This is a genomic window from Psychromonas sp. KJ10-2, from assembly GCF_047323255.1.
Classification (GTDB): domain Bacteria; phylum Pseudomonadota; class Gammaproteobacteria; order Enterobacterales; family Psychromonadaceae; genus Psychromonas.
Genome location: NZ_CP178827.1, coordinates 2,941,241 through 3,402,613, shown reverse-complemented (window position 1 = coordinate 3,402,613; position 461,373 = coordinate 2,941,241). Strand labels below are relative to the sequence as shown.

Sequence of the window (461,373 nt, the reverse complement as noted above, 5' to 3'; positions counted from 1 at the left end):
TATATCAAATCAAAAAGCTTACTGCAGTTAGTTCAAATTTAAATAAAAAAGAAAACAAAGTTTGCAAAAAGCGTTCACATTTTAAATTGTGATTAATTAATTTTTCGTTCAGAGCGTCTCTTGTTGATATTTCTTGCTTATACCAATCACATTGGTATTACTTTCCACCGCCTAAACATTTTGCTGATTCAGGTGATAACTGATTTTTTTCAGCCCATTGAGTAGGTGTGTAAGTATGTAAAGCTAAAGCATGGACAGGGCCAGCAATTTCTTCAGCAAGCAATTCATTAATTAAACGATGTCGCATAATTAAACGCAGTCCCTCAAATTCGTCACAAACAATAGTGACTTTGAAATGAGTCTCAGAATTTGGTGGAACAGAATGATTATGACTTTCATTTATAACTTGCAGGTAGTCCGTTTGGAAACGTGCTACCAACTTATCTTGGATAGTTTTTTGAACGATCATATTACCTCTATTGACGGTGTACATTAGCTTAGGGAGAACTAAATTCGTACAACTTAATTAGACGGGACGCATATGGTACCGTATTTCTCAGCTTTTTTTCCACAAATTTAACATTTAATTTACTTTTTAAAATTCACTCAATAATTTGCATTGTTTTATCAGCTAATATCATCAAAATATAATCCATACTCAGCAATTCAGAAGAGATAAGCCAACACATCGATAGACAAGTAAGGTGAATATTATTACCCTGAACTGTCATTGGCCTTAATGTTTGTTTATGTGCCCTTATTTTTAACTAACGTTATCAATTATAAAGGTAATTTGTGTCCCAAACTTCAGAACTAAAAGTAGGCCTGACCGCTACTTTTCCATGTTCCTACTTAGCGGAGAAGGAAGAACAGTTAATTATGTTGCTGGATCCTGAAGATAACGCTAAACAACATTATTCTGCTTTGATGGCGATAGGTTTTCGACGCAGTGGTGAACAAGTGTATCGTCCACACTGCCCTGCCTGTAACCAATGCGAATCATTACGTATTGCTAGCCAAGAGTTTAAATTATCCAAGAGTCAAAAACGTTTATTGAATAAAAACAAACATTTCACTACACGTATAGCAAGGACTATTAGCGTAGACTATTACCCTTTATACGAACGCTATATTAATCAAGTTCACCGTGACGGTGTAATGTACCCGGCTACAAAAACACAGTTCGACTCTTTTGTAGCCTGTACTTGGGGAGAGATTCTGTTTGTTGAAGTGTATGATCAAGATAAATTAATTTCTGTTGGTGTTACGGATGCCCTGAACTATGGAGCAACTAGTGCATGGAGCGCTTTTTATTGTTTTTATGATCCTGATTATGCGCATACTTCTTTAGGTAAATATACGGTTCTGCAACAATTAGCACTCACTAAACAGCATAGTATTGATTTTTTGTATTTAGGGTATTACATTCAAAATTGTCAAAAAATGAATTATAAAAATCAATTTAATCCTCACCAACGTTTCATAAACCAGCAGTGGAAGGACTTTGATTAGCTTTTTAGTGTGAATTATGAACAACAATCCTTTACCACTCTCAATTATTCTGGCATTATGCGCCGATTGAAATTAGCACTACTTACCTATTACAAAGGATCCATCGCCAATGGCAAAAGAAGACAGTATTGAAATGCAAGGCACTATCTTAGATACGCTGCCTAATACAATGTTCCGTGTGGAATTAGAAAACGGTCACGTTGTTACTGCACATATCTCAGGAAAAATGCGTAAAAACTACATCCGTATTCTAACTGGCGATAAAGTGACAGTTCAGCTTACACCTTACGATTTATCAAAAGGTCGTATTGTTTTCCGTGCTCGTTAATACAAGCCGGTAACAAAATTAGGCTTTTATTAGCCATAAAAAAACCAGCTAAACGCTGGTTTTTTTATACTTGAAACAAAATAATTAAATAATTAGTTACTCATCTCTAGTTTTTTCTCGTAATTAAACTCAATACCATCGCCGTCGCCATTTAATATTACACGAACACTACCACCGTCCTGTAAGCTACCAAATAAGATCTCATTAGCTAATGGTTTCTTCAATTGCTCTTGAATCAAACGCCCCATTGGTCGAGCGCCCATCGCTTTATCATAACCATGTTCAGCTAACCAATTGCGAGCCTCACTGCCCACTTCAAGGGACACTTGTTTTTTATCCAATTGTACTTGAAGTTGCACGATGAACTTATCAACAACCTGACTAATCACATCAAGGTCTAAATGATTAAACCAGATAATGTTGTCTAAGCGGTTTCTAAATTCAGGAGAGAATACTTTATTGATCTCATCCATCGCTTTAGCGCCCTCTTTTTGTTCTTTAAAACCAATACTTTGTTTCACGGTTTCTTGGACACCGGCATTAGTTGTCATTACCAAAATAACATTTCTAAAGTCGACTTTGCGACCGTTGCTATCGGTTAACGTCCCGTGATCCATTACTTGTAATAGGATGTTATAAACATCACTATGAGCTTTTTCTATCTCATCCAATAACACCACTGAGTAGGGGTGTTTTACCACAGCATCGGTCAATAGACCTGCTTGCTCGTAACCTACATAGCCAGGAGGAGCACCAATGAGGCGTGAAACCGTATGTTTTTCCATGTACTCAGACATATCAAAACGTAATAACTCAATACCTAGTGCTTTCGCTAGCTGTTGTGTTACCTCAGTTTTACCCACCCCTGTAGGGCCAGCAAATAGGAATGAACCAATGGGTTTTAGCTCGTCAGATAAACCAGAACGATTTAAATGAATCGCATCGGTTAATGCATCAATGGCACTGTCTTGACCAAAAACCGTCATTTTTAGACGTTGGTGTAATTTAGCTAATGCATCTTTGTCTGAGCTAGAAACTGATTTTTGTGGAATACGCGCAATTTTAGCAATGATGTTTTCAATCTCAGTGACACCAATGGTTTTTTTTCGTTTACTCACTGGTAATAAACGCATTTGCGAACCAGCTTCATCAATCACATCGATCGCTTTATCCGGTAAATGACGGTCATTGATATACTTAGCGCTTAGTTCAGCGGCAGCAATCAATGCTTTGTTGGTATAACGAATATTATGATGTTCTTCATAACGTGTGCGTAACCCTAATAGGATTTGTCCGGTTTCTTTAATTGAAGGCTCAAGTACATCGATTTTTTGGAAACGACGCGCTAAGGCATGTTCTTTCTCGAAGATCTGTCCAAACTCTTTATAAGTCGTTGAGCCAATACAACGCAGTTTGCCACTACTTAATAAAGGTTTTAATAGGTTAGCTGCATCAAGTTGCCCACCGGTCGCTGCACCTGCACCGATAATAGTGTGAATTTCATCGATAAATAAGATCGCATTATCTTGAGACTGCAGTTTCTTTAACACATCTTTAAAGCGTTGCTCAAATTCGCCACGGTATTTTGTTCCGGCAAGCAAAGCCCCCATATCTAATGAATAGATAATATGGTCTTCGATAACATCTGGCACATTGTTATGTACAATTTGATACGCTAACCCTTCTGCAATAGCGGTTTTACCAACTCCTGATTCACCCACTAACAACGGATTGTTTTTACGGCGACGACATAGAATTTGCACACAACGCTCTACCTCTTTCTCTCGGCCAATTAACGGGTCGATAGTTCCAGCAACCACTTGCTCGTTAAGGTTAACGGTGAAAGGCAACTCATGACTCTCTTCTTCAACAGGTTCGGCCTGTTCAGGTTCATGGAAGGTAATACTGTCAGGGTGTTTTTCAGTGCCATGTGATAGGTAATTCACAACATCTAATCGAGAAAGGTTAGATTTTTTAAGTAGATAAGTAGCCTGAGACTCTTGTTCACTAAAGATAGCCACCAGCACGTTAGAAGCGCTAACTTCTGATTTGCCAGAAGACTGAACATGAAAAATAGCGCGCTGTAGGACACGTTCAAAAGCGATAGTTGGCTGTACTTCTAGCTTTTCACTTTTAACATCAGACAGGCTTGGATTGGTTTCTAAGAAATTCGTTAATTCAATATGTAAAGAAACAATATCTACAGAACACGCTTGTAGGATCTTCTTTACTTCTTCATTTTCTAATAAGGCTAATAACAAATGCTCTAATGTCATGAATTCATGATATTTTTCATAAGCGATTCGGAAAGCTAAATCAAGACTATGTTCTAAAGGTTTATCTAGCATGGAGTCTCCTTATGAGAGTGTAAGTAAATAATATCGTAAAACTGTTAACTCTCTTTTTCCATTGTACATTTCAATGGGTGTTGATTATCTTTTGCATACTGAACGACTTGCATTACTTTGGTTTCGGCAATTTCAGCAGTAAAGGTGCCACAAATACCAACCCCTTTATAGTGAACGTTCAACATAACTTCTGTTGCTGTTTCATGATCTAATCGAAAAAAACGTTGTAATACATCAATAACGAAGTCCATCGGCGAATAATCATCATTATGTAATAACACGTTATACATAGATGGCGGCACTAACTTTGTTTGTTGCGACTCAATTGTTGCCGATTCGTTACCCGTTTTTGGAGAATTTTTATCACTCATGGTTTAGTCTAGTCTTCATTATTAAGGTTGTTGAAATAATTAGTCTTTCTATTCAATTAACGTTATGAGCTTCTCAATATTAATCATATAGGAAGGCATAAAGCTAGTCATTTATATGTCACACTAATCAGATTAAATAGATGCAATTCGCTTTGTATTTGAAAAAAGGTAACTTTTAACAAAAAAACCAAGGCTTTGATTGCGAGTACAATGTCACTCCTTATCACTTTGTACAATATTAGAGTAAAGCTTAATCCTATATTGTGCAAACACTAGGTGCATTGCTTTTTTATCTCAGTTTATTGGTCAAGCTTCGCTTTCAAACAAGTCTGAACCACTTCCACTAAGCGATCCGGCTGAAATTTAGAAAGAAACTCATTACAGCCTACTTTTTCCACCATGGCTTTATTAAAATCACCGCTTAATGAGGTATTCAAAACCACAAACAGATCCGACATACGCGGATCATTTCTAATCTCTGAGGTTAACTTATAACCGTCCATGATCGGCATTTCCGCGTCGGTGATCACCATCAAGATTTGATCTTTAATATTTTTACCTTGCTCTAACCAACTTTTTAATAGCTGTAATGCTTCCTGACCATTTTTAGCAGGAATCACTTCAACACCAAGTTGCTCTAGAGTATTAGCAACTTGTCTACGCGCTGTGTAAGAGTCATCCACGTGTAAAACTCGTTGGCCTGCAAATTCCGACAAAATATTAGGGTCAACAACGCCTTCAGATATATCTACTTTATAATCTAGAATCTCTGCTAGTACTTTTTCAACGTCAATAATTTCAATTAACCCAGTTAACTCACCTCTTGTCTCTTCTCTGAGCTTAGTGATCGCTGTTAAATAATGGTAACGGCCCACAGTTGAAGGAGGCTCCATGATCTCACTCCAAGTCATATTCACAATATGCTCTACTTTTCCGACTAAGAATCCCTGCACAGTACGGTTATATTCAGTGATAATAAGGTTTGATTCACTATCAGGCACTAAGGGTTGTAGACCAATGGCAGCTTTGAGATTAATCACTGGAATCGATTCACCACGAATTGCCACCACCCCATCAATATGTGGGTGAGAGTTAGGTAGTTTGTTGAAGTGAGGTAATTTCACCACCTCTTTTACCTTAAACACATTTAATGCAAAAAGTTGGCGGCCAGAAAGGTGAAACAACAATAATTCTAAACGATTCTCCCCTACCAGGTTGGTTCGTTTATCAATATTGTCCAATAAGTTAGTCATATTTATATCCCTATAAAACATTAATCATTATCAAGTTTAATATAATCATTAAAATACTGAGATAATAAATGGTTTACGTTGTAAGAAAGCAGTTTGACGTGCAACAGTTAATAATGAGGACTCTATCACGTCAACGCCACTATTTATATTTCCCTTGTAAGAGCTGGCTTAATAGCCTGGCTAATCGCTGTATTTTTATATTCGATAGCTGGCGATAATCAAAATAGGGACAAACAATAATGTGTTGTTCAAAGTTAATGGCAAACTCTTCATCTAACCACAACAGCTCAGTATTTAACTGCTCACTATTTAATAATTGCTTTGCATAAGTCCTACCGCAGATAATATGCACAGTGCGCTTGCTTTTATCTGCTTCAGCTTCAACAAGGTTCAAAGCGGGAGCACTAAACAATAACGCCGTAGCGCTATTTTCTTGCAATAAATACTGGTCACGGTAAGCCTGCCAAGTTGCCGCTAATTGTGAAAACTGAAAATCATTGTTGTCCAAAGCATAAAGTACCTTGGCGTATACATTAAACACCTTTCGCCAGCCGTTACCACAAGCTCTACCTATCGCCTCGATATCAGTTTCTTGTAAAGGAACAACAGTTGTTACCCCCAGCCATTGTTCCATATTAGGTTGATTTTGAATATACACAGCAAAAGTGAAGTTAATATCTCCTAAACCAATACACGCCTGTCTTTTCTCTCGCACTTAGTTAACACCTTTATTAAAACAAAAAAATAACACAATAAACACCTCATTAGGGATAGAAATTCAGTTTGTAACAATGTTACTATCCCGCGCAATCAGCATCTATCAATTATAGATAACCAGTCGCATTAATCACACTGACATTAATGCCTATTTAGCCAACCAATTAAGAGTTACCAACATGTATCTTAACTTCAAAGGGCGCATTGTTTCCGCAGCAATCGTTATGTTAACCGTTGCCACTGCAACGCTTTCCTTTATCTCCTACAGCCAGCAATCTAACATTACCATAGATAACGTTGACCGATACTCGATGCTAAACCTATCTAGCAACGGAGACAAAATTCAGCAATTCGTTGCCAGCATTGATAGAAGCATAGGCTCAACTGCGTCACTTTTTACCACAAGAAGCGACCAACAAAACATCATTACTAACCTCAAGTTATTACAACAATCAACACAAGCTTCAGCGATTGTTGTTGGTTATGCTGATGGGGTTGCCTTTAATAGTAATAAAGGCAAATATACATCCAGCTATGATCCACGCACACGCGGTTGGTATCAACAAGCAAAACGCCAAGGTAGTACTATTATTACCGACATCTACACAGGAAGTAGCACTGGCCGCCTGATGATCAGTATTGCTGCTCCTTTTTATACAAACAATGTTATCCAAGGCGTGCTACTTGCTGACCTTGAGTTAAGCGGCTTACAAAGCATGGTTGATAACACGGTGTTTTCAGGCGCAACAGCCACACTATACACAGGTTCAGGTTTAGTATTGGCCTCCTCAGATCGCACCTTAATCGCAGGAAAAAGCCATATATCAGATAGCCCGGCATTAGCACCTTTTAAAGATCAACTATTAAACCAACAACGAGGCTCTTTTTCATACCACTCAAATGGAGAAGATAAGGTTAACTATTTCCAAACGATCAAGCTCAATGATACAAACCAATGGCACCTGTTAATTACCTTAGATGAAGCGGTTGTGTATCAGGTTGTTGATCAATCTTTGCAGACTAGCCTGATTAGCACACTTATCTTAATTAGTATTGGTTCATTAGTTATCTATCTACTACTTAGCTACACATATCGACCGATCATAGCCCTCAAACAAACAGTGCAAGCACTATCTAGTGGTCATGGTGATTTAACCACACGATTACCTGTCACTAGCGAAGACGACCTAGGGCAAATATCAGCGAACATTAATATCTTCATTGCTAACCTGCAGCATATGATGTTGGATATTGCTAAAGCATCATCGCGTATCGACGCTAGTATTGATGGTTTACAGACTTTAACTGAACAGAATAAACAGACCTTTAATCAACATAAAATTGAAACAGAGCAAGCAGTTACAGCGCTAGAAGAGATGAGTGCAACTTCTCAGGATGTAGCTCAAAATACCTCTGGCGCCGTAGAGTTTACTAGTAAGACCAATACTCAAGCAGAACAGTCAAAAGTAGTCGTGCGTAATGCGACACAAACTGTGACTGAGTTAGTAGAAAGTGTGGATGATGTTTCTAAAAATATTAGCGAAATGGGTCTACAGATATCAGAAATAGCCAAAGTACTTGGCATCATTGGTGAAATTGCAGATCAAACGAACCTACTCGCATTAAACGCAGCCATTGAAGCTGCGCGAGCAGGTGAACATGGTCGAGGTTTTGCAGTAGTTGCCGATGAAGTACGTGCGCTAGCGTTAAGAACGCAACAAAGTACCACTGAGATTCAACAAACGATTAATCGACTCACCACCAGTGGTCATACGGTAACGCAGACCATGAAAGCGACTCGCACTAGTTGTGAAGAAACCTCTTTACAGATCAACTTAGTGGTGACGGATCTAGATGATATTAGTTTATCTGTTGAAGAGTTAAATGCCATTAATGTACAAATCGCGACAGCCGCTGAAGAACAAAGTGCCGTATCCCATGAGATAAATAAAAATATGGTAAAAATAAGCGAAATGGTGGAACGTATTGCCACAAGTGGTGACGATGTAAATCACGAAGCCATTAATTTAGCAGATGCAAATTTACACCTCACTGATATTGTTAAAAAATTCAAACTGCAGTAATTAACCACAAGATTCATTAAATCAAACAAAAGAAGAGCTCACTGAGCTCTTCTTTTTCTACTGCTGTTCAAGGTTACTACTTAGATCAAGTTATCCATTACCTATAAGTAATGGATAACTTGATTGGAACTACCACGCCAACTCAAGGATAAATCTGCTTTATCTTGCTCATACTTACCATCAATCAACACATCAATCCAAGGTAATATCAAACGCTGCTCAGCAGTTAATTCATCTAATACATAACCCGTCCATACCCAGATCGTTTTTCCATGGCACGATTGCTTAACGCGTTTCACTAACTTCAATACTGTTTCAAGATTTGCCGGATGTAATGGATCTCCGCCGGATAAAGTCAGCCCTTGTTTGACAATTCGCTGGTCATTGAGATCATCAATAATCTGCTGTTCAAGCTGCTCGGTAAATAACTGCCCTGCCGTTAAAGACCAAGTTGATTGGTTATAACATCCCCTACATTGATGTACACAACCAGATACAAATAACGTACAACGTGTACCTTCACCATTAACCACATCAACAGGGAAATATTTAGAATAATGCATCAACTAACACCTCTATAAATGCTTTACTCTTCGCTTAACTTCCTCTTGCTTACCTTCGTTAAAAGGCCGCGCATCTGGGCTACCTAAATAACCACAAACACGTCGTGTTACTGCTACTTTTTCCGGATCTGAGTTACCACAGTTTGGACATACAAAGCCTTTACTGGTGCATTCAAACTCACCAGTAAAGTCACATTCGTAACATTCATCAATGGGTGTATTTGTCCCGTAGTAAGGCACTCGGCTGTAACTATAATCCCAAACATTTTCTAAGGCTTTTAAGTTATGTTGCATATTCGGGTATTCGCCATAACAGATAAAACCACCATTGCTGATTGCAGGGTAAACCATTTCAAAATCTATTTTATCGTAAGGGTTGACCGATTTTTCCACATCTAAGTGGAATGAGTTTGTATAATAACCTTTATCCGTTACACCATTCACAATACCAAACTCTTTGGCATCTAAACGACAAAAACGGTCACATAAATTTTCCGAAGGAGTGGAATATAAACTAAAGGCATAACCCGATTCTGCAGACCAATCTTGAACAGCTTGTTTCAATACGCTGAGTATTTGTTGAGACTTTTGTTGCTTAACTCCATTATCAAAAATATGCTGATCATGACCAAATAAAGCATTTACCGTTTCATGCAAGCCAATATAGCCCAGAGAGATTGAAGCACGGCCATGCTTAAATACATCAGCCACGCAATCATCAGCTTTTAATCGAACCCCACAAGCACCTTCCATATATAAAATAGGTGCAACGCTTGCTTTAACATCACTAAGTCGACTAATACGAGTATCTAACGCTTGCTTTGCGAGTTTTAATCGTTCATTTAACATCTGATCAAAGAGTTTTACATCTCCCTTTGCTTGCAGCGCAATACGAGGTAAGTTAATACTTACCACCCCGAGGTTCCCCCTGCCATCGTGAATCAATTCAGAGTCTATTTCACCTGCTTCTGTCAGAGAGGTTTGTTGGTAGCGGTCGAGGAAGCTTCGGCATCCCATTGGTGTTTTAAAGGAACCAGTCACCTCAACGACTTTGTCATAATTTAAAATATCAGGGTACATTCGCTGCGAGGCACAACGTAACGCCAATTGCTTGATATCGTAGTTTTGGTCATCCTCTTTGAGATTGATGCCGTTTTTAATAGCAAACACTAACTTCGGAAAAATAGCGGTTTTTCTGTTCTTGCCTAATCCAGCAATACGATTTTTTAAAATGGCACTTTGAATTAAACGCGACTGCCAATCGACTCCTAATCCAAAACCAAAAGTAACAAAAGGAGTCTGTCCGTTAGCTGTGTGCAGAGTATTCACTTCATACTCTAATGATTGAAACGCGTTATAACATTCAATTTCCGTTTGTTGTGTTGCAAAGGCATGAGCATCTTCAATTGACCACTGTTTAGCGGTAAGCAGATGCTTTTCAAAGCTTTTTGTCACGTAAGGTGCAAGTATTGTATCAATGCCATTAATGGTTGTTCCGCCATAAATATGGCTGGCAACCTGGGCAATTATCTGCGCTGTCACTGCTGTTGCCGTTGAAATTGACTTGGGCTCTTCAATCTCCGCATTACCCATTTTAAAACCTTGAGTAAACATCCCTTTAATATCAATCAACATGCAATTAAACATCGGAAAAAATGGTGCGTAATCTAGATCATGATAATGAATTTCACCGCGATCATGCGCTTGCACTACATCTCGTGGCAACATATAAGATTTAGCATAATGCTTAGCAATAATGCCGGCTAATAAATCACGTTGAGTGGGAATGACTTTGCCGTCCTTATTAGCATTTTCATTCAACAAAGAGGCATTACTTTGTGCTATCAAACCATCTATTTCATAGTTTAATTTACTTTTCCGTTCGCGTGCAATATCGCGATCATGTCGATACTCAATATAAACTCGCGCTAACTCAAGGTGGCCATTTTTCATCAGGCAGGCTTCAACGGCATCTTGAATATCGTGTATATCGACACTTTGTTGTTGAAGTAATGAGTTACTTACTTCATGTGCAATTAACTCCGGTTGTACTTTATTATCATTAATCGCCTTTGCAGCCTTACTAATTGCTACTTTAATTCGCTCTCCATCAAAGAGAACTTGGCTACCATCTCGCTTAATCACAACGGGTTTCATCAAACACTCCAAAACACAATATATAGTGACAAAGAACTATACGTAACACTAAATATAGATTATTGATGTGAATCAAGTTTATAAAAGGCGTATCCTTAATAGTAAATAAGTGCAGGATTTATCAACAAAATTCAGTCTTGATTTTTTTAATCACAGAAGAAATCAGGCTATCACCAAAATTGACTGCATTTTGACACTGAAATGGGTAGATTTTGTTGTTACAATAGCCCTCTTTTTTATGCATAAAATAACCTACAGTCAGTAGTGGAATTATTATTTATGAGCGATTACTTTTTACTCTTTTTTGGCACAGTGTTAGTGAACAACTTTGTGCTAGTAAAGTTTTTAGGCCTATGCCCATTTTTAGGGGTGTCTAATAAGATTGAAACAGCCGTAGGTATGTCTTTAGCGACCACCTTTGTTTTAACCTTAACGGCGGCGCTTTCCTATATTGTAAATACTTACTTACTTGAGCCACTAGGTTTACATTATTTGCAAACATTGAGCTTTATCTTAGTGATCGCCGTAGTAGTACAATTTACAGAGATGGTCATGAATAAAACCAGCCCTACGCTATATCGTTTGCTGGGCATATTCTTACCGCTAATCACCACTAACTGTGCGATTTTAGGCTTAGCCTTATTAAACTTAACTGAGCAACATAACTTCGCGCAGTCTGTTATCTATGGTTTAGGTGCAGGCGTAGGTTTCTCTTTAGTGCTTATTTTATTTTCTTCTATTCGTGAGCGCCTCAGCGCAGCGGATATTCCGTTACCTTTTAAAGGAGCATCTATCGCTATGATCACAGCAGGTTTAATGTCATTAGCATTCATGGGCTTTACTGGGTTAATTAAATGATCATCAGTATTGTAATTGCCATTGTCACCTTAGGTGTTTTAGGGCTGATTTTTGGTTCCCTATTAGGCTACTCATCAATTCGTTTTAAAGTAAAAGAAGATCCAATCGTAGAAGAGTTGGATGCGATGCTGCCACAAACACAATGTGGGCAATGTGGTTACCCAGGTTGTAAACCGTACGCAAAAGCCATTGCAGAAGGTGATGATATTAATAAATGCCCCCTGGCGGTGAAGCGGTAATGCAACAATTAGCAGACCGTATGGGCATTGAACCTAAGCAATTAGAAGGTGAAGAAAAACCTAAAATGATTGCCTTAATACGAGAAGATGAATGTATCGGCTGTACTAAATGTATTCAGGCGTGTCCCGTAGACGCTATTTTAGGTGCCACTCGACAAATGCACACAGTGATCACAGACGAATGTACTGGCTGTGAACTATGTGTAGCACCATGTCCAACAGATTGTATTGATATGTTACCGATTCAAATTACCACACAAAACTGGCAATGGAATTTACAGACTATCCCAACAAAAACGATTACAACCGACAGCAGTAACGAGCCGTAACATGACACAAAAAAGCAATTTATTAAGTGATAAAAAATTAGAGCAGATTGCGGCTGGTAAAATGTGGGATTTTCACGGTGGTGTGCACCCTGAACAAAATAAACTGCAAAGTAACCAAAGTCCTATTACCGATGCGGGTATTCCAGAAGAATTGATCATTGCCGTTGAGCAAAAAGGTCATATTCCGCAATTACTGGTAGCAGTAGGCGATACCGTATTAAAAGGCCAACCTTTAACCAAAGTGTATGGTGCCTTAGTTGTACAACATGCAAGTAGTTCGGGTGTGGTCAAAGCCATTGAGCCAAGAACTGACTGCCACCCTTCGGGCCTTCCAGTGTTATCGATAGTGATTGAGACCGATGGTTTAGATAGACCTTTCCCTTCTCAAGGTTTTAGCGATTATCGTCAAGAGATGCCAGCCACCTTAATCGAAGCGACTCAACAAGCAGGTATTGTGGGTTTAGGCGGCGCAGGTTTTGCTACGCATTTAAAATTAGCACACAGTGAAAACCGCTTATTAATCATCAATGCCATTGAATGTGAACCTTACATCACAGCTGATGACCGTTTAATTCAAGAGCATGCCGATGAGATAATCGAAGGCATTAATATACTGCAACACATTTTACAGCCTAAATTAACCATATTTGCTGTTGAAGATAACAAACCGGAAGCCATTGAAGCATTCACTAAATCATTACAAAGCATTCCCGGTGCTGCGGACAACATCTTATTACGTGTTATTCCAACTCGTTACCCTTCAGGAAGTGCGAAACAACTGATTGAAGTGTTAACTGGTGAGCAAACACCAATCAACAAACACTCTTCAGAATTAGGCATCTCTATGTTTAACGTCGGGACAGCCTTTGCCGTTAAAGAAGCCATCATCAACGGTAAACCACTGGTTTCACGTATCGTCACTATTACTGGTGACGCCTTTGCCCGTAAAGGTAATGCCAGCGTGCGTATCGGTACACCGATTCAACACTTATTAGATACTTATTGGTTAAATGCTTTACATCACCAACAATTGATTATTGGCGGCCCAATGATGGGTTTCACCGTTAGCGACCCAAGTATGCCGGTATCAAAAACCTGTAACTGTATTCTTGCGCCAACGGAAAAGGAGTTACCGCAACCAGAGCCTGAGATGAACTGTATCCGTTGCAGTGAATGTGCAGAGGCCTGTCCAGTAGAGCTATTACCGCAGCAGTTACTTTGGTACTCACAAAGTGAAGACCATAAAAAACTAGAGGAATACGACCTATCTGCCTGTATCGAATGTGGCGCTTGTGCTTTTGTGTGTCCGAGTCATATTCCTTTAGTTGAATATTACCGTGTTTCTAAATCACAAATTAAAGCTGCTAAGTTTGAAGCTGAAAAAGCTGCTATTGCTCGTAAACGCCATGAAGATAGAGAGCGACGTTTAGAAACAGAGAAACAGCAACGTCAATTAAAACACAAGTTAGCCGCTGAAAAACGCAAAGAACAAATGCAAGATAAGAATGGTGGTGAAGACTTAGTTGCAGCGGCCTTAGCCCGAGCTAAAGCCAAAAAACAAGCCAATAGCGAAGCACCAGCAGAAGCTGGCAATAAACCAACGGCAGCAAATAGCCAAGTTGCAGCAGCCATTGCCCGTGCAAAAGCCAAGAAACAAGCAGCAGATAGCGGGACTCAATCAGAAAATAATGTAGATGCAGATCCGAAAAAAGCCACTGTCGCTGCTGCTATCGCACGAGCTAAAGCGAAAAAACAAGCAGCAGCAGAGGCTAAAGCGCAATCAGATTCATCTGAAAATAATATTGAAACTGATCCAAAGAAAGCAGCGGTAGCAGCTGCCATTGCTCGCGCTAAAGCGAAAAAACAAGCAGCAGCAGAGGCTAAAGCGCAATCAGATTCATCTGAAAATAATATTGAAACTGATCCAAAGAAAGCAGCGGTAGCAGCTGCCATTGCTCGCGCTAAAGCGAAGAAAAAAGCAGCCGCAGAAGCTAAAGATCAGCCAACAACATCAGACGCTTCAGAAGATAACGTTGAAGCTGAAGTTGATCCTAAAAAAGCGGCAATCGCTGCAGCTGTTGCTCGCGCTAAAGCGAAGAAACAAGCAGCCGTAGAAGCTAAAGATCAGCCTACAACATCAGACGCTTCAGAAGATAACGTTGAAACTGAAGTTGATCCTAAAAAAGCGGCAATCGCTGCAGCTGTTGCTCGCGCTAAAGCGAAGAAAAAGCAGCCGCAGAAGCTAAAGATCAGCCTACAACATCAGACGCTTCAGAAGATAACGTTGAAACTGAAGTTGATCCTAAAAAAGCGGCAATCGCTGCAGCTGTTGCTCGCGCTAAAGCGAAGAAAAAAGCAGCCGCAGAAGCTAAAGATCAGCCTACAACATCAGATACTTCAGAAGGTAATGTTGAAACTGAAGTTGATCTTAAAAAAGCAGCCATCGCTGCAGCCGTTGCTCGCGCTAAAGCGAAGAAACAAGCAGCTACAGAAGCTAAAGAGCAAGCTTCAAGATCAGATTCAACAGACAATGACCTAGAAAATGGCGTTGAAGATAAAGCAGAAGTTGATCCTAAAAAAGCAGCCATCGCTGCAGCCGTTGCTCGCGCTAAAGCTAAGAAAAAAATGGCTGAAGAAGCTAAGGCACAACCTGCACAATCACAAGCTGGCTCGGTATCAGAAGAACCAGTAGAAGAAAATCCTGTGGATGACAAAAAAGCAAGAATAGCGGCAGCCATTGCCAAAGCAAAAGCCAAAAAACAGGCAGAGAAGGATTAATAAGTTATGGCATTTTTCAGTTCGACCTCACCGCACCAACGTATAAGACGCCGTACGCCTGACATCATGAAAATGGTTGTATTAGCTTTAATACCTGGTGTGCTTGTACATAGCTACCTGTTCGGTCTAGGCATCTATGTACAAATCGCACTAGCGATAGCAACAGCTGTTGCATCGGAAGCTATTTTTCTTACGTTACGCAAGCGCCCTTTTATCAATAGCATTAAAGATTATACGGCAATTGTCACTGCGGTATTATTAGCTATCTCTATCCCCTCGCTTGCACCATGGTGGGTGATTGTGATTGGTACCGCCTTTTCTATTGTTGTAGTAAAACAACTCTACGGTGGGCTTGGACAAAACATTTTCAATCCAGCTATGGCCGGATATGTGTTGTTATTAATCTCATTCCCAGTGCAAATGACCGCTTGGTTGCCTATTGAGTCAATGCAGGCCTTTCCAGTGACAATCAATGATACATTGAGCTTAATCTTCACAGGTTACAGTATCGACGGTTATAGCGTAACTCAAATTAAGACATCAATTGATGGCTTTACCTTAGCGACACCATTAGAAACCATTCGTAATGCGCTACACGTAGGAGACACTATTTCTGACACACTGAAAACCACCTTATTCAGTCCAGACTCACAGCAAGGTAGCCAATGGGTTAATTTAGCCTTCTTAGCAGGCGGCCTTTACTTACTCAAAAAACAGATAATTTTGTGGTACATCCCAGCGAGTTTCTTAGTAGGTATGATTGTTTACTCTTTCATCCCTTTTGCAACAGATCCTGAGTTGTTCCCTTCACCGCTTTATCATTTATTCTCAGGCGCAACTATGCTTGGTGCTTTCTTCATCTTAACCGACCCTGTTACCGCCAGTACTACAGTAAAAGGACGTATCGCCTACGGGTTACTATGTGCATTATTAGTGGTGATTATTCGTGATTTTGGTGGTTACCCTGACGCAGTGGCTTTTGCAGTGTTACTAGCAAACATATGTGTGCCATTAATTGATTACTACACCAAACCTAAAGTTTATGGGAGAAGACGCTCATGATGATGCCAGCAATCAGCCGTAATGCGCTATTACTTGGTATATTTGCAGTACTTTGTACAGGTGCAATCGCCTTGGTAAATGTATTAACGCAACCTGTCATTCAACAACAGGAACAAATTGCCTTACAAAACAATATTAATGAGTTAATCAAACCAGATCGTTATGATAACAACATCATTGAAAGCTGCTTTACCGTAGTTGATAGCGAATTATTAGGTGATTCAACCCCTAAACAAGTGTTTATCGCTACCCAATATAATCAACCTGTGGCCGCTTTAATTCAGAGCAGTACCTTCAAAGGTTACTCAGGTGAGATTAAATTGTTAGTAGGTATTTATGCCGATGGCACAGTGGCAGGCGTGCGTATCAATAGCCATACTGAAACACCAGGGTTAGGCGATAAAATACAAACCAATAAATCAGATTGGATCTATTCATTCGATGGTACTGACTATCAAGCTGATCAAGATGATAAATGGGAAGTGAAAAAGAATGGTGGTAGTTTTGATGCCTTCACTGGCGCAACTATCACACCACGTGCAGTAGTTTTTGCCGTTAAAAATGCACTGATGTATTTTAACCAGCATAAATCAACCCTATTCAATACAGCAGCAACTTGTGGAGAGCTATAATGACACAAGAAAACAAAGCGAATGCCACTATCGCGAATGATATGACGGAAGAGATAGATGCAGAAGAAGTAGCACCTCAAGCCGACGATACGGCTATTTATAAAGACTTAAGCCAGCAAGGTTTATGGAAAAATAACCCGGTATAGTGCAGTTACTAGGCTTATGTCCCCTACTAGCCGTGACCAATACACTAACCAATGCACTGGGTTTAGGCTTAGCCACATTGTTTGTGGTAATTGCCTCTAACGTGTTAATTTCATTAATTAGACACTATGTGCCTAAAGCAATCCGTATCCCAGTGTTTGTATTGATCATCGCCTCTTTAGTAAGCTGTATTCAATTATTAATGAATGCTTATACTTACCAACTATATTTATCGCTAGGTATTTTCATTCCATTAATTGTAACCAACTGTATGATCATTGGCCGTGCTGAAGCATTTGCCTCAAAAAATAACGTTAAACACTCTGCCTTTGATGGCTTGATGATGGGCTTAGGTTTCACTGCCGTATTAATCGTGTTAGGCGCTGCACGTGAAGTACTGGCACAAGGTACACTATTTGATGGTATCGAAACCTTATTAGGTGACTGGGCAAGCTTTATGACCGTTAGCCTTTACAATACAGACACTAGCTTTTTAATTGCGGCTTTACCACCAGGTGCCTTTATCCTGATGGGTTTAATCATCGCCTTTAAAAACAGCATTGATAACATATTGAAAAAATAATGAATACTATAAAACGTAAACAGATCTTAACTCGCTTAAGAGACAATAACCCTCACCCAGAGACAGAGTTAAACTTCAGCTCTCCCTTTGAGTTATTAGTTGCAGTGACTTTATCGGCACAAGCTACCGATGTTAGTGTTAATAAAGCCACTGACAAACTGTTCCCTGTGGCGAATACACCAGAAGCGATTTACGCATTAGGTGTTGATGGGTTAAAAAACTATATAAGAACCATTGGCTTATATAACAGTAAAGCTGAAAATGTCATTAAAGCCTGTAAGATGTTAATCGAACTTCATAACAGTGAAGTCCCGCAAGACAGAGACGCACTGGTTGCTCTACCAGGTGTGGGTAGAAAAACCGCTAACGTTGTATTAAACACTGCTTTTGGATGGCCAACCATCGCCGTTGATACGCATATTTTCCGTGTTTCTAACCGCACTAAGTTAGCCATGGGTAAGAATGTCGATGATGTAGAGAAGAAGCTATTAAAGGTCGTTCCAGCGGAATTCAAAGTAGATGTACATCACTGGTTAATATTACACGGTCGTTATACCTGTATTGCTAGAAAACCGCGCTGTGGCTCATGCTTAATAGAAGACCTGTGTGAGTTTAAAGAAAAACCAGCTATTAAACATTATCGCAATCCATCAGTCATAGATTGCGATGCTTAACTTTCACCGTCTAATCAAAAGGCATTGAATCCGCTTTTACCACCTTATTTTCAATAACAGAGACACCCGCCCACTTTCGTACCAACTCAAGATAAACGCCAAATGGACGACTGATCACCAACATGATTAAAGATGAGGATGCGATTAAGCTCATAATCTCTTTACTATCGGCACCTGCAATAACCAGTGTTAACACATAAATAGGCACCTGAAAGATCATAAAAGCCAAACTATCAACAAGCGTATTACCCCACCCAGTTGTTGGCTTTGCTGCTTTGAACAAAAAGTCTCGCCAAATCCCATAAGGCCGAGCAGTAACCACCATCATAGGGATCATGATCAAGCGCGTCACTAATACTTCATAAGGATCCATTCCTGCAATAAACAGCTCCGTAGAAGCTGCAAGCAATGTAAAGAACACAACCGTCGCAACTGTATCAATAATAAAACAACGCATACCCTCTCCCTTTAACGACTTTCAATAACCCTAACGATGCAATCGTCACTATTTACTTAACAAACTATGCGAATCAAGCTAACAATGTAATGCACCTGAATGGCAGTGACTCTCTTTCATGAACAAATACCTGACTCAATTCAAGCAACACTAACTTGCCTTTATTGAGCAGAAAGATATTCTGTATTATTCATATTAAATAAAATTATAAAAGTTGAAGTTTATGCCCTTTCGTTACCTAAGACACACATTATTTATTCTACTCGGTTCAGCGACCTTTGGACTTTCCGCAGCAAGTATTGGCACAGTAACGTTAGATAACGGCGCCACAGTTCAATTAAACGATGACCACACGTGGGAATATATCGCGGTTAACGCTGAGATAACTACAAAAGCTGAGAATACAATTGCACCAGCCGTCATCGCCCCGACTACAGTAATACCTGCTAGCACAGAAAAAACAGCAAAAGATAAATCATCACTAGTGCGTTCAGGATTGTTAAATACGGCCGTAAAAAGTGATGTCAAAGTGACCTTTACTGAAGCCACTTGGCGAGAGCAATCCCTTGGTTTGAAGTTTGCCTTATCCAGTAATAACTCAGAGGGTGTGGTAATAGTAAAAGTCGCAGTCACTTTTTATGATGATGAAGCTAAACAAATTTCCGAACAAACCTTCAACGTATGGCAAGCCAGCTACAGATTACCAAATACTTATCTTCGCCAAGGTGAAACAAGAAACAGCCGAGTCATTTGGGTTGATGGTATCGACAAAGCTAACTGGACAGATAAGTTACTCAGTCTGAAAATCGTTGAAATAGAAACTCGTTAGTTTTTTATGTTTAAGAGTAATGAATTGTTCAATGGGAGGGTTGTACTCGTATAGTGAGTTCCCCTTTTGGAGAAACTCAACAAGCTCACGGCGCATAATAAGAAATTTATAGTTAGCTAAACACTGAATGTAGTGAAGACAGCTAACTGTAAATTTTACTGCAGTAATGACTTGTTAACTGTACTTGCTACGAAGGCTGCTTATCGAAAGTTTTAACGCCCTCAGGAACCTGATACCAATCTTGCTTTTCACTAAGCCACACATGCACAGTTGGCTTTATTATACGAGTGTCTGATAAGTTGCTTGGTTTTAGTTTTAGCTTATCAGGTTCATTAGGGTCGAAATGATAAAGCCTATTGCCGCATGACGGGCAAAATTTAGCGCCATTAATATTCCCACTATCCGAGGGACGACTCCATTCTTTCATTACCCCACTAAATTTAACATTTTTAGTTGCCACGACCGCTGTGATACTAAATGCACTAGTAGATAACTTTTGACACTCTTTACAATGACAAGCGACGACCATTAAAGGTGGTTCAAGAAGCTCATAAGTTACTTCGCCACATTGACAAGCACCTTTAATAGGGTATTTAACGCTTTCCATGATCGACTCCAATGTTTAGGTACAGCTAATGCCACATTAAGTAGACAAAATTGATTTGTTGTAATGTATAGCGAAGCGGAACGTAATCCGCTGTTTTAGTTACGTTTAAACGCTTTATTATATAAATTTACTTCGAAAGAACATCTTCAGTTAGATATTTAGTTTGTGCAATAATTATAAGCGTTTTTCCTAGTATGCCTTTGAAGTCAAAATATGATAATTCTTTAGAAATTGTACTCTTAGTCCAAGCTATAAATTTCTCACGATGTTCAATGTTATTTGTATGCGCAAGGTCACCATAAAGAGAACCTTGGTAAATATCCCGGTTGGACATTCTTTCACCATCGTAAATAAGTGGTGAATCAGAGTTCCAATACTTTTTAATCCAAGCCTGCATCTCTATTTGTGCTTCTAATTTATTATCATCCACTTTAAGCTTTTTAAAGTGTGAATGTAAATTATTGATACGGAAGTGTTCGTTTTTTTGAAAAAAATCTATGCGTCAAAAGAAATGCATCAAGCCCTTCGTCAGTTGGACCTACGTAATCTAATACTTCTGCTCCAATTGTGACTTTATGCTTCTTTTGCATTTGCTTCGAAAATGAGCTGGCAATAAGTTTGTCTGCTTTGGAAACGAATAACTCAAGTACTTCTTTAGAATGCATAGCTAAACTCTAGATTCATATAACGAGGCTGTAGAACTTCTCATTCTCAGCCTGATTTTTTAAAATAAAAATCACATTAATTCATATTTACTTGAGATTCAAATAGATTATTCCCTTTCAATAAATAGTTGATTAAATTGAGTTGTAAGAGTTTTTATGAGGTTAATTAGATCACAGGACTATATCCGATATTTACACAAGTTTTCATTTTTTAAATACACTAGAAGATACTTGCAAGCAGCAGATATAAAAAAACCGAGTTAATTAACTCGGCTTTGATATTGGATTGAAGCTAAATAAATTTACTCAGCGTCAACTGCGTCAGTACTTGGTTTAGTTCCACGGAACTGCACTGTGATACCGTCAATAAAGCGACGTAGTAGTTGATCGCCACAAGGCTTGTAATTACGGTGATCAGACTTTCTAAATAATGCAGATAACTCGCCTTTAGATACAGGGAAGTTAGCTAATTTAAGCGCGTTTAACATATCTTCATCTTTAAAGTTTAACGCAATGCGTAATTTACGAAGAATATCGTTGTTAGATAAAATCGCTTTAGCAGGTAATACAGCTGGTACTGCGCCCTCTTTACGGCCACGTTTTTCATAGATTAAGCCGTCAAGAAACAAGGATAAAACGCTGTCACGGCATAGTACAAAACCTTCCGCGTCTTCTTTAGCAATAATACTATGTAAAAAATCAACGCTCATTTCGTTATCAACTGAAGCAAAGATGGCTAGCATTTTTGTATCATTTAATTGCAGTGCATAACGTACACGGCGTAAAACATCATTAGTAATCATAAATTCTCAATAAGTTGAGTGATAGTAAGCTCATTCTGTGAGAGCTTACAATAAAACGCTTACGCGTTACCTTTAACTTTTAACTGTTGCTCAGCGGCAAAGTTTAACATTCTATCTAAAGACACAAGTGCACCTTTAGCAACATTAGGGTCAACATCTATCTCATGCCCTGATGCATCGTTTAATGAGTCGTATATCGCTTTAAGGCCATTCATTGCCATCCAAGGACAATGAGCACAGCTACGACAAGTTGCACCGTTACCAGCGGTTGGTGCCGCCATCATCTCTTTGTCTGGACACGCTTGTTGCATCTTGTAAAAGATACCAGTATCAGTCGCGACAATTAACTTTTTGTTTGGTAATGTTTGTGCCGCTTTAATTAATTGGCTAGTAGAACCAACAGCATCAGCTAATTTAACAACACTCTCTGGTGACTCTGGATGAACCAGTATAGCAGCATCAGGGTAGATTGCTTTCATATCGCGCAATGCACTCGCTTTAAACTCATCATGCACGATACAGTCGCCTTGCCACATGATCATGTCTGCTTTTGTTTCACGCTCAATGTAGCTACCTAAGTGGCGGTCAGGTCCCCAAATGATTTTTTTACCTTCGCTATCTAAATGCTCAACGATCTCTAACGCAATGCTCGATGTCACGACCCAATCTGCGCGTGCTTTAACGGCTGCCGAAGTATTTGCGTAAACCACAACGGCACGTTCTGGATGTTCATCACAAAAGGCAGAAAACTCTTCCACAGGACAACCCACGTCTAAAGAACAAGTTGCAGCTAGCTCGGGCATTAATACGGTTTTGTGTGGTGTTAATATTTTTGCTGTTTCACCCATAAAGCGAACACCAGCAATGATTAATGTTTTTGCTTTATGATCTCGACCAAAGCGAGCCATCTCTAAAGAGTCTGCAACATAACCACCAGTTTCTTCAGCTAAAGCTTGGATTTCAGGATCGGTATAATAATGAGCGACAAGTACCGCATCTTTTTCAACAAGTAGTTTTTTGATTTTAGCTTTGTAATCAATCTTTTCCTGTGAAGTTAATTCAACAGGTTTACCAGGAAATGGATAATCAGATCCAACAAGCGGGGAAAATTGGCTCATTATTAACTCTTAGATATAGAAAAATGGGTGCAGATTATAGCAACTTAGGAGAAAAAAGTAATGAATATTTGCTAGGAGTAGATATATAAAGGTGGAAGTAAAAGGTGGTGGGCCGTGAAGGATTTGAACCTTCGACAAATGGATTAAAAGTCCACTGCTCTACCAACTGAGCTAACGGCCCATATAGTTTTATATGGTTTTTTTAACTCTACAACTGAGCTTTATATAAAATTGGTGGGCCGTGAAGGATTTGAACCTTCGACAAATGGATTAAAAGTCCACTGCTCTACCAACTGAGCTAACGGCCCATATAGCTTTATATGGTTTGTTTTTAACTCTACAACTGAGCTTTATATAAAATTGGTGGGCCGTGAAGGATTTGAACCTTCGACAAATGGATTAAAAGTCCACTGCTCTACCAACTGAGCTAACGGCCCATATAGCTTTATATGGTTTGTTTTTAACTCTACAACTGAGCTTTATATAAAATTGGTGGGCCGTGAAGGATTTGAACCTTCGACAAATGGATTAAAAGTCCACTGCTCTACCAACTGAGCTAACGGCCCATATAGTTTTATATGGTTATGGTTTTGTTTAATGAAGTTACTTTTAAATTAAAAGTGCTTCAATGGCTCTACCAACTGAGCTAAGGGCCCATATAATTTTATATGGTTTTGGTTTTTTTAATGAAGTTACTTTTAAATTAAAAGTGCTTCAATGGCTCTACCAACTGAGCTAAGGGCCCATATAATTTTATATGGTTTTGGTTTTTTTAATGAAGTTGCTTTTAAATTAAAAGTGCTTCAATGGCTCTACCAACTGAGCTAACGGCCATATAATTTTATATGGTTATGGTTTTGTTTAATGAAGTCGCTTTTAAATTAAAAGTGCTTCAATGGCTCTACCAAATGAGCTTTAGTTTAAGCTAGAACATGATTTGCATCACGTGTTGCTCTCAACTGCGGCGTATAATATACAAATATTTTCAGAGCGCAACAAAAAAATGCGACTTTTATTTCATGTGCTGAGAAATTAAACAAAATCAGATTTAAGCACAATTAATCTAGATAAAATATGTGCTTAAAGTGCCTTTAAACGTTTAGCAGCTAAGTTGGCTGCAGATGAACTTGGATACTCAGTGACCGTCTTCTGATAGAAAGATTTCGCAGAATCAATCGAACCAGCATATTCATCAATGATACCAATTTTAAATAGTGCATCAGCGCGTTTATTAGAATCAGGATATTTTTCCGTGACCACTAAGAATGCAACTTTAGCTTCATCTCGTTTTTTTCTTTGTAGAGGAGTTGCCCTAACCAGTATTGCGCGTTCGGAACATAACTTGATTCAGGGTAATCAATAACAAAAGCTTCGAAGGCAGTAATTGCCTGAAGGTATTGCTTATCATTAAGCACTAAATCAACAGCGGCTTGATAAGCAGCTTTGTCTGTACCAGGAGCAGCTGGTGTTGCAGATACAGCAACAGGTTGTGAAGTTTGCTGACGTTCATCTAACATTTGATAGAGATTACGTTGACGCTCTTCAATTTGCTCTAGGTCATTGGAAAATACTTCCATTGAACCTTTAATTTGATTTATCTCTTGGCCTAATTGATCTAACTGAGTTTGAAAACGAATTTGCATTTTATTGCGTATCGTCATTACTCTAGTTAGCTCATCCATACGTTTTAGTAATTCAGCATTACTAGCCGTACTGACTGTAGCATCTGAAACAGGTGCCGCAGCATAGCTTGGAAAAGAGAAAAAAGCGGTCAAAAGCATGACCGCTGATAGATTACGTTTTTTCATATAGAAATTAGTAAACTAATTCTGCACGACGGTTTTCAGCACGAGCTGACTCGTTGTGACCTAGGTTAACAGGCTTCTCTTCACCGTAGCTTACTACAGTGATTTGGCTTGCTGAAACACCCATGTTTTCTAGGTAAGTAGAAACAGCTAGACCACGACGTTCGCCAAGTGCGATGTTGTACTCTGGCGTACCTAATTCATCAGCATGACCTTCAACAGTGATTGATTTATCAGTGTTGTTTACTAAGTATTTAGCATGTGCATCTAAGATAGTTGCGTATTTAGGAGAGATAACTGATTTATCAAACTCAAAGTTGATAGTTGTCTCTAAAATCGCACTAGTGTATTGCTCAACTAATTTTTCTTCAGCAGTTAATTCAATTGCTTGAATTGTATCTGTTTGAACTGCATCTTCAGCTGCTTTTTTAGCTGCTGCCGCTGCTTGCTCAGCTTGTAGCTTCGCTGCTGCTTCTGCATCCGCATCTGTAGTTGAAGAACAAGCACCTAATGCTAACATTGGTAGTGCAATTAATAAGCCTTTTGAAATCATAGATAGATTCATTTTATTTCCTTAGTACGTTTTTAATTAAAATTATTGTAAAAATGGTGACCATGCCGGTGATTTAACCTCACCATTATTCGCTGGTATATTTGCTTTAAATCGACCATCCATCGAAACTAGTGCTAAGCCTTGTTTACCTTGATAAACAGTGCTGTAAATAATCATACTGCCGTTTGGAGCAATACTTGGTGACTCATCTAACTGTGTTTTTGTTAATGTTCTTAACTCACCAGATTCAAGGTCTTGCACCGCAATCATATAATTCCCATTATGACGACTTACAAGTACAAGATTATCACCATCTGGGGTCATTGTTCCACCTAAATTAAGATCGCCCTCCCAAGTTAGGCGTTTTGCTTTACCCGTTGCTAAAGACACTTGATAAATCTGTGGTCTTCCGCCTCGTTCAGATGAAAATATAATCGACTTTCCATCTGGTGTCCAACTAGGTTCAGTATCTATGACACGATTATTTGTCAATCGTTTCAATGCTTTTGTCTTTATATTAAAAGTATATATCTCTGGTTGTCCATCTTTCGACAACACTAATGCGAGTTGAGTTCCATCTGGTGACCAAGTTGGCGACCCATTAATTTTCGGGAACGAAGTCATTAACTCACGTTGTTGTGTGTAAAGATCTTGTATGTACACCTGTGAACGACGTTTTTCAAAGCTTACGTAAGCTAATTTACGACCATCTGGAGACCAAGAAGGTGACATAATTGGCTGCTTCGAACGTAATACTAGTTTCTCACCTTCACCATCATAATCAGAAATACGTAACTGATAAGGGTGTGTGCTAGTTCTGTCTATCGCCACATACGCGATGCGTGTTAAAAAAGCACCTCGTTCACCGGTTAGTTTTTCATAAACGATATCACTAATACGATGCGCGTACTGTCTTAACTGGCTTGTTGATATAGTACTACGACGCTTATCCATCACAGGATCAAAATTAGGCATATTCACGTTACCAGTTAATACGTCTAACAACTCAAAAGTAACTATATATTTACCGGCAGTGGTATCTGGTTTTACTTCACCCATTACTATTGCTTCAACACCTAACTCCGTCCACGCAGAGTAATCAATATCTTTACTGTTAGAAGGTGTTTTTGGCATTTTATCAATTGATAAAGGACTGAATTTACCACTGCGTTGTAAATCAGCAGCAACAATCTCAGAAAAATTCTGTGGCTTTTTGCCTTTGCCTAGCCATTTAAAAGGAACAACAGCAATAGGACGCGCACTATTGACCCCTTCTGTAATTAAAATTTCTAAACGTGCTGATGCGTTGCTTGAAGCAGCGATCAATATAATTAAACTAATTAATCGAACAAACATGTTCATTCCTTATAGGTCTGGCTCTAATGTAATATCGAAATCCCTAAACTGACCACTAATCTCTGGGTCTTTAGGAATAGGTAACGTTTTAGCCTGTAGTGTTGCTCGACGAGCAGAATCACATAACTTTTGATCACCTTTACTCATCACTGCACTTAATACTAAGCCGTTAGAAGCTAACTTAATTGCTAACGTACAAGTTTGTCCGCTCATACTTTTATCAACCTTCCAATTACGACTTATTTTAGATCGAATTAACGCTTGATATCTAGCGATCTCAGATGTTTGCTTAGCACTTCTTGCGCTTGAAAAATCATCTGAAAACTCAGCCTCCATTTGTCTATCAAGCTCTTCTTGTCTTAATCTTTCTTTTTCAGCAGCCGCTTTTTGTTTAGCAATTCTTTCTGCTTTCTCTTTCGCTGCTTTCTCAGCGGCTAATTTTTCGGCTTTTGCTTTAGCAGCCTTTTCAGCAGCTAATTTATCAGCCTTCTCTTTCGCCGCTTTTTCTGCGGCTAATTTGTCTGCTTTCTCTTTCGCCGCTTTTTCTGCCGCTAGTTTGTCAGCTTTCTCTTTCGCAGCTTTCTCTGCGGCTAGTTTGTCAGCTTTTTCTTTGGCAGCTTTTTCAGCGGCTAATTTATCCGCTTTTGCTTTGGCAGCTTTTTCAGCAGCTAATTTATCTGCTTTAGCTTTTTCTGCTTTTGCAGCTTCATCTGCTTTTTTCTTTTCCGCTGCAGCTATCGCTGCTTGTTCAGCTTGTCTTTTCTCTTCAGCTTCCTTTGCTGCCGCTAATTTTTCGTTTTCAATACGCTGCTGCTCTTGTTGTTTACGTACTGCTTCCTCTTTCTCAGCTTTTAGCTTGTCATCTTTTTGCTTTTGCACCAGCGCCTGTTGACGTTGCTTTTCAGCTTCTTGTTGTGCTTGTAACTCACGTTGTTGATCTATTATTTTCTGCTGAGCTTGCTTTTGTTGCTCAGAATGCTTTGCCATACTATCAAGCATATCTTGATTAATAATGGTGGCATCAATGATCGACGCTGCCTCTGGTTTATCCCTAGGCAGCGAAAAATCAATATTCATCAACAACACACCGCCAATAATGAGGTGCAAAGCAAATGCGGTAATAAATGCAATAATGTTTGTACTATTTTTCATCTATTCGTCGGGCTCTGTCATTAAACCTAAAGAAGGCACACCAGCTTGTTGCAGCAACACCATCAATTTCACAACACTTTTATAATCTACATCTCCATCACCTTTCACAATAAATTGTGCGTCAGGATCAAGTTCAATCTGCCCTTCAACAAGTGATGACATTTGCGATGCATCTAGCGGTGTATCAGACTCATCACCGACACTTAGATAGTAACGCCCCTGTTTATCAATCGAAGCAATTAAAGGCGGCTTAGAATCTTCAGGTAATGACTCAGCAGCAGCTTCTGGTAAATCAACTTTAACACCCTGCGTAACTAACGGTGCAGTTACCATGAAGATGATCAGTAGTACCAACATAACATCGATATAAGGTACTACATTGATTTCCGCAATAACGCGTTTTCGTCTAGGCGTTCGATAAGAATGTCGCATAATAGTTACTCACTCTCAGTCATTGCTTGGCGCTGTAATATCGAGGTGAACTCTTCCATTAAGTTAATGTATGAAGCTTCTAAATGACCAACTTGAGTTGAAAATTTGTTGTAAGCCATTACAGCAGGGATCGCAGCAAATAAACCCATTGCTGTTGCAATTAAGGCTTCTGCAATACCAGGGGCAACCATAGATAAAGTAGCTTGTTGTACTTCACCCAAAGCGATAAATGAGTTCATGATCCCCCAAACCGTACCAAATAAACCAATGTATGGGCTAATAGAACCGATTGTTGCTAATGCCGGTAAACCAGACTCTAGCTCGTCCATTTCGCGCGACAAAGTAACACGCATTGAACGATGTGCACCTTCAATAACGCTATCAACGTTACGACCTGGCATACGATGTAAACGAGAGAACTCTTTAAAGCCCATGTAGAATATTTTTTCGCCGCCATTCACTCGCTCACTACGCGCAGCGGTTTCTTTGTATAAGCGGCTTAAGTCATGACCTGACCAAAAGCGATCTTCGAAATGTTTTAGTGCTAACTTAGAAGCCTTTAACATTCTTGAACGTGAAAAAATCAACGTCCATGAATAGATAGACATGCCTAAGAGCAATAACATAACCGTTTTTACAAGCAAACTAGCTTGTAGGAATAACCCTAAAAATGACATATCAGCGTGCACGAGTAATTACCTCAATTATTTCTGTTGGAATAGCGGTTGGTTTCATTTTATTCAAATTTACGCAAGCGATTAGAGTATCCGCCTGACAGAGAAGTTCCCTGTTTTCATTAAAAACTTTCTGCTTAAATAATAAGCTGGCTTTACGGTAGGATGCAACCTCTGTTTCTATACTTAGCAATTGATTAAATAACGCTGACTTAATACAGTCCATATCAACTTTTTTAACCATGAACGCAATCCCTTCAGCTAATAAGGTATCCTGTTGGATATCAAAATCGCGTAAAAACTCGGTGCGACCACGCTCAAAGAACTTCAAATAGTTAGCGTAATAAACAACGCCCCCTGCATCTGTATCTTCGTAATAGACTCGAACTGGTAGTGTTGACGTTAACAAACTGTTTTCCTTATGCTAATGCTATTGTGACTGGTACAAATAATAGTGGATCTAAAGGCAAATGAACATATCCATTAAAGCCTACTCAATCTCTACCATATGTAAGTTTCGTTATGATATACATAAACCCTACTTTACATAGAGTTATTTTACTAATGTGGCACTAAATACTTGATTAAAAACAAGCTCACAGCAGTGAATTGTGATTCCTATTGTATTTATTAAACGCACTCAGTATTGTGTCTGCGTATTTGTGCTTAATAAATATTTACAGATAGATCATTACATTTAAAATCATCATGTTATTAAGAGGCATTTTACAACGCAATCAGTTTTGTGTCATTTTATGCCCAGATAGACAGAAATAGCCTGTTAAGTCAGTTTATTTATAGCATCAAGGTAAATGAATAGGTCTAAAACACAACATCAAACGTACAATTATTAGTAGTTATAATAAATAAATGATCTCGATTTTACCTAAATTAAACTCTTTGATTTAACAAGTGAAATAGATCAATTAACCATGCAACACGACAATGAGCAGATAAATGGATATCCCTTTAGAAAAGCAATTAACAAAGTGGTTAAAACAACAAAAAAAGGCCTGTGGTTTTTTCCTCAATTTAACAGTGACTTTAGGCTTATTAACTGGCCTCTCTCTTTTAGTACAAGCCTATTTAATTGCATCAATTGTTCATGACATTGTCATTCTTGAACTTCCTAGACAAGCATTAAACAATGAATTTATTGCATTATTATGTTTAATTCCGGTCCGAGCTCTCTTAGCTTTTGCTCGTGAACGTGCCAGCTTCGAAGCAGGTAAACGCTTACGCTTACACATTCGTAAGTTGGTGTTAGATAAATTATCAGAGTTAGGGCCTGCTTATATTAAAGGGAAGCCAGCGGGTAGCTGGGCAACCATAGTATTAGAGCAAATTGAAGATCTGCACGACTTCTACGCGCGTTATTTACCACAAATGTTATTAGCCGGCTTCATCCCTCTGACCATTTTAATTGCAGTATTCCCATTAAACTGGGCTGCGGGATTAATTTTATTAACCACCGCACCGCTGATCCCTATATTTATGATCCTAGTGGGTAAAGGAGCGGCTGACGCTAACCGCAAAAACTTTAAAGTTTTAACACAATTAAGCGGCCATTTTATGGATCGTTTAAAAGGATTAAAAACCCTTAAGTTATTCAACCAAGGTGAAACAGAGTTAAAAAATATTGAATCGGCTTCTGAATCATTCAGAGCAGGTACCATGGCGGTATTACGCCTTGCTTTTTTAAGCTCCGCTGTGTTGGAATTTTTTGCTGCTATCTCCATTGCAGTATTAGCCGTTTACTTTGGATTTAGCTTTTTAGGTGAGCTTAACTTTGGTGATTACGGTGAACCGCTTACTTTATTCATTGGTGTATTTGTATTAATGCTAGCGCCTGAGTTTTATCAACCGCTGCGAGATATGGGGACACATTATCATGCTAAAGCTCAAGCTATAGGCGCAGCTGAAGCGCTTAAAGAGTTACTTGATTACCAACTACCAAATCAACAAGAAAGCAATGCCACAGCAGCGCATTCATTCAAGCAAGACCAAACCTTAACATTACAAGCTAAAGACCTTTGTGTACAAAGCTTAGACGGCACTTTATTGGTTGGCCCTATTAGCTTTTCAATCGCTGGAAATGAGGATGTTGCCTTAGTTGGGCCAAGTGGCTCAGGCAAAACCAGCTTACTCAATTCAATGTTAGGTTTTTTACCTTATCAGGGCTCATTATTAATTAATGGCGTTGAGCTATCGAGTATCGATAAAGCACAATGGCGTAAAAACCTCGCCTGGTTAGGGCAAGACCCACAGCTATTTTATGGCACAGTGCGCGAAAATATTAACATGGGTGATAACTCTATTTCAGACCAAGCCATTCAATCTTACTTGCAGCAAGTCGCTATCTGGGACTTTATAAAGCAGAAGCCATTAGGGCTAGAGCATCCTATTGGAGAACAAATGGCAGGACTTTCTGTGGGTCAAGCACAACGTATTGCATTAGCCCGCGCCCTAACTAAAAATGCACAGTTATTTTTGTTAGATGAACCAACGGCAAGTTTAGATCAAGACAGTGAAACGGTGATTTTCAGCGCGATTCAACAAGCGACACAGGGGATCACTAGTATCATGATCAGCCATCGATTAGATCAGCTACAGCAGATGCATAAAATTATCGTATTAGACAAAGGTCAAATAGTGCAACAAGGTGACTTTCAAACACTCAATAAAACACCGGGTCTATTTAATGATATGCAACAAGATATGAGTAATCTTGATCGTGCAATTTCAATGACTTCTCAGGCGGAACTATAATGACAGTATTACTTCCCTTCATTCGACTTTTAAAACACAATGGCTAATGATGTCAGTTGGTTTATTGCTAAGCATTATCGCCCTGCTTTCTGGGATTGGTTTGTTATCATTGTCAGGCTGGTTTTTATCTGCGTCAGCTGTGGCAGGTTTAACCCTGTTAGCCACACAAAGCTTTAACTACTTTACACCTGCAGGTGGCGTGCGTTTCTTATCGATTCTACGCACCGCAAGTCGCTATGGTGAACGTTTATCAACTCACCAAGCGACCTTTAAATTATTGACTCAATTACGTGTATGGGCATGGCGGAAATTATTGCCGCTTAGTGCGTCGAATATGCAAGGTAAACGCCAAGGGGAAATACTCAACCGCTTAGTGTCGGATATAGATACCCTAGATCATTTGTATCTACGCTTACTTACTCCACTCTTTAGCGCTTTCTTTGTACTACTAGCGATGTTTTTCTTTGTCGCTTGGTTTGATCTAACTATTGCTATTGTATTAACCGCTAGCTTATTAGTGCTGTGGTTAGTATTGCCAGTTTTATTCTATTTTTTAGGGCGTAAACCTGGTGTTCAACAATTGCATAATAAACGTCATTATCGAGTGCAGTTGTTATCATTTATTCAAGGCTTCTCTGAAATCTCTTTATTTTCAGCCACTGAACGTTTCCGTGCTCAATTGGCAGAGTCAGAACAAAAGTTATTAGCGAGCCAACAAATGACCGCTAATGTTATGGCATTTAGCCAAGCTTTGTTGATTCTATGCCATGGTTTTATTGTATTAAGCATTTTATATATCGCCTCATCGGGTGTCGGTGAATATCAACCTCCAGGGGCTATGTTGGCCATGGTTGGTTTTATGGCGTTAGCAAGTATTGAGCTATTGCTGCCAATATCAGGGGCTTTCCAACATCTATCTTCATGTATTGATGCAGCAACAAGAGTCAATGATTTATTAGAGCAAACACCTGATATTGTATTTAATGAAGAAAATGCACAACAAATTACCCTAGGTGAGATTCAACTTAATGATATCCAGTTTGCTTACCAAGGTGACTCAGTTGGTGGTGACAACTCACTTATCTTAAACAAGATAAACCTCACCATAAATGCTGGTGAAAAAATTGCCTTATTGGGTAAAACAGGTTGTGGTAAATCTACCTTATTATCGTTATTAACTCGCGAGTGGGAAGCAAACTCTGGCAGTATCACACTAGATGGCACCGCCATTGAGCAATACTCACAAGCAGCTCTCACTTCTGGCATTTCAGTCGTTAGTCAACGAGTCTATATTTTTGCAGGCACATTACGTGACAATCTGACATTGGCTCAAGCTAACACCAACCAACAAACCTTTAAAAATGCGGCAGAGCAAAAAGCTGCACGTGATATTAATGATCAAGTATTATCAGATGTACTAAAAAAAGTCGGACTCGATGCATTAACTGAAGGCGAAGATCCCTTTGATACCTGGTTAGGAGAAGGTGGTAGACAACTTTCCGGTGGCGAACAAAGACGTATTGGTGTTGCCCGTGCTTTATTACACGATGCGCCAATACTATTGCTCGATGAACCAACAGAAGGCTTAGATAAACGTACCGAGCGCGATATATTAAAACTCTTATTTGAACATGCTCAGCACAAAACATTACTGATGATCAGCCATCGTTTAACCGCGATGGATAGAATGGATAAGATCTACTTAATGGAAGAAGGCACTTTACGTAATCAAGGAACTCATCAAACACTACTTAAAACCGATGACTATTACGCCTGTTTACATAAGCACTTATGTTAATTTAATCGATAAGGTTTAAGCTGAGTGTCATCAGCTTAAACCTTTTGTTAACCGATATTCAACGCATCACTTAAAGGCTAACCTAAGACTTCCACAAATACCTTCCTAAGGTAAAAGCTTAACCTTATTACTTCCCCTTCGTGTGCCTATTATACCAATCATAATAATCAACTGATCTATACTAGAAAAAGACAAAAAAAAGCGGTTACTTAAAAAGTAACCGCTTAATTTAAAGATCCATTTTATTGGTCTTTTTCATCCTGCTCATTAGCTTCAGTTTGTTCAAACCAAAGTCCATTGATAATGCCCAATGAACAAGCCAGTAATACACCTAAAATCCATGCAAAATACCACATAATATAATTCCTTAATTAGTACGCTGAATGTTTATATTTAACTAAAAACTCTTTACCTACACGACCAAACATCTTGATGTAACCGAAGCTGGTGTAAAGTAAAATGATAGGTAAAAATATCGCTGCAGCAATAGTCATAATGTTTAGTGTCAACTCACTAGAAGTCGCGTCCCATACTGTCAAGCTGTGACTTGGGTTTAAGCTTGAAGGCATAATGAATGGGAACATGCTCACTGCACAAGTTAGTAAGACACCAAATTGTGTAATACTGGTTGCGAAGAAAGCAAAACCACTACGTTTAAAGATACTCATTACAAATGCAATTAATGGGAACAGTAAACCAACAATAGGTGCAAGCATCGCAATTGGGTAGTCACTGTAGTTTTGTAACCAAGCACCAGGTTGAATCTCTACTACTTTTGCTAATGGGTTAGACACACCATTTAAATCAAGCGCAGAGGTAATAACAAAACCGTCAATGCCTTTTGCTAACCAAAGACCAGCAAGTGCAAATAATAGCGTGGTTAATGGCGCAACAACTAATGTCACTTTACGTGCACGTTCGTACAACGCCCCTTCTGTTTTCATTTGTAACCAAGTTGAACCTTGCAATACAAATAAACATAGGCTGAATACACCCACTAACAATGCAAATGGGTTTAATAGCGCAAAGAAAGTACCTTCGTAATTAGCACGTAGGAACTCATCTAATACAAAAGGCACACCTTGTAATAAGTTACCAAATGCCACACCAATCACGATTGGTGGTATCGTACTACCAGCAAAAATGCCCCAATCCCAGCTTGATTTCCAACGTGGGTCAGCGACTTTTCCTCGGTAATCAAAACCAACAGGTCTGAAGAACAGCGCAAATAGCGTCAACATCATCGCCACATAGAAGCCTGAAAATGCTGTTGCATAAACAGCAGGCCAAGCAGCAAAAATAGCACCAGCGGCTAATACTAGCCAAACCTGGTTCCCTTCCCAGTGAGGTGCAATACTGTTAATCATCATACGACGCTCGTCATCACTTTTACCAATCACAGGTAATAGCGTACCAACGCCCATATCAAAACCATCAGTTACTACAAAACCAATTAGTAATACACTAATTAACACCCACCAAATTAATCTTAACGTTTCGTAATCAAACATTATTTTAACTCCTGTTGGTTTTCAAGCTGCTCGAAATGATACTTACCTGTTTTTAAACTACTTGGACCGATACGAGAGAACTTAACCATTAAATAAACTTCAACAATAAGTAATACAGTGTAAAAACCAATAATAGACAGGATACTAAACCAAATTTGATCTGTTGTAAGTGAAGATACCGCCATATGAGTTGGTAATACTTCCGCTATCGCCCATGGTTGACGACCATATTCTGCAACAAACCAACCTGCTTCAATAGCAACCCAAGGTAATGGAAGACTGTATAAACAGATGCGAGCAAACAGTTTACTTTGACCAATACGGTTGGTCGCTGATTGGTATAGTGCAAATAGGAAGATACCTAACATAGCCACACCTGCTCCTACCATGATTCTGAACGACCAGAACATTGGCGCAACACCAGGAATACTATCATCAACAGCCATTTGAATTTGCTGTTCGGTAGCATCAACTACATTCGGCGCATAACGCTTAACCAATAAGCCGTAACCTAAATCAACTTTAAGCTCTTCAAATTGTGCAATGTTTTCAGGTGTTTCATCACCAGCACGTAATTTTTGAAGTAAGCCGTATGCAATCATACCGTTACGGATACGCACATCATGCTCATCCATTAACTCTTTTAAGCCTTTTACTTCACCATCAAGAGAACGCGTAGCAATAATACCCAGTGCATAAGGAATTTTAACTGCGTAATCAGTACGTTGCTCTTCTTGGTTTGGTAAACCAATCATAGTAAATGAAGCTGGAGCTGGATGTGTTTCCCATTCAGACTCGATAGCTGCTAATTTCACTTTCTGTACGTCACCCACTTCATAACCACTTTCATCACCAAGAATGATAGTACATAAGATACCAGCTGTACCAAACGCGGCTGCAATCGCAAATGAACGCTTAGCAAATGGTAAATCACGACCTTTTAATAAGTAGTATGAGCTGATTGCTAATACAAACATCGCACCAGCAACATAACCAGAAGCCACTGTATGAACGAATTTAACCTGTGCAACAGGGTTAAATACTACGTCGGCGAAGTTAACCATCTCCATACGCATACTTTCATAGTTAAACTCTGCGCCCACTGGATTTTGCATCCAAGCGTTTGCCACCAGAATCCAAAGTGCCGACATACTTGAACCAAAAGCAACAAAGAAAGTGGCTGTAAGATGTTGTAACTTAGATAGCCTATCCCAACCGAAGAAGAATAAACCAACAAAGGTCGATTCTAAGAAGAATGCCATTAGGCCTTCAATCGCTAGAGGTGCGCCAAATACATCACCTACATAATGAGAGTAGTATGCCCAGTTAGTACCAAACTGGAACTCCATGGTTAAACCTGTCGCTACACCTAGTGCAAAGTTAATCGCAAATAGCTTTCCCCAGAACTTAGTCATATCCTTATAGATCTCTTTCTTAGTCATCACATACAGTGATTCCATAATCAATAAGATCCACGATAACCCGAGGGTTAAGGGCACAAATAAAAAGTGATACATCGCAGTCATGGCAAACTGAAAACGCGATAAATCAACTATATCGTCCATTGTATTCTCCTAAACGTATAAAAATAAAATCTGTAAGTGAGTCAACCAGTAAACTCTTGCACTTTATTACTTGTTAAACCCTTGAGTATTTTGCACTGTTAAAATACCGGGCTGGCTAGGGAAGCCGAGTATTCTAAATGGTGATAAGCTTATTTTTCTTATCCTAGATCAAAGAAAGGTTGAGTAATCAAATCAAACCTTTGACTTAGTATATTTAGCACTTAATATCTCACCATTTTGATTAATAATTGAACCTAAATCTTTCCTTTAAAGATGCTTAAAAAACCTGCTAAAAAATAAATTTTATAAGTTTTTTGGACCTCGAAATTTACACAATAAAAAACACATTTTACGGCTTGTTTGTTAATTTTATGTTGCCTATAGAAGTTAACAGGATGTTACGTTAACCCTTGCAAAACAAGCATGTAACCTAGCTTTAACATCTGACTTAAATCGCCTAAACTTAATTCTTTATACTGCGAAACATGATCTAGATCAAGCCCGACAAGCACTTTAAAATGACAATTTCAGGCTTTTATAAATCATAGAAAAGCTCAAAAAACATACCGCTAATTTATGGTTTATTTGCGGATTTAAAATCCTAAAAAATTACTGGGGTTTAGAAACAAAAAACAGCCCTACTTGAGCTGTTTTTACATAAAAGTGATATACAAATTGGTGGGATGTTAGTGGTTAAATTTAGCTTATTCGGTTTTAGGCTTGTCAAAACCAAAATGAAGGTAAGTACGGTTAGTGGCAATACGACCACGTGGTGTACGTTGTAAAAACCCCTGTTGAATAAGATAAGGCTCTAAAACATCTTCAATGGTTTCTTTTTCTTCACCTATTGCTGCCGCTAAGTTATCTAAACCTACTGGACCACCTTGGAAGGTATCTAAAATAGCCATCAGTAATTTACGGTCCATATAATCAAAACCTTGTTGGTCCACTTCCAACATATCCAATGCTTGTTGCGCAATCGCCGCATCTATCGCCGTGGCTTTTTTAACCTGAGCATAGTCTCGTACTCGACGTAATAGTCGGTTAGCAATACGAGGTGTACCACGAGAGCGGCGCGCTACTTCAATTGCACCAGACTCTTCCATGCTCAGTCCTAAGTGAGTTGCACTACGCATTACAATTTTAGTCAACGATGTTAAATCATAATATTCCAAGCGTTGTACAATACCAAAACGATCACGTAATGGAGAGGTTAGGGACCCTGCACGAGTGGTTGCACCGATTAAGGTAAAAGGAGGTAAATCTAGTTTAATAGAACGTGCTGCTGGACCTTCACCAATCATAATATCTAATTGGTAGTCTTCCATGGCAGGGTATAAAATTTCCTCCACCAGTGGGCTTAAACGATGTATTTCATCAATAAATAACACATCATTTTCTTCTAAGTTAGTCAGTAGCGCAGCTAGATCACCGGCTTTTTCTAAAATAGGCCCAGAGGTGGTTTTAATATTTACATCTAACTCATTGGCAACAATATGCGACAAAGTCGTTTTACCTAAACCAGGGGGACCAAAGATAAGCAGGTGGTCTAATGCTTCTTCACGCTGTCTCGCCGCTTCAATAAAGATCTCCATTTGTGCATTAACTTGAGGTTGCCCTTCGTAATCAGCTAATAATTTTGGACGGATTGCTCTGTCTATTAAACTATCATCTATTTTTTGGGTACCTGAAATCAGGCGATCTTCTTCTATCATGGAGTTACTCTATTGGTTTAGAAAGTCAGCTAGCTTAGTGGATAATGATTACATCATATTCTTTTAATGAACTACGAATGATGGCTTCACAATCCATCCCTTCTTGATACACACCCTGTACGGTTTTCTCAGCAACAGCTGGTTTGTAACCTAAAGCAACTAACGCGCTGATCGCTTCATCTTTAGCATTACCACTCACAAAGGTATTCTCAAAATCATTGTTCAGTGATAATTTATCAGATTCAGGTGTTAATAGATCTGACCCACCCCAGTTTTTCAGGCGATCTTTCATTTCCACCACTAAACGTTCAGCGGTTTTCTTACCAACACCCGGCAATTTAACCAAAGTCGTTACTGCGTCATTGTTAATACATTGTACAAACTGGTTTGCAGACATACCTGATAAAATAGCTAAAGCTAACTTAGGGCCTACACCGTTAACTTTAATCAGCTCACGAAACATTGCTCTTTCATGCTTATCAGCAAAGCCATATAGCAATTGAGCATCTTCACGCACGACAAAGTGCGTATAAACAATGGCTTCTTCACCTACTGCAGGTAAAGGATAAAATGAGCTCATCGGTAATTGGATTTCATAACCCACACCAGATACATCTAATAATATTTCAGGTGGTTGCTTTTCTAATAAAATACCACGTAACAATCCAATCATAGTGCCTTTACCCTATTTCAATCAGTTTCAACTTAATCATAGTAACAAGCATAAAAAACAACTGAGTAAATATCCAGTATTAGTTGCTTTATTTTAACCAGCGTGTGACTTTATTTTCAAACACAAAGAGTAATATTCCAGTCCATATACAAGCAAAAGTGAATAATTTAACTAATGAAACAGGCTCTTCGTATAGAAACACTGCCAAAACGAACATTAATGAAGGCCCTAAATATTGGAAAAAACCAAGTGTAGATAAAGGCAAGCGTAACGCAGCTTGTCCAAAACATATTAAGGGCAGTGCCGTAACAATACCTGCCAGCATCAGAAACACATTTAATGACCATTCATTATTGAACAGATTAGATGTTTCACTGTGAGCAACTGTAAGTAGATAAATCATAGCAATTGGCAACACCACCAGCGTCTCTAAAAATAAACCAGTGATAGCCTTAACCTTTACTTTTTTACGTAATAAGCCATAGAAAGCAAACGTGAAAGGCAATACTAAAGAAACCCAAGGTAATTCACCTAATTGCCATGCTTGTGCCGAGACCCCAATAAAAGCTAAAAACACCGCAAACCATTTTAATCGTGATAAGCGTTCACTCAGAAACACCAATCCTAGAACGACATTAACAATAGGATTAATAAAATAACCCAAGCTAGCCTCAAGCATTTTTCCGTTATTAATTGCCCAAATAAACACTAACCAATTACAGCTGATCAACAATGAAGTAACCACTAGCATCAATAAGCTTTTATATTGCCGACATACCGATATTACATTCGGCCAATCTTTTAGGTAACTGACTAATAGTGCAGTAACGACCACAGTCCAAATCACCCGATGTGATAAAACTTCATAGACAGAAATGAAGTCTAAATACTTAAAATAAAGTGGTGCAATACCCCAAATAAAATAAGCAGATAGCGCATATAACACGCCAACCTGGGTTTCAGATAATTTATTCATCTTTTATTGGTTTTCCGCATCTTGATATCACTCCTTGATAACAAAACACTTGAGAAGAGCTTAACGGAAACGTCCACGCACCGTTTTTTTAACTTGTCCAGCCATTGCCACCAGAGATTGTGCTGTATGTGCATGACAAATGGCAACCGCTAACCCATCTGCAGCATCCGCTTGTGGTCGACCTGATAGATTTAACACCTGCATCACCATCGATTGCACTTGTTCTTTAGTAGCGCCACCAGTACCCACAACAGCTTGTTTAATTTGACGAGCGGAATATTCACAAACATATAAGTCTGACTGAGTAGCAGCAACAATTGCCGCCCCTCTCGCCTGTCCAAGCTTTAATGCTGAATCTGGATTCTTCGCCATAAACACTTGTTCGATAGCAAACTCAGTGGGTTGATATTGTTTAATAATCTCGGCCACACCATCAAAGATCATATTAAGTTTAGGTGCTAATGTTTCGCCCTTAGTACGGATACAACCGCTAGCAATATAGGTGCAACGACTACCTTTTTGTTCGATAACCCCGTAGCCAGTAATACGTGACCCTGGATCGATACCTAATATAATGCTCAAAGAGACTCCATACTTTATGCTGATGGCCCAAATACAGACCTAGATGGCAAACACCTGAATGCGGTGTTTCAATTGCAGACATCATAAACTATTTCGTATCAACTCGGCATAATGAAATAGCAAGTTTATTTAGAATCAAATAATTACAAGCTAACGTAAACAAAGATAAAGCCGTAATAAGCATTATAATAATACCAATTTTATTAAATAACTGATCTAAATTTTGCGCCGGAAAAATGGCTTAGTTTGAGGCGTAAGTTGATGTAAATGGTTGTTCCCTATACGAAACTTACAACGAAAAAATAAGTTGTTTTAACAAGTAAAATAGATCAGTTACTTACTATGATTGGTATAAGTATAACCTTAAGTTTTTTTCACAAAATGATGCGCTAAAAAGCGATTACACAGCGCAGGCACATTTTCTTCCGGTGATAACACAAACTCTACAAAGGCTTTAGCAATCGGCGATAAATGTTTTGTTTCATGGTGCACCAAGGACCAGCTTTTTTGTAAAGGGAACCCCTCAATGTCTATCTCTTTAAGCACACCGGTTGCAAGCTCTAATGTGACACTGTGTCGAGAAACAACAGAAATACCTAAATCGGCCATTACTGCTTGTTTAATTGTTTCACTATTACCTAACGTCATATTCACTTTTAATTGCACATGATTCGCTTTAATTTCTTGTTCAAAGGCCTTTCGTGTTCCAGACCCTTGCTCTCGGTGAATAAAAGCGTGCTCTGCTAATTCAGACAATGGGATATTTTTCTTTTTAGTTAGAGGGTGTTGCGGACTAGCAATCACAATAATCGGGTTATCAACAAAAGAGTGCTTTGCTAATGCCATGGTTTCAGGTACTAAGCCCATGATCACTAGGTCATCTTTATTATCATAAAGGCGTTGAATAATCTGCTCTCGGTTAACAATATCAAGGTGAAAGTTAACTTTAGGGTAACGCTTATGGAATGCTCCCAACAAATGCGGAGTAAAGTACTTAGCACTGGTTACAGCTGATAAATAAAGATCCCCCGCTAACTCCCCTTTTAAACCACTTAAGGTCATATCGATATTATCAAAGTTAATAAATAGCTGATCACAAAACACCCTCAGCTCTTTTCCTGCAGGTGTTAAAAATAGTGTCTTACCAATTTTCTCAAATAAAAAGATATCTAAATTAGTCTCTAGTTGCTTTAATTGAATACTAACCGCTGGTTGAGATAAACCTAACTCATCTGCTGCTTTAGTGTAGTTCATGGATATCGCCACTTGGCGAAATACTTTTAACTGATGGAGTGTGGCTCGCATTTAACATTAACCTTTATTTATGATAAAAATAAAATATATTAATTTTTATAAATACCATTTATCCTTTATTATCTCTTTAATGTCAATTATAAGGAATCCCCATGTTAGCTACTGATAAGTTAATTGCCGGCTACCAACGCTTTCGCGAAGGTTATTACCAAGAGCACCAAGAACAGTTATCTAAACTATCTGAAGAGGGACAGTTCCCTAAAATAGCCATTGTTAGCTGTTCAGATTCACGTGTAGAGCCAACACTTATTTTAGATTGTGAACCTGGTGATCTGTTTGTTATTCGTAACGTTGCTAACCTAGTGCCACCTTGTGAAATTGATGATAACTACCACGGTACTAGTGCGGCATTAGAGTTTGCTGTTACTGGATTAGAAGTAGAAAGTATTATTGTACTCGGTCATACCCAATGTGGTGGTATCAAAGCATTGATGGACGGTGCAGGAAAACAGATAGATAAAAGCTTTATCTCAAAATGGATGATGCAGTTAGAAGATGTGCGCGATGAAATTTTAGCGGATACAGAACTAAGCAATAAAGCAGAGCATTATGATTGCTGTGAGAAAAAAGGCATTGAACAATCATTGATTAACTTAATGACCTTCCCTTGGATCAAAGAACGCGTTGAAGCAGGTACGCTAAAACTACACGGCTGGCGCTATGATTCTATCAAGTTCAGAGCTATGCGCTTTAGAAGAAAAACTGGTAGGTTTTTCCGCATTAGCTAATGGCCTACCTTAGTCTCAGCAAAACTGAGGTCAGTCATCTAAACAGTTAGCAATAGCCAGTGTAAAGTACTATCCCCCGCCCTTTACACTGGCTTTCTTTTATCTAATAACGAGTTATTTAACAGCGATTAATCATCGTAGCCATCATCATAACCATACTCGCTATCACTATCGTAATCGTCTTCATCGGCATTAATATATAAACCGTCTTCCAACTCTTCATAACCCGCTGGCATTTGCACAACAAACTCTTCTGCATCAACGTCAAAGGTTGCTACTACTTCAGGTAACTCTTCCGTCTCAACATGAATAAAACGATATTGCTCACCCGATTGGTTTGCATCTTCCCAAATAAAGTCATCTGCATCTAACGTATACTCTTCTTCCGTATCTTCGTTACGAATTGCATAAAAACCCATTAATGACATAACCGTCCCTTCCTTAATAATCACAACTTTTAAAACTAATACCAACCACTTATTTTATAGTATTGGTATAACAAGATTCGATGGCATTTTTATGACACCTAAGATGATTTCACTGACCAAAATTAGCGCAAGGCATCACATCACTCTTAAAACTTAAAATAGATGAGAGCCTTTAGTTTGTCAAAAACTACTTGATGATTTACAGTACTTTACCGCGTAAGGCTTTATTAGTGCCAACACGTTTTTTGTCATCTACACGACGTTTTTTGGCGTTACGTGAAGGTTTAGTCGCCTTTCGTGATTTTTTAATTTTGACGGCATCTAGGATCAAGGCTTTTAAACGACTCAATGCTTCTTCACGATTTTTCTCTTGCGTGCGGTGCTCTTGCGATTTTAAGACAATCACTCCCTCTTCTGTTACACGGTGATCAGACAAGGCTAATAAGCGTTGTTTATAAAAGTCCGGCAACGTAGAACTTTTAATATCAAAACGTAAATGGATTGCGGAATTCACCTTATTCACATTCTGTCCACCTGCACCTTGAGAACGAATTGCGGTTAATTGTAATTGCCAGTCGGGGATCGTCACGCCAGCGGAAATAGCTAATGGCATTAAAGGTCATCCTGTGTTGTTTTATTAAGATAGTGTTGCTGGTAAACCTCAGCGGGCATACTAGCGATTTGAAAGTCGATCATCTGTTTAAACACTTCTAATAAGGGTAAAAACTTGTTGTTATCATTCTCTAATTCAGACAATAAATAATAACCCGCTTCCACCGTCGACAATCCATCTTCTCTTGGTGATTTGCGAATCCGATAGCGACTTTTCTCCTGTACGTTAATCATCAAGGTTGGCAAAGACTGAAGAAAAGGATTGCTCATTAAGAGTTTATAGGCCTTCTTCCAACTACCATCCAGTAAGATAAATTGAGTCTCACTGTTTATTTGAGCTGTTTCTCTTAAAGTACCAATAGTGGCAGCCTCTTCACTTGGAAATACCAGGAAGGTATTGTTTAAGTCAAATAGTGTTGGATCAAAGGTATCTGCCACCGTTAGCTTTACCTTTGAAAGTGATAAATCCAGAATACGTGCAGTGCCTATCGCTTTGTTTTGCTCACTCGGGTCTTGCAATATATGCAAAAAGTGTTGATTATCAAGCGCACATATAGCATCACAGATACAGGCAGTTAATGCTTTGTTACACTCAGTGCAGAATGCTCGTTTTGTCATTTATCTCTTTCAACTTCTATTAAGGTTTGCTTAATGCGCACGGTATGGTTTCACACTGCTATTATTTTGACACTCAGTGCATTGTTATTTGTATTCCAAGATAACAGCAGTCAATGGTTGGCATATTATCACAATGGCATTGCAAAGGGGCAAGTCTGGCGTTTACTAACGGCGCACTTTTGCCACACTAATGGTTACCACTTACTGCTAAATGGTACCGGCTTAGTGGTGGTCGCCACTTTATTCTTAGATACCTTTAAACAGTATTCAATGTTATTGATGATGCTATTTATCGGTCTATTTATTAGCCTATGCTTATACTGGATTGAGCCTGATTTACAGTGGTATGTAGGTTTGTCCGGTGCATTGCATGGTTTATTTGCTTTTAGTGTGTGTGATGAATTAAAGAAAAAAGATAAATGGGGAGTGATATTAGGGTTAGGTTTTATAGCTAAAGTTGCCTATGAACAGTTCAATGGTCCTTCTCCTACCACTGAAGCTTTGATCGGCGCCACTGTGTTAATTAATGCGCATTTATACGGTGCTATTGCAGGAGTTATCTACTTCATCTGGTTGCAAATACAAACAACAATCGGTGTTCGCCTAAAACAAAAAAGGTAGCCGAAGCTACCTTTAAAATGAATTGAAATAAGAGGAGATCATGAGAGTAAAAAACCAAGATATTTCATTTCACCTATCTTAGGAGTACTGAGTACTCTTTATCTCAATTACTGCTGTAATAGTGATAATACGTTCTGCGTACTTGCGTTTGCCTGTGACAACATGGATGTACCCGCTTGTTGTAAAATCTGCGCTTTACTCATATTTGAAGTCTCAGCAGCAAAGTCTGCATCTTGAATTCGAGAGTTAGAAGCAGATAGATTCTGCGATACATTCTCTAAGTTAGAGATAGTTGAGTCTAAGCGGTTTTGAATCGCACCTAAGTTTGCACGAGACGATGAGATACTTGCTAATGCATTGTCTACTTTTGCTAAGCTATCACTTGCACTTCGTGTTGTTGTTACATTCAACTTAAGCTCAGTAACCGCTGTACCACCTACATCGATCACACCTAGTTTAGCTAAAGCTGCAGTTTTACCTGCGTCACTGTCAGCGGCACTGGCAATGGTAATATCACCACCGGTTTCGTTAGTAAATAAAATACCACCAGACGCATCTTGTACTGCAGAAACACCCGTTTGTTCTGTTAATCGGTTAATACCTGTAATTTTTTCTTCCAGTGTCAATGAACCGGCAGTTGCGCCTTTAATATCTAATTCAACACCATTAATGGTTAACGCGTCTGCTTCAGTAATCGCACTTGAGTCAGAAATAGCGTCACCTGTTACCGCTGCGCCATTCGTTACCATGAAACCAATATTTTTAGTATCGCCAACGGCACCATTAGTACCAACATCAACACTAATAGGTTCGCCGGATTGACTTGTTAAACCTAAGTAACCTTCGTAACGAACTTCTTCACCTGCTGTTACACCGCCTTGTAAACCAGCATTTGAACGCATGCTATCTGGCCCACCGATGGTAATTGTTTCACCAGTATCATTGTTTAAAATAAGCTGACCATCGTCACCGACATTAGCTTGCAAGCCTGCTACATCACGGTTAATGGTTTCTGCTAAGTTTTCCATTGATGATGTTGGACCTAAGGTCACTGTTTGATTATCACCAACGGTAAATTCTAATCCGTTTGTTACACCTGTTAATGCAACACCATTATCATCTAAGGCACGCCCTTCAACAATATTATAAGCATCGGCCACCACACCTGTTGATGCAGTTTGTAAGTTAACTGCTTTAGCGATTTCAACTGCACCACCACCAGCTTCTACTGCAGGTAAATCGATACCATTAATGGCAATTTGTCCATCAACCATTGCATTTGCACTGACTCGACCACTGTTTAAGTCACCTTTGTTAACACCACCATCTAGGCCAAGTGCAGCAGTTGTAACGGGGTCAATGGAGAAAGTTAAATTTTGTCCTGCATTAGCACCAATTTGTAATGTAGTAGAAGCATTTGAGCCATCTAATAAATTACTACCATTAAACTGTGTTGTGTTAGCAATACGATCTAATTCCGAGTAAAGCTGATCAACTTCTTCTTGGATGAAGGCTTTATTTTCTGCTGAGTTAGTATCGTTGGCTGCTTGAACCGATAGCTCACGCATACGTTGTAGTATGTTGGTCATCTCATCCATCGCACCCTCTGCCGTTTGTGCCATCGAAATACCATCATTCGAGTTACGCACAGCTTGTGTTAAACCTTTAATTTGTGATTGCATCGCGGTAGAGATTGCAAGACCTGCGGCATCATCTTTAGCACTGTTGATACGTAGGCCCGATGATAAACGCTCCATCGCTTCGTTTTGCATGGATTGTGTTTTGTTTAGCTGACGTTGTGCATTCAGCGACATGATATTAGTGTTAATGACTTGAGCCATGATGTAATCCTTTTATGTCTTGGTGACCCCTGTAAGGGAGTGTGGCAATAACCTTTTTGTTTCGGTCTTATTTGCCGTCAATTTTTACTCTCATGGTTAGTAATGCGATTAATGTGCCAACTTTTAAAATAAAAATACACATTAAAAATCAGCAGCTTAAGTGGCACTTTTAAGAGTCATTAAATAGTCAGACCCTGTTCACAAAATAATTAAATTTGATAGGCAAAAAAAGAGGCAATAAATTGCCTCTTTACGGATAAGTCTTGGAGTTAACTGCCACCCCGTTTATTCAAAGCTTAGATATGATTAAATAAACTTAACTTTTGCAGCTGTACAAAGGTTTGTTGAGAGACTTCTAACATGCTGTGTTTTTGTTGATACTCACTGATCGCAGCAGCCATATCTAAATCCTCTAAAGAGGATAATGTACTGTGGATAGTTAAGTTAAAATCTAAGGTAGATTCATATTGGTTATCAATGGTTCTTAATCTAGCACCAACGGCACTTTGCACATTGGATACTTTGTCCATCGCACCATCAATTTGTAATAACGACATATCAAAAGCAGTATTTTGTTTTGCTAAGGTTGTTTGGTCACTGCCTGGTATACGTAAGGCATCAATGGCACTTTGAATAGAGGCAAAAACATCCTTTTCTTCGCTTTGACGTAAAGTAAAAGAGTCTAAGTTTTCTACATCACCTTTAATTTGGGTTTTTATGCCATTAAAAGAGATAGCTTGTTCATCTTCGTAGGGGGTAGGTGCAATAAATTTAGTTAATCCATAATTATCACCATCAGCCGGCAGGCCATCAACCTCTAGCGTAATACCATTGATATTTAATCGTTGTGGATCGGCATTATTTGCATCATAAGTGGTCGAAGCTGAAGTACCATTAATTGCCACATTAAACTGTTTGCTACCAGGACTAGTTTCAGTAAATTGCAGACCCATCGTGGCATTCACAGCTGGGTTTACACTATTGATACCAGCAGCATCTAAATTAACACTGCTAATGGTAACCTTAGCATTACCTTTAACCGCTTGCTCTTGTACCCCATAAACAGAGTACTCTGGACCTTCTTCAGTAGTATTGATGGAAATGGTATAATCTTGATCTAAGAAGTCACGCGCTGCATCTTTATCAACTACTTGGCCAGCACTAATTACTCCACCGCCCATGTTTCCTGCGCCTAACTCAGACACAAAAGTACCGTTTCCCTCTGGAATATCCATGAAGATCTTAGCGCCTGAATCATTGCCTTGTACGAGCACACCAGTGCCGACTCGATACTCTCGTTCACCATTATCACCATGGTAAACGACTTCTCCAAATTCATTCATTTGAAAAGGCGCGACATCCACTTCATATCCGCCATAGATATATTGGTTATTACCATCTTTTGTGTTCGCAACCCCCATTAACTCTTCGCGTAAACCTTCCAGCTCAATGGCCACAGCTTCACGGTTACCTTCATTCATGGTGCCATTACTACCGCTGATCATTAGCTCACGCACTCGTTGCAGAATATGTGTGCTTTGCGACAAGGCGGTATCAGATAATCCATTACTAGACTTAGCTGTTTCACCGTTATTAATGTATTGCTCACCTACCGCTAGATCTTGTTTTAAACGTTGGATCGTAGCAATAGCCACCGGATCGTCACTGCCGTTAATCACACGCTTAGTGCTAGATAAGTGTAAGTTCTGATCACTTAATGCGGCTTGCTGCTCCATCATTGAAGTGGTGTTTCGCATAAAAAATAGTGGCGATGAAACGCGCATATAACCTCTCTATAATTCCTGATTAGGCTGACGCCAGCTGACACTTATAAAACCAATATGGACGCAATTAACGAGATGCATTTAATATGCTCTCAAAAACTTCATTTGCTACCGTAATAACACGCGCAGCAGCACTATAATATTGTTGATACTTTAATAAGTTAGCGGCTTCTTCATCCATATTGACACCACTCACTAGCTGGATCCTTTCAAAGGACTGATCTTTTAAAATGGACGCCGATTGCATGGCCACATCTGCATTAGCGGTTTTTGCACCGACTTCCGAAATCATGCCGTTATACACATCTTGAAAGGTTGCTTTTTTACCATTCATTATCTTTGCGTCTTGCAGATCAGTCATGGCTAACATGTTGCGATTATCACTGTCACCCGTTTCGTTAAACTGCAGAGTAAATTGATCATTGGCTAAGGGTTTCCCTTTCTCCAAAGATACCTCAACTCCACCAGCAACCAACACCGCTTTACCACTTAATGGATCAATCGGCGCTGTTAATTCTGTGGCATTAACCTGTGAACCATTTTTATCAAACACGTTATAAGCAATCATGCCGTTGTTACTATTCGCAGAGATCTGAATAGTCAGTGGATTCTCTGGATTAACATAGTGTGGATTAGCTTTGTCCAGCAAGGCACTAACACGTAACTGCGCTGTACCTGTATTTTGCTCACTACTAATGGATTTGACTTCGGCTTCTGCAGCGGCCACTCTCTTTGGATCCGTTTCCTGTATACTCGCTTCTAGAGCGCCATAACGCGTTGGGCGTAAGGTGAATGTTTTGCCTTCTTGAAGCGGTGTTACCATCGAATCGATACCAACACTAATTCCTGAATCAGGAATATTAAACCGGTTCTCTGTGCTTAAATCATCAATAGCAACTTGCTTTGTTTCACCAGTTCTATTGTTAGTAACCGAGAAAGCAATAGAAACACCTGGTACATGCTCTGTGACCTTTAGTGTTAGCTCATCAGGAGAGAGTGTCGTTAAATCATCTATGCGTACACTTAATGTGGCTTTACCTAGGTCATCTTTATGGCTTAACACACGACTCTCCATGGAGTCTTTGCTGTTAATATCATTAAATAGATTTTGACCAATTTGTCCTTCTAGGGTTTGCCCTAACTTTTGCTGCTCGTTTAAAGCATGAGTCAAACCAATGACACTTTGCCCTAATTGATTCATCGCCACTTCAACGTCTTTATCTCGGCTATTAAATAAGCCAGCGACTTCACCACCGAGTTGATTACCATTAATCACCGCGGCCTTACCGTTAAATTGTAACGCTAACTGTTTACGAGCAGGGTCAGGATCTCCATCAACGGCTATAACCTGTTGAGCATTTTGCCCCATAACTAAACCTTGGCCACTACCAATATAAACATTGACCATATGATTATCTGTTGCCACTACAGAAGTATTAACATATTTACTGAGTTCAGTGATGGCTAAGTTACGCTTATCTAATAAGTCATTGGCGCCTGTTCCATTACCCGGCCCACCAACAGAAGCAATTTGATCATTTAAACTGGCAATACTTTCTGCTAATTCAGTCATCACCGATGCTGAATTATCAATATCAGCGTTAATGCCTTTATATTGGTTATCTAAATGTTTGTATAATGTGTTGTACTGGTTAACCATGCTGCCAGCATCTTCTAAAAATACCGTACGCGCTTCTAATAAGTTAGGGTTATCAGCAACATTCGATAAAGACGAAAACATATTAATCACAGGCGCTGTCACAGATGTACTTTCATTGGATAACAAGGTATCCATTTGATTCGCCTGAGTGTACTTTTCTTGATAATAAGCATGATTGGATGTATTGATCATATTCTCGGCAAAAGCAAACTGGTCATAAGCACGGTCAATGCTGCTCACCATGGCACCAGTACCAACAAAATGAGAGCTTAGACGTTGCGCACCAGTGGCACTGACATCAACATTTTGACGCGAGTAGCCTTCAGTGCTGACATTACTGATATTATGACTGGTTGTGGCTAAGTTAGCTTGAGAGGTATAAACCCCTGATAGTCCAATTTGTAATAGATCAGCCATTGTTTTCTCCTGCAACAACAGCTTTGAAGCTATCGCTATTCATAATTTTCTGCACTTTCTCTGCATATTGAGGGTCCGTTGCATAACCTGCATCTTGTAACTCTTCAATATAACGATTTGGATTACCACCCTGCTGCAGTGCCTGCTCATAACGTTTATTATTTTTAATAAAATCGGTGTAATCATTAAAGCTTTCTTGAATGCCTTGATAAACACGGAAGTTAGAACGACGTTTAATACCGATTCCATTTTCTACTTCCAGACTATTCTTATTAACGCTATCACCTTGCCAACCACCATGAGATTTAATATTAAACAGGTTAAAGCTGCTTTCTTGTCCAGGTGTTTGCAAAATTTTCTTACCCCATCCAGTCTCTAATGCTGACTGTGCCACTAAAACCTCAGGTGAAACCCCCAATGCTTTTGCCGCTTTTTTCGCGTAAGGCAATAACGACTCAATAAACGATGAAGGTGAGCTAAAATCAGCATCCGACTTCGCTTTAGGTTTATTTACTAGCTCAGGACTTTGTGCCTGCTCAGATAGCTGGTTCTGCGTTGTACTATCATTAATTCTAGTTATTGATAATTCTCTTAATTGATCCGGCTTATTAAACTGAATATTAGCGGGTGCTGGGTTCAGCTCATGCATAGTTACCGTCTGCGCTTGATTAGGCATCGCTAATTTATCTTGCTCTACAGATTGCAAACGCGCCATTGAACTAGGGTCTAGTTGTCTGACTAAGGCATCCGCTAACCCTAAGGTGCCGTGTCGACTGATATCTACCGCTAGCTGCTTATCTTGCATGTCCGTGTAAAATTTAGTTTGTTGATTGTTAAATGGACTGTCTGCTTCAAAAGCTTCATTAGCTTTACGCATTGATTTGATCAGCATGCTCGCAAACATCGACTCGAATTGATTCGCCACTTCACGAATCGTTTCTTTATCGTTGGTTTTGGTTTTTTGACGCAACTGCTCTAACCCTTGTAAATCAAAGTAATTGCTTGCTTGCGTGACTGTTTGAGTGCTCATCCATCAACCCCATTTATACTGTAGTATTAATAAAGCAAAAAAAATGCCACTTATTTATTTTTATTAAATAAGTGGCATTTACTAATTAATCATCAAGGCAGGTGTAGTTTTTTAAGCAAAGCCCGTTTGCATCAAGTAGAATGCCTGCGGATTTTGACCCTACCACAAAGGAATAATTATGCTTAACCCTGTTTTACTGGCGGTATGTATCATGCTCATACTGTCAATGATGCGTATTAATGTTGTTATTGCGCTAACATTAAGTGCATTAGTTGGCGGTTTAACCGCTGGTTTATCTTTACCTGATACCATTTCAGCTTTTGAAAGTGGCTTAGGTGGCGGCGCAACCATAGCGTTAAGTTATGCGATGCTTGGTGCTTTTGCCGTTGCTATCTCTAAGTCAGGTATTACTGACCTATTATCACAGGCAATCATTAAACGATTGAATGCACAACAAGCTCAAAACACCTCACAATTTATTAAATATGGTGTGTTTTCAGTTATCTTATTGATGACCATCTCTTCACAAAATATTGTGCCAGTACATATCGCATTTATTCCTATTTTAATTCCACCCTTATTAGGTGTGTTTAACCGCTTACGTGTTGATAGACGTTTAACAGCCTGCATCTTAACCTTCGGCTTAGTGACACCTTATATGGTATTACCTGTTGGTTTTGGTGGTATTTTCTTAAATAACATCCTGCTAAAAAACTTGCATGATAACGGTTTAGATGTGACTGCGAGCCAAGTACCGACGGCTATGATCCTGCCTGCATTAGGTATGGTCACAGGTTTGCTTATTGCTATTTTTATCAGTTACCGTAAACCACGCGAATACCAAGATATCACCGAAACAAACACGACAACTGAATTCAAAACACTTAACAAACGTCATATTATTGTCGCGTTAGTTGCCATTGTTGCGACATTAACCGTGCAATTAATGACAGGCTCTATGATTGTAGGTTCATTGGCTGGTTTCAGTGTATTTACCTTTGGTGGTGTGATTGCATGGAAAGAGACACACGATGTATTCACCAAAGGTGTTCATATGATGGCGATGATCGGTTTCATTATGATTGCAGCTGCAGGTTTTGCAGCGGTAATGAAAGCAACGGGCAGTGTTGATACCTTAGTTTCTGCATTATCATCAGGCATTGGTGATAACAAAGCATTAGCCGCATTGTTAATGTTAGTGATTGGTTTATTAGTGACAATGGGGATAGGCTCTTCATTCTCAACGATTCCAATTATTGCCACCATCTATGTTCCATTAGCCATTGCTTTTGGTTTCTCTCCAATGGCAATTATTGCCTTAGTGGGTACGGCGGCAGCATTAGGTGATGCAGGTTCTCCAGCATCTGACTCAACATTAGGTCCAACATCAGGTCTTAATGCAGATGGTCAACACGATCACATTAGAGATACAGTGATCCCAACTTTCTTACATTACAATATTCCTGTTATCACCTTTGGTTGGATAGCAGCAATGACTTTGTAATTAATAAGTTAAGCTACAAATAAAAAAAGGAAAGCATCTGCTTTCCTTTTTAGTTTGTTCTACTTGATGATAGGACTATTATACCAATTAGATTATAATCAACTCACCTTCTAATGCACCCGCTTGCTTCAATGCTTCTAATATTGCCATCAAATCACCAGGAGCAAGGCCGACCTCATTAACCGCTCTTACTAGATCATTAAGGTTTACACCAGGGTCAAATCTAAACATACGACTGTCTGCTTGTGTCACATCAATAGTACTATTATCAATCACTTCCGTATTACCATTTGCAAATGCATTAGGCTGAGAAACGGTTTTATTTTCACTGATTGTCACACTAATACCACCATGGGTAATAGCCGTTGGTAATAGCTTCACATCTTGACCAATAACAATCGTACCAGTACGTGAGTTAACAATAATTTTTGCACTTGAACGCGCAGGTTCAAACTCTAAATTCTCTAAGGTTGATAAGTATGAAACTCGTTGTGAGACATCACGAGGTGCTAATACTTGTACTGATGTTGCATCCAACATACTGGCTGTATGAGGGCCCACTAAATTATTGATTGTATCAGCCATTTTTTTAGCCGTGGTAAAGTCTGCTTTATGCAAGTTAAAGGTAATAGTGTCGCCCTGAGCAAAAGGTGATAACACCTCTCTTTCCACAATCGCACCATTCGAAATACGACCAACTGTCGGAGTATTGATAACCACTTTAGAGCCATCGGCACCTTCTGCACCTAGGCCACCTACCACTAAACTACCTTGAGCTAAGGCGTAAACTTTACCATCAACCCCTTTCAAAAAGGTTTGAAGTAACTCACCACCACGTAAACTTTTTGCTTCACCAATCGCGGAAACTGTAATATCAATAGTTTGCCCCGGTTTAGTAAAAGGTTTCAACTCTGCAGTAATGGCTACCGGTGCGACATTTTTTATTTTTAATGTTTCACCGGGCGGCACGTTAATACCAAAATTACGTAACATGGTAGAAAAGGCTTGCTCTGTAAATGCACTACTCTTTTCACCTGTTCCAGGAAGACCAACCACCAGCCCATAACCGACCAATTGGTTACTACGAACCCCTTGCACGCTGGCAATATCTTTAATTCTTGCTGCATCCGCAATATTAGTAAATAACATTAAGCTAAATACTAAGCAGGTATTAAGCAGCAACTTGATTTTTTTCGATATAGTAAATGACATATTCTTCTCCAGAGCATCAACCACCAAGGTGATACTCTTGTTATAACTGTTGGCTAATGTAAGACAACATTTCATCAACGGCCGAAACCACTTTCGAGTTCATTTCATAAACACGTTGGCTTTCAATTAGGTTAACTAATTCTTCGGTCACATTTACGTTAGACGTTTCCAACATACCTTGACGAATAAAACCTAAACCATCAGCACCTGGTACACCTTCAATGGGTGCGCCCGATGCGCCTGTTTCTGCATATAGGTTTTCACCTAATGGCTCTAACCCTGACGCATTAATAAATGCATTCACATTTAATTGCCCAACGACTTGGTTAGCCGCTTGACCAGCAATACTTACCGATACCTCACCTTGAGCACCAATACTAATTGATTGAGCATCATCGGGAATTTGTACCTGTGGTACTAACGGGTAACCTGAACCAGGCGTAACCATCACACCTTCTTCATTAAGCATAAATTGACCATTACGAGTGAAGGCTGAACTACCATCTGGCATTTCGATTTCAAAAAAGCCTTTACCATCAACCATCACATCTAATGAGTTGTTAGTGGTTAATGCATTACCCTGTGAAAAGTTCTTTTGTACCGCCACAACTTTGGCACCAGAGCCCACCATCAACCCCGAAGGGAGTTTAGTATCCTGTGTTGCATTCGCCCCAGGTTGATTAACATTTTGATACAGTAGATCTTCAAAAATAGCGCGACTTTTCTTAAAACCAACGGTACTCGCATTGGCTAAGTTATTTGAAATGGTGGCGACGTTAGTTTGCTGTGCATCTAACCCTGTTTTACTAATCCATAAAGCGGAATGCATACACTTCTCCTTAAACTTTTAATTTATAATCAATGATTTAAACGATTTTCAATAGAGATTCAGAACTTTGATCTATCTCTTCCGCTTTTTTCATCATCTTGACCTGCATTTCAAAATTACGCTGCAGGTTGATTAAACTCGTCAACTCACCGCTTAAATTTACGTTTGAGGCTTCTAACGCGCCGCTGGCAACAACGACCTCATTAGAGACTTCAGCTTGTTGTCCATCTATACGTCGAAAATAACCATCTTCTCCACGCATTAAATCTTGAATATTAGGGTTCACTAACTTTAACTGTGCAACTTCTTCCATGCCGTCAGCAGGTGCACCTTCTGGACGAACCTCAATCACACCATCCTGACGAATAGAAAATTTTTCAATGGGCATAGGAACAAAAATACTATTACCAGCACTGTCTAATACCTCTTGACCATTTGCATCGATTAAAAAGCCATCGGCAGTAATATTAAAATCACCGCTACGCGTTAACCCTTCATCACCGGCTTCTGATTGCACCACAAACCAGCCTTCACCTTCTACGGCAACATCTAACTCTCGACCGGTGGCATGAACAATACCGCTGTCAAAATTTTGTCCTGGTGATTCAGCTAAAGAAAACACACGCGTTGGTAAACCATCACCATGAACCTGCATACTGCGAGCTTGCTCAAAACTGGCTTTAAAGCCAGTTTTACTAGCGTTAGCTAGATTATTACTGTGGATCGCTAAGGCATTCATGTTCTCTTTAGCGCCAGACATTGATACATAAAGAAAATTATCCATTTTGAGTTCCTTAGCAATTGATAGATAAATAACGGTTAACAGCTGTCTTCACTATATTGATAAATATATAATTGCAAACATTGTGCCAACAAAATATTCAGGACAAATAAAAGAGGAGATAGGTAAGAAGGTAAAACAAAAACGCACCCAATCGGGTGCGTTTCAATAGAGGTAAAAATATGCGATTAACGAATTTGTAAAATTGTCTCTTGTAATGAAGAGTTAATTTCTAATGAACGCGAGTTCGCTTGGAAGTTACGCTGTGCGCTAATTAAGTCAACTAACTCAGTGGTCAAATCAACGTTAGACTGCTCTAGTGCACCAGAACTAATATTACCAAAGGTACCTGAACCTGCTTCACCTGTTAGTGGTCCCCCAGAGCTTTGTGATTCCGTCCAGTTTGACCCAGTTTGTGATAAACCTTGCTCGTTTCTAAAACGTACCATGGCCACTCGAGCTAATGGATCCGATGTACCATTACTGTAAGACACCTGCACTAAACCGTCAGAGCCAATTTCAATACCAGTTAAACGCCCTACTGTTAAACCATTTTGCTCTAAACCAGTTACTTGGAAAGCAGAGGCAAACTGAGTTGGTTCTTCAAAATCAATAGTAATCGCCTGTGTACCATCAGCACCTGCAGATAACACATCAGCACCATCAGTACCTAAACTTTCAAACGTTAATACTTCCGGGCTGGTATTAATGTATTCACCATTTTCATCAAAGTTAAGCACCACACCATTATGTACTTCACCGTCAGAACCAGTGTAACTTGCCGGAGAACCAATCGCGTCGTCAAATGCACCATCACCATTTGCATCTTGGAAATAGTTTGCCGCCTCTGTGCTGTCTACAGGTTTGTTATCAACCGTAACAAAAGAGACCCATTGGTTCGTACCATCAGCAGAGCCATTTTCAGGTTTCACATAATAAGTATTTAAAATATGTGGTTCACCTAAAGAATCATAAATAGTTACAGAGGTTGCATTGTTATAAGTATCTGGATTTGAAGGATCAAAATCAGCAAGTGGTTTTTCTTCATCTCCAGCAGGTAAGTTAAGACCAATACTGACCGCATCAGTTTTAACCGAGGTCCCCGCAGTTTCTGGAATTTTAATCGGTTGCGTAGTTGCAAGGCTCAATGAAGATGAACTACCGTCAGGGTTAACAGGGAATGCTTGTAAATAGTTACCACTGTTATCAACGATGTAGTTTTCTGAGTTTAATTTAAAGGTACCAGAACGTGTATAGTTGGTATTATTATCTTCAAGGCCTGGAGAAGTGGCAAAAAACCACTCCCTGTGATCGCTAAATCTAATGGATTATCAGTAAACTTTAAGCTACCTTGGTGGAATTGTTGTGCAACAGCAGAGACAGCAGCACCATCACCGACTTTAGTTGCGCTGTTTGAGAATAGTGAGTTAGCATAAACACTATCGAATTCAGCACGAGACTCTTTAAAACCAACGGTACTTACGTTAGAGATATTGTTTGCAGTTGCATCTAAATCTGTTTGTGCAGCTGAAATTCCGCTTAATGCTATATTAAATGACATAGTAATTTCCTTTAATTATATATTTTCAGCAACTTCAATTGCTTCGTCCAGTTCGATACCGCCTAACCCTTTCAGGTTTAAATAGACGCTAGCAGAACCACCACCTAAACTGACACTTTCAACATGCGCATAACTGGCTGTTGTTAATGCTTCTCCATTTCCATTCACTGAGCCAAATGCTTCAAAAGTATAATTCCCCTGTGGAGCAGGTTTACCTTCCGCATCTAGCCCATCCCAATCAAAGCGTTGATTACCGGCGCCTATCTCACCTAATTCAATAGTTTTAACAACATTACCGGCACTGTCTTTAACAGAAACTGTGGTGTTAATTGCCCCTGTTGTACTAGTGATAGATCCTGATGCAGTTCCACCTTCAGGAAGATAAGTTTGATTATTTGGCACTAGTACTTTTTTGCCTACTAGTGATGACGCTTCTAATGCTTGGCTAGAGTTCAACACCTCTTTGATACCGGCAAATTCTGTACCTAATGTGGCAATACCTTCAGCCGTAGTAAACGAAGACATTTGAGAAATCATTTCCGCATTCTCAACGGGTGAGAATGGGTCTTGGTAAGCAAGTTGCTGTGAGAGCAACGAGAAAAAGTCTTCTTGATCTAGTTGCTGCTCAGCATCTATCTCAGTATTTTTATTTATCTGTTCTTCAGTTAATGGTTTGGTTAAACTGAGACCCGATGAAGTGATAGTAGTCATCTAATTATCCTTATTTACCCATTTGCAATGTACGACTTAACATCTGCTTTGCCGCATCGGCAATTTGCACATTTGTCTGATAAGAACGAGAAGCACTGATCATATTGGCCATCTCTTCCATTACATTGACATTAGAGTGAAAAATGAAACCATCCTCGTCCGCTTTAGGGTGATTGGGCGCATATTCACGGTTTAATTCAGCAGTACTTTCAACAATGCCCTGCACTTTTACACCCACACTGCTATCCAAGCCGCCCATCGCGCGGTCTAATTCTGCAGCAAAAACAGGATGACGTGCTTTATATGTTTCATCAATATTGCTACTGACACTATTGGCATTCGCTAAGTTACTAGCAGTCGTGTTTAATCGCACAGATTGCGCACTCATCCCAGTGCCGGCCACATCTAATACTTTTAATAAACTCATCACTTTTCTCCTGCTAGCAATTATTGACCTTTAATGGCCAAACGTAGCCCTGAAATTTTACTATTTAAAAAATCTAAGCTGGCTTGATATTCCATGCTGTTTTTCATAAACAAATTACGTTCAACTTCTAAATCAACGGAATTGCCGTCACCCGTATCGGGTTGATTAGAGGCACGATATAGCAATCCATTTTGTGCCATTGAACTAGAGAAACCAGGCTTATGAAGTGTATCGGTACGATTTAACGACACGCCACTTCCTGACTTAGCTGCATTTAATGCATCTTTGAAATTAATATCTTTTGCTTTGTAATTAGGGGTATCTGCATTAGTGATATTTGACGCCAAAATTTCAGTTCGGCGTGAACGAATACCTAATGTGTGCTGATGAATGCCTAATGCTTTTTCAAAGTTAAGTGCCATAAATTTCTCCTTTGTCTAGATAAATGCAAAGCTTGTGCCAAAAAATTAACTAAGGGAGTTATCTAAGCGATTTTTTTCAATTAAAGAGGGAAATGTATAAATTAAATCAAAAAGATAAGACGTTGGAAGACATTGTGGCTTGGTGCTCAGCTAACTGTAACCAATAACACTTAAGCTTAGGAAGGTAATAGTAACAATAAAAAAATGACTAAAAAAAGAGGCAATAGTTGCCTCTTTAATCAATGTGCTAAACAAGGAATTTGTATCCAGTACTGCGATTATTTACTTTTTAATTTATAAATAATGCCCGGATTACAACGTACCATTTCAAACTTATCTGTTAATCCATTTAAAGATTCAGACGCCCCCAAAATAAGATACCCACCAGGGTTTAAAGCACCTGCAAACTGATTCAAAATTTTAGATTTAACGTCATTAGAAAAGTAGATCAATACATTTCGGCAAAAAATTAAATCAAATTTACCCAATGAAGCATAGCTATCCAATAAGTTTAGACGTCGAAAGGAAGTCAATTTTTTGACCTCGGGTCTCACCTGCATTTTATTGCTTAAGCCATGAACTGGAATAAAAAATTGACGCTTACGTGTTTCAGATAAACCACGTGACAATGCAAGTAGATCATATTGACCTAGGTTACATTGCGCTAACATTGAATCAGAAATATCAGTACCAACCACTTGTACATTTAAATTACTCGTTGGTTTGGCTTTACTATATTCCAATGCGGTCATCGCAATAGAATAAGCTTCTTGACCCGATGAGCTTGCAGAAGACCAAATTTTAATATTTTTCTTGTTTTGTAAAATTTCCGGAAACAGTTTATGAGTAAGTAATTCAAAAGGATAAATATCACGAAACCATAGCGTTTCATTGGTGGTCATCGCATCTACAACAGCATTACGCATTTGAGCATTAAGGCTATTAATTACCTTCTCCACCAATTCCTCTAATCCTGTTAAGTTAAATTGCGTGACAAGAGGGCTTAAACGGCTTTTAACTAAATATTGTTTGTTATCCCCTAATACAATACCGCATTGTTTTTCTAGAAAAAGAGCAAACTTTTTATAAAGTTGATCAGACAAAGTTTTCACTAATAATTACCTGCATTCCATTAATTGCTTTAAACATATTTTTAAGTAATAAAATTAAAAAACCCTTTCTTATAATTTTATGATTGAAAAATAACATTGATTAATATGCTTTACCTAACAATTAATCACCTTTTGTACGGCAATCGCCAACTCATCAGGATTAAATTTTGCAATAAAGTCATTTGCCCCCACTTTCTCAACCATGGCTTGGTTAAAAATTCCACTGAGCGAAGTATGAAGAATAATATATAAATCTTTCATATCTGGATGAGCCTTTATTTCAGAGGTTAAGGTATAACCATCCATTTCGGGCATTTCAACATCGGAGATCATTAGCGCATATTTATCAAACACAGGCTGAGTTTTAGCAACCTCTTGCAACATAGAAAGCGCTTCCTTACCATTTTTGGCTAGGTCACACTCTAACCCTAAGCTGGTTAAAGTTCGCTGGATCTGTTTACGTGCTACTGACGAGTCATCTGCGACTAGAATTTTTTTGTTCTGCATGTTTTCAATGGTAATTTGCTCGGTTACTTCAGTATTTACTGGCGCAATCTCATCCAGTATTTTCTCTACATCTAGCACTTCAACCAGGGAGTTATCTACCTCTGTTACCGCAGTTAAATAACTATAGCGGCTACTACCTGCCGGCGGTGGAAGAATATCTTCCCAGTTAATATTTATAATTCGCTCAACTGATCCCACTAAGAAACCTTGCACTGAACGGTTATATTCAGTGACAATAATAAATCGGTTCTCAATATCATCAATGGCACGGCCACCCGTCGCTAGGTTCATATCGATAATAGAGATAGCTTGCCCACGTACATAAGCAACACCTCGAATAGCACCATTTAACTTAGGAAGTACAGTTAAAGGTGGACATTGTAAGACTTCTCTTACTTTGAAAACGTTAATCCCGTAACGCTGAATTCCACCCAGTTTAAAAAGCAATAGCTCAAGTCTATTTTGTCCTACCAACTGAGTTCGTTGGTTAACTGAGTCTAAAACCCCTGCCATATTCCATTCCTTTTTGTTATGGTTATTTTTAAGTAAAAAACATCTATACTGTTTTACTACGTCATTTATTACTGAAACAAATTCACTTAACTAAGGTGAGCAAATTGCTTCGATTTATATTCCTAATCCTAAGTCTAGGGTCTTCTCATATTTTTGCATCCCCTAATTACTCAAAAGAGGTAGAAAAGTTTGCTGAAACGCTTATTTTTAATAAATACCAAGCTACATTTGAGTTAACAGAGGAACAAAAGCTCTATATAAAAGCGAATCCGATTTCTGACAGGATGACTTTTACTGAATGTACAATCCCTTTAGAGGGTTATATCGTTGGCGATAAAATTAAAAGTAAAACCGCAGTTAAAGTATCTTGTAAAGATGATACACCTTGGGATTTATACGTAAGAGTTAAAGTACAAACACTGATCCCGTTAATTGTCAGTAGTCGCCCGCTAAGTAAAGGTGAAACATTAGATGAAGAGAATATAGAGTTAATTTATAAGGCCAAGTCGCAAGTGAGAGGGAGTACTTTTTCTGAACTCGCTTTATTAAATGGTGTCAGACTTAAACGAAACGTATCTTCGCAAAGAGGTATTCGCTTTAAAGATGTTTGTTATGTCTGTAAGGGTGATAAAGTGACCATTACCGCAAACCAAAGCGGGCTAAAAATAAAAGCCTCGGGAATTGCATTAACAGATGGTAATATAGGTAGTACTGTTAGAGTCAAAAACACACGGACCCAACGAGAAGTTGTTGGTACAGTCTATGCTTTAAAAGAAGTACAAGTTTCTTTTTAAAAAGTCAGCTTTTTGCTAAAGTTTTATAAGACACTGCCGATACGTTAACCATGTAGACTAATTGGAATACGATTATGAGTATAAATATCAACCGTCAAACATTACAAAATAGTATTGCGATTGACCAAAATAACTCACTCAAGAAAAGTAATGGCAACATCGCCGATAAGAAAGAGGTGCAAAATCCACACAAGGATTCTGTGCAACTAACATCGCAAGCAGTGAATCTAAATAAAATGCAAAAACAAGCTTCAAGTGAGTCTCAAGTGGATATGAAACGTGTTGAAACATTAAAGGCAGCTATTTTAAAAGGCGACTATAAGATTAACTCAACACAGTTAGCTGAAAATATTGGCAAGTTTGAACATGATTTAAGCGACGCCTATTCAAGTTAAACTGTTAACTTAAAGAATACCCTATGTTAAAAGACCAGTTAAATGAGTTATTAAATACGATTCAAGTTCTCCATGAGACACTCGATAAAGAGAGAGCTTGCCTTAAAGAAAAGTCATTCGATACACTCAACCTTATCTTGTCTAATAAACAAAAACAGCTACAAGCCATCAACCAGGCTAATCAAAAAATCAGCACTGAAGATAACTTAAGTCAAATCCAACAAGATAATGATCTACAAATGTTAAGAACTAAAATTGAAGATCATTTAAATGAGTGCCAAAAAGATAATGATATCAATGGGCGTCTCATTGAATTAAGTATGCAAAGCAATAAACACCTGATGCAAGTACTTACCCAAGCTAAAGGACAGAACTCTGTTACCTATGATCAAAAGGGTGTGTTAAACAGCGCGAGCTTATTGGGTAAAAATATCCAAGCCTAGTCTGATTAAACCTCCTCTCCTCCAGATCAAATACTCCCTAACTTCCAGCAGAAATAATCATGACTGAACCGTTAATTCATTAATAATAGATTTTACTTGGTACCTGAATGACCTCACTTCGATCCGTAAACTCAGCGTTTTTAAGGAAAGGTAAGGTCTCCATATTCAATCCTAATTCAGTGATATACAAGTCATTCTCATGATAGCTACGCAATACCTTCGCTCCTCGAACTAGGCCTTTCACCTTAGTACTTAGACCATCGTTACGTAATTGATACTGCTGTACGCTATTTTCAGAAGTTAACATGACACCATACACTTGCTCTGCTAATTCTTTATAAGCTTCTAACTTTGATGCCTTTATCGCATTTAGCATCTTTATATCATCCGTTGCACCTGATTGCGCACTCATAGTGGCATAACCAACGGCAACAAATTTATAAGTATCCACTTTTTCGACCTCCACCACCTCTTTTTTAAAGAGTGAACAGCCAGTTAAGAGAAAATTAGATAAGATTAACGCTACCAATAAACGCCTCTGTAGTATAAAACTGAACATCGAAACTCCTTACATATAGGCTAAATCGCCCTATTAACTTCAATACTAATAATGTTAACTAAGTAACCTTAATTCCCGTAATAAATAACCAACTCGCCAACAAGCAGTAAGTTACCTTCACAAGCATATAGATCAGTTAATTAGTGTGCTGATATAAACAAGCAATATTCATACCTACAATGCATTAACTAAGAAAGGGAGGCTTTATTTAACAGTCGGAGAAAGGAGTGTAAGGGTTAACGTGTGTTGTCAGGACAGCAACACACAGTAATGTATTAGATGAGTTATTTATTCAACAAGGCGTACTGATACACGATTATTATCATTAGTACTATTGCGTGAAATGTAGTTTCTAGGGCGATAATCATATACACCACCTACAAACATACGTTCAGGTATAAATGCGCTAGTCGTTGACTCTACCGCGTTATCAGTTGCATTAACGATACGTACATTAACAATAACCCCTCTTCATTACGTGAAATGGTACCTGTCAAAATACGACTAACATCTACATTCTTATTAAGTTTTTTCCAATCTCTTGTTACAGCAAACTCACCGGCAGGGGTTACTTGGATGTTACCTGTTAACTTATAATCGACAATACGTACTTGTCTTATATGAAGCTCATGTATAAATTGCTCAGAAATAGTTTGTCCTAACCAACTCGTATTATTGTAATCATTGAGATCAACTAAAGAGGTTAATGCCAAAGAATTGTTATGGTATTGGTCATTGTAGTTATACAAAAGCTGATCTGCCATTTTACTGACTATTTCAGAGAGAATTAAAGACTTCTTACCTTGAAAGCTATAAAGGTGGCCATATCCATTAGAACCTGTTTTCACGCCACCAGTATCGCTGTCTTTATCAGATAAATAATTATGACTAGTAGAATGGGCAATATAATAATAAAGATAGTTATCACTATTACGAGCCACTTCTTTGTCCTTCATTGCATCATATTCCTCAGCCGATATAACTCTAACCGCAGAACATCCCTGAAGCATAAAAATTAATGTCGAAATAATTAGTAGTATTTTCATTAAACCCTGCCTTGGTAATAAAATGTTATCTGATATTAGTATCGGCGAGATCTACTATAACTTTAGAGATAATAGTAATTATATTAAATAAGGGGACAAACTTTTAACAAGAGAGTGATTGATACCAATCATAGTAAGTAACTGATCTATTTTACTTGTTAAAATAACTTATTTTTTCGTTGTAAGTTTCGTATAGGGAATAACCATTTACATCAACTTACGCCTCAAACTAAGCCATTTTTCCGGCGCAAAACTTAGATCAGTTATTTAATACAATTGGTATAAGTAGCTCCCCTAAGATTCACAATGAGTTAGTGTAAAAACTATCTACGCATTATAATGACTATTATAAAAGGTATGAAATTTCTTCATAGGTGAGCAGAATAATGGTTAATGATACTTATAAGAAAAAATAAGTTATATTAATCAACATACTTCCGGGACGTAGCTCAACTGGATAGAGCAGCCGCCTCCTAAGCGGCAGGTTGTGGATTCGATTTCCACCGTTCCGACCAATACCCTATAGATTTTTATAATAAATAGAAATCAGTAGCGATAGTCATAAGCTAAAACTCAAAATAAAAACAAAGACACTGCAGGCTGAAGCCAGCGCCCCAAGGTCAAAAGATGTTTCGTAATTGGGAGGGTAAATTTCAATAAGCCAGATACTCTCGAATTTTAGACATAAAAAAACCCTGTCGACGCAAGTCAACAGGGTTCGTTTAATGAGACGCTTGGCGCTGGGTGAACATTGCTCATAACCCATCGCTGTCGCGATATTCGCCCTACTGTCACACATAAGGGTGGCGACTGCGTCACTACTTTGTTTATCCCATGTAAAAGTAGTCATCGGCGTCTAAGCGATCAATAACGAAAAAACCCCAGCCTTCTTTCGAAGACTGGGGTTTATCGTTGTTAGGCGCTTGGCGATGGAAAGTCGTCGCAGAGCTCCTCCGCTCGTGACCCTTACCTGTCGGTAAACTCGCCCTACTTTCTGCGTAGTTCACATAAATCAACACAATTAAAAAAGCCCCACCGGAACTAACCAGTGGGGCTATTTTAAATGAGGCGCTTGGCGATGACCTACTTTCACATGGGGAGACCCCACACTATCATCGGCGCAGCTGCGTTTCACTTCTGAGTTCGGCATGGGATCAGGTGGTACCACAGCGCTATGGCCGCCAAGCATAAATTGTAATTAGGAAAGTGATGTTCTAATGTTCTTGTTTTTTGCTCTATCTAATCAGCATTATGTAAATACGCTATCACAAGCGCTTATATTTTAACGTCTTCTTTGACAATCTTGGTCACATAACAACACTACTTAGGTGTTGTATGGTTAAGCCTCACGGGTAATTAGTACAAGTTAGCTCAATACGTTGCCGCACTTACACACCTTGCCTATCAACGTTGTAGTCTCCAACGGCCCTTTAGGGAACTTAAAGTTCCAGTGAGAACTCATCTTGAGGCTCGCTTCCCGCTTAGATGCTTTCAGCGGTTATCGATTCCGAACGTAGCTACCGGGCAATGCTATTGGCATAACAACCCGAACACCAGCGGTTCGTCCACTCCGGTCCTCTCGTACTAGGAGCAGCTCCTCTCAATTCTCAAACGCCCACGGCAGATAGGGACCGAACTGTCTCACGACGTTCTAAACCCAGCTCGCGTACCACTTTAAATGGCGAACAGCCATACCCTTGGGACCGACTTCAGCCCCAGGATGTGATGAGCCGACATCGAGGTGCCAAACACCGCCGTCGATATGAACTCTTGGGCGGTATCAGCCTGTTATCCCCGGAGTACCTTTTATCCGTTGAGCGATGGCCCTTCCATTCAGAACCACCGGATCACTATGACCTACTTTCGTACCTGCTCGACGTGTCTGTCTCGCAGTTAAGCTGGCTTATACCATTGTACTAACCTCACGATGTCCGACCGTGATTAGCCAACCTTCGTACTCCTCCGTTACTCTTTGGGAGGAGACCGCCCCAGTCAAACTACCCACCAAACAGTGTCCCAAACCCCGATTCAGGGGCCATGGTTAGAACTCAAAACATACAAGGGTGGTATTTCAAGGTCGGCTCCACCGCATCTGGCGACGCGGTTTCAAAGCCTCCCACCTATCCTACACATGTAGGCTCTAAGTTCACTGCTAAGCTATAGTAAAGGTTCACGGGGTCTTTCCGTCTAGCCGCGGGTACACAGCATCTTCACTGCGATTTCAACTTCACTGAGTCTCGGGTGGAGACAGCATGGCCATCATTACGCCATTCGTGCAGGTCGGAACTTACCCGACAAGGAATTTCGCTACCTTAGGACCGTTATAGTTACGGCCGCCGTTTACCAGGGCTTCGATCAATAGCTTCGACCTAAGTCTAACCACATCAATTAACCTTCCGGCACCGGGCAGGCGTCACACCCTATACGTCATCTTACGATTTAGCAGAGTGCTGTGTTTTTAATAAACAGTTGCAGCCATCTGGTATCTTCGGCCCCCAACAGCTTAGAGAGCAAGTCTCATCACCGTCAAGGGCGTACCTTCTCCCGAAGTTACGGTACCATTTTGCCTAGTTCCTTCACCCGAGTTCTCTCAAGCGCCTTGGTATTCTCTACCTGACCACCTGTGTCGGTTTGGGGTACGATCCTCATATTTCTGAAGCTTAGAGACTTTTCCTGGAAGTATGGCATCAATGACTTCACTACCTTAGTAGCTCGACATCGCGTCTCAGTATATAGCAACCCGGATTTACCTAAGTCACCTACCTACACGCTTGAACCTGGACAACCATCGCCAGGCCCACCTAGCCTTCTCCGTCCTCCCATCGCAAAATATAAGGGTACGGGAATATTAACCCGTTTCCCATCGACTACGCCTTTCGGCCTCGCCTTAGGGGTCGACTCACCCTGCCCCGATTAACGTTGGACAGGAACCCTTGGTCTTCCGGCGGGGAGGTTTTTCACCCCCTTATCGTTACTCATGTCAACATTCGCACTTCTGATACCTCCAGGATGGTTTACACCTTTCCCTTCGACGGCTTACAGAACGCTCCTCTACCACGCGTATAAATACGCGTCCGCAGCTTCGGTGATATGTTTAGCCCCGTTAAATCTTCCGCGCAGGCCGACTCGACTAGTGAGCTATTACGCTTTCTTTAAAAGATGGCTGCTTCTAAGCCAACTTCCTAGCTGTCTAAGCCTTCCCACATCGTTTCCCACTTAACATATACTTTGGGACCTTAGCTGGCGGTCTGGGTTGTTTCCCTTTCCACGACGGACGTTAGCACCCGCCGTGTGTCTCCCATGATTGCACTTGTTGGTATTCGGAGTTTGCAAAGGGTTGGTAAGTCGGGATGACCCCCTAGCCTTAACAGTGCTCTACCCCCAACAGTGATACATGAGGCGCTACCTAAATAGCTTTCGAGGAGAACCAGCTATCTCTTGGTTTGATTGGCCTTTCACCCCCAGCCACAAGTCATCCCCTAATTTTTCAACATTAGTGGGTTCGGTCCTCCAATTGATGTTACTCAATCTTCAACCTGCTCATGGCTAGATCACCAAGTTTCGGGTCTAATCCCAGCAACTATTCGCCCAGTTAAGACTCGGTTTCCCTACGGCTCCCCTAAATGGTTAACCTTGCTACTGAAATTAAGTCGTTGACCCATTATACAAAAGGTACGCAGTCACGGAATAAATCCGCTCCTACTGCTTGTACGTACACGGTTTCAGGTTCTATTTCACTCCCCTCACAGGGGTTCTTTTCGCCTTTCCCTCACGGTACTGGTTCACTATCGGTCAATTAGGAGTATTTAGCCTTGGAGGATGGTCCCCCCATATTCAATCAGGATTTCTCGTGTCCCGACTTACTCGTTTTCACTGTAAAGAAGTTTTTGTGTACGGGACTATCACCCTGTACCGTGGCACTTTCCAGAGCCTTCCACTAACTTTTAAACAGCTTAAGGGCTGTTCCGATTTCGCTCGCCGCTACTGTCGGAATCTCGGTTGATTTCTTTTCCTAAGGGTACTTAGATGTTTCAGTTCCCCTCGTTTGCTTCGCTATGCTATGTATTCACATAACGATGACACTAAGTGCCGGGTTGCCCCATTCGGAAATTCCAGGATATAACGCTTGTTATCAACTCCCTGGACTTATCGCAGATTACCACGTCCTTCATCGCCTCTAATTGCCTAGGCATCCACCGTGCACGCTTATTCACTTAACCATACAACACCTAAACAGTGTCTAAATGTGTATGTTGTTTCCAAGACGCTTGCGACTCTCATATTTACATATGAAAAACGTTTACGTTTTTCGTGCACCTAACACTCTAAGAGTGTGTAGATACGTACTCATTACATTTGCATGTAATGCGCATTTGTGTTCACATTTACTTCGTAAAAATGAACTATTTGCTTGATTACAATACTAAAACCTGAGTTTTAATATTGAGAACTTGTTTAATTCACGTTAATGAATTAAACATTTCGTTTTATTTATCACACCAATCAAGTTACAAGTAACTCATTGTTTTTGTGCGATAAATAAGAACATTTATCAGCTTTCCTAATTGTTAAAGAGCAGACTTTTTCGTTAAAAAAAGCCTTAGATAAAATGTGTTGTTTATCTAAGGCTTCTCACATGTTGGTCACTTCGTTTAAATGAAGTGGTGGAGCTATGCGGATCGAACCGCAGACCTCCTGCGTGCAAGGCAGGCGCTCTCCCAGCTGAGCTATAGCCCCAACATGGTTTGTATAAATAGCAATCCAATTTCAATACAAGAAATTGGTGGGTCTGGGCAGATTCGAACTGCCGACCTCACCCTTATCAGGGGTGCGCTCTAACCAACTGAGCTACAGACCCATCTAGAGTCTATCTATACGTCTCTTTACTTTCTAATCAAACAATCTGTGTGGGCACTCGATGAGTATTTGCGGAGCAAAAACTCATGCCGACAGGTTTATTTGCCTAAGCAAATTCACCGAAAGGCTTGTCAATGTGTTTCTTTACGTAAGGAGGTGATCCAGCCCCAGGTTCCCCTAGGGCTACCTTGTTACGACTTCACCCCAGTCATGAACCACACCGTGGTCATCGCCATCCCGAAGGTTAAGCTAATGACTTCTGGTGCAGCCCACTCCCATGGTGTGACGGGCGGTGTGTACAAGGCCCGGAACGTATTCACCGTGGCATTCTGATCCACGATTACTAGCGATTCCAACTTCACGGAGTCGAGTTGCAGACTCCGATCCGGACTACGACAAACTTTAGGAGATTCGCATACCATCGCTGGTTAGCTGCCCTTTGTATTTGCCATTGTAGCACGTGTGTAGCCCATCCCGTAAGGGCCATGATGACTTGACGTCGTCCCCACCTTCCTCCGGTTTATCACCGGCAGTGTCCCTAGAGTTCCCGGCATAACCCGCTGGCAAATAAGGATAAGGGTTGCGCTCGTTGCGGGACTTAACCCAACATTTCACAACACGAGCTGACGACAGCCATGCAGCACCTGTCTCAGAGTTCCCGAAGGCACTCTACTATCTCTAACAGATTCTCTGGATGTCAAGGGATGGTAAGGTTCTTCGCGTTGCATCGAATTAAACCACATGCTCCACCGCTTGTGCGGGCCCCCGTCAATTCATTTGAGTTTTAACCTTGCGGCCGTACTCCCCAGGCGGTCTATTTAATGCGTTAGCTTTGAATCCCACAGCATATAGCCACAAAATTCTAATAGACATCGTTTACTGCGTGGACTACCAGGGTATCTAATCCCGTTTGCTCCCCACGCCTTCGCGCCTCAGCGTCAGTCTTTGTCCAGGTGGCCGCCTTCGCCACTGGTATTCCTTCAGATCTCTACGCATTTCACCGCTACACCTGAAATTCTACCACCCTCTACAAAACTCTAGTTAACCAGTTTCAAATGCAGTTCCAAGGTTGAGCCCTGGGATTTCACATCTGACTTAATTAACCGCCTACGCGCGCTTTACGCCCAGTAATTCCGATTAACGCTCGCACCCTCCGTATTACCGCGGCTGCTGGCACGGAGTTAGCCGGTGCTTCTTCTGCGAGTAACGTCACAGCTGCACTCTATTAAAGTACAACCTTTCCTCCTCGCTGAAAGTGCTTTACAACCCGAAAGCCTTCTTCACACACGCGGCATGGCTGCATCAGGCTTGCGCCCATTGTGCAATATTCCCCACTGCTGCCTCCCGTAGGAGTCTGGACCGTGTCTCAGTTCCAGTGTGGCTGGTCATCCTCTAAGACCAACTAGGGATCGTCGCCTTGGTAAGCCATTACCTTACCAACTAGCTAATCCCACTTGGGCTACTCTTATGGCGTGAGGCCCGAAGGTCCCCCACTTTGATCCGGAGATGTTATGCGGTATTAGCAGTCGTTTCCAACTGTTGTCCCCCACCATAAGGCATATTCCCAAGCATTACTCACCCGTCCGCCACTCGTCAGCAAAGTAGCAAGCTACTTTCTGTTACCGTTCGACTTGCATGTGTTAAGCCTGCCGCCAGCGTTCAATCTGAGCCATGATCAAACTCTTCAATTTAAAGTTTAATTTGCAACCTAAGTTGCGACTCAATATTACTGACTAAAACTATGTACCGAAGTACAATGTTATTCTGAATTAATGAATTAATTCGTGTGTCACTAAGTATTGATGTTACCTAACTAAGTTAGGATTTCTAATTTGAAATCACATCAACAATAAGTGCTCACACAGATTGTTTGATTAAATTGTTAAAGAGCGGCCTTTCGGCTAGGCGGCGTATATTACGCGCCTTTCGAACAATGTCAACGTTAATTTTCAACTTTATTTCGAAGCGAACTTCGAAGCGTTTACTGCGTTTGTTTTGTTCTCAAACTCGCTGGGTAACTTGCGTTCCGTCCCGTGTCTGTGGGTGCGCATTATAGGGATTAAGATCACATTGGCAAGCGTTTTATTACGATTATTTGCAATTTAATATCGTTTGCTTAATTAACATACAAACCACCTATTCCTCTTCATTTATATGCTATTTTTATTTTTATCTATTTATTAGATTTATCACTAGTACCTTTGAATAGGATTTAGGTAACATACGCGCCTTTTCTGCTATTAAGTTTTGTTTAGTTACAATTGATGAGTGAGTTTTTATGACATTTTCGTTAGGCCAGCGTTGGATTAGTGACGCTGAATCAGAGTTAGGGTTAGGTACAGTAGTCGCAATAGAAGGACGCATGTTAACGCTGTTATTTGCAGCTTCAGGAGAACAACGTCTTTATTCGATAGAAGAAGCGCCAGTAACACGTGTTCGTTTCAATATTGGTGATGAAGTATTAAGCCATGCTGATTGGTCTTTATTAGTAACAGATATACAAGAAGACGAAAATATCATTACTTATATCGGTACACGTAAAGATACCGGTGAAGAAACCCAATTAAGAGAAACCTTTCTAAATAACTTTATTAAGTTTAATAAACCACAAGATAAGTTGTTCGCAGGTCAGATTGATAAGTTTGATCGCTTTGTATTGCGTTATAAATCTTTATTGAATCAACATGAGCAACAACGTTCTCACTTACGTGGTTTATTAGGTGCACGTGTCGACCTTATCCCTCATCAGTTTTATATTGCAGAAGAAGTAGGTCAACGCCATGCGCCACGTATTTTACTAGCGGATGAAGTTGGCCTAGGTAAAACCATTGAAGCTGGCCTGATTATGCATCAACAATTGATTACTGGTCGGGCAAAACGTGTCTTAATTGTTTTACCTGAAAACCTACAGCATCAATGGCTAGTTGAAATGCTGCGCCGTTTTAACTTACATTTTAGTATTTTTGATGAATCACGTTGCGAAGAAGCTTATTTAGATGCTGTTAACCCTTTTGATACTGAGCAGCTGGTACTATGCAGCATTGACTTATTACGTAAACAAAAGCACTTAAAGAATGCATTGTTAGCTACTTGGGATCTTATGATCGTTGATGAAGCACATCATCTGATTTGGGATAAAGAGAAACCTAGCCCACAATATAACGCAGTTGAGAAATTAGCGAACGAAATTCCAGGTGTATTATTATTAACAGCAACGCCAGACCAGCTAGGGCATGAAAGTCACTTTGCACGTTTGCGTTTGCTTGATCCAAACCGTTTTTATGATTACCAAGCTTTTGTAAACGAGGAAGCGGGTTATAAACCTGTGGTCGAGGCAGTTAACCAACTACTTGATGGTAAGATCTTAACCGATCAAGCTAAAAACAGCATTACTGAGCTGTTATCAGAACAGGATGTAGAGCCATTACTTAAAACCATTTCAGATATTACAATAGACCCAGAGCAACAACAGGTGGCACAGCGAGAATTGATCCGCGGTTTATTAGATAGACACGGTACAGGGCGTTTATTATTTAGAAATACACGCTCTGCGATCAAAGGTTTCCCTAAGCGTTTATTAAAATCAGTTGCGTTAACTTTACCTGATCAATATAAAACCGCACTTAAAGTATCAAAAATGATGCCTGTGGGTAATCTTGAAGAACAAGCCTTCTCTGCTCTTTACCCTGAACAAATCTATCAAGCTTTTGAAGCTTCCACTGATAACTCTTGGTGTGCATTTGATCCGCGTATTAGTTGGATCATTGATCTTGTTCAGCAAAACAAAGACGAAAAAATACTGATCATTGCCGCTCAAGCACAAACGGCATTAGCTATTGAAGAAGCATTGCGTACACGTGAAGCGATCAAAGCGGCTGTTTTCCACGAAGGTTTATCACTCATTGAGCGCGATAAAGCAGCGGCATACTTTGCACAAATAGAAGATGGTGCACAGGTAATGGTCTGTTCTGAGATTGGTTCTGAAGGTCGTAATTTCCAGTTCTCACATCACTTAGTATTATTTGATCTGCCAATTAACCCTGATTTGCTTGAGCAACGAATTGGCCGATTAGACCGTATTGGCCAACGTTGTGATATCCAGATTTATACGCCATACCTTAAAGACACTTCTCAGGAGTTTTTGCAACAATGGTATGAGCAAGGTTTATCTGCTTTCACACAAACAACACCAACAGGCCATACTGTTTATGAATCAGTAAAAGATGAACTCATTAATTTATTGGCCACAGGTGAAAATGATCAAGACCAATTAGCGCAATTAATTAAACGCACTGCAACACTTAATTCAGAACTGAAAGCCAATTTAGAGCAAGGTAGAGATAAGTTATTAGAGATTAACTCTAGCGGTGTTTTACAAAACAGTAACTTACTTGATGATATGACGCAGATTGATCAGCTACCGCACTTCACTGGCTTTGCACTACAGATGTTTGATGTCTTAGGTGTGCAGCAAGAAGATAGCAGCGATCAATGCTTAATCTTGAAACCGACCAGTAATATGTTAGCAAGTGATTACCCAGGGTTACCAGAAGAAGGGGTAACGGTGACATTTAATCGTCAAACGGCATTAAGTCGCGATGATGTTTCCTATTTAACCTGGGAACACCCTTTGATCAGCCATGGTATGGAGATGGTATTAAGTTCAGATACAGGTACCACTTCTGTTGCCATCTTAAAAAATAACTCATTACCGGCTGCTTCAACATTCCTAGAGTTAATCTATGTTGTTGAAGCGTTAAATACTGATAATGCACAATTAAGTCGCTTCTTACCAACAACACCAATTCGCCTCTTATTAGATAAGAATGCTAAAAACTTGGGTGAGAATGTAACTTTTGATAGTTTTGATCGCCAATTAACGCCGATTAATCGTCATATTAGTCGCAAAGTGGCGAATGCTTCACAAGCATTAATTCATCAGCTAATTAAACAATCACTGCCAACAGCACAATCGTTAATGGCAGACATTCTTGATGAAGCGAAACAAAATATGCAACATACGCTACAACAAGAAAGAGATCGTTTATTAGCATTAAAAGCGGTGAACCCTAATATCCGTGAAGAAGAGATCCAACATATTCGTGATCAACAAACTAACTTTGAACAGATTTTAGATAATACACAGCTGAAATTAGATGCAATCCGTTTCATCGTCTCAACTCACACTTAATCTAGCATTAACAAGTACAGGTTATTAAGTAACTCTTAACCTGTACTGTTCATTACATCGGTAACCACTATGCCTAATTTTGTTTATAACCCACCAATGTCCCCTTATTTGAATATTATTCATCAGGATCAAGATATTGTTGTACTCAATAAGCCCTCTGGATTATTAAGCGTACCAGGCAGAGATCCTTGGCATAAAGACAGTTTAGCGTTACGTGTTTTACGTGTATGGCCTGAAGCTTGTGTAGTGCATAGATTAGATATGGCAACCTCTGGCATTATTATTTTAGCCTTACGTAAATCAGCACAAAGTCATATGGGGCGTCAATTTCAACAAAAAGTCATCGATAAAACCTACTTCGCTCGTGTAGAGGGGATTATTAAAGAAGATAGTGGCTTAATTGACTTGCCTATACGTTGTGACTGGGAAAATAGACCGCGCCAAATTGTTGATTTTGAACAGGGTAAAAGCTCTCAAACTGAATGGCAAGTGGTCAAAAGAGAACAACAAACTACCCTCGTTAAATTAACGCCGTTAACGGGAAGAACACATCAATTACGTGTGCACATGCAACAATTAGGTCACCCTATTGTTGGTGATGAGTTTTATGCAACTGCATTTGGTAAGCAATATTCACCAAATCGTTTAGCATTGCATGCGGCTAGTATCACTCTTACCCATCCATCTACGGAATTACGTGTTAGTTTTGAATGTCCTCCCCTTTTTTATAAAATTTAACAATTGAGTATGAAAATTAATCTCTTGTATTTATTTGTTAACATTAGATTTACAATTGAGGTTACTTATTATCAATGGTTATATTAAGTAACCTTTATGTAGCATAAAAACTATGTAAAGAACCTTAAAATGGTGGCGTTCCCCGTATTTTTCACTAAGCTTTAACCTGCTGAAAATTGTCGTAATACACAATCAACTCGACAAGTTTATAAAACAATCAAACGCGTTATCTGGCTTTGTGGTGTTAGCGCTATTTAAAAAATGCAGGTGATTTAGGTCAGCTGCATTTTTTAAATGACACCCAAAATAAACCTCGATAACAATCTTTAACAATAAGCGATCATGGAATTACTATGCAGATAGGTATACCTAGAGAGATCCAAGAAAATGAAAACCGTGTAGCGGCAACACCTAGTACTGTTGCACTACTAATTAAACAAGGTTTCACATTTCTTGTAGAACAAAACGCAGGATCAGCGGCAAGCTTTTCTGATTCATCTTACCAAGAAGCGGGTGCTGAAATTAGCACAGAAGCTGAAGCAATTTTACAATCAGACATTATCTTTAAAGTTAATGCACCGACTCAAGCAGAGATTCAATTAATCAAAGAAGGCGCTACATTAGTAAGCTTTATTTGGCCTGCTCAAAACCCAGAACTATTAAAGCAACTGGAAGCTAAAAACATCAGCGTTATCGCGATGGATAGTGTTCCTCGTACTTCTCGAGCACAAGCATTAGATGCACTAAGTTCAATGGCAAATATTGCTGGTTACCGTGCTGTTATCGAAGCTGCCAACCAATTTGGTCGTTTCTTTACAGGTCAAATCACTGCTGCGGGTAAAGTTCCACCTGCTAAAGTATTGATCGTTGGTGCTGGTGTTGCTGGTCTAGCTGCTCTTGGTGCTGCTGGTAGCCTTGGTGCAATCGTTCGTGCATTCGATACTCGCCCTGAAGTAAAAGAGCAAATCGAAAGTATGGGCGGTGAATTCCTTGAGGTCGATTACGTTGAGGAAACAGAAGTAAGTACAACGGGTTACGCTAAAACAATGAGTGAAGGTTATCAAAAAGCGCAAGCTGAAATGATGGCTGAACAAGCTAAAGATGTTGATATCATCATCACAACGGCACTTATCCCAGGTAAACCAGCACCTAAGATCATTTCTGAAGATATGATCAAATCAATGAAACCAGGTAGCGTGATTGTTGATTTAGCAGCAGCTGCTGGCGGTAACGCAGCATTAACAGTGAAAGACGAAGTGTTTGAAACTGAAAATGGCGTTAAAATCATTGGTTACACTGACCTACCAAGTCGTTTACCAACACAATCAAGCCAACTGTACGCAACAAACCTAGTTAACTTGATGAAACTGCTTTGTAAAAACAAAGACGGTCAAATTGATATCGACTTCGAAGATGAAGTTATCCGTGGTGCAACGGTTGTTAAAGAAGGTGAAATTTCTTGGCCACCACCAGCAATTAACGTAAGTGCTGCACCATCCCCAAAAGCGGAAGAAAAAGTAGAAGAAGTTGTTGAAGAAAAAGAACCAAACAAATGGATTAAACCTGCTGCTGCTGTTGTTGCTGCTGGTCTATTTGGCTGGTTAGCAAGTGTTGCACCTACAGACTTCCTAGCACACTTCACTGTATTTATTCTGGCATGTATTGTTGGTTACGGTGTCGTTTGGAATGTTGCACATTCACTACATACACCTTTAATGAGTGTAACAAACGCAATCAGTGGCATCATCATCATCGGTGCATTGCTACAAGTTGGTAGTGACAACAACGTCGTCACAGCTCTTTCAACGATTGCAATTCTTATTGCAACCATCAACATAGTGGGCGGTTTCACCGTAACACACCGTATGTTGAAAATGTTCCAGAAGGATAAATAAACATGTCTCAAGGATTAATTACAGCTGCGTACATCATTTCAGCTATCCTATTCATTGGTAGTCTTAACGGCTTAAGCAGCCAAGAAAGCGCAAAACGCGGTAACCTATTCGGTATTATCGGTATGATCATCGCGATCGGTGCAACTATTGCTAGCTCACAAGTGAGTGGCTTAGGTTACATCACTATCGCAATGGCAGTTGGTGCTGGTATCGGTGTGCGTTTAGCATTAAAAGTTGAAATGACTTCAATGCCTGAACTAATCGCTATCTTACATAGCTTCGTTGGTTTAGCTGCAACTTTCATCGGTTTCAACTCATACTTAGATCATGCTGTTTTAGCACCTGCTGCACAAACTATTCATGATGTAGAAGTATTCTTAGGTATCTTTATTGGTGCAGTTACTTTCACTGGTTCTATCGTTGCATACGGTAAACTAAGCGGTAAAGTAAACAGTGCAGCTTTATCTCTACCTGGTAAAAACTGGATCAACATTGCAGCAGTGACAGCAGCAGCACTATTATTAGTTGCTTTTGTTAGCGGTGATTTAGGCTTAACAGCACTTATCATTATGACTGTGATTGCATTAGCATTTGGTTGGCATTTAGTAGCTTCTATTGGTGGTGCAGATATGCCAGTAGTAGTATCAATGCTTAACTCTTACTCTGGTTGGGCTGCGGCAGCAACTGGTTTCATGCTAGCAAATGACTTACTTATCATCACTGGTGCATTAGTAGGTTCAAGTGGTGCGATTCTTTCTTACATCATGTGTAAAGCGATGAATCGTTCATTTGTAAGCGTAATCTTAGGTGGCTTCGGAAATGAAGAGTTTGCACAAGGCGATCAAGAGTACGGTGAGCACACAGAAACAACAGCACAACAAGTAGCTGAGTCTCTAAAAGCGGCTAAAAACATCATCATCGTACCTGGTTACGGTATGGCTGTAGCACAAGCGCAATACCCTGTAGCTGAAATTACTAAGCAATTACGTGCTAAAGGTAAAAACGTACGTTTCGGTATTCACCCAGTTGCAGGTCGTTTACCAGGCCACATGAACGTATTACTTGCTGAATCAAAAGTCCCTTACGATATCGTATTAGAGATGGATGAGATCAACGAAGATTTCCCTGAAACTGATGTAGTATTAGTTATTGGTGCAAATGATACAGTTAACCCAGCGGCAAATGAGCCAGGTACACCGATTTCAGGTATGCCAGTACTTAACGTTTGGGAAGCTGAGAAAGTCGTTGTATTTAAACGTTCAATGGGTGCTGGTTACGCTGGCGTACAAAACCCACTGTTCTTTAATGAGAACTCTGAAATGTTATTAGGTGATGCAAAAGCATCGGTAGATGCAATTCTATCTAACCTTTAATTTAATGTTTTAATTAAAAATGCCGAATCAATTGATTCGGCATTTTTGTTTGTATTGCATAATAAAATCAATTAAGCACGACAATTTGGAGCTTGTTCGTTGGTTTGTTTAAGGTCCTTCAATTCGCTTTGTAAATCATTAATACGCGTTGTATTTGAAGGGTGAGTAGATAAAAACTCCATCGGCTCAGAACCACCCGAGGCAATCGCCATATTCTTCCATAGCTCGACACTTTGTTCCGGGTCAAAACCCGCTTCGCTCATCAAGTGTAAGCCTACGATATCGGCTTCCGATTCTTGCGCTCTGCCATAGGGCATAGTGATACCATATTGAACACCTAACCCCAATGCTGCTAAGCCTATCTCAGAATATTCACTGCCACTCACAGCCACACCAATAGCCGAAGTCCCTATACCTGTAATTTGGCTTGAGGATAGACGTTCATTAGAATGATTTGCTTGCACATGTGCGATTTCATGACCAATCACTGTCGCCAGTTGATCTTGGGTTTTAGCCACAGCTAATAGACCAGTATAAACACCAATTTTACCACCTGGTAAGGCAAAGGCATTAACTTGATCACTATCGAAAACCACCACTTCCCACTCATCGAAATCGGGTTGAGCACCTAGAGTATCAGTTATCTGTTTACTCACACATTGCACATACGCATTAACTGCAGGATCTTGATTAATGGTTTCCTGTTTTTTTATCTCTTCAAAGGAATTTGCCCCTAAAGTCGCCATTTCTGAACCATCAAATAACAATACTTGATTGCGTCCAGTGGGTGAAGAGGTGACACAAGCAGCAAGTAATAGTGAACTACTAATGAGGGATAATTTAGGTAGAAAGTGTTTCATCATAACTCCATTGACAAAAGTGTAATGGAGTTATTATCTCAAGCTAATACTGAGAATGCGAATAAATTTGAAGCAAGTTGTTAAGCGTAACTAGGACGCTCTTGATGCCAATGTTTATATTTAGGTAGCGTCATAATAACTAACAACAACAGACCGCTACCACCAATCATTAATATAGCTGCATAAGGGCCAGTTAAACTAGTTTGTTGTAATAACCCAGTTAATATAGCTGCGCCAGTCATTTGAATACAACCTAATAACGCACTGGCCGTCCCCGCTCGTTCACCAAAAGCGCTTAACGCCATCGATGTGGCTGGTCCTAATAACAGCGCAAAGCCAATACATAAAAATAGCATAGGTGACATATAATATAATCCACCTATTAGTAGGCTAGTAAAGGTAACTGTTGCAGCACTAATTGCAGCGCACCAGATAAGACCATCAGCCATAATGCAATACTAACCGTTTGGTGATTACCGACCTTTTTAATCACTTTAGGCGCAGCAAAACAAGCAATAATATTAATGATCGCATTAAAACCAAACAGGTAACTAAAGGTTAATTCAGACAAACCTATATGTTTAATGATCCAACTCGGCGCATAAGACACATAGGTTAAAATACTCGCCATACCAATCATACAAGTCAATGCATAGAAGATAAATTGACTATTAGCTAATACCGGTTGATAACGCGCCCAACGGTATAAAGCAGCATGATTATTAGCATGTTCAGGACGCGTTTCTGGTAATCTGAAGGCAACAATAAACAAGACTAAAACAGCAAACGCAGTCATAAAGATAAACGAAGCTCTCCAACCAAAATGTAAAGCTAAAAAACCACCTAAGGTAGGTGCTAAAGCGGGAATAACACAAATAACACCATTCAAATAACTATAATAGTGCGCACTTTGTTGTGCATTAAATCTATCTCTCACGGCACTAAATACCACAATCGATGTAGCGCAAGCTGCAATCCCTTGTAGTACACGCGCAAGTTGTAAATATTCAAACTGAACCACGACTGACGCAAAGAAACTACTTGCGATATACAAACAAATACCGACTAACGCAACCGGTCTACGGCCATATCTATCTGCCAATGGGCCAATTAACACCTGCCCTATCCCCATTGATAAAATAAACAATATTAATGTCGATTGAACCTGTGTATCTGATACACCAAATTCAACGGCCATTTCAGGCATAGATGGTAAATAGATATCAATGGCCAGAGGGCTTAACACCACCATCATCATTAGGATAGGTAACAACTTACGACTCATAACTCTCTCTTTGAACAATAAAAAATAACTAAATTAAATAATATAAAACGTCGATTTGTGACATTAAACAGATAACAATGCTAGTGTAAATCAACTATGATATGAATAGAAATGGTATTAATTCAGCTCTTATTTTCCCTATAGGAATATCTATGCATATCGATAAACTCACTCGAATAGACCTTAACTTATTAGTTATCTTACAAGTCCTTTTAGAAGAGCAAAGTGTTACTCGCGCGGCAACCCGTTTAAATGTCAGCCAATCAGCGTTGAGCAAAAGTTTGTCTCGTTTACGCCTACATTTACAGGATCCTCTATTTACTCGGACCGCGCATGGGTTAAAGCCGACGTCACATGCTTTGCATTTACAACAACATTTACCTAAGTTACTGCAAGGTTTATATCAATTAACACAAGCACCTAGTTTTGACCCTGTAAACAGTGACCGACATTTTTCTATCAGTATGTTAGAAAGCGCCTACGCGACATTATTGCCTACTTTTATCGGACCTTTATTACAACAGGCCTGTCATATCCATTTAGATGTATTGGGCTGGAAAGAAGGCTCAATGCAAGATTTACAGAAAGGTAAAGTTGAATTCGGTATTACAGGTATAGATTACGGTGAGAGACAACAATTAAAGATAGATAACTTACCCGATGAATTAGCGTATAAAATTTTATTCAGTGACCATCAAACCTGTTTAGTCAATGATCAGCACCCAGCACTACAACGTGTTAAGAATAACACATGGGATATGGAGAGTTATTTATCCTGTAATCACTTACAAGTAAGCTGTGATGGTAATAAGTTTTGGGCCATTGATTTTGCACTAGACCGACATAACAAACAGCGCAATATCATCAGTACGTTGCCAGATTTTTATGGTGGCGCAAGTGTTTGCGCGCACAGTGATTTAATTTTCACTTTACCAAGCAGCTTTGTTCCACATGCCCAAAAACTCTATCCGCTTAAACAGATCCCATTGCCTTTTCCACTCAATGGAATGGCTTATGTTTTATTATGGCATCGAGATAACACAGATGAGCCTGGCCATCGGTGGGTAAGAAATATGATTTGTGATAGCATTGATAATGTATTTAAATATGATATCAAGTAGATATTATAAAGGCGCTAAATAGCGCCTTTATAATATGCAGGTAACAAAAAAGAGTGAGTGATTAGCACTCTACTTTTTCTATCCAACCAAATTTATCTTCACGAAGCCCATACTGAATACCTGTTAGTTCATCGTATAAGTTACGAGAAACTTCACCGGCTTTATTATCATTGATAAAGTAATCAACGTCTTTCCAACATAGTTGGCCTACTGGAGAGATAACTGCTGCCGTACCGCAACCAAAGGCTTCAGTAATTTTGCCACTTTTAATATCAGCTAAGATATCTTCAATTGCTACCTGCTCTTCAGAAACAGTGTAACCTAGCGTAGGTGCTAGTTGTAAAATAGAATCACGCGTAATACTCGGTAAAATACTGCCGCTTAATTTAGGTGTTACAATATGATCTCCATAAACAAAGCAAATGTTCATCGCGCCAACTTCTTCGATATATTTACCGTGAATTGCATCTAACCAAAGTACTTGAGAGTAACCTCGTGCTGCAACATCTTCAGACATGTATAAACTTGCCGCGTAGTTACCGCCAGTTTTTGCTTCACCAACACCACCCACAACAGCACGACGGTATTTATCTGCAACATAAACAGAAACAGGTGCAAAGCCATCTTTAAAGTACGCGCCAGCAGGGCCTGTAATAATAAAGTGCAGGTATTTATCACTTGCACCTAGACCTAATTTAGCACCTGTCGCGATCATGGTTGGGCGAATATATAATGATGTACCATTTTTTTCAGGTACCCATTTATTATCTATTTTCAGTAGTTCCATTAATGCATTAAGGTGAAAGTCGACATCGACCTCTGGCATAACCATACGCGCAGCAGAACGATTAAAACGTTTAAAGTTCTCACGAGGACGGAATAAATGAATATCCCCTTTCTCTGTACGGTAGGCTTTCATACCTTCAAAGATCTCTTGACCGTAATGTAAAACCGAAGCTGATGGGTCTAATTGCAGCGTTTGATAAGGTTTTATTTCAGCATTTGACCATTTTTGATTCACATCATAAGTTTGTGTAAACATATGGTCGGCAAATACTTCACCAAAACTAAATTCTGCTGGACAGGCATTTCGCTCTGCAACTGCTAGCGGTTTGATATCAATTGACATGTAACTCCCTTCTGTAACTAAATGCTTTACGACAATGGATGAAAAGTACAGGTATCATTGCTTATATGTCGACCGAATGCCGATTTTAAAAAATAATCAACAATACATCCACACTTCTTTTACAAATAAATGCAGATTAAGCTAATTTATTATGCAAACAGTGAATAGTATTAAAACAACTGCCTATAAAACAGACTTATTTATCCAAACACAGGCACTGTTTAATATAGTCTGCTAAATAATCGATAGTAGACTGGATATGTTGCTCATGTGTAAAACCACTTTTAACTCTCGGTTTTAAATCATGATCGCCATCTTCTAACCAATGCCATTGCAATGCATTAGGCAAACCATAAGTTGCTACCTCTTCCTGACTCCCTAATTTATCTCTAGTGCCCTGTATTATTGCCAAAGGCACTTTAACCTGACCTAGATGCTCAATACGCAGTTTGTCTGGTTTACCTTGTGGATGAAAAGGATACCCTAAACAAGCAACACCTTTTACTTGCGGTAAGAGATGCTCAGCCATTACTAAACTGGCCATACGTCCGCCCATTGATTTACCGCCTATCACCATAGGTTGTTCGAAGCTATTAATGAGCTGTACAAACTGTTCAATTAGCTTGGGAGCTCGCTCAGGTGGTCGGGGGCTCCCTGTCTCAACTCGTTGCTGCATATAATTAAAATTAAAACGAGCAACTCTAATGCCTTGCTTTGCTAGTCCTTCACTAACTTGCTGCATAAAATCAGAGCTTAAAGGCGCGCCAGCTCCATGTGCAAAAATGAATAAAGGACCCGTTGCAGGTCCATCAAAAATTATTTCCATCATATTCTCAATTAATGACTAAAAATCAATAATACCTATTATACCAACCACTTGTTTACATTACCTATAATACCAATCATAGTAAGTAACTGATCTATTTTACTTGTTAAAACAACTTATTTTTCGTTGTAAGTTTCGTATAGGGAACAACCATTTACATCAACTTACGCCTCAAACTAAGCCATTTTTCCGGCGCAAAATTTAGATCAGTTATTTAATACAATTGGTATAAGCCAGTTTAAATGAGTAAAGTTTTGCCCCGCTGAATAAGTTAATTTAAGATGTAAAACAGACCATTTCAGGATTTGTTTAAAGACTTAAGGAAGATAATGCAAATAACTATCCCAGATAATATGCAAAAATGTAGTTTAACGCAGGTTGCTTTATTAAGAGACATTGCCATTGAAACCTACCAACAGACTTTTGCAGAGAGTAATAGTGAAGCCTTATTACAAAAGTACTATCAAGAATCATTGAATATAAACCTGCTTTCAACGCAGCTACAAAATCCAGAAAGTGAATTTTACTTTATTTATTCGGCGCCTATTAGCGACCAAACAGCTCAGATCGCTGGATTTTTAAAACTTAATGTTGGCAGTGCCCAGACAGATATTGCAGACCCTGATGCATTAGAAGTAGAAAAGATCTACCTAGACCAAAAGTTTTAGGTAAAGGGCTAGGCCATCAGCTAATCAACTTTGCGGTTTCTCGAGCAGAACAACAAAACAAGCAATATCTATGGTTAGGTGTTTGGGAAGATAACCAACCCGCATTAAAGTTCTACAACAAAATGGGCTTTTCAAATTCGGCGAGCACGGCTTTGATATGGGCGGAGATATCCAAACCGACTATTTATTAAAAAAGCGCTTAAAGTAAGGTTTTAAAGGCAAACCTTACCTAAATTGGTATGTTGTTAAGTTAGCTGTTGCAGTAGTATATCTATCTGATAATTCAACTTAACAATACATTCTCACTATCGCATTGATAACTTTTATTATTAATGAGATATGGTCGAGGTTAATTAAGGCCCTTATAGGATTAATATAAATTTACTTTAGGTGCTTCTCCAAGCTTAGCTCCTCTCTTTACAAACACTTATCTTTTTTAGGTAACATATATGTGTTTATATAGAAAACATCGAGAAGCCACCTAGTAAATACAACAGTCGTGCGTAATAGACACGTCAGCCTTAATTAAAAAATGTCTAAATAATAAAATAATTGAATCAGTATAAATCTTAAAGTAGGTATACGGACATCATCAGTAACGTGGAAAGTGTCGTTATTTCTTTCCTATAAAAACAATAAACTGATGCTTTACTTCAAACATTTCATGTCAATGTAATTCAAGGACTTTTTTGAATTTATACATGGTCTGAAGGATGATTAATTATGATATTAGTAAAACAAAAAGTTAAAAAAATTAAGTTAAAAATCCTCAATAGATGCATTAAACTAATAAAGCGATTGTATCGAAATAATGACCTTAAAAAGTTAATTGATAAGAGTGATGTCGTCTCCTTCGATATTTTCGATACCGTTATCGTCAGAAAGGTACTTAATCCAGCAGATATTTTTACTATTGTAGAAAAATTATATATTAAAAAGTATGGAACGCTTAGTTTCGAATTCAAAAAGGCCCGCACCCAAGCAGAGCCCGAAGCCACTAAAATAGCCAGTGAAATCAGTGGTGTTCAATCACTCAATTTAGACGAAATTTACCGTCATATCCAACAAAAGCAAAATCTCGATATAAAAATAGTAGATAGATTAAAAGCATTAGAAATAGAGACAGAGCAAAAGTTTTGTGTCAAAAATGAATATATGCACACGTTTTATCAATATTGCATCGATAACGGCAAAAAAGTTATTTTTACATCGGATATGTATTTACCAGAAAATGTTATCACTAACATTCTCCACGACAATGGCTACACAACGTTTAATAAACTTTATTTATCTTCCACTATACGTAAGTCTAAATCTAAAGGTGCTTTATTCAGTCACATTTTGAACGATATCGCTTGCCCTCCTTCTAGCATCCTTCATATTGGCGACTACTTTTATGCCGATATTATCAATGCGATGAAAAAAGGTATTAAGACCTATTATTACGAAAAGCCCAGTGAACGCGCATTTCAACGGCCAGAATGTAAAGCATTAAAAGAGCGATATAATAATTGTTTATCGATGGATGAATCTATTTACTTTGCGACCGTTATTAATAAAGTGTTTACGCGTAGAGATAATAACAAAGCCAACCTTTGGTATGATTTTGGATACATATACTGTGGTATTATCTATTTAGGATTTATTCGCTGGCTCACCACTAACCTTGTTGAGCAAAAAATCGATAAGGCATTTTTCCTCGCTCGTGACGGATACATGATGCATAAAGTTTATAACTTAATGAATCAAGGTAAAGCAGTGCCACCCAGTCATTATATGTATGCGTCTCGAAGAGCAATTAACATTCCTACTATATGCAATGAAATAGATGAATCTTCACTAAAATTATTATGTAATATTTTTCCCAATTTAAGTGTAGAGCATTACCTAGACAGAATACAGATCAACTCAGATCAACATATAAGCAAAATAATCGAGGCAGGCTTTACAGGTAAAACGGATAAAGTCGTCTCGACAGAAGACAAAAAAATTAGCGAACCTTTTTAAATTATTAACCAAAGAAGTCTGCCAAGTTTCCGCTAATGAACGAAAGAACTTAACAAGCTACTTACATCAAATTGGTTTTCTAAAACCTGGAAAAATAGCAATTGTCGATATAGGTTGGCAAGGCACGATGCAAAACTCAATACATAAATTAAGCCATATATTAAACCAAAAAATAGATGTTGCAGGCTATTATGTAGGTACTTTCGATACCGCAAAGCGTTATGTATCAAAGGGGCTACCTATGTCTGGTTATCTATGTAATTTCTCCAAGCCTAAAGAAAATTATGATGTGATCGTTGGCTGCGTGCACTTATTTGAATTTATTTTTTCTGCTCCTCATGGCTCTGTCATTAATTTTAAGTCAGATAAAGGGGAGATTGATCCCGTCTTTGAAGAGCATGTCTCTTCGCATAGAACAAAAGAGATAATAAATGAATTTCAAGAAGGAACATTAGATTTTATTAAAGACTTTATGCAAACAGAAAGTGATTGTTGGAAGATGGATATTTCACCTGAATCTTCAATCAATCCAATTTCAAGGTTATTAACCGCCCCACTTATCAAGAATCTGTTCAATTTGGTAATTTAACGCATTCAGAATATGTTGGAAGCAATAATTATGAAAGGCACTTAGCTAAAACATCTGGCTCATGGAGCGCTTTCATATCACCATTAAAGTTTAAAAAACATTATTATTCATCGTTATGGAAAGTGGGTTTCAGACGAAGATATATAGGGAATATTTTACCAGAAAGGATATTTTCGTATATTAAGAAAATTAAGAAACAAAGGGCTGCTGTTTAAACGCATAAATGCAAGGGCAACCAAGCGACTATAAAGTAGCTATCACATCGAGTTAACATAATAGTCGCTCAACACTAATCAATCACTGACTTCTAGTGACTTGATAAAACAGACAATTTAGTTTTAATAAAGTCACTATGATTAACGTAAAGTAATGAAGCGACTTTACGAATTAATGCCTCTTCCATTTCATCTAAATGTCCGTCAGCATAAGCGATTTCCCACATGGCTTTAATGACACCAATACGGGCATGACTATCTAGTTCACCTAATTGTGAAGTAAAATCAAATACTGAATTACTGGTACTCACCTCTTTCATGCCCACTTGTAATAACTCACTGGCTTTTTGCGGTTCGATATCTAGCAGCTTTTGCAAGGTATGAATCACAGCCGCTTCTTCCTCCGAAGCACTATCATGGTCGGCAACACACACCTCACAAAGCAAACAAACAATACCTAAGGTTTTATCGAATTCAGGACTTTCGGGTGGGATCATCGTATTTAAAAACTGTTTAATTTTTGCAATCATATTTATGGCCTATTGATATCTATATGGATAACGATTTTTATAGCATCATAGATGCTTATTTTTAACAAGTATCATCCATGTTAGGGTATGAAACAACACGGTTACGCCCGTTATCCTTTGCTTCATATAGTGCAACATCTGACTTTTCAAGTAACGTTTTAAGATCTTCTTGGTGATTTGTATTGTAACTCACCCCAATACTTGTCGTACATTTCACTACGTCATCAGTTTTATTTGTGATCACTAAACGCTCGATCTCCTCCCTTAATTTTTCTGCAATTAACATCGCGCGTTGCAAACTACATTGCGGCAATAATAATGCAAACTCCTCACCACCTATACGTGCGCATACTTTATCTTTGAAACTAAGTTTATCTAACACACTTGCCACTTTGACTAAACACTCATCACCAACGGCATGTCCATGCTTGTCATTAATATGTTTGAAAAAATCTAAATCGAGCAATAACAGAGTTATATTTTGCTGCACTTTATTAATGTCATAAAGCAACTGTTCGCCTTGCTCAAAAAAACTCCTACGATTGTGTATGCCAGTTAAAATATCTGTAGTGGCTTGTTTAACTAACTCCAGTTCATGTTTTTCAATCTGCTTACTAAACAAGGTAAAAGCAATGACAATAGCAAACATGTTAATTAAGAATACTGATTGATACAAAAGATGGTTAGTAGTGGAACTCAATAAAATTAAAGGTGATTCATTGGGCGTATTCTCACAGTATAAAAACAATACAGCTGCAGTAATACTTAATATTGTTTTTAAGAAGCGCTCATTTAAATCAAAAATTAACAAGGCTCCCATTGGGACTAAGAAGTAATAAAAATGAAAGCCACTCTCTTTGGTAAAAAATAGATTAGTACATAAAAATACATGCCATAAAATAGCCAAAAAATAGGTAACTTTGGCCGCTTTATGTTGATGGAAAAAGCTCAATATAAAAACAGATACATAAGCGAGTGTTAAAATCGCATTATATTGTGCAGCGACAATTTCATTTAAAACAAAGATATAATTAGCGGTATAAACAAAGGAGATAAGTATCGTCAGTAGGCTTAATACATTAAGCATACGTATTTTTCTAATCTTACTTTCCGGCTCATGTTGAGTACCAATATCAATCAATGAGTAATACCGTGATAACATCATGCTAGCCACTCACCTGCATTAAACATAACAAAAATAGTTTATAGTAAATCATGGTTTTCAATACGAGCTAAACGATCTAACTCTTCTTCTCGTGCAGCATTAATTTCACTTAAAACATTATCCACATCAGCAACAACCTCAGAATCAACAAACTGCCCTGTTAATACTGTTTTATCTGATAACTCTCCGGTTTCAAAAATAGCCCAAATTTCTTCGCCATATCGTGTACTAGCCAAGCTAGGTGCAAATTGGGCATAATATTGGGTCATATTGTTAACGTCACGGAGCAACATCTTTTTAGCGTTATTATTACCAGCAGCATCAACAGCTTGTGGTAGATCGATAATGACAGGACCTTGCTCATCCACCAGCACATTAAACTCAGATAAGTCACCATGGATGATCCCAACACTTAACATGCGCACCACATAATCCATCATTTTTTGATGATGGCTTAGCGCTTGCTGTTCAGATAATGAAACATCATTTAAACGCGGAGCCGCATAACCCTCTTCATCGGTAATAAGGTCCATAATCAGCACACCACCAAAACAGCCATAAGGAGTGGGTACTCTCACACCTGCAGCGGCAAACTTGTATAACGTGTCTACTTCTGTATTTTGCCAAATCTCTTCTTGTTGCTCACGGCCAAACTTCGAGCCTTTTTGCATTGCACGGGCATTACGTCCATTACGGACTTTACGACCTTCGTTATACAACACGGCATTTTTAAAACTACGTTTGCTAGCTTCTTTATAGACTTTCGCACAACGAACTTGATCACCACATTGCACAACATAAACAGTGGCTTCTTTGCCGCTCATTAATTGGCGTAATACGTCATCAACTATGCCATCATCGACGAGTGGCTGAATTCTTTTAGGTATCTTCATTTATGTCATTAAATCTTTAATTTTCTTGAGGTTAGGAGTATGCGATTGGTATCAATCAATCGCTTAATAAAAACAAACAATCAATACAATACTACAAAGACACAGACAAGCATTGTTTCTTTTTTATGCAATTATAGTCATTATAAAGTCATAATAGTTCATTTTTATAGGATTAAAGTGAATTTTATGGATGATATTAAGGCTTATTAATCAGTACTTAAGCATGAGTAATAAGCCTATAAATCAATGTTTAGATATATTGGAAAGCCTAGTAAGGCTTGAGTGAGGTTATTTTTTCTTACTCCCGAACACATTAATTAACGCACCTAGGATAATTAATATACCGCCAATTAATGTCCATACTGATGGTATTTCATTAAAGATTAATACACCTAACACTGTAGAAAACAGTACTTGTACATAGGAAAAAGCACTTACTTTACCAGCAACTTCTGTTTGCATTGCTTTGGTTAACCCCACCTGTCCAACTTGTGTAAAGATCCCAACAAACAATAATAAGATTAATGCTTCACCGTCTGGCATCACAAAATCATTGCCTAATAAAATCAAAGAGAGTGGTAATGCAATAAGCGGAAAGTAAAAAATAATCACTGAACTATCTTCCGTTTTACTCAAACGTTTTACAATCACATAAGCAGTTCCGCTACCTAATGCCCCTAATAGAGCAACAAACACACTAAACCAAGGTAAAACCGTTTCACCATTTAATGCTAGGTTTGGCTGCACCATGGCAAGTAAGCCGGCCAAACATAAGACAATGCATATTAACGTCGAACGTTGAATTCGCTCCTTTAGAAAGAAAAATGCTAACAAAGCAGTAAAAACAGGGTATAAATACTGTAATAAGGTCGCCTCAGCCAAGGGCAACGTTGTCACTGCGTAATAAACACAAATCAATGCTAACGTCCCAACCACTCCTCGCGATATTAATAAGACTTTATGATTTCCCCATACCGCGATTTTTTACGTTTAATATCCACATAACTGATCAATAAAGAGATCAAGCCCCTAGCAGCAACAATTTCAAAAACAGGAATATTATGAGTGCTGACCAACTTTACACAGGCCGTCATCAAAGCAAATGAAAAAGCGGATAACAGCATAAAACGTAAGCTGATTGGAATAGATAAAAAGAAATTTTGTAACATATCGGTATTAATGTGATTAAGAGCAAGATATGGATAGTTTATCTTATTCTTGCTCTACCTGTTATTTATTTAAGTACTTAGTTCTCTTATTATAATCCCCTCTCTAACATCAGGAACTTAAAGAGAAAAAACCTGAAAATATTTTAACCAAGCCACTATGATGTGGCGACTATTAATTACTAGCAAGGATAGCTATGAACATTAGAATGAAAAAACATTTATTACTACTGTGTACTACTACTGTACTTCCACTTTCGGTTTTTGCATCACAGGCAATCAATGATGCAAAACCTGTAACAGATCAAATTATTGATATGCAAAGATCTGAATTGCAAAAAAATACCCTTGGCAAAGGATTTGGCCCACAATCCCCAAGAGACATAGATAATATAACTGGTAGTAATCAACAATTATTTTCGTTTGCTCCAAGCTCAATGGAAATGAACCTATGTAATATTCATTTCCATAAAAATGCTGAACACAAAGGGGGTGATTTTTCACGTTACGCAGGTAATGGTGACGGTAAAGGCTATAATACTGGCTATCAATATACTGGGCAGCTAACTAAGAAAGAACTTACCCCAACTTCTGAATCATTAACAGCAGCGCTGCATAATGAATTATTCCCTGGGGATACAATTGAAGTTCATTACGTTTACTCAACAGCGAAAGTAAAACCGGGTCCAACCTTAGGTTCGTGTTTAAGTGATTCAATTAAAAATCCAGCGCTTCGTGTAGAGTCTCAAGTATTTGTATTAGTCAATGATAAAGACGCGCTAAATTTTGTCGAGTTAACTGAAGATACAATGAAAGGTGATCGTGCACAGGCAATCAATATTCCAGATAACTCTGGACAACCAATCCAATACCTTGGTTCAACTACAGGCCCAAGTTACAATCAACAAGGCTCTCCATTTCAAGTAACTTGGAGTGTGCGCCCTAAAACGTTGAAAGTAGATATAAACACAGTTGCGGAATGGTTAAATGACAATAAATACAAAGAAAATCACGCGCATGGTGTAAGAAACTTAGTTATCGATCCTTTATTATTATCAGGAATTAAATAATTTATACCAATTGTATTAAATAAGTGCTCTAAATGTTGCGATGGAAAAATGACTTAGTTCAAGGCGTAATTTAAGTTAAAACAGTTGTTCTATTAACGAAGATAACAACGAAGAAATAAGTTATTTTAACAAGTAAAATGAGATCTGTTACTTAGTGTGATTGGTATTATTTGTCGATAATTATTAAGCCTTTGTACTACGGCTTAAAACAATAATGTATAAAGCTGAAATAGTTATTTCAGCTTTATACTTAATTTTCTTAAATATAATTGCACAAAAATATCTCTTTGCTTGCTGGCTACACGTAATGGCTACAATGCTAGAGTGCTAATATTAATAACTAACTGCCCTCCCTTTTATAAACCCCGCGCTAAACAAACAGCCTATGGCAATATTGGAGTCAACTTACTTAGAAACCCTGCTAATGACTCAGCTAACACCGCTTCCTGTTTTTTGCCTAACGTTTCTAACTGCACTTGACCTGTTTCATTTAAGATTGAGATCACTTGCATCTCATCACTACAAGTTGCAATAAACATAGAAGCGGGTTTCTTTAAACGTTTTTGCATCATAAAGTGGGCAATCATGTTCTCTTGCAAACCAGAAAAATCTTGTTCATTCCAAACTTGGATAAGTTCAATGGGGTGACCATCAAACTCACAGGGCAAATGATCACAATAATTGGTGCAAAACAACACTTCAATGGATGGATGTAAGGTTATTTCGAGCGCTTCTTCAATATTCTTTAAGTCCGCTTTTTCCTCACGGGGTGTTGCTTTCCAAGTTATTTGATCATCAACGACTTGGCCCACCTGACATGGCGACAACCACTCTGGGTCAAATAACTGCGTTGGTAATGTTCCTTTTTCTGCTTCCCATAAGGCAAGGTAGCGTTGCTGTAACGCCAATAACTCAGTTTGGATATCTGTATTCATAGTTCGAATAATTCTTCTTTTTAGTTACAATACGACATATTGTAACGATTCGGGCTGTTTTGTCTTGTATTTATAACACCCTCTGCTTTTAAAATGAGAAACTCAATGTCAAATTCAACACTGTATGATCAAGATGTCGCCTTAACAGGTTTATCACTCGGTAAAGTAACCGAATATAAATGCCATTATGACAATAGCTTACTGCAAGGTGTGCCACGTAGTTTAAACCGTAATGAATTATCCCTAGAGGCTAACTCTTTACCTTTTTATGGCATTGATTTATGGAATATCTATGAGCTTTCTTGGTTAAACAGCAAAGGCAAGCCTATTGTTGCAACGGGAGTTGTTAAAGTCCCTTACGATAGTGAGTTTTTAATCGAGTCTAAATCATTTAAGCTTTACCTAAATAGTTTTAACCAGAGTAAGTTTGACTCGGTAGAAACGGTACAAAAGATTCTCAGCAATGATTTATCAGCCTGTGCAAAAAAACCAGTAGAAGTAACACTTAATGCTAATTTAAATACAGTAGTTGATGAGTTAGGCACTTTGTCTGGGATAAATATCGATGAACTTGATATTGAAGTAGACCAATATCAACTATCTCCAGATTTATTACAGGATATTAGTCTAGAAGAAACGGTCACTGAAACCTTGTATTCTAACCTGCTCAAATCTAACTGTTTGATCACTAGCCAACCGGACTGGGGAAGTGTTCAAATTAGTTACACAGGCAAACAATTAGACCAAGAAAAATTACTGCGTTATTTAGTCTCTTTCCGCCAACATAACGAGTTTCATGAGCAGTGTGTAGAGCGTATTTTTTGTGATTTAATGGCACATGGTTCTTTAACGTCATTAACAGTGTATGCTCGCTATACGCGTCGAGGCGGATTAGATATCAATCCATTACGTAGTACAGAGGCATCACCTAGCATCGACAATGTCCGTTTAGTACGACAGTAACGCTAAATTTGTTACAATAGTTACACCTTAAAGGGGTTTAAGGTGTAAATTTCATATAAGGTTTTAAGTATTCATGAACTCTTTTTTACGTGCATTTATAGGTTGCTTGCTGGTGTCGTTAAGTCACTTCGTGTTAGCAATAGAACTCGGTGATGCGCAAATCCCCGCATCTATTAAAGAAAGCTATAAAAACCGTGAACTTGAACCTGTGTCTTGTATTAAGAACGTCACTGCTTTTATGGACAAAGTGGCTGCTCTGCCACCTCCACAAGATAACTTTATTAATAAAAATTCTCGCTTAACTACTAAAAGAATACCTAATAATGCCCCTACACATCTATTAGCGTCTTGTTACATTGAGCTAGAGAATTACGAAAAAGTTTATCGCTATTAATGCCGTTATTAAAAACCCTAGCGAAACAGCAGATGAAATTAGAACCTTAAATCTGATTGCCAGTGAAATTCCTGAACCAGAACGCCCACAATTAAGTAATGAAACGCTGATTAATATGATGCAGCACTCACTACAAGTAATGGAAGATAACAAAAAAAACAATTACGCAGACCTACCAGAGATAGTTAATTTAAGTGTTACTAAACTAGCTTTGGAGACGCATCAATATCAAGTAGCAAATGAATCCTTAGGCAAAGTTAAACAAAGCCTTAAAAACAGCAAAAATAATGAATTACTGGCTTGGTTAGCTTATTATTATGGACACTATTATGACCAAATTAACCAACAACAATTAGCGGTTTCAAATTTTCAAACGGCTAAAACAATGGCTGATCAACAACAATTAATTAAGCTTAATAACTTAATTAACGCCAGCCTATCTAACCTTTACCAACAAAAGCATCGTTATAAACGTGCCATGGACTTTGCTAGTCAGCGTGTTGAATTGCTTCTCCCGACAGAAAACTATGTACAACAGGCAGATAGCTTACTCAAATTTGCTATTTTAAAACGTCAAAACAAAGAGTTTAATCAATCCTTAATCTATCTGTTTAATGCCATGGAGCTGGTTGAGAAAAAACATAAAACGTTACTGGCTTACATCTACCTTGAGTTAGGGAGAACTTATGCATCTATGCCCTACGAGCTTGATAAAAATACAGATTTAGCGCAAAAGTATTTACAAAATGCACGCTACCACTTCAAGCAACTGAATCGCCTTGAACAGCAAACGGAAACTATCTTACTATTAGCACAGTTGAATATTCGTAGCCAAGATACTGGTTTAGCCATTTTGCAGTTAGAAAATGTATTAACACTGGCAAAAGATAAATTCCCTGAATTAAGAGTAAAAGCCTTTGAAATGTTAGCGTTAAGCTATGAGCTATCAGGCGATCACCAACAAGCTAACTTCCATTTTAAAAACTTCCACTCTTTACAAAATGCCATCAAAGAGAAACTCTTTGCATTACAACAGTTAAAAATAAACGAACAATTCCAACTTATAGAACAAACACAACAACAAATTCAACTAGAAACAAAAAATAACGAATTACTGTTAAAAAATAATCGCTTTAAAAATATCTCTTATATAGCTGCATTGTTATTAATTATTGCCCTATCAATTCTATTAGGCATCTTTAAACGAAATAAAAAGCTAATTGCTTTAGAGTTAGCAACACGTAATCGATTGCAGTTACACCCGCGCTCAAAATTACCTTCACACCAGGTACAAGTTCAAGAGAATGAGTTACAGTATCAAGGTATTCCACTGTATTATGCATTGGTTAATATCCCATTCCTTAATAACCTGAATGGTTCTAAGGGCCTGTTTAGTGCAGAAAAGATTGAAGAAGCTTTAGGTGAAGCCTTAAAAACGCATTTTTACCAACGTACGCAGATCTCTCAAGTACGTGATAATCAATTGCTATTTATTTCCGAGCAAGAGCAATATGAAGAAGCCAAAGACTTTGTGTTAGAGATTGAGTCCTTCTTCAAATTCTTTGCAGAAAGCCATGATTTAACAGGTGATATCGCCTGTGGCGTGGTAGCCTTCCCATTCTTAAACAATGTATCACGTGCCATCGTTCCAGAAAGAATGTTAAACCTTACCAGCTTGGCATTATATGGTGCCTGCCAACTGCGCGATCAACTCAATACCAACACTTGGTTACAGTTATATGCCATTGAAAAAATTCAACCGGCCTTCTTTGATGGGGACTTATGGGTATTGGGTCAAACAGGTATAGATAAAGGCATTGTAAAACAAAAAAGTAGTCACCCTGGCACTACCATCTCTTGGCCAGAATTAAATCGTTAGTTAAATTTGAGATCCCTTGCCTTGTACTAAAAAAGAAACTGTTCGATACTAAAAAATAATAATAATAAAAGGAATCAGCGGATGTCATCATCTAAAGCAATAACTCGGTTATTGCAGCAATTATTAAAACGGGGCTATCGACAAGATAAAGCTATCGATAAATACCAATTTAAATTCTTAAAAAAATTGCAATCAGCCACCACTGCTGAAGATGAAATTCAGTTATTTGATGAATATAGCGAACACCTTGAAAATACCCCTTATACTCTTGAAGACAAGTTGTCCGAAGGTAAACTAGTTGCACGTCAATCACAGGTACAACTGCAACAAATCGATTCATTATCAGAAGCCGTTAAAAATAAGATAAATACAATGAAAGGCGCACCAGAGCCTTACACTATTGGCGAACACCACAATGCATTAAAAGAGTTAATAAAGATTTATCAACATGCTGTGATTGAGTTGAACAAAAGCGCTAACAGTACCGAGACAGATACTAAAGCTGATATCTCTTTTATCAACGATGAACTACAACTACTGATTCTTGAATTAGATGTGGGTCAGGCTTTTGTTAAAAAGCTAGAAAAAGTACGTATTGATATCTCTAACGATCCAGATCCTTTTCAATTACCACAATATTGCTTACAAGTTATTAATATTATTATTGATAGTACACGTGAAGAGCGTCGTACCTCTCGCCACTTCTTATACACACTCAATGATAGCTTAACGCAATTTTATTTAAACTTTGCACAAACCTTAAAGCTCAGTGAAGAAGATTTTGAAAAGCAAAAAGAGACCTATAAAACAATTCATCAAGGTGCAGATGAATTACAAGAAAACAGTAAAAATCAAACACTAGAAGAGTTACAAGCTTCAATCTCTGATTACGTAACCAATGTAAAAGCAGCAATGGCTTTACAGGAGCAACAACAAGAAGACAAGTTCTGTAAAAAGTTCCAAAGCATGGTTAGACAAATTAAAGAATTACAGAACGAGACCCAAAGTTACCAAAAAACTTTGAAGCAACAGAATAAACAATTACATATTGATTTCTTGACTAAAATTCCTAATCGAGCAGCATGGAGTGAACGTTTAAAAACAGAAGTAATTCGTTTTAAACGTTATAAGACCCCACTTAACCTTGCCATTATTGATATAGATAACTTCAAATCTATTAATGACAGGTTTGGTCACCTTGCAGGTGATAAGGTATTAAACGTGATTGCACAGACCTTGCAAAAATCGATTCGTAACGCAGATTATATTGCACGTTTTGGTGGAGAAGAGTTTACGTTGTTATTACCTGAAATCACACCAACACAAACAGAAGTAGCTTTGAATAAATTACGTGACCGCATCAAGTCTATTCCGTTTCAGTTTAAAGATGAACACCTTACCATCACTATCTCTGCTGGTTTTACTGCGTTTAATGCATCCGATGAAAGTGATGATGCTTTTGAACGTGCTGATACCGCACTGTATCAGGCTAAACGAAAAGGTAAAGATCAAGTTATACAACAAGGTAAAAATGAAAAAAGTGTCGATGATTAAGAGAAAACTAGCGACATAGCCTGTTTTATTTCAATTATTTACAATAAAAACAAGAGTTTTACGTGGCTTCTCCAGCTAACTCAGTTAATCTTAATGAGTTAAAAAAGGAGAAGCTATGATTTCACATATCAGCCCCGTTGGCAGTATGGCGCTACTTTCTCAACTGGAAGTTAACCAACTAAAATACAGCGCCTCTTGCGAAACTTATCAACTATTCAGAAACTGTTCGTTAGCCGTATTAAAGTCCGGCAGCCATACCGATAGCAGTAAAGAGATCCTTGAAAAACATAAAGACTTTCAGATTAACGTCCTACATCAAGAGCGTGGCGTTATTCTAGAGCTAATTAATCCACCTGAAGATGCGTATATTGATGGTGAATTAATTAAAGGGATGCAAGATCTCTTATTCTCAGTCTTGCGTGATATTTTATATGTTAATACTCAACTACAACCCCATCAATCCACAAAATTAAAGAGTGAAGAGTCCACCAGCTTAGTCTTTTCTATTTTACGTAATGCTCATCTTTTAAAGGCTGGTATCGACCCTAATATGGTGGTTTGTTGGGGCGGTCACTCCATTGATAAAACTGAATACTCTTACACCCGTGAAGTGGGTAATCAGCTTGGTTTAAGAGAACTTAATGTTTGTACTGGTTGTGGGCCAGGCGCCATGGAAGGTCCTATGAAAGGGGCTGCTGTTGGTCATGCGAAACAACGTGTTGCACCGGGTCGTTATGTGGGGTTAACTGAACCAGGTATTATTGCTGCAGAGCCACCAAATCCAATCGTTAATGAACTGGTGATCCTACCGGATATTGAGAAACGCTTAGAAGCTTTTGTACGCTTTACCCATAGTATTGTTATTTTCCCAGGTGGTCCGGGGACAGCTGAAGAGTTGTTATATATTCTTGGGATCATGATGCACCTGGAAAATAAACGCCAGCCTTTGCCAATCATTTTAACTGGCCCAGCAGGTAGCGCAGATTACTTTGAAGCCATTGATGAATTCATTGTGCATACCCTAGGCGCTGAAGCTCAAGAGCATTATCAAATCATTATTGATGATGCGTCGACTGTGGCAAAAGTCATTAAAAAATCGATGCGCCGTGTCAAGGAGTACCGTAAAGCCATTGGCGATGCTTACTCCTTTAATTGGACACTAAAAATAGATCATACCTTTCAAGAACCTTTTATTCCCAACCATGAAAATATGGCAAACTTAGTGTTACACCATGATCAACCTAAAGAACAACTTGCTTCGAACTTACGACGTGTATTTTCTGGTATTGTTGGCGGTAATGTAAAAGATGAAGGGATTAAGTCCATTGAAGAGAATGGACCTTTCCTACTCACTGGAGAAAAAGAGTTAATGTTAAGAGTAGATAAGTTATTAAAAAGCTTTATTGACCAAGGTCGTATGAAGCTACCTGGCACTGTTTACACTCCTTGTTATAAGATCAACACTTAAGATGAGTGCCTCTTTATTAATCATAGATGCGATGAACCTAATTCGTCGTATCTACGCCATTCAAGAGAAACAGAATGCCAAAGCAGAGTTTGCACTAAGTGCCACTAATAACACTGCCTGTAATGCGTTACAAAAGTTATTAAGGGCACATAATCCAAGTCATGTGATTTGCGTTTTTGATAGTCACCAAGCTAGTTGGCGTCATCAGTTACTACCCGAATATAAACAAGGTAGAAAACCCATCCCCAGTGATTTAAAAGCTTATTTACCGCATATTCAGGATGCCTTTTATGAAATGGGCATTGAGTCATTAGTAACTGAGCAAGATGAAGCGGATGATTTAATTGCAACTCTGGCACACAAGGTAACAGCACGCCAACAACGTTGTACAATTGTATCAACAGATAAAGGCTTTTATCAGTTACTTAATGCTTACACCAGTATTTATGATTATTTTCAATCTCTTCACATGGATAGTTATTATGTGGAGCACAAACTAGGCATGAAAATGAGATCAACTGACAGACTACTGGGCAATTACTGGTATTAGCAGCAGTAATATTAAAGGTGTTGAAGGGGTCGGCAATAAAGGGGCTATGGCTTTATTACAGGAGCACGCTAGCTTGCAAGCTATGTTTGACATTGCAAATAGCAGTGATAAACGTTTATTAAAAGTGCAACAACAGCAACAGGAAGCGATACTCTCTAAACAACTGGTTTCTCTGAAAAAAGATATCCAACTGGGCTTTAATTTAAAAGACTTAAGATACCCTAAAACTTAATACACAAAGGGTTGAGAAAAAAGCAAAAAGTCAGATATTGGAATGAACAAATGCCTAATTTAGCTGACCAACCAGTTACTCGTCTTATACATAATATTACTCCCCTTGTACTTACTGAAGGGTCAATTACAAAGGGTATAAAGCCTTTTATAAAGCGCGCCTTATTTCGTCGCTTTGTTCGTCATAGATTATGGAGTTTCAACTGTGAAAAAAATATTAATTCCTATTGCGGTGATTGCCGCGGGTGCTTCTGCATACTTATACCAGCAGCAAGCCGAAAGTGATAATGTACTGAGTTACGTACCCGCTGATACGCCGTTTTTTACAGGTCAATTAACACCGTTTCCTATTAAAGACTATATCGCTTCAGCACCTAACCTGATTGACCCGAAACACCCAATACATATCGAACCTTTATACGGTGAAGAGTCTCCTTCAATACACTTTTTAACCAATTTACTAAGCACCTATGAAGATAGCTTAAAAGATGCTGATTTACTGGCTAGTAACTTTGGTTTAGCAGATGAAATACGTGCTTATATGTATACTCTAGGCTTATTACCTGTACTCAAAGTAGAGGTTGCTAATCCACAAGCGATTTGGGACCTCTTAGACAAAAACGAACAAGAGACTGGCTTTACGCATACTGAAAGTGAATTAAATGGGCTTAAATATCGAGTTTATCCAATAGTTGAAGATGACAAAGGTGAGCCAATTAACCTAATCATTGCACAATCTAAAGGGGTGTTAACAATCACCCTACAAAGTAGTTTTGTATCTGATGATTTACTGGCAATGGCATTAGGATTAAAAAAACCGAGCAAGTCGTTAGCTGATACACATATCCTCGAAGATATTATCCAACAACACCAGTTTACCGATAGCAGCGTAGGTTTTATTAACCACGTAGAGATCATCAAAGGTCTCACCAGCGAAGATGATAACCAATTAGCTAGGCAGCTAACAGAATTGACTAAAGATGAAGACACGGCCTTCCAATTGTTACACAGCGCAGCTTGTAAACAAGAGTTACGCGGAATAGCACAAAATTGGCCTCGTACTGCTTTTGGTTACACACAAATGGACATCAACAAGGAACAATCAACATTAGGCTTTGCAGCGGTACTTGAAAGTAAAAACCAACCAATCTTAAATGCACTAAAAACATTACGTGGTTATATCCCTAACTACACGCAAAACTTTGATGATAATGTCATCGCAACCTCAATTGGTTTAGATGTTAGTCAATTATCTAGTGCGTTAACCGATATTTGGGCGAACTTAAAAACCCCTCGTTTCCAATGCGAGCCGTTAGCAGATATTCAATATCAAATAGATGCGAGTGGAGAATCATTAGCAATGTTAGGTATGGGATCAAGTATGGCTGCTGATGTGAAAGGTATTAGCAGTGCAATCTTTGATTATTCAGTATCACAAAATAATGACCAGCCTCACTTAGAAAGTTTGGATGCATTATTGGCGGTTCATGTTAAAAATCCAGTTGCCTTGTTTAACTCGATTAAACTGTTTGTTCCTGACTTACAACAAATTGATTTGACTAATAATGGCCCAGCAGTATCACTTAATAAAGTAATACCTATTTCTGCACGATTAAACTTAGATCCTCAAATGGCGATTAAAGGTGACCACTTTGTTATCTACAATGGTAATAAAGGGTTACAAGAAGCTGAAAAGCTATCGCTCGAAACATTATCAGCAGAAGGCTTATACCAACTATCCTTTGATACTAAGAAAATTTTAACACCAATCGCCGATGCCGTTGAACTAGCGGGTGAAATTATTCCTGAAGAAGCGATGTTCCTAAAAGATTACGATACACGTATGAATATTAACGTAGATATCAATGACCAAGGCATTCGTTTAGATTCAACAATGAATCACAAAGCAGCAGAAGAATAAGCGTTATTGATAACACTTCCCCCCCCTTTTTTAAAACTGGCTTCGGCCAGTTTTTTATTAATACCAACCATTTACCTACATTTATACCTTAAACTAAACCATATTTTCCATACAAAATTTAGCGCACTTATTTAATATAATGGCGATAACAACTTACTGAAATTAACTCGTCCCGTTCAATAATGTAATTACACTCAGATTAAAATCGGTTATTCTACGCGCTTACCAAAATTTACACTCAACTTTTAACTTTATAGGTCTCACGGAACCAGACCTTCACACTAGCTAGTAACGGAAAAATTATGTTAGAAAAATTATTTAAACTGAGCGAAAACAACAGTAATGTGAAAACAGAAATTGTTGCAGGCTTCACCACCTTCTTAACCATGGCTTACATCATCTTTGTTAACCCATCAATGCTATCTGCTACAGGAATGGATTCAGGTGCAGTATTTGTAGCAACTTGTTTGGCTGCTGCAGTAGGTTGTTTCATTATGGGGTTATACGCAAACTATCCGGTTGCTTTGGCACCAGGTATGGGCTTAAACGCATTCTTCTCTTATGTAGTAGTACTACACATGGGATACAGCTGGGAAGTGGCACTAGGTGCTGTATTCTTATCGGGTGTTTGTTTTACTTTACTTAGTTTGTTCAAAATTCGTGAGTGGATCATTAACTCAATTCCATTACCGATGCGTAAAGGGATTGCAGCGGGCATCGGTTTATTCCTAGCATTAATTGCCTTAAAGAACGCCGGTATTGTAGTCGGTAATCCTGCGACCTTAGTCGGTTTAGGTGACATTACAGCACTACCAGCGGCGCTAGCTTCTTTAGCGTTTATTGCAACGATCGCACTCGCTCACTTCCGCGTTAAAGGTGGGGTCATGATTGCTATTTTATTAGTGACTATCATCGGCCTTATTATGGGTGATGTGCAATATGCAGGTATTGTTTCTATGCCACCAAGTGTTGCGCCAACCTTTATGCAAATGGATATCGCAGGTGCACTAAACGTAGGTATGATCAGCATCGTATTTGCTTTTCTATTTGTTGACCTATTTGATACATCAGGTACCTTAATCGCCGTAGCAGATAAAGCAAAACTACTTGATAAAGACGGTAACCTACCACGTTTAAACCGTGCGTTATTAGCCGACAGTGGTGCGTCAATGGCTGGTTCTGTTTTAGGGACATCAACTACAACAAGTTATATTGAAAGTGTTGCAGGTGTTGCTGAAGGTGGCCGTACGGGGTTAACGGCTGTAGTCGTTGGTGTATTGTTCTTATTGGCATTATTCTTTGCACCATTAGCAGGTATGGTACCCGCTTACGCAACAGCTGGGGCGCTTCTATACGTTGCAGTATTGATGGTTGGTGGCCTTAAGAGCATCAACTGGGATGATATTACTGAAGCTGCACCGGTAGTGATTATTGCGATCATGATGCCACTCACCTTCTCAATTGCTAACGGCATCTCAATTGGTTTCATTGCTTATGCAGCGATCAAAATTGCAAGTGGTAAAGCAAAAGACTTAAGCATGAGCGTATGGTTCCTAGCTATCTTATTCTTAATTAAACTAATCTTCTTTCCTGGTTAAGCAGTGGAGGTAGCATTCACTGGCTGACTTGCTAAGTGTTTCGCAAATAAAAAGGCCCGATTTTATCAGTGATAAAATCGGGCCTTTTTATTTGACATTAATTCATGAAAGTTTGGATGTTACCGGCAACTTTTTCAATTAAACAAGCGCGCGCTTCAACACTTGCCCAAGCGGTATGTGGCGTAACAACTAATCGATGAGCTGCTTTGACAGAAAGATAAGGGTGGTCAACAAGCATCGGCTCTACCGCTAATACATCAGTACCATGATAAAGGTCCTGGGTATCTAAAGCAGTAGCCATCGCTTGTTCATCAATAATGCCGCCTCGCCCTAGATTTAATATAATGGCACCAGGTTTTAACTGTTTTAACTCCTCTGCACCAATCAAGTTTTCTGTTTGAGCATTAAGTGGCGCATGAATAGAGATCACATCACATTCGCTTAATAGTGTTTTTAAATCTACCTGCGGAATACTCTGTTGGCTATTTTTACCCGATGTTGAGTAATAACAAACCTCACAACCAAAAGCAGCAGCTAGTTGAGCAACACGCTGGCCAATCTCGCCCATTGCTATCACTCCCCAACGCTTTCCCTTTATTTCAAAGAAAGGACGTTCAATATGAGTAAATACAGAGCTGCCGCACCATTTTTATCTGCGATATATTGGTCATAATAACGGCTTTGATGTAACAGTTGGAATAACAGAGAGAAAGTCGCTTGGCTGACACTTTCAGTAGAATATCCAGAGACATTTTTAACTTCGACCCCTGCTTTTTTCGCAGCCTCTAAATCAACATTATTAGTCCCTGTTGCAGAGATACAAATAAGTTTCAATTGTGGATTCTCAGCCATATGTTGTGCAGTGATCACCACCTTGTTAGTAATGATCACCTCTTGCCCTACTAACCTCTTGGCGGTTTGTTGGGCATCGGTTGTTTGATAAACCGTTAACTCCCCTAATGTATCAAATACAGATAAATCACTATCACCTAAAGTGAGTGCATCTAATAAAGCAATTTTCATTTCAGTTCCTTAATTCGACGGTTGTTACAGTAATGACCATGTTGATTTTGAAAAAATGAAGGGTAATAGATATACAGGTTTTTATGAAGGAAGTAAAAATGAACAGGATCGCTAAGGTAATCAGGGGAGGAACAAAAGTAACATTGAGTAGCAACGCTAGTTACTACTCAATCTATATATTTGCTCAGCCAGTCAGGTCCGCTAACATTTTTAATGCAACAGCTTCCGCAATTTTAATACCATCAATACCAGCAGATAAAATACCACCTGCATATCCAGCACCTTCACCACCTGGGTATAAACCTTGTGTGTTTAAGCTTTGGAAATCAGCACCGCGCTTGATTTGTACAGGTGATGAGGTACGGGTTTCGACACCTGTTAACATTGCATCTTTACTATCAAAGCCACGAATTTTCTTAGCAAAAGCAGGTAACGCTTCACGAATCGCATCAATAGCAAACTCAGGTAATGCCTCACTTAAATCGGTCATTTTCACATTAGGTTTGTATGACGGTTCAACATTCTCAAAAGGCTTACCTTTTCCAGCCGCTAAGAAGTCACCCACCATCTGTGCAGGTACTGCCGCCCATCACATAAGCATGACGCTCTAGTTTACGCTGTAAAGCCACACCCTGTAGTGGATCGTTATTAAAGTCCTCCGGAGAAATCCCTACCACAATCGCACTATTTGCATTACGCTCACTACGTGAATATTGACTCATACCATTGGTCACTACGGCATGTTCTTCCGAGGTTGCTGCAACCACAACACCACCCGGACACATACAGAAGCTATACACGCTACGGCCATTTTTACAGTGATGTACTAGTTTGTAATCCGCAGCACCAAGAATAGGATGGCCCGCATTAATACCAAAGCGCGCTTGGTCAATCATCTCCTGTTTATGCTCAATTCGGAAACCGATAGAGAATGATTGAGCCTCCATGTAAACCCCTTTATCGTGCAACATTTGGAAAGTATCACGAGCACTGTGCCCCACCGCAGCCACTACATAACGAGAGTTAATCACTTCCCCGTTATGTAAAGTCACACCAGTCACTTGCTTATTGTCGCCCTGTACTTCCATATTGATCTCTTCAACACGTGTTTCAAAACGAATTTCACCGCCCAATTCGATTATCTTACGACGCATTTTCTCGACCATTGTCACTAATTTGTAAGTACCGATATGTGGTTTACTGACATAGATAATCTCAGCTGGTGCACCGGCAGCAACAAATTCTTGTTTAACTTTTAAGCCTTTGAAACCTGGATCTTTCACTTGGCTATATAATTTACCATCGGAGAATGTTCCCGCACCACCTTCACCAAATTGTACATTTGATTCAGTATTTAATTCACTAGTACGCCAAAAACGGAAGGTGTCTTTAGCACGTTCATGAACAGATTTTCCACGTTCAAGTACAATCGGCTTAAAGCCCATTTGCGCTAAGATCAACGCCACAAACAAGCCACAAGGCCCCATTCCAATTACAATTGGACGCTCTTGTAAGTTAGCTGGTGCAGATGCTACATATTGGTAATCGGTATTAGGTGAAATACGGACATTTTGATCTGTTGAAAAATCGGCTAATAATGCCGTTTCATCAACATCGATTAAAGTAATATCCAAGGTGTAAATTAAGGTAATTTGATTCTTTTTACGGGCATCATAGCCACGTTTAAAAACATGAATATTCACCAACTGTTGCTCAGTAATATTGAGCTTTGTTAATACGAACTGCTGTAAAGCACTTTCATTGTGATCCAGCGGTAATTTAACTTGGTTGAGACGTATCATGATTCACCTAACATTGAGCATAAAAAATAAGCGCGTAGTTTACGTGATCTGTTTAAAAAATGTAATCGCAGAAACCGATTAAATAGGATTAGTTTAGTCTTATTATGACAGTTACAGATACATCAATGTGTTTGTTTATGAATAGAGATAGGAATAGTTGCTGCGGCGGTTTGTAAACGCTTCGAGCAACTGGTCAAACAGACCTTAGAAACGGCTTGTTTTGACTCCGCAGTAAGGCAACGAAAATCAGCAGCGCAAAGTACACCTAGCTCAAATAGTTCCATTAGCTTTTCTTTATCGATTTCGATTTGAATAGACATTATAAATAACTCCATGTTATCCGTTGTTTGAACCACAATAATACGCATTACTTACTCATTGTAATCGGTATAATATCTTGTGCTGATAGATTAAAACTATTATATGGTAATGATTATCATTTAAATAGTAAATAGATAATCACAAACTTGTTACTAAACTGTTAGGAAAAAGACAATCATGTTATTTAATACGCCCCTGCAAAAGGCGACCTTGATCAAACGTTACAAACGATTTTTAGCGGATGTCACCTTAGCAGATGGGTCTGAAACCACTATTTATTGCGCTAACACAGGTGCAATGACAGGTTGTGGCGATACCGGCGATACCATTTTTTACAGCACCTCGGACAATAAAAAACGTAAATATCAATACACTTGGGAATTTACTTTAACTACTGATCAACATCTTATCTGCGTGAATACCGCTAAAGCGAATGCATTAGTAGCGGAAGCAATCAAGCAAGATCAGATTCCAGCACTGTGCGGTTATCAAGATTGCAAAGCGGAAGTTAAATATGGAGAGGAAAACAGCCGTATCGACTTTCTTTTAACACAAAAAAATAAACCAAACTGTTATGTAGAAGTAAAAAGTTGCACTTTACTGGATGAACGTGTTCAACCTGGAGATGGTTATTTCCCTGACGCAGTAACTACACGAGGTCAAAAACATCTACGTGAATTAATAGAGATGAAACATCAGGGGCACCGTAGTGTTTTATTATTTGCAGTATTACATTCGGGAATTAAGAACGTCCAGCCAGCAAGCTTTATAGATAAGAAATACGCAGCCCTATTTGAACAAGCCAAAGCAGAAGGTGTTGAGGTTGTCTGTTACTTCCCTAATTTACATCAATATATAGATGTTCAGTAAAACGAATCGGAAAGGGATCAACACGGTTCAATAATCATGCTGCAAGTTTACACAAGCAGCATGAAATTTTAATTCTATAAAGCCGCTAAAATTGTTTCGGCTTTACTGGCTTCAAATTCACCCGCTTCTTCAACATTTAAAGCTGTCACAACACCATCTTCAATAATCATTGCATAACGCTGTGAGCGAACGCCACCAAATCCAGCTGTATCTTTATCTAAACCTAGTGCTTTTGTGAAGCTAGCATCGCCGTCACCTAACATTAACAATTCAGATGCATTTTGTGCTTCACCCCATGCCTTCATTACAAACGCATCATTAACGGCTATACAAGCAATTAAATCTACACCTTTTGCTTTCAGCTTATCAGCAAGTACTACATAACCTGGTAAATGCGCTTCTGAACAAGTTGGTGTAAATGCGCCAGGAACAGCAAATAACACGACTTTTTTAGCAGAAAATAACTCATTAACATCATGAGATTGCATGCCATCAGCGGTTAATTGGCTTACGTTTGCTGCTGGTAATTTTTGACCGACTTGAATCATAATTTTGTCCTTGTATGGAGAAAGAAACCCATCCATTTAATGTTATAAATAGATAGGCTGGGCGAATCTTAGTTTAGCCCTAAACTCCAATAGCAGACAATGACTAAAGTAACGGATATGATAAAATAAGGTTTAAACAAGCTTAATTCACTTTAAACTGAATGACATTGTCACTGAGTTGTTCTGATAAATCGTTCAGTTCAATTGATGCTTGATAGACTTTCTCAGAAACATCTAAGCTTTCTCTATTTTGATCACTCACGTTTATTAAATTACTATTAATATCCTCCGATACATTCCCTTGTTGTTCAGTAGCCGTAGCAATTTGAGCCACCATATCACTAATTAAATTGGTAGAGTTTTTGATATTTTCGAACATAGTTTGCGTTTGTTCAGTGGATTTTACATTTTGGTGTACTTTATCAAAGCCGTCTTCAATGGACACCACTGCGTTTTTCACACCGGCTTGAAGTTTACCAATCATCTGTTGAATTTCATTAGTCGATTCTTGGGTTTTGCTAGCCAAAGAGCGAACCTCATCGGCAACTACTGCAAAGCCTGAGCCATGCTCACCTGCACGCGCCGCTTCAATGGCTGCATTGAGTGCTAATAAGTTAGTTTGATCAGCAATATTACGAATAACGTCCAACACCACCGCAATATTGTTCGACTCTTCTGTTAGTGTTGTAATATCGTCATTCGCTCGTTGTATTGATTGTGACAGCTCTTTCACATCTTGAACGGACTGATCAATTAATACCATGCCATTATTAGTCATCTCAGTCGTTTCATTAGTTGCTGTCGAGGCATGTAAGGTATTTTCAGCGACTTCTCGAATAGACGCACTGAATTGGTTAACGGCGGTCGCAATAGCTTCAATTTTTTGATGTTGTGATACATTCAAGTCTTTGCTAGAAACAGACATATCTCTCAACCCTTTTGCATTGCTATTTAACGAAATACTGTTTTCTTTAATTAACGCAATTAAGTGCTGCAACTTACCTACAAATAAATCGAATTCATTGGCAAGCTCACCTAATTCATCTGCTCTTTGAGAAGAAATACGTTGTGTTAAATCACCATCTCCTTCACGGATTTGCTTAATACGCGCAGTTAAATCATCAATCCCACCTACTAAAACTTTTGGTACTAAGTACGTTAATACTGCCGATACAATCACCACAAAAATAATAAAACATAGTAACCAAAATTTATGACTATTCACTTCCGCGTTAACATCATCAATTGTTACTTGAGATTCTTTATAGAGCAGCTCACCTGCGGTATCAAGAATATCCCTTAACTCTGAGAAATGTTGTCGATTAATTGTAAACAGTAATTCCTCTGCTTCTGCTTTTTTACCTTGAGCAAATAAATGAAAATATTGATCAGAGTCTTTTTTCCAAATGTCATAACTCAGGTCAAAGCCAGTTAATTTATCTATTATCTCAGGATAACCCGATAATAACTCCCGATACTCTTGCATTTTATCCGTTGTTTGCTGAGCATTTTCTTCAAAGTCTTTCTTAAAAGAGGGATCATTTTCATGTAGATACTCAAGCTGTGCGACATAAGCTTGATACAGGTCTCTATCTGCATTTAATACAAGAGATAACGCGGGAATAAAACGATGCCCTTCCGTTTCTATACCATCGGTTAATTTAGAGGTAATAGAGTTGTAAGCAACGACAACTAGAATTAAAGAGATAAACACTAACCCAATGGATAGTGATAATTTAATTCTAATGCTTTTACCTATAGTATTTAACAATGTACTGCTCCTTGCTGCTATTGTTCTTCATTCCTTGAATACCTCCATTGTAGTAGACAAATCAAAATAAAAAGGAGATAAAAGTAGAAAAACAACAATTAAAGCGATGAATTTATTTACAATGATCCTGTTTACTTAAAAAGTACCCTATTAATTAAAAATATGGCTATATATAAAGAGTGCCTAAACCAGTTTTCAATCGACCTCACCATGTAATGCCATAGTAAATGTAGTGATATAAAGGTAAACTCCCGCCCAAAGTAATATATTAAATAGACGGTGAAGAGAATGAGTAGAAAAATTGAATTGTTAGCCCCTGGTGGTGATGTTGATGCCATTAAAGCCGCCATTATCGCAGGGGCTAATGCCATCTACTGTGGCTTAGATATTTTTAATGCTCGTAACCGTGCTGCAAACCTGTCTTTTGATGACCTAGTTGGGATCATCAAATTAGCACATGAATATCAGTGTGAGGTTTTTCTAACCCTAAATATCGTTATCCTAGAGCATGAATTGCCTGCATTAACTAAGTTATTAAACCAGTTAGTAAATACTGGTATTGATGGGATCATTGTGCAAGATCTTGGCTTATTCAACTTAGTTAAAAAGTTCTTCCCAAGCCTACATATTCACGCCTCTACTCAGCTCACCACTCATAACGAAGGTCAAGTACTGTTCCTTGCTAAAATCGGGGCGACACGCGCCAACTTATCACGTGAATTAAATCTATCTGAAATCAAAAGTCTGACTGCATTAGCTCACGACAATGATGTATTAACCGAAGTCTTTGTTCATGGCGCACTATGTATTGCCTTTTCGGGTCAATGTTACTCAAGCTCAGTGAGTGTCGGTAATTCTGGTAACCGTGGTCGTTGCAGTCAAGCCTGTCGTGATGAATATGAAGAAACCAATGCAGGTAACAAATACCCACTTAACTTAAAAGATAACTCAGCTTGGTTCGACTTACCTGAACTAGTCGATGCTGGTGTTGACTCATTAAAAATTGAAGGCCGTATTAAAGGTGCACAATACGTACATACCGTGGTTGATAGCTGGCGTCAGCAGATCAATCAATTTGTTGATACAGGCAAATTATTAGCAGATGATTCAGCGTTATATAAAGTGTTTAACCGAGACTTCACCAATTCATTCTTAAAAGGCAACTTAACCAAAGATATGTTTATCGATAATCCACGCGATAACAGCTTTACTCATGCCAATGAAAAAAGTAATGCTATTTCTGTGGTACAAATCCAAGAAGCGCAAGATATTCTACGTGATGACAAAAACAAAATAGTAGATGAGGTCGCTGCAAAAGTTGCTACGTTAAAGATCGACAAAAGTGACCTTTCACTGAGTTTTTCTGGGCAGTTAGATAGACCATTTACAGTAACAATTGTTATCGACCAAAAAACCATTATCGTAGAATCAAATTCTAACTTAATTAAATCAGAACAATCTGCCGTTACAGAGGAAGCCATTGCTAAGCGTTTTAAAAGCTTTAAAAATAGCCGTTATAACGTCGCTGAGTTTGATTTCTCAAGATTAGACTCAGGTTTAACCATTCCTTTTAAAGAGTTAACTGACGTTAAAAATAAAGTCGCTTATTACCTCAATGGTGAAAAGGAAGTGATACCTGCGGTGACTATTCCTGCATTGACATCTCATCCAAAACTCAATGAACAACCAACACTATCCATATTGATCAGTGATGAAAAGGATGCTTATCTTGGAGACTTAACAGAGGCAGACATCTACTTTAAACTCCCTGAAAGCTTTAAAAAACGCTGTAATAAACAACGTGATATTCTAGCTCGTAATCCACGTTTCATTCCATGGTTCCCAGCGGTATTAATTGGTAAAGATTACATCGAAGCCGTACGTATTTTAGAGGAATTAAAGCCAGAGCGTATTGTTACTAACAATACAGGTATTGCTTATAAAGCTTTTGAAATGGGTATTGAATGGATAGCAGGTCCGTTTTTAAACACCACTAATTCTTACGCATTATTAACCATGCAAGAAGAGTTAAACTGTGCAGGTGCATTTATCTCAAATGAGATTAACCGCAATCAAATTAAAAACATCAAACGTCCAGCTAACTTCAAAATGCTATACAGCATCTACCACCCTATTTTGATGATGACTAGTCGCCAATGTTTCTTCCAACAAACCGTTGGTTGTAACAAGCCGAGTATCGAAGATGGTTGTATGTTGAAGTGTCAAAAAGCTACCACAATCACTAACGTTAAAGGCATCTCTTTTGCTGTTGATAAACAACTCGGTGGTTACCCAAGTATTTACAACCACGAACAATTTTTAAACTTTGAAGCAATTAAAGACTTCTCAAACTTATTTGATGAATTCTTTATTGACCTAACCGATATCGGTTCAGGCTCAAAAGAGAAACAAGATAAAGCAGAGTTAATTAAATACTTTGAAGATTTCCTAGCCGGTGATCAACAAGCAGAAGTCACAGTGACTAATTTAATTCCAGTGTCGACCAATGCTCAGTACCAGCAAGGTTTGTAAATAAAAATAAGGAGCTATACTAATAAAGTGTATGTTTAGCTCCTTGCTTAATTCACATCACTCAATTATCTACTTTATTGCTTGTCATTGCTCTTTTTGCCGCAAGCCGCTCAAGAAACACTTTTTCATCTCTTTCTTTACGATCACTATGCAGCCCTAATACTCCAAGCAAACCAATAGGAATATAGATAGAAAACCCAATCATAGCGACTATATAGGCCCAACCAGCTCGTGTTCTTTGATAAAAAACAACACCAATCAGGCTAAGTACCCAACCACTTCCAAAAATGATAAATAGCACCAAAGCAACCAATGATTCTGTACTAGTCACCACAAAAAAAACAATAAAAAATTACTTTAATCGGTTAGATATACTTACTTAACAATCTTAAAAATAAAAGCCCCCTAAAATAAAAACCTACAATTATTGTTTAATCATGAAGGTATAAATAAAGCTGATTAAAAATAAACCAAAAAAACGCTGCTTTTAATCACATAATTCGATATTTTCGCTGCTTAATCTGTATACTGCCCGACCTAAATATTTCTGTAGCTTGATAATGCTATTTTGCGTATCAAACTACTCTTAACTGATGGAATCTTGATTTTGATATCTACCGCAAACATTACAATGCAATTTGGCGCTGAGCCTTTATTTGAAAACATTTCTGCCAAATTTGGTAACTACAACCGTTACGGTTTAATTGGTGCAAATGGTTGCGGAAAATCAACCTTCATGAAAATTCTAACCGGAGCACAAGAGCCAAGTGCAGGTAATGTATCTTTAGATCCAGGTATCAAGATGGGTACGTTAAGCCAAGATCAGTTTGCCTTTGAAGAGTATACGGTTATTGATGCGGTGATCATGGGTGATAAAGAGCTATGGAAAGTAAAACAAGAGCGTGATCGCATCTATAGCTTACCTGAGATGTCAGAAGAAGATGGCATGAAAGTAGGTGAACTAGAAAGTGAATTTGCTGAAATGGATGGTTATACAGCTGAAAGTCGTGCTGGAGATATCCTTTTAGCCGCAGGTATTGAAGAAGAGTTTCATTTTGGTTTAATGAAGCAAGTTGCGCCAGGTTGGAAACTGCGTGTGTTATTAGCACAAGCACTATTCGCTAACCCAGATTTACTATTGCTCGATGAGCCAACCAATAACTTGGATATCAATACTATTAACTGGTTATCTGACGAGTTAAATAAACGCCGTTGTACTATGATTATCATTTCTCATGACCGTCACTTCTTAAACTCAGTATGTACACACATGGCAGATATCGATTACGGTGAGTTACGTATTTATCCGGGTAATTATGAATACTTCCTAGAAGCATCATCATTAATCCGTGAGCAACTCTTATCTGAGAATGCGAAGAAAAGTGCAGAAATTGACGAACTACAAGACTTTGTAAACCGTTTTGGTGCTAATGCCTCTAAAGCGAAACAAGCCAGCTCTCGTGCAAAGAAAATGGATAAGATCAAACTGGATGAAGTGAAAGCAACCAGTCGTCTTCACCCTTCTTTATCGTTTGATGAAGGTAAAAAAATGCATCGCCAAGCACTAGTATTAGAAGGCTTAGGTCACGGTTTTGATGAAGGTCCTTTATTTAGCGGTGGTGATATCATATTAGAAGCCGGCGCTAAACTGGCTATTATTGGTGAGAATGGTGTCGGTAAAACGACCTTTATGCGTTGTTTAGTCAATGACTTACAACATAACGAAGGGGTAGTTAAGTGGTCTGAAAATGCCTCTATCGGTTACTGTCCACAGGATAGCTCAAAAGACTTTGATAATGATTTAACGTTAATGGATTGGATGGGTCAATGGCGTACCAGCAAACATAACGATTTAATGGTGCGCGGTATTTTAGGCCGCTTATTATTTACTGATGATGATGCTAATAAAAAAGCACGTAATTGTTCAGGTGGTGAGAAAAACCGTCTACTATTCGGTAAATTAATGATGCAAGATGTCAATGTATTAGTGATGGATGAACCTACTAACCACATGGACTTAGAAGCCATTGATGCCTTAAATAATGCATTAAAAGAGTTTAAAGGTACGTTAATTTTTGTCAGTCACGACCGTGAATTTGTCTCTTCACTAGCAACACGTATTATTGATATTAAAGAAAAACAAGTCATCGACTTCCAAGGAACCTATAACGAGTACCTAGCAAGTCAAGAAGAAGCAAAGAAATTAGCTTAATACCTTAATGAAAATGGTCATGTGAGTCGATTTGATTCAGCACCATTGTTCAATAGAATCACCTTATAATGGTCAGTTTAACTGGCCATTATTGTTTTAATGAGAGAAGAGTATGTCATTTTCATCGCTTGGGTTAAGTGCCCCAATTGTACAATCCGTAACTGAACAAGGTTATGAAGCGCCAACGCCTATTCAAGAAAAGGCGATACCTAAAGTATTAGCCGGCAAAAATGTGATTGCCGCTGCACAAACGGGCACTGGTAAAACAGCTAGTTTTGTCTTGCCTATTTTACAAAAATTAATTGATGCGCCAATGGTTCGTCCTAAGCGTGTGCATGCGATAATTTTAACGCCTACACGAGAGCTTGCTATCCAAGTTGAAGAGAACATTCAACATTATGCTAAGCACATCAATATCAGTTCGATGGCCATGTATGGCGGTGTTGATATCGAGCCACAAAAACAGCGTTTAATTGAAGGTGTTGATATCTTAGTGGCAACACCTGGGCGCCTATTGGATATGTATACGCGTCGCGCTATTCATTTTGATGAAACAACGATTTTAGTCATTGATGAAGCTGATCGTATGTTAGATATGGGCTTTATTAGCGACATTAATAAAGTCGTTGAAAAGTTACCAGAGCAACGTCAAAACCTATTGTTTTCAGCCACTCTATCGAAGCAAGTGCGCTTTCTTGCAAGAACAGCGGTAACCGAAGCTGTTGAGATTTCGATTACGCCAGAAAATGTAACTGTCCCCAAAATTGCACAACATTTAATTACCGTCGATAAAGAGTTTAAGTCAGCATTATTAAGTCATTTAATTCATGAGAATAAATGGCAACAGGCTTTGATCTTCATTGAAACAAAACGCGGCGCAGCTAAATTAGTTAGCCAGTTAGAAAAACGCGAAATTGCAGCAGAATCTTTCCATAGTGGCCGTAGCCAAGCGATGCGTGAGCAATTAATGGAAGAGTTTAAAGCAGGTAAAATTCAATTCTTAGTCGCGACAGGTATTGCTGCACGCGGTATTGATATTGATGATTTAGAGCGTGTGATCAACTACGACTTACCTGATGAAGCTGAAGATTACGTGCATCGAATTGGCCGTACGGGTCGAGCAGGCGCGGCAGGAGAAGCGATCTCATTCGTCTCAAGAGATGACTTCCGTAACTTATGCGCCATTGAACAACACCTAGGTTACTTTATTAAACGTGAAGTTATTGAAGGGTTTGAGCCTAAATTAGTAGTACCTAACTCTGATGCCGCTTACGCACCTAAGAAAGCACAAAAAGGGCGTCGTCGCCAATCATCAAGACGTTCAGCTAAATAACCTTGATGTAAAAAAGAGTCAATCAATATCACTTGTTCTTGTGTAGCAAGTCGGTAATTACATACATCAGCTCTTTAATACATCAATAATAGTTGCGAGCACTTTATGTGCTGTGCAACTATTCCTTCTTTTAGATACTTCGACTCCTCATTAACTTCCACCAACCTATAGATGAATTAGTAATAAAAATAGGTTCTTTGAACCTTTCTCAAATTAAATTTTAAAATTGTGAAATTAAATCGAATCTTTCAAGGTCTTTGATTATTCCAAACTAAAATTTTTAAAATTCTAAGGAAAAATCAATGTCTCAAACTCTATCTACCAACACTAAAAGCCGCTTGGAATGCGCTCTATTTTCTCTGCGTCTAGGTGTATTTATTGTAATGTTTATGTGGACGATGGATAAATTCGTTAACCCTGGTCATACAGCTAAAGTATTTGAAATATTTTATGGTATAAGCTCAAGTACAATTGCGGTTTATGTACTAGGCGCTGTGCAATTAGTATTGGTTCTAGCGTTCTTAGCAGGTGTGAAAAAACGCTTAACATACGGTTTAATCTTCATATTACACGGTGCATCAACGTTATCTGCTTATAACCAATACATAGATGGCTTTAACAACCTATTGTTCTTTGCTGCTTGGCCAATGTGGGCAGCTTGTTTTGCCCTTTATCTACTACGTGATGAAGATGTGAAATTTACTATTAAGTAATATATTGCACTAATAACAGCCCAGCCTTCCCGCTGGGTTTTTTATTGGTATATCTAGCACTTTTAATCAAGGAAGTTTTAATGTCTCAATCTCTTTCACCCGCATTAACAGATCGCCTACAAACTAGCTTATTCGCACTGCGTTTGGGTGTTTTCATTGTTATGTTTGTTTGGACTATGGATAAGTTTGTAAATCCTGGTCATTCAGTTGTAGTATTTGAAAAATATTATGGGCTAGGGAGTAGCGACTTAATCAGTTACTTAATAGGAGCCTTGCAGTTACTGTTAGTATTAGCTTTTGTCGCCGGCATTAAGAAGCGCTTTACTTACGGGCTAATATTTTTAATGCATGGCGGCTCTACACTTTCTGCTTTTGCAAAATATGCAGATCCGTTTAATAGCTTACTATTTTTTGCAGCTTGGCCGATGTGGGCAGCCTGTTTCGCTTTATACTTATTACGCGATGCAGACGTAAAATTCACTATTAAATAATAGTAGTCATCATAGAAACAAAAAATGCCCCAGCCATCTTGTGACTGGGGCATTTTTTTATTATACATTAAAGGGTTTAAGCTTAAGTGTTTAACGAGTCGTTACCCATAACGCATGTATGATCCCTGGCACCCAGAAGAAAATACTTAAAATTAAGTTAATTAGAAAATCCTTTCCTAATCCAAACTTCAACAATACCGCCAGTGGTGGTAAGAAAATACAAATAATAATATTAATAAGCTGATTCAAAATATCCTCCTGAATTTTAAGTGATTATTTTATCTACAATATCATAACCACAGTTATCTGCTCAATTTTTCTACTTTTAATCAGGGTCTGGCCCAGTGTCTCTTTAGGAGAAGTTTACAAGCAACGAATAACACCTCATTGATTGTATTGCCAAGTGCTCCGCCAACGATGAAATAAGTTTCGCATAGGGAACAACCATTTACATCAACTTACGCCTCAAACTAAGCCATTTTTCCGGCGCAAAATTTAGATCAGTTATTTAATACAATTAGTATTAGTTATTGAATAAACTAGCGAGTTCACAACAGGTTATATATCCAGACTAATATTATGTTTACAAGAGACTATAAGATGATGTGTTAACAAAAGTAGAATGGTAGGGAACTAAAAACAAAAAAGGCCAAATACATGGGTATTTGGCCTGTTGTTATAATTAGCCACTTAGTGAATGGCCATAACAAAAACTGTTATTGCAAATTAAGCTACGTTAGCTACTTTTGCTACTGGTGCTGGTGTTCTAATTAAGTGGTCAAATGCACTTAGACTTGCTTTAGAACCTTCACCCATTGCAATGATGATTTGCTTGTAAGGAACGGTTGTTACATCACCTGCAGCAAATACGCCTGGTAGTGATGTTTCACCTTTTGCATTTACTTCGATTTCGCCACGTGGTGATAAAGTAACACCGCTGTCTTTTAAGAAATCACTGTTTGGCATTAAGCCGATTTGTACAAAGATACCAGACAACTCAACTTCGTGCTCTTCATTGCTAACACGGTCTAGATATTTAAGTGAAGTAACACGAGTTCCGTCACCAATCACTTCTGTTGTTTGTGCACTTTTAATGATATCGATATTAGCGATGCTATTAGCTTTATCTACTAGTACTTGGTCAGCACGTAGTGTGTCAGCGAACTCTAAAACAGTTACGTGAGCGACGATACCAGCTAAGTCGATTGCCGCTTCAATACCTGAGTTACCACCACCAATTACCGCAACTTTTTTGCCTTTGAATAATGGCCCGTCACAGTGAGGGCAGTAAGCAACACCTTTGTTGCTGTACTCTTGCTCACCAGGTACGTTCATTTTTCTCCAACGAGCACCTGTTGATAAGATAACGCTACGGCTTTTAATGTTGCACCGCTCTCTAAAGAAACGTGGATGTAACCATCTTCAGTTTTTTCTGCAGCAACGACTGAATCAGCACGCTGTTCGTTCATGATATCTACATCATATTCTTTTACGTGTTCTTCAAGAGCAGCAGCTAATTTAGGACCTTGCGTCTCTTTAACAGAGATAAAGTTTTCAATGGCCATTGTATCCATTACTTGTCCGCCGAAACGTTCAGCAACAACACCAGTACGGATACCTTTACGCGCTGCATAGATTGCTGCAGATGCACCCGCTGGGCCACCACCAACAACTAATACTTCATACGGTTCTTTTTCGTTTAATGCTGCAGCTTGTTTTTTCGCAGCGCCAGTATCAACTTTACTTAAAATTTCAGTTAATGTGATACGACCTTGTGTGAATACTTCACCGTTTAAATAAACGCTTGGTACCGCCATGATGTTACGATCTGCAACTTCATCTTGGAACGCACCACCATCAATCATAGTTGCTTTGATGCTTGGGTTAATCGCAGCCATCATATTTAATGCTTGTACGACATCTGGACAGTTCTGACAGCTTAAAGAGATGAACACTTCAAAGTTAAAATCACCTTCAAGGTTACGTACTTGTTCAATCACTTCAGCATCAATTTTCATTGGGTGACCACCAGTATGCAATAATGCTAATACTAATGATGTAAATTCGTGACCCATTGGTAAGCCAGCAAAACCGATAGCAGTATTTTTAGTTGGGTTAACCACTTGCATGATTGGTTTACGAGTACTTGCTGATTGATCTTCTACTACAGATACTTTATCATGCAGTGATGCAATATCAGTAGCTAGTGTTTTAAGCTTTTTAGCTGTTTCACTATCATCAAGACTAAGAACAAGTTTTACTTCTGTTTTTAAGTTATCTAAGTACGCTTTTAATTGCGCCTTCATATTTTGGTCTAACATAATTCCACCCTTTTAATTTTTTATAGCTGTGTTTGTGCACGTTTAACAAAAAACGTGAATAAGCAAATTGGTTAATTTAAAAATCGACTCTCTCGTCAATAAGGCTTTATAAAAATCTATTTTTAAATGACCTCAGCCTTGCTGACTAAGGTCTATTTAGTGCTAAGCAATAATAAAATTGCTTAGCTTTTTAGACTTAGATTTTACCTACTAGGTCTAGAGAAGGAGCTAGTGTTTCTTCACCTTCTTTCCATTTAGCTGGACATACTTCACCTGGGTTAGCAGCTACGTATTGTGCAGCTTTAACTTTACGTAGTAGGTCTTCAGCATCACGGCCAATACCTTCAGCAGTGATTTCCATTGCTTGGATTGTACCTTCTGGATCGATTAGGAATGTAGCACGGTCTGCAAGGCCTTGACCTTCACGCATAACGTTGAAGTTATTTGTGATGTTACCTGATTGGTCACCAACCATGAAGTAGTTGATTTTACCGATAGTGTCTGAACTGTCGTGCCATGCTTTGTGAGTGAAGTGAGTATCAGTAGATACAGAGAAAACTTCAACACCACGTTTTTGTAGCTCTTCGTAGTGATCAGCAACGTCACCTAATTCAGTAGGACATACAAAAGTGAAGTCAGCAGGGTAGAAGAAAAAGATAGACCATTTACCTAGTACGTCTTGCTCTGAGATTTCTACGAACTCACCAGATTTAAAAGCACTTGCGTTGAATGGTTTCAATTTAGTATTGATCATTTTGAGATTCCTATTAAGTTTGGGTTATTTACTATTTGAACTCGTTCCCCGAGTCCATGAGGTGCATTATGTGACAAAAGTCGCAATAGGTAAAATTGTTAGTTTCAATGAGTTTAATAGCCAATGACTATTTTTTGTTTCTTGCAGCCATATGACAGGTTTGTGACAATTGGCGTTAAATTATAAAATAAAAGTACCGTAAGTAAAAGTGAGTTTATAAGAAAGCGTGAACTTTCGACTATTTAACGAGTCTATTCTCTGTGACTAAAATTTAAACAAAAAATTGTTATAAATATGTTACACTAGATGCAATTACATATTTAAGACCTTTTTTTTATGTAATTAATCTTTGAATCAACCTAGTAAGGCAGGACATAAAATAATGGCTCTCATGAGAAATTATCGTATATCAACAAACCTTCCCCCTCCAAGTTCCATCCGTTCCTAAAACACAATCTAACAATATTATTATCCGAATAGAGCTATGAAATTGCTGACATAACATAGTTATCTAAAGCAGTTAATCGCTTCTTACTCTTGCGATTAATCGTCTACATCAGAATAAAGAGTAATGCAGTAAAAAAGCTAAAAGAGAAAATATGAAAAATCATAAGTGGAATCGAATTGTATTAAAAGTTGGTAGTGCACTAATAGCCCCAGAAAGAAAAGGCTGTAGTTCTCGTTACCTATTACATATCGCCAAATTTATTTTACAATGTAGAGACAGAGGCACAGAGGTGATTCTGGTTTCTTCAGGCTCAGTAGCAGCAGGCGCTCACTTCTTTGGTAACATCGACAAGCCTTCATTACCTATTAAAAAAGCAATGGCCGCAGCCGGTCAAAACGAAATGATGGCTGCTTGGGATCGCTTCTTTGATTTCCCATCTGCACAAATTTTATTAACCCATGGTGATTTCCAAGATAGAGAGCGTTACGACAGTGTACGTGAAACAATCTTCGCATTACTTGACCATGGTATTTTACCGGTTGTAAACGAAAATGATGTAGTAACAACCGATGCATTAAAAGTAGGCGATAACGATAACCTATCTGCCATGGTAGCCGCAGCGGCGGATGCAGATGCGTTAATTATCTGTTCTGATATTGATGGCCTATACGACAAAAACCCGCACACCAATGACGATGCGGTAATGATTAAAAATGTGAATACTATCGACCAAAGTATTTTCGATATGGCCGGTGGCGCACACAGCAGTGTCGGCACGGGTGGTATGCAGACTAAAATTGAAGCTGCAGAAAAAGCAACATCACATGGTCTCACAACTTATATTATTAATGGCTTCAAAGAACACTCATTTGAGCAATTAATTTTAGGTAAAAACCCAGTGTACTATTTTTGCCCCTTATGCAAAACCAATGGAAGAAGACTTACATTGGATGACACATACATCAAAAGCACAAGGTGAAGTAGTTATTGAAGATGGCTTTGAATATCCATTAGATGAACACTGTGACCAACTAACGAGTAATGAAATCCTTGAAGTTCATGGTGAGTTCTCTGCCGGTGATACAATTTTAATCCGCAGTGATGACGGTAAACATGTAGCTAAAGCGGAAGCTAACTACAGTAGTTGCTTACTTAACTATATTACTGAAGATGAAACTGATGCTCATCATCAAACAGGCCCACTAGTATCAGATAAAAATATCGCGGTATTAGAGCACGAAGCATCTGATTAATTACGCTTAATCAGAGTGATTAAAAAAAGGGGATAACGATTAAATCGTTATCCCCTTTTTAGTTTTAGCAATCTAGTTTATAGCGGTCATACTTAAGCGCTAGCTGCTTGTACATCTGCTTTATTTTTTAAGAAAGCGTAAGTGAAACCAGTCACTAGCGTCCCGGCTGCAATTGCAACTAGGTACATTAATACCGGCGTAATTGCGTTTGGAATAAGCAGAACAAACAATCCACCATGAGGTGCTAATAACTGCGCACCAAATAACATAGATAAACCACCTGTGATTGCACCACCTAACATACAACTTGGAATGACACGCATTGGATCTTTTGCTGCAAATGGAATCGCACCTTCAGAGATAAAACATAAGCCTAATACAAAAGAGGCTTTACCCGCTTCCTGCTCTGTTGCAATAAACTTTTGTTTAGCTAAGAAAGTCGCTAAGCCCATGCCTAATGCAGGTACCATACCTGCCGCCATGATCGCAGCCATTGGCCCGTATGATTGAGATGCTAGTAAACCAACACCAAAGGTATATGCCGCTTTATTAACTGGACCACCAAGGTCAAAACACATCATACAACCTAACACTATTCCGAGTAACACGGCATTGGTTGATCCCATATTGGTTAGAAACTCTGTTAATGCCGCCATAATTGCTGCCACCGGACCACCTACAATGTAGATCATCACTAGACCGGTCACTAAACTCGCTAAAAACGGAATAATTAAAATAGGTTTTAATGCTTCCATGGATTGCGGTAGTGATACTTTGTCAGCAATAAACTTAGCTGCGTAACCCGCAATAAAACCAGCGGCAATCCCCCCAAGGAAACCAGCACCTAATTGACTCGCTAACATACCGCCAATTAAACCAGGGGCTAACCCAGGTCGGTCTGCAATAGAAAAGGCAATGAATCCTGCTAAAACTGGAATCATTAACGCAAAGGCCGCACCACCACCGATATCCATTAAGGTGGCCGCTAAGGTGCCCTCCTCTTTAAAGGCTTCAATACCAAAAACAAAGGACAAGGCAATTAATAAACCACCTGCAATCACCACGGGTAACATATGTGATACACCCGTCATAAGGTGCTTATAAGCGCCCTTTTCTCTTCACTAGGATCGCTATTTATTTTTCCAGTTCCTTGATAAATACTCGCTTCAGCAAAGGCTTTGTCAATTTCTTGTTGGGTTTTCTTTAACGCAAGGCCTGTACTGGTTTTATATAAGCGTTTGCCATTAAAACGATCTAATGACACTTCAATATCAGCAGCAATAATCACTAAATCAGCAGCACTAATATCTTGATCGGTTAATTGATTTTTTGCTCCCACTGAGCCACGAGTTTCCACTTTGATGGTATAACCTTGACGTTCAGCTTCCGCTTCTAATGCTTCCGCCGCCATAAAAGTATGCGCAACCCCAGTTGGGCAAGCAGTAATAGCAACAATATGCTTTTCATTACCAGCTTCAGAAGCTTTAGATAAAGATACCTCAGTCACTTGTGTTGCATCTAATACGGTTAGTTTAGTTAACGCTGTTTCTAACCACACTTTTGGGTCGCTAGTACATTCAGAGATATCACCTTGATATACTTTTTTACCAACAAAACGGCTGTTATCGACTGCACCATTACTCACAATCAATACCGCATCAGCATCTGCAATTTGTTGCTCAGTTAACGTATCCACTGGTAATACACTTGATTGGCACTCAATAACGGCTTCTAGGTTTAAGGTTTGTACTGCTTTTTTCAATAAACCAGCGGCAATAATGCTATTTGCAACACCGCTTGGGCAGGCAGTGACCATCACTATATTTTTCATAATCAATCCTTCACTCAATTTCTAAAACGATTAAAAAAGGTTATTCAGCGTTACTTTTTGTTGTAATTCAGTAACGCTTTCGAGACTCTCAACACCCACACCAACCTGCGATACAGCTAATGCTGAAAGTGCAGTGGCAAAGGATAAAATTTGTTCAGCTTGCCAGCCTTGCAAGTGGCCCCAACATAAGCCAGCAACTAAGGTATCTCCAGCGCCCACAGTACTAACTACTGTCATTTTAGGTGGTTGAGAGAAATACCATTGAGTTTGCTGTTGCTGATCTTTAGCTAGCCAGATCACGCCTTTTTCGCCCAATGAGAGCACCACATTATCGATCCCTTTCGCAGCTAAACCCTCTGCAGCTTGCTGGCAAGCCTGTGCGGAAGTCAGTTTTGTTCCAACGAGTTCAGATAACTCTTCATCATTAGGTTTAATTAACCAAGGCTGTGCAGTTAAGCCAGCGACTAACGCAGCACGGCTACTATCAAAAATGACTTTTTTGCCCATTTCATGTAGTTTTTTAATCCAACTTGCACACAATTCAGGCGTAATACCTGTTGGAAGGCTTCCAGCGAGTACAAAAAACTGATGTGTTTCAGCTAATGCCCACAACTTAGATTCAAAGGCTTTAATCGCTTGTTCAGAAACATGTACACCAGGGAAGTTGATATCGCTGACTTGGCCATTTTCTTCAACTAGCTTCACGTTGATTCGTGTTGCACCGTCCACGCGAATAAATTGATCATCAGCACTCATATCAGAAAAAGTGTACTGAATAGTGCATCGTTATCTCGCCCTAAAAAGCCTGTTACTGTTACCTCCGCCCCTAAGTCAGAAAGTACTCTCGCAACATTTACCCCTTTACCTGCCGCATGCAAGGAACCTTCCTCTGCTAAATTGACTGAGCCTAAATTCAACTTTCCAACACTGCCGGTGAGGTCTAATGCAGGGTTTAAAGTGATAGTGACTACTTTATTATTTATATCTCTCATTTTTATCCCTCACTCAACCCAGAAACAATGGCTTCACTAATCGCAGCAAGCGCTTGTTTCGCATCGTCACCATCAGCAATAAACTGTAATCGATCGCCATACTTAACGCCTAAGCCGATCACTTTCATTAAGCTTTTAGCATTCACTGTTTTATCTTCTCCATCGAGGTTTTTAACCATAATGTTGGCGCTAAATGGCTTAATAGTTGCCACTAACATTGCACTCGGCCTTGCGTGTAAACCATGCGTATTATTAATTCTAAATGTCTCTGTTAAAGCTGAGTCACTGCTTATGTCGTCTTCTTCATGATTGGTAAAGTAAGCAATTAATTTATCTTTAGAAGCAATCAGCAACTCACCTTGTTGTTGTTCGAATATGCAATGGCTAAGAGTCTTAAGAAAACCATGATGAGTATCATTACAAGCGGCAATCACAATCAGCCCCTTCACCACTTCCCCATTAAACTCACAATGTTCACTGGTAGTTACAAATGCCATCGCAGAACGATTCACTGCTTTGTCACCACTAATCAACCTTAAGCCATTACCTAAATGCGTAGGTGCTTTAACGACTAATTCAGCAACAAATTGTTGCGCTACGCAGTCTTGATTTTTTAAACAACCACCCGCTACGGCGGCCATTTGAATCATATCCGTCGCAGGGAAATTTAATTGCATCAGCTGCTGGTTAAAATCCGCTTCAAATTGCACATCACCATTTAATAGCGTGATAATGTCTTGTTCAGTGGTTGCTGCTTTTAACTTCTCTTCAACGCCATCCACAGACAAGACTTTAGTTAACTGCTTTAAAATACCTAAATGCTCATCTGACTTAGCGGCAATACCAATCGCCACATAGACGAGATTGTTATCCCCCCAGTTCACCCCATCAGGAAAGTGATGAATGACTACTCCAGTTTCATTAACCAAATCACGTGTATCTGTTGTACCGTGAGGAATAGCAATACCATTGCCTAAGTAGGTCGAATTTTGTAATTCGCGATTAAACATGCCAGTCACATATTCACTGGTGACTAAACCTCGCTCATTTAGTTGTTCTGCAATTGTGGTAATCGCCGCTATTTTATCTTTTGCGGCTTGTGCCATTGTGATGTCATCGTTGGTTAGTTTCAGCATCAACCTAAACCTCTTTATTAATAAAAATTAGCCTTTAACTTTAACAACTGAATCGATTCAGCAATTAAGTCAAAAAAATTCAGCCACTCTATTTAGCCACTTTTAAAAGAATACCTATGAGTATTTATTAGGCTAATAACGATACTGAATCGTTTCAGCTTTAATAGTGAATCGATTCAGCTTATAATGCAACCTATAAGTAAAAGAGATCGTCATTAATATGATCTTATCGACAAAAAAGGATCTTTCAGCATGACATTAGATAAAATTGCACAGTTAGCCGGTGTATCAAAAACCACTGCAAGTTATGTTATTAACGGTAAAGCAAAAAAGTACCGCATTAGTGAAAAGACCCAATTAAAAGTGATGGCTGTGGTTAATGAGCATAATTATAGTCCTGACCATGCCGCTTCATCATTACGTGCTGGAAGTAGTCGTTCTTTTGGTTTAATTATTCCAGATCTTGAAAACAACAGTTATACCAAACTTGCTAAGTTACTAGAGTCAAACTCACGTCAAGCGGGCTATCAAATATTAATAGGCTGTTCGGATGATGATCCAGAAACCGAAAGAAACTTGGTTAAAGCTTTATTAAGCCGCCGTATTGATGCGCTATTTGTAGCTAGCTCATTAACCGATAGCAGTGATTACTACCTGCCTATCCAGCAACAAGGTACGCCGATCATTGCCATTGACCGCGCTTTAGATGATGAACATTTTAGTTGTGTGATCAGTGAAGATTTTGATGGTGCTTATGAACTAACTGCGTCTTTAATTTCCGATCAGGTTAAATCTGTTGGTTTAATCGGTGCTCTGCCTAATCTTAATATTTCTCGACAACGTCATGCTGGCTTTGAAGCCCAAGTAAAAGAACAAGGTTTAATCGCCATTAGTGATTATGGAGACAATTTTAATAGTGAGTCGGGAAAAGCGATTTTTAGTGCGTGGATAGCCGAAAATAAACTACCAGATGCCATTATTGTCACCTCCTATACTTTATTGGAAGGTATTTTGGATGTGTTAATTGAGCAACCTGCACTAATGGATAAACTGAAGCTAGGCACATTTGGTGATAATCGTTTGTTAGACTTTCTACCAATAAAGATAAACTCCCTACCACAACAGTTTGAGTTAATTGCAGACAGTGCATTAGCGCTCGCACTGAATGCATCAGCAAAACGCTATCAAACTGGTGTTGAGTTAATTCCAAGGAAAATAGTCATACGTCAAAACAGTCATGATCTTTAATAAAAGATACTGTTTATTGGTTTTCTTCCGCACTTAAAAAGTATCTTAGACGTTGATTTGCGTGCTGAGTCGTTAGGTTGGCAATGTTATCTACTGCGAGCGCTTTACCTTGGTCAACAAATATAAAATCAGATGCGACTGCACGAGCATCACTAATATGGTGTGTCACCATTAAGATGGTCACGCCTTCAGAGTCAGCTAAAGATTTAACATGCTCTAACATAGAAACACGTAATACAGGGTCTAACGCTGAAAATGGTTCATCTAATAATAATATAGGCTTGTGTTGAACAAAACAGCGCGCTAATGCAACACGTTGTTGCTCACCACCAGACAACTGCGATGGCAGACGGTCTAACAAATCCTCCACTCCTACTTGTAATGCAGCAGTTTGCAAACGCTTCTTATGTTTATCATTGAGCTTTAACCCAGGGTGTAAACCTAGCCCAATATTATCAAAGGCAGACAAGTGGCTAAATAGGTTATTATTTTGAAATAAAATAGACAAAGGACGTTGATGTGGAGCACGGTTTAATACCGACTTTCCATGGATCTTAATATCCCCTTTGCTCGGGGTAATAAAACCCGTCAACAAGTTCAATAAAGTACTTTTCCCGGCACCGCTTGGGCCTAATATAGCAACGATACTGCCTTCTTCAACTTGTAAGTCAAAGGTAAAGTTTTGTTGTTGATAGTGATATTGGACCTGCGAAAAATCAATCATGCTTTGCTCTTTTTATATGGGGTTGTGTTTCTTTAAATAGGCTTTCGATGACCATAAAAGTCCCCACACTTAATAATAATAAAACCAAGGAAACAACGGCAGCAGATTCTAACTGATAACTCCCAAGAAGTTGAAATAGATATAAAGGTAAAGTGCTAAAAGAATGGCTACCAAATAGCGCTATCGCACTTAAATCACCAATGGATAAAACAAAACTCAGAGACATAGCCTGCAAGATAGGCCTTTTTAATGATTTCCACTCCACCCAATAAATACGATGTAATGAAAAGATACCTAAACTATTGCACAGTAATTCGTATTTTTGTGCATTTTGTAACATAGGCACAGCTAAACTTTTAAGTGTAAAAGGTAATGCCATCAAGGCATTCACAGCAATCACAATATATAAGGAGAGAGAAGACAAACTTGAGAACTCTCGTAATAGTAAAAACAACCCCGTGCTAATAACCAACCCTGGAGTCACTAAAATAATCGTGGCTAACATCTCTACTTTATCAGCTCTATTGTTTAACCCTACTAAACGCCATTGGCGACTGGCTAACAGAATAAAGAAGGCAAAAATAACCGCAATCATCCCAGCAAAAGCCGCAATCACAATTGAGTTCTTAAATGCCATCCAAAAACCAAGGTCGTTAAACACCATCCATAATTTATGATTAATACCAGAGAACACTACCATAGCTAAAGGAGGAACCACTAATAGGGTGATCATTGCTATCCAAAAGAGATCCCAACACTTAGACAAGAGCGTGTCATGAGGGAAGGTATTATCGGTACCTTGAAAGTTGGTTGTTAATAAAGCCGGACGCGCTACCTTTTGAATTAAGATAGCTAAAATAGCACATAAACAGATTTGCCATAACGCTAGTAAAGCACCTGCCTGTAAATCAAAATCAAATTTAATTGCTTGATAGATAGCGAGTTCAATAGTGGTCGATTTGGGTCCACCACCTAATGCCATGACAGTGGCAAAGCTAGTAAAACACAGCATAAAGATTAACCCTGCTGTGTGAGGAATTTGCCCTGCAATATAAGGCCACTCAACAAACCGAAACTTATTCCAATGTTTTAAACCAAGATGACTGGCTAACTGATGCTGCTGCTCTGGAATCGAGCTTAAGCCTTGTAAAAAAAGACGGCAAGCAAAGGGAAGGTTAAAAAAGACATGCGCTAATAAAATGCCATTTAACCCAAAAATAGAAAAGGGTAATTTCATCTCAAAGTAAGCAAACAGGTTAGCAATCAAACCACTGTTACCATAGATAGCAAGCAAACCAAAAACAGCGACAAGCACGGGTAATACTAAGGTAGTGGCTAACAGCTTTAATAAAAAGCTTTTCCCCCAAAATGAACGTCTAGAGAGCGCATGACTAATAGGAATAGCCAGCAGCACACTTAACAGAGTAGACAAAAATGCCTGATATAAACTGAATTTAGTAATGTGCTGATAGTAAGGGTCTGACCAGACTACACTCATATCTAGATCTGATGAATGGGTTAATAGCGTCCCCACTGCCATCGATACAAACACAAAAATGCCAAGTGAGAGCAATAACCCAGGAATCTGAACTTTTTTAATTTGCTTAATTATCACTCTCACACCTTTTGTTAGGCGATTAATCCGTTAGAGAAGTTAACCACTCTCTAGTCCATGCTTTACGGTATTTATCTACTTCATTACTATCACAGGTTAGCATTTTAACCGGCAAAGTAAGCTCTTCGAATTCATTAGGTAATAACACATTAGTCACCGGATACATCCAGTTCCCTGTAGGGATCTCAGACTGGAAAGCATCACTTAACATAAAGTTCATAAAGGTAGTGGCTAGTTGCTTGTGTTTGCTATTTTTGACAATAGCAGCCACTTCCACTTGACGGTAATGACCTTCACTAAAACTAGCAGCAACATATTGTTGCTTACCTTCGGCAATCATATGGTACGCCGGAGAAGTGGTGTACGACAGTACCATGTCTGCTTCACCTTTTAAGAACATGCTATAGGATTCAGACCAGCCTTTGGTTACTGTTACGGTTTTTTCAGCTAGCTTTTTCCAAGCCTCTGGCGCTTGGTCACCATAAATTGTTTTCATCCACAGCATTAAACCTGAACCAGGGGTAGAGGTACGTGGATCTTGATAAATCACTTTCAGATCATCTCGCTCTTCCACTAACTCTTTCATACTCTTAGGAGGATTTTTTAATGTTTCGCTGTTGTAAATAAAGGCAAAATAACCGTAATCAAAAGGAACAAAGGTATCGTCCTTCCAGCCGTCTTCAACATTTACAGGCATCAAATCAATATTATGTTTTGCTAATAAACCTGTTTTTTTGGCGGTTGCCATCAAGCTATCATCTAAACCCAGTAAAATGTCAGCTTCACTACTATCACCTTCTAGGCGAAGACGGTTAAGAATGGTCACACCATCATCTAAGGCAATAAACTCTAAATCACAATCACAAAAGGCTTCAAATGATGCTTCAATCTTTGGGCCTGGTCCCCATTCAGAAGCAAATGAGCTATAGGTATAAATTGTTAATTTTTCTTGTTCGGCAGCAGCTAATGCCGGTGTTAACATCAAAATCCCTGAGATTAATAACCTTGTAAAATTCTTTTTCACTATGTCATCCATTTATAGTTGTTTAGAGGGTATCGATTATATCGAATAAAGAGGCTCTTATTTATCAAAAAGCCAATAGTCGTGCATTGTGATTGATTACTTTTCCTTGAGCAATCTAAAGATCGCTTTTCTTTTCTATAGAGTGAATCAATACGATCTAGCTTGTCACCTATCATCGTTCTACTTGTTGATCTGCTGGATTTCTTTATTACAAATAATATAACTATGATTATAGCAATTACATCAAATAAATGATCAACTTACTGAATTAAATCTAATATTTAGCAGAATAATTACAAAGATTGTGAAGAATAAAAGCAGATAAGGGTTTAATAAGCGATGCTTTTATTTTTTAGGGGTAGCGCACACACAGAAAATAACTTTACCTAATACTCGGGCACGAGGCACCCAGCCCATTTCTTCAGGCTGAACACTGGAGTCATTCTCACCGGTTAACCATAAAGAGCCATTAGCGTTAATTTTTTCAACTCGTTTAATAATAGATTGATAAGTAGCGTGGTTAACCACTACAAGGTGACCTACCTTTAACCGTCTGTGAAAACGACTAACAAACACATAGTCCCCGTCTACTAAACGAGGAGCCATGCTCATACCTTTAACTTTAACCACGCTGAGCATTATTCTGTCCACTTAATAAAGTGCAACATATTTACCCTTTTAGATCCGGGTAAACAACTGGTAATGCAGGTGGGTAAGGGCAAGCTGCCGTGTAAGTTTGCACACCTTTTGTTAACCAGAATGCAGCAGCAAATTCATTAACTAGCTCAACTAATTTTTCGCCTTCTTCACGGGCAATGCTTTGCTTACATTTTGAAGCTTGTAACATAATGCTATGCGTTAGTTGATGCGCATTAGGTAGTTGTTCAAACTGAGGTGCTTTAAAGTAATCACCCCAGATGATACGAATGGCTTCCTTCACTTCTGTACTTGCAGACTCTTTTTCACTTACTAAACGCGCTACTTGAGCATAATCAGCGACACCTAACGTACCTTTATCTTCTACTTCTTTAATTAGGTCCATTAAGCGTACACAGCTTAATGCAGCAAGTTGTGCTGTTGCTGGATCATAAATTTTACATGGAATATCACAGTGTGCTTTTACTGTTTTAAAGTTAACGGCTTTATCGATAGATTTAATAAGACGATGAATCATGCCTGCTCTCCTTTTTTTGCTGTGTTTTTACCACGACTTTTTTTATAAGCGACACCAACGACAACAACCGCTACAACAGCAAGCACTGTTAATAAATGAATAGAGTGACTTGCCCAATGAGAATGATCGTGTCCAGGGTGAGCTTGTGCGACTTGGCTAACAGCCATAAGTGCACTTAACGCCACTGAGCTTTTTACTAGTTTTTTCATCTTTACTTCCTTTTTGGTAAACATAAAAGACCTCTATAGAGGCAGAGAGTTAGTGGTGGGTGATATGTTCAGCATAAGGCACATGGTTCACAAATGTGCTGAACGACTTTTGATCTTGTATAGATTGCTGTTGAGCTTGTTGTTCATTAAACATTTCCCATTCACAGCGAATACGGGTGACCGTGTGCATCACTAAACAATAGTGTCGATCGTCAACATCTGCACGAGAAAGCACCGCCTGTAAAAAGTTAATGGCGTTCTCATATTGGCTATTTGCTAATAATGAATTATTTAATGCGTTATAGGCATCAGCAAGATTCAAGAAGCTCACTGCAGCCGCTGATATATAGGATTCAGCATCAAGCAAAAAGTTATCATGGAAAGTGGTTTCTAACATGCTTAGTGCTTGTTGGTTTAAAAACACTGCATCGGAGAAGTCATTGCTTGAATAAGCTTTATTTGCGCGTTTAGTTAAAATTTCCCAGCTATGCATTGATTCCCTCACTCAATCAACAATAAAGTAATAGGAATCATTATCAACAAATAACTAAAAAATTCAACACATTTAATAATAATTATCATTAACAAATAGGGAATTATAAAAATTGAGACCGTTGAGAAAAGGGGCTAATACTAATTACAATAAATAAGAGCGCTAAAATTTGCGTAGGAAAAATAGCTTATTTTAAAGCGTAATTAGAGCCTTTCGAAGTTTAACTTGGTTAATTAGTGTGATTGGTGTATCTACAAAATATAAGTCTTTTTAGACCCGTCATAGAATTTAATGAAACGATGAGTGACTATCAATCAGGGAATTTATCGAAGGATTTAGCCTTAAGGCCTTGCTCATACCACTCGGCTTTTTCTGAACAAAAAATATTATCTTGAGGTGTGATATTAGGTACGCCATTAAGGCAACCCACAGGAATGATTAAATCTTTTTTATTACGGGAAAGGTAAGGAACGGGAGCGCCACATTCTTCACAAAATGCAGTTGAAATTGCTCGCCCAGGGACATCAAAACGCTTAACTAGGCTTTCACCACTAAGCCATTTAATGTTGCTAGGCTGAGTGAAAATATTAGCCGCATGCGCTGAGCCAGTTACTTTTTGGCATTGAATACAATGGCATAAATGAAACTCATTAAAGTTATTGTCACTTTCAAAATAAACTTTACCACATAAACAGCTACCAGAAATACTCGACATTTCACCTCCTACATTAACAATTAAAGGCTATTTTACCTGAGAACCCATAGAGTAAACACGACGAATTTATTGGTATATTTCGCCTTTATGCTTTAACCAACCAGCCAGGTGTTTTCCTTTAGGATCTTTATGTGTCCAATGTACCACTCCCCCTGTGCATTCCATTCATATTGCCCATAAAACTCAATACGGTCACCACGAGCAATAGTATTAATACGCGGCGCTAGGTCGATATTATGAGCAAATAAGATAGTTTGACCAGAGGTTAGCCTTAAAATGAACTTTTGATGGCGAGATCCTTCGTTGTCATCCTTTAATAACTTAACAACGATACCACTTCCTGTTACTTGGGTTTCACGTTTTTTAGCTTGAAAGGCTGTTTCAATATCATCACTCAAATCCGTTTTGACGGTAAGTTCAGCATTCTCTTTTTTATGTTGTGCAGTACTATTGTTTTTACTCTTTTGGCTTATCCATTGGTATAAACCAAAGGCCAAAAAGATCAGAATAATAATTATGTTTTTCATGGTTTTTACTCAATATAGTTCAATACAGTGCCATGATTAAAAATAATTAATACCATGATCTGTCCCTGAAATTTATAGGTAGGTATGGTGGCGTGTAACGCTAAAACGATTCAGGATAAGATGCATAATATAAACAGCACTTAAACTCATTACGATAGCCACTGAAACAGAGCTGAAACGGTATAGAGAGCTGTAAAAAAATGTCTTGTCTGGCCCTAAATACTGACCAAATAAAATACCAAAAGTCGTTAACACACCAAAACCAACACCTGGTGCCCCGCCTCCTACAATATGAAAACGAGCAAAGATAAAAGATAACATCCATAATATAAAAACAGAAAATAATAAAACATCAGCGTGATTATATAAAAGCAATTGCGACGCTATGGCGATATTACAACCAATAAAAGTCCCTATTGCTCTTCGCCAACTTGCCGTTCCAACCGCATTCCAACACAGAGAAAAAAGGATTAAAACTGATGAGGCCTGTGCAGAAATAGAATCATTTAAATCAAATATTTGAAAAGCAACAAATGATAATGTAGCCACACTTGAACATAATAAAACTTCGTGACGAATACTCTCTTTACTTTTACTCGGTAGACTCCTCGCCGCACGAGGGCTGACATCAGGAAAAATAACATGCATCATTAACCCTATCAACACGGTTAATGCAATAGCTATTATATTACTGACAATTAATGGATAAATGCTGCTTGTTTGATCAGCATAGCTAGAATAATGTAGTTGAATCGACAGACTCACTACGCCCAATGCGCCAAATAAAAAGCCCGGCCATTACTCATTACAAAAAACAGCACACAAAAACTTAAAAAAGCGAGTCCGGTCATCACTATCGGTAAGTGAGAGAACAGCCCTTGCAACACTAATACAACAAAAGCACAGTATATAGATGAGCCAAAAAACTGCCCGATCACACTTTTGCTGATGGTTGGGACCAAACCAAGTATCAACATTGGATAAACCGTGAAAAAGATCCCGTAAGGCCATTCCATCAACTTACAAATAGTAAAGCCAATAGTACAACCACCAGCAACCCTTAATGCTTGACGTAACCCATTCCCATCTAACTCAGGTGGCTTTGCTTTAATTTCTTGTGTCATAATGCCTCCCTTAATAGATGTAATGTAACCAACTAATTAAGCGAATTTGCAACGCACCAAACCACTGACCAATAAGGTTATCGGGTAATAATTGCACCGTTGCACGCGCACCACTTGGCATTAATGATAGGAATTGATTATCCCCAAGTACAGTAAAGTGAAGACGCTGACGCTGCGCATCTCTCACCCAACGTGTACTAGTCTCTGTTGTGCTCAGTAAACCATTCGCACTTAATTGACCACTGCTCACCCCTGCTTCAATACTACTTATCTTCGCTTCATACACTTCTCCGGGACGGCTATCAAATACTACGCGAGCTAAGGAATTTTTATGCATATTCATCAACGACTTCTCTCTAAAGTCTGCCACTAAATCCGCTTTTTTAGAGACCACTGCTAATAATGGTTGTCCTGTAGTCGCATAAGCCCCATCTAATAATTGTAGGTTAGTCACAACCCCATCACTCAAGGCACTTACTTTAGTATAAGATAAGTTGAGTTCAGCCTGTGATACTTGGTTAAGAGCGTGACGAATCGCTAGATTATCTTCACCCTTATCACCACGTGCTAGTACTGCTTCTGATAACTGTGCTTCTAAGGCAGCCTGATTAGCCTTACTCACTTCATAATTAGCAAGCAAGCTTTCTACATCCTGTTGGGATACGGTTCTCTGCTTAAATAGCTTTTCGCCTCTCTCCTTCAATAGCTTTTGCTGATGAAGCGTGGCCTTAGATGCAGCGATTTTAGCTTGGATTGCTTTGATATTACTGTCATAGCGTTTGTTCTGCAGACGCGCATCAGCCAGTGTTAACTGTGCTTGATGTAACGCTAATTGATAAGGTCCTGAATCAATCTCAAATAATGTATCCCCAGCTTTTACCATTTGGTTATTATCAACAGCAACATTCACAATTCGTCCGCTAATTTGTGGGGAAATTTGTACTACTGAATGGTATACACGCGCCTGTGGTGTAACAGGTAAAAATACATCAGCAATTAAGTAATAGATAAATACGCAGATAAACCCAATGACTGAATATCTAACGTAATGTGTAAACTTTTCTTCTGGTGTCATTTCTTAACCTTTCTTTTTCACTTGCTGTTTAATAGATGTTTGTGCATTTTGCTCTAACTTAATTAAAGTATGCGCCATGGCATCAAGCTGTTGCTGATTTAACCCACTGTAAATTTGTTGCGTTATCTCATCTACCTCCTCTTGCAAGGTGCTTAATATTTGGCGACCTTGCTCAGTGAAATAAATTTTTTTGCTACGTTTATCCTGCTCATCAACACAACGAATAATCAAGGATTGTTCTTCTAACTGCTTTAATGTACGAGTTAAAGATGGCATTTCAATAGATAAGCTATGTGCAATCTCTAACTGCGTCACCCCTTCTGATAACATTTTTATATGCATCAAAGTCGTCCAACGCGATTGCGTTAACCCTAAAGGTTCAACCGCGTGAGTCACAGCTTCACGGCATAAACGGTTTACCCGCCCCATACTACCGATCAGGGTTAAGTCGAGCGTTTCGTAAAAAGGAACTTCTTTATCCATCATCATCTCCAAATATACTTAGCCTGCTAACTAAAGGCGCGCACCTTAACATTAGTTAGCAGGCTAAGTAAATATTTTTAACAACATATTTACTAAAAAATAACCGAAATAAAAATAGGTACTTAGTGAGCGCATTGAGAGTGAAAAAATAATTTAACTTTAATATCAATCCCTTAAATTTACATGCATAAGTGAATTAGATTTATTGATGCGAAAACAACTTGATTCGAAAGTTATTGTTATTATTTGAGGTAATGGGGGATGATATAAAATAACAAAGGTAAAAAGTAAGGTGGGTGATACATTCACAAGATTAATCCTGTCAAATGCATCACTAAGGTTTCAGCTCAAATAGCGCTGATTTAACTCCAAGGAAAGGTAATTAACCTTGACTAGTGATCGCTACCTTTATGCCAAAACCAATCAACACAGAGCCTACGACCTTTTCTATTTTTTGTTTGTGGACATTAAACTGACTCACCAAGGCTGGGTGACTAAAGAATACAGACACCATTGAAAACCAAACAATATGTGCTAAGCAAATAATCAGACCATATAATAATTGTATTGAAACAGGCGTAGAGGGGTTAACGACTTGAGTGAATAAACTGAGGAAGAATAAAGTCGTTTTCGGATTTAACGCATTAGTAATAAAGCCTAATTTTAACGCCGAAAAATTTGATAATGGTTTATTATCAGTTTGTTGTAGGTCATTAAGTTTGCTTTTAGCAGTCAAGGTTTTATAACCGATATAGATCAGGTAAGCCGCACCGAGATATTTAATCAATGAAAATAACAGAATAGATTTAGAGATAATAATCGCTAAACCAGCAATAGAATAGGCAACATGTATCCAGATTGCTAACCCTATCCCTAGTGCTGAATAAAGTCCGCTTTGCCTTCCATGAAATAAGCTATTACGGGTAATCATCACAAAGTCTGCACCTGGACTAATTGCCATAAAAATAGCAATAACAGTAACCGATAGTAGTTCGGGTAAGTAATTTACAATATCCATTTGCGTACCTTATTTGATGATTAAGTAATAAGTGGTGTTTTTTGCCAGTGGTATTCCATTTGCTGAGCCGTTTTTTCAGCTAAAGGTAAAGAGTCCAACTCAGACACTAACTGCAAACTCATATCAATACCAGCAGATATGCCTCCGGAAGTGATATATTTACCTTGTGCAACCCACCGCTGACCAGTTATCACTTGCAATAAAGGGTATGCATCTCTTAAGTCATCAATATCTTCCCAATGCGTTGTCACCTTCAACCCATTTAACAATCCTGCCTCAGCTAGCAGGAATGCACCTGTACAAACAGATAATACCTTGGATGATTGACTAGCAATGCTAGCAACCCAGTTGATGACCTTGGTTTTTTTTACTTCTTCAGTGTGCACACCGCCAACAACAATCAAGAGATCAATACTTGGGTGATCCTCAAATGAATAATGCGCTTTTACCGGAAAACCACCACGTGCTTGTACTAAGTTATCGCTTTCAGAGACTAAAAAGATATTCCAATTCTTGTTCGCTAGTCGCTTTGCAGTGCTTAACACTTCAAAGGGACCAGAGAAATCGAGCACCTCGGCATTATCGTATAGGTATATCGCAATATTCATCATTTACCTTCCTGGTTAAGATCCATAAATTAACGTGATTGGTATTACTATAAAAACAATTCGATATTACAACAAAAAGATAAATTACATTATGATTAAATAAAGCATTAACAGGAGAAACAAGATGGCATCCCTACAAGAAGAAAATATCCACTGTCCCTATTGTGGAGAGAGTATAGTGATCCTATTAGACCCCTCAGATACTGATCAAGAATATATAGAAGATTGTCAGGTCTGCTGCCAGCCTATTAATTTCTTTGTCAGTGATGATGGGAGTGGCGAATTAAGTGTCACAGTCAGTAACGATAATTAATTTAGCGGCATAAAAAAACCGCAATGAATAACTTCACTGCGGTTTACAAATCTAGCTAACGTTGTAGATTATGCATCTAGCTGTTTTAACAGTTTCTCAGCCACCAGTTCTGAACTAGCTGGGTTTTGACCAGAGATAATTAAACCATCTTGCACGGCAAACGCACTCCAGTCCTCTGCTTTGTGGTAATCCGCACCACGTTTAATTAACTCGTCTTCTACTAAAAATGGAACGATATCAGTTAATTGAACAGCATCTTCTTCACTGTTAGTGAAACCTGCAACCGCTTTACCTTTGACAGCATACTCACCATTGCTATCTTTTACATCTAATAACACAGCGCTAGCATGACATACTGCACCAACTGGTTTATCTGCCGCTAAGAACGATTCAATTAATGCAATTGAGGTAGCATCTGTTGCTAAATCCCATAAAGGTCCGTGACCACCAGGGTAAAATACAGCATCAAAATCCGCTTGATTAACGGAAGACAGTGCGACTGTATTGGCTAAGTGCTCTTTAGTTTCTTGATCATTATCGAAACGCTTAGTCGCATCAGTCATAAAGTCATCCATCTCACTTGATGGATCAATCGGTGGTTGACCACCTAACGGTGAAGCTAATGTAATATCTAAACCAGCATCTTTAAATACGTAATAAGGGGCAGCAAACTCTTCAATCCAAAAACCCGTTTTTTTACCTGTATCACCTAGTTGATCGTGAGATGTAATAACCATTAAAATTTTCTTGTTCATCATAATAACCTCAATTGTGAATGTATTAAGTTGCTACTCATTTTAATTAAAATCTCTGTATCAGCAGCAGATGTGGTTATTATAGACTCACCCTAAAACTAAACAATGCAGGCTTTATTAACATCATTGTATTAAAAATTGATACAATTGAAATTAATGCTCTTCACTAAAGTAATCGATTTATGGAACTCTCATTTGAACAATTAAAAAGTATGGTGGTCTTTGCACAAGTCATTGAGCAAGGGAATTTAAGTGCGGCAGCTAAGCATTTAAAGTTATCACGTGCCGTGGTGAGCTATCATTTAAAAAAACTCGAAACACAATTAGGTATTAAATTACTCAATCGTTCCACGCGAAGCATTGCCTTAACCGAAGCGGGCGAACAATATTATCAACGCTGTAAAGTGATTGTTGAAGCCGCTTTAGCTGCAAATCAACAAATGGAAAATCTTAAAGAATACCCAACAGGTCTGATTAAAATTAGTTGCCCAATGAGTGTTGGTTTACACGCGATTGTGCCGGCTTTAAACGCCTTTGCACAACATTACCCAAGCATACAACTTGAGGTAAGCCTAGGAGATGAAGTGGTTAACATTATTAAAGAAGGCTTTGATATTGCTATTCGCGGCGCGGCATTAACAGACTCTGGATTACAAGCCACCAAGTTATCTAGTTTAACCACTAACCTATATGCTTCGCCGGATTATATAGCCAAACATGGAAAGCCTAAAACACCGGCACAATTAGCTTCTCATCAGTGGGTTATTTATCAATTGGCAGGTAACTCTGTCACTCTGAAAAAAGGCAAACGTTCTTATACGGTAAAACTAAGTGGTAAAGTCAGCACCAATAATGCAGCAGCTCGAACTGCTTTTGTTGAAGGCGGACACGGTATTGGACGTATTCCTTACTATGATGCCCAGCCAAAATTAAAACAAGGCAGCTTGATACAGGTATTAGCAGACTACGAATTAAGTGATATTGATGTGTATGCAGTGTTTCCTCCGGGTGGAGCAGAGTCGAAAAAGTTAAGATTATTGATAGATTATCTAAAAGATCACTTTAAAAAGGATAAACTTGCATTAATCTAACAAAAAATGAAGTTATTTAATGATCAAGTAACAATATTTTTATAAGATCCACACAACTTTTACACAATGCACTTAAATAGCATTTCGCCCTACGCTTTTATCTACTGAGAAAATTTATGATGCCAAATAAACGTCCTTTATATATCCCCTTTGCTGGTCCAGCGCTGCTAGAAGCGCCGCTGCTAAATAAAGGAAGTGCTTTCTCATCAGAAGAGCGTGATAACTTTAACCTAACAGGGTTATTACCTCACACGATTGAAACAATCGAAGAGCAATCACTGCGTGCATACCAACAGTTATCTTCTTTCTCGAGTGATTTAGATAAGCACATTTACTTACGTAATATTCAAGATACCAATGAAACGCTATTTCATCATCTTATCGACCAACATATCGAAGAAGTAATGCCACTGATTTACACCCCTACAGTTGGTCAAGCCTGCGAGAAATTTTCAAAGATCTACCGCCGTAAACGTGGTCTATTTATTTCTTATCCAGAGCGCCATAAAATTGATGATATGCTGCAAAATGCTACTAAGCAAAATGTAAAAGTGATTGTAGTAACAGATGGTGAGCGAATCTTAGGGTTAGGCGACCAAGGCATCGGTGGAATGGGTATCCCTATTGGTAAATTAGCACTCTACACTGCTTGTGGTGGCATCAGTCCTGCTCACTGTTTGCCTATTTTATTAGATGTAGGTACTAACAATACGCAACTACTTGAAGATCCAATGTACATGGGATGGCGTAACCCGCGTATCACTGGTGAAGAATACAACGAATTTGTAGACTTATTTATTCAAGCCGTTAAACGCCGTTGGCCTGAAGTGTTATTACAATTTGAAGATTTTGCACAAACCAATGCAACTCCTTTATTAAATAAATACCGTGATCAATTATGCTGTTTCAACGATGATATTCAAGGTACAGCAGCCGTTTCAGTAGGTACATTAATCGCAGCTTGTTTGAATAAAGGGCAAAAACTCAGCGAACAAAATATTGCCTTTTTAGGTGCAGGCTCTGCGGGTTGTGGTATTGCCGAGCATATTATCCGTCAAATGCAGCGTGAAGGTTTGACCGAAGAGCAAGCACGTAAACAAGTATTCATGGTTGACCGTTATGGTTTATTAACAGACAACATGACAGAGTTACAACCTTTCCAAGTGCCGCTTGTACAAAAAGAAACTGATATTGAAAGCTGGGATAAGAGCCAAAAATTAGGGCTAGAGCAAGTCGTTAAACAAGCTAAAATCACTGTATTATTTGGAGTAAGTGGTCAGAAAGGTCTATTCACTCAACATGTGATTGAAGCTTTATGTGAAAACACTGAGAATCCAATTGTATTACCGCTGTCTAACCCAACCTCTCGCGTTGAAGCGACACCACAAGAGATCACTAACTGGAGTAAGGGTAAAGCGATTATTGCAACAGGTAGTCCTTTCCCGAACACTGTTTACAACGATGAGTCTTTTGAAGTGTCACAATGTAATAACAGTTACATTTTCCCTGGTATTGGTTTAGGTGTATTAGCAGCACGTGCGACAGGTATTAGTGACAATATGTTAATGGTCGCAAGCCAAGCATTAGCTGACGCTTCAATGGAATATGACAAAGCGCCTGGCGCTTTATTACCACCATTAAAAGTGATTCAGAAAATCAGTGAGAAAATTGCCTGTGCCGTTGCATTGCAAGCAATAGAAGATAACCTTGCATTACCTGTGACTAACGAGAATATGCACCGTCGTTTAGAGGCTAACTTCTGGCTACCTCAATACCGCGATTACCGCCGTACTTCTTTCTAAGGACTTTAAAAGCATTCAACCTTCTAGGCTAATTACCTTAGCTTAGAAGGTTATTAATACTCTATACGCCGATTTAATTAATGCCCATCGCATAACGCATCACACGTGTTTTCAATTGTCCAGATTGCTGAGCAGCCCCTAGAAAGCCTTTTCTCAATACACGCACTACATTTGATTCTGACTTGCTCACTTTATAAAATATATCCATGCCCGTTTGCATCAATAAATTGGCTGGCTTACGTTTACATTGATAACGTTTCAATATTTCAGGTATCCCTAAATCACTACATTCAGTTAATAATTCCACCAAACATTGCACATCTTTAAAACCTAAATTAACGCCCTGCCCTGCTAATGGGTTAATGGTATGCGCAGCATCTCCCAATAACGCAACTCGGCCTTGATAATAATGTTGTGCATGACGACGTGTTAATGGGAAGCCGCCCTTAGCATCCACTTCAAACTCAAAGTCTAAAGCAGGAAATTCATCTTTAATAGCTTGCTTTAACTGTAGGTTATTAAGGCTTTGTAAATGTTTAATTTTTTGTGGGCTGTGGTACCAGACTAAGCTTGCATGATGGCCAGCTAAAGGCAAAAAAGCACAAGGCCCTGTTTCTCTAAACTCTTGCCGGGTAATATCTTGCTGAGCACTGTCGGTAGTGATATTAATTAATAAACAATGATGACGATAATCCCAACTGGTCATCGGCATTTGTAAATGATTACGCACTGCAGAATTGGCACCATCACAAGCTAATAATAATTCAGCTTCAATGACTTGTTGGTTTTGCAGCGTAACAGACACCTGTTTTGCATCTTGCTGAATGGTTATAACTTGCGTTTCTTGATATATATAAACGTTAGTTAAAGCTTGTAATGCTTGCCATAATACGGCTTGAATCCAACGGTTTTCAGCAATATAGCCCAATTGCTCAGCACCAATATCATCACTAGAGAAAACCAGTTTCTGACTGCCTTTCTCCCAGGTTTGTAAGCCCTTGTAAGGACATAGGCGATCTGCGGGAATATCTTTCCAAACATCAGCTTGTTCTAGTAATAGTTTACTCTGAGCACTAAATGCAGAAACGCGTAAATCAACGGGGTCGTCATGAGTTGGCATCTGAAAAACAGACTTTTCAATCAGGTGAACTGTGTTTCCTTGTTGTGCAAGTAATAGAGCTGATAGCGCACCTACCATCCCACCACCTACAATAATAACTTCTGTGTTTGCCATCAATGCCTCAACTTGTTCTTCACTAGAATCTGTAATTGTACGTAAAAGATTGCTATTTGGGTAAAATAACCTAGTTTTTTTAATAGCTTAAAAAGAAGTTTTTTATAACATTCGCGTTAAACGTAATGCTAGCAAACAAACAGTAGCATGATTGCTTTGAAGTGCGTAAAATGCGACCTCGTTTTAAGAAACACACTAATTTAGTCAGCATAATAGGCAGTAGATATGAGCATGAAATTACACGTTAAAACATGGGGTTGTCAGATGAATGAGTACGATTCATCAAAAATGGCGGACCTTTTAAATGCAAGTAACGGTTACACTTCCGTTGATGAAGCAGAAGATGCGGACGTAATTTTATTAAATACTTGTTCTATCCGTGAAAAAGCACAGGAAAAAGTATTCCATCAGCTTGGCCGTTGGAAAAAACTAAAAGACAAAAATCCTAACATCGTGATTGGTGTCGGTGGTTGTGTGGCATCACAGGAAGGTAAAGCGATTCGTCGCCGTGCTCCTTATGTGGATATCGTATTTGGCCCACAAACATTACATCGCCTACCAAAAATGATCCAAGAAGTGCAAGACAATAAAGGCACTGTGGTTGATGTTAGTTTCCCTGAAATTGAAAAATTTGATTCTATGCCAGAGCCAAAAGCAGAAGGTGCAACAGCCTTTGTGTCTATTATGGAAGGTTGTTCTAAGTACTGTACTTTCTGTGTTGTACCTTATACACGTGGTGAAGAAGTTAGCCGCCCATTAGATGATATTTTATTAGAAGTGGCACAGCTTGCTGAACAAGGCGTACGTGAAATTAACCTATTAGGTCAAAACGTAAACTCTTACATTGGCGAAATGCACGATGGAGACGAGTGTACTTTCCCTGAATTATTACGCTATGTAGCTTCTATCGATGGTATCGACCGTTTACGTTACACAACCAGTAACCCAATCGACTTTACCGATGAGATTATTGATGTTTATCGTGACACACCTGAACTAGTTGATTTTTTACACCTGCCTGTACAAGCTGGCGCAGACCGCATATTAAACCTAATGAAACGTGGTCATAATGTAGCGCAATACAAAGAAAAAATTGCGGCATTAAAAGCTGTACGCCCAAACTTAACCATAAGCTCTGACTTCATTGTTGGTTTCCCCAATGAAACTGACCAAGACTTCCAAGAGACTATGGATTTAATTAACCATATTGGTTTTGATACAAGTTACAGCTTCATCTACAGCCAACGCCCTGGCACACCCGCTGCAGATATGCCTGACGATGTAGATTTAGAGACGAAAAAGAAACGCTTAGCTATCTTACAAGATCGTATTCACCAACATTCGCAATTAATTGGTCGTCGTATGGTTGGTTCTGTACAGCGAATTTTAGTCGAAGGCCCTTCTCGTAAAAATATTATGGAGCTATGTGGCCGTACTGAAAATAATCGTATCGTAAACTTTGAAGGTGATCATCGTTCTATCGGTGGTTTTGTTGATGTTGAAATCACAGAAGTCCATACTAACTCAATTCGTGGTAAGTTTATCCGCGGTGAGTCTGAAATGAACTTACGTGAATCGATTCGTCCAAGTGACATTGTAAATAAAAATACAAACAAACTTGGCGTTGAAACTTTTATCCCAGCATAAATAAGGTCTTTATACTTGAGCACAAAATTAACCACAATTCATCTTGATTTAGTTCCTGCCGACAAAGATCGCTTAGCGGTCTTATGTGGCTCATTTGACGATAATATTAAACAAATTGAACGCCGTTTAGGGGTTGAAGTCATCTATAAAGATGCACACTTCCAAATTGTAGGTGAGCATCGTTATGCGCAAGCTGGCAGTGAGTTAATTAACGACCTGTACATTGAAACACAACCCGTTAAAGGCAAAATTGGTCGCTTAACTGATGAAGATGTACACCTAGCATTACAAAACTTGATTAGTGAACATCGCTTACTGGAAGTGAAAGTCGAGTCTCAAGAAGTGGGTTTCAAAAGCCTCACCATCAAGACTAAACGTGGTGTGATTAAACCACGTGGTGAAAACCAAACTAAATATGTTAGCAATATCCTACGCAGCGATATCAGTTTTGGTGTTGGCCCTGCGGGTACCGGTAAAACCTATTTGGCTGTTGCTTGTGCTGTTGAAGCACTGGAACGTCAAGAAGTACGTCGTATCTTATTAACTCGCCCAGCTGTTGAAGCAGGTGAAAAACTCGGTTTCCTACCAGGTGATTTATCACAGAAAGTAGACCCTTACCTACGTCCACTTTACGATGCCCTGTTTGAAATGCTAGGTTTTGAAAAAGTAGAAAAGCTAATTGAAAAAAACATTATTGAAATTGCACCATTAGCTTATATGCGTGGTCGTACTTTAAATGATGCCTTTGTAATTTTGGATGAAAGCCAAAACACTACAACAGAACAAATGAAAATGTTCTTAACACGTATTGGTTTCAACTCAACAGCGGTTATTACGGGTGATATCACTCAAATCGATTTACCGCGCCATCAAAAATCTGGTTTACGCCATGCGATTGAAGTACTGGGTGAAGTAGATGAAGGCATTAGCTTTAACTTCTTCTTAGCCGATGATGTAGTACGTCACCCTGTTGTTGCTCGTATTGTTAAAGCATACGATGCTTTTGACAGAAAAGCTGAAATCGCAGAAAGCGAAGCGAGAGACGCTTAATGGAATTGTATGTCGATTTACAGCTTGCTAGTGAAGACCAGCAAGCCTTACCTGATTTAGCACAGATGGAAAAATGGGTAAGTGTAGCTATCCTCAAAGCAAGCGCTAAAAAACGAGACCTTGCTGAATTGACAGTTCGTATTGTAGACTGCGAAGAAAGTCAGCAATTAAACGCTGATTACCGAGGAAAAGATAAGCCAACAAATGTCTTATCTTTTCCTTTTCAGAATCCACCAGGTATCACCTTACCCTTATTAGGTGACTTGGTGATCTGCAAAACAGTAGTTGAACAGGAAGCGACGGAACAACAAAAGCCGTTAATTTCACATTGGGCACATATGCTGATTCACGGCACGCTCCATCTTTTAGGTTACGACCATATTGAAGATGAAGAAGCAGAAGTGATGGAAGGCATTGAAACCGAACTTATGATTGAGTTAGGTTATTGTGACCCTTATATAAGCGAAAAAGAGTAAATAAAATTAATGTCCGAAGATTATCATTCTAGTAACGAGCAACCTAAAGAAGGATTGCTCGATAAAATAGGTAACCTATTTCAAGGTGAACCTAAAAGCCAAGATGAATTATTAGACGTGATCGATAGCGCAAAAGACCGCCAAGTGATCGATCAAAAAACCAAAGAAATGATAAAGGGCGTTATTGATGTCTCTAAACTACGTGTTAGAGATATTATGATCCCACGCTCACAAATGGTAACGCTTGGGTTAAACAAACCTGTTGAAGAGTTATTACCTGAAATTATCAATTCAGCTCACTCTCGTTTCCCTGTGATCACTGAAGATAAAGACCACATTGTCGGTCTATTATTAGCTAAAGATCTACTGCAATACGGTTTTAGTTCTAACCCTGACGACTTTAAAATAGACGACATCCTACGTGAAGCGGTTGTTGTTCCTGAAAGTAAACGCTTAGATACCCTGTTAAAAGAGTTCCGAAGCCAACGTTACCATATGGCTATCGTTGTTGATGAATATGGTGGTGTATCAGGCCTGGTAACCATCGAAGACATTCTAGAAGTGATTGTCGGTGAAATCGAAGATGAATTCGACTACGAAGAAGCAGATGAAATTCGCAAAATCGGTAAACGTAGTTTTGCTGTAAGTGCGCTTACCACATTAGCCGACTTCAATGAGTTTTTTGAAACCGATTATAATCTAGAAATCCAAGACACTATTGGTGGTTTTATTTTGCATGAGTTTGGACATTTACCAAGCCGTGGTGAAAAGATAACCATTGGAGAGCACAAGTATAAAGTCACACATGCTGATAACCGTCGCTTAATACAACTGCAAGTACGAGTACCTCGAGAACTAAAAAAGAACTTAAAAAAGATTGAGTAAACCTATGCTAACTAAAATTACCTCTTCTCTGTATGGCCAATTAATTGTGGCTGCATTGTTAGGGACAATTCAAGTATTTGCATTTGCTCCATTTCAACAATGGTGGGTGTTATATCCCTCCTTTGTTGGGATTTTCTTACTATTAAAGCAAGCCCAACGTCACCATAAAAAGCTATTTCTAGTTAGCTTTGTTTTTAACCTTTCCATGTTTATTGCCACCTTACACTGGATCTATGTGAGTATGGATCGGTTTGGCGGTATGCCTATTATCGCAAGCGCTTTATTAATTGTTCTCTTATGTGCTTACTTAGCCCTATTCCCTAGTGCCGCTCTTTGGCTAAGTTATCGTATCCCCACTCGATCTAACCTAGTGCGTTTATTACTTATCATCCCAAGTTTGTGGCTAATAATGGATTGGGTTCGCGGTTGGTTTTTAACAGGTTTTCCTTGGGCTTATTTAGGCTATAGCCATGCAGATACCCCGCTAGCCGGATTTGCACCAATTTTAGGGGTGCAAGGTATTACCTTAGCCATCGTAGTAATTTGTGCTTGTTTAACTTTATTACTATTAAAACAGTCTCAGAAATTTGCTTTACTTTTAATGCTAGCCATCGTCATGAGTGGTTATAGTTTAAAACAGTTGTCATTTACTGAATTACAAAAACCAATCAAAGTAGCACTAGTACAGGGCAATATAGACCAAAAGCTAAAATGGGAACCGGATCATCTGTACCCTTCTATTTTAAAATATCTCGGTTTATCAGGCATTCAAAATGATATCACTTCTACAGATTCAATAACTGAGAGTGTAGATATACAACAACCCGAGCTACTTATTTGGCCAGAATCAGCTATTGCGGCTTTAGAAATTGATATGCAACGTTTTTTACAATCCTTATCTGGTAAACTTGAAGAGGAAAATAAAGCGTTACTCACTGGTATTATTAATTACGATATTAATAAAGATGAGTATTTTAATAGCATCATCATGTTAGGAGAATTACCTCCTAATCAAGGTTATTCACAAACCAGCCCAAACCGTTACGCAAAACATCAATTGTTACCGATCGGAGAGTTTGTTCCATTTGAAAACTTATTACGCCCGCTAGCTCCCTATTTCAATTTGCCTATGTCTAGCTTTCAACGTGGCGGTGCACATCAAGCGAATTTAAAATTTGCAGATACCACACTGGCAGCAGCGCTCTGTTATGAAATTGCTTTTCCTGAACTATTACGTGAAAACATACATGAAAAAACGGGGCTGCTACTTACCCTCAGTAATGATGCATGGTTTGGAGATTCAATAGGTCCAGCACAACATTTACAGATTGCTCGAATGCGCGCCATTGAATTAGGTAGGCCTTTATTACGCAGTACTAACAATGGTATTACCGCTATTTATGACGGCATGGGAAAAGAAGTAGGTCGTCTCCCTGCTGATGTGGATGCCGTATTACGTAAAGAAATACAACCTGCTTATGGTTTCACACCTTATCAGCGTGTTGGTCAAACACCGCTCTTTATCTTCTGTTTACTAGCCTTACTGAGTGCTTTTTTATTAATTAAAAGACCTTTAAAAGTAAAATCTTAGATAACAGTGGCAACCCATATTAGCTGCAATGATTTACTCAAGCTAATTAAGTTGCCATCTCCTAGGAACTTTTTTATAGAGTCTGACTCCAATGCTATTCATGCGTCATCGAATTACAACCAATAAAGTTTATTATGACGCACTTTAAACTTTATTGATGATACCTACGTATTCAATGTGGCGATCATCAATTTATAGCAAATTCACTAAGGTTAATTAGACAACATATGTTTTTGAAATCTCTTTTTTGATACTTATTACATCAAAATTAATCACACTACTTTATGTGTAATTTGGTTGTAAATACCTGTAATAAATCCCCTTAGCAAGTATTTAATAGGTACTGGATTTAGTGAGTAAAGGTTGTCTTATGTTCGAAAATATTAATGGTCATCAAATAAGCTAAATAAAGGTTAATAAACAAAAAATTCAGAGAGTTTACTATCAATTTATAACTGATATTTATGTGTCAAACTGATACCATATTTTTATTTTTTCACCAGTACTAGAGGAATCTTCATGCTTTTAAAGAGAACGGCCATCATTACACTTTCAACCCTATTTTTGACCGTTGGATGTATCTCTATTTCAACCGATGAAGAAACACAAAAAGTTGAAACAACCCTGCAAGCACAAGAAACTAAAATTACTGAATTAGAAGCGGCGTTAACAGAATCAAAAGTGGATGCTGAGCAGAAGCAACTTGAGTTAGCTGAAGCCAAAAGTAATTTAGAACGACTCAAGCGAGAGAAACAAACACTTGATGAAGAACTTCAACAGAAGATCTTAATCGAAAGATCAAGAGCCAAAAGCAGCAAACAAGTTGCTAAAGAAACAGTAAACCCTCAATACCAAGATAAAACCGTATTAGGTCAGGCTGAATGGATTTATGTTACTAAAGCAAAACAAAATTTTAAAGCTCGCATTGATACAGGCGCGACTACTTCTTCAATCAATGCCGTTGATATACAAGAGTTTGAACGTGATGGAAAAGATTGGGTAAAGTTTAATATTACCCACAGCAAAGATGGCGACAAAAAAATCATTGAAGCGCCAGTGGTACGTTACGTCAAAATCTTACAATCAAGTGAACCAGGTGAATACGATCGTCGTCCTGTAGTGGAATTGCATGTTCGTATTGGTGGTGTTGCACATAAATCAGAATTCACCCTAACTGATCGTCTACATATGGATTATCCAGTCCTGATCGGCCGTAGTTTTATACAAGATGTTATCTTAGTTGATGTAAGCCAAGATTATATCCACCCAAAATACCAACCTCAGGATAAATAGTAAGGAACACCATGAACGCACGTATTTTCTTTTACACCTTAGTGGCTGGTTTGTTTATATTAGGTATAACACAAACTATCCAACGCCATATGGCCTTTGATATCCCTTGGATGCCAGGGAAACAAGAACGGTTTGGAATATTGATGCTAAGGTCGAGTTTGATGCTACTGATAAGGCGATATTAGCTTCATTAACAACGCCTTATACACAAGCAGGTTTTACTCAAATTAGTCAAAATGCGGCGTCTCCTGGTTATGGTTTATCGTTTTTATACGAAGATAGTCACCCGCAGGCACAGTGGACAATTCGCCAAGCTGATGGCCCACAGACCCTGTATTACAATATTCAGCTGTTAGTTGATGATGAAAGTAAAGATCAAGCGATAGACAAAATGCCTGAGCTTGTGGAGACAGAATACGGCGGTGCTGGTGTTGCAGCTGACCTAGCAGCAAGCTCAGATATCATCCAAGACTCTCTAAAAACCAGTGCCGATGCCTTCAGTTTTACGCGAGAGTTGTTAAAGCAGTTAAATGCTGAAGATCCTAATCAAAATGTGAGTTTAGTACTATCTGGTAAAGCGACCAAAACTGATGTATTAATGGCGTTATTAAACGAAGCTAAGATACCCAACAAACGTATTGGTGCATTAGTGCTTGAAGATGGACGACGTCGCCAACATTTACAGCCACTGGTTCAAGTGTTCCAAGAGAAAGATGGTGAAATTGAGTCTCGTTTATTTAATGCATCAACGATCAAAGCCGTAGACCGTACTAATCTTTTATTATGGGATCAAAGTGGTAAAGCCCTGCTTGAGTTAATCGGTGGTGTGAACTCAAGAGTTAGCTTTTCTATGATTCAACAGGATCAACCTGCACTCGCAGCTATTTTGCAGAAAACCGATAATGAGCACCTATTTAACTTTTCAATACATAGCTTACCTATAGAAGATCAATCTTTATTTAAAGGCATCTTAATGATCCCATTAGGTGTATTAATCGTGGTTATTATGCGTGTCCTAATCGGTCTAAAAACATCAGGTACTTTTATGCCGGTATTAATTGCAATGGCCTTTATACAGACTAGCTTAGTAACCGGTTTAATTGGCTTTATTCTATTAGTTGCGGTCGGTCTATTTATCCGATCCTATCTATCCCACTTAAATTTATTATTGGTTTCCCGAATATCCACGGTGATTATCATGGTTATTCTATTGATTGCACTATTCGGTGTCCTTTCTTACAAGCTTGGATTAACGGAAGGTTTAAAAATCACCTTCTTCCCAATGATTATTTTATCTTGGACCATTGAACGTATGTCAGTGCTATGGGAAGAAGAAGGCCCTAAAGAAGTATTTACTCAAGGTGGTGGTAGTTTAGTGGTTGCTGTATTAGCTTACTTTATTATGAGTAATGAGATGGCCCGTCACTTAATGTTTAACTTTATCGGTTTACAGTTTGTTGTGATGTCACTTGTATTGATCTTAGGTAGTTACACTGGCTACCGTTTATTAGAGTTACGCCGTTTCAAACCTTTGGCGGATAAGGAGTAAACAATGTTTTTCTCTAGTCCTTTTAAACTTAGAAAAAAAGGCATTATGGGCATGAACCAACGTAACAGTGGTTACGTTGGTCGCTATAACCCACGCCGTCTATATCCTTTGGTTGATAACAAATTAAAGACCAAGATCATTGCCCGTGAAGCGAATGTCACCACACCCGCACTATTAGGTGTAATCTCAATGCAAGCAGAAGTTGAGAAAGTGGCTAGCTTCATTGAAAACACACCAGGCTTTGTTATCAAGCCTGCAAAAGGTAGTGGCGGTAAAGGGATCCTAGTGATCACCAAGATTGAAAATGGTCGTTATTACAAGCCAAACGGGAATGAAGAGACCTTAGCTGAAATTAAACGCCACGTTACTGATATCCTAGCTGGACTATTTAGTCTTGGTGGTAGTGCAGATGTTGCTGTTGTAGAAGGTTTAATTCAATTTGATAGTGCCTTTGATGGCTTTAGTTTTGAAGGTGTACCTGATGTGCGTGTGATTGTCTTTAAAGGCTTTCCTGTGATGGCTATGATGCGTTTGTCTACCGCTGCCTCTGATGGTAAAGCCAATCTTCACCAAGGTGCAGTTGGCGTAGGCATTGATATCGGTACGGGTAAAGCAATTAATGCCGTACAATTTGATATGCCCGTTGAACGTCATCCTGATACGGGCAAAGAGTTAAAACTGCTTAATGTACCTCGTTGGGAACGTTTAATATATTTAGCAGCTAGCTGTTATGAGATGTCAGGTATGGGTTACTTAGGGACTGATATGGTACTGGATAGAGATTTAGGGCCTATGTTATTAGAACTTAATGCTCGCCCAGGGTTAGCGATTCAAATCGCTAACGGTACTGGTATCCTGCCTCGCTTAAAGTTAATTGAAAGCCTTAAAGACGCCGATAAAATGAGTGTTGAGGAGCGTGTCGCTTTTGCTAAAAAACACTTTGCTGAAACACCACTGGTGGAAATAGCATAACGTCATTGATCAGTTCAATTAATGTAATACCAATTGTATTAAATAAGTAATCTAAATTTTGCGCAGGAAAAATGACTTAGTTCGAGGTGTAATTTAAGCCTTTCGACGATTAACTTTGTTAATAGTCTATCGGAGAATTAACTAAAAGATGTTAATTCTTTAATAGTTATTCCATTTACGAGAATGACAACGAAGCAATAAGTTATTTTAACAACAGTTACTTAGTGTGATTGGTATAATAGAGCCGAGTTTTAACTCGGCTTTTTTGTCCTCATTTTTCTAACATTTTTCATCACGCATAAAAAAACCGAGCAATGCTCGGCTTTGTATTTGTGCATTTAAGCTACTTAACAACGGTCAAGGTAGGTTTTTTGCCTGATGGTTTAGGCTTTTCTTCTACTTTAACTTGTTTCTCTGTGCTATCCAAACCAAGCTCTAAATCGTTATAAGCTTCCTCTTCAGGAAAGATAGTACCAGCACCATTTTCACGGGCATAGATACCTTCAATCGCATATAAAGGCACATAAACTTGAGTCGGTTGACCTGAGAATCGAGCATTAAATGATAATGCATTATCGTCTAATGAAAAACCTAGTACCGAGCGAGGACCAATGTTCAGTACTATTTTTCCATTTTCAACAAACTGTTGCGGTACATCAACATGTGGTTTTGTTGCATCAACAATTACATGAGGCGTACATTCACTATCAACTATCCAGTCATAGAAGGCACGCATTAAATAAGGGCGTTGTATTAACATATCCGACATTTTAAATACCTACAAAATCTAAAGATTAACCACCAACGCGGATTTCACGTTCAGTTTCAGTCATTGAAGCTTGGAAAGATTCACGTTCAAAGATCTTAACCATGTAACTCTTAAGGCCTGTTACATTATCATAGCCTAGGTCAATTTTCAGTTCAGGTAAACGCCACAGTAGCGGTGCCATGTAACAATCTACGATAGTGAACTCTTCAGACATAAAGTATGCAAAGTGATCAAATACAGGTGCAACTTCAAGAATCTTAGCACGTAATGTTGCACGCGCCGCGTCTGCTTTAGTTGCATCTCCTGATAAAATAACTGGTACTAATGGGTACCATTCATTTTCAATACGTTGCATTAAAGAACGACTTTTTGCACGTTCAACTGGGTAAACAGGCATAAGTGGTGGATGAGGGAAACGCTCATCTAAATATTCCATGATGATGCGTGAGTTGTATAACACTAATTCGCGGTCTACCAATGTTGGTAAATCATTATTTGGTGTTATTTCAGCTAACTCTTCAGATGGGTTTTCTTGGTCAACATAAGTAATGTCAACATTAACGCCTTTTTCAGCCAACACGATACGTGTTTGGTGACTATATAAATCAGATGGTCCTGAGAACAACGTCATTACAGAACGTTTATTTACAGCTACAGCCATGGAATACCCCTAGTAGTTAAAATTGAGTGTTTAAAAAACACAAACGGCAATGACATCAAAGTGACACCATTGCCGAGAAATAAAAAAGAAGCACTTGACGTTCAATAAAGATCGCGCCAATATACTTTCTTAGATAAGTAGCTCAGTGCAAGTAAGGTAATATTAAAAACAATAACTTATAGATACTATTTTTAGTATTTAAATTTTATTTGATTACCTGAGTAGACTAAGAAGTATACCAGATTAGATGTGCTTTGGTCATACTCATCCGATGAGATACAAAAAAGCATGGCTCATAGACCATGCTTATATCGTCATCAATTTTTTAAATATAAAGAAAGCTATTTAAAAAACTTAGACATTATTATCCATGATAGATGTCGCGCCTGTTTTTGCAATTTCAGCCAAATCTTTATCGATCCAATATAATGCTTTACCATCTTCACCTACTAATGAAATTTTATCTAAAATCCCTTTAAATAACTTCTCTTCTTCATGCTGCTCTGCAACATACCATTGTAGGAAATTAAACGTTGAATAATCATGTGTAGAGAAAGCTACGTGAGTTAACTCATTAATCTCTTTAGTAATAAGGCATTCATGCTTATACGTTTCTTCAAACACTTCTTTTAAAGAGTTGAATTCAAAAGGAGGAGCATCAATAGAGCCTAAAATCGGTAATGCGCCAGTTTCACTCACGTAAGTGAATAAACGGTTCATATGCTCCATCTCTTCAGTTGCATGAGTGCGTAACATAGTCGCTGCGCCTTCATAGCCTTTATCTTCACACCATGCACTCATTTGTAAATACAGGTTTGAAGAGTAAAACTCTAAGTTAATTTGTTCATTTAATTTTTGAACCATGGTTTCGTTCAACATGATCTTCTCCTAATAGGGTTAGTACACTAACCTTAAAGTGCAGCTTGTTAAAAAACAAGTAAAAAAAGCCCAGTAAAAAACTGGGCTTTTTTGCAATTCGTAAAACGATATTAACGTTTAGAGAACTGTGGACGTTTACGTGCTTTATGTAAACCGACTTTCTTACGTTCAACTTTACGAGCATCACGTGTAACGAAGCCAGCACCACGTAATTCAGAACGTAGTGTTTCATCAAACTGCATTAATGCACGAGTGATGCCTAAACGGATTGCACCAGATTGACCAGTAGTACCACCACCTTTAACAGTGATGTTTAGGTCGAATTTTTCAGCAGCGTCTACTAACACTAATGGTTGACGAACAACCATACATGCAGTTTCACGACCGAAGTATTCATCTAGGTTACGTTTGTTGATAGTGATTTGACCACTACCTGCTTTTAAAAACACACGAGCTGTAGAGCTTTTGCGACGACCTGTGCCGTAGTATTGATTTGCCATTGTTTTATATTCCTATTAGATGTCTAAAACTTGTGGTTGCTGTGCAGAATGTTGATGCTCAGAACCAGCATAAACTTTCAATTTACGGTACATTGCGCGACCTAGTGGGCCACGTGGAAGCATACCATTTACAGCTTTTTCAATAACACGCTCAGGAGCACGTTCGATTAAGTCTTCAAAGCTAATTGCTTTAATGCCACCGATGAAACCTGTGTGGTGGTAGTAAATTTTACCTTTAGCTTTATTGCCTGTTACAGCAACTTTCTCTGCGTTGATAACGATAATGTAATCGCCAGTGTCAACGTGCGGAGTGTATTCAGCTTTATGTTTACCGCGTAAACGTAAAGCGATTTCAGTAGCTAAACGACCTAGTGTTTTACCTTCAGCGTCAACTACGAACCAGTCGCGTTTTACTTCAGCTGGTTTTGCAACAAAAGTTTTCATTAAGTTATACCCAAATTAATGATTTAAAAAAGTAAGACTACAAATTTGTAATCTAAAATGTATTTTTTCGCCTTTTCGTATCCCTTCGAATACGTCTAGCGTAAACAGATCCACCATAAAATAGGGAGGTGGATAACGTGGGCGGCCATATTGTATAGAAAAGTACACTGGAGATCACCTGTTTATTGCATATTTATGAACAAGTTTTTCACAAGTGTTCATTCACAAATTGTTTATTAACTAAACAGGTAATCTAAGTGCCTAAATTTATGATTAAATATCAAGATGATGAGCTTTACTGAGGTAGGTTTTACTTTGCATTTCCAATAAACGAGAAACACAACGTTGAAACTCAAAAGCCAGTCGAGTGCCTTTGTAGAGATCAATGACTTTCACTTCTGCAGACATGATTAATACAACATTACGGTCATAAAACTCATCCACCATCGCAATAAAACGACGAGTCACGTCATTATGCTGGTCATTCATTTGCGGGATATTCGATACCAGAACAGTGCGGTACAAAATAGCTAACTCAATATAATCATGAACACTGCGTGGTCCATCGCACAACTCACTAAACTCAATGCTCAATGTATCGTGACTTTTGGCAATGGTCGTTAAAGGTCGATCATTAATAGTGATCACCGAATTATAATGATGCTTACCACTAGCAAAGGTTTCAAAGCTAGTTTTTATCTGCTTATCTGCCTCGCGTGTTAACGGGTAGTAGTAGACCTCGGCTTCAATTAAACGTCCTAAACGATAATCCACTCCACCATCCAAATTAAAAATTTCACAATGAGTTTTAATCAAATCAATAGCAGGGAGAAAACGGGCGCGCTGTAATCCATTACGATAAAGGTGATCTGGGTGGATATTAGAGGTCGCCACTAAAATAACCCCTTCTGCAAATAAAGCCTCGAACATACCCGCTAAAATCATTGCATCGGTAATATCTTCAACAAAGAACTCATCAAAACAGATGATGTCAGTTTCACTGGCAAACTGTTTTGCAATCTCTTTTAATGGATTAGCTTGTCCTTGTAATTGGGTCAGCTTTTTATGAACTTGCAACATGAAGTGGTGGAAGTGTAGACGCTTTTTACGAGGGCTTTCAATGTTATCGTAAAACAGATCAACGAGATAAGTTTTACCCCGCCCTACTCCGCCATAAAAATACAAACCTTTAATCTCTTTTATCGTGTCACTCTTACTATTAAATAAACGTTGTAAAAAAGAGGTTTTGACAGCAGGCTTTGTCTCTTTAGTGTATAAATCATCGTATAAACGTTGCAGCATAGTAATCGCTTGCAGTTGCGCAGAGTCTGCAAAAAAGGAGGGTTTTAATAAATCTTCTTGGTATCGAGCAAGTGGTGTCACAATAATGTCTTAATGATTCAGTAAAATTAATCTTTGTATAGCATATTTAGTGGGCATTTAAACAGTACCATCTGCTATGTTTCATAAATTTTTGCGGGATATCTCGCGAAATGTACTTTAAATAAACTTATATGATTCAATATCACATTAAAGGCCATTGCTTTGCTCTGTTCTCAATATTCTTTTATAGTAAATTTTTTTAAACCTATTTTCCCCATGGTTAAAAAGTAAGGAACTACAATGAATATGCCACTTCGACTTCTATTACTTATTGTTATGCTTTGCACAAGTACTTCAAATTACGCTGCATTACCACTCACACTTGATGGCGAAAATGTACCGAGTCTTGCCCCTTTAATTAAAAAAGTCAGTCCTGCAGTAGTTGATATTTCCGTCACTGGCGCAAATAAACTATTACCAAAAGATGCTCAAGATCTTTTAAAATTTTTAGGTCCAGAGGCTCCTACCCAAGCTTTTTCTGGATTAGGCTCGGGTGTGATTGTAGATGCTGAACAGGGTTATATCATCACCAACTACCATGTCATTAAAAATGCCAATAGGATATTAATTAAACTTATTTCAGGTCACCAGTATCAAGCTAAAGTCGTTGGGCAAGATATACAAAGTGACATTGCCCTACTACAAATCGACAGCAAGCAACCTTTAGTGGCCATGACCTTTGCTGATTCCGATAAATTACAAGTCGGTGATTTTACTATTGCTATCGGTAACCCCTTTGGCTTAGGGCAAACAGTCACTTCTGGTATTGTTAGTGCACTGGGTCGTAGTGGTTTGAACCTACAAAATTTAGAAAACTATATACAAACCGACGCGGCGATTAACAGCGGTAACTCTGGTGGTGCCTTAATTAACTTAAAAGGTGAATTAATCGGCATCAACACCGCTATTTTAGGCCCTAATGGAGGCAACATTGGCATTGCATTTGCGATTCCAGCCAATATGGTTAAAAACTTAATGCAGCAGTTGCTAGAGTTTGGCGAAATTCGTCGTGGCATATTAGGTATTAAAGGTGGGGAAGTAACACCAGAACTTGCTCAAAGCTTTGATTTAGATGTCAACTATGGTGCCTTCATTTACCAGGTCACACCTGATTCAGCAGCCGATAAAGCAGGTTTAAAAGCCGGTGATGTTATCACTGCTATCAATGGTTCTAATATTAAATCCTTTGCTGCATTACGCGCCAAAATTGGCTCTCTCAGTGCGGGCAAAGAGATAACGTTAAAAGTATTACAAGAACAAGAAGTTAAAACCATTAGCGTTATATTAGGTGGCGAAGATGATAACTTACAAGCCAAAGCCCCTATTGTGATTTTTGAAGGTGCAACCTTAAAAGATGCAGAAGAGGGACAAATGACACCTGGAGTTAATGTATTAGCTATTGAGAAAGAGTCTGAAGCGGAACGTATAGGTTTACTTAAAAACGATGTCATTATCGCCGTTAATCGCACTCCGGTTAAAAATCAGCAACAACTTCTGTCTGCATTAACCGAATCAACTAAGGTCAGAGCCCTGAATATTATGCGAAATAATCGTCCAATATATATAATTCTTAACTAAGATCACAAAAAAATGTAATAAATTTACATAAACAGCATTTATTAGCGCTTTATTGATTATAAATAATTTTTCTTCAATAAATTCTTGTAAAATATGCAGCATAATTAAAAAGATAAAATTGAATAGAAACAGTAAATAAAAGTAAGTAAAAAAGCACAATCACTCTTGGAGAAAAGACGGTGAGAAAAACGAAAATTGTATGTACGATAGGCCCAAAATCAGAATCTAAAGAAATGTTAGCAAAACTAGTTGAGAACGGTATGAACGTTATGCGTCTTAACTTCTCACATGGTGATTTTGATGAGCATGGTGCTCGTATCACACGTATCCGTGAAGTATGTGAAGAAACAGGTAAAAATGTTGCTGTTCTTCTAGATACTAAAGGTCCTGAAATACGTACAGTAAAATTAGAAAATGGTAACGATGTTCTACTAACAGCGGGTCAAGAATTCACGCTGTCTACAGACCAAACAATTATTGGTAACAACACTATCGTTGCAGTGACATACGAAGATCTAACAAAAGATCTTGTTGTTGGTAACACAGTATTATTAGATGACGGTTTAATCGAAATGACAGTAAAAAGTATCACTGATACTAATGTTGTTTGTACTGTTATCAATACCGGTGAACTAGGCGAAAACAAAGGTGTTAACCTACCTGGTGTTAAAGTTCAATTACCTGCTTTATCGACAAAAGATAAAGGTGACTTAATCTTCGGTTGTGAGCAAGGTGTTGATTTTATCGCAGCTTCATTCATCCGTAAGAAAGAAGACGTATTAGAGATTCGTGAGCTATTAAAAGCAAACGGTGGAGAAAAGATCCAAATCATCTCTAAAATTGAAAACCAAGAAGGTGTTGATAACTTTGACGAAATACTAGCAGTTTCTGATGCAATCATGGTTGCACGTGGCGACCTAGGTGTTGAAATCGCAGTTGAAGAAGTAATTTTTGCTCAAAAAATGATGATTGAGAAAGCTAACAAAGCACGTAAGCCAGTTATCACTGCAACACAAATGCTTGACTCTATGATCAAAAACCCTCGTCCAACTCGTGCTGAAGCGGGTGACGTAGCCAATGCAATCATCGATGGTACAGATGCAGTAATGCTTTCTGGTGAGTCTGCTAAAGGTAAATACCCAGCAGAAGCAGTAGAGATCATGGCGACTATTTGTTCACGTACAGACAGCATTCTTCCTCCTAAATTAGACGAGAAAGAAACTGACATACGTATTACTGAAGCAATCTGTAGCGGTGCGGTTAAAAATGCTGAGCAACTAGATGCTAAATTAATCATTGTTGCAACTGGCGCTGGTAAGTCTGCACGTTCTCTACGTAAATACTTCCCAACAATGCCAATTTTAGCGTTAACAAGTAACCCTAAAACACGTCAGCAATTAGCACTAACTAAAGGTGTTTCTGCTAAAGTGATTGAGCAACAAGATTCAATGGAAAGCTTCTACAAGCTAGGTATGGACTTTGCTAAAGAGCAAGGTTTAGTGGTAGCTGGTGATAAAGTAGTAATGGTTGCTGGTGCACTAGTTGACTCTATAACAAATACTTCATCTGTACACGTTATCGCTTAATAGACTAACCATAAAGATTGCTTTTATTGTTTATCAATAACAGTCTTTAATTTAGCCTTCCAAAACATCGCCTTCGGGCGATGTTTTTTATTGCCCTATCGCATTAATAAAAAGTATTTTTCTCCTGCCTCAACTTTTCTATATACTGAACCTCCATTTTTATATTAACTATTAATTATTAATTATTACAAGATATGAAGCTAAAGCACTTTTCAAATTATCTCGTGAAACCTATTCTGTGGGGATTGTTTCTTGCGGCTGTGATTATTTATAGCCCAACTATACTGAAACATTTCACCAATAATGAGGTTCAGTTACCTGATATCATCAGCTATTCTGACGCCGTCAAAAAATCAGCGCCTTCTGTGGTAAATATTTACTCACAGCAATATATTGATTCCAGCCTTGGCACTAAACAACAATTACAACCTACTGGCTTAGGCTCGGGGATCATACTGGATGCTGGGGGACATATTTTAACTAACCACCACGTAATTGCTCAAGCAGACCAAATCCTGATCGCCTTGCAGGATGGTCGTTTATTTACTGCTAATATTATTGGTAGCGATGTGATCACAGATCTCGCCGTATTACAGATAGATGGCGAAGATTTACCAGTTATGCCACAAAATGCCGACTACACACCAGAAATAGGCGATGTGGTATTAGCCATTGGTAATCCTTATAACCTAGGACAAACCATTACCCAGGGAGTGATCAGCGCAACGGGCCGTGGTGGAATGAGTAGTACTGGTCGTCAAGACTTTATCCAGACCGATGCCGCGATTAATGAGGGTAACTCTGGTGGTGCTTTAATTAATAGCCGAGGCGAACTGGTGGGTATTAATACCTCAGAGTTTTATACCGGCAATAGTAATGTCACCTACGGAATTAGTTTTGCTATTCCTTATCGATTAGCCAGTCGCGTGATGCAAGGGATTATTAAAGACGGTCGTGTGATCCGTGGTTCCCTAGGTATTGAAGCCGAAAACCTGGATCCACTGGTAGCTCGCTTATGGGGCTTAGAGGCTAAAAACAGTATTATTGTTAAGAAGATCACTGAAGGTGGACCAGCACAAAAAGCCGGTATGTTAAAAAATGATATTATCTTAAAAATCGATAATAAAGATGCGGTTAACCTACTCCTTACAATGGATAAGATAGCGAATATCAAGCCAGGCACAGAAACCGAAATCACCATTATCAGAAAAGGTAAAGAGCGCGTATTAAATGTGCGTATCGGAGAGTTACAACAATAACCTGTTATTAATGCTTTATTGATACCTGATTGCACAAACAAAAAAAGAAAGCCGAGGCTTTCTTTTTTTAGAGAATAACACTATTTAATAATAGGTTAGCATTCTACACGGCGCATTTTTGCACCTAATGGAATTAACTTATCTTCAATGGCTTCATAACCACGATCGATATGATAAATTTCATCAACAGTTGTTTCACCTTGTGCAATTAAACCTGCAATAACCAAGCTCGCTGAAGCACGTAGGTCCGTTGCCATTACCGTTGCTCCACTTAACTTATCATTGTCACCACAAATCGCTAAGTTACCATCTAGCTCAATGTTAGCCCCCATACGAATTAATTCAGGCACATGCATAAAGCGGTTTTCAAAGATGTTCTCTTTAATACGACCTGTACCCGGTGCTACTGTATTCAATAAAGTAAATTGCGCTTGCATATCGGTTGGGAAAGCCGGATGCGGTGCTGTTGTAATATTCACTGATTTTAAAGTACGATCAGTCATATCAGCTTCTATCCAATCATCACCTGTTGTTACTAGCGCACCAGCTTCTTCTAATTTAGATATTACTGCCGTTAGTAGATGCGGGTCAGTTTTAACACAACGCACTTTACCACCACTTACTACTCCAGCAACTAAGAAAGTACCTGTTTCAATGCGGTCAGGTTGTACTTGGTAAGCGCAATCACCTAACTTCTCAACACCTTCAATCACGATAGTATCTGTACCAGCACCAGTGATTTTACCACCCATGCCATTAATGAAGTTAGCGAGATCTACAATCTCAGGCTCTTTTGCTGCATTCTCAATGGTGGTTACACCTTCCGCTAATGCTGCTGCCATCATCAGATTACCCGTACCGGTAACACTCACTAGGTCCATGTATAAGTGACAACCTTTTAAACGGCCATCAACACGCGCTTTGATAAAACCATCTTCTACTTTAATTGTTGCTCCCATTTGCTCTAAACCGTGAATATGTAAGTTCACAGGGCGAGCACCAATAGCGCAACCACCAGGTAATGAAATATCAGCTTCACCGAAACGAGCAACTAATGGACCTAGTGCTAAGATAGAAGCACGCATACTTCTTACTAGCTCGTATGAAGCAGTATAATTTTTAACATCTTTTGCGTTAATATGTACTAGGTGCTTATCTTGACTTGCCGTCGCGCCCAACTCTTGTAATAACTCAAGTGTGGTCGAAATATCTTTTAATAGCGGAACATTACTTAAATTGATGTCCCCTTCAGATAATAAAGTAGCAAATAAGATTGGTAATGCGGCGTTTTTTGCCCCAGAAATAGTAACCTCGCCATTCAATTGGCAGCCACCTTGAATAATAAATTGACCCATGAAAATCCCTATTAACGAACTAAATAAAATGTTTTTGTTTTTGCCACTCATCTGGCGTTAACGCTTTAATCGTTAAGGCATGGATTGCATTACTTGCAATCTCTTCAGATAAATGAGCATAAATGGTTTGTTGCTTTTTAACGCGATTCATATCAATAAACATGTCGCTCACAGCAATCACTTGAAAAGTGCCACTTTCACCTTTAACAATACAAACATCTAATGTAAGGGCTTTTTCTAATTTTTCTTTAATTATCTCTGTATTCATATACAACCACTATTTTTCAAAAAGGTTTTCAACACCGTAAAGCTCAGCTAATACCTGTAGTTTAGCTGAAGCATTAACCATCAGAAGCGCTGGAAATTGTGTTTTAATTTGCACTAAATATGCGACGCCTGCTGAGTCAACATTCTCTAAATGCGATAGTTCAAGATGCTTTACACTGTGGTAAGTTGCTATCTTGGGATAAGCTTGCTGGCTTAAACCAGCAAGTAATAAATCTCGTTCAAGGACAAAGCGACTACTCATGATTCAAACTCATCATTTTTTTCTAGTAGCAGCTTAATCACTTCATCAATACCTTGTTTCTGTATTAATGAACCAAACTCCGTTCGTTTGGTATCTAACATACTGATACCTTCCGCAATCACATCATAAACCTTCCATTCACCGGTTTTTTTGTTTTTACGTAACTTGAAGCTCAACTGTGTTACTTGACCATTGTTGTCGCGCATTCTAACAGGAATGTTGACGATTTTCTTACCCTTAAAATTATTATTATCGAGTATAGTGATCGTCTGCTCGTCATATTTAATTAATATATGACCATAGGCATTAACTAAGTAAGTACGGAATGCATCAACAAAGTTGTTACGCTGTTCAGCAGTCGTGTTTTTTAAATTAGCGCCTACCACACTGTATGCCGCATACTTGTAATCGAAATAAGGAAGTAGTTCCTCATTAATAATGACTTTAATATATTCAGGGTGTTCTGCTAGTTTAGTTCTTTCACTCTCTAAACGTGTAAAAGTTTGTTTTGATAAGGTTTTTAATGTTTGATTTGGATCTGTTAAAGCAGTATCTGTTTCAGCAGCAAATACTGAAAATGATAATGAATAAACAAGAGCAATAATAGAAATAAATAAACGCATGTTAGTCGTCCTTATTAATAGAATAGATAAACTGACCAATCAGGTCTTCTAATACTAATGCTGATTTAGTATCTTCAATGGCATCACCATCGCCTAGCATCTCAATACCATCATCAATAAAACCAGGTTTAATGCCTATGTATTGCTCTCCCAATAAACCAGAGGTTAAGATTGCAAGTGATGAAGTTTCAGGGAAGTAACCTTGATCTTCATACATAGATAATTTAACTAATGGAGTGTAAGTGTCTTTATCCAAGGAGATAGACTCAACACGTCCTACTACCACACCACCTAACTTAACAGGAGCACGAGGTTTTAGACCGCCTACATTACTAAAGTTCGCTTCAAGCGTGTAACTATTGCCTTCGCCTTTAAAAGACAAGCCAGCCACACTAAAGGACAAAATAGCAAACGCTGCAATCGCAGCAACAACGAATAAACCAACCCAAATTTCTAATTTTCTCTGTGACATTCTAGCCCCCAAACATAATAACAGTCAGTAAAAAGTCCATTCCTAAAACAAGTAACGAAGCTAGTACTACAGTTTTTGTTGTTGCTCTACTAATTCCCTGTGCATTTGGCACAGTGTGGAAACCATTATATAAAGCAACCCAAGTAACAATTAACGCAAAGATAAGACTTTTGATCATACCATTGCCAACATCAGGAATGAAATTAACACTGCCTTCCATTACTGACCAAAAAGCACCGCCATCAATGCCCATCCAACTCACACCGATTAAATAACCGCCCCATATTGCCACCACATTAAATAATAATGTTAATAAAGGTAGTGCGATAATGCCGGCAATTAAACGCGGTGCGATGACACGTTTCAAAGGAGAAACCGCCATCATTTCCATACTGGCAATTTGCTCAGTACTTTGCATCAAGCCAATTTCAGCAGTTAATGCAGACCCTGCTCGCCCAGCAAATAGTAAGGCAGCAACAACGGGCCCAAGTTCACGTAGTAGTGATAATGCCACCATGCTACCTAAACTCTCTTCCGCCGCATAATCCACTAAAACATAATACCCTTGTAAACTCAGTACCATGCCGATAAATAAACCTGCCGTCACAATAATAGGTAAGGATAAAATACCGAGATGGAATACCTGAGCGACAGTAAGATGAAATAACTTAGGATGAGGCTTAGTGAACAAAGTACGGTAAAACATTAATGCAGATTTACCCGCACGTTGAATTAACTGTATCGTATAAGCCCCAATCGATTGTAAAAATGAACCCATTATTGATTGGCCTCTTTTAAGTCTACTAGGTAATCACTTGCAGGAAGGTGGAAAGGCACAGGTCCTTGCACAGCACCGGCTAAAAATTGTTGCAACAACGCATTATCTTTTTGCGCTAAGACTTCTTGTACAGAGCCCTGCGCAATAATTTTATGCTCAGCAAAGACATACACGTTATCAGCAATAGACAGCACCTCATTAACATCATGAGAAACAATAATAGAGGTTAAGCCTAATGTATCATTTAATTGCTTCACTAATTTCAATAATACATTCATTGAAATAGGATCTTGGCCTGTAAAGGGTTCATCATACATAACCACTTCAGGGTCTAAGGCAATAGCACGCGCCAATGCTACACGTCTTGCCATACCACCAGAAAGTTGTGATGGATAAAGATCTTTAGCACCACGTAAACCAACTGCCTGTAGTTTCATTAATACTAGGGTAGATAATAATTTTTCATCTAACTGTGTATGTTCTCTAAGTGGAAAAGCGACATTTTCAAATACTGTTAGGTCATTAAACAACGCCCCACTTTGAAATAGCATGCCCATTTTTTTGCGCGCTTCATATAACGCTTTTTCAGAACAATTATGAATAGAAGTACCATTAAACAGTACTTCACCACCATCAGCAGGAATTTGTCCACCAATCAATTTTAACAGGGTCGTTTTACCGATACCACTTGGCCCTAGTACTGCAGTAATTTTCCCCTGCTCAAACTGCATATCTATATTCTCAAATATGCTTTTTTCTTGTCGCTTGAAACTAAGTTGATTAATTACAATATGTTGTGTTGACATAAATACCTTTTCTCTATGAAAAGAAAGTTTAGTTTGATCGATAAGCCAATGATAGAACTTAAACAATCAGTCAGAATCGAGATAAATAACGATTTGGGTTGGATTTTACCTTTAAAATCATAAATAAGCGAAACTTAGCAGGTGCAATTCCATTTTTTCAATATTACAGACAAATTATATCCCTGTAAGTTTCGGTGATGTTCAGATTAATAGTAACATTAATAGCGTTTAATCTATGTAATATGAGACACTCTTGTTATGATTGGCACATATTTTGATTTCATAAATTGATTACCATAAACAATGCTCGCGATCCTTTGCGGACTTTGATATTTTGATAATAGATTTGCTGTATTTAATAAAAGAGTCGATAAATGATAGATACCCCCTATGGAAAAATCAGCCAAGATAACTTTCAACGCGCACAAAAAATAAAACTGTTTGTTTGCGATGTTGATGGTGTTTTTCAGATGGTCGCATTTACCTAGGTAATGACGGAGAAGAGTTAAAAGCCTTCCATACAAAAGATGGCTTTGGGCTTAAGGCGATTATGAAACAAGGTATTGAAGTCGCGATTATTACAGGTCGTCAATCGAACATTGTCAGTAATAGAATGTCTGCCTTAGGTGTACAACATATTTTTCAAGGTAAAGACGATAAACTTACCGTGTACAAAACACTATTGGCGCAATTAGATTTAACGCCAGAGCAAACAGCTTATATCGGTGATGATGTGGTTGATCTGCCGGTGATGCAATTATCTGGCTTAGGTATTGCGGTCAATGATGCCCATCCTCTGGTGCTACAAAAAGCAGATTTAATCACTACAGTAAAAGGTGGATTTGGCGCAGTGCGTGAAGTGTGCGATCTATTTTTACAATGTCATGGACAACTTGCTATGACACAAGGTAAAAGCGAATAAATGAACAAACGACAGAGCATCCCTTTTATTGTCCTGTTTATCGCCTGTGCGGTTTGGGTCTACTTTACAACGGACACTGAATACCCTGCGTTACCAGATCATCACCCAAGTTATATAGCAGATGACTTACAGAGTAATCATTATGACCAAACTGGTTTTAATGATTATCGCGTCTTTGCTGATAAAGCCACTAACTACCCAGAAGATGATTCAACCTTGTTTGAACATCCTAAAGTAGTCATCTACCATAAAGACAAAGAGACGGGTGTGGTCACTATTTGGCAACTCACCAGTATCAAAGGCACATTAAAAGAAAAAAATAACCTATTATTATCAGGCAATGTGTTTATTAAGAACCTAACAGAAGATCAAATAGTGCAGACGATGTCCACTGCACAAGCAACAATAATGCTGGATACTAAAGTGATCACCAGTGACTTAAAAGTGACTTGGACAGGACCACAACTGAAACATGAAGGTGTTGGTATGTGGGCGTCGATAGAAGGCGAAGAGATGAAACTTAATTCGAATATAAAAGCGGTGTACTTTAATGAACCTAAATAAATTAGCATGCTTACTAAGCATTTCATTGTTTAATGCCAATGTGATTGCATTAGAGTCTGATTATAACCAACCTATTCATGTTTCTTCAGTAAAGCAACATGCTAGCTTAAAAACCAACACGATCACTTTCACTGATGAAGTTTTATTAACTCAAGGTTCGATTAAGATCACAGCTGATAAATTGACGGTTATTCGAGGTGAAAAACCTAATCATGAATTGATGATTGCAGAAGGTAAAACCTCCGTTTTCCATCAAATACAAGACGATGGTAAACCATTAGATGCAGAGGCGAATAAAATTACCTATGATGTAGCAGCAGGTAAGATAACATTAACCGATAATGCACAAGTAAAACAATTAGATAGCCAAGTAAATGGTGCTGAAATAGAATACTTCTTAGCCACTCAAGAACTTAATGTAAGCACCGATCAGAATACTAAAGAGCGCGTAAAAACCATCTTTTTGCCTTCGCAATTTGAAAAAGATAAAAACAGTGACTCAACCTCAAATACAGGCGGTTAATTAATATGGCAGAGTTATGCGCAACAGGCTTAGTTAAGAGCTATAAAGGGCGTACCGTAGTAAATGGTGTTGGTCTTACAGTCAAAACCGGCGAAATTGTAGGGTTACTTGGCCCTAATGGTGCTGGTAAAACCACCTCTTTTTATATGGTGGTTGGTTTGGTTAAACAAGATCAAGGCACCATTGTTATTGATGATGAAGATATCTCTAGCAACCCGATGCATATTCGAGCACAAAAAGGCATTGGTTATTTACCACAAGAAGCGTCCATTTTTAGACGTTTAACGGTAACAGAAAATATCATGGGTATTTTACAGACCCGTAAAGAATTGACACAAAAACAACGCGAAGAGAAACTGAACACTCTTTTAGAAGAGTTTCATATTACTCATATTCGTGATAATAAAGGGATGAGTTTATCGGGTGGAGAGCGCCGTCGTGTAGAGATTGCACGCGCACTAGCCACAGAACCAAAATTTATTCTACTTGATGAACCTTTCGCTGGTGTTGACCCGATTTCGGTAATTGATATAAAAAATATTATTCAACAATTACGTGATCGTGGCTTAGGTGTATTAATCACCGACCATAATGTTAGAGAAACGTTAGATGTTTGTGAACATTCCTATATAGTAAGCCACGGAGAAATTATTGCTGTGGGTACACAGGATGAGATTCTGGCAAATGATCATGTGAAACGCGTTTATCTAGGTGAAGAGTTTAAACTTTAAATAATTGCCATACGTTCAGGAAGATATGTTTTGATGAAACAGGGTTTACAATTGAAAATGGGTCAGCAATTAGCGATGACCCCTCAATTACAACAAGCAATAAAACTATTGCAGCTTTCAACATTAGATCTGCAACAGGAGATCCAAAACGCTTTGGACTCTAACCCTCTTCTTGAACAAGACGACCAAACAGGATCTGAAGATACTGTTAAAGAAGCAGATAGCAGCGCATTAGATACCACTGAAGCGATTACTCAGCAAGAGTTCTCCGATGACCTACCTGCAGAAAAAGAGTGGGAAGAATCATACAACTCAACGCCGATCACTGGTACTAGCTCTAATGCAGTAGCCTATGAAGGTGAGAACACTTTATATCAAGGTGAATCATCTACCTCATTACAAGACCATCTATTATGGCAAATGCAACTTACCCCTTTTACTGAAACAGACCAAATTATCGCGATGGCGATCATCGATTCCATTGATGAATCAGGTTATCTCACCACAGACTGTGAAAGCATATTAGAAAGCCTACAAACTGACTTAGAAGAATTAGAGTTGGATGAAGTGGAAGTGGTACTAAAACGCATTCAACATTTTGACCCATTAGGTGTTGCGGCGCGCACCACTCAAGAATGTTTACAAATACAATTACGTCAACTTTCAGAAACAACACCTTGGCGTGATGAAGCTATCCAAATACTGGAACAGTATATGGATCTACTTGGAAACAGAGATTACCGCACACTGGCAAGAAAAAGTAAGTTAAAAGAATCTCAATTAGCTGAGATAATGCGTTTAATTCAAAGTTTAGAGCCACGCCCTGGTAATCGTGTAGAAACCAGTGAAACGCAATATATCGTGCCAGACGTTTACGTTAAAAAAATTAATGGGCAATGGCGTGTTTCCCTTAATCAAGATTGTGACCCGAATTTATCGATTAACCAACAATACGCAAGTATGTGTACGGGTAATATCAGTAAAAATGATTCACAATTTATAAAGGGTCATTTACAAGAAGCAAAATGGTTTATTAAAAGCTTAGAAAACCGCAATGAAACCTTATTAAAGGTAGCTAACTGTATTGTGCAACAACAACAGGCCTTCTTTGAATATGGCGATGAGTCTATGAAACCCATGGTACTTAATGACGTTGCCTTCGAAGTAGAAATGCATGAGTCGACCATTTCACGTGTTACGACTCAAAAATTTATGCATACTCCTCGTGGTATTTATGAGTTGAAGTTTTTCTTCTCTAGCCATGTAGCAACCAATGGGGGCGGCGAATGCTCATCAACCGCTATACGTGCTTTAATTAAAAAATTGGTCTCTGCAGAAATCACCACAAAACCCTTAAGCGACAATAAAATCACCCAGTTATTAGAAGAAAAAGGGATCAAGGTAGCTAGACGTACTATTGCTAAATATCGTGAATCCTTAGGAATTCCACCTTCTAATCAACGTAAACAATTACTTTGAACCAAGAAGTAATGCAAATAAATAAGGATTAACTATAGTCATTTAATGCGAACCTGATAAACTCGCGCGTCCATTAAATACAGTTAACTATTATTATGAAAATATCTACTCTATTAAATCAACAATCAGTATTCTGTAAAACAGCTTGCACAAGCAAAAAAGGCGCACTAGAAAAAATCAGCCTTATCGCAGCAAAAGAACTCGATTTAGATGCCCATGAACTATTCGAAAGCTTAATTGCACGAGAGAAAATTGGGTCAACAGGTGTTGGATCTGGGATTGCTATTCCACATGTCAAAATTTCTAGTGAGCTACCCGCTACAGCTGTCTTTTTGCAATGTGAAACAGGTATCGATTATGATTCATACGACGGTAATAAAGTGGATATACTATTCGCTATTTTTGTGCCGGAAGACCTTTGCAAACAATATCTTTCTGCACTATCAGAGATAAGTCAAAAGTTATTGGACAAACAATTCTTGCGTCAATTACGCAGCGCAGACAACGCAACAGAGTTATTTGAATTACTAACGCTATAAAGTAAAAGGTGAAAATATGAAATTAATTGTTATAAGTGGTCGCTCTGGCTCAGGAAAAACAATTGCACTTCATGTTCTCGAAGACCTAGGTTACAACTGTATCGACGGTGTGCCCTACCAATTACTTGAGCAACTAATTGATACTTTAGATCCTAAGGACAATAAAGTTGCTGTTACCCTTGATGTGCGTAATATGCCAAGGGAAGTTGAGCAGATAGAAGATCTGATCATTTCATTGCAAGGCAAAGTTGAATTAGAAATTATCTATATCGATGCATTAACCAGTGAGTTAATTAGACGTTATAGTGAAACGCGCCGCTTACACCCTCTTTCCAAGCAAAAGTACTCTTTATCTCAAGCATTAGAGTTGGAAAATAAGATTTTGGCACCATTAAAATCGATGGCGGCCTTCTCAGTTGATACCACTTCTCTGTCGATACATAATTTAAATGAGCACCTAAAAGTCTATTTACAAGGTTCAACAAAAAGTAATCTCCTCATCATTTTTCAATCCTTTGGTTATAAATATACACACCCTGAAGATGCTGATTATATGTTTGATGTACGCTTCCTACCCAATCCTTACTGGGAAAAAGAGTTAAAGGTATACACGGGTAAAGATAAGGTCATTCAAGATTATTTAAGCGCTTTTCCATTAGTCAAAGAAACCATTATTAATATCGAAAACCTATTTTTAAATTGGTTACCTCACTTAGAGCAAAATAACCGTAATTATGTCACCATTGCTATTGGCTGCACCGGTGGCAAACATCGATCTGTATATGTTACGGAGCAAATTGCCGCGCGCTTTAAGCACAAATACCAAGTACAAATAGAACATAAATGTTTAAAGGAGTAGTTCCGGTTGGATATCATTAAGCAAACAATTACAATAAAAAATAAATTAGGCTTACATACACGCGCTACCATCAAATTAGTTGAACTTGTCAATGCTTTTGATGCTCAAATCACCATCACACACAATGATAAAAAAGCCGATGCAGGCAGTGTTTTAGGCTTATTAGTGCTGGAAACCTGTTTTGGTCAAGAGATAGAGATCGAAGCGCAAGGCGCACAAGCAGAAGAGGCGATGCTAGCCGTTACCGAACTGATCGAAAATAAATTTTTAGAAGAAGAATAATTATAGGAGTTAGTATGCTGGAAAACACTAAAGTCGATAATACCCAGCTGCGACTTCAAGAAGTAAAAAAAGCCCTTGAAAGTGGTATGTTTGTTTTAGCACGCAGTATTTTAGATAAAATGCCTGCCTGCGATGTTGCCTTTCTCTTAGAGTCCTCGCCACCTGCTTACCGTAAAGTACTTTGGAATCTCACTGACCATGACCAACATGGTGAGATCCTAGAAGAGCTAAATGAAGATGCTAAAGATGGCATCATCAACCTGATGGGCACGGATAACCTCGTAGCCGCAACAGAAGGCATGGAAACCGATGGCCTAGCCTATGTCCTGCGTGGTATCCCAGATAGCGTTTACCGTGCTGTTTTGGAGCAAATGGACACACAAGATAGACAACGTGTCGAACTGGCCTTAGCGTATCCAGAAGATACTGCCGGTTCAATCATGAATACAGACACCACTACAGTCCGTCCAGACGTGACTATTGAAGTGGTATTGCGCTATTTACGTTTGAAAGGCTCACTACCTGATACAACCGATGCTTTATATGTAGTGGATACCGACAACAAGCTATTAGGCGATGTGTCATTATCTACATTACTCACAGAGGAACCCACTTCTATTATTGGCGATGTCATGAATCATGATACCGAGCCACTTCAAGCATTAATGGAAGAGAATGAGATAGCTAAACTGTTTGAACGACATGATTGGATCTCCGCACCAGTGATTGATGACGACCGGCAACTACTCGGCCGTATTACTATCGATGATATTGTTGATATTATCCGAGAAAATGCCGAACACTCGATGATGGGTATGGCCGGTATGGATGATGATGAAGATACCTTTGCACCTATCTTACCCAGTGCCAAACGTCGTACTGTTTGGTTATCAGTAAATTTGATGGCCGCGTTTATCGCAGCCTCTGTTTCAAATATGTTTGAAGCAACCTTAGAGCAAGTCGCCACATTGGCCGTATTGATGACAATCGTGCCAAGCATGGGAGGCATCGCTGGTAACCAAACCTTAGCCTTGGTTATTCGCGGTATTGCTGTTGGGCATATTAGTGGTAGCAATACACGATGGTTAATTGGTAAAGAAGCAGCGATCGGTTTATTGAACGGTATGATTTGGGCAATTCTAGTAGCCACTGCCGTAGTGCTTTGGAAAGGTGATATGCAGGTCGGTTATATTATTGCTGGAGCAATGTTTATTAACCTGTCCATTGCAGGTATCGCTGGAGTTTGTATTCCATTGTTAATGCATAAATATAAAATAGACCCCGCTTTGGCCGGTGGTATGGCATTAACCACTGTAACCGATGTGATTGGTCTATTTTCATTCTTAGGTATGGCTACCCTAGTATTACGCCATTAAATGATGAATCCCATAACGACTCATATGTAGTCGTTATGGTTCATTGCAAAATTATTAAATAAATTCTAACCAGGACTCAATTAGATTCGTAAAGTCCTCTAAACCACACTCAGCTTCGATCTCTTGATCATAAAAATTCAAATCATTGGCTTCATCTAAGTCAGACCCTGCCATATGTAAACTATGGTTGGTAATACTCGCTTCTTCTGTGGTGAGGTAAAGCGCAAACTCATCACCAATTAATTTATATTCTGTTATTTCTCGCAGCTGTAAATCCGAGATCGCGACTAAGAGAGCTTCTACCCACTGTTTTTTCTGCCCTTCCTGCTCTAACCAAGTACCAAAAGCTTCATGTCCCATTGATAGCTTGACCGTTGCTTTATCGCTAAAGTAGTCTTTTTTGAAATCGAATTCCATCTTGTTGTCTCTATGCTTAAAAATATGGACAGGAGTATAATACCAATCACTTCTTAAATGTAATTGATATATTAGCAATCACACCATTAATACCAATCATAGTAAGTAACTGATCTATTTTACTTGTTAAAACAACTTATTTTTTCGTTGTAAGTTTCGTATAGGGAACAACCATTTACATCAACTTACGCCTCAAACTAAGCCATTTTTCCGGCGCAAAATTTAGAATCAGTTATTTAATACAATTGGTATAATATAATCGAGTATTATAAATTCAAGGGATAAAAAAACCCTTACTTGGTGAGTAAGGGTTTTTATGGTTTTAAATGTAAGCAGTAAAATTAACTGTTAACTGCTACCTTAAAATCCGCAGATACAACATTAGTTGGTACTAATTCATAAGCTGCTTGTGGTTTTAGTAGTACATTTGATTTGCTTGCTACCATTAACATCTGTTTCAAACGGTTTTGACTCAAATGGTTTTAATAATAAACCTTGTACATCTAATAAGCTGTTTAGGCCTAATAGTTCACGTTGTACATCGTGATGAGAGTTTAAGATACTGATGTCTGCAGCTGCAGAAGTTTGTCCAGTACGAATTGCTTTAATTAATTCAAGACCAGAGTAATCAGGTAATAGTGCATCAACGATAATTAAATCGAAGTCTTGTAGTGCAATTGAACGCTCAGCTTCTAGTGTTGTAGCAACACCTTCAACGTAGGAAACGTTTAATGCTTCTAATTGCTCGATAAGTTGAATACGGCCTTCTGCTGCACCTTCAACAATCAGTACTTTCATGCTAGTGATAGCATTCGCAGTGCTTTCACCCTGCGCAATTGGAGACACTGCATTGTCAGAAACAGTCAGGCCTTCCATACGAGCAATATAACCACGTTTTGGAATCGTAGAAATATTAAGGCCGTGAAGGCTTAATGTTCCTACGCTTTTACGTAGTTGAGAGATATGTTGGTTAATAGTATGGTCAGTCACTAGACGACCCCAAACGTGTTGAGCAAGGTCTTCACGTGTTACAACTGTATTAACGTTTTTGCATAAGAAATGTAAAGAGAGGTACGTAAAGGACCTAAGTACACTTTACGGTTACCGTGAATCAAACTGTTTTGACTCGTATCAATGTGGAATTCACCCACAACTAAACTTTTTTCTAACATAGTAGTACCCATTTTTTAATTTTTAATCATAATGCCAGTTCCAGTGGATAGGCGATTTTTTATTTTATTTGCGGACTACTTTGGTAGTCTCTTATATTTAATCAGAATCATATTATCAAATTAAGGTAAAAACACAAACACATTCATGCGCAATCATAATTTGATAAAAATAACATCAGTAAAATTAACTATAGGATAGTTTATAAAACATGCAAATAAGAAATACTTTATTTTTTGTTAATTAGACGTCGCTTTAGTAGAGCGGCTGAAAGGAAAATAAATTTCATTAATTGTTAATTAATAATTGACGAGCTCCTTTTTAATTCAAGCCAATATAAAGTTTTCCCATTAAATCTTAGTTTATAGCTTAATATTTCATGAATGAAACAACTATGGAAAAACCAAGGCAGGATAAAGCGTTGCACTTTATTTGCTTTTCTATTGGCATTAATTAGATTGGAAAATATTTAATCTGAAAGGTAATACCTGTTTTCTAGAACGGTAGGAAATAAGTACTTCGATATAAACAAAAAAGGCAACGCTATGCGTTGCCTTTTAAAATAGTAGATGAAGTATCTAATTACTTACGTTTTACCGCTTTAGCATTTGGTAAATCAGTAATTGAACCTTCATAAATCTCAGCAGCTAGACCAACAGACTCATGTAGTGTTGGATGAGCATGGATAGTTAATGCGATATCTTCTGCATCACAACCCATTTCAATTGCTAGGCCAATTTCACCTAGTAATTCACCAGCGTTAGTACCCACTACAGAACCACCGATAATGCGGTGAGTATCTTTATCAAAGATCAGTTTAGTCATACCATCTGAACAATCAGATGCGATTGCACGGCCAGAAGCTGCCCATGGGAATACTGATTTTTCGAAGTTAAGACCTTGTTCTTTTGCTTCTTTTTCAGTTACACCAACCCAAGCCATTTCTGGCTCTGTGTAAGCAATTGAAGGAATTGTTTTAGGGTCAAAGTAATGCTTTTTCCCTGCAATAACTTCTGCAGCAACATGCGCTTCATGCACACCTTTATGAGCTAACATAGGTTGACCAACAATATCACCGATAGCATGGATATGCGGTACGTTAGTATGCATTTGCTTATCAACTTCAATGAAACCACGTTCAGTCACTGTGATACCTGCTTTTTCAGCATCTAGTGATAGACCGTTTGGTACACGACCAACCGCTACTAATACTGCATCGTAAGCTTTTGCTTCAGCAGGTGCATTTTTACCTTCAAAAGAAACGTATAACGCATCTTCTTTAGCATCAACAGCTGTCACTTTAGTTTCAAGCATGATGTTGAATTTGTTCTTAACTTTCTTAGTGTAAACTTGCACGATATCTTTATCAGCTGCAGGTACTAATTGGTCTGCAAATTCTACAACGTCAACATCTGAACCTAGTGATTTGTATACTGTACCCATTTCAAGACCGATGATACCACCGCCTAAGATAAGTAAACGTTTAGGCACTGATTTAAGCTCTAGTGCATCTGTTGAATCCCAAACACGAGGGTCATCATGTGGAATGAATGGTAATTTAACAGGACGAGAACCCGCAGCAATGATTGCGTTATCAAAAGTAACTGTTGTAACTTCACCTTCGCTACTTGTAGCTTCAATGGTGTTAGCGCCAGTAAAACGGCCAAAACCATTTACTGTTGTTACTTTACGCATTTTAGCCATACCTTTAAGGCCACCAGTTAGTTGTGAAACTACTTTTTCTTTCCAGATACGGATTTTATCGATATCTGTAGATGGTTCACCAAATAATACACCGTGTTCAGATAAAGCTTTTGCTTCTTCAATTACTTTAGAAACATGTAAAAGAGCTTTAGAAGGAATACAACCAACATTTAAACAAACACCACCAAGTGTGTCGTATTTTTCGATTAATACAGTTTCTAGACCTAAATCTGCTGCACGGAATGCTGCAGAATATCCAACTGGGCCAGAACCTAATACAACAACCTGCGCTTTAATTTCTTTACTCATGACGACCTCTATAAAAAAGAACACTCGAATTAGAATTCTAGTCTATTCAAATGTTAATAGAATGTAAATGAATGGTCGGCATAACTGCCGACCTAGTTAACAAAGTTTATAAGATTAATGTACGTAAATCAGATAAGTGCTTGTTAACAGCAGTGATAAAGCGCGCACCATCAGCACCATCGATTACACGATGGTCGTAAGAAAGTGCAAGAGGAACCATCATACGAGGTTCAAACTCTTTACCGTTCCATTGTGGTTTAATCGCTGATTTAGATACGCCTAAGATAGCTACTTCAGGTGCATTAACGATAGGTGTAAATTGCGTACCACCGATACCACCAAGGCTAGAGATAGTCATGCTACCGCCTTGCATATCTTTAGCTGTTAATTTACCAGCACGTGCTTTCTTAGAGATCTCTGCGATATCGCGACAGATTTCGAAAATACCTTTGTTTAATACATCTTTAACCACTGGTACAACTAGACCGTTTGGAGTGTCTACTGCGATACCGATGTTGAAGTATTTCTTCAGGATCAGGCTTTGACCATCTTCAGAAAGTGAAGAGTTAAAGTTAGGGTACTGTTGTAATGCTTTAGCTACCGCTTTCATCATGAATACTAACGGGCTAATTTTAACACCTGAGATCTTGTTTAAGTGCGATTGCATTTTGCTCTTTACGGAACTCTTCTAGCTCAGTGATATCCGCTTCATCGAACTGTGTAACGTGTGGGATAGTCACCCAGTTACGGTGTAAAGCAGGACCAGAGATTTTTTGGATGCGAGAAAGTTCTTTCACTTCCACTTCACCAAATTTAGCAAAATCAACTTTAGGTGCAGCTGCTACAGCTAAGCCGCCAGCGCCACCAGATTTAGCCGCTTGTAATTGGCCTTTAACGTATTTTTGTACGTCTTCTTTAGTTGTACGTCCTTTAGGACCAGAAGCAGCAATTACGTTTAGGTCTAAATCAAATTCACGTGCGATACGACGAACTGATGGAGACGCTTTAATTTCTTTGTTTACAGCAACTTCAGCTTTTGCTGGTGCAGCTTTAGGCGCCGCAGCAGGAGTTGGTGCAGCCGCTTTAGGAGCTTCAGCAGGCGCTGATGGTGCAGCTGCAGGAGCTTCGCCTTCAGCTTCAACTAATAAGATTAAAGAACCTTCAGAAACTTTATCGCCAGTTGCGATTTTAATTTCTTTAACAACACCACCGAATGGTGCTGGAACGTCCATTGATGCTTTATCACCTTCAACAGTGATTACATCTTGGTCTTCAGCAATGGTGTCACCAACAGCAACTAGGATATCAGTTACTTCAACTTCATCACCACCAATATCTGGTACACAAAGTTCTTTAACAGCAGTTGCCGCTGCAGCTGGAGCCACCGCTGGTGCTTCTGCTGGTGCTGCCGCCGGAGCTTCTTCAGCCGCAGGTGTTTCAGCAGCGGCAGAACCAGCTACTTCAACGATTAATACTAGGTCACCTTCAGAAACGCTGTCACCAACGTTTACTTTGATCTCTTTAACCACACCAGCAACTGATGAAGGTACGTCCATTGACGCTTTGTCACCTTCAATCGTTAATACATCTTGGTCTTCAGCGATAGTATCGCCAACTGCAACTAAGATATCGGTAATATCAGCCGCATCAGCACCAATATCAGGTAGTAAAAATTCTTTTAATTCAGACATAATAATTTTCCTAATCAATAAAAGTCGGTGTTAACTTGTGTTAACACCGAGACTGATTTATGCAAATAATGGGTTGATTTTGTTTACATCAATATCAAACTTAGCAATCGCTTCTGTTACAACTTTACGTTCAACATCGCCACGCTTAGCTAGTTCAGTTAGTGCAGCAACAACAACGTAACCAGCATTAACTTCGAAGTGACGACGTAAGTTTTCACGACTATCGCTTCGACCGTAACCATCAGTACCAAGTACTTTGTATGACTCAGCAGGTACAAATGCACGTACTTGCTCAGCATAGTTTTTCATGTAATCCGTTGCAGCAATTGTTGGCTCAGTACCTAAAACATCAGTAATGTAAGCTGTTTTTTGCTCTGCTTCAGGGTTTAACATGTTGTAACGTTCAACGTCTTGACCGTCACGTGTTAACTCATTGAATGAAGTCACAGAGAAGATATCAGAAGCAACATCGTACTCTTCGCTTAGGATAGCTGCAGCAGCACGTACTTCGTTCATGATAGTACCTGAACTTAGTAGTTGTACTTTGCTCTTACCTGGTAATGAATCAAACTTGTAGATACCTTTACGGATACCTTCTTCAGCACCTTCTGGCATAGCCGGCATTGCGTAGTTTTCGTTCATTACTGTTAGGTAATAGAATACGTTTTCTTGTTTCTCACCGTACATACGCTCAATACCGTCTTGAACGATAACCGCTAACTCGTAAGCAAACGTTGGGTCGTATGAAACACAGTTAGGGATAGTATTAGCTTGAATATGGCTGTGACCATCTTCATGCTGTAGACCTTCACCGTTTAGGGTAGTACGACCAGCAGTAGCACCTAATAGGAAACCACGTGCTTGTTGGTCACCCGCCATCCAAGCCATATCACCAATACGTTGGAAACCAAACATAGAGTAGTAGATGTAGAATGGAATCATTGGTAAGTCATTTGTACTGTATGATGTTGCAGCAGCAACCCAAGAAGACATAGAACCTAGTTCGTTAATACCTTCCTGTAATACTTGACCAGAAGTTGCTTCTTTGTAGTAAGACACTACGCCGCGGTCTTCAGGTGTGTATTCTTGACCATGTGGGTTGTAGATACCAACTTGACGGAATAGACCTTCCATACCAAATGTACGTGCTTCATCGGCGATGATTGGTACGATGTTTTTACCGATACCTTTATCTTTCAACAATACATTTAGGATACGTACGTAAGCCATTGTTGTTGAAATTTCACGTTTCTGTTCACCTAAAAGTGCAGAGAATTTATCTAACTCTGGCACAGCTAGTTTTTCAGTAAACTTAGGTAGACGCTTAGGTGTGTATCCCATTAATGCTTCACGTTTACCGTGAAGGTATTTGTACTCTTCAGAACCTTCTTCAAGCGTTAGGTAAGGAAGTGTCGCCGCTTTCTCGTCAGAGATTAAATCTTGTAGACCTAAACGATCACGTAGCGTTTGAATGTGGTTTTCATTCATTTTCTTCACGCCGTGAGCAATGTTTTTACCCTCAGCCGCTGCGCCCATGCCGTAACCTTTAACAGTTTTAGCTAGGATCACAGTTGGTTTACCCGCTGTATCTTCTGCGTTTTTGAATGCAGCGTATAGTTTAGATGAGTCATGACCGCCACGTTTCAGTGCAAAGATCTCTTCATCAGTCATATCAGCGACTAATGCTGCTGTTTCTGGGTATTTACCAAAGAAATGTTCACGAACGTAAGCACCGTCTTTAGATTTAAATGTTTGGTAATCACCATCAACGGTCTCTTCCATTAATTGTAATAATTTACCAGACGAATCTTTTGCAATTAGTGCATCCCAGTTACCGCCCCAGATAACTTTAACAACATTCCAACCCGCACCTGTGAATAGGCCTTCAAGTTCTTGAATGATGCTACCGTTACCCATTACAGGACCATCTAGACGCTGTAGGTTACAGTTGATTAGGAAACATAAGTTATCTAGTTTTTCACGTGAAGCGAATGATAATGAACCACGAGATTCCGGCTCATCCATCTCACCATCACCAAGGAAAGCGTAAACACGTTGTGCAGCAGTTTGTTTTAAACCACGACCATCAAGGTATTTAAGGAAACGCGCTTGGTAAATTGCAGCGATTGGACCTAGACCCATAGATACCGTAGGGAACTGCCAGAATTCTGGAAGTAATTTAGGGTGAGGGTATGAAGGAAGACCTTTACCATCAACTTCTTGACGGAAGTTATCTAATTGCTCTTCAGTTAAACGACCTTCTAGGAAAGCACGTGCGTAAATACCAGGAGAGATATGACCTTGGTAATAAACTAAATCACCACCATCAGTTTCGTTTGGTGCACGGAAGAAGTGGTTGAAACATACTTCATAAAACGCAGCCGCAGACTGGTAAGAAGCCATGTGGCCACCAAGATCTAAGTCTTTTTTAGAAGCACGCATAACAATCATAATCGCATTCCAACGAATGATCGAACGAATACGTTGCTCTAATTTAAGGTCACCAGGGTAAGCTGGTTGATCAGATGCCGCAATGGTGTTTACGTAGTTAGTGTTAATGCCAGTTGGCAAATTAACACCTTCAACGCGTGCTTTTTCCATCACTTGCTCAAGGATAAATTGAGCACGTTCTGAGCCCTCATCTTCAAGAATGGTTGTTAATGCTTCAAGCCATTCAGAAGTTTCTTGTGCATCAATATCTTTTAAGATGTCAGTCATGACACTTTCCTTCTATATCACTAGATAATCTCAGCTCGAAAGCCAAGCGTTTTTGTATAATTATTTACATTAAACACTACCTGCTTCACAGCACGCTGCATGCCATTTCGGCAATAAGTAATCTAAATAATTATCAGTATAAGTATGAATAACAGCCAAAGCTGATCCGCCATACTATAAAGCGGAAGTCATTTTTAAAAGCGCCTAACTCACGTTTAAATGCACTCTCTTCACGCAACATAACCAAGCGTGTTTCTTCAATATAATGTAGATGCTGATCCGATGCTTCTTTTGCTTTCATCGGCTGCTTAGACAAAATAGCTTCCATTAACTGGAAGCGATGTTGATGAATTTTTTTGCAACTTCTGGATATAAATAAAGCTGTTTCACGTTATCTGAAATGTTTTTTGTAATAGTGGTTTGATGCCACGCGCTAAATGTAAAAACACAACATTATGTGATGCTTCGATAACTGCTTGGTAAAATTCAGCCACCGATTCTATTTCTAGTTCGATGTTACCAGCTGAATTTGCCATATCAATAGCATTGAAAGTTGTTTTTATTTTATGCAAATCATCAGAAGTACCTCTTAACGCGGCATAATATGCAGAAAACCCTTCAATGGCATGACGAAATTCCAGTAAATCATATTGAGATTCCGGATGCGAATTAAGTAATTCGAATAACGGATCGGTCAATTGGTTACGCAATTCTTCTTTTACGTAAGTACCACCGCCTTGACGACGTGTTAACAACCCCTTTGATTCTAAACGTTGAATTGCTTCACGCAGAGAAGGTCGAGATACATCAAACTGTTTTGCTAATTCTCGCTCAGGTAATAACTTCTCACCAGCTCTAAACGCCCTTCTAAAATCATGCTTTCTAACTGTGATTCAATCACATCAGCAAGTTTAGGTTGTTTAATTTTTGCGTAGGTCATAACAGCCTTAAATTATATAAACGTAACCGGTAAATGTTACGAGCAAATAACAGTCGAATGTAAAATGGTATTACCAATTTAATAGTTAACTATAGAAATTAACAAAATTAACAATTTATGTCTAGATTTTTATCTTTTTTAATGCCCCTGAAATTATGATGGTTATTGTGATTAACAGCTGTAATCACAGTGTTTACTCGCTGATTCGTAGTGATTATTAAAAAGTGAAAAACAGATAGTTTAATATGTATGATTAAATGACCATTTTTAGAAGTAATAACAAACATATTAATTATTAGGTACTTACAATCTAGGTTTTAGTTATTGCAGGTTTTCAATTATAAAACTCAGATTAAGATGCCAGTGATTTGAAATAATATTGCCAATCAAATTCACTACCTGGATCAGTTTTTCTACCCGGTGCAATATCACTGTGTGCAGCAATTCTCTCTTGGGTAATAAGTGGATATTTTTTTGTATCTGCTCTGTCACTTGCGCTAGTGAACGATATTGAGCCTCAGTATAACTGGTGTGATCAGTTCCTTCTAACTCAATACCAATGGAAAAATCATTACAACCATACACCCCATCAAAACTAGACACGCCAGCATGCCAAGCACGTTGTTCAAATGGCACGTATTGCTCTACTTTACCATCACGACGAATCACACAATGGGCAGAAACTTCTAACCCTTCTAAACAAGCAAAACTAGGGTCTGCTTTACAATCTAGTTCACCAGTAAAAAGTTTTTTTACATGCTCCGTACCAAACTGCCCTTCAGGCAGACTAATACAATGAATCACTAATAAACTAATATCGGTATTGTCAGGGCGTTCGTTAAAGAAAGGGCTTTTAATAAATTCAGCACCTTGTAATAAGCCAGTCATATCAATCACAGGGTTTCCTTTAATTTTGACAAAATGAACCTACAAAAAAGGTGGCTAATAAGCCACCTTTTCATCAATTAATTACACATCAGTTCATGTAGTTAATCAGGAATGATTATTCCCATTCGATGGTTGCAGGTGGTTTACCTGACACATCGTACACAACTCGTGAGATACCATCAATTTCATTAATAATGCGGTTAGAAACATGACCGATTAACTCATATGGTAGATGTGACCAACGTGCTGTCATGAAATCGATAGTTTCAACACAACGTAATGAAACAACCCAATCATATTTACGACAATCGCCCATCACACCTACAGAACGAACCGGTAGGAATACTACAAATGCTTGGCTTACTTTATGGTATAACTCAGCTTTGTGTAATTCTTCAATGAAGATAGCATCTGCACGACGTAATAGATCACAGTACTCTTTCTTCACTTCACCTAAAACACGCACACCTAGACCAGGTCCAGGGAATGGGTGACGATAAAGCATGTCATACGGTAAACCTAGTTCTAAACCAATTTTACGTACTTCATCTTTAAATAATTCACGTAATGGCTCTACCAGACCCATTGCCATATCATCCGGTAATCCACCTACGTTATGGTGAGATTTAATGACGTGTGCTTTACCGTTTTTAGAAGCTGCAGATTCAATAACATCAGGGTAAATAGTGCCTTGAGCTAACCATTTTGCATTTGATAATTTCTTAGACTCTTCATCGAAAATTTCAACAAAGACACGACCAATAATTTTACGCTTCGCTTCTGGATCGCTTTCACCTGCCATTTGCTCTAAGAAACGGTGCTCCGCATTAACATGAACAATGTTTAGACCAAATTTTTCGCCAAACATCTCCATCACTTGTGCGCCTTCGTTTAAACGCAATAAACCGTTATCAACAAATACACAAGTTAGCTTATCGCCAATCGCACGCTGTAAAAGCATTGCTACTACAGATGAATCAACACCACCAGATAAACCTAAGATAACTTCATCATCGCCTACTTGTTCTTTCATACGGGCTACTGCATCGTCAATGATTGATGCAGGAGTCCATAGTGTTTCACAGCCACAAATATCCACAACGAAGTTGCGAAGCATTGCTTCACCTTGAGTAGTATGTGTAACTTCTGGGTGAAATTGCACGCCGTAAAAACGTTTTTCTTCATTAGCAATCGCAGCATACTTACAAGTTGCTGTATTAGCGACTGTAGTAAAATCAGCAGGAATGGCAGACACTTTATCGCCGTGACTCATCCACACATCTAGTAATGTCTTACCTTGGTCTGAAACAGCATCTTGGATTGACTTAAAGAAAGTTGATTCAGCTTGTACTTCTACCTGTGCATAACCAAATTCACCTTCACCCTCACCTTTGATGACAGCGCCACCTAATTGATGAGACATAGTCTGCATACCGTAACAAATACCTAATACTGGTACACCAGCAGTGAAGACATATTCAGGTGCACGAGGAGAACCTTCTGCAATCACGCTTTCAGGACCACCAGCAAGGATAATACCGTTTGGATTGAACTCTTTGATGTCTTCTTCATCAACATCCCAGCTCCACAATTCACAGTAAACACCAATTTCACGAATACGACGTGCGATTAGCTGTGTGTATTGAGAGCCAAAATCTAGTATTAGAATACGTTGGTCATGAATGTTCTTACTCATCTTATGCTGTCCTAATTTTTTGTTTCTAAAAATGAATAAAAGACGATATAAATCGTCTTTTAAGAAATTATGTGTTGAAGCATAACTAGGCACTTAATAACCCTTTATTATTTATAAACTTAAATAATAAAGGCGTTGAGCCTAGTTCCTTCACTAAACCGTCAGATTAACCACCAGTACGGTAGTTAGGCGCTTCTTTAGAGATAGCAACGTCATGTACGTGGCTCTCACCCATACCTGCACTGGTAATTTTAACGAACATTGCTTTTGTATTCATCTCTTTAATCGTAGCACAGCCTGTTAGGCCCATTGATGAGCGTACGCCACCCATTTGCTGATGAATAATCTCTTTTACTTTACCTTTGTAAGCAACACGGCCTTCAATACCTTCTGGTACTAGCTTGTCTGCTGCGTTATCAGATTGGAAGTAACGATCTGAAGAACCTTGAGACATAGCGCCAAGTGACCCCATACCACGGTATGATTTGTAAGAACGACCTTGGTATAAAATGATTTCACCTGGAGATTCTTCTGTACCAGCAAACATGCTGCCCATCATTACACATGATGCACCCGCTGCTAGCGCTTTAGCAATATCACCAGAGAAACGAATACCACCATCAGCAATAACTGGGATACCAGTACCTTGTAATGCATCAACCGCATCAGAGATAGCAGTAATTTGCGGTACACCAACACCTGTTACAATACGTGTTGTACAGATTGAACCTGGGCCGATACCTACTTTAACCGCACTACAACCAGCAGCAACCAATGCTTTTGCACCTTCGCCTGTTGCTACGTTACCACCGATAATTTCTAGATTAGGGTGAGCAGCACGAGTTGCTTTAATACGCTCTAATACACCTTGAGAATGACCGTGAGATGAGTCAATTAATAATACATCAACACCCGCTTCTACTAATGCATCAACACGCTCTTCATTACCAGCACCAGCACCAACAGCAGCACCTACTCGTAAACGACCTAGTTCGTCTTTACATGCATTTGGTTTTTGTTCTGCTTTACGGAAATCTTTAACCGTGATCATGCCTTTAAGTTTAAAGTTATCATCAGTTAATAGCACTTTTTCGATACGGTGCTTATGCATTAATGCTTCAATTTCATCGCGTGGTGTATTTGATTTAGCCGTTACTAGTTCTGGCTTTGGCGTCATGACTTCAGCAGCGGGACGGTTCATATCCGTTTCGAATAGTACGTCACGACCAGTAATAATACCGACTAGTTCACCTGAGTCTTCAACAACAGGGTAACCAGCAAAGCCATGTTTTGCAGTTAATTCTTTGATTTCACCTAATGTAGTAGAAGGAGAAACAGTAATTGGGGTAGCTACAACGCCACTTTCATGAATTTTAACTAAACGAACTTGTTCAGCCTGTAATTCGATAGACATGTTTTTATGGATAAAACCCATGCCGCCTTCTTGCGCTAAAGCGATCGCAAAACGTGCTTCAGTTACAGTATCCATTGCAGCAGAAACGACAGGAATATTTAACGAGATGTTTTCTGTTAATTGTGTTGTTAGGTCAGCAGTGTTTGGTAGTACAGTCGAATGAGCTGGTACTAATAATACATCGTCAAATGTTAACGCATCTTTTGCTATTCTTAGCATTGCAATATCTCACTTATAGTTGGGAGTATTTTAGGGTTACCCAAGTCTAGCTTGGGTAGGATATTGCGGTGGGATTTTAATCGTAATCAAGAATAAGTACAACACTATTTATGTTTTTATACTGAGTTTTTACTGTGTTAATATTTAGTCCCTGATTTCTTTGGTAAAAACTCCAGCTATGGCGACTCAAAACAAAAATATTTACAGCGTAAGTTCACTAAATCGTGCAGCTAAAGCCTTATTAGAGACTGGTTTGGGCGTTATTTGGCTCTCAGGTGAAATATCTAATCTGACCATAGCGGTATCGGGTCATTGGTATTTCACCTTAAAAGACCATAGTGCACAAATTAAATGTGCCATGTTTCGCGGTAATAATAGCCGAACTGGGTTTACTCCTAAACATGGTCAACAGGTATTAGTGCGCGCCAAATTAAGTCTTTATGAAGCGCGTGGTGATTACCAGTTAATTGTTGAAACTATGGCTCCGGAAGGTGATGGTTTATTAAAACAACAATTTGAAGAGTTAAAATGCCAATTAGCTGCGCAGGGCTTATTTTCAGAATCGCTGAAGAAACCTTTACCAGAGATAATTAAACGAGTCGGTATTGTTACCTCTTCAACGGGCGCTGCACTGCATGACATACTCAGCGTATTAAAGCGTCGTGATCCTCGTTTGCAGGTGATTATCTACCCTAGCCAAGTACAAGGGCAAGGCAGTGCCTTTTCTGTTGCTTCTCAAATAGCCTTAGCCAATGCGCGTAATGAGTGTGATGTATTAATTGTCGGTCGCGGCGGCGGCTCATTAGAAGATCTATGGTGTTTCAATGAACCTGATGTGGCTTACGCCATCTACCATAGTCAATTACCAGTGATCAGTGCTGTTGGTCATGAGATTGATATTACCATCAGTGATTTTGTTGCCGACCTTCGTGCAGCAACACCTTCTGCAGCGGCTGAATTGGTTAGCCAACATAAGACCTTTGTTTCTTCACAGCTGACCACATTAGTGAATCGTTTAAAACAAGCTATGTTGAATACCATGCAACATAAAACCCACCAGCAGTTATTATTAAAGCAGACGCTATTACAGCATGATCCTAAACATAAACTGCAACAGCAAACACAACACCTAGATGAATTAAGCTTGCGTTTACAACATGCGATGCAACAAACGATGCAACAACAAACGACTATCAGCTCGCAGTTAAAAAACAGATTACAACAATCTAGTCCAGTACATTACATCGCAATGGCTCAACATAAGCAGCAACAATTAAAGCGTCAGTTAACTCAAGCGATGGCCGCACAACTTAATCAATCAGAGCAACATTTACAGCACCAAATACAACAGTTAAATGCTTACAGTCCATTGGCGACATTAGCGCGTGGCTATGCCATTGTGAAAGATGATTCAGATAAGGTGTGTACAGACCCAACAAACTTAAAAACCGGTGATAAGGTACAAGTGACATTAGATAAAGGTCAGTTTAACGCCGAGGTGCTTTAATTCTCGCTTTAGAGAAAAATAGAAAAATAGAAAAATAAATTTAAAAATAAAAGACAAATAAAAAGGGCTTGTTACCAGCGGTAACAAGCCCTTTACTAATGAAGATTAAACCTTACGAACGAATTAAATGGTCACTAATACCAACCCATTTGTAGGTGGTTAATTCAGGTAACCCCATTGGACCACGCGCATGTAGCTTCTGTGTCGATACCGCAACTTCAGCACCCAAACCAAATTGGCTACCATCAGTGAAACGTGTGCTGGTATTAACATACACAGCAGCAGCATCTACTGCACTGATAAACTTATTTGCGATAGTAAAATCGTTAGTCAAAATGCCTTCAGAGTGCGCAGAACTATGCTCACGAATGTGTGCTAATGCTTCGCTTAAATTTTCGACTACTTTTACACCTAAGTTCAGGGATAACCACTCTTTAGAGAAGTCACCTTCTTGTGCTGCAACCGCATCATCACCTAAAATTGCTTTCGCTTTCTCTTCAGCCACTAATGTCACACCTAATGGTGATAAGTGCGCGGCCACTTTTGGTAAGAACGTTTCTGCAATATCAGCTTCCACTAATAATGTATCTAATGCATTACAAACACTTGGACGTTGCACTTTAGCATTTTCAATAATCGCTAAGGCTTTTTCAACATCCGCGGTTTTTTCAGCGAATAGATGACAAATACCAATTCCGCCAATAATAACAGGATCGTACTGTTCTCTTTACAGAAGTTTTGTAAACCAGAGTTACCACGTGGAATGATCATATCCACGTATTTATCGAGTTTTAATAACTCACCGACTAAAGCACGGTCTGTATTCTCAATGTACTGTACTGCCGTTTTTGGTAAACCTACTTTTTCTAATGCAGACTGGATGCATTTTACTAACACTAGGTTAGAGTTAATGGTTTCTTTACCACCACGTAAGATACTTGCATTACCCGTTTTTAAACTCAGTGCTGCAATATCAATGGTTACATTAGGACGTGCTTCATAAATAACACCTAATACACCTACTGGAACACGACGTTTAGATAGTGTTAAGCCGTTCTCTAGAATTTTTCCATCAAATTCTTCACCCACCGGATCAGCTAACCCAATCACACTACGTAAATCACTAATTACACCCGCTAAGCGAGGTTCATCTAATAATAAGCGATCTAATAATGCATCTGTAAGACCAGCAGCTTTACCTGCTTCGATATCTTTTTTATTTGCAGCAACTATCTCTGCAACATTCGATTCTAATTCAATTGCAATCGCTTCTAGCGCTGCGTTTTTTGTCGTCGTATCAGTGATTGCCAACTCGTAACTTGCATCTTTTGCTTGTTGACCTAATTGTTGTAAACTCATTTCTACTCCTTTTGCAGACCCACAGCGAGAGGGTCTAATTATAAAATAACTAGGTCGTCGCGATGAATAACGACGGAACCATGTTCATAACCTAATATTTTTTCAATTTCATCTGAGTGCTGACCTTTGATCTTATCAATATCAACGCTTTTATAGCGTACGATACCACGTGCTATCTCTTTACCTTTTTGATTACAAACGGATACTACGTATCCACGTAAAAACTGAGACTCAACGGACTGTATACCTTTAGCTAGTAAACTACTTCCGCCGTTTAAGATGGCGTGTTCAGCGCCTAGGTCCACCACTATCGTACCCGCAGATCGCGATCCTGCAAATATCCAGTTTTTCTTGCTTCTAAACGATTGTTTTCAGATACAAAACGCGTCCCAACGGAAATATCATTGGCCGCATCTAAAATAACATTTTTACGTTGCCCTGAAGCGATCACCACTTCAATACCAGCACGATTAGCAACGGTTGCAGATTCAATCTTAGTGGCCATGCCACCGGTTCCTAAACCACCGACACTGCCGCCAGCTAGATTATGAATCGCCTCTGTTATTTCATTTACCTCTGTAATTAATTGTGCCTCGGGATTATTACGTGGGTCAGCGGTAAATAGACCACTCTGATCGGTTAATAAGATCAGTTGATCCGCATCTGCTAATAACGCAACAAGTGCCGATAGGTTATCGTTATCTCCGACTTTAATTTCTCGGGTTGCAACGGCGTCATTCTCATTAATCAATGGAATGATACGGTGCTTTAATAACGTATGTAGGGTATCCCTTGCATTAAGAAAACGCCCTTTATCACCTAAATCAGCACGGGTTAATAGCATTTGGCCGACATGTAAACCGTATATCTTGAATAGGTTTTCCCACTCTCTCACTAATTGCCCTTGTCCTACCGCTGCTAACATCTGTTTATTAGCAATTGTTGGTGCTATCTCAGGCATATTGAGATGTTCTTTACCTGCTGCGATTGCGCCTGACGTCACCACTATAATGGGGTGACCCTGTTGATGCAAAATCGCACATTGACGGACAATCTCAAGCATTTGTGCTCGGTCTAACTTACTTGTACCACTGGTTAAAACACTGGTTCCCAATTTAACTACAATTGTTTTTTTATTCGCATTCATCGGTTTATGCTTCATGTAAAAAATAAAAAAGGCTCTAGGTATCTGATACGCATCACTTTAAAAAGTTGCCTAGATGTTGTGCAGCAACATAACTTAATACACAGTCATTAAGTGCATAACAATGTTATTGATCACTATCATAACCGACAAAAAGTAAATTAACTCAAACAAATGGACTGTTTAAAAAGTGTGTTTGCTATCAATTTCGTTTAATCATTATTGAGCTTAAAAAAACAGCAACTCGATGAGTTGCCGTTGCTAGTATACCATTATTGCAGAAATGAAATGCGCAAAAATAAATACAAGATAAAAGGAAGGTTAGCGAGGTGTTAATTGATAGCCTGTTTCAACATCGATTAACTCGCTTAATTTATCAATGAATAGTTGAAAAGCTTGGTCTAACTGCTGCATCTGCTTTTTAGTGATCTTAGTCTTTTCCCATTCACCTTTTAGATTATAAAGGCCATTAAAGCGTTGGTAGGTAAATTCAGTATCTTCTCTATTAACCACTAACCACCAGCCTAAAAAGGTTCTTTCTTCTGGTTCTTTTTTGATATCAACGCATATCTCTAAACAGTCAAAAAAATGTTGACTCATCGGATTGTAACTGACGAAAGTAAGGGCCGATTTCATTGAATAACTTAAATAAGCGACCACGTGATGGCCCTTTTGCTAGGGTCTGAGACATATTCTAACGCTCCTTTAATGACATACAGTTAATTTAACTGTGGTTAATATACCACTTACTCTTGTAAATGTTTTGCTAACCATTGTGCAGAATACTGTAAAGTTATCAAATAAGAGTCAAATATGGGAGACTTATCAATAATTTTTGCTTCACTTTCGTAGCTAATTCTCGCCATCAGTTTGAGATCTTGTTCACTACACATCAAATCATCACTATGACCAATGCTTAAGCATGGGGTTTTCACTTTTTTACGCCCTAGCAATCCCTGCTTAATTAATGAAAATGGCACACAGTGTTGATACAGATAACTGGCATCTGATTTCTGCAATTGCATACGACTTGCTAAACAATCTAGGGTCATCACAGGTAACTGCTTAAAACGATGAATATCATCAAATACACTGGCCACGGCAGCACCAACACTAACCACTGCTTTGACGCGGTGTGGTTCCACATAAGCTAAACGATTTAACGCATTTGCGCCCATTCTCATTCCCATTAAGGCTACACGGGATTGATCGACCCAAGGGATATCAGCAACATGCTGTAATACAGCTTGGTGTAATAGTGATGTGTCTTGGGTCAGTTTTAAGTGATTTGAAAAACCTACTCCAGGCATATCCACAGTTAACATGGCAATACCAGCCGGTTTTAAGTAACGTTCAAATAACGGTAGAAAATCACACTGCAGTGTATCAATGCCAGCACTAACAATGACCACAGGATGAATCACATCATCATTTGGAAGGTGTAAAAAGTTGTTACCTGCTTACCTTGAAAAGGCACCTGTATCTCTTTTAACAGGGCATGACTGTTATGCGTAAAAGATTGTCGGTAATTAGTTACCGCCAACGTTTGTGCTTGGATACTATTTTCATCACCTTTTAAATGCGGGTAACTAGCGACACTATAAAGTTGTGATGCAAGATAGTAATGTTGTTGCGCTTGTTTCGTATCACCATTCTGACTATATTGATTGGCTTGCTTTTGATAAGTCATCGCTTTCTTTGACCACTCATAACTCCAATTACCGGAGCGAAAACCTATCACTGTATCTAACAAATTAGAGTCAGTTCTTGGATTAGTGGATGCACTGATTTTGGCTAAGACTTCATAACAGTCGATGATATCTATTCCTTGCCATGACCACTGCAATAATTTGAGTAGACGATACCAACCTACCGATTGCTGGCCATCTAAGGTGGATTGATGTTGTCTTTGGTGTTTTTTAGATCCACTGTTCGCAATTAATGATGAGGTTTCACGAACATTGTTTTTTTCAGAAAAGAGCACTTCAGATAAGTTTTTAGACATAAGCTTCCCATTAAAAACAGGCATTGATTGAGTAAAGAATAACATGTTCTAAGTAAGCAACAATGCTTAATACAAACCACACTAATTAACTGATCTATTTTACTTGTTAAAATAACTTATTGCTTCGTTGTAATTTTCGTAAATAGTGCGGCTATTAAAGAATTAACATCTTTTCGTTAATTCTCCGATAGGCTATTAACGAAGTTGATCGTCGAAAGGCTTAAATTACGCCTTAAACTAAGTCATTTTTCCTGCACAAAATTTAGATCACTTATTTTAATGTCATTGGTATAACTAAAAATTAGCCAGTATTTCCCATAGCAGCATTTCAGCTAGAATAAAAAAATTTACCAATAAATCAATTACTTTTAATCATCTTCACTTTAAAAAACAAAAAATCAATAAATGGCACGGATTTCGCTTTATTAACAACATATCGATTCAATTTAATCAAACGTCAAATTAATGCCGCTAATGCGCAATCAAAGGAAATTATATGGAAAGCATCCCTAATAAAGAATACAGCTATAACGGTACTAAATCACCGATATTCACTGTTTTTTCCAATGAGCCATTATTAAGCACAAAAGATAAATTATTTACCCTTGAGACTTTGCAAAAAAGCTTAGACTTGAAAGAGATAATGGAAAATTTTGCCTCTTTAGTGGCAAGTTTTATCCGCCCTTTTAATATTCGCTTTCAATCTGCTTTTGGTTTTTTTAGTTTATCAAAATCACTGCCGAGTAATTTTACTCGTAACTTTAACTTAGATTCAGCGGATCACTCACCAAGATTAGGCACTATGACCTATCAAAGTGAAACACCTATTACCGCTACTGAAGATAAGTTATTAGCGGAGTTACATCAGTTACTGCAACCAACGTTAAAACATGCGCTACGATTTTCTGAATTAAGCTCTATGGTGTATAAAGATCACCTCACTAATATCGGTAACCGAGCTTATTATGAAGAGACTATTTTTCATGCCATTGAACAAAGCAACCGTACTAATCTAGGTTTATCTTTAATGGTGCTTGATATTAATAAATTCAAACCGATTAATGATACATACGGGCACACTAAAGGTGACCAAGTATTAAATGCCTTCGCACAAGTGCTAACTAAAAGTATTCGTACTTCTGATTTTGTATTTCGTTTAGGTGGTGATGAGTTTGTTGTTATCCTTCAACCTTCTGCTTCTTGCTCTGTGAGTAAAGTGCAGCAACGTATTTTGCAAGAGATAGACAAGAATAGCTTACTTAAGGAGCTTGATTTCTCAGCAAGCTACGGCTTTAGCCATTGGGAAATTGGAACAACGGCTTCTCAACTATTTGATCAAGCCGACCAGCACTTATACCAGAACAAAGCGTTAGATAGAGCGCAACGATAAGTTTAACTTAGGTAATTGCTTAGTAGGAGATGGCTGACAATGCCATACCCCTATGGCTTGTACTAATTGGCCATCAATAAAAATAAATACCACTTGTTCTCTTTGCCATGTTGGCACTTGAGATTCCTGTAGCAGCTTTTTAATCGAACGTGATTTAGATCTACCTTCAACTAAACAGGTTAACTTAGGGTCTAGGTGCTGTCGAAAGCAACAACTGATTGTATGCAGCTTAGCCAAGGCAGCATCCACCATAGAAAAGTCTACTGCCAGTTTATCTGGGCTAACCCATAACAAAGGCTCTCCAGACCAAGTCACAGGAGAGTCGGGAATGATTAAAGGCTTTACTGGCACAATATAAAGTTCACCTTGATAGCGCTGAATTGTATTGCTCGCTAATTGCAAACAGGGTTGTTTCCCTTGCTCAGCGAGTGCGACTTCTTGCCATAAAACGGTTAACTGTTTGCTACTTGGGTAGTCCAAACCATTGAACTTTAACCAATAGCGCAATAAATTATTGCGACGAGCTTGAGATAAATCAGCCAATGCAGCGATCGACAAAGTTTGTGTGCCTAATCGCACACACATCGATTGTTGGAGATCTTGTGAGGCTACTTCATCAACTAAACCTTGTTGCTCCTGACACAAACGAGCAGTGCGTGAAGCAGAGCTTGCAATAGCAGGCCAACGCTCAGTTAATAATGGCGTTATTTGGTGACGGATAAAATTACGATCAAAGTCGGTATCTTGATTACTCTCATCCTCTACCCACTTCACCCCTGCTGTTTCAGCATAATCAATAATTTGCTTGCGAGAAAAGTTTAACAATGGACGCACTAAGTGACCATTGTGGAAAGGTTGAATGGCTCGAATGCCCTGTAACCCAGTACTGCCAGATCCTCTTTTTAATGCCAGTAATAAGGTTTCTAATTGATCATCCTGATGATGTCCGGTTAATAGGATGTCATCGGCTTGAAGGTGTTGAGAAAAACATTGATAACGCGCTTCACGTGCTAAGGCTTCTAAACTATTACGGCTAGTTTTTTGAATATTAACAGTCGAACGTAATAGTTGAACGTTTAAAGAAGCGCAATACACTTCACAAAAATCAGCCCACTGTTCTGCATGTGGACTTAAACCATGGTTCACATTATGTGCTAATACTTGGTAATGGGGATAGTCTCGTTGAAACTGCACTAACAATCTCAATAAAACCACTGAGTCCACTCCCCACTTAAGGCAACCACCAGTCTTGGTTGAGCAGAACTTTCAACAAGCTCTGCTAACAGATTTAATAACGCTTGATTAAACTCACTTTGCATTGATCTGCCTTAGTCAAAATGTAAGGTAACATTCTCTTCACCTATCAATCGTCCCAGTTCAAATAAAAGATCATCATTGGGCGTAATTGACCATTCAATACCTAACTCCACTTCCACCTGTGCCTGATGGTTTTGGTAATTAATAAATACTGGGCACAAGCCACCCGCCGCAGGCGATAATACTTGTTTCAAACGCGCTTTAAATTCAGCTAATGACTGTTTCTGTAATACGTTAGAAGAGATCGATAACTGTAATTTACTGGCAAAGCGTTCACGAGCTTGGTCAATGCTCATTACTTCACGGGCATTCATTTTCAAGCCACCATTGAAGTAATCTTCACTGACTTGCCCTTGCAATACCACAATATTATCTGTGACCAACAAAGCTTCGTGTTGCTCTAGCAAGTCAGCAAAGATAGTCACATCCATACGTGCACTTTTATCATCTAAGGTCAAAATACCCATGCGTTTACCGGCTTTAGTGACCATCACACGCATTGCCAGTACTAATCCACAAACACGACTATTTTGTCCTCGGCCATTCACAGTTAATGAGCCTAATTTAACACAGTTAATCGCACGTAAATCTGGCTCATATTGATTAATTGGGTGACCCGTCAGATACAAACCTAGCGTATCTTTTTCACCTTTTAACCATTGTTTCTCAGGCCATTTTTCCACTACAGAGAATTTATTCTCAATCTCATCATGGTCAGTGGTTAACACACCAAATAGATCGCTTTGCCCAAATGACTCAGCTTTTTTATGCTGAGCTGCAGCACTTAATGCATCAGCTAAGTTTTCCATTAACGCCGCACGATGTGGCCCTAGATTATCTAATGCACCGGCTAGGATTAACTTTTCAATAATACGTTTACCACAGCGTTTTAAATCAACGCGGTTACAAAAATCAAACAGGTCTTTAAACTTACCACCTTCTGTACGCGCTTCAATAATCGCGTCAATAGGGCCTTCACCCACTCCTTTAATTGCACCAATACCGTAAATAATGCGTAACTCTTTATCTACGTTAAATTTAAACAAACCTTCATTAACGTCTGGTGGGCACAGTGTTAAGCCCATGTTTTGACACTCATCTACTAAGATAACGACTTTGTCAGTGTTATCCATATCTGCCGACATTACCGCTGCCATAAAGTAAGACGGGTAGAAGGTTTTCATCCATAGCGTTTGATAAGAGACTAAGGCATAAGCAGCGGAGTGAGATTTGTTAAAACCGTAACCCGCAAATTTTTCTACCAAGTCAAAGATCTTAATAGCCAATTCGCCATCAATACCGTTTGCTATGGCACCAGATTCAAAGGTTGCACGCTGTTTTTCCATCTCTTCTGGCTTTTTCTTACCCATGGCACGACGTAACATATCAGCGCCACCTAGCGTATAACCAGAGAGTACCTGTGCAATCTGCATTACCTGTTCTTGGTATAAGATAATACCGTAGGTTGGCGAGAGAATATCTTTCAGTGATTCGTGTTGCCACTTTTCATCAGGATAAGACACCACTTCACGACCATGCTTACGCTCAATAAAGTTATCTACCATACCTGATTGTAATGGACCGGGTCTGAATAAGGCTACCAGTGCAATCATGTCTTCAAAACAGTCAGGTTGAAGACGACGGATCAGATCTTTCATACCACGAGATTCCAGCTGGAATACCGCCGTGGTCTCATAGCGCTTTAATAACTCAAAACAAGCAGGTTCAGTGAGGTCTATTTTTTCAATAAAGATAGGTTCCTCTCCGCGCTCATGTTTATGTGCATTAGCCATATCTAATGCCCATTGCACAATGGTCAGGGTTCTTAAGCCTAAGAAATCGAATTTAACTAATCCGGCGGTTTCTACATCATTTTTATCAAACTGCGTAACAGGGTTATGACCTTCATCATCACAGTATAAAGGCGCAAAATCAGTGATCGTGGTCGGAGAGATAACCACACCACCAGCATGTTTACCTGCATTACGGATCGTCCCCTCTAGAATACGACACATATCGATTAAGGCACGAACATCTTCACTGCCATCATAACGCTCTTGTAAACGAGGCTCTTCCTCAAATGCTTTAGTTAGCGTCATACCCGGTGTTGGTGGAACCAATTTTGAAATACTATCAACAAAACCATAGGCATGACCTAGTACACGACCAACGTCACGAATAACCGCTTTCGCCGCCATAGTACCAAAGGTAATGATTTGCGATACTGCATCACGACCATACAATTCTGCTACGTGGTCAATCACTTCATCACGACGATCCATACAAAAGTCGATATCGAAATCGGGCATGGAGACACGTTCAGGATTCAAAAATCGTTCGAAAAGCAGCTCTAACTCTAATGGATCTAAGTCGGTAATTTTTAATGCGTAAGCCACTAATGAGCCAGCACCTGAACCACGGCCAGGTCCAACAGGAATATTGTTATCTTTACTCCACTGAATGAACTCCATTACGATCAAGAAGTAACCTGGGAATCCCATTTTATTGATAACCCCTAACTCAACTTCAAGTCGTTCGTCGTAGGGTTTTCTAATCTCAGCAAAGTTTTCACTGTTTTTATCAAATAGGAAGTCTAAGCGCTCTTCTAAACCTTCTCTAGAAACTTTACAAAAGAACTCATCGATCTCTAAATCACCGGTTGGAAAATCTGGCAAGAAGTATTCACCTAAGCGTAATGTAACATTACAACGTTTGGCTATTTCTACACTGTTTTTTAAGGCTTCTGGTATATCAGAAAAGAGTTCGCACATCTCCTCTTCACTACGTAAGTATTGCTCAGGGCTATAGTCTTTTGGACGTTTTTCATCACCAAGCGCATAACCTTGGTTGATACACACCCGTATATCATGGGCATCGAATAATGCTTTATCGGCAAATACCACTTCATTGGTTGCCACTACGGGTAACTGCTGTTCAGCAGCTAAATCAAGGGCTAAGTGTAGGTAGTTTTCTTCATCAACGCGATTGGTACGAATTAACTCTAAATAGTAACGATCTGGGAAATGCGTTTTATAGAAAGCAGTGATTTCAGCGACTGCCGCTTTATTACCTTTGAGCAGCATTTTACCTAAGTCACCATCTTTAGCACCGGACAGTATAATTACGCCTTGCTGGTGCTCTATTAACCACTCTTGTTCAATGACAGCACGGCCATTGATATGACCGCGTAAATAAGCCTTTGAAATTAGCTCAGTGACATTTTTATAACCTACTGCATCCATTGCTAATGCGGTTAAACGAAATTGTTGGCCACCTAGTAATTCGCTTTGTACCCAAAAGTCAGCACCAATGATCGGCTTTACACCTGCACCATGCGCGGCACCATAAAATTTAACGAGACCACAAAAGTTAGTTTGATCAGTAATTGCTAAGGCAGGCATATTCATCGCCGCTGTTTTAGCTACTAATGGTTTAACCTTAGTTAAACCATCCACCATTGAAAAATCACTGTGAACTCGAAGATGGACAAATTTAGGATCCGCGTTAACAACCGCAGTTTGTTGATTACTTTCAGGCATAAAACTCTACTTTGATGTGGCAGTTAAAATAGCTTTAACAGGTTTAAAGCTTTGACGGTACTCAGCAATTACACCATGTGTTTGCAATGCTTCAAAATGAGCTTTGGTTGGATAACCTTTATGTTTAGCAAACCCGTAGGCTGGATAACGTTTATCCAACTCTACCATTTCACGGTCACGTGTTACCTTTGCAATAATAGAAGCGGCACTTATCTCTGCCACACGTAAATCACCCTTGACGACTGCTTCACTTGGCATTGGCAATTGAGGGCAACGATTACCATCGATAAACACATAACCAGGTTGAATCGATAACCCTTGCACAGCACGTTGCATAGCCAACATAGTAGCATGTAGTATATTGAGCTCATCTATTTCTATTGGTGAAGCGCGTCCAATACTGACTGATAATGCATTTTCATTAATTTGATCAAACAATAAAGCTAATTTCTTTTCACTCAATTTTTTAGAATCAGTCAATCCAACAATAGGTTTATTAGGATCTAAAATAACCGCAGCTGTGACCACATCACCAACCAGAGGACCACGCCCAACTTCATCTACCCCGGCAATATTCGGCAAATCAGGATAGGTAATTTCAGGAAACTCTGTTTTCATTTTTAATCTTCTCTATTGGTAAACTATCAATTAACGATTTAATAAATTAATCACAGCATTAGCTGCTTGTGTATCTGCATCACAACGGATTTGTTGATGTAATTCCGTGAAAGTATCTATCATTTGTTGCCCATCATGTTCAATTAAACGGGTTAATTCAGCAACAATCTTATCCACGGTACAATCATCTTGGCTTAACTCTTTGACCACCTCTTTATCGGCAATCAAATTTGGTAGTGAAGTATACTTCACTTTGACTAAGGCTTTTGCAATCATATAGGTCAATGGTGATACTTTATAGGCAACAACCATAGGTGCTTTGGCTAACATAGCCTCTAATGCAGCCGTACCTGAAGCTAATAAAACGAGATCGGCAGATTGTAAAATAGCACTAGATTGACCATCGAATAAGGTAATCGGTAAGGGTGACGGCAACTCTGTGATTTGCGCTTCAAATTGTTGCTTACGACGCTCATTAACCACAGGCACAACGAAGCGATAATCTGGGTATTTTTGATGGATAACTTGCGCAGCTTGCAAAAAGATAGGGCCTAACATCTCCACTTCCGCTTTACGGCTACCCGGTAATAAAGCTATTACTTTCTCATCCGCTGAAATATCAAGCTTTGCTCTAGCACCTAGTTGATCACGTTTAACAGGAAGCTGATCAGCCAAAGTATGACCAATAAATTGACAAGGGACATCAAACTTATCGTAAAAGGCTTTTTCAAAGGGTAAAAAGGCCAACACTAGATCCGTTGCGTTAGCTATTTTATGAATACGCCATTGCTTCCACGCCCACACTGAAGGACTAACGTAATGGATAGTTTTAATTCCTTGTTGTTTTAATTTAAGCTCAACAGTTAAATTAAAATCAGGCGCATCGATACCAATAAAAATATCCGGTGGGTTATCGATAAAGTGCTGAGTAATGGATTTACGAATACGCAAAATACTACGCAACTTTCCTAACACTTCCACAAAGCCCATTACTGATAAAGCTTCTAAAGGGTGCAATGCAGTACAACCCTGAGCAATCATACGAGGACCCGCAATACCTTCAAAAATGGCATCAGGATATTGCAACTTAAGCGCCTTAATTAAACCTTCCCCTAAAATATCACCCGAGGTTTCTCCGGCGATTAATCCAATCCGTAATGGTTTAGTCATGGTTATCTTCTTATCATTTCTAGGTTATATCGCTTACATTAAATAATGTGCTCTCATTGATAGCGCATCTATTTATAGCAGGTAAAAAAAGGCTCAAAAAGAGCCTATTTTTTAAATATTTTAAACAAATCGGCTTAGCGAACAATACCGCGATTCTCATCAGAAATAAAATCTAACAAGGTTTTTAACTCAGGGCAATCTTCAACATTAGCAGCAATCTCAGCTTTCGCTTCCGCTAAAGTTTTACCCTGGCGACATATCGTTTTATAAGCACGTTTAATTTGCATAATGGTTGCACTACTAAAACCATGACGCTTTAAACCTACAGAGTTAATACTCTGCGCCTCAGCATAATTTCCTGACGCAATAAAGTAAGGCGGAATATCTTTATTAACAGCCGAACAACCACCAATCATAGCGTGCTCACCTACTCGGGAGAACTGATGTAATGCTGATAAACCACCAATAATCACGTTATTAGCTATTTTACAATGACCCGCTAAAGTTGCATTATTTGACATAATAATATTATCTGCCAGAACACAATCATGCCCAACATGCACATAAGCCATTAATAAATTATTGTTGCCAATTTTAGTGGTACTTTCATCTTGTGTTGTACCGCGATGAATCGTACAACTTTCACGAAATACATTATTATCGCCAATATCTAAATAGGTCACTTCGCCTTTATATTTAAGATCTTGGCAGTCTTCACCGATTGAGGCAAACTGGTAAATTTTATTGCCCTTACCCATTTTAGTGAAGCCTTTAATAACAACATGTGGACCAATCCAGCAATCATCACCAATTTCAACATTATCGCCGATGATGCTATAAGGGCCGACCTCTACATTTTTCCCAATAACCGCATTTTCATGGATTATTGCAGTTGGATGAATACTTGCTGTTGAATCAATCATTAGATCTCTCTTCTTGCACACATGATTTCGGCTTGACAAACCACTTGCCCATCTACTTTAGCTTTACACTCAAATTTACCCATGCCACGTTTTTCACCAATACATGTCACGTCTAGATCAAGTCTATCACCAGGAACAACTGGCTTACGGAATTTAACTTTATCAATTGAAGCAAAGAAGTATAGTTCATTTTCAGCAGGTTTTCCGTGTTTAGTAAATGCTAATACACCTGTTGCTTGTGCTAATGCTTCTAAAATTAGCACACCAGGGAAAACCGGCGTACCTGGAAAGTGCCCTGTAAACTGTGGCTCATTAAAAGAAACATTTTTGTAACCTTGTAAGGTTTCACCAGGTACATGATCAACAACACGATCAAGTAATAAAAATGGGTAACGATGCGGTAGAAGATCCATGATCTCCTTGATATCCAGACTATTTAATTCGTTTGACACGATAACTTCCTTAGTTTTTTCTTCTATTTGTTTTTCAAGTTGTTTTACACGCTTGAACAACTCTTCAATTTTTAATGTGTACGCCGTTGTTTTACGCCATACTTTACTCTCTTGTGCAGGTACGCCAGAAGAATAAACCCCTGGTGATTTAATACTACGCATTACCATAGAGTCACCAGTAATGACTACATTATCTGTGATAGTAATATGACCGTTCATTGCCACACTACCACCAATAATACAATTTTTACCTACCACGGTACTACCAGCAATGTTCGTACCGCCAGCTATAGCTGTATGGTCACCGATTTGAATGTTATGGGCAATTTGACATTGATTATCAATTTTAACACCTTTACCAATCACAGTATCGGACAGTGCACCTCGGTCAATGGTGGTGCTTGCACCAATTTCTACATCATCGCCGATAATAACAGAACCAATCTGTGGGATTTTCACCCAAGTACCTTGATAAGGCGCATTACCAAATCCATCGGAGCCTATAATGCTATTAGCGTGAATAATCACGTTATTTGCAATTTCACAGGTGTGGTAAATAGTAACATTAGGGTAGATTTTACAACCTTCCCCTACTGTCGCACCTTCACCAATCACAGTATTAGCAAATATCTGCGTATTATCACCAATCTTAGCATGTTTACCAATCACAACATTTTCAGCAATCGCTACATTTTTGCCTATTGTCGCGGTTTCATCGATCACAGCGGAATCTGCAATAGCTACACTTAGATTCGGTGTTGTATCAAATATTCGCGCTAATAAAGCATAACCCACATAAGGGTTATCCATAAATAATGCATTGCCTGGGTAGGAGTCTTTTAGTGCGTTAGGCAATACAATAGCACTCGCACTACATTCAGATAATCGTGTCAGTAATTTTTTATCTGAAACAAAGGTAATATCACCTTTTTTTGCACCGTCAAAAGTTGCTAAGCGTTCAATGATTAAATCACCATCACCGCCTAATTGTGCTGAAAGCTGGGTTGCTAAACTTGCTAATGAATGCGCCATAATAAACCTACTTAGTGCTAATTTCTTGAATAACTTGATCTGAGATATCTAAGCCAGGTTTAGAGAATACAATTTGCTCACCATTTAAGATAATGTCGTATTGACCTTCTTTCGCAATGCTACTGATCACATCACGTACTACCGCTAATGTTTTTTGTTGCTCTTCACTTTGACGACGACGCTGATCTTCTTCAAAGGCTTTACGACTTAATTTGTACTCAGATACTTTAACTTCTAGCTCACGTTGTAATTTAGTCACTTCGCTCTTACCTAACAACTCACCATCTTTCTGAATTTTAGTTTGTAAGCTTTTGATATCTTTTTCTAGAGACTGTAATTTCTCGTAACGGCCTTTAAACTCTGATTCTAGTTTTTTAATTATTTGCGCACGTTGTGGAGATTCTTGCATTACTTTTGATGGAAATACTACACCAATTTTTTGTGCTTCTGCTGCGTTTGCGGCTGAAATGGCACCCATTGCAGTTGCTAATGTAATAACTTTTAAAAGGTCTTCATGTTGTAACTCCGTCTTAATAAAATTAGTTTTAAAATAAAAAATAAGTGCGCTAATGCGCACTTTCATTGGCTTAATCAATCAAAAAACAACTAGAAAACATCACCAATATTAAATGAGAAGATTTCAGTTGTATCACCAGCGTAATCTTTCAATGGTACAGCTAACGTAAAGACTAATGGCCCTAACGGCGATACCCATGTTAATTGAGTACCCATTGAAACACGTGTTCGTCCCGGTTTAGAGTAGTCGCCTGCGTAATCACAATTACGAGAACAACTGTAAGAAGAATATGTATCGTAATCAAACTCCGTATCCCATACTTCACCGGCATCAACGAACACACTACTACGTAATTGTCTTGAGTAAGCTTCATCTAAGAACGGTGTTGGGAAGATAAGTTCCGCACTTAATGTATATTTTGCGTTACCACCTACTGCACTACTCGTATAAGTATTAGTGGTATTACCACTATTGTTCACACCAGTATAGAAAGCACGCGGGCCAACTGAATTACTAGAGAAACCACGTATCGTACGGTAACCGCCCACATAGTAGTTTTCAAAGAAAGGTAAAATTTGGTCACTGCCTTCGAAAGTTCCGTAACCATTACCGTAACCTAGGCTACCACGTAACAATGTCGTCCATGATCCATCTAACGTCAAACGTTGATAATTACGAATATCAAAATTGAGTTTAAAATATTGTAAATCTGAACCAGGAGTTGTCATTTCTCCTTTCAGTGTATGTGACATACCTTGTGTAGCTAGTTGACCTCTATCCAAGTTATTACGAGTCCAGGTCGCACTAACATCAAAGTTTTTAAAGTTTGCACTGCCATCAGACTTTTGGAATGAACCATAAATATCCCAGAAATCACTTAATTGCTCATAACCATTTAATTGTGAAATACCGTTATTTTCCCAACCGATACTAAAGCCTAAACGGTTAATTTCATTAACAGGGAAACCAGCACTCAATTTAAGTCCATAAGTGGTATTGGTATAATCCACGATGTTGGCATCACCCGCTTCAAATTTATTGTAATAAATTTGAGCACCGCCACTCACACCATCTTTTGTTAAGTAAGGTGTGCTGTAACTCAGGTCTGCACTTAAACTATAATCATTGACTTTAGTTTGTAATGAGATTTTATCACCACTACCAAGGAAGTTACTTTCAGAGATACCACCGCTTAAACTAACACCTGAATCGGTACCAAAACCAATACCAGCATTAAAGCTACCAGAAGATTGCTCTTCCACTTTGACATTGATATCGACTAAGTCATCACTAACACGTTCAGTATCTATATCCACTTTCGAGAAATAACCTAACCGATTTAAACGCGCACGTGAAAGCTCGATGTTTTCACTAGATAACCAGCCACCTTCCATTTGACGCATTTCTCGACGTAGTACCACATCTTTAGTTGCAGTATTACCTGAAATATTAATATATCTTACATAACCACGTTGACCAGGGTCGACAGAAAAATTAACAACAACGGTATTAGTTTCATCATCAATCTCAGGGTAAGTGTTAATTTGAGGGAAGGCATACCCCAAACGACCAAAGTATTTACTGATGCTTTGCTCTACAGCAGCGACTTCTGACGCAGCATACACATCACCTTTCTTAAACGAGACTAAGCTCTTAATATCGTCATCATGGCCTAATAAATCACCAATAAAGGTAACATCAGAGACGTTATAAACATCACCTTCTTGTACGTTAACAGTAACGTAAACGCCTTTTTTATTGGGTCTCAAAGCGACTTGTGTTTCATCAATTTTAAAACGGATATAACCGCGGTCTAGGTAGTAACTTTTAATCACTTCTAGGTCACCCGACAATTTTTGCTTCTGGTAGTTATCATCGGCAAACAGATCCCACCAACCAGCAGATTCACTTAGGGTTAAACGTTTTAATAGTTGTTCATCTGAATAGACACTATTACCAACAATATTGATTTGTTCGATTTTAGCGGTTAAGCCTTCACGGAAAACAAATTGCAGCGAGACACGGTTTCTTGGTAAAGGTGTCACAATAGTTTCTACTTGTGCACTGTATTTACCTACACTGTGATAAAAATCTTCTAAGCTTTTTTCAATACTGGTTAATACCGTTCTATCTAAAGTATCACCCACTTGAATTGATGAAGACTTTAATGAATCTAAGATTTGCTCTTCACTTAACTTATCATTACCTGTTAATTCAATGGCACTGATCGTTGGACGCTCTTTCACTTTAAAAACAAGAACAGAATCATCTCTAAATAATTGAATCGATTCAAAGTAACTGGTGCTATATAACTTTTTAATCGCTTGAGACAAATCATAATCGTCAACTTGGTCACCTTCACGGATCGGTAAGCTCAATAATGCCGCACCTAAAGTGACACGTTGTAAGCCTTCAAATTGTAAATCGGAAATAGTGAACTCTTCAGCAGCAACAAAGTTAGAAAAGCACCCTGTGACAGTCAAGGCCATGGCCAACAAATATTTCTTAAACATTCTCTACGAAATCCTTTACTGCACTGGAGTGCAAAACAGTTTAAACATATAGATTAATAGCGCAGTGTATCATCATCATTTAATGATAATTACTCTCACTGATGATTTATTTGTACTTTTATAATAAATTAAGGTCATTCAATACGGCGATTGACATAAAAGTAACCAATACCGCCGCACCGATTTTAAAACCAATCTCTTGAACTCGTTCAGAGACTTCTTTGCCTGTTACGGCCTCGATGAAGTAATACACTAAGTGTCCTCCATCTAATACAGGTAATGGGATCAAGTTCATAATACCCAAGTTAACACTGATCAGCGCAATAAACCCTAAAAAGTAAACAAACCCGTAATCAGCACTCATACCAGCGCCTTTAGCGATACCAATTGGCCCACTTAAATTTTTAACCGACAAATCACCAGTGACTAGCTTAACTAAGGTACTAAAGGTCAGCTCGGATAGTTGCCAAGTTTTATCAATACCTTTCAGCGCCGCATCCACAACACCATATTGTAAATTAACACGAAACTGTTCCGGGTATGGATCAACTTGTGGTGCTAAGCCAATAAAGCCTTGGATCGATCCATCACTTAGCTCACGTGCATCGGGCGTTAATGATAGAGTTTCAATTTGTGCTTGTCTTTCAACCTGTAACTGTAATGTATTATTGGCATTTGCTTGAATCAATTTAACAAAGCTACTCCAATCATTAAGTGGCTGCTGATTAATGGAAATTAATTTATCTCCCACTAATAAACCACTGCGTTGCGCAGCACTATCATCGCTGATGTTATCCGCCACTAAATGTACCTGTGGAGAGTAAGGAATAAAACCTAGGCTACTAACCACTGATTGTTGCTTAGGATCAAAAGTCCAATGTTGTAATGAGACTGTATAAGTTTGGCTTGGTTCATTAACTATTTGTGAGTTCGAGCGCAAAATAGGGGCAATGGTCAAATCAACACTTTGTTCGCCAATTTGCCCAACTAAGGCTAAATTCAATGCTTCCCAATCTTGCACCGCTTCACCGTTCACCGCTTCCACTTCAAACCATTGCTGTTGGATAACACTAACAGGAGAGCCTTGCTGTACTCCATTCATGATTGGTTTAGCACTATTAACGCCAATACTGTACATCATGAAGAATGCAACAATAGCTAATAGGAAGTTCGCCAGAGGACCAGCAGCAACAATCGCAATGCGTTGCCACACGGTTTTATTATTAAAAGCCAAGTCAGCCAACTCTTCAGGAACGTCTTCAACGCGCCCATCTAACATTTTAACGTAACCGCCTAGAGGGATAGCAGCCACTGCAAACTCGGTTCCGTGCTTATCTACTTTTTTGAATAATACTTTACCAAAGCCCAGTGAAAAACGATGTACCTTTACGCCGCAACGACGAGCAACCCAAAAATGCCCATATTCATGAATCGCCACCAAAATACTTAAGGCGATAATGAATGAGGCAGTATTCCAGAGAAAGTCTAACAAGTGATACCTCGATTAATAACGTCAGCAGCTGACTGTCTGGCTATTTTATCGATCAACAGTAACTCGTCAATTGTTGATATTGTTTGTGGGGTTAACTGATTTAAAACACTTTCAACGACCACAGCTATCGCAGGAAAAGAGATACGCTCGTCTAAGAAAGCTTTTACTGCCACTTCATTAGCGGCATTTAGCGTAGTGGTAGCATGCTGTCCTTCATAACAAGCATCTATTGCCAACTTTAAGCAAGGGTAACGATTAAAGTCAGGGGCAACAAAACTAAAATCATTGCTACTAAAGAAATCAAAATTATCCACACCACTTTTAATACGTTTTTCACCGCCCATAACATGCGCAATAGGAACACGCATATCAGGGTTACCCATTTGCGAAATCACACTACCGTCTTGGTATTGCACCATAGAGTGGATCACTGACTGAGGATGAATAATCACTTGTAGTTGTTCTTTATTTGCATTGAACAACCATTTCGCTTCTATGTACTCTAAACCTTTATTCATCATAGTCGCTGAATCGATGGATATTTTCGGTCCCATTGACCAATTTGGGTGTTGCACAGCGATTGCAGGAGTGATCTCAGAGAATTCAGATAAGGCCTTATTAAGGAATGGACCACCTGAGCCAGTTAGTAATATTTTAGACACACCTGCTTCTTGTAAATCACAGTGACCAATTGTTGCTTGTAATGCTGGTGACATAGACTGGAAAATCGCATTATGTTCACTATCAACGGGCCAAAGCTTGGCACCTGATGCTTTAACCGCTTCAATGAAGAGTGCCCCAGACATCACTAAAGATTCTTTATTGGCTAAAAAATCTCTTTACCAGCATATACTGCTGCTAATGTGGTTTTTAAGCCAACGGCTCCCACAATTGCAGCCATCACCGAATCAATTTGTTCGCTGCCTAATAATGCCAGCACATCTTGTTCATTAAGCACTTCACAAGGTAAGTTATGCGCTTGTAACTGCTGCTTTAGTTGTTCCGACGCCTGTTGATTTGCTAATCCCACATAACGCGGTTTAAACTCAACACACAGCGCCAACATTTTTTGTACGTTGCTAGCAGCATAAAGAAACTGTACTTTATATAAATTGGGGTTATGGCGACAAACACTTAATGTACTATCACCAATAGATCCAGTTGCGCCTAAAACAGCTAATTTTTTGATCATTACGCTAACCAGTAAATATAGATAAGTGCAAACACAGGAATAGCCGCTGTTAAGCTATCAATACGGTCTAAAATACCACCATGACCAGGCAACAAATTACCACTGTCTTTTAAGCCCGCTTCACGTTTGAAAATACTTTCTGTTAAGTCACCTAGGGCAGACACTAAAGTAGTGATAATAGAAGCAATGAAAAAGACCAATAACTTGCTTTCTGCTATTGCAAAATATTGACTAGCAAAATAAGCTACAATCACTGCACAGAATAAACCACCTAATAAGCCTTCAATCGTCTTACTCGGGCTAACGTTAGGCGCTAACTTGTGTTTACCAAACTGTCGTCCAGCAAAATAAGCACCAGAATCTGCCGCCCACACCAACAGGAACACATACATCACTAATTGTGAACCAAAGTAGAAGTCAGCATTCATATTAACTGAACGTAATACCACTAACCCCCAGAAGAAAGGTAATAAGGTTAATAAGCCAAATCCCCCTTTAATCATCGGACTTTCTTTCCAGCTTGATGCAGAGCCTGGGTAACCAATCACCATTAGTAATGCGAGGCACCACCAAACAGCTGCAACGACTAAACCAGAAGAGATAAATGAATTTAAGGTTTGCCCTAACCAGATATGTTCAACAGGCATTAAAAACAGCGTAACTCCGAGGATCAAAGCAAAAAGATATAACAGTTTAGAAGAAGGGGTTTTACTGACAAATCCCGCCCACTCTTTAGTCGCTAATAAAAACACCACGGATGCGAATAAAATAAAAAATTGAAGCGGTAAAAAGAAAATAGCAGCAATCGCTAATGGCGCTAAAATAAGCGCAGTTAAAATTCGTTGTTTCACAGAAAAGTCCCGTTATTATCTGTAGACCAAAAATACCTAGTTGGCATCAATTAGCAGTTTACTTGCGCACTAGTTTGTCCAAAACGTCGCTCTTTACCTGAGAATACATCGAGTGCTAACTGAAACGCTTCCGCATCAAAATCTGGCCATAATGTATCAGTAAAATAAAGCTCAGCGTATGCCAGTTGCCATAATAAAAAGTTACTAATACGGTAATCACCGCCAGTACGAATCATTAGGTCTACGCTAGGTAGGTCACCTAAACTTAGGGTTTTACATAATACGTTTTCATCGATCTGATCGACGCTTAACTCACCACTTTCTACTTGGCTAGCAATCTGCTTAGTGGCATTCGTAATATCCCAACGTCCACCATAATTAGCCGCAACATTTAACGCTAAGCCAGTATTATCTTTAGTTAACTCCTGCCCCTCTTTCACTTTCTTTTGCAGTCGCTCACTAAAGCCAGAAATATCACCAATGATGGTCAGTTTAATATTACTCTTATGTAACTTTTTGATTTCACGACCTAAAACCATGAAGAAGAGCTCCATTAACATGCTCACTTCTTGCTCTGGACGTTTCCAATTTTCGCTACTAAAAGCAAAAATAGTTAATGCTTCAAGTTTAGTGTCTCTTGCAAAGGTGATTGTTTTGCGTAACGCAGTGACGCCATGTTTATGGCCAAAAACGCGATGTTTACCTTGTTTTTCAGACCAACGACCATTTCCGTCCATGATAATAGCAACGTGTCTTGGTAGTTTGTTATTAAGCGATTCTGAAGTCACAGTAATCCTTTACAAAAAGTAAAATGCACCTGATACATAGTAGAAGGTGCATATATTTAATAATAGCCAGAATTAAACTTCTAACAATTCAGCTTCTTTCACCGCTAATACTTCATCTACTTTTTTGATGCTTTCGTTAGTCGCTTTTTGAACTAATTCTTCACCTTGACGTTGCTGGTCTTCACTGATCTCTTTCTCTTTCTCAAGATCTTTAAAGTCACCGTTTGCATCACGACGAATATTACGGATAGCAATACGCGTGTTTTCAGCTTCGCCACGTACCACTTTAATTAGGTCTTTACGACGCTCTTCAGTTAATGGAGGTAACGGGATACGGATAACTGTGCCAGCTGACATAGGGTTTAAACCTAAGTTAGAGCCCATGATCGCTTTTTCTACAGCAGCAATTAATGTTGCATCAAATACCGTAATCGTTAATGTACGTGCATCTTCAGTTGATACGTTACCTACTTGACGTAATGGTGTGTTTGAACCGTAATAAGGCACCATGATACCGTCTAGTAAGCTAGGGTGTGCACGACCAGTACGCACTTTTGCTAATTGGCTTTTAAATGATTCGATACTCTTGTTCATGCGTGTTTGAGCATCATCTTTGATTTCGTTAATCATATCTTTTCCTAACTTATTGAGTCTATATCAACACTATTTGATTGATAGTTAAATATTTTCTTCTGCGTGAGTAATAGTTGTACCTTCATCACCACCTAAAACAACACGACTTAATGCACCAGGTTTATTCATGTTAAATACACGAATTGGCAAGCTATGGTCACGTGCTAAGGTAAAGGCAGCTAAATCCATCACTTGCAGCTCTTTTTCTAATACTGTTTGGTAATCTAATACACTGTACAGTTTAGCATCAGGGTTTTTAACAGGGTCTGCGTCGTAAACACCATCTACTTTTGTTCCTTTTAATACTGCATCTGCTTCGATTTCGATACCACGTAAACAGGCTGCAGAATCAGTAGTAAAGAATGGGTTACCAGTACCTGCAGAGAAGATAACTACTGTACCTAGTTTTAAATACTTAATCGCTTCAGCCCAGTTATAATCATCACATACACCGTTTAATGGGATAGCCGACATTAAGCGAGAGTTCACGTGTGAACGATGTAATGCATCACGCATTGCTAAACCGTTCATTACCGTTGCTAACATGCCCATGTGATCACCTACAACACGATTCATACCAGCTTGTGCTAAGCCAGCACCACGGAAGATATTACCGCCACCAATAACCAAACCAACTTGAACACCAGATTCAATTAAAGATTTGATCTCTAAGGCCATGCGATCTAGCACTTTTGGGTCAATACCGAACCCTTCTTCACCAACGAGAGCCTCGCCACTCAATTTTAATAAAATACGACGATAAGCAGATTTTGGGTTAGTGCTCATAATTCCATTCCTTAAGTTGAAATAATACCGATTTTTTAAAAAATTTTCAAAAGAGTTTTAAAAAATAGGACTAAAGTAGGTGATTATTCGGAAAATTTCTATTACTTTTTAATATAAAAGAACCGCAGTCATGCCGCGGTTCTTTTTTACAACGGCCTATGTGTTAAACATTACCTATTATTTTTGAAGTAGATTACTTAGCAGCAGCCATTGTTGCAGCAACTTCAGCAGCAAAATCTTCTTCTTTTTTCTCAATACCTTCACCAACTTCTAGGCGAACAAACGAAACAACGTCTGCACTTGCACCTTTAAGAAGTTTAGCAACAGAGATTGATGGGTCTTTAATGAAAGATTGACCAGTTAAACTTACTTCACCAGTAAATTTAGCCATACGACCATTAACCATCTTCTCTGCGATTTCAGCAGGCTTGCCACTTTCAATCGCGATTTGTAATTGAATTTCTTTTTCTTTAGCAACTACGTCTGCAGGTACATCTTCAGGCTTAACAAACTGAGGAGCAGCTGCTGCAACGTGCATTGCGATATCTTTAGCTAGTTCAGCGTCACCGCCAGTTAGCACAGAGATAACACCGATTTTACGGCTGTGTACGTAAGCGCCTAGGTTTTCACCTTCAACGATTTGTAAACGACGTACAGAAATGTTTTCACCGATTTTAGCAACTAAAAGTTCACGTGCTTCGTCAACTGTAATGTCATCGTATGCAAGTGCGTTTAGTGCTTCAACTGAGTCAACTTTGTTTGCAAGTGCAATATCAGCTACTTTTTCAGCGAATGCTAAGAAGCTTTTATCCATTGCAACGAAGTCTGTTTCACAGTTAACTTCAATGATTAATGCTGTAGTACCGTCTGTTTTAGCAAAGATAGCGCCTTCAGCAGCGATACGGCCTGCTTTTTTAGCTGCTTTAATTGCACCTGATTTACGCATATTTTCAATTGCAAGCTCGATGTCGCCATCTGCCTCAACTAATGCTTTTTTACAATCCATCATACCCGCAGCTGTGCGGTCACGAAGTTCTTTAACTTGCTTAGCTGTAATAGCCATCGTTTGAATTCCTATATTATTTCTATAAAAAAGGGGTCATATAGACCCCTGATAACCAACCAAATATTGGTTAATAAGAGCTTCTATTTAAAGAAGAGCTTATTTCTCAGCTGATTCTTCTTCAACAAAACCTTCAGCGACTACTACTTCTGCAGTACGGCCTTCTTTAACAGCTTCAGCAGCTGCACTTAAGTAAAGCTTAACTGCACGGATAGCATCATCATTACCAGGAACGATGTAATCGATGTTATCTGGGCAAGAGTTAGTATCTACAACAGCGATAACTGGAATACCTAGGTTATTCGCTTCTTTAATTGCAATGTGCTCGTGATCTGCATCGATTACGAAGATTGCATCTGGGATACCACCCATGTTTTTGATACCACCAAGTGTTTTTTCAAGCTTTTCTAATTCACGAGTACGCATTAGCGCTTCTTTCTTAGTTAGCTTGTCAAAAGTACCGTCTTGGCTTTGAGTTTCAAGATCTTTCAAACGTTTGATCGATTGACGAACTGTTTTCCAGTTAGTCAACATACCACCTAACCAGCGGTGATCTACGTAAAACTGATCACATGAAATAGCAGCTTCTTTAACAGCTTCTGAAGCTGCACGTTTAGTACCAACAAAAAGGATTTTACCTTTTTTAGCTGCTTTAGCTTCTAAGAAGTTAAGCGCTTGGTTAAACATTGGAACTGTTTTTTCAAGGTTGATGATATGAACTTTGTTACGAGCACCAAAAATGAATGGTTTCATTTTTGGGTTCCAGTAACGAGTTTGGTGACCGAAGTGAACGCCTGCTTGTAGCATATCGCGCATTGATACTGTTGCCATTTGAATTTCCTCTTAAGGGGTTAGGCCTCCACACATCCCATACACTCGACCATTTATTTCTTAAACAGAAAAAGGCACCCCGAGTGACGTGTCGATGCGTGTGTGTTATTTAAATAATAATCTTTAATATTCAATATGTTATAGATATCAAACAGATTATTTGGATTATTTGAGAAAGCGATCAAAAAATTAATCTATCAATCTCGGTGCGCTTTATACCATAGTTACTAAATTAGCTCAATAAATAGTGTATCGAATAACTTTTTTTAAGTCTATTATTTAATCAGAGTAAGCCCCTCCTTTAAACCGACTTGTTATTATTTTGTCTAGCACCAGCGCCCAAAATTCTTTATAGTTACGCTATAAATTTTTATTCAAAAAAGTGTAGAGAACTCTCATGGCAGGACTAATCAAAACCCCAGAAGAAATAGAGAAAATGCGCGTTGCTGGTCAACAAGCAGCTGATGTATTAACTATGATTGAACCGCATATCAAAAAAGGTGTAACAACCAATGAGTTGAATCAACTTTGTCACGACTACATAGTCAATGTGCAAGGCGGTATTCCAGCACCTTTAAATTACCACGGTTTTCCTAAATCAATCTGTACTTCATTAAACTACGTTGTATGTCACGGTATTCCAAATGACAAACCACTAAAAGACGGCGATGCGCTGAATATTGATATCACAGTAATCAAAGACGGTTATCACGGCGACACATCAAAAATGTTCATGGTTGGTAAAGGTACTATCCTTGCGGAACGTCTATCTCGTGTAGCACAAGAATGTCTATACATTGGTATCAACATGGTTAAACCAGGCGCTCGCCTAGGTGATATCGGTGCGGCAATTCAAAAACATGCAGAAAACCATAACTACTCAATCGTACGTGAATATTGCGGCCATGGTATTGGTGCTGGTTTCCATGAAGAACCACAAGTATTACATTACGGTAAAAAAGGCACAGGCGAAGTCTTAAAAGCAGGACAATGTTTTACTATTGAACCTATGCTTAATGCCGGTAAAGCAGCCTGTAAAGTATTGCGTGACGAATGGACTGTTGTCACTAAAGATAAAAAATTATCTGCACAATGGGAACATACTTTATTAGTAACAGAAACGGGTGTTGAAATTTTAACATTACGTCCTGAAGAGACAATAGAGCGTATTATTAACCCAGCATAAATGTAAAAATAGCCTGTGCACACCCTCTTCTGTGCAGGCTTCAATATCGAGGCTATAGATGGACTTTGAACAGTATTCTCCGCTAAATATTCAACCAAAAGATCTCACGATTCCTTTTCTCAAAAATCACCTCCAAGCATTTTCTGACTGGCAACTTGAGCAGTTTAAAGCTAAACAACACATTAACGATATTGTTGCCATGCGAGCCTTATATGTAGATGAATTGTTAGGTCGGTTATGGGATTTTGTAGGGCTGGATGAAAGTTACGATCTCAGTCTATTAGCAGTAGGTGGATACGGTCGTGGAGAGTTACATCCAAAGTCTGATATTGATCTATTAATACTATCTGACCATGGGTTTAGTAAAACCTCTGAAGGAAAAATAGGCCAGTTAATTACGTTGCTTTGGGATTTAAAGTTAGATGTAGGTAATAGTGTCCGCACCATCCAAGATTGTATTGAGCAAGGCAAAGCAGATATTACTATTGCCACCAGCATGATTGAGTCTCGTTTATTAAAAGGTAATCAACAAACCTTTGATAAGCTACAAGAAGTGATTGCAGAAGATGATTTTTGGCCATCGGATAAGTTTTTCACTATCAAAAAAGAGGAACAATTTGGCCGTCATAAAAATTGTAGAGGTGATGGTTATACACTAGAACCCGATATTAAAAATGGCTGTGGTGGTTTACGAGATATTCAAACGATTGCTTGGGTATCTAAACGTCATTTTGATGCGCAAAGCTTATTAGAGTTGACTTCATACGGTTATATTACTCAAGCCGAATACCATGAGATTAGTGACTGCCAATCGCAGTTATGGATGATTCGTTTTGCTGTTCATACCGTCACTAATCGCCCTGACAACCGCTTATTATTTGATTTTCAAAGTGATGTAGCCAAGTTATTAGGTTACACAGGGCAACGTAACGAAGCCGTAGAGCAGATGATGAAAATGTTCTACCAAACGATTCGTCGCGTTAAAGAACTGAATGAGATGCTATTACAGTACTTTGATGAAGCTATCTTAGGGAATGTTGCCACAGAGTTTCATGATATCGATGATAACTTTAGAATACGTGGTAATAAAATTGAATTAACCACCTCTGGTTATTTCCAAGAAAATCCTGAAGCTATTATTCAATTGTTTGTCCATATCGCCGATGACAAACGTATCAAAGGGATCTATTCAGCAACCTTAAGGGAACTCCGTGAAGCTCGCCGATGCTTAACCCATTGGTTGCAAAACATCCCAGAGTGTCGTTCGGTCTTTATGGAGATTATCAGGCACCCTAGAGGCATGGGGTTACCTTTCACTCTAATGTATGAACATGGTGTATTAGCCGCTTATATTCCACAATGGAGTCGTATTGTCGGGCAGATGCAATTTGATCTATTCCATGCTTATACGGTAGATGCACATACACATAAACTGGCTAAATTAATTAATAATTACCCTAATAGTAAAGCAGAGCACCCTTTAGCCCATGAGATATTCAAAGGCTTAGAAAAACCTGAACTACTATTTTTAGCCACTATTTTCCATGATATTGCCAAAGGTCAGCAAGGCGATCACTCGACCCTAGGTGCTGTAGATGCCTTAGCATTTTGTGGCCTGCACGGTTTAACTCGTCATGAAAGTAAAGTTGTGGCTTGGTTAGTAGAGCATCACTTAACCATGTCTGTAACAGCACAACGTCGTGATATTAGTGATCCTAACGTAATCATTGAGTTTGCTAAAACAGTCAGGGACGAGAAACACCTGAATCTACTTTATTGTCTGACAGTGGCAGATATTTGTGCCACCAATGAAGAAACATGGAATAGCTGGAAAGCTTCACTGTTACGTGATTTATACTATAAAACCTTAACAGCGTTACGTCGTGGTTTGGAAAACCCACCTGATGTACGTGACCGTATTCGCGATCGTCAGCAAAAAGCATTAACCGTTTTAGCTAACCAAGGCATTAGTGAAGAGCATGTGCGACCGCTATGGAAACGCTTCAGACTCAACTATTTTTTCCGCTATACCTCAGCGCAAATCTGTTGGCATACAAAGCATCTATTAACACATCAAGATCACGATCGCCCTTTAGTGTTAATCAGCACTGAAAATGCCCGTGGTAGTGAGATATTCGTATACAGTAAAGATATTCGTACTCTGTTTTCATCAGTGGTAACTGAGATTGATAATAAGAAACTCAGTGTACAAGATGCAAAAATACTATCTAGCCGTGATAATTACTCACTAAGTACCTTTACCGTCTTAGAAGAAGATGGTGAGCATATTGACGTGGATAAAATTCAGCGTGTTAAAGAAGCGATCATTGATACTTTATTAAAACCGCACATAGTGAACTCCAACATTATTCGATTAGAGCGAGTAAAAAGACCTTTTAAATTTGAACCACAAATTACCTTTTTACCAACCCGCCGTAAACGCACTCAAATTGAAGTAGTTGCCTTTGATGCACCAGGTATTTTAGCCAATATAGGCACAGTATTTGTGGACCATGGTTTAATGCTAGATACCGCAAAAATCACCACCATAGGTGAAAGAGCAGAGGATCTATTCATTGTTTCTACAGTTGAAGGTGATGCATTAACCAAGGAACAAGAAGACGCGTTAAAAGCTAGCCTAATGTATGAGTTAAGCCCAAGTACATAATGCTGCGTAAGTAGTAACTATAAAAAAGCCAGTGACTTAATTAAGCACTGGCTTTTTACTAGATAAGGAAATGTAAACGATAGGATGATTGAACTAATCCTCAAAAACCACAAAGTCATGATTCAGCAAGCTTAGAGATACCTTGTCTCCCACCTTAAAGAATACGCTATCACAAGTATGATTACTGTATTTAATCAGGAACTCTTGACCAGCAAACTGCGCGGTTATCTGTTGAGAAGGTCCTTGAAAATCGACCTGTTTAACAACAGCCTGACCCTGCATGTCTGGGGAGATATCAATATGTTCAGGCCTCAATAATAAGCGTAATTTTACAGTTTTAGACTGCTCAATCTTATTGTGTGTATTCAGTACACCAAAGCAACTTTGATAGCTGTAGTCATCAATAATACTCAAATCAATATAGTTAGTTTGGCCTATAAAGTCAGCTACATAGATTGAATTAGGCGCTCGATATAATTGTTGTGCGGTATCGATTTGCACTATTTTTCCAGCCTTCATCAAAGCAATACGATCTGCAAAGGCAAACCCTTCTTCTTTAGAATGGGTTACAAACAAGGCACTCATTTGACGTTGTTTAAACAAATGACGAATTTCATGAATCAATTGAAAACGTACATGCTGATCCAAGTTGGAAAAAGGTTCATCCAATAACATCAAATCTGGTTGATAAGCTAATGCACGAGCAATGGCAATACGCTGCTGTTGACCACCAGACAATTGATGTGGAAACGCTTCCCCATCTCACTGAGTTGAACTAAAGACAGCACTTCTGCAACACGTTGCTGCTTTTCACTTTTAGGCATCTTACTCGCTAATGAGAAAGCTACGTTATCAAACACATTCAAGTGAGGAAATAGTGCGTAATCTTGGAAAATAAGCCCAATTTTTCTAAGCTCAGGAGGCATATTAATATGTGGATCGTTCAGTACTTTTTGTTGAATACTAATATGACCAGAAAGTTCAGCTTGTAGACCAGCAACAGCCCTCAATAAAGTGGTTTTACCACAACCACTTTCACCAAGTAGGCAAACAATCTCGTTGTCCTTTAACGTTAAATTTAAGCCAGTTAATACCGCTGTTTTTTGATATGAACAACTTAGGTTTTGAATATTTAATGCACTCATTAATGCTTTTGCTCCAATAAACGATTCACCACAATAAAGGGAATTAAGCCTAATGCAATGATCATTAAAGCAGGTAAGGCCGCATACTCAATCATCTCATCGGATACATATTGATACACGTAAGTAGCCAGAGTTTCAAAGTTGAATGGACGTAACAATAACGCCGCGGGTAACTCTTTCATTGATTCTATAAAAACTAAAATAAAGGCGGTTAATAAGCCTTTTTTAATCAGTGGTATATTCACTCGCCACAGTGTTTTAGCAGGCCCGTTACCTAAGCTTCTTGATGCTAAATCTAAAGATGGTGAAACCTGCACTAAACTGCTATCCACACTACCAACAGCAATGGCACTAAAACGCACTAAATAGCCTAACACTAACACCACTAATGACCCAGAAAATAACAGCCCTACAGGCGATAACTCCCATCGATGCAGAAACTCATGAAGTAACAAATCTAAACTAGTTAATGGAATCAACACCCCTATCGCTACCACAGTACCAGGTACAGCATAACCTAAAGAAGATAAGCGGATACTCGACTTAGCAAATACACTGGACTTAAACGTTGATAAAAATTCACCACGAGTGCAACCAATAGCGCCAGTATAGCCACTAAAAAGGCTAACCAGAGACTATTCACAGTATAATTAAACAGCTGCTCGTTTAATGACTCACTAAAATAGTGGAAGGCGTAATATAACAAGGTACCAATCGGGATAAATAAAGATAAACCTATTAACGACCAAGTAAAAATCAACACGCCCCACTTTTTCCAACCAGTAAGATGGAAGCGTAAATCGTTACTGCCACTACTATTACGTTGATGGAGTTGTTGTTTACGGCGACTATAGTTTTCTAAAGAAATTAAAATCACTAGCGCTAATAACATCAAAGACGAAATTTTTGCAGCGGTTGTTAAACTCCCTAACTCTAACCAAGTATCATAGATAGCCGTGGTCAGTGTATGTACTGCAAAGTAGTTAACGGTGGCGAAGTCACCTAAGGTTTCCATCGCGATCAAAGAGATACCAACAGCCATTGCCGACCGTGACAGTGGAATACTCACTCGCCAAAATGCCTGATAAGGTGATAACCCTAAGGTTCTTGCTGCCTGAAACAATCCAGCAGACTGTGTTAAAAAAGCACCACGGAGTAATAGATATAAATAAGGAAAAAGTGATAAGGCTAAAACAAATGAAGCGCCAAACAGTGTGCGAATATCTGGGAAGTAATAATCATGAATAGATTCCCAACCAAACCAATCTCGCAGAGTAAGCTGAACAGGGCCTGCAAAGTCTAAGAGATCCGTATACACAATAGCTACAATGTAGGGAGGCATCGCCAAGGGTAACATTAAAATCCACTGTAACTTTTGTCGCGTTGGGAATTCACAACAAGCAACAAACCATGCACAGGGTAAGGCAAAGACCAGACTAATTAATACAACTAACACAATCACCAACACAGAGTTGCTGATATAAGTCGGTAAAACGGTATTTAAAAGGTGTTGAAAACTGCCACTTTGATCAAAACTAAAAGCGTTTAAAAAGATGGCAAGAACAGGGGATAACAAAATACAAGTTACTAACCAAGGTAGTAACTTGTATGGGTTGAACGATTTAGAGATCAAATTTCACTTCATCCAGTAACTTAATAGCTGCTTCATGCTGTGCAGCTACCTCTGATAATTTAAGCTCATCTTCTTTAAATTGTCCCCAAGATGCAACTAATTTCGAAGGTTTAACCCCTTCTTTTACTGGGTATTCGTAATTGATTTCCGCATACATCTCTTGAGCAACATCACCCGATAAGAATTCCATCAGTTTAATTGCATTAGTTTTGTTAGGCGCATGCTTCACTAAAGCGATACCACTAACATTCATATGTGTACCCGTTGTTGCTTGATTAGGGAAGTTGATATGCACTGATTCCGCCCAAGAAATCTGTTTTGGATCATTGAGCATTTTGCCAAGATAGTAACTGTTAGTTAATGCGTAATCACATAAACCTTCTTTTACTGCTTTCACTTGTGCACGGTCGTTACCCTGTGGTTTACGCGCTAAGTTAGCTTTTAAACCTTCTAACCAAGTTTTTGCTTTTGCTTCACCTTCATGGGCAATAATAGAAGCTAATAATGAAACATTGTATGGATGTTTACCAGAGCGCATACATACCTTGCCTTTAAAAGCAGGGGTAGCAAGGTCTTGATAAGTAATAGTTGGTGCAGGGCCAACACGCTCAACAGAAGAATAGATATTACGAGTACGGCTAGTTAGCGCAAACCATTGTTTCTTTTCACCTTGAAATTTACTTGGAATATTACGATCTAACACTTCACTATTTACTGGTTGCGCTAAGCCATCTTCAGTAAATAAAGCTAAACGACTAAAATCAGAGGTTAACATAAGGTCAGCTGTTGATAACTGCCCTTCTCGTTTAATACGCTCAATCAAGCCTTTTTTAGCAAATAAAATATTCACTTTGATACCTGTTTCGGCAGTGAATTCTTTCATCATAGGCTCAACCAAAAAAGGTTGGCGATAAGAATAAACATTAACCTCTTCAGCCGCTAATGACATTGAGCTAGCCAGCACAGAAGCACCAGCAAACAAGACAGTTAAACCTTTTTTAATAGACATATCTCTTCCTTTGAATAAGTGTATAAGTTAATTTCAAACTCATTCTATTGATAATAGTTCTTATTTTCAAGACATAAACTGTCGTTAGATCTCTTTTCAGTAATTATTGATAATTAACATAGTTAAGCGCTACCTATTATTAAGCAGGTAAAGCGATACCCTGTTCTTTCATACGGGCAATTTTGTAACGTAAAGGTGCGTGGACTAATCCCTAATAATTCAGCAACATCTTTACGTTTACCACGGCAAGTATGTAACGCATCTAGGATTATTTTCTGCTCTTGTTGCTTCAAACCTTGACCTAAACCATCATCATTCGCTATTGCATCACTATTGGTATTTTTTGGTTGCTCTATTGGGCTAGTATTTATAATTGTATCTGTACTGATCACTGCAGGTTGTAGAATATGTTCAAATTGTTGGTCTTCTAAAATCAAGGCTTCACATCCAATCACTTCACCCACAGATAAAATCAATGCACGTTGCATGACGTTATCCAACTCACGTACGTTACCTGGCCAAGTATAATTAACCAATAACTGTTCGGCTTGTGTGGATAAACTAGGAATCGCTAACGCTTGATCTGTTGCGTGATAAGCTAATAAGTGTGTTGCTAGAGGTAGAATATCCCCTTTGCGCTGCGCTAATGGTAACCATTGCAGTGGAAAAACATTCAAGCGATAATACAGATCCTCACGAAAGATACCGGCTTCAACTGCTTTTTTCAGATCTCGGTTACTGGTCGCTAATACTCGAATGTTTAATTTAATGGTTTTACGAGAGCCTAAACGTTCCACTTCTCGCTCTTGTAAAACACGTAATAACTTAACCTGTAACTCCAATGGCATTTCGGTAATTTCATCTAATAAAATCGTACCATTTTGTGCTTGCTCGAATTTACCAGGACAGGCTTGAATAGCCCCTGTGAAAGCGCCTTTTTCATAACCAAATAAGGTTGCTTCCAACATGTTTTCAGGAATAGCCCCACAATTAATAGCAATAAAAGGATTATCTTTACGTGCTGATTTGTCATGTAGATAACGCGATAAGACCTCTTTACCTGAACCACTTGGCCCGGTTATCATAACAGATGCATCGGTGGCAGCGACTTTTTCAGCCACACTTAATAGAGCAGCCGTTGAAGGATCACCAAACACAGGCGTACACGAAGGCACTTTATGCACAGGCGCATAACGACTCACTTGATTTAATAAAACTTCCGGAGAGAACGGCTTAGCTAAATAGTCTATAGCACCATCACGAATTGCTTTTACTGCGTCGTCAATGGTGGCGTAAGCAGTCATTAATAGTACTGGGGTTTCAGGGTATTTACTTTTGATATTTTGTAATAGCGTTAAACCGCTCATTCCTCCCATTTGGATATCACTGACCACTAAATCAAAGGTTGATTTCGTTAAAGCGATTAACGCAGACTCTGCACTGTCGACTTCTTGACAGTCATAACCTGCTAGCATAAGTGTGTCTATTAGCGCTTCACGTAAACCAGCATCGTCTTCAACAACTAATAATTTACCTTGAGATTGATTATGACTCATAGTTAAGCTCCTACTACTTTACTTAATTGCACACGGTGAAGTGGTAATACTAGGGTGAAGCAACTGCCCTTACCCACTTCTGATTTTACTTCTACTGTGCCTTTATGAGATTGCACTACACCTTGAACTACGGCTAACCCTAACCCGGTACCTTGCGACTTGGTGGTATAAAAGGCTTCCATCACTTTTGCTAAACGTTGTTTTTCAATACCTGGTCCATTGTCCATCACTGAAATTTCAATTTTGTCTTCACCACGCTGAATCGCACTAATATACAGTTGAGCACCTTTTCCTGTTGCTTCAACGGCATTAGAAATAAGGTTGGTCATGGCACTAGTTAGGGCATTTTTATTCGCAAGGATAAACAGGTCTGGATCAGGTAATTTACACTGCAGCTTGCCTGACACACTTAACATCATGGCATCACTGGCATTCTTAACCTCTTCTAACAGTGCTGCAACAGAGACCTCTTCAACTATTTTTTGCTCACCGCTACGTGCAAACAACAACATATCGTTGACCTGTGTTTCTAGGTCTTGCAAACGATTCATTAGCTTACCTTGAAAGCGTGAACGGGCTGCTTCATTAAGGGTTTTATTGGCTAAATTAGCACCGTATAACATAGCGGCAGATAAAGGTGTGCGTATTTGATGCGCTAATGAAGCCACCATTTTTCCTAATGAAGACAAACGCTTTAAGGTAGCAACATGCTCTTGCAATTGACGAGTATGTGTTAAGTCAGTGAGGAGAATAAGCTGACCAGGCTGACCTTCCAATGATGAGATAGAGAGCTGAATACGGCGACCATTTTTTAATGAAATTTCATGACCATCATCATTTTTAGGGCTAAATGAGCGTTTAATGATATCGCTCCAACGCATATTCTCTAATGGTTCACCCAATAGTTGTATCGCCACACGATTTGCTTGCTCAACAATCCCATTACCATCAATAACAATCAAACCAGAAGGCAATTCATTGTACAATTGATCCATATAGTTAGCTTGAGCACGAAGTTGCTCTAACTCTCCTACATAGCTTTCTGTTTGTAATGATGATGCTTGAGTCGATTCTGTTTTGGTCATGGCGACACCTAATAAATAAGTATAGATATCACTACTAAGCAGTTATTATGCCAAAAAATAAATAACCATGATTAACAACAAGATAAACTGTAATCGCCATAAAAATGACAGTTTAATTTTGATAAAATAAAGGATTTTAAAAACGAAAAACCGTGCTGATAGCACGGTTTTATAGGATAGAGAATATGGCTAAGAATCATCAACCTTCTTTATTTAAACCATACTTTTTCATTTTTTCTACTAAGGTTGTACGACGCATTGATAGCAACTCTGCGGCATGCGATACCACGCCATCTTGAGAGTCGATTGCTTGGCGGATCATCTCAATTTCAAACTCCACCAACTTATCTTTTAAATTCATTCCTTCTGCAGGCAGGTGACCTAAGAAACCTAAAGACTCATCTTCTATTTCACTTTCATCGGATAATATCGGTGTACCACCAAACATACCTGATAACGCATCACGCTCCATTAACTCTTCTTGCTCAATGCTATATTGTACCTGATCAACCGCTTCAGCTTGATTGTCTAAGTAGCGGTATTTTACTGGTAGCTCAGTAATATCAATAATCTTATTACTGTGTAAAATTAATAATCGCTCAAGTAAGTTAGACAATTCACGCACATTACCCAAGCCAACTATGTTGCATCAACGAATCTAATGCACGTTGAGTAAAACGTAACGTCGCTTTATGCTCCCTCTAGACGAGATAATAACTCTTGCAGCAGTAATGGAATATCTTCTTGGCGATCACGCAAGGCTGGTTTTTCAATTGGGAATACATTTAAACGATAGAATAAGTCTTCTCGGAAAGTCCCTTCAACAATCATCTCTTCTAAATTACGATGGGTGGCCGCTACCACACGAACATCTGCTTGAATTGACTTAGTACCACCTACTCGTTCAAAGGTACGCTCTTGAAGTACACGTAACAGTTTCACTTGCATCGGCATTGGCATATCACCAATTTCATCTAAGAATAGTGTGCCACCTTCAGCTAATTCAAAGCGACCTTTACGTGAAGAAAAAGCACCAGTAAAGGCTCCTTTCTCATGACCAAACAACTCACTTTCTAATAACTCAGCAGGAATTGCTCCACAGTTTACCGGTACAAAAGGACCTTTTTTACGATTAGATACTTGATGAATTGCACGAGCAACCACTTCCTTACCAGTACCCGATTCACCCAATACTAAAACATTAGCATTACTTTCAGCTACCTGTTCAACCAAATAGCGGATTTCTTGAATACGTTGCCCTTTACCCACCAAGGACGTAATTAAATACTTATTAGCCTTACTCAATTGGTGGTTTGGGTTTAAGAAGTTTTGACAATAATGCAGTAATTGGGTTAATTCTGAATAAATGATAGGTACACTAAGTACACCAATATGATTGCCATCAAGATCAGTGACATCACCAGAAAAACTAATAAAAGGTACCTTTGGAAATGCAGCTAATGCAGCACTTAGATGACTTGCTTGGTCACCATAAATAACAGCTAACGCGGGAGATTGCGTCAATTGCTGCTCAAGGTCTTCAAAATTTATTATTTGATAAGTTTCGCCGACAAATTGTAAAACAGTTTCTAATATCGCTGTTTGTTCCGCTGTGGTATCCACTAAATAAATTGAAGCGCGTTGCTGCATAATTAATATCCATAAAAATTAAACTACCTAATAGTGTAGAGTAATTTATTATTTTTGCATGTAAAATCGTCAAAAAGATGACAATGCCCGTAAAATGACACCTGAATATATTTTAATACTCTGTTATCAATAAAAAGTTATTATTTTAAGCCTAGTTACTACATAACAGGCATATATTTTGCTTATTCTATTCAATAAGTCGTAAATAGTCATAAAGCTGGCTACCCTAGTAGGTAAAAACTACAATAGTAAAAGACAGCAGTTCAATAATAAATCTATTACAGATAGACACTGGCTTTTAAATATTAGACATACATAAAACATCATAGATTAACTGTTTTTTAGCAAGGAAAGTAATATGCGTCGTTCGCTTCAACAATATAAAAACTCCAGTATGAATAACATTGAGCAGGCTGATCCTCATACCTTAGTCTCTTTAATTATGCAGCACATACAAGGGAACTTAGCAGGTGCTAAAGGGGCAATAGAGCGTAAAGAGATTGAAAATAGAAATACCATGTTAACCCGTGTAATTGGCTTAATCGGCGAATTACAAAATAGTTTGGATATGGAAAAAGGCGGAGAGATCTCAACCAATCTGTACGATTTATACGCGTATATGATCCGTCGAGTTAATCAGGCAACACGTCACAATGATGCAGAACCGTTGAGTGAAGTATTAAAATTAATCACTGAAATTAAATCGGGCTGGGATGGTATCCCATTAAATATACGCCAACAGTATAACCGTTAACCAATCGTTAAAAGGCTAACATGACAGATCTAGCAACAGGTATTCAAACCTTACTTGACTCTGAACAACAGCTTCATAAGTTATTGGATGAACAACAATACGAACAGTTTCTTCAACAACAGGAGATGTTTGGAAAGCAATTAAAGGCTTGCATCAGCAGCCTAACTGAGGCGCAATTAATCTCTGCTATTGCGCCACTTAATCAACTACAGGAGAGGCTTGATACTTTACAAAGTAGAGCGGAAAAAGTCGGCCAAGATTTAAAAGAACAAGCACTTATTTTGCAACGTAATAAGAAAAAAATTAACGCCTATAAGTAAACAAGCGCTTTTTAAAGACATAACTTTAGAAAGCTCATTACTTCTCTTTGGTATACCCAGGTAACGCATCAAGTGCCGATTTTAAATAGTCTTTCATCGAGTTGAGGTTAGAAACGGCGGTATCCATCGCATTAAACTGCGAATATAAACGCTCTTCTAGGTTTTCCATTCTAAAGGTTAAACTCTCTTTCTCTTCCTCTAGAGAGCCTATCTGTTTGTACAAAGAATCGAATTTCGTATCTATGGTAGAACCACTGACATCAATATCACCATCCGATGAACTAACATTACTATCGATAATCCCATCAAGCATACCGTTCAACATAGAGCTAATCCCTTGCGAATAGGATATTTTCCCTCTATCGCCTAACTCACCGCCTGTGATCACCGCTTTTAAACCTTTTGAATTGCCTTCAGTAGACTCTAAAAATTGACCACGACCTGTTGCCGCTATGCCATCAATTAAACCTGCTACGTTTTGCCCTGCAGTGCCACCTGCAACTGTTAACCCTAACTGTGAAGAGAAAAGCCAGGGTCTTCTATTTCAGTGATCGCCACGGTCGACCTTGAGCCATAAGCGTTGGAGACGATAGAAATGACGCCAGCATTTTCCAAAATACTCACGTTTAAGTCATTTTCAACAAAGTTAGGATCTGAGTTTATTTTTGATTGTAATTCTGTAGTAAACTCTTCAATACTTTCATAGGTTTTTGAAGTCAGTTCAATATCACCCGATAGATAACCATCTAAACGCATTTTAAAACTATCATTATCTTGATCGATACTAAATGGCACGGAAATAGCTGAGGTCCCACTTAACTCACCTTTGCTTGCCAGCTGCATCACAGTAATATCATAAGATCCAGGCACAGTGGATCTACCTTTGCTTTCATAATCAATCTCTGCGTCAGTAGCTCCACCTGAAGCGGTAAAGAAATCGGCAATACTTTGCATATCTGTAGCCATTATCTTATTCAGCTTTTCAGCATCAAGCGCTAAGGTACCATCACGATTAGTTAACATACCTAAATCAGCAAAACTGCGCACACTACCTTCAAGGTGTGAAATGTTAGTATTTAATATATTACGCATCTGCCCTTTAATATTACGGACTGTTGAATCACCACTTAAAATGCCATTACTTCGAACATCTGCACCGTAGGTACTTAAGGCATTCATCTGTTTAACGGTGCCATTATAATTTTCAACAAAGGCATAAATTTGCTCTTCAACTGTGCTCATATCAGGCACAATCGTTAATGATACTTTACTATTTGGCTCCGTCTCACCAGCTATATTAAGGGTCACACCTTCAATCACATTTTTAATATTATTACTTGGACGACTGATTTCGATACCATCCATGACCATTATCGCATTTTGTGCAACGGAAGTTTGCTCCATGCTCTTGTTGTCACTGGTAAAAGTAAAGGCAGATAAACCTACCGCATCATTATTAATACCATCATCATCTTCCACAGTGAGCTGCATGGCATTTTCTTCACCCGTTTCTTTATTAATCAACACTAAGCGGTAATTATTGCCGTCATTAATTAATGATGCAGAGACACTATAATCCCCTTCATTAATAGCATCTCGCATTTTATCTAGTGAGTTATTTTCAGAATCAATGGTAAGACTTTCAACGGGTTTATTAGGATTAATGGAGAATGTCCCGTCATCATTATACGTACCATAGCTAAAACTAATGGTACCTGTACCCACCTGTGAAGTCGCTTCCGAATAAGATTTATCAGGTGCTGAAGCGATGGTTTGTGCTTTGGCTTGCTGTTTAACTTCAAAACTCCAACTGCCTGTTTCAGCACCTATCCCAAGGGTTGTCGTTAGGATCGATTCATCACTGCTACTAGCACTCGTTGCAGAAAAAGTTGAGGAGCGAGATAGGTCTGAAAAAGAGTCTTGAAAATCGGATAGCGCACTGTTGATGGTGCCAAAAGCGGAGATTTTTTCAGTGGCTTCTGTGGTGTCAGCTAATATGGAGGCAGCTGCAGGATCTTTCTCTGCTGCAACAATGGCAGTCACGATATTATTAATATCAAGTCCTGACCCTAAGCCAGTTGATGTAATCGATGTCATTGCTGTTCCTTATTACTCTGTATGTTACTTTATATTAACCTGCTAACCTAAGTTGTAAGCAAAATATAAGCCATAATAGTCTTTAAATGCCCATAAAATACCGTGTTATATTAAACTTTATTATCATTTTTATTAAGTAATGGTCAGTAACACATTATTTGATTTGCAAAAAACAGATATTAAACCTTAGTATCAAATAAAATACCTGCTACATCATCCATTTTTTTACGTAACACAACTAACTCCTCAGAGGGAATTTGTCGAATCACTTCATCACTATCTGAATCTTTTACAATAATGACACTTTTTCCTAATTCATCATCTACTGAAAATGATAAGTTACGTTTCATATCATGCAAAAATTCATTCATCTCTTGTACTGTTTGCGTTATCTCTTCTGCACTTAATGAAACAGAAGTATCTGGTTCAGGAGTAAATTCTTTTTCTCCTCTAATATTTTGAGTTAAGCTATCCATTACCTGATTAACAGACGAAATTGGTTTATCTATATTGGATGTTTGATATCCCATTGTTGGGTTCACGCTATTGAGCTCTGACATAATCAACCTCTTTTATCGTATCAAATAAGCAATAAAGCCCCCTAATATATAGGAGGCTATTAAATCAATTACTTAGTAGCCATCCTAATGGATTAACCAAGTAGTGATAATACACTTTGAGCAGATGAGTTAGCTTGTGAAAGCATTGAAGTACCTGCTTGTTGTAGAATCTGCGCTTTACTCATATTAGATGTTTCTGAAGCAAAGTCAGCATCTTGGATACGAGAGTTAGATGCAGACAAGTTTTGAGAAACATTTTCTAAGTTAGAGATAGTTGAATCTAAACGGTTTTGAATCGCACCTAATCCAGCTCGTGAAGAACTGATTTTAGATAATGCATCATCCACTTTAGTGATCGTATTTGAAGCACTATTCATTGTCGATACATTAGTACCTAGGCTATCAATTACTTTACCACCCATTTCACTCTGCATACCTAAAGTTGTTAGTGCAGCAGTACGTCCAGCTTGTGTAGAAGCACTTGATGTTACTTCAATACCAACACCGTCGTCGGCAGAGAATTGGTAACCTGCAGCTGCTGTACCTGAAATAGTGACACCGGTTTGATCAGAGTAAGAGTTAATATGTGCAATTACATCCGCATCTGTAGCAAGTGTTGCAGGGCCAATATCAACTCCATTGATTTGTAATTTATCTGCTTCAGTGATGTTAGCTGTTGTTGCTACTCCACCAGTAATTGAATCAGCACCATTAGCGACAGTAAAACCAGCGTTAGCCGTTGCTGTACCAGTAACAGAGATAGCTCTATCATCAGCACTATCTAAAGCAATGTAACCCGTGTAAGTACCGTCAGTTACACCCGTTGAAGCTGCTTGACCACCACCCACGATGATATCTTCACCTGTGTCGTTAGTCATGATTAACTCACCTTTATCACCCAGTGAAGCGGTTACGCCAGCTACATCACGGTTGATTGTTTCAACTAAGCTATCCATTGAAGATGTCGCTCCAAGTGTCACTGCACTACCAGTACCTACTTGGATAGTCATACCATTAGTCACACCCGTTACTGTGGTACTTTCATCACTACCTTGAATAACGTTATAGGCACTTGCACTAACACCCGTTTCAGCTGTTTTAAGGTTAATTGCTTTAGCAATATCAGTTGCTGAACCACTTTCAGATGCTGGAATATCAACACCATTTACTAACATTTCACCAGCAGTACCAGTTGTAGCACCACTTACACGGCCACCGTTTAATTCACCTTTGTTTAAACCACCATTTAGACCAAGGTCATTGGTTGATACTGAATCGATAGAGAAACTTAATGTTTGACCTTCGTTAGCACCAATCTGTAATGTTGCAGAACCGCCAGAACCATCTAAAATTTTTCTACCATTGAACTCAGTCGTGGTAGCAATACGGTCAAGCTCATCATGTAGTTGATCAACTTCTTCTTGGATTGCCTGACGGTTAGATGATGAATTTGTATCATTGGCAGATTGCACTGATAGTTCACGCATACGTTGTAAGATGTTAGTCATCTCATCCATCGCACCCTCTGCAGTTTGCGCCATTGAGATACCGTCATTCGAGTTACGAACCGCTTGAGTTAAACCTTTAATTTGAGAATTCATTCCCGTTGAAATTGCTAAGCCAGCAGCGTCATCTTTTGCGCTGTTAATACGCAAACCAGAAGATAAACGTTCCATTGCTTGGTTTGATGCTGCTTGCGTTTTGCCTAATTGACGTTGTGCATTAAGCGACATTACATTTGTGTTTACTACTGATGCCATGATGAGCTCCTTGGTTTATATCTTTTTAAATTCATAATAATGAAGTTAGTTGTAATTGTTTGTCATAGTGTTTTATCGACCGCTTAAAAAATAACTTTAATGTTTTTCCTTGATTATCATTAATTACTTTCTGTTAACGGTTCCTTGTTAAAGCAGTCAATGTTCAGACTTAATTACTATATCGACCGAAGAAAAAAGATCTTTAGCACTTTTATCTAATTAATTTTCCCATAAAAAAAGGCGTTGAATCATTAGATCCAACGCCTTATATATAAGTTTAAAACTCTAACTAATTGAATTAAAAGTAAACTCGAACCACAGAAACAGCAACACAGCCAGGACGACGTGTTCCTTGGATCTCTACGGAGATCTCTTTTTCGATCTCAAGGCCACGTTTAATAGGAGAAACTTTAATTAAACGGCTATGCGCTCGAATCACTGAACCGGTTTTAACCGGATAGGGAAAGCGCACTTGATTCAATCCATAGTTAACCGTCATTTTTGCATTCGCATAAGCTGGACGCTCAGGGTCAACACTATCGGTTAAATAAGGTAATAACGACAAGGTTAAAAAACCATGGGCAATAGTAGTTTTAAAAGGAGAATCTACTTTTGCTCGCTCAACATCATTATGTAACCACTGGTGATCGCCAGTCACATTAGCAAATTGATCGACTTTATCCTGAGTAATAGTCAACCACTCACCAACATGTACCTCTTCCCCTATTTTTGATTGTAAGCATAAAAATAGTTCACGCGCTTCTGCTGAAACTTGTATTGGTTGTTGTGCAACTTGCACAGAACGTCCATTTTCTAAAACCGAATACTCTTTGATCCAAGCTAATAGGTGCGCTCTTTTATAATGAGTTGTTTTAAGAAATAACGCATAATAGTCACGAATTGCTGGTGACATCCATTGCTTAAAATCAAAAGCAAATTTTTGCATAAAATCTGCTTTGTACTTATTCATATCGATTTTTTTCATAAAGCTTAAGCTTCCTTAACGATTTTTATTATTTTAATGAATCGTTAATATCATGTAGTACAGCTACTGGGTTATCAGCTTGTGTAATAGGACGACCAATGACTAAGTAGTCAGAACCACTCTCGATCGCTTGTTTAGGTGTTTTAATACGACGCTGGTCACCTGCATCACTTCCTGCAGGACGAATGCCTGGTGTAACTAGTTTAAACTCTTTACCCAGTAGTGCTTTTAACTCTTCTGCCTCGTGCGATGAACATACCACACCATCTAAACCAGAAGACTTAGTCAATAGGGCTAAGCGTTTAACTTGCTCTGCCGGTGTTAGCTCAATACCTAATTCTATTAGGTCACTTTGATCCATACTAGTTAATACTGTCACAGCAATTAATAGCGGCGCTTTATCGCCATATGGTTCTAAGATCGCTTTTGCAGCTTCCATCATTCGGCGACCGCCACTGGCATGAACATTAACCATCCACACCCCTAAGTCCGCAGCTGCTTTTACTGCTTTAGCCACGGTATTTGGAATATCATGGAATTTTAGATCAAGAAATATATCAAACCCTTTAGCGACTAATAACTGCACAAATTCAGGACCAAAATGTGTGAACATCTCTTTGCCGATTTTTAAACGACAAGTGGTAGGATCTAACTGCTCTATAAAAGCAAGTGCTTGCGCTTTGTTATCATAATCTAAAGCAATAACAACTTTTGGGTCGACTAGTTGACTCATCTCTCTTCCTATCTGCGGGGTTAATTAACCTGATCATTCTTAAAAAATTTATTCGCCATCCAATCCTCTAATGGGTTTAATACGCCCCCAACTTTTACAGGATGGACACTGCCAAAATAACTTTTTAGTGGAGTAACCACATTTTTGACAGCGATATTGAGGCCTAAAAGTGATCTGCTCACTCACTAGTTTATGTAAAAATAGTAGGCTCTCTTTTTCATTATCCGATTGCGCTAAACTCAAATGATAGGTCATCAAGTGATTAAAACCTTTCATAGTTGGGTTGCGACGTAATTCTTGTAACATAAAGCTTTGTGCTTGCTCAATACTTTCAAATTCAGCGATCAATTTAGCCAACATAATAACCGCGCTAGCGCCTGCACCTAATTGAATAATACGTTTCAAATAGTGCATTAGATCTTGTTCAGTATTAGCTTGTTTGTGTAAGGTATATAACCTTTCTAAAATCACTTCAGTAAAGTCGATATCTAACTCAGGTACCTGCTCTAACATCTGTAGTGCTTTATCTAGCTGCTGATTTTTCTCATAGTAATCAGCCATCGCTAAACAAGCACGAATACACTTAGGAAAAGTCGTTAAAGCTTTTTGATATAACTTAATTGCTTGCTTTTGCTGCTCTGGTTTTTGCATCTGATCAGCCAGACTACAATATAAGTAAGATAATGTTCTTGGTTTAGCTTGCGACTTACCTACTTTATCCATTTGCTCAGTACAGTTAATCGCTTCTTGCCAATCTTTTAACTGTTGATAAATAAGTAATAAATTTTCTAATGCGACTTGTCTGTATTCTGGTGACTCTTTAAGTTGAATAAAGGTTTCTTCACTTCGATCAAATAAACCAGATTGATAAAAATCTTTACCCAGTTGCAACATCGCTAAATCACGTTGCTCAAGGGTTAAAGAGGGTCTTGCAATTAAGTTTTGGTGGATACGAATTGCGCGATCTACTTCGCCGTTTTGGCGAAATAAATTACCCAAAGCAAGGTGGGTTTCAATGGTTTCATCATCAACATCAAGCAAAGCAATAAAGTGATCAACCGCTTTATCCGGTTGTTCATTGAGTAGGAAGTTTAAGCCTTGCACATACTCCCTGCTTAGCTGATTACCCTTTTTTTGTTTCTTTTGATAAACGCTGCGCACACCCATGTACCAACCATAAAAGGCTGCTACCAGGAGTAGGAGGAAGAATATTTCTTGCACTAAGAATTAATCTTTTTCGATACGGTCGCGTAAATCATTTAACTCTCTACGCTGCTTTATATTCAATTTATTTAATTGACGGCATTTCATTTTTAACGCCAAGTGGAAATAGCTACCTAAACCCAGAGCAATAACAAAACCAAAGGAGAATATAATCGCTGCTAAGGTTGATAAGCGTAATTCATTTTGCGCAATAAGATAATTAAATGTAACAAGTTGTTGGTTTTGTAAACCCAACACAATCACAACAATAAAAAATATCACTGTGATTAATATAGTTAGAAATCTTTTCATACTGATACCCACACAAGAACAAGATGTACTGAGTGTATTATAAATCATTCAGGGAATAAATCATTGATATGCATCGTTTATGATTATCGACGCAGATAGTGATCAATTTAATACAGTTGGGCAATTAAAGCAGGTAATAATAGACAGGTAAAAAAATGGTGCCTTTCGGCACCATTTGTATATCTAGGTATTTAACGCATTAACACGTTCTCTCAACGCTTTACTCGGTTTAAAATGGGGAACATATTTACCACCCAGTTCAACCTTATCACCTGTTTTAGGATTACGGCCGATACGTGGGGCACGATAATGTAAAGAAAAACTGCCAAAACCTCGTACTTCAATTCTTTCGCCAGAAGCCAAAGAATTAGTCATCAGTGTCAACGTTTCTCTCACACTATCTTCAACTTCCTTAACCGACAATTGAAAGTGTTTGCTGGTTAGTCTTTCGATTAGATCAGACTTAGTCATAACTTACCTCGTATTATTTGAATACAAATTAAAACAGACTCCAGGTTAATGCTTTAAACGTGGCTGTTGCCAGCCACATTTAATTATTTACCTTTAGCAGCGTTAAACGCGTCTAGCATTGCATTACCCATGCTTGCTTCGTCTTGTTGCTTCAAGCTATCGATAGCATCTTTCTCATCTGCTTCATCTTTCGCTTTGATAGATAGGCTGATTACGCGGTTTTTACGATCAACACCTACGTATTTAGCTTCAACAGACTCACCAGCTTTTAATACTGTAGATGCATCTTCGATACGGTCACGTGAGATATCTGCAACACGGATGTAACCTTCAACGCCTTCAGTAAGAGTAACTGTAGCACCCTTAGCATCAACTTCAGAGATAGTACCAGTAACGATAGCACCTTTCTTGAATTCTGCTAGGTAGTTATTGAATGGGTCAGCAGCGATTTGCTTGATACCTAGAGAGATACGTTCGCGCTCTGGGTCAACTTGTAATACAACAGCTTCGATTTCGTCGCCTTTTTTGTAGTCAAGTACAGCTTTTTCGCCTTCAACTTCCCAACTGATGTCAGAAAGGTGAACTAGACCGTCGATGTTACCGTCAAGACCGATGAAGATACCGAAGTCAGTGATAGATTTAATCTTACCAGAAACTTTTTGTCCTTTATCGTGTGTTGAAGAGAACTCTTCCCACGGGTTAGCTTTACATTGCTTAAGACCTAGAGAGATACGACGACGTTCTTCATCGATATCTAGAACCATAACTTCAGCCATATCACCTAAGTTAACAACTTTAGATGGGTGGATGTTTTTATTAGTCCAATCCATTTCAGAAACGTGAACAAGACCTTCTACGCCTTCTTCAATTTCTACGAAACAACCGTAATCAGTTAAGTTTGTCACTTTACCAGTTAGACGAGTTGATTCTGGGTAACGCTTAGCGATTGCAACCCATGGATCTTCACCTAATTGCTTAAGACCTAGAGAAACACGAGTGCGCTCACGGTCAAACTTAAGGATTTTAACGTTGATTTCTTCACCAACAGTTACGATTTCACTTGGGTGCTTAACGCGTTTCCAAGCCATATCTGTGATATGTAATGGGCCGTCTACACCACCTAAGTCTACGAAAGCACCGTAGTCAGTTAGGTTCTTAACGATACCTTTAACTTCTTGACCTTCTTGTAGGTTCTCAAGAAGCTCATCACGTTCAACACTGTTTTCAGTTTCGATAACAGCACGACGAGATACAACAACGTTGTTGCGTTTTTGGTCTAGCTTGATCACTTTGAATTCAATATCTTTGTTTTCAAGGTGAGCAGTGTCACGTACTGGACGTACGTCAACTAATGAACCAGGTAGGAAAGCACGGATACCGTTTAGTTCAACAGTGAAACCACCTTTAACTTTACCGTTAATAACACCGATAACTGTTTCTTGGTCTTCGTACGCTTTCTCTAATTGGATCCCAAGCTTCGTGACGTTTAGCTTTTTCGCGAGAAAGTTTAGTTTCACCGAAACCGTCTTCTACAGCGTCTAACGCTACATCACAAACATCGCCAACTTCAACTTCAACTTCGCCAGCAGCGTTCTTGAACTCTTCAACTGGGATAGCAGCTTCAGATTTAAGACCTGCATCAACGAATACTAAGTTGTTGCTAATACGTACGATTGTACCTTTAACAATTGTACCTGGGCGAGTTTCTACTTGTTGAAGAGATTCTTCAAATAGTTCAGCAAAAGATTCCATCATCTATTTATTCACACTTATTTTATACAACCACATACAGTCCATTCGTATGGGAGGCAAGAAAGATTACCACTTCATCCGTGAAGCAGTTTTAGTACGCAACTGATTATTCAGTTGCAATTTTTAATTTTAGCGCCGTTAAGTTGAGTATTTGCTCAACCACTTCATCAATCGTTAATGAAGTCGAATCAATCACAAATGCATCATCGGCAGGTCGTAAGGGAGCAACAGCTCGGTTACGGTCGCGATAATCACGCTCTTTAATTTCGCTTAAAATTTGCGCGATGCTAACATTAAAACCCTTGTCTTGCAACTGGTTAAAACGGCGTTGCGCTCGTTCTTCGGCACTTGCATCAAGGAATATTTTTACTGGCGCATCTGGAAACACCACGGTTCCCATGTCTCTGCCGTCAGCAATTAAACCAGGTGCTTGTAAAAAAGCCTGTTGGCGAGCTAATAAAGCAGCTCGGACTTGTTCGATAGAAGCGACTTCTGAGGCAGCTTGTCCTACCACTTCGGTACGTAATTGATCGCCGATATTTTGATCACCTAATAATGTATCGACACCGCTACCATTAGAAACAAAAGAGACATCTAAGGTTAAGGCGAGTGCCGCTAATGCATCAGCGTTATTTAATGGGATCTGTTTTTTTAATGCTGCAAAAGCAAGGATGCGATACAAGGCTCCACTATCTAATAAATGCCATTTTAGTTTTTTGGCTAAAATGTGACACACAGTACCTTTCCCTGAGCCACTTGGACCATCGATAGTGATTAAATTTGAAACTGACATTACCGCCCAACCTTGTTTATTAACGAATGTATTTATTGACTATTTTTTACTGCTATTTTACTAATCTATCTCATCTAAAAAGTCACTTAAATCAGCTTGATCTTGAGCTTGTTGCTGCTCTGACTGCAGTTTCAAGCGGAAAAACTCATTACTGTCTTGATGCAATGCACTCTTTCTTGATTGAATAAATGCCTCTTTAACAAAGGTATATGAATCCAAAGATTGCTCTACTAAAGCTTCTTGCCCCAATACACTTGAGCGCGCATCCAAGCCATCAAAAAACCAGATAGTTGCCGTTTGCCACCAAGTGAAATAGGTTGTTGGAAAATACAAGTTATCCACAATTGTCCCCACTAAGATACGCGGTGAACTTGGCCCAGTGACTGGTACCATTAAATAGGGACCTTGTGGTACTGACCAGTTACCCAACACATTACTAAAGCTCTCTCTACGACGCTCTACGCCACCATATTTAGCGACATCAAATAACCCTAACACACCAAATGTAGAGTTAAATGCAAAACGGAAAAAGGCATCCGTTGCATGTTGAAACTCGAGCTGTAATAAGTTGTTCACTATGGTGGAAGGCTCTTCTAGATTTTGTACTGCATTATTGATCGCTTCACGCCCTGCTTTTGGTACCCAATCCACATAGCTTTGTGTTACAGGGCGATAGATGTAATCATCTAACACATAATAGTTAAAGTCCCATACTAAACGGTTAACTGGCTCAATGGGGTCACTCATATAAGTGTCTTTATTGCCCTGAACAGATTGAGCAAAAGCGTTGCTACCTAACATTAATAGGAGCGCTGGCAATAAATGTCGTCTAAACATATTGTTACATCCAAGTAATAAATTACAAATTAAGATTGTTGATTAATAATAATATTCACAGGTGCGGTATCCCCTGCGTTAATGATTTGACTTTCTCCAAACCATTGACCAGCTTGCTTACTCGCTGTGCCATCGATAGTGATACGCGCTTTGATAATAAATTGCGGATGGTCACTTAATTTACTGCCTTCGATCATAGCATCTGCATCAGACAAAATGACCTGTTTTGGAAAGTGATCAATATCCAGTTTAATAGCAGCAATAGGCATTGCAGAGCCATTCACCGCTTGTGCGTATATAAAAAGCTTACTATCAGGTGTGTATGATACCTGTTTTGCCAGTGTAATACTGACTTGATATTGTGCAGTTGCACTTACTGGGTTATTTTTTGTTTTTGCAGCGCTAATTGTTGTTGTGCGTAGGCAATACTATTACTCAATACTCGCGCTTGTTCACCACTACTATCATTCAATAAAGGTAACACGGTTTGCCAACGTTTAATGGCTGCTTCAAAGTCTTCCTGCTGTAAGGCGATAAGCCCATACAAAGACCACGCTTGATAGTTTTCAGGATTACGTTGCAAAAACGTTTCAGCGCTAATTCTGCAGTAGTCTTTTCATATTGGTCACCGATTTTCATTTTTAATTCAATCGACTCTAGGGCTACTTCAACATTGTCGGGGTCAAGGGCGAGTGCTTTATCCATTGCTGCAATCGCTATTTCTGCATCATTAAAAATAGTGCCAAGACGGCTGTATAACAGCCAGCCTTTTAAATCATCAGGTTGTTCAACAAGGTGAACACGTAATCCGGTCATCAGATCCTGTAGATCCTGTTGTTCTGGTTCAGGTGCATTTTCCTCAAATAACTTTTGATAAACATCAGGATAACGCTGCAATGTTTGTTGCCAATCGTTAACCTGTTGAAAAGAGCCTACAGACCAATATAAGGCTAAACTAGCGACGAGAAAAAAATTATTCCAGGTAACCACAGAATCTTATTATTATTATTTTTTAACTGAGGCTGTTCATCGATGTCATCCAATAAATTATATTGTAATTCAGCCACTATGCTTTGTTGATCAGAGACTACCCCTCGCGCTAAGTCAGCTTCAACCTCTTTTAAACGGATATCATATAAGTCATGGTTTAGTTGATTACGACGTCGTTGGTCAAGATGGCTTTTTCTGTTAGCGATAAAAGGTAATAGTATCAATATTGAAAACAGCAATAACATTAAGGCAATCGCAATAACAAGCTGAGTGATCATCGCTCTGAATCCCTATCATGTTGCGCTAATAATGAGGCTAATTTTTGTTTCTCCTGTGGGGCTAAAGCTTGCTTTTTACCTGTTTGAGTTTTCACCTGTTTCACTAAAATAAACACACCACCCATGACAAAAAGTAACGGGCCTAGCCAAAGAAAAATAGTCGCAGGTGTCAACGGAGGATCGTAGCGAACAAAGTTACCAAATCGAGTCACCATATAATCGACAACTTGCTCTTTGGTTTGCCCCTGCTTCACTAATTGATAGGCTTTATTACGAAGATCTTTTGCTAATTCAGCATTAGAGTCGGCAATATTCTGATTTTGACATTTAGGACAGCGTAATAACTTAGTTAACTCATAGAAAGTTTGCTCCTGTTGTGCATTATCAAATTCAAAGCTCTCAATAGCAGCTCGAGCTGGATAGCTGGTCAACGCAGTTATCGATATTATTAAACCAATGTAAAACGCCATATTACGAACAGCAATCATTGCATCTCCTCGTAAATAGCAGACAACTTATCATTCCACACTTGTTCATTGAGGTCGCCGACATGACGATAACGGATAATGCCTTGGCTATCAATGAAGAAGGTTTCAGGCGCGCCATACACTCCTAAATCTAATCCTAATAAACCGCTTTTATCAAATAAACTGATTTGATAAGGGTTATGCAATTCCTTCAACCAACGAATCGCTTTTTGGCGATCATCCTTATAATTCATACCTACAATATATAAACCTTGATTAGCGAGTTTATTCAAATAGGTATGCTCTGCGTAGCATGTTGGACACCAAGTCGCCCAAACATTAAGTAACATTTTCTGACCTTTGAAAATATCCGCATTGTATTGTTTATTCTGATTAAAAATATCCTGCAAAGTAAACTTAGGCACAGGTTGCCCAATTAATGCAGATTCTAATTTACTAGGATCACTGCCTTTTAATAAGGGCGTCGCTAAGAAGATAGCGCCAATAATAAAAATAACAAAAGGCACTAACAACATAAATATCCGACGTTTGTTAAGCATTTTGTTCTCCACTGTTATGCTTTGGTTCTATGATTGCTGGTTTTTTAGTGCGGTATCGTTTATCACAAATCATTAATAACCCCGCAAATGCCATAATTAATGGCCCTAACCAAATCCAACGAATAAAGGGTTTATAATAGATACGGACAGCCCAAGCACCATCAGGTAGTTGCTCCCCCATGGCGATATAAAGATCTCTAATAAAACCAGCATCAATGGCTGCTTCGGTCATCGGCATACGCTGCACCGTATAGATACGTTTCTCTGCATGCATCACAGCTACTTGTTGTTGGTCATGAGTGACTGAAAAAGTGCCTACCGTACCTACATAATTTTCTCCGTTAAGTGCATTAATTTGATCAAAGTGAAAGTCATAATGTTCAAATGTAATATGCTCACCAGTCGCTAGTTTTACATCTTTTTCAATGGAATAGTTTTGCGTCATGGTGATACCAATGATCATCACAGCTAACCCAAGATGCCCTAAGCTCATTGCCCAGTGACTATTGCCTAATTTAGTAATACCTGAAATAAAACGGTGACGATGAGTAGAGCGTAAATAAATTTCATACACCACACTCACTATGATCCAAAAACCTAAAAATGCCCCTAACATAGCTAACCAGGTTAACGCTGGCGCAAAGACAAAAAGAAAAATCAAACTCGAAGCTATGCTCAATAATAGAATGGCCAAGAGAGGTTTCACTAATTCACCTAACTTTTGACGCTTCCAGCGGAACAAAGAGCCTACCCCAAGAAATAACGCAAAGGGCACAATCAAAATGGCAAACATGCGATTAAAGAAAGGTTCTCCGATAGAGATGCTCCCTAGCCCAATTTCTTTGTGTACCAAAGGCAATAAGGTACCTAATAACACCACAATTAATGCCGCGATCAGAAAAATATTATTCAATAATAATAAACTCTCACGCGATGCTAATTCATAACGGCCACGACTTTTCACCTTAGATGCTTGTACCGCATACAAGAGTAATGCGCCACCAATCACCAAGATCAAGAAGCCAAGAATAAATAACCCCGAGTAGGATCACTTGCAAAGGCATGTACTGATACAAGCACTCCTGAACGTACAAGGAAAGTCCCTAATAAACTCAATGAGAATGCGCTTAACGCTAACAAGACCGTCCACGATTTAAAAACACCTCGCTTCTCACTCACTGCTAGAGAATGAATCAAGGCAGTTCCGGCTAACCAGGGCATAAAGGAGGCATTTTCAACGGGATCCCAAAACCACCAGCCACCCCAACCTAATTCGTAATAAGCCCACCAGCTGCCTAATGCAATACCTACAGTTAAGAACATCCAAGCTGCCATGGTCCAAGGGCGAGACCATTTCGCCCAAGCGCTATCTAAACGCCCTTCTAATAAAGCTGCAACGGCAAAAGCAAAGGCGACAGAAAAGCCCACATACCCCATATACAACATTGGCGGATGGATCACTAAACCAAAATCTTGCAGTAACGGATTTAAATCACGCCCATCAATTGGGAAGTAAGGTAGCGTTCGCTCAAAAGGATTAGAAGTCAGGATAACAAACAGATAGAAACCAAAAGCTAATAAACCTAACACCGCCAGTACACGCGCTATCGACTCAACAGGTAAGTTTTTACTCATTAATGCAACGGCAATACTCCAGGTTGCTAATAGAAAAACCCACAACAATAACGAGCCTTCATGCGCGCCCCAAACGGCAGATAATCGATAATACCAAGGTAAAGCAGAATTAGAGTTAGTGGCAATATAAGTCACACTAAAATCATTAATTAAAAACAAGTAAGCTAAAATAACAAAGGAGCTTGCCACTGCAATAAACTGTAAAATAGTGAACATTTTAGCACTGCGAATTGCACCTTGGTGACCAGTTTGCACACCATACAATGGATAAACCGTTTGTAATAACGACAATACACATGCCAATATTAAAGAGAATTGACCTATCTCAGGAAGCATCTATCTCGCCCTATGGTTCTGTAGTTAATGTTGGCATGCCTTTCACCGCATCAGCGACTTCAGGTGGCATATATTCTTCGTCATGCTTTGCTAGTACTTCAAAGGCTTCAATACTGTTGATGCTTTTTAAGGTGCCCTGCGCCACAATGCCCTGCCCCTCACGAAACAGATCCGGCAAAATACCATCAAAGAAAACAGTTACTTGTCCGGCTTTATTATCCACTAGATCAAAGCTGACTTTTAAATTATCAGGGTCACGTTTAACAGAGCCTGTTAATACCATGCCCCCAACACGTAAACGCTGACCAATCTCAGGTTTTACACCAGTTTCATTTTTGCCCTTTAGGATTTCATTAGGGGTATAAAATAGATCGATATTCTGCTGCAGTGCAAACAAGGTCAAGCCCATTGCCAACGATAAACCTAGGATCAAAGAGGAGGTAATCAATAAACGCTTTTTACGTCTAGGATTCATAAATTATGTTCTCTATTATTAGCCGCTTTAATACGTTTTTCACGTTGTAAACGTTGCGCCACTTGCTTAAATATTTTCTTTCTAGTCAATACGCTATGGCTAATTAAGGTGATCACACTGAGTAAAGAAACACCATAGGCTAGCCACACATAAAAGCTATAACCACCCATTGCAAGAAAGTCTGAAAAAGATGTAAACGCCATATTAACCTCGTTGCTTAGCTTGCACTAATTTAACCACCCAAGCTCGATGCTGCTCTCTTGTAACAACTCATTACGAAAACGATACAAGATCATAAACCCTAAGAAAGTGGCAAAACTAAAAATCATCATTAATAACGGAATGAGCATTTCAGTGGCAATAGAAGGTTGCTCAAATTTCGTGATGGTGGCACCTTGATGTAGTGTATTCCACCACACCACAGAGAAATGGATAATAGGTAAATTGATCACCCCGACTAAAGTCAAAATAGAGGCTGCTCTTCCTGCTAATACTTTATCGGAAAACGCATTATATAAGGCAATAATACCCATATAAACAAATAACAAAATGAGTTCAGAAGTTAATCTTGCATCCCAAACCCACCAAGCCCCCACATAGGCTTACCCCATGCGGCACCAGTAAATAAAGCAATAAAAGTATACACAGCACCAATTGGAGCCGTCGCTGCAACCGCCATTTCCGCTAAACGCAGTTGCCAAACTAACCCAACAAAAGCTGCAATAGCCATAGTTGAGTAAGCGGCCATCGCCATCATCGCAGCAGGAACATGGATATAGATAATACGAAAACTATCCCCTGTTGATAATCAGCAGGTGCAAAGGCTAATCCCCATACAATTCCAACTAGGAAGCTAGGAATAGTCAATATTAAAAACCAAGGCATCAATTTCCCAGCTAACGCATAACTGTGTTCAGCTTTTGCATAGGGTGTAACCACTTCCACATAATTAAATCTCTAATTTAAACATAGTTAACTGATACTCACACGTAAGGCTGCGGCAATAGCAAAAGGCGCTAAGGTGATTGCTCCTACTAACATAGCCGCTAACAGCAGCACAAAACCTAAATAATCTTGCCCCGAAGCAGCAGCTTCCACGGCCATTGTTGAAAAAATTAAAATAGGGATACTCAAGGGCAACATGATCAAACTTAACAATATGCCACCTTTACGCAAACCTACGGTTAATGCAACCCCAATAGCCCCTAATAGACTTAATATTGGTGTTCCAATGAGTAGTGTCAGAGAAAGTGCATAAAAAGCATCTATTTGTAATGATAAAAAAATCGCCAACAAGGGACTGATAATTAAAATAGGCAAGCTAGTTAACAACCAATGCGCTAATACCTTTGCACTCACTAACCAAGCTAATGGATAAGGAGAAAGCATCATTTGCTCTAAAGACCCGTCAATATAATCATCTTTAAATAAACGTTCAAAAGAGAGTAACGCAGCCAATAAAGCAGCAACCCAAATAACGCCTGGTGCAATGCGTGATAATAAAGTGGGATCTGTACCTAACCCTAATGGAAATAACGTCACCACAATAATAAAAAACCAAATTGGATTTAAAATCGCACTTTGGTGACGAAATGCAGCCAGCAAATCTTGGCGTACAACCTGTATAAAAACATTAAACATAATGTTCCTCTACCGTCGCTTTAGTTAAAAATAGCTTTTTATAGTTGGCTTCAGGTATCGATAAAGCTTGGTGCGTTGTTAACACCACTATTCCACCTTGCTGTGCATGTTTGATTAAACATGTTTCTAACGACTTAATCGCCTCTTTATCAAGGGAAGTAAAAGGTTCATCTAGGATCCACAATTTACACTCAGTGAAATACATTCTCGCTAATGCAATGCGGCGTTGTTGTCCTGCTGAAAGCTGTGCTGCTGGAATATCCTCATAACCCACTAACCCAACCTTAAGTAACACATCATACAGATCAACATCAGTTTGACTTGAATATAAACGTTGAAAGCCCTGACAGTTTTCTAAGGCGGTTAACTCTGCTTTCACACCTGATTTATGCCCTAGGTAAAGGAGATCCTGATAATAAGTTTCTCGTTGCGCAGTTATTTTTTGTTGCTGCCAATAAACGTCGCCCGAATAAGCAGAAGACAACCCTGTTACCAAAGCTAATAAACTACTTTTACCCACGCCGTTAGGCCCTTCAATATGAAGGATCTCGCCTGGTTTAACGATTAAGTTTAATTGCTTGAACAAAACACGCTGTTCACGAACACAAGTTAAATCTTTGCACTCCAGCATTGTTTTTACCCTTATTAACAGACCTAGAAAATAGTGGCGGATCCTACCATAGAAAACAACGATGAGTAACTATCAGGAAATCGGTAATGCCATCAATAATGGCATTAAGAGAGGGTTTAAGATTAAGTAAAGTGAAAGTATTAACTGACTCTGATGCTACAGAGTAACCACCCATCTATACACGCTATAAACACTACCTTAAGCAGTGATTATTTACGATGTAAGTTAAGCAGTAACTCCGCTTCTGCCCGAGGTAACTCACATTCCAACATCAGCTCTTCAATACTAGCACCCAATTCCACCATTTTCGTAGCACGAGTGTACAGACGATTTTCAGGGGCTGAGGCCACTAAATCCACTTGATGTTCTTGGATCTTATTCACAGTGCGATCCAGTTGTTGTAGCTTCTTACCTAAACCAATCGCCCCAGAGTGAACTTCAGTAAACTGCTTTTATTACTCTCTTGTTGCGCTAATAAAGATTTAACTAATATTTCAAGACTACGGTTCTTTTTAGCCACTTTTTTAAATAAAAAAAACGTTGTAGCAAAACTCGCAATGGCTAACAAAAGCGCTAGCCAAGGAATATATTGTATTAACATAGACACCTAATTTAGGTCGTGATCATTTACAGCAAATGTAACTCATCCCATTCGTCATCAGTCAGTAATTTATTAAGATCCACTAAAATTAATAAACCGCTATCACGATTACAGACACCTTGAATGAATTGTGAACTTTCTTCCGTACCCACGTGAGGCGCAGCTTCGATCTCTGATTTTTTCAAATAAACCACTTCAGCAACACTATCTACTAAAATACCAATTACTTGCTTTTCAGCTTCAATAATCACAATACGTGTACTATCTGTAATATCAGCAGGCATTAATCCAAAACGTGTACGTGTATCAATAACAGTGACAACGTTACCACGTAAGTTAATAATTCCTAACACATATTGTGGCGCACCGAGTACAGCTGCAATTTCAGTATAACGCAGTATCTCTTGTACCTGCATTACATTAATGCCGTAAGTTTCATTATCTAATAGAAACGTAACACGTTGTAAGATTTCATCATTAGACGCTTTGTCTGACAAACTAGATTCTCTATTCATTTTTATCTCTACTTATCTTATTGATTAATTAAATTCAGCTTAATTTAGCTGCGAATGTCCATTCCCTGACTTAATAACTTCACTAACTCTTCTGCATGAATTAAAGCACACATTTTTTGCTTCACCATACCCGCTAGCCAAGGGCGTGATCCTTTTTTATCACGCCATCTAATTTGATCCTTGTTGAGAGACTCTGTACCAAGCAACTTTTCACAGGATAATCCCCAAGCCGTACTGCCTAATAAAATAAAGTGCGTATATTGAAGATCCTGTGCATTTTTACCTAGCTGCAACCAAGTAGCCGTATCCACAATATTGTATAACCGCTCGTTATGGCTCATTACACCACGGAACCAAGCAGGTTTGCCCATTAAGAAGTTCAGTGAATCGTTAAGCTGATAAATCCCGCCCAAATCGGTTAAAGGAATTGCAAAAGTAACCTGATTTAACTCAAAAAACAGAACTTGAAAATTATCTTCAACCTGTAAGTTCTGCCACTCTTCCTGTTCTGCTTGTTGATTTTGTTGCGTTGCCTTTTCTACCGCTACATCGGTCTCCGAAAACACTAAATTTTTCGGCAAGGTTGAGATATCAACATGAGCAGGCTCAGCAAATTCTGTTTCTTTGCTTACAGGTACTTCAGCTGTTTGATCATCTCGAAGCATCGAGTCAAAATAATTTTTCATTGCTTCATTGTTGTTATTCTTCATCTAATTCTGCTCAGTTTGTAACAAATAATTTAACAAGGTTTCGTAGGCAAATGCGCCTCTACACTTTTTCATATAATGTGAGATAGGCAAATGCGCTAAACTCGCATCCCTAAATTTAGTATCGATTGGGATAACTCCTTTCCATACTTTGCCTTGATAGGTTGTTTGTAAATCATTTAATGTATTAATTGACGCTCTAGTGCGTTTATCAAACATAGTAGGAATAATGCAATAGTTAAAGTCATCACCCCGAGAATATTGCATAATCCCCAGTGTTTGCACCATTCTTTGCAAACCTTTCGAGGCTAAAAATTCAGTTTGTACTGGAATAAGAATACGCTCACATGCCGCTAACGCATTCACCATCATGACTCCTAATACTGGTGGGCAATCTATTAATACAAAATCATAATCGTCTTCCACTAACTTTAATTGTTTCTTGAGAAACAACCCCATCCCTTCTTGATTACCTAACACTCTGTCTAATGTCGCCAAGGACATAGAAGCAGGGATCAAAGATAAATTATCAACCTCTGTGGGTAATATCAATTGCAACAACCCCGAACGAGTCGTCGCTGGATCTTGAAATAAATCATATAGACTGACAGGTAACTGGTCCGAATCATATTCTAAGTAACTGGTTAAAGAGGCATGTGGGTCAGTATCAATGACCAACACACGGTAACCTCGATCAATGAGCAGACCCGCCAGCGAAATCACTGTTGTGGTTTTACCTACACCACCTTTTTGATTTGAAATAGTCCAAATTTTCACCGTCACTCCTGCCTTGTGGTAATGATGAGTCGCCCATCTGGGCCATATATTTCACGTATTTCACTGCTGTCTGGTGTTACTGCACCTGAAGGCCCTGCTGTTGCATTTTGCTCAGTTGGCTGCCTAATGCTGATCAATGGCTTTTTATAGAGCGCATATTTAGAGATGGCAATCACTACGCGGCGACTTCTTAACTTATCTTCAACGCCATTGCCGTTAATCACCGGATAAAATCTTCCATAGCCTTCCATCACCATTCGCTGCTCTTCAACACCCTGCTCAGCTAATGCTTTTAAAACACTAATTGATCGCATTGCTGATAATTCCCAATTAGACGCGTATATCTCATTGGAAATCGTATCAGGGTCTGTATAACCTCGTAACCTCAACATATTGTTCACCGGAGCTAATACTTTAGCTATCTGCTCAATATTGCGTTTTGCACCATTTAATAAGGTGTGGCTAGCGTTGGCAAACAATAATGGTCCACTCATTTCAATGGTTAACCAGTCACCTTCTAAATCAACACTAAATGCACCAGTTTCTAATTCCGTCTGTAAAGCTGATTCTAATGACAGCTGTAACTCTTGTAAGGACTTACCTGTATAAGTTTGTGCAGGGCTAGATAGTTGCTCACTCTCAAGTTCACTGACATGACCTAAAGCAAACTCCTCTCCATCGCTGAGTAACGCGGGCCCAGTATTGTCTTTTATGTCGTTGCTACGCTTGGTTAGAATACCATTGGCGTTGGATCCACTATGCGGCGCTTCTACAAATTTGCTAGCCTGCTGGATAATTTCAATGACTTCTTGATATTTTTCTTCGTTATTCAAGGACACCGCATATAACACCACAAACAGCGCAAACATTAAGGTCATGTAATCAGCATAGGACACAGTCCAGCGATGAACATGATTACTATGTGCTTTATGTGCGTTACGTCTATGATAAATAGGCATTAATAAACGGCTCTAGCTAAATAACCGTGTAATCGACGTTCTAATAACAAACTATTTTCACCATGTGCAATGGCAATCACACCTACCATAGTCATCTCATTACATAGCGCTTTGTGTTGATAATTTAAACGTATCTTATTGGCGATCGGTAAAAACAAAAAGTTCGCAAAGGCCACACCGTAAATAGTTGCCACAAAGGCAACGGCAATGCCTTGACCTAACAACTCAGGTTGGTCCAGAAAAGCCATGGCTTGAATCAAGCCCAATACAGCACCGATAATACCAATGGTTGGACTATAACCACCCATCGCATCAAACACTTGCGCGCTACGCTCATGTTGATCCATTTCTAATTCTATCTCTTGCTCTAGGATCTGTTGTAAATCCACAGGGTCACAACCATCCACTAGCATAGCTAAGGCCATTTCTGAAAAGCTATCCAAGTCATCTGTGTTTTGCTTTTCTAAACTTAACAACCCCTCTTGTCGAGAGATCACAGACCAACGTTTTAATAAATTAATCTGTATCTCCAATAACACAGCAGGTCTAGCAAATAGGTTAACTAATTGTTTAAATGCATGCTGTAACTGTTTGAATGAAGATTGAATTAAAATTGCGCCCAGCGTGCCACCAAACACAATCAAAAAAGCTGCCAAATCAAATAGGCTACTCAAAGGGGCATCATGATAAAGCTGGGCAAAGATAATGCACACAGCAATCACAATGAAACCGAGCAGCCCAATTTTACTCATGCTTTAATTCCACCAAAATACGTTGTGCAACTTGATCTAATGCGATTGATTCAGTAGCAATGCCAGCTTTAGCAACGGCTTGAGGCATACCATAAACAACACAACTCGCTTCGTCTTGCGCCCATATTTCTGCGCCTTTGTCTTTTAGTAAACGAGCACCATCACGACCATCGGCTCCCATTCCTGTTAAAATAACGGCTAATACTTTGTTGCCATAAGACTTTGCTAAGGAGGCAAAGGTAATATCAACACTGGGTTTATAATTTAATGCTTCATTACCTTCGTGGATCTTCACTTGTCCATTAGGACCAATCAACATCTGTTTGCCTCCCGGTGCTAAATAAGCACAGCCCGGCTTTAACGTATCACCCGTTGCCGCTTCTTTTACCGATATTTTACAATTGCTATTCAATCTATCGGCAAATGCTTTAGTAAAGGTACCTGGCATATGCTGAACCAGTACAATAGGTAGTTTAAAATGAGCAGGTAAGGCAGTCAGTATTTTTTGTAATGCAACCGGTCCACCTGTTGAGGTGCCAATAGCTAATACATTGTAATTTTTCCCCGATGCTTTATGTCGCTTTAACGCAGCTGGTTTAGGTGTTAATTCATTACGCTCATTAGCTGGAGTTAAACGAGTTGCAGCAGGCTTTGCAATGCTACTTGCTGGAGTTGTTAGTGGTGTTTTGGTCGCTAGTCCTGCTTTCTTTTCCGGCACACGCATAACACGACGTTTAGCAATCTGTTGAATACGTTGCTGTAGTAAGGTAGTAGCTTCCTCTTTATCACGCGCGATATCTTCAAATTTCTTTGGTAAGAAATCACAAGCACCGGCTTCTAATGCATCTAATGTAGCGCTAGCACCTTGGTGGGTTAAGGAAGAAAACATTAAAATAGGTGTAGGTGCCACATCCATGATTTTTTGTACTGCGGTAATGCCATCCATTACCGGCATTTCAACATCCATGGTGATCACATCAGGTTTATGTTTGAGCACCATATCAATTGATTCTTTACCATTATTAGCAGTAGCGATCACTTCCAAATAAGGTGAAGCGTTGATTATTTCACTGACTCTACGACGAAAAATTCGAATCATCAACGACTAAGACTTTGATTGCCATTCACTTTTTCCTTTATGCGTAATGCTTTAATAAGCTAGGTAAATCTAAAATTAAAGCAATACCACCGTCACTAGTAATGGTTGCACCCGCCATGCCTGGTGTACCTGATAACAATTTATCTAAGGCTTTAATAACGACTTCTTCTTGTCCTAATAGTCCATCTACTACAAAGGCAACTTGTTGAATGCCTAACTGCACGATCACAACATGCCCTAAACCATCACCTTTTTCAGCACGAGGTGATTGTGGTGCAAGCCAATCTCGTAAATAAAATAGCGGCACAGCATGGTCACGAATAACCACAGTCAGTTGCCCATTAACAACATTGGTTTTAGCTAAGTCAAAGTGGAAAATTTCATTAACGTTAGTCAATGGTAAAGCAAAGGTTTGATTTGCTACTAACACCATTAAGGTCGGTAAAATAGCTAATGTTAATGGCACTTTTATCTCTAAACGAGTCCCTTTACCGATTTCAGAATCGATCGAGATAGTCCCGTTTAATTTAGTGATACTTGTTTTCACAACATCCATGCCAACACCGCGACCAGAAATATCAGATATTTCTACTTTGGTAGAGAAGCCAGGTGCAAATATTAACGAGTAAGCATCTTTATCACTCATGCGATCCGCAGCATCTTGATCCAAGATCCCTTTACCGATAGCGATTTGTTTTAATTTTTCCGCATCCATACCAGCACCATCATCTTCAATCACTAGTAAGATGTGGTCACCTTCCTGAGCGGCAGACAATAATACTCGTCCTTGCGTTTCTTTACCCGACTGCATACGTGTCTCTGGCATCTCAATACCATGGTCAACTGAGTTACGCACTAAATGCACTAAAGGATCGGCTAAAGCTTCCACTAAATTTTTATCTAAATCCGTCTCTTCGCCCACTAAATCCAAACGAATATTTTTACCAAGCTGACGAGCTAAGTCTCTGACAACACGAGGAAACTTACCGAATACTTTCTTGATCGGTTGCATACGTGTTTTCATTACTGAACCTTGTAAATCGCTAGTGACAATAGCAAGGTTAGCAACAGCACGTGAGATCTCTTCATTTTCAGAGGTTGACTCTAAACTCACTAAACGATTACGCACCAGTACTAACTCACCAACCATATTCATAATTTCATCTAATGTACTGGTATCCACACGAACCGTTTGTTCAGCTTGTGGTTTAGGCGCTTTAACGGGGGCTTTTTTATCAGCAACAGGGGCTTTAACAGCAGCACTCGGAGCCGCTTTTACTGGCTCAGCTTTTGCTACTGGTGTTGGTGCTTTAGATTGAGGCGCTTTAGATGCTGTTGCAGCAGCTTGTTCAATGACAGGTGCAGCGGTATTCATTTTACCTACACCATGTAACTCATCTAACAATGATTCAAATTCATCTTCAGTAATTTCATCAGAAACTGCTGCAGGCGCTTCAACTTTAGGCGCGCCGCCATGCGAGCCTTTACCATGAAGTTCATCTAATAAATTTTCAAACTCATCTTCACTGATTTCATTACTGCTCGTTGCCTCTACTGGTTTCTCAGATGTAGAAACAGTTGCACTATGTTTACCAGCGCCATGTAATTCATCTAATAGCGACTCAAATTCATCTTCGGTAATTTCATCACTAACAGCTTGCGCTGCTGCTGGTTTAGCAGCCACAGGAGTAGGTGAATGTTTACCGACTCCATGTAAATCATCTAATAAGCTTTCGAATTCATCTTCTGTAATTTCATCACTTACTTCCTGTGCAGGGGAATCAGCAGTAGGTTTAGCGTGTAATTCATCTAATAAACTTTCAAATTCAGCTTCATTAATATCATCAATATTATTGCTACTAGCTTCTGGAGTTTCTATAACAGGCTCAGCCACGATTGGCTCAGGAGTTTCTTCGACAATAGGCTCAGCCGTTTCGGGTTTACTTAAGCGGTGTAATGAATTCAAAATATCAGAAGAGGCTTTTTCTGCAGGCTCGCCATTTTGCACCGCAGAAAACTGTTCATTGATAATATCTAATGCGGCTAAAATGGTATCCATTAAATCAGAATCAACAGATCGGGCACCTTGGCGTAACCCATCGAATACGTTTTCTGCACCATGACAGGTTTCAACTAACTCTGTTAAAGATAGAAAACCTGCACCACCTTTTACCGTATGAAAACCACGGAAGATAGCATTAAGTAACTCTACGTCATTAGGATTGTTTTCTAATTCAACAAGCTGTTCAGAAAGTAATTCTAAAATTTCTCCTGCTTCAACCAAAAAATCCTGCAGGATCTCATCATCTACTTCAAATGTCATTTCCTAGTTCCTTTAAAATCCTAAGCTTGAAAGCAGGTCATCTACGTCATCTTGTCCATTAACAACGTCGGTACGGGATTCGGCATCAATAATTGGCCCTTCCGTTTTAATATTACTCTTGGCTTCTGCAACTACTTTTTGTTGTTCAACGGAAGAGTCTAGCTCTCTCTGTGTACTACATACTTTCAGAATAACCACTAACTTCGATTCAATCTCTTGTACTAACTCAATAACACGATTAATGATCTGTCCAGTTAAGTCTTGGAACTCTTGAGCCATTAAAATCTCACTCAATTTATCACGAAATAGATTGGCACTTTGTTTAGAGTAATTTAAAAAATCGTCAACGGAATGACACATGGATTTAAACTCACCTAACGCTAAATCACGCGTCATCAAATTACCCCAGCTTGGCATAACCTGATCTAAGTCAGTAATCAATTTGTCAGCAACAGGTAAGCAATGATCGATAGCATCCATAGTGGTGTTGGCTGCTTTATCGGTCATTTCAATAACGTAATTTAAGCGATTTTTAGCATCTGGCAGTTCATGGCCAGCTAAATCTAATAAACGCGTATCATTATGAAAACTTAATAGTGCTTCGTGTAACTCACGGGTTAATTCACCCACTTGCCCAAATAACACACTTTCTGTTGTATTAAAAAACGAAACACTTTCTACAATTTTATTAGCCTCTTCAACTTGCTCGGCTTCTAAATGTGCAACTAACGCTTTAGCTTCAGAAAGTGATAGGTGTGGCATTATTTCACTTGCCATACTTAACTCCTTAAATTAAGCCAAACGCTCAAAGATTTTGTCTAGTTTCTCTTTCAATGTACCAGCAGTAAACGGCTTGATAATGTAACCATTAACTCCTGCCTGTGCTGCTTCAATGATCTGCTCGCGTTTTGCCTCAGCAGTCACCATTAACACTGGAAGGTGTTTTAAATTAGGATCTTTACGGATCTCTTTTAATAACTGGATCCCTTCCATAATTGGCATATTCCAATCCGTCACAACAAACTCAAAGTCACCGTTTTTTAGCATAGGTAATGCCGTGTGACCATCATCTGCTTCATAGGTATTAGTGAAACCTAAATCCCTTAATAAGTTTTTAATTATTCTTCTCATTGTTGAGAAATCATCAACAATCAAAACCTTCATTTCTTTATTCAAAATATTCCCCTAGAACAACAATCTACCTATTACTATATATATGTATATATAGATAAAAATTGAAAAAAATACACTATTTTTGTTAATTATCTTTAACTAACTAACATACTGCGGGCCATTATCACCAAAATCCATTGCCAATAACTACCCATTAATAGTTAAATATTAGCAGAATTAACTTTAGATTTCAGTTTATGTAACGCTTGGCTAAGAATTTGGCTAACACGTGACTCACTCACCTCTAGAATTAACCCTATCTCTTTTAAATTTAACTCTTCATCGTAGTACAGTGATAACACCAAGGCTTCTCTTTGTGGTAGTGCCTCTATCATTTCAGCTAACTGCTGCGTAAATTGATTTTCAGCCACATCATCAAAGGTGCTATCCGCCGTTGCACTGCTTTGTGCAAACATATCATTTGGATTAGGTAAGTCTTCATAAGCCACTAATTTGGCACAATTAACATCCTGCAGCATTTTCTGATATTCACTCAGAGTAACCTGTAAATGCTTAGCGACTTCTACTTCAGTAGCGCTTTCTCCGGTCTGCTTTTCCACTTCATCAATGGCCGTTGCGATAGTGCGGCTATTTTTATGTACCGAACGTGGTACCCAATCGCCTTTACGCAGGTCATCTAACATCGCACCTCGAATACGAATACCGGCGAATGTTTCAAAGCTTGCACCTTTAGTTGCATCAAAATTACGCGCCGCTTCTAATAAACCGATCATGCCTGACTGTACTAAATCATCGACAAGTACATTGGCAGGTAATCTGGCCATTAGATGGTATGCAATTTTTTGTACTAACTCTGAATGACGACCAATCAAGTCAGTTGTATCAGATTGATATCCCTGCGCTTTAATCACTTATAAATATTCCCGCTTGGTTATTATCTATATCTGCCATTTATAAAAGTTCTTTAATACTTTCATCGTTATCGTTTAATAATAACTTCTCAATGAAAAATTCTAGATGCCCACCTGGCTGATGTGGAATAGGCCAATCACTGGCACGATTTGCTAATGCTTTAAATGCTAATGACGCTGGTGTTTTAGGAAAAGCATCCACCACGGTTTTTTGCTTTCTCACTGCTTGACGTACATTGCCATCAAAGGGAATACAAGCAACTAACTCTAACGATGCATCTAAGAAACGATCGGTAACTCGAGTAAGCTTAGTAAATAGGTCTTGCCCTTCACGTAAACTGCGTACCATGTTGGCAACAATCTTGAAGCGATACACGCCATTTTGCTTACTTAATATTTTAATCAAGGCATAAGCATCGGTGATCGATGTTGGTTCATCACATACCACCATTAATACGTCTTGCGCTGCTTGTGCAAAACTCACTACCATATTAGAAATACCGGCAGCAGTATCTATTAATAAAATATCGATAGGTGTTTGTAGGGAGCTAAAAGCTTGGATTAAACCTGCATGCTCTACATCCGTTAATTCCACCATTGATTGTGTACCAGAGGTCGCTGGAATAATCATCACCCCTTCAGGGCCATGTACAATCACTTCATCTAAGGAACATTCACCAGATAACACATGAGATAGGTTTTTAATGACTCGAATCCCTAATAATACATCGACATTTGCTAACCCTAAATCGGCATCAAGTATCATTACTCGCTTACCCATTTTTGCAAGCGATACAGCCATATTAAGCGTTACATTTGTTTTGCCTACGCCACCTTTACCGCCAGTGACTGCAATAACTTTTACTTGGTGATTTGTCATTCGTCTTAACCCGCTTGCTTGATCTGCCATCATCTTACTTACTCATTATTTAAATTAATTAAACCAACACACTAACTACTATAACACCGAAATTAATCGTCTGTATTGCTATACCATTGATGCGACTCTTCTTGTTGTTGGTTTTCCATCATTGTTAATGTATCACTAATTAAACTTTCTACTTTTGCAATTTCAATATCTTCGGGAACACGTTGCCCTGTGGTGATGTAACTAATAGGTAATGCATGTTTCATTGTCACACTTAATACTTCACCTAATCCTAGACTTTCATCAATTTTAGTTAGGATACAACCCGATAATGGAATACGTTTAAAGTGCTGTAATGCTTCTTCAACCACTCGGCGTTGCGCCGTTGAAGGAACCACTAAATAGCTTTTAATATTCACGCCACTGCTACTCATTAATGTTTCTAATTGTTCTGACAGGCGAACATCGCGTTGACCCATACCAGCAGTATCAATTAACACTAAACGCTTTTCTCTAAACTGATATAAAATTTGCGATAATTCATCCGCATCTTTAGCAACTCGCACAGCACAACCCATGATTTTACCGTAAGTGGCTAACTGTTCATGTGCGCCAATACGGTATGTATCAGTGGTGATCAAAGCAACTTGCTCTGGACCATATTTAATCGCAAATTGTGCTGCTAGCTTAGCGATTGTGGTGGTTTTCCCCACGCCTGTCGGACCTAATAAAGCAATCGCACCACCTTTTAACAAGATTTCATTTTGTCCGATAAAGATTTTATCTTGTAACAATGCTTGGATATATTGCTGAACTTCACTAGAAGAAGCGTCTTCAGGTACATAACTCGCTAAGTTATCGGCAATTTCATCGGAAAATCCAGCACTATTTAACCATTTAATGATCATCGCTCGAACCGGCTCTTTACGCTCCATCTCTTGCCACATTAAACCGGATACTTGATGCTCTAAAAGCTTACGTAATGAAGCAACTTCTTCGCTTATTTTTGCCATGCCTTTGTTATCTTGTGCACGGTTAGCTAAAGCAGCTTGTTTGATTGAGCCTTGGCGTGGCTCTTGGCGATGCCAATTTTGTTGCTCTGCTAATGTAGGTGGCTGTGTTGGAGCGGATCTCGCATTCTCTTTTTCCAACTCTTCATGGAAAGAGAATGCTGGCGGCTCTTGACGCTTCTTAGGCGCAGGCTTTTTATTTTGCTGCGCATTAACCTTACCAAAAAATGAGTTTAATGATTTTGCAAAGTCTTCACCGCTCTCTTTACGGTTACTGCGAATGCTATTAGGTAACTTAATTTTAGGCGCGCTTTTTTCAGCCCCTTTTGAAGATAGCTGAACGTTATCATCTTTCAGTTGTGACAAGCTATCCGCTTTATCAGATTTAGGCTCGGGTGCCTGAGACTGGTAATCAACCGCTGCGACTATTTCAATGCCACCCACTACTTTTTTATTCGACATGATCACAGCTTCAGGACCTAATACTTCCTTCACTTCCACCATTGCAGTACGCATGTCTTTTGCAAAAAATCGTTTAATTTTCATTGATTACAACCATTATTGCCCAACTGAGCTAATTATTTTAATTTGCTTATCATCCGGAATTTCCTGATAAGAGAGTATATGCAAACTCGGAATAGTATTTTTAACAAAACGCGCTAATGTGCCACGTAACACTCCTGATGTTAATAATACTGCCGGTTGTCCTACTAACTCTTGTTGCTGTGCAACTTCAATCAGTGAATTCTGAATACGCTCTGCTAAACCAGGCTCAATACCCGCCCCGTCAGCACCACCTGCTTGTATAGACTTATGCAGTATTTGTTCCAACTCTGAAGACAAGGTTATAACAGGGATTTCCGGCTCATTGCCAATAATTTCTTGGACTATCATGCGTTTTAGTGAAATACGGCACGCTGCTGTCAAAACTTCGGCATCTTGGCTACGTGGACCATAATCAACCAAGGTCTGTACAATAGAGCGAATATCACGAATCGCGACATTCTCATTTAACAACCCTTGCAACACTTTTACTACCGTACTTAATGACAGTACTTCGGGTACTAAGCCTTCAACAAGTTTAGGATACTTTTTAGCTAACATATCTAATAAACTTTGCGCTTCTTCATGACCTAATAACTGCGCCGCATTATTACTTAAGATCTGACTTAAATGAGTGGCAACTACAGTAGCAGTATCAACGACTGTATACCCTAAGGCTTGGGCTTGCTCGCGCTGCGCTTCATCTATCCAAACAGCCTCTAATCCAAAGGCAGGATCAATCCCAGTAATGCCTTCAATAGGCCCAAACACTTGCCCTGGATTAATTGCCATATCTTTATCATGATAAATATCAGCATGACCACAGCCTACACCCATTAATGAAATAGAGTAATGGTTAGGTGACAAATCTAAATTATCGCGAATATGTACAGGTGGGATTAAGAAACCCATCTGTTGAGATAGCTTTTTACGTACCCCTTTAATGCGATCTAATAACTGTCCACCTTGAGATTTATCTACTAATGGAATCAAGCGGTAACCAACCTCTAAGCCAATAGTATCAACACTGCGCACATCATCCCAACCTAACTCTTTGACTTCGGCTGCACCGGCTTCATTAACCGCGCCACTCTTTTGTAAAGCCAAAGCAGTTTCTTCCTGAGTTTTCAAACGCTTTAACTGCCAATAAGCACCACCAGCAGCAACGCCACCTAAAGTCAGAAAAGCGAGGTGTGGCATGCCCGGTACGATCCCCATAACCAGTAAAATACCGGCAGTGATCATTAATGCTTTTGGATCATTAAACATCTGACCCAGCATTCGATTACCCATATCTGCTTCGGTATTTTCACGGGTTACCGTGATCGCAGCTGCAATGGATAATAATAGAGAAGGGATTTGTGCAACTAAACCATCACCTATGGTCAATAAGGTGTAGATCTCTGCAGCCTCAGACAGAGGCAGATCATATTGCGCCATACCTATGATAAAACCGCCAATGATATTAATAAATAAAATCATAATACCGGCGATTGCATCACCTTTAACAAACTTACTTGCACCGTCCATTGAGCCATAAAAATCGGCTTCCATGGTGACCTCTTCACGGCGTAAACGCGCCTGATCTTGGTCAATTAACCCAGCATTTAAATCGGCATCAATGGCCATTTGTTTACCAGGCATTGCATCCAATGTAAAACGAGCACTTACCTCTGAAATTCGCCCTGCACCTTTAGTCACCACCACAAAGTTAATGATCATTAAAATGATAAAAACAATCAGGCCCACCGCCAAATTACCGCCGATCACCACTGAACCAAACGCTTCAATCACGTTACCAGCAGCGTTACCGCCTTCATGGCCTTCTAATAACACAACACGGGTTGATGCTACATTAAGTGCCAAACGCAATAAGGTCGCGATTAATAGCACGGTCGGGAAAGCAGCAAAATCTAGCGGACGCTTAGTATAGATAGATACCAATAAGACTATTAATGCTAAAGCGATATTAAAGGTGAATAGAATATCTAATAGCAATACCGGCATAGGTAAGATCACCATGCCTAATGTCGCAAGTACTAGAATTGGTGTCCCTAAGCCACCCAGTAAAGTTGCTCGTTTAGACCAAAGTGATGTGAAGATTGCGTTAATAGTGTCACCTAAAAAGAAAAATGTTAACGAATACTAAATATCCAATAGGGGTTACTCTAACCAACTAATTTAGATATTAAAAGTGGTGGATGCTCTGTATACAAGATAAGCACGCTTCAATGTGATAAATAATGACTAAATACACGTTAATCTTATTATTAAAGTGTCAAATAATTATCTTCATCTTAGTCATAAGCAAATAGAATACCAATTAATAAAGAAAGTGGAAAAGTACTTCGATAAAAGAGGGGCAGATAAGACTTAGTTCGGGTAGAGGAAATCATCTGGCACAGGAATGTCATTAGGTAAAGCTTTTGGTCGACCTGATTTGCCTTTTCTAAACTGTTCCAATTGATAGATGTAAGCTAATATTTTAGCGATCGCAATAAATAACTCTTCAGGAATATCATCACCGATTTCGGTAGTATGATAAACCGCACGACACAATTGTGGTGATTGCATCACAGGCACCTCATGCTCTCGCGCTACTTCACGAATTTTCAAAGCCATAAAGTCAACACCTTTTGCAACAACATAAGGAGGTCGGTCGCCCTCTTTATCGTACTTAAGCGCCACTGAATAATGGGTCGGGTTGGTCACAATCACATCGGCATCGGGAATATCGCCCATCATAGTTCGTTGTGACATCTCATATTGTAATTGACGAATACGTTGTTTGACTTCAGGTTTACCCTCTGAGTTTCGGAATTCATCTTTGACCTCTTGTTTGGTCATTTTTAACTCGTCATTATGCTTGTATATTTGGTAGGGCACATCAACGGCAACAATCACTAATAATGACAAACACAATAATAGAAACATCCAGCTCAGCATATCTAAGGCTTCAAAAGCACTGCCGGGTAATTGACTAACAGATAGATGTAAAATATGTTCAAAGGTCGCTGCTAAAATAGCCCAAGCAACACACATAACCACGGTGACTTTTAAAATTGACTTAATCAACTCAACCCATGCTTGCATTCCAAACATGCGTTTAAAACCAGCTTTAGGACTCATTCGGCTAAATTTAGGCATCATGGCTTTAGTACTAAATAGCATGCCACCTAATAGAGAACTACCAAGGACAGAAATAACAAATAACATCAGAAGAATAAGGAAAACAGGCAAGCCTAAACCACTCACGCCTTCCACCAGCGCATGCCACATATGATCAGGCGAATAGATATCAGCACGTTCAAAGGTAAATGCACGCTTCATCATCACAGATAATTCATAAGCGAGCCTATCACCAAATACAAACATTGATAACGCAGCAGCAATTAGCACCGACGCGGTTGCAAGTTCTTTAGAGCGGGCCACCTGCCCCTTTTCTTTAGACTTCCGGATTTTATCGGGGGTGGCCTGTTCGGATTTCTCCGTACCGTTTTCATTTTCAGCCATGTCTTAGCCTATTAATATCCAATAAAATACTAAGGTGGAGCACAAGGGTTATTAAGCATTTCGCACATACTTGTGACCCCTTCTGTCCATTGATTTTCAAAGTGCATAGGCACATTTAATAAAGTTAACCATAGTACAAATAAACCAAATACCATACTAATGGAAAAACCTAAACTGAAGATGTTTAGCTGTGGTGCTGCTTTAGTCATGATACCAAAGGATAAATTAACCAATAACATCGCCACCATAGAAGCAATCGAAAAAGCTAAAGCCGCGTGAAACATAGTAGAAAGCCAATCCGCCACATGATAATAATCTAATGCTAACAAACCACTTTCCGAAACAGGTAAAGTCGTGAAACTCTTAATGATCATTTCAATCATCAATAGGTGCCCATCCACGCCTAAAAACAGCAGGGTCACTAATAAAACATAGAACTGACCTACCACAGGAGAGCTTTCACCACTTAAAGGGTCGGCCATGGAGGCAAAACCTAAACTGGTTTGCATAGCGATGATCTGGCCTGCAATAACAAAGGTTTGGACAACAAAAACGGAAATAGTACCAATAGCAACGCCAATCAATACTTGTTGCATCACTACAATAAAACTATTTAATGAAAACAGCTCAATATTATCAGGGCCAGCAGGAATAGCAGGTAAGGCGATTAATGTAATGGTTAAGGCATAAAATAAGCGAATACGTGTCGGTAAAGTATTAGAGCCAATGGCAACCATCACCATCATCATGGCGGCAATACGGCTGAATGCCCATAGATAACTGGCAATCAGATCTAAAATAAGATCCGCCGAGAAAACCATTAGCCAACCACTTGCGGGATCTGATCAATCATGGACACAAAGAATTCCATTAATTTACCAAACCCCCAATGTGCACCAAAGGCTAACGCCACTAAGGTCATAATTAGACGAGGTAAAAAGCTTAAGGTTTGTTCGTTAATAGAGGTCGCCGCTTGGAAGATAGCCACCACTAAGCCCACTAATAAACTAGGAATGATCACTGCAGAAACAAGGATCAATACCAACCATAGCGCTTGTCTAAAAATATTAACAAAAACTTCCGGTTCCATAAGTCTCCTTACAACCCGAAACTATTAGCTAAACTGCCCATGACTAAATTCCAGCCATCCACTAATACAAATAACATCAACTTAAAGGGTAAGGAAATAATCATAGGCGATAACATCATCATACCCATCGCCATCAAGATACTGGCCACCACTAAATCAATAATCAAAAAAGGAATAAACAACATAAAACCAATTTGAAAGGCGGTTTTTAATTCACTGGTGACAAAGGCAGGAATCAATACCGTAATTGGCACCTCTTCCGGTGTATCCACTTGTACATCGGCAATTTCCATAAACATTTCAAGGTCTTTTAAACGCGTTTGCGACAGCATAAACTTCATCATCGGCTTCTTACCTTCCTCCAATGCTTGCACAATGGTCATCTCTTCATTGAGATAAGGTTGTAACGCTGTTTCATTGATGCGGTCAAACACCGGCGCCATGATAAAAAAGGTCAAAAACAACGCGATACCATTAATCACCTGATTAGAGGGAGAGCTTTGCAACCCTAATGCTTGACGAAGAATCGACATCACCACCACGATACGGGTAAAAGAGGTCATTAGTATCAGCATAGCTGGAAGAAAGCTCAATGCCGTCATAAAAGCTAAAACTTGCAGGGTAACACTGTATTCCTGGTCACCTGCGGGGCTAGTTGTCACTGTCACCGCCGATAAGGCAGTAGGGTCTGCTAATACTTGTGGCACAAACATTATTAGACTTGAGACGAATAACCAGAGTAGTTTATTCATTATTTTTCTTTCCTACTTTGGATAGTACGGTAGCAAATGCAGCTTTGAATGATGGGTTTTCAGGGATATCAGTGGTTTCTTCCTCAACGGGCTCTAATTGGTCCAGTAAATTCACTGAGTGCTCACTTACCCCTAACAAATATTGTTTACCACGCACCTCTATAATTTGTATACGGCTTTTATTGGTTAAAGCTTGTGTGGAAATCACTTTAATTGAACTATGTTGACCACCATGACGGATCAAATTGCTTTTTTTCATCAAAAATGCAAATAAGAAGATACAAGCCAGTACCAAAATCAGTGAGCCCAACATGGTACCGATCGCTAACTCTGGTCGCTTACTTGTCTCTTCTAACGCCACGGCAGGTAAGCTGACTGTTGCTACAGCAACCTGCATTATCGCAATGAGTGGCTTCATTTTAATTTTTTAATACGTTCAGTTTGGCTAATCACATCGGTTAAGCGAATACCAAATTTATCGTTCACTACCACGACTTCACCATGGGCAATCAAGGTGCCGTTTACCAACACATCCAATGGTTCGCCAGCGATTCGCTCTAACTCAACCACTGAACCTTGGTTAAGTTGTAACAAGTTACGTATATTGATTTTGCTGCGCCCTACTTCCATGGAAATAGTCACAGGGATATCGAGAATACTATCTAAACGCTCTAGCTCCTCATCACTCATTGGTTTCTTAGTATCTTTCAGCTCATCTAAATCAATACTTTTAGCCTCTGAGCTCGCCTTTTCAGATTCTTCTAATGCGGCAGCCCAATCATCAGCCATATCTTGTTCTGTACTCATTATTTACTTCCTATTATTGCATTCACAATACGATTGCTATTTGTCTCTTAAATCTTCTAACTGAATTTGTGTTTTTTGAATTTCAGGTCGACTAATTTTTTCGGTAATTTTTAAAGCATAATTTTCATTTGCTTTACCTAAGGTTGCTCTATAACTTGGCAACCCTTCCACTGACACTAATAAGCTTTCCGGTAGCTCAACGGGAATAATATCACCTGTTTTTAAATGCATGATTTCACGCAATGACAACTCTTTTTCCACCACACTAGCATCAATCCCTACTTCCACATCCATGATTTCATCTTGAAGCGCTTGCGACCAACGTTGGTCGGTGTCTTCTTTATCACTTTGTACACCTGCATCCAATAGCTCACGAATAGGCTCTAACATGGAATAAGGCATAGCAATATGGAAGTCACCACCACCACCATCTAGCTCAATATGGAATGAATTAACCACAATCACTTCCGTTGGGCTGACGATATTGGCCATCGCAGGATTCACTTCTGAATCAAGGTATTCAAACTCGGCATCCATGACCGGCGCCCAAGCGTTATGGTAATCCTCAAAAATTATTTTTAATAACATTTGAATAATACGGCGCTCGGTTGGTGTAAATTCTCGACCTTCAATTTTGGCGTGGTAACGTCCGTCCCCGCCAAAAAAGTTTTCAACTAGGATAAACACTAAACGTGCTTCCATAGTAATCAAACCGGTACCTTTTAAGGGACGAAAACGTACCATATTTAAACTGGTTGGAACAAATAAGGTATGAATATACTCACCAAATTTGAGCATCTGTACACCATTGATAGACACTTCAGCGGTGTGACGCAACATGTTAAATAAGCTAATTCTTAAGTGTCGAGCAAAGCGCTCGTTAACCAATTCCAAGGTTGGCATACGACCACGGACAATTCTGTCCTGGGATGAAAAGTCAAAATGGGCATGAGTATCACCCGTGTCCATATCATCGTTATCACTATTGTCCTCATCGACATCATCAACACCATGTAATAGCGCGTCAATTTCATCTTGAGATAATAAATCCATGCTTAAACCTTATCTATTACTGTAAAACAAAACCGGTAAATAATACCGTATGGATTAACGCACGTTGCTCAACCATAGTGGTCGCTTTATTAAGCTCTTCAAGCGCAGTCATTCGTAATTCATTTTTGCCCTGAGGGCTTCTTAGCTGCTCCACTGAAGCTTGCCCAAAAACTGTCACTAAGGTGCTTTCTAATAAAGGAATATGTTTACGTACTAATACTGTATCAGCTTTATTATCGACAATTAACTGTACTTTAATTTGTGCTGTTCTATTGCGACTGCCTTCCATTAGGTTAAATACTAAAGGCCTTGGCATAGGCACATAATTAGCCTCTAATTTTTCCACTTCTTCCACAGGTGTTTGCTGTGCTGCGTCTTCACTTTCTGGGTCTCCGCTAAAAAACAGAAAAAACAGCGGCTGCAGCGATAATCAATACCAAAACGGCAGCAACAATAATAATGATTAATTTCTTTTTCCCTGCAGGTGCGTCACCTGATACTGCATCTTCTTCTGCCATGAATACTCCTTAAAATAATCAGTGTGGATAACATTTCTAAACTAGGCAAATAATACACTGATTTTCATAGTTATTTAGTTGTAAATTTGTGATGTTTAAAAATATTATGCATAATAATCAATTCCTTGATCATTAGAGGCTATTTTTGAAGGCACCCAAATTGCTGTGCCATTATCTTCAACCATATCTCGGTTATCAGCAGTATTGCCATTGAATACGGTTGATGATGCTTGTTGTCCAGATTGCTGACGTTGCTGCGACTGTTGTGACTGCTGCTCAACATTCGCTTCACTTAATTGGATCCCTTGTTGTGCTAACTGCTCTCTTAAACGCGGCATATTTTGTTCAATAATGTCTTTACTTAACCCCGCTTGAGTCTGAATATTTAACTGTACTTGATCCTGCTGCACTTGCACCTTAATAAACATAGACCCTAACTCAGCCGGATCTAAACGAATTTGTACTTCTTGTTTTCCTTCCGATAGCATCATCATCACACGTTCGCCCATTAGGTGAGCCGCTTGTTTAGATTGAATATCCAAAGGTTCCTGTAATAGATGATTAGTCGTTTGCATCTGTTGATTAACGGCGACCAGTTTATCGGATTGAATTGCATTGGTTTGAATAGGTTTGGCACCATTTACATCAGTAATCGTTTGAGCCGCAGCCAGCCCTTCTACTTTCAACGTAGCAGGTGTATGTTCAGAATCAGATTGTTCCCCTTCTGCACTAGGTACTTCAGCCAAGGAGCTAGTTTGCTCAGTTCCTACTAATTCTGTTGTTTTATTAGTTAGGTTTATTGGACTGTCTAATTGATTTTTTCCCAACGATCCTTGTTTACCTTGTACTAGCTCATCCACTACAACTTGATTTTCACCCTGTGTAGTATTGAGGTTAATTTGCTGCATATTTGCTAAGCTGCTTGTGCTGTTACTTTGCACATTGGTATTGATCTGCTGTGCATCTCGAATACTGGATAATAGCTGAGCTTGTTTTGATGCTGTTGTTTGCCCTTTAGCCTCACTGAGCACTATTTCCGAATCCGTGTCATTTTGTACTGAATTCGCATCTAATTTTGTTGGTTGTGCATTGAAGTTATCAAAAGTAAAAGCAGCGCCTTGATCAACAGTTTGAATGTTATCGCTATTACCAGCTGCTAGTTGAGTATTAACCACGCTTTCGGGCTCAGGCGTATCTGATTTTGTTGTTTGTGTACGGATATTATCCAAAGTAGAAGCAGCACCTTGATCAACGGTTTGTATATTATCGATATGACCAGCAGCTAGTTGAGAATTAACCACGCTTTCAGGGTCAGGCGTATCTGATTTTGTTGCTTGTGTACGGATATTATCAAAAGGAGAAACAGCACCTTGATCAACGGTTTGTATATTATCGATATGACCAGCAGCTAGTTGAGAATTAACCACGCTTTCAGGCTCAGGCGTATCTGATTTTGATGTTTGCGCATGGATATTATCAAAGGTAGAAGCAGCACCTTGATCAACGGTTTGTATATTATCGATATGACCAGCAGCTAGTTGAGAATCAACCACGCTTTCAGGATCAAGCGTATCTGCTTTGGGCTCCGTCAATTCATCTAACATATCAACACTATTTATATCACCTGGATCCGTCTGCTCAAGCGGTTCATTAGTACTGCTTAATGAAGAAAAGCTTATGTCCGCTTGTTGTTGCTCTAACGCATTAATAGGTTGCTCGGATAACTGTTCAGTAGCTTGGCGATCCACTACTTGCGTATCAGTGGAAGTTAATTCAGCATTATCATTTGTGGTGGTTGGTAATACTTCCACAGTGCTTTCCTGCTGATTAACTAGGTTTTGGCCAATAACCTTATTCGTAGGGCTATCGCTAACCACCAGTTGTTGCTGATTTTGATCTATCTCTTGGTTTTGTTCTGTTAACGAAGTCGTAGCGTTGATTAAATTATTTGGCACTTCTCTTGGATTTTCTATAGATTCCTCATGCAGCTTAGCCGCATTATCTGTAGGGGTTTTATCAGCAACAATTTTATCGTTTAATAACTCAGAAAATCGCAGTTTGTTGAGCGAAGATCCCTGCTCAGAAGACAATAAGCCGTTCTCAGTCACTTCACTCTCTTTATGTGCTTTTAAATCGCTGGCTGTATTTCCAGCTAAAAATAAAGGCTGCATCATAAAACATTCTCTCTATATCAATACACTGCCCAATTACGCAATGTCGCTACTGGTTAGTTGTATTCTTGCTGTGATTGTTTGTTTTTAAAAAACTGAAAAGTCGCAAACTCGTCTAATAACTGCTGCTCTTTTTTATCTTCTAATTTACTTTTTTCAAGGGCTTTTTTCTCTAGTAATAACCCCATCGCTTTATGAGCTATCTGACTATCTGTCCACTTACGTTTTGCTTCACGTACCGCATATTCATACTTAACAAGGGAAGACTGCTGATTACTTAAGCCTTGGTCGATCTGCACAATAAATTGCTGATATTTCCCCAGTGTAGAGATAGTTAAACCTTGAGATCCTTTTTCACTTAGCTGTGAAATATACTGACGACGGTATTGATGCAGGTTCTGTAATTGATTACGTTGCTCAAAAAGATCGTTTTTAGCCTGTTGATAAACTTTCAACGCTTGATCAACTTGTTTTTCTCTTTGTTCATATACAAGCTGTAATGCATGGTTGGACATAATATAATCCTTTAACTATTCACAAACTCCTGCGTTAAAACGGCAAGCTGTGTCAAACAATCGTTATAACTGATACTGTCTTTCATACCTTGTTGCAAGAAGTGATCCAATCTAGGTTTAATTAGGATAGCTTTATCAATTCGTGGGTCACTACCGCGTGAATATGCGCCTATCGTAATCAGTTCTTTGTTTTCTTCATACAAGGCATAAGCCTGTTTTAGTACTCGTGCTAGGGTTTGATGTTCGTCAGAGGTAACCATTGGCATCACTCGACTAATCGATTTAGCGACATCAATAGCGGGGAAATGTCCGGCATCGGCTAAATTTCTAGATAGTACAATATGCCCATCTAAAATAGCCCGAGAGGCATCGGCAATAGGGTCTTGTAGGTCATCACCTTCGGTTAATACGGTAAAGAAAGCACTAATAGATCCTTGATTATCATTGCCATTACCGGCTCGCTCAACCAATGCAGGTAGCTTGGCAAAAACAGAAGGCGGGTAGCCCTTAGTTGCTGGTGGCTCACCAATCGCTAATGCAATTTCACGTTGCGCCTGAGCAAAACGCGTTAAAGAATCCATTAATAGCAATACATTTAACCCTTGATCGCGAAAATACTCGGCAATAGTTAATGCCGTTTCACAACCTTTTAAACGCATTAATGGTGAAGCATCGGCAGGGGCGGCAATAACCACCGCTCTCGCTCTTCCCTCTTCACCTAATATCTCTTCAATAAACTCTTTTACTTCTCGGCCACGCTCACCAATCAAACCAACCACTACCACATCCGCATTAGTACCGCGAGTCATCATGCCTAACAACACACTTTTACCAACGCCTGAGCCAGCAAATAACCCCATACGCTGGCCTTGACCAACGGTTAATAATGCGTTAATTGCTTTGATACCTGTATCTAATGGGGATTTAATCGCTTTGCGAGAAAGCGGGTTAATACGTGTATTTTGAAAACCACTCATCGTACTGGTTTTTACATCACCCTTGCCATCGATTGGATTACCCATACCATCCAGTACGCGCCCTAATAATTCCATACCAACAGGAATGCCTACTTCTTTAGTTTGTGGGATAACTTTTGCACCGGGTAACACACCGGTTAATCTTTCACTTGGCATTAAAAATAAACGCTCACCAGCAAACCCAACGACTTCGGCATCGATATAACCGTCGTTTGTTTCAACTTTACACATACTGCCAACTGCAGCACTACACCCTACCGCTTCTAGCGTGAGACCAACAACCCTCACCAGTTTACCTGCCACTACTGGGTGAATTATAGAGTCGCCTACTTGGTATTGGTTAATACGCTGAGCTAAACTATTCATTAACGTCAGTTACTCTGTTACTACTTTCTATTGAGTCTTCGATGGACGCTTCTGATCCTTCTACATCCTCTGCTTGGATAGTTTTATCATCACCTTGCTCGGTCACTGTTTCAGCTGCTTCTTTTAGCATCTCTTCGGTTTGCATCTCATAATCTAATGGTTGCTCGTTGAGTAACTCACCATCATTACTGACCTCTGGCGTATTTTGATAGTTTTCTTTAAGGAAATGCTTTAATACTTGTGTAATACGCGTTGAAAAAGCGTAATCGACACTTGAGGTTTGTGTTTGTATTTGGCAATCACCACGCAATAGAGCAGGTTCAGCGCGAAGATCCCAACCTCGCTTTTCACACTCTTTTTCAGAGAAAGCATCTTGTACAAAGTGGAGGTCTTCTGGGTTTAAGCAGATGATAATATGTTGCTCACTAACTGGTAGCGCTTCAACTCCCTGCTTTAAAGCTTGCAGAACCACTTGCGGGTTAACTGTGACTTCGCAACGCACCATTTGCTCGGCAAGCTGTGTTGCTAATGTTATAAGCTGTACTTCAACATGCTCATCTAACTTTTCTAATGGTTTATGTAAACGGGACACAAGTTGTTGCCAATGTAAAGGTTTGTGCATCTATCCTCACTTGCCCTTCTTGTAAGCCTTCTTCTACGCCTTGTTTAAGCCCCGCTTGGTGCCCTTCACTTAACCCTTGTAGTTTTCCCTCTTCAAGCCCTTGATTAAATCCGGCTTCCTTACCTTCATTAAAACCATCTTCATAGGCTGAGGCTCGAATCGCTTCAATATCTTCTAATGTTAATGGCGTTGGGCCTTCCTCTTTAGCTTCCTGCTGTTCAGAAGTCTTCTCTTGATACCAGTTCGCAGGACGACCAAAGAGATCTGTTTCATCATCACCTAATGCAATATCCTGTTCAAAATCAGGTATTGTCCATTTCTGGAATGCATTGTCATTATCGTTATTCGAAGCCATCCATTTACCTTATTTTTCAGCTAACGTGAGTGAGCGATATTATAAAAATTCATCTCCGCCACCGCCACCTAGCATAATTTCACCGGCATCAGATAAACGACGAGCAATATTAAGGATCTCTTTTTGTGCTCCTTCAACTTCGCTGATTCTGATAGGTCCCATCGCTTCTAGGTCATCGGCTAACATCTCTGCTGCACGTTTAGACATATTCGCTAATACTTTATTCTTAAGCAACTCATCAGCACCTTTTAAAGCTAATTGTAGTTGCTCTGGTGGCACTTCACGTAATAGTGTTTGAATACCACGGTCATCAACATCGATAAGGTTATCAAATACGAACATAAGATCTTGAATTTGTTGACTCATATCTTCATCAGATTCACGTAATGAATCCATTAATGGACCTTCAATAGCCGTATCTAAGTAGTTCATAATGTTAGCAGCTGCTTTAGCACCACCCATTTTCGCTGCTTGTGCGCCAGCTTGACCTGCAAACTGTTTCTCCATGATCTCGTTTAGTTCTTGTAACGCTGCTGGTTGAACCTCTTCTAAGTCAGCAATACGCATCATTAAGTCTAAACGCACTTTCTCAGGGAATTGCGTCAATATTTCAGCAGATTGCTCTGGATCTAAATAAGATAAAACAATGGTTTGAATCTGCGGATGCTCATTTAAAATGATACTCGCAACTTGACGCGCGTCCATCCATTTCAATGAATCAAGGCCTTTAGAACCACTGCCTAAAATAATTTGATCCACTAAGTTACCGGCTTTATCTTCACCCAGTGCTTCAATCAGTGATGAACGAACAAAGTTTTCGCTATCTAACCCAATATTACTGTATTTTTGAATATCTTCGATAAATGCGCGATGCACACCACTCACTTTAGCTTGTGAAGAGTCGTCCAATGCAGCCATCTTCATACCTAACTTTTGTACTTGTTTAGGCTCTAAATTTCTGAATATTTGCGCTGCATCGGCAGGCGTTAAGCTCAACATTAATAAAGCCGACTTTTTCAACACCCGTTAATTGAGTAACGTCATAGGTAGTGACTTTTGTTGCTTCTTGGTTGTTTTCATTCTCACTCATCTTCCATTAACCACTCTTTAATTACTTGTGCCGATAAACCAGGCTCGTTAGCCACTAATGATCTTACTGCTGTTAATAGATCTTCATCTTTATGGAGATCTGGCAGTTTAAACTGACCATTACTCATTCCGAACTCAAGGCTTTCATTATCATCATCTGATAGCATTTGTAGATTATCATTCTCCACTGAACCAATCGCCCCACCTAGTTCATACTCTTCCGCGCTTTCAAGCGACTCTGGGTATAATAGTTTTTTCATAATAGGGCGAACGATTAATAGCAAAGTCAAAATAATGACAAATAAACTACCGCCAAATCTTACGTAACCTTGGAAGGTTTCTGTTTCCCATAACGCTTGTTCTGGTTCAACAGGTAATTCAGGTCGATTAAAGCTGACTGAAGCCAGTGCCAAAATATCGCCACGTGCAACATTGATCCCCAAACCACCCAATAATAACTGTTTAATATTTTCTACTTCTGCTGCACTGCGTGGTGTATAAACGACTTCACCCGCTTCATTGGTTGATTTAATGTAATCCAATGCCACTGATACTGCTAATCTATCAACTTTACCCACTTTATGTTTAGTATGCGTAATGGTGGTATCTACTTCATAGTTACGAGTTGATTCTGTACGAGAAGAGCCATTATTTTCAGCCTTGGCATTTTCCGCTGCTTCCTCTAACTCTTCAGGAATCGCACCATTTGCAGGAGGTTGATTTGATAAAGCACCCGGTACAGAACCAATATTCGCCCCTAATGATGACTTATCTTCAATCAGCATTTCACTACGTACAGCCTGATTAGAGGGATTAAAGGTTTTTTTCGTTTCCTCTACCACGGTGAAGTCCATCACTAAATCCACTTCAGAAGTATAGTTGGCGATACCTAATACTGGTATAAGGATAGCATCAATTTTTGACTTATATTCATCTTCTCTTTCACGCTGCATCGCAAACTCTTTGCTAGTTTGGGCAGAACTACCTGTACTACTTCCTGAATGCAGTAAACGCCCTCTTTGGTCTGTTACTGTCACATTATTAGGTGAAAGTCCCTGCACAGCTGAACCGACCAGGTCTACAATGGAATCAACTTCCTGCGCAGATAACGCATAAGAACGTGCACTAGTTACAACAACTGTCGCACTTGCTTGTCTTTCTTTACGAGCAAACACACTCTCTTTAGGGATAGCTAATAATACTTGTGCATTAGTGATGTTTTTCATCTCTTTAATCGCAAGCGCTAATTGACGTTCACGACTTAGCTTTAACCTTTCTTTTTCAACACGTTGACTTACACCAAAGCCCATATCTTGTAATAAAATATCATCGCCGTTGTCCGCATCATCATTAGCTAAACCTGCGCGTGTCATTAGCAATTTAACTTTTTGATATTGATCGGACATAACTGAAACGTTATTACCTTCTAACTTGTAGGGGATTTTCTGTTGGTCTAAAAAGTCTAATGTAGAGATAAGTTCATCAGTTTGGTAAGTCCCTAACGGGCGGTATTCAGCTTCTTTACCCCATGACCAGATGATCACAACAATCGCCAACACAATTAATAAGCCAATAATCATGCTAATTTGTCGTAATACATCTACGTTAGAGAAGAATGATGAAACAGCACTTTTCTTTGGCGCTGCAATCTCACTTTCATTCCCTTCTAACAATAAATTTGCGTTGCTTGCTGAATCAGACACAGGACTTCCTTTTTAACTAATTTACTTTAAACAAAGACTGATTAAACAGGCATACTCATTATTTCTTTGTAAGCTTCTACCATTTTATTACGCACTTGTACTGTGGCATCAAAGGCTAAGCTTGATTTATTCGCTGCAATCATCACATCAGACAAACTGACGTTTTCATCACCCATTTCGAAACCGTTACGTAAGTCTGAAGTGTTTTGCTGCAAACCATTAACATTCTCAATAGCTTGCTTCAGCATGGCAGAAAAGTCCGCAGGAGCAGGGTTAACAGAAGAAGTGTTTAGATCACGGCTCAAGCCTTTTGCTTCTACACTTTGTGTTTGTAACTCTTTAAACATTGATGCTGCATTAATATTCATTGTGATTAGCCTATTTTTGACACTGATACTTGTAAAAAGCAATTACTATGCCATTAACTAAAAATAGGTATTAATTTATATTAAAAAGACAAGGTGCAAAAATTATTAATATAAGAAGTGAGTAAAAATAACGAAGTCAGGTGAGGAAAGGTAATGGCACTAAGTTACCTTAATGCCATTAATAATAATTAACTATTCAGCGTTTAACTTTTCAATCTCTTTATCTAAAGCTAAATCAGCACGCTCTGCTTTGAACTCTTGGTATAAAATATCTTTTTGTTGAGTATTAACAGTTCGTTCAGATGCACTGATCAGTTGATCAAAAATAGCCTGCGTAGATTGCTGGCCAATACCTACTAATACACACAGGTTGGTTTTATCAGCAATATTCACAATGTCTGTTTGAATTGGGTTAGTACCCACTAGCGTTTGCTGGGTTACTTGTTTAGAAACACTCGAGAAGGTTGTACCTGATTCAACACCTGACGCCGCTTCTATTTTATCACGGTATGTTTTATCCATCGCACTAACACGCGTTTCAATTCGTTGTGCTAAAGAGGTACGTGCATTAGCTACCGCTTGTTGTTTATCGATCGACATATTACCTGACCATAAAACACATTCAGATACAGCAATACCATCATCAATTTGAGGGTTTAAAATCCATCCTGGAATATCACCGACAGCGGTTTCTTGAACCGGCTCATTCGAAGAACATGCCGTTAATAACACAATAGTAGATAAGCTTAATAGAGACTTTACTTTAAACATCATTATTCCTTAATTTAAAAGATTAACAGCAAACACTGCTTAATGTGATTGCTATAACAATCATCCTTTTCATTACAGTCTAAGTTATTTATAAATTATTTACATAAAAAAATCCCCATTTTAATACTTAAAATGGGGATTTAAATTACTTAATATTTATCTAGCATCTTTTAGGATGCTGGAATGTTTACTAATTAGCTTTTGAATTCAGGGTAAGCTTCAACACCACAATCGTGCATATCCATACCTGCATCTTCTTGCTCAGCAGTAACACGGATACCCATAGTTACTTTGATGATAGACCAAACGATCCATGATGCGATGAATACAAATCCAAAGATAACCGCTGCGCCGTAAAGCTGAGTCATAACTGATGCACCGTCGTTAGACATTGGAACAACTAATAGACCGAATAGACCACACACACCGTGTACAGAGATAGCACCTACTGGATCATCGATTTTTAATTTATCTAGACCAACAATGCTGTAAACAACGATTACACCAGCAATTAAGCCGATAAGTGCTGAACCTAGTGGTGATGGAGATAGTGGATCAGCAGTGATTGCAACTAAACCAGCTAATGCGCCGTTTAGAATCATAGTTAAATCTGCTTTACCCCATTTGAATTTACTTACTAATAACGCTGCGATAGCACCTGTTGCTGCTGCTGCGTTAGTGTTTAAGAAGATTTGACCAACTGCTGTTGCATTTTCTGCATCAGAAACAAGTAGTTGAGAACCACCATTAAAGCCAAACCAACCCATCCATAGGATGAATGTACCTAATGTTGCAAGTGGCATGTTTGAACCAGGAATTGGGTGAACACTACCATCTTTACCGTATTTACCACGACGAGCGCCTAGTAAAACAACTGCCGCTAATGCTGCTGCTGCACCTGCCATGTGAACAATACCAGAACCAGCGAAGTCACTGAAACCGGCTTCACTTAGGAAACCACCGCCCCAAGTCCAGTAACCTTCCATTGGGTAGATGAAACCTGTTAGGAATACTGAGAAGATTAAAAATGCCCATAGCTTCATACGCTCAGCTACTGCACCCGATACGATAGACATTGCTGTTGCAACGAATACCACTTGGAAGAAGAAATCAGATTCTAAAGAGTGGTCTGCACCTTCAGAAGGTGAACCAATTAATGAACCAAAAGAAGGTAACCAACCACCAGCGCTGTTATCAACATACATAATGTTGTAACCAACTAATAGGAACATAGTACATGCAATTGCATATAGTACGATGTTTTTAGTTAAAATTTCGGTAGTGTTTTTAGAGCGAACTAAACCTGCTTCTAACATGGCAAAACCTGCTGCCATCCACATAACTAGCACACCTGATATTAAAAAATAAAAGGTATCCAACGCAAATCTTAGTTCTGTAACTGTTGTTTCCATAATAGTAATCCTTAACTTATATAAACTTGTGGTTTAAAGTGCTTCTTCGTCGAATTCGCCAGTACGAATACGAACAACTTGCTCTAATGGCTGAATGAAAATCTTACCATCACCTACTTTCCCTGTATTAGCTGCGCTAATAATAGCCTCAACTAAACGCTCAACATCTTCGTCCTTAACCGCAATTTCTAATTTCACTTTAGGTAAGAAATCAACTTGGTATTCTGCGCCACGGTATAATTCTGTGTGGCCTTTTTGACGACCGAAACCTTTAACTTCAGAAACAGTAACACCTGCGATACCAATACCCATGACTGCTTCGCGTACTTCATCTAATTTAAATGGCTTAATAATTGCGGTTAACATTTTCATCATATATTCCTTTAAGGTGTATTAAACGTTTGTTCATAGCCTTCTATTAACAACTACCGTGCCAGAAAAAATAATCATTAATTAACAACAACTTAAGAGGAAACCACCACTAAATACATATCGAAAACGCACCATAACAGTGCGTTAATTAAGTGTGCCATGCACCGATATGTAACAGATAAAATATTTATCACAAAAATAATTAATGAACTTAGTAAATGATTGATTGTCATGATCCTTTATGCCCATAAAAGCTGATTTATACTGCTTAGAAAGCAACTTTTATTAGCATTTAATCCTTTATCTCTCTGCTATCAATGGCCATGAAATAAAAATTAATTAACCAACTAACCTGCTTAGCCCTTAGCAAATAAAGCTTCATCTGCTATAGTGCGTAACAATTTTTCGACTTAACAACCTTGAAGGTATGTAACATGAAAAAAATAAGCCTACTGCTTATCACTTTCTTACTGAGTATGAATGCGCTTGCCGCTCCAATGATTGTTCCTAAAGCTCCATCAATCGCAGCCAAAGGCTACCTATTGATCGACTTTGATTCTGGGAAAGTCCTTTCTGAAAACAATAGTACTGAAACGCTAGAGCCAGCTTCTCTAACTAAGATGATGACCAGCTATATCATCGGTCAAGAGCTTAAATCTGGTAACTTAAAGTTAACGGATAAAGTAACCATCTCAAATAATGCTTGGTCTAAAAACTTCCCTGATTCTTCAAAAATGTTTATCGAAGTCGGTAAAGAAGTGACCGTTGAAGATTTAAACCGAGGCATCATTATTCAATCAGGTAATGACGCTTGTGTGGCGATGGCTGAGCATATTGCAGGTAGTGAATCTGCTTTTGCTGACCTAATGAACTCGTGGGCAGCGCAATTAGGCATGAATGATACACATTTCGTAAACAGTCATGGTTTACATGCAGACGGTCATCATACAACCGCTGCTGATATGGCTATTCTAGCGAAAGCAATCATCACAGATGTACCAAATGAATACAAAATCTACAGCGAAAAATCATTTAAATACAATGGTATCGTTCAATATAACCGTAACGGTTTATTATGGGATAAAAGCCTTAATGTAGATGGCATGAAAACTGGCCATACTAGTGCAGCTGGTTACAGCTTAGTCTCTTCTGCAACTAAAGATGGCATGCGTTTAATCAGTGTTGTTATGGGTACTCGCTCTGATGAAGCCCGTAAAGTTGAAAGTAAAAAGCTATTAAATTGGGGTTTCCGTTTCTTTGAAACAATCACTCCTTATAAAGCTAATGACCAACTAGCTAATGAACGTATTTGGATGGGTACACAAGCAAACATTCGTTTAGGTGTTCCAGTTGATACGCCATTAACTTTGCCACGTAACCAATCACAAAACCTAAAAGCTGACTTTGTAATCGACAATGAATTACGTGCACCAATTCAAAAAGGTGACATAGTAGGTCAAGTTAACTACACACTAGCTGATGAAGCAGTGGCAAGTTACGATTTAATCGCTTTAGAAACCGTTGAAGAAGGTGGTATTTTCAGCCGTATTATTGACTACATAAAATTACTATTTATTGGTTGGTTTGGTTAAAATAGTCCCCATATATACCATTCACATACAGGTATAACATTACCCCAATAACTAAAAGTGAGGCTTGTCCTCACTTTCTAATATCTAACTTGTTCAGGAACCAATCATGGCATTGAATACTAAATTTGATGAATTACTCGACTTTCCATGTAGCTTTTCATTTAAAGTAATGGGCCTTGCTGACCCACAACTTATTCCAGATGTAGTGTCTGTTATTCAACAAATTGTACCAGGTGATTATGCACCTACAGTTAAACCAAGCTCTAAAGGTACTTACCATTCATTAGCAATTCCAGTGATTGTGAATAGTAAAGAGCAAATTGAAGATATTTATAGTGCTTTAAATAAACTCGATCTTGTACGTTACATTTTATAAGCCAACAATATGACAACCATTCAAGATAAATTAATCATTCGTTACTTAGGGGTTAAACCCTACCAAGAAACGTGGCAAGCAATGAGTGATTTCACTGAACAACGCGATCAAGATACAACCGATGAAATTTGGTTAGTAGAGCATACACCGGTATTTACACAAGGGCTTGCAGGTAAAGCTGAGCACTTGCTAAGAACCTCGGATATTCCGGTGGTTAAAAGTGACCGTGGCGGACAAATAACTCACCATGCACCAGGACAATTAATTGCCTACTTACTGATCAACATTCGTCGTAAAGACTTCAACGTACGTAGTTTAGTCAGTATCATAGAACAGGCGATCATCGACCTTCTCGCTGATTATAATGTCATTGCGATTGCCAAACCTGATGCACCAGGTGTTTATGTTGATGGAAAAAAATTGCTTCATTAGGACTAAAGATCCGAAAAGGTTGCTCATTTCACGGGCTAGCCTTAAATGTAGATATGGATCTCAAGCCTTTTTTACAAATTAACCCATGTGGTTATGCAGGATTAGAGATGACTCAATGTCGCGACTTAGGTATTAGCGCGTCAGTGGCTGAGTTATCACCATTATTGATTGAAAAATTGAATCAAAGTTTACACTACACACAGATAGAGAGTTTTATTAATGAACACTAAGCCAAGCCAATTAACCGCGGGCAACAAACTGCGCGATGCAGATAAAATGTCTCACATTCCAATTAAAGTTATTCCTTCAGACAAAGCCACTGTGTTAAAAAACCGTCTTGGATGAAGATTAAATTGGCTGCTGATAATACCCGTGTTAGTGAAATTAAAGCGGCATTACGTAAAAATAAATTACACTCTGTATGTGAAGAAGCTTCATGCCCTAACTTAAATGAGTGTTTCAACCACGGTACAGCGACCTTCATGATTCTAGGTGATATCTGTACTCGTCGTTGTCCATTCTGTGATGTTGGTCATGGTAAGCCTTTAGCTGTTGATAAAGATGAGCCAAAAAAACTGGCAGAAACCATCAAAGATATGAAGTTGAAATACGTTGTAATTACCTCTGTTGACCGTGATGACTTACGCGATGGTGGCGCACAACACTTTGCTGATTGTATTCGTGAAATCCGTTTATTAAATCCAAGTATTAAGATTGAAATATTAGTACCTGACTTTAAAGGCCGTATGGATAAAGCATTAGCTTGTTTTGAAAAAGATGTACCGGATGTATTTAACCATAACCTAGAAACTGCGCCGCACTTGTACAAGCAAGTTCGTCCAGGTGCTGATTACAAATGGTCATTACAACTACTTAAGAAGTTTAAAGAGCAGCACCCTACTGTACCTACTAAATCTGGTGTTATGATGGGCTTAGGTGAAAGTAACGAACAGATTGAAACAGTAATTCGAGATCTTGCTGACCATGGCGTAACCATGTTAACACTTGGCCAATACTTACAGCCTAGCTTACAACATCTTGCCGTAGAGCGTTACGTTCCACCAGCAGAGTTTGATGCACTAGGTGAAATGGCTAAGTCAGTCGGCTTTGAACATGCTGCTTGTGGCCCATTAGTACGTTCTTCATACCATGCAGATTTACAAGCATCAGGTAAAGAAGTTAAATAAACTGACTTTATCACTCGTAATAAAAAGCCAGCAACTAAGCTGGCTTTTTTGATCCTAGACTAAGACCAATCATACTAATTAACAGATCTATTTTACTTGTTAAAATAGTTTATTTCTTCATTGTAAATTTCGTAACGGGAACAGCCTTAAAGAATGAATATCTTTTCGTTCATTCCCCTATCGATAGGCTCAATTTACGTATTAAACTAAGTCATTTTTGCTGCGCAAAATTTAGCTCACTTATTCAATATAATTGGTATAAATAAACAAATCATTATTTTTGATCGTTATGAGGGCTCTGTTGCTCCTCTTCTTGGTATTGATTCTGATTTTGTAACTTATCGTTATCAAGCACCTGTTTTAGATCCGCTAGGTGTTGGCGAACCGCAGCACCATAGTGTTTATCATCTCCCCAGACATCTGCTAACTCTTCTAATGCACTTTCATCGTACTTCTTAAATAGGTCGCCGGCCTTTTCAGCAAAAGATGGCGACTCACCTAATAGCTTTAATGCATCCACACCTAAATTCACCGCAGAATCAAAGCTTTCACGTCTAAAAGTATGGACGCCTTTTTGAATAATTCGATAAGCATGTGTTCTATCAATGGCGCGCACCACGATTTTTAAGTTAGGGAAATACTTTTGTGCAATATCAATAATTTGTAGAGACTTTTCCGCCTCATCCACAGCAATCACCAGTAACTTAGCTTCATCTGCACCGGCTGATTTTAATAAATCACCACGGGCAGCATCACCATAGAACACCTTAATACCAAAACGACGCACTAAATCGATTTGTGCTGGGCTATGGTCCAAAATAGATAGATGATATCCCTGCGCTGTTAATAAACGCCCTACCACTTGCCCAAAACGCCCATAGCCCACAATAATCACATGATCAGTAGATTCTAAATGTTCAGGATCATCATACGCAGCGGTATGTTTGTCTTTTAATAACAGATGCTCATATATCATTAATAACACAGGTGCAAATAACATAGAAATAGCCACCACCAAGGTGGTTATTTTAGACTCTTCAGCGGTCAGAATATTTAAAGTACCTGTTAATGAAATCAATACAAAAGCAAATTCACCACCTTGCGCTAATGCCAATGAAAATAATATTTTCTGCTTAGATTTAAGCTTAAAAAGTAATGCAATCCCATATAAAACAAGCCCCTTCAGAACGATTAAGCCAATCACTAATCCCATGATTAACAAAAATTGTTCCGATAACAGTTGAAAGTCGATAGAGGCGCCTACCGCAATAAAAAATAGCCCTAATAACAAACCTTTAAAGGGCTCAATATCTGTTTCTAACTCATGCCTGAACTCGCTTTCAGCCAAGACCACTCCGGCTAAAAACGTACCTAATGCCGGTGAAAGTCCGATTTTTTGCATAATCAAGGCAATCGACACCACCAAAAACAGCGTAAATACCGTAAAAATCTCCCTTAAGCGAGTCTCTGCAATATAGCGAAACAATGGTGTGGAAACGTATTTACCAATAAAGTAGATGCCACTAATCACTAACACTGACACTGCCACTTGCCCCCAAGCAGGAAAGTCTTCAATCAGACTACCGTGACTATCAACACTTGAGCTTGCATCACTAAACGCTAATAAAGGTAACAAAGCTAAAATAGGGATCACTGCAATATCTTGGAAAAGTAAGATAGAGAAGGTATTTTGCCCTGCGGGTTGCTTGATCCAGCCTTTTTCAGTCAGCGTTTGTAACACAATGGCCGTAGAAGATAACGCTAACATTAAACCTAACGCTAATGTTGTTTGCCAATGCATATCAAATAATAAGTAACAAGCACCCCATATTAATAAGGTGCTCAATCCAACCTGTAAACCACCTTGGATCACAATGGAATGACGCAATTTCCATAGGCGACTCGGTTGCAACTCGAGACCAATTAAGAACAGCATCATTACCACACCAAACTCTGCAAAGTGCAGTACTTCAGATTGGTCTCCTACCAATCCTAGTGCAAATGGTCCGATTAAAATTCCTGCTAACAGGTAGCCTAATACAGAGCCTAAACCAAGGCGTTTAGCAATAGGAACAGCGGCTAGCGCGGCAGCAAGATAAATGACAACAATTTCTAACATTAGAGTCCTTTAGTGATTAATAAATATAACGAAGAGAGGTGGTTATTAGTTTAATGGATAAGTCTCAATAAATATCGCTTATTTTCACTATCCCTGCAATCTTAAATTTACCGTTAAATACACAAAAGCCTCTATTAAAGAGGCTTTAAGTAATATCGATAAATTAATAATGGTTAACTAATCAAAACCATAAAAACCTGGGAATATCACGATCGAAGCTAATACTAACAATTGCAAACCGATAAAGGGGATCACACCTTTATAGATATCCATAGTTTTTACCTGTGGTGGAGCAACCCCTTTTAAATAAAAGAGGCTAAACCCAAAGGGTGGTGTTAAAAATGAGGTTTGTAGATTCATGGCAATCAATATTGCAAACCAAGTAAGATCAATCCCCATCATCTCAGCAATTGGGTAGAGCATAGGTACCACAATGAATGAGATTTCAACAAAGTCGATGAAGAAACCTAGAATCAAAATAACAATCATTGAGATAATTAAGAAGCCCCATTTTTCACCCGGTAAGCTAAACATGATCTCCTCAATAATCTCTTCACCCCCCGTGTAGGAGAAAACCATTGAGAAGGCCGTTGCACCGATAAAGATAGCAAATACCATTGCAGTCACTTTAAGGGTTTCAAAGGAGGATTCCCAAATCACCTTCCATGAGCATTGTCTATATAGCATAGCTAATAGAATCGCTCCCACACCACCAATCGCAGAAGACTCAGTGGGTGTCGCTATGCCATAAAAAATAGAGCCTAATACAGCAAAGATAAGAGCAAGAGGTGGTGCAATCGCTTTAAAAGCGATCCAATAAGGTTGTACACCACCAACTCCAGACAAGGCTGACTCTGGTAATGCAGGTGCAGATTCAGGTTTAAAATATGCATAAATCAACACGTAGAGGATAAAGGCCCCCACGAGTATTGCCCCAGGGAAAACCGCAGCTCTGAATAGGTCACCTACTGGCACCCCCATTACATCACCCAGTATAATAAGAATAATAGAAGGAGGAATAATTTGGCCTAAGGTGCCTGATGCACAAATAACTCCAGTGGCTAACTGTTTATCATAGTTATATTTGAGCATCACAGGTAATGAAATTACCCCCATTGCTACCACAGATGCGCCCACCACACCCGTTGAAGCCGCTAATAAGCAACCTACTAGAATGGTAGAAACAGCAACACCACCTCGAACACGCCCAAACAACTGCCCCATAGCTTCTAACAATTGTTCCGCTAATTTGGTTTTTTGTAGAATATTCCCCATAAAGATAAACATAGGGACTGCCATCATGATCGAGTTTTCCATGATGCTCATAATGCGATAAGGCATAAAAGCAAATAACTCTACACCTTCGGCGAAGATGCCAAAGATCAATGCAACACCAGCAAATACAAAGGCAACAGGAAAACCTGTTAATAGCAGTAATAACGCCACTCCAAACATAATAATACCAATCATAAAATTCCCTTTAAATGTGGTTATTGCTTATGCTACGTAAGCTTTTTATTAATACACCGAATGCACTTAATGCTAATGCCAATGCAGAGAGCGGGATCATCGATTTAATAATCCAGCGATTTGATAAACCACCAGGATCACCACTGGTTTCTTGTAAATTATATGACTCTAACGCAAAGTCGTAGCCGTACCAGATAATAAGCGCACAAAATGGTAACAAGAAGAAGATACAGCCCAGAAAATTAATCCATGCTTTACCTTTTTCACCTAACCTTTCATAAATAATATCAACTCGAACGTGCCCTTCTTCCTTTAGGGTGTAAGCAATGCCTAATAAAAACATTGAAGCAAACAGATGCCACTCTAGCTCTTGCAAACCAATGGAGCTGGATTTAAAAAAGTAACGTGCCACCACATCGTAAAAAACATTAGCTAGCAGCAGGATCATTAATGTGGCTGCTATTTTTCCAACTATATCGGAAAAACGGTCAAATACACTTTGCAGACTTTCCATCCAATAATATTCCTTATAGATAAAGAGTGGATAAGCAAAAATCAAAAGCGACACAATCCATAGTGTCGCTTTTAATAATCAAGCAATTATTCTTTAGTACTTTGAATATAACCAAACTCTGAAATATCAGTCCATACTCGTACTAATTTCAGATAATCCTGTTGAGACTTAATAATTCGAGCCGCCATTTCGTCATCAGCTGCTTTCTCAGCAAGAATTTCATCATTGGCTTTTTTCAATGCAGTTAACACTTCAGGAGGGAAGGTTTTAACTTGAATATTAGGGTATTCGGAGGTCATTTCAGCCCAGTTTTCCGCGCTTGATGCATAAGATTGCACATACATATCGTAAGAGGCTTTATGCATTGCTACTTTCAAAATAGCTTGTAAGTCGGCAGGTAACTTCTCCATTTTCTTTTTGTTAATAATGAACATTAACTCGGTTGCAGGCTCATGCCAGCCCATGTAATAGAAAGGTGCAATTTTATGGAATCCCATGCGTAAATCTAAAGATGGTCCTACCCACTCTAATGCATCAATCGTGTTACGCTCTAAAGCCGTGTATAACTCACCCGGTGGAATATTCACTGGCGTTGCACCTAATTTTGCTAATACTTCACCGGCAAAACCAGGAATACGCATTTTTAAGTTTTTCAAGTCTTCTAAACTATTGATCTCTTTACGGAACCAGCCCCCATTTGCACACCAGTATTCCCCCTGGAAGGCAACTAAATTATGCTGAGCATAAAGTTCATCCATTAACTCTTGACCACCACCGTACTGGAACCAAGCATATTGCTCCATCGCCGTCATACCAAAAGGCATAGTGGTGAAGTACATCGTATTAGGCACTTTTCCTTTGTAATAATAACTTGCTGAATGGCCCATATCGTATTGACCACTTTTCACCATATCAAAAACACCAAAGGCCGACTTATGTTTGTTTGCCGAATCCACTCGGATTTTCAAACGCCCATTTGACATTTCCTCTGCCATTTTCACCATATTCTTCACTGAATCACCAAAAACAGGGAAATTAGGTCCCCATGATTCCGCTAATTTCAAACGATAAACTTTGTCCGCAGCAAATGCATTGACGCTGGTTGCCATCACAACAGCTGCCACTAAGGTATTTTTAAATAAAGACTTCAGCATTGTAAACTCCATGTAAATTTAGGTTAAACCCATTGTTTTAAAACAATAAAGTGAAACTAGCCTAGCTCTGTTTCACCTACTCACAACAGGATAAGTGTTATAAGCTTGTTAACAGACTGCCACTACCTTAAAAGATATGAATCTGTTTAATCACTAATTTGATGCCTACATCACAAGCAGTTAGTTTTTTTAAGAAAAAGCAAGACTCGCTCAATAAAACAACACTTTAACCACCCAACAAATAACTTAAGCACTATTAAATTAATTATTCAGCTAGTGTTATTTGTTCAATATGCCTATCATTTACAAAGCGTTATCAACTACCTAGCAAGCTCTCATAGCTCAGCATCATTTTTACAGGCTTAACAAACAATGAGTTTTACCAATAGTGTTTTATATCAGCAGATTGGCGCGAGCCCATTGCAAAGCATTACTCATCCTTTACTCACAGAAAAAGGCGTTCAATTATCTATTAAACGCGACGATCTGTTACATCCAGAAATTTCAGGTAATAAATGGCGAAAACTAAAACACAATTTACTTGAGGCGGAAGCACAACAAAAAACTCACCTACTTAGCTTTGGTGGTGCTTTTTCCAATCATATCCATGCCTTAGCAGCCGCCAGTTACCACTTTAAATTTCAAGCAACAGGTATTATCAGAGGGGAAGCGCATTATGCTTCAAACCCTACCCTATCTCAGGCACAGAAATGGGGATGAAGTTAAATTTTGTTGATAGAAAAACCTACCGCTTAAAAGAGAAAGCGGATTATTTACAGCAATTACAACAACAAAACCCCAAGGTTTATATACTTCCAGAGGGAGGTACTAATCACTTAGCGATACCTGGTGTTGCGGAGATTATTACTGAGTTAAAGCAGCAACATATTGGCCCTGTCGACCATATATTTACGGCAACTGGCAGTGCAGGAACTTTAGCCGGTTTAATCAGTGGAGCTTTACAGCAGAGCCCTAATACACAACTACATGGAGTTGCAGTATTAAAGAATGCGGATTATTTACGGGAGACTATCAAACAGTTAGTTAATAAAGAGCACCAAGTTAGTTGGCACTTACATACTGAAAATCATGAAGGTGGTTATGGGAAGATATCTCAAGCTTTGTCTCAGTTTTGTCATCAATTTACACAACAAACACAGGTTCCTATTGAACCTGTTTATACAGGAAAAATGTTTTATGCTTTATGGCAATTGATTGAACAGAATCACTTTCCCAAAGGCACCAAGATAGTAGCGCTACATACTGGCGGGTTACAGGGGTTAGCAGGATTAAAATTACTTAATAAATTTCAATAATATAGCCATTGGAGAAAATGCCAGTTGCTATATTATTGATTACCTTCAGTGCGGATTAACTGATATCGATAGCACGCATACGTTTAGGTGACATAAACAACCCACCCTGTCCTGCGTAGACTCCCAAGCGAAGTAAGCACTTCCATTCTTGCTGGTTTTCAATACCCACGGCAATGACTTTTGCATCACTATTTAAACAACTTGCTAGTAAACTTTGCACCGCCACTTGATTGGTGCTTCTTAAGTGAATATCTCTGATTAAACTGCTGTGAAGTTTTAAGTAATCAATATTAAAATCTAAAATGTATTGTGTATTAATGACGTACTTACCAACATTATCTATGGCGATTTGGCAGCCTATTTTCTGTAATGGCACAATGGCGGTACGTAAAGAGTGATAATGTTTATCGATTAAATGCTCAGAAATTTCAATCACTAAGTTATTACGTAACGCCTTAGGTTTCTGCATCAATTCAAATAGGAACCATTTGTAGTTTTCTTTATTCATTAATAGGTGTGAGCACACATTCACCGATATAGGCTTAGAGGACTCACCTCTTTGTACCAATAACGCTAACACCTTTTCTAGCATCTGCCTGTCTATTTTTCCCTGTAGCCCACACTTCTCAGCCATCGGCATAAATGTACCTGAGGTAATTACCTCTTGGTCATTATTGATAATACGTGGCCATAACTCTGAATAAACAATACCAACCGCATCTCGTTCCATCACATGCTGTTGATAGAGTAATAGAGACTTTTTCTCTAAGACCTGATTTAACAATGTACGCCAACGTACTGAGCCTTTACTAACAACTGTATGCTTCAGGTTTTCCTCGGAAATATGCCATCCACTAACTTTTTGATGCTCAGCCACTAACAATGCTCGATTTACGTCATCAATAATCAAGTCTGTTTTACTCGCATACGGAAAGTTAACAACACCAACATGAAAGAAGCTTTCTATCATTTCTGGCTCGGGTAATTGTAATTGGAATAATGAACGAGTAAGCTGTTTTGCTACCACTTTACTCTCGTCATAATCCATTTGTGGCAATAGAATAACAAATTCAGTTTTATTCGCACGACCATAAAAACTATCATCAAAACGACGACAGAAATGATTTAACAAATCGACCATCTGCTCTATGACTTTTTCACTTGGCGCGCTACCAAAACGATATTTCAACGTGCTTAATTCAGTTAAGCTAACTAAGATTAAAGTGCTCGATGCATAACTCTCATCCATCACTACAGTATCAAGACGATTATCAAAGGCCAGTGCGATTACCTATCCCCGTTGCTTCATCTAAAAACGCTTTACCGCGAATATGAATATCAAATACGCTTCGCTCTTTACGACTGTTTTCTAATCGCTCAGATAACACATCTAACGCTTTACTTGCCGCCTTCGGCCATTCACCTTTTTGTGCAATACGTGCTGTTGGATTGTTCTGCAACAAATAGCGTGCTCGACGCTCTAATAGTTCTGCACCATTAAAAGATAGTTTAATCCAACGCAAGGCAAAATACAGTAAGCTCAAAGAAAGCAAGATAGCAGTACTTATCCCAATCAAGGGCCAAAAGGTGAATTGCAAATCAGAAAAAGGCTGGCGAGTGTGTAAAATCAAATGCACCCAGGATAATTATCTAAGGTGTAAGAGTAACGAAGTAACAACCGCATTGGGTAGTATTCACGACTTTCAAAATAGTTTTGATAAACGGTAACATCATCTCGTTTAACCTCTAAACGGACAATACCAGAGGCGTCTAAGAGATCCGGTAACCAGTGATCAAATTGAGTAACAGTAGTTTGTTTGTCTAACTGTTTTTCAATAACTTGAATAATACTGTCAACTCTTTGTTGATGGTGCTTCAAGGTCAGTGCGCGTAAACTGAATAAGCCTCCAACTAAGACTAAGCCAATACACGTCAACACAATCGCACTAGTAATAAACGTAAACTTATTAGTGAACTTCATAACATCCCTGTGGCAAACTATTTCAAATGTAAAGGTGAGTAATCATTAAAATAACAATATAATACCGAGCCAAGTAACCACTTCCATTGGTATGATACTCAACACATCGATAAACGGATCTATTTTACTGATTACCGTCATCTACTTAATGCAATTGGTATAATGCTTGGTCGTTATACTTTCATCATCATTTAAGCTTCTAATAATAAGCTGTAATAGGAAATTTTCATGGCCATTAATTCAACCCTTTCAAATCCAAGCCAAGTGTTACAGCGTAACCAATCTTTATTTATCGATAAATCTATATTAGTTGCAGGCAATATAGATGACCACTACCCTATCCACCTACAAACAATAGCATCATCAAGTACTTTCTGTTTCAATGATTACCGTTATTATGAGCAATTAAAAGAGCAATTAACGGATTCAGATGTACATTTTACAGCAGATTATCAAGGTAATGATACGCCACAAAAATTTGATTTGCTGTTAATTTATATTCCTAAAGCCAAGACAGAAATTGAATACCTACTGGCTAACTTAACCCCCACTTAAAAGAAGGTGCGGGTATTGTATTAGTTGGTGAAAAAAATGTGGTATCAAAAGTGTTTCAGGTCTTATAAAGCCTTATTCAGAATATAGTAATCCCATTGATTCTGCACGACATTGTAGCATTATTTATGCTGAATTGAGCAAACCTGTTAGTGAATTTAAACAACAACAATGGATTAAAGAGTATCCTTTGAATATCAATAACATTTCTCTCACTATTGTTTCTTTACCTGGTGTATTTAGTTTTGGAGAGTTAGACAAAGGCAGTGAATTGTTACTCAAGAATCTACCTGAAAATCTATCAGGTCAAGGATTGGATTTTGGTTGCGGCGCAGGTGTTTTATCTTGCTATCTCCTTAAAAAACATACTCAATTATCATTAGATTTAATTGATGTAAACGTTTATGCTCTAGCCAGTGCAAAACTAACATTAGAAAAAAATGCTCTTAAAGCGAATGTTTTTGCATCCGATGTATTTTCAAAAGTAAATAAAGAATACGATTTACTCCTTTCTAATCCGCCTTTTCACTCTGGTCAAAAGACTAATTACCAGTGCAGCAGAAGGGTTTATCAACGAATCAGCTAAGTTTTTAAAGAAAAAAGGTAGGCTAACCATAGTCGCGAATAAATTCTTACGCTATGAGCCTCTTTTAATTCAGGCATATCAGCAGTTTAGTGAAGATGCTCAAAATAATAAATTTAAAGTATTGAGTTGCCTCAAATAATTATCATGTAAACCTGTTACCTTAGTCGTTTGTTGTTAGTATCAAAGAGTTAAACTGATTTAGTTAAACAGGCGCTATGGCATATCTCTCAACTGTATTAATAATGTGGTCTTAATAATAAAAAATAATTGATTTAGCGCTAAGGTAAGTAACGACTTAAAGCTTTAGGAATAAATGCTTACCCGCTAAATAATAGATAAAACAGCGCACACTATTGGTCAGGTTGACAGTGAGACCAATTATATTAAATAAATGCTCTAAATTTTGCGTAGGAAGAGTGACTTAGCTTAAGGTGTAAATGTCATCAATGTTTATTCCATTGACGAAACTTACAACAAAGAGGTAAGTATTTTTAACAAGCGAAATAGAACATTAAGTTTGTAGGATTGGTTTTATGCATAGCTTTAAAACATAATATATGTGGAGGTTCTATGGCTGATATTTTGGCTATGATTCTTGCTGGCGGTGAGGGCTCTCGGCTTTTTCCATTAACAAAGAATCGCAGTAAACCCGCTGTCCCTTTTGGCGGAAATTATAGATTAGTTGATTTTGCATTAAATAACTTCGTTAATGCAGACTTAATGAAAATCTATATATTAACTCAATTTAAGTCCCAATCTCTCAATATTCATCTCCGCCGTGCATGGCGATTATCAGGTATTTCAGACCGCTTCATTGAAGCAATCCCGGCACAACAGCGTGTTAATAAAAACTGGTATTCAGGTACTGCTGACGCGATCTATCAAAACTATCGTTTTATTGAAAAAAGCAAAGCTGACCATGTCTGTATTTTTGGTAGTGACCACATCTATAAAATGGATGTGCAACAAATGGTGGATCACCACCAGCAAATGGATGCTGAATTAACGGTTGCTGCGATTCGTGTACAAAAAAGCCAAGCACACCATTTTGGCATTATAGAAATAGATGATGCGGGACACATGATAGGTTTTGCAGAAAAGCCTAACAATGATGAAGCAAAAACAATCCCAGGTGACCCAGACCATGTACTTGCCTCTATGGGTAACTATATTTTTAAAACAGATATATTACTCAACGCGTTAGAGAAAGATGCTTTGAATGAAGAGTCTAGCCATGACTTTGGTAAAGATATCATTCCTACAATGTTCCCACAGGGAAAGGTATTTGTTTATAACTTTAACGACAATAAAATACCGGGCGAACCTGAAAATGCTTATTGGCGAGACGTAGGTACCATAGATTCATATTGGGAAGCGCATATGGATCTGCTCAATGATGATCAACCTATCTCTTTATATAATAAAAACTGGCCTTTACACACCTATCATCCGCCCTTACCACCAGCGACATTCCGTGATCAAGGTGACTCTGAAACCCGTGTTTCAAAATCTCATATAGGGGCTGGCTCTTATATTAATGGTGCTGAAATAGAAAACTCTATTCTTGGTTTTAGAAGCCATTTATGTACCAAGGTAAAAGTAAAAGGCTGTGTCTTTTTAGGTAATGCCAAAATAGGTAAAGGTGCGCGTTTAACCAATGTCATTCTAGATAAAAATGTCGAAATTGCCCCCAATACCGTTATTGGTGAAAATTTAGAAGAAGATCGTAAACACTTTACTGTTTCTGAAAATGGCATTGTAGTGATTGGAAAAGGAAGTCGTATCGGCTTTGCATAACCACTAATCCAACAAACTAATACTGCTACTTATATTACTTAAGATGAGGTTTACTCATGGCAAAAGTTCTTACTATGATTTTAGCTGGCGGCGAAGGCTCCCGTCTTTACCCATTAACGCAATCACGTACCAAACCTTCTGTGCCTTTTGGTGGCAGTTATCGACTAATTGATTGTGTATTAAATAACTTTGTTAATTCAGACTTATTACGTATTTACGTATTAACGCAATTCAAATCACAATCTCTTAACGAACACCTACGTAAAGCATGGGAATTAAATAGTTTTACTGACACTTTCATTGATGCGATCCCCGCACAAATGAACAAGGGCAAGCATTGGTATACGGGCACAGCTGATGCTATTTATCAAAATATCCAGTTTATTGAAGCGGATGAAGCCAAGATCGTCTGTATTTTTGGTAGTGATCATATTTATAAAATGGATATTCGACAAAAAATAGAATTCCATAAACAGAAAAAAGCGACTTTAACAGTGTCTGCTATTCGCTTACCAAAAGAACAAGCTTACCACTTCGGTATTATTGAAGTAGATGTTAACGGTAGAATGATTGGCTTTACTGAAAAACCTGCGGTGGAAGATGCAAAAACCATCCCAGGTGATCCTGACCATGTGCTCGCTTCAATGGGTAATTATATTTTCAATTCTGCGGCGCTACAAAAAGAACTCATTCGTGATGCCGAAGATGAGCAATCAAGTCATGACTTTGGTAAAGATATTATTCCTCACCTGTTAGAGACTGAAGATGTATTTGTTTATGACTTCACCACCAATAAAATCCCCAATGAAGTGGGCGGAGCTTATTGGCGTGATGTCGGTACCATTGAGTCCTACTGGGAAGCAAATATGGATCTTATCAAAGAGACTCCACCTATCTCTTTCTATAACAGAGCATGGCCAATGCATACCCATTATCCAGCCTTACCTGCTGCTAACTTTCAAAACCATCAACAAAGTAACTGCTCTATCCGTAGGTCTTTAATTTCAGATGGCGCATTAATCATTGGTGCCACGGTTGAAAAGTCAGTATTAGGCTTTAAGTGTTTTGTTGATGAAGACAGTACTGTGTATGAGTCCGTATTACTCGGAGACACTAAAATCGGTAAAAACTGTGAAATTATCAAAACCATTATTGATAAAGATGTAGAAATTGCAGATGGTGTTAAAATTGGTGTAAACCTAGACAGTGATAGAAAGCGCTTCACCGTTTCCGATGAAGGTATAGTGGTTATCCCCAAAGGTGCTAGAATTGGCTTTGATAGTTAACCTATAAACAGCATAAATTATGCTTGAATAAAGGCGTTTCCAATGGATTCTAAAAAATTAAAAATCCTGTTCATCTCTTCTGAAGTAGAAGGGTTTTCAAAAACAGGTGGCCTTGCAGATGTAGCTAAAGCCTTACCTTTAGAGCTACGTAATATGGGGCATGAAGTGGTGATTATCACTCCTTTTTATCGTACGCTAGAGCACCGAGAAACAGCGAAACAGGTACATCAACTACACTTAAAAACCGATACTGCACGACCGGATATTCCTTTTTCAGTACAAGCGCTCTCTTTAGATGGTGTTAAAGTTTTAGCCATTGATAATGCCCATTACTTCGATCGTTCAGGCTTATACGGTGAAGAAAACAATGCCTATGCTGATAATGGAGAACGTTTTGCTTTCTTTGGAATAGCCGCATTATTAACGGCTTTAGCGGAAGACTTCTCGCCAGATATCATTCATTGTAACGACTGGCATACCGGGCTTGTGCCTTACTTATTAAAAACTCGCTTTCACAATTACAGCCAATTTTCAGAGACTAAAACCGTACTAACTAGCCATAATTCAGCGTATCAAGGTATTTTTGAAAAATCCTTGTTAAGCCTGATTCCAGAAGTTAGCTCATGCATGGATGACCGTGTGTTAGAAAGTTATAGTTATATTAACTTTTTAAAAGTAGGTGTTATTTACGCTGATAAAATCAATACAGTGAGCCCTAACTATGCAAGCGAACTGTTAACGCCCTTAGGCTCTCATGGTATGTCCGATCACTTTATCGAACGTATTCACGACTTCGAAGGCATTTTAAATGGCTGTGATTATAACGATTGGAGCCCTGAAACAGATAAACTGATCCCTTACCATTTTGATAGCAATGATTTATCAGGCAAAGAGAAGTGTAAAAAGCATTGCAGGAGAAAGTTGGATTAACCGTCAATGACACTCCTATTTTTGGCATGGTTTGTCGATTAACCGACCAAAAAGGGTTTGGGCTTATTATTCCAATTCTTGAACGTTTTTTAAAACATAATGTACAACTTGTCATTGTTGGCTCTGGCGACCCAGCAATTACTGGCCACTTAACTGCATTAGCCGCTCATTATAGCAATAACTTTAAATTTATTAATGGTTATAGCAATGAGTTATCACACTTGATTGAAGCGGGCTCTGACTTCTTTTTAATGCCATCTATCTTCGAACCTTGTGGGTTAAACCAGTTATATAGTTTAGCTTATGGCACCCTACCTATTGTACGTGCTGTAGGTGGATTAAAAGATACGGTTATCGACTACGATCAAGACACGGATAATGCCAATGGTTTTATGTTTTATGAACCAAATGCTAACGAGTTATTGAATATATTAAGACGTGCATTATTACTCTATATTGAGCACCCAGAAGAGATGTTGCGCTTGAAGACTCAAGCCATGCGTTCACACTTCTATTGGTCTGACTCAGCAAAACATTATCAACGCTTGTATCACAATGCATTACATATTAATCCACAATGGGATAATGATTAATTCACTTCAATATTAGATAACAACGAAGTTTAATAGACATAAAAAAACCTGATTAAATCAGGTTTTTTATTAAACGCGTAGCTATATATACTAAGACAAATTAACTAAAAACGGGTCTCTGGATAGCTTTTTATTATTATCAGCTTCAAACCAATTGAGCTTCGATGCTAGATTAACAACTTCACCAATAATCATAATAGTTGGCCCTTCCAAACCACCGCCTAAAATAGAGAGTTCAGATAAGGTTCCTGTGATCACTTGTTGATCATTGGTAGTCCCTTTATTAATTAACGCAACAGGTGTCTGTTCATCACGCCCATTAATTAAAAGGTTAGTTTGTATCTCTTGTGCGCGTAATAAGCCCATGTACACGACCAATGTTTGGTGTGGTGTCGCTAGAGACTTCCAATCTAAGGCTTTACCGTCTTCTTTTCTATGCCCTGTTACAAAGGTAACCGATTGAGCATAATCTCTATGAGTCAAAGGAATACCAGCATAGGTGCTACATCCAGAGGCAGATGTAATGCCCGGTACAACTTGGAAAGCAACGCCTGCTTCAACTAACTCTTCTAACTCTTCACCGCCACGCCCAAAGATAAAGGAGTCCCCACCTTTAAGACGAACTACTTTCTTACCTTGCTGAGCAAACTCCACTAACATTTGATTAGTGCGAGATTGTTGCACTTCGTGCTTACCTGCGGCTTTCCCTACCGAGATTAAATCAGCATCACGGCGTACTAGCTCTAAGATATCTTTAGAAACTAATCGATCATATAAAACAATATCCGCTTGTTGCATTAATTGTAATGCTTTGAGTGTTAATAAAGATGGATCGCCAGGCCCAGCGCCTACAAGTGCGACATCACCTTGAGCCACATCATCATTCAAATTATCTTCCATGAATTGTTGGGCTTTTTCGGTTTGACCTTTTTGCAATAAACTTGCTAAATCCCCATTACCAAACAACTTTTCCCAGTAACGGCGGCGCAGTGACTCTTTGGTGATCACCTGTTTTACACGGTGACGAAATTCACCTGAAATCTGTGCTAATCGCCCTAAATGCATCGGCAATAAGGCTTCTAAACGCTCACGTATTAAACGTGCTAATACAGGTGCTTTACCACCACTTGAGATAGCAACAACGATTGGAGAGCGATCAACAATAGAAGGCATGATAAAACTACATAATTTGGGCTCGTCGACCACGTTAACTAAAATCTGTTTTTGCTCTGCAAGTTGTGCAACATGTTCATTGATATGATGTTGATTGGTGGCTGCTACCACTAACCATTTGCCTTCCATCATCTCATCGGAGAAAGGCGCTTGAATCACTGATAGCTGGTTATTTTTGGCTTTTTCTAATAACGAATCACAAATATCTGGTGCACAAACAGTAATTGAAGCATTCGCTTTTAATAGAAGATGCACTTTACGCGCAGCAATGTCCCCGCCGCCCACTACTAGGCAATGACGATTCTGTAATTTGGTAAAAATCGGAAGATAGTCCATATATATCTCAGGTAACTGGTCGAGGTCGACACTATAAAGAATAACAGGTGCAATATAAAATATTTAAAATGTATTATTTATGATATTTGTATATATAAATTTATTTAACTAACTGCTTTAAAGCAATAGATATACACCAAATGATTATTGAACTGTCTTTTGTAATGAATATAGACAGCTGCCCTTCAATAATTTAAAACACCTACAATTAGCGCATCAAGGCTCTCACACCATCATGCATGGTGAATATGCCTAGTATCTCATCCTGATCTAATACAGGCAGACAACTAATATCGTGAGTTAACATCAAGTTTAACGCATCTTTAATTGAAGCATCTGGCTCGACCGTCACAGGGGAACGAGTCATTACTTGATGTGCTGGTCGCTGTGCGGTGTCAAAGTCACGCTGCAACTCTGCTTCAGTACCTAAAAAAGGGCTTAGTACTCTTAATAAATCTCGGTCACTAATCACACCTTGCAGTTTGCCATCTTCAACCACTAATAAGTGATGGAAACCAGCTTCAGATAATATATTCCTAAGGACAGGAATACGATCGTCCATGGTCACCGAGACAACTCTTGAGGTCATTGCTTCTACAACTTTCATATCCACTCCTTTTTGTGCATACGGATTGTGCTAGCTTCCCCTTATAGATACAAAAAAGGCCAGTACAACTGGCCTTATTATAAACGCTTAATAACAAAAAAGCAGATTAGTTGTTAACGAAATCAACACCTAGTTTAATATCAGCATGTAATACTGACAGCATCTCTTGTTTTTTCGCTTCTTCGAATGCACTTAACTCACCACAAGGTAGCACACGGTCAATACCGTTTTTACCTAATAATAGCGGTTGAGCAAAGAATGGTGAGTCAGGGTTACCGCCATCTACATAAGCATTCTGAATAATACCTTGCTTACCAGATAGTGCTTTAACAAGGTTAACACCAAATACAGCTGCAGCACGTGCCATAGATAACGTAGCAGAACCACCACCGGCTTTTGCATTTACAACTTCAGTACCTGCATTTTGGATACGGTCAGTTAGGTCGATAACTTCTTGGTCAGTGAACTCAACGTTTTGCACTTGAGATAATAAAGGCAGGATAGTTGTACCACTGTGGCCGCCAATAACGTTAACAAATACGTCTTCAGATGGGATACCTTTTAGCTCACCAACAAACTCTTCAGCACGGATAACATCTAGCGTAGAAATACCGAATAGTTTGTTTTTGTTGTAAACACCTTTTGCTTTTAATACTTCAGCAGCGATAGCTACTGTTGTGTTTACTGGGTTTGTGATAACACCGATACATGCTGTAGGCGCAACATCAGCTACTTTGCCGATTAATGTTTTAATGATGCCTGCATTAATGTTGAATAAGTCTGAGCGGTCCATACCTGGCTTACGTGCAACACCCGCAGAAATTAATACTACGTCAGCACCTTCTAAAACAGCCGTTGGATCATCACCACCAACACCATCAACTGTAACACTTGATGGGATGTGGCTTAAATCTTTAGCAACACCCGGAGTAACTGGAGCAACGTCGTATAGTGATAATGTAGAGCCTGCTGGTAAATCTAATTTAAGTAATAAAGCGAGGGCTTGACCGATACCACCTGCAGCACCAAGAACAGCAACTTTCATATTTTTCTCCAATGAAATAAAAAATGTTTATATATTTAAGAGTAATCGCATCTATTCTAAAGTGAATAAATACGCATGTGTGAAATATGTTAAACAATTGTGACTTATGTTAAAGATTAGCGTATTTGTAAATGAATGGGTACTACTAAATTCCTCAGCTCAGCGCTATTTTTGAGGAAAATATTGATCATAAATTTGTTTATAAGTACCATTTTCAACAATTAACTTCAAACCTTCATTTAAACGTAAACGTAGATCATCATTGCCTTTTTTCACAGCAATGCCATAACCTTTAGAAAATTGCTCAACAAACACTGACTCCGTTCTGCTGATCACCAAAGGGGGTTGTTGCTCATCTTGTTTACTCAAAAAATCATTTACCACCTCAAAATCAGCAAAAACGGCATCAATTTCTCTCTTTGTAGAGCTAATAAAGCCGCTTTTGAAGAAAAGTAAGGAACAATATAACTATCTTCAGGCGCCAATTTTATTAAATAATTTTGATTAGAGGTATTCGCTTGTACGCCAATCAACTTACCTGATAATGAAAATGCAGTTTGTAATGGGTTCTTGCTAACAAATACAGGTGGGACTTTATAATAACTATCACTGAAGTCGACTTTTTCTAGTCGCTCGCTAGTAATATCCAATGCTGCAATCACTGCATCATACCGCCCAAAGGGAAGGGTTAATAATAAACCATCAAATCGATGATGTTCAAAACTACAGCTCATATTCATTTCATCACAAATAGCCATTGCGATATCAATATCAAAACCAGCAATTTTTTTATCTTCAGTCAAGAACTCAAAGGGGTAGTAGTTGGCATCAGTAGCAAATCTAACTTGTATTTTTTCTAACGCTTGTGCACAAAGAGAGGTGGATAATAGGAAACTAATAAGCGCTAATTTGCGCATTAAAAAAGCCATAAGATATCGTCCTGATAAAATTTAATTCCAGCAAATGTTAGCAGAACTCCCGTAAAGAAAGTAGCTATCCTGTTATAAATGCATTTATTTTATAAAAAACGAATAAATATGCAAAAAAAGTGACATTTAATCTATTCACTGGGCACTACTTTAGATTAAAATAGTCCCTTTATTATCTTAAATAGATGGGAACAGTAATGCGCAAAGCTTCTGAATTGATGGACTTTTTTAAATGTTTACTTAAAAAGAGCATTTAAGCTCACAAAGTGAGATTGTTGATGCTTTGTTAGAAGCCGGTTTTACACATATCAATCAATCCAAAGTATCTCGTATGTTAAGTAAAACAGGTGCTGTTAGAACCCGTAATGCAACGGGTGATATGGTGTATTGTTTACCTGTAGAATTAGGTTTACCTACCACCACTAGCCCACTTAAAAACTTGGTTGTAGATATTGACCATAATGAAAGCTTAATTGTTATTAGAACCAGCCCTGGAGCTGCACAATTAATCGCTCGCTTACTTGACTCAATGGGTAAAGCGGAAGGTATTTTAGGTACTATTGCTGGCGATGATACTATTTATATCGCGCCGAGTAGCACAGCACAAATAGAAGAAACATTGGTCGTGGTACACAAGTTATTTGATTAATAAGAGGATGTTATTAGCACTTTAAGTGCTTAAATTTTATTGTTCTTTAGCTATGTTAGTCGTAATTCTCTAGAAAGTTCCTCCCCCTGGTTACATGACTAACTATACAAATTCACACATAACCTGCTTTCCTAGCATGCGACTTTGCAATGCTTTCCTATACTAATAATGGATCAAATACTGAAAGCTTGTTCTCTTTTGTGCAACTAATAAGCTATTTAATCTACGAAAAATACCTTAGCTAATTAATAGAATAAGTATTCATCGTCATTTCTACGCAGAAATGTATGACTTACATTCAAGATATTCGACGATTAACTTCGTTAAGCTCCTATCGAAGCATTAACAATAAGGGAAGCAAATGATCAGCCTACATCGTGGTTTTACATTAATTGAGTTACTGATCGCTATCGCTATTTTAGGGATCATAGTCAGTATTGCTTACCCTTCATATCAAGACTTTGTCTTAAAAACACGACGTACTGAAGCACAAAGTGAACTGATTAAAGCACAAGTAGAGCAAAGTAGTTATCGCATCACAGAGCCGAATTACAGTTCAGATATCAATATTATTGGCTTACCAACAGCACATGAGCACTATACTTTTAGCATAGTGTCAGCCTCAACACACACTTACCTTTTAAAAGCACAAGTAAAAGAGAGTAGTGTACAAAAACATGACGAAGTAATTTGTCAAAGCTTGTATATTAACCAAAGCGGCCTAAAAACAAGCGATGGTGAAAAGCAAAACACCGCTTGCTGGTGATACCAACAAGCGGTGTTATAAACAAACGATTAACAATTAGTAGTCGCCTGATAACTCTTCATTATGAAGAAACTTCAATGGTTTACCAAACACATGTTGATAAATAACATTGTACGCGAGTACGTTTTGTACGTAAGCACGAGTTTCATAAAATGGGATAGTGTCTATCCAGCTATCAATTTCAATTCCTTTATTGCCTTTTTTCTTTTCGGCACTCACCCATCTATCCACGCGATGTGGACCAGCATTATAAGCAGCTGTAGCTAATACTCGATTACCATTATAACGGGTTAATAGACCATTAAAGTATGCAGTACCTAACTGAACATTAAGCTCTCCCTGATTTAACTGCTCTACTTTATTGTATTCTGTTAAACCAATTTTTTTTGCTGTTTCCTCTGCCGTTTTAGGCATCAGTTGCATATAACCACTCGCACCTACAGGAGATTTAGCATGCTGGTCAAAGCTACTCTCACGTCGAGTTATCGCATAGATATAGGTTGGCTCAACATTATATTGTTTAGCGGCCTCTACAAATAATTCAGCTTTTGCATTCGGGAAACGAATATTTAATGCATTCCAGCTTTTAGAGTTAATACTCGCTAGCACTGATAAATATGGCCAATCTTGATTGTAAGCATACAAACCTAATTGCTGTTGTTTAGCTTTACTCTGATTACTGAGTAATCGTTGCCATTCTCTTTTAGCTGAAATATTTAGGTCATGGTAAAGCAGCTCTTCAATCACAGATAGCTTTGCTTCTAACCCTTTTAGGCTGCCTTTTTGTTCAACAATAGCTTGTGCGTTAAGTGAAAAATCTACACCCAGTTTTTGAGCGGCCATAAAACCATGGAAATTACGATTTTTAGCGACTTTGTTATACAAAGCCTCTGCTTGATCTGATTTCCCAGCATGCTCTAAAACACGTGCTTGCCAGTATAACCAAGCCGATGAATTACGTTTATCATCTGGTAATTGCGAGATCCAAAATTCGATGTTTTTCCAATCATCACGCTTAATCGCATAACGAATACGCTGCTCAATCAAGGATACATTACCCAACTCCCCTAACTCTTTATCTAACCAAGTGAAGTATTGAATTTTACCACGTTGAACGATAATACGAGCAAATTGTGTTTTTAACTGTTTTTCTTCACTCTTAGTAAAGTTAACTTTTTTGCTATAAAAATTGTAAAGCTCCATCGCTTTTCCTAAATCTTTATTAGCTAAGCGCTTTATTGTGGGTACTAAGAAGCTAAAACTACTTGCAGATCGTGAATTGAAAAGATCACTGTTTAACAGAGTTTCTGGTTTTTCATGCAGATTGTATAATTGCTTGGCTAAAGCGAGATTTTCTTTGTTCATTCTGGCCATTAAAAAGCGCATTAAACCACGTTTATTACTCACGTAACCTAACTCAAAACGTTGCCATATATCATTTTGTGTTAACAGGTCACTATTTTGGTAAAAAACATACACATCATCACATGCATTTGGCAGAGAGGTGCTAGATAACCAATATTTCTGCGCATCAGGCCACGCTTTTTTAGCGTTGCCTGTTGCAATGGCAGCCTGCAAATAATGACACTTTAACTGTCGATTATTTGGCATTCTTGGATAGGCCACCATAAACTGCGCCCAATCCTTCTCTTTTGATAGGTGGAAAAGATAACTACGCTGCAGATCTTCTGCTGCGATCTTGCCTTTATTATTTGCAATATAATCTAAAACAGCTTGATCACTAACCGTATCAAGATTAGCTCTTAAATAATAATATTTAGCCAGATACGCTAATGAATAATCATCAATTTTTTGAATGTTTTGATTGGCTTTTTGCCACTCTTTTTTCTCTTGTAATGCTAAGGTTTCAGTAAAAATATCTCGTTGAGCATCTAAACTTAATGCACTCACGAAGCTTGATGTTGAAAATAACAAACACCCTAAGATTAATCTCTTCATAACACCTCAACATAAATAATAAGTAATTAAAACATCATTTCACAAAACAACTGACGATAGCAACTCTTGCGTATAACTATGCTTTGCATTTTCAAATATTTCAGAGGTAGTCCCCTGCTCTACTACCTCACCAGACTTCAATACTAATACTCGGTGGCTAATTGCCCTTACCACAGATAAATCATGACTAATAAACAAGTAACTTAATCCTAGCTCTTGTTGTAAATTCTTCAATAGCTCAATAATTTGTTTTTGAATACTTCTATCTAATGCTGAAGTGGGTTCATCTAACACAATTAATTTAGGCTTTAATACCAACGCCCTTGCAATGGCAATACGTTGTCGCTGCCCGCCAGAAAACTGATGGGGATATCGGTTAGCCGCCTTACTATCCAAACCTACTTTTAATAGTACTTGTTGTACCTGTCGTTCTACTGCTTGCTCACTCAACCTATTATGTTGGTTAAAAACTTGCAAACCCTCTGCAACAATATCACGCACCGACATTCTTGGGCTCAAACTCGCGTAAGGATCTTGAAACACAATTTGCAATTGTTGACGTAACAACTGCAACTCATTTTTAGGTAACTGTCCTATTGTTTCTCCTAAGTAAACCACTTGCCCAGTATGCTTATTTAACTGAAGCAATGCCTGTGCCAAAGTGCTTTTACCTGAACCACTTTCACCAACAATTGCTAACGTCTCCCCAGCGTGAATAGTTAAAGAAACATCCTTTACTACCTGCGTCGATTTAATGACTTTTCCCCAAAATTTTTCTTCGTGGGAAAACTGACGTTAACCTTGTACGCACTTAACATTACTTTAGGATCAACCAATTCAGACATTTCACCTTCAGGTACTGCATTTAACAAGGTTTTAGTGTATTCATGCTGTGGCGCAGTAAATACCTGCAATGTTTTTTGATACTCAACCTGCTGCCCTTTACACATAACCAGAACGTCATCAGCAAACTGCCTAACAATATTCAAATCATGGGTAATTAATAAAATACCCATATTGAGTTTCTTTTGTAACGTCTTCAATAACGCCAATATCTGCTTTTTGAATCGTTGCATCTAACGCCGTTGTAGGTTCGTCAGCAATTAATAGATTAGGTTCATTTGCTAATGCCATAGCAATCATCACTCGTTGACGTTGTCCGCCAGATAACTGATGAGGATAGCTATTCAAGCGTTCTTCAGGGTTTTCTATACCAACTAATTTGAGTAGTTCTATGCTCCGTAATTGTGCTTTCTTTCCGGTTAATCCTTTATGTAACAAGAGAGTTTCACCAATTTGTTTTTCAATGCTGTGCAACGGGTTTAATGAGGTCATTGGTTCTTGAAAGATCATGCTGATTTTATTACCGCGGATTGCCTCCAACACTTGTTCAGGCTCTCCGAGCAATGGTCGACCTTGAAAATGGATTTTACCCGCTGGATGATGAGCATGTGGATAGGGTAATAATTGCAGAATAGATAATGCGGTTAGTGATTTTCCTGATCCACTCTCGCCAACAATCGCTAATGTTTTACCTTGTTCCAAAGTAAAACTAACACCGGATAATATGGACTGTTCAGCAAAACTAACGGCTAAACTATCAACACTTAATAGAGGCGCTTGTTCACTCATAATGTTTTCCTCGGATCAAATGCATCACGTGCAGCTTCTCCAATAAATACCAATAACACTAAGATGCTCGACAGAGAGATAAAGGCGGTAATCGCTAACCAAGGTGCATGCATATTATCTTTCCCTTGGGAGATCATTTCCCCTAAAGATGCCGATCCTAAAGGCAAACCAAAACCTAAAAAGTCTAAGGAAGTTAACATTGTTAACGCACCAGTAAACAGGTAAGGCATAAAAGTGAGTGTCGCAATCATAGCGTTGGGTAAAATATGTTTGAACATGATTGTTCTGTCTTTAACACCTAATGCTTTTGCTGCCTTTACGTAATCCAGATGGCGGCCGCGTAAGAACTCCGCGCGAACCACACTCACTAAACTAGGCCAGCTAAACACAATCATTAATCCTAATAACCAGGTGAAGGTCGGTTCAACAAAACTAGCCAAAATAATCAGCATAAACAGCATAGGTAAACCTTCCCATATTTCTAGTAATCGTTGCCCTAATAAGTCTATTTTACCGCCGTAATAACCTTGGATAGCGCCAACAATGACGCCAATTACTGAGCTCACTAAAGTTAAGGCTAGTGCAAACACAACAGAGATACGAAAACCATAAATTAAACGGGCGACTACATCTCGCCCTTGATCATCGGTACCTAACCAATTCACCGCATCTGGTGCTGAAGGAGCTGCGCTAGTGAGTTCATAATTAATGGAGTCATAATAAAAAGGGATCAAAGGCCAAATCATCCAACCTTCTTGGTTAATTTTATTAATCATATAAGGGTCACGATAATCGGTGGTGATATCAAAATCCCCACCTAACTCTTGCTCTGGGACATCTTCAATCACAGGGAAATACCAGTTTGACTGATAGGACACCATAATCGGTTTATCGTTTACCCAAAGCTCTGCAAGCAAACTTAAACAAAATAAAATAGTAAAGATCCACAGTGAATAATAACCACGTTTATTGGCTTTGAATTGAGTCCAACGTTGATGATTACTCGGGTTTTTCCGCATACGCTGCCAAGTTAATAGTAACGACATTATTGGCCCTCAAAAGTAATACGTGGATCAATTAAGGTGTAGGTAATATCACTAATTAATTTCAACACTAACCCCACTAAGGTAAAAATATACAAGGAGCCAAAAATAACTGGATAGTCGCGAGAAATAACCGATTCAAAGCTTAATAACCCCAATCCATCTAATGAGAAAATCACTTCAATCAACATAGAGCCAGTAAAAAAATCCCAATTAATGCAGCAGGTAACCCAGCTAAAACTAATAACATTGCATTTCTAAAAATATGCCCATACAAGACTCTATTTTTAGAACAGCCTTTCGCTCTAGCGGTTATCACATACTGCTTATTAACCTCATCTAAAAAGGAGTTTTTCGTGAGCATAGTTAAGGTAGCAAAACTGGCTAATACACTGGCTAGAATCGGTAAGGCGAGGTGCCAAAAGTAATCTTTAATTTGTGCATACCAAGGCATTTGCTCAAAATTATCAGAGGTTAAACCACGCAAAGGAAACCAACTAAAATAGGAACCACCAGCAAAAAGCACCACTAAAATAATCGCAAAAATAAAGGCTGGAATAGCATAACCAATGGTAACTGCAGTACTGGTCCACACATCAAAGCGGCTACCGTGACTAGTGGCTTTTTTAATACCTAGGGGAATGGAAATAAAGTAGGCTAACAAGGTCGTCCATAAACCCAGGGAAATCGATACTGGCATCTTTTCATAGATCAAATCAATCACGCTTTTATCACGATAAAAGCTATCGCCAAAATCAAAATTGATATAGCGCCACAACATGGAAAAATAACGCTCATATAAAGGTTTATCAAAGCCATATAACTTTTCTAAAGCTTTAATGTACTCAGGGTCCACCCCCTGCGCGCCTCGATATTGACTCTGTTTATTTGCCCCCTGCTTTATCTCACTTTCAGTGCTTGAAGTAAGACGATTACTAGCATTAGCATCAATTCCTTGATACTTAGCAATGGCTTGTTCCACTGGCCCACCAGGAGCAACTTGCACAATAAAAAAGTTAAGGGTCATGATCCCCAATAACGTTGGAATAATTAACAACAACCTTTTTAAAATATATTGCTGCATCTATTGTCTCTTTTCATTATTTTATGTGTTACTTCCTTTGACCACCAAATATCTAAACCAAGCTCGTAATCGGGAGCGATCTTCGGGTGCTCAAATTTATCCCAATAGGCAATGCGAGATGCCGGTAAATACCACTGAGGGATCACCATATCCTGCGACAATAACACACGGTCTAGCGCTTGAGTTGTATCCACTAACTGTTGACGAGTGGTCGCAGTAATTAACTGTTTAGTTAAGGCATCGATCACAGGGTCACAAATACCTGCCCAATTCGATGTGCCCACTTGATTAGCACTGTCGCATCCCCAAAAGCTCGCTTGTTCATTACCAGGGGAAATAGATTGTCCTTTGCGTAATGAAACAAGATCAAACTGGAAGTTGTTTAAACGATTAATGAATTGTGAAATATCCACTAAGCGGATATTAGTTTTAATGCCTATTCTTTGTAGGTTACGACGGAATGGGTGAATAATCCGCTCAAAGTCTTTGCTATACAGTAAAAACTCAAAGCTCAACTGCTCACCTTGCTGGTTTTGCATTTTACTGTCTTTTAAGGTGTAACCCGCCTCTGCTAATAATGCTACTGCTTGGCGCATCTGTACTCTCACGTTGCCATCACCTGATGTTTTGTTATTCGTTAAAGGCTGAAAGACTGATTCAGGGAGCTGTGATTTGTAAGGGGTTAAAATCGCCTTTTCAGCTTCGCTAATTTTTGTTCCTGTCGCTAACTCAGAGCCGGAGTAAAAACTGTCTATACGTGTGTACGCATTATAAAACAGGGTTTTATTTGCCCATTCAAAGTCGAATAATAATGAAATCGCTTTGCGTACTTTAGGATCTTTAAATTTATCTCTACGTAAATTAAACCAAAAGCCTTGCATTCCCTGTGGGTTTTTATCGGATATTTGCTCTCGTTTTATTTTTTCGCTATCAAATTGTTCGCCAACATAACCTGTTGCCCAACGTTTAGAAGAGCTTTCTAAACGATAATCAAAAGCGCCCGATTTAAAGGCTTCAAAGGCCACTGTATCATCACGATAATAATCAAAAATAAGACGATCAAAATTGTATCGCCCTTTGTTAACGGGTAAACCTTTTGCCCAATAATCTTCATTACGTTGATAAACGATCTGCTTACCAGCATCAAAACCTTCAATACGATAAGGTCCGGATCCAAGTGGAATAATCAAACCACTTTTAGCAAATGCTTTACCCTGCCAAAAGTGTGCTGGGAAAATAGGGATTTGACCAATAATTAAAGGAAGTTCACGATTACCAGTCTCTTTAAATTTAAAAGTCACCTGTAACCTGCTATCAACCACAACCTGCTCAACCCCAGCGTAATAGGAACTATAATGAGGCGCACCTTCTGTGGTTAATATATCAAAGCTAAATTTTACATCCTTTGCAGTAATTGGCTGACCATCTTGAAATTTTGCATCAGGGTTAATTAAAAAACTCACTGAGCCAAAGTCATCCGCAACCCTCACTTTTTCTGCCACTAATGGATATAAACTAAAAGGTTCATCACTGGATTGCTGTAATAATGTATCGTAGATATAAGAAACACCTTCTGCGGCATTTCCTTTTACTATAAATGGGTTGAGTGAATCAAAGCTACCTATTGAGGCTTGTTTAAATGTCCCTCCCTTAGGAGCATTTGGGTTCACATAATCAAAATGCTGGAACTTGAAATCGTACTTTACATCCCCATACATACTAATAGTATCACCCCAAGATTGACCATGAGAAAAAAACTCATTGTAAAAAGGGTGCAAAATATGTAACTGTGTATATGCTTAATCTTATTCATAAAACAGAATAGCTCTAATAAAGTGATTATATAAGAGCATTAAAGATATCAAATGATTAAGTTATTGAAAGACTTTTAACCACAAATAATAGGAGATGTAATCTGAAATAAAGAATAAAACTAATTTACGCTTTCACAGACTAAGTACGACAATTCAGCAAGTAAAATTGCAATTTTTTTCAAAAAATATGCTTAGTTCAAAGAATAAATTGGTTTATCGAGAAGGCTTTCTAGATGTGACTTTCATCACATTTAAATTAAATTGAAAAGCCTAATCTATTACTGAACACAATAAGTGTATAACTAAAAGGTGTCCTAAATGAGAATTGAAATTACTAGCAAACAAATGACTATCACAGACACAATGCGCGCAAAAGTAGAGGAACGCTTCGAAAAGTTACAGAAACTACAAGTTTCACTGATTAAACCACATTTCATCATCACCAAAGAGCCTAAGGGTGTCAAAATTGAAGGCACAATTGGTGTTCCAAACGGTAAAATTTTTGCTCATGCAGAGCATGACGACTTATATGTTGCTATCACGCAATTATTCCAAAAAATTGAGCGTCAATTAAACAAACACATTCATAAAGATGAAGCAAACCGAGCGAAAAATAACGGTAAAGAGTTATGTCGTAACGGTGAAATTTCAGGCGAGCCGATAGAAGAGCCAGAGGTTGAAATTGAATCAGATGCTGAAATCAAAATGAACAAAGAATTTGCTGCATAAAGGCTGCATTTAAATTAATGAGTCATTAACACCAAGGAGGCTATCAGCCTCCTTTTTTGATCTCTCATTTAAGCTCGATTCACTTTCTTAATAGTTATACCATTCTGTAAAATTAACTGGTGAGCTTCATCCGATCCCTAAAGCATATACTTTTCACTCTTATAGGGATGCTGAGAAAGTCATTTTATGCTTTATATGTTTCATCAATAATACCGAAATAGGCAAATCAATTAGATCATATTTTTACTTAGATTGGTATGAATCAAAAACAAAATAAAATTCAACACATAAACATGCAGGCTGAAGCCAGCGCCCCTAATATTAAGCTTCGCTTAATGGCTATCGCCGTTTATGCCAATCTGTAAAATTAACTGGTGAGTTTCATCCAATCCCTAAAGCATATACTTTTCACTCTTATAGGGATGGGCTAAGAAAGTCATTTCATGCTTTATATGTTTCATCAATAATACCGAAATAGGTAAATCAATTAGATCATATTTTTACTCTGATAGGTATGAATCAAAAACAAAATCAAATTCAACACATAAACATGCAGGCTGAAGCCTGCGCCCCTAATATTAAGCTTCGCTTAATGGCTATCGCCGCTTATGCCAATCTGTAAAATTAACTGGTGAGTTTCATCCAATCCCTAAAGCATATTCTTTTCACTCTTATAGGAATGCTGAGAAAGTCATTTCATGCTTTATATGTTTCATCAATAATACCGAAATAGGCAAATCAATTAGATCATATTTTTACTCTGATTGGTATGAATCAAAAACAAAATTAAATTCAATACGTAAACATGCAGGCTGAAGCCAGCGCCCCTAATATTAAGCTTCGCTTAATCGCTATCGCCGCTTATGCCAATCTGCAAAATTAACTGGTGAGTTTCATCCAATCCCTAAAGCATATACTTTTCACTCTTATAGGGGGCTAAGAAAGTCATTTCATGCTTTATATGTTTCATCAATAATACCGAAATAGGCAAATCAATTAGATCATATTTTTATTTAGATTAGTTTTTCGGTAATAAAAAAAGGAGGCTATTGCCTCCTTTCGGTAATATCGTTGATATTACTTATTCTCATAATGACGATTATCATGTGCTTGCTGTAACATCACACGACTTTCATCTAAGAATAATGATGAATAATCACCCATCCAGTTAGTAACTGATTTAAAACGCTCAATAAACTCATCTCGATTTTGATTTTCCAATAGTTCAATCGCATCAGAGAAATGTTTATGGTATCGCTTGATCATGGTTAAGTTATTTTTTTGCGATAGGATAATATCAGCATATAAAGCTGGCTCCTGCGCAAATAAACGCCCTACCATTGCTAACTCTAAGCGATAAATAGGTGAACTTAGATCTAATAATTGCTCTAGATCCGCATCTACTTCTTGCAGATGAACACCATATACGAAACTAGTGAAATGACGTAGTGCTTGGATTAGCGTCATCGACTCATCATGTGTAGGTGCCGCTACAGGGTAAAGATGTGCCCCCCAGATCTTCATCTGTTCAATTAACCATTGGTAGTGTTCTTCACCGCGTCCATCACAGTACACAATAACTTGCTTTGCAAAACTAGAGATATCAGGACCGAACATAGGATGAAGACCAACAACAGGGCCTTCATGGACCGCTAACATCTCTGTTAATGGTTCGTCTTTAACACTGGTAATATCCGCTAAAATACAATCTTTAGGGAGGAAATTAAGCTGTTTAATCACATCCGTAGTTACATCAATCGGCGAACCAACAATCACTAAACCTGCTTTGCTACAAATAGCTTCTGCTTGATCCCAGTTAGCACGTCCTAAAACATCTACTTCGTAACCCGATAGTTTAAACATTTCAACAAAACGTTGGCCTAATAAACCGTTACCACCAATGATCACGATACGCTTCATCGCTGGATTAACTGTTTTAAAGCCTGTTTCGTTTTCACTTGCATAAGACTCACGCATGGTACGGCGTAAGATATCTTCGATCAGGTTCGCAGGAACCCCTTTAGATTCAGCTTCTTCACGACGTTTAGCTAACATTGCAGCTTCACGATCTGGTGCATAGATAGGTAAACCATGTTTAGTTTTAACCTCACCTACTTCACCCACTAAGCGTAAACGCTCAGCTAATAGATCAATGATTTGCTGGTCAACAGCATCAATTTGATCTCGTAATTTACTTAAAGGCATAATTTACTTCTTATTTATTCAGGACAGTATCTTTTAATGATACAGCCGCTTGCTCTAATAATTCACAGGTAGTTGCCCAATCAATACAAGCATCCGTTACTGATACACCGTACTTAAGATCTTCAACTGGTAGTTTAGTTGGCTGATTACCAGCATTAATATTACTTTCCAGCATAATACCAATAATAGACTTATTACCCGCAACAACTTGTTGGAATACATCTTTAGCAACCAATGGTTGTAACTCATGGTTTTTACTAGAGTTTTCATGACTACAATCAACGATTAGAATCTCTTCCATATTCGCTTTTGCTAACGCTTGCTCTGCTAGTGCAACGTTGATTGAATCATAGTTTGGTTTACCGCCACCACCACGTAAAATAACGTGACCGTCTTTATTACCAGCAGTTTGTAGTAATGCACTTTGACCTGCTTGGTTAATACCCATGAAACGATGTGGAGATGAAGCTGATTGCATTGCATTTACAGCCGTTGATAAGCTACCGTCTGTGCCATTTTTGAAACCAACTGGTGTTGATAAACCACTCGCCATTTCACGGTGTGTTTGTGATTCAGTGGTACGTGCGCCAATCGCAGCCCAACTGAATAAGTCTCCAATGTATTGTGGGCTGATTGGATCTAATGCTTCAGTCGCAATCGGTAGACCTAACTCAGAAATCCAAAGCAGAAGTTCACGTGCTTTTTTAAGACCTGTCTCAATATCAAATGAATCGTCCATATGAGGGTCGTTAATCAGACCTTTCCAACCGACTGTTGTACGTGGTTTTTCAAAATAAACGCGCATAACAATATATAAGGTATCTTTATATTGTTCATGTAAGTCTTTCAAACGTGCTGCATAATCTTTTGCAGCTTCAATATTATGAATCGAACATGGACCACAAATAACTAAAAAGCGAGGGTCAGTTTTATGAACGATGTTAGAAATAGTTTGACGAGATTCATTAATGAATTGATACACACTATCAGAAGCGGGCAAAGACGCTTTAAGCTCTGCAGGTGTAATTAAAACAGTTTCTGATTGGATGTGGATATTTTCATTTTTTTGCGTAGTCATTTTGCTCTCATAGACAATTAATAGTGAAAATATAATAGCATAGCAAAATAATAGATCATGTGATTAAACCGCGGAGCTCAAATAAATGCGGATTAAATTAAATTAATGCCGCTATTTACCTGTTTTATTTTACAATAAAATATAATCTTGCTTATCTAACTGTGTTAAATAACGAGATAGGGACACCAAAAGCTCCTTCTAACCAGTATGTTTACTAACAATATTTACTCAAATAAGGTATGTACTACACTATGTCAGTTATCACTTCTCATGTAATGACCTCCTGGTCGGAAATAAAAACATTACAAACTGACTGGAACCCCTTATTAGAGCAATCCGATGCAGATAATATATTTCTCACCTGGGAGTGGATGGAAAGCTGGAAAGATACCTGCTTTGCTGACACAAAATTATTGTTTATTGTATTAAAAGAAAATAACAAACCGATTGCGATTGCCCCTTTTTATATTCAGCCTTACCAACTCCTTAAGACATTAACCTATCAAGTATTACGATTTGCAGGGGATCAAGGGATCGGCTCTGAGTACTCCAACTTTATTGTTAGAAAACAAGATAGTGTTAATTTAAAGCAACAGCTTTGGCAGACACTACTAGCAAAACAAACAAGCTCTCATTGGGATCTTATTTGGTACACGAATGTCAGCAGCTGGACAACTGGTGGTCAAAGCTTAATAACATCATTGCAACAAACTCCTGAACTACGTTTAGCGTCACGTGAGGTTGATTTCGCTAATACCAGCTTAAAATCACTATCCCTGTCCCTCCTACCTGAACTATCAAAAAGCTTACGTACTAATATAAAGCAGACTCAAGGTTATTTATCGAAGTTAGGAGAGTGGCAAGTAAGCTATTGTGAAGACCCTGTATTACTTGATAAAAGTTTGCAGCAATTATTTGAACTACATAACTTACGCTGGCAACGTACAGGTCTTAAAGGATCCTTTCAGCGACGCCCAGAAATGGCTACCTTCTATCAAGACTTTACAAGAAAAGCATTACATAGAGGTTGGTTAAGATTAGCTGAATTAACATGTGACGATAAAACCCAAGCAGTACAAATTGGTTATGTATATCGCGGGCAATTTTTTGCCTTACAAGAAGGTTTTAATCCAGACTTCCAAAAAGGCACAGGCCAAGTATTACGTTATCACGTCATGCAAAGGTGTATTCAGGAAGGCTTAACGGATTATGACTTTTTGGGTCAGTATACAAACCACAAAAGGCGCTGGTTAGCTAAACAACGCAATGGGCAACATCTACTTATTTGGCCAAATAAGCTGAAAAACACACTCTTTAACTTTTTCACTATTTGGCCAACGGGAAAATACCTTAAACCAGTTAGATTAAATAAATGACTTAGTTTAAGGCACCGTTTATTTCCAGGCAATACTCGTAACAAACTCACTATTACCATTAATATCAGCGGAAAGTACTAAAGTAGTAATTGGCACTTTCTGGTGGTAGCCTCGACTCAACCAACCTAATGAAGGTGTCTGTCTATCGTCACTAGGAACACCTTGAACCAATGTAGCTTTAACTTGTTCTGACAAGCTGATCACGACTTCATTATCCCCTAAAGTTATATAACAACTTCCTTGATCAAGACGTATATCCTGACAAACTTCAGATAAATGAAAATAGATGGCAATATCATGTTGCGCTGTTGCTTTGACATAGTCAGTGATCACTATCTGTTGTTGTGTAATATCTAATTCAATATCACGTTGATGGGTAACAGGTGATGGTAGGCGTTGATAACCATCATGTGCAGCCACTATTTTTCCACCACTTTTCGAGGGTGACCATTCAATACAAGTTGACTGAGCATGTGACTCCCACATAAATGGGCCCGTCATAACAGATTGATCAAGTCCATCAACTTCTAGCGTATTATGTGCTTGTGTTTTACGAAAGTGGTTACGCCATTCAGGGAAACTAAAGTAATCATAAGTACCTGTATCCACAAATAAATCATGTTGATTAATACGCACAACACAACTTAAAGCATCAGCATGACCATGCGCTGCTATCGCCGTATAACCTAACTCTGCGACATCCATTAAGATACTCGCCTGGTTATTATCACTAACCTTACCTGCTTGTAATAGGTAATAGCCTGCATCTTCAAAAGCAATGGAATTTAAAGCTAAGTCAACAACCACCCCTCGATTGATTTTTGCTTGCCTATTATTAAATAGCCAAAAACTTGATTCACTACTTTTAGTCTGAGGAGAGGCAAAAAGTGGATCATCATAAAAATGCCCCATCACATCTGTAAGTGCATTAATATCATGTACATGATCCCCAAGATCTAGCACATAACCGTCATCTTGGTCACCTAACATAGGGTAATGTTCACCGCCTTCAGCAATGCGAACAACAAACTGTGATAAACTTTTTAAGGTTTTCCAATAACTATCAGAAAAATCATCATCACTCCATTTACCTGTTAATCCTGTAACCAGATAAAATTGCAATACAAAAAACTGATAACTAAAAGCATGCTCTTTAGTACAACCATCATCAAAGGTTTGCGCAACCATTTCTCTTTCTAATATTTGTTTGCTCGTATCTTTCCACGTAGCGGCATCTCTTAACATTGAAAAGTAACTAGCTGCAATGTAAACACCCGCTGCTTCACCCACCAAATGGTTATTCGCTGAAGTTCCTTGTGAAAACTTACTGCTCACATCACGACAATGAAGAAAAACACTTTCTAGTAGGCGTGCTTTAAAGTCTCCGACAAATAAACCACTCTCTTTAATAAGATCAATGGTCCATACCCAGTTAATTAAACGAATCGCTAACTCTAAAGGACTGCGCCAATTCATGCCTTTACCGTAGGGGTTTTGATCTAACCAATGAGTCATCTGTGCAACGGCAGCTTGTGCATATTGAATGTCACCAGTCACTTGATAGGCTCTTGCTAATACCACCATTTGATGGTGACGATTGGGCTCCCAGACTAGCTTACAGTCACCATTGACCTTAAAGTCACGATAATTGACGTCCAATATATGCCCAGTATTTGCGTAGATATTCGCACTATGATCTTTATGCCAATTAATAGGGGTTTCTAGGTGCTTATTGTGTAAATCGAAATAACTTAATTTATTTGCCATCACCATCTCAGCTTTAGCTAATAAAGGTGCCTTCCACTCAGTATTATAAGCAGATAGTTGACCGGTAAACACAGTAAAACCAGGGTTAAAATCTGAGCTAGATTGATAACCTTTAACAAACTCCGCTTTAGACACCCAATTAAACTGCACTCTTATACGCTCAACCCAAGCTGCAGATAATGAAATAATACGCCAAGTGATTTCACTCAAGCTCATCATCTGAATGCGTTTAATATACCAAGTAACAGTTTGCATTGGGTTTTCTACCTAAAATTAAGATTGATTTGAATTAAGATAAGTGTCAATAAACTCACTTAATTGTTGTTCAGCCATTGCTTGATTTTCACCGTCAAAGTCAAAACTAACTGCGACTAGAGTAGCCCCAGGTTTCCCTATTAACGCCGCTTTAACTTCCGCTAATTTAGCCATTTTTTTATCGCTAGTGACGGTCTCATTAATGACATACCAAGATGCAACCAAACGGTACCTGTGTGCCGATCTTTTTAATACCACTAAGTTCGCTTGTGACAAACTTGAAGAGTCCGGCACTGCTAATTTTTTCTCTGCTATTTCTGTCCAAAAGTCTTCATCAAACAGGTAATTTTCTACAAAGATCATTTCGCTAGCTTGCTCTTGTTTATAGTAATCAGCTAGATAAACCTGAAAACCTAATGACTTATCAATGTAATAGGAGAATCGCTCTTGAGTGGCGCCTTGTGAATAAGGTTTCCAGCTTGGGCTGTAGGGTTTATCACGACTGACTAATTGATAATTATCTAAGCTTGGTTCAACAAAAGCATAATTTTCATCATATCGAGACGGGATCCAGTAAGAAGCTACCACAAAAGTAATTAAAACAATTAAAGTAATAGACGCCTGTTTTTTATTCAAAGAAGACTCATCACTAGTTTCAGGCTGAATAAGCTCTTGGCTCTCATCTTCAGGTCTTTCTTCAAAAAAAGTACGGGCAATATAGATAAGTGGAATTAAACAAACAGCAAACACAATCCATCCAAAGGTGAGGTGATCATGTACGATGAAATGATTCATCTCAGTATATGTGCCCACTACGATGATAATCATCACCCTTAACCAGTTGGCAATAATAGCAATCGCTAAACTAATAATTAAAAAATTTAAGGTTCTTTTAGTGGACAACTTATTAAAGTAGCTTACACAAAACGCCAGTAACGCCGCGACCATAAAAAAGCCTAAACCAGAACAAGCTGGGTCAACATCGAACATACCACCCGCTGTCGATAATCTATAATGGTCACGGTCTACGGCAATGCCTAGTAACTCAGGTCCCCACACTCCAGCTTGAGTTGACAGCTCACGCAAAGGCAATTGCAGCATGTTCCAAACTGGCATTATCAATAACAGCATCAATAAGGGGATGAAAAAAGCTCGCAACATTTTCCAACCATAAAAACAAAAAACAAGGAAACGAGAGTGCTATAAAAAGCTAATTGCTGTAATTGTTGGATACTGGATAATAATGCCACTAAGAAAACAAATAGACTAGACACCAGACAGACTAAAGCCAGACTGTAATGCCCTTTGGATAAATTAGTTGCTTGTAAACGATGTCGCTGGAGATAAAAAACATACACCACGACAATAATCCCTAAAAATCCGTGACTATAGGGTCCATCACTGTTCCATTCGTCGAAGATAGTGAGTAAAACAAGTGTGTTTACAGCAAATAGAATAATCAATGAGATAGTAAACAAGCTTTGTACTGAAATCTTTTTAAACAAAATAAGCCCCTACAAAAGCTTGGTATAATTGAATTGTGTTCACGGCGCTAGCACTTCGTTATATACAGCAATCGTGCGTGCAGCTACCTTTTCAACATGGTAGAGATCTCTCGCTAGTTGTTTAGCTTTAAGGTGCATTTTCCTAGCCAGTTTAGAATCATTTAAAATTAACTCACATTTGCTCGCGATATTGTATTCATCAAAAGGGTTAATTAGATAACCTGTTTCACCATGTTTGACCATATATGGCATGCCGCAACGATTCGAAGTTACTACTGGCACACCCACCGCCATCGCTTCTTCAATGCCCATAGGGGAGTTTTCTTCCAAAGAAACTAAGCCATAAATAGCTGCCTGACATAATTCAGCCTGAACCTCTTGTGTTGAGATTCGCCCTAAAAGTATGACTCTTTGTTGTAAGTTATTTAACGCAATAAATTCCATTAATTGCGATGCATAATCTTGATCAACAACACCACCAGCAATTCTTAATTCAACCTCAACACCTCTATCAACAAGTATTTTAACTGCTTTAACTAGCTGTATTACGTTTTTACGAGGTGAAATCACCGCTGAAGTAAAGATCACATTCTTGCGAGGTTCTCTTGTTAAATCAAAAAACAGCTCAGAGATAGGATTATCTATATCAAAAATATGTGCTTTGGTGACACCGGTTAATCGTTCTCTCACATAAGGGCTAATGGAAATTATATTGGGTTGCTTACGCCAACTGGATTTTTCTATTATTTTCCAGATTTTAGAGCGCAATACATTAAACTTCCCGTTCGCTAATAACGTATCACCATAAATAAACCCATGGACGGTAAATACTTTAGGCATATTTAAATCTTTAACCATAATGCCATAAGTATCATGCGCATGAATTAAATCAGGGGATATTTCTTTAACCTTACCTTCGATTAACTGTTTACCTTTCTTTAATGCATTGATTAGCTCACTTCCAGCAGGTTTGGGAATTCGATGAATGGTTGTATTTTCAAGCTTTTCAGTAGACTCGGTTATAGTATCAGGGCACAAGGTGATGACATGTAATTCAAATTCAGAATAAGCTGCCAACGCAGGAACTAAATTAACACTGACGGCTTCAACTCCACCGTGCGGCCTGTCTATATCAATAGGAAACTGTGTAACAAACGCTAATTTTATTGGCATTATTCCCACCTTACTTTGACAATTCACTGAAAATAGCTTCGAAACGTTCCATTACTTGTTCAACAGAGTGATTCTTTACATAATATTCACGTGCATTGTTAGAGTATTGTTGCCATAACTCAGGATTCGAACAGAGCTTTTTAATACCCGAGACTAAGTCGTCTTTTGTGACGGCATCAAAGCCTAGCTGACGGTCTCTGATCAAGTGGTCTGGGTCAAAGGTAGAAACAATAGGCACTCCTTGGCTCCATGCCTCTAAAAAGGTATTAGGAAACCCTTCATAAACCGATGAACAACAAAATACGCTTGCACTGCGGTATAAGTTCGGCATGTCTGCACGAGCAACCATCCCCAGATAGGTTACATTGTCGAGACTATTCATTGTGTTTAAAACACTTTTAAAATAAGCGTCTTCTTGTTGAGGGCTACCTCCAACAATAAAGTCATATTCAGGTAAGCTCTTTGCTACCTCTAAGAATAACTCTAAACGCTTACTTTCATGGATCCTAGCGGCCCATAAAATGGAGGGAGATTGTTGGTTTAATATAATTTGTTCATATTCATCATGACGAGGGCCTGGACATGGCATAGGCATGATCTCAGAATTAAGTTTAAAACCCGACTTTAGAGAGTTCATCTGTTTTTTAGTTTGCGATAAAATATAATCTGCATTGTTCAAACCATAACGATACAAGATCCTTTCTCGATAGGTATTCATTACTGGTAAATTATAATCTGCATCAGAATCATTAGCTAAAGAGTATAAAAATTTTTTATTATTCTGCTTGCACCATAGGGCAACTTGACCCGTTATATATTCACCACAGTTTTGATAATAAACATCAGCATCAGCACGTTTCATGGCAGCAATTAACCCCGTCCAACGAGGGTGGAAAAAACGAAGTCCTTTTAAACCTGCATTTTGACGACATATTTTAATAACATGAATGCCGTCTATGACTTCATCTTGATCACTGCCTTCTGCCCAAGTTAACAAAGATACTTTGTGACCTTTTGCCACTAACCACTTTGCCATCAAGCTCGTTTGTCTTTCTACACCACCTATTGACCCCTGACTTCCACCAGTAACAGCACCATAAGCAAAATGAGACACGAGACAAATATTTAGCATGATAATTTACAACCCTAACAATAAAATAGATAAAACGAGATAATCATTATTTCGTATTAAGCAGGAATAACAGTTCAGGAATTGTTTTATGTGCAGGAAAATTAAAGCGTTTTAATGTCATTAAATCATCCTTTGATTGACATAATCCAACATCCGTTGAAAATGCAGCTTGATAACCAACTTCTTTTACTAGTTGCTTAGAAAGCTTATTATAATTGCCATTAGGATAACAAAAATAATCACATTTGACTGCTAATTCCTTTTCAATACAGACTTTTGATTGCTTTAACTGTGATAATATTTTGCTTTCTATTAAACAATCTAAGCGTAAATGATCCTGAGTATGACTAGCAACATCAATACGATTATCAGAGGTCAATTTTTTTAAAATGTCCCATGAAACAACCGCAGACCAATCATCTTCATGACAAATATCTTTTAAAGCAGATCCTGAACGCTCTTCTAAGGTGTCACATAAAGAATCAAATAAGTAATTAAGCTCAATATCATCACTAAATTTATCCTTGCAAATATCCCGAAACTTTTTATAACTACCAACCAAGGCATCGCGGCTTGTTGCATCAAATGTATAAACATCATCTTTATGGGTCAAAGAAAGAACCTCCCCATATTCTGCTGCAAAGCATAATCTAGACGGTCAAACCAAAAGGAAGCCCTGAATTAACGTGATTCGTTACAACAAATATAACTGGCTTAATATCGTATTTTTCACAAATAGGCAGCGCATAATCAATATTATTACGGTAACCATCATCAAATGTAATCAATAAAGCATTATCAATAGGTGGAATTTTATCACTTAAGATATCGATAGATTGCTGTACGGTAATAAAATGATAATGCTGGGAAAGCATCTTTAGCGTTCGGTCAAATTCTTTAACGGAAAGTTGCTTACGCAATGGAGACCAAACAGTTTTGGTATCAGGGTCCATGACACCATGTACCATTAACACACAAATTTTATGACGATTTTTGTGGTGAAGAAGCTTTAAAAAACCTGAGTAATATAGAGCTTTGATAAAACTAATTTTTATAATGTTTTTAAGTTTCATAATATCAAATCATATTTACTTCTATAAAAGCTCACCATGAAAATTTACCGTTAGATTTAGATATTCTATAACCTAATATCCACATCTTCTTTTGGTAAAATATACTTCAAATCATAAAGAACATGTTCTTTTTTACCTAATTGTCTAATTTCATCAGCCCCCATTTTTTTAAATTGCTCATGAGCAACAGCAATAATAATGGCGTCATATCTGCCTTTTTTGGGGCCTTCAGTTAATGTTATATTATATTCTTCGAATGCCGACTCAGGTGAACACCATGGGTCATAGATATCAGGGGTAATATCATATTCTTTTAAACCTTTAATAATATCAACCACTTTAGTATTTCTTAAATCAGGGCAATTTTCTTTAAAAGTTAATCCCATTAATAAAACTTTGGCATCTCTGATATGAATTCTTTTCTTTAGCATCTCTTTTACAAGTCTTGAAACAACAAAGTCCCCCATACCATCATTTATACGTCGCCCCGCAAGTATCATATCTGGATAATACCCTGCAGATTCAGCTTTATGCGTCAAATAATATGGATCAACACCAATACAATGCCCACCTACCAAACCAGGTCTAAAAGGAAGAAAATTCCATTTAGTTCCTGCTGCTTCTAATACATCTAATGTATCAATACCTAGCTTATTAAAAATAATAGAAAACTCATTAATCAATGCAATATTGATATCTCTTTGCGTGTTTTCAATTACCTTAGCAGCTTCCGCTACTTTAATAGAGCTAGCTTTATGAGTACCTGCAGTAATAATCGTTTTATAAAGATCATCGACAATTTCAGCAACTTCAGGTGTTGAACCAGCTGTTACTTTGAGAATATTAGTGACTCTATGTTCCTTATCCCCAGGATTAATTCGCTCGGGGCTATATCCAGCAAAGAAATCTTTATTAAAAGTTAAACCAGATACTCTTTCAACGACAGGTATACAATCTTCTTCAGTCGCTCTCGGGTAGACGGTCGACTCATAAATAATAATGTCTCCACGGCTTACTACTTCTCCTAACATTTCACTAGCTCTTATTAACGGAGAGAGATCAGGTTGTTTATCTTTATCTACAGGAGTAGGAACCGTGATAATATAAATATTAGCGTTTTTTAAGTCGGTATGTGATGAGCTATAAATTAAGTGAGGGGATTCACTTAATTCTTGTGAAGTACACTCTAATGTTGAGTCAACCCCTTTAGATAAAGCAATTACCCTTTCAGAATCAATATCAAAGCCTAGCGTATTAAATTTTTTGCCAAACTCAACCGCAAGTGGTAAACCAACATAACCAAGTCCAATAATTGCAATTTTTGTAGTAGACGTATCAAGCACTTTTTAATTTCCTTCCTGTTAATATGAGTTATACACATAACTTTTATTAACCTTGTAAAAAACATATGGAATAATAAATTTAGCGATTTAATAGCAAAGCTTGATATTGATTGAATATCCCTTCAACATAACTTTCTATTGTAAAATTAACTAACTTTTCTTCTGCTGCAGTACAAAATTGTATTTTTAATTCTGAGTCTATAATTAAATCTAGTATTTTCTTAGATAAGTCGCTGACATTCTCACGCTCGAACAGAAAACCATTCACTCCATCTTCTATAATACCTGGAATTCCTCCTGTATTTGTTCCAATACAAGGAATTCCTGCAGCCATTGCTTCTATTAATGCAGCTCCAGCCCCTTCTGACCTAGATGGAAAAATAAATATATCGCTAGCCTTTAAAATATTTGGAATATCACTTCTATTACCAGCGAAAACAACACTACCTTGCAAGTCATTAACTTTAATTAAGGTGACTATTTTATTATAAAAGGATTGAGATGTTGTTTTCCCAACAAGTAATAGCTTTGCCTGTGGTATTTTTTTACGTACTTCCACAAAAGCTTGAACACTTATATCCCAACCTTTTACTTCTGCAAAGTGCCCAACAGAAACTAGCACAAGGTCACTATCTTTAAATTTAAACTCTTCACGTATACCAACACCTGTTGCTGATAAGTATTTTTCAACAGGTACAGGCGCATGGATAACCTTAATTTTATTTTCAAAACCGATTTGCTCAGAGACCTCTTTCTTAACGGCATCACTTATTGCAAACACTTTATCTGCACACCAGCAGGTAACTCTTGTACTCGGCATAACCTTACGAATACCTGTCAGTTTTACATTTTTCTCATAAGCAGCTGACATTGATAATTTAGACCAGATTTTCACTCTTACATTAGCAAGGAATGCTCCGATAATTGGACTCGTATGATCATTATGACAATGAAAAATATCGCACTTTATTTTTTTAAAAATATAAACGTTCGATAAATGCATCCAAAATCAAAACTTTTTGTTGACCTTGGTAAATAAACAATTGTACAACCAGCTTCAATCATCGGTTCAATCAAATGAACGTCTTCCGGTTTCTTAGATAAAACCAGCCAATTATTCATCCCATTAGCATTACATTTTTCAATTAGCTTTAGCGTTCTCAACCATTTAGAAGTAGGAGTAATAGGAAAACCTCCCCAGTAATGGACAATATTTATAACATTATTCAAAATGGCCTACCTATTAATAAAAGAGTATCATTTAACGATTTTACATCACAAGAAAACATATAAATTCTAAAAAATTAAATATTATGTGATTATGAAAAAATAACTATTAGCTGTAACAATGCTAGGTGAGCTAATTTTAATATGTTTAGAGAAACAAAAAATACCTATAAATATATAAATTAAAAGTAAATGGTGTATTTAAATCATCTAAAAGGCTAAAAGTATATGTTGCATATAATACATACACTTAATAGTAATTAAGCTTTAATTTAAAATAAAATTTATTAACTAATGACTTAAAATAGAGCAACAATACTTTGCTTTTTATTTGGAAAACTATGATTTATTCAAATTACTTCTATAATCATTTTAAGGACAATTAAACTTATTAAAAAAAACAATCTATAAGAGTATTTACGCATGGAGCAAAGATGAACAGTCTATCAAAATATATATCATGTTATCTATTAACATTTCCAGCAATAAGCTTTGCTTTTGAATATCCTCTTGGTATACCTGAAGCTTGGATATCGCCTGATGTATCAGCCCCCACTCCCCTTCAGATTGGACATCTGAAATAACTGATATGTACTATATTGATGCTTCAGATGCGAGCTGCTCAACTAAAGTCACTTATGGTTCTGAAAGTGAGCCTAGGTGTCGATTCCCTTCTTCAATGGCGGCTGGTTCGTATGTTGAGATACATGGTGGGCCATATGAATACACTAGTACAATTTATCTTAAATCGGAAGGAACTGAGTCTGAGCCTGTTTGGGTAGTTGGTGCAGAAGGCAACTCAATAAAAATGTCTCTGGTATTATATGGAACTTACCTATATGTAGACAATTTAAATATCAGTGGGGATAAAGGGATTTCTGCTCGACCTTATCGTGACCTGCAAACGGACCATATAATGGTACGTAACACTATTATCACGGGCACAGGCTCATTAGCAAATGGCACAACAGGCATTGCTGCAAAAGGTAGCAGTGGTTTACAGTTTGAAGGTTTTATTGCCTATAACAATACCATCTCATATATGGGTGATTCGGAATCTGAAACAGAAAATGATCGACATGCTTTACAAACTGGAAGCTATATTAATAATGTATGGCACTTATATAATACCACTCACCATAATGGTGGAGATGGAGTTCAATACTCTCATGGGGGTGTAGATGCTCATCATTTTTATTATGGGGGTAACACAAGCTATAGCGAAAGAGAGAACTGTGTAGACATAAAACAAGCTGATGATGTAATCATTAGTAGTAATACTTGTTATGATATTGAGAACATCTTCATCTTCCCCAGGTGAGTGTATGGTCGTTCATTATGACCCTAGTAGGATTTGGTTCATTAACAATGATATATCTGAATGTATAACGGGTATAAAATCAACTGGTGCTTTTGATGTTCATATTACGGGTAATAATATCCATGGCATGAAAGAAAGTGCTAGCGAAACACATAGTGATATATCTAGTTATCAAACTGGTGTAGGCATTACAGCCTACAATACCGGTAATATTTACATTAGTAACAATACTATTACAGATGCAATTAGAGGCATCGCCTATGAAGCAGTTTCTGGATATGAAGCTGATATAAAGAGTAATATCATAGCAAATCTACACGATGGCGCTTATACAGGAAATAGTCAATATGCGATAATGCTAAAAGGGGATGATACCACTGTCGATAACTCTGATATTGAAAACAACCTTTTCTATAACCCTATGAGACTTCATATTGATGGAAAAACATACACTGATTTAACTTCATTAGTTTCTGCAGGAAAATGTAATGATAACGGGGGTAGTTGCCTTGATACTGATCCAAGCTTTTTAGATGATAAAAGTTATAGCTTATCTTCAAGTTCAGCAGCTATAGATAAAGGCAGTAAAGCTAGTTCTTATACAAGATACGAAAACCTTTATGGAGAATCAATCACTTCAGACATATTAGGCTATGTAAGAACAGATACAACTATTTGGGATATTGGAGCTTATGAGAGCTCTACAGGAGGGCAATCAGATTCATCTTTATATAATTTACCTGATGCGCCTGAAATCTTAAGCATCGATATAACAAATTAGTTGATTAGAAAAATACAAAGCAGGTTAAAGAACTATACATCTTGTTTAACCTGCACTTAAGTTCGATCTCATCATCTCAACCAGTGGAACCTATAGTAAGTACTTCAAGTTTTATTCATCCAAAAGTAAACTCTTTTTACCCTCTCTTTTTTTATTCCGTTCAACATAAACCCTTAATAGCAAAGCAATTCCTACCCACATACCAACAGCTCCTTCTCTAGGGTAGAACGTTTGACTCCCTATAGAAGCAATTAAAAATGCCCCTATTAATGCAAAGGAAGCACCTCCTGTAACTACATACAAAGGGTTTGATTTATCACGGAATAAACTCCAAGAGTATTTCAAGAACAGTAAATATAATAAAAATACTGGGAAAGCCGCTATAAAGCCATTATCTTGAATCCATTGTAAATACGAGTTATGAGGATGAGGAAAGCTATCAGATTCTCCATATAACTGCCTCATTTTCAGCGTAAGCCCTATGTTTACCATAGCATCTCTACCATAACCAAAGTATGGGGCCTCAATAATGGAATCCCATACTAATGGCCAAGCTAAATTACGGCCAGAAGTAACTTCATACAGATTAACTCCATCTTCTTCGAAATTCGTTTCTTGAGTTTGCATATTTTCATCAGGAGTGAAGCCAAAACTCAAACGCTCAACTGAAGATGGTGCAAAAACAACCACTGCTATGTATACCAAAGGGACTAAAATAATATACTTACGCCATTTAAAGAGACAATAAACAAAACCTAAAAGAGCCCAAGTCCCATAACCTGTTCTACCTCCAGTCATTGCCATCGCAAGGAATATCATAAAACAACTAGGTAAAACAAACAGCCAGTAATGCTTCCTGCTCACTAATTCTTTTAAACAAAAGACTAACCAAAAAGCACCACTCATCATCATCGAGATATTAACTCGATGAAAGCCAACACTATCCGAAATAATCTTTAGTGCTTTATGTTGTAGCGCATCCCCACCTAAAGTCAATGAACCTAACTTCATTGCTTTAACGACTTGAAAGGCTAAGAAAATAAACATCAAAGCCAAAGAACCCAATGCAAAATTATATTGTTTTCGATTACGACAACCATCAAAAATAATCATGCTCGGCATTACCCACTTAAAACAATTAATCAAGTATTCGTTGATACTAGAGACCACTCCAGGTGGAGAGGCATTAATAACATCATACCATTCAAGGACACCACTGCGATCTGATAGGTATCGGATAACACTAAGTACAATAAAAAATGCATATACAAATAATAAAAAATTAATTTTACGAGGCATTTCCCAAAGTAGCTTTTGCTTTCTTCTATTAGAAAGCCAAGACAAAACGACATTTAGAAATAAAAAGTTCCAGTGATTTAATCCAGGTACTCCTCCAATAGCTTTCGGCATATCAGGGTGCTGAAAAATAGACATAAGAAGCACCAACCAACAGGCCCCACGAAACCAGTCCTTCCAAGCATAGACGCTTAAATAGGCAATGAGTAAGGTGAGTAATGTAATTCGAATCATAGTGAGTAACTTTATTTCTTATTTAAACAAAACAGCATATATTTTCTGCCAATGTTGCTCCACTTGAGAGACGGTGAATTTTTCACTACTGAGTAAAGCAGCCTTAGAAAATTCAGCTAAACAGTCCTCCGAATCAAATATCTCTTTATATTTCATAGCAAAGCTTTCGCTAGTCAGAGGATCAACAAGGTAGCCATTCCTTCCCTCTTCAATTAAATCCCCCAAATCACCTACATTTGAATTAATAGCAGGAAGTCCACACATCATCGCTTGTATAAGAGCTTGAGATAACCCCTCTGAATCAGAGGTTAATACAAAACAACGGGATTGTTGCAACCAATATTCAACATTATTTTGCCACCCAGCAAAATCCACATCATCAGCAATACCTAAATCGGCTGCCATTTTTTGCAATTTATCTTTATCCGGCCCATCTCCAACTATAACTGCATTTAATTGAGGGAATTCCTTTTTGGCAAGCTGTATCGATTCCAAAAATCGATCCACTCTTTTTACTTCAGACAAACGGCCTATTAGAATTAAATCGTATTGCTTTTTTACTTCAGGCTTAGGATAAAATACAGAATTATCAAAACCGCGCAGGTACAATTTCAAAATTTGTCGAGACACCTTTATTTTTAAAATAACGAATCGCTGATGTTCCCATGGATACAACAAGATCCATCTCGTTTACTGACTTAACTAATATTTTTTCTATAAAGTCATCTGATTGTCCAATTTTGTTAAAAATTCTATTTTCTGTGTTAACTCCCCTCCAATGACCTCTCTAGGTCCACCACCACAAATATAGACTGATTTAGCGCCAATCAGTTTTGCTAAAACAACCACAAATAAACCATTTAATAAAAGGTGGAAACCCACTAATACGTCAGGTCGCTTAGTGATAGCGATCCATGTAAAGTAGAATAATCGCGCACCTACTTTTCCAAATAATGAACTCAACCATTTGGGTGCATATAGACCAGAAACCTTATCTATATTGGGTACTGAAGTAGATGCTACCATGGTTAAATGCTTACACGCCTCAGCATTAGCCATAGGACGTAAATGCGTGATTAACCAATGGTCAGAATAAAAAGTGCCCGTTGCTAATATAGTGAGTTGCTTAGTTTTTTAGATTTATAAGGTATTAATTTGAATAGCTTTAATAACACATAATGCAAAATAAGTATTAGCCTTAACACCCATCGATAAACGTGTTGAAAAACATTAACTTTCTTATCAACCATTTTTAATTGTCCATTTTAGGAAACACTAGTCGTTCCCACTCAATTGAAATACTAGCTTGCTCCATATCATTCTTATTATTAATCACTATTCGGTTGTGTTCTACCCCATTAATATAGAGTCGAGTTAGTTCAGGGTCATCAACATACCAAGTCAGCCCATTAAGATCTTCCCAGCTATAACCTGTATTAAGATAGATGTGGGTTTCCTCGCCTATGTATTTAACAGAGAAATCTAACTCTTCAACTGTTCGGTTATAGCCTAATAGACGGCGGGTAGTAGTCGTTAATATTTTTTTACCATTTTGATAGTCTGCTAACAACTCAAAGGCTTTTCTTGTTTCCTTTGTAAAAGGTTCTTCAATAGAGTGTACTTTGCCCAGGTGACTATAGAGGACGCTGCAACCTTCTTTTTCTACTAATGTATCTAACATTTTTTTGTTAACACATGATGTATACCACGTGCTTGATCAAAACAAGAGACGCCACCCCATGCAGGATTACAACGCATAAACTCATTAACTTTAGTACCATCTATCAATGTTGTTTTGCGTAGAACTTTATTCGCTTTATGCATCGCATATTTTTGACTTCCAAGCCGAGCAAGCCAAGCTTTAACAAACTCTAACGTAATAGTTTTTAACGATGCTTTAATATACTGTTTATTAAATATACTTTGATAACTGCGTTTTGTATTTTGTGCAACGCAACTGGTCACCCTGCCTTTCCAAATGAAGGGCAAACCACCAGATTGTACTGTCAAGTCACAGTGGTAAGCTGTAGCGCCTTGTTCAGCGCCATGACCTTGCATAATATCGTTATCTAAATTAGTTGGCGCTTGTGCGTGGTCGACCCACACTTCAATTTTTCGCTTTCCTGATTGAATGATATTCCAATACTTTTCAATTGATGATCTGTCATCAACAAAATCACCAAATGAATGTAAACAATCAATATGACCAGACTCAATCAAACGATGAATTTTATCTCTTCCGTTGTCATCTGTATTTGTATAAGAAAAATTATGGTTAGGCATATCAAAATAGATAGTATTTCCAACCTCTAAACCAACCCCTTTTCCTAAAGACGTTTGTTCAGTTGTATTTAGGTACTTTGCCGTTTCAAAATAAATGTCTTTGTTAGGCGTTTCATCTAGATCACTACAAATCGCAAGCATTGCTTGGTAAGGATATGGGTACTTTCTTAGGCTAACCGTATTTTTTTCTTCATGGTGATTGCAACTTAAATCGAGATAAACATTTCTTTCGTAGCTGTATTGGTACTAAGTAATAGAAGTAAATCGTTAAGGTAACAATACCTGCACAACCAAAAAACAACCACGCATTTAACCACTCACCTTGATTATATTCATTGCGCGATAAAGAAAGCAGGGTATAAAAAGGAATAATATAAAGAAATGGCTTAAGTAAACTATTGAAAATATAGGTTTTTAAAGAAAGCTTAAGCTCGTTACATGCATAAATAGGTACAATAATGCCATAAACAATATTCATTGGAATAACAAATAATAGAGCAGCCGTGGTTAGTTCCCATTGCTCAAGGCCCGTAAATAAAAGTCCTATCCCAAATAATACAAAAATCGTAACAAAAGCAAAAATAGAGATACGGCCATGTTGATTCATGCCCATTAATATTCGAATAGAGGTATCTTGCCCCATTGGAAGTAGCTGCCCAATTGCTAAGATCATCACTAATGGCCATAGTGCATATTCAGCTCCCATCCAATAATGTAAAACAACATCGCCATAGATAAACAACAAGCCTAGAGTCGGTAGAGCAAAAGCAAAACTTAGTTTAGTAGTATTAATAAATAGTGCTTGAATCGCTTGCGCATCTCCAGCACCCTGCATTGATCCTGTTGTAGGAGTTAGCATCAGAGTAAACTTCGTCATGAATGTTTTAATTTGCTTAGTTAACGCCATAGGACGAGCAAAGATAGCAAGTGCAGCAGGACCAATAGAACTCACCAACATCACACTAATCGTTTGTAACAAAATGATAGGAGGGATATTAGATAACATACTTTTAATGCCAAATTTCAACAACATTTTAGTTGTTTTCCAGTTTGCCATCTTTAAATTAAACTTAAACTCTTTACAGACTTTGTTAACAAATACAAATCTAAGGGATTGGAAAATGACTGTTGATATTAGATAACCAATGGCCATCCCTGCAACACTTAATTCAGTAAGGTAAAGCGCTAAAACCATTAAAATAATTGATAGCACACTATCGCCGGCATGTAAGGCATTATGTATATCCCAACGATGATACCCAGTTAATAATCCACTTGCCGAACCAGAAGCCATTTGAAAAGCAACCCCACCCCCTAAAAAGAATGACTAACTGTGCCGTATGCGTATTCTCAGCAAGGGTTTCGCCAAAATAAGGCGGCAGTAATAGGTAAAATAAAACGGTAGCTAACATCGCCACAGCAGCAAAGATTAACTGTACAAATAAAGCTGAATTGGCAACATAATTAAGTAAAGTTAATTCACCTGCACCTCTATGTTTTGCAACATAACGATTAAAACAAGCTCCCATTCCCAAACCAACTAAACTTAAATAACTAACAAAAGACCAACCAAAGTCCCATATACCCAAAGCCGCTTGCCCTACCTTATCATCCACCAAACGTGGCATAATAAAACCAGAAAAGATCAATACAAGCTGACTAGCCCAACTCACCATTAAGTTCCATGCAAAACGATCCTGCCCAGTTAAATCAGCTTTTTGTGGTTCCACTTTATCTGTCATTCGATTTATTCCAAATAACCAAGACGGCTATGGTAATCACCAGTGACTTGGTAATAGGTTTGCAATTCCTCTTCACTCAATAAGGTTTTCCAACGATCATCTAACTGAATCACTTCAGAATCATCTAAGCGCATGCCATTCCCTACTACGTGATGTTCAACCGTTTTAAAATCTAAGCGTTTTTTAGCAGGGTCTACGCCAATAAAATTAAACAAGGTATCCAAGGTTTGCTCTGTGTTATTACATATATCCTCGTAATGTACTTGTATCCAGTTCTTTTTAGGCATGGTTGCTAATACCGCTTCAGTCTCTTGATTACAACGCACCCATTCATGAGCGCCAACTTCAATTCCTCGGCCTTGCTCTTGTGTTTTTCCAGCTCCACCACCGCGTAGCGTTGGATTTTTAGCATCGGCAAATTCTGACGGGTTTTTATAAGCTAAGGAAACACCTCGACCATCGCGTACAACCCAAATCACTTTAACGTCTAAGTCAGGGTTCTTTAATAAATACTTCAATCGAATACCAATTTTTGAAGAATCAACGACGATATCAACACCTGCTTGTTCGGCGATTGAACGAGCATAATCAGCATTACGTTTTTGTAATAAAGGTAGATTTTCACGCCAAACTGGAGAGCAGCAAAGTAAAGTATCACGAACAAGCTCCATCAGAGGAGAACGTACTAACGGCTTTAACAAACGTAAGACATAGGGTGTTGCACCAGTACGAAAATCTGTTCCTGCCTCAGAAATACAAAAATCATGGCCTTTATCATCCATTTTTTGAGTGACGCCTTGCCAAAATCCACATTCGCTTACTAGCGTTTTACAAGAGCATAAATAACTCTCTTTTTCGCCTAAATTAACCGCTTTTAATTCACCTACACTACATAAATCAGGATGTGCACCTAACAGCATTGCTGTCATTGTAGAACCTGAATGACTGGCCGCAGCCAGATAAATCAATTGTTGTTTTTTATTCGTCATCTATTATCTTCATGATTTAGCTGGCTTAATAAGCTCTTTAAGTAGCATTAAAATAAACAGAGTGTTGGTCACTAAATAACGTTTCCATAAACGCCCTGGCTCTTGTAACACACGATACAACCACTCCATCCCCATTTTCTGCCATATCAATGGAGCGCGTTTGACTTTACCTGCAAACACATCAAATGAACCACCCACGCCATGTACAACAGGGACTTTCATCACTTCTCCCCACTTGGCCATAAATTGCTCTTTTTTAGGAGAGGTAATCGCGACAAAAAGCACATCTGCTTTAGCTTCGGCAATTTTTTCAGCAACTTGTTGCTGTTGTTCATCAGAAAAGTAACCATTTTGTCGTCCAGCGATCACAACACCTGGGTAATGCTGATTAATTTGTCGCTCAATCTCTTCAGAAACCTCTTCAGTTGCACCAAGGCAAAATACACGATAACCAGCAGTATTACCTCTTTCTAAAATACCATGCATCAGATCGATACCTGCGACCCGCTCAGGCAGCTTTTTATTAAGGATTTTACTTGCAAGTACCACGGCACTTCCATCAGCTAAGATTAAATTGGACGAGAGTACATCTTCACCTAGTGCCGGATTTCGTTTCATATTCACAACCTTAGCGGCATTCAACATACCGACGTGTAAAGATTGTTTAGAAGTGATACATTCATGAACAACATCTAATGCCTGAGACATTCCCATGGGATGTATATTAATACCAAACATAGTAATGGTAGGTTGTTGTACTTGATAGCGTGTGAAAGGGTCTTTTGAAGGGGACTTGTCTGCGTTCACTTAGCCTCTCCTTAGCGTATATGATGGCTTAGCCAATTAACATAACAGTAGTTTTTTGTGTTGTAAATCTTCCTATATTTTTAATGTATTATTTTTCACATAAAACATTAAAAAGCTAGCCTTAATAGGTATTTACTGCACTTTCAAGGACATGAAAATGACAAAAACAGATTATTTAATCAGCCTAGATTATGAACTTTTTTTGGTAAAAATACCGGCTCAGTAGAAGACTGTATGATCACACCAACTAATCAATTATTGACTGTTTTAAATAAGCATAATAGTCGAGTTTGTCTTTTTGTTGATGCTGGTTTCTTAGTTAAGTTAAAAGAGTACGCAAAAAACTACCCTGAATTGCAACAACAATATAATGATATTAAACAGCAACTATTAAGCCTATCTAAAGCAGGTCATGATATACAGCTGCATATTCATCCTCATTGGGTAGACAGCACCTACGATAAAAACGGTTGGAGTATAGAAACTCGACGCTATCGCTTACACGATTTTTCAGACCTTGAAATTGATCAGATTGTACGTACATATAAAGCAGAATTAACATCTTGCACTTTACAGCCAATATTTGCATATCGTGCTGGAGGTTGGTGCTTACAACCCTTTGATAGGTTAGCTAAAGCTTTAGCAAGTAATGGTATCTGGTTAGATAGTACCTTATTTAATCAAGGTTACTCATCTGACCCTACCCGCTACTTTGATTTTACTGATATGCCACAACAGGCTTATTGGACTTTCTCTACAGACCCTTTACAACCAGATCCTAAAGGGCAATTTTTAGAAATCCCGATTAGTGCCTTCAGAACCTCTCCTTGGTTCTTTTGGAAATTAGCTTTCCATAAGAAGCTATCAAGCAAACAGTTTAAAAGCTTTGGTAATGGACAAGCCATGGTCGCCAATAAACAATATTATATCGACAGATTAACAAAAACGACCTTTGGTCCAGTGATGATAGATGGTGCTAAAGCTGGCCAGTTAGAAAGTGCATTGCGCGCTCATAATAAACAGCAACCGAATGCTATCTTTAATATTATGGGACACCCTAAAAGTCTTGCCCCCTACTCCTTAACTAAGTTGGATCAATTTTTAAATAATCATCCCCAACTACAGTGTAAAACCTTCCAAAATTTTAGACACCTTATGCCTAGCATGGCTAGCAATATTTAAATTACTTTTAAAACTCTGCCCCGTTAACCCAGTGCTCGATCATTCAAACACTGGGTAAACTTGGTTTATTCAGATACAGCAGCCCAATGTTTTTGGACCTCTTCATCGTCAGGTAACAATTCCAAGGCTTTTTTAATCAGAGGCTTGGCTTCTTCTTTTTCCTGGCTTGATATAAAATCCAACCGTAAGTATCTAAGATAGCAGGGTTATTAGGATCTATTTGATAAGCTCTAGCGGCTAAGGCTTCAGCTTTAGGATCGTTGTCTAATGCATATAACCAGGCTGCATTATTTAGGCTAGTTAATTCATTAGGCGCAACACTTAATACTTTCTCATAGGCGCTAATTGCAGCTTTATTATCGCCTTTTCGCTGCAGAGCCATACCGCTATTTAAATTAGCGTATAAACTGGCTGGTGATGCAACTAACCATTGGCTTAAAAATGCTTCTGCCTTCGCTTTATCTGTTCGTTGATAAACCTTATACAACTCAACAGCCACTTGATCATTATTCTGTTTATTCCACTCATCTGATAATAGTTGTTCAGCCGTTGCATCATCCTTTTGTGCTAATGATAATTGTGCTTTTAACACTACCACCTGCGGATTATCAGGCAACATAGCTTCAATCTGTTTTAATACTTTATCAGCTTCAGTAAATTGACCAGATAATGTCTCGATGGCAGCTAATCTCATCAAAAACAGAGGTTGAGTTGGAGTCAATTGTAACTGTGCCAAAGTCAGCTCTCTTGCACTGGTATAATCTTTAGAGCGGATAGCAGCAATAATTCTTTGATTACTAATCTGTTGCTGTAATGTATCCCCTTTATCCACCAGATCGACTGGAAGATTAATCGCTTTTTTAATCATTTTATCAGCATCAGCGAATTGCTTTTTCTGGTACTGATAATCAGCTAACACCAATGCTAATACGCTAGGGTTATGTTTAGCAGATAACCGCTCTTCAATCTTAAGAGGATCTTGTCTTTGTTGCTGCACGCTGATCACGGCACCGTAATAGGCTTTTACTTGTTCAGGGTATAAATCAATAATCTGATTATAATAGGTGAACGCTGACAACCAATCTTGCTGTAACTGTTTGCTTTGTGCTAACCCGTAGTAACCTTGTACATCATCAGAGGCTTTAATTATTTGATTAAAAGATTGTTCAGCTAGCGCATACTGTTGACGGTATAAATAATAGTTAGCAATAAGTAAACGCGTCCCGACTGCATCGCCTGGTTTCTCTGCTTCATTCTTAATAAAACGATCAGCTTCCTCGATCTGTTTCATCTCTAATAATTTTTTCAAATAAGCAGTTTGTAAAGATAAGTCAGTACTATTTTTGGCTAGCCCGGCAGATAACAGATCTAATACCGCTTGATCTTCCCCTGGTGATTTTTCATTTAAATAACTACTTTCTAATAAGGTTAACTTAGGTGAATTAGGAAAGAGATTTTTAATACGTTGTATAGCAACATCAGCTTTATCGAACTGTTTCTCACCAATCGCAGCAATGGCATACAAGGTTAATGTATCTAAACGTTCTTCATATTCAATCACGCCATCAAGAATATTTAACACATCACTACTTTGGTTGAGTTTAAGCTGTGTCATGGCATAGATTTGCGTTAACTGAGGCGTATTCACTTCTGGATCGATCATACCTGTTAAGTACTTTTCAGCGCCAGTTACGTCCCCTTCTGTATACAAAATAACACCAAGCATGGTTGAGGCTTTTTTATTTTTAGGGTCTAGTTCCAAGATTTTATGTAATGCTTCTTTCGCTTCACCTAATTGCTTACGTTTATAATACTCCTGCGCAGAAACATAGTATTCGTTGATGGTTGTTGCTGTAGGGAATTCATCACTCAATATGCGAGAGTATAATAACGCCTCTGAACTACGTCCTTGTGACGTTAAAATAGAGGTTAATGCTTTAAGAATATTGATACGCTCAGGTGTGAAGATATCTGACGAAGGCAACTCACTTAACGCAAAAGAGAGTGTACTTTCAGCTTGTTCTATCTCGCCTTTTTCCAGTAGTAAAAAGCCTTTTAACATTAATGCTTCAGTGTTTTTAGGCTCGGTTAACATTGCTTTTTCTAATAGCGATAGCGCTGCTTCTTTATCATTAGTGCCTGCTGCAATTCTAGCTTCACCAATAAAGCCTTCACTTTCAAAGCCCGGCTCTGTTTGTAATTCTGTAAACATAGATAAGGCTTGATCAGGCTTATCTTCTAGCAGTAACAACTTAGCTTGTAATAACTTAAAGCTATCTCCTTTTGTCGATAGCAGATCAGACTCTTGCTCAATCAGTTTTCTTGCTGAAATCACTTTTTTAGTACGTTGATAAGACTCTAACAGCAACAGGTAAAAATCAGCGTCTTTATCACCTTGATAGCGGTTTAACACGTCTAAAGCTTGCTTCGATTGCCCCAGCTTATTATAAACTTTAGCCAAAATAACAAAGCCATCCTGATGTTTAGGATAAAGAACAATGGCATTGTTCGCAGAGTTAATAGCAGCTTTAAACTGGCTTTGATCTAAATAGGTTTTACCTTGTTGGCTATATTGAGCCAACTCTGCGACATTTTCAGTATTCGAATCGTCATTACATGCAGTAATGAATAAGCTGCTCGCTAATAGCAGAGAACTAAAGGTGACAGTAGATGATTTTTTCATTTTCTTCCCTTATAAAAGGTAATTGAAATAGCTTTATAATTATTGCATATCGTATTTTTTCATCAGGTCATACAAGGTCGGCCTTGTAATTCCCAGCGACTTAGCCGCAGCACTAATATTATGATCAGAAGCAATCAATGCTTGCTTTAATGCATTCACTTCAGCATTGCGTCGAATCTCTTTAAGGTTTAATGGAGCTGGCTCTTCATTAACTAACCCTAAATCTATTGCGCTGATATATTTCAAGTCACACATGATCGCCGCACGCTTGATTTTATTTTCCATTTCTCGGACATTACCTGGCCATGTATGGTTTTCAATCCCATTCACAGCATCTTCAGAAAAACCAACAATTTGTAACTTTTGCTTTTTAACGTATTTATTTAATAAATATTTAGCCAATAATAACTTATCTGAACCACGTTCTCTTAGTGGCGGAATATCTATTTGTATTTCAGCAATACGATAATAAAGATCTTCCCTGAACTCTCCTGACTCGACTAATTTATCGAGGTCTTTATGCGTTGCACAAATAATGCGAGTATCAATATCAATTTGCTTTCTTCCACCTACACGTTCAATCACTCGCTCTTGTAAAAAACGTAATAATTTGGCTTGTAGATGCAATGGCATATCACCGATTTCATCAAGAAACAGTGTGCCTTTATGAGCTAATTCAATTTTACCTACCGTGCTTTTAACTGCACCTGTAAAAGCCCCTTTTTCATAACCAAACAATTCACTTTCAATCAGGTTTTCCGGAATTGCTGCACAGTTAATAGCCACTATCTTATTATCTTTACGTAGGCTCAATTGGTGCAACGAGTTTGCAATGACTTCTTTGCCTGTACCACTTTCCCAATAAGTAAACAAGATGCATCAGTTGGAGCTATTTTCTCTACCATATTACAAATTTTTAGCATCTTAGTATCACTAGCAATTAACCCATTTAACATCGATTCTTGTTGATTGCTTAATTGCCTGTTTTTTCTTCTAAATGATAAATATGAAAGGCACGTTGTACGATCAGATCTAAAGTATCTGGTTCGACCGGTTTAGCATAAAAGTCATAGGAGCCTAATTTTACCGCCTGCATTGCATGCTCATTGCCTTCATTTCCCGTCATCACAATAATTTTCATATGCGGGCTTAAGTGCAACGCTTGTTGCAGTAATTCGAAACCTTCTGTCACCCCATCTTCATCTGGTGGCAGGCCTAAATCTTGAATCATCACCTTAGGTTCATGCAAACGTATCGCTGAAATAGCTTCTTTTTGGTTAGCAGCTGTAATGACATTGTAGTCAGCAAAGTGCCACTTCAATTGAGTTTGTAACCCCAGATCATCTTCAACAATCAATAATGCATCTGCTTTGTTATTTTTCAATCTTCAATCCTTAATATTTAAACTCGACACTCGCGGTATAACGCATTTCATCGTAGCTACTTGCTTCTTCTTCTACCGCTTGTTTATAGTAATTTGCTTGTAGAGAAAAAGTTAAATGAGGCCGGAAAGCATAGCTACTTCCAATTGTTGCGCTAGCCGTTTGTTTATCAAAGTTTGTATTCACTGTCGATTCACTATAGCTAAGTGACAAAAATGTGTTAATTTTTTTGGTGTTTTGTAAACTGAAATACGTTGCCCCCCCAACGAGGGTCAACGTCATCATCAACGACTTCAGTTTCTTGCTGGTAATAAAGGCTATTACTGTTGCTTAAACGATTAGTAATATAAAACTGGTGTTGTAAATCGATTCTATCTACCCACTGAATTTCAACGTCATCGCTGGCACTTTCATTGCTATTATCTTCTGCATCAATACCAGAGCCTAATGAAGAGTCACTTAACTCCCTTTGTGCACTGATCGATAACGTCTGGCGGCTAAATTGATAGCTATAAGATAGCTTGAATATAGCGCCACCTTCATCACCTTGGTCAGAGTTTAAATGAGTGTAACCTACTTGAACTAAGTATGTACCTTTACGTAATTGCCCATTGATTGAAGTGTTTACATTAGTTTGTATATAGTCAAAGTCAGAAGAAAGATAGTCTATTTTTTTCACATCTGTAGAAACGTCTAAACGAGCTTTTGCATTTAATGCATTATACCAAGTGACACCAACCCCATTACGATTAGACTCTTGATTATCATCGTCACTGTAACGCGTCGCAGTAAAGTCGTAGTCTAATTCAACACCAGCTCTTTCAGAGTAAGGGATTGTCCATACTGGATTAACCGTAAATACGTCTCGGTCACCTGTATTATCAGGAACATCGAGCCCCGCTTTATCGAGTAAATAAGTACGTCTATAATGAGTTAAATTCAGCATCAGGTTTTTGCTAAACAGCTGTTGATTGATGTTCAAGCTACCGGATACATCACCCTCATTGTCTAAGCTGTCTTCACTATAAGTGGTGTAGTAAGCAGCATAGTCTAAAGCGGTACGATTAGTCGCTGTTTGGTTATAATAGCCTACACCAAGGTCGGCTTGTTGTTCATATCCTGATTGCTTATCAGTGTAGGATTGAGTAATGTTATCACTCTGAGTGTGTGATAAACCAAATGACACATAGCTCTCACTCACGGAACCAGGTAAATCATTGGCTAATGCAATGCTTGGGATTAACCCCAAACAGCCAATCTCAATTAATCTCATATAGCATTTATTTAGTTTCATATTTATCCACCGCCTATATTAAATCTAACAATGACTTATTCCGTTATGAAGATTAATGAGCACCTAGACCCTTATAATTTAATACTTAGCCCAATGTATTACTGCCAGCTATCTCATACTTTTAGGCTTTTACTGATTCGTCTAATCATTACTTCATACTCAATATTATTGATTATTAAGTACAACCCCAGCCAATTTATCTTTACCTAGCGCATCGATACCAGCTTCAACCTGTGGCAAGTTAGATTGACCATATCCCACCACTAATAAAGCCGTATCACAGATAGAGGCTAATATTTGTGTTTCTGCATATAAACCAATTGGTGGCGTATCGATAATAATGTAACGATCTGGGTAACGATTTTTTACTGAGTTAATAAAACTCTGCATCTTGTGCGATGAAAAAAGCTCAGCAGCATGGATCGTATTATTACCAACAGGGATAACACGCACTCGAGGGATGCCTGACGGGTAGATAATATCGGTGATCGCATCCGTATCTCTTGCTAAAAAGTTGGTTAAGCCTAAAGTTGGCTTTTCCTTCAAGTAAGAAGCGATACGCGGTTTATAAATATTACAATCAATAACTAATGCTGTTTTACCTTGGTCTAAGGCAATACTGGTTGCTAAATTCATGCTGACATGACTTATTCCTGACTGTTGAGAGATCCCAGTCACCATGCAAATGAAGTTATTGTGATTCATTTTATTAAACAAATTAGTACGCAACTCTCGATAAGCATTGAGGGTTTTATAATCATCTATTCCAGGATAAATTATTTTAAGCTCATCTAACTCTTTTGCCGACAACAAAGGTGCTTCAGCCATCTCAGTGATCTGATTATTTTTTGTTGAGTCAGGCATCAGGGCATCATTACTTTTTAATGCCGTGTTATTAGTTGGAGAGGTTTCAGATACAGACATATTAAAATGCTCCTAATCTAATGATGTTGTCTAGAGACGCGCCATATTTAAAGGCAAGCGCAATCGCAACATAACCAGACATACAGACAATGTAATAAAGCAGTAGGAAAGTGTTATGCAGTCTGCGCGTTTTATTCTCCGACCGACAACTCGCGTGCGGAATACTCGCTAACAACATAGTGCCTTCGATATTTTTAATTTCAGATGAGAATCTGATTTTTGAATCGACTAGAATTTTTGCGACAAACACAGCAATAATAGCTAACAAGGCGACCAGTGGTCCGGCAATGAAAAAGTGAATAAAACGAGCACCGATCGGCGTGTTAGGATACGTCGCTGCTTCTTGCAGTTTATAGTTTACGCCTTGACCTTGAATATCCAATACCATCGAGATTCGCGCTTTCTCTTTTTTGGTTAGCATCTCTTCATATTGCTCTTGGAAAACACTGTAATCACGTGTTAATTCAGATAGCTCAGCTTTATTATTAGCGATTCGTTTACGTCGCTCGTAGGATTCATCTAATAAACGATTAAAGGCTTTTAAGCGATTTACTAAGGTACGATTCTCAACTTGAGCGGCAGACAACAAACTTCTCAACTCTTCATATAGAGGATTGAAATCTGCACCCACTGAGCTCTCAGTACTCTCTTTAGTGCCAATTTCAGCAATCACTTTTTCCAGATCATTAATTTGATAGTTGATATCGATAATCGCCGGATAACTATCTTCATAGTTAACCTGTAACGCTGCTTTTTGCTTTTTTAACTCTCTTAACTGACTGTTATAGACAGCACTTTCATAATTGTTATCAGCGTATTTACTCTCTCTTGATAACTGTCTTCTCAAGCTACCAACACGTGTATTGCTCTCTTGAATTTGAATATTCATCTCTTCAATAGACGCACGTAAACTAGCGATTCGGCTATTAACTTCATCTTCAGTGCCATCAAAGTTATTAGATTGGAAGCTTTTTAACTTTTCTTCGGCATTTAGTAATAAAGATTTATAAGAAGCGGCTTGTTGATCAATAAAATTGAATGCACTTCGACTCTCTTCGCGCTTAGTATCAGCACTATCTTCAATAAAGACTGACACTACTTTATTTAATATTTCGAAGGTTCTATTGGCAGTATCATCTTTGTAAGACACTTGAATATAATTACCCGAGCGCCCTTCTACAGTAAGATTATTACGTACTTGACTGATCTTAATATCTTTCGCTAACGCAGTAGGGAAAGCATTTTCACCATACACACTATCAACCACCTCAGACAAAATACGAGGAGAGTAAATAATATCGCGTACCTGATTACTCCTATTCTGCTTAAGCTCAGTCACTTCAGCTTTAGAGCCTAATAAGGGTTTAATAATATTTTGATTGTCTGCAAAAATAGTAATGGAACTAGAGTAGCTTGGTGGCCGCAATATACCGACAAACATAATCGCGAAACTGATTAAGGTTACCACAAAGGCAACCTTAAACTTTCGCTGACACATTTCACGCCAAACAACAGCGGCGTACTTAAAAATCTCAGTAATATCCATTGTTAAAACACACTCTCAGGAATAATTAAAATATCAGATGGACGTAACGTATAGTTAGTATCTAATATTCCACGATATAGGATATCTTCAACATTAACATGGTAAGGTTTTATACCTTCAGGCGTTTTTCTATATAAAATGGATTGGTCAGCATTAGCAAACTCAGTCAGTCCACCTGCTTCTAACACTAAATCTAACACATTAAGATCCGTGTAATAAGGAATAGATAATGGTCCGTTTACAGCGCCAGTAATACGTACTCGACTTGAATAGGATGCACTATTAGCTGCAAGAACAACAACAGTAACATTTGGGGCACGTATATATTTACTCAACTTATCAGCTAGCTCAGAGGCTAGTACTTCAGGTGTTAATCCTTGTGCTTGTGCATCACCTACTAAAGGCATTGAAATTTTGCCATCAGGTCGTACTGGTACACTAATTGATAACTCAGTATTCTTCCAAACACTCACCAATAATTGGTCATTGTTACCAATTTTATATTCAGAGAACTTTACTCGGTCAGAATAAGGCGCTTCGCTTAATACTTCTGTTTTTGCACAGCCTGAAATAATGACCGCACAAAATAGTGCTAACACGTAATTTTTCATATTCATCTCTCTTTTCAATTTAATTATTAAACACCTGAGAGTAAAACATTGATTTAATGCCTACTCCCTCGCACACTGCACTTCCATCTTTGCTTATCTTATTTTTAACACTTTTAACTTAACATAGGTAAATATATTGAAAATTTACTGCCTATTTTAGGTGTACTTTCAACAATTAACTCCCCATTTAAACCATGGATAATTTCTCGTATCTGAAAGGCACCAATACCCATACCTTCATTTTCCTTAGTGCTATTAAAAGGCTGGAATAATTCATTTTTAATAAAGGATTGATCCATGCCTATGCCAGTATCCATAATATCAATCCAAATCTGCTGTTCTTGGCAACGTAAATGTAAATTAACTTCACCATCATCATCTGTTGCATCTTGCGCATTTTTTATCAAATGATTAATAGCCATCAGTAACTTATCACTATCGCCATTAATAAAAGCACTCTCACAGTCAGTTGAAAACGTTGGACTAGGCAAGCCATTCATATTCATTTTTACCGCTTGTTTAAGCAGCTCATGTAAATTAATAGTTTTGGACTCAACTTCCCCTTTAATTTTTTTAAGAAGCTGATCCATTTTATTCACTGAGTTAGCGATAGTGGCAATAACATCATCAATAAACTCTGGATGATGTTTATATTTTTCAGCATTCTTAACCACTAATCCCTGTTGGGCTATGAGGTTCTTAATATCATGAATGGCAAAGGCTGATATTTTATTAAACATATCAAACTGCTGATTTTGAATAAGCTTTTCAGATGCTTGCTCTTTACTAATATAACTTGCAATTTGTCGCCCAGTTAACTTTAAGAGATCAAGATCTTCCCAGGTCAGCTTTTCTTTCTTATTTAAATTATTTTTACACAATACAGCAAAACCAATTAAACCGGTTGCACTATTAAGAGGTAGTATTATCCAAATTCCCTCAATATTTAGCACCCAATCAGATAGATAGGATTTGTATTGAGCATCGTATTTAGTCTCATAGGTACTCGCTTGGAATATCCACTCCTCCTGCTCTAGCTTCTCAATTAAATCACTGTGATGCGGCTCTATCGGTAAACTGCCGGAGTAATCAATCCCCTGCGTCGCGACTGAGGTATAAAACTGCTGTCCTTTCACCCAAATACCACCGGCATTACAATGAAATATAGTTTTTAGTGCATTTAATGAAATGTCATAGCAGTTTTGGTTTTTATGCTGCGTTGATAATAGTGCATCTAACTGAATCCATTGTTTTTTATAATCATACTTATGGGCAAAGAAGTGTTTACTTGTCCACACAACAAAACTGTCTCTGATTTTTTCAGACAAGGATAATGCGATTAAAGAAAAGATAGCCAGAACATACAAGGTGACTTTGGAAGCACTTAACCAGCTAATTTCAAAGTAATCAAAGGTTGCAGCAAATAAGGCAATAACAATTAAAAAACCGCCAACTACGGTTAAGCTGGTATTAAAAATAATCACACTATTGGACAATTTAAAACGGCTACGTTCTTTTAACTGTCCAGCATAAAATATAATACTTAATGCTAAAATCAACGAGGTAACCGAGCTAATAACCGTACGAGCTTTCCATAAAGAGAGGTGTAGGTCACTGTTTAATAATAATAAAGAGAAAACAATAATGTCATAAGCAAACAGAATAAAAGCCACAAGAGCCACTAATTTAGTCATCCGACTGGAGTGATCATCTCGAATCAATTGTTCACACACGACTACCCCTAATAAACTCAACATAATTTTGAGGTAAAGGGCTAAAACTGGGAGGGGAATAACGCATCGTTATCTATATTATAGATAAATAAAGTCAGTATTATAGCCAGTGCAGTATATAAGCTATAGGCCCAACTATTAGGTAATTTGGATTGCCTGCTTAGCATTAATAGATACAGTAAAACAATAATCCAAGACAGGTATCGAAGTGACTCTAACAGTAAGAAGCGCCATGAAAAAGAGGCTGCGGAAATTGTTTCAGGTGCAGAAAGATGCCAAATCACTGAGATAACAGCACAGGCAAATAAACTAACTTTAATACGCATAATTGGTATTTTAAAAAGAATAATAATTGCTAATGCAATTTCTACAGAGCTTTTTAACCAATTACCCTCAAATAAATTAACACTGAATTCCATGTATCACTTCTCTGTTATGCATCCATACACATAATAAATTCAAATAATTACACCAGAAATAAATATGAAATTATTAAACAATTCTCAATTATAGCTTTCATGATAAAAAAATTGCAACGTTTGATAGTGGTCACTACCCTTATAGGGTTTGAATTATCTACTAATGGGTAGCAATGTCACAACTTAAAGAATAGCAGCATTACCTAAAGGTGATATAAATATACGAATAATATAGCTTAATTAACAAACAATTAAATTGATCGAAAACTATACTACCTCTCTGAAAGCTTAACTAATACTATCGCCATGTCATTTTATAAATAATCAAAAGAAGGGGATTATTATAAATAATAATCCTTAGTCAGGCCTATTAGAGATCTTGCTCAAGGTTCGTTACGTTTTACCTTCTCTATAGCTTTCAATTAGTAGCACTTGTTAGTAATAACAACGTTAATTTCACCCAAGCAAAATAATAAAGAGTGCTAAAGCACCACAATTCCTGGATATAAGATGTTTAACAACAAGATAAAAAATGAACTAACACAAAGCCAATCACAGCTTAAACAAGCAAACTCAGTTGTTGATTCGATCAAAAATAGTGTACCTACAATTGAATTCACTGCAGACGGAATAATCATTGATGTTAATACACTTTTTTTGGCTATCGCAGGCTATGAAAAATCAGAAGTTGTAGGTATTCACCATTCGAATATGTGTTTCCCCGATTATGTAAAAAGTAAAGATTATCAAACATTTTGGCACACCTTAAAACAGGGGCATTCTAATAAAGGCACCTTTATGCGTAAGCATAAAAATGGCCAGATAATCTGGCTTGAAGCCACTTACTTCCCTATTACTGAAAATGGGCAAGTAACAAAAATAATGAAGATAGCAAAAGATGTAACACAAACTAAAATAGCTTCAATGTCTAAAGAAGCAGTATTCAATGCCTTAGATAAATCACAAGCTATTATTGAATTTACCCCCGAGGGTCATATTCTCACTGCCAATGACAACTTTTTAAATGCCGTCCAATACCCTTTAAGTGCTATCCAGGGGCAACATCATAAAATGTTTTGTGATGATAGCTTTTATCAAGACAACCCAACCTTCTGGGAAGACTTGCAACAGCATCAATTTAAAACAGGGCAATTTCTAAGAAAGGATGCTTTGGGCAATGACCTTTGGCTTGAGGCAAGCTATAACCCGATTGTTGACCAAAGTAATAAAGTGATTAAGGTGATTAAGTTTGCCAGTAACATTACGGAAAACATCCAACGTGAAGCTTTAGTAAAACATGCTTCGATGGTAGCGCATGAAACTTCATTGGAAACAGTAAATATGATTAATCAAGCCTCCGAGATGTTAACCACTTCAGTACAAACATCAGCCGATATTTCTCATCGAACGATTAAAACGACGGAGCAAATAGATATACTAAGTGAACAAGCGAGTAATATTCAAGCGATTGTTTCTACGATTAAAAGTATTGCAGAACAAACTAATTTATTAGCCTTAAATGCGGCAATTGAGGCAGCGAGAGCTGGTGAGCAAGGTCGAGGCTTTGCTGTTGTTGCCGATGAGGTTCGACAACTCGCTTCACGCACCGCTGAGTCTACGAAAGAGATCTCTGATGTAGTTGCTAATAATCAAGAGGTCACTGAAAAGGTACAACAAGGGATTAATGCAGTGGCAGAGCTTGCTGAAAAAGGACGAGAACAGATTTCTCATATTGAAAAGGTAATGAATGATATACAGCTTGCAGCACACAATGTCTCTGAAACCGTTGATAGCCTGAATAAAACTTAGTTAAGGTAGTTAGCCAACACGCTATTCTTAAGATCAAAATAGCGTGTTCTATAACATTGAGTTAGTGTGATTGATATAAACAGCCTGACTTAAATAGCGCCATTATTAAGTATTCGACTTGGTCACATCAACATATACTTGGATCTTCTGCCCAATCTTAATATATTTACTATTTTTAATTTTATTCCAACGCACTAAATCAGCTGTTTTAACTTTAAATTTCTGCGCAATGCCACCTAACGAATCACCAGATCGAACATGATAAGTCACCTTTCTAGTGATATTTTTATTTTGATTAATCGCTAGTGTTGGCACGGCCTTCCAAATCGTTAGCTTTTGTCCTAAACGCAGCGTCTTTTTAACATTAAACCCATTCCACTTAGCAATTTGCTTGGAGGTAACTTTATACTCTTTGCTGATATCCCATAGCGTATCCCCTTCAACCACCTTGTGAATCACTTTTTTATTGGTGGTTGCTGTAGTGGCAGCTATTTTTTCATACTCTTTAGCTTGTAAAGCTAAGCTCTGCTGTTGCTCTTTAGTTGCAATTGGGATCAATAATGCTTGGCCAACTTTAATAAATGAACTATCTAAATCATTAATCTGTTTTAGCACACGAGTTGTGGTTTGTTTTTTCTGAGCAATAACACTCAGGCTATCACCCGACCTCACTAAATAACGATCCCAACGAATACGTTGGCTTTTATCTATTTTAGCCAGCTTATTTGAGAACTGCTGCGCAATCGCCGTTGGCAATAACAGGCGGTGTGGCCCTTCAGGAGAGGTTGCCCAATGATTAAAGGCAGGGTTTAATAGTTGTATTTCAGAAACACTTAATTCAGCTAATTCAGCAGCATAAGCTAAGTCCATTTGTGAGCCAATATCGACATAGGTAAGTGCTTGAGTATTAGGAATATGCGGTAGCTTTATACCGTAAGCTTCATGGTTACGTAGAATATCAACTAATGCTAAGAATTTAGGCACATATTTTTGTGTTTCTTTAGGTAAAGACAAGCTCCAGTAATCCACTGGTTTACCTGCTTTTTTATTTTTTCGAATCGCTCTCTCTACTCGTCCTTCACCAGAATTATACGCGGCAAAAGCATATAACCAATCTTCCCCTAAATATTTATGCAGCACTTGCATATAGTTCAATGCGCCACGTGTTGAGGCATAAACGTCTCTTCGGCCGTCATACCACCAATCTTGTTGTAAACCGAAACGTTGCCCAGAAGTTGGCATAAACTGCCATAAGCCTGATGCACCTGCAGGTGAATAGGCAAATGGGTCAAAAGCACTTTCTACAATCGGTAATAACGCCAATTCAAGTGGTAAATTGTTGTTTTCGATTTGCTCGACGATCAACCACAGAAAAGGCTCCGCGCGCTTTGACACTCGTTGAAGATAAGCAGGATGTTTTAGGTAATAATCACGCTGCGCAGTAACACGAGGGTTATCAGGCACCTCAAATTGAAACCCTTCTGCTAGTTTTAACCAAAGGTTATCGTAGTGCCTCTCTGCAAAGGGAATTTCAATATCAACACTTTTAGTGACGCTAGTGTGTTTTACTACGCCACTAGCGCTTGCTACTTGAGTATTATCTAAAACATTGTCGTTAGATAGCTCAACAGGGGCTGTTGTTTGTAATGAAGTGCTTTGACAAGCACTCAGGAGAAAGGTAAAAAATATAGAGAAAAACAATTTCATTGTTGAGCCATTTTCAAAAAAGTAGGCCGTGTATTCTATGTGCTTTTCTCTATTGAATCAAAAATGATCTTTATGGGTACGTAAAGCCTTGAATAATCCTTCTCCGGCAGTGATTGGCTCTGCCAAAATAGCCTGCACATTGGCTAATAAATCAGGATCATCATAACGGAAAAATGGATTTATTCGTTTTTCCTGTGCAATACTAGTTGGAATGGTTGGTACCCCCTGCTGTCGTAATTTGCTCACTTGCTTTATATAAGCAATAAGATCTTGGTTATTCGGATCCACTGCTAAAGCAAAAATAAGGTTATTTTGCGTGTACTCATGCGCACAATAAACTTGAATATTATCATCCAAGCCTCTTAAGCGAGATACCGCTTGGTACATCTGCTCTTTTTTCCCTTCAAAAACGCGCCCACATCCACCTGAAAATAAAGTATCACCACAAAATAGTAACTGATCGTTATAAAACACAATATGATCGAGTGTGTGCCCTGCCACTTCCCAAACGTTTAAGGTTAAACGTCCATCTAATAACGACACTTGATCATTTTCTTTAACCAATGTTGCCCCAGCAAAAAGCGCTTCTTTACTAAAAATTTTAATTTCAGGGTTATCCGCAATTAACTCATTCACGCCACCAGTATGATCATGGTGGTGATGGGTAAGCAGAATCGCTTCAATAGTCAGGCTTTGTGCAGATAATATTTCTAATACAGGGGTTGCGTCACCGGGATCAACAACAACACAGCGTTGACTTTGACTATCTTTAACAAGCCAAATATAGTTGTCATCAAAAGCAGGTATAGTTAATACAGTAAACATAATTAATCTCAACTTTTTCAGTTTAGGGGTGAAAACAGATGAAAATAGCAAAAACGTCACGTAAGTTAGCACCTATCACAGACTGGTTACAACTTAGTAATGGACGTTACTTACAAGCACAAACCCAACATTTGGTAGACAATACAGTCTCACATTGTTTTGGCTATCATCTATTAAAGTTAGGTCATTTAAGCACACAATTAAAAACCAATAAATGCCCTATTCGCCATCAAATTAATTGTGCTCAAGATGGTGAAGATATTGGTTTACGAAGTGACTTACATCATTTGCCGTTTCAGAATGCCACCATTGACTTATGTATTTTGGTTCATGAGCTCGACTTCTCTAGCGACCCTCATCAGCTGTTACGTGAAATAGACAGGGTATTAACACTGGATGGAATATTAATCATCAGTGGCTTTAACCCTTACAGTTTATTTGGCTGCCGCTCACTGCTCTCTTCAAAAAGTGAACATACGGCTCGTTTATTCGCACCAAACCGAGTCATTGATTGGTTGCATTTATTAGGCTTTGAGATCAAACAAAAACAGCACTTTGATTACATTTCACCACAACCCAAAAATGCCGTATTAGCCTTGATAGAAAAAATAGGTCGACAATACCTCTCTACCTTTTGCAGCATTTATTTTATTGTCGCCAAAAAACAATGTACGCCCATGACACCAATTAAAACAGGTTTTAAATTTAACAAACCGATCATCAATCGTCGCCTGGTTGCCACTAAACAATCACACTCTAAAACGCAATCTTAACCATCAAACCCTTGGTCTACCTGGGTAGGGTTTGCTTCCGCAGCTTCTCGAGCTAAGTCATCACATCGCTCATTTTCTGGGTGCCCCGAATGCCCTTTAACCCAATGCCAGCGTACTGTATGTTTTTCTTGAGCGGCGTCTAATGCTTTCCATAGATCTACATTTTTAACTGGTGCTTTAGCTGCTGTTTTCCAACCACGTTTTTTCCAATTATGGATCCATTGTGTGATCCCTTGGCGAACATACTGACTATCTGTAGTGATATCCACTTCACAAGGCTCAGTTAAACTCTCTAGTCCTTTGACACATGCAAGCATCTCCATTCGGTTATTGGTGGTTCTCTCATAACCAGCAGACAACTCTTTGCGATGCTCATTAAAAATTAAAATAGCGCCATAGCCACCTGGACCAGGATTACCAAGACATGAACCATCTGTATAAAGTTGGATTTTTTCATTATTACCATCACATAAATTTGTTAGACTAGTACATTAATACTCAGCAAATTAAGCAGAGCAAACTGCGCAACAACTATAAATAGAGATGGCTATGAACACAAGTAAACTCACCCGACAAGTTGTATTAGATACTGAAACCACAGGTATGAATAAAGATGGTCAGATATACGTAGGGCATCGCATTATTGAAATTGGTTGTGTGGAAGTGATTAATCGCCGCTTAACGGGTCGTCATTACCATGTTTATATTCAACCGGATATGCTTATTGATCCAGAAGCAATGGCAGTACATGGTATCACTGATGAATTTCTATATGACAAACCACGCTTCGCAGAAATAGCAGATGAATTCATCGACTTTATTAAAGGAGCTGATTTAGTTATCCATAATGCGCCCTTTGATGTTGGCTTTATGGATCAAGAATTTCGTTTTTTAAATAAAAAGACACAACCGACTGCAGAAATCTCTACTATTACCGATACATTAGAGATGGCTAAAAAAATGTTTCCTGGTAAGCGAAACAATTTGGACGTGTTATGTGACCGTTATGGTATTGATAATAAGCACCGTGTCTTACACGGAGCATTATTAGATGCTGAGATCCTTGCTGATGTTTACCTATTAATGTCAGGCGGACAGAAAGACCTTAATCTAGCAAATAATGAATCAGGCAGTAACGATACCGGACGACGCTTACGTCACACTTCGTCTCCGCTACCTATTATTCATGCAAATCAAGAAGAGTTAACAGCCCATGAGTCTCGATTAGACTTAGTGGCGAAATCAGGGAGTTGTTTATGGCGGTAATCAATAGTAAATGGATAGCAGTTGTAGGCTTAATATTTTCAGCATTCAGTGCCATGGCACACACAATTTATGCGCCTAATGACATATCTTTACTAGATAATCGTTTCAGAATAGATCCCAAGACCGAACAAGTGACTATTATACTTAACCATGCTGCGCATTCACAAAAGGTAGTGTTGGTTAAACCGGATGGCAGTAAATGGTATGCTCAACGCCACCCTGAAGATCAAGTCGCTTGGGTTAATAACCGTAACCAAGATATTATTACCGTGCAAAACCCCATGCCAGGTCCATGGCAAGCCATTGCCACATTAAATGGTGATAACCGTATTCAATTATTAAGTCCAGTCAAACTAGAAGTTAAAAAGCTACCGCTTAAAGTATACCAAAAAGAATTTCTCACCACTTATGTGTCATTAATGAATGACGGTAAGGTAATGACTGACAAGGATTTTTTACGTAGTGCTCGACTAACTGCTACCTTAGTTAATGACAACCAAGACCTTATCTCACTTTATCAAGATAACGGTGAATACTACGACTCTTTACCTTTTGATGGGGAATTAACCACGCATATATTCATGGATCTTGATCCAGGGCGGTATCTGTTAAGTGTTAAAACTAAGAACAATATTTTTACACGAGGATACAATGCTGACATTGTTGTATTCCCTCAACCGATTACCTACCATATTCAACAAGTTGACAACAAAAGCGATGATGCACATTTTATCTTTAATATTGACACATCTGAGATCGATCCTAACTCGGTAATTGTAGATGGAATGCTCACCAACCCAACTTTAAACACTAAAGAACAATTATTAATACACTTTAGCGACCAAACCATTACTGAAAACAGTATTTCTATCAAAAAAACGCTCCAACATAATGCATATACGTTCTCAGGAACGGTTTTTGCCAATACCTTAGATGGTCGTGAAATTAGCTTTGTTTTACCTGAATATCAATTTCAGCTTGAAGAACCGGAGCCAACGGTTGCCCCAACACCATCAACAACCGAAGTATCAGCACCAGTTGATACTGCACAACAAGCTGATGAGCCGTTAATTGAAATAGAGCAAGAAACAGACAGTGGATTTCAATATTTATGGGTAATCGTTTTAGTACTTATTGTTTTAATTGTTATTACTGTTGCGCTGGTGCTATTTTTCCTTAAGAGAAAACAGAAAAAATTACTATCTGAAGGAGAGTTATCACTGGACACTCTTTCTTTAGATGAGCTAAAACCATTAGAAATGGATGAAAATAAAGTTAAAAAATAAACGCTATGGCGATAAAAACAGCAGTTAGACCTTTTACCTTGTAAATATTGTGTTTTTTTTGTTTTTCGTTATTGACTCAGTACCTGCAACTCCGTATTATCTGCGCCTCAACAGAGTTGCATATTATGTAACGTTGATTTTTCTGGAGTGGTAGTTCAGTTGGTTAGAATACCGGCCTGTCACGCCAGGGGTCGCGGGTTCGAGTCCCGTCCACTCCGCCAATACTTATTTTATAAATATGTTTTGGCCACTATTTTCTAGAAAAATCTAAATGTTGAACTGATGATTATCACGTGGAGTGGTAGTTCAGTTGGTTAGAATACCGGCCTGTCACGCCGGGGTCGCGGGTTCGAGTCCCGTCCACTCCGCCAACTCATCTTTAAATAGATGGTAGATAATTATCAAAGCTTGAACTGTAATACTCCAGTGGAGTGGTAGTTCAGTTGGTTAGAATACCGGCCTGTCACGCCGGGGTCGCGGGTTCGAGTCCCGTCCACTCCGCCAACAGTATTATATAAAAGCTTATTGGTTTATTTCACCAATCATTAATTTGAAAAAGAGATAACTGTAACACACTCGTGGAGTGGTAGTTCAGTTGGTTAGAATACCGGCCTGTCACGCCAGGGGTCGCGGGTTCGAGTCCCGTCCACTCCGCCAACAGTGTGTTAAATCGTGATCACAACGATTAAAAAGTGATAAAAATAACTGGTCCGTCCCGCCACCGATTAATATCGAAAAGAGACATAACTGTTATACACTCGGAGGAGTGGTAGTTCAGTTGGTTAGAATACCGGCCTGTCACGCCGGGGTCGCGGGTTCGAGTCCCGTCCACTCCGCCAACAGTGTATAAACGTTTACCTTTCAAATATTTCTTCTATTTATAATATAAAATCCAAACATTATATTTATCTATATTTTAATAAATTATCTAACACAGCATTCTTTTATCTATTATTAACTCCCGTTAAATAGACAATAAAAAAACGCCGAAGCGCTTAATTAATACTAGTGTTGATTCTTATAAAATTATGAATAAGTTAAATCGTTAAGGTCACCCAATCCCTTTGGCTCTAAACTCAGGCTACTTTTAGCTTTAGGTTGCACGTCAGCTTCAACAAAATTACCTTTATCCAATTTAAATTTAAGTGCTAAGTTAGTCGGAGAATCAGAGTTTTTAATCGCCTCTTGCTCACTGATTAAACCTTCCTTCACTAAATCGAATAAAGCACTGTCAAAAGTTTGCATTCCTAACTCTTTAGACTTTTCCATCACCTCTTTTAAGCTTTCAAAGTGCCCGCGTTTTACCATGTCTCGAATGGTTAATGTGCCCATCATGACTTCAATGGCAGCACAACGTTTACCATCAATGGTGGGAATTAAACGTTGAGAAACAAAGGCCCTCAAGTTATTACCTAAATCCATTAATAACTGTGCACGTCGCTCTTCGGTAAAAAAGTTAATAATACGGTCAATCGCTTGGTTTGCATTATTTGCATGCAGTGTAGATAACACTAAATGCCCCGTTTCAGAAAAAGCTAATGCATGCTCCATGGTTTCAGTATCACGTATTTCACCGATTAAAATAACATCAGGAGCCTGTCTTAGTGTATTTTTCAGCGCAGCATGAAAACTTCGGGTATCAACCCCTACTTCTCTTTGATTAATAATGCTTTTTTTATGTCGATGAACGAACTCAACGGGATCTTCAATGGTTACAATATGCCCAGATGAGTTTTCATTACGGTGATCAATTAAAGCCGCTAGTGAAGTCGATTTACCTGACCCCGTCGCGCCAACAAACAGTATCAAACCATTTTTAGCCATCACTACTTTTTTTAGTATTTCAGGTAACCTTAAATCAGCAAACTTAGGAATATTAATTTTAATATTACGAACAACAATAGAGACGTCATTGCGCTGTTTAAATATATTGACACGAAAACGCCCTATTCCACCGATAGAAATAGCTAAATTCATCTCTAAAGTATGTTCAAACTCTTCTATTTGCTCAGGATCCATAATGTCATAAGCAATAGCCTTAACATCACCTGGCTTAAAAGATATTTCACTTAGTGGAATCAATTCTCCTTGAAATTTAGCTGAAGGAGGCGCGCCCGTTGCTAAATAAAGGTCAGAACCATCTTGTTCGGATAATTGACTCAACATTGTATTAAATTCCATCACTGTACACCCACCTTAAATATTCCATTATTTTTTATTTTTGTTGTTTTAATAATTTACTACTTATCAGCTCACGCTACCATGTAAATGAGTATTAAATTACCTGTAAATGATAAGTCATTGATAAATAATTAAATAGCTTAAAAATTTAGATATAAACTCATAAAACAAGTTCTATAATCCCGTCTTAATTTTAATTTTAGATGCTTATTTAAAATAGTGATCTACTTATTAAATTTTTTTAACGATTCCCATCAAAAAATAATCTTAGCTCACAAAAATAATTCAATAGATAACTATTGTGATTAACAGCTCATTTTTTATTCAACAAAACATGATCTAGCTCTGCATCACTCCATAGATAAACAAAAAAATTAACATACTATTAACAGCGACTTGACGAAATGGAAGATTTTTTCTTTAGCAATGCAGTTAAGTGATTAAAAGTGAAAGTTTATTTTAGGTTTTAAAGTGATCCTTTTAAATACATAAATAAAGCTCATTCTTAGTCCCTTTTCTGATTAATAACATTAAGGAGAATAACAGTGAGTTTTGAAAATGAAGAAAAAGCAAAAGGGTATTGGGATGAAAACCTCAAGCTAGTACTCAAGCTATTAGCTATTTGGGCATTTGTCTCATTTGGCTGTGGTGTATTACTCGTTGATATATTAAATGAATTCAGCTTCATGGGATTTAAATTAGGGTTTTGGTTCGCTCAACAGGGCTCCATCTACGTCTTTTTACTGTTGATTTTTGTATATGTAAAAGGCTCAAACGCTCTCGACAAAAAATATGGTGTTGACGAATAACAAGGAGTTATAAAGATGGATGTTCAAACATTAACCTATATCGTAGTTGGCATTACCTTTGCACTTTATATTGGCATTGCAATTAAATCACGAGCAGGATCAACCAAAGAGTTTTACGTTGCTGGAGGAGGGGTTCCACCGGTTTTAAATGGGATGGCTACCGCCGCAGACTGGATGTCAGCTGCTTCATTTATCTCACTTGCTGGGATAGTCTCTTTTGTTGGTTATGATGGTAGTGTGTATATCATGGGCTGGACCGGTGGGTATGTATTACTTGCTTTATTAATGGTTCCTTACCTTCGTAAATTTGGTAAATTTACCGTCCCTGACTTTATCGGTGACCGTTACTACTCTCAATCAGCACGCACTGTTGCCGTTGTCTGTGCAATCTTCATTAGTTTTACCTATATAGCCGGTCAAATGCGTGGTGTAGGCGTAGTATTCTCTCGCTTCTTAGAAGTAGATGTTGATACTGGCGTATATATCGGCATGTGCGTGGTATTTTTCTATGCCGTGTTAGGCGGCATGAAAGGCATTACTTATACACAAGTAGCACAATACTGTGTGATGATTTTTGCTTTCATGGTACCTGCTGTTTTCCTTTCCATCATGATGACAGGGCATATCTTCCCGCAACTAGGTTTCGGTGCTGAGTTACTTGACGCAACGGGTAATAGCTCGGGTGTCTATTTACTTGATAAGCTTGATGGGCTGTCTACAGAGTTAGGCTTTGCACAATATACTCAAGGCTCTAAAGATATGATTGATGTGCTGTTTATTACCGGTGCATTAATGTTTGGTACCGCTGGTTTACCGCATGTAATTGTACGTTTCTTTACTGTTCCAAAAGTAAAAGATGCACGAAGTTCTGCTGGGTGGACATTATTGTTTATCGCGATTATGTACACCACTATTCCAGCACTTGCCTCTTTCTCTCGTGTAAACATGATTCAGTCAATTAATGGTCCAGAAAGCCAAGGTGTCCCCCATGCTGAAGCGCCAATTTGGATTGAAAACTGGGAGAAAACAGGGTTAATCAAATGGGATGATAAAAATAACGACGGTAAAATGTTCTACTCAAATACAGAAACAAATGAGATGAATGTAGACCGCGATATTATCGTATTGGCAACTCCAGAAATGGCAAATTTACCTGCATGGGTTATTGCATTAATGGCTGCGGGTGGTTTAGCAGCTGCATTATCTACTTCAGCAGGCCTGCTACTAGTTATTTCAACGTCTGTTTCACATGACTTACTGAAAAAGAACTTAATGCCCAATATTTCCGATAAAAAGGAGCTTATGTATGCGCGGATAGCCTCTGCAGCAGGTATTATCATGGCCGGTTACTTTGGTATTAATCCGCCAGGCTTTGTGGCTGCGGTGGTTGCAATCGCCTTTGGTCTTGCCGCTTCCTCTTTATTCCCAGCGATCACTATGGGTATTTTCTCTAGAAAAATGAATAAAGAAGGTGCTATCGCAGGGATGTTAGCTGGTTTATTGTTTACAACGGTTTATATCGTTTACTTTAAATTTATTAACCCTGCAGGTAATGTCTCTGAAAACTGGTTATTTGGTATATCACCTGAAGGTATAGGTATGCTAGGTATGGTGGTTAACTTTGCAGTAGCTATCTTAGTCTGCAAAATGACAGCGCCAACACCACAAGCTGTGGTTGATATGGTCGAGTCTATTCGATTCCCTAAAGGAGCAGGTGAAGCACAAGAGCATTAGAGTAATCTCAATTTAAAGCGCTTCGGCGCTTTTTTTAACAAAAAATAACCGACATAAACTTGAGATGAATAAGGAAAAGGCAGATATGGATAATAGCGAGCTTCAACCCATTTTTGACTTTATGCGCAAGTTAGCCCCTTTTGATATGCTCCATGAACAAACCATTAAACAATGCTGTAAAGCATTAACTATTGTGTACTACAGCAAAGCACAGAAGCTAGTACATGTGGATACTAATGAAGCACAACTGTATATCGTACGTAGTGGGGCTTTTGAAGTCAGTACTCAACAAGGTGAATTGATTGATCGAATAGGAGAGGGACAATTTTTTGGTTTTAGCGGCATGCTTTCAGGAGAAAAGGTCGTTAATCAAGTGCATATTTTAGAAGATGGATTGGTATATCACCTACCCGCGAAAATATTTGATCAATTACGTGCCGATTGTTATCAATTTGACCGTTTTTTTAATCGCGCCTTTGCAAAACGATTACGTGACCAAGGCTCTTTAAATCGCAGCGCTATTAATACCGCACGCATTACCAATATCATGTCTAAACAACTGACCACTATTTCACGCAAGGCCAGTATTCATGAAGCCGCACTATTAATGGCCAATCATCGCTTATCCTCGTTGGTGGTCGAAGAAAATGGTCAATTATGTGGTATTTTAACAGATCGAGATTTACGTAATCGTGTATTAGCTAAAGGTTTAGATGGCAATACATTGGTTACTACAGCCATGACCAAAGACCCAGCAACCATTGAAACTGATTCTCTTATTTTTGAAGCGATGCTAAAAATGAGTGAAAACAATATCCACCACTTACCCGTGATGAGTGAAAATCAACCTATTGCGATGATTACCAGCACCGACCTCATTCGAAGCCAAAGCTCACAACCTTTATTATTAATTGGGCAGATACAACGCCAACCAGACCTTGAGTCTTTAATCCAAGTCAGTCAAAAAATACCAGATTTATTATATAACTTGATCAGTAGTGATGCCAAAGCTAGTGAAATAGGCCGGATATTAACCTCAGTAACAGATGCCTTAACGCGTCGTTTAATTTCATTAAAACAACAGGATATTGGCCCCGAGCCGATGCGTTTTTGTTGGTTATCCTTTGGTTCTCAAGGACGCCAGGATCAAATGGCAGGCTCAGACCAAGATAATGCGCTAATACTAGAAAAAGAAACCAATGAACAAGAGGCTAAATATTTTAAGCAGCTGTCTGAATATGTTTGTAGTGCATTGAACGAGTGTGGCTTCCCTTTTTGCCCAGGCAATATCATGGCACAAAATCCAGAATGGCAACTCTCGCTACAGCAATGGTTACAACAGTTTTCTCAATGGATAAAAACGCCAGATCCCACTGCGTTATTACACGCTTCTATCTTCTTTGATATGCGCCCTATTTGCGGTGATATACGTTTGTTTGAGCAATTACAAAAGAGTGTACTAAGTCGAACTTGCAACAATGATATTTTCATTGCTGCAGTGAGTCAAAATGCGCTGCAATCAACACCACCATTAGGCTTTTTCCGTAGTTTTGTGCTTGAACGAGATGGTAGTGAAGTAAAAGGTATCGACCTTAAACATAAAGGTAATGCGTTAATTAATGATATTGTTAGAGTATATGCATTATCAGCTGGTATCGAAGAAGTGAACACTAACAAACGGATTCAAAGCTTAATTAAACAGTCTGCTATTGATAAAGAGTTAGCCATGAATTTATTAGATGCTTGGGAGTTTATCGCCCATAAACGCCTCATCAATCAAGGGCATCAATTTGACCACGCACAAACAGTTTCAAATTACATTTTACCCGACAGCCTTTCCTCTCTAGTAAGGCATCAACTTAAGGATGCTTTTAAAGTGATTTATGAGGCGCAAAGTACCATAAAACTAAAATTCTTAAGGCAGTTTTAATGTTTCAGCAATGGCACTTACAGTACAAATTAAAACGGCTTATTAACAACACTAAGTCCAATAAACCCACTCACTTAAAAACACATTATCAATATCTCTTAACCCAACTACATCAGCCAATCGTCAACCTTAACTTATTAGCCTTAGACATCGAGATGACGGGGCTAAATCATAAAAAAGATGAGATGGTAAGTATTGGTGTTATCCCCATTATAAACGGGCAAATTAAACCTAAATATGCGCAATATAAGCTACTAAAAATTCAAGGTAGTGTTGGACAGAGTGCCACTATTCATGGGGTACATGATAGAGATTTAACAGAAGCCTTAGCGACCTCAGAAATTGTAGAGTGGTTGTTGCAACAATGTCAGGATAAAGTGCTGGTTGCTCATCATGCATTACTTGATATACAGTTTCTAGAGCAGGCTTTATTAAAGTTAGGGATGCCAATACAACAACTCTTTGCCATTGACACCTTACAGCTAGAAAAACAGCGTTTAAACCGGAAAAATCAATATATAAAAAATGGCGAGTTAAGATTAAATGCCTGTCGAGAGCGTTACCACCTACCAATTTATTCAGCACATAATGCCTTAACTGATGCGCTTGCTTGCGCAGAATTACTATTAGCTCAACTTAATAAAATGGGTGGTTTAGACAATATTAAACTGCAGGATATTCTGAGAAAGTATTAAAAAACAATAAAAAAGGTAATAAAAAGCCTGCTTAAAGCAGGCTTTCAAAGTGATAGTGAGTAGGTACTAACCAGCCCATGAATCTCGAAGTGCAACAGTACGGTTAAATACTAAGTGTTCAGCACTTGAATCTTGGTTATCTGCACAGAAGTAACCTTCACGTTCAAATTGGTAAGCAACTTCCGGTTGTGCGTCTACTAAGCTATTTTCCACAAAACCATGCTTCACTACTAATGATTCAGGGTAAAGTACCGTATGAATATCTTCAGCAGCAGCAGGATTTTCTACCGAGAATAAACGGTCGTAAATACGGAATTCTGCTGTGTGATTCGATGCAGCACTTACCCAGTGAATAACCCCTTTTGGTTTACGTCCATCTTCAGGGTTTTTACCTAATGTTGTTGGGTCATATGAACAGATGATTTCCGTAATATTACCTTCTTCATCTTTAACCACTTCTTCAGCTTTGATCATATAAGCATTACGTAAACGTACTTCTTTACCTAATACTAAACGTTTGTATTTTTTATTGGCTTCTTCACGGAAGTCAGCAGCATCAATATACAACTCACGAGAGAAAGGAATCGTACGTGTCCCCATACTTTCGTCTTTAGGGTGAGCAGGTGCGATCAATTGCTCTAGTTTACCTGCTTCGTAGTTTGAGATAGTCACTTTAATTGGGTCAATGACGGCCATTGCACGTGCGCCGTTAGCTTCTAAGTTTTCACGTACACAAGCTTCTAATGAAGCAAGTTCTACCGTATTTTCTTGCTTAGTCACACCGATACGTTTAGCAAACTCACGCAGTGAAGCAGCAGGGTAACCACGGCGACGCATACCAGAAATAGTAGGCATGCGAGGGTCGTCCCAACCTGTTACGATGTTTTCTTCGATTAACGCATTTAACTTACGTTTAGAAGTTAAAGTATATTGCAAATTTAAGCGTGAAAACTCAATTTGACGTGGTTTATACTCAATACTGATATTAGCTAATACCCAGTCATATAGTGGACGATGATCTTCAAACTCTAATGTACACAAACTGTGTGTGATGCCTTCGATCGCATCAGAAATACAGTGTGTGAAGTCATACATTGGGTAAATGCACCATTTGTCACCTGTTTGGTGATGATGCGCAAAGCGGATGCGGTAAATGACCGGATCACGCATTTTCATATTCGGTGAAGCCATGTCTATTTTAGCACGTAACATCATCGTGCCTTCTTCAAACTCACCTGCTCGCATACGATTAAATAGATCTAAGCTTTCTGCAATAGGACGATCACGGAATGGGCTGTTTTTACCTGGTGAGGTCAAAGTACCACGGTACTCACGTGTCTGTTCTGCATTTAATTCACAAACATACGCTTTATCATTTTCAATTAACTCTACTGCATAATCAAAAAGCTGTTCAAAGTAGTTTGAAGAGTAACGAACGTCACCTTGCCATTCAAAACCTAACCAAGACACATCTTTTTCAATAGCAGCAACATAATCTGCATCTTCTTTAACTGGGTTAGTATCATCAAAACGTAAGTTACAGGCAGCATTTGGGTAATCCTCAGCTAAACCAAAGTTTAAGCAGATAGATTTAGCATGACCAATGTGCAGGTAGCCATTAGGCTCAGGTGGGAAACGTGTATGAATTGTCTGATGTTTACCACTCTCAAGATCGTTTTCAATAATAGTGCGTATAAAGTTACTTGGGCGTGTTTCCAACTCGGACATTTTGACCTCTAAAAGACATGATTCATAAAAACAACAATCATCGTATATTCTTGGCTTAAGCTCAAGTTAAATCATAGAAAATACCTACTATCAGCACGATATACAGTAGTTAAATAAAACACATTAAATAAGTAAGTTAAAATTGGCTATTAATGGGCCATTTCCAGAAACAAAAAAGGCACGCAAAGCGTGCCTCTCTAAAGCTAAAAATTAAGTAACATTATTTTAATAATTTCATACGATTAGCAATACTTTCAGCCTGAGGACCAATAATCACTTGGAGGTTCTTTTCACCTAATTTAACCACGCCCATTGCACCCAGCATTTTTAAATTAGCCTCTTTAATAATATTACGATCTTTAAGCGTCAAACGTAGGCGAGTAATACAAGCATCAATCACTTCGATATTTTTGATACCGCCCAATGCAGCAATATAATCATTGGCTAATGTATCACTATCCTGCGCTACCTTAGTTTCAGTTTCTGCTTGCGACTCTTCATCTTCTTCACGCCCTGGTGTTTTCAGGTTTAAAGTTTTAATTAACCCCAAGAAAACAAAGTAATAGATAGCAAAGAACACAATACCTTGAACTAATAACATATACCATTGTTTCGCTAACGGATTTTGCGAAGAAAGCACCATATCAACTAACCCTGCAGAGAAACCAAAACCTGCAATCCACTCCATATTAGCAGCGATAAATACTGAGATTCCAGTAAGTACGGCATGCACGACATACAATAAGGGCGCAACAAACATAAAGGAAAATTCTAACGGCTCAGTAACCCCTGTGAAAAAGAGGCTAATGCAGCGGCTAACATAATAGATGCCACTTTTTGTTTATGCTCTGTGCGAGCAGCAGTGTAAATTGCTAGGGCAGCGCCAGGCAAACCAAACATCATGATTGGGAAAAAGCCCGCTTGGTACATACCGACTGTGCCTAATGCTGTTTTTCCTTCCGCAGCAAACTGTGTAATGGTTTCCTGACCAGCAAGGAAGTTAGGAATATCATTAATACCAGCTACATCAAACCAAAATACAGAGTTTAATGCATGATGTAATCCTACGGGGATTAATAAACGATTGAAGAAGGCATAGACTCCAGCACCAATATCACCCATTTCAGAAATGCTTTCTCCAAAATGCTGTAAACCAGAGAAGATCACAGGCCAAATCGCCATTAAGATAAACGAGACAATGATCATCACAATCGAGACCACAATCGGTACTAAACGTCGTCCAGAGAAAAACGATAAAGCATTATGTAGCTCTACATCTGAAAACTTGTTATATAACTCAGCGGAAATAATACCAATCAAAATACCAACAAATTGATTTTCAATTTTACCAAAAGAAGCATGAGCAACTTCACCAGTAATTTGTTCAACAGCGCCAGGCGATAACAAAGTAGTCACCACTAACCAGCCAACCAAGCCCGATAATGCAGCCGCACCGTCTTTATCCTTAGACATACCATAGGCAACACCAACAGCAAACAATAACGCCATGTTATCAATAACAGCAGCACCTGCTTTAATCAAAAAAGCAGCTAAAGGTGAATCCCCTCCCCAACCATTAGGATCTATCCAGTAACCGATCCCCATTAAAATGGCGGCAGCAGGTAATACTGCAACGGGCACCATTAACGCTCTTCCGACTTTTTGCATATATCCTAATATATTCACTGTAACGCTCCTTGATAATTTAACTTAATTTGCATCGATAATTATTAATTTTAATTTGTAATAAATAACCTATAAAACACCTGAACATGTCTATAAAACAAGCTATGACTCTAAAGTTTTTCCTATGAGGTGCAAATAAAACAAAGAGTTTATGTGATACAAGTCACTTAAAATTGTACTAGCATTATGTTTAGCTAGCTATTACAATCAACTTAATTATCAACGCGAATTAATTACTTTATTTATGATTTGGAGATAAACATGCGTCTAATTCCACTTGAAAACTCATTACATGTTGGCCAGTGGTCCGCACGATATATAGTCAACAAAATTAATCAATTTCAGCCTACGGCTAGCCGCCCTTTTGTACTGGGTTTACCAACGGGTGGCACACCGTTAACAACTTATCAGCAATTAATTGCACTTTATCAAGCAGGTGAAGTGAGCTTCAAACACGTGGTGACTTTTAACATGGATGAGTATGTTGGTTTGCCACGTACTCACCCCGAAAGTTACTATAGCTTTATGTTTAACAACTTCTTTAACCATGTAGATATTCAAAAAGAGAACATTCATTTACTCGATGGACAAGCAACAGATCTGAATGCTGAGTGTCAACGTTATGAAGAGAAAATAAAGTCATATGGTAAAATCCACCTGTTTATGGGGGGAATGGGCAATGATGGTCATATCGCCTTTAACGAACCAGGATCCTCACTCGCTTCGCGTACTCGCCCAAAAACCTTAACTTCTAATACACGCTTAGCTAACTCGCGTTTTTTTGATAACGACGTCAATCAAGTTCCTAAACAGGCTTTAACCATAGGCGTTGCGACCCTTTTAGATGCAGAAGAGATTTTAACGCTTGTCACTGGTCACGCTAAAGCGTTAGCATTACACGCCGCCGTTGAGGGGTCAGTAAATCAGCAATGGACAGTGAGCGCCTTACAGCTCCACCCTAAGGTTGTGGTTGTCTGCGATGCAGATGCGACCATCGAACTAAAAGTTAAAACCTTAAATTATTTCACAGAAGTAGAAGCCGATAACCTAGGTAATCTATAGCCTGGCTATTTTATGGAGAGAGTAAACATGTATGCATTGGTTAATGGCATTATTTATAGCCCTGAATCAGTTCTAAAAGATCACGCAGTGATTATTGAAGGGCAATTCATTAATGCAATTGTGCCTATTGCAGATTTATCACCAGCAATAACTCAAATCGATGTACAAGGGCAACATATCAGCCCTGGCTTTATCGATTTACAGCTTAATGGCTGTGGTGGAGTGATGTTTAATGGTGCAGAAAGTGAGCAAACACTCTCAACGATGCAAGCTGCAAACCTAAAGTCAGGTACAACAAGCTTTCTCCCGACGTTTATTACTGACAGCGACCAAGGTATTAAAGATGCGCTATTGGCGACGCGTCATTATATGCAGACCACCAGCAATGAAGTGTTAGGTTTACATTTAGAAGGGCCTTATATCAATCAAGAAAAGAAAGGTATTCACCCCACTCAATGGATACGCCCCGCAGAAACAGAGATGATTAATCTGATTTGCAACAATGCAGATATAGTGAAAAAAATAACGACTGCACCAGAAAAAATGCCGCTTAAATTTATCAAACAATTAAGTGATGCAGGTATTGTTGTTTCATTAGGCCATACAAATGCCAGTTATCAACAAGCAAGCTTAGCTATCGCACAGGGGGCTAGTTTTGCCACACACCTGTTTAATGCCATGTCTCCCATGACAGGTAGAGAGCCTGGTTTAGTGGGTGCGGTTTACGATCATCAAATTTATGCAGGTATTATTGTTGACGGTTTCCACGTAGCTTACGAAAATATCCGTATATCTAAACGCTTGCTAGGTGATAAGTTGATCTTAGTTACCGATGCCACCGCGCCTGCCGGGGCTGATATTGAACAATTTGATTTTGTTGGTACCAAGGTATTTTACAAAAATGGAAAATGTGTTGGTAAAGATGGTACTTTAGGCGGCTCAGCAGTCACCATGATAGAGTCCATTCAACAATGTGTTGAACAAGTAGGTATTGCCTTAGATGAAGCGATTAGAATGGCAACTACCTACCCAGCCAAAGCGATTGCAGTAGAACACAAATTAGGTAGCATTGAAGCAGGAAAAGTAGCTAACTTAGCAATTTTTGATCAGCAATTTAATGTGACCGCGACCATTGTTAACGGGTATCATAAAGTGACGGCTTAAATTAGTGATACTAAAAGGAAGAGATGGAATGAATGTAGGGGACGAGGCAAACACAATGAGCACTATCGTTAACCTTGATCAGGTAAAGCAACTTAATAGTGCGACTATTTATAAAGTCATTGAACAACATGCCCCTATTTCTCGTGTAAAAATATCTAAGATCAGTCATTTAGCGCCTGCCAGTGTCACCAAAATAACCCGCCAGTTGATGGAAAATGGCTTAATCTCTGAAGTAGACTTACAAGCCTCAACAGGTGGTCGACGAGCGATTTCTCTTGCACCCAATGCACATAACATTAATGTTATCGCGATTAGATTAGGGCAAACCCAACTCTCCATTGCTCATTATAAATTATCTGGTGCAAAACAACTCAGTAAACAGGTCACCATACCTCTACTCGATAATAGTATTAACTTAATTGAGTTTTTTGTCTCTGAAATAGCCAAATTCATCACGCAACCGGCGTTGATTAATGAAAAGATCTCAGCGATTTCCATGACTATTTCCGGTTTGGTGAACCCTAACACTGGCACAGTGATTTACCATGCAACTTATCCCTTACAGAACATCGCATTAGTAGAAGAGATACAAAAAGCTTTTAATATTCCAACGTTTATTGGTAATCATACTCGTTGCCTTGCATTAGCAGAGCATTACTTTGGTGCTACACAACAATGCCAAGACTCAATACTAGTGAGTGTGCATCATGGTGTTGGTTCTGGTGTGATCATGGAAGGTAAAGTGTTATTAGGAAAAAGCTGTAATATTGGTGAAATTGGTCATATTCAGATCAATCCTAATGGTAAACAGTGCCACTGTGGCAATATAGGTTGTTTAGAAACAGAAGTAAGTGACAACGCTATTTTTGACAAAGTAAAAGCCGCAATCTCAGCAGGTAGTCCCTCTTCACTTAATACTTCAGATTTTACTATTGAGGATATCTATTTAGCAGCAATAGATAAAGATCCTTTATGTCAATCGATAGTACAACAAGCTGCCACCTACTTAGGCAAAAGCATTGCCATTTTAGTGAATTTATTAAGTCCAGAAAAAATCGTCATCACAGGTAAGATAACCCTAGCCGGCAACCTAGTGTTTGATACAGTCAAAGCATGCACAGAGACACAAACTTTACCTGACTTTCATGACCATTTATCGGTGATCCCTACAACATTAGCAACCGACCCTACCCTAGCTGCGTTTGCATTAACCAAACAAGCCATTTATGAAGGCGATCTGCTACAAAGAATAAAAGTCTAATAAAAAAACCTAAACATCACTGTTCAGGTTTTTAGGGGGTTAGTAGTCAGCTTTTAAACGGCTACTGTTCAACAAACACCAGTTGCCCATCAGCTACATCAACTAAGATCGGATGGCTAGTGCTTAATTCGCCAGATAATATCTTCTGAGCTAACGCATTTTCCAGCAACTGTTGTACCGCTCTTTTTAATGGTCGAGCACCGTACACTGGGTCATAACCCGCTTCGACCAACAGATCAATAGACGCATCATTAAACATCAACTGATATCCCTTCGCTTTCAAACGCGTTTGCAAGGTATGAAGCTGAATGGTTGCAATTGATTTAATGTGTTTCTCGCTCAATGGATGGAAGACTACAGTTTCATCAATACGGTTTAAGAACTCAGGCTTAAAATGTGTTCCTAAAATAGTTAATAGCTGATTCTTAACATCGTCATAAGCAGCTCGTGGGAACGCATTTTGGATCACTTCTGAGCCAATATTAGAGGTCATAATAATCACCGTATTGCGGAAATCCACTGTACGCCCTTGGCCATCGGTTAAACGCCCATCATCTAATACTTGTAACAAAATATTAAACACATCTGGATGCGCTTTTTCTATTTCATCCAATAAGATCACTGAATAAGGTTTGCGTCTTACTGCTTCCGTTAAGTATCCCCCTTCATCATAACCAACATAACCAGGAGGCGCGCCGACTAAGCGAGATACCGCATGTTTTTCCATAAACTCTGACATATCGATACGTACCATGTTATCAACACTATCAAACAGGAAACTTGCTAATGCCTTACAAGACTCAGTTTTACCTACCCCCGTTGGACCTAAAAATAAGAATGATCCTATTGGACGATTTGGATCGCTTAATCCAGCTCGACTTCGGCGAATCGCATTAGAAACCGCTTCAATTGCTTCATTTTGTCCAACGACTTGAGAATGTAAGTGTTTCTCCATTTTTAATAGCTTATCACGTTCGCCTTCAAGCATTTTAGACACAGGAATGCCTGTCCAATGCGCTAGGATATCGGCAATTTCATTTTCGGTCACAGAGTGTTTTAACAAGGTCATCTCTTGCATCTCTGCTTGAGAAGCAAGGTCTAACTGTTTCTCTAAATCTGGAATACGACCATACTGCAGTTCAGACATACGCGTTAAATCTGCAGCCCGACTAGCAACTTCAAGGTCTAAACGCGCTTGCTCTAACGCTTGTTTAATATTTTGTGTGCCAGATAGCGCGGCTTTTTCAGTTTTCCACACTTCATCAAGTTCTTTATACTCTTTACCTTTACTTTGTAAGGTCTGGTCTAAATCACTTAAACGTTGCAAGCTGGCTTCATCGGTCGCATTTTGTAGCGACTTTTGCTCCACGGTTAATTGAATGATTTTACGGCCTAATTTATCTAAATGCTCCGGCTTAGAGTCCATTTGCAATCGGATACTAGAAGCTGCTTCATCAATTAAATCAATCGCTTTATCGGGCAGCTGACGATCGGAAATATAACGATGTGACAAGGTGGCAGCCGCTACAATCGCCGGATCGGTTATCTGCACCTTATGATGTAACTCATAACGCTCTTTCAAACCACGTAAAATAGCTATCGTATCTTCAACAGTAGGCTCATCAACTTGTACTTTTTGAAAACGGCGCTCTAATGCGGCATCTTTTTCGATATATTGGCGATATTCATCTAGCGTTGTCGCTCCGACACAGTGCAGTTCACCGCGTGCCAAAGCGGGTTTTAGCATGTTACTCGCATCCATCGCACCATCGCCTTTACCGGCACCGACCATGGTATGCAACTCATCAATAAACAAGATCACTTGCCCCTCTTCTTTGGCGAGTTCAGCCAATACCCCTTTTAGACGCTCTTCAAATTCGCCTCGGTATTTAGCCCCTGCAATTAATGACCCCATATCTAAAGATAGAACACGTTTATTTTTCAAGCCTTCGGGTACTTCACCATTAATAATACGTTGTGCAAGCCCTTCTACAATGGCGGTTTTACCGACACCGGGTTCACCAATTATCACTGGATTATTTTTGGTACGACGTTGTAATACCTGCACCATACGACGCACTTCATCATCACGCCCAATCACTGGGTCAAGTTTACCTGCTGCGGCACGCTCGGTAAGATCGATAGTATATTTATCTAATACTTTTTCAGGACCATCAATATCATCAACATGCTGACCTTGGCGAATTTTCTTTAATGACTCTTCGACTTTTTGCTTAGTTAGACCAAGTTCATTAAGCATTTTTCCTAACTCACCTTTACCCTCACATACTGCGACCAGAAACAGTTCAGAAGAGATGAATTTATCTTTGGCTTTCTGTGCATATTTATCACATAGATTAAAGGTAATACCCAGCTGACTTGATAGCTGCACATCCCCGCCTATACCAGATACTTTAGGTAATTTATCGAGCATAGTTGATAGTTGTGAGCGTAATAGATTTATATTAATTTCAAGATCAGACAAGATACCGCGGATCGCGCCACCATCTTGATTTAACATGGCTAATAGGACATGTGTGGCCTCAATATATTGATGGTCACGACCTAGAGCAATAGACTGAGCATCAGCTAATGCTAATTGAAATTTACTGGTTAATTTATCTAAACGCATCTTAATTCTCCCAACAAAGATTACTCTTTATAAATGGGTATAAAGATTATAAATTCAAGGTAAATTAAAAAATAAATTGTATAATTTGCAAGCGGTATTTTTTGTTTATGCAATCAATAGCTAGTGCTAATAAGCCATTAATAGAAAGATGAAAGCTTTAGTTCAAATAAATAAAAGTTGCTAAACGCCCTGTTTGTCCATCACGGCGGTAGGAATAAAATAAATGAGGATCATTGTAGGTGCATAATGGTGTAGCGCTAATATTAACACCAGGAAAACCTGTTAAACGTAACCTTGCTAAAGCGTGTAAATCAGCGAACCATTTGCCAGGAGAGCCTGCAATAAAAGCATGTGTAGCCGATGGTTCATGCTCTGCAAATAAACGACGTACTTCATCACCTACCTCAAAAGCTTCAGGGCCAATACAAGGCCCTAACCACACTAATAATTGCTGGCTAGGTATTTCCAGCTCTTTACTAATAGTCGTAATGCTATTTTCAATGATACCGTCATATAAACCACGCCATCCTGCATGTATCGCAGCGACAAAAGAGCCTTGTTGGTCAGTGATTAATACAGGTAAACAATCTGCTGTCATCACCGCACAAGTACAATCTGTAGAAGTTGTCCAACTCGCATCCGCATCAATACCTTGCTTAGTTGAAGCGGATACCTTGATTAACCTATTACTGTGGGTTTGATTTAACCAACAAAAATCGCCAGCACCTTGTGCCTGTTTACTCAGTAATTGTCGGTTAGTCGCCACACTGTTAGGATCGTCTTGTACATGTAAACCTAAGTTTAGCCCCGCGTACTGTTGCTCACTCACTCCACCTAAACGCGTGGTAGAGTAAGCATGAACATGAGCGGGAGCATCCCAATTAGGTTTAATTAATTGCATTGCAGATTTTAGTAATCTTGAGATTGGTTTTCATGGGCAATCGCATCTGCACGTAAAGCAGCCGCTAACACTTTAAAGTCTTCTGGTGGCTCAGCATGCCACTCCATCTCTTCACCTGTGATCGGATGCTCTAAACGAAGCATAGTTGCATGTAGAGCTTGGCGTCTAAATCCGCGCAATGCTTCACTCAACTCAACAGAAGCTCCTTTTGGCGGACGAGGACGACCACCATAAACTGGGTCACCCGCTAATACATGACTAATAGACATCATATGGACACGAATTTGGTGAGTACGACCTGTTTCTAGACGTAAACGTAAACGAGTATGTGCACGATATTTTTCAGAAATACGGTAATGAGTGATCGCTTCTTTACCAGCAGTGTGGTTTACAGCCATTTTAGTACGATGTACTTTATCTCGGCCAATCGGTGCATCCACTTTACCACCCGCCGTAAAACAACCAGTAGCAATAGCGTCATACTCACGCGTCATCTGACGAGCTTGTAAACTGGTTACTAGATGCGTTTGAGCGGGTACAGTTTTAGCCACCACCATTAATCCAGAAGTTTCTTTATCTAAACGATGCACAATACCTGCACGTGGTACTTCAGCAATGCTTGGGTAATGGTATAACAATGCATTTAACAAGGTACCACTAGCATTACCAGCACCAGGATGAACCACTAAACCTGCAGGTTTATTGATCACTAGAATATCTTCATCTTCATAAACGATATCGATTTCAATTTTTTGCGCGACAAAAGTCACTTCATCTTTTAATTCAGCATTGACCTCGAGTACTTGCCCAGTAAAAACTTTTTCACGTGGCGTCGATGAAACCGTGCCATCGATTTGTACCAAACCAGCTAAAATCCACTCTTTAATACGAGAGCGTGAATAGTCAGGGAAAAGTGCTGCAACCGCTTGGTCTAATCGAAGTCCTAACTGTTCATCTGTTACTTCTGCAGTTAGGTGTATTGCTTGGCTCATAATGTTCTCTTCTTTTAATATTGCGCTGTAATTATGTATTTTTTAAAAAGTATATCGTTTAACAACCTAATCTTGTCACATTTTGTCTTTTTTTACTTTTATTTCGTTCAACGATAGCTGATACTGTTACTTTTTAATATTGGCCGACATTATAACACTTATGAATAAAATCCTTAGACTAATAACGACCAGTTTTTTCATCGCCATTTTTATTTCGGGCTGTTCATCGAAAAAAATACTAAACCTAAAGTCGCTGATAAGCCACCAGTGGCATTATATCAGGATGCCACTGCCGCATTAGAGTCAGCTAATTTTGAAAAAGCCGCTGAAATTTTAGAGGCTTTAGATAGCCGTTATCCATTCGGCCCTCACTCAGAACAAGTACAACTAGACCTTATTTATACTTACTATAAGCAAGGTGATATGGCACTTGCACTGGCTAACATAGACAAATTCATTCGACTAAACCCAACGCATAAAGATTTAGATTACGTCTATTATATGCGTGGCTTAACGAATCTAACTGTTGATGAACAGTTTTTCCAAAACTTATTTGGTGTAGACCGTTTCAACCGGGACCAAAGTTATTCACAGCGTGCTTTTAAAGATTTTAACCGTATCTTAACCAACTACCCAGATAGCGAATATGCTAAAGATGCTAGACAACGTATGGTTTACCTAAAAGATCGTGTCGCACGATACGAGGTTGCTGTTGCAGAATGGTATATCAAACGTGAAGCTTATATCGCTGCTATCAACCGTAGTAAAATTGTATTGAATAACTACCCTGATACCCATGCCGTTAAAGATGCGTTAGAAATTATGATAGAAGCTTATGAAGAACTAGGGTTAGAAGAGCCTAAGAAAAATGCCTTGGCTATTTTAGCCTTAAACTATCCTGATGATAAAATCGTAAAACGTGGTGGCAGCCTAAAACTATTTGATTGGTAGTCACTTCCCACTTTTTAAATAGATAAATAAAAAGGAGAACATCGTTCTCCTTTTTTAATCTACCCATTCAATATTTAAAGCAATTACATTCTAAAAGTGTAATGACAATAAAATTAAACAGCTTCACCATCTTCTTCACCGGTACGAATTCGTATTACACGCTCAACTGAAGTAACAAAGATTTTACCATCACCAATTTTACCAGTTTGTGCGGTTTTCATAATCGCTTCGATACAACGTTCTACATACTCTTTCTTTACCACTAGCTCGATTTTTACTTTTGGTAGAAAATCAACCATATACTCAGCACCACGATATAGCTCCGTGTGGCCTTTCTGGCGACCAAACCCTTTTACTTCAGATACCGTCATACCAGTAATATCAATGTCTGCTAATGCTTCACGTACATCATCCATTTTGAATGGCTTAATAATCGCTTCAATTTTTTTCATAATAAACTCTTAAGGTTAATGGCAAAGATATCTTTCTAAATAGCCTGCTATTTTAATACAAGATGTAAGATTAATTAGCGCATACTACACTATTCAGAATTCAATAAAAAACAAACTTTCTAATGGAAAAGCTGAAATATATGCAAAATGTGATCTGTTATGGAGTGAATAATACAAACTATTTTTATGGAGTACTTGTAAGGCATTAAGCATAATTTAGAAGCTATTAGGTAAATATTAACATCCATTATTTATACCAATCATAGTAAGTAACTGATCTATTTTACTTGTTAAAACAACTTATTTTTTCGTTGTAAGTTTCGTATAGGGAACAACCATTTACATCAACTTACGCCTCAAACTAAGCCATTTTTCCGTCGCAAAATTTAGATCAATTATTTAATATAATTGGTATTACTTCTATACCTACTTATTTAAGATGGGTCGTAATAATAAAAAAGGGCCACAAATGAATATCTCTTTGTGACCCTTCTAATAGTTAGTTAGATGCTAATAATTTAATAGAGCTGACGCCAACTTACTGGTCCAGTAATATTTAAATCATCCTCAAAACAAGTTTGTTTATTAGTACTCAACGTAATACAGGTTAGCCCTTCAGCGCTTTCAAATACTGTCACCTCTTCTGTTGTACCATCTTCATTAGTGATAGTTTCAGTTGAAGTGGTAACAGAGGCCACTGAACTAAGCCCTGTAGCAACACCGTCTAAGAATTGATTCGAACTATCCGTTGGAATCTCTTCAGATTCATCGACCGTTGTTGATGGATCATCTTCCACTTCGGTACCTGTATCCCAAGTTTGTCCTGTATAAAGGTTTAACTCCATATACCAACCTGTTCCACCAGCAACACAAGGGTCAGTACCAGGAATTAAGGTGACAAAACTTACTTTGGTTCCTAAAACAGTACTAGCCACCACTTGTCGTTCACCATAGTTGTTAGTATTACCATCTTCAGTATTCACTAAATCAATATAGAAACCACTGATCTCATCCCAGTTTAATGAGTTGCTAGATAAAAGACGATTAGTACTACTTTCTTTGGTTATTGATTGTTTTTGTAGGTTACTAAAACCCGAAGATGATCGTACAGCTGTAACGACAGCACTGCCTAAGTTATCCTCCACCACATAAAAGCTTTGTGTGGCTTGATCATCAGCAGAAGTGTCATCTGATTCGACATATTTACCAGTACCAAAGGCAATTAAAACACCTTCACCATCTGGATGACGCACAACAGACGGGCGACTAGTAATAGGCTGAGACATATATTCTTGATTATCTAACGTTGGGCTGAGTGCTGTAAATAAAGGTGCTCCCGCAGTTTTTTTAATTCCCCATTCACTCGGGTCCTCACTAGAGATATCAAATGCCCACATATTACCAAATAGATCCCCAGCATAGAGGTAATCAGCGATACCATCGCTATTATTATCAACTAATAAAGGTTGAGCTAATGCATTAGGTCTATCTTCTCCAGTTGGATCTGTTTGCACTCCAACAGTTAACCTCTTGATTAAACTGCCATCAGTCAAATCTGCAATATAAATAGCCCCTTCATCATCCGTGGAGTTATAACCATTTGCAAACACAACACTCGCTTTACCATTTGCCAGTTCCACAATAGTTGGCTCAGAAACACTTAACCCGAGACCTTCAAAACCATCCGTATCAGTGGTAATTTCCCACCTCATCATATCCGTAGTAGGGTTACTGATATCTGAAACATCAATGGCGTAAAGGCCTTTTACTCCTAATCCTAATCGACCTACTAATGTAGTCCTAGCGACTTCTGTTGAAACACCATTTATATCGACATCAATTAAGTCATTTTCATCAGAGTAAGCATTAAGGCCTCCATCAACGGAGTATTCATGGATGTAAGCACTATCGACTAAGTTACCTAACGCATCATAAACGCCACTTGGTATATAAGCGGCTAACTCTTTACCATCATCGGCATCAACGATATGTACCATGCCATCGTTTGCAGCAAAAGCGACTACTTCCGTCGCGACAGTATGGTCTTTAGCGCTAGAAACATAATAAGGGCTTGCATTAACGATATCCCCTAAAACACTGCTTCGCTCTCTAAACCCATCAACAACGGTTGTCACCTCGTTATCACGGTCTCCACGAATGTAGCCTACAACATTGGTTAAATAAGCTAATTTTTCAGTTGTTGAACCAGTCACATCGCCTAATAAACTAAATAACTGACTCTCTGAAAAAGAGTCCGTTAAGGTACTAGTACTTACCGACGTTAGGCTATCCGTTAAACTACTCAACAATGTTGTACTTATTGCCGAAGTCGTAAACTCAAAAACAGCTCCTTGTGATCCTAATAGCGACGATTCATTGCTACGGGTATAAATATGTCTATTATCTGGATCCATTGCATCTAATTGCGTTGCAGCGCTCCATGTAGCATTACTTGCATACTCTCCATCTGAGCTAACTTGATAAGCATTGACGTCGCCATTCCATGTTTCTTCTTCAAATGAAGATTGATAAGCGAGTGACCCACTGCTTAATAGATTAGAAGAGTAAGTCGCAGAAGCCCCTGTTAACAGACCATCGTAAGCCAAATCAAATGCAGCAGCTAATTGATCTTTTAGCTCGCCGGCATTAGTTACAGGGAAGTAGTTATCAGGGTCACCATCAGCACCACCGTCATCAGCGCCGCTGGTATCCCATTCGCTATCTAGGTTAGGAGTACCATCACCATCAGAATCTGTAAAGCCGCCCCATTTCGCTGCATACCAAAGTGGTGAAGGTAAAAACTCTGCAGCACTTTCATCACTAGGGAAAAAATTACGAGTTGCGTATAAGCCTAAATTACTAGTACTACCACTGATATCACGATTATCATAAACAGTGCTATCAGGCGTATCTAAATAGTATTTGATATTAGCACCACTAACATCTTTTACTTCTAGATACATACCATCATTTGTTGTTCCAGAGATAATATATCCTGCGTGTTGGTCAACACCACCTGCAGCATAAGTAGAATCAAGTGTTATTTCCACACCTTTAGCCGTTTCTGTACAATCGCCATCGCTGTCGTATGTTTTACAAAGCCCTCTTTTACCTCATAAGTATACTTTACTATCATATCCATATCATGATCAGCACCTTGCTCTACATCTTCATAATTGATGCGGAAGACACCTTTAGTATCTGTAATCGATTCGATGTACCAGTCAACAATCGAGTTCGTTGGCTGAAAATCACCTTCATCGGCGGATATTTTATTGCCCCAACCAACCGACTTAGCAAAAGGCACTATTTTCATAACTTCACCGTCAACATCAACTTCAATTTCTGGTAAAGTAGAGGCCAATGCAACCACCATAGTCGTTACATTTTGATCTTCATCTTTTGTTAAATGTATGTCGTTTCTATGCCCGTAATAAGCAACAGCCGCTGAACTGTAACTACCTTTTTTAGTAGGCTCTGCAGGTGCTAACCCACGTACTGACTCTAAACCTGTAATATCTTTGGCGGTAGGAGCACCATCATTATCGGTACCTGATTGTCCAATGAAAAACTGACCAGATATCTTACCTTCTGAAGTAGAAATAGTCTCAAGTAAATCGCTGACACTAAAACCTGGCAGTGTTGTTCCATCATAAGTTTCATCATTATTCGCTGACTTGGTGAACTCACTATATACGCCAGGTAACTGATCAGAGTCATAAGAAGGGCTGATGTCGCTGATTAACAGTACATTAGGGTTTGCACAAGTGCCACGATCTTCAAATGGGTCATCCCAATCAGGGCTAGTTAAACCAACTTCTGCATCATAACTTCCTGACGTTGCGTAACTAGGGCTAGCAGATTCTACTCCCGAGTAATAACGCATTGCTTCATAGAGCATTTCACCAGCAGGATTCCCCCATGAAGCACATTGACCATCAGAAATGGCCCCATCAACAACCCATCCACAGTTTGTTGCATAAGTCTTATTACTATAATTGAAACCGTGGATTCGTAATTTATCAATCGTTGCAACAATACCATCTTCAGTTGAAGTGAATTGTCCAGTATCGCTATCTACCTCTTCTGAAAACTCACTGATCGCTCTTCTTAATACACCACCCGATAAATTTTTATTATAACTCCCTGTTAATAAACCAAATAACATTTGATCTGTCTCACCATAATCATGGAGTAAGCCGGTTGGTTTATAATTGCCACTAGGGTATAAGTCACAGTTATTACCATCGGTAAAGCCATCAACACAGGCTTCTACTCTAACAACATAGTCATCTCCACTTGCATCAAGTACCGGACGCTCTGTTGATGCCCAACTCCACACACCCCAATCGTCGCTAGAATAACTAATATTTTCACGCACACGTAAAATAGGGTCTTCCCCTAATCCGCTATAAGTGACAGTACCAAAAAAATGCTGTTTTCCTGAGTCAGGTAAAGAATAAGGGGTATAGTCTGAGATATCGTAGCCATCAACTTCGACTGATGTATAAGCTTTAGCCCAACTGTGAGCATCTTGCGGGATAAAAACACGCTCTAGAATCGTTTCATCTTCATCATCAGTGCTTCTTGTTCCGCCATAAAGCACTTTACGTAACACATCCATACGAGTCATGGTTAAATAATTAAGAAAGTTACCACTCCAATAATTATTATTTGAACAAACGGTTTCAATCGTTTTAGGCTTAAACCTAGATTTACCGCTTCTGTATTTGTAGCAAGCCGTTGAGTCAAAGTAGCCTTCATAGGTATAATCTGGCTTAAAAGTAGTATCAAGCTCTCCATCCCCATCAAGGTCAGAGGCGTCATTATAGGCCTCATAGAACAAAGTATGATCTCGCCCCATGGTAAGCATCATCATAGGTGCTTCAGATGTTCCTGTATAAAGCGGTTTAGTTGCTAAATCGAGATTACTAGCATTCACTGCAATGGGCAGTAAATAACCAGCGATTAATAACATTGTCCTTAATAATATTTTTTCCACAATAATATCCCTATTGATTACCAACAATCTGAGCTATCTGCCCCTGTACTACCAGTCTGTGTTATGGTTAGTGTGCCACACTCATCTTCGCTTTGTGCCCCTGTTGAAAGTGGCGTAGCAGATAAATTAAATGTAGATGCTGCCGCAGAAGCAGTTAATGAATAATAATCACTGAACTCATCATTAACAGTAAAGTCAGTGACTTCGCCACCAGATATCGCACCGCTATAATCTAAATTCATTGCATAATAACTTTCCATTAGTTGCGATGCTTCTAGTAACGTACGTATTGCTTCTTGTCGTCGTGTTTTTTCTAATACACCTTGATAACTAGGATAGGCAATAGAGGCAATAATGCCAATAATAGCCACAGCAATAAGTAATTCAATCAGCGTAAAACCGTTTTTTTATTTTTGTTCAATTTTAGCATATATTTTCTACTCTAAAGTGATGTAGTAACTTTGTAAATAAGCGACCGAATTCCCTTTCCCTGTGCTTTCACTGTCACACGATAAAAACGTTTGGTTAAATCACCAGTACCAACAGCGAGCCCGCCAGTGCCATCATCTTCGATTAAATAAGATGGTGTTTCAGTGCCCGCAGTAATTAAGTCACTGATCGCTGTTGCACTGCTCCAATTACTATCATTTTTCCACCAATTAGCCCCCGTATTAATATCAACCGCTAAGGCTTGTAATGTAGGAGGATCAAGAAAATTATCTGACATAACACTATAAGCAGCAGCTAAAGTAGACTCTGCGGAGTTTAAACTTAGTGTTTGGTCATAATTAGCAGTGGTTGTTTTACGTAAAGAGATCACCTGTTGGCTCACCGCAACCCCTAAAATAGCGATCACTACGACCATTAATAATGAGGTAATTAATGCGGTGCCGCGTTGTTTAACAAATTGATTTTGCATTTTTTTACCCTCCTTGGTTTCCTATAATCACAGTTTCCATCACAACACTTCTATAATTTGTATCATTTGCTGCGCTGATTGTTTGGTTAAAAATAGTATAATCGTTACTGTTTATTAATCCATGTGCAGATACATCTTCAGAGATCAACAACCCTACTTTCACTCTATTTATTTCAGTCCAATCCGAAACTTCTGAAGCTGTAAAATATTGATAATCATCTTCTGTCCCATATAGCAGCTCCATAAATTCAATATTTTCATCTAATAAAATCGGATCATCGTCGTTATCTTGGCACATTAATTGGTTACTTGTATTCACATACAGGATCACTTCATTACTGGTTGTGTCATCTAAATCATAACCTTCACAAGAAACAATCCCCTCTACCGCTGCTCCTAAGAAGCGCACCACCAAAATATCAGAGTCCGCTTTTTCATCATCAATTTCACTAGAACTGGTCATGCCTTGAATAACTTGTCCATACTCCCATACCTCACCAGCACTTGAAGTACCTACACTAAAGGTTGTTTCATTCTTTAAGGCAGCTGAATCACGAAAACCTGCTTGCTGTATATACAATCTTATTGTTTGTACCGCCATGCGGCTTTTCGTAACTAAACCTTGCGTACTACGTGCCGACTCATAAGAGCGCATATCACCCATAACAGAATAAAATAGCCCCGCTAAAATAAAAAGCGATACGAATAATGCAATCATTAACTCAATTAAACTAAAACCCGCGTTAGATTTTCTCATTGAATCCATACTGACATGCTCCCACATTGGTACGAATTTAATGCTGTTGTATCACAGACGCCACTACCCACACCGGTCTTTGCTGCATCCCAAATTAACATCAGGTTATAGAGGTTAGCATCGGAAGAATCGACCTCAACTGAAAAGCGTGGTGACGGTAAGTTGTTTTGTAAATGGTCAAACCATTCAGCAAGCTCTTCAGTGGCAAATTCATCTTCGTCACAACTATTGCTAGAGCAGTCTTTACTCGCTGTAATATCCGCACCATCGCTTAAATTACTAAAAACAAAACTAGCAGCAAGATCAGAATTGGCACGCATACGTTGCGCTAAGTCTAACAATGCCGTATTCGCTGTCTGTGCAAAGAAACCTTGTTGAGCCATATTCATGGATTTAGCTTGCATTTTGGCATGGCCTAACACCCCTATTGCCACAATAATTAATGCAATTAACACTTCAATTAATGTAAATCCCTTTTCATCTTTCATCTTTCATCCCTAGCAGTCTCCTGATGCTTCTTCGTACGTAATGCGCCCCATCCTACTTAATACCATTTCATAGACCACTGAGTTGTCAGTATTACTACAAATTTTAAAGGTATTTGCTAGTGAATGCCCTGTAGGCATAAATTTAACTTCCTCAGTAGTACTGGTTATTAAATTGGTTTTAGCACTAATTTTAGCAACGATAGTGTCATAATCTTCATCGAAATCACCACTGCTATCATCGTCTTGATAAATTAACCAATCGCTTCCCCAGTCTTTTGTATCCTCACAACTTTCCCCATTTGTTGTCGTGCATAAATAAACATTCACCCGTTCACTTTGAGCTAGCTGACTTGCGGTATGAATAGCACTTACGAGAGAGTCTCTTGTTGTACGCTCTTTACTGGATTCAATTAAGCTATTAAAAGAAGGTACTACAATCGCGAGCAAAATAGCCGCAACAGCAATAGTGATCAGCATTTCAACTAATGTAAATCCATGCTGGCACCTTTTGGAGTAAATAAACTGGGCCATAACATCCTTTGTTATAATTATAAAATTTTTGCAGATTTCCGTTAGATTACTATTTATACAGTGATTTTTATATAAAAATAATATCGTTTTTAATCTTATTTCATAGTAATTATTATTATGAGAGCGAACGCAAATTAAAGAGCAGTGCTTAAGCACACTATTTTTAATTTCAAAGGGGAGAGGATTAAGGTGTATTAAATAACACACCTTTTAAAAGGATTTTGGAAGGCGCTCACTTACTAATCAACTTGCTTAATACGTAACTCAGCAGGCACTTCAAAGATAATATTTTCTTCTACGCCAGGGTTTTCGATAGCGATATCACCACCTAGTTTTTGTAACCTTTTAATAACACCCTGCACTAGGATATCAGGAGCAGAGGCACCGGCGGTCACACCGACAGAATTGACACCTTCGAACCATTCCTCTTGAATGTCAGACTCATTATCAATTAAGTAAGCATTCGCACCTACATTACAGGCTTTTTCACGTAAACGGTTTGAATTTGATGAGTTAGGAGAACCAACGACTAATACTAACTCTGCTTTATCCGCTAAATCTTTCACCGCGTCCTGACGGTTTTGTGTCGCATAACAGATATCGTTTTTACGCGGCCCTTCAATTAATGGGAACTTAGCTCTTAATGCATCAATCACATGGGCCGTATCATCAACCGATAAAGTCGTTTGTGAACTGTAACAAAGACTAGCAGGATTTTTTACCGTTAACTTATCTACATCTTCCGTAGACTCAACTAAGTAAATACCACCTTCTTCGCTATTATATTGCCCCATGGTGCCAATCACTTCTGGATGACCTTGATGCCCGATCAAAATACATTCTTGATTACGTCGACTAGCACGTGTGACTTCCATATGTACTTTAGTGACGAGTGGACAAGTCGCATCAAATACTTTTAATTCGCGGCGCTTTGCTTCTTCTCGTACACTTTGTGCCACACCATGTGCACTAAAAATAACAATGTTATCGTCAGGCACTTCATCCAGTTCTTCAACAAAGACAGCACCGCGAGACTTTAGATCATCTACTACATATTGATTGTGTACCACTTCATGACGAACATAAACCGGCGCAGGAAAAATCTCTAGAGCACGATCAACAATATTGATAGCACGATGTACGCCTGCACAAAAACCACGTGGATTAGCTAAAATAATTTTCATAACAATCTCAATATAAAATAGTGGGCAAATAGGGTTGATAAAAACGGATCAAATACGTCCTAATATTTGTTTTATAAAACTTCTAGTACATCCACATCAAAGGTCACGGTTTGACCTGCTAAAGGATGGTTAAAATCGACAGTCACACTATCAGCAATCACTTCACGAATAATGCCTGGTAACTCAGTACCATCGGGTTGTGTGAAGCTAATAATAGTGCCAATTTCAGCAGGTACGTCAGCAGAAAACTTACTTAATTCAATATAATGGAAATTATCAGGGTTAGGTAAACCAAAAGCAGACTCTGGTTCAAGAGTAAAACTTTCAGAACTACCTTCGCTTAACCCTAATAAGCAAGCTTCAAAGCCTTCGGTTAAACTACCATCGCCCATCACAAACTTAGCCGGCTTATTATCGACCTTAGTACTATCAACTGCAGAACCATCACTTAGCTTAATAGAAAAGTGCATTAACACTTCACTGTTTTCAGCAATTACTTTTTTCATTTGTCATTCTTTGCTTCTTCCTTTGCTTTTTCACGCTTCTCAGCCCAAAACAGAGAATCGATAATAATCATTGCAGCACCGATAAAGATAGCAATATCAGCAACATTAAATACAGGCCAACGATAAAAACCTAAATCAAAATCTAAAAAATCAACGACGTAACCGAAGATTAAACGGTCAATCACATTACCAATAGCGCCAGACAATACCAAAGCATAAGCAGTATTCATCCAACGATGCGTTGCCTTAGTGGTTTTCAATAAATATATCAAATATCCTGACACAGCAAAGGCGATACCGGAAAATAAATACTTTTGCCAGCCGCCAGCATCCCCTAAAAAGCTAAATGCGGCTCCGTAGTTACGGGCATAAGTAAAATTGAAAAAGGCAGCACTTCGAAAGACTCATAAAGATCAAGCATTTCAATGGTTAGATATTTAGTAAATTGATCAACAATTAAAACAATCAAAGATAACCATAAAAAGATTAAACCTGTTGAAGAGTTAACGGGTGAATCAGAAGCATTGTTTGTCATAGTATTTCCTAAAAAAAACGCCTTAAATCATTTTCATAACTAAGGCGTTTACGAGTATGTTAATTATAGCTTAGTTGTTTATTAAGCAAACTGGCGAGACTCACCTTCACCGTCAACATTAGTAACACAACGACCACATAATTCAGGGTGCAGTTCATTTTGACCAACATCTTCACGGTGGTGCCAACAACGGTCACATTTCGCAGCAGTACTCTTTTCTACTGCCACTGATAAACCAGTTACTTCAGTGGTTACTGCACCTTCAGGCGCATCAGCTAATGGTTTAACAATAGCTTGCGAAGTAATTAATACAAAACGTAGCTCATCATCTAATGTCGATAATAATGCGTTAATTTCATCAGAAGCATATAAAGTTACTTCAGCTTCTAATCCACCACCAATCACTGCGTCTTTACGTGCTAGCTCTAATACTTTATTGACTTCAGCACGAACCGTGATCAATTGAGCCCACTTATCATTATCCAGAGTTTCATTATCCGTTAAGCCAAATAAGCCTTCGTACCATGTTTCAGTAAATACAAACTGGCTACGTTCACCTGGTAAACGCCCCCAAATTTCATCCGCTGTAAAGCTTAGAATTGGTGCCATTAAGCGCACTAAAGACTCAACAATATGGTAAAGCGCAGTTTGACAGCTTAAGTGAGCATTACTGCCTGTTTTTGCTGTGTATTGACGGTCTTTAATAATGTCTAAGTAAAAACTACCTAAATCAATTGAACAGAAGTGCATTAGTTTTTGATAAACAACATGCATATTGTAGTTTTCGTAAGCTTCAATCACTTCGTTTTGCATCGTCAATGTTTTAGCCACGATCCAACGATCTAATGCCACCATTTCAGCTGCTGGCACTAAGTCAGTTTTAGGATCAAAACCGTTTAAGTTAGCAAGCAAGAAACGAGAGGTGTTACGAATACGACGGTAACTATCCGCACTACGGTTTAAGATTTCATCAGAAACAGTAATTTCACCAGTGTAATCCGTTGACGCCACCCATAAACGTAAAATATCTGCACCTAGGTCGTTCATTACCGTTTGCGGTGACATGACATTACCTAACGACTTAGACATTTTTTTGCCGTCGCCATCAACCACAAAACCATGCGTTAACACCTCTTTATAAGGTGCTGCACCGTTAATCGCAGTACTGGTTAATAATGAAGATTGGAACCAACCACGATGTTGGTCAGACCCTTCTAAGTACATATCAGCTTGTACTGGTTGATCATTTTCCTGCTTAAACTCATCACGAATCGCTAATACAGCAGCATGCGTTGTACCAGAATCAAACCAAACATCTAATGTATCCGTTACTTTACGGAACTTCTCAGCTTCAAAACCTAATAAAGACTCAGGCTCTAAATCAAACCATGCTTGAATGCCTTCTTTTTCAATTTTTTGTGCAATCAGTTCCATCATTTCAACAGAATTTTCATGCAGTTCATCTGTTTCTTTATTTACAAATAAAGTGATTGGCACACCCCAAGTACGTTGACGTGATACACACCAATCAGGACGACCTTCAATCATTTTCTCAATACGGCTTTGTCCCCAGCTCGGGATCCATTTAACATCTTTAATCTCTTTCAACGCACTGTCACGTAAGCCTTCTTGATTCATAGAGATGAACCATTGTGGTGTCGCGCGGAAGATAATAGGTGTTTTGTGTCTCCAACAATGTGGGTAACTATGCTTAATGTTGACATGATGAATAAGCGCATCACGCTCAGTTAACACGGCTAACACAGCATCATTTGCTTTAAATACATGTAGACCAGCAAAGAATTCTGTATCTTCACGGAACACACCATTATCACCAACCGGGTTCGCAACTTCTAAATCATACTTCAAACCAGCAGAGTAATCGTCTTGACCGTGGCCAGGCGCTGTATGTACACAACCTGTACCCGCATCGATAGTAACGTGGTCAGCAACAATTGCTGGTACTTGCAGGTCTAAGAATGGGTGTTGGAATAATTGCTTTTCAAGTGCAGCACCTGTGGTAATAGCGAGTACAGTAAACTCTTCGATACCGTAACGAGCCATACAATCAGCAACTAGGTCAGTGGCTAAAATTAAGCGACGCTGACCTGCTTGCACTAATGAATACTCTACTTTTGCAGCTAATGCGATAGCGCGGTTTGCAGGTAATGTCCAAGGCGTTGTTGTCCAGATAACTGGTGAGATAGTACCGTGACCAAAGTCATCGCCTTGTTTATCAAAACAAGCTAATACCGCATCAATATCAATCGCATTAAATGCAACATCGATAGCAGCTGATACTTTATCTTCATACTCTACTTCCGCTTCAGCTAATGCAGAACCACAGTCAGTACACCAATGCACAGGCTTAGAACCTTTGTGTAGGTGTTTATTTTTAATAATGCTTGCTAACGCACGTACGATGTTTGCTTCCGTTTCGAAGTTCATGGTTAAGTAAGGCTTATCCCACTCACCTAAAACACCTAAACGTTTAAAGTCTTTACGCTGGCCATCAACTTGACGAGCAGCATATTCACGACATTTAACGCGGAATTCAGCAGGTGTTAGTTTTTTACCTGGTTTACCGTGCTTTTGCTCTACTTTTAATTCGATTGGTAGACCATGACAATCCCAACCTGGAACGTAAGGCGCATCAAAATCAGATAATGTTTTAGACTTAATAATAATGTCTTTTAAGATTTTGTTAACCGAGTGACCAATATGAATATCCCCATTTGCATAAGGAGGGCCATCATGCAGAATGAATGTTTTCTTACCTTTTTTAGCCGTACGAATCTTGCCGTAAAGGTCTTCTTTATACCAATTCTTAAGCATATTTGGCTCGCGATTAGCTAAGTTAGCACGCATCGGGAAGCCTGTTTTTGGTAAATTTAATGTACTTTTGTAATCACTCATCGGTTTTTATTCCATCTAACGATCTATTAATTAAGCAGATGCCATTCTCTAGCTTGCTGAATATCTTTATCAATCTGTATTTTTAAGTCTGCGAATGACTCAAAACGAGTTTCATCACGCAACTTATTCTCAAGTAACACTTCTAGTTGGCGACCATATAAGTCACCTTCAAAATCAAAAATATGTACTTCTAACTGCTGTCTTTCACCGTTAACGGTTGGACGACAGCCAATATTTGCTACGCCAGTGTAGGTCTTATTGTCTATGCCTAAAATAGACACAACAAACACCCCAGAAACAGGCGACACTCGACGCTTTAAAAACAAATTAGCGGTCGGAACACCAATAGTGCGACCGAGTTTTCTACCATGACCAACACGTCCTGCAATACTGTATTTTCTGCCCAGCATCTGCTCAGCTTGTTGCAATTCGCCTTTGGCTAATGCACTACGAATACGGGTACTGCTTACGCGGCAAGTATCTTGCGATAAACTTTTAGTATCGACCACTTCAAAGCCATACTTTTTGCCCGCTTCTTTGAGCAAAGCAAAATCACCTAAACGTTGGTAACCAAAGTGGAAATCATCGCCTATCACCAAAAATTTTACATTCAATTTTTTAATCAATAGTTCTTCAATAAATTGATCGGCGCTTAGATTAGCAAATTGATGAGTAAAGGACACGCACAGTAGACGATCTAAATTTAATTTTTCAAGTTGAACAAACTTATCGCGTAAACGACTCAATCGACCCGGCGCATTTTTTCCTGCAAATAACTCAGCAGGTTGAGGCTCAAAGGTCATCACCGTTGACGGGACTTGCAAACGCTCAGCTTCTTTTAGCAAACGCGATAAAACAGCACGATGTCCAAGATGAATACCATCAAAGTTACCAATACTTAACACACAACCTTTAGGTTGATGCTGTAAATTATGTATACCGCGTATTAATTCCATAAATAATGTCTTAATTGATTGCAAAACTAAGCGTTGAAAATATAAAAGAGCCGATTATATATTAAGGCAACAAAGTATTCAGCTTTCATTTTAATGATTTATTATTTAATCAGTTAACTCGCTTTAAAATGATGTAAGCGTAAACCTAAAATGACATTACTAACTAAATACACCAAAGCCCCACCCACAATAAAAACAACTAACTGAATAATTGCATCAAATAGGCTGAGCTCAACCCATTGGGTTAAATCTGGCATGAGATAAAACAAAGTACCCACCATCACAGCGCCAGAAACAAGAATGCGCAGCAACACGCTAATACTCTGCGGTTGACGTTGATACACGCCACTTTTATATAATCCAAACCACAATAGCCCAGCATTCAATGTCGCGGACAACGAAGTTGCAATGGCTAAACCAACATAACCGAATGGAATAGCAAAAATAACATTCAGCAACATATTACTGACCATCGCAATAACACCAAACTTCACCGGTGTTTTAGTATCTTGGCGAGAGTAATAACCTGGCGCTAACACTTTTACTAACATAAAACTTAATAGGCCTGTGGCATAAGCAAATAAACTCATGCCTGACATGCTCACATCTTGAATATCAAACTCACCACGCATAAACAAAACACGCAACATTGGCTCAGCCAATATCATCAAACCCAGCATAGCCGGTACACCTAGAAAACAAACACTACGGATTCCCCAATCGATAGTTTTAGCGAAAGCTTCAGGCGATTTATTAACGTGAGATGAAGATAGACTAGGTAAGATCACGGTCGCGATCGCAATCCCAAATAGCCCTAAAGGAAACTCTAATAAACGGTCTGAATAATATAACCAACTTATTGAGCCTGTTTGTAAAAAGCTGGCAATGAAGGTATCCAATAACAGGTTAATTTGACTCACCGACACACCGAATAGAGCAGGAATCATCAAGGTGCGAATTTTTACCACGCCAGGATGGTGCCATTGCCAACTCGGTTTAACTAATAACCCCTCTTTTTTCAGAAAAGGGATCTGAAATAAAAACTGCACTAAACCACCAATAAAAACACCGATGGCTAAACCAATTTCTGGTTGCGGTAACTGAGGTGAAATATAGACAGCTGATCCGATGATCGCGACATTTAAAAAACCGGTGTAAACGCTGCAACCGCAAATTTACCTAAGGTATTTAAAATAGCACCAGATAACGCAGTAAAAGTAATAAACCATAGATAAGGGAAAGTAATTTTAAGCATGTCCGACGCGAGTTCGAACTTATAAGCTTCAGCCCCGCCGTTCCACCATTCTAAGAACCAACCAAAACCAAATAATGCAGTAATCACTGAAGAGCCAATCACCCCTAAAATAGTGATGATGGTAATAATCGTTCCTAAGGTGCCGGATACTGCTGAAATCAGCTCTTTTACCTTATCGCGAGACTGGGTTTTCTCATATTCGGTTAAAACCGGCACAAAAGCTTGTGCAAAAGCCCCCTCTGCAAATAAACGACGTAAAAAGTTAGGAATTTTATTAGCAAAGAAAAATAAATCTGCAGCTGCCCCAGCTCCCATTAAATTAGCAATAACAATATCACGCACTAATCCTAAAACGCGTGATACTAAGGTCATAGAACTTACGATCATGCCTGATTTTATTAACTTTTTACTCACACTGAATGTCCTAAAAACTAAGCCATCAACAGACTTAGGAAACTGAAAGATAATATTCGCAACCACAAAATACACGTTTTCATTGAATTTAATAGCAATAACAATGGATATATCGACGAAACAATCGACACTGGATTTGCATCTGTAATGGGTTGAGTATAAAATGCGCGCAGTTTAACCATCCACCTGGTTTCTTACCAGTTATTTTATTGGTTAATAAAAAACCATTTGACAATATACGTGTTACAAGGCATATTCCACGACCTTTGATTATCCCTTGTTATACAGAATTTAGGAGTTAAGGTCTTGGCTAATATCAAGTCTGCTAAAAAACGTGCTTTATTATCTGAAAAAAGCCGTAAACATAATGCAAGCCGTCGTACAATGATGCGTACTTTCATCAAGAAAGTTGTTGTTGCAATCGAAGCTGCAAACAAAGAACTAGCTGCGGCTGAGTTCATTAAATTACAATCAGTTTTAGATGCTTACGCAACTAAAGGTCTGATCAGCAAAAACATGGCTGCTCGTAAGAAAAGCCGTCTTTCTGCTAAAATTAAAGCACTTTAATTCTTAATTAAGAAAAAGTCTTTTATTTAGAATATTAAAAAACCGACCTAGTGTCGGTTTTTTTATACCCAAATTTTAGAAATGGGCTAGTTTTATATGGGTTGTTTAAATACCCATTCCTGATAATGCATTAATTAAATCTTTCACAAACTTACCCGCGACAGGGTTTGTCTCTTCAAATGCCACTAACTGTTCTGTGATTTTTTTATCTTGAATTAATTTTGCAGGGTCACCAGAAAGAATCGCTTGTTGTAGCTGGTCATGAACTGTCTTTAATTCGCTAGCGGTGCACTCATCGGCAATCGCCCCATCGGCTAGAATATCGGTTAACTTTTGAAATTCACTCTGCACTTTTTGTATTGGCATACGTACCTCACTTTTAATCGAAAAAGAATATAACTATTTTAACATCAGTCTATTGCAGGCTTTGTGATAAAGCGGTCAATAAAACGTGTGAATAATAAGTAACTTATCACAAACACAACACTCAATCCGATTAATCCACCTTTAAACCAACTGTGCGCTTGGTAAGCTTGTAAAAATAGGCTGGAAAGATAAATAGCTAGCAACCAGTACGCAATACGCAGAAGATATCCCCAAATAGGGTAACCTTTATCTGTTAACCATAACTTAGCCATCTACTATCCTTGTTAAATATATTTATATTTTAATATGTTACGAATTATCGATACTAAAACTTAAGACATCATTAATATGATCTTGTTCAGTTGCTAACATTAATAGTCTATCTAACCCTAAGGCCACGCCAGCACAATCAGGTAAATGATCTAAGCACTCCACAAACTTTTTATCGATAGGCATTTCTACTAACCCCATCTTAGCTCTTAATTGATTATCCGCTTCAAATCGTTTTAATTGCTCTGCACTACTGTTTAATTCATAAAAGCCATTGGCTAGTTCGATACTTTTAAAATATACCTCAAACCGATCGGCCACACGCGGGTCCTGAGTATTGATTCGCGCTAAAGCCGCTTGAGAAGCAGGAAAGTCATAAACAAAACAAGGCGATGTTTGGCCAATCTTAGGTTCGATAGCAATACAAAAAAGTAACTGTAAAATCGTATCTTTATCCTGTTCATTATCTAAAACATCACCTAACTCAAGGTGTCTGCCCGCTGCTTTAAGTTGCTCATTAGAAGCACTCAAAGGATCAACGTCTAAATGTGTTAAAAAAGCCTCTTGATAGGTACATCGTGTCGGTTCTGCACAACGTAAAATATCCGTTAGCAATACCGCCATTTCATCCATCAACTGATGATGATCGAAACCAACACGATACCACTCTAATAAAGAGAATTCAGGATTATGATAACGCCCAGACTCTTCATTCCTAAAGACTTTAGAAACCTGATAGATACAGCCACTACCTGCAGACAGTAAGCGTTTCATATGAAATTCAGGAGAGGTTTGTAAATATAGAGGTACTCCGCCATCAACTAATGGTTTATCACTTATATTTCGACCAACAAATTGGGTTTTAAAACAATGTAAATGTACATCTGTTACTGCAGCTTGGCTTAACGCTGGGGTTTCAACTTCTAACACACCATGCACACTAAAATAAGCTCTAATTTTATTCAACATCTCTGCTCGCGCTTTTAACTGCGTTAACGATGCACTAGGTAACCAACTCATCACACCTCCTTTTTCGCTAAGTGTATCGGAGATAATCCAGTTATCAAACAAAGCTTTGATTAAGACCAAGTTTTAAAACGGCTAATTGCAATATATTTAACACATATGAAGACTGATTCTACCCTGATTTAAGACTTATTTTATGAAGGGTCAAATTACTACAATTTATTTTGAATGGAATAAAATTATGCAAGTAATTAAAACAGATGTCGCCATTATCGGAGCTGGAGGAGCAGGCCTTAGAGCTGCCATCGAGATAGCAGAAAAAAGTCCTACCTTAGATATTGCCCTTATTTCCAAAGTTTATCCCATGCGTAGCCATACCGTCGCAGCTGAAGGTGGCGCAGCAGGTGTAGTACAAGATCACGACTCCTTTGATCACCACTTTAACGATACGGTTGCAGGTGGAGATTGGTTATGTGAGCAAGATGTTGTGGAATACTTTGTAAAAAATGCCCCTAAACAGTTAACACAACTAGAGCATTGGGGATGTCCTTGGAGTCGCAAGGCAGATGGTAGTGTTAATGTTCGAGCTTTTGGTGGAATGAAAATAGAACGCACTTGGTTCGCTGCGGATAAAAGCGGCTTTCATATTCTGCACACACTTTTCCAAACCTCAATGAAATACCCCAAAATCACTCGATTTGACGAGCATTTTTGCCTCGATTTACTCGTTGAAGACAATAAAATTCAAGGTGTAGTGATACTCGATATTGCCGAAGGTGAAGCAAAATTAATACAAGCAAAATCAGTCATAATGGCTACCGGTGGTGCAGCTCGCGTTTATACCTATAACACCAACGGAGGTATTGTGACGGGAGATGGCATGTCATTGGCTTATCGACATGGTGTTGCCTTACGCGATATGGAATTTGTGCAATACCATCCAACGGGTCTACCTGGCTCTGGGATATTAATGACAGAAGGTTGTCGAGGTGAAGGGGGTATTTTACTTAATAAAAACGGTTATCGATATTTACAAGATTACGGCTTGGGTCCAGAAATACCTGCTGGTGAAACTAAAAATAAATATATGGAGCTAGGGCCAAGAGACAAGTTAAGCCAATGTTTTTGGCAAGAGCAACAAAAAGGTAATCTGCTCACTGGTGAGCGAGGTGACTATGTACAACTTGATCTACGACACTTAGGAGAAGCAAAAATCAATGAACGCCTCCCCTTCATTCGCGAGTTAGCTAAAGCTTATGTCGGTGTCGATCCTGTTCACCAACCTATCCCAGTTCGTCCTACTGCACACTATACAATGGGTGGTATAGCAACGGATGCTAAAACAGCCACCAGCTTAGCTGGATTATATGCTATTGGAGAATGTGCCTCTGTGGGCTTACATGGCGCTAATCGCTTAGGCTCAAATTCATTAACTGAACTAGCGGTATTCGGACAGTTAGCAGGTCAACAAGCCGCTGAATATGCATTACAACATACACACCAACCAATCACGCCATTACGTCAGCAAGCGGAAGTAATACTGGCTAAAACAGAGGCACTACTGCACAGCAATGGCACTGAAAAAATGGCAGATATTCGTGATGAGATGGGCGCTTGTATGGAAGCAGGTGTTGGCATATATCGCACCCAAGAATCGATGCAGAACACCATTGATACACTAGCACAACTAAAACAACGTTATAAAAACATCCAAATAAATGATAAATCGAGTGTTTTTAATACTGAATTTCTATATGCCATTGAGCTCGGGTATTTATTGGATACTGCAGAAGCCATGGTTCACAGTGCTATACAACGTAAAGAATCTCGCGGATCGCATCAACGTATTGATGGGTTTAAACAGCGCGATGACATCAACTTTTTAAAACATTCTCTTGCCTATTACCAAGCAGATAAAGCCCCTTTAATTAAATATTCAGATGTGACCATCACCAAAAGCCAACCCGCAAAACGAGTTTATGGTGCAGCTTCTGATACGAAGGAGAAATAATATGGCTAATAAAACAATAAAGATAGAGATCCTTCGATATCGTCCAGAGCAAGAAGATAAACCATCACCACAATTGTTTGAAGTGCCTTACAGCCCTGATTTAACGATTCTTGAAGCGTTGCAATATATCAAAGATCACCTTGATAGCACTATCAGCTTTCGTTGGTCATGCCGAATGGCTATTTGTGGAAGTTGCGGTTTGATGGTTGACGGTGTTCCTAAGCTAGGCTGTAAAACATTCCTACGAGATTACTTCCCAAATAAAATAAAATTGGAAGCGTTAGCCAACTTCCCCATAGAGCGTGATTTAGTCGTAGTAATGGACGACTTCATTAATAAACTAAAAGAGATAAAACCCTATATTATTCCCGAAGATAATACAAAATGCCTCTCTGATGGCCCCTATCAACAAACTCCCGAGCAGCTAGCCAAATATAAGCAATATTCAATGTGTATCAATTGTGGCCTTTGTTATGCCGCGTGTCCGCAATACGCTTTGGATACTAAATTCACAGGCCCTGCTGCCTTAGCGCTGTTAGCTCGCTATAACCGAGATAGTCGAGATGCGGGTAGCAAACAACGAATGAAAATAGTCAATCAAGAAGAAGGTGTTTGGGGCTGTACTTTTGTTGGCTATTGCTCAGTTGTTTGCCCTAAAGGTGTCGACCCAGCGGCTGCGATCCAGCTTCTCAAAGTAGAAAGTAGCAAAGACTATCTGATTGGTATGTTTAAACCAGATTAATCACCTCCAAGATATAATCAAATTATAAGGAGCTAAAGCATGAGTAAACGTAAACCTTATCAACGAGAAGTCAGTAGCAAATGGTGGCTAGCGCAAGCCTTTTACAGTAAATATATGCTGCGTGAAGGCAGCAGTATTTTCATCACACTCTATAGTTTGATATTAGGCTGGGGTGTATTTCGCTTGAGCCAAGGAGAAGCCGCATTTAATGCATGGATGAATTCACTTCAGCATCCTAGTGCTATTATTTTTCATTTTATCGCACTGCTATTTGCCATTTATCACAGCTTCACTTGGTTCTCTTTGGCACCAAAAGCCATGGACATATGGTTAAAAGGAAAACCACTGGAAGATAAGTTAATTGTTTCTGGTCACTATATTGCTTTCATTATCGTCAGCGTATTTTGCCTCGTCGTCATCCTATAGGAGTCACTCATGAATAATAACAATGAGAAAAAATACATACGCAGTCATGAGCCTGTATTTTGGGGGTTATTTGGTGCTGGCGGTACGTTAACTGCTTTTATGACGCCCGTAATGATACTGATAACAGGCATACTGGTGCCAATTGGTTTATTCGGCGAGGGGAAGTTTAATTATCAACAGATACATCAATTTGTAACATCTTGGTATGGCGCAGCTATCATTCTTATATTGGTCGCTTTACCTTTATGGCACACTTTCCATCGTATTTTTCATGGATTGCATGATTTAGGAATAAAACGGGGAAGAGACTGGCAACAGGTAATTTGTTATGGATCGGCTTTTGCCGTGACTATCTTTGTATTAACAGTGCTCTTACAGATGATCACAGCTTAAAAACAGCAGATATAAAAAAACCAGCGCTAAGCTGGTTCTTTAAACTTAATTCATTATTAAGTTTTATTTTTTAACACGGCCAACATATTCACCTGTACGCGTATCAACTTTAATGATTTCGCCAATTTGGATGAATAATGGAACACGTACTACAGCGCCTGTTGATAATCTAGCTGGTTTACCACCAGTACCTGCTGTATCACCTTTAAGGCCAGGATCTGTTTCAGTCACTTCTAACTCTACAAAGTTAGGTGGCATAACTGCGATAGGAGCATCATTCCAAGTCGTGATAGTACAAATGTTTTGTTCTACTAACCATTTGTCCATATCACCTACTGCGTTTGCATCAGCAGCGATTTGTTCGAAGGTATTGTTATCCATAAAGTGGAAGAACTCACCGTCGTTGTACAAGTAAGCTAAATCAAAATCCATTACATCAGCAGACTCAACTGTTTCATTTGATTTAAATGTTTTATCAACCACTTTACCTGAGATAAGCTTACGGTATTTAACACGACTAAATGCCTGACCTTTACCCGGTTTAACATATTCATTTTCCATGATCACACATGGTTCATTATCGAGCATGAATTTTAGCCCGCCTTTAAAATCACTGGTACTATATGTCGCCATTACAACCTCTATAACTAAACTGATAAAAAATGCTTAAAATAATTGACGTGAATAATACCGCTGACTTGCCAACATGGCAAAAGGAACTCGCTAATGCAGTCAAAAATCCACAACAACTGTTAGAAATATTAGAAATCACGCAAGAAACTGCACAAATAAGTGAACTTGCTAAGAAACAATTTCCAATGTTGGTGCCTTTACCTTTTGTTAATAAGATGCAAAAGGGCAACGTCAACGATCCATTATTGAAACAAGTACTGCCAATTCATGATGAAGAGTTGTTATTACCAGGTTATAGCACGGATCCTTTAGTTGAACAAAACAACCAACACAAAGGATTACTGCATAAATACAAAAGCCGAGTGTTAATTATTTTAAAGAGTGGCTGTGCCGTGAATTGTCGTTACTGCTTTAGACGCCACTTTCCCTATGCGGATAACAGCGTCAATAAATCGCAGCTCACTAATATTGTCAATTATATCCAAGCACACCCTAATGTTAATGAAGTCATCTTAAGTGGCGGAGATCCTTTAATGACTAAAGACAAGCAGCTTGCAGAGCTACTTGATCAGTTAGAAGCATTACCACAATTAACGCGCTTACGTATCCATACACGTTTACCTGTAGTGATCCCTTCGCGTATTACCGAGACCTTCACTCAACGATTACAAAAGAGTCGCTTGAAGATAATCATGGTGTTACATATCAATCACGCACAAGAGATTGATAAACCTTTTGCAGAAGCCATGGAGCGTTGTCATCAAGCGGGTATTCAACTGCTTAATCAAAGTGTATTGCTAAAAGATGTTAATGATGATGTGGACGCTTTAGTCGCGCTAAGTGAGGCTTTATTCTCAGTGAATATCTTGCCTTATTACCTGTTTCTTCTAGATAAAGTGCAAGGTGCCGCACATTTTGATTTAGATGAACACAAAGCCCAACTGCTGCATAAACAAATGCAAGCAGAATTGCCTGGTTACTTAGTACCTAGATTAAGTAGAGAAATCGCAGGTGAGCAAAGTAAAACGTTAATACATTCGTTATAATACCTATTATATCAATCATTGAATTGCACAGGAGAAAGTAATGAGCAAAGAAAGCGTGCAAGCACAGCTTCAAGAAAACATTAAAATTATTTACCACAGAGCTGTGGATGCAGACCAAGCATTAGCTGAATTACGTAAACAAAAGAATGCGACTTTTGCACATATTTTTGCAGAAGATACACCCTTCAAGCAGCATGCAAATACCTTCTTACCTTATGTTGAAGAGTTAGCTGCGGACTTACAGGCGATGCAAGTAGAAGATGATGACCAATATAAAGTGCAATTACCTGCACTAGTGGTAAAAATTGAATTGTTATTTAAAACATTGAATGCTTTTAAGGAAAAATTAAAAGCTAAATAGGGTTTAATAGCAATAACAGTGAGTAGTAATACCAATTTTATTAAATAACTGCTCTAAATTTTGCGCCGGAAAAATGGCTTAGTTTGAGGCGTAAGTTGATGTAAATGGTTGTTCCCTATACGAAACTTACAACGAAAAAATAAGTCATTTTAACAAGTAAAATAGATCAGTTACTTACTATGATTGGTATAATACCTTCCATATCATTGGTATTGGCTACTCACTACTTTTAGGGTCAAGCGCTATAACGACCCACTTTTATAGCTAGACACCTTATTACGGCCAGTATCTTTCGCCTCTGCTAACGCTTGGCTAACAAAAGTCATCTGTTGCGAAGCATCTTCAATATCATCTACTTCCTGTACCTGCATTAAACCAATACTTACAGTGAACTCTATCTTTTCTTCTCCTACAACGGTAGGCATGGCGATAATTTCACTTCTGATCCGTTCCATCAGCATCAGCGCATTGCCTTGATCTGTTCTTGGCATTAACAAAATAAAGTTTTCACCACTTAAACGGGCAAACACATCGGTTTGACGCATTTGATTATCAACACGTAAAGTAAAATCAAGGATCACCTTATCGCCAATATCATGTCCATACTTTTCATTAATCGCTTTAAAAGCATCGATATTCAACATCGCCAGACAATAAGGCTCTTTATAACGTAAATAACGAATATGCTCTTGCGCCATATGTATTTCAAAATAGCGACGATTATAAATATTGGTCAGGTCATCATGTGTGACCAAATGTTGTAGCTTTTTATTATTATCTGATAACGCCTGATCTTTCTCTAAAATAGTTTCGATATAACCTTTCACCGCTTTCGCCATTTCACTAATATCATCAGAGCCTTTAATGGCAATCCGATATTGGTTTTTACTATCACCGGCGTCAATCACCTGACGAATTAAACTCACTCGACGTAAGAGATTGGTCTGTAATGTAATTAATATGATTGCAACAATGATGCAGGTTAGTAAGAGTAGGTAGAGAAAGGATTCCCTTAAGGAGATTTTCTCTTCTATTTTAGTCAGGTTAGTCAAAAATGCTTTTTGTGCCGCTAGGCCACTATCTCCAATCACACTGATGATCGACTGAGTTAGAGCTTTATGGTCTGACTTTAGCTGCTCCACAACGGATAGCTGTGCTAAATAGGCTTGGTAATCAACTGATATTGAGGTTGTACCTGTTAATAACGCTAGCAAGGTTTGAAATTCCTGCGCTGACATAACAGATTGCAATGGAGAGATTAATTCTTTAACCGCAACAGGACTACTATCCGAAGAAGCGTTATTAAGCATAGGGTTAAATAATAAAAGCACCTCATCAAGTGTCACAGCAATACTGACATTACCTTTATTTAATTGCTCTCTTCGGTAAACCTCCACATCTTGATAGTCAGCTAACACTTGATTAGCTAATGTTATCTTTTTAGTCATCGCGGCTGAAATAGCATCACTTTGATCAGAAAGCGCAGAGTTTAACGACAATAAATCTTGATAAGCATATAGATTATCAGCATATTGCTGTGAAGTTTGTGTCGCCCAAGTTGCTTTATCTGCAATATAGGCATCTTCCCACTGTAAATCTTCTTCATTTACAGCTAGAAACATATTGTTAGTTGCAGCTAATATTTTATTGGTTTGAACTTTCAATTGCGTGATCGCCAATAGGCTCTCAAAATGTTCACTCTTGACCTGTTGATAATCTTCTTTTAATTCAGTTAATGAAGTAATAGCAGATATCCCCACCACACATGTCATGATAGTGAGTGTAATAGTCATGATAACAACGCGAAGATTCAACTTATGTTTTAAGCGAGGCATATTATCCTTGAAAAAATGTATTTATATAATCGATTTAATAACAGAAAACTAATCCTTTAGTAGGATATTATATAGTAAATTTAAGTGAATTTAATAAATGCCCTTTCACACTTTAAATATTATTTTTTTAATCAGATAAAACAATGACATCGGTCTATAAATAAATCTAAAGTTAATAAAAATCACACTCATAAGTTAATAACGTATATAAAAACATCACATAAAGAGCGCCAAACAACCACAGTTAGTACGAATTGACAGCAACTTTATAAACCTAAGCAAACCCCTTGAAGATTTGCTAGTATCGCGGCCTTGTTCATAATCAAATTGCGTTTTAATTGATTTTAAAGGGACTCGCGCAATCTACTAAAAGGTATCTTTATGTTAACAGTACTTAATGCTTTGAATGGTTTATTGTGGGGGCAAATTCTTGTTTATTTGTTAATAGGAACAGGGGTTTATTTCACCGTACGTTTAGGCTTCATTCAATTCCGTCATTTCTTCCATACGTTTACTGTCATGAAAGGCAGTCGCAAATCAGATAAAGAGGGTATCTCTTCTTTCCAAGCTCTCTCCACCAGTTTAGCCGCACGAGTTGGTACAGGTAACCTTGCCGGTGTTGCTATTGCAATTACAGTCGGTGGCCCTGGTGCAATCTTCTGGATGTGGTTAATCGCCCTATTAGGAATGGCAACCAGCTTTGCAGAAAGTACACTTGCACAAGCTTATAAAGTACATGATGAAGAAGGTAATTTCCGTGGTGGCCCTGCTTATTATATGGAACGTGGTTTAAATGCACGTTGGATGGGCAGCCTATTTGCAATCTTTCTGATTATTGCATTTGGTTTAGTATTTAACGCCGTTCAAGCAAACTCTATTACTGCCGCATTAAATGAGTCATTCAACTTTGATAAACTAACTGTTGGTATTGTCCTTGCACTTATATCAGGTGCTGTTATTTTCACTGGTATCCGTGGTATCGCTAAAGTAGCAGAACGAATTGTTCCAGCAATGGCATTGGTGTACTTAGTGATTGCAGCGTTTGTTGTAGTCATCAATGTAACAGAACTACCTGGTGTTATTCGCTTAATCTTTAATTCTGCTTTTGGTTGGCAAGAAGCCGCTGGTGGTGCATTTGGTGCAATGATTATGACCGGTGTTCAACGTGGTTTATTCTCAAATGAAGCAGGTATGGGTAGTGCAGCAAACGCAGCTGCAACAGCCTCTCCTTACCCACCTCACCCAGCATCACAGGGTTATGTGCAAATGCTAGGTGTATTTATTGATACCATCATCATTTGTACTGCAACGGCGTCTATCATTCTATTATCAGGTGGATTAGATTCGTTCTCTGGTATGGGTGGTGTTGAAATCACACAACGTGCATTAGACTTCCAAGTTGGTAACTGGGTGGTTCTTTTGTTGCAATTGCACTGCTTTTCTTTGCCTTCACTTCTATTATCGCTAACTACTCTTACGCTGAAACTAACCTAGTATTTTTACAACACAAAAATACACGTGGTTTAATCGTATTACGTATTGCAGTGTTAGCAATGATCCTTTTCGGTGCAACACAAAGCAACAATGTAATCTGGTCTTTAGCTGATGTCTCTATGGGATTAATGGCGATTGTTAACCTGATTGCTGTCCTATTACTTTCTAACGAAGTGATTAAGTTAGCAAAAGATTACAACCAGCAATTAAGCGCTGGTAAAGTGCCTACTTTTGACCGAACTAAACTACCAGAGCTAGATAAAAAAATAGAGCCTGGTGTTTGGGAAGCTAAAAAGTAACATAAAGCACCCTCGATAGACCTTACAAGATCAAAATGGATGAATCTTGTAAGGTCTATTACTTTCAGCTCTTCTAAACTCTCCAATACCTTCTTTTCATTCATAAATAAGCCTAAAAAAACAGCAAATTCAGTACAATATTCATTGATCTTTTTTTGTGATAGTTCAAACTAAAGGCAATATCACTATTTGCATTAAAGCAAGCTGTGCTTTAGCTGCCCATTCAATGGACACATAAAGGTATAAGTTAAAAATAAGTTTCTAGATAAAACTAACAACAAAATAGACTTTAACCTGCACAACTATTTAATGTAGATTTGTATCCACCACTTTCGACAATATACTTAAGGAGAAGTAATGTATCCAAACCTTAGAGACATCGGGATCCGTAACCCAGAAAATATCAAACGCTACTCATTACGCAAAGAGGGCGATAAGGATATTTTAAAAGTATATTTCCGTAAGACCGGAGCCATGTTAATCGGGCGTAGTAGTAAATATAAATTCCAACGTCAAATTAAAACCGTCAGCGGTGGTCAGCACGTTCAACATATTCAAGGCACTACTGAGTTATCAGAAATTAATCCTACCTTGCATAAAATCATTAAAGAGCTAGATAGCTTAAGTTTACAAGTCAGCACCGAAAAAGAGCTAAAACAACAGGTATTATCAGACTTAAAACACTTACAGTCGGTTGTGGATAATAAAATACAAGAGATTGAAGGTAAGTTAGACAAGCTACAATAAGCTGAATAAAACAACAGCATTAACTTCTACTTTAAAAACGAACATCATTGTTCGTTTTTTTATATCTTCAGTTTGCCTCGCCATAAACAGTATTTTAAATATCGACTTTTAATCCTGTGACCTAGTACTCGTATTAGAAAAGCGCAGCCCTTACTTTTTTGTAATTAAGTAATACAAATGATATAAAATGATCATTAAAAAGGTTTAATAAAAACAGTAAATCGGCGCAGCTTATGCTGATTTTAGTTTAAGGGATACCCCTTGAACCGCTTTATAACCTGATATTTCATTAACATTCCTTGCAGTTGAGTAACTTAGCATTACTGGGCTGGTATAAATTTATTAATTTCATAAGTAGAGGTTTAAATGTCTAACAAATCTTTTGATGCGATCAAAGCGATCAAATTAGAAAACGACAAATCTGCTGGTAATCTTCTTGATGTGATGCCAGTGCAAGTACAAAAGGCTGATATTGATCTTTCTTTCCTAGATAACCTAAGTGTTGAACATCCTCGTTTATTAGTGCAAAGCAAAGACCTAGCGGCTTTTAGAGCAAACCTAAAAGCCGATGCTGGGTATTGTAAATTCGATGCTTTCATGAATAACTCTACTAATAAATTTTTAGATGTCGCGCCTTACGCTGAGCCACAAGCGTACCCAGAAGAAACCGTTGGTAAAGCCTCACTATGGCGTCCTTACTGGCGTCAAATGTATGTAAGTTGCCAAGAAGCCTTTAACGCAACACGTAACCTATCCATTGCCGGTATAGTATTAGAAGATGACGCAATCATCGCTAAAGCCAAAGCGTGGACATTACAACTCGCCTCTTACGATCCAGAAGGTGTCACCTCACGTGGTTATAATGATGAAGCTGCTTTCCGTGTTATTGCAGCCATGGCTTGGGGTTATGACTGGCTACATGCTTACTTTTCAGAGCAAGAGCGTGAAACAGTAAAACAAGCATTGATCGTCCGTTTAGAAGAGATCATGCATCATCTACAAGTAACCGTTGACCTATTAGCTAACCCATTGAATAGTCACGGTGTGCGTTCAATTTCATCTGCGGTTATCCCAACCTGTATCGCGCTATACAATGAATACCCTAAAGCACGTGAATACATTGAATACGGCATCGAATACTATGCGGTACATTACCCACCATGGGGTGGAAAAGATGGCGCATGGGCTGAAGGTCCAGACTACTGGAATACGCAAATGGCATTCCTAGGTGAATCATTTGATTTACTAAAAAGCTACACCTCTATCAACATGTTTAATAAAGAGTTCTACAAGAATACTGGTGATTTCATCATGTACTGTATGCCTGTTCACTCAAAACGTGCAAGCTTCTGTGACCAATCAAGTATTGGTGACTTCCCAGTGGTTAAAACTGGCTTACAACATCAAACATTTTGCAGGTGTAAACAACAAACCTGAATACATTTGGTACTACAACCAACTGAAAGCACGCGATACAGAAGCGCATACTAAATTCTACAACTTCGGTTGGTGGGACTTTGGTTACGATGACTTACGTTTTGATTACCTGTGGAACGATATGCCTGAAGTTAAACCTTCAGATGAGCCACAGCTTAAAGTCTTCCCAATCACAGGTTGGGCAGGTTTCCACAGCAATATGACAAACCGTGATGAACATATTCATATGGTTTACAAATGTAGCCCATTCGGTTCTATCAGCCATTCACACGGCGACCAAAATGCTTACACATTACATGCATTTGGCGATACCTTAGCGGCTATCACAGGTTACTACGGTGGTTTCGGTGTAGATATGCACATCAAATGGCGTCGTCGTACTTTCTCTAAAAACTTACCTTTATTTGGTGGTAAAGGTCAGTATGCAGAAAACACAACAACCAACTTTGAAGGCGAACACCAAGATCGCTACTGTGTTGAAGCGGGTGGTAAAATCACAGACTTCGATACAGAATCAGATCTATTATTCGTTGAAGGCGATGCATCAACCTCTTACCAATTCCACAATCCAGATTTAGAATCTTACAAACGTAAAATCTGGTTTGCTAAAGGTAAAGTCTTTGTGATGCGTGATCTGGCAACTCTTAAAAGCGAGCAAGACTTAACTTGGTTATTACACACCACTTTCAAAACAGAAACAGCTAAGGACTCATTCCAAATTATTGGTGACAATGCACTATTAGATGTGTCATTTATCAATGAAGCGACGGATGATTTACTAAGCATTGAAAATGTTGAAGGCTTTGGTGAAGTTGACCCAAGTGAATATAAAGATCTTGAGATCCACCGCCATGTTGAAGCGAAATTTAAAGCGAAGAAAGAACACAACATCCTCACTTTATTAGTACCAAGTAAAGTCAATGGCCCTAAAACAGAGGTCTCGTACAACCTTACTGACACAAGCTTAACACTGACTATCGATGGTGAAGATGTAGTGATTGAGCTTTAACTTAGCCTTCACTAAAAGGCTTACTTATAAAACAGCCAATACTAGAAAGCCGCTTATCATAAGCGGCTTTCTTATTTATAGATTAACATTCAAATTAAAAGAACCCCATCGGGTTAATATCGTAGCTGACCAGCATATTCTTCGTTTGTTGATAATGCGCTAACATCATCTTATGGTTTTCACGTCCAATACCTGATTGCTTATATCCGCCAAATGCAGCGTGTGCAGGGTACAGGTGATAACAATTTGTCCATACACGCCCCGCTTGAATACCACGTCCCATACGATACGCAATATTACTGTCTCTCGTCCATAAGCCTGCACCTAAGCCAAACTCACTATCATTAGCAATCCTTAAAGCATCAGCTTCATCTTTAAAGGTCGTGACACTAATAACTGGACCAAAGATCTCCTCTTGGAAAACTCGCATATGGTTGCTACCTTTTAACAAGGTAGGTTGAATATAGTAACCATCATCAGCCCCATCTACATTCTCAATAGCACCGCCGGTTAATACTTCAGCGCCCTCCTCTTTACCAATCTCAATATAGGATAGAATTTTGTCATATTGTACTTTTGACACTTGTGCTCCCACTTGGCTATCAGTGTCAAACGGGTTGCCTTGAACAATACTTTTTGTACGCTTAATCAACCGCTCAATAAACTCATCGGCGATCGACTCCTGTACTAATAAACGTGATGGACAAGTACACACTTCCCCTTGATTAAAGAATGCTAACGCCGCCCCCTCTAAACATTTATCAATATATGTATCCTCATGATTCATCACATCGGCAAAGAAAATATTAGGCGATTTACCACCTAATTCTACCGTTGAAGGGATCATATTGTCTGCAGCACAATGCAAAATACGCTTACCAATTGGACTAGAGCCAGTAAAGGCAATTTTAGCAATACGTGTAGAAGTCGCTAATGCCTGCCCAGCTTCTTCACCAAAACCATTTACAATATTTAAAACACCTGCAGGTAATAGATCACCAATAATCTCCATTAAAAATAAAATGGATAAAGGGGTTTGTTCGGCTGGTTTAAGAACGATGCAGTTCCCTGTTGCTAACGCAGGTGGAATTTTCCAAGCGGCCATCAATAGTGGGAAATTCCAAGGGATGATTTGTCCAACAACACCTAATGGCTCATAAAAATGGTAAGCCACTGTATTGTGGTCTATTTCACCTAATGATCCCTCTTGAGCGCGAATACAACCAGCAAAGTATCTAAAATGGTCAACAGCTAAAGGCACATCTGCCCCCATGGTTTCTCGGATACATTTACCATTATCCCAAGTTTCAACCAAAGCAAGAAGCTCTAAATTCTCTTCAATCTTATCTGCTATTTTAAGCAGAATATTAGAGCGTTCAGTAACAGAAGTATTCGCCCAGGCTTGTTTCGCGCCATGTGCAGCATCTAAAGCAAGGTCAATATCTTGTTGTTCTGAGCGAGCGACTTCACAAATATCTTCCCCTGTGACAGGGCTTTTATTAGTGAAATATTGTCCATTTACAGGGGTAACCCATTGTCCATTAATGTAATTATCGTAACGTGATTTAAACGTAATTTGTGACTCCGAAGAACCTGGATTTGGATAAATCATAAACACCTCTCAGTTATTTGTATGCCTCTATGTGATATTCATCCTATCTATGCGTTTTTTAAATGCATGACTGATAATCCAAAAATATTGACTGGTAGTTTCAAATAGTAGGGAGCGTGGTAAAAATGATAACTCAACATGTTCAAGATCAAAGAAATAAGCCGCAAGTTTTGGTAGAGAACAAAACCTCTTTTGCTGGAGAAGATGCTGAATTGAGTATTTATGACACCTTTGAATCTGCTTCTAATATCAAACTTGCGTCTGACCAATTAATGTTTTGCGGTATGCTATCTGGTAAAAAAATAATGCATAGTTTACACAGACGGTTTGAAACGGAGTTCTTCCCACATGAATCCTTTATTATGGCGCCAAACCGCCCAATTCAGATTGATTTCCCCGATGCCACACTAGCTTCCCCAACCAGCTGTATCGCCATTGAAATTAGTCATAATCGCGTTAAAAAGATATGCGATAAACTCAATGCCAATGCACCTTTATCAAGTTATCAGCAAGAATGGCAGTATGATAATAAACTAATGCACACACACCATAATGCCGAAACCCAAACCCTGTTAGGGCGTATGATCAATATTTTTACTGAGAATCATCCGGATAGAAACTTTATGGTGGATCTCGCGGTAAGTGAACTTATTACGCGTTTATTAAGAGAGCAAACTCGGGATTTTATTATTTGTCACAGCCTTAACGATCCGGAGCATAACGGCATTAACTCAGTGGTAGCCTACCTATATAAGCACTTAGCAGAGACTATTAATATTGAAGCGTTAATTAAAATATCCTGTATGAGTCGCACTAAATTTTTCTCTGAATTTAAACGGACTATCGGCTGTACACCTCAAGACTTTTTATTTCAATTACGCCTTAAAAAAGCAGCAGATCTATTGAAGAAAAATAACTCAGTAACCCAAGTCTGCTTCGCCACCGGTTACTTAAGCACGAGTCACTTTAGTCGCAGCTTTAAGAAGTTTTTTGGGATTAACCCAACTCAATACAAACTCAGACATAATCCAAACTCGGCAATAATCCCACATGACGAATTAAGCATTAACAATGTTGGTATATAAGCATCAATAAAAAATAATAACTCAGCGTTTGTATTCTGAAAGTCTATTATTTATGGCATAAAATGGGCATAGTCGGTATATCTACTCGCATTACGTTTATGACTTACCAAACACCCATTACCATGGCTAATAAAGTACAAAAATAGGCAACGACGCAAGCTATAAACGACTCAAAAAGTGCAAACTCTTATGTCTCACCTTCTAATACCCTACTCACCAAGACAGTTCATAACTATAAAAAGAGACATAAATTTAAAGATTTCTCTGCAATTTCAACTATCTTCCTCGTTAAGTAAGCGTTAAGATCCGCACGCTAATTTAACTTAGCAATTCTCAGGGCGGGGCGAAATTCCCCACCGGCGGTAAGCCTTACAGGTAAGCCCGCGAGCGCTTTATTAATGATTCAACCTCATAATAAAGGTCAGCAGATCTGGTGTAACTCCAGAGCCGACGGTTAAAGTCCGGATGAAAGAGAAACCAAAGCACTGCATGTTGCAGGGCTAATTTACATGACCTAAAAATTAGGTGGTGTAACTCTCAATGCCCTGATTCTGGTAACTATTCAAAGGAAATACCATGAGTCAGTCTCTATTAAGTTTATTCGGTGATGCACATACGCGTGTATCAAATGCCATTCAATCAATCAAAAATGGTTCAGGTGTCCTCGTCGTAGATGATGAAGACAGAGAAAATGAAGGTGACTTTATTTTTGCAGCAGAATCATTAACCACGCCACAAATGGCCATGATGATCCGTGAAGGCAGTGGCATAGTCTGTTTGTGTTTGCCAACATCCACCACAGAAAAACTTCAACTGCCGCAAATGGTCAGCCATAACACCAGCCAAAATACCACTGCTTATACCGTGAGTATCGAAGCAAAGCACGGTGTTACCACAGGTGTTTCAGCCGCAGATCGTGTTACCACCATCAAAACAGCCGTAGCAGTAAACGCAACAGCGAAAGACCTCTCACGACCAGGCCATGTATTCCCGCTACAAGCCGTTGAAGGTGGCGTATTAGTACGCAGAGGCCATACCGAAGCAGCCGTGGATTTAGCGACATTAGCCAGGTTTGCACCGGCAGGTGTTATTTGTGAATTAAGCAATGCAGATGGGTCAATGGCCCGTTTACCAGAAGTCGTTAAATTCGCCCAGCAACACAATATGCCAGTATTGAGTATTGATGATTTAGTGCATTATATTAAAGCCGAACAGGTAGCCTAATTCATATATAGCTAAGGTGTAGTTTTGGGTTGCCAAAACGTCTAAAACTGAAGTGAGTTATAGCTTTGTGGGCTGTCTATAGTGATATAGATGGCCTTTTTTGTTGTCGTAACAACGAGTGCTTTTTATATTGTTCAGTGATATTTAAGAGTTGGTTCGTCTACGCTCAACGTAGCTTAATGAATAATTGTGACTTGGTGTTCCGCCCTATCGGCGTGTTACTTTCTTTTGAGTGGCCAAAAGAAAGTAACCAAAGAAAAGGCCACACCGGATATTTTTTAATCTCCTCTTTTGAAAATATAGCAATGAGTACCTTCTTAACGCACCGCTCATAAGCGGCGTCCATGCCGCGAAGTTCGCTAGCAACGCCAAAGGCCACGCAGAGCTTAGCCCGCTCATATGACTATGCTGTCGCATAAATCGCTCCCTGCCTAACCTTGCTAAAGGCAATCATTGATTCAGAAAAATATAACGGGGAAATTGATGTAGCCGTATTGAGCCTACCAACCCACTCAATATCTTTTAAAAATAGCACCTTACCCAAAGTAACCAACTTAAACGTACCGTTTCGGACGTGCATCCATGCACTAGCCTCAACTAATCCAAACATCCTGTTTGGCTTTACTAAAATGCATTGATTGCTTGGGAAAGCTCAACGGCGGGAACTTGTAGCCATAATAAGTATTGCTTCTTATGCGCTCATATCCAACATCCATACCTAACCTTGCTAAAGACAATCATTCATTCAGAAAAAATATAACGGGGAAATTAATTTAGCCATGCTGAGTGCTCTAAGTTGCTTACTTGGGATAGCTCAACGGCGAGAATTTGTAGCCATAACGAGTATTGGTTCGTCTGCGCTCATCCTAGCTTAATGAATAATGATCGCTTGGTGTTCCGCCCTGTCGGCGTGTTACTTTCTTTTGAGTGGCCAAAAGAAAGTAACCAAAGAAAAGGCCACACCGAATATTTTTTAATCTCCTCTTTTGAAAGTATAGCAATGATTACCTTCTTAACGCACCGCTCATACGCGGCGTCCATGCCGCGAAGTTCGCTAGCAACGGCATCCCTGCCTTAGCTTGCTAAAGGCAATCATTGATTCAGAAAAATATAACGGGGAATTTATCTAGCCATGTTGAGTGTTCTAAGTTGCTTACTTGGGATAGCTCAACGGTGAGAATTTATAGCCATAATGAGTATTGGTTCGTCTGCGCTCATCCTAGCTTAATGAATAATGATCGCTTGGTGTTCCGCCCTGTCGGCGTGTTACTTTCTTTTGAGTGGCCAAAAGAAAGTAACCAAAGACTATTCAGGCTTTCCTTTGTTAATGCGGAATAATGCCACCTACCCCATCACAAAATATTGACCTTTCCTTCTAATTAATTGATTTACTGTTCAATAAACGTATTATCAAAAGATGGATAACAAATAAAACTATTCCGTATTTCCATCGGAAATATTGAATTTTTGGTTTAAGAAGCTGTTATAACTCTCATCTCAGTTTGGAGCAATGATGGAACTCAAAGACTTTGTAAAAGCAACTTTAGAACAAATAGTCGAAGGTGTGGTAAACGCACAAGATTCAATAGAGCCTCACGGTGCATCTATTAATCCAACTAGTCTTAGATATACCAAAGATGGTCAAAGTAATAATTTTGACCATGCTATGCCACAAGATGTTGTTTTTGATGTTGGTCTAACATCAACAGATAAATCAGGCTCTTCTGAAGGAATTGGCGTATTTCTGGGTAGTATCAATTTAGGTAAAAAGAATAATACGGGATCTGAATCAGTTGCGATAACTAAAGTTAAATTTACTGTTCCTTTAGTTTTACCACTCGGTAAAGATATGAAAGCCTCTAGAAAACCAATGAAAATAAACGGCTAAAGAGAGTTATAAGGCAATAAAACAGGGCTAAAAAACAGTTTGTAGTAATCATCAAGGAAAGTAGAATGCCCAAATTTACGAATGACTCAGTCAGAGAACATATTAAACTGGCTCTTTCTCCGTCACTTAACAAAAGTGATCACAAAAAAGCATCCAACTTTTTAATTGAATACTACGGTGAAATATTTGATTCTCAATCTACACATTTAAAACCAACGATAATAGCTTTCATTGTAATAAACCTGATAGCTTTATTGATTGGTTTCTTAAGCCTTCTTTGGTTAGGTTATTTATTTTTGCTCTTGGTTTGGCGGTCGGTTGGCTTTCAACTAATAGCGAGAAAGTATTCGGTTAAATGAGCTTAGAAAGACAAGTCGTTTAAAAGGACAAAGAACAGTTGACCTTTACTCCTTCGTCGCTAATTTCAGTCAACAGTTTTTGTCTCTTAACGAGTCGTCATATGCACATTGGAGTATTATCGTAATGGAAATGAATACATTAATATTGTTTGTAATTGCAGCCCTATCAATAAACCTGATACCTGGACCAGATGTTATCTACATTGTAACGAATACAATGAAAGGAAAAATGAAGGCTGGCATTAAAGCTTCACTAGGCTTAGGTGTTGGTTATTTGATTCATACTTTAGCTGCCGTTTTAGGTCTTTCCGCATTGATTTTGAGCTCCGCATTTTTATTCACGATAATTAAATATTTAGGTGCCGCTTATTTACTCTATCTTGGCGTAACATCGATTATTAATTGTTATCGTAACAACTCTAAAATTTGTGTAGATAATTCAAATGAAAAGCAAAATAACGTGTTCAAACAAGGTGTCATTGTCAGTGTATTAAATCCTAAAGTAGCCATGTTCTTTCTCGCATTTCTACCTCAGTTTATTGACCCTTTGGCAGTCAATGCTACAAGTGAATTACTAACTTTGGGTTTATTATTTAGTTTTCTAGCAACAGGTTGCAACTTGTTCTATGCAAGTTTAGGAAGCATTTTATTTAGCAGTTCTAAAGCTTTGAAATACTCAAGAGTACTTGAAGGTGTATCAGGAACAATCTTAATTGGTTTAAGCGCAAAAATAGCGCTAAGCAGTAATAAATAATGCATATGAAAATCGTTAAAATAAAAAAACAATTGGTTACCTTCCAGTTCGCACCACATTACAACCCACCATTTTAATCCGCTTATGCGGACGTATACCTTTTGGAGTTATTCGTGTCGAAAATAGAACATTTAAATATCACTGTGCCAGATATAGATGAAGCGATTAAATTTATTCAAATTGTCGCCCCTGATTTTAAAGTAAGAAAAGATGTAAAATCACCTACTAGTTATCGTTGGACACATATTGGCAATGATGAGTATTATTTTGCTCTTCAAGAAGCTCATTTAGATGCAGAGCCTGAAAGTCCTCGAAAAACATATAAGAATTATGGTGTTAACCACATCGCAATTGTTGTTGATGACCTTTTGAAAGTAGAAAGTGATTTGGTAAAGCATGGTTATAAGCGCAGTATTGAAACGCCTGTAGAGAAACACCGTAACAGGTTGTATTTCTTTGATAATTTTGGGTTTGAGTGGGAGTTAATTGAATATAGCTCTCAAGAGCCTACTGAAAAATTTTTATACGAATAAAGGGATACAAGTTATTTAAATGGGTAATAACCTTCCCCCGTTGTAGTGGGCATCTTTCTCATCTCACAAAGGAAGCTGAAATGCCTGACAATAGGATTTTAGCCAATTAATGTTAAAGCTAAAGCAACATCAAAAAATAAAGCATCCCGTTAATAGCGTCAGCACAAGGGTGAAATATCAGCTGACGCTAAACACACTAACACCATTCTGCCTTTCCGTTGTTAATACGGAATAACTCCATCTTTCCACATCATTAAATTTTGACTTTCCATCCTAAACATTTGATTTACTGCTTATGCAGCGTATTATCAATTAATTTTTAACAAATAAAACTATTCCGCATTTCCATCAAAATATGGAATTTTTCGGTTTAATACGCTGTTAAGTGTATTGAGCTAGGAGTTTTACATGATTGATTTGCTTGATAAAGCAATTGAATTTTCAAATGAAAATATAACTAAGTTTCAATTTAGTACTAGGAATAAATACCAATCTTATTCGGTTGGAATTTACTGCTCAGTTTTAGAGCTGTCCCAATCATTTAGTACGCTTATTGAGAACAAAAATTATACTGGATCATTATCTGTTTATCGTACTTTTCTAGAAAATTACGTTGATTTAAAAAACTTGAAAAATGACTCCCAATATACCGATCAACTAGATCATGATAACTTAAGCAACTTAAAAAAAGACTTAGCATCAGCAAAGTCTGGAAATCCATTTTTAAAATCTATTGCTAAATATGCAGACAAAAAGATACCAGAGTTAACTACTGATATTAAAGCTCTTAAATCCTCTATGGTCGTTAAACCATTAAGAATTAGAGGGAAATTTGAAAGTGCCAACATGGAAAATGAATATTTTGGTTTATATCCCAAGCTTTGCTCTGAAGCTCATTGCAGTGTATCTGCAATTTTAGATCGACATTTTTCACTTGATATTGAAAAAGATATTGTGGAAGTTATTGTTAATTCTAAAGACTCACGTGATGACTTTGATTATTACCTTTGTAATATGGCTCATCAATTAATGGATGCAGGTGCATTGTTGTGTGATATTTTGGAAGACAAGAGAGTTAACATTTATTTGAGTGAAAGAGATCAAATTCAAAAAGCTGTTGAAGAAAAGCACACTTAACAAGCACTTTAAACGGAACTTGATGCTCACCCACTTTAGTAGACACCTCCTCTATACACTGAGGAGGTTGAAATGCCCAAATATACACAACCAAGAAAGACCTGGTTTTATCCAGTAAGCTTTAAAATTAAAGCGGTCAAACTAAGCTTAAGAGACGATGTAATGTCTAAGGATGTTGCTTCAGCACTTGATATTCATCCATTAATGTTAAGTCGGTGGCGAAAAGAGTATCGAGAAGGAAAGTTCTTAAAGGTACAGCGCTACAGTGTCGATAGTGAAAATATGAAAAAAGTCCCTACTAAAAAAGAATTAACTGCAATTCAGAAGCTTCAGAAAGAAAATGAGCGTTTGAAATTGGAGAATGGTTTGCTAAAAAAGTGGCAACGGTATCTGGCGGAAGTACATCAGAACGATTTGGATTCATCCAAGGGTTCGGAGAAGTCTTAGGCGTCAAATACCTTTGTGAATGGCTTGAGGTCTCTCGCAGTGGCTACTATGCCTGGTTAAAAAGGTCTATTTCGGTGAGGGCCTTATCAGATGCAGTTTTGTTGCAAAGTATTAAGAAAGTGTTTAACGATAATCACCAAACTTATGGAAGCCCCCGAGTCTTTCATGCCTTAAAAAGGGCTGGCATAAGAACAAGTGGAAAGCGGGTTGCACGATTAATGCGTGAAAATGGGCTAAGGGCACGGGCAATAAAAACTTATAGCAAGCCCGCTAAGATAAAGTTCTTTTATAAAGAAATACAAAATGAACGTAAGAATATTGAGAAGCCAACAGATATCAATCAACAATGGTCAGGTGATATTACGTATCTTAAAGTTGGAACTAAGTGGCACTATCTTGCAGTCGTTATTGACTTGTTTTCACGTAGAGTTATCGGGTGGGCTTTTGGGAAGAACAAATCTACAGAGCTTACTCTTAAAGCATTACGTTTGGCGATTAAAAAGCGTCAACCTGTCAATCGTGTATTGTTTCATACAGACCGAGGTGCGGAATATAGAGCACATAATGTTCAGGAATATTTAAAAAGACACAACATTAATGCGAGTATGAATCGACCAGGGTGTTGCACGGACAATGCAGAAGTAGAGTCATTTTTTCACTCGCTTAAAGCCGATTTAATTCGAGGAAATCGTTTTGAAACAATGAGTAAGTTGCATTCTAAGCTTAAAGGCTATTTAAACTATTTTTATAATCGACAGCGCTTGCATTCGAGCTTAGGATATAAAACACCTGTAGAATATGAATTAGCAAAGATATAACAAGTGGAAGGTGTCCACTTTTGCGGGTGAAGATCAACTCAAACAGTGGGCGTTATATGAAAACTAAGGATAGGTTATGACTTCTAAAACTGACATTAGTATCTTCATCGATAATACTGGTCATGATGTTGATAAAAATTTTGGTAATTTTTTAAAAGAAAGAATTTTAAGCTTAATACTGGACGTACCTCTTCAGGTTAGAACATTTGAAGATATTGGTGAGGCTCATGAGAGCGATCCAAATAATGAAAATAATACACTAAATGCCATAAGTGATGCCAATATTGTTATTCCAATAATATCTTCTTTATACGTAAATTATGTAACACCAAATATAGAGCGTGCTATTAATCATGTCATAAGTTCAGAGGATAAATATTTATTTCCAATTTTGTTAGACGAGGCAGACTGGAGTAATCACGATTGGGTTGTAAAGAGTCAGGTCACACCAGAAAATGCGGATCCATTGTCGTCTTATAATGAGAATGACCAACAAAAAATTATTAATGGTTTGGTTAAAAAGATCAAAAGTATAATACGAAACTTAAATTTCAGCGCAGAACCTTGGCAAACACGAACTGTAAGTAAGAAAATAAGTACCGAAAGAGCGGTTTTCATTTCACACGATCATGATGACGCAGATTTCGCTGAACTCCTACAGTTAAAGCTTGAAAAAGAGGGAATCAATAGTTGGATTGACACCGAGCGATTAAAGATTGGACAAGATTGGAGAGAAGAGATTGATAAGGGAATCGAAGATAGTAGCGCAGTAATTGCAATTATGACTCCTGAGGCAAGAAAATCTGAATATGTTACATATGAATGGGCTTTTGCATGGGGTAAAGGAAAAAATATCTTCCCCATAATGCTTAAACAAACTCAACTTCATCCTAGGTTGGAATCATTACAGTATTTGAATTTTACTAACAACTCGACTAGGCCGTGGGAAGAGTTAATTGGTTCTATTAAAGATATTTCTGCAAGTAAATAGCACATATAACAAGACAAATTAACATGGATATTTTGTTACGCAACGCTCCACAAAATCCCAGTTATTTACGACGTTATAACTAAAAGGTACGATTTGTGAAAGTTGAAACATACAAAGTTAATGAGAAACATAGGAAAAACTCAGCAAAATCGGATTGTTCTCAGTGGGTAGTTTCTGATTTTCATGAAATTAAACTTTTTGCTGCAGGTCAGATCAATGGGTGGATTTGTGACAACAATAGGACGATTTGGTCAATTGAAAAAGTAAATGGAAGTATCACCATATTGGGTGATAATGGCTCTAATGATGCAAAATTAGCTAAATACATTGTTGACCATAACAATGAATGGCATGGCTACCCTGTGTCGCCCATTCGAAGTGGTGATAAGCCATCAAACATAATACTCGAAGATTGGGAAAATAAAAAACTCATCACAAGACCTGAGCGAAGAAAAATAAATTCAGGGAAATATTAAATAATGAATGAGATAAAATTATTTATTGAAGGCCAATTCTTAGATTCATATATCTATTCTGGTAATTTGTTTCTTTTAGATGAAGATTATTTTTTAAATATTTATAAGTGGGATCGATTGGTTGATATCGCTACCTTAAATAGTGAATCTGATGAACTAGCAATGGTTTTGAGAGATAGCACTTGTAGCTGTACAATAGATAAAAAAGAAAGAGAAGTAATTATAACATCTTCGGATTTAAAGTCTTCCTGCAATCTTCAATTGAGCTTGGAGTTTGGCCTTCAGATATTAATGTATTTGCTAATGTTTTATATATATCTTCAGAAAATGGAGTTGTACGATATGACCTAGATTATCAAAATGGTGAACTGAGTAACCAGTTTATGATCTTTGATGAAATGAGTTTTTCTATCTCGCCTAATTCTTCGAATAGGTTAGCTATAGCCTCGGGTAAATCAGGTGTGTTGACATTCGTTCCAAAATCGAAAAGCTTAAGTCGAAGCGATGTAAAAGAGTTTACTTCTTCAATATGTACAGATGTAGATTGGCAGTCAACCGTTTTATTAGCGAATACAACTTCAGGTGTCGAGAGGGCAGATTTTAAACCAATGCCTTTATATAATGATTTTATTGAGAAATCTGAATTCTATGAAAAATTCAAAGAGTTCAAAACGTACACCCCTAATGTAACTATCAAAGATCAGGCTAAATTATCGTGGATTGGTGGTGATAAAGTTTACTCCTTAAATCTCGATAATACTATTAGTGTAGAGGGGTCGCCAGAAGGTCTGTGATTTCCTCAGTGGAGAACAGAGTTGAAGATAGGATATTAAAGGCTAAAAGTTCAGCATTTGGTGCTATTTTGGAAACAGATTCTGCACTTTTTTTACTAGAGGTGAAGAGGCAACTAAAATTTTTGATGAACCTGTTAACTGGCGAGTTTTTCCTAGGGCTAAATTTTATGCAAATCATCTCCATATAATAAGTCTCGATACTATTGAAATACGGATTATTCCATCTAGTAATGATGATATTCTTGGCTTTGATACGGAAAACATCGATTTGCAAGGGTAGAGTTATAATCGGGTAGCTGGAGAAGTCTAACCTCCAACTCTTACAATACGGTACATGCACCTCCGCACAGGGCAGTTCATCTTATAGTAAATTTTAATCTACATATCCTTTAATGATACCAATCTTTGTCCTGCTAAAAACGTGATAATGGGGTCAGTCTTGTTTTTGCCTTTTAAAAATACTTTCCCCCCAAGCAAAACCACTCCCAATGCGGCTACGCCCCCCACCGTTGAGCTTTCCCAAACGTTCAATGACTTTCAGCAACAGCATACAGGACGTTTGCTGTAAGCTCATTCAGCACATGGACGTGCTGTAGAGCTGGTGCGTTAAGAAAGGCAATGAGCGGTTGGATAAGAAAGCGATCCGGTGGCCAGTTTCTTTGCATCCTTTCTTTTCTGGTAAAAGAAAGGGTGTCGCCGACAGGGCGAAAACACTGCTAGTAATAATCAAATTGACACGATGAGCGCAGACGAACCAACACTCAAAACGGCTAAGCTTAGCCCTTGTTGCTTAGACCTTGTTTTGCCTTTTAAAAAGCGTCCACAAAGCCCCAAGAAAAACGCTAACAAGAGCAAACCGCAACTGTTCACACCTTACTCGGGGAAGATCCCTCAATCGCTTAACTTGCTGTTTATAATGTGAGGGCTTATCATTCATCTCACTCATTCGTATTTATCCCGTGGCGATGTGCATCACTATCACACTGATGATGTCATCACCTATGCTCACATACAGGAAGTAACATGAAAAAACAGACGCGTTTATGTACTGCATTACTTGCAGTGACCTTTTTATTATCGGGCTGTGAATCCGTTTATTACTCGACGATGGAAAAAGTAGGGATCCACAAGCGTGATATTCTGATTGACCGAGTAGAAGAAACAAAAGAATCGCAAGAAGAGTCACAGGAAGAGTTTCAATCTGCACTTGAGCGTGTCACAACCTTGATCGACTTTCAGGGCGGTGATTTACAAGAGACTTATAATGCGCTGAACAGTGATCACCAATCAAGCTTATCGGCGGCTAATGAGGTGTCTGCTAACATTGATAAAGTAGAAGATGTAGCGACAGCATTATTTGAGGAATGGGCTGAAGAACTGACACAATATAAAAGCGCGTCTTTGAAGCGCCAAAGTAGCCAAAAGCTCACCAATACACAACGTCAGTTCGATACCATGTTACGCTCTATGCGCAAATCAGAAAGTAAAATGGAGCCAGTATTATCCTCTTTGAACGATAATGTGTTGTACTTAAAACATAATTTAAATGCGCAAGCGATGTCAGAGATAAAAGGTGAATTCACTAACCTTAAGCGTGATATTCAGCAATTAGTGGATGATATGAATACTTCTATTGCTGATTCAAACAAGTTCATTGAACAAATGAATAGCGGTAACTAATACCAATTGTATTAAATAACTGATCTAAATTTTGCGCCGGAAAAATGGCTTAGTTTGAGGCGTAACTTGATGTAAATGGTTGTTCCCTATACGAAACTTACAACGAAAAAATAAGTTGTTTTAACAAGTAAAATAGATCAGTTACTTACTATGATTGGTATAATAACCCTAACAAATAAAAAAGCCTGATTAATATCAGGCTTTTTTATGATGATTTTTCTTTATTCGCGAGTCTATGTGAAGGCATGTCTCAATACGATGTCACGCTCTTCACTCACTAACAATGTTAAGACTGCTGCACGAGATTCAAACCATAGGCAGCGATGATTAAGACCACCAGCCCTAACCCCTTGAGCAATCCTTTTTTATTCACTTCTGGCTCTATTTTGCATAATTTACCAAACCAAAAGTGTGCTAATACACTGCATAAGATGGCGTAAATAACTGTTACTTGCCCTGCCTCATTAACCGCATCAAAGGGGGTATAAAGGTAATGGATAAATGAACTTGTTATGGATGAGATAAAAAATAAAGGCGTATGTGTTAATAATGCGTAAGCAACAAAAAAAACAAAAATAGAAAACGGTAAGCGATAAGGCACTAATTTCGACTGTGGCGCAGGCTGGGTCATAGACTTCTTCTTATATAGGTAATGTAGTGTATTTTATTCATCGCGTAGATTACCTAAGCCTCTACTTTTAGCAATCTTTTAACCTCAGATCACAGCTGTAAATGTGATGATTGCACACTTCTAATATCCACAGATAATTTAAATAGCTGTTAACTATCAAAACACTAAAAACAAACGATTTAACCTATATTTAAAACTAAATTATATTAGCTGTACATTCAACAAGGAGCGCTAATGAGCCAAATACAAAACAATCCTCTACCCAATACAATTAATTGCCCTGCGAATATGCCAATTAAAGAGACTGCGTTAGTTGTTGAAGGTGGCGGACAACGTGGTATTTTCACTGCGGGGGTATTAGACAGCTGGTTAGCACATGACTTTAATCCATTTTCACTATTGATCGGCACCTCTGCTGGTGCTCAAAATTTATCAACCTATATGACACGTCAATCAGGTTTTGCTAAACGATCTATTATGCAACTATCTAGACACCCTAATTTTTTTAGTATGAAACGCTCTTTCTCTAAACGTAATGCAATGGATCTAGACTGGTATTTTGATCGCGTGAGCGAGCCAGAGTATCAACTGAATATACAATGTGCAGAAAGCCAATTAGTGAATCGACAATTGCTATTTTCTGCCACTAATATAAAAGGGTTTGGTCCGGCCTTTCTTGAGCCCACTGCAGATAGTTGGTTGACTATGTTAAAAGCATCTAGCGCGTTACCTTATCTATATAAAAAAGGCGTCGCGATCGGTACCGATAATTTTGTCGATGGAGGAGTTGCATTACCGATTCCAATTCAAGAAGCTTATAATCGTGGTGCTAAAAAAATCATTGTATTACGTACTGCGCCTACTGACCGCAATGTTGGTTATCCATGGGCTCGTAAATTAAAGTCTTGGGTGTGTAAAACAGATAAGTGCCCCAAAGTATTGGATATTATTACTGGTTATGAGAATGCTTATAATCAAGCAATTAACTTTATTAAAAAGCCACCAAAAGATGCTCAAGTTATTGAGATTGCACCTCCAACTAAGCTTGCAAGCCGTATCCTCGGGAGTAGCGATCAAGCCTTAATGGCGGATTACCAAATGGGCTTTGAAGTCGGTCAGGCGTTTTTACAAAGCCAATCAGCACAGCTATTTAAAATGCATTAAATAGCTGCAATACTTAGCCGAAAACATGGTTTTATCGGTGTTTGTACTGTGTAGCACAATAAGCTCGACTCACTTCAGGTGATCTCAACTTAATATGTTTAGTCTTTCTGCCAGTAACCCGACTGCGCCACAGCTTGAAACTGCCAGACTTCAACTGAGCACGCATAAAGGTAATCAAGGCTTTCTCACTCAACCCAAACTGATCTTCAATGGCTTCAAAGGGTGTTCTATCTTCCCATGCCATCTCAATCACTCTCGATACTTCACTGTCTGTTAGGGTCATGATTATTTCCACCGTTATTAAAAACCACTAATACGCAGTAAGTACTTTCTGGGTTTAATATTTTAATAAACAGTAATAAATTTGTCATATGGCTCCTTTAACCTAAAGCTCGCTTTTATCCCCCCGACAAAAAGAATAAGGTAATACCATGACGAACTTATTAGATAAAGAAACTGACTTTAGCAGCATGATTGACGCACGTTTATCACGTCGTCGTTTTTTAATGGGTACAGCAGCAGTAGGTGCAGGTGCATTTTTAGCGGTAAACCCAGTAGCCAAAGCAGTAGCTGCAAGCATGGACAGCAAGCTATTAAATTTCACTCAAATTCCTGCTTCAACTAGCGATACTATTGTGGTGCCAAAAGGTTACAGCACAAGTAACTTGATCTCATGGGGTGACCCAATTTTCCCTGGTGCGCCAGCATTCAATCCCAACGGTAAACAAGATGCAAAAACACAAGCTATGCAGTTTGGTGACAATACTGATGGCATGAGTATTTTCCCACTTTCAAAAGACCGTGCCATTATGGCGATTAACAACGAATATACTAATTACCAATTCCTTTTTGACCATCAAGGTAAAGCGATGACTGCTGATGATGTGAAAAAAGCACAAGCAGCTCATGGTAATACGATTGTTGAAATAGTTCGCAAAGACGGTAAATGGTCAATAGATAAAAACGGTAAAGCTAACCGTCGTATCACCGCTAATACTGAAATGATGATGACGGGACCCGCTGCTGGTGATGACTTATTAAAAACTAAAGCAGACCCAACAGGAACAAAAGTACTGGGTACTATCAATAACTGTGCAAATGGTGAAACGCCATGGGGTACTTATTTAACTTGTGAAGAAAACTTCAACGGTTTATTTGGGTCTGATGAAGCAGTTGCATTAGATGACAACTTCAAACGCTACGGTATTAAAACAGACGGTAACAAATACCAATGGCACCCAACTGACAAGCGTTTTGACCTTGCAGTAAACCCACAAGAAGCAAATCGCTTTGGTTGGGTTGTTGAGATTGACCCTAAAGACCCAACATCAACACCACTAAAACGCACTGCATTAGGTCGCTTTAAGCATGAAAATGCCGCTGTAGTTATCAATGATGATGGTCATGTTGTTATCTACTTGGGTGACGATGAGCGTGGCGAGCACTTATACAAATTTGTTTCTAAGAATAAATACCAAGAAGGCAATAACGCTGCAAACCGTGAATTGCTTGAAGAGGGTACGTTATACGTTGCTAAATTTACCATGCATGCTGATAAACTAGAAGGTAACGGTGAGTGGATTGAGTTAACTTATGGTAAGAATGGCTTAACCAAAGAAAATGGCTTTAACAGCCAAGCTGAAATACTTATCTTTGCGCGTAAAGCAGCAACACAAGTAGGTGCAACAACCATGGATCGCCCAGAATGGGTTGCCGTTCATCCAGATAAAAAACATGTATTCTGTACCTTAACCAACAACAAGAACCGTGGTGTTAAAGAAGGCCAAGATGTTGATGGTGTTAACCCTCGTGCAGAGAACCATTACGGCCAAATTGTACGTTGGATGCCAAGCAATGCAGACCATACCAGTGCTTCATTCAAGTGGGATTTATACCTGATTGCCGGTAACCCAACTGTGCATCAAGGTGATTTATACGCGGGTAGTGCAAACATTAATAAAGACAATATGTTTAACAGCCCTGATGGACTTGGTTTTGATAAAGCAGGTCGTTTATGGATCCAAACTGATGGTGACTTCTCTAACCAAGGTGACTTTGCAGGGCAAGGTAATAACCAAATGTTATGTGGAGATCCTGAAACGGGTGAAGTACGCCGCTTCTTAACGGGCCCAATTGGCTGTGAAGTGACAGGGTTAACTTTCTCTGAAGATCAAAAAACTATGTTCGTAGGTATTCAACATCCAACCGGTCACTTCCCAGCGGGTGGAGATAGTAAACCACGTTCAACGATTGTGATGATCACTAAAGATGATGGCGGTGTTATCGGTAGCTAATACCGATACTTAAATACCCAATTTAATACCGGATATTTAACGCAAAAAAGGGAGCCTATCTAGACATGGTTCCCTTTTTTATTGCTCTGTAAATTTGCTATTGACGGTTAATCAGTTAATGCAACAATCAATAGATCCACTGATGTTGTATTCATGAGTCCTCCAACTGTCGGGCTGACACGACTCCAAAAATCATGGTGATGACCACATACAATTAAATCAACCCCCGCTTCTGTAACTGGTACTTCCAAACTATGACTAATATCGCCATTAACAACATACTTGTGGCTAACTTGGTAATCCAGTTGATCAGCCAATGCTGCCAGTTGTTGATTAAGGTCTTCAAGGTCTGGGTAAGCAGCTGCGCTTGCGAGGCTTAAGTCCATGAAGCCAGTAAACCCATACTCGCCGAACTGTTGATTAGCATGCACCAGTGACAGTTTAGCATCTAATGATTTAGCAAGTTTAATCCCTTTATCAATCACTAATTGATTATCTTCTGCAAAATCCACAGTCACTAAAATATGACGGTAACTCATAGAAACCTCCTTCATCAAGATATTGCTTTGTTGTACCTATTATATTAGTACTAAAGATAAAGTGAACCTGATACCAACAGCACATTACTGTAAGACAAATGGGCTTTTAGCTATTTTAATGAGCCAGATCAAAAGGCGGGAGAGAAAGGGATAAATAGAGGAAAGTGGAGGCGTTATGTTCAGGTTAAGGCCCGTAATAATCACATTAAACGAAATGTAGCTAAACGCTTTTATCCTATAAAAGCGTTTAGCTTATTTATCATTAATGATTTAAGGCAGCATCCAACTCTTTGGCAATACCCTCTGCGGCTAACATGCCACGATTTAATGACCAAAGCGCCGAAGATACTTGTACCATCTGCCCTGTTTTACTGATGTTAAGCAACTTAAATAGTGGATTTTTTTCCCAACTTTCCAATACCGTTACTGGTTTACTGCGTACATAGAACAACCAATCAGGATTAACACGTAACAACACTTCTAAATTAGCTTGTATTAAATGGTTATCCTGTAAATCAGGTAAAGCAGACTTCAGGCCAAGATAGCTAAATAAACTGCCAGTAAAAGACAGAGGGCCATGCATCCACATGCCACGCTCATTGACAGTGGTAAACTGTATCGTTTCATCACTCTTAAAGCGTTCACGATAGTTATCCATTAACTGTTTATGTTGCTCAATACGATCCAACATCTCTGGCTCTTTGCCTACCGCTTTGCCTATGACTTTCGCTGCTTCCAATGCATCAAGGTAACTCTCACCACGGCTTTTTAATAACATGGTTGGCGCTATTTGAGACAGGTCGTCATAACTAACACGGTGACGATAAATATCACCAATAATCAAGTCAGGCTTAAGGCGGGCAATGACTTCTAAGCTCGGCTGAGAGCGCATACCAACAGATGTCCACGGATCCAGTAAATCGCGCACTGCGGGGATGATCCGCTGTGGATCTAAGTCATCTGCAACACCGATAGGTGAGATGCCAATGGAGGCAAGTGCATCAATAAATGAATACTCTAATACCACAATGCGTTTAGGCGCCTCGGTTAAGGCTAACGTCCCAACTTCATGCTCAACTTCAATACTCGCCTGTGCCGGTAATACAGCACAAAGGAGTATTAAAGCGCCGAAAAGGCGCTGATAGACGAACTTAAGCACGGTTAGAATTTACCCGATAAGCTGAACGTAATATTACGAGGATCACCTGCATAAATGCTTGTATCGCCTGAACCACCTGTGTAATACAACTCATCAAATACATTTTCAACATTCAAAGACGCACGGTAATCATTGATTTCATAATGAAGCCCTAAATCAATCGTCATATAACCAGGTAATTTTACGCGGTCTGTTGAGTCTTCGTCAGTGTAACGAGAGCTTTCATAGTTGGCACCTAATGTTGTCCCTACGATACCGTCAGCAATTTTGTACGGGAAGTTATACTTAGTCCACACGTAGGCATCATGTAATGCACTACCTGGTGTTCTATTACCTTCGATATTTTCATCAGGGTTATCGGTGATACGTGCATCGACATACGCGTAGCCCAATTTAACTTGCCAGTTTTCTACCGGTAAAATTAATAACTCAACTTCAACACCTGTACTTTTAACTACACCTAGCAGCTCATATGCATCAGCGGTTTCATTCTCTTCTACTACGTTATCTTTTTTGATATCAAAGTAAGCGATGGATAAGTTTGCTTTGTTATTAAACAGGTCAGTCTTGGTGCCCACTTCGTATTGACGCCCCCTTTCTGGGTCGAAATAGTCACCATTAGCATCAGTCTTTTCGATACTATTGGGGTTAAAGCTTTCGCCGTAACTTGCGTATAACGACGTTGCTTCCGTTAAGTGATAAACGACACCACCTTGAGAAACAAAAGCGTCACTTGAACTAGACGCAGTAGCCCCCGTATCAACACGCTCAAAGTCAGCATCTTGGCGTGTATAACGTACTCCGCCCATGACCGTCCACGTTTCATTTAAATAGATGGTATCTTGTAAGTAAGCCGCGTAATTCATGTAATCAGTGACGCGGTGATTTAGGTTGTAATCCTCTTCATCACGTTCAGTTAAGTCTTCTGGGTCATAGAAATCTACGTCGGTTGTTGCGTAAGTTTCACGTTTAAAGTCTTTTCTTTCAAACCCGACATTGACGCCGACTAATACTTGATGCTCTATATCACCAGTCCATAGGCTACCTGTCGTTCTTACATCAACAGTATGGTATTGACGTTTATTAAGATTGTGACGATCACGTAAGGTGACTCTATCAGAGTCATTATCTACGTCTCTTGATTCATATAATGTGTATGAATCTTCATGCCAGACACTGCGCCAATCCACTGTGATATCAAACTCATCTGTTACCATGGTGTTATAAGTTGCAAAGCCAACAATACCCTGGTCTTTATCGTAATCATCCGCAGATTGGTAATGCGTATCGATTGATGCAATTTGATTAATATCATGATCTAATACTGCTAAACCGTCATCGGCTACACGCTTTTCAGACTGAAACTCTAAACCAAACGTTACTTCTGTTTCTGTATCAGGACGGTAAGTTAGTGTTGGAAATAAGTAATAGTTTTGTGCATCTACATCATCACGATATGAGTTAGTGTCTTCCGCACTTAAAATTAAACGATATAACCATTTTTTATCTTCCGTTAACGGACCAGTTGCATCTATCGTTCCTGTAAAACTATTGTCATCACCAAATTCACTGACACCTGTACTGTAGCTATTACCTGAAATATCATAACGAACCGCAGCTTCTTCTTGTGGCTTTTTAGTGATGATATTCATCAAACCACCTGGCTGTACCTGGCCATACATAATAGAAGCAGGACCTTTTAAGATTTCCACTTTTTCAACATTGGCCGTGGTTGGTGACCCAAAACGAGAGGCTAACCCTGGTAAACCATTCACTTGAATATTACTCAAGTCTGTATCAATACCACGAAGACTAAAGCTATCGGCATTGGTGCCTGATTGACTCAACCCCGTTGTGTAACCGTATGCATCAGACAATGATTCCGCACGAATATCTTGTAAAAACTGTTGATTGATAACATTGACTGTAAGCGGTGTATCTTTAGGGTCAACATTGCTCTTAGTGGCCGTGCTGACTTCCGAGTTTAAATAGGAGTTTTGTTTACCCACAACGACCATTGTTTCAAGCTCTGTGGTCGCTTCTTCAGCAGATACGTAAGAGGTTAATCCTAAAATTAGGGCGAGACTGTGAGTAACAGGATTCATAGCAAATTTCATTGTCGATTGCTCATGTTGTAGTTTAGGTGATAGAAAATCCGTTTAAGGCCTTCTGCATACAATTTTTTCATTCAAATAGTCCACTCCAGCGGCATTTGAACGTATTACGCGAATAGTATTGATAATCTATATCATTCGCAAGAGGAAAAAGTACTTTTGATTAAGTAAAGGCTTTTATTTGATATTGATTGTTATTGCCCTTTAAAATAGAATCCTCAAGGTCTAGTAGGCGATATAACTTGAGTTGTAAGGCCTAAGCGAATAAACAAGGTAGCTTCTTTCCTCACTTAGGTATTTCAAAATATTATGCCCTTCTCTACTCGATATATTTTGCTCTTTGCTAGCGCATTGATTTTACTCTTATTTAGCTTTGCTTATTCACTCATTGCTTGGTCTAGCTTCCCGCTTAACCTGTCACATATCTCTGCTTATTTTTTTAATTTTGACCATCAGAGTATTGAACAACAAATACTAGCGACGACACGCATCCCAAGATTACTAGTGGCAATATTAATTGGCACAAATTTAGCCGTAGCCGGTGTACTGATGCAGGGCTTAACCCGTAACCCACTTGCTTCTCCTTCTATTTTAGGTATTAACGCTGGGGCAGCTTGCTTTATGGCACTCGCTAGTATCGGTATTAATGTGTTAGGTGAAGTGTCGAGTTTAGTCTCGGCATCGGTTGGTGGGTTGGTCAGCGGTGCGTTAGTGATTTTTCTAGGGGGATTTTTTCAGCCCGTAGTAACCCCTTAAAATTGATTTTAGCGGGCATTGCGATTAATGCCTTACTGATTGGTATTACGCGGGCAGCAATCATTTTAGCCGATGATAGAGCCTATAGTGTGATCACATGGTTATCTGGCTCATTAGCGAGTATGGACTGGCAACAATGGCAACTGTTATGGCCAACCAGCCTGGTTGGTTTAGTGATTTCGGTCTATGTAGCTAAAAACCTAAACTTACTGGCATTAGGTAATGAGATAGCAACGAGTTTGGGCATTAATATCGCTTTCACTCGTTTTTTATCTTGTATCGCAATTATTTTATTAACTGCTTCTAGCGTCGCTGTCGTTGGACCGATTGGCTTTGTCGGGTTAATAGTGCCACATATTGCTAGGCGATTAGTCAGTAATAACTATCTATTGTTATTGCCGATCAGTGCATTATTAGGCAGTTGTTTAATTGTTTGGGCTGATGCGTTATCACGCGGTATTGCTTTTCCAGCCGAAACACCTGTGGGTGTGATCACCGCATTAATTGGCGCTCCTTTCTTCGTATTCCTCAGTATTAGGAGCAAAGCACTATGAAGCACTTAACGCTCTCCTTTCTGTTGCTGATTTTACTGCTAATAGGCATTGCTAGTCTGTTTGTTGGTGCTTCAACGCTTTCTGCACAACAGATCATCGATACTTTACTGCACAGCGGCGAATACGATTTCATTGTTAACCAATACCGTTTACCTCGATTATTATTAGCGATTGGTGTTGGTGCAGGCTTGGGGTTATCTGGCTCGTTAATTCAAGGTGTCATTCGTAACCCTTTAGCCTCTCCTGACTTAATGGGTATTAGTGCAGGTGCTGGATTAGCCGCCACCAGCTTATTAGTCTTTTATGCTGCAGCACCTGTTTATCTCTTATTATTAACTGCCTTATCAGGTGGTTTAATCGCCGCAGCGATTATTTTATTAATCGCTTATAAGACCAAACCAACACCGATCAGACTGGCCTTAATTGGTATTGCCATTAGTACTTTCTTATCCAGCGGCATCGATTTTTTAATTATTGTAAACCCCGTTGAAATGAATACTGCGATGGTCTGGTTAACTGGCAGTTTATGGGGAAGAAACTGGACACAAGTCCCTATTATCTGGGCAACACTCGCAGTTGTACTGCCCTTCGCCTTTTGGTTGGCCTGGCGGTTGGATGTGATGGGACTCGGTGAAGATTGTGCAACGTCCTTAGGTATTCGCCCTTCTAAATTGCAACTAATGGCATTATTAACTGCCGTGATCTTAGCGAGTATCAGTGTTGCGGTGGCAGGGACAATTGCTTTTATTGGATTATTGGCTCCACATCTAGCGCGTATGTTATTCGGTCATGATCATAAACTACTGATCCCTGCCTCGGCTTTATTAGGCGCATTAATGCTAATTATTGCAGATACCTTAGCCAGAGGCTTGCAACCCCCACTCGAACTACCAGCAGGTGTATTAACATCATTAATTGGTGCGCCCTATTTTATTTTTTTATTGCAACGTTATAAGGCTTGGTAATGATATCGACCGACAATCTGACAGTATCCTATGGTGATAAAACCATTATCAATGATCTTAGCTTAGCCTTACCTAAGGGAAAAATTACCGCCTTAATTGGTCCTAATGGCTGTGGTAAGTCCACTCTTTTGAAAGCATTAGCGCGCATTAATAAAGCCAGTGCAGGGCAAGTATTACTCAACGATCAACCTTTACAAACCTTTGCTGATAAGCAATTAGCGCAACAGTTGTCCTTATTACCGCAAATACTCACCACTCCCGAAGGTGTCACCGTACAGCGTTTAGTGGAGTATGGTCGCTCCCCTTATATTTCTCACTGGGGAAAATTAAGTGGCCAAGATAAACAGATTGTTGAACAGGCGATGCAAGAAACACAAGTCAGTGAGTTTGCCACGCAAACAGCTAGCTCCCTTTCAGGCGGCCAAAGACAACGTGCCTGGATTGCTATGGTGCTGGCGCAAGATACGGAAGTGGTGATGCTAGATGAACCCACCACTTACTTAGATTTATCCCATCAAATTGAGTTAATGAAATTAATGCAGGCGATGAAAGCCAAGGGTAAAACGGTGATTGTTGTACTGCACGATCTCAACCAAGCCTGTCGTTACTGTGATCATCTAGTCGTCATGAAACAAGGTGAAGTGGTGGCAGAGGGTGAACCTAAAGCGGTATTCACTGAGCAATTATTACAGGATGTATTTTCCCTCGCCGCTAAAGTGGTACCCGATCCTATTGCTAATACGCCTATGTGTGTGGCTTATTAGGTATTAAAATAAATACCTTTCAATTTTAATCTGATAGGCATTTAATAGTACGGTAATATCAAGTATTTATTTTGATGCCTTCTGCCCCAGTATTACATTGAAAAGGAATATTCTGTGAATAAAACACTGCTAGCAAGCCTTATCTCATCGACGCTCATTATCACCAGTGTGAATACCTATGCAGAAAATTATTCTGCCAAATTACGACTTCTCGAAACATCGGACATTCACGCGAATGTGATGGATTATGACTACTATAAAAGCAAACCAGATATCACCATTGGCTTGGCACGCACTGCGAGCTTGATCAATCAGGCACGCAATGAAGTAGATAATGCTCTGTTGGTTGATAATGGTGATTTACTACAAGGTAGTCCAATGGGAGACTTTATTGCGAGTGAATTTAAACAAGGCCGCGAATTTACTTTACACCCTAGTTATAAAGCGATGAACCTGTTGGACTATGAGGTAGGTAATATAGGTAACCATGAATTTAATTATGGTTTACGTTTTCTTGAAAAAGCGATCCAGGGAGCAAACTTCCCTTATATTAATGCCAATGTGTATTGTCAGTCGGACTGTTGGCAAGATAAAAAAGAAGGCGATAACCTATTTACCCCTTACCTAATAAAAACCACCGATATCATTGATAATGAAGGTGTAAAACGCACTATTAATATTGGTTATATCGGCTTTGTCCCCCGCAGATCCTTCAATGGGACAAGCAAAACCTCAATGGTAAAGTCACAGTGAAAGGGATTGTAGAAACTGCACAGAAATTCATTCCTGAAATGCAAGCGGCAGGTGCAGACCTGATCATCGCAATTCCCCACTCAGGGATTGGCTCTAGTGAGAACCCGAATAATGTACATGCTGAAAATGCCACTTATGCGTTGACCACAGTAGAAGGTATTGATGCAATCATGTTTGGGCATAGTCACTCTGTTTTTCCTAGCCAACAATTTTCAGAAATACCTAATGTTAATATAGAAAAGGGATTAATTAATGGTATTCCCGCGGTGATGCCAGGTCGATGGGGTGATAATTTAGGGGTGATAGATTTTAATTTAACTTACAGAGGTAACAAATGGGTCGTTATCGATGCAAAGTCTGAGTCTCGCCAAATATTCAAACGTGACAAGCAAGGCGCTAAGGTTGCATTAGTCGATGCAGATAAGAGAATTAATGAAGCGGTTGCAAAAGACCATAAAGGCACATTAGCTTTTGTAAACGCCCCTATTGGTAAAGCTGATAATGATATGTATAGCTTTTTAACCTTGGTTCAAGATGATCCAACGGTACAAATTGTCTCTGATGCACAATTACGCTATATAACCACGCAAGTTGCCGCATCAGATAATAGTGACTTAAAGGGCCTACCTATTTTATCCGCGGCTGCTCCCTTCAAAGCCGGAGGTCGTCATAGTACCGCTTCTGATGTGGATGCATACGTTGAAGTAGCTAAAGGTGATTTAACCTATAAAAATGCCGCCGATCTATACCTCTATCCAAACACAGTGGTGGCATTAAAAATAACCGGAGAGCAACTCAAAGATTGGTTGGAGTGTAGTGCTAATCAATTTAATCAGATTGATGCTAACTCAAACAAACCACAATATTTAATTAACTGGAAAGACCACCGTACTTATAATTTTGATGTTATCGATGGTGTGAGTTATAAAGTCGACGTTACCCAGCCTAGTAAGTTTAATGGAGACTGTGCCGTGGTGAACCCAGATGCACAACGTATCGTTGACTTAACCTATCACAATGGTCAAGGCATCGCGTTAACTGGTGACGCATTAATGCAACAAGACTTTATTATTGCCACTAACAACTATCGCGCATTTGGTGGGAAGTTTGCCGGAACAGGTAGCGAATATGTTGTTATGGAACAACCCGATACTAACCGAGATGTGCTGTCTGCTTACATCACAGCAGAAACTAACAATAAAGGGGTTGTTGACCCATCAGCAGATAACAACTGGGATTTCCTTGATATTAAAACAGATACGACCTTAGATGTTCGCTTTGAAACCCAAGATAGCGAATTAGCAGACCGTTTTATCACTGAAAATGCACAACGCAGATTAACTAAGCGAAGCCAGCCAGATAGCTTAGGATTTGCTGTTTATAATATTGATTTAAAAAAGAAATAGCTTTAGAAATAATATAAAACCTCGATTGAGGTTTTATATTATTGAATATTATTTTTGTTGCTTATCAAGGCAGGATTTAAGAATAATAGTCTCTAGTAACTTAGATAATGAGATTAAATTGTTATCATCACCATTACTAGCAGTTAGCATTATCCCGATATGGTCCTCTTGATATTGATACGGCAAAGATACACTGCATCCATCAAGTACATTTGCTAAAGTCGTATTACGCAAACATAACAAGTTAATACGATCGTAATCTTCATCAGCAGTTAGTTGATCTAATTTAGGAGGCAATATAGCAACTGTCGGCAATAATAATACAGCGCCTTTTTCTTCTTTTTGTACCTGTCTATTAATAACTTTCTTTGTTCACAAGTAGCTAAAAACTGTTTTTCATCAATCGTATTTGCTCGCTTTAGGCGGCTTGCTACTCTTGGGTCAAGCTCATCAAGGTCGATATCATAATTTTCAGTGTAATAGCTCATTGCTTCAAAGGCAGAGAATTGCCAAACAGGAAGTAATTTATAACTGTCTAGAAAAGGTAAAGCCTTCTCTTCAACTGTCACTCCGAGCGTTTGCTTTAAAATATTAACAAGCTCTGTAAATGCTTTTTTTACTTTTTCATCAAGTAAATCCATACCAAAGTTATTAGGTACAACAAAATGAGCTTCTTTAGCGGCAGGATTATTAACAATATTATTAGACATAACCCCCCATGCTATTTCACATTCAGATACCGTCTTAGCAATAGGCCCAACGCTATCTAAACTTGAAGAAAGCGGCAGGCTTCCTTTTCTAGAAACGCTATTTTGAGAAGGCTTAAACCTGGTTACACCACAAAAGGCAGAAGGAATTCTTAACGAACCTCCGGTATCACTGCCCAAAGCAATATCTGCTATTTGTAAAGCAACTGAAACAGCCCCTCCACTAGTTGAACCGCCCGCTATTCGTGCTTCATTTTTATATAGAGGTGTTATTGGTGTGCCGTAATGCGGATTTAAACCTAATCCAGAATAAGCTAATTCTGTCATATTCGTATGGCCAAGCAATACAGCTCCCGCTTCACGTAAACTTTTTACTGCGTCCGCATCTTCACTTGCAATATCTACATCATTCAAAAAAGTAGAACCCGCTTTTGTTTTATAGCCTTTCACATCAAACAAATCTTTAACCGACACGATCGCATTGTTTAAATGGTTAGATGAACTACTATCATCGGCATACCCTGTCACGTCAAACAGTTCCGTAAAAACATGGCTAGCCTGACAATCAATAAGCTTTTTCGCGTTGGTCAATTGCTGTGCTAAATCACGTTCTTCCCAAGGGAATTTAGAAAAATTTTCCATTATAAAACTCTCTGAAATAGATAAAGTTAGGGCAATTTATTTTACCGAAGGTAATTCAACCGTATTGTATTGCGCTTCAATCGTGCGCCCCAAAATAGGGTCAACAAGAGACATTTTGAACTTAGGAGTTTTGCGAACACCGCCAATTGCCGCAAAAGTGCCACACAACATGGCACTGTTTTCTTTTAAGTCTGCTTTTTCAATCAGTTCGATTAAAGGTCGTATAGAGGCCAACGTACCCGTTTGATACAAGGTCCACCCCATTCCTTCATCTAACCATGACTGCATCTCAAGCTGATCAAGATGGTCTTTTACTTCTTCAAAATCCCATAATTGATTAGATACTGGCTTAGGGCAAATCTGTTTAGAAAACGCCACGGATTGCACCTCTAGCTCTCTATCAGTATGATCAGAGCCAATGCCTAAAAATAACTTACCACCTGTTTTAATGATCAAAGGCTCAACTTCTCCTGATGATCCTTCACCAACGACTTCAACCAAATTATCCTGAGTAACTAATAAATTAGAAGCGCGATAATACAGCGGTACATTTGAAGGAGGAGCAACACCTATTTCAGCTAGTTCATCGATATGTATTTGAACCGATTTTTGATCTCTTGCTGTCCAACCTGCAATAACAAGATGATTAATTTGAAAATTATTTTCAATTCCATTAATAGTGAATAACATATAAATCCTTAATAGTTGTTAGGTAAGTACAAAGCAATGCTAGGGAACATAATGAGTAAAAGGACCATGAACAACATGATTAGAACGTAAGGAATACTCCCTACAATCACATCCATCATTTTTCCGTTTTTACGCGCTGAATTAACGACATATAAGTTCAATCCAACAGGCGGGGTTATTAAAGCCATCTCGACCAAAATAATCATTAAGATACCGAACCAGATAGGGTCGTAACCTATTTGCATAATAATTGGAACAACAATAGGAATGGTGGCAACCATTAATGATAGTGTTTCAATGAAGAACCCTAAAATAATATAAGTTAATATAATGACTAATAGAGTCCCGATAGGACTCAACCCCAAACCTTGTAATAAGTCTTGTAAAGCACGTCCAAATCCAGAGGCCGTTAATGCAAAGTTAAGTACGTAAGCACCAATAACAACTAACATTATCATCGAGGTAATTTTAACCGTTCCCACCAAACTTTTAATCAACATTTCGGTTGAAAGAACAGAATAGGCAATAGATATAATTAATGAAATTAATACCCCAATAGCAGCAGATTCTGTTGGTGTAGCCCAGCCCATATAAATTGAACCAACGACACTTATAAATAAGAAAAGAATGGGCGATAGCGATTTGAGTGCAATAAATTTTTCAGACCAAGAACTGTGCTGTTTTGGGCCGCCTAATTTAGGATAAAGACTACATAATACGATTGTAATCACCATAAACAATAGTGCCATCATCATGCCAGGCACAATACCCGCTAAAAATAATTTAGGGATAGAACTCTCAGTTAAAAAGCCATAAACAATTAAGTTAATAGAAGGGGGAATTAAAATACCGAGGGTACCACCAGCCGCAATAGATCCAGTAAAGAGCCTAGGATCGTAGCCTAACTTTTCACCCTGTGGTGTTGCAACGGTTGCGACAGTCGCAGCAGTCGCCACCGATGAACCTGAGGTTGCAGAAAACATAGTTGCCGTAGCAATATTGGCATGTATCAAGCCTCCAGGTAACCAAGATACCCATGTGTTTAATGCAGCATAAGTTCGTTGAGCGACACCACTACGAAGTAAAATCTCGCCTATTAAAACAAAAAATGGGATAGCGATTAATGTTGAATTATTAGATGACGACCAGACAATTTGCCCTAACCCTTTCATTAAAGGAAAAGGACTGAAAAACATATCCACACCAAAGGCTAATAAGAATAATACAATACCAACTGGGATAGAAAGCGCCAATAATCCCAATAAACCCATTGAAGTAAATAAAATCATGATTCATCTCCAATACCAATATTCTTATCCACAAGCTCGTATTTACCTTGAAGTACTAATATTATTGATATGATAAGTAACAAAGAAGAAGAGATAGCAAACCAAATCCATCCAGCCAACCAAATACTTTGTGGTAAATAAAGCGGCACTTCCATTGCTGTATTTGATAGCGCACCTGATTTAAGGGTTTTAGTTAATACCGGTATCGCATAATAAGCTAAATAAACAGCCACATAAGACAAGGCAGCTAAAGCGATTAAATCAAACAGAGAACGAATAAACGAATTGCTTTTTGCACGTAAAAAATCAATTCGGACATGCGCTTTAACGGTTAAGCCATAACATATGCCCCAACTCGTCACAGCGGCCATTACATAACCAGAAATCTCTTCGGAACCACTAAAAGAAATACCGAACTCTCTTAGGACAATATCAAGGATAATGAGAATAATGCAGGCTAACAAAGCTAGACCTGCAGTCACAGCTATCCCATTATTAATTTTCCTTAAAAAATAAATAATGCGATTCATATTATTGAACCTTATTCGCTGTAACTTCTATACCAACGACATTTCCAACTGTTTTATTCCATCGTTCAACCCACTCGCTTCCAGCGCGTTCAGCCCACTCTGGTAATACTTTATTTTCTAAAATGCCTTTCGCTTTTAACATGTCTGCCTCAGATATTTCGACTAATGTTAGGTTTCTAGTATCTCCTTTAGAACATTTATCGTTGCCTGTTAAACAAGCAATATCATCATTTAACGCACTCTGAGCAGAATCCCAAACTGGTTTTTCAAATTTACTTTTAACCGACTCATCAATAAACCCCTGATCTTTTTCGCTTAATGAATTCCATTTATCCAAATTTATAGCAGTAACCACAGGATCCCACCCACCAAGTGGAAGATTCATCAAATGTGTCGTTACTTCCCACCACCCAGCACTGTAACCTGAGCCAGCCCCTGTCACAGCACAATCAATAACGCCTCGTTGTAACGCTCCAGGTACCTCACCAAATCCAATATTGACACTTTGAGCATCGAGCGCTTCTAAAAATTTTGCCGTCATACGTCCGGATGCTCTAATTTTTAAACCCGCTAAATCACTTAATGATTTCACTTCAGCATTACAGAAAACAACTTGAGAAGGGTAAGGAACAATCGCTAAGACTTTAGCGTTGAAAGTATCTTTGAAAATATCATCGACCATCGGTCTTGCTGCATCTATAACATCTTTCGCTTCTGAAGCGGTGTTGGCGATCAAAGGAACATCCAAGCCTTCCAAGGCAGGTGTATCTGAAACGGCATAATCAGCAGAGGTCATTCCGATATCGAATACACCATCACTAAGCATTCTAAATACATCAGGTCCACCAATTCCCATTTGATCCAATGTAGTCATCGTAACGCTAAATTCCCCGTTACTTTCAGTTGGGATAATCTCATTCCAAAAAGGGGTTTCATACATTTTATTAAGTGGCAAACTACTCCAACTTCCTACTATAGAAAGGCTCTCACTGGCACTTGCGTTGATAGATAATGTAGCGCTGAAAATAGAAGCGGTAATCAAGATTTTCGAATTCCATTTAGTCATCATATTCTCTTCCTTTATCAATAATTTTTAAAAATATTAACGTTGAACTGAGTGTTTTATAACCTAATTAAGGCTTAAATTTAGTTTCTAGTTTAAATGTGATAATGTCAAACTATATTATTTTATCATTAGTGATAACTTAAACCGTTCACATAGTAGTTAAATCAACGCAAGTAATGAGAAAGAACAATGACTTTTGATCAACTAAAAACTTTTTTATGGGTCGCTAAACTCGGTGCAATTAGACAAGCTGCTCATGAAATGAATTTATCTCAACCAGCCATTTCCGCCCGCATATATGCATTAGAAAATGAGTTAGGGGTACGACTTTTTGAACGACAAAAGACTGGGGTAGTGCTAACTAAAGAAGGTATTTTATTAAGAGCTCACGCAGAAAAAATAGAATCTTATATGGAGTTAATAAAATCTGAATTAACGCCAAATGAAGAGGTAAAAGGTATTATTCGAATTGGGGTAGCAGAGACGGTCGCACAATCATGGTTATCTGATTTTTTGACTGAATTAAGGAAAGTATACCCTAAGCTAGTCATTGAATTATCTGTCGATATTACTATTCATTTAAGAGAACAATTATTATCTAGAAATTTAGATTTAGCTTTTTTAATGGGACCATTACCCGAAGGCAATGTAGAAAATATTGCACTTCCTAAATTTGAATTAAGCTGGTTTTGTAGTGTTAATGAAGTATGTCCCGATCCTTCAAAATCTCCTATCTTTTCATTTTCTAGGTTATCAAGACCTTATCATGAGCTCGTATCAGAAATAATGCATAGGTATGGGTCAGTAGGTCAAATATTTCCCTCCAACTCTCTTTCTACTAGTTTTGAAATGATTGCTTCTGGTATTGGTATTGGTGCACTTCCTACGCAGCTTGCACAACGATTTATAAACGATAAGAGAATCAAAAAATTTGAACCTGGGTGGATTCCAAACGATATAGATTTTACGGCTTCATACCTCAATGATCCACGTTCAGAGATCACACATAAAATAGCGATTTTAGCCTCAGAAATTGCTAATCAATATGCTAATTCTCCCTAGTTTAGTAGGGTGATTTAGCATCCATTAGTTTTACTAAAAAAGATTTAAAAAATAAATAACACTTGATAGTAAATAATTTTATTCGCATAGGGTTTAATGCTTTAGACTAAAATTAACTACATTTAGTCTAAAGCTTTAATGATTATTTCTTTCTAGATTGCTCTAATAAATAACTAATAAAGTTTTTAATGCCTGTCAGGTTTAATTCTGCACTCATCATATGATGGTCTAAGTCATTGATTTCATGTTCTTGTTTTAAGTGCTCGCGACGCGCCACTTCGGCTTTTAATTCAACTAACGTAGTTTGTGTTTCATCGATTAATTTATTTAATCTTTCAGTAGTTAACACTTGTAAATTACTCATCTAACCTTCCTTAATAATACTTTTATTAATCGCTAATGACTAATACCAATCATAGTAAGTAACTGATCTATTTTACTTGTTAAAATAACTTATTTTTTTCGTTGTAAGTTTCGTATAGGGAACAACCATTTACATCAACTTACGCCTCAAACTAAGCCATTTTTCCGGCGCAAAATTTAGATCAGTTATTTAATACAATTGGTATAAAATGGATTAAATAATACTGCTTACTGTTAAACACAGAGCAGGAATAACAAAGAACACTCCTAGGATATAACCCAGTGCAGCAAACTTGTTTTCTGCTGCTGTAGCGCCTAATGCTTCAGCTGCTTTAACAGGTAACTTACGTAATGCTGGAATGCCGTAAATCACCAATACACCTAAAATGTTATATACCAAGTGAATAAATGCAATTTGCAATGCGGCTTCTGCATTACCAGTAACAGCAGTGGCGGCTAATACAGCTGTAATACAAGTGCCGATATTTGCACCCAGTGTGAATGGATAAATATCTTTTAATTTAAATGCGCCTGAGCCAGCCAAAGGAATCATTAATGAAGTCGTTGTTGAAGAGGATTGCACTAAAATTGTTACTAATGTACCAGAGGTAATACCTGAAACCGGGCCGCGTCCGATAGCCGTATGCATAATACCTTTTGCTTTACCTACCATTAGCTTTTTCAGTAACTTACCAACTAACGTAATCGCCACAAAGATTAATAAAATTCCGACAATAATTAACGACACCCCACCAACTTCGTCACCTAACGAATTACCTGCACTTTTAAATGAATCCACAACCGGAGCAGTGGCTGCTTTAACAAAGTTAAAGCCTTTAATAGATGTATCTCCAGCTCCATAAAATAAACTAGCTAACCAGCCCCCATTCTTTCTAAAAAACCAAAGGCAATTTCTAATGGTAAGAAAATAAGCACAGATAACAGATTAAAGAAGTCATGTACTGTCGCAGCAGAAAAAGCACGTTTGAACTCTTCCTTTGCGCGTACATGGCCAAGTGACACAATCGTATTAGTAATTGAAGTACCAACATTTGCTCCCATCACCATAGGCACCGCAAGTTCGACGGGTAAACCACCGGCTACTAAGCCAACAATAATGGATGTAACTGTTGAAGATGACTGAATTAAAGCGGTTGCAACAATACCCACAACTAAGCCAGCAAAAGGATTACTGGCAAAGGAAAATAACTCCTTGGCATGCTCACCTACTGACATTTTAAAGCCACTACCAATAATGCCAACGGCACAAATAAGCAAATAAATTAAAAACGCAACGGTTATCCATTGCACATAATTATTAGAGTTTTCTGACTCACCTCTGTTAGGCAGTACTGTTTGTGCATTTTCCATAGTAAAACTTTCCCTGTGTCATGATTGATAACAGAGATGCTATAAATAATGTATTACAAATAGATGGCTAAAAAGTGACATTTTTATGGCCTACTTCATAAGCACTTTCTCACTCATAGTAAATGAGACTGAATAAATTGATACAAAAAAGCCATCAACAGGTGATGGCTTTTTAATTTGTTTTTAATGGAACAGTAACTAGCTAGCTAAAGAAGTACTATATTTTCGTCTAACTGAAATTAAAGCAAGGGCAACAAGGGCTATAAATCCTAAACTACCACCACTAGAGCTACTTGAACTAGCACTGTCTGTTGTATCATCGGAAGTGTCTGTTACATCTTCAGTGGTATCTGTCGTATCGTCTGTGCTATCAGCTTCATCATCAGTGGTATCTGTCGTATCGTCTGTACTATCAGCTTCATCATCAGAAGTATCTGTACTATCGTCTGTGCTGTCACTTGAATCACTGGACGTATCAGTTGCATCGTCAGTTGTGTCGGTCGTATCATCTGACGTATCTGCACTGTCATCGGAAGAGTCTGAACTATCATCAGCAGTATCGTCCATTGTATCATCTGAAGTATCGGCTACATCGGCATCGCTATCGTCATTCACTAATAATTCAGCAGTAAATACACTGTCAGTAATGATCGCATCATTTAAATCAAACTCTATTTCACAACTTGCAATATACTCTTCAGTTGAATATAAAAAGCTCTCGCTACATGCATCACTTAAGGTAATGGTATCGCTGTAACTTTCGTCATCAAACGATAATTCTCCAATATCCGAGTAAGTTTCTAAATCATCCCCATATTGATAAACACTTAATAACCCAGAAGTGAAGGTTTCGCTGTCAGCATCATAAACCGCAGTACCTTCTTCAACGACCTGAATTCCATCAATATTTTCTAGTACCCAAGTACGTAAATTACTTACATTAGTATAAACACCAGGAGCATCGGCACAGGTCGATGATCCCCAACTTACTAAACCAACTAAGGTTAACTGCCCATCAATATCGGTAAATAAAGGGCCACCACTGTCTCCAGAGCAGCTATCAATATCAATGTTTTCATAAGCTGAATAACCCGCACAGAACATGTTATCAGTGACTAAACTTCCCCATGAACATTGATTCGTAGGTATAAAAGGTAATTCAGCTTCTTGAAGCGTTGTTGGAATATACTCTTCTGGTGTAGCCTCCTCGTCCCCTGACATTTTCCCGTAACCAATAAGCGTGAGTAAATCGTCTTCTTCTATAGCATTAAACTGGCTAGCCAATGGCAATGCTGGCCCAGCTTGATAATAAGCAGATTCTAATTGTAATAAGGCAATATCATAATCGTAACTTTCATCATCATAGTTAGGTTGAATAATCACATCACTGAGATCATAAACAGTGACATCGGCAACTTCTGCATCCGTCGTTGTTGAATAATGAGTAGATTCACCAATCACAACACTAAACGTAGACGCATCATTCGCAGTGGCATTACCATCGCTATCATCAGTGTCATAAACACAATGAGCAGCAGTGGCTATCCAGTTCGAACTAATTAACACGCCACCACAAATAAAGTTACCTGAACTATATAAAGCGACCATCCAAGGGTATTCTCGTTCAGCGTCATCACCACCAACAATATAGGTAGTTGGTGTTAATGAAAGCGTGTCACTATCAACCGTGCCCTCTACTTCTGTGGAAAATCGTAATGAATAGCTCTCATATTCATCAGCGGCAAATGCAGGTGTTGATAAGCCTAGGGTTAAGCTAGTCATACCCATTACCCATGCTGAAATTTTAGTGGTTAACGTCATAGTTGTGTTTGCTCTATCCATGTAGTATTTAAAGATAAATTTAATCTATAAAATGTTATATATCATTATAAAAATGACACGCTTAGTCGTGATCTATTCAATTTATTAACTGCAGTATTGATTTCATAAAATACGTTATTTGCAAAATAGGATTGTTAACAAGAAAAAGTATTTACGGTTAAAAAACAGCTTAACAAGCTCAATTATTAAACAGGAATACTCAATTATAGCTATATTTTAATAATTACCCAGCGAGCCTTTAAGAAAAAAACAGATAAGATAGCCACTACAATGCATTAAAGTAATTAAAAATCAATTACTTGAAAAACATATATTTAGAAAGTATTTATAAATATTTTTTAGGTAGAAGTGAATTCATTTTCCTTTATAACGAAGAAAGCAGGTAAGTTGAAACAATATTGAAAGTATTATCCCCATAATATAGTGTCCAACGCTCTACCATCTATCTCGAAAGATATAATCGTTAACTAGCATTTTAACACTTGCCATGCTTCGCAAGCTTGTCGAAATTTATCTTTGTCCCCTGTTGGCCTATCAGGGTGAAATTGCAAGGCTAATCGTCGCCATTGTTGGCGTATCTGCTGTGATGAAGCTTGTTCATCTAATTCAAAGACTTGTAAGGCATTAGCTTTATCAATGACAGTGTCTGTTGAGCTAATGGTTTGATGATAACGGTCTCAAAAATCACTCAACATAGCCTCTATGTCATCGGAGTCTGTTTCAAAATATTGCCAATCTAAATAATAACTGCGTAAGGCGGATGTTTGCTCCATTGCCTGTTCAATATTGACTGGAGGCTGTTCAAATAGTTGGATGTTCATGGCTTCTACTTGTAACCATTGTGCAGGCAGTAGTATCGCTTGTAATTGATATAAGGCATTCATCAACAAGAAGTTTCTTTTGAACAAGGCTTTATTAGGATCCTTATCTAAATCCGCTAATAAACCCTCTTTTTGCAATTCAGTAGCAAGATGATGAATCTGACAGCTCTCTTCATCTGCTTCAATCAGGCTTAACAAAGGCCAAATTAATGGGTTTTCAATATTGTTACTCATAAACTCTGCCCACCACCTAAAAAAACCATAAAAAAAGCGAGTATTGATAATGAACAACACTCGCTTTTTTTGTCAACTTAATCGCTAAGCCTTAAATCACTTTAAGGTATAATTTAGCTAATACGTTCAAACAATAAATCCCATACGCCATGACCTAAACGGTGACCACGAGATTCAAACTTAGTTAGTGGGCGCCAATCTGGACGTGGTGCATAGTCACCTTCGCTGCTGATGTTTTTAAAATCAGTCGCCGCTTGTAATACTTCTAACATATGCTCAGCGTAGTTTTCCCAATCTGTTGCCATGTGGATAACACCACCAATCGCTAGTTTAGGACGCATGTTTTCAATAAATGCTGGTTGCACGATACGGCGTTTGTGATGACGTGCTTTATGCCAAGGATCTGGAAAGTATAATTGGAAAGTTGATAGGCTTTGATCAGGGATCATAAACTCTAGCACTTCAACTGCATCGTGATTCATTACACGTAGGTTAGTCACCCCTGCTTCACCAGCATCAGCTAAACAAGCACCAACACCAGGGCCATGTACTTCAATGCCTAAGAAGTTTTTCTCAGGTGCATTTTTAGCCATCTCTATCAATGACTTACCCATACCAAAACCAATTTCTAACACAACTGGATTAGCATTACCGAATAACTCTGTAAAGTCGATCTGCTGCTCTTGGTAATCTACACCCATGGTTGGCCATAAATCATCAATAGCAGTTTGCTGACGTTTAGTCATGCGCCCTTCACGTTTAACAAAAGAACGAATTTTACGAATATATTTCTCTTTCGTATTTTCAATGTTGTTTTCTTCTGTTCCATTATCTGTCGCAGACTGGTCATGCTCTGTCATTTTCTTACCTTTCAAAGTTAATCCTGGGCTAATTAGCCGTGCATTATGCAATGTTATATTAATTGTGCAACTCTGCTAGACTAGCGCTCTTTTTTATTATCGAAGAGTTTCTAGTGAGTGAGTTGCATTTTAGCCAAAGAATCAATGATTGGCACCAACAACATGGTCGTAAAACCTTACCTTGGCAAATAGATAAGAGTTTATATAAGACTTGGGTCAGTGAAGTTATGTTACAACAGACGCAAGTGGCGACTGTGATCCCCTATTTTACTAAATTTATGCGCTCATTTCCTTCTATTTCCTATTTGGCGAATGCACCTATTGATGAAGTATTACATCATTGGACAGGATTGGGTTATTACGCCCGTGCTCGTAACTTGCACAAGGCAGCACAAATTATCAGAGACCAGTTCAATGGTGAGTTTCCTGAACAGTTTGATGATGTACTCGCATTACCTGGCATTGGTCGCTCGACAGCAGGCGCTGTATTGTCACTGACCTTAAACAAACACTTCCCTATTCTTGATGGTAATGTCAAACGTGTGTTAACACGCCATCAAAAAATCGAAGGCTGGACTGGCGAAAAAAAGTAGAAAATCAACTTTGGGCATTAGCTGATAAAGTGACTCCCAAGAAAAACACTAATGTGTTTAACCAAGCCATGATGGATATGGGGGCAATGATTTGCACTCGTAGTAAACCTAAATGTGGAGAGTGCCCTGTATCCGATGACTGCTTAGCCTTAGCTGATAACTGCATGACAGATTATCCAACCCCCAAAGCAAAAAAGAAAATCCGGTAAAAACCGCTGTAATGCTGGTATTAAAAGACAAACAACAAACGATTCAGTTAATACAACGCCCACCAACCGGTATTTGGGGTGGATTATGGTGTTTCCCTGAGTTCACCGATAATGAATCAGCATTAGCCAGTTTAGCTGACATTGGTATCACAGATTATAAAGCCACTGAATTGGCGACTTTTCGTCATACCTTTAGCCATTATCATTTTGATATTTCACCAATATTGGTAGAGTTCAACAAACAAGATAGCCAACAAGTCATGGAACAAACTGGTCAGCTTTGGTATAACTTACAACACCCGCAAAAAGTGGGATTAGCGGCAGCAACTAAAAAAATATTAAATACCGTTAATAAAACAACGCACTAAGGAATAAACAATGTCTCGTACTGTATTTTGTACCTATTTGAAAAAAGAAGCGCCTGGTTTAGCGTATCAATTAATTCCAGGTGAAGTTGGTAAACGCATTTACGACAATATCAGTCAGGAAGCATGGGCAATATGGCAACATAAACAAACCATGTTAATTAATGAGAAAAAATTAAACCTGATGCAAGCAGAAGATCGTGCATTGATCCAAGAAGCAATGCTTGGTTTCTTGTTTGAAGAAAAAGATGTTGAGATCGAAGGTTTTACACCTAAAGATTAATCTAACAATGTTGAGTGTTCACAATTAGAGCACTTAACGTTCAAAGCACGAGCAAACACGTTAAAATGTTAATAAAACTGTAAAAATAGGTTGACGATACACACTAAAGTCTATTTAATACGCCTCGTTCCTGATTAGTTAGCTCAGTCGATTAGTTTCAGACAGAGTTAAAAATGGTTAAGAACAAGATGCTTCGTTAGCTCAGTCGGTAGAGCAGAGGATTGAAAATCCTCGTGTCCTTGGTTCAATTCCGAGACGAAGCACCATTATTTAGTTTTACTGAAAAGATTAATTTCAATCAGTAAACAGAGCGAAAGCTCAGAACGGTTTATGTGCCGACTTAGCTCAGTAGGTAGAGCAACTGACTTGTAATCAGTAGGTCACCAGTTCGACTCCGGTAGTCGGCACCATTTACACTCATCGTAAGATGTACATTTATTAACTTAGTTAATAAATAAAAAGTTTTGCTTCGTTAGCTCAGTCGGTAGAGCAGAGGATTGAAAATCCTCGTGTCCTTGGTTCAATTCCGAGACGAAGCACCATCATTCAAGCCACAACTATTTATTTAGTTGTGGCTTTTTTGTATCCGTACGGAAATGTCCTTGGTTAGCTCTTTGTTTAAAAATCAGCGAGATGAAGCACCAGCATTAAAGGATCGGCTTCAACATTATTTGCGCTTTTGTTTTCAACAATAGCCAGTCATTTAAGGCTTTTTGGAAACACTTTAGCGCAAGTTATTTTGTAACGATTCCTCAAGCCACAACTATTCATTTAGTTGTGGCTTTTTTGTATCTGCACGGAAATGTCCTTGGTTTAACTCTTTGTTTAAAAATCAGCGAGACGAAACACCAGCATTAAAGGATCGGCTTCAACATTATTTGCGCTTTTGTTTTCAAAATAGCCAGTCATTTAAGGCTTTTTGGAAAAACTTTAGCGCAAGTTATTTTGTAACGATTCCTCAAGCCACAACTATTTATTTAGTTGTGGCTTTTTTGTATCTGCACGGAAATGTCCTTGGTTTAACTCTTTGTTTAAATCGTTTGCTTTTATGAACTAAAACTTCCGTCACCTTATTAACCACTCTTTTATAAATATAAACATAAAGCTTTAGTATTACGGTAAACTAGCAGGTAAGCTCGTCATTTATTGTTGGTTATAAGGTTTATTGAGTGTTTTACGAAGGTACTGAAAAACGATTATTCATTTGCACTAAAGATCTCAACCTTTTAACGCTCGAGCAAAGCTTTTGGCATAATTTAGTCTCTTATGCTGGTGCTGAAATCATCTCTAATATTAACAACCACCACGTTAGTGCCTACCTGTTATCTGAATCTAGCTTATTTATCTGGGAAGATAAATTACTGCTGATCACCTGTGGTAATACACAATTAGTTAAAGCAGCTTTGTTTATCCAACAACAATTAACTAAGCAAAAGATATCGACATTGATCTTTCAACGCCATCAAGCCCTCAAACCGCAATTACAAGCCACAAACTTCCAACAAGATAGGATGTTATTAGAAAAACAGTTTAATGGTCACCTGCAGCATTGTAGGGAGGATTATCAAGGGGATCTGTTTGTCTTTGGTGATATCTCTACACACACTATCCCTACACAGGGGATTTATATGCTACATGGCTTACGTGGTGAGTTTGCAAAGAGTTTACAAAGTAAGCATATAGATAAAGCCTCTATTTTAAAGACGTTAAGGTTTACTGATTTCTTTGATAGCTTAACGATCGACCACTTCAGTTTTAAACCTAAAGGCTATTCACTGAATGCGATTAACCAAAAAGATTATCTGACCATTCATTTAACGCCAGAAAAGCTGAGCACTTATTTAAGCATTGAAACCAGTTTAACAGACTCACAGTGCGCCCCTTTTATAAAACATTTAGAGGCGCTGTTTTTGCCAATCAGTCTTAAAAAAATTCAATTCAAGGCCGACAACCAACAATTAACTATCATCAGTGCCTAAGGCTCTAATAAAAAAACAGCATCAACACTATCAGTAATAGTAATTTGATTGTTTTGGTAGCTTGGAGGTATTTGATCACTCTTCATTGTTCGCATTAAAACAGGACGGGCATTACTCGCTTGGTAGTTGATAGAGAAGATATCACCTAGTGTTGCTTGGTAGTTGTCTGCTAAACCTTTAGCTTTGTTGATAGAGTCTTGCACCGCTAAGTTACGCACTTTCTGTTGCCATTGTTTGGGTTCTTTTAACGCATAGTTAATTTGCCCAATATTAGAAATATCGCTTTTCACTAACACCTGCAAAAACTCATTCACTTTGGTCACATCATCTAACTGATAACTAAGGTTACGTATCGCCTTCACACCAATTTGTGTTCGTTGTTTTTCGATATATTCAAATTCAGGGCGAATTTGAATATCAGCACGCTTCAATAATGATTGAGAGAAACCAGCTTCTTTTAAAGCAATTAATATATTCTCAACCTGCTTATCAACAACTTGCTTAGCGTTATCGCTATCATTTTCAACCGCAACAGACTGAAACTTAATGCTTACGGTATCAGGTTTCACTTCTAACTTGGCTTGACCTGATACTGAGATATGAGGTTGAGCAGGTAAACTGTTAGCGTTAGCCCAAGAGAAAGGAGTTAGTAGGCAGATCAACAACGCAAGGTTTGGTTTTTTCATGGGATTCTCGAATTAATAACAAAGGAATATAGTAATAATTGATCGACCTGCTTAGCACACAAAAGTTCATCTTTTTTTACAAAAATAGCAAATAAAAATTTTCAATTTATCACTGTTACCACGTCAATTTAACTTGCTGATTTTAAATTATTTTATAATTGTCAATGACTGAACAACAATTAAAGTTAATGATAACTACTTTCATTTAAAGATATGAGATGTATATTAATATGTACTATTTAACTTGTTGGGAGTCATCATGCGAACATTTGAAAAACAGCTTAATAGATTTAAAGAAGAGTTAGGTTTTATCGCAGCATTGGATCAAAGTGGAGGCAGCACACCCACAGCGCTTAAGAGTTATGGCATAAATGAAGATGCCTATAGTAATGACCAAGAGATGTTTGATTTAGTGCATGCCATGCGCTCTCGTATTATCACCAGCCCTTCTTTTACAGATGATCTCGTACTAGGGTCTATCCTATTTGAAAATACATTAGACCGTGACATTAAAGGAAAACCTTCATCATTATATTTATGGGAAGAAAAAAATATAGTGCCATTCCTTAAAGTCGACAAAGGGCTTGAAGCTGAAGAAAATGGTGTGCAATTAATGAAGCCAATTCCAGGTTTAGATGAGCTATTAAAAAAAGCTAAAGCAAAAGATGTATTTGGTACCAAGATGCGCTCAGTTGTTAAATTAGCGAATGCAGAGGGTATACAAGCGTTAGTAGAGCAACAGTTTGAAGTCGCTAAACAAATTTGTGCGGCGGGTTTAGTGCCAATTATCGAGCCAGAAGTAGATATTAATAGCCCAGAAAAGGCTGCTGCTGAAGCCTTATTAAGAGAACAATTATTAACGCAGCTAGATTTACTTGATGCTAATGAATTAATCATGCTAAAAATCTCACTACCTGAGTCTGCAAACTTTTATGCGCCTTGTATCAACCATCCTAATGTAGTCAAAGTAGTCGCATTATCAGGCGGATACCATATCGCAGAAGCAAATCGCCGTTTAACTGAGAACAAGGGTGTTATTGCAAGCTTCTCACGTGTATTAACGGATAATTTATATGATGGGCAACCTGATGCAGACTTCAATGCCGCACTAGCAGCAACCATCGCTCCTATCTATGAAGCGTCAAAAACTTAGCTTTCTAATAGGCATAAAAAAGCCAGCAATTAAGCTGGCTCTTTATCTTACTGAAGGGTCAGTAAAATTATAGTACGTCTACAGCGTTAAGGTCAGCAAATGCTTTCTCTAGACGAGTAACCATTGATGCTTGGCCTGCACGTAACCATACACGTGGGTCGTAGTATTTTTTGTTAGGTGCGTCAGGACCAGTTGGGTTACCAATTTGGCCTTGTAAGTAATCGCGGTTAGCAGCTTCGTAAACACGAACGCCATCCCAACATGCCCACTGTGTATCTGTATCGATGTTCATTTTGATAACACCGTAACCGATAGACTCTTGGATCTCTGCTTCAGAAGAACCAGAACCACCGTGGAATACGAAGTTTAGTGCGTCAGCAGCAATACCGTGCTTTTCAGAAACGTATGCTTGTGAATCACGTAGGATTGTTGGAGTTAGTTTAACGTTACCTGGCTTGTATACACCGTGTACGTTACCGAAAGAAGCAGCGATAGTGAAACGTGGGCTGATTTTTGATAGTTCAACGTATGCGTAATCAACTTCAGATGGTTGAGTGTAAAGTAAAGACTCATCCATATCAGAGTTATCAACACCGTCTTCTTCACCACCAGTACAACCTAGTTCGATTTCTAGCGTCATACCCATTTTTTCCATGCGAGCTAGGTATTTAGCACAGATTTCAATGTTTTCTTCTAGAGGCTCTTCAGAAAGGTCGATCATGTGTGAAGAGAATAGTGGCTTACCAGTTTCTGCGAAGTGAGCTTCAGAAGCGTCTAGTAGTCCGTCGATCCATGGTAGTAATTTTTTAGCAGCGTGGTCAGTATGTAGAATAACTGGAACACCGTAAGCAGCAGCCATTGCGTGAACGTGCTTAGCACCAGAAACAGCACCTAAGATTGCAGCTTCTTGACCTTCAAGTTTAAGACCTTTACCAGCGTTAAATACAGCACCGCCGTTAGAGAATTGGATTACAACTGGCGCTTTAACTTTAGCAGCAGCTTCAAGTACAGCGTTGATTGAATCAGAACCAACAACGTTTACCGCTGGTAGTGCAAATTTATGCTCTTTTGCTACTGCAAAAACTTTTTGAACATCATCACCAGTGATAACACCAGGTTGTACAACGTCTAAAATCTTAGTCATGAGATATATCCTATCTATTGTTTGTAATTTGAATAAGTTTAATTATGCGTATTAATGTGGCAATTATGGCACAAAGAATACGCATTAAAAAGCGAGATCAAGATCTCACTATAAACATTTGATTAATCGTTGGCACGTAACTCTAACATTGCTACGGCTGGCAACTCTTTACCTTCAACAAACTCAAGGAAGGCACCGCCACCCGTTGAGATGTAAGATACGTCTGCTGTGATATTAAATTTATCAATCGCAGCAAGTGTATCGCCGCCGCCAGCAACAGAGAATGCAGCTGATTCAGCAATTGCTTTTGAGATACCTGCAGTACCTGCTTCAAAGTTTTTAAACTCAAATACGCCAACAGGGCCATTCCAAAGAATTGTTTTTGCTTCTTTTAGAATAGTCGCTAATGCAGCTGTTGATTCAGGACCTAGATCGAAGATCATGTCGTCATCTTGCACGTCAGCAACGTTTTTGATTTCAGCTTCAGCATTTTCATCGAATGCTTTTGCACAAGCAACGTCAGTTGCTACTGGGATTGCACAGTCAACCATTAGCTTTTTAGCTGTATCAACTAAGTCTGCTTCGTATAATGATTTACCAACATTGTGGCCTTGTGCTGCGATGAATGTATTAGCAATACCACCGCCAACAACTAGTTGGTCAGCAATTTTAGATAGAGACTCTAATACTGTTAGTTTAGTAGATACTTTAGAACCACCAACAATAGCAACTAGTGGGCGAGCTGGGTTATCCATCGCTTTACCTAGTGCTTCTAATTCAGCAGCTAGTAGTGGACCAGCACATGCTACAGGAGCAAATAGACCAGCACCATTAGTAGAAGATTGTGCACGGTGAGCCGTACCAAATGCATCCATTACGTAAACATCACATAACGCAGCTAACTGCTTAGATAATGTTTCGTCGTTTTTCTTTTCGCCTTTGTTAAAGCGAACGTTTTCAAGTACAACTACTTCACCTTCATTTACTTCTAAACCGTTTAGGTAGTCAGTTGCTAGGCGAACAGGTACATCTAGCGCTTCATTTAAGTAATCAACAACAGGTTGTAGAGAGAACGCTGCATTTTCTTCTGCAGAAGCGCCTTCAGTAGGACGACCTAAGTGCGACGTAATCATCAACTTAGCACCTTTTTCTAGGGCTAATTTAATTGTTGGGATAGAAGCACGAATACGCGCATCAGATGTAACTTTGCCATCCTTAATTGGCACATTAAGATCTTGACGGATAAATACTCTTTTACCGGCTAAATCTAGATCAACCATTTTTTTTACTGACATGATGTGTCCTCTCATTTTTAAAAACTATAGAATTCTTATTTCTGTCTACATGTTTATAGGCTCAGTATTTGCACTCTTTTACAGTGTAATATCGTCGAGCTTTCCTTTAATACCGAGCGCATTATAAACGAAACTGTTTGTTACATCGATCACAAATAACATTGCAGTGTAATTTACCTTTTTAAACTGGGGTAATGGTTTGATTTGCATCATTATATATTGTGCTTTTTTAGCTATTTAATGAATATCTCAAAATCATATTGATTTTTTATTGTTATTAATGTGAATTAGGCTAATAATTTTAACTTACAAAACAAACTATTTACATTAGTCTAATAGTCACTCTATTAAACACGTCATCTCAATTTTGCACGGCAAAAAACAACTACATTCAAATTGAAACGTTATATAAGCAATGTTTCTAATAATGAAACTTACAACACAACAGTAAATTTTTTAATCAGTACAATGAGTTTAGTAGTTGATAAAATGGTTACAAAAACAATATAAATCAATTTATCCGTTTAACTTCAATCAGTTATAGATAAAGTTAAGCCAAACAAGAGAACTTGTATTGAAAATGTTGTCGTTAAATAAAAATGCCTGGTTAATCTATTACTGCCTGATTGCGATTAGTAGCGTATTACTGCTTACCAGTATTAATGCACGATACGATGAATTGCTGTCTAAAAGGCAAGATGAGCAATTTTACGTCAATAAAATCGTCAAATCAGATATTCATGGGATACTTAATCACTATGAGACTATGCTCGACTTAATTAATGAAGACTTTAATGAAGATGAGCATTTTAACCAGTTCACCTTAGAACGTATTTTAAAGAAATCAGAACTATTGATCGGCTTTGTGGTGTTTGATCTTGAAGGTAAATTCTTAGCCAAAAGTGATAATCTTCCTGAGAACTTATATAGCACTCGAGCCAGCGATTACTTTGATAATGGGTTCCATGGTGACCTCGAAAAAGATAAGTTGATGATCAGTAGTGCCATTCTTTCCCCTGTCACCAAAAAATGGATCATCCCGATACGCAAAACCTTATTAGATAATAAGGGCGAAGTGAGAGGCTTTATTGCGTCGGCGATCATTTTAGAAAACTTAAAAAATAAATGGTCCCATACGCAAGCCTTTGGCAATAATATTATGCTCACCCTCGACCATAGTTTTTATCAGTTCTTACATACTGGTATGCCACCAGAAAGATATGATGCAACCTTTGCTCATCCCCTCACCGAAAAACAAATAACAGAAACAGAAGCCGCACTGCAAGAGCAAGGGCTTAGTTTTAACCTGTTGCGTGAGAGCAATGATGTTGCGCAAGTCACCATGTACCCAAGCGGCATTCCACTGTTACACAGCCTTAGTTACGACAATAAATTCAAATTTTGGGTGCATACCAGCCGCCCTCTAAGTGATATTTATCAACCACTGCTGTACACAACTGTGTATTATTTTATTTTGTACTTGGTTTTTCTCTCCCTCACTTATTTACTGTTTAAATGGATATTAAATATTGAAAAAAGCAAGCTAAGTGCACTCACCTATATTACCGAACATGATGACTTAACGGGTTGTTATAATCGTACGGTATTAGGTAAATTAGTGGCGAAGTTTAAGAAGCACCAACAGCCCTTTTCCCTGCTATATATTGATTTAGATAACTTCAAAAACATCAATGATTCATTTGGTCACAAGTATGGTGATATCTTATTGCAGGAAGTGAGTCAAAGAATTCAAGAGAGCTTAAGAACTATTCCGGTACCTTAGTGCGTTACAGTGGTGATGAGTTTGTGTTGTTATTAGAAAATAACAATGAGGACGTGGTGCGTGGTTTTGCAGATTTACTGTTACGTAACCTAGCTATCCCATATTCAATCAATAATAACTCCTTTTACATTACTAGCTCGATGGGGGTTACTCGTTACCCCAATGATTCAACAAGCTTAGATACGTTAATTAGTTATGCGGAAAATAGCATGGCAATGGCTAAAAGCAGTAAAAACCAATACCTATTCTTCTCACAAAAGGTTCATCAACAATTATTGAAACAGGCAAAAATAGAGCAAGCCCTATACCATGCTATTGAAAATAATGAGATTACGCTAGTTTACCAACCACAACTAAATAAGCATTATAAGCTCTGTGGTGTGGAAGCGTTAGTGCGTTGGCAAAGGGCAAAGCAGTGAACTAGGCTTTATTCCACCGGAGATATTTATACCTATTGCCGAGCAAACAGGCTTAATGCCTAAACTCGGGCAATATATAATGAATAAATCCATGTACGAGATAACTGCCTTGCAAAACAAATTAGCCACACGCTTCTCATTAGCCATTAACGTGTCTGTTAAGCAGTTTGTACAACTCAACTTCTTTGAAGTGTTAATGCAAAGTATTGAAGATTTTGGCGATAAAAGTCTGCCGTTAACCATAGAAATCACAGAAAGCTTATTTATTGAAAGCTTAGACGTTTTATTGCCTGTATTTGAAAAAATGAAAAAGCATCAAATATCCCTTGCATTGGATGATTTTGGCACCGGTTACTCTTCATTAAGCATGATAAGAGATGCGCCTATTGATGAGCTAAAAATAGATAAAAGTTTTGTGGACCACATCACTGATAATAATGTTGATAAAGCCATGGTAAAAAGCATTATTAGCATGGGTAAGAACCTAAATATGCGCGTATTAGCAGAAGGGATTGAAACTCTTGAGCACGCTAAAATATTATCTAAATATGGCTGTGATCTGTTTCAGGGCTACTACATCTCAAAACCTTTAAATATTGAAGAGTTAGAAGCCTTTGTTTATACCCTGCACAAAAGACATTAACGAGATCGGTGCAGCAATTTATTTACATTATATTGCTGTTCAAATACTTGAGATTGGCCTTTAATCCAATCTAAAAAATCAGAGACCTGTGGTCTATCGGCTAACTTATTCAAGTACATAACATAAATGCCACCATCCTCAACTGAATGACCAAATAACGGCACCAATCGACCATTTTCAATCTCTTTTGCAACTAAAGCATGACGCCCTAATGCCACTCCTTGCCCATTCAAAGCCGCTTGAACAATCAGGTCCACTTGATTAAAACTATAACCGCTATTGCAATCCACTCCTTCAATACTTAACTCTGACAACCAACGCGACCAAGAAGTACCAAATTTAGCGTGGGGTAATGAATCATGTAATAAAGTGGTTTTATTTAAATCTTCAGGTGTATTTAGGGTCACTTTTTTCAATAACTCTGGACTAGCAACCGGGTAAATATAATCTCTAAACAGCAACTCTTGTTGCATATCCGACTAGCTACACTCCCCATGGCAAATACCAATATCAACTTCTTCATTTCGATAGATAGGCTCTGCAAAGTTAGCGGCAAGGTTTAAATCAATACTAGGATAAGCATCATGAAAGTCATGGATACAAGGCATTAACCAACGGCTAGCAAACGCAGGCATTGAATAGACTTCAAGCTGTGTGACCTGTTTATGGCATTCTAGGTGATTTACTGTGTCACGAATTTGGTTTAAGGCACCATGTACAGACTGGAAAAGGGCTTCACCATTGTCTGTTAAGCGTAACTGCCTGGGTTTACGTTCAAAGACCTTATATTGTAAATGTTCCTCTAATAAAATAACTTTTTGACTGACTGCACTTTGAGAAACACATAACTCCTTTGCTGCGGCTGTAAAATTTAAATGACGAGCAGCACACTCAAAATAGCGTAATGCTTCCAAAGGCGGTAAACGAGTCCCCAAAATAATCCCTTATTTAACTATTTTCCATCAATACGAATCAGCAACCTACTCAAAGCAAATTTTACGCCAAGCAGTAAACTCTACAATCAAAATAGACAAAGAAAAACATAATAAAATATTGATTTAATTACACATAAAACTAAAAGCCTATGTCCTAACCCCACTCATATTTATATGAAGAATAAATCTACCGAGACGCTACAGCGCATAACACGCACCAAAATATAGCATTACAAATACTTATGGATAGGGATTAGAAATCACCGTTTGTCAGATCGCTCATTATTCAAGCAATATAGTGTTCAAGCAATTAAGCCAACTACCCTACTTAATGATCAAGGACAATCGTTATGAAAAACTTACTACTACCGTTAAAGAAAACATTACTAACCGCTAGTTTATTGTGTGCCGCTTTACCGCAGATAGCACAAGCTGATTTACTTGATGACATTAAGCAAAAAGGTGAAATTGTAATCGCGACTGAAGCGCGTTACGCACCTTTTGAGATGTTAGAAGATGGTAAAATTGTAGGTTATGGTAAAGATATCCTTGATCAAATATTAAAAGATCTCACCAGGGGTTAAATTAACTCAATTAGATTTACCCTTCCAAGGTATTTTAGCCGGCTTAAGTGCTAAGCGTTATGACTTTGTTGCCACGTCACTGACCATCACGCAAAAGCGTATGGATAAATATGCATTCTCGTACCCTATTTCAACAGCCGCAATCGCTATCCTAAAACGTAAAGGTGATGACCGTATTACTAAGCCTGAAGATATGGGTGGTATGCGCATTGGTACACAAGCGGGTTCATCACAACTTACTGTGATTGAGAACTTCGAAAAAGAGGTATTAATACCACAGGGTGAAGGTTACAAATCAATTAAACATTTCACTGATTACAATGAAGCTTATGCAGCATTAGCCTCAAGACGCATTGATATTGTGCCGCAAGCTTTACCTAACCTAGCGCCGATTGTTAAACAGCGCCCAGATATGTTTGAGATTGTACAACCTGCTTTTGGTCCAGAAACTTACTACGGATGGGTAGGTAGAAAGGATGCTGACTCTGCTTCTCTAGTGCAATTTTTTAGTGATGGTATTGAGAAGTTACAAAAAAGTGGAAAGTTAGCTGAATTACAACAAAAGTGGTTTGGTTTCACCATGGACTTACCTGTTGGCGAATTACCAACGCCTCAACACTAATATAAGGGGTAGCTACCCCTTCATCTCCATTTTATTGACTGACTATCAACAATATTGCGATTATTTAGGAAAAAATATGACTCAAGATCCCCAACAACTGCCTCGTTACAGTGGTATTGCGACCTTTATGCGCTGCCCTTATCAACCACAGCTGGATAACGTAGAAATAGGTTTAATTGGTGTTCCTTTTGATGGTGGTGTGACCAACCGTACAGGGACACGTCATGGCCCAAGAGAGATTCGTAATCAATCGAGTTTAATGCGTTCAGTAAACCAAAGTACAGGTATCGACCCTTTTACTTTATGCAAGGTTGCTGATGTAGGTGACGCGTTACCAGAAAGCCCTTTCGAGTTAGAAAAAGCCATCGATCTATCGAAGCTTTTTTAACGATATTGTCAGTGCTGGAATCCTGCCTATTTCTGCAGGGGGGACCATTCAATTTCATTACCTATTCTTAGAGCACTAGCAAAAGATGGCCCAGTGGCCTTAGTACATTTTGATGCACACTGCGACACAGGCGGTCATTATTTAGGTTCAAAATTCCACCATGGCTCACCTTTTAGAGTCGCTGCTGAAGAAGGTTTAATTGATCCTAAAAAAACCATCCAAATTGGTATTAGAGGCTCAGTAAACCATAAAGATATTTGGAAATTTAGCCATGATAGCGGCATGCGTGTTATCTACATGGATGAATTTTATAAATTAGGTGTCGAAGGCATATTAGCGGAAGTACACAAATTAGTTGGTGATACGCCAGCCTATGTCACCTTTGATGTTGATGGTTTAGACCCCGCTTTTGCGGTGGGAACCGGCACACCAGAAGTCGGTGGTTTCACTACTTTTGAAGCGCTACAGATGATTCGTGGTTTATCAGGTTTACATATTATAGGGGGCGATGTGGTTGAGGTTTCACCGCCGTTTGATCCATCTGGCGCAACGGCGTTAGTCGGGGCAACTATGATGTATGAGCTATTATGTGTTGCCGCAGAATCATTGACTCAACGTAAAAAACGAGGAGATTAACATGTTGGATTTCAGCGTTGTTTTAAAATATAGCGACTCATTATTAAATGGTTTATGGACAACAGCTTGGATCTCTCTTTTATCTATTCTAATTGGTTTTGTATTAGGTATTATTCTCTGTTTGGGAAGGTTATCTTCCCATTCAGTTATCCAATATAGTTGTCGTTTTTATATTAGTGCCGTCCGAGGCGCTCCCTCTTAGTACAACTAGCGATTGTCTTTTATTTTTTGCCTTATTGGGGCATTAATATACCGCCTATTGCAGCAGCAATCATTGCACTTTCTTTAAATACGGCGGCATTCCAAGCTGAAATATTACGCGGTGGTTTCCAAGTGATCCCCAATGGTCAAAAAGAAGCGGCTTGGAGCTATGGTTATAGTGCTTGGCAACGTTTTCGCTATATCGAGCTACCGCAAGTATTACGCAATACTCTGCCTTCATTAACCAATGAAACGATAGATATCATTAAGAACTCAGCATTGATTTCAACCATTGCAGTGACTGACCTAATGCGTATCACTCAAACTTATTCATCTACCACCTATCGTCCCATTGAGTTCTTTGTCAGTGCCGGATTACTGTACTTATTACTGACTTCTTGTATCAGCGTGCTCGGGCGTCACCTCGAAGCTCGATTAACGCCACATTAGGAAATATTAACAATGGATTTAAGCCTCTTTATAACCTACTGGCCAATGCTCTTAAAAGGGTTGATATACACCCTTTATGTTTGCTCTGTGGGTATCATTATCGCCTTAATAGGCGGGTTAATACTGCACCTAATCAGTCATTTAAAAATTCCTTTTATCGGTCTGTTATACGCAACTTATTTAACCATTTTTCGTGGCACACCTTTATTGGTACAAGTGTATTTAATGTATTACGGCGGGCCTTTTGTAGGCGTTGAGCTGAGTGCAGAACAAGTTGGGATTTTAGGGTTAGGCTTATATGGTTCAGCGTACTTTGCTGAGATATACCGATCTGGGTTTGCCAGTATTCCTAAAGGCCATATTGAAGCAGCCTATGATTTAGGCTACTCACGTCGACAAATTTTATTCTCAATTCAATTTCCACAAATGCTAGGGCTGATTATTCCCCCTGGTATTAATCAAACTATTATTTTAATTAAAGAATCAGCGATTCTGTCTATTATTACCGTGCCAGAGTTGACCACCGCAGCGGTCACTATGTCAACACAGACATTTAGTGTTATTGAGCCTTACCTATTTTTAGCAGTCGCTTACTGGGCGATTACTTTCTTGGTTGCCAAAATAGGTCAATGGTGCGAAAACCGAGCTACTATTCACCTAGTGCGTAGCTAATTAAAGACTCTGGAGGAGTTATGGAAAAACAACCACATAAAGCAATTAAATTAATTGATTTAAAAAAGCATTACGGTGACAACCAAGTCTTAAAAGGCATTAACTTAGAGATCGATTATGGGCAAGTCGTTTGTATCATTGGCGGCTCAGGATCAGGTAAAAGCACCATGTTAAGATGCATCAACTTCCTTGAGCAATACAATGGAGGTGAGGTGCAAATTAATGGTAAATTATTAGGTTACGGGTCAGATGCACAAGGCAACCTACAATTAGCCCCGAGTCACATCACACAAAACGATTTATCAGAAGTGTGCATGGTGTTCCAACAATTTAATCTATGGCCACACATGAGTGTATTAGAGAATGTGATGTCGCCGTTATTACGAGTTCATAAACTCAATAAACAAGCTGCCCGCGAAAAAGCTTTGTCGGTATTAGAGAAAGTAGATATGGCACATAAAATTGATGCTTACCCTGGACAACTATCCGGTGGACAGCAACAGCGTGTAGCCATTGCGCGATCATTAGGTACCGATCCTAAAATCATGCTATTTGATGAACCAACTTCAGCACTCGATCCAGAATTAGTTGGCGAAGTATTGAAGGTGATGAAGTCTTTAGCGAACGATGGCATGACCATGGTGATCGTGACACATGAGATGGGCTTTGCAGCGCAAGTTTCAGACAAAGTGGTATTTTTAGCCAAAGGCTTAATCGAAGAACAAGGCGACCCAACAACTTTATTCACCCAGCCTAAGTCAGATAACTTAAAAAGTTTCTTAAGTACCTGGTCAGAACGTAATAGTGGGATTGTTTAATTAAAGTGAGTGTATCAATCTACCCCCTGTAGACTGATACACTAATCATCAGAGCGAATAACCTCAACACCTTTATCTTGCAGATCTGATGTTGCATTATCAGATAAATTAGCATCAGTGAGCACTAAGTCTATTTTCTCAATATCTAAAGCATGAAATGTTGCAATTTTTCCATACTTCGACGAATCCGAAATCAAACAAACCTTTTTTGATACCTTAGCAATAGCACGCTTAACAGTAATCTTATTTTCATTAGGTGTTGATAAGCCCCTTAAACTCCAAGATGAGGTAGATATAAATGCAATATCTATATTCATATCCAATAAGAAATCAGCGACTTTGGGTCCCACAGTAGATTGATTATCACGATCTGCTTTACCACCAGTATGATAAATTTCATGGGAAGAGTGAGCCATCAATAAGGTTGCTATTGAAAAGTCATTAGTAATAATCACTAAATCCCCTCTATTACTCAATTGATGAGCAACCTCTAAGGAAGTCGTCCCTGCATCTAAATACACAGTTGAATTAGGTGATATTAAATCAACGGCAAGTTTACCTATTTGCTCTTTTTGATGAGAAAACTGCATTATTTTCATATCACGTGATAATTCACTATGCAGTACTTCGGTAAGTTGTACCCCACCAGAAACAGAATTTACACGCCCCTGCTTTTCTAACTTTTCTATATCTCGACGCACAGTCATATGTGAAACATCAAGCAAATCAGCAAGTTCAACAATACTTACTACTTGCTGGCTTTTTAACATAAACAGAATTTTACGTTGTCTTTCAGCTGGAATCATAACATCTCTATTTATTCACCTATGGGGTAATAAAGAGTAACAGATAAACACCAAGTTGTTAATAAATGTGAACTTATGTGTAAGTTTTTCTTAATTATGATGAAATTTGTTTTAAAAGTGTTCAAACATAACATTAAAGAGGCGAGTTATGATTAAAATGACAACAATTGTTAAATAATGTTAAATTACGTTAAGTAATGTGATTAATGACGCATTATTTATTAATATGAGTATATATACTCCTTTCCACAAACATAAATTAACAACTATTTAACGGAGACAACATGTCAAATGAAGTGAAATCAATTGGAATCATTGGACTTGGCTCAATGGGCATGGGTGCTGCAAAATCTTGTATTAATGCAGGCTTAGATGTTTACGGTATTGATTTAAACGAAGCTGCCCTAGCAACATTAAGTGACGCAGGTGCTAAAGCGGTTTCAACCAATGCATTAGACTTTTCTCAACAATTAGATGCGGTATTAGTGCTGGTTGTTAACGCTAAACAAGTTAACACTGTGTTATTTAAAACGGGTCTAGCGGCTAGTTTAAAACCAAAAACCGTGGTCATGGTATCAGCAACAATTTCTGCAGACGATGCCAAGCAGATCGAACAACAACTTAAGGCACACGACCTAATCATGCTAGATGCGCCAGTTTCAGGTGGCGCAGCTAAAGCAGCAACCGGTGACATGACAATCATGGCTTCAGGTTCAGCAGAGGCCTTCTCAAAACTAAAACCAGTACTCGATGCAACGGCAGCCAAAGTTTACAACATAGGTGAACAAATAGGCCTTGGTGCAACGGTAAAAATTATTCATCAATTATTAGCAGGTGTACATATCGCAGTGGGTGCTGAAGCAATGGCATTAGCGGCTCGAGCGAATATTCCTTTAGACCTAATGTATGACGTAGTGACCAATGCAGCGGGAAACTCTTGGATGTTTGAAAACAGAATGAAGCATGTAGTAGATGGCGACTATTCACCAAAATCCATGATCGATATTTTTGTTAAAGATCTCAACTTAGTCGCTGATACAGCAAAAGATCTGCAATTCCCATTACCGCTATCAAGTACCGCATTAAATATGTTCATTTCTGCCAGTAATGCAGGTCATGGACAAGAAGATGATAGTGCAGTGATCAAAGTCTTTGATGGCATCACATTACCTGGCGTGGAGAAATAATATGTTACTTGGTGTAATTGCAGACGATTTTACAGGTGCGACTGACATTGCTGGTTTCCTAGTTGAAAATGGTATGCGTACTATTCAAGTTAATGGGGTTCCAGATAAGGAAATGAGCATTGACGCAGATGCTGTTGTAATTAGTTTAAAATCTCGCTCATGCCCAACTGAACAAGCAATTAGCGACTCGCTTGCGGCATTAACTTGGCTTCAACAACAAAATTGCCAACAGTTTTATTTTAAATACTGTTCAACATTCGACAGTACTGAAAAAGGCAATATAGGGCCAGTTACCGATGCTTTACTTGAACAGCTAAACGAAGACTTTACAGTTATTTGCCCTGCTCTTCCTGTCAATGGACGCACTGTTTTTAACGGACATCTATTTGTATTTGAACAGTTACTTAGCGAATCTGGCATGCGTAATCATCCAGTAACGCCAATGACTAACTCTAACTTGATGCAACTGATGGACGCACAGGCAACAGGCTCAACAGGCTCAACAGGGTTAGTGGATTATCTTAATATCGAGCAAGGTGCTGATAATATCGTTAACAAACTTCAGCAACTTAAAACAGAAGGTAAACGTTACGCAGTAGTGGATGCCTTCAATGCCAATCATTTAAATGAAATTGGTAAAGCCGTTCACCAACTTAAATTAGTCACTGGCGGCTCAGGTTTAGCAGCGGGTATTGCTAAAAATTGGTCTGCACATTTACGAGATCAAACTCAAGCAAAACAAGCAGGTTACCCATCAAAATTACCAACGGTTATCTTTTCAGGGTCTTGCTCTGTGATGACCAATCAACAAGTTGCTCATTACAAAAAGACAGCACCACACTTTGCAATCAATGTGGAAGATTGCCTAAATAAACAGGACTACAGCAAACAAGTTTGTGAGTGGGTTATGAGTCAATCAACTAATGAATTGGCCCCTCTTGTTTATGCAACCGCAGATACTGATGCATTACATAAAATTCAACAGCAATACGGTGCAGAAGCATCAAGCCTTGCAGTAGAAAACTTCTTTAATGACCTAGCAATTCAATTAAAAGCGGCAGGTATATGTAACTTCATTGTGGCTGGAGGGGAAACATCAGGTGTTGTGACTCAAAGCTTACAAGTAGACAGTTTTCATATCGGCCCACAAATCACACCAGGAGTACCTTGGGTTAAAGCTGTCAATGACAACCTTTCTCTAGCATTAAAATCAGGTAACTTTGGCGACCCTACTTTCTTCACTAAAGCGCAGGAGTATTTTCAATGAATGAAGCTCAATTAAGACAACAAATGGTTGACCTTGCCCGTTCTATGTTTGAACGAGGTTATGCAACTGGTGGCGCTGGTAATTTATCTGTTAAGTTGCCAAATGGGCAATTCTTAGCAACACCTACGGGTTCATCTTTTGGCCGCCTAGTAGCAGATGAACTCTCTGTTGTAGATAATACTGGCGCACATATCTCCGGTAAACGCCCTTCGAAAGAAGTGGCTTTTCACCTAGCTATCTATGAAAAAGATCCAGAGTGTAATGCCATTGTACATCTACATTCTACCTATTTAACCGCGCTTTCTTGTTTAGAAGACCTAGATTACAGCAATGCAATTAAAGCCTTCACTCCCTATTATGTGATGCGAATTGGTGAATTACCTGTGATCCCTTATTACCGTCCAGGTGCACCAGAGATTGCACAAGAGTTATCTAAGTTAGCAGGAAAATACCGTGCCTTTTTATTAGCAAACCACGGCCCAATTATCACAGGCACTGACTTTTTAGATGCTGTAGATAATGCAGAAGAGCTAGAAGAAACAGCAAAATTAGCGCTGTTATTAGCAGATAAACCAACACGCTATTTAACCGATGTTGAAGTAGAAGACTTAAAAGGGAGAGGAAAATAATGGCTAAGTTTGCAGCAAACCTCACCATGCTTTTCACTGAAGTCGAATTTTTAGACCGATTTGAACGCGCTCACAACGCAGGTTTTAAAGCCGTAGAGTTTTTATTTCCTTACGCATTTGCAGCTGATGTTGTCGCCCAAAAGTTACAACAATACAAGCTTGAACAAGCTTTATTTAATATGCCTCCGGGCGATTGGGATGCCGGTGAAAGAGGCTTAGCGGCTAGACCAGGAAGAGAGCAAGAGTTTCGTGACAGTGTTGAAACAGCGCTACATTATGCAACAGCATTAAACTGTAAAAAAGTACATGCTATGTCTGGCATGATCGACCCAAATTATAGCATTGAAGAACATACCAGCACGTTTGTTAACAACATTAGATATGCTGCTGATGCCTTTGCCAAGCAAGGTATTGAACTAATGATTGAACCATTAAATTCACGTGATGCACCTAATTACTTTATTGCTCATCAAAGACAAGCTGCAAAGTTGATCAAGCAAGTCGACAGAGCAAACGTAAAACTTCAACTTGACCTTTATCATGCGCAAATTATGGATGGTGATTTAACCACACTGATCCAAGATCTGGCTTATGTAACAGGTCATATCCAAATCGCTTCTGTCCCATCTAGAAATGAACCCCTGACTGGTGAAATAAATTATCCATATTTATTCAATGCATTAGATGCATCTGGTTACCATGGTTGGATTGGCTGCGAATATAACCCTAAAACAACAACTGAAGATGGCTTACATTGGGTTGCCCCTACTTGTAACCATTAACCTTAAAACCACCATTAAATAGTTTATTTAATTAACTTTTTAACCTACTTATTTAATTAAAAGGAGTTCCTCATGGATGGAGCACTGATTGGAATTATTGTTGGCATCATAGCCATGATGTTAATGATTGTAAAAACACGTATCCCTGTAGCACTAGCAATGATCATCGCTAGTATTATCATGGGCCTGTTTGCAGGTATGGTCCCTTCTGACTTAATTGGAGCAATTAAATCTGGGTTTGGTGGCGTCTTAGGCGGTATCGGTCTAATCATCGCATTTGGTGTGATTATGGGCGCCTGTTTTGAACGTTCTGGTGCAGCAATTCGTATGGCCAAAACCTTCGTTAAATTATGTGGTAAAGGGCGTGAAGATTTAGCGCTTGGATTCACCGGTGTACTTGTTGCGATCCCAGTTTTTGTGACTCGGCTTACATCATTTTACACTCGTTAGTTCGTGCTATTTCACGTGATACAGGAAAATCTGCAGTAGGACTTGGTGTTACATTAGCATTAGGCCTACTGATTACTCATGCACTAGTGCCACCAACTCCTGGCCCAGTTGCTGTAGCGGGGATTTTAGGTGTTAACCTTGGCGAGTACATGATGTGGGGACTATTAGTATCAGTACCTATGATGTTACTTTCTATGATTTACATTCGTCGCGTGGGTAATGAATATTACCGCGTACCTAATGGTGACTTATGGATCACAAATGCTGCTGAATGGGCTAACCTTGAAAAAGTACAAGCTACTGACGAAAGCACACTGCCAAGTAACTTTTTATCATTCGGTCCAATCTTAATCCCTATCGCACTGATCCTTATTGATACTTTGTTTGGTGAAGGTAGCTCATTTTTCCACTTAACTATCCAACTTATTGGTAACCCAGTAGTGGCTGTTGGCTTAGGTGTGTTAATGGCTCTATACGGCTTAACTCGTAATATTGAGCGTAAAGATATGGTTGGTTCAATGGATGACGCATTATCAACAACTGGTTTAATTTTAATTGTAACGGGTTGTGGTGGTGCAATGGGTGCAGTACTTAAGTCATCAGGTGCAGGACCACAGGTTGCAGAAGCGATAGCAAGTAGTGGCATCCCACCATTACTAGTGCCCTTAGCCATCGCATCAATGTTACGTTTAATTCAAGGTTCTGCGACAGCTTCAATGATGGTAGCAGCAACAATGACTTTACCATTAGTAGATACCTTAGGTTTAGACCCAGTATTTGTTGCATTAGCCTGTGCTGTTGGACCTGTTGGGTTCTCACACTTAAATGATTCATACTTCCATATTATTAATCGTACGCTTGGTATTACTGAGTTAGCGGATCAATTAAGAATTTGGTCAGTATCATCCACTGTAGCTTGGGCAATTGGTGCAAGTATCATAATGATATTAAACTTAATCTTCGGTCAAGGCGGCACTTGGATTGACCCTGTTGTCCCTATTGCGATTCTAGGAATGATTATGGCTTGGATAAAAATAAAATATCCAGCATCCCCTAGCCAATTAGCAATGGCGCAATAAAA

414 protein-coding genes, 15 tRNA genes, 3 rRNA genes, 46 pseudogenes and 1 riboswitch are annotated in these 461,373 nt (G+C 38.6%); of the genes and pseudogenes, 169 read left to right on the top strand and 309 right to left on the bottom strand.

Going from position 1 to position 461,373, the window contains the following annotated elements:
- Window positions 1–157: 157 nt before the first annotated feature.
- Window positions 158–469 (bottom strand): BolA family protein, encoded by a 312-nt coding sequence (locus tag ACLKL2_RS16650; protein WP_413692527.1) that lies wholly within the window; start codon window positions 467–469, stop codon window positions 158–160.
- Window positions 470–795: 326 nt separating this feature from the next.
- Here ACLKL2_RS16650 and ACLKL2_RS16645 point away from each other — a divergent pair, with 326 nt between their 5' ends.
- Both ACLKL2_RS16645 and infA read left to right on the top strand, forming a co-directional pair.
- Window positions 796–1,512, top strand: coding sequence for an arginyltransferase (locus tag ACLKL2_RS16645; RefSeq protein ID WP_413692526.1), 717 nt, complete (start codon window positions 796–798; stop codon window positions 1,510–1,512).
- Window positions 1,513–1,621: 109 nt separating this feature from the next.
- Window positions 1,622–1,840, top strand: coding sequence for a translation initiation factor IF-1 (infA, locus tag ACLKL2_RS16640; RefSeq protein ID WP_007419779.1), 219 nt, complete (start codon window positions 1,622–1,624; stop codon window positions 1,838–1,840).
- A 92-nt stretch (window positions 1,841–1,932) separates the two neighbouring features.
- On the opposite strand, the gene clpA is transcribed toward infA, so the two are convergent.
- The 4 genes from clpA to ACLKL2_RS16620 form a co-directional block, all read right to left on the bottom strand.
- Window positions 1,933–4,188, bottom strand: a complete 2,256-nt coding sequence (gene clpA / locus ACLKL2_RS16635; RefSeq protein ID WP_413692525.1) for an ATP-dependent Clp protease ATP-binding subunit ClpA — start codon at window positions 4,186–4,188, stop codon at window positions 1,933–1,935.
- Window positions 4,189–4,232: 44 nt separating this feature from the next.
- Window positions 4,233–4,559 carry an ATP-dependent Clp protease adapter ClpS gene (gene clpS / locus ACLKL2_RS16630; protein ID WP_113820165.1) on the bottom strand — a complete coding sequence of 109 codons (327 nt, stop codon included), beginning with the start codon at window positions 4,557–4,559 and terminating at the stop codon, window positions 4,233–4,235.
- A gap of 299 nt (window positions 4,560–4,858) precedes the next feature.
- Complete coding sequence (locus tag ACLKL2_RS16625) at window positions 4,859–5,812, bottom strand: chemotaxis protein CheV (RefSeq protein WP_113820166.1); 954 nt, start codon at window positions 5,810–5,812, stop codon at window positions 4,859–4,861.
- A 139-nt stretch (window positions 5,813–5,951) separates the two neighbouring features.
- Entirely contained in the window at window positions 5,952–6,527 is a 576-nt protein-coding gene (locus ACLKL2_RS16620; RefSeq protein ID WP_413692524.1) for a DUF6942 family protein, read from the bottom strand.
- A gap of 181 nt (window positions 6,528–6,708) precedes the next feature.
- Here ACLKL2_RS16620 and ACLKL2_RS16615 point away from each other — a divergent pair, with 181 nt between their 5' ends.
- Window positions 6,709–8,613 carry a methyl-accepting chemotaxis protein gene (locus tag ACLKL2_RS16615; RefSeq protein WP_413692523.1) on the top strand — a complete coding sequence of 635 codons (1,905 nt, stop codon included), beginning with the start codon at window positions 6,709–6,711 and terminating at the stop codon, window positions 8,611–8,613.
- Between the two features lie 101 nt (window positions 8,614–8,714).
- Here ACLKL2_RS16615 and nrdG read toward each other — a convergent pair whose 3' ends face one another.
- Together nrdG and nrdD are read right to left on the bottom strand one after the other, a co-directional pair.
- A complete protein-coding gene (gene nrdG / locus ACLKL2_RS16610; protein WP_413692522.1) occupies window positions 8,715–9,176 on the bottom strand; it encodes an anaerobic ribonucleoside-triphosphate reductase-activating protein in 462 nt (153 codons plus the stop codon).
- Between the two features lie 12 nt (window positions 9,177–9,188).
- Window positions 9,189–11,333, bottom strand: a complete 2,145-nt coding sequence (gene nrdD, locus ACLKL2_RS16605) for an anaerobic ribonucleoside-triphosphate reductase (protein ID WP_413692521.1) — start codon at window positions 11,331–11,333, stop codon at window positions 9,189–9,191.
- A gap of 279 nt (window positions 11,334–11,612) precedes the next feature.
- On the opposite strand from nrdD, the gene rsxA reads away from it, so the two are divergent.
- From rsxA to nth, 8 genes and pseudogenes are all read left to right on the top strand, one after another.
- Window positions 11,613–12,191 (top strand): electron transport complex subunit RsxA, encoded by a 579-nt coding sequence (gene rsxA, locus ACLKL2_RS16600; protein ID WP_113820170.1) that lies wholly within the window; start codon window positions 11,613–11,615, stop codon window positions 12,189–12,191.
- Window positions 12,188–12,759: pseudogene (rsxB, locus tag ACLKL2_RS16595) on the top strand (electron transport complex subunit RsxB). Before rsxA ends, rsxB begins: the two are co-directional and overlap by 4 nt.
- A 1-nt stretch (window position 12,760) precedes the next feature.
- Entirely contained in the window at window positions 12,761–15,298 is a 2,538-nt protein-coding gene (rsxC, locus tag ACLKL2_RS16590) for an electron transport complex subunit RsxC (RefSeq protein ID WP_413692520.1), read from the top strand.
- A gap of 86 nt (window positions 15,299–15,384) precedes the next feature.
- Window positions 15,385–15,537, top strand: coding sequence for a hypothetical protein (locus ACLKL2_RS16585; protein ID WP_413692519.1), 153 nt, complete (start codon window positions 15,385–15,387; stop codon window positions 15,535–15,537).
- Between the two features lie 6 nt (window positions 15,538–15,543).
- Window positions 15,544–16,599 (top strand): electron transport complex subunit RsxD, encoded by a 1,056-nt coding sequence (rsxD, locus tag ACLKL2_RS16580; RefSeq protein WP_413692517.1) that lies wholly within the window; start codon window positions 15,544–15,546, stop codon window positions 16,597–16,599.
- The gene (gene rsxG, locus ACLKL2_RS16575; RefSeq protein ID WP_413692516.1) at window positions 16,596–17,231 is read left to right on the top strand and encodes an electron transport complex subunit RsxG; all 636 of its coding nucleotides are present in this window, start codon (window positions 16,596–16,598) and stop codon (window positions 17,229–17,231) included. Before rsxD ends, rsxG begins: the two co-directional genes overlap by 4 nt.
- Before the next feature lie 41 nt (window positions 17,232–17,272).
- Window positions 17,273–17,958: pseudogene (locus tag ACLKL2_RS16570) on the top strand (electron transport complex subunit E).
- Window positions 17,958–18,632 (top strand): endonuclease III, encoded by a 675-nt coding sequence (gene nth, locus ACLKL2_RS16565; protein ID WP_413692515.1) that lies wholly within the window; start codon window positions 17,958–17,960, stop codon window positions 18,630–18,632. Before ACLKL2_RS16570 ends, nth begins: the two are co-directional and overlap by 1 nt.
- Window positions 18,633–18,642: 10 nt before the next feature.
- Here the strand turns inward: nth and alaE are convergent, their stop codons facing one another.
- The gene (gene alaE, locus ACLKL2_RS16560) at window positions 18,643–19,089 is read right to left on the bottom strand and encodes an L-alanine exporter AlaE (RefSeq protein WP_413692514.1); all 447 of its coding nucleotides are present in this window, start codon (window positions 19,087–19,089) and stop codon (window positions 18,643–18,645) included.
- 223 nt (window positions 19,090–19,312) lie between these two features.
- Here alaE and ACLKL2_RS16555 point away from each other — a divergent pair, with 223 nt between their 5' ends.
- Window positions 19,313–19,918, top strand: coding sequence for a DUF3157 family protein (locus ACLKL2_RS16555; protein WP_413692513.1), 606 nt, complete (start codon window positions 19,313–19,315; stop codon window positions 19,916–19,918).
- A 187-nt stretch (window positions 19,919–20,105) separates the two neighbouring features.
- On the opposite strand, the gene ACLKL2_RS16550 is transcribed toward ACLKL2_RS16555, so the two are convergent.
- From ACLKL2_RS16550 to ybgC, 17 genes are all read right to left on the bottom strand, one after another.
- Window positions 20,106–20,525 carry a GFA family protein gene (locus tag ACLKL2_RS16550; RefSeq protein ID WP_413692512.1) on the bottom strand — a complete coding sequence of 140 codons (420 nt, stop codon included), beginning with the start codon at window positions 20,523–20,525 and terminating at the stop codon, window positions 20,106–20,108.
- 127 nt (window positions 20,526–20,652) lie between these two features.
- Window positions 20,653–20,955 (bottom strand): hypothetical protein, encoded by a 303-nt coding sequence (locus ACLKL2_RS16545; protein WP_413692511.1) that lies wholly within the window; start codon window positions 20,953–20,955, stop codon window positions 20,653–20,655.
- Window positions 20,956–20,983: 28 nt separating this feature from the next.
- Complete coding sequence (locus ACLKL2_RS16540) at window positions 20,984–21,190, bottom strand: hypothetical protein (RefSeq protein ID WP_413692510.1); 207 nt, start codon at window positions 21,188–21,190, stop codon at window positions 20,984–20,986.
- Between the two features lie 302 nt (window positions 21,191–21,492).
- Window positions 21,493–21,993 (bottom strand): DUF1456 family protein, encoded by a 501-nt coding sequence (locus ACLKL2_RS16535; protein WP_113820179.1) that lies wholly within the window; start codon window positions 21,991–21,993, stop codon window positions 21,493–21,495.
- 59 nt (window positions 21,994–22,052) lie between these two features.
- Window positions 22,053–23,111: a quinolinate synthase NadA gene (gene nadA, locus ACLKL2_RS16530; RefSeq protein WP_413692509.1), complete on the bottom strand. Its 1,059-nt coding sequence runs from the start codon at window positions 23,109–23,111 to the stop codon at window positions 22,053–22,055.
- A 105-nt stretch (window positions 23,112–23,216) separates the two neighbouring features.
- Window positions 23,217–23,292, bottom strand: a tRNA-Lys gene (locus ACLKL2_RS16525).
- Window positions 23,293–23,343: 51 nt separating this feature from the next.
- Window positions 23,344–23,419 (bottom strand) — tRNA-Lys (locus ACLKL2_RS16520).
- Between the two features lie 53 nt (window positions 23,420–23,472).
- A tRNA-Lys gene (locus ACLKL2_RS16515) sits at window positions 23,473–23,548 on the bottom strand.
- 53 nt (window positions 23,549–23,601) lie between these two features.
- Window positions 23,602–23,677, bottom strand: a tRNA-Lys gene (locus tag ACLKL2_RS16510).
- 514 nt (window positions 23,678–24,191) lie between these two features.
- Window positions 24,192–24,371: a tetratricopeptide repeat protein gene (locus tag ACLKL2_RS16505; RefSeq protein WP_413692508.1), complete on the bottom strand. Its 180-nt coding sequence runs from the start codon at window positions 24,369–24,371 to the stop codon at window positions 24,192–24,194.
- On the bottom strand, window positions 24,371–24,919 hold the full coding sequence (locus ACLKL2_RS16500; protein WP_413692507.1) for a YbgF trimerization domain-containing protein: 549 nt from the start codon (window positions 24,917–24,919) through the stop codon (window positions 24,371–24,373). The genes ACLKL2_RS16505 and ACLKL2_RS16500 overlap by 1 nt, the downstream gene beginning before the upstream one ends.
- Before the next feature lie 7 nt (window positions 24,920–24,926).
- Window positions 24,927–25,481: a peptidoglycan-associated lipoprotein Pal gene (pal, locus tag ACLKL2_RS16495; RefSeq protein WP_113820182.1), complete on the bottom strand. Its 555-nt coding sequence runs from the start codon at window positions 25,479–25,481 to the stop codon at window positions 24,927–24,929.
- Between the two features lie 30 nt (window positions 25,482–25,511).
- Window positions 25,512–26,831: a Tol-Pal system beta propeller repeat protein TolB gene (gene tolB / locus ACLKL2_RS16490; protein ID WP_413692506.1), complete on the bottom strand. Its 1,320-nt coding sequence runs from the start codon at window positions 26,829–26,831 to the stop codon at window positions 25,512–25,514.
- 3 nt (window positions 26,832–26,834) lie between these two features.
- Window positions 26,835–27,977 (bottom strand): cell envelope integrity protein TolA, encoded by a 1,143-nt coding sequence (gene tolA, locus ACLKL2_RS16485; protein WP_413692505.1) that lies wholly within the window; start codon window positions 27,975–27,977, stop codon window positions 26,835–26,837.
- Complete coding sequence (tolR, locus tag ACLKL2_RS16480; protein WP_413692504.1) at window positions 27,978–28,409, bottom strand: protein TolR; 432 nt, start codon at window positions 28,407–28,409, stop codon at window positions 27,978–27,980. It abuts the gene before it with no gap.
- 5 nt (window positions 28,410–28,414) lie between these two features.
- Window positions 28,415–29,098: a protein TolQ gene (tolQ, locus tag ACLKL2_RS16475; protein WP_113820186.1), complete on the bottom strand. Its 684-nt coding sequence runs from the start codon at window positions 29,096–29,098 to the stop codon at window positions 28,415–28,417.
- Window positions 29,088–29,492 carry a tol-pal system-associated acyl-CoA thioesterase gene (gene ybgC, locus ACLKL2_RS16470; protein ID WP_113820187.1) on the bottom strand — a complete coding sequence of 135 codons (405 nt, stop codon included), beginning with the start codon at window positions 29,490–29,492 and terminating at the stop codon, window positions 29,088–29,090. The genes tolQ and ybgC overlap by 11 nt, the downstream gene beginning before the upstream one ends.
- A gap of 548 nt (window positions 29,493–30,040) precedes the next feature.
- On the opposite strand from ybgC, the gene cydD reads away from it, so the two are divergent.
- A complete protein-coding gene (gene cydD, locus ACLKL2_RS16465) occupies window positions 30,041–31,852 on the top strand; it encodes a heme ABC transporter permease/ATP-binding protein CydD (RefSeq protein ID WP_413692503.1) in 1,812 nt (603 codons plus the stop codon).
- Window positions 31,852–33,650, top strand: a pseudogene (cydC, locus tag ACLKL2_RS16460) (heme ABC transporter ATP-binding protein/permease CydC). The gene cydD and the pseudogene cydC overlap by 1 nt, the downstream one beginning before the upstream one ends.
- 242 nt (window positions 33,651–33,892) lie before the next feature.
- Here the strand turns inward: cydC and cydX are convergent.
- The 8 genes from cydX to ACLKL2_RS16420 all read right to left on the bottom strand — a co-directional run bounded on the left by cydX (window position 33,893) and on the right by ACLKL2_RS16420 (window position 41,977).
- A complete protein-coding gene (gene cydX / locus ACLKL2_RS16455) occupies window positions 33,893–34,006 on the bottom strand; it encodes a cytochrome bd-I oxidase subunit CydX (RefSeq protein WP_113820190.1) in 114 nt (37 codons plus the stop codon).
- A 15-nt stretch (window positions 34,007–34,021) separates the two neighbouring features.
- Entirely contained in the window at window positions 34,022–35,161 is a 1,140-nt protein-coding gene (gene cydB / locus ACLKL2_RS16450) for a cytochrome d ubiquinol oxidase subunit II (protein ID WP_113820191.1), read from the bottom strand.
- Window positions 35,161–36,726 carry a cytochrome ubiquinol oxidase subunit I gene (locus ACLKL2_RS16445; protein ID WP_113820192.1) on the bottom strand — a complete coding sequence of 522 codons (1,566 nt, stop codon included), beginning with the start codon at window positions 36,724–36,726 and terminating at the stop codon, window positions 35,161–35,163. Before ACLKL2_RS16445 ends, cydB begins: the two co-directional genes overlap by 1 nt.
- Before the next feature lie 704 nt (window positions 36,727–37,430).
- Window positions 37,431–38,441, bottom strand: coding sequence for a Holliday junction branch migration DNA helicase RuvB (gene ruvB / locus ACLKL2_RS16440; protein ID WP_113820193.1), 1,011 nt, complete (start codon window positions 38,439–38,441; stop codon window positions 37,431–37,433).
- 34 nt (window positions 38,442–38,475) lie between these two features.
- The gene (gene ruvA, locus ACLKL2_RS16435; RefSeq protein ID WP_413692502.1) at window positions 38,476–39,114 is read right to left on the bottom strand and encodes a Holliday junction branch migration protein RuvA; all 639 of its coding nucleotides are present in this window, start codon (window positions 39,112–39,114) and stop codon (window positions 38,476–38,478) included.
- A gap of 88 nt (window positions 39,115–39,202) precedes the next feature.
- Window positions 39,203–40,090 (bottom strand): EamA family transporter RarD, encoded by an 888-nt coding sequence (gene rarD, locus ACLKL2_RS16430; RefSeq protein ID WP_413692501.1) that lies wholly within the window; start codon window positions 40,088–40,090, stop codon window positions 39,203–39,205.
- Window positions 40,091–40,150: 60 nt separating this feature from the next.
- Entirely contained in the window at window positions 40,151–40,672 is a 522-nt protein-coding gene (ruvC, locus tag ACLKL2_RS16425) for a crossover junction endodeoxyribonuclease RuvC (RefSeq protein ID WP_413692500.1), read from the bottom strand.
- Between the two features lie 363 nt (window positions 40,673–41,035).
- The gene (locus ACLKL2_RS16420) at window positions 41,036–41,977 is read right to left on the bottom strand and encodes a LysR family transcriptional regulator (protein WP_413692499.1); all 942 of its coding nucleotides are present in this window, start codon (window positions 41,975–41,977) and stop codon (window positions 41,036–41,038) included.
- 101 nt (window positions 41,978–42,078) lie between these two features.
- On the opposite strand from ACLKL2_RS16420, the gene ACLKL2_RS16415 reads away from it, so the two are divergent.
- Window positions 42,079–42,714 (top strand): carbonic anhydrase, encoded by a 636-nt coding sequence (locus ACLKL2_RS16415; protein ID WP_413692498.1) that lies wholly within the window; start codon window positions 42,079–42,081, stop codon window positions 42,712–42,714.
- Between the two features lie 128 nt (window positions 42,715–42,842).
- Here ACLKL2_RS16415 and ACLKL2_RS16410 read toward each other — a convergent pair whose 3' ends face one another.
- The 3 genes from ACLKL2_RS16410 to ACLKL2_RS16400 all read right to left on the bottom strand — a co-directional run bounded on the left by ACLKL2_RS16410 (window position 42,843) and on the right by ACLKL2_RS16400 (window position 44,372).
- Entirely contained in the window at window positions 42,843–43,142 is a 300-nt protein-coding gene (locus ACLKL2_RS16410; protein ID WP_413692497.1) for a hypothetical protein, read from the bottom strand.
- 199 nt (window positions 43,143–43,341) lie between these two features.
- Window positions 43,342–43,755, bottom strand: a complete 414-nt coding sequence (arfB, locus tag ACLKL2_RS16405; RefSeq protein WP_113820351.1) for an alternative ribosome rescue aminoacyl-tRNA hydrolase ArfB — start codon at window positions 43,753–43,755, stop codon at window positions 43,342–43,344.
- Window positions 43,755–44,372: a tRNA-uridine aminocarboxypropyltransferase gene (locus ACLKL2_RS16400; protein WP_413692496.1), complete on the bottom strand. Its 618-nt coding sequence runs from the start codon at window positions 44,370–44,372 to the stop codon at window positions 43,755–43,757. The genes arfB and ACLKL2_RS16400 overlap by 1 nt, the downstream gene beginning before the upstream one ends.
- A 33-nt stretch (window positions 44,373–44,405) precedes the next feature.
- Here ACLKL2_RS16400 and rrtA point away from each other — a divergent pair, with 33 nt between their 5' ends.
- Entirely contained in the window at window positions 44,406–44,993 is a 588-nt protein-coding gene (gene rrtA / locus ACLKL2_RS16395; RefSeq protein ID WP_413692495.1) for a rhombosortase, read from the top strand.
- Window positions 44,994–45,100: 107 nt separating this feature from the next.
- Here rrtA and ACLKL2_RS16390 read toward each other — a convergent pair whose 3' ends face one another.
- From ACLKL2_RS16390 to flgJ, 4 genes are all read right to left on the bottom strand, one after another.
- Window positions 45,101–46,834, bottom strand: coding sequence for a flagellin (locus tag ACLKL2_RS16390; RefSeq protein WP_113820354.1), 1,734 nt, complete (start codon window positions 46,832–46,834; stop codon window positions 45,101–45,103).
- 296 nt (window positions 46,835–47,130) lie between these two features.
- Window positions 47,131–48,618 carry a flagellar hook-associated protein FlgL gene (flgL, locus tag ACLKL2_RS16385; RefSeq protein ID WP_113820355.1) on the bottom strand — a complete coding sequence of 496 codons (1,488 nt, stop codon included), beginning with the start codon at window positions 48,616–48,618 and terminating at the stop codon, window positions 47,131–47,133.
- A gap of 67 nt (window positions 48,619–48,685) precedes the next feature.
- Entirely contained in the window at window positions 48,686–50,695 is a 2,010-nt protein-coding gene (gene flgK / locus ACLKL2_RS16380; protein WP_413692494.1) for a flagellar hook-associated protein FlgK, read from the bottom strand.
- Window positions 50,688–51,725 carry a flagellar assembly peptidoglycan hydrolase FlgJ gene (flgJ, locus tag ACLKL2_RS16375; RefSeq protein WP_413692493.1) on the bottom strand — a complete coding sequence of 346 codons (1,038 nt, stop codon included), beginning with the start codon at window positions 51,723–51,725 and terminating at the stop codon, window positions 50,688–50,690. Before flgJ ends, flgK begins: the two co-directional genes overlap by 8 nt.
- Before the next feature lie 178 nt (window positions 51,726–51,903).
- On the opposite strand from flgJ, the gene ACLKL2_RS16370 reads away from it, so the two are divergent.
- Window positions 51,904–53,229 carry a Na+/H+ antiporter family protein gene (locus ACLKL2_RS16370; protein WP_113820358.1) on the top strand — a complete coding sequence of 442 codons (1,326 nt, stop codon included), beginning with the start codon at window positions 51,904–51,906 and terminating at the stop codon, window positions 53,227–53,229.
- 87 nt (window positions 53,230–53,316) lie between these two features.
- Here ACLKL2_RS16370 and ACLKL2_RS16365 read toward each other — a convergent pair whose 3' ends face one another.
- From ACLKL2_RS16365 to ACLKL2_RS16325, 9 genes and pseudogenes are all read right to left on the bottom strand, one after another.
- Window positions 53,317–54,378: a flagellar basal body P-ring protein FlgI gene (locus ACLKL2_RS16365; RefSeq protein WP_413694349.1), complete on the bottom strand. Its 1,062-nt coding sequence runs from the start codon at window positions 54,376–54,378 to the stop codon at window positions 53,317–53,319.
- 103 nt (window positions 54,379–54,481) lie between these two features.
- On the bottom strand, window positions 54,482–55,270 hold the full coding sequence (gene flgG / locus ACLKL2_RS16360) for a flagellar basal-body rod protein FlgG (RefSeq protein WP_113820360.1): 789 nt from the start codon (window positions 55,268–55,270) through the stop codon (window positions 54,482–54,484).
- A gap of 37 nt (window positions 55,271–55,307) precedes the next feature.
- Entirely contained in the window at window positions 55,308–56,054 is a 747-nt protein-coding gene (locus ACLKL2_RS16355; protein ID WP_113820361.1) for a flagellar basal body rod protein FlgF, read from the bottom strand.
- Window positions 56,055–56,239: 185 nt separating this feature from the next.
- A pseudogene (flgE, locus tag ACLKL2_RS16350) lies at window positions 56,240–57,612 on the bottom strand (flagellar hook protein FlgE).
- Window positions 57,613–57,627: 15 nt separating this feature from the next.
- Window positions 57,628–58,323: a flagellar hook assembly protein FlgD gene (locus ACLKL2_RS16345; protein ID WP_113820363.1), complete on the bottom strand. Its 696-nt coding sequence runs from the start codon at window positions 58,321–58,323 to the stop codon at window positions 57,628–57,630.
- A gap of 10 nt (window positions 58,324–58,333) precedes the next feature.
- Window positions 58,334–58,750, bottom strand: coding sequence for a flagellar basal body rod protein FlgC (flgC, locus tag ACLKL2_RS16340; RefSeq protein WP_113820364.1), 417 nt, complete (start codon window positions 58,748–58,750; stop codon window positions 58,334–58,336).
- 20 nt (window positions 58,751–58,770) lie between these two features.
- Entirely contained in the window at window positions 58,771–59,172 is a 402-nt protein-coding gene (flgB, locus tag ACLKL2_RS16335) for a flagellar basal body rod protein FlgB (RefSeq protein WP_113820365.1), read from the bottom strand.
- Between the two features lie 278 nt (window positions 59,173–59,450).
- Complete coding sequence (locus ACLKL2_RS16330) at window positions 59,451–60,284, bottom strand: CheR family methyltransferase (RefSeq protein ID WP_413692492.1); 834 nt, start codon at window positions 60,282–60,284, stop codon at window positions 59,451–59,453.
- A 114-nt stretch (window positions 60,285–60,398) separates the two neighbouring features.
- Window positions 60,399–61,304: a chemotaxis protein CheV gene (locus ACLKL2_RS16325; protein ID WP_113820367.1), complete on the bottom strand. Its 906-nt coding sequence runs from the start codon at window positions 61,302–61,304 to the stop codon at window positions 60,399–60,401.
- A 104-nt stretch (window positions 61,305–61,408) separates the two neighbouring features.
- On the opposite strand from ACLKL2_RS16325, the gene flgA reads away from it, so the two are divergent.
- The 3 genes from flgA to ACLKL2_RS16310 all read left to right on the top strand — a co-directional run bounded on the left by flgA (window position 61,409) and on the right by ACLKL2_RS16310 (window position 62,936).
- The gene (gene flgA, locus ACLKL2_RS16320; RefSeq protein ID WP_113820368.1) at window positions 61,409–62,098 is read left to right on the top strand and encodes a flagellar basal body P-ring formation chaperone FlgA; all 690 of its coding nucleotides are present in this window, start codon (window positions 61,409–61,411) and stop codon (window positions 62,096–62,098) included.
- Window positions 62,099–62,172: 74 nt separating this feature from the next.
- Entirely contained in the window at window positions 62,173–62,493 is a 321-nt protein-coding gene (flgM, locus tag ACLKL2_RS16315; RefSeq protein ID WP_113820369.1) for a flagellar biosynthesis anti-sigma factor FlgM, read from the top strand.
- A 23-nt stretch (window positions 62,494–62,516) separates the two neighbouring features.
- Window positions 62,517–62,936 carry a flagella synthesis protein FlgN gene (locus ACLKL2_RS16310; RefSeq protein ID WP_413692491.1) on the top strand — a complete coding sequence of 140 codons (420 nt, stop codon included), beginning with the start codon at window positions 62,517–62,519 and terminating at the stop codon, window positions 62,934–62,936.
- A gap of 79 nt (window positions 62,937–63,015) precedes the next feature.
- Here ACLKL2_RS16310 and ACLKL2_RS16305 read toward each other — a convergent pair whose 3' ends face one another.
- Window positions 63,016–63,495 (bottom strand): LPP20 family lipoprotein, encoded by a 480-nt coding sequence (locus ACLKL2_RS16305; RefSeq protein WP_413692490.1) that lies wholly within the window; start codon window positions 63,493–63,495, stop codon window positions 63,016–63,018.
- A 419-nt stretch (window positions 63,496–63,914) separates the two neighbouring features.
- Window positions 63,915–64,451: a FlgO family outer membrane protein gene (locus ACLKL2_RS16300; protein ID WP_413692489.1), complete on the bottom strand. Its 537-nt coding sequence runs from the start codon at window positions 64,449–64,451 to the stop codon at window positions 63,915–63,917.
- A 528-nt stretch (window positions 64,452–64,979) separates the two neighbouring features.
- Between ACLKL2_RS16300 and ACLKL2_RS16295 the strand changes: the two genes are divergently transcribed.
- Window positions 64,980–65,056 (top strand) — tRNA-Arg (locus ACLKL2_RS16295).
- Between the two features lie 555 nt (window positions 65,057–65,611).
- Here ACLKL2_RS16295 and rrf read toward each other — a convergent pair.
- From rrf to ACLKL2_RS16270, 5 genes are all read right to left on the bottom strand, one after another.
- Window positions 65,612–65,727, bottom strand: a 5S ribosomal RNA gene (gene rrf, locus ACLKL2_RS16290).
- 149 nt (window positions 65,728–65,876) lie between these two features.
- A 23S ribosomal RNA gene (locus ACLKL2_RS16285) occupies window positions 65,877–68,761 on the bottom strand.
- Window positions 68,762–69,203: 442 nt separating this feature from the next.
- Window positions 69,204–69,278: transfer RNA gene (locus ACLKL2_RS16280), tRNA-Ala, on the bottom strand.
- Window positions 69,279–69,322: 44 nt separating this feature from the next.
- Window positions 69,323–69,399 (bottom strand) — tRNA-Ile (locus ACLKL2_RS16275).
- 148 nt (window positions 69,400–69,547) lie between these two features.
- A 16S ribosomal RNA gene (locus ACLKL2_RS16270) occupies window positions 69,548–71,089 on the bottom strand.
- Together the 16S, 23S and 5S rRNA genes with 2 tRNA genes alongside form the textbook arrangement of a ribosomal RNA operon.
- A gap of 587 nt (window positions 71,090–71,676) precedes the next feature.
- Between ACLKL2_RS16270 and rapA the strand changes: the two genes are divergently transcribed.
- The 4 genes from rapA (at window position 71,677) to pntB (ending at window position 78,595) form a co-directional block, all read left to right on the top strand.
- Window positions 71,677–74,589, top strand: a complete 2,913-nt coding sequence (gene rapA, locus ACLKL2_RS16265) for an RNA polymerase-associated protein RapA (RefSeq protein ID WP_413692488.1) — start codon at window positions 71,677–71,679, stop codon at window positions 74,587–74,589.
- A gap of 69 nt (window positions 74,590–74,658) precedes the next feature.
- Entirely contained in the window at window positions 74,659–75,327 is a 669-nt protein-coding gene (locus tag ACLKL2_RS16260) for an RluA family pseudouridine synthase (protein ID WP_413692487.1), read from the top strand.
- Between the two features lie 353 nt (window positions 75,328–75,680).
- On the top strand, window positions 75,681–77,222 hold the full coding sequence (locus ACLKL2_RS16255) for a Re/Si-specific NAD(P)(+) transhydrogenase subunit alpha (RefSeq protein WP_413692486.1): 1,542 nt from the start codon (window positions 75,681–75,683) through the stop codon (window positions 77,220–77,222).
- A gap of 2 nt (window positions 77,223–77,224) precedes the next feature.
- Window positions 77,225–78,595 carry a Re/Si-specific NAD(P)(+) transhydrogenase subunit beta gene (gene pntB / locus ACLKL2_RS16250; protein ID WP_113817837.1) on the top strand — a complete coding sequence of 457 codons (1,371 nt, stop codon included), beginning with the start codon at window positions 77,225–77,227 and terminating at the stop codon, window positions 78,593–78,595.
- Between the two features lie 71 nt (window positions 78,596–78,666).
- Here the strand turns inward: pntB and ACLKL2_RS16245 are convergent, their stop codons facing one another.
- Together ACLKL2_RS16245 and ACLKL2_RS16240 are read right to left on the bottom strand one after the other, a co-directional pair.
- A complete protein-coding gene (locus ACLKL2_RS16245) occupies window positions 78,667–79,458 on the bottom strand; it encodes a M48 family metallopeptidase (RefSeq protein ID WP_413692485.1) in 792 nt (263 codons plus the stop codon).
- Window positions 79,459–79,535: 77 nt separating this feature from the next.
- Window positions 79,536–80,740 (bottom strand): annotated as a pseudogene (locus tag ACLKL2_RS16240) (multidrug effflux MFS transporter).
- Between the two features lie 152 nt (window positions 80,741–80,892).
- Between ACLKL2_RS16240 and ACLKL2_RS16235 the strand changes: the two are divergent.
- Window positions 80,893–81,861 (top strand): LysR family transcriptional regulator, encoded by a 969-nt coding sequence (locus ACLKL2_RS16235; protein ID WP_413692484.1) that lies wholly within the window; start codon window positions 80,893–80,895, stop codon window positions 81,859–81,861.
- A 61-nt stretch (window positions 81,862–81,922) separates the two neighbouring features.
- Here the strand turns inward: ACLKL2_RS16235 and ACLKL2_RS16230 are convergent, their stop codons facing one another.
- Window positions 81,923–82,990 (bottom strand): branched-chain amino acid aminotransferase, encoded by a 1,068-nt coding sequence (locus ACLKL2_RS16230; protein WP_413692483.1) that lies wholly within the window; start codon window positions 82,988–82,990, stop codon window positions 81,923–81,925.
- Between the two features lie 196 nt (window positions 82,991–83,186).
- A complete protein-coding gene (locus tag ACLKL2_RS16225) occupies window positions 83,187–83,819 on the bottom strand; it encodes an alpha/beta family hydrolase (RefSeq protein ID WP_413692482.1) in 633 nt (210 codons plus the stop codon).
- Between the two features lie 326 nt (window positions 83,820–84,145).
- Here ACLKL2_RS16225 and ACLKL2_RS16220 point away from each other — a divergent pair, with 326 nt between their 5' ends.
- The 4 genes from ACLKL2_RS16220 (at window position 84,146) to ACLKL2_RS16205 (ending at window position 87,080) form a co-directional block, all read left to right on the top strand.
- Window positions 84,146–84,484 carry a hypothetical protein gene (locus tag ACLKL2_RS16220; RefSeq protein WP_413692481.1) on the top strand — a complete coding sequence of 113 codons (339 nt, stop codon included), beginning with the start codon at window positions 84,146–84,148 and terminating at the stop codon, window positions 84,482–84,484.
- Entirely contained in the window at window positions 84,445–84,675 is a 231-nt protein-coding gene (locus ACLKL2_RS16215; protein ID WP_413694348.1) for a GNAT family N-acetyltransferase, read from the top strand. Before ACLKL2_RS16220 ends, ACLKL2_RS16215 begins: the two co-directional genes overlap by 40 nt.
- 532 nt (window positions 84,676–85,207) lie before the next feature.
- Window positions 85,208–86,491 (top strand): HAD family hydrolase, encoded by a 1,284-nt coding sequence (locus ACLKL2_RS16210; RefSeq protein ID WP_413692480.1) that lies wholly within the window; start codon window positions 85,208–85,210, stop codon window positions 86,489–86,491.
- 127 nt (window positions 86,492–86,618) lie between these two features.
- The gene (locus ACLKL2_RS16205; protein WP_413692479.1) at window positions 86,619–87,080 is read left to right on the top strand and encodes a hypothetical protein; all 462 of its coding nucleotides are present in this window, start codon (window positions 86,619–86,621) and stop codon (window positions 87,078–87,080) included.
- 307 nt (window positions 87,081–87,387) lie between these two features.
- Here ACLKL2_RS16205 and ACLKL2_RS16200 read toward each other — a convergent pair whose 3' ends face one another.
- The 4 genes and pseudogenes from ACLKL2_RS16200 to ACLKL2_RS16185 form a co-directional block, all read right to left on the bottom strand.
- Entirely contained in the window at window positions 87,388–87,825 is a 438-nt protein-coding gene (locus ACLKL2_RS16200) for a TerB family tellurite resistance protein (protein ID WP_113818041.1), read from the bottom strand.
- Window positions 87,826–87,886: 61 nt separating this feature from the next.
- Entirely contained in the window at window positions 87,887–88,990 is a 1,104-nt protein-coding gene (locus ACLKL2_RS16195; protein WP_413692478.1) for a GGDEF domain-containing protein, read from the bottom strand.
- 38 nt (window positions 88,991–89,028) lie between these two features.
- Window positions 89,029–89,883 carry a PA4780 family RIO1-like protein kinase gene (locus tag ACLKL2_RS16190; protein ID WP_413692477.1) on the bottom strand — a complete coding sequence of 285 codons (855 nt, stop codon included), beginning with the start codon at window positions 89,881–89,883 and terminating at the stop codon, window positions 89,029–89,031.
- Window positions 89,884–90,171: 288 nt separating this feature from the next.
- Window positions 90,172–91,007 (bottom strand): annotated as a pseudogene (locus ACLKL2_RS16185) (DMT family transporter).
- 251 nt (window positions 91,008–91,258) lie between these two features.
- Here ACLKL2_RS16185 and ACLKL2_RS16180 point away from each other — a divergent pair.
- Window positions 91,259–92,119 (top strand): delta-class carbonic anhydrase, encoded by an 861-nt coding sequence (locus ACLKL2_RS16180; protein WP_413692476.1) that lies wholly within the window; start codon window positions 91,259–91,261, stop codon window positions 92,117–92,119.
- A 383-nt stretch (window positions 92,120–92,502) separates the two neighbouring features.
- Here the strand turns inward: ACLKL2_RS16180 and syd are convergent, their stop codons facing one another.
- Window positions 92,503–93,054, bottom strand: a complete 552-nt coding sequence (syd, locus tag ACLKL2_RS16175) for a SecY-interacting protein (protein WP_413692475.1) — start codon at window positions 93,052–93,054, stop codon at window positions 92,503–92,505.
- A 105-nt stretch (window positions 93,055–93,159) separates the two neighbouring features.
- Between syd and queF the strand changes: the two genes are divergently transcribed.
- The 9 genes from queF (at window position 93,160) to ACLKL2_RS16130 (ending at window position 103,612) form a co-directional block, all read left to right on the top strand.
- Window positions 93,160–94,017 carry an NADPH-dependent 7-cyano-7-deazaguanine reductase QueF gene (queF, locus tag ACLKL2_RS16170; protein ID WP_413692474.1) on the top strand — a complete coding sequence of 286 codons (858 nt, stop codon included), beginning with the start codon at window positions 93,160–93,162 and terminating at the stop codon, window positions 94,015–94,017.
- Window positions 94,018–94,090: 73 nt separating this feature from the next.
- Window positions 94,091–94,411 (top strand): hypothetical protein, encoded by a 321-nt coding sequence (locus tag ACLKL2_RS16165; protein ID WP_413692473.1) that lies wholly within the window; start codon window positions 94,091–94,093, stop codon window positions 94,409–94,411.
- 115 nt (window positions 94,412–94,526) lie between these two features.
- Entirely contained in the window at window positions 94,527–96,290 is a 1,764-nt protein-coding gene (locus tag ACLKL2_RS16160; RefSeq protein WP_413692472.1) for a tetratricopeptide repeat protein, read from the top strand.
- A gap of 81 nt (window positions 96,291–96,371) precedes the next feature.
- Window positions 96,372–97,844 (top strand): GGDEF domain-containing protein, encoded by a 1,473-nt coding sequence (locus ACLKL2_RS16155; RefSeq protein ID WP_413692471.1) that lies wholly within the window; start codon window positions 96,372–96,374, stop codon window positions 97,842–97,844.
- A 115-nt stretch (window positions 97,845–97,959) separates the two neighbouring features.
- Window positions 97,960–99,312 carry a nucleotide 5'-monophosphate nucleosidase PpnN gene (gene ppnN, locus ACLKL2_RS16150; protein WP_413692470.1) on the top strand — a complete coding sequence of 451 codons (1,353 nt, stop codon included), beginning with the start codon at window positions 97,960–97,962 and terminating at the stop codon, window positions 99,310–99,312.
- 1 nt (window position 99,313) lies between these two features.
- The gene (locus ACLKL2_RS16145) at window positions 99,314–99,862 is read left to right on the top strand and encodes a hypothetical protein (RefSeq protein WP_413692469.1); all 549 of its coding nucleotides are present in this window, start codon (window positions 99,314–99,316) and stop codon (window positions 99,860–99,862) included.
- Entirely contained in the window at window positions 99,831–100,094 is a 264-nt protein-coding gene (locus tag ACLKL2_RS16140) for a 5'-3' exonuclease H3TH domain-containing protein (protein WP_413694347.1), read from the top strand. Before ACLKL2_RS16145 ends, ACLKL2_RS16140 begins: the two co-directional genes overlap by 32 nt.
- Window positions 100,095–100,298: 204 nt before the next feature.
- On the top strand, window positions 100,299–102,014 hold the full coding sequence (locus ACLKL2_RS16135) for a hypothetical protein (protein ID WP_413692468.1): 1,716 nt from the start codon (window positions 100,299–100,301) through the stop codon (window positions 102,012–102,014).
- A gap of 302 nt (window positions 102,015–102,316) precedes the next feature.
- Complete coding sequence (locus ACLKL2_RS16130; protein ID WP_413692467.1) at window positions 102,317–103,612, top strand: NCS2 family permease; 1,296 nt, start codon at window positions 102,317–102,319, stop codon at window positions 103,610–103,612.
- A 97-nt stretch (window positions 103,613–103,709) separates the two neighbouring features.
- On the opposite strand, the gene ACLKL2_RS16125 is transcribed toward ACLKL2_RS16130, so the two are convergent.
- The 4 genes and pseudogenes from ACLKL2_RS16125 to ACLKL2_RS16110 all read right to left on the bottom strand — a co-directional run bounded on the left by ACLKL2_RS16125 (window position 103,710) and on the right by ACLKL2_RS16110 (window position 106,805).
- The gene (locus ACLKL2_RS16125; RefSeq protein WP_413692466.1) at window positions 103,710–104,180 is read right to left on the bottom strand and encodes an NAD(P)-dependent oxidoreductase; all 471 of its coding nucleotides are present in this window, start codon (window positions 104,178–104,180) and stop codon (window positions 103,710–103,712) included.
- Window positions 104,181–104,206: 26 nt separating this feature from the next.
- Window positions 104,207–104,635 (bottom strand): hypothetical protein, encoded by a 429-nt coding sequence (locus tag ACLKL2_RS16120; protein WP_413692465.1) that lies wholly within the window; start codon window positions 104,633–104,635, stop codon window positions 104,207–104,209.
- 184 nt (window positions 104,636–104,819) lie between these two features.
- A pseudogene (locus tag ACLKL2_RS16115) lies at window positions 104,820–106,437 on the bottom strand (NAD(P)/FAD-dependent oxidoreductase).
- A gap of 122 nt (window positions 106,438–106,559) precedes the next feature.
- Window positions 106,560–106,805: a hypothetical protein gene (locus ACLKL2_RS16110; RefSeq protein ID WP_413692464.1), complete on the bottom strand. Its 246-nt coding sequence runs from the start codon at window positions 106,803–106,805 to the stop codon at window positions 106,560–106,562.
- A 130-nt stretch (window positions 106,806–106,935) separates the two neighbouring features.
- Between ACLKL2_RS16110 and sfsA the strand changes: the two genes are divergently transcribed.
- Window positions 106,936–107,628: a DNA/RNA nuclease SfsA gene (gene sfsA / locus ACLKL2_RS16105; RefSeq protein WP_413692463.1), complete on the top strand. Its 693-nt coding sequence runs from the start codon at window positions 106,936–106,938 to the stop codon at window positions 107,626–107,628.
- 74 nt (window positions 107,629–107,702) lie between these two features.
- Here sfsA and ACLKL2_RS16100 read toward each other — a convergent pair whose 3' ends face one another.
- Together ACLKL2_RS16100 and ACLKL2_RS16095 are read right to left on the bottom strand one after the other, a co-directional pair.
- Complete coding sequence (locus ACLKL2_RS16100; RefSeq protein ID WP_113818056.1) at window positions 107,703–108,176, bottom strand: peroxiredoxin; 474 nt, start codon at window positions 108,174–108,176, stop codon at window positions 107,703–107,705.
- A 142-nt stretch (window positions 108,177–108,318) separates the two neighbouring features.
- Window positions 108,319–109,947: a methyl-accepting chemotaxis protein gene (locus ACLKL2_RS16095; RefSeq protein WP_413692462.1), complete on the bottom strand. Its 1,629-nt coding sequence runs from the start codon at window positions 109,945–109,947 to the stop codon at window positions 108,319–108,321.
- A 288-nt stretch (window positions 109,948–110,235) separates the two neighbouring features.
- Here ACLKL2_RS16095 and ACLKL2_RS16090 point away from each other — a divergent pair, with 288 nt between their 5' ends.
- Window positions 110,236–112,479: a peptidase U32 family protein gene (locus ACLKL2_RS16090; protein WP_113818058.1), complete on the top strand. Its 2,244-nt coding sequence runs from the start codon at window positions 110,236–110,238 to the stop codon at window positions 112,477–112,479.
- Window positions 112,480–112,540: 61 nt separating this feature from the next.
- On the opposite strand, the gene ACLKL2_RS16085 is transcribed toward ACLKL2_RS16090, so the two are convergent.
- Window positions 112,541–112,813 (bottom strand): hypothetical protein, encoded by a 273-nt coding sequence (locus ACLKL2_RS16085; RefSeq protein WP_413692460.1) that lies wholly within the window; start codon window positions 112,811–112,813, stop codon window positions 112,541–112,543.
- Window positions 112,814–113,086: 273 nt separating this feature from the next.
- Here ACLKL2_RS16085 and ACLKL2_RS16080 point away from each other — a divergent pair, with 273 nt between their 5' ends.
- The 4 genes from ACLKL2_RS16080 to ACLKL2_RS16065 all read left to right on the top strand — a co-directional run bounded on the left by ACLKL2_RS16080 (window position 113,087) and on the right by ACLKL2_RS16065 (window position 117,228).
- Window positions 113,087–114,691, top strand: coding sequence for an ABC-F family ATPase (locus tag ACLKL2_RS16080; RefSeq protein ID WP_413692459.1), 1,605 nt, complete (start codon window positions 113,087–113,089; stop codon window positions 114,689–114,691).
- A 112-nt stretch (window positions 114,692–114,803) separates the two neighbouring features.
- Window positions 114,804–116,024: a DEAD/DEAH box helicase gene (locus tag ACLKL2_RS16075; RefSeq protein WP_413692458.1), complete on the top strand. Its 1,221-nt coding sequence runs from the start codon at window positions 114,804–114,806 to the stop codon at window positions 116,022–116,024.
- A gap of 302 nt (window positions 116,025–116,326) precedes the next feature.
- Window positions 116,327–116,737: a hypothetical protein gene (locus tag ACLKL2_RS16070; RefSeq protein ID WP_113818062.1), complete on the top strand. Its 411-nt coding sequence runs from the start codon at window positions 116,327–116,329 to the stop codon at window positions 116,735–116,737.
- 80 nt (window positions 116,738–116,817) lie between these two features.
- Entirely contained in the window at window positions 116,818–117,228 is a 411-nt protein-coding gene (locus ACLKL2_RS16065; protein WP_413692457.1) for a hypothetical protein, read from the top strand.
- 90 nt (window positions 117,229–117,318) lie between these two features.
- On the opposite strand, the gene ACLKL2_RS16060 is transcribed toward ACLKL2_RS16065, so the two are convergent.
- The 3 genes and pseudogenes from ACLKL2_RS16060 to ahpC all read right to left on the bottom strand — a co-directional run bounded on the left by ACLKL2_RS16060 (window position 117,319) and on the right by ahpC (window position 120,303).
- Window positions 117,319–117,477: a YqaE/Pmp3 family membrane protein gene (locus tag ACLKL2_RS16060; protein WP_113818064.1), complete on the bottom strand. Its 159-nt coding sequence runs from the start codon at window positions 117,475–117,477 to the stop codon at window positions 117,319–117,321.
- 477 nt (window positions 117,478–117,954) lie between these two features.
- A pseudogene (ahpF, locus tag ACLKL2_RS16055) lies at window positions 117,955–119,549 on the bottom strand (alkyl hydroperoxide reductase subunit F).
- Window positions 119,550–119,745: 196 nt separating this feature from the next.
- Window positions 119,746–120,303 carry an alkyl hydroperoxide reductase subunit C gene (ahpC, locus tag ACLKL2_RS16050; RefSeq protein ID WP_413692456.1) on the bottom strand — a complete coding sequence of 186 codons (558 nt, stop codon included), beginning with the start codon at window positions 120,301–120,303 and terminating at the stop codon, window positions 119,746–119,748.
- Between the two features lie 599 nt (window positions 120,304–120,902).
- Here ahpC and proB (ACLKL2_RS16045) point away from each other — a divergent pair.
- Window positions 120,903–122,004 (top strand): annotated as a pseudogene (proB, locus tag ACLKL2_RS16045) (glutamate 5-kinase).
- A gap of 92 nt (window positions 122,005–122,096) precedes the next feature.
- Here proB (ACLKL2_RS16045) and ACLKL2_RS16040 read toward each other — a convergent pair.
- From ACLKL2_RS16040 to fruB, 5 genes are read right to left on the bottom strand one after another with little or no spacing between them, the layout of a single operon-like run.
- Entirely contained in the window at window positions 122,097–123,095 is a 999-nt protein-coding gene (locus ACLKL2_RS16040; protein WP_413692455.1) for a fructose-specific PTS transporter subunit EIIC, read from the bottom strand.
- The gene (locus tag ACLKL2_RS16035) at window positions 123,092–123,835 is read right to left on the bottom strand and encodes a PTS fructose-like transporter subunit IIB (protein ID WP_413692454.1); all 744 of its coding nucleotides are present in this window, start codon (window positions 123,833–123,835) and stop codon (window positions 123,092–123,094) included. Before ACLKL2_RS16035 ends, ACLKL2_RS16040 begins: the two co-directional genes overlap by 4 nt.
- A gap of 30 nt (window positions 123,836–123,865) precedes the next feature.
- Window positions 123,866–124,591, bottom strand: coding sequence for a 1-phosphofructokinase (locus tag ACLKL2_RS16030; protein WP_413692453.1), 726 nt, complete (start codon window positions 124,589–124,591; stop codon window positions 123,866–123,868).
- Window positions 124,588–124,827 (bottom strand): PfkB family carbohydrate kinase, encoded by a 240-nt coding sequence (locus ACLKL2_RS16025; protein WP_413692452.1) that lies wholly within the window; start codon window positions 124,825–124,827, stop codon window positions 124,588–124,590. Before ACLKL2_RS16025 ends, ACLKL2_RS16030 begins: the two co-directional genes overlap by 4 nt.
- A 2-nt stretch (window positions 124,828–124,829) precedes the next feature.
- Window positions 124,830–125,963 (bottom strand): fused PTS fructose transporter subunit IIA/HPr protein, encoded by a 1,134-nt coding sequence (gene fruB / locus ACLKL2_RS16020; protein WP_413692451.1) that lies wholly within the window; start codon window positions 125,961–125,963, stop codon window positions 124,830–124,832.
- 252 nt (window positions 125,964–126,215) lie between these two features.
- Here fruB and cra point away from each other — a divergent pair, with 252 nt between their 5' ends.
- Window positions 126,216–127,211: a catabolite repressor/activator gene (gene cra / locus ACLKL2_RS16015; RefSeq protein ID WP_413692450.1), complete on the top strand. Its 996-nt coding sequence runs from the start codon at window positions 126,216–126,218 to the stop codon at window positions 127,209–127,211.
- Between the two features lie 13 nt (window positions 127,212–127,224).
- Here the strand turns inward: cra and thiQ are convergent, their stop codons facing one another.
- From thiQ to ACLKL2_RS15945, 14 genes and pseudogenes are all read right to left on the bottom strand, one after another.
- The gene (gene thiQ, locus ACLKL2_RS16010) at window positions 127,225–127,935 is read right to left on the bottom strand and encodes a thiamine ABC transporter ATP-binding protein (RefSeq protein ID WP_413692449.1); all 711 of its coding nucleotides are present in this window, start codon (window positions 127,933–127,935) and stop codon (window positions 127,225–127,227) included.
- Window positions 127,928–129,550 (bottom strand): thiamine/thiamine pyrophosphate ABC transporter permease, encoded by a 1,623-nt coding sequence (gene thiP, locus ACLKL2_RS16005; RefSeq protein ID WP_413692448.1) that lies wholly within the window; start codon window positions 129,548–129,550, stop codon window positions 127,928–127,930. Before thiP ends, thiQ begins: the two co-directional genes overlap by 8 nt.
- Before the next feature lie 22 nt (window positions 129,551–129,572).
- Window positions 129,573–130,574 carry a thiamine ABC transporter substrate binding subunit gene (thiB, locus tag ACLKL2_RS16000; RefSeq protein ID WP_413692447.1) on the bottom strand — a complete coding sequence of 334 codons (1,002 nt, stop codon included), beginning with the start codon at window positions 130,572–130,574 and terminating at the stop codon, window positions 129,573–129,575.
- A gap of 345 nt (window positions 130,575–130,919) precedes the next feature.
- Window positions 130,920–131,213: a nickel-type superoxide dismutase maturation protease gene (gene sodX / locus ACLKL2_RS15995; protein WP_413692446.1), complete on the bottom strand. Its 294-nt coding sequence runs from the start codon at window positions 131,211–131,213 to the stop codon at window positions 130,920–130,922.
- 31 nt (window positions 131,214–131,244) lie between these two features.
- Window positions 131,245–131,748, bottom strand: a complete 504-nt coding sequence (gene sodN / locus ACLKL2_RS15990; RefSeq protein WP_113820333.1) for a superoxide dismutase, Ni — start codon at window positions 131,746–131,748, stop codon at window positions 131,245–131,247.
- Window positions 131,745–131,957, bottom strand: a complete 213-nt coding sequence (locus ACLKL2_RS15985; RefSeq protein WP_413692445.1) for a hypothetical protein — start codon at window positions 131,955–131,957, stop codon at window positions 131,745–131,747. The genes sodN and ACLKL2_RS15985 overlap by 4 nt, the downstream gene beginning before the upstream one ends.
- A 49-nt stretch (window positions 131,958–132,006) precedes the next feature.
- A complete protein-coding gene (locus ACLKL2_RS15980; RefSeq protein ID WP_413692444.1) occupies window positions 132,007–132,450 on the bottom strand; it encodes a hypothetical protein in 444 nt (147 codons plus the stop codon).
- A 310-nt stretch (window positions 132,451–132,760) separates the two neighbouring features.
- Window positions 132,761–133,165: a GFA family protein gene (locus ACLKL2_RS15975; protein WP_113820330.1), complete on the bottom strand. Its 405-nt coding sequence runs from the start codon at window positions 133,163–133,165 to the stop codon at window positions 132,761–132,763.
- A gap of 66 nt (window positions 133,166–133,231) precedes the next feature.
- Window positions 133,232–133,692, bottom strand: a pseudogene (locus ACLKL2_RS15970) (DUF3465 domain-containing protein).
- A 72-nt stretch (window positions 133,693–133,764) separates the two neighbouring features.
- A pseudogene (locus tag ACLKL2_RS15965) lies at window positions 133,765–134,816 on the bottom strand (DUF2955 domain-containing protein).
- Between the two features lie 10 nt (window positions 134,817–134,826).
- Entirely contained in the window at window positions 134,827–135,891 is a 1,065-nt protein-coding gene (locus ACLKL2_RS15960; protein ID WP_413692443.1) for an HlyD family secretion protein, read from the bottom strand.
- A 3-nt stretch (window positions 135,892–135,894) separates the two neighbouring features.
- Window positions 135,895–136,374 (bottom strand): MarR family transcriptional regulator, encoded by a 480-nt coding sequence (locus ACLKL2_RS15955; RefSeq protein ID WP_113820326.1) that lies wholly within the window; start codon window positions 136,372–136,374, stop codon window positions 135,895–135,897.
- A 382-nt stretch (window positions 136,375–136,756) separates the two neighbouring features.
- Window positions 136,757–137,392, bottom strand: coding sequence for a LysE family translocator (locus ACLKL2_RS15950; RefSeq protein WP_113820325.1), 636 nt, complete (start codon window positions 137,390–137,392; stop codon window positions 136,757–136,759).
- Between the two features lie 20 nt (window positions 137,393–137,412).
- Window positions 137,413–138,000 carry a DJ-1/PfpI family protein gene (locus ACLKL2_RS15945; RefSeq protein ID WP_413694346.1) on the bottom strand — a complete coding sequence of 196 codons (588 nt, stop codon included), beginning with the start codon at window positions 137,998–138,000 and terminating at the stop codon, window positions 137,413–137,415.
- Window positions 138,001–138,124: 124 nt separating this feature from the next.
- Here ACLKL2_RS15945 and ACLKL2_RS15940 point away from each other — a divergent pair, with 124 nt between their 5' ends.
- Complete coding sequence (locus tag ACLKL2_RS15940) at window positions 138,125–138,313, top strand: CPXCG motif-containing cysteine-rich protein (RefSeq protein WP_113820324.1); 189 nt, start codon at window positions 138,125–138,127, stop codon at window positions 138,311–138,313.
- A gap of 68 nt (window positions 138,314–138,381) precedes the next feature.
- Here ACLKL2_RS15940 and ACLKL2_RS15935 read toward each other — a convergent pair whose 3' ends face one another.
- On the bottom strand, window positions 138,382–139,068 hold the full coding sequence (locus tag ACLKL2_RS15935) for a type 1 glutamine amidotransferase domain-containing protein (protein ID WP_220149718.1): 687 nt from the start codon (window positions 139,066–139,068) through the stop codon (window positions 138,382–138,384).
- Window positions 139,069–139,250: 182 nt separating this feature from the next.
- On the opposite strand from ACLKL2_RS15935, the gene ACLKL2_RS15930 reads away from it, so the two are divergent.
- Together ACLKL2_RS15930 and ACLKL2_RS15925 are read left to right on the top strand one after the other, a co-directional pair.
- Window positions 139,251–140,159 carry a LysR family transcriptional regulator gene (locus tag ACLKL2_RS15930; protein ID WP_113820322.1) on the top strand — a complete coding sequence of 303 codons (909 nt, stop codon included), beginning with the start codon at window positions 139,251–139,253 and terminating at the stop codon, window positions 140,157–140,159.
- Between the two features lie 116 nt (window positions 140,160–140,275).
- Window positions 140,276–141,961 (top strand): NAD-dependent malic enzyme, encoded by a 1,686-nt coding sequence (locus tag ACLKL2_RS15925; RefSeq protein WP_220149717.1) that lies wholly within the window; start codon window positions 140,276–140,278, stop codon window positions 141,959–141,961.
- A 73-nt stretch (window positions 141,962–142,034) separates the two neighbouring features.
- Here ACLKL2_RS15925 and ACLKL2_RS15920 read toward each other — a convergent pair whose 3' ends face one another.
- Complete coding sequence (locus tag ACLKL2_RS15920; protein ID WP_413692442.1) at window positions 142,035–143,195, bottom strand: FAD-dependent monooxygenase; 1,161 nt, start codon at window positions 143,193–143,195, stop codon at window positions 142,035–142,037.
- 225 nt (window positions 143,196–143,420) lie between these two features.
- On the opposite strand from ACLKL2_RS15920, the gene miaB reads away from it, so the two are divergent.
- From miaB to ACLKL2_RS15880, 8 genes and pseudogenes are all read left to right on the top strand, one after another.
- Entirely contained in the window at window positions 143,421–144,842 is a 1,422-nt protein-coding gene (miaB, locus tag ACLKL2_RS15915; RefSeq protein WP_113820320.1) for a tRNA (N6-isopentenyl adenosine(37)-C2)-methylthiotransferase MiaB, read from the top strand.
- A 15-nt stretch (window positions 144,843–144,857) separates the two neighbouring features.
- Window positions 144,858–145,892 (top strand): PhoH family protein, encoded by a 1,035-nt coding sequence (locus ACLKL2_RS15910; RefSeq protein ID WP_113820319.1) that lies wholly within the window; start codon window positions 144,858–144,860, stop codon window positions 145,890–145,892.
- Entirely contained in the window at window positions 145,892–146,368 is a 477-nt protein-coding gene (gene ybeY, locus ACLKL2_RS15905) for an rRNA maturation RNase YbeY (RefSeq protein ID WP_113820318.1), read from the top strand. The genes ACLKL2_RS15910 and ybeY overlap by 1 nt, the downstream gene beginning before the upstream one ends.
- Window positions 146,369–146,377: 9 nt before the next feature.
- Window positions 146,378–147,253: an HlyC/CorC family transporter gene (locus tag ACLKL2_RS15900; RefSeq protein WP_413692441.1), complete on the top strand. Its 876-nt coding sequence runs from the start codon at window positions 146,378–146,380 to the stop codon at window positions 147,251–147,253.
- A gap of 4 nt (window positions 147,254–147,257) precedes the next feature.
- Window positions 147,258–148,844, top strand: coding sequence for an apolipoprotein N-acyltransferase (gene lnt / locus ACLKL2_RS15895; RefSeq protein ID WP_413692440.1), 1,587 nt, complete (start codon window positions 147,258–147,260; stop codon window positions 148,842–148,844).
- Window positions 148,845–149,363: 519 nt separating this feature from the next.
- Window positions 149,364–150,137 (top strand): RimK/LysX family protein, encoded by a 774-nt coding sequence (locus ACLKL2_RS15890; RefSeq protein ID WP_113820315.1) that lies wholly within the window; start codon window positions 149,364–149,366, stop codon window positions 150,135–150,137.
- Window positions 150,138–150,148: 11 nt separating this feature from the next.
- A pseudogene (locus ACLKL2_RS15885) lies at window positions 150,149–151,686 on the top strand (inactive transglutaminase family protein).
- Between the two features lie 3 nt (window positions 151,687–151,689).
- Window positions 151,690–152,658 (top strand): alpha-L-glutamate ligase-like protein, encoded by a 969-nt coding sequence (locus ACLKL2_RS15880; protein WP_113820313.1) that lies wholly within the window; start codon window positions 151,690–151,692, stop codon window positions 152,656–152,658.
- A gap of 343 nt (window positions 152,659–153,001) precedes the next feature.
- Here ACLKL2_RS15880 and ACLKL2_RS15875 read toward each other — a convergent pair whose 3' ends face one another.
- From ACLKL2_RS15875 to zapE, 6 genes are all read right to left on the bottom strand, one after another.
- Window positions 153,002–153,418, bottom strand: a complete 417-nt coding sequence (locus ACLKL2_RS15875; RefSeq protein ID WP_113820344.1) for a ClpXP protease specificity-enhancing factor — start codon at window positions 153,416–153,418, stop codon at window positions 153,002–153,004.
- 34 nt (window positions 153,419–153,452) lie between these two features.
- The gene (gene sspA / locus ACLKL2_RS15870) at window positions 153,453–154,088 is read right to left on the bottom strand and encodes a stringent starvation protein SspA (protein ID WP_113820312.1); all 636 of its coding nucleotides are present in this window, start codon (window positions 154,086–154,088) and stop codon (window positions 153,453–153,455) included.
- A 354-nt stretch (window positions 154,089–154,442) separates the two neighbouring features.
- Window positions 154,443–154,967: a non-heme ferritin gene (gene ftnA / locus ACLKL2_RS15865; protein ID WP_113820311.1), complete on the bottom strand. Its 525-nt coding sequence runs from the start codon at window positions 154,965–154,967 to the stop codon at window positions 154,443–154,445.
- Window positions 154,968–155,077: 110 nt separating this feature from the next.
- Window positions 155,078–155,467 carry a 30S ribosomal protein S9 gene (gene rpsI / locus ACLKL2_RS15860; protein ID WP_113820310.1) on the bottom strand — a complete coding sequence of 130 codons (390 nt, stop codon included), beginning with the start codon at window positions 155,465–155,467 and terminating at the stop codon, window positions 155,078–155,080.
- 15 nt (window positions 155,468–155,482) lie between these two features.
- Complete coding sequence (gene rplM / locus ACLKL2_RS15855; protein ID WP_113820309.1) at window positions 155,483–155,911, bottom strand: 50S ribosomal protein L13; 429 nt, start codon at window positions 155,909–155,911, stop codon at window positions 155,483–155,485.
- Between the two features lie 273 nt (window positions 155,912–156,184).
- Window positions 156,185–157,294, bottom strand: coding sequence for a cell division protein ZapE (gene zapE, locus ACLKL2_RS15850; RefSeq protein ID WP_413692439.1), 1,110 nt, complete (start codon window positions 157,292–157,294; stop codon window positions 156,185–156,187).
- A 240-nt stretch (window positions 157,295–157,534) separates the two neighbouring features.
- On the opposite strand from zapE, the gene ACLKL2_RS15845 reads away from it, so the two are divergent.
- The 3 genes from ACLKL2_RS15845 to degS all read left to right on the top strand — a co-directional run bounded on the left by ACLKL2_RS15845 (window position 157,535) and on the right by degS (window position 161,717).
- Window positions 157,535–158,872, top strand: coding sequence for a DegQ family serine endoprotease (locus tag ACLKL2_RS15845; protein WP_413692438.1), 1,338 nt, complete (start codon window positions 157,535–157,537; stop codon window positions 158,870–158,872).
- Window positions 158,873–159,051: 179 nt separating this feature from the next.
- Window positions 159,052–160,458: a pyruvate kinase PykF gene (gene pykF / locus ACLKL2_RS15840; protein WP_413692437.1), complete on the top strand. Its 1,407-nt coding sequence runs from the start codon at window positions 159,052–159,054 to the stop codon at window positions 160,456–160,458.
- Between the two features lie 224 nt (window positions 160,459–160,682).
- Window positions 160,683–161,717: an outer membrane-stress sensor serine endopeptidase DegS gene (gene degS / locus ACLKL2_RS15835; protein WP_413692436.1), complete on the top strand. Its 1,035-nt coding sequence runs from the start codon at window positions 160,683–160,685 to the stop codon at window positions 161,715–161,717.
- Between the two features lie 95 nt (window positions 161,718–161,812).
- Here the strand turns inward: degS and murA are convergent, their stop codons facing one another.
- The 7 genes from murA to ACLKL2_RS15800 are packed head-to-tail and all read right to left on the bottom strand — an operon-like array spanning window position 161,813 to window position 166,280.
- Window positions 161,813–163,072 (bottom strand): UDP-N-acetylglucosamine 1-carboxyvinyltransferase, encoded by a 1,260-nt coding sequence (murA, locus tag ACLKL2_RS15830; protein ID WP_413692435.1) that lies wholly within the window; start codon window positions 163,070–163,072, stop codon window positions 161,813–161,815.
- A 19-nt stretch (window positions 163,073–163,091) separates the two neighbouring features.
- Window positions 163,092–163,340: a BolA family protein gene (locus tag ACLKL2_RS15825; protein ID WP_113820303.1), complete on the bottom strand. Its 249-nt coding sequence runs from the start codon at window positions 163,338–163,340 to the stop codon at window positions 163,092–163,094.
- A gap of 9 nt (window positions 163,341–163,349) precedes the next feature.
- On the bottom strand, window positions 163,350–163,601 hold the full coding sequence (locus ACLKL2_RS15820; protein ID WP_113820302.1) for a hypothetical protein: 252 nt from the start codon (window positions 163,599–163,601) through the stop codon (window positions 163,350–163,352).
- Window positions 163,598–164,224, bottom strand: coding sequence for an MlaC/ttg2D family ABC transporter substrate-binding protein (locus tag ACLKL2_RS15815; protein WP_413692434.1), 627 nt, complete (start codon window positions 164,222–164,224; stop codon window positions 163,598–163,600). The genes ACLKL2_RS15820 and ACLKL2_RS15815 overlap by 4 nt, the downstream gene beginning before the upstream one ends.
- A gap of 1 nt (window position 164,225) precedes the next feature.
- Window positions 164,226–164,696: an outer membrane lipid asymmetry maintenance protein MlaD gene (gene mlaD, locus ACLKL2_RS15810; protein ID WP_413692433.1), complete on the bottom strand. Its 471-nt coding sequence runs from the start codon at window positions 164,694–164,696 to the stop codon at window positions 164,226–164,228.
- 1 nt (window position 164,697) lies between these two features.
- Entirely contained in the window at window positions 164,698–165,474 is a 777-nt protein-coding gene (gene mlaE / locus ACLKL2_RS15805) for a lipid asymmetry maintenance ABC transporter permease subunit MlaE (protein ID WP_113820299.1), read from the bottom strand.
- Window positions 165,474–166,280: an ATP-binding cassette domain-containing protein gene (locus tag ACLKL2_RS15800; protein ID WP_413692432.1), complete on the bottom strand. Its 807-nt coding sequence runs from the start codon at window positions 166,278–166,280 to the stop codon at window positions 165,474–165,476. Before ACLKL2_RS15800 ends, mlaE begins: the two co-directional genes overlap by 1 nt.
- A 374-nt stretch (window positions 166,281–166,654) precedes the next feature.
- Between ACLKL2_RS15800 and kdsC the strand changes: the two are divergent.
- From kdsC to mgtE, 9 genes and pseudogenes are all read left to right on the top strand, one after another.
- Window positions 166,655–167,202 (top strand): annotated as a pseudogene (kdsC, locus tag ACLKL2_RS15795) (3-deoxy-manno-octulosonate-8-phosphatase KdsC).
- Window positions 167,203–167,766, top strand: a complete 564-nt coding sequence (gene lptC / locus ACLKL2_RS15790) for an LPS export ABC transporter periplasmic protein LptC (protein WP_113820296.1) — start codon at window positions 167,203–167,205, stop codon at window positions 167,764–167,766.
- Complete coding sequence (lptA, locus tag ACLKL2_RS15785) at window positions 167,753–168,289, top strand: lipopolysaccharide transport periplasmic protein LptA (protein ID WP_113820295.1); 537 nt, start codon at window positions 167,753–167,755, stop codon at window positions 168,287–168,289. Before lptC ends, lptA begins: the two co-directional genes overlap by 14 nt.
- Before the next feature lie 5 nt (window positions 168,290–168,294).
- Entirely contained in the window at window positions 168,295–169,020 is a 726-nt protein-coding gene (gene lptB, locus ACLKL2_RS15780) for an LPS export ABC transporter ATP-binding protein (protein ID WP_113820294.1), read from the top strand.
- Window positions 169,021–169,053: 33 nt separating this feature from the next.
- Complete coding sequence (locus ACLKL2_RS15775; protein WP_113820293.1) at window positions 169,054–170,499, top strand: RNA polymerase factor sigma-54; 1,446 nt, start codon at window positions 169,054–169,056, stop codon at window positions 170,497–170,499.
- 95 nt (window positions 170,500–170,594) lie between these two features.
- Window positions 170,595–171,038, top strand: coding sequence for a PTS IIA-like nitrogen regulatory protein PtsN (gene ptsN / locus ACLKL2_RS15770; protein WP_113819777.1), 444 nt, complete (start codon window positions 170,595–170,597; stop codon window positions 171,036–171,038).
- 16 nt (window positions 171,039–171,054) lie between these two features.
- Complete coding sequence (rapZ, locus tag ACLKL2_RS15765; RefSeq protein ID WP_113819776.1) at window positions 171,055–171,897, top strand: RNase adapter RapZ; 843 nt, start codon at window positions 171,055–171,057, stop codon at window positions 171,895–171,897.
- Between the two features lie 6 nt (window positions 171,898–171,903).
- Window positions 171,904–172,179 (top strand): HPr family phosphocarrier protein, encoded by a 276-nt coding sequence (locus tag ACLKL2_RS15760; protein ID WP_113819775.1) that lies wholly within the window; start codon window positions 171,904–171,906, stop codon window positions 172,177–172,179.
- A 14-nt stretch (window positions 172,180–172,193) separates the two neighbouring features.
- Window positions 172,194–173,555 (top strand): magnesium transporter, encoded by a 1,362-nt coding sequence (gene mgtE / locus ACLKL2_RS15755; protein ID WP_113819774.1) that lies wholly within the window; start codon window positions 172,194–172,196, stop codon window positions 173,553–173,555.
- A 54-nt stretch (window positions 173,556–173,609) separates the two neighbouring features.
- Here mgtE and ACLKL2_RS15750 read toward each other — a convergent pair whose 3' ends face one another.
- The 11 genes and pseudogenes from ACLKL2_RS15750 to guaB all read right to left on the bottom strand — a co-directional run bounded on the left by ACLKL2_RS15750 (window position 173,610) and on the right by guaB (window position 186,721).
- Window positions 173,610–173,972, bottom strand: a complete 363-nt coding sequence (locus ACLKL2_RS15750; RefSeq protein WP_413692431.1) for a YacL family protein — start codon at window positions 173,970–173,972, stop codon at window positions 173,610–173,612.
- A gap of 396 nt (window positions 173,973–174,368) precedes the next feature.
- Window positions 174,369–174,848 (bottom strand): response regulator, encoded by a 480-nt coding sequence (locus ACLKL2_RS15745; RefSeq protein ID WP_413694345.1) that lies wholly within the window; start codon window positions 174,846–174,848, stop codon window positions 174,369–174,371.
- A gap of 66 nt (window positions 174,849–174,914) precedes the next feature.
- Window positions 174,915–174,977, bottom strand: a pseudogene (locus ACLKL2_RS15740) (hypothetical protein); the annotation flags it as partial.
- A 23-nt stretch (window positions 174,978–175,000) separates the two neighbouring features.
- A complete protein-coding gene (locus tag ACLKL2_RS15735) occupies window positions 175,001–175,144 on the bottom strand; it encodes a hypothetical protein (RefSeq protein WP_413692430.1) in 144 nt (47 codons plus the stop codon).
- Between the two features lie 580 nt (window positions 175,145–175,724).
- Window positions 175,725–177,155, bottom strand: coding sequence for a dihydrolipoyl dehydrogenase (gene lpdA / locus ACLKL2_RS15730; protein WP_413692429.1), 1,431 nt, complete (start codon window positions 177,153–177,155; stop codon window positions 175,725–175,727).
- 106 nt (window positions 177,156–177,261) lie between these two features.
- A pseudogene (gene aceF / locus ACLKL2_RS15725) lies at window positions 177,262–178,846 on the bottom strand (dihydrolipoyllysine-residue acetyltransferase).
- Window positions 178,847–178,903: 57 nt separating this feature from the next.
- The gene (gene aceE / locus ACLKL2_RS15720) at window positions 178,904–181,564 is read right to left on the bottom strand and encodes a pyruvate dehydrogenase (acetyl-transferring), homodimeric type (protein ID WP_113818859.1); all 2,661 of its coding nucleotides are present in this window, start codon (window positions 181,562–181,564) and stop codon (window positions 178,904–178,906) included.
- A 133-nt stretch (window positions 181,565–181,697) separates the two neighbouring features.
- Window positions 181,698–182,504, bottom strand: a pseudogene (gene pdhR, locus ACLKL2_RS15715) (pyruvate dehydrogenase complex transcriptional repressor PdhR).
- A 352-nt stretch (window positions 182,505–182,856) separates the two neighbouring features.
- A pseudogene (gene ampD, locus ACLKL2_RS15710) lies at window positions 182,857–183,392 on the bottom strand (1,6-anhydro-N-acetylmuramyl-L-alanine amidase AmpD).
- 115 nt (window positions 183,393–183,507) lie between these two features.
- Window positions 183,508–185,088, bottom strand: a complete 1,581-nt coding sequence (gene guaA / locus ACLKL2_RS15705; protein ID WP_413692428.1) for a glutamine-hydrolyzing GMP synthase — start codon at window positions 185,086–185,088, stop codon at window positions 183,508–183,510.
- 166 nt (window positions 185,089–185,254) lie between these two features.
- Window positions 185,255–186,721 (bottom strand): IMP dehydrogenase, encoded by a 1,467-nt coding sequence (gene guaB / locus ACLKL2_RS15700; protein WP_413692427.1) that lies wholly within the window; start codon window positions 186,719–186,721, stop codon window positions 185,255–185,257.
- 178 nt (window positions 186,722–186,899) lie between these two features.
- On the opposite strand from guaB, the gene xseA reads away from it, so the two are divergent.
- On the top strand, window positions 186,900–188,228 hold the full coding sequence (gene xseA / locus ACLKL2_RS15695; protein ID WP_413692426.1) for an exodeoxyribonuclease VII large subunit: 1,329 nt from the start codon (window positions 186,900–186,902) through the stop codon (window positions 188,226–188,228).
- A 112-nt stretch (window positions 188,229–188,340) separates the two neighbouring features.
- On the opposite strand, the pseudogene ACLKL2_RS15690 reads toward xseA, so the two are convergent.
- From ACLKL2_RS15690 to frsA, 4 genes and pseudogenes are all read right to left on the bottom strand, one after another.
- Window positions 188,341–189,587 (bottom strand): annotated as a pseudogene (locus ACLKL2_RS15690) (glutamate-5-semialdehyde dehydrogenase).
- 38 nt (window positions 189,588–189,625) lie between these two features.
- A pseudogene (proB, locus tag ACLKL2_RS15685) lies at window positions 189,626–190,734 on the bottom strand (glutamate 5-kinase).
- Window positions 190,735–191,052: 318 nt separating this feature from the next.
- Complete coding sequence (locus tag ACLKL2_RS15680) at window positions 191,053–191,331, bottom strand: Crl family RNA polymerase assembly factor (RefSeq protein ID WP_413692425.1); 279 nt, start codon at window positions 191,329–191,331, stop codon at window positions 191,053–191,055.
- Window positions 191,332–191,477: 146 nt separating this feature from the next.
- Window positions 191,478–192,736 (bottom strand): annotated as a pseudogene (gene frsA, locus ACLKL2_RS15675) (esterase FrsA).
- A gap of 496 nt (window positions 192,737–193,232) precedes the next feature.
- Here frsA and ACLKL2_RS15670 point away from each other — a divergent pair.
- Entirely contained in the window at window positions 193,233–194,126 is an 894-nt protein-coding gene (locus ACLKL2_RS15670) for a GGDEF domain-containing protein (protein ID WP_413692424.1), read from the top strand.
- Here ACLKL2_RS15670 and tilS read toward each other — a convergent pair.
- The 16 genes and pseudogenes from tilS to rpsB form a co-directional block, all read right to left on the bottom strand.
- Entirely contained in the window at window positions 194,106–195,341 is a 1,236-nt protein-coding gene (gene tilS / locus ACLKL2_RS15665; RefSeq protein WP_413692423.1) for a tRNA lysidine(34) synthetase TilS, read from the bottom strand. The two genes, ACLKL2_RS15670 and tilS, sit on opposite strands and share 21 nt — an antisense overlap.
- A 113-nt stretch (window positions 195,342–195,454) precedes the next feature.
- The gene (gene dnaE, locus ACLKL2_RS15660) at window positions 195,455–198,982 is read right to left on the bottom strand and encodes a DNA polymerase III subunit alpha (RefSeq protein ID WP_113817943.1); all 3,528 of its coding nucleotides are present in this window, start codon (window positions 198,980–198,982) and stop codon (window positions 195,455–195,457) included.
- 6 nt (window positions 198,983–198,988) lie between these two features.
- Window positions 198,989–199,600, bottom strand: coding sequence for a ribonuclease HII (rnhB, locus tag ACLKL2_RS15655; protein ID WP_113817944.1), 612 nt, complete (start codon window positions 199,598–199,600; stop codon window positions 198,989–198,991).
- A gap of 30 nt (window positions 199,601–199,630) precedes the next feature.
- Window positions 199,631–200,770: a lipid-A-disaccharide synthase gene (gene lpxB / locus ACLKL2_RS15650; RefSeq protein WP_413692422.1), complete on the bottom strand. Its 1,140-nt coding sequence runs from the start codon at window positions 200,768–200,770 to the stop codon at window positions 199,631–199,633.
- Between the two features lie 134 nt (window positions 200,771–200,904).
- Window positions 200,905–201,693, bottom strand: coding sequence for an acyl-ACP--UDP-N-acetylglucosamine O-acyltransferase (gene lpxA, locus ACLKL2_RS15645; RefSeq protein ID WP_413692421.1), 789 nt, complete (start codon window positions 201,691–201,693; stop codon window positions 200,905–200,907).
- Window positions 201,693–203,177 carry a UDP-3-O-(3-hydroxymyristoyl)glucosamine N-acyltransferase gene (gene lpxD, locus ACLKL2_RS15640; protein WP_413692420.1) on the bottom strand — a complete coding sequence of 495 codons (1,485 nt, stop codon included), beginning with the start codon at window positions 203,175–203,177 and terminating at the stop codon, window positions 201,693–201,695. The genes lpxA and lpxD overlap by 1 nt, the downstream gene beginning before the upstream one ends.
- A 7-nt stretch (window positions 203,178–203,184) precedes the next feature.
- A complete protein-coding gene (locus ACLKL2_RS15635; protein WP_413692419.1) occupies window positions 203,185–203,754 on the bottom strand; it encodes an OmpH family outer membrane protein in 570 nt (189 codons plus the stop codon).
- Window positions 203,755–203,783: 29 nt separating this feature from the next.
- Entirely contained in the window at window positions 203,784–206,207 is a 2,424-nt protein-coding gene (gene bamA / locus ACLKL2_RS15630; RefSeq protein ID WP_413692418.1) for an outer membrane protein assembly factor BamA, read from the bottom strand.
- A gap of 118 nt (window positions 206,208–206,325) precedes the next feature.
- Window positions 206,326–207,699, bottom strand: coding sequence for a sigma E protease regulator RseP (gene rseP, locus ACLKL2_RS15625; RefSeq protein WP_413692417.1), 1,374 nt, complete (start codon window positions 207,697–207,699; stop codon window positions 206,326–206,328).
- Window positions 207,693–208,888 (bottom strand): annotated as a pseudogene (gene ispC / locus ACLKL2_RS15620) (1-deoxy-D-xylulose-5-phosphate reductoisomerase). The gene rseP and the pseudogene ispC overlap by 7 nt, the downstream one beginning before the upstream one ends.
- A 2-nt stretch (window positions 208,889–208,890) precedes the next feature.
- On the bottom strand, window positions 208,891–209,742 hold the full coding sequence (locus tag ACLKL2_RS15615; protein WP_413692416.1) for a phosphatidate cytidylyltransferase: 852 nt from the start codon (window positions 209,740–209,742) through the stop codon (window positions 208,891–208,893).
- A gap of 50 nt (window positions 209,743–209,792) precedes the next feature.
- Window positions 209,793–210,536, bottom strand: a complete 744-nt coding sequence (uppS, locus tag ACLKL2_RS15610) for a polyprenyl diphosphate synthase (RefSeq protein ID WP_113817953.1) — start codon at window positions 210,534–210,536, stop codon at window positions 209,793–209,795.
- Window positions 210,537–210,602: 66 nt separating this feature from the next.
- Window positions 210,603–211,160, bottom strand: coding sequence for a ribosome recycling factor (gene frr / locus ACLKL2_RS15605; RefSeq protein WP_113817954.1), 558 nt, complete (start codon window positions 211,158–211,160; stop codon window positions 210,603–210,605).
- A gap of 48 nt (window positions 211,161–211,208) precedes the next feature.
- Window positions 211,209–211,949 (bottom strand): UMP kinase, encoded by a 741-nt coding sequence (gene pyrH, locus ACLKL2_RS15600; RefSeq protein WP_113817955.1) that lies wholly within the window; start codon window positions 211,947–211,949, stop codon window positions 211,209–211,211.
- Window positions 211,950–212,142: 193 nt separating this feature from the next.
- Window positions 212,143–213,012 (bottom strand): translation elongation factor Ts, encoded by an 870-nt coding sequence (gene tsf, locus ACLKL2_RS15595; RefSeq protein ID WP_113817956.1) that lies wholly within the window; start codon window positions 213,010–213,012, stop codon window positions 212,143–212,145.
- 99 nt (window positions 213,013–213,111) lie between these two features.
- Entirely contained in the window at window positions 213,112–213,843 is a 732-nt protein-coding gene (gene rpsB / locus ACLKL2_RS15590) for a 30S ribosomal protein S2 (protein ID WP_113817957.1), read from the bottom strand.
- A gap of 397 nt (window positions 213,844–214,240) precedes the next feature.
- Here rpsB and map point away from each other — a divergent pair, with 397 nt between their 5' ends.
- Together map and glnD are read left to right on the top strand one after the other, a co-directional pair.
- Complete coding sequence (gene map / locus ACLKL2_RS15585) at window positions 214,241–215,029, top strand: type I methionyl aminopeptidase (protein WP_413692415.1); 789 nt, start codon at window positions 214,241–214,243, stop codon at window positions 215,027–215,029.
- Window positions 215,030–215,087: 58 nt separating this feature from the next.
- A complete protein-coding gene (gene glnD, locus ACLKL2_RS15580) occupies window positions 215,088–217,697 on the top strand; it encodes a [protein-PII] uridylyltransferase (protein ID WP_413692414.1) in 2,610 nt (869 codons plus the stop codon).
- A gap of 93 nt (window positions 217,698–217,790) precedes the next feature.
- Here glnD and ACLKL2_RS15575 read toward each other — a convergent pair whose 3' ends face one another.
- From ACLKL2_RS15575 to ACLKL2_RS15545, 7 genes and pseudogenes are all read right to left on the bottom strand, one after another.
- Window positions 217,791–218,435, bottom strand: coding sequence for an ABC transporter ATP-binding protein (locus ACLKL2_RS15575; RefSeq protein WP_413692413.1), 645 nt, complete (start codon window positions 218,433–218,435; stop codon window positions 217,791–217,793).
- A complete protein-coding gene (locus ACLKL2_RS15570; protein ID WP_413692412.1) occupies window positions 218,390–218,842 on the bottom strand; it encodes an ATP-binding cassette domain-containing protein in 453 nt (150 codons plus the stop codon). The genes ACLKL2_RS15575 and ACLKL2_RS15570 overlap by 46 nt, the downstream gene beginning before the upstream one ends.
- Window positions 218,842–220,475, bottom strand: a pseudogene (locus tag ACLKL2_RS15565) (ABC transporter permease). Before ACLKL2_RS15565 ends, ACLKL2_RS15570 begins: the two are co-directional and overlap by 1 nt.
- Window positions 220,465–221,484, bottom strand: a complete 1,020-nt coding sequence (locus ACLKL2_RS15560; RefSeq protein WP_413692411.1) for a Fe(3+) ABC transporter substrate-binding protein — start codon at window positions 221,482–221,484, stop codon at window positions 220,465–220,467. The pseudogene ACLKL2_RS15565 and the gene ACLKL2_RS15560 overlap by 11 nt, the downstream one beginning before the upstream one ends.
- A gap of 139 nt (window positions 221,485–221,623) precedes the next feature.
- A pseudogene (locus ACLKL2_RS15555) lies at window positions 221,624–223,040 on the bottom strand (sigma-54-dependent transcriptional regulator).
- Between the two features lie 2 nt (window positions 223,041–223,042).
- Window positions 223,043–224,125 (bottom strand): sensor histidine kinase, encoded by a 1,083-nt coding sequence (locus ACLKL2_RS15550; protein ID WP_413692410.1) that lies wholly within the window; start codon window positions 224,123–224,125, stop codon window positions 223,043–223,045.
- A gap of 199 nt (window positions 224,126–224,324) precedes the next feature.
- Window positions 224,325–225,775, bottom strand: a pseudogene (locus ACLKL2_RS15545) (sigma-54 dependent transcriptional regulator).
- Window positions 225,776–226,133: 358 nt separating this feature from the next.
- Between ACLKL2_RS15545 and fliS the strand changes: the two are divergent.
- Both fliS and ACLKL2_RS15535 read left to right on the top strand, forming a co-directional pair.
- Window positions 226,134–226,529 carry a flagellar export chaperone FliS gene (gene fliS / locus ACLKL2_RS15540; protein WP_413692409.1) on the top strand — a complete coding sequence of 132 codons (396 nt, stop codon included), beginning with the start codon at window positions 226,134–226,136 and terminating at the stop codon, window positions 226,527–226,529.
- 20 nt (window positions 226,530–226,549) lie between these two features.
- Entirely contained in the window at window positions 226,550–226,849 is a 300-nt protein-coding gene (locus ACLKL2_RS15535; protein ID WP_413692408.1) for a hypothetical protein, read from the top strand.
- Between the two features lie 37 nt (window positions 226,850–226,886).
- Here the strand turns inward: ACLKL2_RS15535 and fliD (ACLKL2_RS15530) are convergent, their stop codons facing one another.
- The 38 genes and pseudogenes from fliD (ACLKL2_RS15530) to flhA form a co-directional block, all read right to left on the bottom strand.
- Entirely contained in the window at window positions 226,887–227,237 is a 351-nt protein-coding gene (fliD, locus tag ACLKL2_RS15530; protein ID WP_413692407.1) for a flagellar filament capping protein FliD, read from the bottom strand.
- A 122-nt stretch (window positions 227,238–227,359) separates the two neighbouring features.
- The gene (gene fliD, locus ACLKL2_RS15525; RefSeq protein WP_413692406.1) at window positions 227,360–228,946 is read right to left on the bottom strand and encodes a flagellar filament capping protein FliD; all 1,587 of its coding nucleotides are present in this window, start codon (window positions 228,944–228,946) and stop codon (window positions 227,360–227,362) included.
- Between the two features lie 179 nt (window positions 228,947–229,125).
- Window positions 229,126–229,506 carry a flagellar protein FlaG gene (locus ACLKL2_RS15520; RefSeq protein WP_413692405.1) on the bottom strand — a complete coding sequence of 127 codons (381 nt, stop codon included), beginning with the start codon at window positions 229,504–229,506 and terminating at the stop codon, window positions 229,126–229,128.
- 92 nt (window positions 229,507–229,598) lie between these two features.
- Window positions 229,599–231,266 carry a flagellin gene (locus ACLKL2_RS15515; protein ID WP_113817969.1) on the bottom strand — a complete coding sequence of 556 codons (1,668 nt, stop codon included), beginning with the start codon at window positions 231,264–231,266 and terminating at the stop codon, window positions 229,599–229,601.
- Window positions 231,267–231,564: 298 nt separating this feature from the next.
- Window positions 231,565–232,251: a MaoC family dehydratase gene (locus ACLKL2_RS15510; protein ID WP_413692404.1), complete on the bottom strand. Its 687-nt coding sequence runs from the start codon at window positions 232,249–232,251 to the stop codon at window positions 231,565–231,567.
- 28 nt (window positions 232,252–232,279) lie between these two features.
- Window positions 232,280–232,984: an orotidine-5'-phosphate decarboxylase gene (gene pyrF / locus ACLKL2_RS15505; protein WP_113817971.1), complete on the bottom strand. Its 705-nt coding sequence runs from the start codon at window positions 232,982–232,984 to the stop codon at window positions 232,280–232,282.
- 48 nt (window positions 232,985–233,032) lie between these two features.
- On the bottom strand, window positions 233,033–234,205 hold the full coding sequence (gene lapB, locus ACLKL2_RS15500; RefSeq protein WP_413692403.1) for a lipopolysaccharide assembly protein LapB: 1,173 nt from the start codon (window positions 234,203–234,205) through the stop codon (window positions 233,033–233,035).
- Between the two features lie 6 nt (window positions 234,206–234,211).
- A complete protein-coding gene (locus ACLKL2_RS15495) occupies window positions 234,212–234,499 on the bottom strand; it encodes a LapA family protein (protein WP_113817973.1) in 288 nt (95 codons plus the stop codon).
- Window positions 234,500–234,682: 183 nt separating this feature from the next.
- Window positions 234,683–234,970, bottom strand: a complete 288-nt coding sequence (ihfB, locus tag ACLKL2_RS15490; RefSeq protein WP_413692402.1) for an integration host factor subunit beta — start codon at window positions 234,968–234,970, stop codon at window positions 234,683–234,685.
- Window positions 234,971–235,053: 83 nt separating this feature from the next.
- Window positions 235,054–236,725, bottom strand: a pseudogene (gene rpsA / locus ACLKL2_RS15485) (30S ribosomal protein S1).
- A gap of 103 nt (window positions 236,726–236,828) precedes the next feature.
- The gene (gene cmk, locus ACLKL2_RS15480; RefSeq protein ID WP_413692401.1) at window positions 236,829–237,515 is read right to left on the bottom strand and encodes a (d)CMP kinase; all 687 of its coding nucleotides are present in this window, start codon (window positions 237,513–237,515) and stop codon (window positions 236,829–236,831) included.
- Window positions 237,516–237,575: 60 nt separating this feature from the next.
- Window positions 237,576–238,352 (bottom strand): MlaA family lipoprotein, encoded by a 777-nt coding sequence (locus tag ACLKL2_RS15475; protein WP_113817977.1) that lies wholly within the window; start codon window positions 238,350–238,352, stop codon window positions 237,576–237,578.
- 29 nt (window positions 238,353–238,381) lie between these two features.
- On the bottom strand, window positions 238,382–238,699 hold the full coding sequence (locus ACLKL2_RS15470; protein WP_425475323.1) for a c-type cytochrome biogenesis protein CcmI/CycH: 318 nt from the start codon (window positions 238,697–238,699) through the stop codon (window positions 238,382–238,384).
- A gap of 121 nt (window positions 238,700–238,820) precedes the next feature.
- Window positions 238,821–239,342, bottom strand: coding sequence for a tetratricopeptide repeat protein (locus ACLKL2_RS15465; protein ID WP_413692399.1), 522 nt, complete (start codon window positions 239,340–239,342; stop codon window positions 238,821–238,823).
- Window positions 239,303–239,620, bottom strand: coding sequence for a c-type cytochrome biogenesis protein CcmI (gene ccmI, locus ACLKL2_RS15460; protein ID WP_413692398.1), 318 nt, complete (start codon window positions 239,618–239,620; stop codon window positions 239,303–239,305). Before ccmI ends, ACLKL2_RS15465 begins: the two co-directional genes overlap by 40 nt.
- Window positions 239,617–240,108, bottom strand: coding sequence for a cytochrome c-type biogenesis protein (locus tag ACLKL2_RS15455; protein ID WP_413692397.1), 492 nt, complete (start codon window positions 240,106–240,108; stop codon window positions 239,617–239,619). The genes ccmI and ACLKL2_RS15455 overlap by 4 nt, the downstream gene beginning before the upstream one ends.
- Window positions 240,105–240,647 carry a DsbE family thiol:disulfide interchange protein gene (locus ACLKL2_RS15450; protein ID WP_413692396.1) on the bottom strand — a complete coding sequence of 181 codons (543 nt, stop codon included), beginning with the start codon at window positions 240,645–240,647 and terminating at the stop codon, window positions 240,105–240,107. The genes ACLKL2_RS15455 and ACLKL2_RS15450 overlap by 4 nt, the downstream gene beginning before the upstream one ends.
- Window positions 240,640–242,618 (bottom strand): annotated as a pseudogene (locus ACLKL2_RS15445) (heme lyase CcmF/NrfE family subunit). Before ACLKL2_RS15445 ends, ACLKL2_RS15450 begins: the two are co-directional and overlap by 8 nt.
- Window positions 242,619–242,628: 10 nt before the next feature.
- A complete protein-coding gene (ccmE, locus tag ACLKL2_RS15440; RefSeq protein ID WP_413692395.1) occupies window positions 242,629–243,093 on the bottom strand; it encodes a cytochrome c maturation protein CcmE in 465 nt (154 codons plus the stop codon).
- The gene (gene ccmD, locus ACLKL2_RS15435) at window positions 243,090–243,296 is read right to left on the bottom strand and encodes a heme exporter protein CcmD (RefSeq protein WP_113817982.1); all 207 of its coding nucleotides are present in this window, start codon (window positions 243,294–243,296) and stop codon (window positions 243,090–243,092) included. Before ccmD ends, ccmE begins: the two co-directional genes overlap by 4 nt.
- A 1-nt stretch (window position 243,297) precedes the next feature.
- Window positions 243,298–244,040 (bottom strand): annotated as a pseudogene (locus ACLKL2_RS15430) (heme ABC transporter permease).
- Between the two features lie 25 nt (window positions 244,041–244,065).
- Window positions 244,066–244,734 carry a heme exporter protein CcmB gene (ccmB, locus tag ACLKL2_RS15425; RefSeq protein WP_113817984.1) on the bottom strand — a complete coding sequence of 223 codons (669 nt, stop codon included), beginning with the start codon at window positions 244,732–244,734 and terminating at the stop codon, window positions 244,066–244,068.
- Window positions 244,727–245,365 carry a cytochrome c biogenesis heme-transporting ATPase CcmA gene (gene ccmA / locus ACLKL2_RS15420; protein WP_413692394.1) on the bottom strand — a complete coding sequence of 213 codons (639 nt, stop codon included), beginning with the start codon at window positions 245,363–245,365 and terminating at the stop codon, window positions 244,727–244,729. Before ccmA ends, ccmB begins: the two co-directional genes overlap by 8 nt.
- A 209-nt stretch (window positions 245,366–245,574) precedes the next feature.
- Window positions 245,575–245,748: a DUF2802 domain-containing protein gene (locus tag ACLKL2_RS15415; protein WP_413692393.1), complete on the bottom strand. Its 174-nt coding sequence runs from the start codon at window positions 245,746–245,748 to the stop codon at window positions 245,575–245,577.
- 29 nt (window positions 245,749–245,777) lie between these two features.
- Window positions 245,778–245,966, bottom strand: a complete 189-nt coding sequence (locus ACLKL2_RS15410) for a hypothetical protein (protein WP_413692392.1) — start codon at window positions 245,964–245,966, stop codon at window positions 245,778–245,780.
- Window positions 245,967–245,992: 26 nt separating this feature from the next.
- Complete coding sequence (locus ACLKL2_RS15405) at window positions 245,993–246,481, bottom strand: chemotaxis protein CheW (RefSeq protein WP_413692391.1); 489 nt, start codon at window positions 246,479–246,481, stop codon at window positions 245,993–245,995.
- 44 nt (window positions 246,482–246,525) lie between these two features.
- Window positions 246,526–247,191, bottom strand: coding sequence for a chemotaxis protein CheW (locus ACLKL2_RS15400; protein ID WP_413692390.1), 666 nt, complete (start codon window positions 247,189–247,191; stop codon window positions 246,526–246,528).
- Window positions 247,192–247,965 (bottom strand): ParA family protein, encoded by a 774-nt coding sequence (locus tag ACLKL2_RS15395; RefSeq protein WP_113817989.1) that lies wholly within the window; start codon window positions 247,963–247,965, stop codon window positions 247,192–247,194.
- A gap of 2 nt (window positions 247,966–247,967) precedes the next feature.
- On the bottom strand, window positions 247,968–248,924 hold the full coding sequence (locus ACLKL2_RS15390) for a flagellar motor protein MotB (RefSeq protein WP_413692389.1): 957 nt from the start codon (window positions 248,922–248,924) through the stop codon (window positions 247,968–247,970).
- Window positions 248,924–249,676, bottom strand: a complete 753-nt coding sequence (locus ACLKL2_RS15385; RefSeq protein ID WP_113817991.1) for a flagellar motor protein — start codon at window positions 249,674–249,676, stop codon at window positions 248,924–248,926. The genes ACLKL2_RS15390 and ACLKL2_RS15385 overlap by 1 nt, the downstream gene beginning before the upstream one ends.
- Window positions 249,669–250,800, bottom strand: a pseudogene (locus tag ACLKL2_RS15380) (protein-glutamate methylesterase/protein-glutamine glutaminase). Before ACLKL2_RS15380 ends, ACLKL2_RS15385 begins: the two are co-directional and overlap by 8 nt.
- A gap of 12 nt (window positions 250,801–250,812) precedes the next feature.
- Window positions 250,813–253,098 carry a chemotaxis protein CheW gene (locus tag ACLKL2_RS15375; RefSeq protein ID WP_413692388.1) on the bottom strand — a complete coding sequence of 762 codons (2,286 nt, stop codon included), beginning with the start codon at window positions 253,096–253,098 and terminating at the stop codon, window positions 250,813–250,815.
- 12 nt (window positions 253,099–253,110) lie between these two features.
- Complete coding sequence (locus tag ACLKL2_RS15370) at window positions 253,111–253,875, bottom strand: protein phosphatase CheZ (protein WP_413692387.1); 765 nt, start codon at window positions 253,873–253,875, stop codon at window positions 253,111–253,113.
- Between the two features lie 15 nt (window positions 253,876–253,890).
- Window positions 253,891–254,274: a chemotaxis response regulator CheY gene (cheY, locus tag ACLKL2_RS15365; protein ID WP_113817995.1), complete on the bottom strand. Its 384-nt coding sequence runs from the start codon at window positions 254,272–254,274 to the stop codon at window positions 253,891–253,893.
- 158 nt (window positions 254,275–254,432) lie between these two features.
- A complete protein-coding gene (locus ACLKL2_RS15360; protein WP_113817539.1) occupies window positions 254,433–255,143 on the bottom strand; it encodes an RNA polymerase sigma factor FliA in 711 nt (236 codons plus the stop codon).
- A 40-nt stretch (window positions 255,144–255,183) separates the two neighbouring features.
- A complete protein-coding gene (locus tag ACLKL2_RS15355) occupies window positions 255,184–256,056 on the bottom strand; it encodes a MinD/ParA family protein (RefSeq protein WP_113817540.1) in 873 nt (290 codons plus the stop codon).
- A 59-nt stretch (window positions 256,057–256,115) separates the two neighbouring features.
- The gene (flhF, locus tag ACLKL2_RS15350; protein ID WP_413692386.1) at window positions 256,116–257,567 is read right to left on the bottom strand and encodes a flagellar biosynthesis protein FlhF; all 1,452 of its coding nucleotides are present in this window, start codon (window positions 257,565–257,567) and stop codon (window positions 256,116–256,118) included.
- Window positions 257,568–257,579: 12 nt separating this feature from the next.
- Window positions 257,580–259,631 carry a flagellar biosynthesis protein FlhA gene (gene flhA, locus ACLKL2_RS15345; RefSeq protein WP_413694344.1) on the bottom strand — a complete coding sequence of 684 codons (2,052 nt, stop codon included), beginning with the start codon at window positions 259,629–259,631 and terminating at the stop codon, window positions 257,580–257,582.
- Here flhA and ACLKL2_RS15340 point away from each other — a divergent pair.
- Window positions 259,585–259,713 (top strand): hypothetical protein, encoded by a 129-nt coding sequence (locus ACLKL2_RS15340; RefSeq protein ID WP_258546809.1) that lies wholly within the window; start codon window positions 259,585–259,587, stop codon window positions 259,711–259,713. The two genes, flhA and ACLKL2_RS15340, sit on opposite strands and share 47 nt — an antisense overlap.
- Before the next feature lie 224 nt (window positions 259,714–259,937).
- Here the strand turns inward: ACLKL2_RS15340 and flhB are convergent, their stop codons facing one another.
- The 20 genes and pseudogenes from flhB to ACLKL2_RS15240 all read right to left on the bottom strand — a co-directional run bounded on the left by flhB (window position 259,938) and on the right by ACLKL2_RS15240 (window position 276,018).
- Window positions 259,938–261,077: a flagellar biosynthesis protein FlhB gene (flhB, locus tag ACLKL2_RS15335; RefSeq protein ID WP_413692385.1), complete on the bottom strand. Its 1,140-nt coding sequence runs from the start codon at window positions 261,075–261,077 to the stop codon at window positions 259,938–259,940.
- Window positions 261,078–261,106: 29 nt separating this feature from the next.
- Entirely contained in the window at window positions 261,107–261,898 is a 792-nt protein-coding gene (gene fliR / locus ACLKL2_RS15330) for a flagellar biosynthetic protein FliR (RefSeq protein ID WP_113817544.1), read from the bottom strand.
- Window positions 261,898–262,167: a flagellar biosynthesis protein FliQ gene (gene fliQ / locus ACLKL2_RS15325; RefSeq protein WP_113817545.1), complete on the bottom strand. Its 270-nt coding sequence runs from the start codon at window positions 262,165–262,167 to the stop codon at window positions 261,898–261,900. The genes fliR and fliQ overlap by 1 nt, the downstream gene beginning before the upstream one ends.
- Before the next feature lie 8 nt (window positions 262,168–262,175).
- Window positions 262,176–262,880 (bottom strand): flagellar type III secretion system pore protein FliP, encoded by a 705-nt coding sequence (gene fliP, locus ACLKL2_RS15320; protein WP_413694343.1) that lies wholly within the window; start codon window positions 262,878–262,880, stop codon window positions 262,176–262,178.
- A gap of 31 nt (window positions 262,881–262,911) precedes the next feature.
- The gene (fliO, locus tag ACLKL2_RS15315) at window positions 262,912–263,337 is read right to left on the bottom strand and encodes a flagellar biosynthetic protein FliO (protein ID WP_413692384.1); all 426 of its coding nucleotides are present in this window, start codon (window positions 263,335–263,337) and stop codon (window positions 262,912–262,914) included.
- Entirely contained in the window at window positions 263,334–263,726 is a 393-nt protein-coding gene (fliN, locus tag ACLKL2_RS15310; RefSeq protein ID WP_113817547.1) for a flagellar motor switch protein FliN, read from the bottom strand. Before fliN ends, fliO begins: the two co-directional genes overlap by 4 nt.
- A 36-nt stretch (window positions 263,727–263,762) precedes the next feature.
- Entirely contained in the window at window positions 263,763–264,779 is a 1,017-nt protein-coding gene (fliM, locus tag ACLKL2_RS15305; protein ID WP_413692383.1) for a flagellar motor switch protein FliM, read from the bottom strand.
- A gap of 16 nt (window positions 264,780–264,795) precedes the next feature.
- Window positions 264,796–265,134, bottom strand: coding sequence for a flagellar basal body-associated FliL family protein (locus tag ACLKL2_RS15300; protein WP_413692382.1), 339 nt, complete (start codon window positions 265,132–265,134; stop codon window positions 264,796–264,798).
- Between the two features lie 40 nt (window positions 265,135–265,174).
- Window positions 265,175–265,297 carry a hypothetical protein gene (locus ACLKL2_RS15295; RefSeq protein ID WP_413692381.1) on the bottom strand — a complete coding sequence of 41 codons (123 nt, stop codon included), beginning with the start codon at window positions 265,295–265,297 and terminating at the stop codon, window positions 265,175–265,177.
- Window positions 265,298–265,401: 104 nt separating this feature from the next.
- Window positions 265,402–267,471 (bottom strand): flagellar hook-length control protein FliK, encoded by a 2,070-nt coding sequence (locus tag ACLKL2_RS15290; protein WP_413692380.1) that lies wholly within the window; start codon window positions 267,469–267,471, stop codon window positions 265,402–265,404.
- Window positions 267,472–267,524: 53 nt separating this feature from the next.
- Window positions 267,525–267,983, bottom strand: a complete 459-nt coding sequence (gene fliJ, locus ACLKL2_RS15285; RefSeq protein ID WP_113817551.1) for a flagellar export protein FliJ — start codon at window positions 267,981–267,983, stop codon at window positions 267,525–267,527.
- An 11-nt stretch (window positions 267,984–267,994) separates the two neighbouring features.
- Window positions 267,995–269,326: a flagellar protein export ATPase FliI gene (gene fliI, locus ACLKL2_RS15280; RefSeq protein WP_113817552.1), complete on the bottom strand. Its 1,332-nt coding sequence runs from the start codon at window positions 269,324–269,326 to the stop codon at window positions 267,995–267,997.
- Window positions 269,319–269,948: a FliH/SctL family protein gene (locus ACLKL2_RS15275; protein WP_413692379.1), complete on the bottom strand. Its 630-nt coding sequence runs from the start codon at window positions 269,946–269,948 to the stop codon at window positions 269,319–269,321. The genes fliI and ACLKL2_RS15275 overlap by 8 nt, the downstream gene beginning before the upstream one ends.
- Entirely contained in the window at window positions 269,902–270,303 is a 402-nt protein-coding gene (locus ACLKL2_RS15270; RefSeq protein WP_413692378.1) for a hypothetical protein, read from the bottom strand. The genes ACLKL2_RS15275 and ACLKL2_RS15270 overlap by 47 nt, the downstream gene beginning before the upstream one ends.
- A gap of 39 nt (window positions 270,304–270,342) precedes the next feature.
- Window positions 270,343–271,393 (bottom strand): annotated as a pseudogene (fliG, locus tag ACLKL2_RS15265) (flagellar motor switch protein FliG).
- Window positions 271,386–273,095 carry a flagellar basal-body MS-ring/collar protein FliF gene (gene fliF, locus ACLKL2_RS15260; protein WP_413692377.1) on the bottom strand — a complete coding sequence of 570 codons (1,710 nt, stop codon included), beginning with the start codon at window positions 273,093–273,095 and terminating at the stop codon, window positions 271,386–271,388. Before fliF ends, fliG begins: the two are co-directional and overlap by 8 nt.
- A 41-nt stretch (window positions 273,096–273,136) precedes the next feature.
- A complete protein-coding gene (gene fliE / locus ACLKL2_RS15255) occupies window positions 273,137–273,463 on the bottom strand; it encodes a flagellar hook-basal body complex protein FliE (protein ID WP_413692376.1) in 327 nt (108 codons plus the stop codon).
- Between the two features lie 192 nt (window positions 273,464–273,655).
- Window positions 273,656–274,237, bottom strand: a complete 582-nt coding sequence (locus ACLKL2_RS15250; RefSeq protein WP_413692375.1) for a hypothetical protein — start codon at window positions 274,235–274,237, stop codon at window positions 273,656–273,658.
- A 191-nt stretch (window positions 274,238–274,428) separates the two neighbouring features.
- Complete coding sequence (locus ACLKL2_RS15245; protein WP_113817558.1) at window positions 274,429–275,646, bottom strand: ammonium transporter; 1,218 nt, start codon at window positions 275,644–275,646, stop codon at window positions 274,429–274,431.
- 33 nt (window positions 275,647–275,679) lie between these two features.
- Window positions 275,680–276,018 carry a P-II family nitrogen regulator gene (locus ACLKL2_RS15240; protein ID WP_113817559.1) on the bottom strand — a complete coding sequence of 113 codons (339 nt, stop codon included), beginning with the start codon at window positions 276,016–276,018 and terminating at the stop codon, window positions 275,680–275,682.
- 434 nt (window positions 276,019–276,452) lie between these two features.
- Between ACLKL2_RS15240 and ACLKL2_RS15235 the strand changes: the two genes are divergently transcribed.
- The 4 genes and pseudogenes from ACLKL2_RS15235 (at window position 276,453) to lipA (ending at window position 279,605) form a co-directional block, all read left to right on the top strand.
- Entirely contained in the window at window positions 276,453–277,610 is a 1,158-nt protein-coding gene (locus tag ACLKL2_RS15235; protein WP_113817560.1) for a D-alanyl-D-alanine carboxypeptidase family protein, read from the top strand.
- Window positions 277,611–277,716: 106 nt separating this feature from the next.
- Window positions 277,717–277,986 (top strand): DUF493 family protein YbeD, encoded by a 270-nt coding sequence (gene ybeD, locus ACLKL2_RS15230; RefSeq protein WP_113817561.1) that lies wholly within the window; start codon window positions 277,717–277,719, stop codon window positions 277,984–277,986.
- Between the two features lie 9 nt (window positions 277,987–277,995).
- Window positions 277,996–278,648 (top strand): annotated as a pseudogene (lipB, locus tag ACLKL2_RS15225) (lipoyl(octanoyl) transferase LipB).
- Window positions 278,638–279,605: pseudogene (lipA, locus tag ACLKL2_RS15220) on the top strand (lipoyl synthase). Before lipB ends, lipA begins: the two co-directional pseudogenes overlap by 11 nt.
- Window positions 279,606–279,879: 274 nt before the next feature.
- Here lipA and ACLKL2_RS15215 read toward each other — a convergent pair.
- The 4 genes from ACLKL2_RS15215 to ACLKL2_RS15200 form a co-directional block, all read right to left on the bottom strand.
- Window positions 279,880–281,724 carry a monovalent cation:proton antiporter-2 (CPA2) family protein gene (locus tag ACLKL2_RS15215; RefSeq protein ID WP_413692374.1) on the bottom strand — a complete coding sequence of 615 codons (1,845 nt, stop codon included), beginning with the start codon at window positions 281,722–281,724 and terminating at the stop codon, window positions 279,880–279,882.
- A 177-nt stretch (window positions 281,725–281,901) separates the two neighbouring features.
- Window positions 281,902–283,194, bottom strand: a complete 1,293-nt coding sequence (locus ACLKL2_RS15210; protein ID WP_413692373.1) for a TRAP transporter large permease — start codon at window positions 283,192–283,194, stop codon at window positions 281,902–281,904.
- A 10-nt stretch (window positions 283,195–283,204) separates the two neighbouring features.
- Window positions 283,205–283,708, bottom strand: a complete 504-nt coding sequence (locus ACLKL2_RS15205) for a TRAP transporter small permease subunit (RefSeq protein WP_413692372.1) — start codon at window positions 283,706–283,708, stop codon at window positions 283,205–283,207.
- 86 nt (window positions 283,709–283,794) lie between these two features.
- Window positions 283,795–284,862: a TRAP transporter substrate-binding protein gene (locus ACLKL2_RS15200; protein WP_413692371.1), complete on the bottom strand. Its 1,068-nt coding sequence runs from the start codon at window positions 284,860–284,862 to the stop codon at window positions 283,795–283,797.
- Between the two features lie 372 nt (window positions 284,863–285,234).
- Between ACLKL2_RS15200 and ACLKL2_RS15195 the strand changes: the two genes are divergently transcribed.
- Window positions 285,235–285,582 (top strand): hypothetical protein, encoded by a 348-nt coding sequence (locus ACLKL2_RS15195; RefSeq protein ID WP_413692370.1) that lies wholly within the window; start codon window positions 285,235–285,237, stop codon window positions 285,580–285,582.
- Window positions 285,573–286,178 (top strand): 1-aminocyclopropane-1-carboxylate deaminase/D-cysteine desulfhydrase, encoded by a 606-nt coding sequence (locus ACLKL2_RS15190; protein ID WP_413692369.1) that lies wholly within the window; start codon window positions 285,573–285,575, stop codon window positions 286,176–286,178. The genes ACLKL2_RS15195 and ACLKL2_RS15190 overlap by 10 nt, the downstream gene beginning before the upstream one ends.
- 55 nt (window positions 286,179–286,233) lie before the next feature.
- Here the strand turns inward: ACLKL2_RS15190 and ACLKL2_RS15185 are convergent, their stop codons facing one another.
- Genes ACLKL2_RS15185 through ACLKL2_RS15175 form a run of 3 tightly spaced genes read right to left on the bottom strand, consistent with a single transcriptional unit; the run spans window position 286,234 to window position 288,159 of the window.
- Window positions 286,234–287,427 (bottom strand): EAL domain-containing protein, encoded by a 1,194-nt coding sequence (locus ACLKL2_RS15185; RefSeq protein WP_413694342.1) that lies wholly within the window; start codon window positions 287,425–287,427, stop codon window positions 286,234–286,236.
- A 22-nt stretch (window positions 287,428–287,449) separates the two neighbouring features.
- The gene (locus ACLKL2_RS15180; protein ID WP_413692368.1) at window positions 287,450–287,809 is read right to left on the bottom strand and encodes a hypothetical protein; all 360 of its coding nucleotides are present in this window, start codon (window positions 287,807–287,809) and stop codon (window positions 287,450–287,452) included.
- The gene (locus tag ACLKL2_RS15175) at window positions 287,806–288,159 is read right to left on the bottom strand and encodes a hypothetical protein (protein ID WP_413692367.1); all 354 of its coding nucleotides are present in this window, start codon (window positions 288,157–288,159) and stop codon (window positions 287,806–287,808) included. The genes ACLKL2_RS15180 and ACLKL2_RS15175 overlap by 4 nt, the downstream gene beginning before the upstream one ends.
- Window positions 288,160–288,387: 228 nt before the next feature.
- Here ACLKL2_RS15175 and ACLKL2_RS15170 point away from each other — a divergent pair, with 228 nt between their 5' ends.
- From ACLKL2_RS15170 to ACLKL2_RS15135, 8 genes and pseudogenes are all read left to right on the top strand, one after another.
- Entirely contained in the window at window positions 288,388–288,714 is a 327-nt protein-coding gene (locus ACLKL2_RS15170) for a hypothetical protein (RefSeq protein WP_413692366.1), read from the top strand.
- 43 nt (window positions 288,715–288,757) lie between these two features.
- A pseudogene (locus ACLKL2_RS15165) lies at window positions 288,758–288,838 on the top strand (hypothetical protein); the annotation flags it as partial.
- 9 nt (window positions 288,839–288,847) lie between these two features.
- Window positions 288,848–289,297 (top strand): class I SAM-dependent methyltransferase, encoded by a 450-nt coding sequence (locus ACLKL2_RS15160; RefSeq protein WP_413692365.1) that lies wholly within the window; start codon window positions 288,848–288,850, stop codon window positions 289,295–289,297.
- A complete protein-coding gene (locus ACLKL2_RS15155) occupies window positions 289,200–289,436 on the top strand; it encodes a methyltransferase (protein WP_413694341.1) in 237 nt (78 codons plus the stop codon). Before ACLKL2_RS15160 ends, ACLKL2_RS15155 begins: the two co-directional genes overlap by 98 nt.
- A 431-nt stretch (window positions 289,437–289,867) precedes the next feature.
- Window positions 289,868–291,094, top strand: coding sequence for a glucose-1-phosphate adenylyltransferase (gene glgC / locus ACLKL2_RS15150; protein ID WP_413692364.1), 1,227 nt, complete (start codon window positions 289,868–289,870; stop codon window positions 291,092–291,094).
- A 56-nt stretch (window positions 291,095–291,150) separates the two neighbouring features.
- On the top strand, window positions 291,151–292,380 hold the full coding sequence (gene glgC / locus ACLKL2_RS15145; protein ID WP_413692363.1) for a glucose-1-phosphate adenylyltransferase: 1,230 nt from the start codon (window positions 291,151–291,153) through the stop codon (window positions 292,378–292,380).
- 42 nt (window positions 292,381–292,422) lie between these two features.
- The gene (locus tag ACLKL2_RS15140; RefSeq protein ID WP_413692362.1) at window positions 292,423–293,310 is read left to right on the top strand and encodes a glycogen synthase; all 888 of its coding nucleotides are present in this window, start codon (window positions 292,423–292,425) and stop codon (window positions 293,308–293,310) included.
- Window positions 293,289–293,903: a glycosyltransferase gene (locus ACLKL2_RS15135; RefSeq protein WP_413692361.1), complete on the top strand. Its 615-nt coding sequence runs from the start codon at window positions 293,289–293,291 to the stop codon at window positions 293,901–293,903. Before ACLKL2_RS15140 ends, ACLKL2_RS15135 begins: the two co-directional genes overlap by 22 nt.
- A gap of 90 nt (window positions 293,904–293,993) precedes the next feature.
- Here ACLKL2_RS15135 and cysG read toward each other — a convergent pair whose 3' ends face one another.
- The 5 genes from cysG to ACLKL2_RS15110 all read right to left on the bottom strand — a co-directional run bounded on the left by cysG (window position 293,994) and on the right by ACLKL2_RS15110 (window position 297,981).
- On the bottom strand, window positions 293,994–295,412 hold the full coding sequence (cysG, locus tag ACLKL2_RS15130) for a siroheme synthase CysG (protein ID WP_113817574.1): 1,419 nt from the start codon (window positions 295,410–295,412) through the stop codon (window positions 293,994–293,996).
- A 208-nt stretch (window positions 295,413–295,620) separates the two neighbouring features.
- Window positions 295,621–296,019, bottom strand: a complete 399-nt coding sequence (locus ACLKL2_RS15125) for a CBS domain-containing protein (protein WP_413692360.1) — start codon at window positions 296,017–296,019, stop codon at window positions 295,621–295,623.
- Window positions 296,020–296,125: 106 nt separating this feature from the next.
- Window positions 296,126–297,064 (bottom strand): malate dehydrogenase, encoded by a 939-nt coding sequence (gene mdh / locus ACLKL2_RS15120; protein ID WP_290038921.1) that lies wholly within the window; start codon window positions 297,062–297,064, stop codon window positions 296,126–296,128.
- Between the two features lie 165 nt (window positions 297,065–297,229).
- A complete protein-coding gene (locus ACLKL2_RS15115) occupies window positions 297,230–297,433 on the bottom strand; it encodes a transporter substrate-binding domain-containing protein (protein WP_413692359.1) in 204 nt (67 codons plus the stop codon).
- 8 nt (window positions 297,434–297,441) lie between these two features.
- On the bottom strand, window positions 297,442–297,981 hold the full coding sequence (locus tag ACLKL2_RS15110; RefSeq protein WP_413692358.1) for a transporter substrate-binding domain-containing protein: 540 nt from the start codon (window positions 297,979–297,981) through the stop codon (window positions 297,442–297,444).
- A 209-nt stretch (window positions 297,982–298,190) separates the two neighbouring features.
- Here ACLKL2_RS15110 and argR point away from each other — a divergent pair.
- A pseudogene (gene argR / locus ACLKL2_RS15105) lies at window positions 298,191–298,642 on the top strand (transcriptional regulator ArgR).
- Window positions 298,643–299,003: 361 nt separating this feature from the next.
- Window positions 299,004–299,408 (top strand): type IV pilin protein, encoded by a 405-nt coding sequence (locus ACLKL2_RS15100; protein ID WP_113817626.1) that lies wholly within the window; start codon window positions 299,004–299,006, stop codon window positions 299,406–299,408.
- A 36-nt stretch (window positions 299,409–299,444) separates the two neighbouring features.
- On the opposite strand, the gene ACLKL2_RS15095 is transcribed toward ACLKL2_RS15100, so the two are convergent.
- The 8 genes from ACLKL2_RS15095 to ACLKL2_RS15065 are packed head-to-tail and all read right to left on the bottom strand — an operon-like array spanning window position 299,445 to window position 306,844.
- A complete protein-coding gene (locus ACLKL2_RS15095) occupies window positions 299,445–301,367 on the bottom strand; it encodes a transglycosylase SLT domain-containing protein (RefSeq protein ID WP_413692357.1) in 1,923 nt (640 codons plus the stop codon).
- Between the two features lie 39 nt (window positions 301,368–301,406).
- On the bottom strand, window positions 301,407–302,123 hold the full coding sequence (locus ACLKL2_RS15090) for an ATP-binding cassette domain-containing protein (RefSeq protein ID WP_413694340.1): 717 nt from the start codon (window positions 302,121–302,123) through the stop codon (window positions 301,407–301,409).
- Window positions 302,105–302,383, bottom strand: coding sequence for a hypothetical protein (locus ACLKL2_RS15085; protein WP_413692356.1), 279 nt, complete (start codon window positions 302,381–302,383; stop codon window positions 302,105–302,107). The genes ACLKL2_RS15090 and ACLKL2_RS15085 overlap by 19 nt, the downstream gene beginning before the upstream one ends.
- A complete protein-coding gene (locus ACLKL2_RS15080) occupies window positions 302,358–302,999 on the bottom strand; it encodes an ATP-binding cassette domain-containing protein (protein WP_413692355.1) in 642 nt (213 codons plus the stop codon). Before ACLKL2_RS15080 ends, ACLKL2_RS15085 begins: the two co-directional genes overlap by 26 nt.
- Window positions 302,996–304,045, bottom strand: a complete 1,050-nt coding sequence (locus ACLKL2_RS15075) for an ABC transporter permease (protein WP_425475319.1) — start codon at window positions 304,043–304,045, stop codon at window positions 302,996–302,998. Before ACLKL2_RS15075 ends, ACLKL2_RS15080 begins: the two co-directional genes overlap by 4 nt.
- Complete coding sequence (locus ACLKL2_RS20280; RefSeq protein ID WP_425475318.1) at window positions 304,045–304,233, bottom strand: ABC transporter permease subunit; 189 nt, start codon at window positions 304,231–304,233, stop codon at window positions 304,045–304,047. Before ACLKL2_RS20280 ends, ACLKL2_RS15075 begins: the two co-directional genes overlap by 1 nt.
- A complete protein-coding gene (yejB, locus tag ACLKL2_RS15070; RefSeq protein WP_425475317.1) occupies window positions 304,227–305,126 on the bottom strand; it encodes a microcin C ABC transporter permease YejB in 900 nt (299 codons plus the stop codon). The genes ACLKL2_RS20280 and yejB overlap by 7 nt, the downstream gene beginning before the upstream one ends.
- The gene (locus ACLKL2_RS15065; protein ID WP_413692354.1) at window positions 305,108–306,844 is read right to left on the bottom strand and encodes an extracellular solute-binding protein; all 1,737 of its coding nucleotides are present in this window, start codon (window positions 306,842–306,844) and stop codon (window positions 305,108–305,110) included. The genes yejB and ACLKL2_RS15065 overlap by 19 nt, the downstream gene beginning before the upstream one ends.
- A 414-nt stretch (window positions 306,845–307,258) precedes the next feature.
- Here ACLKL2_RS15065 and hpf point away from each other — a divergent pair, with 414 nt between their 5' ends.
- Window positions 307,259–307,669 carry a ribosome hibernation-promoting factor, HPF/YfiA family gene (gene hpf / locus ACLKL2_RS15060; protein WP_113817583.1) on the top strand — a complete coding sequence of 137 codons (411 nt, stop codon included), beginning with the start codon at window positions 307,259–307,261 and terminating at the stop codon, window positions 307,667–307,669.
- A gap of 1,077 nt (window positions 307,670–308,746) precedes the next feature.
- On the opposite strand, the gene tyrA is transcribed toward hpf, so the two are convergent.
- A complete protein-coding gene (tyrA, locus tag ACLKL2_RS15055) occupies window positions 308,747–309,874 on the bottom strand; it encodes a bifunctional chorismate mutase/prephenate dehydrogenase (RefSeq protein ID WP_113817584.1) in 1,128 nt (375 codons plus the stop codon).
- A 10-nt stretch (window positions 309,875–309,884) separates the two neighbouring features.
- Window positions 309,885–310,952 (bottom strand): 3-deoxy-7-phosphoheptulonate synthase, encoded by a 1,068-nt coding sequence (locus tag ACLKL2_RS15050; protein ID WP_413692353.1) that lies wholly within the window; start codon window positions 310,950–310,952, stop codon window positions 309,885–309,887.
- A 251-nt stretch (window positions 310,953–311,203) separates the two neighbouring features.
- Between ACLKL2_RS15050 and ACLKL2_RS15045 the strand changes: the two genes are divergently transcribed.
- On the top strand, window positions 311,204–312,328 hold the full coding sequence (locus ACLKL2_RS15045; RefSeq protein ID WP_413692352.1) for a GNAT family N-acetyltransferase: 1,125 nt from the start codon (window positions 311,204–311,206) through the stop codon (window positions 312,326–312,328).
- 18 nt (window positions 312,329–312,346) lie between these two features.
- Here the strand turns inward: ACLKL2_RS15045 and ACLKL2_RS15040 are convergent, their stop codons facing one another.
- The 10 genes and pseudogenes from ACLKL2_RS15040 to ACLKL2_RS14995 all read right to left on the bottom strand — a co-directional run bounded on the left by ACLKL2_RS15040 (window position 312,347) and on the right by ACLKL2_RS14995 (window position 321,806).
- Window positions 312,347–314,350 carry an alginate lyase family protein gene (locus ACLKL2_RS15040; RefSeq protein ID WP_413692351.1) on the bottom strand — a complete coding sequence of 668 codons (2,004 nt, stop codon included), beginning with the start codon at window positions 314,348–314,350 and terminating at the stop codon, window positions 312,347–312,349.
- Between the two features lie 18 nt (window positions 314,351–314,368).
- Window positions 314,369–315,016, bottom strand: a complete 648-nt coding sequence (locus ACLKL2_RS15035; RefSeq protein WP_413694338.1) for an exosortase C-terminal domain/associated protein EpsI — start codon at window positions 315,014–315,016, stop codon at window positions 314,369–314,371.
- Window positions 315,017–315,070: 54 nt separating this feature from the next.
- Window positions 315,071–315,813, bottom strand: a pseudogene (locus ACLKL2_RS15030) (exosortase/archaeosortase family protein); the annotation flags it as partial.
- An 81-nt stretch (window positions 315,814–315,894) separates the two neighbouring features.
- The gene (locus ACLKL2_RS15025) at window positions 315,895–317,028 is read right to left on the bottom strand and encodes a glycosyltransferase family 4 protein (protein ID WP_413692350.1); all 1,134 of its coding nucleotides are present in this window, start codon (window positions 317,026–317,028) and stop codon (window positions 315,895–315,897) included.
- Between the two features lie 10 nt (window positions 317,029–317,038).
- The gene (locus ACLKL2_RS15020; protein ID WP_413692349.1) at window positions 317,039–318,160 is read right to left on the bottom strand and encodes a glycosyltransferase family 4 protein; all 1,122 of its coding nucleotides are present in this window, start codon (window positions 318,158–318,160) and stop codon (window positions 317,039–317,041) included.
- A 46-nt stretch (window positions 318,161–318,206) separates the two neighbouring features.
- Window positions 318,207–318,773 (bottom strand): polysaccharide deacetylase family protein, encoded by a 567-nt coding sequence (locus tag ACLKL2_RS15015; protein WP_413692348.1) that lies wholly within the window; start codon window positions 318,771–318,773, stop codon window positions 318,207–318,209.
- Window positions 318,774–318,810: 37 nt separating this feature from the next.
- The gene (locus ACLKL2_RS15010; RefSeq protein ID WP_413692347.1) at window positions 318,811–319,233 is read right to left on the bottom strand and encodes a polysaccharide deacetylase family protein; all 423 of its coding nucleotides are present in this window, start codon (window positions 319,231–319,233) and stop codon (window positions 318,811–318,813) included.
- A 65-nt stretch (window positions 319,234–319,298) separates the two neighbouring features.
- Complete coding sequence (gene tviB / locus ACLKL2_RS15005; RefSeq protein ID WP_413692346.1) at window positions 319,299–320,576, bottom strand: Vi polysaccharide biosynthesis UDP-N-acetylglucosamine C-6 dehydrogenase TviB; 1,278 nt, start codon at window positions 320,574–320,576, stop codon at window positions 319,299–319,301.
- Window positions 320,577–320,655: 79 nt separating this feature from the next.
- Entirely contained in the window at window positions 320,656–321,471 is an 816-nt protein-coding gene (locus ACLKL2_RS15000; RefSeq protein ID WP_413692345.1) for a glycosyltransferase family 4 protein, read from the bottom strand.
- Between the two features lie 71 nt (window positions 321,472–321,542).
- Window positions 321,543–321,806: a hypothetical protein gene (locus ACLKL2_RS14995; RefSeq protein WP_413692344.1), complete on the bottom strand. Its 264-nt coding sequence runs from the start codon at window positions 321,804–321,806 to the stop codon at window positions 321,543–321,545.
- 586 nt (window positions 321,807–322,392) lie between these two features.
- Here ACLKL2_RS14995 and ACLKL2_RS14990 point away from each other — a divergent pair.
- Both ACLKL2_RS14990 and ACLKL2_RS14985 read left to right on the top strand, forming a co-directional pair.
- On the top strand, window positions 322,393–323,124 hold the full coding sequence (locus tag ACLKL2_RS14990) for a hypothetical protein (RefSeq protein WP_413692343.1): 732 nt from the start codon (window positions 322,393–322,395) through the stop codon (window positions 323,122–323,124).
- 4 nt (window positions 323,125–323,128) lie between these two features.
- On the top strand, window positions 323,129–323,905 hold the full coding sequence (locus tag ACLKL2_RS14985) for a choice-of-anchor Q domain-containing protein (protein ID WP_413692342.1): 777 nt from the start codon (window positions 323,129–323,131) through the stop codon (window positions 323,903–323,905).
- 111 nt (window positions 323,906–324,016) lie between these two features.
- Here the strand turns inward: ACLKL2_RS14985 and ACLKL2_RS14980 are convergent, their stop codons facing one another.
- From ACLKL2_RS14980 to ACLKL2_RS14940, 9 genes are all read right to left on the bottom strand, one after another.
- Window positions 324,017–325,339, bottom strand: a complete 1,323-nt coding sequence (locus ACLKL2_RS14980) for an O-antigen ligase family protein (RefSeq protein WP_413692341.1) — start codon at window positions 325,337–325,339, stop codon at window positions 324,017–324,019.
- Between the two features lie 114 nt (window positions 325,340–325,453).
- Entirely contained in the window at window positions 325,454–326,110 is a 657-nt protein-coding gene (locus ACLKL2_RS14975) for a glycosyltransferase (RefSeq protein ID WP_413692340.1), read from the bottom strand.
- A gap of 39 nt (window positions 326,111–326,149) precedes the next feature.
- Window positions 326,150–326,461 (bottom strand): hypothetical protein, encoded by a 312-nt coding sequence (locus tag ACLKL2_RS14970; protein WP_413692339.1) that lies wholly within the window; start codon window positions 326,459–326,461, stop codon window positions 326,150–326,152.
- Window positions 326,462–326,687: 226 nt separating this feature from the next.
- On the bottom strand, window positions 326,688–327,116 hold the full coding sequence (locus ACLKL2_RS14965; RefSeq protein WP_413692338.1) for a hypothetical protein: 429 nt from the start codon (window positions 327,114–327,116) through the stop codon (window positions 326,688–326,690).
- Window positions 327,110–327,859, bottom strand: a complete 750-nt coding sequence (locus ACLKL2_RS14960) for a hypothetical protein (RefSeq protein ID WP_413692337.1) — start codon at window positions 327,857–327,859, stop codon at window positions 327,110–327,112. Before ACLKL2_RS14960 ends, ACLKL2_RS14965 begins: the two co-directional genes overlap by 7 nt.
- A 49-nt stretch (window positions 327,860–327,908) precedes the next feature.
- The gene (locus ACLKL2_RS14955; RefSeq protein ID WP_413692336.1) at window positions 327,909–329,012 is read right to left on the bottom strand and encodes a lipopolysaccharide biosynthesis protein; all 1,104 of its coding nucleotides are present in this window, start codon (window positions 329,010–329,012) and stop codon (window positions 327,909–327,911) included.
- Window positions 328,954–329,460: an MATE family efflux transporter gene (locus tag ACLKL2_RS14950; RefSeq protein WP_413692335.1), complete on the bottom strand. Its 507-nt coding sequence runs from the start codon at window positions 329,458–329,460 to the stop codon at window positions 328,954–328,956. Before ACLKL2_RS14950 ends, ACLKL2_RS14955 begins: the two co-directional genes overlap by 59 nt.
- A gap of 5 nt (window positions 329,461–329,465) precedes the next feature.
- Window positions 329,466–330,449, bottom strand: a complete 984-nt coding sequence (locus tag ACLKL2_RS14945) for a sulfotransferase (protein ID WP_413692334.1) — start codon at window positions 330,447–330,449, stop codon at window positions 329,466–329,468.
- Window positions 330,450–330,458: 9 nt separating this feature from the next.
- Window positions 330,459–331,256 carry a WecB/TagA/CpsF family glycosyltransferase gene (locus ACLKL2_RS14940; protein ID WP_258546816.1) on the bottom strand — a complete coding sequence of 266 codons (798 nt, stop codon included), beginning with the start codon at window positions 331,254–331,256 and terminating at the stop codon, window positions 330,459–330,461.
- Between the two features lie 234 nt (window positions 331,257–331,490).
- Here ACLKL2_RS14940 and ACLKL2_RS14935 point away from each other — a divergent pair, with 234 nt between their 5' ends.
- Window positions 331,491–332,438 carry a hypothetical protein gene (locus ACLKL2_RS14935; protein WP_413692333.1) on the top strand — a complete coding sequence of 316 codons (948 nt, stop codon included), beginning with the start codon at window positions 331,491–331,493 and terminating at the stop codon, window positions 332,436–332,438.
- A 136-nt stretch (window positions 332,439–332,574) separates the two neighbouring features.
- Here ACLKL2_RS14935 and ACLKL2_RS14930 read toward each other — a convergent pair whose 3' ends face one another.
- The 9 genes and pseudogenes from ACLKL2_RS14930 to ACLKL2_RS14890 form a co-directional block, all read right to left on the bottom strand.
- Window positions 332,575–335,121 (bottom strand): tetratricopeptide repeat protein, encoded by a 2,547-nt coding sequence (locus ACLKL2_RS14930; protein WP_413692332.1) that lies wholly within the window; start codon window positions 335,119–335,121, stop codon window positions 332,575–332,577.
- 39 nt (window positions 335,122–335,160) lie between these two features.
- A pseudogene (gene prsR, locus ACLKL2_RS14925) lies at window positions 335,161–336,505 on the bottom strand (PEP-CTERM-box response regulator transcription factor).
- Window positions 336,506–336,515: 10 nt separating this feature from the next.
- Window positions 336,516–336,689, bottom strand: a complete 174-nt coding sequence (locus ACLKL2_RS14920; RefSeq protein ID WP_413692331.1) for a hypothetical protein — start codon at window positions 336,687–336,689, stop codon at window positions 336,516–336,518.
- A 34-nt stretch (window positions 336,690–336,723) separates the two neighbouring features.
- Entirely contained in the window at window positions 336,724–337,797 is a 1,074-nt protein-coding gene (locus ACLKL2_RS14915; RefSeq protein ID WP_413692330.1) for a hypothetical protein, read from the bottom strand.
- 165 nt (window positions 337,798–337,962) lie between these two features.
- Window positions 337,963–338,721, bottom strand: coding sequence for an AAA family ATPase (locus tag ACLKL2_RS14910; RefSeq protein ID WP_113817602.1), 759 nt, complete (start codon window positions 338,719–338,721; stop codon window positions 337,963–337,965).
- A gap of 1 nt (window position 338,722) precedes the next feature.
- The gene (locus ACLKL2_RS14905; protein ID WP_413692329.1) at window positions 338,723–340,267 is read right to left on the bottom strand and encodes an XrtA system polysaccharide chain length determinant; all 1,545 of its coding nucleotides are present in this window, start codon (window positions 340,265–340,267) and stop codon (window positions 338,723–338,725) included.
- Window positions 340,268–340,269: 2 nt separating this feature from the next.
- Window positions 340,270–340,878 carry an XrtA/PEP-CTERM system exopolysaccharide export protein gene (locus tag ACLKL2_RS14900; protein ID WP_113817604.1) on the bottom strand — a complete coding sequence of 203 codons (609 nt, stop codon included), beginning with the start codon at window positions 340,876–340,878 and terminating at the stop codon, window positions 340,270–340,272.
- Between the two features lie 113 nt (window positions 340,879–340,991).
- Entirely contained in the window at window positions 340,992–342,611 is a 1,620-nt protein-coding gene (gene prsK / locus ACLKL2_RS14895; protein ID WP_413692328.1) for an XrtA/PEP-CTERM system histidine kinase PrsK, read from the bottom strand.
- Window positions 342,612–342,652: 41 nt separating this feature from the next.
- Window positions 342,653–343,030, bottom strand: coding sequence for a hypothetical protein (locus ACLKL2_RS14890; RefSeq protein ID WP_413692327.1), 378 nt, complete (start codon window positions 343,028–343,030; stop codon window positions 342,653–342,655).
- A gap of 510 nt (window positions 343,031–343,540) precedes the next feature.
- Between ACLKL2_RS14890 and ACLKL2_RS14885 the strand changes: the two genes are divergently transcribed.
- Window positions 343,541–344,839, top strand: a complete 1,299-nt coding sequence (locus tag ACLKL2_RS14885; protein ID WP_413692326.1) for a methyl-accepting chemotaxis protein — start codon at window positions 343,541–343,543, stop codon at window positions 344,837–344,839.
- A 105-nt stretch (window positions 344,840–344,944) separates the two neighbouring features.
- Here ACLKL2_RS14885 and ACLKL2_RS14880 read toward each other — a convergent pair whose 3' ends face one another.
- Window positions 344,945–346,546, bottom strand: coding sequence for a LysM peptidoglycan-binding domain-containing protein (locus ACLKL2_RS14880; protein WP_413692325.1), 1,602 nt, complete (start codon window positions 346,544–346,546; stop codon window positions 344,945–344,947).
- 57 nt (window positions 346,547–346,603) lie between these two features.
- Window positions 346,604–347,371 (bottom strand): hydroxyacylglutathione hydrolase, encoded by a 768-nt coding sequence (gene gloB / locus ACLKL2_RS14875; protein WP_413692324.1) that lies wholly within the window; start codon window positions 347,369–347,371, stop codon window positions 346,604–346,606.
- A gap of 38 nt (window positions 347,372–347,409) precedes the next feature.
- On the opposite strand from gloB, the gene ACLKL2_RS14870 reads away from it, so the two are divergent.
- Complete coding sequence (locus ACLKL2_RS14870) at window positions 347,410–348,144, top strand: class I SAM-dependent methyltransferase (RefSeq protein ID WP_413692323.1); 735 nt, start codon at window positions 347,410–347,412, stop codon at window positions 348,142–348,144.
- Here ACLKL2_RS14870 and rnhA read toward each other — a convergent pair.
- Window positions 348,141–348,593: a ribonuclease HI gene (gene rnhA / locus ACLKL2_RS14865; protein ID WP_413694337.1), complete on the bottom strand. Its 453-nt coding sequence runs from the start codon at window positions 348,591–348,593 to the stop codon at window positions 348,141–348,143. The two genes, ACLKL2_RS14870 and rnhA, sit on opposite strands and share 4 nt — an antisense overlap.
- A 100-nt stretch (window positions 348,594–348,693) precedes the next feature.
- Here rnhA and dnaQ point away from each other — a divergent pair, with 100 nt between their 5' ends.
- From dnaQ to ACLKL2_RS14830, 7 genes are all read left to right on the top strand, one after another.
- Window positions 348,694–349,410, top strand: coding sequence for a DNA polymerase III subunit epsilon (gene dnaQ, locus ACLKL2_RS14860; protein ID WP_413692322.1), 717 nt, complete (start codon window positions 348,694–348,696; stop codon window positions 349,408–349,410).
- A complete protein-coding gene (locus ACLKL2_RS14855; protein ID WP_413692321.1) occupies window positions 349,401–350,696 on the top strand; it encodes a hypothetical protein in 1,296 nt (431 codons plus the stop codon). The genes dnaQ and ACLKL2_RS14855 overlap by 10 nt, the downstream gene beginning before the upstream one ends.
- 144 nt (window positions 350,697–350,840) lie before the next feature.
- Window positions 350,841–350,917 (top strand) — tRNA-Asp (locus ACLKL2_RS14850).
- A gap of 74 nt (window positions 350,918–350,991) precedes the next feature.
- Window positions 350,992–351,067, top strand: a tRNA-Asp gene (locus tag ACLKL2_RS14845).
- A gap of 57 nt (window positions 351,068–351,124) precedes the next feature.
- Window positions 351,125–351,200: transfer RNA gene (locus ACLKL2_RS14840), tRNA-Asp, on the top strand.
- 76 nt (window positions 351,201–351,276) lie between these two features.
- Window positions 351,277–351,353: transfer RNA gene (locus ACLKL2_RS14835), tRNA-Asp, on the top strand.
- Window positions 351,354–351,459: 106 nt separating this feature from the next.
- Window positions 351,460–351,535, top strand: a tRNA-Asp gene (locus ACLKL2_RS14830).
- A 187-nt stretch (window positions 351,536–351,722) separates the two neighbouring features.
- Here the strand turns inward: ACLKL2_RS14830 and ACLKL2_RS14825 are convergent.
- Entirely contained in the window at window positions 351,723–352,877 is a 1,155-nt protein-coding gene (locus tag ACLKL2_RS14825; protein ID WP_113817613.1) for a PilT/PilU family type 4a pilus ATPase, read from the bottom strand.
- A 545-nt stretch (window positions 352,878–353,422) separates the two neighbouring features.
- On the opposite strand from ACLKL2_RS14825, the gene ACLKL2_RS14820 reads away from it, so the two are divergent.
- From ACLKL2_RS14820 to ACLKL2_RS14805, 4 genes are all read left to right on the top strand, one after another.
- On the top strand, window positions 353,423–353,686 hold the full coding sequence (locus tag ACLKL2_RS14820) for a DUF4212 domain-containing protein (RefSeq protein WP_113817614.1): 264 nt from the start codon (window positions 353,423–353,425) through the stop codon (window positions 353,684–353,686).
- A 15-nt stretch (window positions 353,687–353,701) separates the two neighbouring features.
- On the top strand, window positions 353,702–355,420 hold the full coding sequence (locus tag ACLKL2_RS14815; RefSeq protein ID WP_113817615.1) for a sodium:solute symporter family protein: 1,719 nt from the start codon (window positions 353,702–353,704) through the stop codon (window positions 355,418–355,420).
- Window positions 355,421–355,505: 85 nt separating this feature from the next.
- Window positions 355,506–357,350 (top strand): DUF294 nucleotidyltransferase-like domain-containing protein, encoded by a 1,845-nt coding sequence (locus tag ACLKL2_RS14810; RefSeq protein ID WP_413692320.1) that lies wholly within the window; start codon window positions 355,506–355,508, stop codon window positions 357,348–357,350.
- The gene (locus ACLKL2_RS14805) at window positions 357,350–358,045 is read left to right on the top strand and encodes an exonuclease domain-containing protein (protein WP_413692319.1); all 696 of its coding nucleotides are present in this window, start codon (window positions 357,350–357,352) and stop codon (window positions 358,043–358,045) included. Before ACLKL2_RS14810 ends, ACLKL2_RS14805 begins: the two co-directional genes overlap by 1 nt.
- Window positions 358,046–358,111: 66 nt before the next feature.
- Here ACLKL2_RS14805 and glnS read toward each other — a convergent pair whose 3' ends face one another.
- From glnS to ACLKL2_RS14790, 3 genes and pseudogenes are all read right to left on the bottom strand, one after another.
- Entirely contained in the window at window positions 358,112–359,773 is a 1,662-nt protein-coding gene (glnS, locus tag ACLKL2_RS14800; RefSeq protein WP_413692318.1) for a glutamine--tRNA ligase, read from the bottom strand.
- Window positions 359,774–359,993: 220 nt separating this feature from the next.
- A complete protein-coding gene (locus ACLKL2_RS14795; RefSeq protein WP_413694336.1) occupies window positions 359,994–360,533 on the bottom strand; it encodes a glucose PTS transporter subunit EIIB in 540 nt (179 codons plus the stop codon).
- 12 nt (window positions 360,534–360,545) lie between these two features.
- Window positions 360,546–361,378 (bottom strand): annotated as a pseudogene (locus ACLKL2_RS14790) (PTS transporter subunit EIIC); the annotation flags it as partial.
- Between the two features lie 342 nt (window positions 361,379–361,720).
- Between ACLKL2_RS14790 and nagB the strand changes: the two are divergent.
- From nagB to ACLKL2_RS14775, 3 genes are read left to right on the top strand one after another with little or no spacing between them, the layout of a single operon-like run.
- Window positions 361,721–362,521 carry a glucosamine-6-phosphate deaminase gene (gene nagB, locus ACLKL2_RS14785; protein WP_413692317.1) on the top strand — a complete coding sequence of 267 codons (801 nt, stop codon included), beginning with the start codon at window positions 361,721–361,723 and terminating at the stop codon, window positions 362,519–362,521.
- Window positions 362,522–362,533: 12 nt separating this feature from the next.
- Window positions 362,534–363,685 (top strand): N-acetylglucosamine-6-phosphate deacetylase, encoded by a 1,152-nt coding sequence (nagA, locus tag ACLKL2_RS14780; RefSeq protein ID WP_413692316.1) that lies wholly within the window; start codon window positions 362,534–362,536, stop codon window positions 363,683–363,685.
- A gap of 55 nt (window positions 363,686–363,740) precedes the next feature.
- Window positions 363,741–364,946, top strand: a complete 1,206-nt coding sequence (locus ACLKL2_RS14775) for an ROK family protein (protein ID WP_413692315.1) — start codon at window positions 363,741–363,743, stop codon at window positions 364,944–364,946.
- Between the two features lie 61 nt (window positions 364,947–365,007).
- On the opposite strand, the gene clpB is transcribed toward ACLKL2_RS14775, so the two are convergent.
- The 3 genes from clpB to rluD form a co-directional block, all read right to left on the bottom strand.
- On the bottom strand, window positions 365,008–367,578 hold the full coding sequence (gene clpB / locus ACLKL2_RS14770) for an ATP-dependent chaperone ClpB (RefSeq protein WP_413692314.1): 2,571 nt from the start codon (window positions 367,576–367,578) through the stop codon (window positions 365,008–365,010).
- Window positions 367,579–367,735: 157 nt separating this feature from the next.
- Window positions 367,736–368,479, bottom strand: a complete 744-nt coding sequence (gene pgeF, locus ACLKL2_RS14765) for a peptidoglycan editing factor PgeF (protein WP_413692313.1) — start codon at window positions 368,477–368,479, stop codon at window positions 367,736–367,738.
- Between the two features lie 8 nt (window positions 368,480–368,487).
- A complete protein-coding gene (gene rluD, locus ACLKL2_RS14760) occupies window positions 368,488–369,471 on the bottom strand; it encodes a 23S rRNA pseudouridine(1911/1915/1917) synthase RluD (RefSeq protein WP_413692312.1) in 984 nt (327 codons plus the stop codon).
- Window positions 369,472–369,738: 267 nt separating this feature from the next.
- On the opposite strand from rluD, the gene ACLKL2_RS14755 reads away from it, so the two are divergent.
- Complete coding sequence (locus ACLKL2_RS14755) at window positions 369,739–370,422, top strand: outer membrane protein assembly factor BamD (RefSeq protein WP_413692311.1); 684 nt, start codon at window positions 369,739–369,741, stop codon at window positions 370,420–370,422.
- 113 nt (window positions 370,423–370,535) lie between these two features.
- On the opposite strand, the gene glnB is transcribed toward ACLKL2_RS14755, so the two are convergent.
- The 15 genes and pseudogenes from glnB to murJ all read right to left on the bottom strand — a co-directional run bounded on the left by glnB (window position 370,536) and on the right by murJ (window position 386,337).
- On the bottom strand, window positions 370,536–370,874 hold the full coding sequence (gene glnB, locus ACLKL2_RS14750; protein WP_113819966.1) for a nitrogen regulatory protein P-II: 339 nt from the start codon (window positions 370,872–370,874) through the stop codon (window positions 370,536–370,538).
- Between the two features lie 518 nt (window positions 370,875–371,392).
- Window positions 371,393–373,924: a pilus assembly protein gene (locus tag ACLKL2_RS14745; protein WP_413692310.1), complete on the bottom strand. Its 2,532-nt coding sequence runs from the start codon at window positions 373,922–373,924 to the stop codon at window positions 371,393–371,395.
- Window positions 373,915–375,876 carry a hypothetical protein gene (locus ACLKL2_RS14740; protein ID WP_413692309.1) on the bottom strand — a complete coding sequence of 654 codons (1,962 nt, stop codon included), beginning with the start codon at window positions 375,874–375,876 and terminating at the stop codon, window positions 373,915–373,917. The genes ACLKL2_RS14745 and ACLKL2_RS14740 overlap by 10 nt, the downstream gene beginning before the upstream one ends.
- A 17-nt stretch (window positions 375,877–375,893) precedes the next feature.
- Entirely contained in the window at window positions 375,894–376,220 is a 327-nt protein-coding gene (locus tag ACLKL2_RS14735; protein ID WP_413694335.1) for a type IV pilin protein, read from the bottom strand.
- A pseudogene (locus tag ACLKL2_RS14730) lies at window positions 376,218–376,274 on the bottom strand (prepilin-type N-terminal cleavage/methylation domain-containing protein); the annotation flags it as partial. The pseudogene ACLKL2_RS14730 and the gene ACLKL2_RS14735, both read right to left, overlap by 3 nt.
- Before the next feature lie 44 nt (window positions 376,275–376,318).
- Complete coding sequence (locus tag ACLKL2_RS14725) at window positions 376,319–376,795, bottom strand: pilus assembly PilX family protein (protein ID WP_413692308.1); 477 nt, start codon at window positions 376,793–376,795, stop codon at window positions 376,319–376,321.
- A 4-nt stretch (window positions 376,796–376,799) separates the two neighbouring features.
- Window positions 376,800–377,552, bottom strand: a complete 753-nt coding sequence (locus ACLKL2_RS14720) for a PilW family protein (RefSeq protein WP_413692307.1) — start codon at window positions 377,550–377,552, stop codon at window positions 376,800–376,802.
- Window positions 377,549–378,040: a type IV pilus modification protein PilV gene (pilV, locus tag ACLKL2_RS14715; protein ID WP_413692306.1), complete on the bottom strand. Its 492-nt coding sequence runs from the start codon at window positions 378,038–378,040 to the stop codon at window positions 377,549–377,551. Before pilV ends, ACLKL2_RS14720 begins: the two co-directional genes overlap by 4 nt.
- A 9-nt stretch (window positions 378,041–378,049) precedes the next feature.
- The gene (locus tag ACLKL2_RS14710) at window positions 378,050–378,571 is read right to left on the bottom strand and encodes a GspH/FimT family pseudopilin (protein WP_413692305.1); all 522 of its coding nucleotides are present in this window, start codon (window positions 378,569–378,571) and stop codon (window positions 378,050–378,052) included.
- Between the two features lie 239 nt (window positions 378,572–378,810).
- Window positions 378,811–379,755, bottom strand: coding sequence for a 4-hydroxy-3-methylbut-2-enyl diphosphate reductase (gene ispH, locus ACLKL2_RS14705; RefSeq protein ID WP_113818568.1), 945 nt, complete (start codon window positions 379,753–379,755; stop codon window positions 378,811–378,813).
- Between the two features lie 71 nt (window positions 379,756–379,826).
- Window positions 379,827–380,261, bottom strand: a complete 435-nt coding sequence (gene fkpB / locus ACLKL2_RS14700) for an FKBP-type peptidyl-prolyl cis-trans isomerase (RefSeq protein ID WP_413692304.1) — start codon at window positions 380,259–380,261, stop codon at window positions 379,827–379,829.
- Window positions 380,258–380,796, bottom strand: a pseudogene (gene lspA, locus ACLKL2_RS14695) (signal peptidase II). Before lspA ends, fkpB begins: the two are co-directional and overlap by 4 nt.
- 81 nt (window positions 380,797–380,877) lie before the next feature.
- Window positions 380,878–383,712 (bottom strand): isoleucine--tRNA ligase, encoded by a 2,835-nt coding sequence (ileS, locus tag ACLKL2_RS14690; RefSeq protein ID WP_413692303.1) that lies wholly within the window; start codon window positions 383,710–383,712, stop codon window positions 380,878–380,880.
- A gap of 26 nt (window positions 383,713–383,738) precedes the next feature.
- Window positions 383,739–384,668: a bifunctional riboflavin kinase/FAD synthetase gene (gene ribF, locus ACLKL2_RS14685; RefSeq protein WP_413692302.1), complete on the bottom strand. Its 930-nt coding sequence runs from the start codon at window positions 384,666–384,668 to the stop codon at window positions 383,739–383,741.
- Window positions 384,669–384,781: 113 nt separating this feature from the next.
- A pseudogene (gene murJ, locus ACLKL2_RS14680) lies at window positions 384,782–386,337 on the bottom strand (murein biosynthesis integral membrane protein MurJ).
- Window positions 386,338–386,643: 306 nt separating this feature from the next.
- On the opposite strand from murJ, the gene rpsT reads away from it, so the two are divergent.
- Window positions 386,644–386,904, top strand: a complete 261-nt coding sequence (gene rpsT, locus ACLKL2_RS14675; protein WP_113818573.1) for a 30S ribosomal protein S20 — start codon at window positions 386,644–386,646, stop codon at window positions 386,902–386,904.
- A gap of 105 nt (window positions 386,905–387,009) precedes the next feature.
- Here rpsT and ACLKL2_RS14670 read toward each other — a convergent pair whose 3' ends face one another.
- The 3 genes from ACLKL2_RS14670 to epmA are packed head-to-tail and all read right to left on the bottom strand — an operon-like array spanning window position 387,010 to window position 388,560.
- Window positions 387,010–387,270, bottom strand: coding sequence for a DUF4404 family protein (locus ACLKL2_RS14670; RefSeq protein ID WP_113818574.1), 261 nt, complete (start codon window positions 387,268–387,270; stop codon window positions 387,010–387,012).
- Window positions 387,271–387,314: 44 nt separating this feature from the next.
- A complete protein-coding gene (locus ACLKL2_RS14665; RefSeq protein WP_113818575.1) occupies window positions 387,315–387,542 on the bottom strand; it encodes a hypothetical protein in 228 nt (75 codons plus the stop codon).
- Window positions 387,543–387,579: 37 nt separating this feature from the next.
- A complete protein-coding gene (gene epmA, locus ACLKL2_RS14660; RefSeq protein WP_413692301.1) occupies window positions 387,580–388,560 on the bottom strand; it encodes an elongation factor P--(R)-beta-lysine ligase in 981 nt (326 codons plus the stop codon).
- A 187-nt stretch (window positions 388,561–388,747) separates the two neighbouring features.
- On the opposite strand from epmA, the gene frdA reads away from it, so the two are divergent.
- Genes frdA through frdD form a run of 4 tightly spaced genes read left to right on the top strand, consistent with a single transcriptional unit; the run spans window position 388,748 to window position 392,078 of the window.
- The gene (gene frdA, locus ACLKL2_RS14655) at window positions 388,748–390,517 is read left to right on the top strand and encodes a fumarate reductase (quinol) flavoprotein subunit (protein WP_413692300.1); all 1,770 of its coding nucleotides are present in this window, start codon (window positions 388,748–388,750) and stop codon (window positions 390,515–390,517) included.
- Window position 390,518: 1 nt separating this feature from the next.
- The gene (locus ACLKL2_RS14650) at window positions 390,519–391,259 is read left to right on the top strand and encodes a succinate dehydrogenase/fumarate reductase iron-sulfur subunit (protein ID WP_413692299.1); all 741 of its coding nucleotides are present in this window, start codon (window positions 390,519–390,521) and stop codon (window positions 391,257–391,259) included.
- Between the two features lie 39 nt (window positions 391,260–391,298).
- Window positions 391,299–391,685 (top strand): fumarate reductase subunit C, encoded by a 387-nt coding sequence (locus ACLKL2_RS14645; RefSeq protein WP_413692298.1) that lies wholly within the window; start codon window positions 391,299–391,301, stop codon window positions 391,683–391,685.
- 9 nt (window positions 391,686–391,694) lie between these two features.
- Window positions 391,695–392,078, top strand: a complete 384-nt coding sequence (gene frdD / locus ACLKL2_RS14640; RefSeq protein ID WP_413692297.1) for a fumarate reductase subunit FrdD — start codon at window positions 391,695–391,697, stop codon at window positions 392,076–392,078.
- Between the two features lie 63 nt (window positions 392,079–392,141).
- Here frdD and efp read toward each other — a convergent pair whose 3' ends face one another.
- A complete protein-coding gene (gene efp, locus ACLKL2_RS14635) occupies window positions 392,142–392,711 on the bottom strand; it encodes an elongation factor P (protein ID WP_413692296.1) in 570 nt (189 codons plus the stop codon).
- 38 nt (window positions 392,712–392,749) lie between these two features.
- Between efp and epmB the strand changes: the two genes are divergently transcribed.
- Together epmB and ACLKL2_RS14625 are read left to right on the top strand one after the other, a co-directional pair.
- Window positions 392,750–393,757, top strand: coding sequence for an EF-P beta-lysylation protein EpmB (gene epmB, locus ACLKL2_RS14630; protein WP_413694334.1), 1,008 nt, complete (start codon window positions 392,750–392,752; stop codon window positions 393,755–393,757).
- Window positions 393,758–393,797: 40 nt separating this feature from the next.
- The gene (locus ACLKL2_RS14625; protein ID WP_413692295.1) at window positions 393,798–394,118 is read left to right on the top strand and encodes a hypothetical protein; all 321 of its coding nucleotides are present in this window, start codon (window positions 393,798–393,800) and stop codon (window positions 394,116–394,118) included.
- Window positions 394,119–394,360: 242 nt separating this feature from the next.
- Here the strand turns inward: ACLKL2_RS14625 and ACLKL2_RS14620 are convergent, their stop codons facing one another.
- On the bottom strand, window positions 394,361–395,953 hold the full coding sequence (locus tag ACLKL2_RS14620) for a diguanylate cyclase (protein ID WP_413692294.1): 1,593 nt from the start codon (window positions 395,951–395,953) through the stop codon (window positions 394,361–394,363).
- Between the two features lie 381 nt (window positions 395,954–396,334).
- On the opposite strand from ACLKL2_RS14620, the pseudogene ACLKL2_RS14615 reads away from it, so the two are divergent.
- From ACLKL2_RS14615 to ACLKL2_RS14600, 4 genes and pseudogenes are all read left to right on the top strand, one after another.
- A pseudogene (locus ACLKL2_RS14615) lies at window positions 396,335–397,746 on the top strand (alanine/glycine:cation symporter family protein).
- Window positions 397,747–398,103: 357 nt separating this feature from the next.
- The gene (locus ACLKL2_RS14610; protein WP_113819194.1) at window positions 398,104–398,493 is read left to right on the top strand and encodes a DUF3461 family protein; all 390 of its coding nucleotides are present in this window, start codon (window positions 398,104–398,106) and stop codon (window positions 398,491–398,493) included.
- Between the two features lie 366 nt (window positions 398,494–398,859).
- Entirely contained in the window at window positions 398,860–399,930 is a 1,071-nt protein-coding gene (locus ACLKL2_RS14605) for a DUF4962 domain-containing protein (protein WP_413692293.1), read from the top strand.
- Complete coding sequence (locus tag ACLKL2_RS14600; RefSeq protein WP_413692292.1) at window positions 399,845–400,939, top strand: heparinase II/III domain-containing protein; 1,095 nt, start codon at window positions 399,845–399,847, stop codon at window positions 400,937–400,939. Before ACLKL2_RS14605 ends, ACLKL2_RS14600 begins: the two co-directional genes overlap by 86 nt.
- 94 nt (window positions 400,940–401,033) lie before the next feature.
- On the opposite strand, the gene exaC is transcribed toward ACLKL2_RS14600, so the two are convergent.
- Entirely contained in the window at window positions 401,034–402,551 is a 1,518-nt protein-coding gene (gene exaC, locus ACLKL2_RS14595) for an acetaldehyde dehydrogenase ExaC (RefSeq protein WP_413692291.1), read from the bottom strand.
- 125 nt (window positions 402,552–402,676) lie between these two features.
- Between exaC and ACLKL2_RS14590 the strand changes: the two genes are divergently transcribed.
- The 13 genes from ACLKL2_RS14590 to ACLKL2_RS14530 all read left to right on the top strand — a co-directional run bounded on the left by ACLKL2_RS14590 (window position 402,677) and on the right by ACLKL2_RS14530 (window position 414,737).
- Window positions 402,677–403,636, top strand: a complete 960-nt coding sequence (locus ACLKL2_RS14590; RefSeq protein ID WP_413692290.1) for a helix-turn-helix domain-containing protein — start codon at window positions 402,677–402,679, stop codon at window positions 403,634–403,636.
- A gap of 325 nt (window positions 403,637–403,961) precedes the next feature.
- Window positions 403,962–404,117, top strand: a riboswitch (FMN riboswitch).
- 95 nt (window positions 404,118–404,212) lie between these two features.
- On the top strand, window positions 404,213–404,860 hold the full coding sequence (gene ribB, locus ACLKL2_RS14585; RefSeq protein WP_413692289.1) for a 3,4-dihydroxy-2-butanone-4-phosphate synthase: 648 nt from the start codon (window positions 404,213–404,215) through the stop codon (window positions 404,858–404,860).
- Window positions 404,861–406,370: 1,510 nt separating this feature from the next.
- Window positions 406,371–406,748 carry a hypothetical protein gene (locus tag ACLKL2_RS14580; RefSeq protein ID WP_413692288.1) on the top strand — a complete coding sequence of 126 codons (378 nt, stop codon included), beginning with the start codon at window positions 406,371–406,373 and terminating at the stop codon, window positions 406,746–406,748.
- A 65-nt stretch (window positions 406,749–406,813) separates the two neighbouring features.
- Window positions 406,814–407,107, top strand: coding sequence for a hypothetical protein (locus ACLKL2_RS14575; RefSeq protein ID WP_413692287.1), 294 nt, complete (start codon window positions 406,814–406,816; stop codon window positions 407,105–407,107).
- A 124-nt stretch (window positions 407,108–407,231) separates the two neighbouring features.
- The gene (locus ACLKL2_RS14570) at window positions 407,232–407,861 is read left to right on the top strand and encodes a LysE family translocator (protein WP_413692286.1); all 630 of its coding nucleotides are present in this window, start codon (window positions 407,232–407,234) and stop codon (window positions 407,859–407,861) included.
- 113 nt (window positions 407,862–407,974) lie between these two features.
- Window positions 407,975–408,394, top strand: a complete 420-nt coding sequence (locus tag ACLKL2_RS14565) for a VOC family protein (RefSeq protein WP_413692285.1) — start codon at window positions 407,975–407,977, stop codon at window positions 408,392–408,394.
- Between the two features lie 408 nt (window positions 408,395–408,802).
- Window positions 408,803–409,531, top strand: a complete 729-nt coding sequence (locus ACLKL2_RS14560; protein WP_413692284.1) for a DUF5677 domain-containing protein — start codon at window positions 408,803–408,805, stop codon at window positions 409,529–409,531.
- Window positions 409,532–409,603: 72 nt separating this feature from the next.
- Window positions 409,604–410,796 (top strand): IS3 family transposase gene (locus tag ACLKL2_RS14555; RefSeq protein ID WP_413692283.1). Its coding sequence is split into 2 segments (ribosomal slippage): window positions 409,604–409,909 and window positions 409,912–410,796, totalling 1,191 coding nucleotides; the frame shifts between segments, so codons are not numbered across the junction.
- A gap of 76 nt (window positions 410,797–410,872) precedes the next feature.
- Entirely contained in the window at window positions 410,873–411,787 is a 915-nt protein-coding gene (locus ACLKL2_RS14550) for a toll/interleukin-1 receptor domain-containing protein (protein WP_413692282.1), read from the top strand.
- Window positions 411,788–411,882: 95 nt separating this feature from the next.
- Window positions 411,883–412,263, top strand: coding sequence for a hypothetical protein (locus ACLKL2_RS14545; protein WP_413692281.1), 381 nt, complete (start codon window positions 411,883–411,885; stop codon window positions 412,261–412,263).
- A gap of 3 nt (window positions 412,264–412,266) precedes the next feature.
- Window positions 412,267–412,614, top strand: a complete 348-nt coding sequence (locus tag ACLKL2_RS14540; protein WP_413692280.1) for a hypothetical protein — start codon at window positions 412,267–412,269, stop codon at window positions 412,612–412,614.
- Window positions 412,615–412,646: 32 nt separating this feature from the next.
- Window positions 412,647–413,057, top strand: coding sequence for a hypothetical protein (locus ACLKL2_RS14535; RefSeq protein ID WP_413692279.1), 411 nt, complete (start codon window positions 412,647–412,649; stop codon window positions 413,055–413,057).
- Between the two features lie 1,023 nt (window positions 413,058–414,080).
- Window positions 414,081–414,737, top strand: a complete 657-nt coding sequence (locus ACLKL2_RS14530; protein ID WP_413692278.1) for a DUF2959 domain-containing protein — start codon at window positions 414,081–414,083, stop codon at window positions 414,735–414,737.
- A gap of 286 nt (window positions 414,738–415,023) precedes the next feature.
- Here the strand turns inward: ACLKL2_RS14530 and ACLKL2_RS14525 are convergent, their stop codons facing one another.
- Window positions 415,024–415,368: a hypothetical protein gene (locus ACLKL2_RS14525; protein WP_413692277.1), complete on the bottom strand. Its 345-nt coding sequence runs from the start codon at window positions 415,366–415,368 to the stop codon at window positions 415,024–415,026.
- Between the two features lie 234 nt (window positions 415,369–415,602).
- On the opposite strand from ACLKL2_RS14525, the gene ACLKL2_RS14520 reads away from it, so the two are divergent.
- Window positions 415,603–416,532: a patatin-like phospholipase family protein gene (locus tag ACLKL2_RS14520; RefSeq protein WP_413692276.1), complete on the top strand. Its 930-nt coding sequence runs from the start codon at window positions 415,603–415,605 to the stop codon at window positions 416,530–416,532.
- A 31-nt stretch (window positions 416,533–416,563) separates the two neighbouring features.
- Here ACLKL2_RS14520 and ACLKL2_RS14515 read toward each other — a convergent pair whose 3' ends face one another.
- Window positions 416,564–416,815 carry a TIGR03643 family protein gene (locus tag ACLKL2_RS14515; RefSeq protein WP_413692275.1) on the bottom strand — a complete coding sequence of 84 codons (252 nt, stop codon included), beginning with the start codon at window positions 416,813–416,815 and terminating at the stop codon, window positions 416,564–416,566.
- 148 nt (window positions 416,816–416,963) lie between these two features.
- On the opposite strand from ACLKL2_RS14515, the gene ACLKL2_RS14510 reads away from it, so the two are divergent.
- A complete protein-coding gene (locus tag ACLKL2_RS14510; protein WP_413692274.1) occupies window positions 416,964–418,826 on the top strand; it encodes a PhoX family protein in 1,863 nt (620 codons plus the stop codon).
- Between the two features lie 107 nt (window positions 418,827–418,933).
- Here ACLKL2_RS14510 and ACLKL2_RS14505 read toward each other — a convergent pair whose 3' ends face one another.
- The 3 genes from ACLKL2_RS14505 to ACLKL2_RS14495 form a co-directional block, all read right to left on the bottom strand.
- The gene (locus tag ACLKL2_RS14505; protein ID WP_413692273.1) at window positions 418,934–419,365 is read right to left on the bottom strand and encodes a universal stress protein; all 432 of its coding nucleotides are present in this window, start codon (window positions 419,363–419,365) and stop codon (window positions 418,934–418,936) included.
- Between the two features lie 262 nt (window positions 419,366–419,627).
- Window positions 419,628–420,524 (bottom strand): Fe(3+) dicitrate ABC transporter substrate-binding protein, encoded by an 897-nt coding sequence (locus ACLKL2_RS14500; protein WP_413692272.1) that lies wholly within the window; start codon window positions 420,522–420,524, stop codon window positions 419,628–419,630.
- 2 nt (window positions 420,525–420,526) lie between these two features.
- Window positions 420,527–422,641 carry a TonB-dependent siderophore receptor gene (locus ACLKL2_RS14495; protein ID WP_413692271.1) on the bottom strand — a complete coding sequence of 705 codons (2,115 nt, stop codon included), beginning with the start codon at window positions 422,639–422,641 and terminating at the stop codon, window positions 420,527–420,529.
- A 306-nt stretch (window positions 422,642–422,947) separates the two neighbouring features.
- On the opposite strand from ACLKL2_RS14495, the gene ACLKL2_RS14490 reads away from it, so the two are divergent.
- The 5 genes and pseudogenes from ACLKL2_RS14490 to ACLKL2_RS14470 all read left to right on the top strand — a co-directional run bounded on the left by ACLKL2_RS14490 (window position 422,948) and on the right by ACLKL2_RS14470 (window position 427,836).
- Entirely contained in the window at window positions 422,948–423,394 is a 447-nt protein-coding gene (locus tag ACLKL2_RS14490) for an iron chelate uptake ABC transporter family permease subunit (RefSeq protein WP_413692270.1), read from the top strand.
- Between the two features lie 2 nt (window positions 423,395–423,396).
- The gene (locus ACLKL2_RS14485) at window positions 423,397–423,948 is read left to right on the top strand and encodes a FecCD family ABC transporter permease (RefSeq protein WP_413692269.1); all 552 of its coding nucleotides are present in this window, start codon (window positions 423,397–423,399) and stop codon (window positions 423,946–423,948) included.
- Entirely contained in the window at window positions 423,945–424,913 is a 969-nt protein-coding gene (locus ACLKL2_RS14480) for a FecCD family ABC transporter permease (protein WP_413692268.1), read from the top strand. Before ACLKL2_RS14485 ends, ACLKL2_RS14480 begins: the two co-directional genes overlap by 4 nt.
- Window positions 424,913–425,677 carry a Fe(3+) dicitrate ABC transporter ATP-binding protein FecE gene (gene fecE / locus ACLKL2_RS14475; RefSeq protein ID WP_113818760.1) on the top strand — a complete coding sequence of 255 codons (765 nt, stop codon included), beginning with the start codon at window positions 424,913–424,915 and terminating at the stop codon, window positions 425,675–425,677. Before ACLKL2_RS14480 ends, fecE begins: the two co-directional genes overlap by 1 nt.
- Window positions 425,678–425,773: 96 nt before the next feature.
- Window positions 425,774–427,836, top strand: a pseudogene (locus ACLKL2_RS14470) (bifunctional 2',3'-cyclic-nucleotide 2'-phosphodiesterase/3'-nucleotidase).
- Between the two features lie 48 nt (window positions 427,837–427,884).
- Here the strand turns inward: ACLKL2_RS14470 and ACLKL2_RS14465 are convergent.
- The 6 genes from ACLKL2_RS14465 to ACLKL2_RS14440 are packed head-to-tail and all read right to left on the bottom strand — an operon-like array spanning window position 427,885 to window position 432,763.
- Window positions 427,885–428,151 carry a hypothetical protein gene (locus ACLKL2_RS14465; protein ID WP_413692267.1) on the bottom strand — a complete coding sequence of 89 codons (267 nt, stop codon included), beginning with the start codon at window positions 428,149–428,151 and terminating at the stop codon, window positions 427,885–427,887.
- Window positions 428,118–429,185 carry an amidase family protein gene (locus tag ACLKL2_RS14460; protein ID WP_413692266.1) on the bottom strand — a complete coding sequence of 356 codons (1,068 nt, stop codon included), beginning with the start codon at window positions 429,183–429,185 and terminating at the stop codon, window positions 428,118–428,120. The genes ACLKL2_RS14465 and ACLKL2_RS14460 overlap by 34 nt, the downstream gene beginning before the upstream one ends.
- 36 nt (window positions 429,186–429,221) lie before the next feature.
- Window positions 429,222–429,875 (bottom strand): DUF2848 domain-containing protein, encoded by a 654-nt coding sequence (locus tag ACLKL2_RS14455; protein ID WP_413692265.1) that lies wholly within the window; start codon window positions 429,873–429,875, stop codon window positions 429,222–429,224.
- 8 nt (window positions 429,876–429,883) lie between these two features.
- Entirely contained in the window at window positions 429,884–431,164 is a 1,281-nt protein-coding gene (locus ACLKL2_RS14450; RefSeq protein WP_413692264.1) for a TRAP transporter large permease, read from the bottom strand.
- A complete protein-coding gene (locus ACLKL2_RS14445) occupies window positions 431,161–431,646 on the bottom strand; it encodes a TRAP transporter small permease subunit (RefSeq protein ID WP_413692263.1) in 486 nt (161 codons plus the stop codon). Before ACLKL2_RS14445 ends, ACLKL2_RS14450 begins: the two co-directional genes overlap by 4 nt.
- 49 nt (window positions 431,647–431,695) lie before the next feature.
- Complete coding sequence (locus ACLKL2_RS14440) at window positions 431,696–432,763, bottom strand: TRAP transporter substrate-binding protein (protein ID WP_413692262.1); 1,068 nt, start codon at window positions 432,761–432,763, stop codon at window positions 431,696–431,698.
- A 186-nt stretch (window positions 432,764–432,949) separates the two neighbouring features.
- Between ACLKL2_RS14440 and ACLKL2_RS14435 the strand changes: the two genes are divergently transcribed.
- Complete coding sequence (locus ACLKL2_RS14435; protein ID WP_413692261.1) at window positions 432,950–433,822, top strand: LysR family transcriptional regulator; 873 nt, start codon at window positions 432,950–432,952, stop codon at window positions 433,820–433,822.
- Between the two features lie 142 nt (window positions 433,823–433,964).
- Here the strand turns inward: ACLKL2_RS14435 and ACLKL2_RS14430 are convergent, their stop codons facing one another.
- The 6 genes and pseudogenes from ACLKL2_RS14430 to trmB form a co-directional block, all read right to left on the bottom strand.
- Entirely contained in the window at window positions 433,965–434,186 is a 222-nt protein-coding gene (locus ACLKL2_RS14430; RefSeq protein ID WP_413692260.1) for a hypothetical protein, read from the bottom strand.
- Between the two features lie 213 nt (window positions 434,187–434,399).
- Window positions 434,400–435,556, bottom strand: a pseudogene (locus ACLKL2_RS14425) (Na/Pi symporter).
- Window positions 435,557–435,754: 198 nt separating this feature from the next.
- Window positions 435,755–437,377, bottom strand: a complete 1,623-nt coding sequence (locus ACLKL2_RS14420; protein ID WP_413692259.1) for a serine protease — start codon at window positions 437,375–437,377, stop codon at window positions 435,755–435,757.
- Window positions 437,378–437,865: 488 nt separating this feature from the next.
- Complete coding sequence (locus ACLKL2_RS14415; protein ID WP_413694333.1) at window positions 437,866–438,036, bottom strand: J domain-containing protein; 171 nt, start codon at window positions 438,034–438,036, stop codon at window positions 437,866–437,868.
- Window positions 438,037–438,075: 39 nt separating this feature from the next.
- Window positions 438,076–438,453 carry a DNA-J related domain-containing protein gene (locus ACLKL2_RS14410; protein WP_413692258.1) on the bottom strand — a complete coding sequence of 126 codons (378 nt, stop codon included), beginning with the start codon at window positions 438,451–438,453 and terminating at the stop codon, window positions 438,076–438,078.
- A 113-nt stretch (window positions 438,454–438,566) separates the two neighbouring features.
- Window positions 438,567–439,313, bottom strand: coding sequence for a tRNA (guanosine(46)-N7)-methyltransferase TrmB (gene trmB / locus ACLKL2_RS14405; protein WP_413692257.1), 747 nt, complete (start codon window positions 439,311–439,313; stop codon window positions 438,567–438,569).
- Between the two features lie 113 nt (window positions 439,314–439,426).
- Between trmB and mutY the strand changes: the two are divergent.
- The 6 genes and pseudogenes from mutY to ACLKL2_RS14375 all read left to right on the top strand — a co-directional run bounded on the left by mutY (window position 439,427) and on the right by ACLKL2_RS14375 (window position 442,742).
- A pseudogene (gene mutY / locus ACLKL2_RS14400) lies at window positions 439,427–440,483 on the top strand (A/G-specific adenine glycosylase).
- Between the two features lie 10 nt (window positions 440,484–440,493).
- Complete coding sequence (locus tag ACLKL2_RS14395; protein WP_113820556.1) at window positions 440,494–440,763, top strand: oxidative damage protection protein; 270 nt, start codon at window positions 440,494–440,496, stop codon at window positions 440,761–440,763.
- A 190-nt stretch (window positions 440,764–440,953) separates the two neighbouring features.
- A tRNA-Phe gene (locus tag ACLKL2_RS14390) sits at window positions 440,954–441,029 on the top strand.
- A gap of 68 nt (window positions 441,030–441,097) precedes the next feature.
- Window positions 441,098–441,173: transfer RNA gene (locus ACLKL2_RS14385), tRNA-Thr, on the top strand.
- A gap of 56 nt (window positions 441,174–441,229) precedes the next feature.
- Window positions 441,230–441,305 (top strand) — tRNA-Phe (locus ACLKL2_RS14380).
- Window positions 441,306–441,932: 627 nt separating this feature from the next.
- Window positions 441,933–442,742, top strand: a complete 810-nt coding sequence (locus ACLKL2_RS14375; RefSeq protein WP_413692256.1) for an S-adenosylmethionine decarboxylase — start codon at window positions 441,933–441,935, stop codon at window positions 442,740–442,742.
- Here ACLKL2_RS14375 and ACLKL2_RS14370 read toward each other — a convergent pair.
- Window positions 442,739–443,428 carry an SIMPL domain-containing protein gene (locus ACLKL2_RS14370; protein WP_413692255.1) on the bottom strand — a complete coding sequence of 230 codons (690 nt, stop codon included), beginning with the start codon at window positions 443,426–443,428 and terminating at the stop codon, window positions 442,739–442,741. The two genes, ACLKL2_RS14375 and ACLKL2_RS14370, sit on opposite strands and share 4 nt — an antisense overlap.
- A gap of 259 nt (window positions 443,429–443,687) precedes the next feature.
- Between ACLKL2_RS14370 and ACLKL2_RS14365 the strand changes: the two genes are divergently transcribed.
- Window positions 443,688–444,581: a fructose bisphosphate aldolase gene (locus ACLKL2_RS14365; RefSeq protein ID WP_413692254.1), complete on the top strand. Its 894-nt coding sequence runs from the start codon at window positions 443,688–443,690 to the stop codon at window positions 444,579–444,581.
- Window positions 444,582–444,648: 67 nt separating this feature from the next.
- Here the strand turns inward: ACLKL2_RS14365 and fbaA are convergent, their stop codons facing one another.
- A complete protein-coding gene (fbaA, locus tag ACLKL2_RS14360) occupies window positions 444,649–445,725 on the bottom strand; it encodes a class II fructose-bisphosphate aldolase (RefSeq protein ID WP_113820560.1) in 1,077 nt (358 codons plus the stop codon).
- Between the two features lie 122 nt (window positions 445,726–445,847).
- On the bottom strand, window positions 445,848–447,020 hold the full coding sequence (locus ACLKL2_RS14355) for a phosphoglycerate kinase (RefSeq protein ID WP_113820561.1): 1,173 nt from the start codon (window positions 447,018–447,020) through the stop codon (window positions 445,848–445,850).
- Window positions 447,021–447,600: 580 nt separating this feature from the next.
- Here ACLKL2_RS14355 and ACLKL2_RS14350 point away from each other — a divergent pair.
- A pseudogene (locus tag ACLKL2_RS14350) lies at window positions 447,601–449,222 on the top strand (diguanylate cyclase domain-containing protein).
- Between the two features lie 10 nt (window positions 449,223–449,232).
- Window positions 449,233–449,865 (top strand): EAL domain-containing protein, encoded by a 633-nt coding sequence (locus ACLKL2_RS14345; protein WP_413694332.1) that lies wholly within the window; start codon window positions 449,233–449,235, stop codon window positions 449,863–449,865.
- On the opposite strand, the gene ACLKL2_RS14340 is transcribed toward ACLKL2_RS14345, so the two are convergent.
- Together ACLKL2_RS14340 and ACLKL2_RS14335 are read right to left on the bottom strand one after the other, a co-directional pair.
- Window positions 449,862–450,338 (bottom strand): LysR substrate-binding domain-containing protein, encoded by a 477-nt coding sequence (locus tag ACLKL2_RS14340; RefSeq protein WP_413692253.1) that lies wholly within the window; start codon window positions 450,336–450,338, stop codon window positions 449,862–449,864. The two genes, ACLKL2_RS14345 and ACLKL2_RS14340, sit on opposite strands and share 4 nt — an antisense overlap.
- A gap of 6 nt (window positions 450,339–450,344) precedes the next feature.
- On the bottom strand, window positions 450,345–450,800 hold the full coding sequence (locus ACLKL2_RS14335) for a LysR family transcriptional regulator (protein ID WP_413692252.1): 456 nt from the start codon (window positions 450,798–450,800) through the stop codon (window positions 450,345–450,347).
- A 350-nt stretch (window positions 450,801–451,150) separates the two neighbouring features.
- On the opposite strand from ACLKL2_RS14335, the gene ACLKL2_RS14330 reads away from it, so the two are divergent.
- From ACLKL2_RS14330 to ACLKL2_RS14300, 7 genes and pseudogenes are all read left to right on the top strand, one after another.
- Window positions 451,151–451,384: a hypothetical protein gene (locus ACLKL2_RS14330; protein ID WP_413692251.1), complete on the top strand. Its 234-nt coding sequence runs from the start codon at window positions 451,151–451,153 to the stop codon at window positions 451,382–451,384.
- A complete protein-coding gene (locus ACLKL2_RS14325; protein WP_413694331.1) occupies window positions 451,368–452,006 on the top strand; it encodes a transporter substrate-binding domain-containing protein in 639 nt (212 codons plus the stop codon). Before ACLKL2_RS14330 ends, ACLKL2_RS14325 begins: the two co-directional genes overlap by 17 nt.
- 76 nt (window positions 452,007–452,082) lie before the next feature.
- A pseudogene (locus tag ACLKL2_RS14320) lies at window positions 452,083–453,030 on the top strand (agmatinase).
- A 1-nt stretch (window position 453,031) separates the two neighbouring features.
- Window positions 453,032–453,232: an ABC transporter permease subunit gene (locus ACLKL2_RS14315; RefSeq protein ID WP_413692250.1), complete on the top strand. Its 201-nt coding sequence runs from the start codon at window positions 453,032–453,034 to the stop codon at window positions 453,230–453,232.
- A gap of 11 nt (window positions 453,233–453,243) precedes the next feature.
- Entirely contained in the window at window positions 453,244–453,681 is a 438-nt protein-coding gene (locus tag ACLKL2_RS14310; RefSeq protein ID WP_413694330.1) for an amino acid ABC transporter permease, read from the top strand.
- 12 nt (window positions 453,682–453,693) lie between these two features.
- Window positions 453,694–454,353: an amino acid ABC transporter permease gene (locus ACLKL2_RS14305; protein WP_413692249.1), complete on the top strand. Its 660-nt coding sequence runs from the start codon at window positions 453,694–453,696 to the stop codon at window positions 454,351–454,353.
- 20 nt (window positions 454,354–454,373) lie between these two features.
- A complete protein-coding gene (locus ACLKL2_RS14300; RefSeq protein ID WP_113820568.1) occupies window positions 454,374–455,171 on the top strand; it encodes an amino acid ABC transporter ATP-binding protein in 798 nt (265 codons plus the stop codon).
- A gap of 41 nt (window positions 455,172–455,212) precedes the next feature.
- Here the strand turns inward: ACLKL2_RS14300 and ACLKL2_RS14295 are convergent, their stop codons facing one another.
- A complete protein-coding gene (locus ACLKL2_RS14295) occupies window positions 455,213–455,977 on the bottom strand; it encodes a DeoR/GlpR family DNA-binding transcription regulator (RefSeq protein WP_113820569.1) in 765 nt (254 codons plus the stop codon).
- Between the two features lie 284 nt (window positions 455,978–456,261).
- Here ACLKL2_RS14295 and ltnD point away from each other — a divergent pair, with 284 nt between their 5' ends.
- The 5 genes and pseudogenes from ltnD (at window position 456,262) to ACLKL2_RS14270 (ending at window position 461,371) form a co-directional block, all read left to right on the top strand.
- Entirely contained in the window at window positions 456,262–457,164 is a 903-nt protein-coding gene (gene ltnD, locus ACLKL2_RS14290; RefSeq protein ID WP_413692248.1) for an L-threonate dehydrogenase, read from the top strand.
- A gap of 1 nt (window position 457,165) precedes the next feature.
- Window positions 457,166–458,431, top strand: a complete 1,266-nt coding sequence (gene otnK, locus ACLKL2_RS14285) for a 3-oxo-tetronate kinase (RefSeq protein ID WP_413692247.1) — start codon at window positions 457,166–457,168, stop codon at window positions 458,429–458,431.
- Complete coding sequence (locus tag ACLKL2_RS14280) at window positions 458,428–459,060, top strand: aldolase (protein ID WP_413692246.1); 633 nt, start codon at window positions 458,428–458,430, stop codon at window positions 459,058–459,060. The genes otnK and ACLKL2_RS14280 overlap by 4 nt, the downstream gene beginning before the upstream one ends.
- Window positions 459,060–459,842, top strand: a complete 783-nt coding sequence (gene otnI, locus ACLKL2_RS14275; protein WP_413692245.1) for a 2-oxo-tetronate isomerase — start codon at window positions 459,060–459,062, stop codon at window positions 459,840–459,842. Before ACLKL2_RS14280 ends, otnI begins: the two co-directional genes overlap by 1 nt.
- Before the next feature lie 72 nt (window positions 459,843–459,914).
- Window positions 459,915–461,371: pseudogene (locus ACLKL2_RS14270) on the top strand (GntP family permease).
- The last annotated feature ends 2 nt before the right edge of the window (window positions 461,372–461,373 follow it).

Bases quoted from the DNA above. Each gene is read 5' to 3' on its own strand.
- ACLKL2_RS16415 (WP_413692498.1), top strand. From the start codon at position 42,079: ATGTTAGCTACTGATAAGTTAATTGCCGGCTACCAACGCTTTCGCGAA.
- ACLKL2_RS15520 (WP_413692405.1), bottom strand. From the start codon at position 229,506: ATGTCAGAGCTCAATAGCGTGAACCCAACAATGGGATATCAAACATCC.
- ACLKL2_RS14930 (WP_413692332.1), bottom strand. From the start codon at position 335,121: ATGAAAAAATCATCTACTGTCACCTTTAGTTCTCTGCTATTAGCGAGC.
- ACLKL2_RS14430 (WP_413692260.1), bottom strand. From the start codon at position 434,186: ATGAGTAATTTACAAGTGTTAACTACTGAAAGATTAAATAAATTAATC.
- fliJ (WP_113817551.1), bottom strand. From the start codon at position 267,983: ATGTCCAACCATGCATTACAGCTTGTATATGAACAAAGAGAAAAACAA.
- ACLKL2_RS16225 (WP_413692482.1), bottom strand. From the start codon at position 83,819: ATGATGGAAATAATTTTTGATGGACCTGCAACGGGTCCTTTATTCATT.
- ACLKL2_RS14540 (WP_413692280.1), top strand. From the start codon at position 412,267: ATGAATGAGATAAAATTATTTATTGAAGGCCAATTCTTAGATTCATAT.
- mgtE (WP_113819774.1), top strand. From the start codon at position 172,194: ATGCTGGAAAACACTAAAGTCGATAATACCCAGCTGCGACTTCAAGAA.
- ACLKL2_RS15775 (WP_113820293.1), top strand. From the start codon at position 169,054: ATGAAACAGGGTTTACAATTGAAAATGGGTCAGCAATTAGCGATGACC.
- ACLKL2_RS16120 (WP_413692465.1), bottom strand. From the start codon at position 104,635: ATGAAAATTGCTTTATTAGATGCACTCACTTTAGGTGATAGTGATTTA.
- ACLKL2_RS15110 (WP_413692358.1), bottom strand. From the start codon at position 297,981: ATGCGCAAATTAGCGCTTATTAGTTTCCTATTATCCACCTCTCTTTGT.
- ltnD (WP_413692248.1), top strand. From the start codon at position 456,262: ATGTCAAATGAAGTGAAATCAATTGGAATCATTGGACTTGGCTCAATG.
- ACLKL2_RS15390 (WP_413692389.1), bottom strand. From the start codon at position 248,924: ATGCCTATTTATCATAGACGTAACGCACATAAAGCACATAGTAATCAT.
- ACLKL2_RS14855 (WP_413692321.1), top strand. From the start codon at position 349,401: ATGGCGGTAATCAATAGTAAATGGATAGCAGTTGTAGGCTTAATATTT.
- ACLKL2_RS16260 (WP_413692487.1), top strand. From the start codon at position 74,659: ATGCCTAATTTTGTTTATAACCCACCAATGTCCCCTTATTTGAATATT.
- ACLKL2_RS14945 (WP_413692334.1), bottom strand. From the start codon at position 330,449: ATGACGAATAAAAAACAACAATTGATTTATCTGGCTGCGGCCAGTCAT.
- ACLKL2_RS15200 (WP_413692371.1), bottom strand. From the start codon at position 284,862: ATGCTGAAGTCTTTATTTAAAAATACCTTAGTGGCAGCTGTTGTGATG.
- ACLKL2_RS16540 (WP_413692510.1), bottom strand. From the start codon at position 21,190: ATGCATTCTAAAGAAGTACTTGAGTTATTCGTTTCCAAAGCAGACAAA.
- ccmA (WP_413692394.1), bottom strand. From the start codon at position 245,365: ATGCTGGAGTGCAAAGATTTAACTTGTGTTCGTGAACAGCGTGTTTTG.
- fkpB (WP_413692304.1), bottom strand. From the start codon at position 380,261: ATGAAAAAAGTAATTGCTGAAAACAGTGAAGTGTTAATGCACTTTTCT.
- cydX (WP_113820190.1), bottom strand. From the start codon at position 34,006: ATGTGGTATTTTGCATGGATTTTAGGTGTATTACTGGCTTGTTCATTG.
- pntB (WP_113817837.1), top strand. From the start codon at position 77,225: ATGTCTCAAGGATTAATTACAGCTGCGTACATCATTTCAGCTATCCTA.
- sodX (WP_413692446.1), bottom strand. From the start codon at position 131,213: ATGCTCAGCGTGGTTAAAGTTAAAGGTATGAGCATGGCTCCTCGTTTA.
- ACLKL2_RS15825 (WP_113820303.1), bottom strand. From the start codon at position 163,340: ATGAATACAGAGATAATTAAAGAAAAATTAGAAAAAGCCCTTACATTA.
- ACLKL2_RS14795 (WP_413694336.1), bottom strand. From the start codon at position 360,533: ATGTTTGTTGCGCCCTTATTGTATGTCGTGCATGCCGTACTTACTGGA.
- ACLKL2_RS15550 (WP_413692410.1), bottom strand. From the start codon at position 224,125: ATGACCAAAACAGAATCGACTCAAGCATCATCATTACAAACAGAAAGC.
- aceE (WP_113818859.1), bottom strand. From the start codon at position 181,564: ATGACTGACATCTTAAAAGATATTGATGCACAAGAAACTTCTGAATGG.
- ACLKL2_RS15175 (WP_413692367.1), bottom strand. From the start codon at position 288,159: ATGAAGTTCACTAATAAGTTTACGTTTATTACTAGTGCGATTGTGTTG.
- ACLKL2_RS15190 (WP_413692369.1), top strand. From the start codon at position 285,573: ATGGGGATGAAGTTAAATTTTGTTGATAGAAAAACCTACCGCTTAAAA.
- epmA (WP_413692301.1), bottom strand. From the start codon at position 388,560: ATGAGTTGGTTACCTAGTGCATCGTTAACGCAGTTAAAAGCGCGAGCA.
- ybeD (WP_113817561.1), top strand. From the start codon at position 277,717: ATGGCATTGAATACTAAATTTGATGAATTACTCGACTTTCCATGTAGC.
- ACLKL2_RS16145 (WP_413692469.1), top strand. From the start codon at position 99,314: ATGAGTGCCTCTTTATTAATCATAGATGCGATGAACCTAATTCGTCGT.
- nth (WP_413692515.1), top strand. From the start codon at position 17,958: ATGAATACTATAAAACGTAAACAGATCTTAACTCGCTTAAGAGACAAT.
- ACLKL2_RS14280 (WP_413692246.1), top strand. From the start codon at position 458,428: ATGAATGAAGCTCAATTAAGACAACAAATGGTTGACCTTGCCCGTTCT.
- ACLKL2_RS16110 (WP_413692464.1), bottom strand. From the start codon at position 106,805: ATGCGTATTATTGTGGTTCAAACAACGGATAACATGGAGTTATTTATA.
- pyrF (WP_113817971.1), bottom strand. From the start codon at position 232,984: ATGAGTCAACTAGTCGACCCAAAAGTTGTTATTGCTTTAGATTATGAT.
- fruB (WP_413692451.1), bottom strand. From the start codon at position 125,963: ATGCTGAAACTAACCAACGATGACATCACAATGGCACAAGCCGCAAAA.
- flgL (WP_113820355.1), bottom strand. From the start codon at position 48,618: ATGCGCGTTTCATCGCCACTATTTTTTATGCGAAACACCACTTCAATG.
- sodN (WP_113820333.1), bottom strand. From the start codon at position 131,748: ATGATTCATCGTCTTATTAAATCTATCGATAAAGCCGTTAACTTTAAA.
- ACLKL2_RS15510 (WP_413692404.1), bottom strand. From the start codon at position 232,251: ATGAAAAAAATCGATATGAATAAGTACAAAGCAGATTTTATGCAAAAA.
- ccmB (WP_113817984.1), bottom strand. From the start codon at position 244,734: ATGTTTAATGTTTTTATACAGGTTGTACGCCAAGATTTGCTGGCTGCA.
- ACLKL2_RS15820 (WP_113820302.1), bottom strand. From the start codon at position 163,601: ATGAGTAGTCGCTTTGTCCTTGAACGAGATTTATTACTTGCTGGTTTA.
- ACLKL2_RS14815 (WP_113817615.1), top strand. From the start codon at position 353,702: ATGGATGTTCAAACATTAACCTATATCGTAGTTGGCATTACCTTTGCA.
- ACLKL2_RS16410 (WP_413692497.1), bottom strand. From the start codon at position 43,142: ATGTCATTAATGGGTTTTTATGCAATTCGTAACGAAGATACGGAAGAA.
- ACLKL2_RS15975 (WP_113820330.1), bottom strand. From the start codon at position 133,165: ATGTCGAGTATTTCTGGTAGCTGTTTATGTGGTAAAGTTTATTTTGAA.
- map (WP_413692415.1), top strand. From the start codon at position 214,241: ATGGCAGGACTAATCAAAACCCCAGAAGAAATAGAGAAAATGCGCGTT.
- ACLKL2_RS15100 (WP_113817626.1), top strand. From the start codon at position 299,004: ATGATCAGCCTACATCGTGGTTTTACATTAATTGAGTTACTGATCGCT.
- rrtA (WP_413692495.1), top strand. From the start codon at position 44,406: ATGCGCACGGTATGGTTTCACACTGCTATTATTTTGACACTCAGTGCA.
- ACLKL2_RS15290 (WP_413692380.1), bottom strand. From the start codon at position 267,471: ATGATGCAGCCTTTATTTTTAGCTGGAAATACAGCCAGCGATTTAAAA.
- miaB (WP_113820320.1), top strand. From the start codon at position 143,421: ATGAGCATGAAATTACACGTTAAAACATGGGGTTGTCAGATGAATGAG.
- ACLKL2_RS14775 (WP_413692315.1), top strand. From the start codon at position 363,741: ATGAGCACTATCGTTAACCTTGATCAGGTAAAGCAACTTAATAGTGCG.
- ACLKL2_RS14910 (WP_113817602.1), bottom strand. From the start codon at position 338,721: ATGTCTGTATCTGAAACCTCTCCAACTAATAACACGGCATTAAAAAGT.
- ruvB (WP_113820193.1), bottom strand. From the start codon at position 38,441: ATGATAGAAGAAGATCGCCTGATTTCAGGTACCCAAAAAATAGATGAT.
- ccmD (WP_113817982.1), bottom strand. From the start codon at position 243,296: ATGGCGTTTACATCTTTTTCAGACTTTCTTGCAATGGGTGGTTATAGC.
- ACLKL2_RS15210 (WP_413692373.1), bottom strand. From the start codon at position 283,194: ATGATTGGTATTATTATGTTTGGAGTGGCGTTATTACTGCTATTAACA.
- guaB (WP_413692427.1), bottom strand. From the start codon at position 186,721: ATGCTAAGAATAGCAAAAGATGCGTTAACATTTGACGATGTATTATTA.
- ACLKL2_RS14885 (WP_413692326.1), top strand. From the start codon at position 343,541: ATGTTTAACAACAAGATAAAAAATGAACTAACACAAAGCCAATCACAG.
- ACLKL2_RS15890 (WP_113820315.1), top strand. From the start codon at position 149,364: ATGCTTTTAAAGAGAACGGCCATCATTACACTTTCAACCCTATTTTTG.
- ACLKL2_RS16300 (WP_413692489.1), bottom strand. From the start codon at position 64,451: ATGAAGGACAAAGAAGTGGCTCGTAATAGTGATAACTATCTTTATTAT.
- ACLKL2_RS15985 (WP_413692445.1), bottom strand. From the start codon at position 131,957: ATGAAAAAACTAGTAAAAAGCTCAGTGGCGTTAAGTGCACTTATGGCT.
- ACLKL2_RS16625 (WP_113820166.1), bottom strand. From the start codon at position 5,812: ATGACTAACTTATTGGACAATATTGATAAACGAACCAACCTGGTAGGG.
- ACLKL2_RS14870 (WP_413692323.1), top strand. From the start codon at position 347,410: ATGAAAATAGCAAAAACGTCACGTAAGTTAGCACCTATCACAGACTGG.
- ACLKL2_RS14535 (WP_413692279.1), top strand. From the start codon at position 412,647: ATGATCTTTGATGAAATGAGTTTTTCTATCTCGCCTAATTCTTCGAAT.
- ACLKL2_RS14980 (WP_413692341.1), bottom strand. From the start codon at position 325,339: ATGTCTATTTTTCAGCACCCTGATATGCCGAAAGCTATTGGAGGAGTA.
- ACLKL2_RS14645 (WP_413692298.1), top strand. From the start codon at position 391,299: ATGAGTAAACGTAAACCTTATCAACGAGAAGTCAGTAGCAAATGGTGG.
- glnS (WP_413692318.1), bottom strand. From the start codon at position 359,773: ATGTCCGAGTTGGAAACACGCCCAAGTAACTTTATACGCACTATTATT.
- ACLKL2_RS15095 (WP_413692357.1), bottom strand. From the start codon at position 301,367: ATGAAGAGATTAATCTTAGGGTGTTTGTTATTTTCAACATCAAGCTTC.
- ACLKL2_RS16090 (WP_113818058.1), top strand. From the start codon at position 110,236: ATGAGTAGAAAAATTGAATTGTTAGCCCCTGGTGGTGATGTTGATGCC.
- ACLKL2_RS15080 (WP_413692355.1), bottom strand. From the start codon at position 302,999: ATGAGTGAACAAGCGCCTCTATTAAGTGTTGATAGTTTAGCCGTTAGT.
- fliI (WP_113817552.1), bottom strand. From the start codon at position 269,326: ATGAATAGTTTAGCTCAGCGTATTAACCAATACCAAGTAGGCGACTCT.
- ACLKL2_RS15370 (WP_413692387.1), bottom strand. From the start codon at position 253,875: ATGGCAAGTGAAATAATGCCACACCTATCACTTTCTGAAGCTAAAGCG.
- pilV (WP_413692306.1), bottom strand. From the start codon at position 378,040: ATGAAAGATGAAAAGGGATTTACATTAATTGAAGTGTTAATTGCATTA.
- lpxA (WP_413692421.1), bottom strand. From the start codon at position 201,693: ATGATTGATTCAACAGCAAGTATTCATCCAACTGCAATAATCCATGAA.
- ACLKL2_RS15900 (WP_413692441.1), top strand. From the start codon at position 146,378: ATGTCCGAAGATTATCATTCTAGTAACGAGCAACCTAAAGAAGGATTG.
- ACLKL2_RS16245 (WP_413692485.1), bottom strand. From the start codon at position 79,458: ATGATGAAACACTTTCTACCTAAATTATCCCTCATTAGTAGTTCACTA.
- rpsI (WP_113820310.1), bottom strand. From the start codon at position 155,467: ATGGCAAATCAATACTACGGCACAGGTCGTCGCAAAAGCTCTACAGCT.
- fliE (WP_413692376.1), bottom strand. From the start codon at position 273,463: ATGAATATTAATGCAGCATCAATGTTTAAAGAGTTACAAACACAAAGT.
- ACLKL2_RS15040 (WP_413692351.1), bottom strand. From the start codon at position 314,350: ATGCAAACTGTTACTTGGTATATTAAACGCATTCAGATGATGAGCTTG.
- ACLKL2_RS15010 (WP_413692347.1), bottom strand. From the start codon at position 319,233: ATGAAACTTAAAAACATTATAAAAATTAGTTTTATCAAAGCTCTATAT.
- ACLKL2_RS15045 (WP_413692352.1), top strand. From the start codon at position 311,204: ATGTCAGTTATCACTTCTCATGTAATGACCTCCTGGTCGGAAATAAAA.
- trmB (WP_413692257.1), bottom strand. From the start codon at position 439,313: ATGACAGAGCATGACCAGTCTGCGACAGATAATGGAACAGAAGAAAAC.
- ACLKL2_RS15025 (WP_413692350.1), bottom strand. From the start codon at position 317,028: ATGCCAATAAAATTAGCGTTTGTTACACAGTTTCCTATTGATATAGAC.
- ACLKL2_RS15670 (WP_413692424.1), top strand. From the start codon at position 193,233: ATGGAAAGCATCCCTAATAAAGAATACAGCTATAACGGTACTAAATCA.
- ACLKL2_RS16100 (WP_113818056.1), bottom strand. From the start codon at position 108,176: ATGATTCAAGTCGGTCAAAAATTACCAGCAGCAAACGTAAGCCAATTA.
- ACLKL2_RS14610 (WP_113819194.1), top strand. From the start codon at position 398,104: ATGTATCCAAACCTTAGAGACATCGGGATCCGTAACCCAGAAAATATC.
- cydD (WP_413692503.1), top strand. From the start codon at position 30,041: ATGGATATCCCTTTAGAAAAGCAATTAACAAAGTGGTTAAAACAACAA.
- ACLKL2_RS16305 (WP_413692490.1), bottom strand. From the start codon at position 63,495: ATGTTCAGTTTTATACTACAGAGGCGTTTATTGGTAGCGTTAATCTTA.
- ACLKL2_RS15250 (WP_413692375.1), bottom strand. From the start codon at position 274,237: ATGATGTTTAAAGTAAAGTCTCTATTAAGCTTATCTACTATTGTGTTA.
- ribB (WP_413692289.1), top strand. From the start codon at position 404,213: ATGAGTCAGTCTCTATTAAGTTTATTCGGTGATGCACATACGCGTGTA.
- otnK (WP_413692247.1), top strand. From the start codon at position 457,166: ATGTTACTTGGTGTAATTGCAGACGATTTTACAGGTGCGACTGACATT.
- ACLKL2_RS16235 (WP_413692484.1), top strand. From the start codon at position 80,893: ATGCATATCGATAAACTCACTCGAATAGACCTTAACTTATTAGTTATC.
- cysG (WP_113817574.1), bottom strand. From the start codon at position 295,412: ATGGACTATCTTCCGATTTTTACCAAATTACAGAATCGTCATTGCCTA.
- frdD (WP_413692297.1), top strand. From the start codon at position 391,695: ATGAATAATAACAATGAGAAAAAATACATACGCAGTCATGAGCCTGTA.
- tolR (WP_413692504.1), bottom strand. From the start codon at position 28,409: ATGCGACATTCTTATCGAACGCCTAGACGAAAACGCGTTATTGCGGAA.
- glnD (WP_413692414.1), top strand. From the start codon at position 215,088: ATGGACTTTGAACAGTATTCTCCGCTAAATATTCAACCAAAAGATCTC.
- tolA (WP_413692505.1), bottom strand. From the start codon at position 27,977: ATGAAAAATAGTACAAACATTATTGCATTTATTACCGCATTTGCTTTG.
- ACLKL2_RS16365 (WP_413694349.1), bottom strand. From the start codon at position 54,378: ATGTTATTTACTAATATTGCGGATGCAGCAAGAATTAAAGATATTGCC.
- ACLKL2_RS14725 (WP_413692308.1), bottom strand. From the start codon at position 376,795: ATGCAAAATCAATTTGTTAAACAACGCGGCACCGCATTAATTACCTCA.
- ACLKL2_RS14880 (WP_413692325.1), bottom strand. From the start codon at position 346,546: ATGAAATTGTTTTTCTCTATATTTTTTACCTTTCTCCTGAGTGCTTGT.
- ACLKL2_RS15450 (WP_413692396.1), bottom strand. From the start codon at position 240,647: ATGCTTAACAAACGTCGGATATTTATGTTGTTAGTGCCTTTTGTTATT.
- ACLKL2_RS15560 (WP_413692411.1), bottom strand. From the start codon at position 221,484: ATGTCTATTAAAAAAGGTTTAACTGTCTTGTTTGCTGGTGCTTCTGTG.
- exaC (WP_413692291.1), bottom strand. From the start codon at position 402,551: ATGATTTATCCAAATCCAGGTTCTTCGGAGTCACAAATTACGTTTAAA.
- ACLKL2_RS15800 (WP_413692432.1), bottom strand. From the start codon at position 166,280: ATGTCAACACAACATATTGTAATTAATCAACTTAGTTTCAAGCGACAA.
- dnaE (WP_113817943.1), bottom strand. From the start codon at position 198,982: ATGCCTGAAAGTAATCAACAAACTGCGGTTGTTAACGCGGATCCTAAA.
- ahpC (WP_413692456.1), bottom strand. From the start codon at position 120,303: ATGATCAATACTAAATTGAAACCATTCAACGCAAGTGCTTTTAAATCT.
- rpsB (WP_113817957.1), bottom strand. From the start codon at position 213,843: ATGGCAACAGTATCAATGCGCGATATGCTACAAGCAGGCGTTCACTTC.
- ACLKL2_RS16445 (WP_113820192.1), bottom strand. From the start codon at position 36,726: ATGGACGATATAGTTGATTTATCGCGTTTTCAGTTTGCCATGACTGCG.
- ACLKL2_RS14295 (WP_113820569.1), bottom strand. From the start codon at position 455,977: ATGATTCCAGCTGAAAGACAACGTAAAATTCTGTTTATGTTAAAAAGC.
- glgC (WP_413692363.1), top strand. From the start codon at position 291,151: ATGGCAAAAGTTCTTACTATGATTTTAGCTGGCGGCGAAGGCTCCCGT.
- ACLKL2_RS15295 (WP_413692381.1), bottom strand. From the start codon at position 265,297: ATGGCAGAAGAAGATGCAGTATCAGGTGACGCACCTGCAGGGAAAAAG.
- dnaQ (WP_413692322.1), top strand. From the start codon at position 348,694: ATGAACACAAGTAAACTCACCCGACAAGTTGTATTAGATACTGAAACC.
- ACLKL2_RS14395 (WP_113820556.1), top strand. From the start codon at position 440,494: ATGTCTCGTACTGTATTTTGTACCTATTTGAAAAAAGAAGCGCCTGGT.
- efp (WP_413692296.1), bottom strand. From the start codon at position 392,711: ATGGCGACATATAGTACCAGTGATTTTAAAGGCGGGCTAAAATTCATG.
- ACLKL2_RS15050 (WP_413692353.1), bottom strand. From the start codon at position 310,952: ATGACTACGCAAAAAAATGAAAATATCCACATCCAATCAGAAACTGTT.
- ACLKL2_RS16310 (WP_413692491.1), top strand. From the start codon at position 62,517: ATGTTAAAAGACCAGTTAAATGAGTTATTAAATACGATTCAAGTTCTC.
- ACLKL2_RS15940 (WP_113820324.1), top strand. From the start codon at position 138,125: ATGGCATCCCTACAAGAAGAAAATATCCACTGTCCCTATTGTGGAGAG.
- frr (WP_113817954.1), bottom strand. From the start codon at position 211,160: ATGATTAACGAAATCAAAGATGATGCTCAAACACGCATGAACAAGAGT.
- ACLKL2_RS16355 (WP_113820361.1), bottom strand. From the start codon at position 56,054: ATGGATAATTTTCTTTATGTATCAATGTCTGGCGCTAAAGAGAACATG.
- sfsA (WP_413692463.1), top strand. From the start codon at position 106,936: ATGTTATTTAATACGCCCCTGCAAAAGGCGACCTTGATCAAACGTTAC.
- nagA (WP_413692316.1), top strand. From the start codon at position 362,534: ATGGAGAGAGTAAACATGTATGCATTGGTTAATGGCATTATTTATAGC.
- ACLKL2_RS15955 (WP_113820326.1), bottom strand. From the start codon at position 136,374: ATGGATAAAGAAGTTCCTTTTTACGAAACGCTCGACTTAACCCTGATC.
- ileS (WP_413692303.1), bottom strand. From the start codon at position 383,712: ATGAGTGATTACAAAAGTACATTAAATTTACCAAAAACAGGCTTCCCG.
- ACLKL2_RS15535 (WP_413692408.1), top strand. From the start codon at position 226,550: ATGACAGATCTAGCAACAGGTATTCAAACCTTACTTGACTCTGAACAA.
- ACLKL2_RS14625 (WP_413692295.1), top strand. From the start codon at position 393,798: ATGAGCAAAGAAAGCGTGCAAGCACAGCTTCAAGAAAACATTAAAATT.
- glgC (WP_413692364.1), top strand. From the start codon at position 289,868: ATGGCTGATATTTTGGCTATGATTCTTGCTGGCGGTGAGGGCTCTCGG.
- ACLKL2_RS14570 (WP_413692286.1), top strand. From the start codon at position 407,232: ATGGAAATGAATACATTAATATTGTTTGTAATTGCAGCCCTATCAATA.
- glnB (WP_113819966.1), bottom strand. From the start codon at position 370,874: ATGAAAAAAATTGAAGCGATTATTAAGCCATTCAAAATGGATGATGTA.
- lptC (WP_113820296.1), top strand. From the start codon at position 167,203: ATGAACAAACGACAGAGCATCCCTTTTATTGTCCTGTTTATCGCCTGT.
- ACLKL2_RS16070 (WP_113818062.1), top strand. From the start codon at position 116,327: ATGTCTCAAACTCTATCTACCAACACTAAAAGCCGCTTGGAATGCGCT.
- ACLKL2_RS15340 (WP_258546809.1), top strand. From the start codon at position 259,585: ATGCCTAATGTCGCAAGTACTAGAATTGGTGTCCCTAAGCCACCCAGT.
- ACLKL2_RS15750 (WP_413692431.1), bottom strand. From the start codon at position 173,972: ATGGAATTCGATTTCAAAAAAGACTACTTTAGCGATAAAGCAACGGTC.
- ihfB (WP_413692402.1), bottom strand. From the start codon at position 234,970: ATGACTAAGTCTGATCTAATCGAAAGACTAACCAGCAAACACTTTCAA.
- ACLKL2_RS15745 (WP_413694345.1), bottom strand. From the start codon at position 174,848: ATGGAAGGCCTGACTGTTTCTGACAATGCAGTGTCTCCAATTGCGCAG.
- flhF (WP_413692386.1), bottom strand. From the start codon at position 257,567: ATGAAAATTAAACGATTTTTTGCAAAAGACATGCGTACTGCAATGGTG.
- ACLKL2_RS16040 (WP_413692455.1), bottom strand. From the start codon at position 123,095: ATGACGGGTGTATCACATATGTTACCCGTGGTGATTGCAGGTGGTTTA.
- ACLKL2_RS14505 (WP_413692273.1), bottom strand. From the start codon at position 419,365: ATGAGTTACCGTCATATTTTAGTGACTGTGGATTTTGCAGAAGATAAT.
- flgJ (WP_413692493.1), bottom strand. From the start codon at position 51,725: ATGAGCACTCAAACAGTCACGCAAGCAAGCAATTACTTTGATTTACAA.
- ACLKL2_RS14990 (WP_413692343.1), top strand. From the start codon at position 322,393: ATGTACTATATTGATGCTTCAGATGCGAGCTGCTCAACTAAAGTCACT.
- fliP (WP_413694343.1), bottom strand. From the start codon at position 262,880: ATGTTTGTGCCACAAGTATTAGCAGACCCTACTGCCTTATCGGCGGTG.
- ACLKL2_RS16500 (WP_413692507.1), bottom strand. From the start codon at position 24,919: ATGAAAAAACGTAATCTATCAGCGGTCATGCTTTTGACCGCTTTTTTC.
- clpS (WP_113820165.1), bottom strand. From the start codon at position 4,559: ATGAGTGATAAAAATTCTCCAAAAACGGGTAACGAATCGGCAACAATT.
- ACLKL2_RS14960 (WP_413692337.1), bottom strand. From the start codon at position 327,859: ATGCTTGCGATTTGTAGTGATCTAGATGAAACGCCTAACAAAGACATT.
- ACLKL2_RS16025 (WP_413692452.1), bottom strand. From the start codon at position 124,827: ATGAGAGATATAAATAATAAAGTAGTCACTATCACTTTAAACCCTGCA.
- ACLKL2_RS15945 (WP_413694346.1), bottom strand. From the start codon at position 138,000: ATGAATATTGCGATATACCTATACGATAATGCCGAGGTGCTCGATTTC.
- fliN (WP_113817547.1), bottom strand. From the start codon at position 263,726: ATGAGTACAGAACAAGATATGGCTGATGATTGGGCTGCCGCATTAGAA.
- ptsN (WP_113819777.1), top strand. From the start codon at position 170,595: ATGAAAATATCTACTCTATTAAATCAACAATCAGTATTCTGTAAAACA.
- ACLKL2_RS14530 (WP_413692278.1), top strand. From the start codon at position 414,081: ATGAAAAAACAGACGCGTTTATGTACTGCATTACTTGCAGTGACCTTT.
- ACLKL2_RS16345 (WP_113820363.1), bottom strand. From the start codon at position 58,323: ATGACTACTATCACTTCATCGGGTCTCAGTTTAACCAAACCATTAACT.
- queF (WP_413692474.1), top strand. From the start codon at position 93,160: ATGTCAAATTCAACACTGTATGATCAAGATGTCGCCTTAACAGGTTTA.
- rnhB (WP_113817944.1), bottom strand. From the start codon at position 199,600: ATGAAAACAGAGTTTCCTGAAATTACCTATCCTGATTTGCCGAATATT.
- ACLKL2_RS14520 (WP_413692276.1), top strand. From the start codon at position 415,603: ATGAGCCAAATACAAAACAATCCTCTACCCAATACAATTAATTGCCCT.
- ACLKL2_RS15935 (WP_220149718.1), bottom strand. From the start codon at position 139,068: ATGAACAAGAAAATTTTAATGGTTATTACATCTCACGATCAACTAGGT.
- mlaE (WP_113820299.1), bottom strand. From the start codon at position 165,474: ATGGGTTCATTTTTACAATCGATTGGGGCTTATACGATACAGTTAATT.
- ACLKL2_RS14650 (WP_413692299.1), top strand. From the start codon at position 390,519: ATGGCTAATAAAACAATAAAGATAGAGATCCTTCGATATCGTCCAGAG.
- rluD (WP_413692312.1), bottom strand. From the start codon at position 369,471: ATGAGCCAAGCAATACACCTAACTGCAGAAGTAACAGATGAACAGTTA.
- ACLKL2_RS15845 (WP_413692438.1), top strand. From the start codon at position 157,535: ATGAATATGCCACTTCGACTTCTATTACTTATTGTTATGCTTTGCACA.
- ACLKL2_RS14970 (WP_413692339.1), bottom strand. From the start codon at position 326,461: ATGGTAGCATCTACTTCAGTACCCAATATAGATAAGGTTTCTGGTCTA.
- ACLKL2_RS16370 (WP_113820358.1), top strand. From the start codon at position 51,904: ATGCTTAACCCTGTTTTACTGGCGGTATGTATCATGCTCATACTGTCA.
- guaA (WP_413692428.1), bottom strand. From the start codon at position 185,088: ATGAGTAAGAACATTCATGACCAACGTATTCTAATACTAGATTTTGGC.
- xseA (WP_413692426.1), top strand. From the start codon at position 186,900: ATGGCGACTCAAAACAAAAATATTTACAGCGTAAGTTCACTAAATCGT.
- cmk (WP_413692401.1), bottom strand. From the start codon at position 237,515: ATGTCAGTTTCAAATTTAATCACTATCGATGGTCCAAGTGGCTCAGGG.
- ACLKL2_RS14305 (WP_413692249.1), top strand. From the start codon at position 453,694: ATGGATTTAAGCCTCTTTATAACCTACTGGCCAATGCTCTTAAAAGGG.
- ACLKL2_RS14440 (WP_413692262.1), bottom strand. From the start codon at position 432,763: ATGATGACTAAATGGAATTCGAAAATCTTGATTACCGCTTCTATTTTC.
- ACLKL2_RS14330 (WP_413692251.1), top strand. From the start codon at position 451,151: ATGAAAAACTTACTACTACCGTTAAAGAAAACATTACTAACCGCTAGT.
- flgM (WP_113820369.1), top strand. From the start codon at position 62,173: ATGAGTATAAATATCAACCGTCAAACATTACAAAATAGTATTGCGATT.
- ACLKL2_RS15930 (WP_113820322.1), top strand. From the start codon at position 139,251: ATGGAACTCTCATTTGAACAATTAAAAAGTATGGTGGTCTTTGCACAA.
- flgC (WP_113820364.1), bottom strand. From the start codon at position 58,750: ATGAGTTTATTAAAAGTATTAGATGTGGCCGGCACTGGGATGAGTGCG.
- ACLKL2_RS14365 (WP_413692254.1), top strand. From the start codon at position 443,688: ATGCGAACATTTGAAAAACAGCTTAATAGATTTAAAGAAGAGTTAGGT.
- flgB (WP_113820365.1), bottom strand. From the start codon at position 59,172: ATGGCACTTAACTTTGAAAAAGCATTAGGCATTCATCAGCACACATTA.
- ACLKL2_RS16075 (WP_413692458.1), top strand. From the start codon at position 114,804: ATGTCATTTTCATCGCTTGGGTTAAGTGCCCCAATTGTACAATCCGTA.
- ACLKL2_RS15495 (WP_113817973.1), bottom strand. From the start codon at position 234,499: ATGAAAAGATTTCTAACTATATTAATCACAGTGATATTTTTTATTGTT.
- ACLKL2_RS16190 (WP_413692477.1), bottom strand. From the start codon at position 89,883: ATGAAGATACCTAAAAGAATTCAGCCACTCGTCGATGATGGCATAGTT.
- cra (WP_413692450.1), top strand. From the start codon at position 126,216: ATGACATTAGATAAAATTGCACAGTTAGCCGGTGTATCAAAAACCACT.
- ACLKL2_RS15950 (WP_113820325.1), bottom strand. From the start codon at position 137,392: ATGGATATTGTAAATTACTTACCCGAACTACTATCGGTTACTGTTATT.
- ACLKL2_RS15680 (WP_413692425.1), bottom strand. From the start codon at position 191,331: ATGAGTCAACATTTTTTTGACTGTTTAGAGATATGCGTTGATATCAAA.
- ACLKL2_RS14670 (WP_113818574.1), bottom strand. From the start codon at position 387,270: ATGCCAATACAAAAAGTGCAGAGTGAATTTCAAAAGTTAACCGATATT.
- ribF (WP_413692302.1), bottom strand. From the start codon at position 384,668: ATGGAATTAATACGCGGTATACATAATTTACAGCATCAACCTAAAGGT.
- ACLKL2_RS15020 (WP_413692349.1), bottom strand. From the start codon at position 318,160: ATGCTAAATATTTGTCTCGTGTCTCATTTTGCTTATGGTGCTGTTACT.
- ACLKL2_RS14580 (WP_413692288.1), top strand. From the start codon at position 406,371: ATGATGGAACTCAAAGACTTTGTAAAAGCAACTTTAGAACAAATAGTC.
- ACLKL2_RS15475 (WP_113817977.1), bottom strand. From the start codon at position 238,352: ATGTTTAGACGACATTTATTGCCAGCGCTCCTATTAATGTTAGGTAGC.
- ACLKL2_RS14410 (WP_413692258.1), bottom strand. From the start codon at position 438,453: ATGAGTAACAATATTGAAAACCCATTAATTTGGCCTTTGTTAAGCCTG.
- ACLKL2_RS14825 (WP_113817613.1), bottom strand. From the start codon at position 352,877: ATGGAATTTAATACAATGTTGAGTCAATTATCCGAACAAGATGGTTCT.
- ACLKL2_RS15980 (WP_413692444.1), bottom strand. From the start codon at position 132,450: ATGCATAGCTGGGAAATTTTAACTAAACGCGCAAATAAAGCTTATTCA.
- ACLKL2_RS15075 (WP_425475319.1), bottom strand. From the start codon at position 304,045: ATGTCGTTACTATTAACTTGGCAGCGTATGCGGAAAAACCCGAGTAAT.
- ACLKL2_RS14620 (WP_413692294.1), bottom strand. From the start codon at position 395,953: ATGCCTCGCTTAAAACATAAGTTGAATCTTCGCGTTGTTATCATGACT.
- bamA (WP_413692418.1), bottom strand. From the start codon at position 206,207: ATGTTTAAGAAATATTTGTTGGCCATGGCCTTGACTGTCACAGGGTGC.
- ACLKL2_RS14455 (WP_413692265.1), bottom strand. From the start codon at position 429,875: ATGTTATTCACTATTAATGGAATTGAAAATAATTTTCAAATTAATCAT.
- ACLKL2_RS15880 (WP_113820313.1), top strand. From the start codon at position 151,690: ATGTTTTTCTCTAGTCCTTTTAAACTTAGAAAAAAAGGCATTATGGGC.
- fliM (WP_413692383.1), bottom strand. From the start codon at position 264,779: ATGGATTTATTATCTCAAGATGAAATTGACGCGCTATTACATGGTGTT.
- fliS (WP_413692409.1), top strand. From the start codon at position 226,134: ATGCGTCGTTCGCTTCAACAATATAAAAACTCCAGTATGAATAACATT.
- ACLKL2_RS15815 (WP_413692434.1), bottom strand. From the start codon at position 164,224: ATGCGTTTATTTATTTCTATTATTGCTCTTGTTTATTCATTATCATTT.
- ACLKL2_RS14605 (WP_413692293.1), top strand. From the start codon at position 398,860: ATGTCTAACAAATCTTTTGATGCGATCAAAGCGATCAAATTAGAAAAC.
- nagB (WP_413692317.1), top strand. From the start codon at position 361,721: ATGCGTCTAATTCCACTTGAAAACTCATTACATGTTGGCCAGTGGTCC.
- ybeY (WP_113820318.1), top strand. From the start codon at position 145,892: ATGGAATTGTATGTCGATTTACAGCTTGCTAGTGAAGACCAGCAAGCC.
- alaE (WP_413692514.1), bottom strand. From the start codon at position 19,089: ATGCGTTGTTTTATTATTGATACAGTTGCGACGGTTGTGTTCTTTACA.
- ACLKL2_RS16180 (WP_413692476.1), top strand. From the start codon at position 91,259: ATGAAAAAACATTTATTACTACTGTGTACTACTACTGTACTTCCACTT.
- rarD (WP_413692501.1), bottom strand. From the start codon at position 40,090: ATGAATAAATTATCTGAAACCCAGGTTGGCGTGTTATATGCGCTATCT.
- ACLKL2_RS15920 (WP_413692442.1), bottom strand. From the start codon at position 143,195: ATGGCAAACACAGAAGTTATTATTGTAGGTGGTGGGATGGTAGGTGCG.
- gloB (WP_413692324.1), bottom strand. From the start codon at position 347,371: ATGTTTACTGTATTAACTATACCTGCTTTTGATGACAACTATATTTGG.
- pgeF (WP_413692313.1), bottom strand. From the start codon at position 368,479: ATGCAATTAATTAAACCTAATTGGGATGCTCCCGCTCATGTTCATGCT.
- ACLKL2_RS15235 (WP_113817560.1), top strand. From the start codon at position 276,453: ATGAAAAAAATAAGCCTACTGCTTATCACTTTCTTACTGAGTATGAAT.
- ACLKL2_RS14935 (WP_413692333.1), top strand. From the start codon at position 331,491: ATGATCACACCAACTAATCAATTATTGACTGTTTTAAATAAGCATAAT.
- ACLKL2_RS15125 (WP_413692360.1), bottom strand. From the start codon at position 296,019: ATGAAAGTTGTAGAAGCAATGACCTCAAGAGTTGTCTCGGTGACCATG.
- infA (WP_007419779.1), top strand. From the start codon at position 1,622: ATGGCAAAAGAAGACAGTATTGAAATGCAAGGCACTATCTTAGATACG.
- ACLKL2_RS14300 (WP_113820568.1), top strand. From the start codon at position 454,374: ATGGAAAAACAACCACATAAAGCAATTAAATTAATTGATTTAAAAAAG.
- ACLKL2_RS14710 (WP_413692305.1), bottom strand. From the start codon at position 378,571: ATGGCCCAGTTTATTTACTCCAAAAGGTGCCAGCATGGATTTACATTA.
- ACLKL2_RS16165 (WP_413692473.1), top strand. From the start codon at position 94,091: ATGAACTCTTTTTTACGTGCATTTATAGGTTGCTTGCTGGTGTCGTTA.
- ACLKL2_RS15245 (WP_113817558.1), bottom strand. From the start codon at position 275,646: ATGGAAACAACAGTTACAGAACTAAGATTTGCGTTGGATACCTTTTAT.
- rsxD (WP_413692517.1), top strand. From the start codon at position 15,544: ATGGCATTTTTCAGTTCGACCTCACCGCACCAACGTATAAGACGCCGT.
- ACLKL2_RS16535 (WP_113820179.1), bottom strand. From the start codon at position 21,993: ATGATTACTAATGATGTTTTACGCCGTGTACGTTATGCACTGCAATTA.
- ACLKL2_RS15085 (WP_413692356.1), bottom strand. From the start codon at position 302,383: ATGGGTATTTTATTAATTACCCATGATTTGAATATTGTTAGGCAGTTT.
- fliO (WP_413692384.1), bottom strand. From the start codon at position 263,337: ATGAAGCCACTCATTGCGATAATGCAGGTTGCTGTAGCAACAGTCAGC.
- ACLKL2_RS14420 (WP_413692259.1), bottom strand. From the start codon at position 437,377: ATGACGTTAACCACTAAAATTTCAGCATGGGTAATGGGTATGACTAGC.
- fecE (WP_113818760.1), top strand. From the start codon at position 424,913: ATGATATCGACCGACAATCTGACAGTATCCTATGGTGATAAAACCATT.
- tolB (WP_413692506.1), bottom strand. From the start codon at position 26,831: ATGAACATGTTTGTTCGATTAATTAGTTTAATTATATTGATCGCTGCT.
- nrdG (WP_413692522.1), bottom strand. From the start codon at position 9,176: ATGCATTATTCTAAATATTTCCCTGTTGATGTGGTTAATGGTGAAGGT.
- ACLKL2_RS16200 (WP_113818041.1), bottom strand. From the start codon at position 87,825: ATGATTGCAAAAATTAAACAGTTTTTAAATACGATGATCCCACCCGAA.
- ACLKL2_RS14315 (WP_413692250.1), top strand. From the start codon at position 453,032: ATGTTGGATTTCAGCGTTGTTTTAAAATATAGCGACTCATTATTAAAT.
- ACLKL2_RS14590 (WP_413692290.1), top strand. From the start codon at position 402,677: ATGATAACTCAACATGTTCAAGATCAAAGAAATAAGCCGCAAGTTTTG.
- ccmE (WP_413692395.1), bottom strand. From the start codon at position 243,093: ATGAATCCTAGACGTAAAAAGCGTTTATTGATTACCTCCTCTTTGATC.
- lpdA (WP_413692429.1), bottom strand. From the start codon at position 177,155: ATGAGTAAAGAAATTAAAGCGCAGGTTGTTGTATTAGGTTCTGGCCCA.
- ACLKL2_RS14355 (WP_113820561.1), bottom strand. From the start codon at position 447,020: ATGTCAGTAAAAAAAATGGTTGATCTAGATTTAGCCGGTAAAAGAGTA.
- ACLKL2_RS16160 (WP_413692472.1), top strand. From the start codon at position 94,527: ATGATGCAGCACTCACTACAAGTAATGGAAGATAACAAAAAAAACAAT.
- clpB (WP_413692314.1), bottom strand. From the start codon at position 367,578: ATGCGTTTAGATAAATTAACCAGTAAATTTCAATTAGCATTAGCTGAT.
- ACLKL2_RS14665 (WP_113818575.1), bottom strand. From the start codon at position 387,542: ATGGCTAAGTTATGGTTAACAGATAAAGGTTACCCTATTTGGGGATAT.
- ACLKL2_RS15375 (WP_413692388.1), bottom strand. From the start codon at position 253,098: ATGACATTTGAAGTAGATGATGAGATCCTGCAGGATTTTTTGGTTGAA.
- ACLKL2_RS16220 (WP_413692481.1), top strand. From the start codon at position 84,146: ATGCAAATAACTATCCCAGATAATATGCAAAAATGTAGTTTAACGCAG.
- cydB (WP_113820191.1), bottom strand. From the start codon at position 35,161: ATGTTTGATTACGAAACGTTAAGATTAATTTGGTGGGTGTTAATTAGT.
- ACLKL2_RS15205 (WP_413692372.1), bottom strand. From the start codon at position 283,708: ATGGAAAGTCTGCAAAGTGTATTTGACCGTTTTTCCGATATAGTTGGA.
- ACLKL2_RS15185 (WP_413694342.1), bottom strand. From the start codon at position 287,427: ATGGATGAGAGTTATGCATCGAGCACTTTAATCTTAGTTAGCTTAACT.
- ACLKL2_RS15960 (WP_413692443.1), bottom strand. From the start codon at position 135,891: ATGACACCAGAAGAAAAGTTTACACATTACGTTAGATATTCAGTCATT.
- lpxD (WP_413692420.1), bottom strand. From the start codon at position 203,177: ATGGCGCATTCATTAGCAAGTTTAGCAACCCAGCTTTCAGCACAATTA.
- ACLKL2_RS15925 (WP_220149717.1), top strand. From the start codon at position 140,276: ATGATGCCAAATAAACGTCCTTTATATATCCCCTTTGCTGGTCCAGCG.
- ACLKL2_RS15140 (WP_413692362.1), top strand. From the start codon at position 292,423: ATGGATTCTAAAAAATTAAAAATCCTGTTCATCTCTTCTGAAGTAGAA.
- ACLKL2_RS14915 (WP_413692330.1), bottom strand. From the start codon at position 337,797: ATGAAACTAAATAAATGCTATATGAGATTAATTGAGATTGGCTGTTTG.
- murA (WP_413692435.1), bottom strand. From the start codon at position 163,072: ATGGGTCAATTTATTATTCAAGGTGGCTGCCAATTGAATGGCGAGGTT.
- ACLKL2_RS16255 (WP_413692486.1), top strand. From the start codon at position 75,681: ATGCAGATAGGTATACCTAGAGAGATCCAAGAAAATGAAAACCGTGTA.
- rsxG (WP_413692516.1), top strand. From the start codon at position 16,596: ATGATGATGCCAGCAATCAGCCGTAATGCGCTATTACTTGGTATATTT.
- ACLKL2_RS16205 (WP_413692479.1), top strand. From the start codon at position 86,619: ATGCAAAACTCAATACATAAATTAAGCCATATATTAAACCAAAAAATA.
- ACLKL2_RS14805 (WP_413692319.1), top strand. From the start codon at position 357,350: ATGTTTCAGCAATGGCACTTACAGTACAAATTAAAACGGCTTATTAAC.
- clpA (WP_413692525.1), bottom strand. From the start codon at position 4,188: ATGCTAGATAAACCTTTAGAACATAGTCTTGATTTAGCTTTCCGAATC.
- rsxA (WP_113820170.1), top strand. From the start codon at position 11,613: ATGAGCGATTACTTTTTACTCTTTTTTGGCACAGTGTTAGTGAACAAC.
- thiQ (WP_413692449.1), bottom strand. From the start codon at position 127,935: ATGATTGATTTTTCGCAGGTCCAATATCACTATCAACAACAAAACTTT.
- ACLKL2_RS16615 (WP_413692523.1), top strand. From the start codon at position 6,709: ATGTATCTTAACTTCAAAGGGCGCATTGTTTCCGCAGCAATCGTTATG.
- ACLKL2_RS14985 (WP_413692342.1), top strand. From the start codon at position 323,129: ATGGTCGTTCATTATGACCCTAGTAGGATTTGGTTCATTAACAATGAT.
- ACLKL2_RS15355 (WP_113817540.1), bottom strand. From the start codon at position 256,056: ATGATGGCAGATCAAGCAAGCGGGTTAAGACGAATGACAAATCACCAA.
- sspA (WP_113820312.1), bottom strand. From the start codon at position 154,088: ATGGCTGTAGCTGTAAATAAACGTTCTGTAATGACGTTGTTCTCAGGA.
- ispH (WP_113818568.1), bottom strand. From the start codon at position 379,755: ATGAAAATTATTTTAGCTAATCCACGTGGTTTTTGTGCAGGCGTACAT.
- ACLKL2_RS16390 (WP_113820354.1), bottom strand. From the start codon at position 46,834: ATGGCTCAAGTCATTAACACTAATATCATGTCGCTGAATGCACAACGT.
- ACLKL2_RS14370 (WP_413692255.1), bottom strand. From the start codon at position 443,428: ATGAAAAAACCAAACCTTGCGTTGTTGATCTGCCTACTAACTCCTTTC.
- ACLKL2_RS15875 (WP_113820344.1), bottom strand. From the start codon at position 153,418: ATGTTAATACAACGCCCTTATTTAATGCGTGCCTTCTATGACTGGATA.
- ACLKL2_RS16030 (WP_413692453.1), bottom strand. From the start codon at position 124,591: ATGAGTGCTGATGATCAATTTATTCGCGTGGACGGTGCAACACGAATC.
- ACLKL2_RS14510 (WP_413692274.1), top strand. From the start codon at position 416,964: ATGACGAACTTATTAGATAAAGAAACTGACTTTAGCAGCATGATTGAC.
- ACLKL2_RS16035 (WP_413692454.1), bottom strand. From the start codon at position 123,835: ATGAAAAATATAGTGATGGTCACTGCCTGCCCAAGCGGTGTTGCAAAT.
- frdA (WP_413692300.1), top strand. From the start codon at position 388,748: ATGCAAGTAATTAAAACAGATGTCGCCATTATCGGAGCTGGAGGAGCA.
- ACLKL2_RS15215 (WP_413692374.1), bottom strand. From the start codon at position 281,724: ATGTTAGAAATTGTTGTCATTTATCTTGCTGCCGCGCTAGCCGCTGTT.
- ACLKL2_RS15170 (WP_413692366.1), top strand. From the start codon at position 288,388: ATGGCCATTAATTCAACCCTTTCAAATCCAAGCCAAGTGTTACAGCGT.
- ACLKL2_RS14810 (WP_413692320.1), top strand. From the start codon at position 355,506: ATGGATAATAGCGAGCTTCAACCCATTTTTGACTTTATGCGCAAGTTA.
- fliQ (WP_113817545.1), bottom strand. From the start codon at position 262,167: ATGGAACCGGAAGTTTTTGTTAATATTTTTAGACAAGCGCTATGGTTG.
- ACLKL2_RS15065 (WP_413692354.1), bottom strand. From the start codon at position 306,844: ATGTATGGGGATGTAAAGTACGATTTCAAGTTCCAGCATTTTGATTAT.
- lptB (WP_113820294.1), top strand. From the start codon at position 168,295: ATGGCAGAGTTATGCGCAACAGGCTTAGTTAAGAGCTATAAAGGGCGT.
- ccmI (WP_413692398.1), bottom strand. From the start codon at position 239,620: ATGATCACTCAGCTTGTTATTGCGATTGCCTTAATGTTATTGCTGTTT.
- lnt (WP_413692440.1), top strand. From the start codon at position 147,258: ATGCTAACTAAAATTACCTCTTCTCTGTATGGCCAATTAATTGTGGCT.
- ACLKL2_RS16420 (WP_413692499.1), bottom strand. From the start codon at position 41,977: ATGCGAGCCACACTCCATCAGTTAAAAGTATTTCGCCAAGTGGCGATA.
- fliD (WP_413692406.1), bottom strand. From the start codon at position 228,946: ATGACATCGATTACATCAACTGGCTTAGGGTCAGGACTTGATATTAAT.
- fliR (WP_113817544.1), bottom strand. From the start codon at position 261,898: ATGGTTTTCTCGGCGGATCTTATTTTAGATCTGATTGCCAGTTATCTA.
- ppnN (WP_413692470.1), top strand. From the start codon at position 97,960: ATGATTTCACATATCAGCCCCGTTGGCAGTATGGCGCTACTTTCTCAA.
- flgK (WP_413692494.1), bottom strand. From the start codon at position 50,695: ATGGCTGATCTATTACAAATTGGACTATCAGGGGTTTATACCTCTCAA.
- ACLKL2_RS15385 (WP_113817991.1), bottom strand. From the start codon at position 249,676: ATGAGTAAAATTGGGCTGCTCGGTTTCATTGTGATTGCTGTGTGCATT.
- ACLKL2_RS14950 (WP_413692335.1), bottom strand. From the start codon at position 329,460: ATGACAGATAAAGTGGAACCACAAAAAGCTGATTTAACTGGGCAGGAT.
- arfB (WP_113820351.1), bottom strand. From the start codon at position 43,755: ATGCCATTAGCTATTTCCGCTGGCGTGACGATCCCCGACTGGCAATTA.
- rplM (WP_113820309.1), bottom strand. From the start codon at position 155,911: ATGAAAACTTTTGTTGCAAAACCAGCTGAAGTAAAACGCGACTGGTTC.
- mlaD (WP_413692433.1), bottom strand. From the start codon at position 164,696: ATGTCACAGAGAAAATTAGAAATTTGGGTTGGTTTATTCGTTGTTGCT.
- yejB (WP_425475317.1), bottom strand. From the start codon at position 305,126: ATGCAGCAATATATTTTAAAAAGGTTGTTGTTAATTATTCCAACGTTA.
- ACLKL2_RS16210 (WP_413692480.1), top strand. From the start codon at position 85,208: ATGATATTAGTAAAACAAAAAGTTAAAAAAATTAAGTTAAAAATCCTC.
- ACLKL2_RS14965 (WP_413692338.1), bottom strand. From the start codon at position 327,116: ATGTTAGATACATTAGTAGAAAAAGAAGGTTGCAGCGTCCTCTATAGT.
- ACLKL2_RS14340 (WP_413692253.1), bottom strand. From the start codon at position 450,338: ATGCAACAAGAGTTGCTGTTTAGAGATTATATTTACCCGGTTGCTAGT.
- rsxC (WP_413692520.1), top strand. From the start codon at position 12,761: ATGACACAAAAAAGCAATTTATTAAGTGATAAAAAATTAGAGCAGATT.
- ACLKL2_RS14515 (WP_413692275.1), bottom strand. From the start codon at position 416,815: ATGACCCTAACAGACAGTGAAGTATCGAGAGTGATTGAGATGGCATGG.
- ACLKL2_RS14550 (WP_413692282.1), top strand. From the start codon at position 410,873: ATGACTTCTAAAACTGACATTAGTATCTTCATCGATAATACTGGTCAT.
- pal (WP_113820182.1), bottom strand. From the start codon at position 25,481: ATGAATCTATCTATGATTTCAAAAGGCTTATTAATTGCACTACCAATG.
- ACLKL2_RS15400 (WP_413692390.1), bottom strand. From the start codon at position 247,191: ATGAAGAATAACAACAATGAAGCAATGAAAAATTATTTTGACTCGATG.
- ACLKL2_RS15195 (WP_413692370.1), top strand. From the start codon at position 285,235: ATGAGTTTTACCAATAGTGTTTTATATCAGCAGATTGGCGCGAGCCCA.
- rapZ (WP_113819776.1), top strand. From the start codon at position 171,055: ATGAAATTAATTGTTATAAGTGGTCGCTCTGGCTCAGGAAAAACAATT.
- flhB (WP_413692385.1), bottom strand. From the start codon at position 261,077: ATGGCTGAAAATGAAAACGGTACGGAGAAATCCGAACAGGCCACCCCC.
- ACLKL2_RS16585 (WP_413692519.1), top strand. From the start codon at position 15,385: ATGGCTGAAGAAGCTAAGGCACAACCTGCACAATCACAAGCTGGCTCG.
- ACLKL2_RS14490 (WP_413692270.1), top strand. From the start codon at position 422,948: ATGCCCTTCTCTACTCGATATATTTTGCTCTTTGCTAGCGCATTGATT.
- flgG (WP_113820360.1), bottom strand. From the start codon at position 55,270: ATGCATTCCGCTTTATGGATTAGTAAAACAGGGTTAGATGCACAGCAA.
- ACLKL2_RS16550 (WP_413692512.1), bottom strand. From the start codon at position 20,525: ATGGAAAGCGTTAAATACCCTATTAAAGGTGCTTGTCAATGTGGCGAA.
- ACLKL2_RS16130 (WP_413692467.1), top strand. From the start codon at position 102,317: ATGTTAGAAAAATTATTTAAACTGAGCGAAAACAACAGTAATGTGAAA.
- tyrA (WP_113817584.1), bottom strand. From the start codon at position 309,874: ATGCCTTTAAGTAAATTACGAGATCAAATTGATGCTGTTGACCAGCAA.
- ACLKL2_RS14480 (WP_413692268.1), top strand. From the start codon at position 423,945: ATGAAGCACTTAACGCTCTCCTTTCTGTTGCTGATTTTACTGCTAATA.
- ACLKL2_RS16325 (WP_113820367.1), bottom strand. From the start codon at position 61,304: ATGGCAGGGGTTTTAGACTCAGTTAACCAACGAACTCAGTTGGTAGGA.
- ACLKL2_RS14525 (WP_413692277.1), bottom strand. From the start codon at position 415,368: ATGACCCAGCCTGCGCCACAGTCGAAATTAGTGCCTTATCGCTTACCG.
- ACLKL2_RS15735 (WP_413692430.1), bottom strand. From the start codon at position 175,144: ATGTTAGAAAAAAGTTTAGTTGTGGGTGAATTCCACATTGATACGAGT.
- ACLKL2_RS16230 (WP_413692483.1), bottom strand. From the start codon at position 82,990: ATGTCAATTGATATCAAACCGCTAGCAGTTGCAGAGCGAAATGCCTGT.
- ACLKL2_RS14560 (WP_413692284.1), top strand. From the start codon at position 408,803: ATGATTGATTTGCTTGATAAAGCAATTGAATTTTCAAATGAAAATATA.
- ACLKL2_RS15275 (WP_413692379.1), bottom strand. From the start codon at position 269,948: ATGCACAAACCTTTACATTGGCAACAACTTGTGTCCCGTTTACATAAA.
- ruvA (WP_413692502.1), bottom strand. From the start codon at position 39,114: ATGATTGGATTGTTACGTGGTATTTTATTAGAAAAGCAACCACCTGAA.
- ACLKL2_RS14955 (WP_413692336.1), bottom strand. From the start codon at position 329,012: ATGGCTTCTGGTTCGGCAAGTGGATTATTAACTGGGTATCATCGTTGG.
- otnI (WP_413692245.1), top strand. From the start codon at position 459,060: ATGGCTAAGTTTGCAGCAAACCTCACCATGCTTTTCACTGAAGTCGAA.
- syd (WP_413692475.1), bottom strand. From the start codon at position 93,054: ATGAATACAGATATCCAAACTGAGTTATTGGCGTTACAGCAACGCTAC.
- ACLKL2_RS16400 (WP_413692496.1), bottom strand. From the start codon at position 44,372: ATGACAAAACGAGCATTCTGCACTGAGTGTAACAAAGCATTAACTGCC.
- ACLKL2_RS16195 (WP_413692478.1), bottom strand. From the start codon at position 88,990: ATGATGTTATCACGGTATTACTCATTGATTGATATTGGTACTCAACAT.
- ACLKL2_RS15270 (WP_413692378.1), bottom strand. From the start codon at position 270,303: ATGGCTTCGAATAACGATAATGACAATGCATTCCAGAAATGGACAATA.
- mdh (WP_290038921.1), bottom strand. From the start codon at position 297,064: ATGAAAGTTGCTGTTCTTGGTGCTGCAGGTGGTATCGGTCAAGCCCTC.
- ACLKL2_RS16155 (WP_413692471.1), top strand. From the start codon at position 96,372: ATGTCATCATCTAAAGCAATAACTCGGTTATTGCAGCAATTATTAAAA.
- ACLKL2_RS14575 (WP_413692287.1), top strand. From the start codon at position 406,814: ATGCCCAAATTTACGAATGACTCAGTCAGAGAACATATTAAACTGGCT.
- ACLKL2_RS16555 (WP_413692513.1), top strand. From the start codon at position 19,313: ATGCCCTTTCGTTACCTAAGACACACATTATTTATTCTACTCGGTTCA.
- ACLKL2_RS14450 (WP_413692264.1), bottom strand. From the start codon at position 431,164: ATGATTTTATTTACTTCAATGGGTTTATTGGGATTATTGGCGCTTTCT.
- ACLKL2_RS14905 (WP_413692329.1), bottom strand. From the start codon at position 340,267: ATGGATATTACTGAGATTTTTAAGTACGCCGCTGTTGTTTGGCGTGAA.
- ACLKL2_RS15410 (WP_413692392.1), bottom strand. From the start codon at position 245,966: ATGTTAATACAATATATTCCTTGGCTAGCGCTTTTGTTAGCCATTGCG.
- ftnA (WP_113820311.1), bottom strand. From the start codon at position 154,967: ATGTTGAACGAAACCATGGTTCAAAAATTAAATGAACAAATTAACTTA.
- ACLKL2_RS14495 (WP_413692271.1), bottom strand. From the start codon at position 422,641: ATGAAATTTGCTATGAATCCTGTTACTCACAGTCTCGCCCTAATTTTA.
- ACLKL2_RS16125 (WP_413692466.1), bottom strand. From the start codon at position 104,180: ATGGGCGAGATTGGCCAGCGTGTTGCTCAACTAGCTGCTGCTTTTGGT.
- ACLKL2_RS20280 (WP_425475318.1), bottom strand. From the start codon at position 304,233: ATGTTGATTGAAGTGATTTTCTCATTAGATGGATTGGGGTTATTAAGC.
- lpxB (WP_413692422.1), bottom strand. From the start codon at position 200,770: ATGACTAAACCATTACGGATTGGATTAATCGCCGGAGAAACCTCGGGT.
- ACLKL2_RS14720 (WP_413692307.1), bottom strand. From the start codon at position 377,552: ATGAGAAAATCTAACGCGGGTTTTAGTTTAATTGAGTTAATGATTGCA.
- ACLKL2_RS15515 (WP_113817969.1), bottom strand. From the start codon at position 231,266: ATGGCATCAGTAGTAAACACAAATGTAATGTCGCTTAATGCACAACGT.
- ACLKL2_RS16650 (WP_413692527.1), bottom strand. From the start codon at position 469: ATGATCGTTCAAAAAACTATCCAAGATAAGTTGGTAGCACGTTTCCAA.
- lptA (WP_113820295.1), top strand. From the start codon at position 167,753: ATGAACCTAAATAAATTAGCATGCTTACTAAGCATTTCATTGTTTAAT.
- ACLKL2_RS14460 (WP_413692266.1), bottom strand. From the start codon at position 429,185: ATGGAAAATTTTTCTAAATTCCCTTGGGAAGAACGTGATTTAGCACAG.
- ACLKL2_RS15405 (WP_413692391.1), bottom strand. From the start codon at position 246,481: ATGAATAGAGAATCTAGTTTGTCAGACAAAGCGTCTAATGATGAAATC.
- pyrH (WP_113817955.1), bottom strand. From the start codon at position 211,949: ATGAGCACTAACCCAAAATCTGCTTATCGTCGTATTTTATTAAAATTG.
- tsf (WP_113817956.1), bottom strand. From the start codon at position 213,012: ATGGCTATTACAGCTAAGCAAGTTAAAGAACTTCGTGACCGCACAGCT.
- rapA (WP_413692488.1), top strand. From the start codon at position 71,677: ATGACATTTTCGTTAGGCCAGCGTTGGATTAGTGACGCTGAATCAGAG.
- ACLKL2_RS15455 (WP_413692397.1), bottom strand. From the start codon at position 240,108: ATGATTGCTGTTCGTAATATGGCGTTTTACATTGGTTTAATAATATCG.
- ACLKL2_RS14890 (WP_413692327.1), bottom strand. From the start codon at position 343,030: ATGGAATTCAGTGTTAATTTATTTGAGGGTAATTGGTTAAAAAGCTCT.
- fbaA (WP_113820560.1), bottom strand. From the start codon at position 445,725: ATGACTAAGATTTTAGACGTTGTACAACCTGGTGTTATCACTGGTGAT.
- nadA (WP_413692509.1), bottom strand. From the start codon at position 23,111: ATGAGCCAATTTTCCCCGCTTGTTGGATCTGATTATCCATTTCCTGGT.
- hpf (WP_113817583.1), top strand. From the start codon at position 307,259: ATGAGAATTGAAATTACTAGCAAACAAATGACTATCACAGACACAATG.
- ACLKL2_RS16065 (WP_413692457.1), top strand. From the start codon at position 116,818: ATGTCTCAATCTCTTTCACCCGCATTAACAGATCGCCTACAAACTAGC.
- ACLKL2_RS15570 (WP_413692412.1), bottom strand. From the start codon at position 218,842: ATGAGTGCATTAAATATTCAAAACCTAAGTTGTTCATATCAAAAAACA.
- nrdD (WP_413692521.1), bottom strand. From the start codon at position 11,333: ATGAAACCCGTTGTGATTAAGCGAGATGGTAGCCAAGTTCTCTTTGAT.
- ACLKL2_RS15240 (WP_113817559.1), bottom strand. From the start codon at position 276,018: ATGAAAATGTTAACCGCAATTATTAAGCCATTTAAATTAGATGAAGTA.
- ACLKL2_RS14900 (WP_113817604.1), bottom strand. From the start codon at position 340,878: ATGAAAAATTACGTGTTAGCACTATTTTGTGCGGTCATTATTTCAGGC.
- ACLKL2_RS14435 (WP_413692261.1), top strand. From the start codon at position 432,950: ATGACTTTTGATCAACTAAAAACTTTTTTATGGGTCGCTAAACTCGGT.